Origin of the sequence: Paenibacillus sp. FSL R5-0345 (assembly GCF_000758585.1) — a bacterium.
Lineage (GTDB): Bacteria > Bacillota > Bacilli > Paenibacillales > Paenibacillaceae > Paenibacillus_AQ.
On record NZ_CP009281.1, the window covers coordinates 6,165,798 to 6,627,170 of the forward strand.

General features: G+C 44.3%; 380 protein-coding genes, 1 pseudogene and 4 riboswitches (2 of these 385 running past the window's edge). Of the genes and pseudogenes, 75 read left to right on the forward strand and 306 right to left on the reverse strand.

Annotated features, from left to right (window positions below; genetic code table 11):
• The 24 genes from R50345_RS27350 to R50345_RS27465 form a co-directional block, all read right to left on the reverse strand.
• Positions 1 to 939: the start of a transglycosylase domain-containing protein gene (locus tag R50345_RS27350; RefSeq protein ID WP_081954206.1), read on the reverse strand. Its footprint begins 969 nt before the window's first position; the window shows 939 of its 1,908 coding nt (coding positions 1-939); the start codon lies at positions 937 to 939; its stop codon lies beyond the left edge, outside the window.
• The gene (locus R50345_RS27355; RefSeq protein WP_042131253.1) at positions 936 to 1,535 is read right to left on the reverse strand and encodes a hypothetical protein; all 600 of its coding nucleotides are present in this window, start codon (positions 1,533 to 1,535) and stop codon (positions 936 to 938) included. The genes R50345_RS27350 and R50345_RS27355 overlap by 4 nt, the downstream gene beginning before the upstream one ends.
• 64 nt (positions 1,536 to 1,599) lie before the next feature.
• Positions 1,600 to 2,712, reverse strand: a complete 1,113-nt coding sequence (locus R50345_RS27360; protein WP_042131254.1) for a sensor histidine kinase — start codon at positions 2,710 to 2,712, stop codon at positions 1,600 to 1,602.
• 19 nt (positions 2,713 to 2,731) lie between these two features.
• Positions 2,732 to 3,439 (reverse strand): response regulator transcription factor, encoded by a 708-nt coding sequence (locus R50345_RS27365; protein WP_042131255.1) that lies wholly within the window; start codon positions 3,437 to 3,439, stop codon positions 2,732 to 2,734.
• Positions 3,440 to 3,640: 201 nt separating this feature from the next.
• Positions 3,641 to 5,653: an NAD-dependent DNA ligase LigA gene (gene ligA / locus R50345_RS27370; RefSeq protein ID WP_042131256.1), complete on the reverse strand. Its 2,013-nt coding sequence runs from the start codon at positions 5,651 to 5,653 to the stop codon at positions 3,641 to 3,643.
• 78 nt (positions 5,654 to 5,731) lie between these two features.
• Positions 5,732 to 8,071, reverse strand: a complete 2,340-nt coding sequence (gene pcrA, locus R50345_RS27375; protein WP_042131257.1) for a DNA helicase PcrA — start codon at positions 8,069 to 8,071, stop codon at positions 5,732 to 5,734.
• A 160-nt stretch (positions 8,072 to 8,231) separates the two neighbouring features.
• Positions 8,232 to 8,951 carry a heptaprenylglyceryl phosphate synthase gene (locus tag R50345_RS27380; protein WP_231573963.1) on the reverse strand — a complete coding sequence of 240 codons (720 nt, stop codon included), beginning with the start codon at positions 8,949 to 8,951 and terminating at the stop codon, positions 8,232 to 8,234.
• A gap of 228 nt (positions 8,952 to 9,179) precedes the next feature.
• Positions 9,180 to 10,046 carry a phosphatidylinositol-specific phospholipase C/glycerophosphodiester phosphodiesterase family protein gene (locus R50345_RS27385; protein WP_042131259.1) on the reverse strand — a complete coding sequence of 289 codons (867 nt, stop codon included), beginning with the start codon at positions 10,044 to 10,046 and terminating at the stop codon, positions 9,180 to 9,182.
• A 122-nt stretch (positions 10,047 to 10,168) separates the two neighbouring features.
• Positions 10,169 to 11,575: an undecaprenyl-phosphate glucose phosphotransferase gene (locus R50345_RS27390; protein ID WP_042131261.1), complete on the reverse strand. Its 1,407-nt coding sequence runs from the start codon at positions 11,573 to 11,575 to the stop codon at positions 10,169 to 10,171.
• A complete protein-coding gene (locus tag R50345_RS27395; RefSeq protein ID WP_042132522.1) occupies positions 11,572 to 12,471 on the reverse strand; it encodes a glycosyltransferase family 2 protein in 900 nt (299 codons plus the stop codon). Before R50345_RS27395 ends, R50345_RS27390 begins: the two co-directional genes overlap by 4 nt.
• A 157-nt stretch (positions 12,472 to 12,628) precedes the next feature.
• Positions 12,629 to 13,651: a glycosyltransferase family 2 protein gene (locus R50345_RS27400; protein ID WP_042131262.1), complete on the reverse strand. Its 1,023-nt coding sequence runs from the start codon at positions 13,649 to 13,651 to the stop codon at positions 12,629 to 12,631.
• 212 nt (positions 13,652 to 13,863) lie between these two features.
• On the reverse strand, positions 13,864 to 14,727 hold the full coding sequence (gene rfbD / locus R50345_RS27405) for a dTDP-4-dehydrorhamnose reductase (protein WP_042132523.1): 864 nt from the start codon (positions 14,725 to 14,727) through the stop codon (positions 13,864 to 13,866).
• Positions 14,728 to 14,735: 8 nt separating this feature from the next.
• Complete coding sequence (rfbB, locus tag R50345_RS27410; protein WP_042131263.1) at positions 14,736 to 15,758, reverse strand: dTDP-glucose 4,6-dehydratase; 1,023 nt, start codon at positions 15,756 to 15,758, stop codon at positions 14,736 to 14,738.
• Between the two features lie 290 nt (positions 15,759 to 16,048).
• Entirely contained in the window at positions 16,049 to 17,059 is a 1,011-nt protein-coding gene (locus tag R50345_RS27415) for a glycosyltransferase family 2 protein (RefSeq protein ID WP_042131264.1), read from the reverse strand.
• The gene (locus R50345_RS27420) at positions 17,052 to 18,038 is read right to left on the reverse strand and encodes a lysylphosphatidylglycerol synthase transmembrane domain-containing protein (protein ID WP_081389837.1); all 987 of its coding nucleotides are present in this window, start codon (positions 18,036 to 18,038) and stop codon (positions 17,052 to 17,054) included. The genes R50345_RS27415 and R50345_RS27420 overlap by 8 nt, the downstream gene beginning before the upstream one ends.
• Positions 17,995 to 18,402 (reverse strand): DUF2304 domain-containing protein, encoded by a 408-nt coding sequence (locus R50345_RS27425; protein ID WP_042131266.1) that lies wholly within the window; start codon positions 18,400 to 18,402, stop codon positions 17,995 to 17,997. Before R50345_RS27425 ends, R50345_RS27420 begins: the two co-directional genes overlap by 44 nt.
• A 12-nt stretch (positions 18,403 to 18,414) precedes the next feature.
• Entirely contained in the window at positions 18,415 to 19,116 is a 702-nt protein-coding gene (locus R50345_RS27430) for a glycosyltransferase family 2 protein (RefSeq protein WP_042131267.1), read from the reverse strand.
• 54 nt (positions 19,117 to 19,170) lie between these two features.
• The gene (locus tag R50345_RS27435; RefSeq protein ID WP_042131268.1) at positions 19,171 to 21,204 is read right to left on the reverse strand and encodes a DUF2142 domain-containing protein; all 2,034 of its coding nucleotides are present in this window, start codon (positions 21,202 to 21,204) and stop codon (positions 19,171 to 19,173) included.
• A 213-nt stretch (positions 21,205 to 21,417) separates the two neighbouring features.
• Complete coding sequence (locus tag R50345_RS27440) at positions 21,418 to 23,091, reverse strand: rhamnan synthesis F family protein (protein WP_042131269.1); 1,674 nt, start codon at positions 23,089 to 23,091, stop codon at positions 21,418 to 21,420.
• Positions 23,092 to 23,097: 6 nt separating this feature from the next.
• The gene (locus R50345_RS27445) at positions 23,098 to 24,402 is read right to left on the reverse strand and encodes a glycosyltransferase WbsX family protein (RefSeq protein WP_052414754.1); all 1,305 of its coding nucleotides are present in this window, start codon (positions 24,400 to 24,402) and stop codon (positions 23,098 to 23,100) included.
• Positions 24,403 to 24,578: 176 nt separating this feature from the next.
• Entirely contained in the window at positions 24,579 to 25,802 is a 1,224-nt protein-coding gene (locus R50345_RS30540; RefSeq protein WP_052414755.1) for a class I SAM-dependent methyltransferase, read from the reverse strand.
• A 21-nt stretch (positions 25,803 to 25,823) separates the two neighbouring features.
• Positions 25,824 to 27,134: an ABC transporter ATP-binding protein gene (locus R50345_RS27455; RefSeq protein ID WP_042131270.1), complete on the reverse strand. Its 1,311-nt coding sequence runs from the start codon at positions 27,132 to 27,134 to the stop codon at positions 25,824 to 25,826.
• Between the two features lie 11 nt (positions 27,135 to 27,145).
• Positions 27,146 to 27,946 carry an ABC transporter permease gene (locus R50345_RS27460; RefSeq protein WP_042131271.1) on the reverse strand — a complete coding sequence of 267 codons (801 nt, stop codon included), beginning with the start codon at positions 27,944 to 27,946 and terminating at the stop codon, positions 27,146 to 27,148.
• 4 nt (positions 27,947 to 27,950) lie between these two features.
• The gene (locus R50345_RS27465) at positions 27,951 to 28,820 is read right to left on the reverse strand and encodes a hypothetical protein (RefSeq protein WP_042131272.1); all 870 of its coding nucleotides are present in this window, start codon (positions 28,818 to 28,820) and stop codon (positions 27,951 to 27,953) included.
• Between the two features lie 622 nt (positions 28,821 to 29,442).
• On the opposite strand from R50345_RS27465, the gene rfbA reads away from it, so the two are divergent.
• The 3 genes from rfbA (at position 29,443) to R50345_RS27480 (ending at position 33,868) form a co-directional block, all read left to right on the forward strand.
• On the forward strand, positions 29,443 to 30,321 hold the full coding sequence (gene rfbA / locus R50345_RS27470) for a glucose-1-phosphate thymidylyltransferase RfbA (protein WP_042131273.1): 879 nt from the start codon (positions 29,443 to 29,445) through the stop codon (positions 30,319 to 30,321).
• A gap of 21 nt (positions 30,322 to 30,342) precedes the next feature.
• Positions 30,343 to 30,906 (forward strand): dTDP-4-dehydrorhamnose 3,5-epimerase, encoded by a 564-nt coding sequence (rfbC, locus tag R50345_RS27475; protein WP_042131274.1) that lies wholly within the window; start codon positions 30,343 to 30,345, stop codon positions 30,904 to 30,906.
• Between the two features lie 208 nt (positions 30,907 to 31,114).
• Complete coding sequence (locus R50345_RS27480; RefSeq protein ID WP_042131275.1) at positions 31,115 to 33,868, forward strand: O-antigen ligase family protein; 2,754 nt, start codon at positions 31,115 to 31,117, stop codon at positions 33,866 to 33,868.
• Positions 33,869 to 33,940: 72 nt separating this feature from the next.
• On the opposite strand, the gene galU is transcribed toward R50345_RS27480, so the two are convergent.
• The 7 genes from galU to uvrB all read right to left on the reverse strand — a co-directional run bounded on the left by galU (position 33,941) and on the right by uvrB (position 47,425).
• Entirely contained in the window at positions 33,941 to 34,828 is an 888-nt protein-coding gene (gene galU / locus R50345_RS27485; protein WP_042131276.1) for a UTP--glucose-1-phosphate uridylyltransferase GalU, read from the reverse strand.
• 313 nt (positions 34,829 to 35,141) lie between these two features.
• Entirely contained in the window at positions 35,142 to 37,664 is a 2,523-nt protein-coding gene (locus R50345_RS27490; protein ID WP_042131277.1) for a U32 family peptidase, read from the reverse strand.
• A gap of 206 nt (positions 37,665 to 37,870) precedes the next feature.
• Positions 37,871 to 39,784 carry a stalk domain-containing protein gene (locus tag R50345_RS27495; protein ID WP_042131278.1) on the reverse strand — a complete coding sequence of 638 codons (1,914 nt, stop codon included), beginning with the start codon at positions 39,782 to 39,784 and terminating at the stop codon, positions 37,871 to 37,873.
• A 28-nt stretch (positions 39,785 to 39,812) separates the two neighbouring features.
• A complete protein-coding gene (locus R50345_RS27500) occupies positions 39,813 to 40,943 on the reverse strand; it encodes a S1C family serine protease (protein ID WP_052414756.1) in 1,131 nt (376 codons plus the stop codon).
• A gap of 129 nt (positions 40,944 to 41,072) precedes the next feature.
• A complete protein-coding gene (locus R50345_RS27505) occupies positions 41,073 to 41,282 on the reverse strand; it encodes a DUF2759 family protein (RefSeq protein WP_042131279.1) in 210 nt (69 codons plus the stop codon).
• A gap of 840 nt (positions 41,283 to 42,122) precedes the next feature.
• Entirely contained in the window at positions 42,123 to 44,996 is a 2,874-nt protein-coding gene (gene uvrA, locus R50345_RS27510; RefSeq protein ID WP_042131280.1) for an excinuclease ABC subunit UvrA, read from the reverse strand.
• 437 nt (positions 44,997 to 45,433) lie between these two features.
• Positions 45,434 to 47,425 (reverse strand): excinuclease ABC subunit UvrB, encoded by a 1,992-nt coding sequence (uvrB, locus tag R50345_RS27515; RefSeq protein ID WP_042131282.1) that lies wholly within the window; start codon positions 47,423 to 47,425, stop codon positions 45,434 to 45,436.
• A gap of 277 nt (positions 47,426 to 47,702) precedes the next feature.
• Between uvrB and R50345_RS27520 the strand changes: the two genes are divergently transcribed.
• Complete coding sequence (locus R50345_RS27520; RefSeq protein WP_042131284.1) at positions 47,703 to 48,485, forward strand: flagellar motor protein; 783 nt, start codon at positions 47,703 to 47,705, stop codon at positions 48,483 to 48,485.
• Positions 48,482 to 49,321, forward strand: coding sequence for a flagellar motor protein MotB (locus R50345_RS27525; protein ID WP_042131285.1), 840 nt, complete (start codon positions 48,482 to 48,484; stop codon positions 49,319 to 49,321). The genes R50345_RS27520 and R50345_RS27525 overlap by 4 nt, the downstream gene beginning before the upstream one ends.
• Before the next feature lie 467 nt (positions 49,322 to 49,788).
• Here R50345_RS27525 and gcvH read toward each other — a convergent pair whose 3' ends face one another.
• Entirely contained in the window at positions 49,789 to 50,181 is a 393-nt protein-coding gene (gcvH, locus tag R50345_RS27530) for a glycine cleavage system protein GcvH (RefSeq protein ID WP_042131286.1), read from the reverse strand.
• Between the two features lie 277 nt (positions 50,182 to 50,458).
• Positions 50,459 to 50,556, forward strand: a riboswitch (glycine riboswitch).
• 186 nt (positions 50,557 to 50,742) lie between these two features.
• Here gcvH and gcvT point away from each other — a divergent pair.
• The 3 genes from gcvT (at position 50,743) to gcvPB (ending at position 54,772) form a co-directional block, all read left to right on the forward strand.
• Entirely contained in the window at positions 50,743 to 51,855 is a 1,113-nt protein-coding gene (gene gcvT / locus R50345_RS27535; RefSeq protein WP_042131287.1) for a glycine cleavage system aminomethyltransferase GcvT, read from the forward strand.
• 107 nt (positions 51,856 to 51,962) lie between these two features.
• On the forward strand, positions 51,963 to 53,315 hold the full coding sequence (gene gcvPA, locus R50345_RS27540) for an aminomethyl-transferring glycine dehydrogenase subunit GcvPA (protein ID WP_042131288.1): 1,353 nt from the start codon (positions 51,963 to 51,965) through the stop codon (positions 53,313 to 53,315).
• Positions 53,312 to 54,772 carry an aminomethyl-transferring glycine dehydrogenase subunit GcvPB gene (gene gcvPB, locus R50345_RS27545; protein WP_042131289.1) on the forward strand — a complete coding sequence of 487 codons (1,461 nt, stop codon included), beginning with the start codon at positions 53,312 to 53,314 and terminating at the stop codon, positions 54,770 to 54,772. The genes gcvPA and gcvPB overlap by 4 nt, the downstream gene beginning before the upstream one ends.
• 335 nt (positions 54,773 to 55,107) lie before the next feature.
• Here the strand turns inward: gcvPB and R50345_RS27550 are convergent, their stop codons facing one another.
• From R50345_RS27550 to R50345_RS27585, 7 genes are all read right to left on the reverse strand, one after another.
• Positions 55,108 to 58,122, reverse strand: a complete 3,015-nt coding sequence (locus R50345_RS27550) for an efflux RND transporter permease subunit (protein ID WP_042131290.1) — start codon at positions 58,120 to 58,122, stop codon at positions 55,108 to 55,110.
• 271 nt (positions 58,123 to 58,393) lie between these two features.
• Positions 58,394 to 59,952 (reverse strand): IS3 family transposase gene (locus tag R50345_RS31020; protein WP_139328618.1). Its coding sequence is split into 2 segments (ribosomal slippage): positions 58,394 to 59,319 and positions 59,319 to 59,952, totalling 1,560 coding nucleotides; the frame shifts between segments, so codons are not numbered across the junction.
• A 94-nt stretch (positions 59,953 to 60,046) separates the two neighbouring features.
• Positions 60,047 to 61,201, reverse strand: coding sequence for a cation:proton antiporter (locus R50345_RS27565; RefSeq protein ID WP_042131291.1), 1,155 nt, complete (start codon positions 61,199 to 61,201; stop codon positions 60,047 to 60,049).
• 220 nt (positions 61,202 to 61,421) lie between these two features.
• On the reverse strand, positions 61,422 to 61,745 hold the full coding sequence (locus R50345_RS27570; protein WP_042131292.1) for an L-rhamnose mutarotase: 324 nt from the start codon (positions 61,743 to 61,745) through the stop codon (positions 61,422 to 61,424).
• 124 nt (positions 61,746 to 61,869) lie between these two features.
• Positions 61,870 to 63,030, reverse strand: coding sequence for an ABC transporter permease (locus R50345_RS27575; protein ID WP_042131293.1), 1,161 nt, complete (start codon positions 63,028 to 63,030; stop codon positions 61,870 to 61,872).
• Positions 63,023 to 64,198: an ABC transporter permease gene (locus R50345_RS27580; RefSeq protein ID WP_042131294.1), complete on the reverse strand. Its 1,176-nt coding sequence runs from the start codon at positions 64,196 to 64,198 to the stop codon at positions 63,023 to 63,025. The genes R50345_RS27575 and R50345_RS27580 overlap by 8 nt, the downstream gene beginning before the upstream one ends.
• An 18-nt stretch (positions 64,199 to 64,216) precedes the next feature.
• Positions 64,217 to 65,152, reverse strand: coding sequence for an ABC transporter ATP-binding protein (locus R50345_RS27585; protein ID WP_042131295.1), 936 nt, complete (start codon positions 65,150 to 65,152; stop codon positions 64,217 to 64,219).
• A gap of 167 nt (positions 65,153 to 65,319) precedes the next feature.
• Here R50345_RS27585 and R50345_RS27590 point away from each other — a divergent pair, with 167 nt between their 5' ends.
• Together R50345_RS27590 and R50345_RS27595 are read left to right on the forward strand one after the other, a co-directional pair.
• Positions 65,320 to 66,477: a sensor histidine kinase gene (locus tag R50345_RS27590; protein WP_042131296.1), complete on the forward strand. Its 1,158-nt coding sequence runs from the start codon at positions 65,320 to 65,322 to the stop codon at positions 66,475 to 66,477.
• A 56-nt stretch (positions 66,478 to 66,533) separates the two neighbouring features.
• Complete coding sequence (locus R50345_RS27595) at positions 66,534 to 67,187, forward strand: response regulator (protein ID WP_042131297.1); 654 nt, start codon at positions 66,534 to 66,536, stop codon at positions 67,185 to 67,187.
• A gap of 229 nt (positions 67,188 to 67,416) precedes the next feature.
• On the opposite strand, the gene R50345_RS27600 is transcribed toward R50345_RS27595, so the two are convergent.
• The 5 genes from R50345_RS27600 to ftsE all read right to left on the reverse strand — a co-directional run bounded on the left by R50345_RS27600 (position 67,417) and on the right by ftsE (position 73,532).
• Positions 67,417 to 68,727 carry a PDZ domain-containing protein gene (locus R50345_RS27600; RefSeq protein WP_042131298.1) on the reverse strand — a complete coding sequence of 437 codons (1,311 nt, stop codon included), beginning with the start codon at positions 68,725 to 68,727 and terminating at the stop codon, positions 67,417 to 67,419.
• Positions 68,728 to 69,018: 291 nt separating this feature from the next.
• On the reverse strand, positions 69,019 to 70,485 hold the full coding sequence (locus tag R50345_RS27605; protein WP_042131299.1) for a S41 family peptidase: 1,467 nt from the start codon (positions 70,483 to 70,485) through the stop codon (positions 69,019 to 69,021).
• A 124-nt stretch (positions 70,486 to 70,609) separates the two neighbouring features.
• Positions 70,610 to 71,911 (reverse strand): murein hydrolase activator EnvC family protein, encoded by a 1,302-nt coding sequence (locus R50345_RS27610; RefSeq protein ID WP_042131300.1) that lies wholly within the window; start codon positions 71,909 to 71,911, stop codon positions 70,610 to 70,612.
• A gap of 30 nt (positions 71,912 to 71,941) precedes the next feature.
• A complete protein-coding gene (gene ftsX / locus R50345_RS27615) occupies positions 71,942 to 72,856 on the reverse strand; it encodes a permease-like cell division protein FtsX (RefSeq protein WP_042131301.1) in 915 nt (304 codons plus the stop codon).
• On the reverse strand, positions 72,846 to 73,532 hold the full coding sequence (ftsE, locus tag R50345_RS27620) for a cell division ATP-binding protein FtsE (RefSeq protein WP_042131302.1): 687 nt from the start codon (positions 73,530 to 73,532) through the stop codon (positions 72,846 to 72,848). Before ftsE ends, ftsX begins: the two co-directional genes overlap by 11 nt.
• Before the next feature lie 230 nt (positions 73,533 to 73,762).
• Here ftsE and R50345_RS27625 point away from each other — a divergent pair, with 230 nt between their 5' ends.
• Both R50345_RS27625 and R50345_RS27630 read left to right on the forward strand, forming a co-directional pair.
• The gene (locus R50345_RS27625; protein WP_042131303.1) at positions 73,763 to 75,190 is read left to right on the forward strand and encodes a VanW family protein; all 1,428 of its coding nucleotides are present in this window, start codon (positions 73,763 to 73,765) and stop codon (positions 75,188 to 75,190) included.
• 150 nt (positions 75,191 to 75,340) lie between these two features.
• A complete protein-coding gene (locus R50345_RS27630; RefSeq protein ID WP_042131304.1) occupies positions 75,341 to 75,742 on the forward strand; it encodes a CBS domain-containing protein in 402 nt (133 codons plus the stop codon).
• 46 nt (positions 75,743 to 75,788) lie between these two features.
• On the opposite strand, the gene R50345_RS27635 is transcribed toward R50345_RS27630, so the two are convergent.
• The 8 genes from R50345_RS27635 to R50345_RS27670 form a co-directional block, all read right to left on the reverse strand.
• On the reverse strand, positions 75,789 to 76,391 hold the full coding sequence (locus R50345_RS27635) for a DL-endopeptidase inhibitor IseA family protein (RefSeq protein WP_052414757.1): 603 nt from the start codon (positions 76,389 to 76,391) through the stop codon (positions 75,789 to 75,791).
• A gap of 203 nt (positions 76,392 to 76,594) precedes the next feature.
• Positions 76,595 to 77,200, reverse strand: coding sequence for a type IV pilus inner membrane component PilO (locus R50345_RS27640; protein WP_042131305.1), 606 nt, complete (start codon positions 77,198 to 77,200; stop codon positions 76,595 to 76,597).
• Positions 77,184 to 78,803: a pilus assembly protein PilM gene (pilM, locus tag R50345_RS27645; protein ID WP_042131306.1), complete on the reverse strand. Its 1,620-nt coding sequence runs from the start codon at positions 78,801 to 78,803 to the stop codon at positions 77,184 to 77,186. The genes R50345_RS27640 and pilM overlap by 17 nt, the downstream gene beginning before the upstream one ends.
• Positions 78,804 to 78,818: 15 nt before the next feature.
• Positions 78,819 to 79,568 carry a prepilin peptidase gene (locus R50345_RS27650; protein ID WP_042131307.1) on the reverse strand — a complete coding sequence of 250 codons (750 nt, stop codon included), beginning with the start codon at positions 79,566 to 79,568 and terminating at the stop codon, positions 78,819 to 78,821.
• Positions 79,569 to 79,656: 88 nt separating this feature from the next.
• The gene (locus R50345_RS27655; protein WP_042131308.1) at positions 79,657 to 80,136 is read right to left on the reverse strand and encodes a type II secretion system protein; all 480 of its coding nucleotides are present in this window, start codon (positions 80,134 to 80,136) and stop codon (positions 79,657 to 79,659) included.
• Positions 80,137 to 80,304: 168 nt separating this feature from the next.
• A complete protein-coding gene (locus R50345_RS27660) occupies positions 80,305 to 81,510 on the reverse strand; it encodes a type II secretion system F family protein (protein WP_042131309.1) in 1,206 nt (401 codons plus the stop codon).
• Complete coding sequence (locus tag R50345_RS27665; RefSeq protein WP_042131310.1) at positions 81,510 to 82,559, reverse strand: type IV pilus twitching motility protein PilT; 1,050 nt, start codon at positions 82,557 to 82,559, stop codon at positions 81,510 to 81,512. The genes R50345_RS27660 and R50345_RS27665 overlap by 1 nt, the downstream gene beginning before the upstream one ends.
• A 43-nt stretch (positions 82,560 to 82,602) precedes the next feature.
• On the reverse strand, positions 82,603 to 84,267 hold the full coding sequence (locus R50345_RS27670) for a GspE/PulE family protein (protein ID WP_042131312.1): 1,665 nt from the start codon (positions 84,265 to 84,267) through the stop codon (positions 82,603 to 82,605).
• Positions 84,268 to 84,642: 375 nt separating this feature from the next.
• On the opposite strand from R50345_RS27670, the gene R50345_RS30545 reads away from it, so the two are divergent.
• Positions 84,643 to 89,223, forward strand: a complete 4,581-nt coding sequence (locus tag R50345_RS30545; RefSeq protein WP_052414758.1) for a collagen-binding domain-containing protein — start codon at positions 84,643 to 84,645, stop codon at positions 89,221 to 89,223.
• A gap of 86 nt (positions 89,224 to 89,309) precedes the next feature.
• Here R50345_RS30545 and R50345_RS27680 read toward each other — a convergent pair whose 3' ends face one another.
• From R50345_RS27680 to R50345_RS27690, 3 genes are read right to left on the reverse strand one after another with little or no spacing between them, the layout of a single operon-like run.
• Complete coding sequence (locus R50345_RS27680) at positions 89,310 to 91,109, reverse strand: hypothetical protein (protein ID WP_042131313.1); 1,800 nt, start codon at positions 91,107 to 91,109, stop codon at positions 89,310 to 89,312.
• A gap of 14 nt (positions 91,110 to 91,123) precedes the next feature.
• A complete protein-coding gene (locus tag R50345_RS27685) occupies positions 91,124 to 91,660 on the reverse strand; it encodes a PilW family protein (protein ID WP_042131314.1) in 537 nt (178 codons plus the stop codon).
• The gene (locus tag R50345_RS27690) at positions 91,644 to 92,195 is read right to left on the reverse strand and encodes a type IV pilus modification PilV family protein (RefSeq protein ID WP_197069720.1); all 552 of its coding nucleotides are present in this window, start codon (positions 92,193 to 92,195) and stop codon (positions 91,644 to 91,646) included. The genes R50345_RS27685 and R50345_RS27690 overlap by 17 nt, the downstream gene beginning before the upstream one ends.
• 188 nt (positions 92,196 to 92,383) lie before the next feature.
• Here R50345_RS27690 and R50345_RS27695 point away from each other — a divergent pair, with 188 nt between their 5' ends.
• Complete coding sequence (locus tag R50345_RS27695) at positions 92,384 to 93,169, forward strand: alpha/beta hydrolase (RefSeq protein ID WP_042132529.1); 786 nt, start codon at positions 92,384 to 92,386, stop codon at positions 93,167 to 93,169.
• A 137-nt stretch (positions 93,170 to 93,306) separates the two neighbouring features.
• On the opposite strand, the gene R50345_RS27700 is transcribed toward R50345_RS27695, so the two are convergent.
• From R50345_RS27700 to R50345_RS28150, 92 genes and pseudogenes are all read right to left on the reverse strand, one after another.
• Complete coding sequence (locus R50345_RS27700; protein ID WP_042131316.1) at positions 93,307 to 94,143, reverse strand: phosphoenolpyruvate hydrolase family protein; 837 nt, start codon at positions 94,141 to 94,143, stop codon at positions 93,307 to 93,309.
• 41 nt (positions 94,144 to 94,184) lie between these two features.
• Positions 94,185 to 95,393 carry a Tm-1-like ATP-binding domain-containing protein gene (locus R50345_RS27705; RefSeq protein ID WP_042131317.1) on the reverse strand — a complete coding sequence of 403 codons (1,209 nt, stop codon included), beginning with the start codon at positions 95,391 to 95,393 and terminating at the stop codon, positions 94,185 to 94,187.
• A 99-nt stretch (positions 95,394 to 95,492) separates the two neighbouring features.
• Positions 95,493 to 96,692: a phosphoenolpyruvate hydrolase family protein gene (locus R50345_RS27710; protein WP_042131318.1), complete on the reverse strand. Its 1,200-nt coding sequence runs from the start codon at positions 96,690 to 96,692 to the stop codon at positions 95,493 to 95,495.
• Positions 96,693 to 96,838: 146 nt separating this feature from the next.
• On the reverse strand, positions 96,839 to 98,254 hold the full coding sequence (argH, locus tag R50345_RS27715) for an argininosuccinate lyase (protein ID WP_042131319.1): 1,416 nt from the start codon (positions 98,252 to 98,254) through the stop codon (positions 96,839 to 96,841).
• A gap of 94 nt (positions 98,255 to 98,348) precedes the next feature.
• Entirely contained in the window at positions 98,349 to 99,584 is a 1,236-nt protein-coding gene (locus R50345_RS27720) for an argininosuccinate synthase (RefSeq protein ID WP_042131320.1), read from the reverse strand.
• Between the two features lie 292 nt (positions 99,585 to 99,876).
• Entirely contained in the window at positions 99,877 to 100,845 is a 969-nt protein-coding gene (gene argF / locus R50345_RS27725; protein ID WP_042131321.1) for an ornithine carbamoyltransferase, read from the reverse strand.
• Positions 100,842 to 102,128, reverse strand: a complete 1,287-nt coding sequence (locus R50345_RS27730) for an acetylornithine transaminase (RefSeq protein WP_042131322.1) — start codon at positions 102,126 to 102,128, stop codon at positions 100,842 to 100,844. Before R50345_RS27730 ends, argF begins: the two co-directional genes overlap by 4 nt.
• A gap of 70 nt (positions 102,129 to 102,198) precedes the next feature.
• A complete protein-coding gene (argB, locus tag R50345_RS27735; RefSeq protein WP_042131323.1) occupies positions 102,199 to 103,029 on the reverse strand; it encodes an acetylglutamate kinase in 831 nt (276 codons plus the stop codon).
• A gap of 41 nt (positions 103,030 to 103,070) precedes the next feature.
• Complete coding sequence (argJ, locus tag R50345_RS27740) at positions 103,071 to 104,303, reverse strand: bifunctional ornithine acetyltransferase/N-acetylglutamate synthase (protein ID WP_042131324.1); 1,233 nt, start codon at positions 104,301 to 104,303, stop codon at positions 103,071 to 103,073.
• A gap of 20 nt (positions 104,304 to 104,323) precedes the next feature.
• Positions 104,324 to 105,379, reverse strand: coding sequence for an N-acetyl-gamma-glutamyl-phosphate reductase (gene argC / locus R50345_RS27745; protein WP_042131325.1), 1,056 nt, complete (start codon positions 105,377 to 105,379; stop codon positions 104,324 to 104,326).
• A 175-nt stretch (positions 105,380 to 105,554) separates the two neighbouring features.
• Entirely contained in the window at positions 105,555 to 106,439 is an 885-nt protein-coding gene (locus R50345_RS27750) for a YitT family protein (protein WP_042131326.1), read from the reverse strand.
• Between the two features lie 153 nt (positions 106,440 to 106,592).
• A protein-coding gene (gene prfB / locus R50345_RS27755; protein ID WP_139328511.1) for a peptide chain release factor 2 occupies positions 106,593 to 107,706 on the reverse strand; the annotation gives its coding sequence in 2 pieces (ribosomal slippage) (positions 106,593 to 107,633 and positions 107,635 to 107,706; 1,113 coding nt in all).
• Positions 107,707 to 108,072: 366 nt separating this feature from the next.
• The gene (gene secA / locus R50345_RS27760) at positions 108,073 to 110,580 is read right to left on the reverse strand and encodes a preprotein translocase subunit SecA (RefSeq protein WP_042131327.1); all 2,508 of its coding nucleotides are present in this window, start codon (positions 110,578 to 110,580) and stop codon (positions 108,073 to 108,075) included.
• A gap of 279 nt (positions 110,581 to 110,859) precedes the next feature.
• On the reverse strand, positions 110,860 to 111,408 hold the full coding sequence (hpf, locus tag R50345_RS27765) for a ribosome hibernation-promoting factor, HPF/YfiA family (protein WP_042131328.1): 549 nt from the start codon (positions 111,406 to 111,408) through the stop codon (positions 110,860 to 110,862).
• Positions 111,409 to 111,637: 229 nt separating this feature from the next.
• A complete protein-coding gene (locus R50345_RS32265; RefSeq protein ID WP_052414760.1) occupies positions 111,638 to 113,083 on the reverse strand; it encodes an S-layer homology domain-containing protein in 1,446 nt (481 codons plus the stop codon).
• Positions 113,084 to 113,468: 385 nt separating this feature from the next.
• Positions 113,469 to 113,666, reverse strand: coding sequence for a cold shock domain-containing protein (locus R50345_RS27775; protein ID WP_019915069.1), 198 nt, complete (start codon positions 113,664 to 113,666; stop codon positions 113,469 to 113,471).
• A 235-nt stretch (positions 113,667 to 113,901) separates the two neighbouring features.
• Positions 113,902 to 114,237, reverse strand: coding sequence for a flagellar protein FliT (locus tag R50345_RS27780; RefSeq protein ID WP_042131329.1), 336 nt, complete (start codon positions 114,235 to 114,237; stop codon positions 113,902 to 113,904).
• Positions 114,230 to 114,628, reverse strand: a complete 399-nt coding sequence (fliS, locus tag R50345_RS27785) for a flagellar export chaperone FliS (RefSeq protein ID WP_042131330.1) — start codon at positions 114,626 to 114,628, stop codon at positions 114,230 to 114,232. Before fliS ends, R50345_RS27780 begins: the two co-directional genes overlap by 8 nt.
• 19 nt (positions 114,629 to 114,647) lie before the next feature.
• Positions 114,648 to 116,117: a flagellar filament capping protein FliD gene (gene fliD, locus R50345_RS27790; RefSeq protein ID WP_042131331.1), complete on the reverse strand. Its 1,470-nt coding sequence runs from the start codon at positions 116,115 to 116,117 to the stop codon at positions 114,648 to 114,650.
• A gap of 15 nt (positions 116,118 to 116,132) precedes the next feature.
• The gene (locus R50345_RS27795) at positions 116,133 to 116,531 is read right to left on the reverse strand and encodes a flagellar protein FlaG (protein WP_231573968.1); all 399 of its coding nucleotides are present in this window, start codon (positions 116,529 to 116,531) and stop codon (positions 116,133 to 116,135) included.
• Between the two features lie 829 nt (positions 116,532 to 117,360).
• Complete coding sequence (locus R50345_RS27800) at positions 117,361 to 118,722, reverse strand: flagellin N-terminal helical domain-containing protein (RefSeq protein ID WP_042131332.1); 1,362 nt, start codon at positions 118,720 to 118,722, stop codon at positions 117,361 to 117,363.
• Between the two features lie 246 nt (positions 118,723 to 118,968).
• Positions 118,969 to 119,211: a carbon storage regulator CsrA gene (csrA, locus tag R50345_RS27805; protein WP_042131333.1), complete on the reverse strand. Its 243-nt coding sequence runs from the start codon at positions 119,209 to 119,211 to the stop codon at positions 118,969 to 118,971.
• 1 nt (position 119,212) lies between these two features.
• Entirely contained in the window at positions 119,213 to 119,659 is a 447-nt protein-coding gene (fliW, locus tag R50345_RS27810) for a flagellar assembly protein FliW (protein WP_042131335.1), read from the reverse strand.
• A gap of 117 nt (positions 119,660 to 119,776) precedes the next feature.
• Positions 119,777 to 120,343 (reverse strand): DUF6470 family protein, encoded by a 567-nt coding sequence (locus tag R50345_RS27815; RefSeq protein ID WP_042131336.1) that lies wholly within the window; start codon positions 120,341 to 120,343, stop codon positions 119,777 to 119,779.
• Positions 120,344 to 120,358: 15 nt separating this feature from the next.
• On the reverse strand, positions 120,359 to 121,276 hold the full coding sequence (gene flgL, locus R50345_RS27820) for a flagellar hook-associated protein FlgL (RefSeq protein ID WP_042131337.1): 918 nt from the start codon (positions 121,274 to 121,276) through the stop codon (positions 120,359 to 120,361).
• Between the two features lie 15 nt (positions 121,277 to 121,291).
• The gene (gene flgK, locus R50345_RS27825) at positions 121,292 to 122,875 is read right to left on the reverse strand and encodes a flagellar hook-associated protein FlgK (protein WP_042131338.1); all 1,584 of its coding nucleotides are present in this window, start codon (positions 122,873 to 122,875) and stop codon (positions 121,292 to 121,294) included.
• A gap of 54 nt (positions 122,876 to 122,929) precedes the next feature.
• Complete coding sequence (locus tag R50345_RS27830) at positions 122,930 to 123,430, reverse strand: flagellar protein FlgN (protein WP_042131339.1); 501 nt, start codon at positions 123,428 to 123,430, stop codon at positions 122,930 to 122,932.
• 12 nt (positions 123,431 to 123,442) lie between these two features.
• The gene (gene flgM, locus R50345_RS27835) at positions 123,443 to 123,727 is read right to left on the reverse strand and encodes a flagellar biosynthesis anti-sigma factor FlgM (RefSeq protein WP_042131340.1); all 285 of its coding nucleotides are present in this window, start codon (positions 123,725 to 123,727) and stop codon (positions 123,443 to 123,445) included.
• Positions 123,728 to 123,829: 102 nt separating this feature from the next.
• On the reverse strand, positions 123,830 to 124,240 hold the full coding sequence (locus R50345_RS27840; RefSeq protein WP_042132533.1) for a TIGR03826 family flagellar region protein: 411 nt from the start codon (positions 124,238 to 124,240) through the stop codon (positions 123,830 to 123,832).
• 169 nt (positions 124,241 to 124,409) lie between these two features.
• Entirely contained in the window at positions 124,410 to 124,997 is a 588-nt protein-coding gene (locus R50345_RS27845) for a ComF family protein (RefSeq protein WP_231573970.1), read from the reverse strand.
• Positions 124,998 to 125,254: 257 nt separating this feature from the next.
• Positions 125,255 to 126,742 (reverse strand): annotated as a pseudogene (locus R50345_RS32355) (DEAD/DEAH box helicase); the annotation flags it as partial.
• A gap of 642 nt (positions 126,743 to 127,384) precedes the next feature.
• Positions 127,385 to 127,831 (reverse strand): glycosyltransferase family A protein, encoded by a 447-nt coding sequence (locus tag R50345_RS30555; RefSeq protein WP_052414762.1) that lies wholly within the window; start codon positions 127,829 to 127,831, stop codon positions 127,385 to 127,387.
• 237 nt (positions 127,832 to 128,068) lie between these two features.
• On the reverse strand, positions 128,069 to 128,791 hold the full coding sequence (locus tag R50345_RS27860) for a response regulator (RefSeq protein WP_042131342.1): 723 nt from the start codon (positions 128,789 to 128,791) through the stop codon (positions 128,069 to 128,071).
• A gap of 4 nt (positions 128,792 to 128,795) precedes the next feature.
• Complete coding sequence (locus tag R50345_RS27865) at positions 128,796 to 129,956, reverse strand: sensor histidine kinase (protein ID WP_042131343.1); 1,161 nt, start codon at positions 129,954 to 129,956, stop codon at positions 128,796 to 128,798.
• Positions 129,957 to 130,013: 57 nt separating this feature from the next.
• Entirely contained in the window at positions 130,014 to 132,746 is a 2,733-nt protein-coding gene (locus R50345_RS27870; protein ID WP_081954212.1) for a stalk domain-containing protein, read from the reverse strand.
• Between the two features lie 229 nt (positions 132,747 to 132,975).
• Complete coding sequence (locus tag R50345_RS27875) at positions 132,976 to 137,016, reverse strand: Ig-like domain-containing protein (RefSeq protein WP_042131344.1); 4,041 nt, start codon at positions 137,014 to 137,016, stop codon at positions 132,976 to 132,978.
• A 201-nt stretch (positions 137,017 to 137,217) separates the two neighbouring features.
• A complete protein-coding gene (gene metK / locus R50345_RS27880; RefSeq protein WP_042131346.1) occupies positions 137,218 to 138,420 on the reverse strand; it encodes a methionine adenosyltransferase in 1,203 nt (400 codons plus the stop codon).
• Positions 138,421 to 138,759: 339 nt separating this feature from the next.
• Positions 138,760 to 139,029, reverse strand: coding sequence for an alpha/beta-type small acid-soluble spore protein (locus tag R50345_RS27885; protein ID WP_042131347.1), 270 nt, complete (start codon positions 139,027 to 139,029; stop codon positions 138,760 to 138,762).
• Positions 139,030 to 139,180: 151 nt separating this feature from the next.
• Positions 139,181 to 139,717 carry a hypothetical protein gene (locus R50345_RS27890; RefSeq protein WP_042131348.1) on the reverse strand — a complete coding sequence of 179 codons (537 nt, stop codon included), beginning with the start codon at positions 139,715 to 139,717 and terminating at the stop codon, positions 139,181 to 139,183.
• Positions 139,718 to 139,805: 88 nt separating this feature from the next.
• Positions 139,806 to 142,478, reverse strand: a complete 2,673-nt coding sequence (locus R50345_RS27895; protein WP_197069722.1) for an S-layer homology domain-containing protein — start codon at positions 142,476 to 142,478, stop codon at positions 139,806 to 139,808.
• An 820-nt stretch (positions 142,479 to 143,298) separates the two neighbouring features.
• Positions 143,299 to 143,640, reverse strand: coding sequence for a hypothetical protein (locus tag R50345_RS27900; protein ID WP_042131350.1), 342 nt, complete (start codon positions 143,638 to 143,640; stop codon positions 143,299 to 143,301).
• Between the two features lie 155 nt (positions 143,641 to 143,795).
• On the reverse strand, positions 143,796 to 147,716 hold the full coding sequence (locus R50345_RS27905) for an S-layer homology domain-containing protein (protein WP_042131351.1): 3,921 nt from the start codon (positions 147,714 to 147,716) through the stop codon (positions 143,796 to 143,798).
• A 159-nt stretch (positions 147,717 to 147,875) separates the two neighbouring features.
• Complete coding sequence (locus R50345_RS27910) at positions 147,876 to 149,003, reverse strand: glycosyltransferase family 4 protein (RefSeq protein ID WP_042131352.1); 1,128 nt, start codon at positions 149,001 to 149,003, stop codon at positions 147,876 to 147,878.
• 116 nt (positions 149,004 to 149,119) lie between these two features.
• A complete protein-coding gene (locus R50345_RS27915; protein ID WP_042131353.1) occupies positions 149,120 to 149,875 on the reverse strand; it encodes a WecB/TagA/CpsF family glycosyltransferase in 756 nt (251 codons plus the stop codon).
• A gap of 6 nt (positions 149,876 to 149,881) precedes the next feature.
• The gene (gene csaB, locus R50345_RS27920) at positions 149,882 to 151,018 is read right to left on the reverse strand and encodes a polysaccharide pyruvyl transferase CsaB (RefSeq protein ID WP_042131354.1); all 1,137 of its coding nucleotides are present in this window, start codon (positions 151,016 to 151,018) and stop codon (positions 149,882 to 149,884) included.
• Entirely contained in the window at positions 150,994 to 153,030 is a 2,037-nt protein-coding gene (locus R50345_RS27925; RefSeq protein WP_042131355.1) for a DUF5693 family protein, read from the reverse strand. The genes csaB and R50345_RS27925 overlap by 25 nt, the downstream gene beginning before the upstream one ends.
• Before the next feature lie 134 nt (positions 153,031 to 153,164).
• Positions 153,165 to 154,886 carry a phospho-sugar mutase gene (locus tag R50345_RS27930; RefSeq protein ID WP_042131356.1) on the reverse strand — a complete coding sequence of 574 codons (1,722 nt, stop codon included), beginning with the start codon at positions 154,884 to 154,886 and terminating at the stop codon, positions 153,165 to 153,167.
• Positions 154,887 to 154,933: 47 nt separating this feature from the next.
• A complete protein-coding gene (fabZ, locus tag R50345_RS27935; protein ID WP_042131357.1) occupies positions 154,934 to 155,356 on the reverse strand; it encodes a 3-hydroxyacyl-ACP dehydratase FabZ in 423 nt (140 codons plus the stop codon).
• Positions 155,357 to 155,612: 256 nt separating this feature from the next.
• On the reverse strand, positions 155,613 to 155,849 hold the full coding sequence (locus tag R50345_RS27940) for a DNA-directed RNA polymerase subunit beta (protein ID WP_042131358.1): 237 nt from the start codon (positions 155,847 to 155,849) through the stop codon (positions 155,613 to 155,615).
• Positions 155,850 to 155,859: 10 nt separating this feature from the next.
• Positions 155,860 to 156,681: a flagellar hook-basal body protein gene (locus R50345_RS27945; RefSeq protein WP_042131359.1), complete on the reverse strand. Its 822-nt coding sequence runs from the start codon at positions 156,679 to 156,681 to the stop codon at positions 155,860 to 155,862.
• A 52-nt stretch (positions 156,682 to 156,733) separates the two neighbouring features.
• Positions 156,734 to 157,612, reverse strand: a complete 879-nt coding sequence (locus R50345_RS27950) for a flagellar hook-basal body protein (protein ID WP_042131360.1) — start codon at positions 157,610 to 157,612, stop codon at positions 156,734 to 156,736.
• A 47-nt stretch (positions 157,613 to 157,659) separates the two neighbouring features.
• Positions 157,660 to 158,658 carry a rod shape-determining protein gene (locus R50345_RS27955; protein WP_042131361.1) on the reverse strand — a complete coding sequence of 333 codons (999 nt, stop codon included), beginning with the start codon at positions 158,656 to 158,658 and terminating at the stop codon, positions 157,660 to 157,662.
• A 129-nt stretch (positions 158,659 to 158,787) separates the two neighbouring features.
• Positions 158,788 to 159,075, reverse strand: coding sequence for a sporulation transcriptional regulator SpoIIID (gene spoIIID, locus R50345_RS27960; RefSeq protein ID WP_019915029.1), 288 nt, complete (start codon positions 159,073 to 159,075; stop codon positions 158,788 to 158,790).
• 270 nt (positions 159,076 to 159,345) lie between these two features.
• Positions 159,346 to 160,080 carry a M23 family metallopeptidase gene (locus R50345_RS27965; RefSeq protein ID WP_042131362.1) on the reverse strand — a complete coding sequence of 245 codons (735 nt, stop codon included), beginning with the start codon at positions 160,078 to 160,080 and terminating at the stop codon, positions 159,346 to 159,348.
• 61 nt (positions 160,081 to 160,141) lie between these two features.
• On the reverse strand, positions 160,142 to 161,293 hold the full coding sequence (gene spoIID / locus R50345_RS27970) for a stage II sporulation protein D (RefSeq protein WP_042131363.1): 1,152 nt from the start codon (positions 161,291 to 161,293) through the stop codon (positions 160,142 to 160,144).
• Positions 161,294 to 161,527: 234 nt separating this feature from the next.
• Positions 161,528 to 162,904: a UDP-N-acetylglucosamine 1-carboxyvinyltransferase gene (murA, locus tag R50345_RS27975; protein ID WP_042132537.1), complete on the reverse strand. Its 1,377-nt coding sequence runs from the start codon at positions 162,902 to 162,904 to the stop codon at positions 161,528 to 161,530.
• A gap of 200 nt (positions 162,905 to 163,104) precedes the next feature.
• The gene (locus R50345_RS27980) at positions 163,105 to 163,362 is read right to left on the reverse strand and encodes a DUF1146 family protein (protein WP_042131364.1); all 258 of its coding nucleotides are present in this window, start codon (positions 163,360 to 163,362) and stop codon (positions 163,105 to 163,107) included.
• A 196-nt stretch (positions 163,363 to 163,558) separates the two neighbouring features.
• Positions 163,559 to 163,975, reverse strand: coding sequence for a F0F1 ATP synthase subunit epsilon (locus R50345_RS27985; protein ID WP_042131365.1), 417 nt, complete (start codon positions 163,973 to 163,975; stop codon positions 163,559 to 163,561).
• A gap of 104 nt (positions 163,976 to 164,079) precedes the next feature.
• Positions 164,080 to 165,480: a F0F1 ATP synthase subunit beta gene (atpD, locus tag R50345_RS27990; RefSeq protein ID WP_042131367.1), complete on the reverse strand. Its 1,401-nt coding sequence runs from the start codon at positions 165,478 to 165,480 to the stop codon at positions 164,080 to 164,082.
• 260 nt (positions 165,481 to 165,740) lie between these two features.
• Positions 165,741 to 166,610 (reverse strand): ATP synthase F1 subunit gamma, encoded by an 870-nt coding sequence (gene atpG / locus R50345_RS27995; protein WP_042131368.1) that lies wholly within the window; start codon positions 166,608 to 166,610, stop codon positions 165,741 to 165,743.
• Between the two features lie 153 nt (positions 166,611 to 166,763).
• Positions 166,764 to 168,275, reverse strand: a complete 1,512-nt coding sequence (gene atpA, locus R50345_RS28000) for a F0F1 ATP synthase subunit alpha (protein ID WP_042131369.1) — start codon at positions 168,273 to 168,275, stop codon at positions 166,764 to 166,766.
• Between the two features lie 11 nt (positions 168,276 to 168,286).
• Complete coding sequence (locus tag R50345_RS28005; protein WP_042131370.1) at positions 168,287 to 168,838, reverse strand: F0F1 ATP synthase subunit delta; 552 nt, start codon at positions 168,836 to 168,838, stop codon at positions 168,287 to 168,289.
• Positions 168,835 to 169,323 (reverse strand): F0F1 ATP synthase subunit B, encoded by a 489-nt coding sequence (atpF, locus tag R50345_RS28010; protein ID WP_042131371.1) that lies wholly within the window; start codon positions 169,321 to 169,323, stop codon positions 168,835 to 168,837. Before atpF ends, R50345_RS28005 begins: the two co-directional genes overlap by 4 nt.
• A gap of 97 nt (positions 169,324 to 169,420) precedes the next feature.
• The gene (atpE, locus tag R50345_RS28015) at positions 169,421 to 169,633 is read right to left on the reverse strand and encodes a F0F1 ATP synthase subunit C (RefSeq protein ID WP_039877624.1); all 213 of its coding nucleotides are present in this window, start codon (positions 169,631 to 169,633) and stop codon (positions 169,421 to 169,423) included.
• 104 nt (positions 169,634 to 169,737) lie between these two features.
• Positions 169,738 to 170,505: a F0F1 ATP synthase subunit A gene (atpB, locus tag R50345_RS28020; protein ID WP_042131372.1), complete on the reverse strand. Its 768-nt coding sequence runs from the start codon at positions 170,503 to 170,505 to the stop codon at positions 169,738 to 169,740.
• 29 nt (positions 170,506 to 170,534) lie between these two features.
• Entirely contained in the window at positions 170,535 to 170,912 is a 378-nt protein-coding gene (locus R50345_RS28025) for an ATP synthase subunit I (RefSeq protein WP_042131373.1), read from the reverse strand.
• Positions 170,905 to 171,138: an AtpZ/AtpI family protein gene (locus R50345_RS28030; RefSeq protein ID WP_042131374.1), complete on the reverse strand. Its 234-nt coding sequence runs from the start codon at positions 171,136 to 171,138 to the stop codon at positions 170,905 to 170,907. Before R50345_RS28030 ends, R50345_RS28025 begins: the two co-directional genes overlap by 8 nt.
• 178 nt (positions 171,139 to 171,316) lie before the next feature.
• A complete protein-coding gene (gene wecB, locus R50345_RS28035; RefSeq protein ID WP_042131375.1) occupies positions 171,317 to 172,477 on the reverse strand; it encodes a non-hydrolyzing UDP-N-acetylglucosamine 2-epimerase in 1,161 nt (386 codons plus the stop codon).
• Positions 172,478 to 172,537: 60 nt separating this feature from the next.
• Positions 172,538 to 173,167: a uracil phosphoribosyltransferase gene (gene upp / locus R50345_RS28040; RefSeq protein ID WP_042131376.1), complete on the reverse strand. Its 630-nt coding sequence runs from the start codon at positions 173,165 to 173,167 to the stop codon at positions 172,538 to 172,540.
• Between the two features lie 422 nt (positions 173,168 to 173,589).
• Complete coding sequence (gene glyA / locus R50345_RS28045) at positions 173,590 to 174,837, reverse strand: serine hydroxymethyltransferase (RefSeq protein ID WP_042131377.1); 1,248 nt, start codon at positions 174,835 to 174,837, stop codon at positions 173,590 to 173,592.
• Positions 174,838 to 174,950: 113 nt separating this feature from the next.
• On the reverse strand, positions 174,951 to 175,535 hold the full coding sequence (locus R50345_RS28050; protein ID WP_042131378.1) for a TIGR01440 family protein: 585 nt from the start codon (positions 175,533 to 175,535) through the stop codon (positions 174,951 to 174,953).
• Positions 175,536 to 175,609: 74 nt separating this feature from the next.
• A riboswitch (ZMP/ZTP riboswitch) is annotated at positions 175,610 to 175,692 on the reverse strand.
• A 48-nt stretch (positions 175,693 to 175,740) separates the two neighbouring features.
• The gene (locus R50345_RS28055; RefSeq protein WP_042131379.1) at positions 175,741 to 176,328 is read right to left on the reverse strand and encodes a low molecular weight protein arginine phosphatase; all 588 of its coding nucleotides are present in this window, start codon (positions 176,326 to 176,328) and stop codon (positions 175,741 to 175,743) included.
• A 47-nt stretch (positions 176,329 to 176,375) separates the two neighbouring features.
• Positions 176,376 to 176,948, reverse strand: a complete 573-nt coding sequence (locus R50345_RS28060) for a manganese efflux pump MntP (protein ID WP_042131380.1) — start codon at positions 176,946 to 176,948, stop codon at positions 176,376 to 176,378.
• Between the two features lie 126 nt (positions 176,949 to 177,074).
• Positions 177,075 to 178,313 carry an L-threonylcarbamoyladenylate synthase gene (locus tag R50345_RS28065; RefSeq protein ID WP_042132538.1) on the reverse strand — a complete coding sequence of 413 codons (1,239 nt, stop codon included), beginning with the start codon at positions 178,311 to 178,313 and terminating at the stop codon, positions 177,075 to 177,077.
• A gap of 209 nt (positions 178,314 to 178,522) precedes the next feature.
• Positions 178,523 to 179,278, reverse strand: coding sequence for a stage II sporulation protein R (gene spoIIR, locus R50345_RS28070; RefSeq protein ID WP_081954213.1), 756 nt, complete (start codon positions 179,276 to 179,278; stop codon positions 178,523 to 178,525).
• Between the two features lie 83 nt (positions 179,279 to 179,361).
• Positions 179,362 to 180,546: an FtsW/RodA/SpoVE family cell cycle protein gene (locus tag R50345_RS28075; protein ID WP_042131381.1), complete on the reverse strand. Its 1,185-nt coding sequence runs from the start codon at positions 180,544 to 180,546 to the stop codon at positions 179,362 to 179,364.
• 220 nt (positions 180,547 to 180,766) lie between these two features.
• On the reverse strand, positions 180,767 to 181,951 hold the full coding sequence (locus tag R50345_RS28080) for an FtsW/RodA/SpoVE family cell cycle protein (RefSeq protein ID WP_042131382.1): 1,185 nt from the start codon (positions 181,949 to 181,951) through the stop codon (positions 180,767 to 180,769).
• Positions 181,952 to 182,091: 140 nt separating this feature from the next.
• Positions 182,092 to 183,090 (reverse strand): peptide chain release factor N(5)-glutamine methyltransferase, encoded by a 999-nt coding sequence (prmC, locus tag R50345_RS28085; protein ID WP_042131383.1) that lies wholly within the window; start codon positions 183,088 to 183,090, stop codon positions 182,092 to 182,094.
• Positions 183,083 to 184,156, reverse strand: a complete 1,074-nt coding sequence (gene prfA, locus R50345_RS28090) for a peptide chain release factor 1 (RefSeq protein ID WP_042131385.1) — start codon at positions 184,154 to 184,156, stop codon at positions 183,083 to 183,085. Before prfA ends, prmC begins: the two co-directional genes overlap by 8 nt.
• 234 nt (positions 184,157 to 184,390) lie before the next feature.
• Positions 184,391 to 185,491, reverse strand: a complete 1,101-nt coding sequence (gene ychF / locus R50345_RS28095; protein WP_042131387.1) for a redox-regulated ATPase YchF — start codon at positions 185,489 to 185,491, stop codon at positions 184,391 to 184,393.
• A 142-nt stretch (positions 185,492 to 185,633) separates the two neighbouring features.
• Complete coding sequence (locus tag R50345_RS28100; protein WP_052414763.1) at positions 185,634 to 186,989, reverse strand: S41 family peptidase; 1,356 nt, start codon at positions 186,987 to 186,989, stop codon at positions 185,634 to 185,636.
• A gap of 161 nt (positions 186,990 to 187,150) precedes the next feature.
• Positions 187,151 to 187,621 (reverse strand): GNAT family N-acetyltransferase, encoded by a 471-nt coding sequence (locus R50345_RS28105; protein ID WP_076119026.1) that lies wholly within the window; start codon positions 187,619 to 187,621, stop codon positions 187,151 to 187,153.
• A 41-nt stretch (positions 187,622 to 187,662) separates the two neighbouring features.
• Entirely contained in the window at positions 187,663 to 188,694 is a 1,032-nt protein-coding gene (fni, locus tag R50345_RS28110) for a type 2 isopentenyl-diphosphate Delta-isomerase (protein ID WP_042132542.1), read from the reverse strand.
• 219 nt (positions 188,695 to 188,913) lie between these two features.
• Positions 188,914 to 190,149: a phytoene desaturase family protein gene (locus R50345_RS28115; protein ID WP_331281377.1), complete on the reverse strand. Its 1,236-nt coding sequence runs from the start codon at positions 190,147 to 190,149 to the stop codon at positions 188,914 to 188,916.
• A 6-nt stretch (positions 190,150 to 190,155) separates the two neighbouring features.
• Positions 190,156 to 190,389, reverse strand: a complete 234-nt coding sequence (locus tag R50345_RS32365; RefSeq protein WP_331281345.1) for a phytoene desaturase family protein — start codon at positions 190,387 to 190,389, stop codon at positions 190,156 to 190,158.
• The gene (locus R50345_RS28120) at positions 190,386 to 191,546 is read right to left on the reverse strand and encodes a glycosyltransferase family 2 protein (protein ID WP_042131388.1); all 1,161 of its coding nucleotides are present in this window, start codon (positions 191,544 to 191,546) and stop codon (positions 190,386 to 190,388) included. Before R50345_RS28120 ends, R50345_RS32365 begins: the two co-directional genes overlap by 4 nt.
• The gene (locus R50345_RS28125) at positions 191,543 to 192,280 is read right to left on the reverse strand and encodes a lysophospholipid acyltransferase family protein (RefSeq protein WP_042131389.1); all 738 of its coding nucleotides are present in this window, start codon (positions 192,278 to 192,280) and stop codon (positions 191,543 to 191,545) included. Before R50345_RS28125 ends, R50345_RS28120 begins: the two co-directional genes overlap by 4 nt.
• A complete protein-coding gene (locus R50345_RS28130) occupies positions 192,249 to 193,025 on the reverse strand; it encodes a carotenoid biosynthesis protein (protein ID WP_042131390.1) in 777 nt (258 codons plus the stop codon). Before R50345_RS28130 ends, R50345_RS28125 begins: the two co-directional genes overlap by 32 nt.
• A complete protein-coding gene (locus R50345_RS28135) occupies positions 193,026 to 193,898 on the reverse strand; it encodes a phytoene/squalene synthase family protein (RefSeq protein ID WP_042131391.1) in 873 nt (290 codons plus the stop codon).
• On the reverse strand, positions 193,891 to 195,354 hold the full coding sequence (locus R50345_RS28140; RefSeq protein WP_042131392.1) for a phytoene desaturase family protein: 1,464 nt from the start codon (positions 195,352 to 195,354) through the stop codon (positions 193,891 to 193,893). The genes R50345_RS28135 and R50345_RS28140 overlap by 8 nt, the downstream gene beginning before the upstream one ends.
• Complete coding sequence (locus tag R50345_RS28145) at positions 195,351 to 196,895, reverse strand: phytoene desaturase family protein (RefSeq protein WP_042131393.1); 1,545 nt, start codon at positions 196,893 to 196,895, stop codon at positions 195,351 to 195,353. Before R50345_RS28145 ends, R50345_RS28140 begins: the two co-directional genes overlap by 4 nt.
• 197 nt (positions 196,896 to 197,092) lie before the next feature.
• Complete coding sequence (locus tag R50345_RS28150; protein WP_042131394.1) at positions 197,093 to 198,013, reverse strand: MerR family transcriptional regulator; 921 nt, start codon at positions 198,011 to 198,013, stop codon at positions 197,093 to 197,095.
• Positions 198,014 to 198,238: 225 nt separating this feature from the next.
• Between R50345_RS28150 and R50345_RS28155 the strand changes: the two genes are divergently transcribed.
• On the forward strand, positions 198,239 to 199,768 hold the full coding sequence (locus R50345_RS28155; protein WP_042131395.1) for a phospholipase D family protein: 1,530 nt from the start codon (positions 198,239 to 198,241) through the stop codon (positions 199,766 to 199,768).
• A 68-nt stretch (positions 199,769 to 199,836) separates the two neighbouring features.
• On the opposite strand, the gene cls is transcribed toward R50345_RS28155, so the two are convergent.
• On the reverse strand, positions 199,837 to 201,345 hold the full coding sequence (cls, locus tag R50345_RS28160; RefSeq protein WP_042131396.1) for a cardiolipin synthase: 1,509 nt from the start codon (positions 201,343 to 201,345) through the stop codon (positions 199,837 to 199,839).
• Between the two features lie 226 nt (positions 201,346 to 201,571).
• On the opposite strand from cls, the gene R50345_RS28165 reads away from it, so the two are divergent.
• From R50345_RS28165 to R50345_RS31515, 3 genes are all read left to right on the forward strand, one after another.
• On the forward strand, positions 201,572 to 202,489 hold the full coding sequence (locus tag R50345_RS28165) for a TetR/AcrR family transcriptional regulator (protein ID WP_042131397.1): 918 nt from the start codon (positions 201,572 to 201,574) through the stop codon (positions 202,487 to 202,489).
• A gap of 113 nt (positions 202,490 to 202,602) precedes the next feature.
• Positions 202,603 to 205,773 (forward strand): efflux RND transporter permease subunit, encoded by a 3,171-nt coding sequence (locus tag R50345_RS28170; RefSeq protein ID WP_042131398.1) that lies wholly within the window; start codon positions 202,603 to 202,605, stop codon positions 205,771 to 205,773.
• Between the two features lie 25 nt (positions 205,774 to 205,798).
• Complete coding sequence (locus R50345_RS31515; protein ID WP_156114885.1) at positions 205,799 to 205,945, forward strand: hypothetical protein; 147 nt, start codon at positions 205,799 to 205,801, stop codon at positions 205,943 to 205,945.
• Positions 205,946 to 206,354: 409 nt separating this feature from the next.
• Here the strand turns inward: R50345_RS31515 and R50345_RS28175 are convergent, their stop codons facing one another.
• Positions 206,355 to 207,047 carry a TorD/DmsD family molecular chaperone gene (locus R50345_RS28175; RefSeq protein WP_042131399.1) on the reverse strand — a complete coding sequence of 231 codons (693 nt, stop codon included), beginning with the start codon at positions 207,045 to 207,047 and terminating at the stop codon, positions 206,355 to 206,357.
• 414 nt (positions 207,048 to 207,461) lie between these two features.
• On the opposite strand from R50345_RS28175, the gene moaA reads away from it, so the two are divergent.
• Positions 207,462 to 208,463, forward strand: a complete 1,002-nt coding sequence (gene moaA / locus R50345_RS28180; protein ID WP_042131400.1) for a GTP 3',8-cyclase MoaA — start codon at positions 207,462 to 207,464, stop codon at positions 208,461 to 208,463.
• 91 nt (positions 208,464 to 208,554) lie between these two features.
• On the opposite strand, the gene R50345_RS28185 is transcribed toward moaA, so the two are convergent.
• The 4 genes from R50345_RS28185 to R50345_RS28200 all read right to left on the reverse strand — a co-directional run bounded on the left by R50345_RS28185 (position 208,555) and on the right by R50345_RS28200 (position 215,632).
• Entirely contained in the window at positions 208,555 to 211,977 is a 3,423-nt protein-coding gene (locus R50345_RS28185) for an S-layer homology domain-containing protein (RefSeq protein ID WP_156114886.1), read from the reverse strand.
• Positions 211,978 to 212,107: 130 nt separating this feature from the next.
• A complete protein-coding gene (locus R50345_RS28190) occupies positions 212,108 to 213,160 on the reverse strand; it encodes a HAMP domain-containing sensor histidine kinase (protein ID WP_042131401.1) in 1,053 nt (350 codons plus the stop codon).
• Entirely contained in the window at positions 213,157 to 213,834 is a 678-nt protein-coding gene (locus R50345_RS28195) for a response regulator transcription factor (protein ID WP_042131402.1), read from the reverse strand. The genes R50345_RS28190 and R50345_RS28195 overlap by 4 nt, the downstream gene beginning before the upstream one ends.
• On the reverse strand, positions 213,764 to 215,632 hold the full coding sequence (locus R50345_RS28200) for an ABC transporter ATP-binding protein (protein WP_042131403.1): 1,869 nt from the start codon (positions 215,630 to 215,632) through the stop codon (positions 213,764 to 213,766). The genes R50345_RS28195 and R50345_RS28200 overlap by 71 nt, the downstream gene beginning before the upstream one ends.
• 310 nt (positions 215,633 to 215,942) lie before the next feature.
• On the opposite strand from R50345_RS28200, the gene R50345_RS28205 reads away from it, so the two are divergent.
• A complete protein-coding gene (locus R50345_RS28205) occupies positions 215,943 to 217,175 on the forward strand; it encodes an MFS transporter (RefSeq protein WP_331281346.1) in 1,233 nt (410 codons plus the stop codon).
• 85 nt (positions 217,176 to 217,260) lie between these two features.
• On the opposite strand, the gene R50345_RS28210 is transcribed toward R50345_RS28205, so the two are convergent.
• Entirely contained in the window at positions 217,261 to 218,967 is a 1,707-nt protein-coding gene (locus tag R50345_RS28210) for a glutamine--tRNA ligase/YqeY domain fusion protein (protein WP_042131405.1), read from the reverse strand.
• A gap of 230 nt (positions 218,968 to 219,197) precedes the next feature.
• Between R50345_RS28210 and R50345_RS28215 the strand changes: the two genes are divergently transcribed.
• Positions 219,198 to 219,746: a GNAT family N-acetyltransferase gene (locus tag R50345_RS28215; RefSeq protein ID WP_042131406.1), complete on the forward strand. Its 549-nt coding sequence runs from the start codon at positions 219,198 to 219,200 to the stop codon at positions 219,744 to 219,746.
• Between the two features lie 84 nt (positions 219,747 to 219,830).
• On the opposite strand, the gene R50345_RS28220 is transcribed toward R50345_RS28215, so the two are convergent.
• From R50345_RS28220 to R50345_RS28285, 14 genes are all read right to left on the reverse strand, one after another.
• A complete protein-coding gene (locus R50345_RS28220) occupies positions 219,831 to 220,475 on the reverse strand; it encodes an MOSC domain-containing protein (RefSeq protein WP_042131407.1) in 645 nt (214 codons plus the stop codon).
• Positions 220,456 to 220,986, reverse strand: a complete 531-nt coding sequence (locus R50345_RS28225) for a GNAT family N-acetyltransferase (RefSeq protein ID WP_042131408.1) — start codon at positions 220,984 to 220,986, stop codon at positions 220,456 to 220,458. The genes R50345_RS28220 and R50345_RS28225 overlap by 20 nt, the downstream gene beginning before the upstream one ends.
• Before the next feature lie 70 nt (positions 220,987 to 221,056).
• Positions 221,057 to 222,277, reverse strand: a complete 1,221-nt coding sequence (locus R50345_RS28230) for an MFS transporter (RefSeq protein ID WP_042131409.1) — start codon at positions 222,275 to 222,277, stop codon at positions 221,057 to 221,059.
• A gap of 408 nt (positions 222,278 to 222,685) precedes the next feature.
• Positions 222,686 to 223,513: a formate/nitrite transporter family protein gene (locus tag R50345_RS28235; RefSeq protein WP_042131410.1), complete on the reverse strand. Its 828-nt coding sequence runs from the start codon at positions 223,511 to 223,513 to the stop codon at positions 222,686 to 222,688.
• A 276-nt stretch (positions 223,514 to 223,789) separates the two neighbouring features.
• Positions 223,790 to 225,154 carry an FAD-dependent oxidoreductase gene (locus R50345_RS28240; RefSeq protein WP_042132544.1) on the reverse strand — a complete coding sequence of 455 codons (1,365 nt, stop codon included), beginning with the start codon at positions 225,152 to 225,154 and terminating at the stop codon, positions 223,790 to 223,792.
• A 335-nt stretch (positions 225,155 to 225,489) separates the two neighbouring features.
• Complete coding sequence (locus R50345_RS28245) at positions 225,490 to 227,124, reverse strand: formate--tetrahydrofolate ligase (protein ID WP_042131411.1); 1,635 nt, start codon at positions 227,122 to 227,124, stop codon at positions 225,490 to 225,492.
• A gap of 248 nt (positions 227,125 to 227,372) precedes the next feature.
• On the reverse strand, positions 227,373 to 227,849 hold the full coding sequence (locus tag R50345_RS28250) for a glutathione peroxidase (protein ID WP_042131412.1): 477 nt from the start codon (positions 227,847 to 227,849) through the stop codon (positions 227,373 to 227,375).
• Between the two features lie 144 nt (positions 227,850 to 227,993).
• Positions 227,994 to 228,854, reverse strand: a complete 861-nt coding sequence (locus R50345_RS28255) for a M15 family metallopeptidase (RefSeq protein ID WP_042131413.1) — start codon at positions 228,852 to 228,854, stop codon at positions 227,994 to 227,996.
• A gap of 197 nt (positions 228,855 to 229,051) precedes the next feature.
• The gene (locus R50345_RS28260; RefSeq protein WP_042131414.1) at positions 229,052 to 230,854 is read right to left on the reverse strand and encodes a DEAD/DEAH box helicase; all 1,803 of its coding nucleotides are present in this window, start codon (positions 230,852 to 230,854) and stop codon (positions 229,052 to 229,054) included.
• 393 nt (positions 230,855 to 231,247) lie between these two features.
• The gene (locus R50345_RS28265; RefSeq protein WP_042131415.1) at positions 231,248 to 232,915 is read right to left on the reverse strand and encodes an ABC1 kinase family protein; all 1,668 of its coding nucleotides are present in this window, start codon (positions 232,913 to 232,915) and stop codon (positions 231,248 to 231,250) included.
• On the reverse strand, positions 232,916 to 233,263 hold the full coding sequence (locus R50345_RS28270; RefSeq protein WP_042131416.1) for a phasin family protein: 348 nt from the start codon (positions 233,261 to 233,263) through the stop codon (positions 232,916 to 232,918).
• Positions 233,264 to 233,360: 97 nt separating this feature from the next.
• Positions 233,361 to 233,999 (reverse strand): ThuA domain-containing protein, encoded by a 639-nt coding sequence (locus R50345_RS28275; protein WP_042131417.1) that lies wholly within the window; start codon positions 233,997 to 233,999, stop codon positions 233,361 to 233,363.
• Between the two features lie 206 nt (positions 234,000 to 234,205).
• A complete protein-coding gene (locus R50345_RS28280) occupies positions 234,206 to 235,018 on the reverse strand; it encodes a uroporphyrinogen-III synthase (protein ID WP_042131418.1) in 813 nt (270 codons plus the stop codon).
• Positions 235,019 to 235,139: 121 nt separating this feature from the next.
• Entirely contained in the window at positions 235,140 to 237,134 is a 1,995-nt protein-coding gene (locus R50345_RS28285; protein WP_042131419.1) for a methyl-accepting chemotaxis protein, read from the reverse strand.
• A 289-nt stretch (positions 237,135 to 237,423) separates the two neighbouring features.
• Here R50345_RS28285 and R50345_RS28290 point away from each other — a divergent pair, with 289 nt between their 5' ends.
• Entirely contained in the window at positions 237,424 to 238,041 is a 618-nt protein-coding gene (locus tag R50345_RS28290) for a TetR/AcrR family transcriptional regulator (protein ID WP_042131420.1), read from the forward strand.
• A 3-nt stretch (positions 238,042 to 238,044) separates the two neighbouring features.
• Positions 238,045 to 238,566 carry a hypothetical protein gene (locus R50345_RS28295; protein WP_042131421.1) on the forward strand — a complete coding sequence of 174 codons (522 nt, stop codon included), beginning with the start codon at positions 238,045 to 238,047 and terminating at the stop codon, positions 238,564 to 238,566.
• Between the two features lie 118 nt (positions 238,567 to 238,684).
• On the opposite strand, the gene R50345_RS28300 is transcribed toward R50345_RS28295, so the two are convergent.
• The 4 genes from R50345_RS28300 to R50345_RS28315 all read right to left on the reverse strand — a co-directional run bounded on the left by R50345_RS28300 (position 238,685) and on the right by R50345_RS28315 (position 242,724).
• Complete coding sequence (locus R50345_RS28300; protein ID WP_042131422.1) at positions 238,685 to 239,080, reverse strand: Fur family transcriptional regulator; 396 nt, start codon at positions 239,078 to 239,080, stop codon at positions 238,685 to 238,687.
• A 91-nt stretch (positions 239,081 to 239,171) separates the two neighbouring features.
• Positions 239,172 to 240,269, reverse strand: a complete 1,098-nt coding sequence (locus R50345_RS28305; protein ID WP_042131423.1) for a Ger(x)C family spore germination protein — start codon at positions 240,267 to 240,269, stop codon at positions 239,172 to 239,174.
• The gene (locus tag R50345_RS28310) at positions 240,266 to 241,366 is read right to left on the reverse strand and encodes a GerAB/ArcD/ProY family transporter (protein WP_042131424.1); all 1,101 of its coding nucleotides are present in this window, start codon (positions 241,364 to 241,366) and stop codon (positions 240,266 to 240,268) included. The genes R50345_RS28305 and R50345_RS28310 overlap by 4 nt, the downstream gene beginning before the upstream one ends.
• Entirely contained in the window at positions 241,366 to 242,724 is a 1,359-nt protein-coding gene (locus R50345_RS28315; RefSeq protein WP_052414765.1) for a spore germination protein, read from the reverse strand. The genes R50345_RS28310 and R50345_RS28315 overlap by 1 nt, the downstream gene beginning before the upstream one ends.
• A gap of 157 nt (positions 242,725 to 242,881) precedes the next feature.
• On the opposite strand from R50345_RS28315, the gene R50345_RS28320 reads away from it, so the two are divergent.
• The 3 genes from R50345_RS28320 (at position 242,882) to R50345_RS28330 (ending at position 246,288) form a co-directional block, all read left to right on the forward strand.
• Complete coding sequence (locus R50345_RS28320) at positions 242,882 to 244,429, forward strand: FAD-dependent oxidoreductase (protein WP_042131425.1); 1,548 nt, start codon at positions 242,882 to 242,884, stop codon at positions 244,427 to 244,429.
• Between the two features lie 189 nt (positions 244,430 to 244,618).
• Positions 244,619 to 245,338, forward strand: coding sequence for a 3-ketoacyl-ACP reductase (locus R50345_RS28325; protein WP_042131427.1), 720 nt, complete (start codon positions 244,619 to 244,621; stop codon positions 245,336 to 245,338).
• Between the two features lie 632 nt (positions 245,339 to 245,970).
• A complete protein-coding gene (locus R50345_RS28330) occupies positions 245,971 to 246,288 on the forward strand; it encodes an antibiotic biosynthesis monooxygenase (RefSeq protein WP_042131428.1) in 318 nt (105 codons plus the stop codon).
• Positions 246,289 to 246,405: 117 nt separating this feature from the next.
• Here the strand turns inward: R50345_RS28330 and R50345_RS28335 are convergent, their stop codons facing one another.
• The 8 genes from R50345_RS28335 to cidR form a co-directional block, all read right to left on the reverse strand.
• Entirely contained in the window at positions 246,406 to 248,634 is a 2,229-nt protein-coding gene (locus R50345_RS28335) for an MMPL family transporter (protein ID WP_042131429.1), read from the reverse strand.
• A 212-nt stretch (positions 248,635 to 248,846) separates the two neighbouring features.
• On the reverse strand, positions 248,847 to 250,736 hold the full coding sequence (locus tag R50345_RS28340) for an ABC transporter ATP-binding protein (RefSeq protein WP_042131430.1): 1,890 nt from the start codon (positions 250,734 to 250,736) through the stop codon (positions 248,847 to 248,849).
• Complete coding sequence (locus R50345_RS28345; RefSeq protein WP_042131431.1) at positions 250,733 to 252,493, reverse strand: ABC transporter ATP-binding protein; 1,761 nt, start codon at positions 252,491 to 252,493, stop codon at positions 250,733 to 250,735. The genes R50345_RS28340 and R50345_RS28345 overlap by 4 nt, the downstream gene beginning before the upstream one ends.
• Positions 252,486 to 253,007, reverse strand: a complete 522-nt coding sequence (locus tag R50345_RS28350; protein WP_052414766.1) for a MarR family winged helix-turn-helix transcriptional regulator — start codon at positions 253,005 to 253,007, stop codon at positions 252,486 to 252,488. Before R50345_RS28350 ends, R50345_RS28345 begins: the two co-directional genes overlap by 8 nt.
• Before the next feature lie 203 nt (positions 253,008 to 253,210).
• Positions 253,211 to 253,333 carry a hypothetical protein gene (locus R50345_RS32270; RefSeq protein WP_269321974.1) on the reverse strand — a complete coding sequence of 41 codons (123 nt, stop codon included), beginning with the start codon at positions 253,331 to 253,333 and terminating at the stop codon, positions 253,211 to 253,213.
• The gene (locus R50345_RS28355) at positions 253,287 to 254,687 is read right to left on the reverse strand and encodes a hypothetical protein (protein ID WP_042131432.1); all 1,401 of its coding nucleotides are present in this window, start codon (positions 254,685 to 254,687) and stop codon (positions 253,287 to 253,289) included. The genes R50345_RS32270 and R50345_RS28355 overlap by 47 nt, the downstream gene beginning before the upstream one ends.
• 166 nt (positions 254,688 to 254,853) lie before the next feature.
• A complete protein-coding gene (locus R50345_RS28360) occupies positions 254,854 to 255,123 on the reverse strand; it encodes an aspartyl-phosphate phosphatase Spo0E family protein (RefSeq protein WP_042131433.1) in 270 nt (89 codons plus the stop codon).
• A gap of 139 nt (positions 255,124 to 255,262) precedes the next feature.
• Positions 255,263 to 256,168, reverse strand: coding sequence for a cidABC operon transcriptional activator CidR (gene cidR, locus R50345_RS28365; protein WP_042131434.1), 906 nt, complete (start codon positions 256,166 to 256,168; stop codon positions 255,263 to 255,265).
• Between the two features lie 112 nt (positions 256,169 to 256,280).
• On the opposite strand from cidR, the gene R50345_RS28370 reads away from it, so the two are divergent.
• Both R50345_RS28370 and R50345_RS28375 read left to right on the forward strand, forming a co-directional pair.
• Complete coding sequence (locus R50345_RS28370; protein WP_042131435.1) at positions 256,281 to 256,655, forward strand: CidA/LrgA family protein; 375 nt, start codon at positions 256,281 to 256,283, stop codon at positions 256,653 to 256,655.
• Positions 256,649 to 257,332: a CidB/LrgB family autolysis modulator gene (locus tag R50345_RS28375; protein ID WP_042131436.1), complete on the forward strand. Its 684-nt coding sequence runs from the start codon at positions 256,649 to 256,651 to the stop codon at positions 257,330 to 257,332. The genes R50345_RS28370 and R50345_RS28375 overlap by 7 nt, the downstream gene beginning before the upstream one ends.
• A gap of 76 nt (positions 257,333 to 257,408) precedes the next feature.
• On the opposite strand, the gene R50345_RS28380 is transcribed toward R50345_RS28375, so the two are convergent.
• Both R50345_RS28380 and R50345_RS28385 read right to left on the reverse strand, forming a co-directional pair.
• Positions 257,409 to 258,377, reverse strand: a complete 969-nt coding sequence (locus tag R50345_RS28380; RefSeq protein WP_042131437.1) for a Gfo/Idh/MocA family protein — start codon at positions 258,375 to 258,377, stop codon at positions 257,409 to 257,411.
• Positions 258,378 to 258,430: 53 nt separating this feature from the next.
• Positions 258,431 to 260,743 carry a helicase C-terminal domain-containing protein gene (locus R50345_RS28385; protein ID WP_042131439.1) on the reverse strand — a complete coding sequence of 771 codons (2,313 nt, stop codon included), beginning with the start codon at positions 260,741 to 260,743 and terminating at the stop codon, positions 258,431 to 258,433.
• Positions 260,744 to 261,026: 283 nt separating this feature from the next.
• On the opposite strand from R50345_RS28385, the gene R50345_RS28390 reads away from it, so the two are divergent.
• Positions 261,027 to 262,886, forward strand: a complete 1,860-nt coding sequence (locus R50345_RS28390; RefSeq protein WP_042131440.1) for an LTA synthase family protein — start codon at positions 261,027 to 261,029, stop codon at positions 262,884 to 262,886.
• An 85-nt stretch (positions 262,887 to 262,971) separates the two neighbouring features.
• On the opposite strand, the gene R50345_RS28395 is transcribed toward R50345_RS28390, so the two are convergent.
• On the reverse strand, positions 262,972 to 263,403 hold the full coding sequence (locus tag R50345_RS28395) for a MarR family winged helix-turn-helix transcriptional regulator (protein WP_081389929.1): 432 nt from the start codon (positions 263,401 to 263,403) through the stop codon (positions 262,972 to 262,974).
• 247 nt (positions 263,404 to 263,650) lie between these two features.
• Between R50345_RS28395 and R50345_RS28400 the strand changes: the two genes are divergently transcribed.
• Complete coding sequence (locus tag R50345_RS28400) at positions 263,651 to 265,345, forward strand: methyl-accepting chemotaxis protein (protein WP_042131441.1); 1,695 nt, start codon at positions 263,651 to 263,653, stop codon at positions 265,343 to 265,345.
• 92 nt (positions 265,346 to 265,437) lie between these two features.
• Here R50345_RS28400 and R50345_RS28405 read toward each other — a convergent pair whose 3' ends face one another.
• The 4 genes from R50345_RS28405 to R50345_RS28420 form a co-directional block, all read right to left on the reverse strand.
• Positions 265,438 to 267,228, reverse strand: coding sequence for a putative bifunctional diguanylate cyclase/phosphodiesterase (locus R50345_RS28405; RefSeq protein ID WP_042131442.1), 1,791 nt, complete (start codon positions 267,226 to 267,228; stop codon positions 265,438 to 265,440).
• 229 nt (positions 267,229 to 267,457) lie between these two features.
• On the reverse strand, positions 267,458 to 269,116 hold the full coding sequence (locus tag R50345_RS28410) for a hypothetical protein (protein WP_042131443.1): 1,659 nt from the start codon (positions 269,114 to 269,116) through the stop codon (positions 267,458 to 267,460).
• A complete protein-coding gene (locus R50345_RS28415; protein WP_042131444.1) occupies positions 269,109 to 269,909 on the reverse strand; it encodes an ABC transporter ATP-binding protein in 801 nt (266 codons plus the stop codon). Before R50345_RS28415 ends, R50345_RS28410 begins: the two co-directional genes overlap by 8 nt.
• 200 nt (positions 269,910 to 270,109) lie before the next feature.
• Positions 270,110 to 270,502, reverse strand: a complete 393-nt coding sequence (locus tag R50345_RS28420; RefSeq protein ID WP_042131445.1) for a winged helix-turn-helix transcriptional regulator — start codon at positions 270,500 to 270,502, stop codon at positions 270,110 to 270,112.
• A gap of 114 nt (positions 270,503 to 270,616) precedes the next feature.
• Between R50345_RS28420 and R50345_RS28425 the strand changes: the two genes are divergently transcribed.
• Entirely contained in the window at positions 270,617 to 271,630 is a 1,014-nt protein-coding gene (locus tag R50345_RS28425) for a zinc-dependent alcohol dehydrogenase family protein (protein WP_042131446.1), read from the forward strand.
• Between the two features lie 60 nt (positions 271,631 to 271,690).
• Here R50345_RS28425 and R50345_RS28430 read toward each other — a convergent pair whose 3' ends face one another.
• Both R50345_RS28430 and R50345_RS28435 read right to left on the reverse strand, forming a co-directional pair.
• Positions 271,691 to 275,419: an S-layer homology domain-containing protein gene (locus R50345_RS28430; protein WP_042131447.1), complete on the reverse strand. Its 3,729-nt coding sequence runs from the start codon at positions 275,417 to 275,419 to the stop codon at positions 271,691 to 271,693.
• A gap of 74 nt (positions 275,420 to 275,493) precedes the next feature.
• A complete protein-coding gene (locus R50345_RS28435) occupies positions 275,494 to 276,261 on the reverse strand; it encodes a hypothetical protein (RefSeq protein WP_042131448.1) in 768 nt (255 codons plus the stop codon).
• A 411-nt stretch (positions 276,262 to 276,672) separates the two neighbouring features.
• On the opposite strand from R50345_RS28435, the gene R50345_RS28440 reads away from it, so the two are divergent.
• Positions 276,673 to 278,031 carry a dicarboxylate/amino acid:cation symporter gene (locus tag R50345_RS28440; RefSeq protein ID WP_042132548.1) on the forward strand — a complete coding sequence of 453 codons (1,359 nt, stop codon included), beginning with the start codon at positions 276,673 to 276,675 and terminating at the stop codon, positions 278,029 to 278,031.
• Positions 278,032 to 278,174: 143 nt separating this feature from the next.
• Here the strand turns inward: R50345_RS28440 and R50345_RS28445 are convergent, their stop codons facing one another.
• The 4 genes from R50345_RS28445 to R50345_RS28460 all read right to left on the reverse strand — a co-directional run bounded on the left by R50345_RS28445 (position 278,175) and on the right by R50345_RS28460 (position 282,054).
• Positions 278,175 to 279,170 (reverse strand): Gfo/Idh/MocA family protein, encoded by a 996-nt coding sequence (locus tag R50345_RS28445; protein ID WP_042131449.1) that lies wholly within the window; start codon positions 279,168 to 279,170, stop codon positions 278,175 to 278,177.
• A gap of 163 nt (positions 279,171 to 279,333) precedes the next feature.
• Positions 279,334 to 280,287 (reverse strand): 1,4-dihydroxy-2-naphthoate polyprenyltransferase, encoded by a 954-nt coding sequence (gene menA, locus R50345_RS28450; RefSeq protein ID WP_042131451.1) that lies wholly within the window; start codon positions 280,285 to 280,287, stop codon positions 279,334 to 279,336.
• 38 nt (positions 280,288 to 280,325) lie between these two features.
• Positions 280,326 to 281,102, reverse strand: a complete 777-nt coding sequence (locus tag R50345_RS28455) for a DUF6081 family protein (RefSeq protein ID WP_231573971.1) — start codon at positions 281,100 to 281,102, stop codon at positions 280,326 to 280,328.
• Between the two features lie 34 nt (positions 281,103 to 281,136).
• A complete protein-coding gene (locus R50345_RS28460) occupies positions 281,137 to 282,054 on the reverse strand; it encodes a prenyltransferase (protein WP_042131453.1) in 918 nt (305 codons plus the stop codon).
• A 336-nt stretch (positions 282,055 to 282,390) separates the two neighbouring features.
• Here R50345_RS28460 and R50345_RS28465 point away from each other — a divergent pair, with 336 nt between their 5' ends.
• The 4 genes from R50345_RS28465 (at position 282,391) to R50345_RS28480 (ending at position 285,741) form a co-directional block, all read left to right on the forward strand.
• A complete protein-coding gene (locus tag R50345_RS28465; protein ID WP_042131454.1) occupies positions 282,391 to 283,014 on the forward strand; it encodes an acetate uptake transporter in 624 nt (207 codons plus the stop codon).
• A gap of 54 nt (positions 283,015 to 283,068) precedes the next feature.
• Entirely contained in the window at positions 283,069 to 283,386 is a 318-nt protein-coding gene (locus R50345_RS28470) for a hypothetical protein (protein WP_042131455.1), read from the forward strand.
• 242 nt (positions 283,387 to 283,628) lie between these two features.
• Positions 283,629 to 284,105, forward strand: coding sequence for a DsrE/DsrF/DrsH-like family protein (locus tag R50345_RS28475; protein ID WP_042131456.1), 477 nt, complete (start codon positions 283,629 to 283,631; stop codon positions 284,103 to 284,105).
• A 124-nt stretch (positions 284,106 to 284,229) separates the two neighbouring features.
• The gene (locus R50345_RS28480; RefSeq protein ID WP_042131457.1) at positions 284,230 to 285,741 is read left to right on the forward strand and encodes an aminotransferase class V-fold PLP-dependent enzyme; all 1,512 of its coding nucleotides are present in this window, start codon (positions 284,230 to 284,232) and stop codon (positions 285,739 to 285,741) included.
• Positions 285,742 to 285,749: 8 nt separating this feature from the next.
• Here R50345_RS28480 and R50345_RS28485 read toward each other — a convergent pair whose 3' ends face one another.
• Together R50345_RS28485 and R50345_RS28490 are read right to left on the reverse strand one after the other, a co-directional pair.
• Complete coding sequence (locus R50345_RS28485; protein ID WP_042131459.1) at positions 285,750 to 286,664, reverse strand: aldo/keto reductase; 915 nt, start codon at positions 286,662 to 286,664, stop codon at positions 285,750 to 285,752.
• Positions 286,665 to 286,708: 44 nt separating this feature from the next.
• Positions 286,709 to 287,326 carry a TVP38/TMEM64 family protein gene (locus tag R50345_RS28490; RefSeq protein ID WP_042131461.1) on the reverse strand — a complete coding sequence of 206 codons (618 nt, stop codon included), beginning with the start codon at positions 287,324 to 287,326 and terminating at the stop codon, positions 286,709 to 286,711.
• Between the two features lie 182 nt (positions 287,327 to 287,508).
• On the opposite strand from R50345_RS28490, the gene R50345_RS28495 reads away from it, so the two are divergent.
• Complete coding sequence (locus R50345_RS28495; protein ID WP_042131462.1) at positions 287,509 to 288,033, forward strand: GNAT family N-acetyltransferase; 525 nt, start codon at positions 287,509 to 287,511, stop codon at positions 288,031 to 288,033.
• A 285-nt stretch (positions 288,034 to 288,318) separates the two neighbouring features.
• On the opposite strand, the gene R50345_RS28500 is transcribed toward R50345_RS28495, so the two are convergent.
• From R50345_RS28500 to R50345_RS28515, 4 genes are read right to left on the reverse strand one after another with little or no spacing between them, the layout of a single operon-like run.
• Positions 288,319 to 288,570: a hypothetical protein gene (locus R50345_RS28500; RefSeq protein WP_042131463.1), complete on the reverse strand. Its 252-nt coding sequence runs from the start codon at positions 288,568 to 288,570 to the stop codon at positions 288,319 to 288,321.
• Entirely contained in the window at positions 288,570 to 289,997 is a 1,428-nt protein-coding gene (gene hydA / locus R50345_RS28505; protein WP_042131464.1) for a dihydropyrimidinase, read from the reverse strand. The genes R50345_RS28500 and hydA overlap by 1 nt, the downstream gene beginning before the upstream one ends.
• A 2-nt stretch (positions 289,998 to 289,999) precedes the next feature.
• Positions 290,000 to 291,289: an NAD-dependent dihydropyrimidine dehydrogenase subunit PreA gene (gene preA / locus R50345_RS28510; RefSeq protein ID WP_042131465.1), complete on the reverse strand. Its 1,290-nt coding sequence runs from the start codon at positions 291,287 to 291,289 to the stop codon at positions 290,000 to 290,002.
• A 45-nt stretch (positions 291,290 to 291,334) separates the two neighbouring features.
• Complete coding sequence (locus R50345_RS28515; RefSeq protein ID WP_042131466.1) at positions 291,335 to 292,726, reverse strand: NAD(P)-dependent oxidoreductase; 1,392 nt, start codon at positions 292,724 to 292,726, stop codon at positions 291,335 to 291,337.
• A 316-nt stretch (positions 292,727 to 293,042) separates the two neighbouring features.
• On the opposite strand from R50345_RS28515, the gene R50345_RS28520 reads away from it, so the two are divergent.
• Entirely contained in the window at positions 293,043 to 294,731 is a 1,689-nt protein-coding gene (locus tag R50345_RS28520) for a PucR family transcriptional regulator (RefSeq protein ID WP_042131467.1), read from the forward strand.
• Here the strand turns inward: R50345_RS28520 and R50345_RS28525 are convergent.
• From R50345_RS28525 to R50345_RS28550, 6 genes are all read right to left on the reverse strand, one after another.
• The gene (locus tag R50345_RS28525; protein WP_042131468.1) at positions 294,697 to 296,064 is read right to left on the reverse strand and encodes an aspartate aminotransferase family protein; all 1,368 of its coding nucleotides are present in this window, start codon (positions 296,062 to 296,064) and stop codon (positions 294,697 to 294,699) included. The genes R50345_RS28520 and R50345_RS28525 overlap by 35 nt on opposite strands.
• Positions 296,065 to 296,094: 30 nt before the next feature.
• A complete protein-coding gene (locus tag R50345_RS28530) occupies positions 296,095 to 297,558 on the reverse strand; it encodes a CoA-acylating methylmalonate-semialdehyde dehydrogenase (RefSeq protein ID WP_042131470.1) in 1,464 nt (487 codons plus the stop codon).
• Between the two features lie 105 nt (positions 297,559 to 297,663).
• On the reverse strand, positions 297,664 to 298,764 hold the full coding sequence (locus tag R50345_RS28535; protein ID WP_042131471.1) for an ABC transporter substrate-binding protein: 1,101 nt from the start codon (positions 298,762 to 298,764) through the stop codon (positions 297,664 to 297,666).
• A 242-nt stretch (positions 298,765 to 299,006) separates the two neighbouring features.
• The gene (locus R50345_RS28540) at positions 299,007 to 299,924 is read right to left on the reverse strand and encodes an ABC transporter permease (protein WP_052414767.1); all 918 of its coding nucleotides are present in this window, start codon (positions 299,922 to 299,924) and stop codon (positions 299,007 to 299,009) included.
• Positions 299,924 to 300,736: an ABC transporter permease gene (locus R50345_RS28545; protein WP_042131472.1), complete on the reverse strand. Its 813-nt coding sequence runs from the start codon at positions 300,734 to 300,736 to the stop codon at positions 299,924 to 299,926. The genes R50345_RS28540 and R50345_RS28545 overlap by 1 nt, the downstream gene beginning before the upstream one ends.
• A 2-nt stretch (positions 300,737 to 300,738) precedes the next feature.
• Entirely contained in the window at positions 300,739 to 301,521 is a 783-nt protein-coding gene (locus R50345_RS28550) for an ABC transporter ATP-binding protein (protein WP_042131473.1), read from the reverse strand.
• 282 nt (positions 301,522 to 301,803) lie between these two features.
• Here R50345_RS28550 and R50345_RS28555 point away from each other — a divergent pair, with 282 nt between their 5' ends.
• Positions 301,804 to 303,396 carry a histidine kinase N-terminal 7TM domain-containing diguanylate cyclase gene (locus R50345_RS28555; protein ID WP_042131475.1) on the forward strand — a complete coding sequence of 531 codons (1,593 nt, stop codon included), beginning with the start codon at positions 301,804 to 301,806 and terminating at the stop codon, positions 303,394 to 303,396.
• Between the two features lie 138 nt (positions 303,397 to 303,534).
• Complete coding sequence (locus R50345_RS28560; protein WP_042132551.1) at positions 303,535 to 305,007, forward strand: alpha-amylase; 1,473 nt, start codon at positions 303,535 to 303,537, stop codon at positions 305,005 to 305,007.
• Positions 305,008 to 305,605: 598 nt separating this feature from the next.
• On the opposite strand, the gene mprF is transcribed toward R50345_RS28560, so the two are convergent.
• The 7 genes from mprF to R50345_RS28595 form a co-directional block, all read right to left on the reverse strand.
• Positions 305,606 to 308,257: a bifunctional lysylphosphatidylglycerol flippase/synthetase MprF gene (gene mprF, locus R50345_RS28565; RefSeq protein WP_042131476.1), complete on the reverse strand. Its 2,652-nt coding sequence runs from the start codon at positions 308,255 to 308,257 to the stop codon at positions 305,606 to 305,608.
• A gap of 281 nt (positions 308,258 to 308,538) precedes the next feature.
• Positions 308,539 to 308,889 (reverse strand): FlxA-like family protein, encoded by a 351-nt coding sequence (locus R50345_RS28570; protein WP_042131477.1) that lies wholly within the window; start codon positions 308,887 to 308,889, stop codon positions 308,539 to 308,541.
• Between the two features lie 111 nt (positions 308,890 to 309,000).
• Positions 309,001 to 310,233 (reverse strand): multidrug effflux MFS transporter, encoded by a 1,233-nt coding sequence (locus tag R50345_RS28575; protein WP_042131478.1) that lies wholly within the window; start codon positions 310,231 to 310,233, stop codon positions 309,001 to 309,003.
• A gap of 153 nt (positions 310,234 to 310,386) precedes the next feature.
• Entirely contained in the window at positions 310,387 to 311,007 is a 621-nt protein-coding gene (locus tag R50345_RS28580; RefSeq protein WP_042131479.1) for an alpha/beta hydrolase, read from the reverse strand.
• Positions 311,004 to 311,954 carry a ring-cleaving dioxygenase gene (locus tag R50345_RS28585; protein ID WP_042131480.1) on the reverse strand — a complete coding sequence of 317 codons (951 nt, stop codon included), beginning with the start codon at positions 311,952 to 311,954 and terminating at the stop codon, positions 311,004 to 311,006. Before R50345_RS28585 ends, R50345_RS28580 begins: the two co-directional genes overlap by 4 nt.
• Positions 311,955 to 311,971: 17 nt before the next feature.
• Positions 311,972 to 312,373, reverse strand: a complete 402-nt coding sequence (locus R50345_RS28590; protein ID WP_042131482.1) for a DoxX family protein — start codon at positions 312,371 to 312,373, stop codon at positions 311,972 to 311,974.
• 141 nt (positions 312,374 to 312,514) lie between these two features.
• Complete coding sequence (locus tag R50345_RS28595; protein ID WP_269321975.1) at positions 312,515 to 312,985, reverse strand: MarR family winged helix-turn-helix transcriptional regulator; 471 nt, start codon at positions 312,983 to 312,985, stop codon at positions 312,515 to 312,517.
• A gap of 289 nt (positions 312,986 to 313,274) precedes the next feature.
• Between R50345_RS28595 and R50345_RS28600 the strand changes: the two genes are divergently transcribed.
• The 3 genes from R50345_RS28600 (at position 313,275) to R50345_RS28610 (ending at position 315,804) form a co-directional block, all read left to right on the forward strand.
• On the forward strand, positions 313,275 to 313,937 hold the full coding sequence (locus R50345_RS28600) for a futalosine hydrolase (RefSeq protein ID WP_042131484.1): 663 nt from the start codon (positions 313,275 to 313,277) through the stop codon (positions 313,935 to 313,937).
• Positions 313,937 to 314,788, forward strand: a complete 852-nt coding sequence (locus tag R50345_RS28605; RefSeq protein ID WP_042131485.1) for a 1,4-dihydroxy-6-naphtoate synthase — start codon at positions 313,937 to 313,939, stop codon at positions 314,786 to 314,788. The genes R50345_RS28600 and R50345_RS28605 overlap by 1 nt, the downstream gene beginning before the upstream one ends.
• A gap of 194 nt (positions 314,789 to 314,982) precedes the next feature.
• Complete coding sequence (locus R50345_RS28610) at positions 314,983 to 315,804, forward strand: class I SAM-dependent methyltransferase (protein WP_042131486.1); 822 nt, start codon at positions 314,983 to 314,985, stop codon at positions 315,802 to 315,804.
• Positions 315,805 to 315,871: 67 nt separating this feature from the next.
• On the opposite strand, the gene R50345_RS28615 is transcribed toward R50345_RS28610, so the two are convergent.
• The 7 genes from R50345_RS28615 to R50345_RS28645 all read right to left on the reverse strand — a co-directional run bounded on the left by R50345_RS28615 (position 315,872) and on the right by R50345_RS28645 (position 323,124).
• Positions 315,872 to 316,852 carry an alpha/beta hydrolase gene (locus R50345_RS28615; protein ID WP_042131487.1) on the reverse strand — a complete coding sequence of 327 codons (981 nt, stop codon included), beginning with the start codon at positions 316,850 to 316,852 and terminating at the stop codon, positions 315,872 to 315,874.
• A gap of 195 nt (positions 316,853 to 317,047) precedes the next feature.
• The gene (locus R50345_RS28620) at positions 317,048 to 318,415 is read right to left on the reverse strand and encodes a sensor histidine kinase (protein WP_042131488.1); all 1,368 of its coding nucleotides are present in this window, start codon (positions 318,413 to 318,415) and stop codon (positions 317,048 to 317,050) included.
• Positions 318,412 to 319,086: a response regulator transcription factor gene (locus tag R50345_RS28625; RefSeq protein WP_042131489.1), complete on the reverse strand. Its 675-nt coding sequence runs from the start codon at positions 319,084 to 319,086 to the stop codon at positions 318,412 to 318,414. The genes R50345_RS28620 and R50345_RS28625 overlap by 4 nt, the downstream gene beginning before the upstream one ends.
• 233 nt (positions 319,087 to 319,319) lie before the next feature.
• On the reverse strand, positions 319,320 to 320,393 hold the full coding sequence (locus R50345_RS28630; RefSeq protein ID WP_042131490.1) for an ABC transporter substrate-binding protein: 1,074 nt from the start codon (positions 320,391 to 320,393) through the stop codon (positions 319,320 to 319,322).
• A complete protein-coding gene (locus R50345_RS28635) occupies positions 320,390 to 321,223 on the reverse strand; it encodes an ABC transporter permease (protein WP_042131492.1) in 834 nt (277 codons plus the stop codon). Before R50345_RS28635 ends, R50345_RS28630 begins: the two co-directional genes overlap by 4 nt.
• Positions 321,213 to 322,025 (reverse strand): ABC transporter permease, encoded by an 813-nt coding sequence (locus R50345_RS28640; RefSeq protein ID WP_042131493.1) that lies wholly within the window; start codon positions 322,023 to 322,025, stop codon positions 321,213 to 321,215. The genes R50345_RS28635 and R50345_RS28640 overlap by 11 nt, the downstream gene beginning before the upstream one ends.
• Positions 322,015 to 323,124, reverse strand: coding sequence for an ABC transporter ATP-binding protein (locus R50345_RS28645; protein WP_042132553.1), 1,110 nt, complete (start codon positions 323,122 to 323,124; stop codon positions 322,015 to 322,017). Before R50345_RS28645 ends, R50345_RS28640 begins: the two co-directional genes overlap by 11 nt.
• A 308-nt stretch (positions 323,125 to 323,432) precedes the next feature.
• Between R50345_RS28645 and R50345_RS28650 the strand changes: the two genes are divergently transcribed.
• A complete protein-coding gene (locus R50345_RS28650) occupies positions 323,433 to 324,530 on the forward strand; it encodes an FUSC family protein (RefSeq protein ID WP_042131494.1) in 1,098 nt (365 codons plus the stop codon).
• Positions 324,531 to 324,711: 181 nt separating this feature from the next.
• Here the strand turns inward: R50345_RS28650 and R50345_RS28655 are convergent, their stop codons facing one another.
• A complete protein-coding gene (locus R50345_RS28655; RefSeq protein ID WP_042131495.1) occupies positions 324,712 to 325,599 on the reverse strand; it encodes a DMT family transporter in 888 nt (295 codons plus the stop codon).
• Between the two features lie 96 nt (positions 325,600 to 325,695).
• Here R50345_RS28655 and R50345_RS28660 point away from each other — a divergent pair, with 96 nt between their 5' ends.
• From R50345_RS28660 to R50345_RS28670, 3 genes are read left to right on the forward strand one after another with little or no spacing between them, the layout of a single operon-like run.
• Positions 325,696 to 326,568: a LysR family transcriptional regulator gene (locus tag R50345_RS28660; protein ID WP_042131496.1), complete on the forward strand. Its 873-nt coding sequence runs from the start codon at positions 325,696 to 325,698 to the stop codon at positions 326,566 to 326,568.
• 27 nt (positions 326,569 to 326,595) lie between these two features.
• Positions 326,596 to 327,570 (forward strand): aldo/keto reductase, encoded by a 975-nt coding sequence (locus R50345_RS28665; protein ID WP_042131497.1) that lies wholly within the window; start codon positions 326,596 to 326,598, stop codon positions 327,568 to 327,570.
• 33 nt (positions 327,571 to 327,603) lie between these two features.
• Positions 327,604 to 328,995 (forward strand): aldehyde dehydrogenase, encoded by a 1,392-nt coding sequence (locus R50345_RS28670; RefSeq protein ID WP_042131498.1) that lies wholly within the window; start codon positions 327,604 to 327,606, stop codon positions 328,993 to 328,995.
• Positions 328,996 to 329,065: 70 nt separating this feature from the next.
• Here the strand turns inward: R50345_RS28670 and pgmB are convergent, their stop codons facing one another.
• From pgmB to R50345_RS28695, 5 genes are all read right to left on the reverse strand, one after another.
• Positions 329,066 to 332,071, reverse strand: coding sequence for a beta-phosphoglucomutase (gene pgmB, locus R50345_RS28675; RefSeq protein ID WP_081954216.1), 3,006 nt, complete (start codon positions 332,069 to 332,071; stop codon positions 329,066 to 329,068).
• Between the two features lie 120 nt (positions 332,072 to 332,191).
• Complete coding sequence (locus tag R50345_RS28680) at positions 332,192 to 333,283, reverse strand: carbohydrate ABC transporter permease (protein WP_042131499.1); 1,092 nt, start codon at positions 333,281 to 333,283, stop codon at positions 332,192 to 332,194.
• Complete coding sequence (locus R50345_RS28685) at positions 333,283 to 334,407, reverse strand: carbohydrate ABC transporter permease (RefSeq protein ID WP_042131500.1); 1,125 nt, start codon at positions 334,405 to 334,407, stop codon at positions 333,283 to 333,285. Before R50345_RS28685 ends, R50345_RS28680 begins: the two co-directional genes overlap by 1 nt.
• 106 nt (positions 334,408 to 334,513) lie before the next feature.
• Positions 334,514 to 335,938: an ABC transporter substrate-binding protein gene (locus R50345_RS28690; protein ID WP_042131501.1), complete on the reverse strand. Its 1,425-nt coding sequence runs from the start codon at positions 335,936 to 335,938 to the stop codon at positions 334,514 to 334,516.
• A gap of 331 nt (positions 335,939 to 336,269) precedes the next feature.
• Positions 336,270 to 337,274 carry a LacI family DNA-binding transcriptional regulator gene (locus R50345_RS28695; RefSeq protein WP_042131502.1) on the reverse strand — a complete coding sequence of 335 codons (1,005 nt, stop codon included), beginning with the start codon at positions 337,272 to 337,274 and terminating at the stop codon, positions 336,270 to 336,272.
• Positions 337,275 to 337,530: 256 nt separating this feature from the next.
• Here R50345_RS28695 and R50345_RS28700 point away from each other — a divergent pair, with 256 nt between their 5' ends.
• The 4 genes from R50345_RS28700 (at position 337,531) to pepT (ending at position 342,099) form a co-directional block, all read left to right on the forward strand.
• Complete coding sequence (locus R50345_RS28700) at positions 337,531 to 338,544, forward strand: LLM class flavin-dependent oxidoreductase (protein WP_170880330.1); 1,014 nt, start codon at positions 337,531 to 337,533, stop codon at positions 338,542 to 338,544.
• Positions 338,545 to 339,023: 479 nt separating this feature from the next.
• Positions 339,024 to 340,082, forward strand: coding sequence for a hypothetical protein (locus R50345_RS31520; RefSeq protein ID WP_042131504.1), 1,059 nt, complete (start codon positions 339,024 to 339,026; stop codon positions 340,080 to 340,082).
• 34 nt (positions 340,083 to 340,116) lie between these two features.
• Positions 340,117 to 340,770, forward strand: coding sequence for a sortase (locus R50345_RS28710; protein WP_052414768.1), 654 nt, complete (start codon positions 340,117 to 340,119; stop codon positions 340,768 to 340,770).
• A gap of 96 nt (positions 340,771 to 340,866) precedes the next feature.
• Positions 340,867 to 342,099, forward strand: a complete 1,233-nt coding sequence (gene pepT, locus R50345_RS28715; RefSeq protein ID WP_042131505.1) for a peptidase T — start codon at positions 340,867 to 340,869, stop codon at positions 342,097 to 342,099.
• Between the two features lie 97 nt (positions 342,100 to 342,196).
• Here pepT and R50345_RS28720 read toward each other — a convergent pair whose 3' ends face one another.
• The 3 genes from R50345_RS28720 to hxlA all read right to left on the reverse strand — a co-directional run bounded on the left by R50345_RS28720 (position 342,197) and on the right by hxlA (position 343,856).
• Positions 342,197 to 342,574, reverse strand: a complete 378-nt coding sequence (locus R50345_RS28720) for a winged helix-turn-helix transcriptional regulator (protein WP_042131506.1) — start codon at positions 342,572 to 342,574, stop codon at positions 342,197 to 342,199.
• An 84-nt stretch (positions 342,575 to 342,658) separates the two neighbouring features.
• Entirely contained in the window at positions 342,659 to 343,216 is a 558-nt protein-coding gene (gene hxlB, locus R50345_RS28725) for a 6-phospho-3-hexuloisomerase (RefSeq protein WP_042131507.1), read from the reverse strand.
• A 7-nt stretch (positions 343,217 to 343,223) separates the two neighbouring features.
• Positions 343,224 to 343,856 carry a 3-hexulose-6-phosphate synthase gene (gene hxlA, locus R50345_RS28730; RefSeq protein ID WP_042131508.1) on the reverse strand — a complete coding sequence of 211 codons (633 nt, stop codon included), beginning with the start codon at positions 343,854 to 343,856 and terminating at the stop codon, positions 343,224 to 343,226.
• Positions 343,857 to 344,120: 264 nt separating this feature from the next.
• Between hxlA and R50345_RS28735 the strand changes: the two genes are divergently transcribed.
• From R50345_RS28735 to R50345_RS28760, 6 genes are all read left to right on the forward strand, one after another.
• Positions 344,121 to 345,512 (forward strand): MATE family efflux transporter, encoded by a 1,392-nt coding sequence (locus R50345_RS28735; RefSeq protein WP_042131510.1) that lies wholly within the window; start codon positions 344,121 to 344,123, stop codon positions 345,510 to 345,512.
• A gap of 249 nt (positions 345,513 to 345,761) precedes the next feature.
• Positions 345,762 to 347,432: a GAF domain-containing sensor histidine kinase gene (locus tag R50345_RS28740; RefSeq protein ID WP_042131512.1), complete on the forward strand. Its 1,671-nt coding sequence runs from the start codon at positions 345,762 to 345,764 to the stop codon at positions 347,430 to 347,432.
• A 22-nt stretch (positions 347,433 to 347,454) separates the two neighbouring features.
• The gene (locus R50345_RS28745) at positions 347,455 to 348,147 is read left to right on the forward strand and encodes a response regulator (RefSeq protein ID WP_042131514.1); all 693 of its coding nucleotides are present in this window, start codon (positions 347,455 to 347,457) and stop codon (positions 348,145 to 348,147) included.
• Between the two features lie 150 nt (positions 348,148 to 348,297).
• Positions 348,298 to 348,861, forward strand: coding sequence for an NADPH-dependent FMN reductase (locus tag R50345_RS28750; protein WP_042131516.1), 564 nt, complete (start codon positions 348,298 to 348,300; stop codon positions 348,859 to 348,861).
• On the forward strand, positions 348,858 to 349,322 hold the full coding sequence (locus tag R50345_RS28755; RefSeq protein WP_042131518.1) for a VOC family protein: 465 nt from the start codon (positions 348,858 to 348,860) through the stop codon (positions 349,320 to 349,322). The genes R50345_RS28750 and R50345_RS28755 overlap by 4 nt, the downstream gene beginning before the upstream one ends.
• Positions 349,323 to 349,369: 47 nt before the next feature.
• Entirely contained in the window at positions 349,370 to 349,831 is a 462-nt protein-coding gene (locus tag R50345_RS28760) for a VOC family protein (protein WP_042131519.1), read from the forward strand.
• A gap of 104 nt (positions 349,832 to 349,935) precedes the next feature.
• On the opposite strand, the gene R50345_RS28765 is transcribed toward R50345_RS28760, so the two are convergent.
• From R50345_RS28765 to R50345_RS28775, 3 genes are all read right to left on the reverse strand, one after another.
• Positions 349,936 to 350,166: a cold-shock protein gene (locus R50345_RS28765; protein WP_042131520.1), complete on the reverse strand. Its 231-nt coding sequence runs from the start codon at positions 350,164 to 350,166 to the stop codon at positions 349,936 to 349,938.
• Between the two features lie 119 nt (positions 350,167 to 350,285).
• The gene (locus R50345_RS28770) at positions 350,286 to 350,486 is read right to left on the reverse strand and encodes a cold-shock protein (RefSeq protein ID WP_019914790.1); all 201 of its coding nucleotides are present in this window, start codon (positions 350,484 to 350,486) and stop codon (positions 350,286 to 350,288) included.
• Positions 350,487 to 350,745: 259 nt separating this feature from the next.
• Positions 350,746 to 351,024, reverse strand: a complete 279-nt coding sequence (locus tag R50345_RS28775; RefSeq protein WP_042131521.1) for a hypothetical protein — start codon at positions 351,022 to 351,024, stop codon at positions 350,746 to 350,748.
• A gap of 238 nt (positions 351,025 to 351,262) precedes the next feature.
• Between R50345_RS28775 and gdhA the strand changes: the two genes are divergently transcribed.
• Positions 351,263 to 352,648: an NADP-specific glutamate dehydrogenase gene (gene gdhA / locus R50345_RS28780; protein ID WP_042131522.1), complete on the forward strand. Its 1,386-nt coding sequence runs from the start codon at positions 351,263 to 351,265 to the stop codon at positions 352,646 to 352,648.
• A 99-nt stretch (positions 352,649 to 352,747) separates the two neighbouring features.
• Here the strand turns inward: gdhA and R50345_RS28785 are convergent, their stop codons facing one another.
• Positions 352,748 to 353,461: an HAD family hydrolase gene (locus tag R50345_RS28785; protein ID WP_042131523.1), complete on the reverse strand. Its 714-nt coding sequence runs from the start codon at positions 353,459 to 353,461 to the stop codon at positions 352,748 to 352,750.
• Between the two features lie 33 nt (positions 353,462 to 353,494).
• A complete protein-coding gene (locus R50345_RS28790) occupies positions 353,495 to 356,062 on the reverse strand; it encodes a DUF2339 domain-containing protein (protein WP_042131524.1) in 2,568 nt (855 codons plus the stop codon).
• A 158-nt stretch (positions 356,063 to 356,220) separates the two neighbouring features.
• On the opposite strand from R50345_RS28790, the gene R50345_RS28795 reads away from it, so the two are divergent.
• Entirely contained in the window at positions 356,221 to 357,261 is a 1,041-nt protein-coding gene (locus R50345_RS28795) for a stalk domain-containing protein (protein WP_042131525.1), read from the forward strand.
• 118 nt (positions 357,262 to 357,379) lie between these two features.
• Here R50345_RS28795 and R50345_RS28800 read toward each other — a convergent pair whose 3' ends face one another.
• The 26 genes from R50345_RS28800 to R50345_RS28925 form a co-directional block, all read right to left on the reverse strand.
• Positions 357,380 to 360,097, reverse strand: a complete 2,718-nt coding sequence (locus R50345_RS28800; RefSeq protein ID WP_042131526.1) for a CHASE3 domain-containing protein — start codon at positions 360,095 to 360,097, stop codon at positions 357,380 to 357,382.
• 248 nt (positions 360,098 to 360,345) lie between these two features.
• Positions 360,346 to 361,053, reverse strand: coding sequence for a DNA alkylation repair protein (locus tag R50345_RS28805; RefSeq protein ID WP_081954288.1), 708 nt, complete (start codon positions 361,051 to 361,053; stop codon positions 360,346 to 360,348).
• 62 nt (positions 361,054 to 361,115) lie between these two features.
• Positions 361,116 to 362,690, reverse strand: a complete 1,575-nt coding sequence (locus R50345_RS28810; protein WP_042131528.1) for a sensor domain-containing diguanylate cyclase — start codon at positions 362,688 to 362,690, stop codon at positions 361,116 to 361,118.
• A gap of 83 nt (positions 362,691 to 362,773) precedes the next feature.
• Entirely contained in the window at positions 362,774 to 363,295 is a 522-nt protein-coding gene (locus R50345_RS28815; RefSeq protein WP_042131529.1) for a YcxB family protein, read from the reverse strand.
• Between the two features lie 149 nt (positions 363,296 to 363,444).
• Positions 363,445 to 363,693, reverse strand: coding sequence for a type B 50S ribosomal protein L31 (locus R50345_RS28820; RefSeq protein WP_042131530.1), 249 nt, complete (start codon positions 363,691 to 363,693; stop codon positions 363,445 to 363,447).
• Positions 363,694 to 363,900: 207 nt separating this feature from the next.
• The gene (locus tag R50345_RS28825; RefSeq protein ID WP_042131531.1) at positions 363,901 to 364,755 is read right to left on the reverse strand and encodes a diguanylate cyclase domain-containing protein; all 855 of its coding nucleotides are present in this window, start codon (positions 364,753 to 364,755) and stop codon (positions 363,901 to 363,903) included.
• A complete protein-coding gene (locus R50345_RS28830; RefSeq protein WP_042131532.1) occupies positions 364,745 to 366,841 on the reverse strand; it encodes a cellulose biosynthesis cyclic di-GMP-binding regulatory protein BcsB in 2,097 nt (698 codons plus the stop codon). The genes R50345_RS28825 and R50345_RS28830 overlap by 11 nt, the downstream gene beginning before the upstream one ends.
• A 52-nt stretch (positions 366,842 to 366,893) precedes the next feature.
• Entirely contained in the window at positions 366,894 to 368,144 is a 1,251-nt protein-coding gene (locus tag R50345_RS28835) for a glycosyltransferase family 2 protein (RefSeq protein ID WP_042131533.1), read from the reverse strand.
• 28 nt (positions 368,145 to 368,172) lie between these two features.
• Positions 368,173 to 369,729, reverse strand: a complete 1,557-nt coding sequence (locus tag R50345_RS28840) for a hypothetical protein (RefSeq protein ID WP_042131534.1) — start codon at positions 369,727 to 369,729, stop codon at positions 368,173 to 368,175.
• Positions 369,726 to 371,276: a glycan biosynthesis hexose transferase WsfD gene (wsfD, locus tag R50345_RS28845; protein ID WP_052414769.1), complete on the reverse strand. Its 1,551-nt coding sequence runs from the start codon at positions 371,274 to 371,276 to the stop codon at positions 369,726 to 369,728. Before wsfD ends, R50345_RS28840 begins: the two co-directional genes overlap by 4 nt.
• Positions 371,277 to 371,307: 31 nt before the next feature.
• A complete protein-coding gene (locus tag R50345_RS28850; protein WP_042131535.1) occupies positions 371,308 to 372,447 on the reverse strand; it encodes a glycosyl hydrolase family 8 in 1,140 nt (379 codons plus the stop codon).
• 174 nt (positions 372,448 to 372,621) lie between these two features.
• Positions 372,622 to 374,670 carry a catalase gene (locus tag R50345_RS28855; protein ID WP_042131536.1) on the reverse strand — a complete coding sequence of 683 codons (2,049 nt, stop codon included), beginning with the start codon at positions 374,668 to 374,670 and terminating at the stop codon, positions 372,622 to 372,624.
• 157 nt (positions 374,671 to 374,827) lie between these two features.
• Positions 374,828 to 379,876, reverse strand: a complete 5,049-nt coding sequence (locus R50345_RS30560) for an S-layer homology domain-containing protein (RefSeq protein WP_052414770.1) — start codon at positions 379,874 to 379,876, stop codon at positions 374,828 to 374,830.
• A gap of 181 nt (positions 379,877 to 380,057) precedes the next feature.
• Positions 380,058 to 381,041, reverse strand: a complete 984-nt coding sequence (locus R50345_RS28865; protein ID WP_331281347.1) for a potassium channel family protein — start codon at positions 381,039 to 381,041, stop codon at positions 380,058 to 380,060.
• Positions 381,042 to 381,210: 169 nt separating this feature from the next.
• Positions 381,211 to 381,603 carry a DUF350 domain-containing protein gene (locus R50345_RS28870; protein WP_042131538.1) on the reverse strand — a complete coding sequence of 131 codons (393 nt, stop codon included), beginning with the start codon at positions 381,601 to 381,603 and terminating at the stop codon, positions 381,211 to 381,213.
• Complete coding sequence (locus tag R50345_RS28875; RefSeq protein WP_197069824.1) at positions 381,600 to 382,193, reverse strand: hypothetical protein; 594 nt, start codon at positions 382,191 to 382,193, stop codon at positions 381,600 to 381,602. The genes R50345_RS28870 and R50345_RS28875 overlap by 4 nt, the downstream gene beginning before the upstream one ends.
• A gap of 39 nt (positions 382,194 to 382,232) precedes the next feature.
• Positions 382,233 to 383,435 (reverse strand): glutathionylspermidine synthase family protein, encoded by a 1,203-nt coding sequence (locus tag R50345_RS28880; RefSeq protein ID WP_042131540.1) that lies wholly within the window; start codon positions 383,433 to 383,435, stop codon positions 382,233 to 382,235.
• Positions 383,432 to 384,118 carry a hypothetical protein gene (locus R50345_RS28885; protein WP_042131541.1) on the reverse strand — a complete coding sequence of 229 codons (687 nt, stop codon included), beginning with the start codon at positions 384,116 to 384,118 and terminating at the stop codon, positions 383,432 to 383,434. The genes R50345_RS28880 and R50345_RS28885 overlap by 4 nt, the downstream gene beginning before the upstream one ends.
• A 27-nt stretch (positions 384,119 to 384,145) precedes the next feature.
• Positions 384,146 to 384,361: a hypothetical protein gene (locus R50345_RS28890; RefSeq protein ID WP_042131542.1), complete on the reverse strand. Its 216-nt coding sequence runs from the start codon at positions 384,359 to 384,361 to the stop codon at positions 384,146 to 384,148.
• A 67-nt stretch (positions 384,362 to 384,428) separates the two neighbouring features.
• Positions 384,429 to 385,784 (reverse strand): MFS transporter, encoded by a 1,356-nt coding sequence (locus tag R50345_RS28895; protein WP_231573974.1) that lies wholly within the window; start codon positions 385,782 to 385,784, stop codon positions 384,429 to 384,431.
• An 85-nt stretch (positions 385,785 to 385,869) separates the two neighbouring features.
• Positions 385,870 to 386,904 (reverse strand): CdaR family transcriptional regulator, encoded by a 1,035-nt coding sequence (locus R50345_RS28900; RefSeq protein ID WP_042131543.1) that lies wholly within the window; start codon positions 386,902 to 386,904, stop codon positions 385,870 to 385,872.
• Positions 386,905 to 387,043: 139 nt separating this feature from the next.
• Entirely contained in the window at positions 387,044 to 388,201 is a 1,158-nt protein-coding gene (locus R50345_RS28905; protein WP_042131544.1) for a glycerate kinase family protein, read from the reverse strand.
• A 33-nt stretch (positions 388,202 to 388,234) separates the two neighbouring features.
• The gene (locus R50345_RS28910) at positions 388,235 to 389,533 is read right to left on the reverse strand and encodes a GntP family permease (RefSeq protein WP_042131545.1); all 1,299 of its coding nucleotides are present in this window, start codon (positions 389,531 to 389,533) and stop codon (positions 388,235 to 388,237) included.
• Between the two features lie 213 nt (positions 389,534 to 389,746).
• Positions 389,747 to 391,066 carry a nucleobase:cation symporter-2 family protein gene (locus R50345_RS28915; RefSeq protein ID WP_042131546.1) on the reverse strand — a complete coding sequence of 440 codons (1,320 nt, stop codon included), beginning with the start codon at positions 391,064 to 391,066 and terminating at the stop codon, positions 389,747 to 389,749.
• Positions 391,060 to 391,674: a xanthine phosphoribosyltransferase gene (locus tag R50345_RS28920; protein WP_042131547.1), complete on the reverse strand. Its 615-nt coding sequence runs from the start codon at positions 391,672 to 391,674 to the stop codon at positions 391,060 to 391,062. Before R50345_RS28920 ends, R50345_RS28915 begins: the two co-directional genes overlap by 7 nt.
• Positions 391,675 to 391,845: 171 nt before the next feature.
• Positions 391,846 to 391,949, reverse strand: a riboswitch (purine riboswitch).
• Positions 391,950 to 392,065: 116 nt separating this feature from the next.
• Complete coding sequence (locus R50345_RS28925) at positions 392,066 to 393,013, reverse strand: sugar-binding transcriptional regulator (RefSeq protein ID WP_042131548.1); 948 nt, start codon at positions 393,011 to 393,013, stop codon at positions 392,066 to 392,068.
• A 141-nt stretch (positions 393,014 to 393,154) separates the two neighbouring features.
• Between R50345_RS28925 and rpiA the strand changes: the two genes are divergently transcribed.
• The 4 genes from rpiA to R50345_RS28945 all read left to right on the forward strand — a co-directional run bounded on the left by rpiA (position 393,155) and on the right by R50345_RS28945 (position 397,172).
• Positions 393,155 to 393,823, forward strand: coding sequence for a ribose 5-phosphate isomerase A (rpiA, locus tag R50345_RS28930; RefSeq protein ID WP_042132559.1), 669 nt, complete (start codon positions 393,155 to 393,157; stop codon positions 393,821 to 393,823).
• 33 nt (positions 393,824 to 393,856) lie between these two features.
• Complete coding sequence (locus R50345_RS28935; protein ID WP_042131549.1) at positions 393,857 to 394,825, forward strand: Gfo/Idh/MocA family protein; 969 nt, start codon at positions 393,857 to 393,859, stop codon at positions 394,823 to 394,825.
• Positions 394,826 to 395,062: 237 nt separating this feature from the next.
• Complete coding sequence (locus R50345_RS28940) at positions 395,063 to 396,271, forward strand: MFS transporter (RefSeq protein WP_042131550.1); 1,209 nt, start codon at positions 395,063 to 395,065, stop codon at positions 396,269 to 396,271.
• Between the two features lie 58 nt (positions 396,272 to 396,329).
• Positions 396,330 to 397,172 (forward strand): aldo/keto reductase, encoded by an 843-nt coding sequence (locus R50345_RS28945; RefSeq protein WP_042131551.1) that lies wholly within the window; start codon positions 396,330 to 396,332, stop codon positions 397,170 to 397,172.
• A gap of 75 nt (positions 397,173 to 397,247) precedes the next feature.
• On the opposite strand, the gene R50345_RS28950 is transcribed toward R50345_RS28945, so the two are convergent.
• From R50345_RS28950 to rlmN, 4 genes are all read right to left on the reverse strand, one after another.
• The gene (locus tag R50345_RS28950) at positions 397,248 to 398,177 is read right to left on the reverse strand and encodes an AEC family transporter (protein WP_042131552.1); all 930 of its coding nucleotides are present in this window, start codon (positions 398,175 to 398,177) and stop codon (positions 397,248 to 397,250) included.
• Positions 398,178 to 398,328: 151 nt separating this feature from the next.
• Positions 398,329 to 398,808 carry a transcription elongation factor GreA gene (greA, locus tag R50345_RS28955; RefSeq protein ID WP_042131553.1) on the reverse strand — a complete coding sequence of 160 codons (480 nt, stop codon included), beginning with the start codon at positions 398,806 to 398,808 and terminating at the stop codon, positions 398,329 to 398,331.
• A gap of 217 nt (positions 398,809 to 399,025) precedes the next feature.
• Positions 399,026 to 399,313, reverse strand: a complete 288-nt coding sequence (locus tag R50345_RS28960) for a DUF6509 family protein (protein ID WP_042131554.1) — start codon at positions 399,311 to 399,313, stop codon at positions 399,026 to 399,028.
• Positions 399,314 to 399,390: 77 nt separating this feature from the next.
• A complete protein-coding gene (rlmN, locus tag R50345_RS28965; protein ID WP_042131555.1) occupies positions 399,391 to 400,461 on the reverse strand; it encodes a dual-specificity RNA methyltransferase RlmN in 1,071 nt (356 codons plus the stop codon).
• A 156-nt stretch (positions 400,462 to 400,617) separates the two neighbouring features.
• Here rlmN and R50345_RS28970 point away from each other — a divergent pair, with 156 nt between their 5' ends.
• Complete coding sequence (locus R50345_RS28970; protein WP_042131556.1) at positions 400,618 to 401,679, forward strand: endonuclease/exonuclease/phosphatase family protein; 1,062 nt, start codon at positions 400,618 to 400,620, stop codon at positions 401,677 to 401,679.
• Positions 401,680 to 401,695: 16 nt separating this feature from the next.
• Here R50345_RS28970 and R50345_RS30565 read toward each other — a convergent pair whose 3' ends face one another.
• The 7 genes from R50345_RS30565 to R50345_RS29005 all read right to left on the reverse strand — a co-directional run bounded on the left by R50345_RS30565 (position 401,696) and on the right by R50345_RS29005 (position 407,558).
• Positions 401,696 to 402,994 carry a polysaccharide deacetylase family protein gene (locus tag R50345_RS30565; RefSeq protein ID WP_052414771.1) on the reverse strand — a complete coding sequence of 433 codons (1,299 nt, stop codon included), beginning with the start codon at positions 402,992 to 402,994 and terminating at the stop codon, positions 401,696 to 401,698.
• 5 nt (positions 402,995 to 402,999) lie between these two features.
• Complete coding sequence (locus R50345_RS28980) at positions 403,000 to 403,734, reverse strand: hypothetical protein (RefSeq protein ID WP_231573976.1); 735 nt, start codon at positions 403,732 to 403,734, stop codon at positions 403,000 to 403,002.
• A 165-nt stretch (positions 403,735 to 403,899) separates the two neighbouring features.
• Positions 403,900 to 404,562, reverse strand: a complete 663-nt coding sequence (locus tag R50345_RS28985) for a glycosyltransferase (RefSeq protein ID WP_375104308.1) — start codon at positions 404,560 to 404,562, stop codon at positions 403,900 to 403,902.
• Between the two features lie 125 nt (positions 404,563 to 404,687).
• Positions 404,688 to 405,044 (reverse strand): nucleotide excision repair endonuclease, encoded by a 357-nt coding sequence (locus R50345_RS28990; RefSeq protein WP_042131559.1) that lies wholly within the window; start codon positions 405,042 to 405,044, stop codon positions 404,688 to 404,690.
• 123 nt (positions 405,045 to 405,167) lie between these two features.
• Entirely contained in the window at positions 405,168 to 405,815 is a 648-nt protein-coding gene (locus R50345_RS28995) for a hypothetical protein (protein WP_042131560.1), read from the reverse strand.
• A gap of 115 nt (positions 405,816 to 405,930) precedes the next feature.
• The gene (locus R50345_RS29000; RefSeq protein WP_042131561.1) at positions 405,931 to 406,905 is read right to left on the reverse strand and encodes an NAD-dependent epimerase/dehydratase family protein; all 975 of its coding nucleotides are present in this window, start codon (positions 406,903 to 406,905) and stop codon (positions 405,931 to 405,933) included.
• A gap of 98 nt (positions 406,906 to 407,003) precedes the next feature.
• On the reverse strand, positions 407,004 to 407,558 hold the full coding sequence (locus tag R50345_RS29005; RefSeq protein WP_042131562.1) for a TetR/AcrR family transcriptional regulator: 555 nt from the start codon (positions 407,556 to 407,558) through the stop codon (positions 407,004 to 407,006).
• A 313-nt stretch (positions 407,559 to 407,871) separates the two neighbouring features.
• Here R50345_RS29005 and R50345_RS29010 point away from each other — a divergent pair, with 313 nt between their 5' ends.
• Positions 407,872 to 409,362, forward strand: coding sequence for a peptide MFS transporter (locus tag R50345_RS29010; protein ID WP_042131563.1), 1,491 nt, complete (start codon positions 407,872 to 407,874; stop codon positions 409,360 to 409,362).
• A gap of 54 nt (positions 409,363 to 409,416) precedes the next feature.
• On the opposite strand, the gene R50345_RS29015 is transcribed toward R50345_RS29010, so the two are convergent.
• Both R50345_RS29015 and R50345_RS29020 read right to left on the reverse strand, forming a co-directional pair.
• Entirely contained in the window at positions 409,417 to 410,832 is a 1,416-nt protein-coding gene (locus R50345_RS29015) for a hypothetical protein (protein WP_042131564.1), read from the reverse strand.
• Positions 410,833 to 410,989: 157 nt separating this feature from the next.
• Complete coding sequence (locus tag R50345_RS29020; RefSeq protein ID WP_042131565.1) at positions 410,990 to 411,742, reverse strand: SDR family NAD(P)-dependent oxidoreductase; 753 nt, start codon at positions 411,740 to 411,742, stop codon at positions 410,990 to 410,992.
• Between the two features lie 187 nt (positions 411,743 to 411,929).
• Here R50345_RS29020 and R50345_RS29025 point away from each other — a divergent pair, with 187 nt between their 5' ends.
• The gene (locus R50345_RS29025) at positions 411,930 to 412,571 is read left to right on the forward strand and encodes a TetR/AcrR family transcriptional regulator (protein ID WP_081954217.1); all 642 of its coding nucleotides are present in this window, start codon (positions 411,930 to 411,932) and stop codon (positions 412,569 to 412,571) included.
• Positions 412,572 to 412,629: 58 nt separating this feature from the next.
• Here R50345_RS29025 and R50345_RS29030 read toward each other — a convergent pair whose 3' ends face one another.
• The 3 genes from R50345_RS29030 to R50345_RS32275 all read right to left on the reverse strand — a co-directional run bounded on the left by R50345_RS29030 (position 412,630) and on the right by R50345_RS32275 (position 415,081).
• The gene (locus tag R50345_RS29030; RefSeq protein WP_042131566.1) at positions 412,630 to 413,751 is read right to left on the reverse strand and encodes a nitric oxide synthase oxygenase; all 1,122 of its coding nucleotides are present in this window, start codon (positions 413,749 to 413,751) and stop codon (positions 412,630 to 412,632) included.
• A 150-nt stretch (positions 413,752 to 413,901) separates the two neighbouring features.
• Complete coding sequence (locus tag R50345_RS29035; protein WP_042131567.1) at positions 413,902 to 414,180, reverse strand: hypothetical protein; 279 nt, start codon at positions 414,178 to 414,180, stop codon at positions 413,902 to 413,904.
• Positions 414,181 to 414,259: 79 nt separating this feature from the next.
• Positions 414,260 to 415,081 (reverse strand): methyl-accepting chemotaxis protein, encoded by an 822-nt coding sequence (locus R50345_RS32275; RefSeq protein ID WP_042131568.1) that lies wholly within the window; start codon positions 415,079 to 415,081, stop codon positions 414,260 to 414,262.
• A 106-nt stretch (positions 415,082 to 415,187) separates the two neighbouring features.
• Between R50345_RS32275 and R50345_RS29045 the strand changes: the two genes are divergently transcribed.
• Positions 415,188 to 416,054, forward strand: coding sequence for a metallophosphoesterase (locus tag R50345_RS29045; RefSeq protein WP_042131569.1), 867 nt, complete (start codon positions 415,188 to 415,190; stop codon positions 416,052 to 416,054).
• Between the two features lie 202 nt (positions 416,055 to 416,256).
• Positions 416,257 to 417,363: a PdaC/SigV domain-containing protein gene (locus tag R50345_RS29050; protein ID WP_042131571.1), complete on the forward strand. Its 1,107-nt coding sequence runs from the start codon at positions 416,257 to 416,259 to the stop codon at positions 417,361 to 417,363.
• 65 nt (positions 417,364 to 417,428) lie between these two features.
• Here R50345_RS29050 and hmpA read toward each other — a convergent pair whose 3' ends face one another.
• The 10 genes from hmpA to R50345_RS29100 form a co-directional block, all read right to left on the reverse strand.
• Complete coding sequence (gene hmpA, locus R50345_RS29055; RefSeq protein ID WP_042131572.1) at positions 417,429 to 418,634, reverse strand: NO-inducible flavohemoprotein; 1,206 nt, start codon at positions 418,632 to 418,634, stop codon at positions 417,429 to 417,431.
• 212 nt (positions 418,635 to 418,846) lie between these two features.
• The gene (locus R50345_RS29060; RefSeq protein ID WP_042131573.1) at positions 418,847 to 419,683 is read right to left on the reverse strand and encodes a YitT family protein; all 837 of its coding nucleotides are present in this window, start codon (positions 419,681 to 419,683) and stop codon (positions 418,847 to 418,849) included.
• 45 nt (positions 419,684 to 419,728) lie between these two features.
• Positions 419,729 to 420,229, reverse strand: a complete 501-nt coding sequence (locus R50345_RS29065; protein WP_197069724.1) for a VanZ family protein — start codon at positions 420,227 to 420,229, stop codon at positions 419,729 to 419,731.
• Between the two features lie 17 nt (positions 420,230 to 420,246).
• Positions 420,247 to 421,104, reverse strand: a complete 858-nt coding sequence (locus R50345_RS29070) for a D-Ala-D-Ala carboxypeptidase VanY (RefSeq protein ID WP_042131575.1) — start codon at positions 421,102 to 421,104, stop codon at positions 420,247 to 420,249.
• A gap of 106 nt (positions 421,105 to 421,210) precedes the next feature.
• Complete coding sequence (locus R50345_RS29075) at positions 421,211 to 421,906, reverse strand: response regulator transcription factor (RefSeq protein ID WP_042131576.1); 696 nt, start codon at positions 421,904 to 421,906, stop codon at positions 421,211 to 421,213.
• Positions 421,907 to 422,067: 161 nt separating this feature from the next.
• Entirely contained in the window at positions 422,068 to 423,039 is a 972-nt protein-coding gene (locus R50345_RS29080) for a sigma-70 family RNA polymerase sigma factor (RefSeq protein WP_042131577.1), read from the reverse strand.
• A gap of 102 nt (positions 423,040 to 423,141) precedes the next feature.
• Positions 423,142 to 423,822 (reverse strand): YdeI/OmpD-associated family protein, encoded by a 681-nt coding sequence (locus R50345_RS29085; RefSeq protein ID WP_231574312.1) that lies wholly within the window; start codon positions 423,820 to 423,822, stop codon positions 423,142 to 423,144.
• A gap of 67 nt (positions 423,823 to 423,889) precedes the next feature.
• The gene (locus tag R50345_RS29090) at positions 423,890 to 424,924 is read right to left on the reverse strand and encodes a C40 family peptidase (protein WP_042131579.1); all 1,035 of its coding nucleotides are present in this window, start codon (positions 424,922 to 424,924) and stop codon (positions 423,890 to 423,892) included.
• 154 nt (positions 424,925 to 425,078) lie between these two features.
• Positions 425,079 to 425,534, reverse strand: coding sequence for a RidA family protein (locus R50345_RS29095; protein ID WP_231573978.1), 456 nt, complete (start codon positions 425,532 to 425,534; stop codon positions 425,079 to 425,081).
• A gap of 71 nt (positions 425,535 to 425,605) precedes the next feature.
• On the reverse strand, positions 425,606 to 426,670 hold the full coding sequence (locus R50345_RS29100; protein ID WP_042131580.1) for an LLM class flavin-dependent oxidoreductase: 1,065 nt from the start codon (positions 426,668 to 426,670) through the stop codon (positions 425,606 to 425,608).
• Positions 426,671 to 427,183: 513 nt separating this feature from the next.
• Here R50345_RS29100 and R50345_RS29105 point away from each other — a divergent pair.
• Positions 427,184 to 428,611 (forward strand): putative bifunctional diguanylate cyclase/phosphodiesterase, encoded by a 1,428-nt coding sequence (locus tag R50345_RS29105; protein ID WP_197069725.1) that lies wholly within the window; start codon positions 427,184 to 427,186, stop codon positions 428,609 to 428,611.
• 48 nt (positions 428,612 to 428,659) lie between these two features.
• The gene (locus tag R50345_RS29110) at positions 428,660 to 430,315 is read left to right on the forward strand and encodes a histidine kinase N-terminal 7TM domain-containing diguanylate cyclase (RefSeq protein WP_081389953.1); all 1,656 of its coding nucleotides are present in this window, start codon (positions 428,660 to 428,662) and stop codon (positions 430,313 to 430,315) included.
• Positions 430,316 to 430,386: 71 nt separating this feature from the next.
• On the opposite strand, the gene R50345_RS29115 is transcribed toward R50345_RS29110, so the two are convergent.
• A complete protein-coding gene (locus tag R50345_RS29115; RefSeq protein ID WP_042131582.1) occupies positions 430,387 to 430,728 on the reverse strand; it encodes a zinc ribbon domain-containing protein YjdM in 342 nt (113 codons plus the stop codon).
• 232 nt (positions 430,729 to 430,960) lie between these two features.
• Here R50345_RS29115 and R50345_RS29120 point away from each other — a divergent pair, with 232 nt between their 5' ends.
• Together R50345_RS29120 and R50345_RS29125 are read left to right on the forward strand one after the other, a co-directional pair.
• Positions 430,961 to 431,299, forward strand: coding sequence for a DUF4234 domain-containing protein (locus R50345_RS29120; RefSeq protein WP_052414773.1), 339 nt, complete (start codon positions 430,961 to 430,963; stop codon positions 431,297 to 431,299).
• 100 nt (positions 431,300 to 431,399) lie between these two features.
• Complete coding sequence (locus tag R50345_RS29125; protein ID WP_231574313.1) at positions 431,400 to 431,690, forward strand: DUF2752 domain-containing protein; 291 nt, start codon at positions 431,400 to 431,402, stop codon at positions 431,688 to 431,690.
• Between the two features lie 3 nt (positions 431,691 to 431,693).
• On the opposite strand, the gene R50345_RS29130 is transcribed toward R50345_RS29125, so the two are convergent.
• From R50345_RS29130 to R50345_RS29165, 8 genes are all read right to left on the reverse strand, one after another.
• Positions 431,694 to 432,356 (reverse strand): response regulator, encoded by a 663-nt coding sequence (locus tag R50345_RS29130; protein WP_042131584.1) that lies wholly within the window; start codon positions 432,354 to 432,356, stop codon positions 431,694 to 431,696.
• Positions 432,353 to 437,431, reverse strand: a complete 5,079-nt coding sequence (locus tag R50345_RS29135; protein WP_042131585.1) for an AAA family ATPase — start codon at positions 437,429 to 437,431, stop codon at positions 432,353 to 432,355. Before R50345_RS29135 ends, R50345_RS29130 begins: the two co-directional genes overlap by 4 nt.
• Before the next feature lie 217 nt (positions 437,432 to 437,648).
• Positions 437,649 to 438,284 (reverse strand): response regulator, encoded by a 636-nt coding sequence (locus R50345_RS29140; RefSeq protein ID WP_042131586.1) that lies wholly within the window; start codon positions 438,282 to 438,284, stop codon positions 437,649 to 437,651.
• 55 nt (positions 438,285 to 438,339) lie between these two features.
• Positions 438,340 to 438,888 carry a LemA family protein gene (locus R50345_RS29145; protein WP_042131587.1) on the reverse strand — a complete coding sequence of 183 codons (549 nt, stop codon included), beginning with the start codon at positions 438,886 to 438,888 and terminating at the stop codon, positions 438,340 to 438,342.
• Positions 438,889 to 439,190: 302 nt separating this feature from the next.
• Complete coding sequence (locus R50345_RS29150; RefSeq protein ID WP_052414774.1) at positions 439,191 to 445,004, reverse strand: NPCBM/NEW2 domain-containing protein; 5,814 nt, start codon at positions 445,002 to 445,004, stop codon at positions 439,191 to 439,193.
• A gap of 255 nt (positions 445,005 to 445,259) precedes the next feature.
• A riboswitch (cyclic di-GMP riboswitch) is annotated at positions 445,260 to 445,346 on the reverse strand.
• Between the two features lie 157 nt (positions 445,347 to 445,503).
• Positions 445,504 to 446,040 (reverse strand): hypothetical protein, encoded by a 537-nt coding sequence (locus R50345_RS29155; RefSeq protein ID WP_042132569.1) that lies wholly within the window; start codon positions 446,038 to 446,040, stop codon positions 445,504 to 445,506.
• 115 nt (positions 446,041 to 446,155) lie between these two features.
• Entirely contained in the window at positions 446,156 to 447,145 is a 990-nt protein-coding gene (locus R50345_RS29160; RefSeq protein WP_331281348.1) for an EAL domain-containing protein, read from the reverse strand.
• Between the two features lie 50 nt (positions 447,146 to 447,195).
• A complete protein-coding gene (locus R50345_RS29165) occupies positions 447,196 to 447,879 on the reverse strand; it encodes a Crp/Fnr family transcriptional regulator (RefSeq protein WP_042131589.1) in 684 nt (227 codons plus the stop codon).
• Between the two features lie 134 nt (positions 447,880 to 448,013).
• Here R50345_RS29165 and R50345_RS29170 point away from each other — a divergent pair, with 134 nt between their 5' ends.
• Positions 448,014 to 448,865: a leucine-rich repeat domain-containing protein gene (locus tag R50345_RS29170; RefSeq protein ID WP_042131590.1), complete on the forward strand. Its 852-nt coding sequence runs from the start codon at positions 448,014 to 448,016 to the stop codon at positions 448,863 to 448,865.
• A 15-nt stretch (positions 448,866 to 448,880) separates the two neighbouring features.
• On the opposite strand, the gene R50345_RS29175 is transcribed toward R50345_RS29170, so the two are convergent.
• The 3 genes from R50345_RS29175 to R50345_RS29185 all read right to left on the reverse strand — a co-directional run bounded on the left by R50345_RS29175 (position 448,881) and on the right by R50345_RS29185 (position 451,587).
• Complete coding sequence (locus R50345_RS29175) at positions 448,881 to 449,870, reverse strand: sensor domain-containing diguanylate cyclase (protein ID WP_042131591.1); 990 nt, start codon at positions 449,868 to 449,870, stop codon at positions 448,881 to 448,883.
• 40 nt (positions 449,871 to 449,910) lie between these two features.
• The gene (locus R50345_RS29180; protein WP_042131592.1) at positions 449,911 to 450,705 is read right to left on the reverse strand and encodes an alpha/beta fold hydrolase; all 795 of its coding nucleotides are present in this window, start codon (positions 450,703 to 450,705) and stop codon (positions 449,911 to 449,913) included.
• 120 nt (positions 450,706 to 450,825) lie between these two features.
• Positions 450,826 to 451,587 carry an SDR family oxidoreductase gene (locus tag R50345_RS29185; RefSeq protein WP_042131593.1) on the reverse strand — a complete coding sequence of 254 codons (762 nt, stop codon included), beginning with the start codon at positions 451,585 to 451,587 and terminating at the stop codon, positions 450,826 to 450,828.
• A gap of 302 nt (positions 451,588 to 451,889) precedes the next feature.
• Between R50345_RS29185 and R50345_RS29190 the strand changes: the two genes are divergently transcribed.
• A complete protein-coding gene (locus R50345_RS29190; RefSeq protein ID WP_231573980.1) occupies positions 451,890 to 452,507 on the forward strand; it encodes a TetR/AcrR family transcriptional regulator in 618 nt (205 codons plus the stop codon).
• Between the two features lie 94 nt (positions 452,508 to 452,601).
• Here the strand turns inward: R50345_RS29190 and R50345_RS29195 are convergent, their stop codons facing one another.
• Both R50345_RS29195 and R50345_RS29200 read right to left on the reverse strand, forming a co-directional pair.
• Positions 452,602 to 453,357 (reverse strand): class I SAM-dependent methyltransferase, encoded by a 756-nt coding sequence (locus tag R50345_RS29195; protein WP_042131595.1) that lies wholly within the window; start codon positions 453,355 to 453,357, stop codon positions 452,602 to 452,604.
• A gap of 14 nt (positions 453,358 to 453,371) precedes the next feature.
• On the reverse strand, positions 453,372 to 453,914 hold the full coding sequence (locus tag R50345_RS29200) for a hypothetical protein (RefSeq protein WP_042131596.1): 543 nt from the start codon (positions 453,912 to 453,914) through the stop codon (positions 453,372 to 453,374).
• A gap of 95 nt (positions 453,915 to 454,009) precedes the next feature.
• Between R50345_RS29200 and R50345_RS29205 the strand changes: the two genes are divergently transcribed.
• Positions 454,010 to 454,924 carry a phosphatidate cytidylyltransferase gene (locus tag R50345_RS29205; RefSeq protein WP_042131597.1) on the forward strand — a complete coding sequence of 305 codons (915 nt, stop codon included), beginning with the start codon at positions 454,010 to 454,012 and terminating at the stop codon, positions 454,922 to 454,924.
• Position 454,925: 1 nt separating this feature from the next.
• Here R50345_RS29205 and R50345_RS29210 read toward each other — a convergent pair whose 3' ends face one another.
• The 7 genes from R50345_RS29210 to R50345_RS29240 form a co-directional block, all read right to left on the reverse strand.
• The gene (locus R50345_RS29210; protein WP_042131598.1) at positions 454,926 to 455,984 is read right to left on the reverse strand and encodes a copper amine oxidase N-terminal domain-containing protein; all 1,059 of its coding nucleotides are present in this window, start codon (positions 455,982 to 455,984) and stop codon (positions 454,926 to 454,928) included.
• A gap of 91 nt (positions 455,985 to 456,075) precedes the next feature.
• Entirely contained in the window at positions 456,076 to 456,822 is a 747-nt protein-coding gene (locus R50345_RS29215) for a uracil-DNA glycosylase family protein (protein ID WP_042131599.1), read from the reverse strand.
• 20 nt (positions 456,823 to 456,842) lie between these two features.
• Positions 456,843 to 458,066, reverse strand: coding sequence for an amidohydrolase (locus R50345_RS29220; protein WP_042131600.1), 1,224 nt, complete (start codon positions 458,064 to 458,066; stop codon positions 456,843 to 456,845).
• A 95-nt stretch (positions 458,067 to 458,161) separates the two neighbouring features.
• On the reverse strand, positions 458,162 to 458,932 hold the full coding sequence (locus tag R50345_RS29225; RefSeq protein WP_081954220.1) for a polysaccharide deacetylase family protein: 771 nt from the start codon (positions 458,930 to 458,932) through the stop codon (positions 458,162 to 458,164).
• Positions 458,932 to 459,534 (reverse strand): YkoP family protein, encoded by a 603-nt coding sequence (locus tag R50345_RS29230; RefSeq protein WP_231573982.1) that lies wholly within the window; start codon positions 459,532 to 459,534, stop codon positions 458,932 to 458,934. Before R50345_RS29230 ends, R50345_RS29225 begins: the two co-directional genes overlap by 1 nt.
• Before the next feature lie 26 nt (positions 459,535 to 459,560).
• Complete coding sequence (locus tag R50345_RS29235; protein ID WP_042131602.1) at positions 459,561 to 460,157, reverse strand: sensor domain-containing protein; 597 nt, start codon at positions 460,155 to 460,157, stop codon at positions 459,561 to 459,563.
• 252 nt (positions 460,158 to 460,409) lie between these two features.
• Positions 460,410 to 461,373, reverse strand: partial view of a helix-turn-helix transcriptional regulator gene (locus tag R50345_RS29240; protein WP_042131604.1) — the 3' portion only. The gene runs 824 nt beyond the window's last position; the window shows 964 of its 1,788 coding nt (coding positions 825-1,788); its start codon lies off the right edge, out of view; its stop codon occupies positions 460,410 to 460,412.

Below are 461,373 nucleotides of genomic sequence, written 5' to 3' on the forward strand. Positions count from 1 at the left end.
TCCCGTTCGAAGCTCTTCTACAGACTTCCCAGTGATCTGAGACGCTTCCTTAAGCGCAGCATCCACATAATGCACGCCAATGACTTCTACTTTGTTCGCAACCGGAGGTTGATACAGTTTATCTCTGGCCTCCATCATTTGTTCAGTAGTGATCAGTCCTTGATCTAGCATGATCTGTAGAACTAGATCCCTTCTTGTTTTGGATAATGTACTATTGTCTACCGGATTATAAATAGACGGTCCTTTAGGAATTCCCGCTAGGGTCGCTATTTGCCATATCTCTAGTTTTTTCAAATCAGATACACCGAAGTAACGCTCGGCAGCTGCTTTCACTCCATACTGTCCTCGTCCCATATAGATTTGATTGAGATAAAGTCCCAGAATTTCACGTTTAGATAGCCGCCGCTCCAAAGCAAGCGCAATGGAAGCTTCGTTTAGCTTGCGTATCACATTCTTGTTCCTGTTCAAATAAAGATTGCGAGCAAGCTGCTGAGTGATGCTGCTTCCGCCCTCGGAGAGATCCATATCCACAACATTATTCAAAAAGGCGCGAGATATCCCTTTGTAATCTATTCCCTGATGGCTATAGAAACGACGGTCCTCCACTGCTAAAAATGTATTTATCAATAATGCAGGCATCTCCTCCAGCTCTGCTAGATGTCTATACCCAGAACCCGGTAAAGGGATCATCCGTAATGTCGTCCCATCCGAGGTCTTAATGATGCTCGATTCCGGCAGTTGAAGTTTATCTTCTTGTTGTTTAACCACTTGTCCGCCGTATTGAAATACGTAAAGCAAACCCACAAGCGCTATTATTATTCCAATGACACTCGCATCAAAAAATAAATATCCTAGACGGAGTATCCGAGTACGCACGATCCATCTGCCATCTTTGTCTGAATGGACTTCACTTAGTTTTTTTTCGGTAACGGCACTCATGATTCTATAATCAGGTTCTCTAGGAACCGCTCCATACTTCGGGCTTCAACATTTGCCGCTTCAAGAAGTGCGTGTACTTCCGCCCCATCATCTGTAATGTCAGCCTCTTTTACCTCACGGAGAGTACGGAGAATTGCCCGAGTTCTAATCAATAAAGCTACAGCTGGTGTATCTTGCATCTTTTCTGGTGCTAAACCTCTATTCGGAACTTCAATTCTTTGCATACGATTCAGGTTAGCGGCGATTTGGCCTAATTCTCCTCCAGAGAGGACCTTAATTTCTGTTGTTGCTCCCTTGTCTGCCATCTCTGAGGTCCCAACCAATACGGTGTGCAAATCATCGGAAATTTTCTGTGAACGTAGAATAAACAGACCGCTGAAGAGCAGAACAAATAGAATAACAGCACAGGGGATTTTTCCAATATGATTGATAACCCAGTGGGTAAGACGGATAAAAAAAGCATCTGATTGCCCCGAATAATGAGCGTACAGCAAAGCAACACCCCGCTGGACAACAAAAAGAAAGGCAGCACTCAAAAGAGCAGTCCCTATAAAAATATAAAGATAGTGGATACGAATCGTCTGAAGTTTGTGCATAGTAATCCCCTCCTTGTGCTCACAAGGATATCTTCCAAATCTTAAGAACCCGCCAAGAGTTTTCTTAAGATTCTCTGAAGAATGGGAAATGGGTAATAAAATCCGTTCGAAGGGGGGAGCTTTCTACATAAATAACGCCATTATGGCGTTCAATGATACTTTTTGAAATGGCAAGACCTAGGCCCGAACCACCTGTATGCTGTGAACGGGACTTCTCTGCCCGATAGAATCGTTCAAAAATATAAGGGATATCACTCTCTGCAATCATCTCTCCAAAGTTACTAATGCGAACAACCGCTTCATTCCCCTTTTTACTGAAACCAATCTCCACTTTTCCGCCGCTTCTACCGTAACGGATCGCGTTCGTAATCAAATTCTCATAAGCACGAACTAACTCTTTAGGGGAAGCTTCTATCCATAACTCATCTGCTTGGTCATCGATCTCATAGGTCATTTCAGCCTTTGTTAGTTCGGGAACGGATTCCTCCGCTAACTGCCGTATAAAGGCTTTTAAATCTAATCTCTCCAGAACCAGAGGGTATTCTCCACTATTAACACGTGTATATTCAAAAAGATCGTCGATCAGTTTACGCAGCACAAGCGATTTGTTGTAGGCTATACTCACGTAATAACGTATTTCTACTTCTTCCTGACATCGATCCTGCTCGATATACTCCAGAAAACCGAGGACAGAGGTAAGCGGGGTTCTTAAATCATGTGAAACACCAGTGATCAAATCATTTTTCGCGTTCACAGCTTTACGTTCCTCCTCCACGGAGTGCTGCAAACGTTCAGCCATTTCATTAATATTCTCAGCCAGCACTCCCAGCTCGTCCGTGGTTCTAACTTCAATTCGGTGCGACATCCCAGAGCTTGTGATTTCCCGAATCCCTTTGGTGATCTCCTCCAGATAAAGTACTACTTTACGAGTATAGATAAAAAAGAATAGCAAAAAGCTGATAATACCAGCGGCGGTCAGCAGTGGCATAGAACCAATATGATTAATGATCCAGCGTAAGATACGTGAATAGGGAGCCGACTCTGACGCTGGATTCAAATAGATCATGAAATTAACGAGCTGGTAACCTGCAAACAGCAGTAATCCACCGGAAAGCACACTAAGCAAAAAGGCGTATATAAACTTCCAACGAATCGTAGTTATATATTTGGAATTCAAGAAGCCTCACCTAATCCTTTCAGGAAGGTCCATCTAATTTATACCCAACTCCCCAGACGGTTTGTATATAACGCGGGCGCTTCGAATCCACTTCGATTTTGTCGCGGAGGTTACGAATATGTACCATAACAGTATTACCCCCATCTAAAAATGGTTCATTCCAAACCTTATCGTATATCTGCTCTAAGCTGAGCACTTGACCTTGGTGCCTTGCCAAAAGCTCTAAAATAGAAAATTCCCGAGGAGTCAGCTTAATCTTCTGCTGGTCTATATGTACCTCATGCTTAGACGTATCTATAGTTAAATCTTCAAAGCTCAGTTTGTTGTCAGTTCCCAAGCTATTACTTTCTTTATTGAAGGCGTGGTAACGACGTAGCTGTGACTTCACTCTAGCTACAATCTCCAAAGGATTAAACGGCTTGCCCACGTAGTCGTCCGCTCCTATGCTGAGTCCTGAGATTTTGTCCATATCGGTATTTTTGGCTGAAAGAATGATAATTGGCATCTTCCGCTCTTCACGAATCTTCATACACGCAACTAGTCCATCCATCTTAGGCATCATGACATCAAGAATGATTAAATCTACTTCTTCCTTCTGCAGACACGCCAGCGCTTCCATTCCATCATAGGCTTTAAGCAGCCGATAACCCTCATTACAGAGGTATATCGATAATAGCTCGACTATTTCCTTCTCATCATCTACTAACAATATCGTCTCTCTCTTCACGGAAGGGGTTTCCTTTCAATTATAGTAATAATATCTATAGCTTCTATATTAGCAGATCAATCGAACGATTTTCCTCGAAAATAGAAACATGTACTTACAATCGCATGACAATAAAGTAGGTTACGCAAAAAAGGGCACCCGCTCCTCTCGTACTTAAACGAAATGGAACGGGTACCCTTTTAGGATCTATTGAAAATATGCTTACATCTCCAGCAATCGAATCAGCTCATCCTCATCTTCAATGACTTGAATGCCTAACTGCTGTGCCTTGGCCAGTTTACTGCCTGCCTTCTCTCCGGCAATAACCAAATCGGTCTTCTTGGATACACTTCCGGATACCTTTGCTCCAAGCGCTTCTAAGCGCTCAGCCGCTTCGTCACGTGTAAGCTTTTGTAATGAACCGGTCAACACTACAGTTTTTCCACTAAAGAAGGAATCGGTATTAACAGGACGCGGTGCTTCAGGAGCCTTTGCTTCAACGCCCAAAGCTCGCAAGCGAGCAACATTTGCCACGACTACAGGATCTGCGAAGAAATTAACAATACTCTCAGCGACAATCCCACCAATGTCCGGTAACTCGGCGAGTTCCTCGGCTTTAGCCTGCATTACAGCATCCAGATCGCGGAAATGATCAGCCAGCATCTTGGTTGTTGCTTTACCTGTGTTAGGGATTCCTAACGCAAATAAGAATGAGGCGAGATCGCGCCCTTTACTATCCTCTAACGCTTGCAGCAAATTCTGTGCTTTTTTCTCCCCAAAACGGTTCAACTGTACAAGCTGTTCAAAAGACAATTCATACAGATCCGCAGAGTCATGTACATTAAGCTCGTCGTAGAGCTGACCTGCCGTCTTCTCACTAAACGTCTCAATATCCATCGCATCACGCGAAGCGAAATGGGTGATCCGACTAATAATTTGCGGTCTACAGTTTAGCTTATTATTACAGAAAAGATGCGCACCGCGCATTTCTAGCGGATATCCGCAAGCCGGGCAGTCCTCAGGAAAAATAATTTCTCCTCCGTCATTCTCCTCTGTTACCTTACCGAGAATTTCCGGGATAACATCATTAGAACGCCGAATAAACACTCGAGCGCCTAAGGCGAATTTCAAGTTTTTGCGCTCAATATCGCCTACATTATTTAATGTGCAATTTTGTACGGTAACTCCAGCAAGTTCTACGGCTTCAACACGAGCCAGCGGAGTCACTTTGCCTGTACGTCCTACATTCCAGCTAACAGACTCAAGCACGGTCGTTGTTTCTTCAGCCTCAAATTTATAAGCCACTGCCCAGCGGGGGAACTTGTCAGTGTAACCAAGAACTTCTCGAATACGGAAATCAGTCACCTTGATTACAGCTCCATCAATGAGGTAATCAAGACTCGAACGACTCTCCTCGATTCCAGCAAGCTGTTCGGTCACATCATCGAAATCATTACAGTAAGTCAAATAAGGATTTACTTTGAATTTGTTATTCCGCAGAAAATCCATCATCTCCTGATGATCGGCGAATTCTACACCTTCTGCAAAACCTACATTATAGAAATATGCATTTAAACGACGTTCTGCAGTAGTCTTCGGATTTAGATTGCGCAGTGCACCTGCTGCTGCATTACGCGCATTCTTCAGCGGCTCTGCAGCCCGTGTATTATAATCAGCTAGCACAGACAGATTCATAATCCCTTCACCTTGAACCTCAATGACCCCTTCTTTAAAAGGAATCGTTAATGGAACAGACTTAATGGTCTTCACCTGCGCAAGGATTCCTTCACCAATGACACCATTACCACGCGTCGATGCCTGTTCAAGAACGCCATTTCGATAGGTTAAATTCAGCGTTAAGCCATCGAACTTCAGCTCTACTGCATAACAAGGATCAGGAAGAGGGTTGTCTGGATTCTTAAGATTGTACTCATACACTAACCGGAGTACCCGCGTATTCCAGCTCCGCAGCTGTTCAATATTCTGTGCTTTATCGAGACTCCAAAGCGGAGCCAGATGCCGATGCGGCGTGAAGCCCTTAAGCAGCTCTCCACCTACACGTTGTGTAGGTGAATCCGGTAGTACGAAGCCACTCTCAGCCTCCAGTGCTACAAGCTTGTCGTATAAAACATCGTATTCCTTATCACTGACTAGCGGAGCATCCAGCGTGTAGTAGTGGTAATTATAATTATTTAACTCCGCAACAAGCTCTTCCATCACATGCATAGCATCCATGCAGGTACATCCCTCCGTCAATAAGTTTCCTAATGGTTAGCGTGGTCTAAATATCTGTTCATTAGTCGTTTCCTACTATTATTCCACCCTGGTAATCGGTGCAAACCCTGCAAGCAGTCGTTTTACACCCACTGGTGCCGGGAAAGCAATCTGCAGCTCCGTGTCATTCCCGGTGCCCTTAACAGCCACAACGGTACCGGTGCCCCATTTGCCGTGCGAAACCTTATCACCCGCTTTGTATTCGCCAGCTGCTGCAGCACCTGATCCAGTAGCGCGCTGAGCGCCTCCTGAGGTTACGGTCACGCTGCTTTTGCTTGTCGCTGCGGACGCTGTGCCTCCGCTGCCAATCGGTGCCGCACCAGCGGCTCCACTTCGGCCGCCGAAGTTCCCACGACTGCCGCCACTGAAGCCGCGTCCACCGTAAGCACCGCCTACCTCCGAGCCTCCACGTTGGAAACGGTCCTGCGTCTTAGCGGTATCTTCCTTCAGTTCCTCTGGAATCTCTTCAATGAAGCGGGACGGCTGATTCGCCGTCGTCCGCCCAAAGAGCGTACGCATCCGCGCGCAAGAGAGAAACAATTGTTTCTCGGCGCGGGTGATTCCTACATACGCAAGGCGGCGTTCCTCTTCAAGCTCGTCGTTATCTTGGAAAGCACGGCTGTGCGGGAACACGCCTTCTTCCATCCCGACAATAAACACCGTTGGGAACTCCAGACCTTTGGCGCTGTGCATCGTCATCAGGACTACAGCGTCACTACGGTCCTCTTCATCATCATTTACACTATCAATATCTGCGATAAGCGCGAGATCCGTGAGGAAGGAGACAAGCGACTTGTCCTCGTTATTCTTTTCAAACTCCATCGTCACCGACAGGAACTCATCGATGTTCTCTAGTCGCGAGCGAGATTCGAGTGTGTTTTCATTTTGCAGCTCCAAACGATACTGCGACATCTCTAGTATTTTTTCCGTCAGTTCGGTTACGGACAAGAACTCCACCATACGATGCAGAGCTTCAATCATATCGTAGAACTCTACTAGCATATTCCGCGTCCGCCCAGCAAAGCCCAAATCATCTACAGTTTGCAGTACGCGGAAAATAGAAACACCACGCTCAGCAGCCGCAGCTGCCAGCTTGCCAACCGTTGTATCCCCTAATCCCCGCTTAGGTACATTAATAATACGCGTCAGGCTGATATCATCATCAGGATTTGACAGCAGGCGTAAATAAGCGAGCAGATCCTTGATTTCTTTACGATCATAGAACTTAATCCCGCCTACGATTTGATATGGAATATCAGATTTAATTAGAATTTCCTCGATTACCCGTGACTGGGCATTTGTACGATACAGTATCGCATGATTCTGATAGGCCTGACCCTGTTTCACATTTTTGCTGATTTCTCCGGTTACAAAGTAACCTTCATCATGCTCGGAGTCCGCCCGGTACACCTTAATCTTGGCGCCTTCCTCGGAATCGGTCCACAGCTTCTTCGGCTTACGTCCACTATTGAGTGCGATCACACCATTGGCTGCATTCAGGATATTAGCAGTTGAACGGTAGTTCTGCTCAAGAAGAATGGTCTTCGCTTCTGGATAGTCCTCTTCAAAATTAAGAATGTTTGTAATATCCGCTCCGCGCCAGCGATAAATCGACTGATCACTATCCCCTACCACACAAATCCGGTGGTGGCTGTCAGCGAGCATACGGCACAACATATACTGTGCTCTGTTCGTATCCTGATACTCATCCACGTGGATGTATTTGAATTTCTTTTGGTAGAAATCAAGGACCTCGGGAACTTCCTTAAACAGTTCAATGGTCTTCATAATTAAATCATCAAAATCAAGCGAGTTATTGCTTCTTAGACGCCTTTGATACATCTTATATACCTTTGCAACTAAGCCTTCAAAATAATCGCCAACCTTCTGCTCATACTGCGCCGGAGTGATCAGCTCATTCTTCGATGCGCTAATGATGGCCTGCACAGCTTTTGGTTCGAATTTCTTCGTATCAATATTCAGTTCCTTCATACAGTTACGTATTACGGATAGCTGATCTGTAGAGTCCAGAATGGAGAAGTTGGAGGTAAAACCAATCCGCTCGATATCCTTCCGCAAAATCCGAACACACATAGAGTGAAAGGTGGATACCCAGATATCTCTTCCCTCAGGTCCGACAAGCTTAGATACACGTTCCTGCATTTCCCGCGCAGCTTTATTCGTAAACGTAATCGCCAAAATCGCCCAAGGCGGCGCCTTTCGATTGGCAATCAGCCAGGCAATTCTGTGAGTCAACACTCTCGTCTTCCCACTGCCCGCACCAGCCATAATCAAAAGTGGTCCTTCAGTAGTTTCGACAGCCTGTCTTTGTGGAGGATTCAGTCGACTTACTGCGTCTTGTATGCTAATAAGTTGCATGTGTAACATGCTCCTTTCTAAATATAAAATCACACATCAAAAGTAGTCCTAAAAATAACCACTAAGCATAATCACCTTCGACGTCCTTATAAGGACGGTAAGTGTTTATACGAAAAATATAAAGATAATGTATAACGTGAAACTTATACTTTCTTATATTTTAATCAAATTGCTCTTGTACTGTCTTCTTCACAGCCGCAACTGTTAGCAGTGCCTGCTGTACATCGCTATAAATAATATTGCCGACCACTACTGTATCACATAGAGCTGCTGCTTGCTCGGCCTCTGCCTCACAAGTAATGCCCCCTCCATAAAAAAGCTGAGCCTGCTCCACCATTTCACGCACCGTCCGCACGGTCTCCATATCCCCGAACCTACCGCTGTATTCAAGATAAACAATCGGCAGTGACATCAGCCTGTCCGCAACCTGGGCATATGCAGCCGCTTCTTCAGCATCAATGGCCGTCTCAGCCCCTGTTATCCGTGCAACTGAAGAGTCACTATTCAACACAATATAACCTTCCGTTAGAAGCGAATCCCATGGAATCATAAATCCATAGCGTTCAATAGCTCGGCGATGATGGCCTACAATCCAGGCTGTATCAGGCGTATTAAGCACCATAGGAATCATATAAAGATCAAATCCGGGTACAGCAGCTTCAAGTTCGGATACCTCGAGTGCACAGGGTAACTCAAAATGCCTCACTTTTGATAAGAGATCCACTGTATTCTCATAGGTTACTCCTGTAGAGCCCCCTATCAGTATGGCATCCGTGCCTGATAAGCAAACAGCCTCCAAATCCTCATCCGAAATCATCCGGTCAGGGTCTAGCTTAAACACATGCCGCCAAGGTTTGATCATTTGCTGCACTGCTTTCATGAGAATCATCCTTAATAGTCATTTGGGCAAGACAAAGACACTCCTGCCGCCGCAAAAGATATAGATCTAGTCTATGCCAGCACAGCAGGTGTGTCAATTTAAAGCGAACAAAAATGCGAACATTTTTTCGTATATAAATTTTGGAACTCCCGCAAAGCACCTGAATACACATCTATGGAAAGCACCACTTTTTAGAGATATATTAATGGTAATACGTAGTCAAAGATTTCAACGTACACCTGAGATGTTAATCAAATCCTCTTCCGGCACAAAATCAGTGTAAAAACCATCCACGCCCATACGGGATAACTCCCGAATTTCATCTTCTTCATTCACTGTATGAACATATACACGAGCGCCAGCCTTCTTCAGCTTTTTAATAAAGCTCTTGTTGGCCCGGCTAACCGGCATGGTAATATCCACACCTGTTTTATTAACAAACTCAATAACTTGTTCATCCGTATCCTTGGACTGGTACAGGGTGTAAAGCACTTCCGGAAAAGAATAAACCTTATTGATATCATCAAGCATCGTCTGATTGTATATTTGTGGAATAATTCGATCTAATATGGCTGGATCCCGGCGCTGCGCCGCTTCTACCAACAATGTAAATTGTTTATTTATAAGTTCAGATTTGATCTCTTTCGTATCCGTCACGATATAGGCATCTGGATAATGCTGCATCAGATCAAGCAACCTCTCAACATCGATTGGGGAGTAGATATTCAGAATTGGACTATCCATGAATTCTTTATAATCTAGTACAACCCCTTGTTTATTAGCAGGAAGCACATCCAACTGTCCTAAGAGCTTACTCATATTCCCTGACCACTCATGCCGACCAACTAGCTGATCATCAGCCGATAATAACAAGTCTACTTCAAATACGCGAGTTCCTTGTGCATAATTAGCTACAAACGCTTCAAAAGCATTGGTGTATGTATGACCGTTAATGCCACCCATGGCATGTGCCACGACCTTGTGAGCTTCAAAGCCGCTTACAGGCTGCTCGTCTTCATTACTAAAAGCGATTACAAGTAGAGTTATAAGAGCCCCAATTACAATTACGGTTGCAACAATCCTTTTTTTATCCATAGTTGAGAGTTTCCTTTGCGAAGTTTAGATTATAAAACCAATAGAAAAACAATACCCCGCTCTACCATAGGTAGAAACGGGGATCCAATTAAAGTTTTAGCAAATCTGAATCAGTGCAGGAATCAATAAGCATTTTTGTTGACGAAGCCGTTGCGAATCGTTTTGAAAATAATTCGAATATCGAACAGTAAAGACCAGTTCTCAATGTAGAAAATATCGTGTTTGATCCGCTCCTCGATGGAAGTGTCACCGCGGAGTCCATTGCTCTGTGCCCAGCCTGTGATTCCAGGGCGTACATGGTGTTTTACCATATACTTTGGAATTTCATCACGGAACTGTTCCACATAATACGGGCGTTCTGGTCGAGGTCCAACCACGCTCATATGTCCCAGCAACACATTAAAAAATTGCGGAAGCTCATCCAGACTTGTCTTACGGATAAAGGTCCCAAATCTAGTTCTACGAGGATCTTCTGGTGTACTCCAGCCTGTATCCTCTTCGCCGTCCTGCTGCATCTTCATCGAGCGGAACTTATACATCATAAAATTACGTCGATTTAATCCCACTCGTTCCTGCCGGAATATAATCGGTCCCGGAGAAGTAAGTCGGACACCAAGGGCTACGATGAGCATTACAGGAGATATCATAATGATTGCGAACAAGGAGAACACAATATCAAACAATCGCTTTGCCATCTTATTACCCGTCATATCTAGTGGAATATCACGAACATTAATCATTGGCATGCCTGCAAAGTTATCAAAGTACGGCCGCGCTGGTAAGTAGTCAAAAAAGTCAGGGATAATTAATGTGCGCACGCCTGCTTTTTCACAGGCTGCAATAATTGAAGGATACTTCGAATGCGCATCGAGCGGCAACGCAAGTATAACTTCATCCACAGGCAACATCTCTAGCATACCGGACAACTGGTCAACTGTTCCCAGGATCGGCTTATAGCGTTGTTCTTCAATTCCATCCCAAGTGTGATAGTCATCCAAGAAACCAATCGCTTCGTACCCGAGCTCAGGGTATTGCTCTAAATTATTATAGAATCTTTTGCCTAACGTACCTGCACCGATGATAAGTACAAACTGTCGGTTGAAGCCCTTTTCGCGAAAAGATTTCAGCATCTTCTTCAGCACATAACGGTACAGCATAATAGAAAAAACATTAAATCCCATATAAATAGCAAGGTAAGTACGAGAGATATCGATTTCTTTCACAAAAAACATCAGACCGAGCAGGATGAAAATGCTCATGATGTGTACTTGGAAGATCTTAATAAATTCATCGACAAAACGTTTCTTCCGCTTAGGCAAATACAGTGACAATAATATCCCGATTAACACTGCAATTCCGCCATAAATCATACTCCAGTAAGCGTACGACTCTACAGGCAGCGTATTATAAGATTCCATCCATCCACTCTTGAACTTGATCCACCAAGCCGCTAAAAAGGACAGCTGGATGACAATAAAGTCAGCAACCATATAGAGCTGTGTCAAAAATTTCTGATTACGCCGAATCATAAATTCACCTCAGTATTCTTTTCGTTACGTACACCTGTTTCATTAGCAGAGTTAAGACTCTGAGCAGGCGATGTGACCGTTTTAGGAGAGGTTAAGGCATTCCGCAAAAGCGAAAGTGCGAACTTCACACCTACGCCGGCATATACTGTTCCATTTATCATACTGTTGTACTTCTTACTATAATGCTTACGATGAAATAAAATCATTGCCCTGTGGAATTCATAGACGATCTTGAACGGCCTACGTCTAGCGCTGCCGCCTTTAAGATGTACGATAGAGGTCTTCGGATAATAATAAATCCCCCAACCAGCCTCTTTAATTCGATAGCACCAGTCTAAATCCTCACCGTACATAAAGAATTCTTCATCTAATCCGCCCACCTGATCAATCGTCTCCCGCCGCAGCAACATAAACGCACCCACCAGACAATCTATCGGGTAATCAAGATCCGGGTCCAGATAACCTAATTGGTAACCGTTAAACCTCGGGCGGTCTGGAAATAGTTTGCTAAATCCAAAAGCATAATAGAAGGAAGCTGACGGTGTAGGGAATCCACGCTTACACGCTTTATCCAGCGAACCATCCGGTAAAATAATCTTACATCCTGACGCCCCAACATCGGGTCGACTGTCCATAAAGGAGATCATTGTCTCCAGCGTATCCTTACGTACTACCGTATCTGAGTTGAGCAGAAGCACATACCGTCCGGATGAAGCTTCCATCCCCTGATTATTAGCACGGGCAAAACCAACATTGTCGTTATTGGCGATCAACATTACACCTGGAAACTCTCTACTAATCTTCTCTACTGATTCATCACGGGAATTGTTGTCTATCAAAATAATCTCATAGGAATAGTTCGTTTCTGAGTCATACACCGACCTGAGACAGTCCATCGTCAGGCGACAAGTGTTGTAATTGACAATAAGTATGCTTACATCTACATTCACTACGTAACGCTCCTGACAAATATAGTAATCTACCGACAATTATTATAACATAAAACCTCCCTGAGAGGAGGTGACGTTTCAGGGAGGTTTTTCCAGTTTCGGTTTAGTTTTTGTGTTGTTTTCTCTCTTTTATCGCGGCTTGTATATACTCCCGCTTCTTTTTTAATGCAGGGCGCTGAGAGAAAAAGGAATTCCATGCTGTAATTAACTGTGGCTCTCTAAGCAGCATATAGCCTTGAGCTGCAATTTCATAGGGAAGAGAAATGAAGATTGTTTTCAAGATAGTTAGAGCAGGTTCATTCTTGTAGATCATTTTGTAGCGGTTAATGTAAGATATTCGTCGGATAAACATCGGCTTGGTATTACGACCAGATGTTTTCCAGCCACGTTCGTGATACCCAACCGCTTCAGCATCATAATACCCCTGCCAGCCGAATAACTGGCCTCTCCAAGCCACATCCACATCTTCCTTATACGCGAAAAAGTCAGCATCAAAAAATTCACCATCAACACTTATATCATCGATCATCCGCCGAGAATACATCGCAGCCGCCCCAGATACACCGAATATCGGACCCGACTGTGTCCATTGATCAGCTGGCTCACCTGCACCGCGATCAAACGCACGCCGTGCTCTGTTCATACGGAGACCTGTGCTGTCTACCAGCCTATGATCACCCTTAAGCAAAAGCTTGCCTGTCGCGCTGCCGATCTGCGGGTTGGCTTCCATGTGTGCAATGAGTCTAGAAACATAGTCAGGAGCCAGCGTTAGGTCAGGGTTAAGAACGAGCACGTAATCCGTATCAGTCGCGGCAATGGCCTGATTATGGGCTGGGGCGAAGCCTGTGTTGTTTTGGTTTTGGATGAGTACTAAGTTGGTGAATATTTCCTCGTTCTTTGGTATATTTGGCAGATCAATACCCTCAAGTGAATGAGTTAGAGAAGCTTTAGGGATTGTGCTGCGAAAAGTGCTCACTCTCTCAGCACAACCATCAGAAGATGCATTGTCTACAACGACAATTTTCTCAATAGGATAATCCTGTGCCATTACTGCCTCTAAGCAATCTATAATGTCATCCGCGCTGTTGTAGGTGACGATATGTACACTTACTGTTTTGTTATTCATGAGTATCCTCGACTTCGTAATTTCTTATTAACTAATTACTCCCTTCTTATTATAGCGAAAGAATCAAGAAGAAACGATGTTGTCGTCTTTTAAAAATGATAAACATTTCTCGTAGAAATATAAGGATATTAGTGAAACTTATAAATTCTTGTATTCAACAAAAAAACTCCCGCATCGTTATGAACGATTTGGGAGTCTCCATTGTAGTTATGCTATTCTTTTAGCTCCAGAAGGAAATCTCTTAGTCCCTCACGCCAAGGTCGAATATCCCGAAAACCGTTTGTACGTATCGATAAATGCTCCATTACCGAATTACGAGGACGTGGTGCAGGGCGTGGGAACTGTTCTGTAGCACATGGTTCAAGCTTGGCAGTAAATTTCAGGCCCAGAATATCCTCAGCCTCCGCAAAGATCGCCTGTGTAAATTCAAACCAAGTGCAAGAGTCGCTATTTGAAGCATGGTATACACCATACTTCTCAGTTTGAATAAGCTCAAGCAAGAATCGAGCTAAATCGACTGTATAGGTAGGCGAACCTTTTTGGTCATCTACAACTTGAAGCATTGGCTTTTCTTGGCCAAGCTTTAGCATTGTTTTGACAAAATTATTTCCGTATTTACCATACACCCATGATGTGCGTACGATAAAATACTTAGAGGAAAGAGATTGAACGAGCACTTCACCCGCACGTTTCGATTTACCGTATATACTCTTAGGATCAGTATTATCATACTCATGGTAAGGCTGTGATCCTAAACCATCAAATACATAATCTGTACTGATATATACCAGCTTAGCCCCAGCTTTTTCAGAAGCTATCGCTACGTTTCGACTTCCAGTCGCATTAATTAAATAAGCAGCATCAATATCACTTTCTGCCGCGTCCACAGCCGTGTGTGCAGCACAGTGAATGACAGCATCCGGTCCATACTCACCAATAACCCGGATACACTGATCCAGATCGGTGATATCCATCTCTTGACGGTCGCAGCCCATCACTTGGTGACCTTGATGCTGGAGTAGTAAAACTACGTCCTGACCCAATTGTCCGGCCGCTCCTGTAACAAGTACCTTCAGTTGAGCCATTATAGAGATTCTCCCAAACGATCGCCATATTGTAATTCAGCGTACTTCTGGTATTCCCCAGATTGAATACGAGTCCACCACTCGCGGTTATTGAGATACCATTGGATGGTTTCTTTAATACCTGTTTCAAACGTATGTTTCGGCTTCCATCCCAGTTCGTTCATAATCTTAGTTGGATCTATACCATAGCGACGATCATGACCAGGACGGTCTTGAACGTAAGTAATCAGTGAATCAGGTTTGCCTAGTTCCTGCAATACCGTGTTTACAATATGCACATTCGTACGCTCGTTATTACCACCAATGTTGTAAACTTCGCCATTCACACCCTCATGAATGACTAAATCAATCGCGCTGCAATGATCCTCAACATACAACCAGTCGCGGATATTCATCCCATCGCCATAAACAGGCAACGCTTGGTCCGCAAGTGCGCGAGAGATCATCAACGGAATTAGTTTTTCAGGGAATTGATACGGACCATAATTGTTTGAGCAGCGGGTAATGTTCACTGGCAGACCAAATGTTTCATGGTATGCACGAACAAGCAAATCTCCACCTGCTTTACTTGCAGAATAAGGACTGTTCGGAGTCAGAGGGGTTTCTTCAGTAAACAACCCAGTTGCTCCAAGTGATCCGTACACCTCATCCGTAGAAACTTGAACGAACTTAGTAACACTGTATTTTTTCGCCGCATCCAAAAGCACTTGTGTTCCAAGCACATTCGTCTTCACAAACACTTCCGGCTCCAAAATACTCCGATCCACATGCGATTCAGCAGCAAAATTCACCACCACATCCACACCTTGGCTAAACAAAGCATCCATTGCCTGTACATCTGTAATGTCTGCTTTTACGAACTTGTGGTTCGGATGATTTTCAATTGATTTCAAATTCTCCAAATTACCTGCATACGTCAACGCGTCTACGTTAACGATTTGGTAATCAGGATGTTGTTGCAGCATGTATAATACAAAGTTGCTGCCGATAAATCCGGCTCCGCCGGTGATTAGAAGCTTCATTTATAGCCCACCTTTTATTCAAATAAATGTTGTGTTTATAATTCGAAATTAAGTTCAGCATCCTTCATTACGGGTGGCACTGATCTTTATCCGATAATATCAGATTCGAAACAGGTTAATCAACATCAAGGATCGAATCACTTTATAATATTCCAAAAGTATTCTTAAGGGAATAAAATTCATACACCTTATAAATACTTGGGTGCTCGAATGCAATGTCCATAAGTGCTTCAGTATACTTAAGGACTTACCCCTATATTATTATCTATTTAGTTACGTTCGTAGAATAATTAAGATTTAAACAGATCCGAAAACGATATATGATACTGTTTAAACCACTCTTTAATTAGTCTATTATCCACTTTTTTTAATTTATTAATGTCAGATCTTTTTTTCATCATTACAAAGAACTTGCTCCAGACATCCCTATGTGCTCTCAGTATAGTTAAAGCTAATTTCCTCTTAGAGTAATTATTCATCAACTCGTTAGTCGCACCCTTTTCTTTATACATACTATAGATTTGGAATAGATATAGTCTTAATGTATATATTGGATTCATTAGTATCAAAGAGGCTGGATAGTTCTTAATAACAAACCAATAATGGTTGCGTTCAATTAAATACGTTTTAAAAAGCGAATACTTTCCCGCTGATGAAGAATATCGGTGATAAACAATTGCTTCACTTACATAAAGACATTTCCATCCTGCAAGTTGAAGACGGAAGCCTAAATCAGTATCTTCGCAATAACAAAAAAAGTCTTCGTCAAATAGTCCAACTTCATCAAGTGCTTTTTTTCTATACAAAGCAGCACATCCGCTAGGAATTAGAATATGTTCTGAAACATCGTATTTTTGAACACTTTCATTCCTACCTCGGGTTCGAGACATTCCTGATACATTAATTAAAAGACCCGTTGAATCAAGAAGTTGCTGATCGAAATAGGAGATAATCTTGCACCCACAACTCCCGAGTTCCTCATTTTGATCAAGCGCATTGGCCATCTGTTCTAACCAAGAGGCTTTAGCAGTCGCATCATTATTTAATAATGCGATATATTCTCCTTTCGCCTCTTTTATCGCTAGATTGTTGCCTTTAGCAAAGCCATGGTTCTTTTCGGACTTAATCAAATGAACCGAGGGATATTCTCGGATGATATCAATTGAATTATCAGTAGAGTTATTATCTAATACAATAATTTCAAAATTATTGTAAGTCTGATTAATTAATGAATCCAGACAATCACCTATATAATCCGCGCCATTGAAATTGACTATAATGACAGATATCAACCTATTCATTATTCACCTTCTTTCTAACACTGTGTTTCCTTTGTTTTAGAACAGATACACTATAGGGGAGAAGGGGTAAAGCATACATTGCCAATATAAAGTATGTTAAGAACTTACTCGCCAAGATCGGAGTGATCACACTAAGTGTTGTGTAACCCCAAAAATGCAATACTGCCAACATTGTTACTTCAGTACTACCCTGACCTCCCGGTATCATACTTAAGACACCAACAATCATACCTAAAGAGTGTACAAGAATTACTTTTGCTATTGTAATTTCAATATTAAACGCATGAAAAATAAAATATAAATAAAAATATTCAGTAATAATGGTGAGCAAGGATGTCACAATAATTATAATACCTAACTTTGGATTCTTAATGGGAATTAGCAGGCTTTGTTTTATATTTAATAGTACTTTCTTTAGTTTTGGACCTAAAATTTTATATACTATTAATAACGAAAAAAGTACAAATATCATAACAATAGATATCAGTAGATAATTATCCTTAATCCCTGTAAAACTATCATTTAAAAAAGAAAGCAATCCTTCACTTATTACAAAAACTGCACATAATGAGTATAACAAGACACAAAATAATTCTATAATTTTATCTAGGAATAAAATAGGTAGAATTTTCGATATATCAACTGTGTACTTAAGCTTCAGATAAGCTGATACTAGAATTTCCCCAGCTCGTCCTGGGATAAAAGCACCCATTAACTGACTAGAAGCCGTTAATGAAACAGTTTCCTTGAAGCTTATGTTCGTATAAACTTTCATTATTTTATTAAGTTTAAAAGACCTCAAAAAAAGTACAACAGAGTATACAAGGATACTTACTATAAAATACATATAGTTTATATCGTTAAATCTATTGTTAAAAAACACTAAGAGTAATAGAAAAACTATTGCCCCCAATACGATATATAGAATCTTCTTCTTATTCACCTCGCACCATTCTTCTCTCCGTTGAGTTTTCTTCATCTAATTTATGCATGTTGATTTTCATGTTATTTAATTCTTGTTTCATCAATCCAATTTCTTGAGACATTTGGCGTACTTTTATTGATGATTTTGAAATTGATACCGTCAGACTGAAAATAATAACTAGTCCAGAGAGAATCCCCACTAAAAACACGAAATTCGAAGGTGCTTGAAAACCAAATATACCTGTAAAATAAAACGCAATTTGCGGAATCACTGAAATAACTAGCATAATAATTACAACCAAAATCCAAAGAAGCGCATATCTTAATTGTAGCTCGTACCTTTTAATCATATTAATTAAAAGAAAGAGTAAGATCAAACATAATAAAATAAGAGAGATCTGTAATTTAAAAGGAAACATATAACCCCATCCTTATGTAACTTGATGTTTTCTAGTAAAGTCTATAATGATAGCCAGAGTAACTTTTATCATATAATAAATTGACTTTAGCGATTTAATAGATGATGTTCCCCCATTACGCTCTCTCATTTGGACAGGTATTTCTGCTATTTTGTATCCATTTCTACTAAGAGCCATTATTGACTCCGGTTCAGGATAATCTGTTGGATAGCTATTAGCAAAAAAATCTATCACTTTCTTGTTACATGCTCTAAATCCTGAAGTAGGGTCGCTTACTTTTCGTTTTGCAAGTAGCTTTAATAAGCCAGAAAAATAAATAATTCCAACTCTTCTTGTAATAGAAGATTGAAACCCTTCCTTTTCAATAAATCTTGAGCCGATCACGAAATCAAGTCCATCTTTCACTATGGGTTCTATTAAACTTTTAATATAGGCAGGGTTATGTTGCCCATCACCATCAATCTGAATAGCTATGTCATAATTATTCTTTTTTGCATAGATATATCCCGTCTGAACTGCGCCTCCGATACCTAAATTACACGGAAGATTTATAACATTGGCATTGTTCTTGTCGCAGATGACAGAGGTCAAATCAGTCGAATAGTCATTAATAATTACAAAATCTAAAATATCAGAATAATCAGATAACTCTTTAATTAAAGATTCAATATTCTCCTCTTCATTAAAACATGGAATTATCCCAAGTACTTTCATTGAATTTTACTCCTTATAACATATTTTTTTAAATTATCAATTCATTGAATGATTTTAAAAAGGGATAACTCCATTGACTTTTAAAATATAATTAAGCAATAGTGAAAACAATAGAACACATAAAGACATCATTAAATATTTATCAATCTTTTTATCTTTGATAATAACGCTGCTAGAAGCAAACAATAAGAAAAACAAGGGGGATACAGGAAGAAAATATCTACCTTGTATACCATTAATAATGGAACCTCCAACTGGCGTGAAACCTGTATATAAAGCAGTATACGTTAAAACAAGCACACAGGATATGATTGCCATAAAAATAATTTTCTGACTAACTTTTACTTGCATTCTTTCTTCTTCTAAATAGCTCCTATTCGGTATAGCCATAAAGAACAACAAAAAAATAAACCCAAAAATAAGAACCGGTGATAACCCATATCCATAGTTGGTCACTGTCTTACCAAGCATAGCCAAAAATTGTTGACTTCCAAGATTCAAAAATGTATCAAATATAACTTTAATATAACGAAATGGATGAGTTAAAACAAAATGTACTTGATCACTTGGCGAAACACTTTCTCCTCCTCGGAGATCGGGAACAGCAATATTCGTTAAACTCATAAGATTCCAAATAATCATGGGCAGTGTGCAACAAGTTAGTATTAAAAATATCTTTTTAAAATAATTTTTTTTTGCCCCAAACTTCTGATACGGTATGATAAAAATAAGAAGTAATAGTGGAACATAAACTGGTTTTGATATTGACATAAACATTCCAACCAGCACTAGTAAACAAATATCCTTAGTAGTTATTTTGGATACTTCCTTCGTATAGGTTAGTTTAAGTATTATAGAAATAAATAATATAGAGGAAGCAATTATAACAGCATCAGCTGATAGGGATGATGCTTGAATAAGAGACATTGGCAACAACGCTATAATCAGAATAAGCATCTTTTTAAAAGGTACTATCTTTAGTGAAAAATAGATAATGCTTATATAAGCAAGAAAATTAAATAGTCTACCTAAATAAAGCATAGTAATAGGGGCTGCGTTAAAAACCCTCGACACAATGATACCTAATGCTTGAGGTATGTAAAGGACTGGAGAATATATAGACGCATAGTTTCTATAGAAAGTCCGCTCATCTGGATTTAATTTCATAGAAAAAGCTTCGTCTACTATTTTATATTGAAATCCAGTTTGATGAATGTATCTAACCTTGTCCACTGTTGAAATTAAACTGTATGGAATATAGTTTCCTATTTGTCCATCTACTGTTTGATTAATGAACTTTCCTTCAGAAACTTCATAGGCTCTATAATAATGTTCTAACTCATCCAAATGATCAAATGGAGGAAATAAAAACACCATAATGATCCCAATCGATAATGACAGAACCACGAAAACCTTTGCTATATTATCCCTTAATCTAATTACAACAATGATTATAGCTATAAAAAAAACTGTGAAAGCTACCAGTAATAGATAAAAGCTCTTTGCACTCATGAGTGCTTTCGTACTTATTCCCGATAAATTGAAGTATATACTTCCTTGTTGTTCCTGGTCATTGACTGTTAAATAGCCTACGTTATTGTCTCTGCTTTTCCACAAAGTAACGGAGTTACCTTCATACAATCCTTTACTACTGATTAAAAATTCTAATTTTCTATATTTCTGATCACTGTTTGGAATTTTCATAGTAATATTTTGTCCATCAGAAAGACTAGAAACATCAAGAATTTCTTGATGCAATAATTGACCATTCTCTTTAATATCAAAAATGAGTTCTCCAGTGTTTATTCTTTCAAAAGTCCCAAACGGTATAGCAATTTCTAAATTAGTTTTATCATTCACTTCAAATTTCTGTTTAATCAACGTCCCATCTTGTATTTCCCCAATAATATCTCCTGAGTTTTCTTGACTTATAATCATTTTTTTATCCTGAGAGATGGTTATAAAAAAATCTTTATGTTCAAAAATCACAATTGAAAAATATATTGCGGAAATGAGAATGAAAAGAATAATAAAGAGCCTTTTTGAAAGAAAATTCCATAGTTCTTTTCTATGAACAAATGTCTCCATCGGAAGAAATCCCCACTTCAAGTTATTTTCAGATATCTTATAAGGAGCACCTATTCGCCATGACTTATTTCATTTGATAAAATTCCTAAAAGTTCATTTTGAAACTGTAGCTCGAATAATTCTTCTTTTATACCTTATTTCCACCTAATTATTAAGAAATTAGAGCATAACTTGGTTAACATACTGGTAGTTGAATTTTTATCATTAAATAACTTATAGTACTGGAATTTTCCGATTATTATAATTCTCATCTTCTAATTCTGTTTCTAAATATTCAACAGTTGAAATTTTATAATTATGGTGTCTAGCAAATAATACAAACACTCTTTCAATTGCATGAGCTAATGTTCCATCTTGTAAGCCCTTTTCCGAATCAAAATCATCAATAGTAATCCGTAATTCTTTTATAGAAATAATGGCTCTTGGATTAAACCAGAACATAGTACCAGCAAAAAATCCCAAAACAACATTTTCTTTCTCTATTCCGACTTTTAGACAAAGCTCTTGAACCTTATCTTTATTCGCTCCCCAGAATTCTTCATTAATCAAATATGATTGTTCCGGACCGATTAATCCCATATAAGGATCCTTTTCAAATCTATCCAATATAGACAAAACTCTAGTTGTATTACCTAATAGCTCATCGTATATTCGTTGTCTCCAATTAGTTCCTTGGTCGCTATATAAACTTTTCTTGGAATGAATTTTACAAACACTAGTGTATCTATCTAAAATACTGGTGTTAAGTAATGATATAAATGGCGCTACATCTCTTCCCTTATTCTCAACACAATAGACGTATACATTTGCATTTGTAAATCTTTTGAGTTTTTGCTCCACTTCAAACGCTGCAGATAGAGTCACTACTGATATATACAGATCAAACTTGACAGGAATAGATCTTAAATAAGAAATTATTTCATCTAATAACTCCAAATAAAACAAATGAACAATTACTGCGGTCTTATTTTTATTATTAGCAACTCGACTTAATAAATTTTCCGCAGAAAAGTATACTTGAGTTGGATTAGAACTTGTATTAATTAATATGTCATCTATTTTTTTATTTTTATAGAAAGGAGCTTTATTACTCAAATAATCTTTCACTTCGAGGACTTCATTTTCTCCATTTCTTTCAATATGTTTGAGCACTTCAGGATAATCACGAATAACTTCCCATTTACAAATAGAAAATTGATCATAAATATCTTTCCATAATAAATGACAGGCATTTCCTTCTCTTAGATACTTATAACTAAATAAACTGAGAAAAATCAATTTCCAATTTTTCTTTTTATAACTATTATTTAAAGCATGGATATAACTACTAAACGACCATTGAAAACAAGAACCTACTAACAAAGAATGACTCAATGCACTTTGAGACATTCCTATTTCGTACTTAAAAATGATGTCCACTTTTTTATCAAGTATTTGTACATTATTCCAAAAATTTTCGAACCATACACTTACTAAAGCCTCTTTCTTCAGAACAACAAAAAAACTTTGTACATGGTAATGGAACTGGTATGAATCAACCAAACCGCATATATCATAAATACTTTCGTCTACTATTCCTAAAATCTTATTAATATCAAATGATGAAGCTATAAAAAAGCTATCATTGATTAAGATTAGTTCATCATAGATATATATATTCTCAATCTTCCCTATTCCATATTTGTAACTATAGAAATCATATCCTAAATTGCCTCTAACATAACATTCCACTTTCGGAGACAGCAACTTCAGCTCATCAGAAAGTAAGTTTGTAGAGACCATTATTATACGATCACAGACCGTTTCAAGATGTGCTATGAGCTTTAATGTATTTGAAGACAACTTCGCATCTTTATCATAATGTGCTAAAACAGCAATTCTTTTCAATCAATATTACCTCCTAATTCTTGAGTATACAGATTTGGCAATATTAAATAACCTAGGATATCTACTTAATCTATGTTTTATCTTGTTTTTAGTGAAATATTTCCAAGCCGTTTCATTTTGCAGTTTTAAACTTAGAATTCTATTTTCATTCGCATAAAAAACAGACAAATTAATAACTTTGTTATATTCCTCAGTGAAAGCCTTCATTTCACTATCAGTAAGGGTTGCAAGTTCAGTAACTTCATTCAATTCAAAGTCTTGTTTTTGTAAGGCTTTAGAAGTCGCTTCAAGATAAGCATGTCCGTACTTTAGATCAGGCTCAAGGTGACAGCCTTCTCCCCATTCATTCCATGCATTAATAAATATAAACTGATTGTTCTCTGAATGAGTACTTTCAGAATATTCAACAATATACCTAAACCAGTATCTATAAAGGGCTGGAGTAGAATTGATTATCGCATGCGGATTGTTTTGCCTCCGCGCTGTATTGTCCCATGACGGAAGAATCCCCCTATACCACGTATACTCTTTAGACTTAGCCTGAATTGCCTGCGCAACAACCTTAGGATAATCTACTATACCACCAGAAAAATCAGGATTGGTAATACTTGGCATGTTCGATGGTCTGTTCTCAGGAGTGAAAAACTTGTGTGGAGGGAACTCAATCGCTGAATCGAAGCCCCATTCTGTGGGATCATCTATGCCATAAAACTGTACAGCAGCCAAATGAATATCTTCAAAACCAGCCTTCTTCGCTTCTTCTCTCCAAATACGTGTAGTGTTTTTGATGTCCGGGAATAAATCCACTCTATAGACTATAAACATTGGTTTACCGTCAACTTTGATATAGCGATCATCTTTAAATATAGGAATTAAGTATCTAATCAGATCTCGATCATCTTCAGGAGTATGATTTTGTTCTAAGAGCACCTCTTTATCCAATCCGTCCCAAGTACGTGTCCAATTTTCATTAGCCCAACAAAAGCAAAATGGAAAATCTATATTTGAATTGAAATATTGATCAAGTGGTTTTTCAAGTATCCTTCTACCATTAAACCAGTAAAAATAAAAGCAAAATCCGAAAACTCCATACAACTCAGCCATTTTTGCTTGTTCTCTCATCACTTCTACATTGCTTAGATCATAAAATCCTAAGTCCTTAGGGACATGAGGTTGATAGTGATCAGGAAAATTGGGTTTTGCTTTTGCAACATTTGTCCATTCCGTAAAACCCTTTCCCCACCATTCAGAATTTTCTTTCACATGATGATATTGAGGTAAATAAAATGCTATTGGTTTTACTTTACTCATTTAATCCTCCGGTAAACTGTAATTTTAAATTCATATTAAAGCACAACGAAGTGCCTAAAAACAAAATAATAAAGCATTTCGTTAATCGTCTCAAAGTATAGTTAAAAAACAATAAAGAATGATCACTGAAGAACTAAATCCCCCGTGGTCACTCTGGTGAACTCAAAAAGTCTACATTAATCCATAGTTGGATTCTCGGCATGATTAATTTCACCGCTTTGATCTGATGAACCCCGCAAGTTAAGTAAATAACTATTAATTTCATCCAGGCAAACACCGTAATCAAAATCTCTAATTTTAACATCGATATAAATCGATGTATTACCTTGGCTTTCTTCAATTGAGTTTTCCAATAATAATTGCGGGTCATTTGACATAGAGATGAAGCCCATTGTTTCATTATTATCCTGTAATTGCACCAAACCTATAGAATCGGATATACGTATTTTATTAAGAGACACTCCATCCCCATTTTTGAAGATCATTTCTTTTTTTAGTTGAATGCTACCTGGCTTATTGCCTAAATCCAGCCTTATTTTTCCGTCAGAACGACTTGGAATAGTAAAACAAAGTGTTTGGAAATCACCACTATATTTGCATGTAGCCTTTATAGAGTTTGACTCTGTAAACCCTTTAGATTCACCCTCCCAATAAAGCTGTAAGAAATCTTCTTCATCACTTACAACGACTTCTTTTTTTGTTTTATTCTCATATATCGAATTAATGGAAATATCCTTCGATATTTCTTCATTACTACATATTGCAATTATAAATCTACCTTCTTTTAATGAATCTTCACCGTTTATTAACTTAATACCTTCTCTTAAGTTATCATTACGTTTCACAATCAAACCGTAATTCCCAACATTCTGGTTATAAAAGTCAACATATTTGAAGTTTTTCTCCAAAAAATCTTTGTATTCCGAATAGTAAAATTCCTTTATGTGGTATGGATTTCTGTGATTCGGCAAATCTGTATATAAATATTTATCTGGAGTTGATATTACCAAAATCCCATTCTTTTTTAATACCCGACTTGCTTCTTTCAAAAATTTATCTTGTACCAATTCATCAACATGTTCTATCGTTTCAAATGAAACTATCATATCAAAAAGATCATCATCAAAATCTAAAGATTCGACTGATCCCTGCTTGTATTTCAAGTTATATTTTTCATACTTCTGCCTAGCATAAGCGATAGCTTCATCACTAATGTCAACCCCCCAGACACTTGCTGCCTTTCTAGCTAAAATGGCCGTACCAAATCCTTCACCGCATGCGATATCCAGCACATTTTTACCACTGGCCAGCTCAAGAACTGCGTTATATCTATGCAAATGTTCCGTTTCAATTTCCCCATCTGCTTTTCCGAGAACAAATCTCTCTCCAGTAAATTCCATGAAATGACACTCCCTTTTACATTATTCAAAAACTACATGTTCGCTTTTGTGCTTATATAAAGTCGAATTAGCTTCAATTTCAACTAGTGAAAGATTATAACTTGAATTGCTAACTTCTACTTTTTTCACATTTGTCAGCCAGGTAAGAGTAACATGATTATCTTGAGTTCCTTGTGCTATTGCTGGGCTTAACAGATAATCACCTTTCATTATTCTAGGTAATTTAAATTCAAAAATTATTTCAATAACTTCACCTTTTCTAGCATTAAAATTAACACTATTCTCCATATACGTGTTAATAGCAAATAAAGAGACACCTCTATTACTTTCCCATACGAACCCTGCGATCAAATGATCTAAATCTTCTTTCAAATTAGCAACAATATGACAACTGTAAGTATTATCGACTTCCAATTCCTCAGTGATTTTACCATTACTCTCAGTAATAAAAAAGGAGAGCATTTCAATACTATCTGAAAAAACGCTATTTTCCTTTGGGACAATTTTTGGAAAACTAACTAATTGAGTATCCGCTTCATTTAATTTAATACTCTTATATTCGAACTGGTCAATTAATTTACTGTTCATTTCGTTATTTTCAGAAAATCTTTTGTTAAGGTATTGCGCACAAACCACTTCTTTATCGTCATAGGTAATTTGTGTTGATGAATCTAACCACAAAACTCTACTACACATCTGCCTTATACTGCCAATATCATGTGAAACAAAAATTATTGTTGTGTTTTTCTCTTTAAGTTCATCAAACTTTTTAAAACATTTATTTTGAAAAAAAATATCCCCCACACTTAATGCTTCATCAACTATTAATATGTCAGGCTCGACATTAATGGCAACTGCAAATGCTAGTCTTGCGAACATTCCACTAGAGTAAGTTTTTACAGGTTGGTTAATAAAATCACCAATATCAGCAAATTCAATTATTGCCGGGATTTTCTTCTCTATCTCTTCATTTGAATATCCCATCATCGTTCCATTTAAGTAAATATTCTGTATTCCCGTATACTCAAGATTAAAACCTGCACCTAATTCTAGTAATGCTGAGATTCTACCGTTAACAGTAACTTCTCCAGAAGATGGAGATAAAACCCCAGTAATTATTTTCAATAAAGTTGATTTACCTGATCCATTTTTTCCGATAATCCCTACGGTTTCTCCCTTTTTTACTTCAAATGATATATCCCTTAAAGCGTGAAAATCCCTATGATAACTTTTTTTAGAAAAACTTAATGATTCTTTTAATCTATCGATTGGCTTATCATACAACTTATAAACTTTATTGACATTTTTAATATTAATCGAGATATTGTTCATATTGAAACTCCTCACAATACATCCGAAAAATGCATCTTCAACTTTTTAAATACTATAAATCCTATTACAAAGTAAATCAGCGTCAAATTCCAAAACCATAATGTTTCGTTTCCTTTTTCCCAAAACCAAACATGATTGAACATGGCATCTCTGTATCCTTCGACAACATAGTATATAGGATTAATTTTAAAAACCCACCGCCAGTTTTCAGATACCATTTTATAATTCCACATAATTGGAGTAACCCATATTCCAAATTGTAGTACTATCCCAACTATTTGCCCAAAATCTTTAACAAAAACAACTATTGAAGATGTTATATAACTCAAAGCTATGGTTATCGCTACAAGGCACCCCATATAATAAATTAACTGAAGCGAATATACAGTAGGATATACCCCGTAAATCGCAAATATCAGCAGCATAACTGCTACGAAAAAGATGTGAACAAAAAATGCTGATAGTATTTTTACAATAGGTAGAATACTTATTTTAAATAAGACTTTTTTCACTAAGTAACTATATTCAAAGAAGCAATTTGTAGCGCTTGTCATAGCTTCGTAATGAAAAAACCAAGGAATTAGCCCTGACATCAACCATAGAATAAACGGAACCTTTTCCACTTGACCTGAGCGAAACCCAACCTGGAAAACAGCCCAATATACTAAGATGGTAACAATCGGCTGTATAAATGCCCATACTATGCCTAAGTAAGATCCTGCATACTTCATTTTAAAATCATTCGTAGCTAAAGATGTGATCATTTTCCTACTATTATACATTTCTCCCGAAAACCTTCTTACACTAAACATTATTCTACTCACCTATACTTTCTTTTGACCAATATAAACCAGTCAGAGGACCATTTTTTATATAGATTCCAATTTGGAATTTACCTTTTCCAATACTTTCTTCACCTATCTTCGCTAAAAACCCACTACGATCCAAATCAGTTTTACCGCCAAAGTTTGCTGTCACATCCTTACGGATCTGTAGTTGCGTATCAAATACAAATAAACTCTCCCCCCTTTTTAAAACTATATAAGTTTGAGAAGTTTCAGGAGACCCATTTTCTAAAAATCCCCAGCCTTTTACCTTAAAGATGCCATTTTCTTTTTTCACTTCTTCAATATTAACCTGGACCTTATCTTTCGCTTTATCTAATATTAAATCAACTGTATTACTCAAATTTTCTTTAAAATCTATTTTGCTATTATTTTTCACTACAGCAATACCGGACAAAGAAAATTCCTTACGCGATCCATTTTCAATATAAAAGCCTATTTGATATGATCCAGCTACTATATCACTCGTATCAATTAAACCTTTAAATCCAGCATTCTCTATATTGTTTTCTTGGTCATTAAGTGCGCTGGGCAGATCTCCTCGGAAGACTTTTTCTGTATTATATATATATTGATTGTTTTCAGAAGTCAAAACTATAAATACATTTTGTTGATCGGCTCCAATATTATTAATGTACGCCCATCCTTCTATATCTATCAGTTTTTTAAACTTCGTCTTTCTCACATCAGATTTATCAATACCAGCATTTATATTCTTATCCTGTTTAGGCAAAGAAATAATTTGATTAGCGGAAGTTCCATATACATGAGTAATCTCGTAATATATCAGCGAAAATAATCCTAAAAACAATACAATTAATAATATTTTTCCATTTTTCATACTATAATCCTTCTCTTCCTCTCAATTTTACAACATGATAATTTTTTTATATTTTTAAGGAATGTATTAAAGAGCATCCCATTTTTTTTATTTTTGAGCATGTTCTAGTTCTCATAACTATGGGAAAAGGTAATAACGTTGTCGAATCCAGTATACGGTAAAAAAAGCTCGCAGTCGAGAAATGTTGAATGATGTTCAATATCATTTCAGGTGTTAATTCTTGACTTTATTCTATTTTTAAAATGGCCTAGGTTTCAAGTGGGATTATTTAACGTTATACGAATCTGCCACCAAACGTTCAAGCATAGCAACAACTTTGAAGACTTCCCCATAAAACCGGTATTTTTTACAATTAACTACATCTACAAAACATATCTATGTTATCATATTAGACTATGGGTCAACAAATATATGTTAGAGTAAGGTTGTTTTCTCCAGCCAAACCCTAATTTCTAAAAAAGCTATTTTGGCAATAAAATGGACAGGTCAGAAATAATTAGAGTAAAATTACTAATGGGTAAATGAAATATTATAAATACGTTTCAGTTCCTCAAACAACAAACTACCCATTTCATTAATAATAATATTAACATCAAATTACTTAGGGAGAGTTGAGTTAAGAATGAAAGGTATTATCTTAGCAGGTGGTAGCGGTACACGCTTATACCCCTTAACCATGGTTACAAGTAAACAATTGCTTCCAATTTACGACAAGCCAATGATTTACTATCCATTATCTACCTTAATGCTTGCAGGGATAAGAGATATCTTAATTATTTCCACCCCTGAAGATACACCGAGATTTTCAGATCTACTAGGTGATGGTTCGCAATTCGGAATTTCACTAAAATACATTGTTCAGCCGAATCCGGACGGCTTAGCCCAGGCCTTTATTCTAGGAGAGACATTTATTGGAGATGACTCCGTTGCTATGATTCTAGGTGACAATATCTATTATGGAAACGGAATTCGAAAAATGCTAAAACGAGCTTCTGATAAGGGAAAAGGAGCTACCGTTTTCGGCTATCATGTGCAGGACCCAGAGCGATTCGGTGTTGTAGAGTTTAATGAGAACGGTAAAGTTCTAAGTGTAGAGGAAAAACCTGAGAACCCTAAATCTAATTATGCGATAACAGGTCTCTATTTTTACGATAATCGCGTTGTGCAGATCGCAAAAAATGTAAAACCCTCCTCAAGAGGAGAACTAGAGATTACCTCAGTAAATGAAGAATACCTTAAACTAGGAGAGTTGGATGTAGAGCTTTTAGGTCGAGGATTTACATGGCTGGATACTGGAACTCATCAAAGTTTAGTCGATGCTACTAATTTTGTAAGAACAATTGAAGAACACCAAGGTATCAAAATCGCAGCTCCCGAGGAGATCGCATATATCAATGGATGGATCACAAAAGAACATCTCTTGAATTGTGGACATAAGTTAAGTAAAACCGGATATGGCCAATATCTCATTAAAGTCGCAACCGGAAAAATTCAATACTAAACTATAGAGAGTGTGGATGGAATGAAATTTACAGAAACAACATTGCCTGGCGTTCTAATTGTTGAACCAGCAATATTCGGTGATCATCGGGGTTGGTTCATGGAGACATATAGTGAGAAAAAGTTCAAAGAACAAGGGATCTCTTTTGACTTTGTCCAAGATAATCAATCGTATTCTGCCACTAAAGGGACTCTTCGTGGACTTCATTATCAGTTGAACACAAAAGCTCAAACTAAACTAGTTCGGTGTACACGAGGTTCAATATTTGATGTAGCTGTCGATTTACGCAAAGGAAGCCCGACTTACAGCCAATGGTTTGGAATTGAACTAAGTGCTGAAAACAAAAAACAATTACTCATTCCCAAAGGATTTGCTCATGGATTTATGACCTTGGTCGAAGATGTTGAAGTCCAATATAAAGTTGACGAATTATATTCACCTGAGTGTGACGGGGGAATTCTATGGAACGATCCTTCAATAGACATCAAGTGGCCGTTGGATGTTGTTATTCCTGTACTATCAGCTAAAGACGAGAAGGCACCACTTTTAGCAGATGCCGTCTTAAACTTCACTTATTCAGAATAAATGCAAAAAACTAGAAAAACACATACGAGATTACAAACTATTGGCCTGAGACCTTTAGATCCCTATGATCTAAAGGTCTCAGGCCAAATATTTACATTCATTAAAATACTGAGTAAACTTTTACGATATAACGCAATAAATAGAGAAGACTCTGTAAATACATTTATGCTAAAATATTGTCGTACCTACAGGAAAAGGAGATTATAACGTGTCGAAACCAGTATACGGTAAAAACGCCGCTCAGTCGAGAAATGTTGAAAAGACAGCAAGTCCGATATGGGCCTTGGTTGTTGCTTTTATTTTATTTTTATGTTGGGCCCCATTTCAAGTGGGATTATTTAACGGACAGCAGTTAGACTTCGAGAAGCCTATATATGTGTCAGCACTAGTAAGTGGACTTTTGCTGCTAGTCTGCGTTGGCTTATACTTCAAAAAATTCAAACTAGATGAACAGAGGGATTTATTAGCTTCAGCTTCAATATTACTACCTCTTACTTATGCTCTATCATTGTTTGTCGCAGTTTCGCATTATATGGCGATGAATATGTTGTTTGTTCAGAGCATGTATGTAGCAGTCTTCATTATAGCCTTTTATCTCTTGAAGCAAAAGCAAGTAAATGTTGTCATTCAAAATGCCATTCTAGCAATTGCTTATTTCATAGTAGGGTTTGGACTACTAAATTGGTTGGGGAGTAACAAACTAGCGGGAGCTCTAGTGGGTTGGTTCTCAAACACCGTAAGAAATAATATTTACTTAGATGCAGTAATGACGGACTCTAATGGACTTCGTCTGACTTCGATCTTCCAATATGCAAATACCTACGCGGCCTTCTTAATGGCTTTTTTATTTGTAGCTGTATTCGCGCTTATTCGTTCTAAAAAATGGTACGGAACACTAACACATAGCTTTATGTTAGTTCCCATCATTGTTTCGATCTTATTAACTTTATCCCGCGGTGGTCTAGTATTACTTCCTGTTGTATTTATATTACTGCTCTTATTCTTAAAACCTGCACAGCAAATCCTTTGGATTATACATCTTGGTGTGGCCGGTATTGTTTCGTTGGTGATAACGACTCCTGTGACTAACCTAGGATTAGAATTAAATACGAACTTCACTTCTGCTGGCGCCTTGAAAGGCTGGGGATACCTGCTTGGAGCTTCAATCGCTGTAGCTGTAGTATCTTGGGTCATTCAGAGGTTTGTCGCCCCTTGGCTGGAGAAAAAACTCAGTAATTGGTCGTCACGTAAACTAACAGGTCTATGGATCCCACTTGGTTCTGTTGCACTCGTTGGAATTGTAGCTTTCCTACTAATAGGTACAAGCGCAAAAAATATCTTACCTAGCAATATGGCAACTCGTCTTGAGAACATCAATTTCCAGCAACATAGTGTTCTTGAGCGGATTACTTTTTATAAAGATGCCATGAAGGTAGTTAAGGATTATCCGATTCTTGGTGCTGGTGGTGGTGGATGGTCCTCATTATATGAGCACTATCAAAACAACCCTTACACTAGCCGACAGGTGCATAACTTCTTTTTACAATATTTAATAGAAGTTGGGATCCTTGGTTTCATCGTATTTATGGGATTCATTTTGTATATTTTCTATAAATATATCCGAGGGTATGTGAAACGGGATAAAAATGATTTTGAGAATGGCTTCTTCTATCTCATTATTGCTCTATCTATTCTTGTGCACAGTCTACTAGATTTCAATATGAGTTATGCCTTTATGGGAATACTCGTCTTCCTTGGACTGGCAGGCATGGCAGTTGTCATGGATAGTAAACAGCTACGTAAAAGTTGGAATAAAACTGGTTTTCGGCTTGGATATTCCGCTGTTCTTACAGTAGGAACTGTATTCTTGATATTCCTCTCGATTAGCTATATTGGTTCCAGTAACGCAGCCCTAAAGGGTAAAAATCTAATCGGGGTTAGTAATTCTTACGAGGAAATTAAGAAACCATTAACTGAGGCTTTAAAAACACGTCCAGGTCATCCAGAATCAGTCTTATACCTATCCTCGTTAGATCTACAAGTTTTTAAGCAGAATCAGGATGAACAATTTCTAAATGAGGCTTATAGTGTACTGACTCGAGCACTAGAGGACGAACCATACAACAAAAATATTTTAACTCAGTTAGTAACCTATTATGACCTAAAAGGTCAAAATGATCTTGCATACGGTGTTTACCGTGATAATGCTGATAAGTTCAACTGGGATATTAGTTGGTATGATATTCTCATCAGCCGTTCCTTTGCATTAGGTCAGCAAGCCCTTAACCAAAAGGATGAGACAAAAAAACAAGCGTATTTCAATGAAGCTCAAGAAGCCTATGATCATGTTCTCACTGGTATAGAACATTTGAAGACTCTTCCACCAGAACAATTGCAAGGGCGTCCTTTCTCAGTAACACCAGCAATGGCTTTGAACGTCGGAAAAATGCAGCTATTATCTGGGCAAGAAGATGCAGCAAAGACAACTCTGAAGCTTAGTTCAGATGCTAATTACACGGATATTATGAATAGTGAAACTCCATGGAATATTGATTGGTACAGTTCACTCATCAGCCGTTCTTTTGATTTAGGACAAGCGGCTTACGCACAACAAGATAATGAAGATAGATTAGAAAATATGAAAGCTGGCTTTGCCGTTGGGCTTTTGGCCTACAATCATGTACTTGCGGATAATGAACTTTCCAAGACTCTTACTCCAGATGTGAAACTGAAGGTAGGGAAAATTCATTATATGTCTGGACAACTACAAAATGCAGTCTCCATCTTGAAACCAGCCATAAGCCAAGATTTCGCAGATGCAACGAATCGTGAAATTGCGCGTTGGTACCTTGCTGCATTGACGAAAACTGGTGGCGAAGATCAGGCGATATACAATTCACTGATCGCAGCTGATCCTGCGGAAGCAGCACAAATCGAGGCCATCGCAAATTCACAATTCTAAAACAGAAAGAAATCAAAAAAGCGTGCCGCTGTAATTACAGCGGCGCGCTTTTTTCAATGATATGAGTTCTATTTAAAGCCCAGCCTTAGCAACTTCACTATCTACAAGCTCTTTCATATAACGAAGTAAGTCATCTTTAAGCTCTTCATGCTGAAGTGCATAATGAATAGTGGTCTGAATGAAGCCCATCTTCTCACCTACATCATGGCGTTTACCTTCAAAGTCATAAGCAATAATCCGCTCCACTTCACTTAGACGAGAGATGGCATCCGTCAGTTGAATTTCTCCACCTACACCTACCTGCTGCTCACCAAGCATATCAAAGATGCGTGGAGTCAGGATATATCGCCCTAGAATTGCTAAATTAGAAGGAGCATCTTCTCTCTTCGGCTTCTCTACAAGGCGATTGGCCTTATAGACCCGCTCAGCCAACTCAGTTCCATCCACCAATCCATAGCGGGAAACTTCTTCCCAAGGCACAGGTTGGACACCCACAATAGAGGATTTGTACTGTTCATATACTTCCATCATTTGTTTGAGACAGGGTTTCTCCGACTCAACAATATCATCACCCAGCAGTACTGCAAACGGCTCGTTTCCAATAAATTTACGCGCACACCAAATCGCGTGTCCAAGACCTCTTGGCTCTTTTTGGCGAATGTAATGGATATCAGCCATTTCAGAGGATTTGCGAACGGACTCAAGAAGTTCCCACTTCTGCTTCTCTGCTAAATTAAACTCTAGTTCAAAAGAGTTATCAAAGTGGTCTTCAATCGCCCGTTTACCTTTCCCCGTCACGATAATAATATCCTCGATTCCGGAAGCAACGGCTTCTTCGACAATATATTGGATCGTCGGTTTATCTACTATCGGCAGCATTTCTTTAGGCATTGCTTTGGTTGCAGGCAAAAAACGGGTACCAAGACCTGCAGCGGGGATAATGGCTTTACGGATCTTCATCACATTAACTCCTTCTGTCGGTTACTCTTCCATCTAAAATACTCTGTATAGTAAAATGGCATATTTCCTTTAATTATAGCAGTTATAGCAGATTAATGTCAGATAGTTTGTTATATTTGTATATCAATTCCAATCAAACATGAAAGTGGGGAATTATTTTAGATGTTATACAAGATTAAACCCTTTGCTGACTCTCACGATACACTATCTAGTATATGCAAATCATGATAAGGACGAGATTATTTCTATAAAAAAGGGCCAAGCAACACCAGTATCTACTGGTAGTCACCTAGCCCTGTTTCTTTAACCTTTATTACTTCGCGTTAACCAATTGTCCCCGAGTAACCCCAAGCTGGTTGGTAGCCTTCAAGCTCTTCCATACCTGCGTACCAGAGATTTCGCCACGAAGTGCGCGGCTGTATAGGCTAATTACCTCAGCCACTTGCTCTGGTGTCTCTTCCAGGAACTCCACTCGGTACGAGGATACACCTAGATCACGGAAATTGTTCAAATACTCCGCACCGGACTGCTCAACAGCATTATAGACGGTATTGCGGCAGCCTTCATCCACACGAACTGGATGGGACATTCCAATACGGTCTTGCAGGGAAGCACGATGCTCTTCACACGGACGGCCACAGTTCGTATAGTCTGTGCCTTCACTCATGAAGGTACAGTATACACAGTGCTCTGTGTGGAACATCGGCAAATGCTGATGGATTACAATCTCCATACGAGAAGTGTCGCTGTGCTCAAGCAGATCGACCATCTGTTGAATGTTCAAGTCATAGGATGGTGTTACCATGTCACAGCCTGCCTCAAGGAACAGATCCACTGCCTTATGATTGGCGATATTCAGTGAGAAATCGCCAATCAAGCGAGGATGCACAGCATCCGGTTGTTCCTGGCGGCGGCGCAAGTAATAATACAGCGCGCCTGTGTTGCGTACTAACACGGCATCCGGCTGCAAGCGCAGAATATTGGCGTGGTAGCCGTTCTCACCCGGCATATGAATGCGCGGCGTGGCCAGCGCGATGCTGGCCCCTGCAGCCCGTACAGCATCTACCGCTGCCGGGAACTGCTTAATAAACTCGAAGTCGGCGTAGATGTTTCTCACGCCGGCCTCGAGCGCAGCCTGCACCTGCGGCAGGCTGCGGCACAGCGCGGTGAGCTCCGCTTCACCAGCGCGCTGCGGAGCGACGCCCCTGCGGGTAGCGTCGCCATAGACCTCGATCGCCCGTTTCACGTACACGGGCGGTTTCGGGCGCTCGCCCGCAAGCAGCTCCACCGCTTGGCGGCGGATGCTGTTCAGCTCGCGCATAGGGACGATCACGTCGCCTTGCAGATGCGACTCTAGCGCGTCAAGCTGGAACACGGTCCCGCCCAGACGGCCGAATTGTTCTTCCAGCAGCGCGGCATCCATCGGACGCTTTTGCGCCGCTTCCAACGCGAGCTCCGAGTCCACACGGACGGTAACGTTCTTCTGAACATCCGTCCACCATGTGGTCAGCTTCTCTCCTACGCAGCCCTGCACTCGCACATGTACCGGGAATACCCGGTATGGCTTCTCGGTTTCATAAGTCTGACGCAGCGCCTTGTCTAGCGCAGGGTCATTCGTTTTCCAAATGCGGTCACCGACATTTAGACGACGCAGGTCCACATCGTTACGACCGGCTACGATGTCGACGATCCAGCCTTCCCCGGCTTCGCCTTCGAGTTTCACGCCTTTACGACGAAGATCGTATACGCGTCCACCTTCTTCTTTTTTCGTCGGATCCCCTGCATCAAACACGATGCCATCGCCACGCTTCAGCGGTGCATGAATACGGCAGACAACGCCATCACGAAGAATTTGTTCAACCGTTCCAAGATATACACCACGGCTTTTCGGGAAAGTGCCGTCTACGAGCTTCTTATTGTTTGTTCCGTCAAGGAAACCATGTGTGAAACCGCGGGAGAAGCTCTGTTGCAGTTCACGAACTTCTTCCTTCGATGGTTTAGACAGATCGCCATCAAAATACCGATCAATTGCCTTACGGTACTTACTAACTACATTCGCAACGTATTCCGGACTCTTGAGGCGGCCTTCGATTTTGAAAGAAGTTACACCCGCCTCGATCAGCTCAGGCATAAGATCAATTGCTGCCAAATCCTTAGGGGAGAGCAAATAAGTCACATCACCCATTGGTTTAACTTCTCCATCCACCATCAGATCATAAGGCAGACGGCAAGCTTGAGCACATTCTCCACGGTTGGCGGAACGTCCACCCCACATTTCTGAAGTTAGACATTGACCCGAATAAGAGACACATAAGGCTCCGTGCACGAATACTTCCATCGGCAGACGGGCTTGTTCCCCAATCGTCTTAATTTGCTTCAGATTGTTCTCACGACCGAGTACCACGCGTTCCAAACTGAAAGGCTTAGTAAACTCAACCGCTTCCGGTGAAGTGATCGTCATTTGTGTCGAACCATGAATCGGGAAATCCGGTGAGATTTCACGGATCATTTTGACCAAACCTAAATCCTGTACAATCACCGCGTCCACGCCAGCATCTACACAAGCGTCAATCAGTTCTTTCGCATCAGACAATTCATTTTCAAAAACCAGTATATTAAAGGTCAGGAAACCCTTCACACCATAGCTATGCAAAAACGCCATAATTTCCGTCAGCTCGTCCATGCGAAAGTTATTCGCTCTCGCCCGTGCATTAAACTTCTCTACGCCAAAAAAGATAGCATCCGCTCCGTTCGCTACCGCCGCACGCATGCAGTCCCAGTCACCTGCAGGTGCCAATAGCTCCACGTCTTCTCTGCGTATTTGTTGCTCTTTCATTTATATCCTCCCAAACCGCCAGGTGGCGGGTCATTTCTAGTTGATTAACTTGATAATTGTATCAAATATCACATCACAGCGCCATGTGTTTACCAACATTTATATAAAGAAAAGAACGCCCCACGCCATTTTGGCTACAAGGACGTTCTCGTCTAATTGAATTACACTCTACAATTAGTTAGTCATGAACTCCAAACACCTCTAAACTACTCATTCCCCGTAAACCGAAACGATTGCAGTGTTTTATCCAGCAGCGCTTGCTGTTCTGTAGTAGCATTGGCATCATTTAGCATAATAGTAATCGTATAGACCACCTCATTTTTACCGAAAACAACTTGCTTACTGCGGAGAGGCACACCATTCTTGATTTGATTCACAGTAAGGATCGTAGCAGGAACACCTGCAAAGGTAGATTCCACTATACTTTCAATGCGGGGACCTTTAGGATCATTATTTTTATTTTGATAAGAATCCTTGAGTACATTAACCGTATAATCCACGGAGCCCTCAGGTTTTGAACTGATCTGGAAGCGTCCTCCGATGAACCGATACTCCACTGACTGTGTCTCGAATACATCTTGATTAGGCGCCCACAAGCGTGGAATATCGATGGCATAGCCGTATCTTTTGGATACTTTGGTTATCGTTTTATTCTTGAGTGTCTTATAATCATCGCTAGCGAGTCGCCCGAAGTTCTCCTTCATGTGATCAAAATCAATATCAATTGAGGCTATAATGGCTTTAAATTTGGCCTTATCGTCTTCTTGTCCAGCAGATGTCACATATTCAAAATAGTATCGGAACCCATTCTTGAGCACAATTACCTGATATTCTGTCGTCCACCCGTTGCCGAAATTCAACTGTGTCTCACCTATTTGCGCAGGTACACCGGAGATTTCAGACTTCTTGCTATCCTTAAAAATATAAGCATCCGCTACAAAGTTTTCCTGCGTTTTGGTCTTCAATTCTTCAGCCCAGCTCTCTAGTGTGGAACCAGCAGGTGCCGATGTAATCGCCACACTCAAATGACTTCCTTGTTTGCTTTCATAATAAAAATGCTGGTCATCCTTAGTCCAAGCAACAGGAACCTGTAGTGAAATGCCGTAGTCCTCATTGTAGGCTTCGCTCAGGCCGTTTTTTACAGTAGATAGATCACGGATCTTGTTATCCTTGGTGTCAAAAGAGGGTCGAAAGGAGCTCAGCAAACCCGAATACTTAGCTAAGTCTTTATAATTAACGGCTTTTTCATCCGTCAAATAAATCTCATAAAGTCTACCTTCTGCATAGATCAACCTGCTTTCCCAGAGTGCTCCGCTGGAATCTTTACTGACCAATCGCGCATAGGGCACAGAGGCCTTGGGGAACGACTCCCGATCTAATATCAACTCCCCACCTTCCTCGACTTCCCGAACTAGTTGTTCCAGAAGCCCATCTGCATCCAGCGAAACCGCCTGATCAATTGCATGAATCTCCAAATAATAAAGATTGTCAGCACTCGAAAAGGTAGCCACACTCTCATCTCCACCGCTATTTCCAGTAATCAGTCCAGACGGATAATTTAGTGTCCATTGAAAATAGCTGTTCCCAATTCGCGTCTTCCCCACATCACTATCAATCCCCGTATCCACTGGTATATCTCCTTCATTGTCTGCGGGAACTAGGGTAATTATTAGCTTACCGCCGTTCCCTTGGGAGAGAGTTGCACCCAGTACATTCGCCACAAAACGCAGCGGCACCATTAGCACACCTGAAACCATCCGAGGCGCGGAGGTGAGTTTAACTTTAGTCTCATCCTTCCAGGCGCTAGTACTACCCATTGTCATCAACCCTGTATGAGAGCCGTACGTTACTTTCACTACATCATTTCCCACTAAGGAAACCGTACTGCCAAATGTCTTTTTAAAAACCCCAAGCGGAACCATAACCGTTCCATTCTCTATAAAAGGTCGCTCAATAGCCACCTTTTTTCCATTCACCGTAGCTGATGTACTACCAACTTTAAGGCTCAGCTGTAGTTTCTTTGCTTCTGCTGCCCGTGCTGTTTGTAGGGGTAATATAGAAAATAATAATAGTAAGGCCAGTATCACACACAATCCTTGTTTTAACACTTTAAAGCCCATTTACCGTCCCCCTCACGAGTTTCCCTGATTATTCTTCCGTATGCTCGTCCCCATCTGTTCCTGAACCTTCTTCACTTAACAGGGGATCACCCTGAGTGAGCACGACCTTACGGATAATGATATCCCCTTCACTTTGCATAACCAGTCGTACCGTCATACCTGGAGAATAGCTTTTGAACAATTCATTAATATCAACTAGTGAGACCACACGGTGACCGTCAATGCTGTACAAGACATCGTCTTCGGCAACACCCGCCTTAAGTGCTTCAGGAGAAACCACCTTGATTACGGTCAGTGGATCAAACGTTGGCAAGCCCACAATGGAGGACCAACTCGCTTCTAACTCCAGTCCAAGACTCGGGTGTTTTACTTCACCGTACTTAAAAAGCTGGTTCATAATATACTGCACGGTGTCTGCCGGAATAGAGAAGCCCATATTCTCCACACCCACCGCTGAGTATTTCAAGCTGTTTATTCCGAGCACCTCACCCTTCATATTCACTAGCGGACCTCCGCTATTTCCGGGATTAATCGCTGTGTCACTCTGAATCAGACGATAAGCCGCATCTACTTCACGGTTAAGACCACTTATAACCCCTACAGTCGCAGAATTCCTTAGTGAAAAACTGATCGGTGTGCCGATGGCGACTACCTTCTCACCAACTACTGTTTTGCCGGTCGATGGAATAAACTTTGCAGGTATAAGGGAGGTGGCATTGATTTTGATCAGTGCCAGATCACTTACTTCATCGAGATACGTTTCTTTAATGCTGTAGGTTTTGGAATCCGACGTCACTACCACGGCGTTCTGCAGATCCTTGATGACATGTGCATTAGTTACAATCCAGCCGTTCGATTTCACAATAATGCCAGAACCATGCGTCAGATTGTACCGATCATCCGGTCCGCTATTCCCAGCACTATCGTCTTTGCCGATAATGCCAACTACGGAAGGGGTAACATTTTTAATAATCCCTGGTATGAGGTCTTCTGCTGCTGTCGAATTTTTAATTTTGCTTCTCTGGGCTGTCGACGCCGTGCTAACCGTCTTTGCCGCACTACCAAACGCATAAACCGACTCACTCCATACTCCTGACAGCAACACACCGCACAGCAGCAGGCCCAATCCTTTCTTCACCAGCTTCTCCCCAATCCTCATCGACCTTCACCAGACCCTCTCTGCACGTGGATAAATTTTACAATATATAATTTGAAAAAAGACGCCTTCAATGCGCCCACGGCGTTAAAGGAGTCTTTTGGTGCAAAGCTGTTCAGTTTAGTTCTTTCGTTAACTTAACCAATGCATCACCATGGCATAGTCAGAGATTATAAAAACCAGCAAACTAACCGCTCCGAAACCAATGGCGAACTTGTTCTTCTGCGGAGCTCTCAGCAACCGAATGACTCCGACCAAAATTAGGATGGTGAATAAAATCATAAAAACATCAAAGGTATGAAATTTAGACGGTCCTTGCGCGGCAACTTCTGCAAGTAGCATTACCTTACCTCCTCAAAAATGTTGTCAAGCAAGATCCAGTATTCCCCATATCCTCTTCTATGTTATCGCTACCATTTAGGCGATGCAATAGGTTTTGTAGAAAAATTATGTATTTGTCGCAAAAAATATCTTTTTTTACTGCAAAATCGGATAAATTAATGATTTTGTTCATTGACGTTTGGTATTTTATTGTGTGGACAACGCAGACTGGACAGATTGTGTTCTGCTCTATAAAGGTAATTAAATGAAGTTGGTTAGTGTCTTTGAAATGATTTAACAGCATAGAAATGAGATAAAGATTATTAATTTGAACTTCAATCTTAGCTTTCAGAGCTTAGAGCTTTTATGGATTAGGGAATTGCTCCTTAAAAATCATGAGAATACTATCTTATTGAACAAATCCTCCCGATCAATAGGGGGATTTTCCCTAATTTGAGCTTAAAAGCTGCAAACATCAAGTTTTTTAGGGAGGTTTTCCTCAATCTAGTAACCGGAGCTTTTGATAGAGTTAAATGTATAATTTTTTCAAAGGACCGTTGGACCTGCTGTTCTTCTATTACCCATTAAGTATACTTACAGCAACAGCATGCTCCTCACTAAATCTTACGACGGACATGCTCTACATATGCCTATCTCGTCTATTATTTAGTTTTCTTTTTATAGGAGTTGTACAACATTTACTAGAAAACTTACTTCAGATAAGTTGTTTTTGAAGCTTGAAGTAATTTTACCTGGCAATTGTTTTCCCAAAATAATGATCTTGGACAACAAACAATAAGGCCACGGCGAAATGCCGTGACCTTTATTATTTGGTAGTTATACCATACAGTTGTTTATGGCTTAAGTGGTTTCCGCCGTCTCAAGCATAAGAGCTTTGGTACGCTCTGTATCACGAATCAGAACCGGCTTCAGATACTTACCTGTGTAAGACTCCGCAACGGTAATAAGCTTCTCTGGTGTTCCTGTTGCCAGCACAGTTCCGCCGCCACTGCCGCCTTCAGGTCCCATATCGATGAGATAGTCCGCGGTCTTAATAACATCCAGATTATGCTCAATGACAAGTACTGATTCTCCGGAATCCACCAAGCGATGTAATACTTCTAGTAAACGACCAATGTCATCCACATGCAGGCCTGTTGTAGGCTCATCCAAAATATAGAGTGTTTTTCCGGTACTACGACGGTATAGCTCGGAAGCCAACTTCACGCGCTGCGCTTCACCACCGGATAAAGTAGTACCTGGCTGACCAATCTTAATGTAACCAAGACCAACATCCATCAGTGTTTGCATTTTACGATGAATACGAGGAATATTCACGAAGAATTCTGTAGCATCCTCTACCGTCATCTCCAGCACATCAGAAATATTCTTCCCTTTATACTTCACCTCTAGTGTTTCCCGGTTATAGCGCTTGCCCTTACATACTTCGCAAGGAACATAGACGTCCGGCAAGAAGTGCATCTCAATCTTGATAATTCCGTCCCCACGGCAGGCTTCACAGCGTCCGCCTTTTACGTTAAAGCTAAACCGTCCTTTTTGGAACCCGCGCACTTTAGCTTCATTTGTCTTCGAGAACAGATCACGAATGTCGTCAAATACACCCGTATAGGTTGCTGGGTTAGAGCGTGGTGTACGCCCAATTGGTGATTGGTCGATTTCAATAACTTTATCGAGATTTTCCAGTCCCCGAATTTCTTTGTGCTCACCAGGTCGAACCTTCACAGCTTTATTCAATTGACGCGCCAAGCTCTTATAAAGAATCTCGTTAATCAGTGAGGATTTACCCGAACCCGATACCCCTGTTACCGCAGTAAAAACACCTAATGGAATCTTCACATTCACATTCTTCAGGTTATTCTCTTTAGCACCACGGATTTCAATCCAGCGATCATCAGTTGCGCGACGCTTAGCGGTTACCGGAATAAACTTACGACCGCTTAAATACTCACCCGTTAAGGAATTCGGATCATTCATAATTTCTTCCGGCGTCCCTTGTGCCATAACTTGTCCACCATGAATACCTGCACCGGGACCGATATCAATAATATAATCCGCTGCCATCATCGTGTCTTCGTCATGCTCTACAACAATCAGCGTATTCCCTAAGTCACGCATATGCGCAAGGGTTGAGATGAGGCGATCATTATCCCGCTGATGCAGTCCAATACTTGGTTCATCCAGAATGTACAATACACCCATTAAGCTTGAACCGATCTGAGTCGCCAACCGGATACGCTGTGCTTCACCACCAGATAGTGAGCCTGCTGCGCGGCTAAGTGTCAAATAGTCTAATCCGACATTTACCAAGAACCCAAGACGATTACAGATTTCTTTAAGAATGAGATTGGCGATAGCTGTCTCTTTCTCACTTAACTTTATTTCTTCAAACCAATGCTGACAGTCACCAATTGAGAGATCGGTAATATCCGAAATATTTTGTTCGTTGATCGTAACCGCTAAAATTTCTTTCTTCAAACGTTTACCCTTACAGACATGACAAGGCTTAGCACTCATAAATCCTTCGATAAATTCACGAATACCGTCAGATGCGGTCTCCCGGTAACGACGCTCCAGATTCGGAATAATCCCTTCAAAAGCAACCATCGCATCTTTCTTTTGTCCAAAATCATTCTCATATTTGAAGCGTACCTTCTCACTACCTGTACCATGCAGTAGTTTATTCATATGATCAGGTGATAAACTGCTCACTGGAACGTTCTGTGGAATATTAAAGTGCTCACACACAGACTTTAGAAATTGCGGATAGTAATTGGAGGTACTTCCGGTCCAAGCTAAAAAAGCACCCTCTTCAATAGATTTCTCAGCATCAGGAATAAGCAGGTCTGGATCGACCACCATTTTCATACCAAGACCATCGCACTCCGTGCAGGCTCCGAATGGACTGTTGAAAGAGAACATACGCGGTGCTAATTCTTCAATACTGAATCCACACACCGGACAAGCAAAGTTAGAGCTAAAGAGAAGCTCTTCCTGCCCGATAATATCCACAAGGATTTTACCACCCGAAAGCTTCAGGGCCGTCTCCAATGAATCTGTAAGGCGTGTCTCCATATCATCTTTAACGACAATCCGGTCAACAACAACTTCGATAGTGTGTTTTTTATTCTTCTCCAACTCGATATCTTCAGACAGATCTCGCAGTTGTCCATCCACACGTACACGTACGAAGCCTTGCTTGGAGATATCTGTGAAGAGCCCCTTATGTTCCCCTTTACGTCCTGAAATGATAGGCGCCAGGATCTGCAATCGTGTCTTCTCTGGATACTGCATAATCCGGTCTACCATTTGTTCAACGGTCTGCGAAGTAATCTCAATTCCATGCTCTGGACAATGAGGGTGACCGATTCGCGCGAAAAGCAACCGCAGATAGTCATAAATCTCAGTTACCGTACCTACTGTAGATCGCGGATTACGACTTGTTGTCTTCTGATCAATAGAGATCGCCGGGGACAATCCGTCTATGGAATCCACATCCGGTTTCTCCATTTGACCCAGGAACTGACGAGCATAAGCGGACAAAGATTCAACATAACGCCGTTGTCCTTCTGCATAAATGGTATCAAATGCAAGCGACGACTTACCTGATCCGCTCAGTCCCGTCAGCACGACGAAACGGTCACGTGGAATCGTCACATCGATGTTTTTGAGATTGTGCGCCCTCGCGCCTTTAATTACAATATTATCGTTCGCCAACGGAACCTCTCCTTAATGAATCTAATATCAAAGCTTTATCAAAAGCGTTTTCGATCCCTCCCAAACCCTCCCTTCCAAGGGAGGACCCCAAGGGTTGCACCCTCTGGACACCCGCATTTTTTGGTGAAGGAGGTTGGGGGGACGGGACTTAGTGACTACGGCGTTCAGATCGCTTATCCCTAGAGGACCGCTTGGACGTTAGGCGCACACTAGCTAAGAGCGGAAAGTGCGAGATTACCGCAACTGCTATAACGTTGCGGAACGCTGTCCCTACGGGATGCGCGTAAGTGCCAGAAGCGCTGTGGAACGCTGTCCCTGCGGGATGCGCTAACTACACAGGGCACTGGGATGCGCGTCCATCTATTTATTCAAAAAGAACGGCCTGGACAGCACCGTTCATTACATATTTTAAATATCAGTGATGCGTTTATCGTTTGTTACTCGGCCCGAAGCTCCAGCAATGCGTCACGCAGCTCTGCTGCGCGTTCGAATTGCAGGTTCTTCGCTGCGTCCTTCATCTCAGCTTCCAGACGCTGAATCAGACTTTGTTTCTCTTTCTTATTCATCTTGCCACCAACACCCGTAAGGTAATCCGCTTTAGACTCGGCAACCTTGGTTGCCTCAATGATGTCACGCACCTTTTTATTAATGGTGGTTGGGGTAATACCGTGTTTCTCATTATGGGCGATCTGGATGGCGCGACGACGCGATGTTTCGCTCATCGCTTTCTCCATCGAATCAGTGATTCGATCACCGTACATGATTACACGACCCTCGGAGTTCCGGGCCGCACGACCAATCGTCTGAATCAGCGAGCGTTCGGAACGAAGGAAGCCCTCTTTATCAGCATCGAGTATGGCAACCAATGATACTTCTGGTAGGTCAAGACCTTCTCTTAGCAGGTTAATCCCTACTAAAACATGGAATGTACCGAGACGAAGATCACGTAAGATCGCCATCCGCTCCAGCGTTTTGATATCAGAGTGCATGTAACGAACCTTAATTCCTATTTCCTTAAAGTAATCCGTCAGATCCTCCGACATCTTCTTCGTCAACGTGGTGACGAGTACACGTTCATCCCGTTCCACCCGTTCGCGAATTTCACTGATCAAATCATCGATCTGCCCCTCTGTAGGACGAACCTCAATGATTGGATCTAAAAGACCCGTTGGCCGGATAATCTGCTGCACCATAGTATCACAGTGTTCCATTTCATAGGGTCCAGGAGTCGCAGAGACGTATATAATTTGCTTCACCTTTTCTTCGAATTCTTCGAATTGAAGTGGACGGTTATCCAGCGCAGATGGCAAACGGAAACCATGCTCTACCAGCACCGTCTTACGCGCACGGTCACCGTTATACATCGCCCGAATCTGCGGAAGCGTTACATGGGACTCATCAATAATGATCAGCATATCATCCGGAAAATAATCCATTAATGTATACGGAGTTGCCCCAGGTTCACGGAAGGTCAGCGGTCCGGAATAGTTCTCAATCCCCGAACAGAAGCCCACTTCCTTCATCATCTCAATATCATAACGTGTTCGCTGCTCCAGACGTTGAGCTTCCAGAAGTTTACCTGCGTCACGAAGGACTGTTAAGCGATCTTCCAACTCCTTCTCAATGTTGACCAGTGCCACTCGCATCGTTTCTTCCTTGGTAACAAAGTGAGACGCCGGAAAAATAGCGACATGATCGCGTTCCCCGATCAGTTCACCCGTCAGCACATCAATCTCAGTGATTCGCTCAATTTCATCACCGAACAATTCGACCCGAATGGCATGCTCACCCTGAGATGCCGGGAAAATCTCAACCACATCACCACGTACACGGAAGGTTCCGCGTACAAAATTGATATCATTACGCTGGTACTGGATATCCACTAGTCTGCTCAAAATCTCATTTCGAGGCTTCTCCATCCCTACCCGCAATGACAAAAGCAAGCTTCCGTATTCCATCGGCGAACCGAGGCCGTAAATACAAGACACACTCGCCACAATAATAACGTCACGCCGTTCGAACAAGGAGCTCGTTGCGGAGTGGCGCAATTTATCAATCTCTTCATTAATACTGGAGTCTTTCTCGATATAAGTATCGGAGGAGGGAATATACGCCTCTGGTTGGTAATAGTCGTAGTAGCTGACGAAATAGTCTACCGAATTATGCGGAAAAAACTCCTTAAACTCACTCGCCAGTTGGGCAGCCAAAGTCTTGTTGTGCGCAATAACTAGCGTTGGGCGGTTTAATTTGGAAATGACTTGTGCAACGGTAAACGTCTTACCTGTACCCGTCGCGCCCAGCAGCGTCTGGTGCTTCTTGCCCTGCCGGATGCCTTGTAGTAATTCCTCTATGGCATGAGGCTGATCGCCCTGGGGTGTATACTCGGACTCCAATTCAAAAGTCTTTGTACTGACGACAATATCACTCATTTGCCCGTCTCCCCTCTATCGTCTAAACTAGATTAATATATTATAATTGTTGTCTGAATGTTCTCTCTCCATACGATGGCAAGCTAAACCGCCTTTGGCGTCTCTAAAAGACGTTAAGCGTTTGTGCGAGAATTATAAGGGTTAAAGTATAACGTGAAACTTATACTTCCTTATAATCAAAAAATATGGAAGATAAGAATATGTGTTCCCGTTCATTATACAGTGTTGATGAAATCGATGCAAACCATAATACATAGAAATGTTAGGAGCTTAAAGCATGGATATCACCTCAATAATCGGCCTATTGGCTGGACTGGCTGCGTTAATCGGCGGCTATCTCTGGGAAGGCGGAAGCCTCTCAGGTCTGCTGCAGCTTAATGCAGCTTTGATTGTCTTCGGAGGTACAATTGCCGCCGTTATGATCAGTTTCCCGGCATCTAAGCTACGCTCCATCCCAACAGCACTGCGCATGGCCTTCGGCAGCAACCCTGATCGTGATTTAGAAAAAGCAGAAGAACTCATTTCAATGGCAACCGTGGCGCGTCGCGGCGGTGTGTTAATGTTAGAAAAACAAGCAGAAATACATCCAGATCCTTTTACACGCGAAGGTCTACTTCTGATTGTCGACGGCACTGACCCTGAACAGGTTAGGCAAATTCTTGAACTGGAAATGGACGCTAAGGAATTGAAGCATGAGAGCTACGCCAAAATTTTTGAAGCCGCTGGTGGGTATGCTCCTACAATGGGAATTATCGGGACGGTGATGGGTCTCATTCGTGTGCTAGGCAACCTTACAGACCCTTCAAATCTGGGCACTTCTATCGCAGTTGCATTTACCGCAACACTGTACGGTGTCGCTATCGCTAATTTAATATTTTTACCCATCGCTTCCAAAATTAAATCCCGCAGTCAAAGTGAGTTACATAGTATGGAAATGCTGCTTGTCGGCATTCTTTCTTTGCAGAACGGAGATCACCCCTTGCTCGTTCGTAAAAAACTAAACTCATTCATCTCAGACACGGACACGAATGACCGCGCAGAAACTAGAGGTCTTCTATGAGACAAAGAGACCGGCGAAAGCGGCGTGTAGAGACTCGGGAAAGCCGCGACCGCTGGATGATTACTTATGCTGATCTAATTACACTTTTGCTTATATTTTTCGTTATATTGTATGCGATGAGCAGCCTGGACACGGACAAATATAATATTGTGACGGGTTCGTTATCCGAGACCTTCAAGTCTGGAAGCACTGTTCTTGACGGTGGGAATGGCATTTTAGATGCCGGGAAGACAACTGAGAGCAGACAGAACAGTGTGGACGGGAATGGTAGGAACGCAGCTGCAACTGCGAGACCGAATGATGGATCTGCTGAACAAACGGAGAACGAAGCACCTTCGGCACGTGAGCTGGCATTTCGAGAACAAGAGGCAAAGCTTGCTGAATTAATGGGTGTGATCACCCAATATGTCGAGGCAAATAATCTCGGAGAACAAATATTTGTTGCTGACAAACCACAAGGGATAGAAATCACCCTCAGTGACCGTTTTCTCTTTGATGCGGGTAAAGCTAATTTGAAATCTCCAGCCTATCCTGCCCTTCAGCAGTTGTCTGGTTTATTCAAAGACATCGGCGCAAAGATTAGCATTGAAGGACATACCGATAATACGCCAGTATCTTCGGCTTCGCACTACAACGACAACTGGGAGCTATCAGGTGCTCGTGCGCTGTCAGTGCTGCGCTTTTTCTTAGATCATGAGGGGTTGAATCCCGACAATTTTCAATACGCGGGTTATGCTGATACCCAGCCCACAGCGGAAAACATATCAGCAGCAGGTAAGCAAAAGAACCGCCGTGTAGAGATCATTGTGCTGCGGCAGCTTCAAGAAGGTGAGTAAGTTTAGAACTAATCAATTATTGATAATTAAGCGTTAAAAATTGCAGCATAATAACAATTCAGAAACTGCTTAAAAACACTACCATAATAGAACCGCCACACTAAATACGGAAAACCTCCCTAATTATTTACTTATTATCTTATTCAGGCGCGTAATTAGGGAATTCCTCCCCGATTATTACTCTTTTTCGTCGGAAATAGTGGTTTTACCGAGAATTTTAAGGAGGAATTCCCTAAAAATCATATTTTCGCGCTAAAAACGTCTAAAATCAGGGAGGTTTTCCCTCATTTCATATCAGTAAATTTGATTCCAAGAAAATTTCCACAATTTCCAACAGAATCGAAGATCTAACACAAAGTTATCCGAAGCTCCCATAAGAAACACCAAACAGCAAGTCCCCAAATCACAGAAACTTGCTGCTACAAAAATCACACGCAATGAAATTAATATACAGTGAAAAACCTTAATTACTCTCCTACCAATGCTCGGTATCCGGCTGCATCAAGCAGACCTTTTACAGCATCGGCATACTCTCCGTCTACTTCAATTTCAAAAATCCAACCTTCGCCATACGGCTTATCATTGATCAGCTCTGGACTTGCTTCTAATCCGTCATTAATCTTGGTAACCGTCCCAGAGACGGGTGAATACAATTCCGATACAGTCTTAACGGATTCGATACTACCTACGCTGTCACCGGCTGAAATGGCCGAGCCCACTTCTGGAAATTCCACAAATACGATATCGCCTAACAAATGCTGAGCATGATCCGTAATCCCAACACGTACTACGCGTCCTTCCACTTGCTGTGCCCACTCATGCTCTTCGCTGTAAAGAAGGTTATCTAAAACTTCACTCATTTCAAGCCGCCTCATTTCCAAATTGGAATTCTAAATTTAGTTATAGCCTAAGTGATCCCAGAGCATAATGTCAATATTACTAACAGTAAAATAAATTTGTCGTTTTTTTGACTTTTTCTTGTTGACAGCGCCCTCCTATACCCGTTTAATGGAGACATACAAGAAGAAACGACGTTGTCGTCTTTTTATAGACGATAACCGTTTCTCGAAGAAATATAAGGATAATGTATAATGTGAAACATATACTTTCTTATATTTGAAACAAATACAGTTGCGGATGATGGCATAGGGAGAGACTGTCTCACTTGAAGACGGCGCCGAAGGAGTAAACCCTAACAGGGTGAATCTCTCAGGCAAAAGGACCTTTGTCGGACGTATCTCTGGAGAGCATCAGACGCAGGGCGAAGGTGCGTCAGGTCACCAACGGGGAAACTTGCAGGTTAGTTACGCAGGGTAACTCTCAGGTACAAAGGACAGAGCAGAAAGCGATTAGTGCATTTATGCATGATTGCTTCTGCCTGTCCTTTTTTCGTATGTAATCAGATCAAGGGGAGTGACGACATGGATGCTTTGAAAAGAACGCCTTTTTATGAGCTCTATTCCGCTTATGCGGAATCCAGATGCATTGATTTTGGCGGCTGGGAGCTGCCAGTACAATTTACAGGTATCGTGAAGGAGCATGAAGCCGTTCGCCAGCAGGCTGGACTGTTCGATGTATCGCATATGGGTGAATTCATGGTGATCGGGAGCGGTGCAGAAGCCTTTTTGCAAAAGATGACGACTAACGCTGTCAGCCGCCTCACCGATGGTGCGGCACAATATACGCTGCTCTGTTATCCAAACGGCGGAGTTGTAGACGATTTACTCGTGTATCGACTAAGCGAGGGTCGTTATATGCTCGTCGTTAATGCCTCCAACATCGATAAGGACTTTCAGTGGCTACAGGAGCATCTGACCTCTGAATTCGGTGAAGTCACACTCACTAATGTCTCCGACGAGACGCTTTTACTTGCCTTGCAAGGTCCGCTGGCAGAGACTATACTCGCGAAAGTTACTGATGCTCCTATCTCAGCCCTCAAGCCTTTCCACTTCATCGAACACGCTACCGTCTGCGGTGTAGAAGTATTGATCTCCCGTACAGGTTATACCGGTGAAGATGGCTTCGAAATCTACGCTTCGCTGGATGGTGCAGGAGCATTATGGAACGGGCTTCTTGCTGCGGGTGCTCCTCATGGATTAACACCTGCTGGCCTGGGCGCACGGGATACCCTGCGTTTTGAAGCGAAATTGCCGCTGTACGGTCAAGAACTGTCAGCTGATATCACGCCGCTTGAAGCAGGATTGCAGTTCTTCGTGAAACTAGACAAAGCAGACTTCATCGGTCGTGATGCGTTAGTGCAGCAAAAAGAAGCCGGTCTTCCCCGCCGCCTTGTCGGCCTGGAAATGATTGATCGAGGTATTCCGCGCTCCCATTACCCCGTCTATGCAGACGGCGTTAAAATCGGAGAGGTCACAACCGGAACACAATCGCCAACGTTGAAGCGTAACTTGGGATTGGCTCTGCTTGATACAGCTTATAGTGAAATAGGCACAGAGGTTTACGTAGAGATCCGCGGCAAACAGCTTAAGGCTGTCGTGATTAAGGCCCCTTTTTACAAGTATAAACGTCTTTAGCGTCCATATAAGGACGGTGAACTTTTAAGCGAGAAATAGAAGGATAAAGTATAGCCTGAAAATTGTACTTTCTTATATTTTAAAAAAAGCCAAGGAGTGAAACCTTAATGAAGCACCGTTATCTGCCCATGACTGCACAGGACCGCGAAGAGATGATGGAAGCCGTCGGGATTCAGTCCATAGATGAGCTGTTCTCCGATATTCCTGAAGCCGTCCGTTATCAAGGCACTATGCCGATGTCTGAACCACTCGATGAATACGCCCTGCTTCGTCACATGAAAGGTCTGGCTGACCGAAATGCCGACTTTGATTCTCACGCCAGCTTCCTCGGCGCCGGATTATATGACCATCACATCCCTGTGGTGATCAACCATGTCATTTCCCGTTCTGAATTCTACACTGCCTACACTCCTTATCAACCGGAGATCAGCCAAGGTGAGCTGCAAGCGATCTTCGAATTCCAATCCTATATTTGTGAACTAACCGGTATGAAAGTAGCTAATGCCAGTATGTATGATGGCGCAACCGCATTATCCGAAGCAGCCGTCCTCGCAGCTGGTGCTACCAAACGCAAAAAAATAATCGTCTCCCGCACCGTTCATCCTGAAGCACGTCAAGTACTACGCACATCGGCTAATGCCTGGGGTCTTGAAGTGGTGGAGATTGACTATAAAGACGGAGTTACCGATCAGGCGATGCTTGCTGAAGCCATTGATGGAGATACCGCTGCAGTACTGATGCAATCGCCTAACTTCTTTGGCTGCATCGAAGACCTAAGCTCCGTTGAGCCGCTAATCCATGCGGTTAAAGGATTGTTCGTCGTCAGTGCAAATCCGATTGCTCTTGGCGTACTTGAAACACCGGGTAAGCTTGGAGCCGACATCGTAGTCGGTGATGCTCAGCCACTCGGTATTCCAGCCTCCCTCGGTGGTCCAACTTGTGGATTCTTCGCCGTAGCGGAACATTTGATGCGCCGTATGCCGGGCCGTATCGTCGGTCAAACCGTTGACCGTAACGGTAAACGCGGCTTCGTTCTGACACTTCAAGCTCGCGAACAGCATATTCGCCGTGAAAAAGCGACATCGAACATTTGCTCCAATCAGGCGCTGCTAGCTCTTTGCGCATCCGTCTATTTGTCCGTTATGGGCAAAGAAGGTATGCGTGAAGTTGGTGAGTTGAACATTCGCAAAAGCCATTACGCCGCTAATAAACTTAGCAGACTAACAGGTACTGAGCTTACCTTCTCCTCCCCATTCTTTAACGAGTTTGTCGTGAAGCTTCCTGAAGGAAGTAGCGTGAGCGCAATTAATTCCAAGCTGCTGAAGGAAGGTTATCTCGGCGGTTATGATCTGGGCCGTGATTATCCTGAACTTTCTGGACAAATGCTGATAGCCGTTACGGAAAAAAGAAGCAAAAACGAAATCGATCAATTCGCTAGCGCACTGGAGGGCTGTTTATGAAACCGGAGCAAAGTCTAATTTTTGAATTAAGTCGTCCCGGCCGTTCGGCCTATTCCTTGCCACTTTGCGATGTGCCGCAGGAAGAGAGCATTGAAACGCTCATTCCGCAAAACCTGCTACGTAGTGAACCCGTCGTACTCCCAGAAGTATCGGAAGTGGATGTCATTCGCCACTACACTTCGCTTTCACGCCGTAACTTCGGTGTAGACAATGGCTTCTATCCGCTAGGTTCGTGTACGATGAAATACAACCCGAAGATTAACGAAGATGTTGCACGCATCGTAGGCCTAGCTAAAATCCACCCGTATCAACCGGAAGAAAGTATTCAGGGCGCACTGGAATTAATGTATACCCTGCAAAATGACTTGTCCGCATTAACCGGCATGGATGCTGTATCTTTACAGCCAGCCGCAGGTGCGCATGGTGAATGGACCGGTCTCATGATGATCCGCGCCTACCATGAAAGCCGCGGCGAGACCCGCACGAAGGTTATTGTGCCAGATTCCTCGCATGGCACCAACCCTGCCAGTGCTTCAGCAGCAGGACTTGAAACGATTACGATCCCTTCCACGGATAAAGGGATGGTTGATCTTGAAGCACTGAAAGCAGCGGTCGGCAGCGATACAGCCGCCCTGATGCTGACTAACCCAAGCACACTCGGCTTGTTCGAGACCCAAATCGTCGAGATTGCTGAGATCGTGCATGAAGCAGGCGGCTTACTCTATTACGATGGAGCCAACTCCAATGCTATTATGGGCATCACCCGTCCAGGTGACATGGGCTTTGACGTTGTGCATTTGAACTTGCATAAGACAATGAGTACCCCGCATGGCGGCGGTGGCCCTGGAGCCGGACCTGTAGGTGTAAAATCCATTCTGATTCCGTTCCTACCACAACCAACTGTGGTGAAAAACGAAGATAGCAGCTTCTCACTCGACTTCGGCGGACCTGAATCCATTGGACGCGTGAAAGCTTTTTACGGAAACTTTGGTATTCTCGTTCGTGCCTACGCCTATATCCGTACCTATGGTCCAGACGGACTGCGTGAGGTATCGGAAAATGCTGTGCTGAATGCGAACTATATGATGCATCGCCTGGCGCCATATTTTGAAATCCCATATCCGGGTGTATGTAAGCATGAATTCGTAATGTCCGGCAAAAATCTCAAGCAATATGGCGTTCGCACCTTGGATGTTGCCAAACGATTACTCGACTTCGGCTACCACCCGCCAACCGTGTACTTCCCATTGACGGTAGAGGAATGCATGATGATCGAACCGACGGAAACCGAAAGCAAAGAAACGCTCGATGGCTTCATCGATACGATGATCCAGATCGTGAAAGAAGCGCAGGAGACACCGGAAATCGTAATCAACGCACCGCATACCACAGAGATCAGCCGATTGGATGAGACACAGGCAGCTCGTAAACCGGTATTAAATTGTTCTTGCGGTTAAGTTCTCTATATTAACAAGTAACAATAAACAAGGCTGAAGCCAGGTGTTTAACACCTGGCTTCAGCCTTGTTTATCTTTTATCAGATAGCATTCTTGTCCTAATAGTAAGGAACAACGGCGTGGATCAGATTTACCTGAAGTGCCTTTAGGACCCAGCAGATGCTATTCGTCCATTTACTGGCTTATTGAGTTACTATCGGACTCCTGAGTCCGATGCATCATTGGAGCAACAAAAAGAGCCATGATTCACACTTCGTTCCGAGAAGAGTTCATAAACAGGAACATCCCAACAGCCTTATCATAGCCGTTGGGACACCCTATTCCTCTAATCGATATTACGCACCATGCGTCGGAGTTTCAGCTTTCACCACGCCTTTGCGCTCCTTAGCAGATTTACGGAAGTAGAACAGTTCGTAAATCGCTGGAACTACAACCAGCGTAAGCAGTGTTGCCGCAGTTAAACCGCCGATGACTACAATCGCCAAGCTTTGTGAGACGATGCTGCCCATCTCGGCATGGCCGAACAGCAGCGGAGTCATGGCGCAAATGGTGGCGATAGCTGTCATCAGAATCGGACGCATCCGTGTTCCGGCCGCTTCCAAAATCGCTTCGCGAATACTCATATGCGCTTCATTCTGCTTAATACGGTCGATAAGCACAATCGCATTCGTGACGACGATACCAATCAACATTAACGCTCCGAATAAAGCGGTAAAGTCAGGCGTTACACCAGATACAATCAGTCCAACAATCGCACCAATCGCAGCTAGCGGCAAGGAGAACATGATTGCCAGCGGAGCACGAAGGGTTTTGAAGGTGAGGACCAGGATCAGATACACCAACCCGATGGAGATCAGCGCTGTCATACCAAGGTCAGCGAAATCCTCTGACTGATCAACCGAGGCTCCGCCTGCAAACAGAGTCACACCCTTTGGAAGGGTAAGACTATCGGTTTCCTTTTTAATACTCGCCCCGATTTCAGACACTTTCTTCGGATCAACTTCCGCTGTTATTCTCGCATATGGCTTTCCATCTTTATGGAACAATAAGGCTGGTTCATTCCGAACCTCATAGGTTGCGAGTTGGGACAGTGGCTTTGGACCTTCAGCAGTCATAAGCGTCATTGCCTTTAAATCCTGCTCCGACTTCGGCTCAGCCATAGGATCCAACACTACTCCTGCAGGCGTACCGTCCAGCTCGATCTGCCCCATAGGGATCGGATTCAGCATAGCCGACAATTGCATGGTAATTTCTTGTGCATTTGTCTGAGCCGGATCTACCTTAAATGAAAATACTGGTTTGGTATCCTCCATATTGCTGCTGACCTTCTGAATACCCTCCACAGTTTTCAACTTATTCGTAACTTCAGCTGCAACAGCAGTAATATCTGTAAGATTATCACCCACGATATCAATATACTCGCTGGTAGAGCTTGAACCCATCATACTCATCTCGTTGGCAACGAGTGTTGCTCCAGCGTAGGAATCCTTCACATCACGAACATAATTGATGAACGCCTCAGCATCCGCACCTTTTTTCATAACAACGGTATAATCCACCAAGGTCTCCGAGCTGACAGTTCCCCACTGGGCCGCATCCGCACTGTTCCCTGACTGCATGATCACCGTTTCCGCTTGTGGCTGTTTCATCAAATCTTGCTCTAACTGTTTTCCTTTTTCCAAGATCTCTTTAACAGGGACATCCTTAGGATAATTTAATTGAACAGAGACATAGCTGGCATCTGAAGCATCAAGCGCACCTTTTGGCATAGTTACATAAGCTGCGATTGAGCCAATCAGAAGAAGAAGACCTAGTGATAAAGTGATCCATTTCCGGCGCAGATTCCAATCTAGGAATCGGGTGAACCATTTAGATGGCTCGTGCTCTTTCATTGAAGTTCTTCTCAGCAGCCATGAGCCTAACAGCGGAACCACCGTCAAAGCTACAACGAGTGAGGTTAGCAATGAATACGTGACCGTTAAGGCAAACGGCAGTAGAAAAGCCTGCAAACTACCACGCAGAAGACCCATCGGCAGAAATACCGCTACCGTTGCAATCGTCGATGAAGTAATCGCTCTAGCCACTTCCCCGGTTGCGCTTATAATCATTTCACGGGAGAAGGGTTCTTTTTGCAGCCTACGGTAAATGTTCTCGATCACTACGATACTATCATCCACCAAGCGACCGACCGCAACAGCTACACCTCCGAGTGTAATGATATTCAGACTTATGCCGGATATATCAAGCAGATATAGGGTAACTGCTAAAGAAAGCGGGATAGAAACCGCCGTAATCAGTGTTGCCCGCAGGTTGCGCAAGAACAACAGAATCACGATCGTAGCGAACAACGCGCCGAGTAATACTTCACGCATCATACTGTTCACTGAAGTAACCACCATATCTGATGTGCTGAATACCACCGCTGCTTCCGCGTTTGGAATGGTTTTGTTAATATGAGCTATGGTATCCTGAATATGATCTCCAACACTCACTGCATTCGCATTTGCTTCTTTGGTCACTATGGCGAAAAGAACATCTTTCCCATTCGAGCGGCTAACGCTTTCTTGATCTTGCTTTAATTCAACGGCAGCGATATCCTGTAGCTTAACGCCCGCAGAAACAGGGAGTTTTTTTAACGTATCGATACTATCTATCGTCGAAACCACGTTAACGTTACCTGTCTGGCCACCAATCGTCTGCTCCCCAAGAGATGCTGAGACATTACGTCCTTGAAGTAACCCTAGGACTTGAGGTGTTGTAATTCCCTTCTCAGCCATTAATTTTGGATCTAGCTTCACTCGCACTTGCGGAGTAACTTTACCATATAAGGCGACGTTAGCTACACCTTCTGCTTTTTGCATTTCCGGTATGATCGTTTCTTCCGCAAGCTTAAGGTTTTCTTTGGTCAGACCTTCGTCAAACGAAAGAGTAACCTGTGACACTGGAATCATGGAAGTATTCAATTGAAGTACAAAAGGCGCCATTACCCCTTCAGGGAACTGCAACGAATCTACAACCTTTTGGACCTCCCCAGCAGCATCCTTCATATTTGTTTTTGAATCATAAAAAATATTCACCTGTGCGTATCCGTCTCCGGAAGTGGACAGTATTTCTTTCTTCCCCTTAACAAAAGCGGCCCCAGCCTCAATCGGCTTCGTAACCTTCGTCTCCATCGCATGGGCATCCTGACCCGGCCCAAGCACCGTAACAGTCACTTGAGGATTATCTGCCTCCGGCATAAATTCCATCGGTAGCGAAGTATAGCTCATCCCTCCCACTACAAGAGCCATGACCACTAAAAGCCCCACCGCAGCCTTGTTACCGAACGACCATTTGGTTAACCATTTCATTTTCGTTTCCCCTTCCACCCCATATATTTCTGGTACTCCTCTTATGACTGCCTCATTATGTATTATTTTCCATCCCGAGATTTAGTTTAGACATTTTTGGCCGAAGTCAAAACAGCCCTACGGCTGGTTTTATACTCCGTCTTAAGGCGGGGACCTTCTCCTTCCGAAGTACAGGACGTTAGAGTTGCAAAAAAAAAGGGTGCCCCATGAGCCATGTAAATGGCTTTGAACTGCACCCCGTCAAGTAGACAGTACAAAAAATAAAAGTAGTTTAAGCGGCCTTAGTCCTAAATTCAATGGGACTGAGGCCGTTTAATTTTGCCTGTAACCGTTCGTTATTGTAAAAGTGAATGTAGGTATCAATATCTGTTTGGAGTTCTTCAAAGGTCTGGTAGGTATGTAAGTGGTACTTCTCACATTTCATTGTTCCCCAGAAGGATTCCATCGGCCCATTGTCAATGCAACAGCCTACTCGGGACATGCTTTGCTTCAGTTGTGAATCGTCCAGCATCTTCTTAAAATGCAGAGAGGTATACTGGAAACCGCGGTCGCTATGGAGTAAGGTTCGGCTCTCCGGCGCTGCCTGTAATGCTAATTCCAGCGTGTTAAAAACTAGCGAATTATTATTGGAATGGCCCAGAACGTAAGCAACAATGGAATTGTCATACAGATCTTTTATTGCACTTAAATACGCCTTCTTACCCTTGCCGTATTTGAATTCAGTTACATCCGTTACCCATTTTTGGTTTGGAGCTTCCGCCTCAAAATTACGGTTTAGCACATTCTCCGCGACCTGCTGAGGCGTGGAGCCTACATACTTCTTTCTCTTTCTGCGGATGACAGACTGGATACCTTGGCGTCTCATGAGTCGGTATACTCGTTTTGCGTTAATAGATTTGTTCATTTGTCTGCGCAAATGCAGGGTCAATTGACGATACCCAAAGGTTCGTTCCACCTTCTCATACAAGAGAAGCATAGCCTCTGTCAGTTTCTCGTTTTCGGTCTCTCGGGAACTAGGTTTGCGATTCAACCATTTATAGTAACTTGACCGTGAAATCCCTACGATGTCACACATAAGTCGAATGGAGCAAGACTGTTCCTGTTGAACGGCTTGAATGGCCAGGTAGATGTTCTCCTGGCGAATGGTTCTTAACGTCTCCTCCTTTCGAGTTCCTCTAACTTTTTTAGAAAAGCATTCTCCGCACGCAGGCGTGCATTCTCGTACTCCAGCTTTTGCATCGCGAGTTTGTGGCGAGCTGCTTCCGTAAGTTCTTCGGGCGCTTTAGTACGTCCTCTGCCGTCACGTAACGCCTCTTCACCGCCTGCTTCGTACTTCTTTACCCAGCTATATATTTGTTGGTAAGACACGTGGAAATGGCTTGCCGCCTTCGTGTAGTCTTCTCCGTTCGAAAGGCAGTACAGCACGATATCTATCCGTTCCTGCCAAGTGGTTACGCGTCCTTTGGTCATAGCTTTAGATCCTCCTGAATGAGCTGTTAAGCTGTTGCTATGACCATTATACTTCCTAATCCAGTTGGCGAGTTGGGTTGAACTTGCAATCTTATACTTGCAGATGATTTGGTTTTGTGACAATCCTCCCTCGAGATAATCCTTAACGGCATGGAGTTTAAGTTCTGCGGAATACGTACGGTTGTGGCTTCGAACTTCCAGCCCTTCGTACCCATACAATTGATAACGTTGCCGCCACTTCACTATAGAGTTTTTGGATAATCCATACTTTCGGGCCGCAGCTTTCAAACCAATGTCGCCCCGTTCAATTTCTTGGAGAACCGTTAATTTTTCGAGTGCCGTATACTTCTTTTGTTCCATAAAAATACTCCCCATACAGCAGCAGGTTTTTATTATTTCGCCTGTCTACTATATGGGGAGCATATCACTTCGGGACACCCTTTTGCTATGATTTTTATTTTTCTCCCGCGCGTACTGGATCACGGAACATATATTTTAAGAGCGGCGGTGTTACAAGTGTAGTTACAATGACAACAATAATTACGGAAGTAAAATACTGCTGCTGTAACAAGCCGCTTTGCAGACCTGTTGCCGCGATGATCAACGCAACCTCACCCCGCGAAATCATCCCTGAACCAATAATAAGCGACGAATGGTTATTAAAGCCTGTAAGACGCGCACCCAGACCGCCACCAAACAACTTGGTCAGAATGGCGACAACAGCCAGCAAGAGCACGAACCCGATTTGACTGCCAACCCCTTCAAAGGAAACATTAAGTCCGATACTTACAAAAAAGACCGGAACAAAAATCGAGTACGCTATAGGCTCAAGCTTGGTTTCCACCGTATGTTTAAAAGAGGTTTGAGATATAGCAATCCCAGCCGCAAAAGCACCGATGATGCCTGCCATCCCCATAATTTCAGCAAAATACGCGAACGCAAAGCAAATCATTAGCGCCGCTGCGATAACAGCCTCCGTCACCTTTAGCGGAGCCATCCATTTCATAACCCGAGGCACAACGAACCAACCCACAACAAGCGCTACAGCGAAGAACAATACTTTTTTCGTAATCAAAAGACCAATGGACACTGATTCTCCTGTGCCGAAAAAGCTCATTAATACAGCGAGCAAAATAACAACCAGAATATCATCGACTACAGCGGCTCCCAGAATGGTAGAACCTTCACGTGTATTCAACTTATTCATATCCTTCAGTACCTGAACCGATATGCTGACCGATGTTGCACTAAGAATGACGCCCATAAACATAGCATTATGATAAGCAAAACCAAACATTTCTCCAATGGCGAATCCACCTAGAAAAGGTAAAATAATACCTCCGACGGCTACTGCGAAAGCTGATTTCCAGTTTTTGCGCAGTTGATCCAGATCCGTCTCAAGCCCAGCGATAAACATTAATAATAGAACACCGATCTCCGAAAAATAATGAATAAACTCTCCATTCTGAATCCATCCCAGTACGGCAGGGCCCAGTATAATACCGACAATTAACTTACCCAGTACCGACGGTTGTCCCAGTCGCACAGATAAATCACCAGCTAGCTTGGTGAATAGTATAATCAGCATAAGATATAGCACAAACTCCATGTTTCATCCACTCCCTTGTTGTATATAAGAACTGCCAACCAGGGACATCCCAAGCCAAAAAAAGACAAAGAGGAGCCCTTGTTGACAGGCTCCTCCAAAAAACAAAAAATTATTCAATTTAACATTATTAAATATATTATAACCGTAATATAAAAGACTGTAAACAAGATACGCCGATAATATACAATATGCAAATTTTAGTTAATAAAGAATCAGCTCACTATTTTAGATAGAACACTTCGTTTAAGGGCTGCATCGGCACCTCATTATTGAAATCAAATGAGCCTTCAACCATCTTTGAAGTAATGGCATTCCATCGGTTGCAGGCGTCACTTTTAGCAATGTAATCGAAAGCCGCTTCAGTATCCTCACATTCAAAGCAATAAAAAAACTGATTGCCATTCTGAAAGATAGAATAGTTAGAAATACCAGCCTTACTGTGCTCCTCCAAAACTTCTGGCCAAGGATTTAAATGCATGGCTACATACTCTTCCAGACATTCTTCCTTCACCCGCCATGTCCAAGCCAATTTATTGCTGCTCATCTGTTCATCCTCCTAGAAATGCCCTCTATTGTACATAATAAGAATCAAATACATTTGATACCTATTATTGTACCTGAAGGAAACAGGTCAGGCTATGAATATCTAACATTCCATTTCAAAATACCTAAGCGTTGATTCCTGCTTGGCTTGGACGGAGAATGGCAGAACCAATTGCCAGCAGCACAGCGGCCATAAGTCCTAAGATGGCAAAAGGTAACCATAACTCATTCCAGCCCCCACCGGTTGCAGCGATATCAACGGCTTGGATGGCCCATTTTTGCGGAACAAAATTAGCAGCCTTTTGCATATAGTCCGGCATAATGGATAAGGGCCAGAAGCAGCCTCCAAGCATACAAGTGGGTGTGATAATAAGGGAATTCAGCATACCTGCATTATTAGGATTACGAATTAACCCCGCCACTGTACTCGCGATTCCCATGGACACCAGCATAAATGCCGCAAGAACAAGGAAATATAGATAGATTGGAACTTCATAATCATAGTGCAGCACCCAGCGACCTAAAGCCAGCACTACGACGATCTGAATCATCCCGACCATGAAGCTGCCCAGAAAATTACCAATCGCAATTTCGTAAGAACGAACCGGAGCACTGAACATCCGCATCATGGTTCGTCCTTTTCGATCATCCATAATCAACGATACAGAACTCGTGACTAGGCTCATGAGGAACATTAGTGTTAAACCTGTAACAACTCCTAGTCCCTCCCGAGGATACAAATTATAATCGGTTCGGATGCTACCTATACTATGCTGTTCCGCTCTTTGCATAACAGTAGTGAACTGTGCGTCAACATCACTAGATCCTTCATTTGCTGCTCCAATATTCGCGGCGGTACTCCGCATCTCATCAGCGATCGCACTTGCTTTTAATTTGATCATAACAGAAGTTTCATTCGTCTTAAGCTCATATACACTAATTTGTGGTTCTTCCCCGGCAAGTAGAGCTGAAGTGAACCCTGCTGGAATCAGAATCCCCGCTTCTCCATTCTGATCTACAACACCTTCTCTTAAAGCAATCTCGTCATTCTTTTCTACAAATTTATATTCACCGGAATTTTTTAGTTCAGTGAGCAAGTGCTTACCTGCAGCCCCGTTATCCATATTGGAATACAATACAACCGCTGGGTTCTCCCCCATCGTTCCAGTAACGGAGACAATACCTGCAAGTACAATACAAGGAAGCAGAATATATATAAGCACACCCTTCCTAGTACCAATGGTTCGTTTCACCATGTTCCAGCCAATCGTTAAGATTTTATCCATGATAACCCACCTTCCGGTACGAGATTGCTGCTGCACTGAACAACACTAGACAGATCAGCGATAAAACTCCCAAATTCGGCATGATTTGTGATACATCAGCATGTAACATCATTTTCAAAATCGCCTGCATTGCCCAATGGTTAATTGTAAAAGCCCCTGCAGAGTTCACCCACGATTCTGGAAGTGGAGCCATCCCTCCACTAATGAAGGTCATACTTACTGTGAGCAGTGTAACGACATTTCTTGCGCTTGCTCCAGTCTTACTGAACATAGAAATAACGATAGATAATGTCATCGAAGCCACAATCATCAGCAGGCAAAATAGGAGCAACAAGCCCGGCCGATTTCCCCAATTTACGCCGAAGAGCACATTCGTTAGAATAATAATCGCTGCGCACTGCACTATACTTACAACACCTACACCAAGCATTTTACCAATGAATAGCTCAGATCCTTTAACGGGCATTGAATTTATCCGGAAGAGGGTATGATTTTCTTTTTCATTAAAAAGAGAGGTACAAACCGTCAAGCCGCTATATAGCAGGAACATCAACATCATAGATACTGCATAGAACTGTGAAGAAGTATATGAATACCCTCCCTCGCTCAATTCTCCAAGTTTTACGGAAGGCTGATTACTGGTGGAATTAGGTGCCATAACGTTTAATGCTGCCGGACCCAGTGTCAAAGCTACAGACTGTTTATAATTAAGAGTCTTTAAAAAATTATCGAATACCGTTCCTGCCACCCTATTGTCTGTACTTTTTTTGCCAAGTATAAACTCCAGCTGTGCAGCTTCACCATTCTGAACCTTACTATCAAAGCCTGGAGGGACAACAACCGCATAGCCATATTTTCCTGTTCGTAGACCGCTTTCTGCTGCCTCTCGACTATTTACTATAATCGGGGTAATAATATCCTTAAGCGCTGTTGATTTCAAAAAGCTGTCCATCATCGTTGAGCTCTCATAGCCCTCGCCAGAAAGATTAACAACAGCCACTCGCACAATATCGATATTAGTGGAGCCTCCTTTATCACCAACGACACCGGAGAGCGAAGCACCTAAGAGAAAGATCAACAACAGGGGCAGTAAAAACATATTTAATATCATAGAGCGTGAGCTAAATAATCTTCGCAGCTCATAGATCATAATCGTCCAAGTATTCATCAAAATAATCCCCCCTTTTTAGTCTCGTAAGGTACGTCCTGTCAAGCTTAGAAACAATGTCTCCAGATCAGGTTCTTCAATATTTAGCGAGCCGATAATCCCCTTATGTTTGGCAAAAATAAAAAGGATATCCTGCAGTTCCCCTTGTGAAGAGGGCAAGTACAGCTCGACTACTTCTTCCTTTGCTTCTACGCGTCTAATTCTAGGGTGAAGCGCCAGCTCTTGGATAAGCTCCGGTGTGATATTAGCAGCTTTAATGACGATTTTTTCTTCCTTGGCAACGCGTTCCCGCAGTTCCTTTTCTGTACCACAAGCAATGATATGTCCTTTATCCATAATGGCTACCCGATCACAAATGGCTGCAACCTCCTCCATATAGTGACTGGTGTAAATAATAGTTGAGCCTAGCCGATTCAACTCCTTGACCGATTCAAGGATATGATTGCGAGATTGTGGATCGATCCCCACCGTAGGTTCATCCATAATAATCAACTTTGGACGATGCATGATGGCGCAGGCAATATTCAGACGTCTTTTCATTCCCCCGGAGAATGTTGAGGGCTTCTCTTTAGCACGATCGCTAAGACCTGTGAAAGCAAGAGCCTCTTCAACCCGTTCCTTCAAAAGCTTGCCGCGCAAGCCATATAATCTTCCGAAAAAGGTAACGTTATCCGCCGCTGACATCGTGTCGTATACGGCCAACTCCTGTGGAACCAAACCAATTCTTTTCTTCACCTCAAGTGATTTCGAAGACACAGGTAGACTGTCGATGACAATGTCTCCTCCGTCAATTTTAAGTAAGCCACAGATCATACTGATCGTTGTACTTTTACCCGCTCCGTTCGGGCCAAGCAAGCCAAAGATTTCCCCTTCTTCTATCGTCATATTCACATGGTCCACTGTTAATTTACCTTCATATCGTTTCACCACATCGGTTAATACGGCGATTGCCATTCGATCATCTCTCCTGTCATTTGCGCTTCTATATTTCCAATTTTATACTACATTTCATTCTACAGGAGGTACGAAAGGTCATCTTTTGAAGGTGACTAAAGTCATCTCCTGAAGTAGTAGGCTAATATGCTAAGATTAGAAGAAACCCTGTAAAGGATGTCTTAGGCGTGACTAGAGAGCTGAATCTATTGCGTTACTTACTCATTATAATTCCAGCTTGTATTAGCATTTACATCTATCCATATGCCGATTATGGAATCTTCACACTGCATATTCTGATGCTTCTATTCCTTGTGGTCATGGTACCAAAGCTGCCCCAATCCCTTCATCCCTTGATAAGCATCATTGAAGTACTATTCACCGCCTGGTTATGCTACCAATACGGCAGTATAATGATTTTTCCAGCGATCTCGGCCTTACTTTATTATTCTAGACTTCAGCCCCAAGCCGTGCCGCTCGTGTTTACGGTTGTGCATCTAATTACCCTGAACATAGCGCTTCGGGATTCTCCACAGCTCATCATTACGTTCATCAACATTACTTTTCTGCTCATCGCCTATCTCAACGAATTATTACAGCGGGCTGGTCGGGGCCGTGAGAATACTCTCCATCTATACGATGAGCTCCGGAAAAAGCATTTCGAGCTGGATGAAGCCCGCAACCGACTGCTGGAGTTTAACACCCAAATAGAAGATGCAGCCCAGTCCAAAGAACGGGTCCGCATCTCACGCCAGCTCCATGACGATATCGGTCACCGCCTGATTCGCATTAAAATGATGATGGAAGCCGCGCTGCACACCTTACCCACCTCGCCTGAGAGCGGAATGCAAATGATGGAGCTCATTCGAGATCAGCTGTCAGCTAGCATGGACGATATGCGCTCCGCAGTGAAGCGTATCAACTATACGCCACAACTAGAGGGTGCTTACGCGTTAGATCGTCTGCTTGAGGAGACAGGACGCGATACGGGAATCGAGACCTCATACCAAGTACTTGGGATACCTTATCCGCTATATCCTAGTATCCAGGTGATCTTGTATAAGAACGCCCGTGAGGCCATAACCAATGCTCTGCGTCATGGAAAAGCAACAGCAATCTGGATTACGGTCGACTTCAGTCATACTGGAATTACGATGGAAGTTAGCAACAATGGAACACTTTCCGAAGAGAATAAGCTAACTACATTGCCGGGAAGTGGTGGTGTCGGAATGAAAGGAATGTTAGAACGAACGCATTTGATCGGCGGAACCTTGGAACTGCGGCAGGAGTCTCAATTCACAGTTGTTACACGATTGCCCATTTATAAGCAGGGAGAGATTGTATAGGGAAGATAGTACCCATGGTTATATAGAAAACTAAATTCGATCAAGGAGACTTGCTAATGATTAAAGTGATGATTGTAGATGACGACCCTTTTATTCGCCAAAGTCTAAAGCTACTACTAGAATTGGACTCGGAGCTTAAAGTGGTCGGAGCTGCGAGTGATGGAAACGAGGCATTGAGCTTACTCCAGACTGGAGATGTAGCTGATGTGGTTCTGATGGATATACGGATGCCGGGCTGTGATGGTGTTGAAGGAACAGAGAAAATTAAGCAGGCTTTTCCTCAGGTTTCGATACTGATGCTAACTACTTTCGATGACGATGAGTATATCATTGAAGCGCTACGTAACGGAGCCAGTGGATACTTGCTCAAAAACATACCGCCAGACCGTATCATACAAGGCATCAAAACGGTCAATGAAGGTAATATGCTAATTCATCCCGATATCGCGCGCAAACTGGCAACCTTCCTACAGCCTGCATCCCGTCCTGAATCTCCACAGGCACAGCCGCTGGAGTCCTTCGGACTGACTAAAATGGAATTGGCTGTCGTCGCCTCTATCGCTGAGGGGCATACCAACAAAGAAATCGCCGGACATCTGTTCCTAAGCGAGGGTACGGTCAAAAATTACATAACGGATATTCTAAGCAAATTACAGCTGCGAGATCGAACGCAAATCGCGATTTTCTATTTAAGAGGTGGGCGGGGGTGAAGTAGGCGGTTTGTTCAAGTTGATTTTAAAATCTTCTATTTTTGTTTTCTTTCAAGAAAACAAAGCTTCCTGTTTCACAGAGCTGACTAATAAAGCTTCATTTTCAGTCTTGGTCAATTCTTCTTTTGACAATTGTCCTGATATTAAAGTTAGTTGATGCATACCTCCACAATCGCCATACTACAAAAAAAGCCCGGACTCTATTTCCAGAGTCCGGGCTTAACTTTAGCTATCCTTCCGCTGATTCCTTCTTGGCTTTAGCGGCTTTGTTCCGTTTGAGTCGGCCGTTCGGAAGATTGCGGCTGCGAGTACCTGTCTTCATCGCGATGATACTGAAGATGCTAGAAGGCTTCGCCTCCGCAGTAACCGCTCCATCTGTCTCCGGTACCAGAATGATCCCGAGCTGATGATGGTCCCCGTCGTAGATAGGGCTCTGAAGGTATTTGCTCTCCCCTTCACGGTTCTGCACCTCCAGCTTGCAGAACGCTGGATTCATGCGCAGCGCCTCATGTAGCTGCGCGGCATCGGTCAACAGGACCCCGTTGACCTTCAGTAAGATCTCGCCGGGCAGGATGCCCAGCTCCTGCCCGGGACTGCCCGGCAGCACGGCCAGCACCTTGCGGCCGCGCGGTGGATGTACGAAGATGGGGCTGATGCTGCGCTCTTCCAGAGCGCTGTACCAGCTTAACCCTTCGTGCAGCACCATTGCTGCGAGCGCCGCGAGCAGGGTCAGCGGGCTCCACCAAGCGGCAAGCAGGCTTAAGCCGAGCAGGACGATGCTGTAGATCAGCAGCCGTCCTGAAGTGCGGGCCGCCTTGCGCCCGGGCAGCATGCCCTGCGTCATCTCGCTAAAGCCGATGATGACGGGCAAAGAGACAATGCCAAGCCCGCCGCCCAGCAGCGGCTGCCATGGCAGATCCGTTCCTGCGCCCGAAGGGATCAGCAGGAACAGCGGCAGCGGCCAAAAAGCCTGCAGCTGATAGCCGCCAACAACCATCCCGCGCTTGCCCTTCAAGAAGAGGGGCGTCGCAAGCTTCGCCCCTTGCCAGCGGGCCAGCAGCGCTTCCGCCATATGCAGCAGCGCAGCCAGCACTAGCAAGGCTGGAATATCCATCTCCCGTATGGCTGTTGTAATGTTCCCGACCGTTCCGCTATGTAAGGCATCTGGAAAGAAAGACAGTACAAATTGAATCACGCCCAGTAGACCTATAGAATAAGCAAAACACAAATACCTCACACGCAATAGCGATAACAGCACACTGACTACCCAAATGCAGGCTACAGCTGTACCTGATAAGGAAACCCCTAACAATATGGCTGCAATAGAAACCACTAGTCCCATCACCAGCCCGCTCCACACCGTTCGCCATGTTTCTTGACCCCAGCTATGTAACTTCACATGAATCAGCTTGCGTTCTAATGCCACCTGCCGACGGTAATACAATGCAATAAATATAATAGCAATATAGTAATATGGCTGTATCAGCAAGTGTAAGAACGCAGTGCCCAAGCTTCCTAACAGTTCCTGAATCACATTCAAACTGTTCGTCACACTCCTTCCTTATCTACAAAAAAACTTTTATGAACCCTTGTTCACATACCAGAATAAATGTTCAGCTCTCTTATTCACACCTGTAAAATTGCAGCATTTTGTACAGATATCCTCTTCATTATACGCGAATACTGCAAATATACAGGAATACCCTCACTTATGGCTCAAAGGCTCCGCTACTGATTAATCAACCATCAGCATTGAGCTACACCGTGTGTACGCTTATACCCTTGATCGATTCTTACAATTATAAAAAAAAGAAGGCTGAATTCAGCCTTCTTACTTTTTCGACGCTGCCGCCTTAATTTCCTTCTGAATTTCAGCAATCCCTCTATTCCGTTGGTTGTCGTTGGCAGGATCCTGAATCACTTTGATTAGTGCCGCCTCCAGCGCCTCCGCGGTCTTGACATCAATCATGCCTGTGACTTGAAGTTTCGCTTCACTTTGGAATTTCTTCACTGCGTTCTTAGTGCCAGCATCGAAATAGCCATCTTTGCGACCCGGTTTGTAGCCTAAGCCGTCCAGCATCGTCTGTGCACTCTTCACATCAGCATTGTTCATATTATATTGCAGTGTCACACTCTTGTTAATCGGAGCCACTGAGAAGTAATCCGGCTGTGCTACTGCGATATCCGGTTTAATCCCCTTGCCGTGAATCCACGTGCCGTCCGGTGTAAGCCATTTAGCAATGGTAACCTTCAGCAAGCTTCCGTCTCCGAGCTGTTTATCAAAGCTCGTCTGCACCGTGCCTTTACCAAATGAATTATCACCAATTAGCTTAGCTCCTGCTGACTGCTGCAAGGCACCCGCCAATATTTCTGAAGCGCTCGCGCTACCTTTATTCATCAGCACTACCACAGGATAAGCCTTGCTCGAGCCCTTGGAGGTACTAACTTCGCGTTTTTTATCTTTGTATTCTATTTGAACTATGTTTTTGCCGGCTGGAACGAACTCTTCAGCCATTTCAATAACAATCGGGAGAACACCGCCCGGATCATTACGGACGTCAATGACCAGTCCCTTCATACCTTGCTTCTCTAGCTTTCCAAGCTCTTCCTTGAATCGTTCTGCGGTATTTAGGGAGAACTGAGTAACCTCGATTACCCCTACTCCGTCTTTTTCCATGGTCGAGTAGACCGTCTCAAGCTTCACATCATCCCGGGTAAGTGCGAACTCCAAAGGCTCTGCAGAGCCGGAACGCTGTATTTTCAAAGTAGCCTTACTACCCTTAGGTCCGCGTATCTTCGCAACAGCAGCATTTAGATCCATGCCTTCCAGCGATTCTCCGTTAACGGACAGAATAATATCTTTGGCCTGAATTCCTGCTTTTTCAGCAGGTGAACCCTTAATCGGGGAGACCACGACTACCTTGCCGTTATCTGAAGAGACTTCCGCACCGATGCCTGAGAAGGAACCTTCAATGCTTTCTTCAAACTTCTCGGCAGTTTCTTTAGCCATATAATTGGAATAAGGATCGCCTAGCGCTTCCATCATACCGTTGACAGCACCGTCTATCAGCTTCTCCCGATCTACTGTCTCGTAGTAATTACTCTCAATCAGACTGAGCGCAGTCCCAAGCTTCTGAGATTCCTTTTCTTGTAGACCTGTCACCTGCAACGCCGAGGCCAGTCCTTGTCCTGCAGCTTGTCCAAAGACATGAGTATAACCCGTCACGCCCAAGGTTACTAAACTACCACATAGCAAGGCGGCGACAATCATAAACGCCGCTGTGCTTTTTTTCAACATGATTTTCCCACCGTCCCTTCTTGTCCATCTCGTAAACAACACCTATGTCCGTCCTGAAAGGTACGGTATCCATTCCAGTATATACCGTACAATCAAATAATATGAGTTATGAGTTCCTTAAAAGTTAGAGATATGGCATAGGATTTACTGTCTTACCATCAATCCGCACTTCGAAGTGAAGGTGAGGACCCGTTGAATTACCTGTGGAACCAGATTCAGCGATCACATCTCCGCGATTGACTTTATCCCCAGAACTAACCCTAATACCGCCTTTACGTATATGTCCGTAGAGGGTCCAAACTCCGCCTCCATGGTCAATAATTACACAATAGCCGTAACCACTCCACCATTCAGCTAAAATAACCGTTCCGGAATCCGCTGCATGAATACTGGTTCCTTGCGGAACCGCAAAGTCGACGCCAGTGTGCACTTTGCCTTTCTCACCTGTGATCGGATGTGTCCGTGGTCCAAAGGAGGACGAGATTCTTGCCGACCCTACAGGAAGTAGAAACGGTCCGTCTCCACCTGCATAAGCCGTTTCATTCGAGCTGGAGCTTGAACTGCTGCTTCTCTTGCTGGCAGCAGCCTTCTTGGCAGCCTCCGCAGCCCGACGAGCTGCTTCCGCCTTAGCTGCTGCTGCTTTACGAGCAGCTTCCTCAGCCTTGATCTTATCCTTTTGCGTTTCCAGTGCAGAACGTTCGCTTGCCAATTTGACCAGCTTCTCATTCTGCTCCTCACTCAAATCATCGCTTTCTTGAATTTGCTTGTCATAGAATGCGATAAGTTCTTGCTTCTCCGCTTCTTTTTCCTTGAGCAGACTTCTCTGTTGCTCCAAAGAAGTGTACAACTGCTTGGCTTGAGCATATTGCCCTTCAAGCTCCTGTTTCTTTTCTATCACTGTCTGCTTGTCCAGCTTATGTTGCACCAGCAGCTCCTGATCCTGATCCACGATCATCTTAAGTGAATCTGCACGGTCTAGGAAATCAGCAAAGCTTGTCGAAGAGAGTAAAACATCCAAGTAAGAAACCGCTCCATCGGTATACATTAGCCGAACACGGGACCCCAAGACTTCCTCTCTTGAAGCGACCCGCGCCTCTGCTTTATCCAACTCCGTTGCTGTAGCATTCAAAGATTGCTCTGTATCGGAAATTTTGGTTGAGATTTCGGTCATTTTACCCTTAACTTGATCTACCTGCTGCAGTACATACTGCAGATTGAGATTCGTCTTATTCTTATAATGCTGTGCTTCCTGCGTTTGGGACGCCGCTTTCTCCTGCTGCGCCTTAGCTTCCTGCACCTCTTTTTGCAGCTGCTTTAACTGCTTATCGATTTCGGCAACACTTGTTTTTTTGGCATATCCATCAGAGGGCTGGAATATAGTGACAGCTAGTAACATTACGGCTAGTCCGGCGGCAATCTTCTTCAACTCGCACTCCCCATCCTTCACTTATTAATATTAAACTTTCAAGAACTTCCGAATAGAAACCGTACTTCCCCAGACGCCGATCAGCACGCCTAGCCCAACTAACACACCGACGATTTGCATCCAAATATCTCCGAATGGAATCAGCTGTAATTGGAGCATTGGATCTCCCTGTACGGAGGACTCCAACCCGCTGTAACCCAAATACAAGATACCAGAGGTGACAAGTGATCCGATCAATCCGATCAGTGCCCCTTCTATAAAGAAAGGCCAGCGAATAAAATAATTTGTCGCGCCAACCAGCTTCATAATACCAATTTCCTTACGACGGGCAAGAATCGTAACCCGAATCGTATTGGAGATGAGGAACATAGACATGAGTGCAAGACCTGCAACAAAAATAAAACCAATATTACGTACAGCGCGCGTTATTTTGAACAAGGTTTCTATCGAGCCCTTGCCATATTTCACTTTGTAAATAGGCTCCTCGGTATGTGTCTTGTTGAGTGCTTCAATCTTTTCTGCCACAAAGGCTACTGTAGTAGGTTCAACAACTTCTACCTTAAGCGTATCCGGGAGAGGGTTATTGTCTTCATCGAATCCTTCCAGAAGCTCCGCTGCGTCCTCACCCATGTCTGCACGGAGATCTTTAAGTCCTTGGTCCTTGGAGATGAACGTAATCTTGCTGACCTCCGGCATATTGCCAATTTCAGTCTGCAAAGTCTCACGCATTTTCTGGTCTACATTCAGTGCCAAATGCACATTAATCTGTACCTGACTGTCTGCCTCATCCGCTACAGCATTCACATTAAGAACAAGAAGAATAAATACACCTAGGACAAAAAGAGAGACGACGATGGAAGTGATCGAAGCAATCGACATCCAGCCATTACGGAATACGCTTTTGAAGCCTTCCCGCACATGTCGCAAGAAGGTTTTAAAACTCATAGCCATATTCCCCTCTCGCTTGGTCTCTCACAATATTTCCGTTCTCAATCGCAAGCACCCGTTTGCGCATTTTGTTCACGATATCTTTATTATGGGTAGCCATTACAATCGTTGTTCCACGAAAATTAATTTCGTCCAGCAGTTGCATTATGCCCCATGAAGTCTCAGGGTCCAAGTTGCCTGTAGGCTCGTCCGCAATAATAACAGAAGGGTTGTTAACAATAGCCCTTGCAATTGCAATCCGCTGCTGCTCGCCGCCAGAGAGCTGTGAGGGCTCACGATTCGCTTTATTTTTGAGTCCAACCAGATCGAGAACTTCATTCACACGTTTCTTGATGACCTTCTTCGGCGCTTCAATAACCTCCATGGCAAAAGCGACATTCTCATAAGCCGTCATCCTTGGCAATAGCCGAAAGTCTTGAAATACAACGCCGATATTACGGCGCACATATGGGATTTTACGTTGTTTAAGCTTCCCTATGTTAAAGCCTCCCACAGAAATTTGACCCTTAGTTGGCACTTCTTCTCTATAAATCAATTTCATAAAAGTAGATTTACCCGCGCCGGATGGACCGACAACATACACGAATTCATTGCGGTCAATTTTTACTGAAACTCCTTGCAGTGCGTGAGTTCCGTTAGGGTAGGTCTTCCATACATCTTGCATTTCAATCATTTTCTCACTTCCCAATTATGACATTTTCCACTTGTTTGAATCGACAGGGTCCAGCTTAAGTTTCCATAAACTTCAATATTTCCGCAATGTATCTATTGTAACAAATCTGTAACCGATTGAGTACCCCGTAACTGCTCCACTATTCGAAAGTTTTGTAGTGTCTGTACATATAAATAGAAAAAGCACCTACGATACCTGCTCGCAGCTGCCATCCAGGAAGGGGATTAATCATGAAAAAAATTCATCTGGCCCTCATAGTAGTCACTGCACTCATTCTTATCGGCTCATTAATATATGGGGGACTTCATCTATATAGCCACAATAACGCGCTTCCAAAAGGTACAACCCTTGCAGGATGGGAGGTGGGCGGGCTAAACATCACTGAGGTTCGTTCCGAACTGGAGGAGAAGCTCCATGCCCTTGAATCTGTCCCCCTCGTTCTGCAGGTAGAAGGGAATTCTGAGCTTACCCTCAATCTTAAACAAGCCGGAATGACCTATGCGGCCACGGCTTTTGAGCAAGGACTACAGGATCTCACAGAAGGCCGTCTATGGGATCGGGTAAAAGCCCGTTACAGCTTCCCCCAGAATTGGAGTCTTGAAGCCCATCTGAATATCGCTCAATTACAGACCATCCTAAGTCCCGCTTGGGAGAGAGAATCCTTTGGAGATCCGGTCGATGCTACGCGGCGAATTACGGGGGATGATCGTGTAGTGTATACGCCCGAGAAGACCTCTCTTGAGGTAGACTGGACAGGAATGGTCACCTCACTGTCGGCTGCCGCTCCAACTCGGTTTAATCGTCTGATTACGCTCCAGGAGAAGGGGATTACACTGGAAGTTCCATTAACTATATTACAGCCGGATATCACCCTAAACGCATTAAAAGAGCAAGGCATTGAGCGAAAAATCATGCAATTCAGCACCTCACTCGGCGCCAGTGGACCTGGACGAATCTACAACGTTGAATCAGCGGCCAAAGCTGTGAACGGAACGGTGCTCCCACCTGGAGCGGTCTTTGATTATGGCAAAGCTATTGAAAAAGCAAAAATAGAATATGGCTTCCGCGAAGCGCCAGTCATTGTGAACGGTAAGCTACAAGCCGGTGTCGGGGGCGGAATCTGCCAAGTGTCCAGTACACTGTACAACGCCGCTCTTCGTACTGGACTAGAGATTGTGGAGCGCCGCAATCACTCCTTGCCGGTCAACTATTTACCCAAGGGCCAGGATGCGACGTTTGCTGAAGGCTATATTAACTTCCGTTTTCGCAATACGACTGGCAAATATCTTGTCATTAAAGCAGCTGTGCAAGGCCGCTCACTAACGATCAAGCTCTTCGGTACCTTTCCGCAAAATGTTACTTATAAAGTCCATTCACAAATCGTAGAGGTGCTGCCTCCAGTCGACAAGTACGTAAACGACCCTTCCCTCCCTCGCGGAGGTACACGTGTTATTCAGAACGGGAAAACTGGCTATGTTGTTGAAACCTACAGCACCCGGTTAGTTGACGGTAAATCCACTGAGGTAAAAAAGCTGTCCCGCGATGTGTATTACGCACAAAAACGCTTAATCGCCATCAATCGTGGAGGCGTGAGCAAATCCGTTATTCCAGAAGCACCTAGAAAGCAGTTGGTAGAGGACGGCGTTCGAAGTGAATAGAGTACTTACAAAAAAACGGCCAGACCTCGTGAGGTTCTGACCGTTTTTGCTTGTGAATCTATTTTACCTGTAGATGACCTTTCTCGCCTTTAAAATTTACGATTCGGGGGTACATTAGAAATAGACCTATAATCAGAAAGGATGAACAACATGTCAACAGCTCTTGTAAATGATCTTTCTAATATTGTCCGCAGTGCACCTGCTATTTTCGCCTCACGTACTTGTAGAGAAGCCCTTCGCGTAATGTTCCAGCATCCAGAATCGAAATGTATTGTCGTCTGTAATGCTATGAATGAACCACTTGGATTATTAATGAGCGAACGTTTCTTTTTAAAAGCTACAGGAAGATCAGGGGTAGATATGTTCTACAAAGAACCTGCCATGAAGCTTATGAGCAAAACACCGCTAGTCTATGATATCTCCACTCCACTTGATGTCGTATTCGCTACTGCTATGAACCGCCCAGATCCTATGAAGAATGATTGTGTCATTATTACCCGCAAAGGCAAATTCGCAGGTGTTGTTTATACCTCAGATCTTAAGCGCTGTTAGTTCATAACCCCTACCATCCTCTTTCCTCTAATACCTTTCCCTTTCCTCAGAAAAGAATATCCGGCGACATGTCGATTCTCCAGTATCCCTCCACTTTCTTCAGCTTCACATACACCGACTCACTGCTTCCCTGCGCTTCTGGATAAGGAACGGTCAGTTCAAATTCAGCGGTTGTCGCAGTCTTGGACAGCATGCGGGCGGTGGCTTTTTCATACATTAATAGATTGCCCACATCTGCATTAACCTGCGACATTCTTCCGTTATGCTCTAAAAACTGTGTCTGTACATAATAAGCCGCAGCGTTGTGAGTGTACGCTTTTTTTATGTAATTCATTAGCTTCGTCTTGGTGCCAAGATCACTGGAAAGATAACGGTACTCCTGCGCTTTATATGTGAAGGTTTCTATCGGGAAGATATTGCCGCCTCGATTACTATAGAAATAAAGAGCTCTTGCATGGACTACGAGCGGAATGATACTTTTCACCGTCAAATTATTGATGGTAGCAGGGCCCTCTTTCCCAGGTGCAGACACAGCCACCTTCTTGATTTCCGTACTTCCTGCTGACGGTGAAGCTGCCATAGCTCCCCCACTTGCTGAGATCAGGCCTATGGAAAGGGCCAACGAACCAATCATCCACTTTTTGTTCATTCGGAATTCCTCCTTTGTCATCTGAAAAATACAGGCGATAGCCACTGTTCCAGCTTATGCACCCCGCAAGCTAAAATACCCAATAAACAGGGAAATGAAAACGCATTTATATATTTTCGGTAACGAAAAAAACCACCCTCCTGTTTTACAGGAAAAGTGGAGTCGTATAATGGTGCAATTGTTTTATTACATGGGTGAGATTTCTAATTCGATGTTGGAGTAACGGCCTCATAAAAAGCTGTGAAAGCTACGTTAGCAGTCAAGATACTTTCTGGAGTGTTCTCAGAACGCTCTTCATAGGACTGTTGGAAATTAAACGAGTCAACATTCACGATACGCGGCAGCTTCTGCAACTCCTCCATCCATTGTCGTATCCCCGTATACGTACCTTCTATGACTGCGGTCATTTTGATCTGTTTGACGGTAGGGAACAATACTTCTGCTGAGCCTGTCATTTGCTGAATCGGATTAGCCTCATCCAGAATAAAGCTAACGTCTCTTAGCCGCGCTTCTGAGGAAGTGCTTACTCCCCGCAAATCAACGATCAAACCTTCGCTTTCATCGCCTTTCGGGAGTGCTGCTAGAAGTTCCTGTTGTTCTGAATCCACAGAAGCAGCATTGCTTTTCAGTTCATTAATTTTAGCTTGGAGAACCTCTGCTTCTTTTTCAAGCTGGCTGATCTCAGCGTTCTGTGCGGATATTTCCTTATTGGTCGGTTGAACGCCCAGCATATAAAAGGCAAAAAGCATCAAGAACAGAATCAGTACACCTAGTACGATTGGAGAGCGATACTTATTGAACTGTTCCATCGCTATTCACCTCCTCTTGGCTTGCATCCGTTCCATTGACCTGTTGATTATTAGGTAATAAGTTTACTTTATAAATCGCTGTATACATATTTAAAGAATTTGTTCCAGCATTCTGACCGGCCGTTCCTTCAGTCAGCTTCGAAATTGAGGCGTCCACTGTAAAAGACATTTGGCGAAGTTGTCTTAAATAATTAGAAGCATCCACCATAGCTGGTACGTTTACAGTCAGGTCAATAGCAGTGCGGTAGGTGTAGTTAATATCAAGGATAACAGCACCCGGTGGCAACCCTTCAACTAATTCATCCAGAATAGGAACAGCAATTACCTTACTATTCTGAATCTTCTCGATAGCTACCTTCCGATCTAACTGCCCAGGTCCGCTGTTCTTAAGTTTACCAAGCTCTACCTGTAGCATTAAACTGCGATCCTGCAAGCCCTGTAGCTCCTCTTTACCATTAGAGATTTGACCCTTATTAGCTGAAAAATAAATCCCTGTCCCAATCGTTCCCACCAGCCAGATCGCCACAAGACCCATGGTCACATAGGGGAATAATAACGTCTCTCGGTCTTCTCTCGGCAGTAAATCAATCGTATCCACGCTGATGATGTTTTTTAGAGCCGTTCCTGCGGCTACTCGATAATCATTTAGCTCGAGATCAGATACAGCATTTTTCCCCATCTGATCTAGGCTTATCGGTGTAATGTCGAGTTCTGCCAGCGACTGCTGAAGCTCTAGGTCTAGCTGTTTACGAATGGAGGGGGTACCTGTTATGACTAGGTTTTTGATACGTGTTGAACCATCGTGTAGGCTGTACTGGTAGAAGCTAAGCATCCGCGAGATTTCCGCAGTGATCTCCACCATTTGCTCCGGTGATAATTGCTCTTCTACAGCTACTGCTGTTTCTGCCAAGACCTCACTGTCTGCCATGAATTCCATTGCCGTCGCCGCAACGTTTCTTCCCTTATGCAGATCAAGCAAGTTAATCGTACGAATGAATACCGGATTCCCGTTTCTGAACATATAAATGTCCATGACCGAAGGCTCTAGATTAATGAGCATCGTTTCCGCAAAGCTTTCCCCATGTCCAGTTGCTATACTTCGCGCCAGGGCCGTTGCCGAAATTTCAACACTGCTTATTCGGAGACCTGCACGCTCCAGAATGTCTACATAATCCTGTATCGATTTCCGCGGAGCAGCAAATACGAGCAAATGACTATGTTCCTCATCCACTTCGAGCGTCACGTAGTCGTAAACAGGATTTTCAAATGGCAAATGCAGCCCCGTCTCCACTTCGAGCTTTACGAGCTGCTCTACCTGTTTGTCGTTGGTACTTGGGATGCTCATTTTGCGGATGATGATCTGCGAAGGTGGAATAGACAAGGAAACCTTACTGCCCCTTAACCCTTCCTTCTTCACCCACTGTCTGACCCGATCATACAGCGCCTCACTATCCGCCACCTGATTCTCAATGATCATGCCTGGAAGGAGCGGAAGATACCGTTTTTTGCGGACTTCCCATGACTGTTTATTCTTAAAACTAATATAACGAATACCGGTAGCCTCAATTGAAATCCCGGCCACTTTAGGGCCTAATCCAAGCATATGATCGGTTTCCTCCTATCCGATGAGCGAGAGATACGCGCCAATGATGTGTGAACCATACCCGAAACTAATTAATGCACCTATTGCTAACCATGGACCAAAAGGAACCGGTTGTTTGCGTTTGATGATACCAAGCAGCATTAGCAGTCCTCCGACCACACTTCCAAGCAGACAGGCCAGCAGAAAGGCCAAAATAACATTCGGAAATCCGATGACCAAGCCCAGTAGCGCAAATAACTTCACATCCCCGGCCCCCATCCCGCCTAACAACACAAAGGGAATTAGGATACCTCCTCCAAGGACAGCTCCTAACAAGTGATACCATAACGGCCCCTCCGGAAAGAACAATACAAGAATGAGCAGCAGCGGCAAAAAGAACAGCAACACCTTGTTCGGAATCAGCATGTACTTCAAGTCAGAAACTGTCACAATAACCGTCAGACTCACAAGCACAAATCCGACGACTCCCTTACCTGTCAGCCCAAACTGCAAGTACACCCATAGAAAAAGCAAACCCGTTACAGCTTCTCCTAGTGGATATAAAGGCGACACCCTTGTGCCGCAATAACGACACTTGCCTCCTGACAGCAGGTAGCTTATCACCGGAAACAAATCCCGCGCCTTTAGCCGAGTATTGCAGTTCGGGCAATGTGACGGTGGATTGAGCAAGGATTCCTTAGCTGGCACACGCAGTGCCACTACGTTATAGAAGGAGCCCAGAATCAGACCCAGTAATGTGATGTAACTTGCGATGAATATTGTCATGGATGTCCTCTGTTGGCTTTCTGGATTTTAAAAAAGGAATCGGGAAGTCCGATTCCTTAGGAGTTTAAGTATAAGTTTTGTAGTACTATTACTTTGTCTTTGATTTCAATACCTGTTCCGCTGAAAATTTACCTTCAGTTGTACTTCCTGCCGTAACATCTGACGATCCTTTAGGTTTCGGTGCAATCACTATATAATCCAGTTGACCCTTATCCGTATAGTAAACTGTTCCTGATGTGATTGTAGCTTTAGTACTTGGAAGGCTCAATTTATTATCTAAATAACCTGCAGTTTGCATATCTGCTATAGTTACATTTACTGCAGATGTAGAATTACTGAATTGACCATCTTTTACACCAACGATATATAATCTTGAAGCATCATAGATTTGACGAGCAGTAGCAATGTCCGAATCCTCTTTAGCATCAGAGATTATGTTTCCAATCAAAGGTATAGCAATAACCGCAATAATCCCCAAAATAACGATAACCGCCAGCAACTCGATCAGCGTGAACCCCTTTTGATTTTCCTCTTTGCTCAATCTTCTCTTAATGGCTTGTGCTAACATTTTATTTCCCCCTCTAAGTGGTGTGTGATGGTACAGCTTATATCTTTTATTTCCGTGAATCCCGCTACAATGCTCGTACTTCTTTGTCTAGCGCTAGCAAAAGATCTGCGACCCTGCCCCGATCCCTTGGGCGTTACCCCTCTCAATATTTACAAGGAACCGCAAGGTTCACATATTGCCATACAAACTGAACATCGGCAGCATAATAGCGGCCACAATCACACCTACAACACCTGCTAGAAAAGCAATCAGCAATGGTTCAAGCAGTGACTTCAGACGATCAACAGTATTTTCTACGTCCATCTCATAGAAATCAGCTACCTTAGACAACATCGTATCGAGCGCCCCCGTCTCTTCACCAATCGCAATCATCTGTGTTACTAGCGGCGGGAAGACCCATGCTTTTTTCAACGGTTCAGATAGTGGATTTCCTTGTCTCAGCGAATCACCTGCACTTCGGATAAATCCCCCAATGACCTTATTTCCTGCTACCTCTTCTACAATCACCAAGGATTGCAGAATCGGAACTGAGCTGGCATATAGAGATGAAAAAGTACGCGTAAACTGAGCAATCGAGCCTTTTTGATTTAGCTTGCCAAACACCGGAACCTTCAGCTTGGCATAATCGAGTGCGTAGGCACCCTTTTCTGTTCGTTTTGTAATCTGAAAAGCTATCACTATGAGAAGAACTCCGAGTATCCAGAAATACCATTGACCTTGAATGCTTTTACTAAGTGCCAATACCATCTTTGTAATCGCCGGAAGCTCTGCATTCATCGATTCGAACATTGTTACAAATTGCGGAACTATCGCCCAGAGAAGATATACAACCGCTCCAATCGCCATAACCCCGACGGTAATCGGGTAAGTGAGCGCAGATTTGATTTTCTCCGTTGTGGAATGCTGCTTCTCAAAAAACATCGCCAGTCTGTCGAGCGTCCCCTCAATATCACCGGATTCCTCTCCGGCACGGATCATGCTGACGAATAGCTGTGGGAAGATTTTTTTATGATCCTGAACGGCTTGTGAGAACGAGATTCCGCGCATCAGGCTTGAATTTACTTCCACAAGTGCTTTGCGTAGAGGCTTACTCTCAGTCTGCTCCGCCAAAATACGCGTTGCATCCACAATTGACACCCCAGCACGCATTAACGTGGCAAACTGCCTGCAATAAATGATGAAATGAAGTGGTTTGACCGGATTACCGATATAAATATCCATCGATAGAATCGTTGTTTTGCGTTCGATCAGCGAGAATACTGTAAGGCCACGCTTTCGTAGTTCCTCCATGGCCGTAGGCTTATCTGTTGCGGTCAGCTTTCCTTTAATGGACTTGCCTGCGGATGTCTTTACTTGATATTCAAAAAGAGGCATCAGCTACTCACCTCCGCCATAAACGACTTAGCTGCTACTGGTTCAATGAACCCCTGGGATAAATAGTCGCGGATACTCATATCCAACGTATGCATACCTTGCGAGCGTCCGGTTTGCATCACATTTTTAATCTGATGTGTCTTTTCGGTACGAATGAGGTTAGCTACTGCAGGTGTATTCACTAAGATCTCTGTTGCACATATCCGCCCGCGTCCCCCTGCCCTTGGAAACAACCGCTGACTGATAACTGCCAGTAATACTGAGGCTAGCTGTGAACGAATTTGTCCCTGCTGATGACCCGGAAAAGCATCAATAATTCGATCAATTGTCTGTGGTGCGTCTGTTGTATGTAAGGTTGCCATCACAAGATGACCTGTTTCCGCGGCAGTAACTGCTGCTGTAATGGTCTCCAGATCCCGCATCTCTCCAACGAGAATAACGTCCGGATCCTGACGTAACGCGGCACGTAGTCCGCTCGCAAAGCTAGCTGTGTCGCTGCCCACTTCACGTTGATCCACTAGACAGGTTCCATGACTATGCAGAAATTCTATAGGATCTTCAAGTGTCACAATATGCTTACTTTCGGACTTGTTAATGTAATTCAGCATAGCTGCTAACGTAGAGGATTTACCGCTGCCTGTAGGTCCTGTAACCAAAATTAGACCTTGTGGCTTAAGTGACAAAGTGGTCAAAATCTGCGGCATCGATAGCTGTTCTAGACTCGGGATCTCTGCCGGAATCGCCCGGGCAGCGATACTAATCTCACCCCGTTGACGATAAACATTCACCCGAAATCTTACACCGCCATCCAGCGGATAAGAAAAATCCACCTCACCTGCATTCCGAAACACTTCGTTACGTTCACTGCCAAGCAGCGCTTCTGCCATTTCTGCAGCTTCATCAGCTGTTACTGGTGTTCCCTCAAGTGGGTGAAGCGTTCCATCCATACGTATCACCGGAGGCGAGCCTACAGAGATATGTAAGTCGGAAGCTTTGGAGGAGTAAGCCGTCTGCAAAAGCTGTCTAATATCCCGCGTATACGTTGGCATCCGCTGCTCCCCCTAGATTAAAATGCAATACACCTTATATATCCTAATGTGAGACCGTCTCGCGCATGACCTCTTGAAGCGTTGTAATTCCCTGACTAACTTTGAGTAGTCCATCATCCATCAGTTGAACAAGTCCACGCGCTTTACCTGCGACACGCAGTTCTTCTACCGAAGCAGTGTTCGTAATAAGCTGCCGCAAATGATCGTCAATGCTGAGTACCTCATGAATCGCTATTCGGCCTCGATAACCAGAACTGCTACAGCTACCGCAGCCTCGGCCACGATGTAATTCATCTGCTGGCAACCCCAAGCTACGTAGCATAATCGCTTCCTGCTCAGACGGTTTGTAGGTTTCTTTGCAATCAGTACAGATTTTACGAACAAGCCGCTGAGCTACCACACCAATTAGTGAGGAGGCAATTAAATAAGGCTCTACTCCCATATCTCGCAATCGAGAGACGGAGCTAATCGCATCGTTTGTATGTAAAGTAGACAACACTAGATGACCTGTTAATGAGGCGCGAACCGCAATTTCAGCAGTTTCCGCATCCCGTATCTCACCGACCATTACAATATTCGGATCTTGTCGGAGAATCGAACGTAGCCCAGCTGCAAAGGTTAGCCCAATAGCCGAGTTTACGTGCACCTGGTTTACACCCTCAAGCTGGTATTCCACTGGATCTTCAACTGTGATAATATTTGCACTTTCTACATTGAGTTGATTCAGCGCTGAATATAAAGTCGTTGTTTTTCCACTACCTGTAGGTCCAGTGATTAGCAGAATTCCGTAAGGGCGAGCAATCATTTCCTTAAAAACTTCCGCATTCCCCTCACTGAATCCCAAAGCATCTACAGATTTGACACCTGTGCTTAAATCTAGCAACCGCAGTACAATCTTCTCCCCGTGCATCGTAGGTAATGAGGACACGCGAATATCTACCATTTTGAAATCAAACTGCATTTTGATTCGGCCATCTTGTGGCAAACGCCGTTCTGCGATATTCAGTCGGGCCATTATTTTCAGACGAGCAGTAATAAACCCCTGCATCTGCTTAGGAATAATCCGCTCCGTCCGTAAGGTTCCGTCAATCCGGTAGCGGATCGTTAGATTATTCTCACCTGGATCCATATGTATATCAGACGCCCGCAGAGCAACAGCCTGCTGAATCATCTGGTTGACCAAACGTACGATTGGAGAGTCCTCGTCTGTAATCTCCGTTTCTTCTATTTCTTCTTGTGTAGGGAGCTCTACTAGCATCTGATTCATAGAATCACGCATCCCATAATGACGCGCAATTGCCCGCTGTAACTCATCTCTAGTAGAAATAGCAGGTTCAATTCGGAACCCTGTACTCATTCGCAAATCTTCTATCGCAAAATAATCCAGCGGATCGGCCATCGCAACCATCAGCTTACCTCCTTCTTTCAAGAAGGGAAGCACCTGATAACGCTTAGCCATACTTTCAGGAATAATCTGCGTAATCGCAGGATCAATCTGGTATTTAAATAAACTGACATGCGGAATGCCGAGCTGGAATTCAAGCACTTCAATCAACTGCTGCTCCGTGATATAGCCTTGAGAGATTAGCAGATCGCCAAGCTTACGCTTGCTTTTACGCTGTTCCGCAAGTGCTTCAAGCAGCTGTTCCTGCGAAATAATATTATTTTCTACCAGCAAATCTCCAAGTCTCTTTTTCGCGATGGCCATGTCCGTTCAGCTCCATATGCCGTTATTGGTTATACCTTTATACCTACTAAATAATGGATAATGCTTGGAATAAACGGAGGATAAATTACCAGTTCTATTTTTGCAAAATATGAAAATGATTTTTTCCATAATTACGGATTCATCAATTTTGTCAAACTAGCGTATTTTTCAATATACTTGGGACTTTAGTAATAAATTTATAGGTATATTTCAATATATTTATGTTGTCTATCAATGCTGAATGTCCTAGAATGTATATAACATAGATTGGATAATTTTACAACGAATCCAGCTGAAAAAGCTGTCGGAAACTAGCATACACAACATACAATTCGACCATATATACCAATAGTTAACAATCAGGGAGAGATGAACATGAAATTTGCCAGTAACAAAAGGATCTATCTTTTTACAGTAACGATCTTGCTTCTCCTTCTGCTTGTTCTGCCACTCAAAAATCACTTCACGAATGTCGAAGCCAGTTCAAATGATTATCAGATTCGTATGCTTGAGGTTACGGAGAATGGAGTTAGTGAGCTTGTGTCTCTAAAAACGGGAATATCTGGCCTTACCATTGATACGATGAGTATGAAGCGCTTTGTGGCGCTGCGGGATGATCTGGATGGAAGATATGATGCGATTTATATCGGGAAGGGGACTTACAATCCTGTACAAGTGAGTAATCAGCAAACGGCCTCGGAGGAGAATAGAGCTAGAGCACTGGACACCAGAAGCATGAAGAACGATATCACTAAGCTAAAGGCAGATCAAATTACGAAGGAATTTATTAATAAAGGATTATATGTTTTCTTTCATAGCCAACCCTTTAATGACAAAGATAAAAAACCACAAGCAGAACAAGGTATACTGTACAGCTCTTTTAACAGTTACCGTCTTTCCTCATCCAACCCAAAAGTTAAATTTGTGGATGATGCTGGACTCGCAAATATCTTTACCGATTTAAAAAGACAAAACTCTACGTACATAAATAATCTAAAGCAACGTCCCCGCCTTCAAATTACGAACAGAATTCCCAACTATGACCCTAATGCAACTAACAGCAAAATCTATGTTCCTGGGGAGAAGCTTTCTTTTAATTTCAATATCACTAACGCACCTAATTTACAAAGCTCTCCGCTCTCAGTCAAACTATATATCGGTCTTGATAAGTCCATCAAAATGGGAGAAAAGCAGGTCGTTGCTGAAACAGAGCTTAATACATCCAGCGGAACTATCGAATACACTTTGCCAAAAACATACTCCGGCTTACTCTATTGGAAGCTAGAAATCAATGATTATCATAAATCGCAATTAAAGGATTTTGACAGCGGGGTAATTCGTTATCGCGGAGAGAAGACCATTGTAAATATTCTTCAGGTTATGCCTGACACTCTAACAGAAAGCAGCCTCCTGAACACTAGTAATATGGATCCTCTGTTTTTGAATACAACCGATTATCAACTTAATATAGCGGTCAAAACTATGACCCAATTTAACACATATGTGAATGAAAAATATGCTGCAACAAAAAGTTACGGATTAAACGGCACCTATGACATGCTCATCTTTGGTTTTGTCGACGAATACTATAAGAAATCCAACTTAAACACTAATGCAACCAACGCGATTACACAATTCACTGGTACCTTCAAGCAAAGTGCCTTGTTCACTCACGATACCATCATTAATTTAGATGCAAATAAAAAGAACTGGATCAATAATTTCATGGGGATTACCGGTCAGATGAATCCGGAGACCAACTTAGGCCATAATGCCATCAATCTTTCCACCAAGGTTAAGCCGGTGAATGACGGGCTCTTGATGCAATATCCTTTTTATTTAAGTAAGCGGGACGACAGCAACCAGCAAATCGATATCTCCACACCACAAATTGCACCAACACATAACCAGTACTTCACACTTAATCTGGAAGATCCCGAAGTAGTATCATGGTATAACATTCAAAGTGAAGCGTCAGGTACGAAGATAAAACCAAATGGTGAATATAATCAATACCAACGTGATACCGAGGATAGTTGGAATCAATATTACACATATTCCAAAGGCAATATTACCTACTCAGGTACAGGTCATTTTTTTGGAGTAAGTGATATTCCCGCCAATCTAAGAAATTTCCCAGTTTGGGAACAAAAATTGTTCGTTAATACTATGTATCGTGCTTTTATTGGTGCGAATCATGCTCCTGAGATTACGGTGCATACACCGACTAATGGCTCATCGGTTCCTTCTTATCAAAACACAATACTTGTCGACTATACAGTCACTGATCTGGACTTTAACGATCGTGATCTGACAACTGAAATTCGCTTTAAAAATGGGAGCACGTATTTTACCGACATTGAAATGAGTAAAACGAGCATTAAATCAGGGCAAAGTATATATAGAACGGTTAAAAATCCGCTTCCAAATGGGGGCGCACTCGATATCGAAATTAACGCATGGGACCAAAATGGAGCTCTCTCAAGTAAAACTATCAGAGTAAATGTCCTGCCGTCGAACACCAATTTGAGTGTAACACGCTCTCTCTCTCAGAATGTTGTGAATGGTAAAGTAGAAAAGGGAGAACCGGTCACTCTTAGTTATTCCATCACCCCAAAATCTGTACCTTTTGATAAAGTAGGCACGGTCAACCAGACCTCTAACACACAATTAATAACGGATATTGTATTTACCGAGAATCTTCCACCTAACCTGGAGATTTCAGGAGAGTTACCTGCCGGTACGATCGTCACGGGGAATACGGCAAGCGGGTATAGATTGACACGAAATCTAAGCAACATCACCTATTCATTAAAGACGGAGAATGGCAAACAGATTTATAAACCTGATTCTGAGCAACCCATCACGTTCCAAATCACGGTTACTCCGACTCAGACCCAGACTTATACTTTAAATGATTCCAAGCTTACTTATGTTGATATTCATGCTGCATTGCCACCACTGGGAATTACAGGGGAATACAACGCATTTATACTTCAGACAACCTCACTTCGTGGAGGAACTATTAAGGGTCCACTAGCTTCCGGGGGCACAGTCAACTTTAACAACGCTGGAATTACAGTAAATGAACAATTTAAAGGTAATGTTCCATATGGTATTGTCACGGGTGGAAATGTTTCTCTTCCTGAAGGTACGGTTTACGGAAACATAATGGTTAAAGGCGCCGTTACAGACCAACGACCTGGTTCTATCCAAAATGGTATTATTAAATACGGTGAACTTCTCAATTTCAACAAGCATGAGAGCTATCTCCTTGGACTCTCTGATGCGATTGCTAAACTGCCTTCCAATACTTCAACAACTCATGAATATGGAAGACTTACGGTAACAGGCAGCTCATCTATCAATATTGTTAATATGTCTACTTCAGTGTTAAATACGCTTGACAGCTCCGAGCTTAAGGTTCCGCATGGATCAACCGTAATTGTTAATGTACAGCAGGACGGTACCAGTGAACCATTCTTACATTTCCCGCTGGGAAGTGACGGCAGCCGTGTGCTATTCAATTTCTCTGGCACCAAGCCTGTGCGGATATCCCAAGCCAATGTATACGGAACCATTCTAGCACCACGGTCTGCCATAACATTCGATGGAGGTCAGGTGTATGGAACAATCATTGGAGCTTCAATGACTATGAGTTCAGCAACTTTATTTCATGTTCCTTTTACCGGTAACCTACCAGCGGAGATCTATCCGCTACCTGTTCCAATACCAACAGATCCATCATCGGCTAATCTAGCACGGACTACGCTTTCGTTTGAGACCTTAACCATTACAGCCGAATATAAGATTAAAGCTCTGCAATTAGAAAGCAGAACCATCTATGTCGGAGAAGGAATGCGTTTAATTCCAACAGTCGTGCCATCAGATGTCCCTGATCAGGCGTTTTTGTGGACAACTACTGATACTAATTATGTACAGTTGGATTCAAGCAGTGGTTACATCACAGGTCTCGCCAAAGGCACAGCAACTGTCCATGTGGCTGCACTAGACGGTAGCGGCAAACAGGCTACAGCAACCATAACGGTAGCTGAGCGAACTCCACGATCTTTAACGATTGATGGAGATGGGACTGGTGAAATTAACGATTCTATTCCTTTAAGTGCTATCTATGTGCAAGGCAACCTAAATAATCAAGGACCAGAGGCCAATATTACCTATACCTGGTCGGTCACCAATGTCACCTCTGGAGCAAGCAATGCTGTCATTAATACCAATCCAGACTACCCAAGTGATGATACCAAAAAGGTATTCAGTGCTACACAGTCAGGAACTTACTTGGTGAAACTCACTGTAAATTCTAGTAATCGTGATCCAATCACTGCAGATAAGACAATCGTAATCACTAACCCGCTAAAGTCACTGTCGATTGAAGGTCCAATAACGGTAATGGTAGGGGGGCAAATTGATCTAAAAGCAATTAGGAATCCTGCTGATTCCGATCCATCAACGCTAATCTGGGATTTCGTGCAATCAACGGATAACAAGATGGCTACACTTACGCCTTCTAGTGACGGGTCAACCGCTAAATTGACGGCTGGTAATACCGCTAAAGAAGGACTACTGATTAAGGTTTCATTCCAAAAAATCACTTCAACACACATGGTTAATATCGTTGATTTAACTGGATTAAGATTCCGGGATCAGTCCATTACTTTAGAGGTAGGCCATACTTTCCAGTTAACCGATATTTTATGGGCATTCCCAACCTCCATCTCAATAGATCAAATCAAAGATAACTTGAGTTGGGTAAGCGACAATTCTGCAATTGCCAGCGTCAATAATGGAACCAATATTAATACCAGGGGAACTGTTACAGGCGTTAAAAAGGGATCCACACTCATCACAGTGACTTATACCGGAAGCACAGGTACAACAGTAAAAGCAGATATTACGGTTAAGGTTGTGGCACCTCAGAATGACGATCGTTACTAAACTGTACATTTAAACAACAAGAAACATCCAACAAAAAAAGGGTATCCCTAAGCAAACGCTTAAGGATACCCTTTTTTCAACTAGTCTTAATGACTTACAAGTTCCAGAGGCCCCACGGTTACATTCACCTGCTGTACACGCGGGAGGCTAGACTGCTGGTGAGTAAAAACATCCTGATTATATTGAATCTTAAAACGGTGACCCGAATTATATCGATCCGTATCCTGATTTTCGAAAGTAAAGCCGAGTGCCGGATCTAAGGGCTCAGTCACGCCTCCTAGTACTGCGTTTACTGTAAGATCCCCTTTAGCGAAAAAACCTCCGTTTAACCAAAAGATTGACCCCACTCCGTACAAGTTAGCATCACTATCCGTGTAAAAAAAAGCTTTCATATAAAATGAATCCTGCTCATCCTTTTTCTTAGGTGGATTCGTAAAAGTGTCAATTCGATTAATGAGCACATCTCCTTGAGATATAAGGACTAACTCCTTACTACTTAAGCCTTGGATCACGGCGTCCTCGACTTTCGTTTCCCCTAAAACAAACATAGTAGAGTTGAATTTCACCTGGCCTTTAATAGTAACATTACCTGTAACTAGAATATTAGCTTGAATCTCCAAAAATTTAGTTATATCTGGGCTATAGTTATTTACCTCCAGATCACCATTAACAATAAGCCATTTGGGCTTGTTGGAAGGATTACCTGTTTTAGCTTCATCACTAAACTTCAACTGTTTGTAATCAATTCCATCGATAAGCAGATTACCGTTATAAATCGTAGAATTATTCAAATCCTTATCCAACAAGGAGTTCTGATACATTCTCAATTGTTCTAAGTATTCGCTGTACTCTAGTTTGTAATTATCCTTTTCTTCTTCTGTTGGATTATCTTTAAGTACTGGCTCAGTGTAGGGTGGATTCTCATCGGGTAGTCTATCTAATTTTGTTGTGCTTAAATAATTCCCCAGTTGATTATCCTTAATAGCTTGCTCAAGTTCAGACTTTTTTCCAGTCAACCCTGTCGCTTCCTCCACTTTATCAAGAAAGGATCCCAACACATTGATCTGAATGAATTTTTTCTGCGGTTTGATAAACACCTGTTCTTCATGAATACCCAAAATAGTAGGAAGAATGCTTGAGGCATTATTCTTATTCACAGCTGCATCAATAACTCCATTTCCAGAATATTTGATACTTTCAAGAGATTGTACATGCACTTCAGGTTGAGGCTCGGTAGAAGTGGCTATAGTTTGGTCTTTCAATAATTCCACTCTAGGATATTGAGTCCTTTCTTTTAGACCTTTCACTCCCTTGTATGTATATACGGCCGTATCACTGATGTGTAATTCTTTACCCGCATATATATTGCCATGGAGACCAGGCGCTCCGTTTAAAGTTAATACTTTTTCCGATCCAAAAGCATATTTAAGAAAATCAGGATAGGTATCAATGACAATCTTTTGTCTCAGCTGCCTGATGACACCATTAACTGTGGCTTGTGCTTCAATATCGACATAATATTTTTGCTTATCCTGCTTCTCATAGGTGATGCTTTTGATCGTACCGCCAGCTCCAGATAACTCTGTACTTACGTCATTGCTGACGCCAACAATCTTGGTGCTCACCTCATTAACAATATTTTTAATCTCATCCTCCATATGATCAGGATCAATATCCTTACGTCCATCCAGCTTCGTCTGTATGTAAGCGACCGCTTCATCCAGCCCTTTCTGTGCAAGGTGTAGACTTTGTACGTCGTTCTCTCTGGTCTCCGTTCGTTGTGCCCCGCCCACCGTCGCCCCGAGCACAGCTAGTCCCAGTATCGTAAGTAGAAGAGCAACAAACATAACTAGTACTAGGGCTGAACCTCTTTCGTTATTCCTCATCCCTCCTACTCCTCCTAGAATCCGAATTTGCTTTTCAGCTCCAATGGGTAATCCCTTCCGTTGTAGCTCTGAACTAGCGATAAATCTATCGATATCAGTCCACTGTCACACGGAACGGCGTTCTGACACTCTAAAATAATTTTGGATCCTTCTGCTAACTTGGAATGAATTGTAGTTCTTGCGTCCTCTGGAGGATTAATTACATCGGGGTTAGCTATCGTAAGAACTCCATTGGCAATCTGAATTCGCGACTTCATACCGTCTTGCCGTTCTAATGTAATGTAGCTATCCGTCTCTTCGCCATTTTGGGTGATCGCCGAGGTAACTTTCTCGGGTGCAAATGTATATAACTCCGTAATAATGGATGACATCAACAAATCGCCTTCATCCCGTAGAGAGTTTTCAATTGATATTTTATGATAGCTGCGTAAGCCTAACATCGTGATCCCTGAAATAATTCCAGCAGCCACCGTAAATAATGATAACGCCACAATCAACTCTACTAATGAAAAGCCACCTTCTCTGCGGAAAAGCTTAACGAATTTTCTCATCAGTAATATATCCCTCCACAACAGATTGGGTCTGAGGTCCATTAGAAGAATCCACTCTGCTGACTTTTACCAATACTGGCAATAGATATGCTGCCATATCTTTTTTATTCAAATCACTTAAAATTTCTTTATGTAACTCACGCTGGTACTCAATATCGATTCGATAGTTCACCCCATTAATTGAAGGGTTTAAAACCTGATTTAAAATGGTAGTATCTTCAACGAGTTGTCTATAGTCGTCACATTTCACAGAATCGTCTGCATCGATAACCTTTTGACATTTGGATGCTTCTAGCGAATTGTTCTCTTCTGATTTAAAGTATTCCTTCATCTTGTCAAAATCCTGCTTCTCCACATAAAACAGCGCGTTCCTCGCCAGATTGACCATAATCGTCTTGTTCTGGTTCGATTTAGAGTAACTCATGGCGTTTGTAAAGTAAGACGTAAGCACCAGTGATACTATCGATAAAATCACAATAGCAGCCAGCACTTCGATCAAAGTAAAACCTTTTTCCTGCTTTAGGCCCGATTTCATCCTACTTTTTGCCTCCCGCCTATGAAAATAATTTCGCATTTGCACGTTTCTTCCTTATTTTTCTACTTCCATTATATTCTCTCATATCTAGGTACAGCAATCCTCAAAATCCTTATAATTCAGATATTTCTACAATATCTCTCACTTTTTCTGTGTGCTATTATTTGGAGAGAGAGGGGATGGATGAAATGGCTTTAATAGAGTGTAAATTTTATTCGGAAGTACTAGGATTGAATACCTCAATGACTGTAATTTTGCCACAAAAAACAACCACACAAATCGGTATGAGCAACGTAACAAGGGGAGAACTACATCCTACATTGTATTTGCTGCATGGTTTGTCCGACGATGATTCGATCTGGCTTCGCCGGACTTCGATAGAACGATATGTAGCAGAGATGGGAATAGCTGTAGTTATGCCGAATGTGCATCGCAGTTTCTATACGGATATGGCGGTTGGCGGTCGTTATTGGACCTTTATTAGTGAGGAGTTGCCTATGCTTGCGCGCTCATTCTTCCCATTGTCAGATAAACGCGAGGATAACTTTGTAGCCGGGTTGTCGATGGGTGGTTACGGAGCGATCAAGCTGGGACTACGGAAACCGGAAGCTTTTGCGGCTGCAGCAAGTCTGTCGGGCGCACTTGATATGGCGCATAATTTTATAAACTTTGAGGATCCTACCGTCAAAAGCAAAGAATACGAAATGATCTTCGGAACGGAAGATATCGCCGGTACGCCCGAAGACCTTCTATGGCTGCTTGAGGAAGTGAACCGCTCCACGGGACCGAAACCAGCGCTGTATCAATGCTGTGGCACAGAAGATTTCCTGTACACAGATAACTTGAAATTCCGCGATGCGTGCCGAGCAACCTCCCTGGACCTCACCTACGATGAAGGCCCGGGTACACATGAATGGGGATATTGGGATGCCAAAATCCGCGATATATTGGCTTGGCTGCCGTTGAGTAAATAATTAGCTTCTTCTAATAAAAAACAAAAAGGTGCAGCTATAAGCTACACCTTAATTCTATACTTCAGATTGCCCTCTCCGGAGGGTTCTTTTATTTCTCGCTTAATTGCTTACCGTCCTTATAGGGACGCCGAAGGCAATTATGCTTGTTTGGTGATATTTTTAAATAGGACTGTCTGATCTTTAATCCCTTTTTCAGCAGCAAATCTTTCAATACTCGAGGCACCAAAGAATCCGTCTATACCTTCTGTCCGTTCAATTACATACGCCGCATCTTCAGGTTCAGCAATCGGTCCACCGTGACAAATCACCATAATATCTGGATTTACTGCTTTCCCTGCTTTAATAATCGCTTCAATTCTTTCTACACAATCATCCAATGTCAGAGCGGTCTTAGCTCCAATTGTACCTTTGGTAGTCAAGCCCATATGCGCCACCAAAATATCTGCGCCTGCTTCTGCCATCGCTTTTGCTTGATCAGGATCAAATACGTAAGGAGTTGTGAGCATATCCAATTCATGCGCTGCTCTAATCATATCTACTTCTAAACCATATCCCATCCCGGTCTCTTCAAGGTTCTGTCTGAATACGCCATCGATCAAACCAACGGTTGGGAAGTTTTGCACGCCGCTAAAACCTTGATCCTTAAGCTGTTTCAAATACACCTCCATCACTCTAAAAGGATCTGTCCCACATACGCCTGCTAGTACGGGAGTATTTTTCACAACAGGTAATACTTCAGAGCCCATTTCGACTACGATTTGGTTGGCATCTCCATAAGATAATAACCCCGCGAGTGATCCACGACCTGCCATTCTGTATCTTCCTGAATTATAAACAATCAGCATATCCGCTCCGCCAGCTTCACTGCTTTTTGCAGTAATCCCTGTACCGGCTCCCACGCCTAAAAGAATCTTTCCATTTGCTACTTCTTCTCTAAACTTCGCCATGATTTCAGTTCTTGTATTTTTGTTCATGTGTAACGCCTCCATCATTATTTAAATGTTCTGTGTTAGTGTTATTTGCTCATGAGATCTATTAGCTTCTGCGCTGCTGCTTCTGCAAACTCTACATCATTAATGGCACAATCCATTTCGATAACCTCGACAACATTTCTGTTCACACCATTTCTCAAGGTATCAAATAACATTTGATCTTCCTCTACACCGTAAAAAGCTTCCCCTGCAACATCAATGCCCGATATCCCTTTAAGCGGCAACATTAACACCGTTTTCTCTTTGGCCATATTTAATTTCTCGACAAGTTTTTTGCCGATAGCTTCATTCTCTTCTACTGTTGTTCTCATCAAAGTAACTGTAGGGTTATGCTTATAGAACTTATGTCCAGCAAATTTCTCGGGTACCGTATCATAAGGGCCAAAGTTACACATATCAAGGGCACCTACCGACACAACCTGTGGAATATGATGTTTACCAGCAGCTTCTAACCGATGAGGTCCAGCATTTAGCACGCCACCAATAATTTCGTCCGCCCATTCTGTTGTGGTCAGATCCAATACACCTTCAATAAAACCAGCCTCGATTAGCGCCTCCATGGACTGGCCACCTACACCTGTTGCATGGAATACAAGCACCTCATATCCTCTAGCTTCAAGATAGTTACGGGCTGCCGTCACACAGGGGGTTGTTACCCCAAACATTGTTGTAGCTACTAATGGTTTTTTCTCTATCACTTGTTTATTCTCAAATTTAAGCATACCGGCGATGGCGAAGGCTGCATTGGTAAAAATCTTTGTTGAAATGGAGTTCAGTCCAGCAACGTCTACTACGGAAGGCATCATGACAATATCACTAGTGCCTACATATGGGGCAGTATTCCCAGAAGCTACGGTCGAAACCATCACTTTTGGTACACCAATAGGCAATGCCCGCATACCAGGGGTTACAAGTGAAGTCCCTCCAGTGCCCCCAAAGGAGATAATACCATCAAATTTGCCTTGCTTATATAATTCAGGTACTAATTTTTCCATACCTTTGGCTAATAATTCTGTCGCTAATGCTCTATCCTTCTTGGCAACGAGCTCATCTATACTTACACCCGCGGCTGCTGCTACTTCTCGGTTAGAGATATCCGGTGTAAAAGTGGGTTCAAAAACACCCGTATGAATCGTAAACGTACCTAGCTCCAAGCTTTCCAGCAAATTTTTAATGTAGAGATATTCTTCACCCTTGGTGTCAAAAGTTCCGGCAATGGCAATCGTCTTCATTTCTTCAACCTCCTCTTCAAATATCTACAACAAAAAAGCATGATCAACTTATGAGTTAATCATACTTCTTTGAATTATGAATGAAAACGCTTTTATGTCTTATGTTTTTGTGTTTATGTTAGATTTATATTGTTTTGGAGAGAACCCTTTGTACTTCTTAAACATTTTGCTAAACTGCGCATAATCTTGATATCCCACTAATGGCGCTAACTCAGATAACTGGATAGGGTCTCTATGTAATATTTCCGCTGCCTTATCCATCCGAAATTGTACGAGATACGTTTGAAAGCTGCAGCCAACTTTTTTGGTAAATAAACTACTTAAGTAACTTCGGGATACATGAGCCACCTTAGCTAAATCTGCAAATAAAATCTCATTCATATAGTTTTGAGCCACGTATTCTTTTACAAATTCAACATAATCATAGTGCTTTGTGATGCCGTCTAACATTTTCACCATAAAATCATCATCATCCAGCGTCCCCGACACTTTAAAAGCTTTGGTTATGTTCGTGATGGACTTCTCCGATGGAATTCTTTCAAAAGCAGAGCCCCCGATATACCCCATCAGGTTTTGATTATTACTGTACATATACTGCACATCAATCGGCGTTTTCACAGGACCACCATACACCAATTTAATTAAATCTGGCTTTAACGCATTGCATGTATTAAAAATCTTGTCAGCCTTAGCCTTGGCAGCTTCCAGAGAGAATACTTTTTTGGCTCCTAATAATCCCCCTTCGGTTAAGCCTAAATGTGCACAAATAATATCTGCTCCCGCCTCGATCATCTGAGCAGCTTGAATTTCGTCAAATACAAAGGCTATGGTAAACAAATCTTTTTCATGGGCGATACTAATAGCTTCTACTTCGAGTAGATAACCATTCCCCTCTTCTTCGAGTGCTTCTCCAAATTGACCATCTATTAATCCGACCGTGGGGTAATTATTAATTCCGGAAAATCCCTTATTCTTTATTTCACTGATATAGCTCTCCATATCTTTTGTCGGATCGGTTGCATTGAGCCCAAAAATAATAGGAATATCTCTTACCAGAGGGATGATTTCCCTAGACGCAAAGTCCATCACCATATCATTGCTATTGCAAAACGGCAAAATCCCAGCGAGAGAACTCCTCCCCATCTGGCGGAATTTACCCGAATTTAACATCAGAAGAAAATCAGCGCCACCCTGCTTCGCATACTTTGCCGTTATTCCAGCACCTGTGGCTACTCCGATAATATGATTGCCCAGTTTTAATTGCGATCTAAGCTCGTCTAGGATCTGCTCTCTACTCATACTTACGAACCCTCCTATCCCTAATTTAAGGATAACCGTAAAGAGCACTGTGAATCCAGTTGTGTTGTACTTAAAGCCCCTTTAGATAAAAAAAATCTCGCCTGCGACCTATAAAAGTCTGAGGCGAGATTTGGTATTGATACGGTTTACAAAATAGCGTCACCGTGTTTTACTACCCATTCATTAGCTTCCTGCAGCGCCTGCTCCGCGCGTTCGATTGCAGCCTTCACCTGAACGGTGGCTGTGCCGCCATAAACGTTACGGGCGTTAACTACAGCTTCCGGCTGAAGAACAGCATAGATATTCTCGTCGAAGAGTGGCGAGAATTGCTTGAACTCTTCCAGCGTCAGATCCAGCAGGAATTTGCCTTCGTTAATGCAGTAGAGCACTGTTTTTCCGATTACTTCATGTGCTTGGCGGAAAGGAAGACCTTTGCCGACCAAGAAGTCGGCGATATCCGTAGCATTCGAGAAGTCCGTGTTCACGGCTTCACGCATACGTCCCTTGTTCACCTTCATGGTGGAGATCATCGGCGCGAACAATTGCAGCGCACCAGTCAGCGTAGTAACGGTATCGAACATGCCTTCTTTGTCTTCCTGCATATCCTTGTTGTACGCCAGTGGCAATGATTTCAGTACGGTCAGCAAGCCAATCAGATTGCCGTAAACGCGGCCTGTTTTGCCCCGTACCAGTTCTGGTACGTCCGGGTTCTTCTTCTGTGGCATAATGCTGCTGCCAGTGCAGAAAGCATCATCCAGTTCCACAAAACTGAACTCCGTGCTGCTCCACAACACCAGTTCCTCGCTGAGTCGGGATAGGTGAGTCATTACAAGCGCAGCATTTGCTAAGAACTCGACGATGAAATCGCGGTCGCTGACAGCATCCAGACTGTTCTCGTACACACTGTCAAAGCCCAACTGTTCCGCTACAAAATGGCGATCGATCGGGAAGGTTGTACCAGCAAGTGCGCCTGCTCCGAGTGGCAGCACGTTGATCCGTTTGTAGCTGTCCGTCAGACGTTCTGCATCGCGGCGGAACATCGAGACGTAAGCCAACAAGTGGTGAGCAAACAGGATCGGTTGTGCCCGCTGCAAATGCGTGTAACCAGGGATGATCGTCTCTACATTATCTTTGGCTTGTTCAATCAGGGCTTCCTGTAATTCATGCAGCAAGCTAACTAGCTCAACTACACGGCCCCGTAGGTAAAGGTGCATATCCGTTGCCACCTGATCGTTACGGCTACGTCCAGTGTGCAGTTTACCACCGACCGGACCGATTTCCTCGATCAGATGTTTTTCAATATTCATATGGATGTCTTCATCCGCTACGGAGAAAACAACCTCTCCAGCGTTAACCTTGTCCAATACTTTGTTCAGACCCTGCTTAATCGTCTCCACATCTTCTTGTGGAAGGATTCCGCATTTGCCCAACATTGTGACATGCGCCAGACTGCCTTGTACATCTTCTTTGGCCAAAGCCTTATCAAATCCAATGGAAGCCGTATATTCCTCCACCAGCTTGTTTGTTCCTTTAGTAAACCGTCCGTCCCAAAGCTTGCTCACCTGTAGTTTCCTCCTCTTGGACGCCAGAGGGCCGCTCCTATCCTGACGGGAGGAACGGCCTTCGGGGTTGCCCGTTTAAGTTTATGTTATCGTTCTATTTCGAAGCTCCATTTACACCTGTAGAAACCTTAAGGCGCAATGCGTTTAAGTGGATAAACCCAGTTGCATCCCCTTGATCATAAGCTTGTGTAGGATCAGCTTCCATCGTTGCAATTTCAGGGTTGTACAGGCTGACTGGGCTCTTCACTCCAGCGCCGATGATGTTGCCTTTGTACAATTTAAGACGAACAGTACCGGTTACATTTTGTTGGCTCTGTGTTACAAGAGCTTGCAGTGCAATACGCTCTGGAGCGAACCAGAAACCGTTATACACCAAAGTGCTGTAACGAGTGATCAGACTATCACGCAGGTTCATCACTTCACGGTCCATCGTGATGGACTCCATTTTACGATGAGCGACGAACAGGATTGTTCCACCCGGAGTCTCATACACGCCGCGGCTCTTCATGCCGACAAAACGGTTCTCAACCATATCCACACGTCCGATACCGTGTTTACCGCCTAGCTCGTTCAGTTTCTCCATCACTTGAAGTGGAGTTAAGGACTCATCATTCAGGGCTACGCAGTCTCCCTTAACGAAATCGAGTTCCAAATATTCCGCTTCATCCGGAGCATCCTCAGGAGCGTTGCTCAGCAGGAACATTCCTTTGTTCTCTGGTGCGCTTGGATCGAACCAAGGATCTTCCAATACGCCGCTCTCATAGCTGATATGCAGCAGGTTACGGTCCATCGAATACGGCTTCGCCGCAGAGGCTTGTACCGGAATATCATTAGCTTCCGCATAAGCGATCATTTCCGCACGACCCGGGAATTGATTGCGGAACTCTTCCAAACGCCAAGGTGCGATCACCTTGATGTTCGGAGCCAATGCAGCTACACCAAGCTCGAAACGCACTTGGTCATTCCCTTTGCCTGTCGCGCCGTGCGCGATAGCCGTTGCGCCTTCTGCGATGGCGATATCCACCATGCGCTTAGCGATCAGTGGACGAGCAATACTAGTTCCGAGCAAGTATTGACCTTCATAAAGCGCGCCGGATTGGAACATAGGGTAGATGAAATCGCTAGCGAATTCATCACGCAGGTCGTCGATGTATACTTTCGAAGCGCCAGTAGCGAGCGCTTTTTCTTCCAGACCGTCGAGCTCTTCCTTTTGGCCGATATCGGCAGTGAAGGCAATGATCTCCGCGTCATAAGTTTCTTTAAGCCATTTCAAAATAACGGATGTATCTAGTCCGCCTGAATAGGCGAGTACAATTTTTTCTTTAGCCATGGTGTGGCAACTTCCTTTCGTGTGGGGGGTATAAATTAAAATAACCGTGCTCTCGCTAGCACTTTAACGATTAATCGCAACTACGCTGAATGTTTGGACTTCCGGTCGCTGTTATCATCAGATTTTTTTTATTTCAAACCGCATTATGCGGATGAAATCTGATGATAAAGGCGAACGCTACGCTCCTACAGTTCCAAAAATTCCGCTCCATTACTCTATCGTCCAAAACCTAACTTCGCTCAACATTAATTCAATTTATATAGTGATTTATATTTTATATTATTTAAATTCCTTATCCCATCAGAGCAGCCATTAAAGCCTTTTGCGCATGCAGGCGGTTCTCCGCTTGATCAAAGATGACCGAGTTAGGGCCGTCAATCACGCCTGTGCTGACTTCTTCCTCACGGTGGGCTGGCAGACAGTGCAGGAAGAGATAATCGCTCTTCGCGCCTTTTACAAGCTCCTCATTGACCTGATAGTCCTTGAATGCCGCTTCACGCGCCTTTTGCTCCTCTTCGAAGCCCATACTCGCCCACACATCGGTGTAGATGACGTCAGCGTCTTGTACAGCTTCTTGCGGGCTGTGAGTAACCACAATCTTCGCTCCGGTTTCTTTAGCGATCTCACGGGCTTCTGCTACAACCGCTGCATCCGGCTCATAACCTTCCGGTCCGGCAATAGATACGTCCACACCCAGCTTAGCTCCGCCAATCATCAGAGAATGCGCCATATTGTTGCCATCGCCGATGTAAGCCAGCTTCAGGCCTTTAAGCTTTCCTTTGTGCTCATAAATCGTTTGGTAATCTGCCAGCACTTGGCAAGGATGTGCCAGGTCGCTCAGGCCGTTGATTACTGGAATAGAAGCATACCGAGCCAGATCCTCTACTTTGTCATGACCGAAGGTACGGATCATAATTCCGTCGAGGTAACGTGACATTACTTGTGCTGTATCGCCAACCGTTTCACCGCGTCCAAGCTGAATGTCATTTTTGCTCAAGAAAAGGGCATGCCCTCCCAGCTGATACATTCCAACTTCAAACGACACGCGCGTACGAGTAGAGGATTTTTCAAAAATAAGACCAATCGTCTTTCCCTTCAGCGGCTGAAATTCTTCGCCATTTTTCTGCTTCTTCTTCAGCTCAATCGCTGAATCAATCAGATACGTAATTTCTTCCGGGCTGTAATCGTTCAGCTCCAGTAAATCACGGCCTTTCAGTTGCTGTGCAATGGTGTGCTTGTTACTCTGTACGCCCTGACTCATGAGCTTACCTCCCCGTTTGCTTGTTTAGCATAAGTATGAATGAGTTCGGAGACGATGTCCACCGCTTGGTCGATCTCCTCTTTACTTACATATAGATTAGGCAGCAAGCGAAGGACATTAGGACCCGCTGTCACGAACAACAGGCCTTTCTTTTGTCCAGCCAAAACAATATCGCCCACTGGTGATTGACATTCAATCCCGATCAACAGACCTTTACCACGGATATCCTTCACAAAAGAACAGTCCGCCAGCTTCTCTTTCAAAAGACCTGTCAGGTACTTACCCATTTCTTCAGCGCGTTGTGGAAGCTCATCCTCCAGCATCGTTTCAATTGTCGCTGCCATAACCGCTGTTGCGAGTGGTGTTCCCCCGAAGGTGGACGCATGGCTGCCTGGTGAGAAAGCATCACGCAAATATCCTTTGCCAAGCATTAAGCCCGCTGGGAACCCACTAGCAATCCCTTTAGCCAAAGTGAAAATATCTGGTTCAATTCCATAATGCTGATGAGCGAACAGCTTGCCTGTGCGTCCCATACCTGTCTGTACCTCATCTACAATCAGAAGCAATCCGTGTTTCTTACACAGTGCCACTACAGCGTTCAAGAACTCTGGTTCTACCTCTAGCACGCCACCCTCTGCAAGCACCATCTCCAGCATGATAGCAGCTGTATGATCACCGATAGCAGCCTCTAACGCAGGGAGATCATGCAAGGGTACAGTTTTGAAGCCTGCTGGAAGCGGCAGGAAGCCTTCTTTTACCTTTTGCTGACCTGTTGCTGTCAGTGTGGCTAATGTACGTCCATGGAAGGATTGTTCAAATGTGATGACCTCATAACGATCAACACCTTTTACCTTCTGGTGGTAACGACGAGCCAGCTTAATAGCAGCCTCATTCGCTTCTGCCCCACTATTACAGAAAAACACTTGATCAGCGCAGCTATTCTCTGTCAAAAGATTTGCAACTTTGTCCTGTCCAGGAATATGGAACAGGTTCGAGACATGCCAGAGCGTATCAATCTGATCCTTCAGTTTCGCACCGACTTTTTCAGGAGCATGACCTAGACTGGTCACAGCTAATCCACTTGTGAAATCAAGATACTTATTGCCCTTATCATCCCATACCCAGGTACCTTTGCCTTTAACTAAGCTGAGATCATATCTGGCGTAAGAAGGGAATACCGCGCTAAGCTTGCCTGCTGCAACATCCGGTGTACCTGATCCTACTGTATCGGTCTGCTGTGCCCCTGCTTGCGAATCCATTTCAGCTTGTGTAAGCTTGCTCATTCTAAGTCACTCTCCCATCTTGTGCTCCTGTGTACCAGGCTGCACCTCTAAATGATTTTCATCTATGATTCTACGAACGAATAATACGTGTGCCTATCGCTTCACCTTGCAGTACTCGGCTAAGCACCCGCGGTTCTTTTCCATCCACAATGATAACCTCTGAAACGCTGCCTTGAATGCAATCGATAGCTGCCCGTACTTTGGGGATCATGCCGCCGTAGATTTCTCCACTTTCAATTAAAGCTTCGATTTCCTGTACGGTAACGGATGGAAGTACAATTTTCTGACCCTCCACGGTACTCATAATGCCAGGCACATCTGTGACCACGATCATTTGGGGAGACTCTACATAAGAAGCGACTGCTCCTGCTGCTGTGTCTGCGTTAATATTGTAGCGCTGACCTGCAGCATCTACACCGATAGGTGCAATGACAGGAATATAGCCCATCCCAACAATACCAGTTACGATCTCAGCTTTTACTTCCGTTACTTCTCCTACCAAACCTACTTCAGCGCTATTAGCTACGGGTCTAGCAGTAATCATATTTCCATCGATGCCGGACAGCCCTAGAGCTAGACCGCCACTTCCTTGAATTCGCCTTACAATTGCCTTGTTGATGCTCCCTGCCAGCGTCATCTCTACGACATCTAGTACTGCCTCGGTGGTTACCCGCAGACCGTTCACGAAGCTGCTTTCAATGCCCAGCTTTGCTAGATTCTCTGAAATGGCTGGCCCTCCGCCATGAACAATTACAGGCTGAATGCCTTCCTGCTGCAAATCTCGTAAATCTTCGAAAAAAGAATCAGGAAGAGCAGCCAACGTACTGCCGCCGCATTTCATCACAAACAATCCACTACCATCTAATGCATCTATGAGTTCAAGCTCACTATTTAGCGTCATATGTTCGGTATCCTTCCCTTGTGGGCTTAAGCCGCCACAAATTAGGTACGGTATGCAGCGTTAATACGCACATAATCGTAAGTTAAGTCACAGCCCCAAGCTGTAGCCTTTCCGGTTCCATCATGCAAATCTACAGTGATCAGCACCGTTTCACTTTTTTGCAAATAAGCCAAAGCCTTCTCTTCATCAAAAACAACCGGCTTCGATTGCAGTAGCACCTCAATATCACCTAAAGAAATGTTTACGCGCTCCGGCGATACCGGAACACCCGCGCGTCCAACCGCTGCAATAATTCGTCCCCAGTTCGCATCCGCTCCAAAAATAGCAGATTTCACTAGACTAGAACCTACCACTGTCTTGGCAATCGCTGCGGCAGCTTCGTCATGAACTGCACCATTCACTTGAACCTCAATCAGGTGAGTCGCACCTTCTCCATCACGAGCAATCGCTTTGGCAAGCGTCTGGCAGACATACGTGAATCCTGCGGCAAAAGCGTCCCAATCCGGATGCTGTTGAGTCAGCTTATCATTCCCTGCAAGCCCACTCGCCATCGACACTAACATATCATTGGTACTAGTATCTCCATCGACTGTAATCATATTAAAAGTAACGTTCGTAGCAGAACGAAGCAAACTGTGTAAATCTTCCGCTGAAATATCAGCATCTGTAGTCATAAAACCGAGCATGGTAGCCATGTTAGGATGAATCATCCCGGAGCCCTTCGCGGCTCCAGCAATAATAACTTCTACACCGCCAACAAGCACCTTCACGGCAACCTCTTTTTTAACTAAATCAGTTGTAAGTATGGCCTGACAGAATTCCTCCGCTCCAGCAGCCCCACCGTCCAGCTTCTCTGGTATTGCAGCAATACCGCTACGTACGCAGTCCATTTTCAGTAATTCACCAATAACTCCAGTTGAAGCGACAGCAACATCGTTAACGTTCACGCCCAAATGCTGGGCCGCAGCAGCGCGCATCTCATAAGCATCGGCTTCACCTTGTTCACCAGTGCAGGCATTAGCATTCCCGCTGTTCACGACCACCGCCTGCAACGTTCCGTTCACAAGGCTTTCCCGCGTCACCTTCAGCGGAGCCGCCTGAAAAACATTCGTCGTATACACGGCGGCAGCCGTAGCTGGAACCTCACAAAGAATCACTCCGAGATCGTTGCGGTCTGTTTTTTTCAATCCACAGTGCAGTCCTCCGGACTTAAATCCCTTAGGTGAAGTAATGCTTCCACCTTCCAAGGTAGTAAATAATTCAATCTCGCTCATGTTATTTGTACCGCTGATCCTTATGGATACACAGGTGTGTAGCCGAGGCCAAGGGTTTCCTCCCATCCCATCATCAAATTAAGGTTCTGTATTGCCTGACCTGCCGCACCTTTTACAACGTTATCAATGACGGAGACTATAGTCACCCGCCCTGTACGAGCATCTGTCGCAAATCCGATATCACAATAATTAGAGCCGCTAACTTCTTTTGTTGCCGGAATCACACCTACATCGCGCACTCGCACATAAGGTCTGCCCGCATAATATTCACGATATAAATCCACAAAATCCTGCTCCGTATAATTGCCCTTCATTCCTGCATACATCGTACTCATAATCCCTCGGCTCATCGGCACGAGATGTGTGGTAAACGTTACGGTTACCTTTTCTCCAGCAATCTCCGTGAGTGTCTGCTCGATTTCCGGTATATGCTGATGTTTATTTAATTTATAAGTTTTTAAGTTCTCGTTTATCTCTGCATAATGCACCATCAGACTCGTTCCGCGTCCTGCTCCGGTAACCCCCGATTTCGCATCAATAATAATACTGTCATGCTTAATCCAGCCTGCCTGAATCGCAGGAATTAGTCCAAGAAGTGTAGCAGTAGGATAACAGCCTGGATTAGATATAAAATCAACCCCAGCCACACGCTCTCCGAACACCTCGCAAAGTCCGTATACAGCCTGTTCTAGGTATTCATCAGCAGGAGCCGTATGTTTGTACCAGTGCTCATACTCTGCGCCATCCTTCAATCGGAAATCACCGGATAGATCTACGACCTTTAGTCCAACTTCCAGCAGCTGCGGGACCAGCTTTGCACTTACACCCGACGGCGTAGCCGTAAAAACCACATCCGCCCGCTCAGCCATCTGCACCGGATCAACGCCATCCAGCCTTCGGTCAATAATGCCCGTCAAATGAGGAAACCCTTCCTCTATCGCATCCCCTGCACTAGATGAGGAAATTACCGAAGTAATCTCTACTTTAGGATGACTTTGTAGTAGCCGAATCAGCTCTACGCCTCCATAACCCGTTGATCCAACAATCGCCGCCCTCAGCTTGCCTTCCACTGTCATCCCCACTTCCTGCTTATCATGAATATATTATTTAATATAATGCATACCGTCTTAGAAATATGTATTATTATACATCCCTATTAATATAAATACAACACAATATGTGAACTTTATTCATCCTAAATATAACCTCATTTAGAAAAAAAGAGAAGCGTCGCCTCCCCCGTAGGAGAGATTACGCTTCTCTTTTAAACCCTTCGCCTAACACTTCATGTGCTTCGGTAATAATAACAAATGCACTTGTATCTACGGATTGGACTATCGCTTTCAGTCTTGACACTTCATTCTGGCCTACCACTACCATTAGAACGGTACGTGCATCGCCAGTGTACCCGCCATGTGCGTCCAGCTTTGTCAGTCCACGATCCAGATCATTTAATATCGCCGCAGATATTTCATCTGTTTTGTCCGAGATAATATAAGCAACCTTCGTATAACGGAAGCCAACCTCTATCGCATTAATGGCCTTACCTGTCACAAACAATCCAATCAACGCATACAGTGCTTGCTCCATACCGAGAATAAACGCAGCCAGTACAATAACCGTCCCATCCAGCAATACAACGGAAACTGAGAAGCTGAGACCCGATATCTTTTGAATGATTTGCGCCAAAATCGTAAGACCACCTGTCGAGCCCCGTCCGCGGAACACGACGCCAAGCCCCACTCCCACACAGATACCGCCATAAATGGAGGCTAGAAGTGGATTTGTTGTAGGTGTAGGTAAATCTTTTGTCAACAAGATAAATAGCGGCAGCACAAAGCTCCCAAGCAAGGAGCGAACGCCGTATTGTTTACCAAGGAAGATTACTCCGAGCACAAACAACGGGATATTAAGTGCCCATTGCGTAAATGCTGGTTCAGCCCCAAACCAAGCTTCAGCCAATACAGAAAGACCCGATACACCGCCAGAAGCTATATGATTAGGCAGAAAAAAAAGATTAAAACCCAGTGCCGTGATTAGCGAACCGATCAGAATAAGCGTTGTATCCACCACATGACGGACAGGTCCATTCAGTGGAATCAGCGGGGGTTTATTACGAGAATTGATTTTTTGCATTTCATGGCGCTCCTTAAAGTGTCATCTTGCTCTACGTAAGAAGAAACGGGTACCCCATTCAGATCAAAGAATGGTATCCGTTTCCCCGAAAAATAAATATATAGATAAAGTATGGAGTAACTTTATACTCTCCTATATTCCCGAAAAAATCCCTTAGTCCGCCTCAACCTTGATCTGGCTACGCAAGTAGCCATCGATGAACGCATCCAGATCTCCGTCCATTACCGCACCCACATTACCCGTTTCTACGGAAGTACGGTGATCCTTGACCATGTTATATGGATGGAATACATAAGAACGGATCTGACTGCCCCAAGCGATATCGGATTGCTCACCGCGAATCTCATCCAATTGCTGCTGCTGTTCTTGCAGTTTGCGCTCATATAGTTTAGAACGTAGCATCTTCATTGCTTGTTCCCGGTTCTTGATCTGTGAACGTTCATTCTGGCAGGTTACCACCACACCCGAAGGTAAGTGAGTAATCCGTACCGCAGAGTCTGTGGTATTGATATGCTGACCACCGGCACCGCTCGCACGATACGTATCGATCTTAAGATCCTCGGTACGGATCTCAACTTCTACGTCATCCGTAATTTCCGGAACTACGTCACAGGATACAAAAGAGGTATGGCGTCTACCAGAAGAGTCAAACGGAGAAATCCGCACCAATCGATGTACACCCTTTTCAGCTTTCAGATATCCATATACATTGAAGCCTTTGATGAGCAGTGTGACACTCTTGATTCCCGCTTCATCACCCGGCAAATAATCCAACACCTCAACCTTGAATCCACGTTTTTCAGCCCAACGGGTATACATCCGCAGCAGCATTTGTCCCCAGTCCTGGGATTCCGTACCGCCCGCACCCGGATGGAGCTCAAGGATTGCATTCAGCTTGTCATACGGCTGGTTAAGTAGCAATTGCAGCTCGAATTCATCCACTTTTCTGCCTAAGCTGCTGATTGTCTCCCCAATCTCTGCCGCAAGATCTTCATCGCCTTCTTCGTCCGCAAGCTCTGCCATCATCGCAGCATCGTCGTATTCTTGTTGCAGCTTCTCGTATTGATCCACGGAAGATTTCACAGCATTCATCTCGCCGATCACACTCTGTGCTTGCTCTGGATTATCCCAGAAGCCTGGAGCAGCCATTTTTTCTTCAAAGTTAGAAATCATCTCTTGCTTAAGATCTAAGTCAAAGAGACCCCCTAAGGTCAGTTAGTTTCTTGCCTATTTCACGCAGATCTTGCTTTACATTCGCTTCTATCATAGGTCACTTCACCTTTCAAAATAGGTTGTTACGGTCTTCGCTCTAATGGATAGTTAGTGCGTGAGTGAATGATTAGCCATTCCGAGAAGGATTGGACTTCCGATCGCTGTTATCCTCAGATTCCTTGATTAGATAACCGCACTTGCGGTTGGAATCTGAAGATAAAGGCGAGCGCTACGCTTCTCCAGTTCCAAACCTTCTCTCCATTCCTCATTCACTCGAATACTAAACATCCAAAAAAGCGACTGGGCCGTAAACGGGGGATACCCCCGGGCCCAGCCGCTCTTTATGGTTAGTATACCCATAGACATCAGGGATACAGACTTACATCTTACTCCTGATTATGAGTGCTACTGAACGTTTATCTTATGCGTTTTGACCGTGGCAATTCTTGTACTTCTTGCCGCTTCCGCAAGGGCAAAGATCGTTACGGCCAGTTACAGCCTCAACATGAACCGGACGTTTCTCAACAGGCTCTCCGTTTGTAGAAATCTTGTCTTCATCAATAACGGATTGACGTTCCTGATTCGCTTCGATGTGAGCCTTCATAATATAAGTAGCTACTTCTTCTTGAATCGTAGCAGTCATAGTATTAAACATCTCAAAACCTTCGAATTGATACTCGCGAAGTGGATCCGTACCCCCGTAAGCACGCAAGTGAATCCCTTGACGCAATTGATCCATTGCATCAATATGATCCATCCATTTGCTATCTACGGAACGAAGCACGATTACCTTCTCGAATTCACGTACAAGTTCTGAACCTAGACGTTCTTCACGTGCAGCATATTTCTCAAGCACACGTTCGAAAATAAACTCGATGATCTCCTCTGCTTCCTTACCCCATAGAATATCACGGGTTAAAGCACCTTCTTCAAGCAGCTTGCTGTTTACGTAATCAGCAACTTCTTGCAGTTCCCAGTTCTCAGGAATATCATCGCTACAGTGTGCAAGAACGATACGCTCAATTACTGGTTTGATCATTTCAAGCACGATATCTTTAATATTATCAGACTCCAGAATCTCACGGCGTTGTTTATAAATAATTTCACGCTGCTGATTCATCACGTCATCGTATTGCAATACGACTTTACGGATATCAAAGTTATTGCCTTCAACACGTTTCTGAGCAGATTCTACAGCACGTGTGATCATGCGGCTCTCAATCGGCTGATCTTCCTCAAATCCGAGACGATCCATCATAGTTAGAACGTTGTCAGCACCAAAACGCTTCATAAGCTCATCGCCAAGCGACAAGTAGAATTGTGTAGAACCAGGGTCACCTTGACGACCCGCACGACCGCGCAGCTGGTTATCAATCCGACGCGATTCATGACGTTCTGTACCAATAATATGCAGACCTCCAAGATCTGTCACACCTTCACCTAGAACGATGTCCGTACCACGTCCAGCCATGTTGGTAGCAATCGTAACTGTACCCGGTTGACCTGCATGTGTAATGATTTCCGCTTCTTCAGCGTGATGCTTCGCGTTAAGCACTTGGTGTCTAACACCTTTACGCTTCAGCATTTCAGATACGAGCTCTGAATTCTCGATTGACACTGTACCAACCAGTACAGGCTGGTTCTTTTTGTGACGCTCTACAATTTCTTCCACAACAGCTTTGAACTTACCGTTCTCACTCTTGTAAACAACATCCGGCATATCTACACGTTGATTCGGTTTGTTCGTAGGGACTTGAAGAACTTCAAGACCATAAATCTTCTTAAATTCCTCTTCCTCAGTCTTCGCTGTACCTGTCATACCGCCCAGTTTGCGATACATACGGAAGTAGTTCTGGAATGTGATCGTTGCAAGAGTCATACTTTCATTCTGTACTTCAATTTCTTCCTTCGCTTCAATCGCTTGGTGCAATCCATCGCTATAGCGACGTCCTGACATTAGACGTCCTGTAAATTCATCGACAATAACGACCTCACCCTCGTTTACAACGTAATCTACGTCACGACGCATAATTACGTTTGCTTTCAGGGCTTGGACGATATGGTGATTCAAGGTCACATGACTGTGATCATACAAGTTCTCAATACCAAAAGCGCGCTCAGCAGTAGCTACACCTTTTTCAGTCAAGGCTACAGACTTCACTTTAATATCAACTGTGTAGTCTTCCTCAGCTTTAAGCTTTTTCACGAAACGGTCTGCTGAAAAGTACAATTCTGTAGACTTCTCAGCTTGTCCGGAAATGATAAGAGGTGTACGTGCTTCATCAATAAGAATAGAGTCCACTTCATCAATAATACAGAAATACAGAGGGCGCTGAACCATTTGCTCTTTATAGAGCACCATGTTGTCACGCAAATAATCAAAACCAAATTCGTTGTTCGTGCCGTACGTAATATCGCAGGCATAAGCAGCTTGTTTATCAGCATGGTCCATACCGCTCAGGTTAACCCCAACCGTCATGCCCAGGAAGTTATAAATTTGTGCCATTTGTGCGCTATCGCGCTGAGCCAAATAGTCATTGACCGTTACTACGTGTACACCTTTACCTAGCAAAGCATTCAAATACACTGGCAATGTACCTACTAGCGTCTTACCTTCACCAGTCTTCATCTCGGAGATTCGGCCTTCATGCAGAGCCATACCACCAATCAGCTGCACATCAAAATGCCGCATACCAAGTGTCCGCTTGGAAGCTTCACGCACGGTTGCAAATGCCTCGGGAAGAATTTCTTCCAAAGTTTCGCCTTTTTCAATACGGGCACGGAATTCTGCTGTCTTAGCTTGTAACTGTTCATCAGACAGCTTTACAAATTCCGGTTCCAATCCATTAATTACATCGACTGTCTTCATGAGACGTTTAACGTCACGATCGTTGGTGTCTCCGAATATTTTCTTTACAAGTCCTAGCATGGTTAACCCCTTTCATGCAACACAGATGGTGGAACCGAGCCCATCCTCACAAAATTGAAAGGGCCATTTATAAATTCGATTCCGCTGCTTCATAAATTGTAACAGTTTGTAAGAGATGCCGCAATACAAGGTGTATCAGCCACATTTTTCAAATCTATCCGCTTATACGCACAAGAGCCCTATTCGCTTGCAGCGAATAGGGGCTCGGTTTAAATTTCTTAGGTTCTGACTAACTGTCGAAGCCCTTTATACTTTGAGCATAACTGGCATCATTGGATCTTAGCCCTGTTCAATCAGTCCATATTTACCATCATCACGTTTGTAAACTACGCTTACTTCCGAGGTGTCGATATTGGAAAACACAAAGAAATTATGTCCAACCATATTCATTTGAAGAATCGCTTCTTCAACATCCATCGGCTTCATCGTAAAGCGCTTGTTCCGCACAACTTCTAAATCATCATAATCTTGTTCTTCTACAGCAACAGCGGTACTTGCTCCGTCCACAAACAGCGTCTTGAGTCCCTCTTGACGGAACTTACGATTGATCTTCGTTTTGTGTTTGCGAATTTGACGTTCCAGCTTGTCCACAACGGCATCTATGGAAGCATACATGTCATCGCTGCGATCTTCCGCACGAAGCGTCACGCCAGCAAGCGGAATGGTTACTTCCACCGTATGAAGGCCGCGAACTACGCCAAGCGTCACAGACCCTTCAGAGGTAGGGGGTGCTTCGAAATACTTCTCAAGTTTGCTGAGCTTCTTATCAACATACTCTCTCAAAGCGTCGGTCACGTCAATTTGTTGACCTCGAATGGTGAATTGCATGGCCACTCCTCCTTTAGTTACACCTTCATTATACCAAATTGTTAAGGCTAAGTAAAAAGTAATTCCTTACAGCCCTTACAATTAGATAACAATTATTGTCGTAGTGTTCACAAATAAAACAAGTCCGGCAAGAGCAACTATTCGCCTCACCGGACCAAGAGTAAACCTGTCGTTATTATAGTACGAATTCCATTCTTATATTCCCAAACTGAGACAGTATAAGATTAAGTTACTTGGTATGAATTTGAATGATTTCTACAGGTGACAATTGCGTACCTGATCCTGTAATAACGTATACCTTATAGGCAGTATTGGCTGTCAATCCAGTCAATGTATGCGTATGTTTTACACCAGGAGCGAACGTAAGCGTGTCCGTCCATGGAGCAGTCAATGCTGTACCAGTACTATTCTGGCCTAAAGAAATTTGTGTTGCACTAGGTGCTTTTTCATTAGCAGGCAATACTACATATCTTACTGGGGTTGGAGCGGCACCTGTCACACCATATTTAACATATACATCTGCTGTAACAGTACCTACTTGTCCTGGTTCAAAAAGCGTAAACGAGTTTGTAGTTACCTGAGCAGTAGTTAATCGAACGGTTGTCACAGTAGACAGATTGCCAGATGCATCCGCTGCTACGATATATGTTGCGTATTCTGTCCCAGGATTCAATCCGTAAACCGAGAATGTAACATTTGTTTTGGCTACAGCTGCAACACTTCCGTGAATTTCGCTTGCAGTTCCATTGCTGATTTGTCCTTTTTCCACCTGTAATGCACTCGGTGCAGTTACGTTAGCAGTATAAGGAGCTACAACATAGTACACTGAGCCTGTTACGGAAGATGTCAGGTATACATCGGCTGTTACCGAACCAACGTTACCATAGGTTGCCCCACTTACGGTTGGAGTTGTGACATCTCCACCACCGTTACCGCCGCCAGATCCACCACCGCTGCCTCCACCAGTACTACCGCCAGGAGTAGCTGTTGGGGTTGGTGTAGCTGTTGGTGTCGGAGTAGCTGTTGGCGTTGGGGTAGGTACTACTCCACCACCTGTGCCGCTACCTGGGTAATAGATGACTGAGGTATTGATGATACCTACAGCCTCTGCACGTGTTAACGATCTCTTAGGACCGAAGGTTCCGTCCGGATAACCGTTAATAATCTTCTTATCCGCTGCAGCGGCTACTGCACCTTTTGCCCATGCTGCAATTTGTGCATTGTCTTTAAATTTGCTAGTAGTGGTATTGGTGCTCAATTTAAGTAATTTTGCAGCCATTACAGCTGCCTCTTGTCTTGTGAGCGGACTATTAGGACGGAACGTATTGTCCTCGTATCCTCCGATATAACCAGCTTCCACGGCTTTAGCCACTTCACTGTAGTTCCAGTTTGTACTTTTCATATCTTTAAAGCTTACAGTTGCTTTTTCTGTAAAACCGAACAGGCGATTTACCAGAGTCACATACTCTCCACGTGTAATTGCCTTATTTGGTTTAACAGTACCGTCTGGGTATCCTCCAAGGTATCCTCTATCTAGCCATTCCTGTAGCTGACCTTGGGCCCAGTGACCTTGAATATCCTTAGGTACGGAGGCGGCAGATACGCTGCCAAGAGATCCTAATAATATACTAACTCCTAAAACTCCGGTCATAAGACCGCGCAACTTCTTTTTCATCCTGCTAATCATCCTCCTAAAAGTTTTGATAGCATAGGCTATATGAATCTTTTCTTAGATGTATTGACCTAGGCTAACATAGTGTGCGTCGAGGTAAGATAAACAGCTCAACGTACAACTATTACCCACATTTCGAAGAGTTCTAACATTTTCCATAATATGAATTTACAAAGCACGCTATTTTCTAGCTTTTAACAGCCTTAATGGAGGTTTATGAGAGCACAAAATATCCCCACAAAGTGGAGCTTTACTTCGATGCATACTCAGGTACTTTGCGGGGGCCCCAAACACAAAAAAAGGACCTTGGGAGAGTTCCCAAGATCCTTGCTAGCGCTGTCTAAATTGCTAACCATCTACTTATATGTAGGTCGGCTTAGCCGTATGATTATAATTTGATTACGTTAGCTGCTTGTGGTCCGCGTGCACCTTCAACGATATCGAACTCTACGGATTGGCCTTCATCCAAAGTCTTGAAACCATCAGTTTGAATCGCGGAAAAGTGTACGAATACGTCGCCACCGTCTGCAGTTTCAATAAAACCATAACCTTTTTCTGCGTTAAACCATTTTACTTTACCTTCCATTGATTAAACATTCCCTTCGTCATCAGATGAACGTGAGTCTTGCTCACAAATCGACTATACCACCGCAACTTCTTTATTGTCAATTGGAAAAGTAAATGTTTACATGCAATAATTTACCACGTAAAATATGACATTTATCTCTCCTTAATTAAGAAATAGATTTGGTATAACGATAAAATAAAAAGCAGACGGTATTTAATACCCGTCTACTCCTATAGTGAAACACCGAAATAAATTATTTTCTGCGATCCATTAAAAAACTATCTGGGGTATAAGCAGCCTCGTAGGCGCTGCGTTGTACCTTGGCCTGATTACGCTTCTGCAGCCAGTCTTGGGCTTCCAAACGAAGAGCATTCATTCTGTCTAAGATTACATTGTCGTATCCCAAAATTCGATTAATTTCTTGTTTTTGTGCGGTTGTCGACTTACAAATTCCGGCTTGTTCTGCAATAGCGTCGACAAGCTCCTGACGATCCTCGACAAAAAACTCCAGTTCCTCATAGGTAGTCTCATCAAGTCTGTCCGTGATGCCTAAGGTCAGTTCCTTCAGGCTCTGAATTAACTCATCCATGAGCACTTTCAGCCTGTCCCTGGCCTGCAGCGATTTTGGATGCTTGTAGCCAAGTTTCCCGAAGTTCTGTAAGGTAGCCGATAGCCTCTTCCGCTTTTTCTGGGCTCTTGCGGATGTTAGCTTCCACTAACAAGAAATTCGTATATTCATAAAGTGAATAAAGATTATTAGATACCTCATAGGAGTAGTCCAATGTACTCATTAATTCACTAATAATCGTTTGAGCTTTGCCAAAATTCAGACTGGTCTTCTCATAGTCCTGTTTGCTTAGTCCATCCATTGCTGTTCTCGCAAAACGAATGGCTCCATCATACAACATGATTACCAACTGCGCAGGAGTTGATGTTTGAACAGACGACTGACGGTATTTATCATATGGAGAAGTCATCATGTAATGTCACCTCTATCGGTTAATTTGCCATATAACTAGATAATGCAGAAGACTGAGAGTTATATTTATTCATAGCAGTTTCCATTGCCGTAAACTGTTTGTAGTAGTTTGTCTCCAGAGTAGTGAGACGAGTCTGAAGTGTTTTAATCCTAGTATTATAATCTGTCAATCGCTTGCCCATTAAGCTATCTGACTTAAAGGCAATGGTTAAATCTGACGAAAACTTTGATGTCCCTACCTTAGTAACAAATTTATCCAAGGTATTACCTACGGTGGTAGTTAATTTATCGAATACGCCATCAGATCCTGAACCACCTTGAAACAAAGTCATAATCTTTTGAGGATTATCTGCTAAGGCTTGCTTTAATTTCGCCTCATCAATATATAACTTCCCATTCTCATAATATTGACCTGCAGTTATACCGATCGAACTAAGTTCGCCCATCCTATTTGATAGTTCAAATCGCATAGAAGCAATAGTAGATTTCAGAATTTCATCGTTCCTCAACAATCCACTCTTAGCCTTTTTCTCCCATAGTTCAATATCATTATCCGTCATTTCTTTCTTTTGCTCGTCCGAAAGTGGTGTGAAATCCTTATATTTCTCTTCATCAACTTTACTGTTTAACACACTTAACAGTTCATTATAATCCTTCACAAAACTCGTAATAGTTTCCAAAGCTTTCGCCGAGTCTGTTTGCGTATTAATTGTAGTAGCTACCCCATCCGTTTTAGACAAAAGTGTAAAACTCACACCATTTATTTTGAAATTATTACTATCAAAACTCATTGGTGAACCATTTACAGTAATCTGTGCCTTCTCTGGAGGAATTGTAACCTTGAAAGCAGGATCACTTGATCCAAATAAGGTCAATAAACTGTTTGTACCTGTGAGATCAACCTTACCTTCATCCCCATAGGTTTTTGAAGCCAAGGAAAACTTACCTGTAACCTCATCATATTTAGCCGTTACATTAGCTTTACTATCTGAGTTTATTTTCGCAATTACCCCTGATATACTCAATTCCTTATCAAAATTAATGCTACTACCATTGATAACAATATTATATGTTTGTGTTGTAGAGGCAGAATCCGCAATCGCAGATAGCTTAGTTGCAGACGAAGGTATTGATCCATCTTTTTTAGGAACTACTGTCTCCCAAGACCTCGGTTTTGCTAATTCAGTAATCTCCATTTTCATAGGTATACCGTTAGCATCGGCTGTTGCTTCGGCCTTCAATGCTGTCGTATTCCCAGTTACAACTGCAGTCTGGGTATTTAATGCCGTCGACTTGTCATAATTCTTTAACTTAGAATTTTGAAAATCTACAAGCTTACTATTGATCTCACGATAGTTGTCCCGTTGCCATTGAAGTATCTGCTTTTGTTGATTTAATTTATCTAATGGTACACGCTTAGCAGTTATCATCTGCTTTACGAGAGTGTCCACATCTAGACCAGAAACCATCCCACTGATCCGAGTCACCATAGTATCATCTCCTATCTATATTTTTTCGTCAATCATAATACCGGCAATTTCAATCATGTTTGCCACGAGGTCTAGTGTCTTCTCAGGAGGGATTTCTCTAATTAACTCCCCAGTTTCCTTATTGAGTACTTTTACCATAATGGCTTTGGTCTCTTTATGTACGCTAACTTCAAATGTAGTCGTAGGCCCCTGTAAGGCTTTTAGCGCCCGATCTAGCGCTTTAACAACCTGTTCCTCTCCCATAGAAACCGCTATACCTTCTCGTTCCAACTTCTTTAATTCAACATTGCTGCGTAGTTGTCCTAACTTGATAGTTTCTTCTTTTTGTTCATTTATAGGAGTAACAGATGGTGTCCCCCCCGTTTCCATCAATTTTTTAGTATAACTTACAGAATTCGAAAGACGAACATCCATACTGGAACCCCCCACGTTAACTTTTCATTTATATTATATCTATCGGTTTTTCTATACATTTGATTAATACGAGAGGTAAAATTATCCTTAGGTTTACTACAGTGAAGAACGGAACAATGTCCGAACCTTATCATTAAGTAAGCAAATACATGTCGACTAAAAGTAAGCAAATAAAATGTCGACTAAAAAACAAAAAAATTCATACCAACCTAATGTATCCTCTCGTAAAGTAATCACTTTGTTGGTAACTAGAAGTACAGTTACCATTAGGATTTAAACCTGTGAAGAGAAGTAGTAGATAAGCAACTCCTTACACTTAAAAGTATTTTCTCAATTAATCGTTATACATTAATGGGTCTGATCCTCCATAAGAGTGTCCACCATATTCTGACTAGCATCCTCTACTTTCGTTCGAAACTTGCCTTAATTGGCTAAATAACCTTACAGTGAGTTAATTATCTTATTAATTGTAGCTTCGTCAAGTGTCATGCAATTGAAGAATACAAGATGCCACTGTTCTCCGCATCTATCACATACATTCATTACATCTCAAGACCGCCTAATTAGACCCACCCTCATACTCCCACCAACAAAAATCCCTCATTAGGCTATCACCAATCCCAAGTAGACTCCTTTCTAGGTTGAACTCCGCTATTGCCTCACCATCCTTTTGTCAGAAACAAAAATAAGGCTTCCCCGAGAGAAACCCTAAATGTTGACTAACAAAATACGTCTTTTCGATAAATATGATTTATAATTTCAATTTCCTTTAGTTCTGCTAAAAAAAGAGACCCTAGATAGTCTAGGATCTCCTTGTAACTCTATAAGATTAACGAAGCAATTGAAGTACACCTTGTGGTTGTTGGTTAGCTTGAGCCAACATAGCTTGTGCAGCTTGAGCAAGGATGTTGTTCTTCGTTTGGTTCATCATTTCTTTAGCCATATCCACATCACGAACACGGGATTCAGCTGCAGTCAAGTTCTCGGAAGAAGCACCCAAGTTGTTGATCGTATGCTCCAAACGGTTTTGGAACGCACCCAGTTTAGAGCGTTCGCCAGAAACTTGTTTCATAGCTTCGTCTAAGACTTTAAGCGCATCGTTTGAACCTGATTGCGTCAACAAACTAACATCTTTTACCAACTTGTTATTAGCTTTATCACCAAGCGTGTTAGAGCTAACTTCATTAACGTCAATTGTCATGCTTTGGTCTTTATTTGCACCGATTTGAAGTGTTGCTCCACCGCCAGCAACTGTGATAGTTGCTGAATCAGTAGCTGTTGTAGCATTAGCAATAAATTCAGCTCCATGGAAACCTACTGATTGGCCTATACCTGTTACCTGCTCAGATGCTCCATTTGGACCAACTACTGTAGCAACTGCATCTACACCAGCTGCCACAGTTCCTCCGAAGTCAGCAGCATCAGCTCCACCTACTGTAATATTTGAAATAGATCCAAATTCTGTTTGATCAAGCTTAACAAAGTTTGTACTTACAGTCGCCTGCACACCAGTTTTATCTTTGTATTCATTAATTTTATTTACAACATCTTGTGTAGTTGCAGCTGTCATACCTGAAAAATCAATTTTTGTGCCATTAATAACTAGCTCTTTACCAGAAACATCTACACCACCACTAAGATCAAGAGTACCAGCGGCTGCACTTGCTTTAGTAGCAACTGTATCAACAGTTACAGTATAATTGCCTTTTGCTAAACCAGTAGCAGATGTAATGTCAACTTTAGTCTTATCAGTGGAAGTTCCTGTAACACCTAAGCTACCATTTAAAAGTTTTTGAGTGTTGAACTCTGTTGTTTCGGAAATACGGTTAATTTCGGATTTCAACTGTTCAACTTCTTTTTGGATTTCTTTTCTGTCATCTAGTGTGTTTGTATCATTACCAGATTGTACTGCAAGTTCACGCATACGTTGAAGAATGCTGTGAGTTTCGTTCAAAGCGCCTTCAGCAGTTTGAATCAAAGAAATACCGTCTTGCGAGTTACGGGATGCTTGATCCAAACCACGGATTTGACCACGCATTTTTTCGGAGATAGCCAAACCAGCAGCATCGTCACCTGCACGGTTGATGCGAAGACCTGAAGACAATTTTTCGATATTTTTACTAGTTGCTGCAGTATTTGCACCCAATTGACGGTGTGTGTTCAAAGCTGCGATATTGTGGTTAATAATCATTTGATATTTCCTCCCTGAAATTAAGTTAGTTCCACATCCATGTGGTAAACGCCGAACCATTAAGGTCGGCCGCCCTGCCGGCTCAGCGTCTAATACATATATCGACTGTACGCACCCAACTGTTTAGAGTAATTCGAAGTTTTTTTAAAATTTCTTGGGTAAATTCTCCAAAATAAAATAAAAAACCCGAGTCTGCGTTCAAACAGTCCCAGGTTCTGGAATAGATACGTGCTATATGTCAATCATTCATTCATTCTTATTTACATTACGAAGCCGATGGATCAATGCATTCAGATCAGTCTGCTGTGGACCAACTGACTCACGATTGGTCTCCTGAATTGAAAGGTAAACCTCTTTACGAAAAATATCAACATGCTTAGGTGCAGTGATACCAACCTTTACCGTATCGCCATCTACGCTTAAGATCGTCAGTTCTATCTGATCTTGGATGACGATGGACTCTCCTTTTTTGCGGGAAAGCACGAGCATATCATCCACCATCCTTTCCATCGATAACTGACTGTTCCTGCAGCAAGGAATGCTTAGTATGGTAAGGTGCTTTATGAAGAACGATCTGTTTAGCTAAACGAGCTGTAGGATTCAATACAATAGGAGCTAGAAGATTAATCGTCGAATGTTCAGTTTGTTCCTTCAGAGTGATAACACAACGAACGACAATCCCATCTTTTATACTTAATTCTTCAGCTTCATCATCCGGCAACTCAAACTCATAGGACGGATAAAAAACAAATGGATCTCCTAACAGAAAGGATAGACCCATGCTTCTAACAGATTGGAGATACCAAAAAGGTGTTTGCTCCATCGCGATCAAAGCAAAGTCGATTTCTTCATCAAAGCCAGGTAGTCCTTTGGGAAAATGGTATACTTGCTCTTCATCTACTTCCAATGTACCCCAAGATAGTGTTTCTATAATCAAGTAATTCACTCCTCAAAAGTTTTGCAGCGCAAAACTAGCTTCTTAAGAAATCCTATTACATAATATATAGCACAAAAGCTATAGAGGCGCTTTCTGGCACATCTATAGCTTAAGAAGCTACAATTGAACATTCAATTCTGGTGGAATAAACTGAACAGAAGCGTATTGCTGCATATATATATTTAACTTTCCACGGGTATACTCAATTTCAGGATTACGCCGATCAACCTGAATATCAACCTTTGAGGCACTAAATTCGATTTGTGGGGCTCTCGTCTCAAAGTGAATCTCCACATTAGCATACGATGCTGGACCACGTGTCTCCGGAAAGGATTGTGGTTCAGTGTCTGATCCGTATACTTCTGCAATCGTATTGCCAGGTTTAAAAAACTGAGCCATCCGATTCCCTTGCTCAACCTTTCGGGCAATTCCCTGAAGGTATAACTGTTGAATGCCAGAATAAATCCGTTTGTTCATATCCAGCATCCTTCCACCGTTATAAGCCTCCCAAGCACGGGATTGATCAATAGTAAGCTCCGGTCTAGTAGATTGAACCGTTAATTCACCTGCAGTAGTCTTTATTTTAACCTCAGCTTTAGGCTGAGTGATCGAGTAAGTGCCCGGATCAGCATCAATACCAATCACAGCAGGCGTCTGACGGATTTGCAATATCGGTTGTAGCAACGAGAACCACCTCTATTATCTGATAAAGTCTACGAGAGTTGTGGAAATAATCTTTGCACCCACAGACAAGGATGCATTATAGATATTCTCTTGAATCTTAGAGTTCATAATCAAACCCTCATAGTCGGCATCTTCAGTCTTAGCCTGTAAATCCGTTAAGTTAATATTCAAATCACTAAGCCGATCCTGCATTAATTCCACACGGTTGGTTTTGGCCCCTATTTCAGAGCGCGCCGTCAGAATTTTTTCCATCCTTGTATCAATTAAACCAAGTTGTGCCGATATTCCTTTGGAATCACCGGATTTCAAGGCAACTGATAATTGATTAATGATTGCAAACAAATTGTCTGCATCCCCAGTATTACCGAATACGTCATTACCTGTCGTACTAATAGGCATACGCACGTCTTCACCTACGATAAACTGAATCTGCCCTGTATCCGTAGTAATCGGCTTAGATACATCGTATGTACCATCCGCACCTTTAGCAAAATCATAAGGCTTCGTATTGTATTGCTCACCATTAAAAATATACTTTCCGTTCAGTGTACTGTTAGAAATATCCACCAGCTGTTCTTTCAGCTGCATAACCTCTGCATTGATACTATCTAGAGCAGACTGTGGATTACTACCTGTCGCAGCCTGTACGGACAGTTCACGAATCTTCTGTACAACATCTCCGGCCTGCCCTAGAACTGTATCATTATAATCTAGCCATGAAAGAGCGCTATCTACATTCTTAGTATATTGCTCGTTAGATGAAAGCTCCGCACGATAACGCAGAGAATACGTAATTCCTACCGGATCATCGGAAGGCTTATTGATTTTGCGGCCACTTGAAAGCTGTAATTGTGTGTCGTTCATCGTACGTGCGTTACGGTTTAGGTTAAGCAGAAGCTGTGAATTCATCATGTTAGAGGTTACTCTCAACATACGCTATATCTCCTTTTATCTGCCGACTGTGCCGGTGGAATTAATCAATTTGTCGAGCAGTTCATCAAAAGTAGTCATAAAACGCGCAGCGGCACTATAAGCATGCTGGAATACGAGCATATTCGACATTTCTTCATCCAGTGATACTCCGCTGACAGATTGGCGACGGGAGTTAACCTGCTCTACCAGATAATCTGAATTATCCGTCTGACGCGCAGCCTCTTGTGATTGAATACCAAGCTGACCCACCATGGAGCCAAGAAGCCCACCAACAGTATTGCTAATGCTACCGTCCGGCGTAGTGAATTTACTATCCTTGAGGTTCGTCAATAAAAGAGCCAAGGTGTTATTTCCTTTAACGACCTGCGTGTTGCCAGCTGCATCTACAGTAGTACGCAGTGAGGTTGCGAATAAACTAACATCCGCAGCAATTTCCGGATTCAACTTGATCGTTCCAGCGTCACCAGAGGTTACAAAGAAATCACGGCCGGAGCTTCCATCCATCGCATAACCTAACTTATGAAGTCCGTTCAAGCCTTTAACAATGGTCTTGGCGTCCTCATACATTGTTGCTCCCTTAGGCATAGCCTGACCTGCAGCCAATGTAACTACGGTGCCATCTGCTTGTGTAATCTTAGCATCAGTAGTCAACACCGTACCTTCAGGAAGATTTGAACCTGCCGGTATTGTAATTTCAACATCACCAGTAGCAATCGTACTTGCCATATCGTTGAGTTGTTTCTTGTAGTCGGTAACATAAGTATTTTTGGAGAAAATCATTCCGTAAGCCTCTCCGCCCTTCAAAGTGCCGGCGGCGTAAGCATTATTAAGAAATGCGCTATCTACGTTCGCAGTAACTTCTCCGCCCTCTACCAGTGGCTGTCCACCCAGAGAAACGTTATAACCAGCTTCCGTCTCCACAACGGTAATATTAGCAATCTTGGATAGCTTGTCCGCCATCAGATCGCGTTGATCGCGTAAATCATTTGCCTGATCGCCCATACCTTCGATCTTATAGATCGATTTATTCAAGTCTGCGATAGCGGTCAGGTAGCCCTGAGCTTCTTTTGCTTTAACGTCAATATTAGTAGCAAGATCCCGATCGAGATTATCTAATTGCGTGCTCATATAATTCATAGCATCAGTCAAAGATTGTGCAGTTTGCACTACAATCTTACGAGCAGTAGGATCTTCAGGGTTTTTACTAAGGTCAGACCAGGATTTCCAGAAGTTGTCCAGCACCGTACGAATACCTGTATCCGATGGTTCATTAACAATCGCTTCTAGTTTAGAGAGGGTATCTGCTTGAAGCTTCCAGTTTCCAAATGCAGAATTCTCACCACGGTACTGATCATCCAGAAACATTTCCCGAATCCGATCGATAGACGAGAATTCCACCCCAGTGCCCATTTGACCAGGAACAGTAGATTTATTAAATCCGTACGCTTCAATAGGTAAAGCGGCCTTCATATTAACACGTTGACGGGTATAACCCTCGGTATTCGCATTAGCGATATTATGTCCAGTTGTATTAAGAGCTGCGGTCTGAGTAAAAAGGCTGCGTCTCGCGGTCTCTATCGAGTGAAATGTGGATGTCATGCTTCTTACTCCTCCTTATGTCCTGCTCCAGCAGAACACTTCATCAGTACAATTCTAGCCTCTTGCATCAAAAATCCCCGACCGATTTACGTTATTTCCCTTATCGGACGGACGATGATATGTGATATCCTGATTCGGTCTTCCAACCAGCAGATCCAAAGAATAATCTATAAAAGTAAGCGACTGCTCTATCAGCTTCTGATTAAGCTCATTTGCTTCTTTCAAGCGGTGTAAAGTGCCAGAAAGCTTCTGCTGAATATGCAGCAGTCGTGCCTTGTCTTCAGGGTCAAATATAAGTCTGGACAGCTCAGTTAGGTTCAGGTTCAGGTTGGAACGAATACCCACGCCTTGCAGAACGGTATATGCTGCCGCGATTCGCTGTTCCTCGAGCTGTGCAATCAGTTTCATTAACTTGGACTCACGGTTCAGGATGTCGATTAATGCATCCACCTTGTTGTCCATAATCGTCTGTTTTTTCTCAGCGGCCAGCTCCAGCATTTGGTTATGTACTTCGTCCAGCCGCTCCAATAGTTCTATTAATGTTGTCAATGCCATGGATGGTTTCACCTAATTCTCGGAGGATTGCTTAAAGTAAGGGGCGAGTTTCTCTGCTAGCTTAGCTGCATCTACTTGATAGGTACCTGCGGAGACCTGTTGCTTCAAACTGTCGATCTTAAGTGCACGTTCAGCATCATTACCAGAATTCTGTGCTTGCAAGAGCTGAATTGCTTCATCAGAGATCGAAACCTCATCCTTGCGTGAACTTTTCTTCATTTGTTCCTGCCTTTGCGCGTCGGCGCTGCGTTGATACGGATTAATCGCGTTAATTCGTCCGGTCTCGTTAATTTTCATAACTTCACCTTCCTTCTAATATAAAAAAGCCGATAATCTTTACTAAGTTTATCGGCGTAGACTGAAACATTCTTTATAGCTGCAAACGTTTTTTTGCAGAATTTATAGGCCACGCAGCTTATCTATGGCGCGATATGCGCCGTCTGTTGTCTTTTTGGTAGTATCCTCAGCATTACTTTCCTTGGCGGCACTGGAAAGATCCTTCCTTAGCCGACTACGGCAGCTGTCGCACATATGCCCATCGCGAATCAGTGTTCCACACACCTCGCAAGGATACATCATATTAGGAGCATTAGCTATAGATATCCGGCCCTCTCGAATAAAGCGGGTGATCTCCTTAATCGAAATTCCCGTAGCATCGGACAGTTCTTGGATGTTGGTTCCTTTGTTCTCCCGCAAATAATTCACGCAGATCTCATATTCATGCTCCAGATCTTTGATGCAGGGCTGGCACAAACCCATAAGATTCTTGACAAACAACCGGCCGCACCTTGGACAATTGTCTAGATTCATAACAAGCAGCCGCTCCTCTCCGTACATTCTGTACAATGCATAATATCCTCATGCTCCTAGATTACATGATTGCAGAGAATTCGTCTATGGGACGGAAGAAACGCTATTAAGCGTATGAATCTCCTTAAATAATGAATGGAGGTGTTCACAATCATGCATTTCTCTCTCCTTAGGAACGTGCCCAAGTTAAGCTATAGACCTCAACCGTATAACCATAATCTGAACCCATTTGTTGTATGATCTCAGCGCACGCACGAATGGTACTGCCCGTCGTATAAATATCATCAACAATAATAATCCGAACAGAACGATTTAGAGGTGCCTCCCTTTTTAGCCAATCTGCAAATTGTGCTGTTACTGCCGGATTCTCTGCAAAAGCGTGTTTCATATCGGTCAGTCGTTCCGCTCGGCTCTTAAAGCTTTGTTTTCCGGTATGGTGTGTGCGGATCAGCAGCGGAAGCTGGGGAACCTTCCTACGTCTAGACAAGACATCAGCCAGTCTCTCCGCTTGATTAAACCCCCGTTCCATTAGCCGAGAATCACTGACAGGCACTGGCACTAACAAATCAGCAGACCAAGAGCCGTCTTGTATATCTTTTTTATTTTTGAAGTAATGAATGATAGATGATTTCTGGGATAAAAAAACACTCTGTTTCTCTTCTTTCAAGGTTAGATACGCTCTGTCCAGCATGAGACCAAGTAAAAGGGCGTATCGTTCATTGCCTCGATATTTATACTGCCCCAACCATTCCCTCATAACGCTTGTGTAGGCCACTGCACTCCGATTACAAATAATCGGTGACGGTTCATTACTACGGGAACAGTCAGGACAACCGACATGCCGACCACATTTCAGGCAACGAGGGGATCGTATCCAAGGAATGGATTCTACGCAAGTTCTGCAAACTCCAGGAAATTGTGAGGACCCAGAGTTACGTTTGCCACAGGTTAAGCAAGGAGTCACGGAGGGGGAGAAGAGTGCCTTAGATTTAATTAACCATGAGAACAGAGAATTCATCTCGACACATCCTTACTGATATATCCTTTGCGGCGAGCGATAATGTTCATAGTTCGGATCTGGGAGATTGCTCCACGTTGGGATCGGGTCCATTGTGGAGAAGCAAATACAACACGCCCGGCAGGATCATCCTTAGATCGCCCGGCACGACCCGCCATCTGAACCAAGGAGGCTTCGTCAAAAAGATCGCTGTCCGCATCCAAAATAAATACATCGCTGCGAGGCACTGTAACTCCTCGTTCCAGAATCGTAGTCGTTACTAATAAGGTGATCGCGCGGCTACGGAAAGCAGTTACCTTCTCTGTCCGGAAGGGATCTTTGGAGGAAGTACCTTCGATGACTACGCCGGGAAAGCTCCGACGAAGCAGAACCAGTAATCCTTCAATATGTGCAATACGCGACACAAAACAAAAGATTTGCGCCTCTCGCTCGAGCGACTTACGAAGTGTATGTATGAGAGATCTAGGTACCCTCCCACGCTTTAGGCATGTTTGAACGGATGTCATGGTCAGATGCTGCGGCATAGGCAAAGGATGACCATGGAAACGGACAGGCACTCTGGCATGTGGTAGTCTGCCTGAGCGTACCAACCGCTGCATTTCTTGTGGTGGTGTGGCTGATAAGTAGATAAAAGATCCATTTGCCTTACAGGCTTGTTCGGCAGCATAAGCCAACATAGGATCATTGTGATAGGGGTACGCATCCAGCTCGTCAATGATTACGAGATCAAAACCTCGATGGAAGCGCAACAGCTGGTGGGTAGTCGCGAGCGTTAAGCGACCACCCACCCAGCGTTCTGCGCTGCCGCCGTAAAGCACGGCGAGAGTCTCCGCCGGGAAAGCTTTGGCGAGTCGCGGAGCGAGCTCGAGTACGACGTCGCGCCGCGGCGTCGCTACGAGCGCCCGCCCACCAGCGGCGAGCACAGCCTCTAGGAGCGGGAAGATCATCTCTGTCTTCCCGGCTCCCGTCACCGCCCAGAGCAGGAACCGCTCTGGGCACGCTTTGGCGGAGCGCTCACGCCGCTCCGCCAGAAAACCCAGCGCAGCGCCAGCGGCTCCCGCCTGCGCTGGGCTTAACCCCCACCGGCCTGCGGCCGCGGTGGGGTCAAGGACGGCCGTGCACCGCACGGCCGGAAGCGCTGCGCTGCGCAGCAGCAGCGCGCAAGCCCGGCTGCGCCCAAGTGCGAGGCAGGCCTCGCAATAGGCGCAGCCCATAAGGCCGCACGCGGCGCATGCCGTGCGGCCGGTCGGGGCGCTGCCGCAGCGCAGGCAGCGCGAAACCGCGCGGCGAGCGACAGCGCCGCGCCACCACACGTGCGGCAGCCTAGCCGCCGCACGCGCCAGAGCGCCAGCACCCGCAGGGAGCTGGCGGGCCCGCGCCCCGTGCGCAGCCGGGGCGTGACTACCCACGGCGGCTGTCAGCTGCAGCCGCCCCTGCAAATGCGCCAGTTGTGCCGCCTGGCGCCAACGACCTGTCAGCGCCGGCAATCCCTCTGCCAGCAGCGCTTCTATTTCCGGTTGCAATAGTGAGCGCCCAGCCACCACCCACGATAGTTGTTCTGCCTCCGATTCAAGCAAAGCATAATCGAGATCATTTCCTCTCCAATCATTGTTCTTCTTATCCTGTTCTATACATACCTCTCTTTGCTCAGAAAGCCGCCATAACGAAATCCCATCATAAAGCAATTCTTCCTTCGCAATTCCTCCTACCTCCCTTTCCTCTTTCAACTCAGGCTCAAGGACATTACTCACATATTGCCCCCACTCCCTAGTCCCCCAGCTCCTCATCCCCCCTCTTTGTTTGAAGCAATCGCGTAGCCTCACCGCCCACCCTAGCGGCAGTGCAGAAGATAATAAGACCAGCTTGTCCACCGTTACTAAGCCCCTACCTTGGCTCAACGAGCTAGCGCTGAACCACCACCATCTATCTACTGTAAGGTCTAAAGAAATCCATACACTCCAGGTGCCCCTACATTCCAAGGCATATACAGCAGCTCGCATATAACGCGCCTCCTTAACTCTCACCATTAATCACTCTTGCTTACACCACTTCCCTTAGCGTAAACGCAAAAAGCACACTCCCCCATTTCTTGGAGAGTGTGCTTCACCCGTAACTTACATATTTACTTAAGATCTGTCGCGCTTTGATTCGCATCCCCTACTTCCTGCCATCCCCATAAAAGGCAACGAGCCAGACTGCCCTGACAACCGCAAGTCTACCACAATCCCTTGTTGCAGCAACTCTTCTTCACTCACCTGAAAAGTGTACATAGATGTTGCAAGATCGATAGAGCAGCCACTATCAGCCATCCTGGAAACAATTCCAAGGGTTCCATCGCTTGAGCCATCATCCATGAACGTTACTCGAAATCGTTTTCCGGTTAAAAAAGCTTGAAATGTCAGCGCTCGAATGTACCATTCCACAACAGATGCATGATTGCGGGTAATGAAAATATAATGAATCCATTTCACGGACTGCGGTGTCTGCCGCACCTTCTGCCGATTATGCAGCATATGAATAATCACTGCAGCGGATACATAAACAACCGCAATCCATATCAACTGGGCTACCATGGAGATGCACCTCCTCTGTATACCAACACTATATGCCGGCTTTAAAAGGTCGGTGACTGCCCAGAGTCCCTGTCAAGCATAAACGCCTTCGGCGTCCTTGCAAGGACGGTAAGCGTTTAAGCGAGAAATATAAGACATAAAGTATGTTGTGAAACTTATACTTTCTTATATTTTAGAGGAACAAGCTATGCTCTCCTTGATTTGATTCCTATATGTAACGTAAATCTGTAGATATTTTTATAAAGTTACCCAACCATATTTGATCGAGTTAATTACAGCTTGCGTACGATCATCCACTTCCATTTTTTGCAAAATACTACTCACATGGTTTTTGACCGTTTTTTCACTAATAAATAAATACTCACCGATCATTTTGTTACTCTTACCTTCCGCCATTAGCCGCAAAACTTCCGCTTCGCGACGTGTTAGAGGATTGTTGTCACCGGCTACAAATTTAACACCGGCTTCCTTCACTACTGTATCCGCAGCTACTCCAGTCTCATTAAGGTAAGTCATGCGCCGCAATTGATTGATTAGCTTTCCGGTAACCTTTGGATGGATAAAGGCGTGCCCCTCACAGACCGAACGGATCGCATTAATAAGGGATTCGGCCTCCATATCCTTCAGTAAATAACCATTGGCGCCTTTACGAAGGGTTTCAAACACATAACTCTCATCATCATGAATCGATAAAATAATAACCTTAACCTCCGGGAACATTTCCCGCAGTTTTTGAGTAGCCTCCACGCCATTCTCAATAGGCATATTAATATCCATCAGTACGATGTCTGGTTTAGTTCCGTTACAGAACTCCAATACCTGGATACCGTCACCACATTCACCGATGACTTCGATATCCTCCTCCATATTCAAAATACGTTTCAGCCCTTCACGAAAAAGCTGATGATCATCCGCCAAAAGAACTTTAATGGGCGTTTTAGTAGAGTTTAAGTTCTCCATCACATTACTCCTTCCCTTTCTCCACGTTCGTCGGAATGTGGATCACGATTGTTGTCCCCTGATTCTCGGCTGATATGATTTCCATTCTGCCTTCAAGCAGCTCTACACGTTCCCGCATACCAACTAGCCCGAAGCTTTCACGATTGCCCTGCGGATTCTTTAATTTCTGCACATTAAAACCTAATCCATTATCCTTAATCACAATCTTAATTAACTGCGCTTGGTAAGTAATCTCTACCAATACGAAACTCGGGTAGGCATGTTTAGCTGCATTAGACAGAGCTTCCTGGACCAATCGGTATACCGCTGCCTCCATGGCTGAAGATAGTCGATGTTCCTGACCTCTGGTTTCCAAGGTCGTCCTCAGCTTCGTCTTCTCCTCAAAATCATGCACATATTTCCGCAAAGTCGGAATTAATCCCAAATCATCGAGAGCCATCGGTCGTAAATTAAAGATGACCTTACGCATTTCTTCCAGGCTGTATCGAACCTGTCCTTTCAAATCTATTACTTCGTCCTGCACCAACCCAAATTCCTGCTTTACCAGCATTCTTTCTACAATTTCCGTCCTAAGGACTAGATTCGCCAGCATTTGAGCAGGACCATCATGAATTTCCCGGGCAATTCTCTTCCGTTCTTCCTCTTGAGCCAGGATTATCTTGAGTCCTATCATCTGTCTGTTCTTCGCAGATTCGACAATTCTCGTCACCTGACCTAGTTCTCCCGACAAATATTCGAGCACTACGCTCATTTGCGAACCAATTGACTCTGCACGTTCTACAGAATTTTCGACACTGCGCACTCGCATTTGTAATTCATCACGTCTTGATCGAAGATAGACCTCTCTCTCACGCGTCATCATGAGTTCGAGCTGTAGCTCCGTAGCCTTCTCATAGGCTATACGAATATCCTTCTCTGAGTAGCGGACAAAGTCCCGGCTGACCTCTGTCAGCCGGATTCTGGAGCGGTGATACTGCAGCTCCAGCTTATCTACTTTTTTTAATGTCTCATCCGTTTCGTCCATGACCCGCTGCAGTTCTTTATTGAGTGCAGCAAGTTCATCACGTGCAACCTGCAATATTTCAAAAATCTGATACTTGCTGCTCTCCATCACGTCGATGGTATTTTTAATGACGCGATCAATCGCATCGGCTTGAAATTCCACGGATGCTTGCCCCTTTTCTATCGAATCGTTTTAAAGGTTTTCCTTTATATTAACATATCACGATTCGATAGTTACGGTCTTCGTTTTCTGTTCCCATTTTACAGTTAATCCTAGCTGTTCAGAAACTAGTCTTAACGGTACTAAAGTCCTACCTTGCAAAATGATAGGTGCTACTTCAGCACTCTGACGTTTACCATTCAGCAGATATTCTTTTTTATTTACGGTAAGATCCAGTGCCTTGGCTCCGCGTAATACCATGATCTTCTTATTCACCTGATCCCAAGTAGCGCTGCCTCCGAAAGCATCTAGTACATACCGAATTGGCACATAGGTACTGCCGTCTTTTACAATTGGAGCTACATCAATAGCTTTCTTATTTCCATTTACAGTCATTGCTTTCGAGCCAATGCTCATAGAAGCCGTACCTTTTGGTAAGCCCGCATCACTGGAAAGTGAAGGCATTGTAAAGGTGATATTATCAAAGGCAACTGTACCTGTCTTCGCCCGTTCATCTTGACCTTCCTCTACATTGACTACATAAAGTCTCTTCAGCGTAGCTGGGAATTTAATACCTGAGCCTGACAAGTCGATGTTAATGTTCTTCCAACCGTTCCAATCGATAATCTTTGCAAGATCTACATAAGCTGTAGCTCCGCTGTTGTCTACAAACTCAGCACGCAGCCAATTCAAGCTCATATCTCCCATCACATCAACCGACATCGAAGTTGCAAGCGCTGGAACTGTTTTGCCGCTTGTACCATTAAGCTGAGCATAAGCATACATTTTGCCGCTGCCAGCCGTCATATCATAACTGAGTGACAGCACCTTGGAGGCTACTCTTTCAGCCGTTCCATCCACTATCGTTGCAGTACCCTGTACCGCTGGAACATTGGTAGTAAAGTCGATTGGATAGCTTACCTTCTCGAAATCTTCCCATGTTGTAGCTGCTGCTGTTGATAATACAACCACTGCACTAAATCCATCATAACGGGCAATAGCATAACCTGTAGTAACCCCTGCATCAACGGCGTTTACAGTAAGCTTGCCATCTTTCACGGCTCCCTTAAAGCCTACAAACTCCCACTTCAGTGCTGAATCCGGAACATTGATAGTTGTTCCACTCTTCGTTGCCGCTGTAACAGGGACAGACACAGTAGTTCCGGCTGTCAGTGGCGCTGTAGCTGTACCTACACTCATACTGGATAGATCATTACCACCCAGAACTGTAACAGTTGTAGAGGCGCTTGCAGAACCGCTTTTAGCCGTTAAGGTAACGGTACCTGGCTTCACTGCCGTTACTTCACCTGCACTTACCGTTGCGCTTCCGCCGCTTGATACCCATGTAGGATTACCTGCTGCTACATCAATAGGGTTGTAGTAAGTGTCATAACCCTTTAAAGAATATGTTGCCTTTTGTCCAACCAGCAGTGCGGAACTTCCGCTAATTTTGATTCCTTTGACTTCACCTTGCGGTGCGTTAGTGTAGACACCAAGCCCGTTAACGATACTGCGTTGCTCTGTGCCATACTCTGTATTAAAAGTGAGTGTAGTAGAGGTTTCACCGAGGGGCCGGTCTACCATCGTTGTAGAGCCGCCTCCATCGAGATTAAGACCTTTCCAGACTCCAATATTGGTCATGAATGATTGCAATTCGGTTAGAGACATCCCTGAACTATTGCCATTTTTCTCAGTAGCTATGATATATACATACCGTCCATCCTGTGAGTAACCTAAAGCCGTACGTGCACGATAGCCACCAATACTGCTAGTTGATCGCGAAAACGTTGCTGCTTTCCCGTTATTTACTAGAATTGTATGTCCGCCGATCATCGTTTGCAGATTCGCAGGATCGAGCGATTGCTGAGTAGTCTTGGATTTCAAAGAATACTCGCTGGTAACAGGTTGTCCTACTGCCAAATGCGCAGTAACATATCGTGCGGCTAAGCCATGTGCCCGTAAAATATAAGCTCCCTTAGGAACCGCCGTAGGAAGTGCAGCATTCTCTGAGATTTGAGTAACTACACCATTCTCAACAAGTACCTCAGTTGGAGTGGTAGAGCTATTTTTAGGACGATCAAGAGCAGTCCATACATCTGTGTAGATATACATAGCATTAGCATGACTATAAGTCGAGCTTCCGCCTTCAGGGCTATAAGCACCTTTATTGATACCGGAGATCTCAAACTGTGCGCCATCTGGTGCGGTTACCATCCCCTCGAAGCTGTACTCGTCAATAATAGGTTTACGATCTTTTGTCACTGCAAAGGCATACATTCCATTCAATTGTGAAGGGGTAGACACCAGTACTCCACCTGATACTTGTCCACCGATTGGAGCACCCTCACCGCCTGTATTAAAATAATCTCCATTTACAGCAGCTACGGCTCCAGTTTCCTTAGCCATTCCACCAGTACTTTGCCGTGTAGTCAGGTTTCCGCCTTTACCCGTCATCACATCTAAAGAAACATATGGGTTGTTAAGATCTACTCGAATAACATCCGCAAGCCCAGAAGCACTCGCTCCAGAACGTGTAGTAGTATATTTATATTTCATCATAATGGCGCCCGAAGTAATCACTTCTTCTCCCAGCTTACTTACTTTAAAAGGAGCTGTGGCTGCAGCTGCGATTGGTGCAGACCCCTGACCAAACAGCATCATACCTTCACTGCCGATTACGGGCATAATCCATAACACACCAGCCAATGAAGCAGCAATCCACTTTTTAGTGGAAGATAATCTTATTCCCCGTACAACATCGCTACTCTTCTTCTCCATGAAAACTTCATTCATTTCAACGTAACTCTCCCATCTCTTTTGTACTCTATCAGTCCATATCAATGTCTGGAAACTGGTTCCTATTTTTCTAGTACTCTTTTAATAGACTGAAAATAAGCCAAAAAGTTGCGAAATTGAGAGATTTCAAGCTTTATAGAGTCGAAATTGTCATAATTAGACGACAAAAAAAAGCCCGGCATAATTGCCGGACTTTACCAATTGATTCTTTGGTTACAAGAGTTGTTTACAGGTAATCTGCCTGTTTCAGCATCCGCTGCAGCATCACGGCAGCTTGAGCACGGGTGGCATTGCCCTGAGGCTGGAACTCACTTGCTGTCATGCCCAAAATTATCCCTGATTGCACTGCCTTGGCGACGAACTCAGCGCTTTGATTCTGAATCTTCGACTTATCCTTGAATTTTGCAAGCGTTGAGGCAGAAGTACCGCTTAGCGTAATAGGATGATTGGTATATTCCATCGCACGGATCATCATAATCGCCATCTGCTCGCGTGTTATATTATCATTCGGACGGAAGGTCCCGTCCGTATTCCCTGTAATAACTCCTGCTTTAGCCGCTGCACCAATGTAGTCTCCAGTTTGTGTGGAAGGCTGCACATCCCGGAAGCGTTGCGCGGTCTCACGATCTCCCAGCAAACCTAAACCGCGACTAAGCATAACAGCAAACTCAGCACGGGTAATTTTTTTCTCTGGATTAAATGCACTACCGTAGCTGCTATCTATAATATTCTTAGCGGTAAGTTCAGCAACAATCGCATTGCTCCAATGCTTACCCATATCCGTAAAGGTTCGGGTGGACAAAAAGGTCCCTAATATCTGATTACCAGCGGTACGAGCACGGATAACCGTATAGTTGCCGACCGTACTGACTTTTGTAGGTAGATAAGCCGCATCGTAATAGGAGAGGTCTAATCTGGCCGCAGATGTTTGCGCACTATTTAATGAAGAAGTAGTACGTACGGTATATTCTCCTGGTACTGTCAGTGCCTTGGCATTCGCATAATTATCACTAATTATTGCTGTCACCCGGACATCCATAAGACTTGTAATGGTTCGCATCCCCATCGTTTGTAGCTTTTGCTCAAAAGGTGTAAATGTGCCTGCTGGAACTTTATCCAAGCGGAACACAAGTGAAATATTTTTACTATCTGAGATCAAGCTACTTGCAAGTCCGCTCATATCAATATCATTGAGTCCCACACTAAATAGGTTATCTCCATGTCGAATCATAAACTTTGTATTTTTATTACGGTTCACCGCGTCGAGCAATGGTTTTAGCGGAACGGTCACAAAAGCTGCTTGTTCCGTGGAAGGAACCTCAAATGCCAAAATATCATTATTCATCTTAGACAGATATTCATAACTGGCAGCTATTCGATCTGCATTTAAAGTATATCTTTTTAGAGACTGATTATATAAAGAGCGGTCATCCACAATTTGCGAAGAATCACTCTTTAGTAGTGCATACTCTTTACCAAACTCACTCGTTGCAAGTGTTCCTAGATAGGATGGACGATTTCCAGATCCGGTTGTCACGCCTGTCAGATTCTGAACTGACAGTGCAGAGAATGACGACAGTACATTACCACTGAAATCCTTAATCGTACCGGCACCAGACATATAGGATAAGTCCACTGTTTGGCCGGTCTTTACAACAGAGGATAACGTTATTTTTAGAATATTGCCGGAGATATAGTAGGATTGCACACCCAAGCTGCTGCCATCTGCTCTAACTCCAAACTGATTGGCGTAGAGGGAACCGGATGCTTGCATATTCTTTGCAAAAGTAACAGTTAGCTCGTCTCCTGAAACGGTCGCTGAGTTAATCTCCGGTATGGTAGTACCGCTGTTTTCTGAGATGGATACAGGCTGTAGGTTAATATACGCTGCCCGATTGCCATTCAAATCGCTTATCCCGGCAGAACCCGGCACATAAGATATGGTTACATTCTGATTAACTGTCAGCGCAGTCTGAAGCGTTAAAGTAACCTGAGTGCCGCTAACCGATACATTAGTCACATAATTAGGCGTGCTGCCCACTAACACAGAGAACTGACTATTCAGCGGGAGACTGGTTGTAGACAAGCCTTCATTATAATTCAAAATGATCTTAGTGCCGCCTCCGGTTGCACTTTGGAACACTGGCGGAATGGTATCGTTGCTGTTACGGATATTGAAATCAGTAAAGTCCGCAATATTTTGTCCATAAGAATTCTGCAAAGGATACGAACCTGCATAATAGGACACCCGGACGTTCTGTCCATTTGATGCTTCACTACTCAAAGTTAAATATACTGTACTGCCGCTGGAACTTATCGAGTTGACTCCAAGTGAGCTTCCATCTGCAATCACTGAGAACTGGTTATGTGCGTAATAGGAAACCGGTTTTAATGTGTCATTAAAATTCAACACTACGGATCTACCCGTGATTCTCCCGTCTTTAGGTGTCGGCATGGAGGACTCGATAGAGTTCGTAATCTGTTTAGAGCTAAAAGTGCTCGCTGCATTTCCGCTTGGGTCTTGAATTGTCCGCAGTCCGCCATTATAGCTGACCTTCACAATCTGCCCAACAGCTACTCCTGTACTCAATACCAGATAAGCGCTGTCTCCTTGAATATAGACACTTTCAATCGCTCGATTCTCGTCATTGACCGTAACTCCAAAGCTTGAAGTCAGCAGCGCTATGGATGAATTGAGCGTCTCATTATATTTCAGACGAATGGTTCGGTTATTCTCAAGCTGTGCAGATGTGAGCTGTGGAGCTGTTTTGTCCAGAGACAAGGTCTTGAAGCTCCATGAATTTTTACCGCTTAATCCTTCATATAGAACGTTAGCATCACTTGCATCTACAAAAGCCCCTTTGGCGATGTCAATGTAATACGTTGAATCACTATCTAACGCTACGGAAGGTGTGATGATATATTCTTTAGCTGTGCTGGTACTCCGAGTAACGTTAACCGGCACCTGAGATCCCCCACTTTTATATAGAGCCACACCACTAGCCACAGCGCTGTTGTAATTCACATCCCGATTAAACGCGATCGAAAAGGATCTGTTATTCGCTATAGATTCACTTCGATCAGATGGATTCAATGCACTTACGCCAAGTCCAGTCAAAGATACCGTTGTGAAGGTCCAAGTGTAAGCGCCCGAGGCAGGAAATACATTTCCATCTTGGTCATAAAAAGCACCTTGGGGGATGGTAACTGTATATTGCGTGCCATTTAGCAGAGGTGAGGCTGCTGATGCCGGATTCAATGTTATGGTTCTACTGCTTCCTCCAGTAACCGCTGGCGAGTTCACATTAAGCCATCTCGTTCTAGCATCGTTAGCAGCCCCTGGGGACACCGTAATCACACCTGATGCAGGCATCATAGGACGGTCAAAAGTAAGCTGTAGCGCTCCTGTGGTAGATACACCACCTGTACCGTTAGCCGGTGATGGAGTCATCGGAATCTCAGCTACACCTTTTGTAGAAAAACTCCATACATTTCCGCTAGAAATACCAGAAAATGTTCGATTATCAACATCCTTAAAAGCGTAGGAATCAATGAGAACATAATAATTCCCTCCGGCTCCCAAGGCTTTATCCAACGATAATTTAACTGTTGTAGAGCTAGCATCAGTTTGAACGTTAACTCTGGTGTCATCATCCTTAATTCTGAACTCTTGCACTGTTGTATTATCTGCTGAGGACAGGACTCGGATAGAGCCTCCACCTTTTAACAGCTGCTTATTTAGTGTCAGACTAAGTTCCTTTAAACTCCCGGCATCTACTCTTGCATTACTAGCCGGTGAGAAGTTACCTGCGGTAATAGCCGTATTACTCTCAGGAGCAGTGGTAAATGCCCATGAAGTAAGTCCTGATTCATTCCCCTCATTATCTTTGAACAATCCTTTGGGAATTGTGACCGTGTATGCCTTATTTGGAGTAAATTGTTGGTTTGGACCTAACTTAAGCTCGTAGTCTTTTGAACTACCAATTAAACCATAGCCACCAATAGGAATCGTTACAAAAGGTGCACTATCACCCTGTCCCGTGATGGTAATTTCTCCAGCCTGTGGGTTGACTTGACGGTCAAAGCTTAGTTTAAGAGATGATCCTATATTTACATAGGTTGCTCCAGGTGCTGGTGACACGCTTATGCCAAATTCCGCTGCAGCATGCACTGCCGATATTCCGATTCCAATAGAAGGATACCCTGTTCCAAGTACCAGTTCTCCCGCTAGAAAAAGCGCCGTCCATATTGAAATTTTTCTTTTCATGCCGTGATAGACTCCTCTCAAACCATACTAACGTCTTTATGTATATTCTTATATTTCGGTTAAAGGGCTTACAAAGTTTAGTAGTCTACTTCTCTATGATTAGAATCAATCCTAATTCTGTTCATTACATAAAAATAGCCCGCACAGTCGACACTAAGTGCCAACTTGCGGGCCTAACGTATTATAAGAACGTATGATTAACTACAATCCAGCCTGATCTCTAAGTAATTCTGCTTTATCTACTCGTTCCCATGGAAGATCTACATCCGTACGTCCGAAATGGCCGTATGCTGCAGTCTGTCTATAGATCGGTTTACGCAAATCAAGCATGGAGATGATCCCCGCAGGGCGAAGGTCAAAGTTGTTGCTGATCAGTTGAACCATCTTTTCTTCACTGATTTTACCTGTTCCGTATGTATCCACATTAATCGAGACAGGAGTAGCCACACCAATGGCATAAGCAAGCTGAATCTCACATTTATCAGCCAGACCTGCAGCTACTAGATTCTTCGCTACATAGCGAGCTGCATAGGCAGCAGAACGGTCCACTTTAGTTGGATCCTTACCAGAGAATGCACCACCGCCATGACGAGCATATCCGCCATACGTATCAACGATAATCTTCCGTCCAGTCAGACCGGCATCCCCTTGAGGACCACCAATAACAAAACGTCCGGTTGGGTTAATAAAGTACTTGGTTTCGGAATCGAGTAGTTCCGCAGGAACAACTGGCATAATTACATGTTCTTTAATATCAGCCTGAATTTGTTCAAGAGAGATTTCCTCCGCATGTTGTGTGGATACTACGATAGCGTCCACGCGTACAGGCTTCTCATCTTGATATTCAATCGTAACTTGTGTCTTTCCGTCAGGACGCAGATATTCCAATGTTCCGTTCTTACGAACCTCAGACAAGCGACGAGCAATACGGTGAGATAAAGCGATCGGTAGCGGCATCAGTTCTGGTGTCTCATTCGTAGCAAAACCGAACATCAACCCTTGATCACCCGCGCCAATATTTGCCGTTTCTTCAGCCACTTGTGCTGGATCACGGTGCTCTAGTGCAGAGTTTACACCCTGAGCAATATCAGCTGACTGCTCATTAAGTGAGCTCAACACTGCACAAGTATTATAATCGAAACCATATTTTGCACGTGTGTAGCCAATTTCTTTAATGGTGTTGCGTACGATGGCAGGAATATCTACATACTCAGATTTGGTACTGATTTCCCCGATCACCAAAACAAGACCAGTTGCTACTGCTACTTCGCAGGCTACACGTGCATTTGGATCATTAGCTAAAAATGCATCCAATACCGCATCGGAAATCTGGTCACAGATTTTATCCGGATGCCCCTCCGTCACGGACTCGGAAGTAAACAAATGACGCCCTTTAATAGACAAGTATAACAACCTCCCTTATGGTTAGTCTGACACTGTATAAGGAGTTCCTTTATAATCACACAGGCCAAATAAAAAAAACTATAAAACAAAACAACTCAGAAGCCTGTTTCTTTTTATGAAGGATGATTGCAGTATTTCATGTTTATATTCACTAAACTCTTCAAAAAATGAACCTTTCCCATATGGAAAAGGTCTAAGGCTTTCCTCAAAAGTCATATTATCTTATTTGGGAGGTGGTGTCAATTACTCCGAAACCCCTCCAACACAGTATAAATATTGATTTCGCCGTATGAAAAAGCAATATCAGATAGGATATATAAGAGTCCCTATACCCTGATATTATTGAAAAAGAGACTGTTCGGCTTGCTTAATGAGTCTCTTCGTGATTTCTCCGCCAACAGAGCCATTATCTCTTGAACTAAGATGTCCAAGATACTGGCTACGGCCAGAACCACTACCTCCGATTGCCCCTAATTCAGAAGCAAACTCAGTGTCTGCTCCGCCTCCATAATGCGCTCCATATAAACCAAACTCAGCTGCAATCTCATATTGCATTTGCTTCAACATTGCCCGACTTTCCGGTACCACTGTACGATTGTTACGTGCCATGTTACAGCACCTCCTGTGAATTTGTAAGATTACAGGAATATTGTGCGTCCAATATCTACTCTTCAATCGCGCCAATGATTTGTAACTTTGGAAATCAGTTTGAAGGTATGATCAAGTACTTTTAAGGGCATTATGAATATATAATTACAAATTATTTCAGTGTATAACCACCGCGAACCATGACAACAAGGCCAAGGGTTTGTCCTGTTTGGACAGTAATACCACGACCATCGCGAGGGAAGGATAATAAATGGTTAGATGGCGCAGCTACTCCATTTGCAAGATCTTTACCATCTGTTAAATCAGCCACACCGTTTGCATCTTGAGAGTAGATAACCGCTTTACCTGCACGAACAATAAATTCAGCACCTGCGGAAGCAATTAGAGTTTGACCTGGCTTTACATCGACAATTACAGATTCATTGCCACTAGTAGTTGGAGCTGTTGTTGCTGTTGGAACTGAGCTAGGACTCGGAGTAGCTGTAGCTACTGGAGCTGTACCTGTACCACCTGTAAGTGCTTTCTGAATTTGCTGATCTACATAGCTTTTGGTAACTACTGGATCATCTGCTGTGCCAGGCTGTGAACCAACACCTGCACCTTCAGCAGTAACATTCAACAGTGATCCAGCCCATACACCACCAGCCAGTAATACAGCAGCTGTTGTTACTTTCCAAACCGATTTCAATGAAGTTCCTCCTCATGAGTGGGGATAAATGCCTATAAAAAAAGAATAGCCTCCGAAGAGGCTATTCTTGCTTCGTAAAGGAAGCTAATTATCTTACAGTTTGTTTGTTACCTTTAACAATTGTAAGACCATCTTTGTCAGCAGATTTAGCATTTTCCTTAACTTCAACAGTAAGGGAATCAAGAGTGTTCAAATCAGTGATGTCTTTACCGTCAACTTTGATTTGCAACAATACTTTACCTTCTTCGCTACCAGAACCAACAGTCGCTTTTACAACTACATTTGCTGATGATGGCTCAGAACCATTCAATCCTGCAACGACAACAAAGTCTGAAGGATCAACACTTGTAATTTTATTTGAGAATGTCAATGTCAGGTATGCAACATTACTGTTAATAGCTGCTTCAGTCAATTTAGGAGCAGTTGTGTTCTTAAGCTCATGAACTACCGAAGCAGAAGCAGTATTTTCCATTCCGTTGCCAGCTGCATCAGAGATACCAACAACTTTGAATGTGTAATCTTTAGTTTCTGTAATTCCGCCTACTGGAATGAATACTTTCACTTGAGCAGAAGTTGGTTTAGTAGCAGTACCTACAACCGTAGTTGGATCAATAACTGCGTAAGAACCAGAAGGTAGAGCAGCACCGTTCAGGACATAGCTGCTAGAATCACGAAGCGAAGCTACATTCAAACCAATGTTATCAGTAGCTGTTACTGTAAATTGGTGGTATCCAGCTTCTGAAGAAGCAGCTGTGTACACTACAGAAGTAACAGTAGGTCTCTTGTCATCGTTGGCATTGATTTTTTCAGCTGTAAGAGCAACTGTTGCTGCGCTAGAAGTATTAGGAGTTCTTGCTTTATCCTTCACCAAGCCAGCAGTAATGCGAACTGTGTAGTCTCCACCCAAAGTAGTGCTAGTCTTAACAGTTACTTTCGCACCTTTTACAGTCATGTCAGCTTGAGTAATTGGTGAACCAACAACAGTACCTGTGGATTCATCAATGATGCTAACAGTACCAGTTGCAAGTACAACATCTTCACTGAAAGTCAATACAAGACCACTAGAACCGTAAGTAGCAGATACTACAGTTGGAGCAGTAGTGTCTTTAACAAAAGTAACTGCTTGAGTCACAGTGGCTCCAAGTGTGTTACCCAGTGTATCACGAACAGATGCTGCGAATGACAGTGTACCAGTGAAAGTTCCGGATGCTGGGAAGTTGAAGGCACTAGGTACTTGCAATTTAATTGTGTCGCTATCGTCAGTTGTAATAACATTCATGTTACCAACTTTGTCGCCGTCAGCTTTCAGCAAGGAAACATTACCCTTGAAGGATGCAGCGTTAACTTTTTTGTTGAATTTAACTTTTACATAGTTGTCACTCTCAGGAGTAACGCTAACGATCGTTGGAGCAGCTGTATCAGCAACTACAGTTACACTTGTTTTAAGTGTGCTTGCAACGTTGCCAGCAAAGTCAGTAACTTTGTTAAGTACTACATCATTAGCTGTACCAGTTTTCAGTGCAGTATTTGTAGTCAATTTAAATGTATCAGCGGATTCCTTCGATACAGCTACAGAAACACCGTTAATAGTAGCAGTAAAGCTATATTGTTTTACTGGCTCGCTGAATTGTACGAATACTTCTTTAGTAGATTCTTTAGCTACGGCATTAATAGCCTTAACTGTAGGAGCTACTGTATCAGCAACTGTCAACAATGTAGTGTAAGTAGCAACTTTAGTTCCAGCTGATGTCAGAACGCTGTCACTTACTACTACTGTGTATTGACCCTTCAAGTAGTCAGTATCAACTTTGTCAAGAGTGATTGTCAACTCGGTGCCAGCTTCATTCAAGCTTGCAGCTGAACCAACAACAGTTACAGCAGTTCCGCTTACAGGTACTACCTTAACAGTGTCAGCAAGCAATTTACCATCTTCAATCACAGAATCAGCGCTAATTACACGGTTGAATTTAACAACCACTTGTTTAGCGTTTGGAGCTTCTACGGAAAGAACCTTAGGAGCTGCCAAAGTTACTTTAGTTGTGTAGTCGTGGTTGTTGTGTTTGAAGGAAATTGAAGTTTCAACGCCTTCTACAAGTGCTGTAGTCAAAGTTACAGTAGTAGTAGTTTTGTCAGAGAAAGTTACAACTACGCTAGTTGGGCTTACTGCTTCTGCAGAAGCTACAGTAGGAGCTGCTTTCAATTGATCAACTGCATATGCTGTTTCAACTACCAAAGAACGGCTAGCGTTAGCTTTGAAGTTAGTGTCTTTAGCAATCAGACCAGCATCGATTACTGCTTGAGCATAACCTTTAGCCCATGCAGATGCACTGTTGTCGCTTGTTGCTGGTGCTTCAAGTTTCAAAGCGCGGAACAATACAGCCGCTACTTCTTCAACAGTTACTTTACCGTTGTAGTCGAAGATACCTTTAACAGTATCTTTACCTTGCATCAAGTTAGCTGCAGTAACAGCTTCGATGTAAGGAACTGCCCAGTTACTAGCGTTGTAACCTTTGTCTTTGTAAGACAATTTGTTAGTTACTTCAGTAAGATCGAACAATTTAGTAACGATCTTCGCGAATTCAGCGCGAGTAAGATCTTTTTCAAGGTGAGCTTGACCATCTGGGTACCCATTGAGAATACCTTTTGCTGCCAAAGCGTCAAATTTTTGTTGCGGAGTTGCTGCTGCGTCACCAAACGCTACAGAGGCAAACATCGAGAATGCCATTGCTGTAGATAATGCTACGGATAAAATTTTCTTCATAACCTTTTTTTCTCCTCCTTGGACGTTCATAAACTGAGATTTTTCTTTAGTTGAGTAGCTCGTGTCACTCATTAGCCGATGCACCCCCTTTCCAGAGTTGAGCAAATTAAGTATAAATAATGTCTGTGACGGGTATCACAGAAACTGGTAAACAATGATCAGGACATGACAATACTAGATTCCTAATTATACCTAAGTATTATACAATGTGCCTCAAGTCACGTAAAGCTAATTTTTCCATTTTGTTAAATTGGCTTTACCACCGGTTAATTTCAACTGCCTGTGTAAATGACTCTACACCTTAAACGCAGAAGATTTGGAAAAGTTGCGGTTTCTCAAAAAAATTATTTTCTTTTTTTGTTTTCCGGTACAATCCCAATAGAAGATACATATGTATGTTCTACTAACTATTGTTAATCATGGGTTGCCACGGAAAATAGTATACCATAGTCGTTTTCTAAACGTCATTATGCAATATTTACTAAGTATCATTAACACTAGTGCCATTTATTTAAACATTCCTACAAAATTTGAGTATAAAGGGGCGAAAAGACCTGATTACTCACATTCACCGTAGGCTGTTTATATGGCAACTCCCCTTCTGAGCTTCAGCTCTTAAAGCTACAACCTAAAAACCTTCGCTTATAGGTTCGATCAAACATGTCCTTTCTTGGTTCGCCTCCTGGTTCATTGCTTTGATGATTCGTAAGCTGATGGCTACTACTTACCTCACCACTCGGAGATCCGCCCTATAGATAGCATCATGATGAACGCAACAAAAAAGCGCCGTTGCCGGCGCTTGCTTCTATTACAGTAGGGTCTAACGAATCTTCATAGATAACTGGATCAATTCCTGACGCTTTTCAGGACTTGAGTTTACATTGTCGTACATTGCATCAATAGCTGCGCGATTCTCGCGGTAGCTCTTTTCATGCTTAATTGTAGTATGAGACCATTCGATCAGAGCGTTCTCAGCAACGACAAGCTCATTGTAAGAATCATGGAATCCTGTAGCTTGCACAAGTTCCTCCATAACCTCCTGTGTAATCTCCTGTAGTGCCCGCTTAGCCGCAATTTCCTTTTCTAACACTTTTGCTCTATTCTCAAACATATTCTTGGCTTTCATGTAATCCAACTGTGCTTTTGCTAAAATCGGTTTCATGGTTGGCTTTCACCTTTCAGAAAATAATATTTTCTACGTTATTGTATCGTAAATCTAAGAAGAATACAAAATATATGTCTTTGGTAATTGCTCTCATTACATTAAAACACCGGTCTGCGAATATTTTTTCGCAGGCCGGTGAACATTTTTTTGCTTTAGTTAAAGTTCTTCGGGAAGATGCTTGTACTCTTTTGCAAGAGCGCAACTGTAATCTTTCCAGCCTCCGCTCTAGTCAATTTACCCTTTGGATTAAAGTTATATACGGGTTTCTTCTGTCCTGTAACCGTCACGGCGCTTCCTTCCATAATCTTAGCCTTAGATACAGCCTCAATTGCAGGGCGTGAATAGAAATCCATACTGCTGGTGTCCACAAATGATTTACTTAGGTTTGCCAAGAGCTTATTGTCATTCAAAGACATCTTCAGCTTCAGTGCCCTAGCGATCATTACTGCCGCTTGTTCACGTGTTAAGGCTTGGTCAGGCCCAAAGAAGCCGTCACTTAGTCCTGTAACAATACCGGCCCTAGCGGCAGTCTCGATATGCTTGAAATCCCAAGTGGCTGAAACCGCTTGTGGCACAATATCGAAGAATGTTTGCTTATTAGCATCATAGTTCAAAGGAATACTCAATGATTTCACCAGCAATGTGGCGAATTCACCACGTGTTGTTAAATCATCTGCACCGAATGCATCTGCACGAAGATTCGTCATGAATCCTTTAGAGTACAGCCCATTCATAATATTCCTACCCCATGGGTGATTCGTAATATCAACAAATCCACGACGCAGTTTCATAACCGTATAATAACCAAACTCATCAAACGGAACGGTAATGGTATGTTTCTTAGTATCGACTATACCACCTACGTTTTCCCATTTTCCTGAATCAGTATACCGGAATACTGTAATTGTTGATCCCACTTCATCTACGATGCTGGAGTTAAACGTAAGTGTCAACTCCCCGCGTTGAGAAGGTACGATTTTTCGAGTCTGACTGTACTGTGTAAAATAACCTGTCTTTCCGCTACCATCTACAAAATGCGGAGTAACCCCATTGGTCTCAACATTAACTCCGTCTTCTCCTAGACCACCACTAAGCCAGTAGATATCGGATACTCTAGAAAAGTTATTCGTAGAGACGGTTGATGTGAAACGCAGCGCAAGATCCTGAGGGATTACAAGTTGACCTCCCCCGCCTTCTGTTCTGTCATCGCTACCAGTGACGTTAATAATATTTCCGTAGTCATTCTTACGTTCAACTACCCCATCAGCGGGATCCGCAATACCAAACAGGAGTTTTGTATTCGGATAATATTTTGCAGCACCAGAACTCGTAAATCCCTTCATAATTGTGCCTTTAGGGAAATTCAATTCCAGAGTCTTATTGAAAACACTGTATTTCGTAGCTACCTTCTCTGCCATGTACTGCGTATCAATTTGTACCGCACTAGCATAGTAGACATCTATTGTATCGTTTATTGTAGAGTTAGAACGGACGATTTGTATCTTAATTGGCGTAGATTTGTCTGCCTTCAAACCTACATAGTCATAGGTAAAACGATCTGAATTTAGAATATCCGTACGTTTTTTAGCTTCATCTTTTCCAATTATGACTTTTGTTGCCCCTTCAGCTTCAATATCAAAACGAACAAAGTTTTTATTAACAACGATTTGTTTCCCTACGGTTGGTACAGGCGAGAGAAGACGATATGGGGCTAGCTCTCTTACTACCTCAAGACGTTGAGTAGTTCTTGCTCCTGTTTTGTTAATTAACTCAAGGGTATAAACTTGGCTTCCTGGAGTATCAAACTTGATATCACGCAAACGTAAAATAAAGTTTTTAGCGCTACCGATGTACTCATAGTACAAGCCATCTGCAGCCAACTCATCAGGGTAACGTTTTGGACCAATAGGTTCCTGTTCTGTATCTATGAGTAGTCTATCTTGACCTGTCGAAGAAAAAACCAATGTAGAACCTTGATACAGATTCAAGGTCGTAGCACCACTACCTTGTAGCACCAAATCAAATTTATCTTTGCTTGTTGTATACTTTTCATCCTTGTATACAATTTCTGCTGGCAAGGCCAGAATAGCGTTACGCTCAACTTCATTAGAAAGTGTTGTTCTTGTAAAAGGTAAGCGATTCTCTCCCAAAGAAGGGTGGAATTGTTTCACACCAGAAATATTAGTATCAATGATATAGAGTTTTAGTTCCTTTTTGATAATCCGTTGATTGCCTGCATTATCAATGGAGACTCCTGTAAATACAATTTTGTTCTCACCATACACAAGGGGTCCTGTCTGACTAATTTTCAATGTGAAATTGAAAGTTGTCTTGTTTACGGTTGAATTTTTTTCTACCTCAAGCTTAAATGGTTTATCTGTTAACGAATTACTATCAATACCATTAATTTGCACTTGTGCGCCTGCGATATTTTCGAATCCAATATATTCTCCGACTACCGTTAAATTATTTACGGCACTTGAATCGAATTCATAAGTTTGTCCATCCTGCAGGTTGCTTACGTAAATATAGTTCTTAGATACATATGAAATATCTGCATTATAATAAGACTCCGAGCCTGTATATCGGAACTGTACTTTCTGTTGCCCATTCGAGAACCCGGTTATTTTATATACGTATTCGTTTGCACCAAGATTTGAAACAGTAACAGCGGTTATACTTAACGGCTTATTACTTAAAGGTAAATAGTTAGCAGTTAAAACAGCCGAAGTTGATTTATTGGTTTTCGCCATAACATAGAAGGTATCTGTCTCCACCTGTTGTCCATTTAAAGGCAGTTTAGAGATATTGGTAAGATCTCCAGAACCGGTATACCCGGAGAGAAAGTACATGTCTGTTATGACAGTCTCATCTTTTAAGAATTTATAAGAGTAGATATGAGAACTACTGTGAGTGCCATAATCCAAACTCAGCTTAAAGTCATTTACACCAGGAAGAATTTCCAGATTTGTATCAGTTGTAAATTTAACCAACTTATACGTTGGGGTAACGCCATCAGGGCCAGGAATGGTTAATTCCTCTCCCACGCTTTTTATCGTAACCACTTTCTCAGAACCAGTACCTTTATTAAGAGTCAGCACGGCACTTGTTTGGAATGGAGCTACGTTATAAGGTACCAATACCTGTCCTGTAAACCCTGCAACACTAGGATTGAGATCAGCAGTTAATGTAGGTACTTTATCATTTAGAATATTATAATCAACTGAATTATGATTAATATTCAAAGAAGCAAACGGCTGATCCTTATCAAAGAAATAAACAGATCTGTCTATGGTTATAGAATCCGAAGCATTTTGAATTACAATTTTAAGAGTGCTTAAACCCGGATTCAAATTCAAAGCAGGTGTAAAAAACGTCCCATCTTCCAATAAGGAGGTCTGTAATGCAGTCCCGCCATTCACGGAGACACTAACCTTCGTTGCATTGGCTACTTTACCTTGAAGAGTAACTGTAGATACCGGCACAACAACCTGTGTTCCTTCGTTTAAATTAAGCGCAGAAGGTCCACCCAATACTTTTAATTCTGTTACATAAGGCACTTGATCATATAGCACATAGAAGGATTCTGAACGTTGAAGATTACCTTGCATACCAGAGAAAGTAATCTTATTAAAGCCTGTATACAAAACAAGACCAGACGCTACAAAGCGATTGTCCGGACTATTGTTATCTGTTGTAACTGTTCCTGTAGTCAAGCGAGTCGAATCCGTTACCCATTTTTTGCTTGAGCTATCCTGAGTAAGCTGCTCAACAGTAACCTTCATTGTTGATGAAGTTACCTGTGAGTAAGTTCCTGTAATTGAAAAGGTAGGATTGCTTATTTTGTAAACACTAGAACGACTAATTAGCCCCTCTGGATTTGGAGTTGCTGTTGTTGGCACCACATCTTGCTTCAACAAAACGGTATTACGTAATGTGAGATCATCCGGACTGAAGAAAGTCGTAGAGCTCGTGGTAGCCGCTGCCGCTATCGGCGTGTATTTACCTGGGAACATAGAAACGATCAAAGCCGCCAGCATCAGCCAAACGAACGGTCTCTTAAAGCGTTGCATGTGTTATATCTCTCCTTTGAGTATAAGTTCTCGTAAACCTTCACTTTGTTCTTTATCGGTCATAAGTAGTGATATTTTTAGGGAAAATAACAAAAAACTCATCCGAAATCGAATGAGTTTTGTTAGATATAGAAAATTTTAGAATAATTGCTTAGTCGCTTAGGACTTAGAGCCTCTTTCCGGATCAGCCTTCATACGCATTCTTAGAAAGAAATCAATCAGCGGACGTTTAGTCTTGCCGATCAAACCTGTGATTTCGGCACCAATCTGCAGGAAGAATAGCATGATGCAGATGACCACGAACGTAACCCAGTTCGCTTCATATAGAGCTGCTGATGATTGAATGACAGCTAGGATACCGAAAAATGCAGCAATACCATAAATAATAAGTACAGTCTGACGGTGGCTGAAGCCAAGCTCGCGAAGACAGTGATGCAAATGCCCTTTATCTGGCGCGAAGATTGGTTTCTTCTGCAGCTTACGTCGCACGATCGCAAAGAACGTGTCCGACAAAGGTACACCGATAATAAGCAAAGGTGTAATAAATGAAACTACAGCAATCTGTTTAAATCCTAGCAAGGCTAGTAAAGCTAAGCAAAAGCCTAAGAAAAGCGAACCCGTATCTCCCATGAAAATCTTAGCGGGATGGAAGTTAAAGAACAGGAATCCAATAATGCTACCCAGAAGCAACAGACACAACATTGCAACCATGGTGTTTCCCATTACGAAAGCCATTGCCGCAATCGTAGCAATAGCAATTCCTGATACACCAGCCGCAAGCCCGTCCAGCCCGTCAATCAGATTAACGGCATTGGTAACACCGACAATCCAGAAAATCGTAAGCGGGATAGCAATCCAGCTCTCCAGTGAGGAATACGTATTGTTAAATGGAATATTCACAAAATCTACAGTAATACCAAAGCCGAAAACAACGATACATGCTGCGATAATTTGGCCCAGTAGCTTCACTTTTGCTGATAATTCAAATCGGTCATCAAGTGCCCCGATAAGTACAATCAGTCCGCCGCCACACAGCAGCGCTTTAATGAAGTTGACCTCCCGCGGAGTGAACTCGTATGGAATAATCGGCAATACGGCAAGCAGGCCTAACACAAACGCTAGAAAAATAGCTAATCCGCCAAGGCGGGGCATTATTTTCGTGTGCACTTTACGAGCATTCGGCACATCTGTTGCACCAATCTTAATGGCGAATTTCTTCACCAAAGGTGTGAGGCCAAGTGCGAGTCCCATGCATACGATAAATCCAGCGATGTATATGATTAACATTTGATCAGTCGACCCCCATTTCTCTACCGCATTGAATTATACGCTGTTACAAAAACAAATTCCAATCCTTTATTTAGGCTATTTATCTGATTTTCTAGGTGAATATCGGCATTTTACTAGACTTTTGTTACTTTATCTTTCTCACGCACCACTTTTAATGCGAATTTCGGCAGTGCAAGCATTCGTTTGTACCGAGTAGGCTCTTTTAGGAGGCGGTACAACCATTCTATTCTCATTTTTTGGAAGGCTTTTGGTGCCCTTTTACTCTTTCCAGAAATCACGTCAAAGCTGCCGCCGACCCCCATCATGATAGGAACACCCAGTTTGGATTTATATTTAGCAATCCATGGTTCCTGACTATCCGCACCTCTGGCAACAAATAGTAAGTCAGGATTAACCTTAACAATTCCAGCAACAATTTCTTCATCTGCTTCCGGACCAAAATATCCGTCGTGATATCCTGCAATAATAACACCCGGATATTGCAATTGTAACCTTTCAGCGGTTTCCCGAATCACTTCAGGCGTAGAACCAAGGAGATATACCTTCCAACTATATCTTTCACCCTGTCGCATCAATTCATGTAACAGATCATAACCTGCTACCCGTTCTGATACCGGCTCATTACAATAATTAGCAGCCCAAACAACGCCCGTCCCATCGGGGACAACCAATTCAGCCGATTTCATAATATCCATATAAGCTGGATCTTCCAGTGCAGCCATAACCATAATCGGATTTGCTGTAATCACTTGATGCGGGATACGGGTATGAACAGCCTCCGTCAAATAGGCAACTGTTGCTGCCATATCAACTTTCGAGACTCTAATCCCAAAAATAGGAACTGTAGGTACCGCGCTTTCTGCTTTCACTTTAGATCATCCTTTATGGTGAAAATATTCTACAATTTGCCGAGCTGGTGCCCCTGCTTCTTGAATCAACTTGGAAATGACATCTTTCCGTTCTGTTTTCCATTCCTGACCTGTGTTCAAAAGATGGACAATCTCGGCAGCAACATGTTCAGCATCAAGTGCGTTTGTTGCTCCAACAGGATGGCACTGGATTCTTTCCAGAAAATGATCGATCTTCGGATCATAAGAAATACCTATCAGTGGAACACGTCTTCCAGCCGCGTATATCAAGCTATGAAGTCGCATACCGATCAGAACATCGCATTCTCCCACTTCCCGTAGCATCTGTTGTGGGTGAATAGCATCCTCACAAATACTGACCTGCCCACCATGTTCGGTTATACTTCCCTTCAGCTTATCCATCAGATAACGTGAAGCCTCATTGTCCGATGGGGTGTGAAAAGGGAGGAATCGCAAATGTAACGGAACCTCACGGTTGGCCTTAATCAAGCCTTGTGCAAGAGCCTCCAGTTCTCTGCGGTCTTGCTCCCAAAAACGTACCGATATCCCAATCACCGGAAGTGAATCAGATAATTCTAAAGATCGTGTAGCAACATCCGTGTCCTCTGGCAAAGACAAGCCCATTACCGGATCGGGAACAACTTCTACGTTCTTCTGCTCTAGTCCCATAGATAGGAGAAGTTCGCGGGATTGTTCATCCCGCACAGATATATAGTTACATTTACGAAACACGGATTTGATTAACGGGTGAAAAAGTTTGCGATTCACAGGTCCGATACCTTGAGCATAGATAAAAGTTGGTCTACCCATCCACTGCGCAAGCTTAATAATACCTAAATAGTAAGGAATACTCTTACTGCCTGTTACATCCTGCAGCAAGCTGCCCCCGCCACTGATCAGACCAGCGCTCTCATAAATAGCTTGGCGGACTTCAACAAGCTTCATCCGGTGTACGGATTTCACTCCATATGTGGCGCTTGTCCACTCAGGATCAATGGATAGCACGATAGGCTCAATGGATATACCCAAAGCTTGAGACTGTTTCTGCAGTGCAATTAGTATAGACTGCAATACCGCCTCATCTCCACTGTTACGAAAACCATAGTAACCAGAGATAACTATCTTTTTTGGAGTGGCGACCATCGTTTCCAACACCCTTCTGCAATCTGCCATACGACTACGGCAATTATACCAATGATCAGTCCGAGACCAAGACCGAGCAATCCGCGAACCAGCGAGATCAGAACAGGTGAATGAATATGTGCAAAGGTATCCACCATGGAGAGCTGACCGATTACGGCAATAATCATAATAAATGCTGCACTCCGGTATCTAAAGGCTAGGAATGCACCCAAAATTAAGAGTGGGTGAGCCAGTAAAAATTCTTTGTTACGTGGCCGGACACCGACCGTATTCTCTAGGAATGTACGGAAGGCCATTTCTAAAGGTGTTACGTTGCCACCATTTCCAGTTCGGCTCAAATAATACATCCCCACTACCCCAAGAACCGCAGCGGCAATAACCCAAGCCAGTGTAATAGGTGTCCGAAGCAGCTTGCCTGTTTTGTTGAAAACAAACTCTCCACGGTATAAAAGTACATATAGTGCCACAAGGCCGATAGGTGCCATGTGCAGTAGACTAACACCACGGAACTGGTCCAGCACTAAACTGTAGGTTATGTTGTTGAGCAGTGCGATCACGAATGGCACAGCACTCAAAGAAATTAATGAGGTCTTCAGATAAAGCACCAGGCTATGTGTGAACCGACGTTGCGGGCTCATAGCCTTATAGGTAAGGTTATTGCCCCGTAAAGGAGGCCCCATTTCATTGACCTTACGAATGGCAAGTACAACCGCAAGAGTTGGTGCACTTATCGCGGCCGCTAGCGCCAGTGCCTGCTCAAACAGCTCTGGTTTCAATACCAGCAGGCCTGCACTTCCCAGTAATCCTAGCACCCATGCTGGGATCGTAAGCCAAGGAATAAAGTAAGAAATCAGCAGCGCCACTAACGAGACTGCGCCAACTACTGCAACTAGCTTGAAGTAACGCTGATAAGACGAATCTACAACCTCAAAAGCCGTAGCTTGTCCTAACTTAAACCCATTGTCTTTGATCTGCTCAACGGCACCACCAGGATCACTAAGACTCGTGACAAGGTTGTCCAGCGTATCTGTTATCTGTGCCTTAGCTGTATTCCGTGAAGGAATCGTATTTAAATAAATCATGCGGATATTACGATCCTTTGTTGCCAAAGCGAAACGATCCGAGATCACTTTTGGATCTAAGGCAGAATCACCTTCACTAAGGGAATATAACCGTGTTACGTTATAGTCCAGCAAATAAGCAAGCTTGTTAAAGCCCTTCTGCTGTTTCTTAATATTTTCAATCGCTGCAATTCCGATTCCACGTTCTTTAAGGAGGTTTGCAAAGTCAGTGATACTGCCAGTATCGGCATCATCATTAAACCCTTTAACGGACTCTCCTTCGAATAGGATTCGTTTTACACCCAATTCTTCATAACGATCCAACAGCTTCTCAACCGTTGCTTTATTATAAGTCAAAGAATCCACAAGACGCGGTACAATGGTGAACCCTTTGTCATGCAGCATCTCCAGTGTAAATGGATCTGGCTGAAGTGGCTTCAGTGTAGCATCTTCTATTGGAGTCTCAATAATAAGACCTTGTTGTCCGCGGAAACTCCATTCCTTTGAAGTAATCCCAAGATTACCGAATGCCTCTTTAATAACAGGCGCCAGAGCCTGGTAGTAATCAGGATTAGTAAAAAGAACATAAGTATAATTCTCATTCTCCGGAATGATTGTATCCGTAAGATTAGCGATATCAGCCGCACCCCACATCATTAGACGACGCGCCTTACGATAATCTTCCAGCGTGCTTTCGTAAATCGCCATGCTCTGAACACCAGCATCTTTTAGGCGATCTAATTGTTCAGAAATATAATTCTGCGGATTTGCACGATAGCTGGCGACTTCAACTAAATCACGATAATCAAATACAAATTCCACTGTCTTGGAAGACTTCTCCGTCTGCAGACGGTCATAGACAACAGGCAGGGCAGCTAAAACGCCAACCACAACTATAATCCACAGCCACTTTCGGGAAGAAATATTCCAACGTTGCCATTTTTGCTGCACCAAAAGTACCTCCTCTTTCACTTTAAAACTCTTTTTACAAAAGTAGAAACGGATCGTCATCCTTTTAGAGACGGTACCCGTTTCTACGTAAAAAATATAATTTCACAATATAGAATGCGCTCTATATTCTTATTTTATTGTTCCCCGTCAACACGGGCCATAACCTGTTTGGATAGTGTAGCTACCTTGTCTTTAGCATTCTGCAAGGATTCACCCACAACCGCAAAATAAACTTTAATCTTTGGTTCGGTACCGGAAGGACGCAAGCAGAACCATGAACCGTCAGCGAGCAAATATTTCAATACATTTTCCTTCGGCAGACCATTCAAGCCTAGTGAATAATCCAGCACCTCTGTAACGGCAGATCCGGCAATTTCTTGTGGTGCATTTGTACGCCAATCATTCATAATACCTTGAATTTGCGCAACGCCATCCTTGCCCTTTAAGGTACGGGACTCCAGGCTTTCCAAGAAGTATCCGAACTGCTCATACAATTCCTGAAGAACATCATATAGTGTTTTGCCTTGAGCTTTGTAATAAGCACCTGCTTCAGCGATCAACATAGCCGCAAGAACGGCGTCCTTATCACGAGCATAGTTACCTGCAAGATAACCATAGCTTTCTTCATAACCGAAAAGATATGTGTAATCTCCGGATTGTTCGAATTGAGTCATTTTTTCGCCAATATATTTGAAGCCCGTTAGCGTATTAAATACAGTTGCACCATAATGAGAAGCTACAGCAGCCCCCATCTCGCTCGTCACGATAGTCTTCACAACTGCACCATTGCTAGGCAACTTACCTTGTTCCTGTAAACGGCTCAAATAATAATGAATCATCAGAGCTCCAGATTGATTGCCCGACAAAACAACAAATTTACCTTCATTGTCGCGAACCACTGCCCCCATACGGTCTGCATCGGGATCCGTACCAATTAAGAGATCCGCATTCAACTCTTCACCCAGCTTCATAGCTAGTGTAAATGCTTCGCGCTCCTCTGGGTTCGGCGATTTCACAGTAGAAAATTCGGAATCTGGTTGCTCTTGCTCAGGTACTACATGCACCTGTGTGAACCCAATTTTCTCAAGCACACGACGAACTGGCAGATTACCAGTACCATGTAGCGGGGTGTATACGATTTTGAAGTCTTTACCAAGCGTAGAGGCAATCTCTTCACTTGCAAGACTAACCGCAGCGACAGTATCGGTAAACGCTTCGTCATCCTTCTCACCAAGCCAGTGCAGCAAACCTTGGCGCTCCGCTTCTTCTTGGGAAATCCGTTTCACACCATCAAAAGTGTCAACCCCTAATATGTAAGAAATGACCTTTTCGGCTTCGTCAGGAACAAGCTGTCCCCCTTCAGAATTATAAACTTTATACCCGTTATATTCTGGCGGATTATGACTTGCAGTAATAACAATACCACCCGTTGCCTTCAAATGACGTACGCTGAACGAGAGTTGCGGTGTTGAACGCAGAGAAGTGAATAAATGAGCCTCAATGCCATTAGCAGCCAATACTAGAGCAGCCTCAAGCGTGAATTCTGGCGAGAATCGACGGGAGTCATGAGCGATAACAACAGAAGGTCTTCCCTCTCCAGTATGCTTTTCCAGAATATAATTAGCGAAACCTTGTGTAGCTCTGCCTACCGTATAACGATTGATACGATTACTACCCGCACCAATTACACCGCGTAGACCACCTGTACCAAATTCTAGATCTCTATAAAATCGTTCCTCAAGCTCCTGTGGTTCGTTCTCCAGCGCACGCAGCTCCGCCTTCGTAGACTCATCGACAGAGGCGTTCTCCAGCCAGCGAGATAAGGTTTCTGCCGCTTTTGGGCTTAATTGAGTCATTTAGAATCTCTCCTTCTCCATGTATAATATATTTTTGCTAATTAATATTAGCTCAGAGCAAACATAATTTCCCCAGAGGCAACAACTTTTCCATCAACCGATGCAGTAGCTTGTCCTTTTCCAATACTGCCCTTAAGGCGGGTAATCTCCACTTCAAGAGTGAGCGTATCTCCCGGTACAACTTGACCACGGAAACGGAATCCATCCAGCCCAGCTAAAAATCCAATTCGGCCGCGATTCGCTTCTACCCCCAGAATAGCAACTGCACCAACTTGGGCAAGCGCTTCTGTAATCAATACACCCGGCATTACCGGATAACCTGGAAAATGACCTGCGAAGAAAGGTTCATTGATCGTTACATTTTTGATGCCTACAGCTCGTTTACCCATTTCAATCTCTGTGATTTTGTCCACCAGCAGAAATGGAGGCCGATGGGGGATGATTTCTTGAATTTGGTTAATATCCAGCATTATAACAAAACTCCTTTCGGATGTTACTTCATTTATTCTTCGCCGAACTGCATAAATTTAGGCAGCTTCGGTAAAAACTATAACTATCCTTCACCACCTGCAGAAGTGGAGGTTAAGATAAGGGGCTTTCTCCACCGGATGCGACAGCATGGCGGAGAGGGCCCTTTTTGCTGCCCGTGGCCCCCCACCATTATACATTTATCCGTATAAAAAAGAAAACTCCCTTATACAACAAGGGAGTCATTATCCTCTTTAATTATGGAGCAAAAACCAAATCATATACATGTCTCCATGTGCTCCATTGTAGAACATCGCTAAACTCTTTTTTGCCAAGGACGACGTAACCGACGACCAGCCCGCCTCCAAGTGCAGCTACGAGAAGCAAAGGAATAAGAATCCACTGGATGAGTGTCCATTTTGATAATCCTCGCTGCTTCGTCTCTTTTTTGTCTTCGGGTTTGTCTTCCGACTTCACCTTTTTCTTACGTTCCATTCCTTCACCTCTACCCGCGCATGTTATTGGCCAGACCTAGCATCTGATCACTTGAAGAAAGCGCCCGAGCTGCGAGTTGATACGTACGTTGAATCTGCATCATTTCTGTCATTTCTGTGGTCATGTCGACATTCGACTGCTCCAGCCACCCTGAGCGCACTCCAATTCCAGAAGCCTCACCTGCCGCTCTTTGAACAAAAGCCTGCTGTGCTGTTACTCCATCGGCAAGCATATAGAAATTTCCGTCCACTGCCTTTAAAGCATTCTGTGTCTTAGGTTCTACAATCATTATAGTACCCGCTACCTGAACAGGTCCATTCTCAGTCTGTTTCGTTAATACACGACCAGATTCATCGATAGCCGCATTCACGCCCACAGGAACCGTTAAAGGATTACCTGCTGTATTCAGTACCGAATTCCCCGTATTATCTACAAGGACCATCTTCGTTGCATCGGTGGTGTCCGGAGTAAAGTGAAAGTCACCTTGTCGTGTATAAGCTGTAGTTCCATTGACCTGAACTCCAAAAAGCCCATTACCTTGAATCGCCAAATCGGTTGGATTACCGGTTTCTTTAAGAGGTCCTTCTTCCCAATTGGTCGTAATCGAAGGCACATAAGTCCCAAAACCGATATTAAAACCCAGCGGTGTAGCGCGGCCCGGCTGATCATAGTCATCTGATTGCTGCTGTACACGAGTCAGCACATCCTCAAAGGAGCCTTGCTTGCGCTTATAGCCATTTGTATCCATATTGGCTAGATTATCCGCTATAATATCAAGCCGCTTCTGAAGGCTGGACATGGAGACTGCTGCACTAATCGTTGAGTTGTTCATAGATCAAACCTCCTATAAGCTTTACCTGTAAAGCTCAGTTCATAAGTAGTGCCTATACCCTGCCGACTTCAGTTACAGCCTTTTGCAAGCTGCTATCATAATATTGAACGATCTTTTGGTTTGCTTCATAAGCCCGGTATGCAGCATTCAAATCTACAGTAACCTGGGTAGGGTCAACATTAGAGCCCTCTAAGTATCCTTGACGCACCTGCAAGTTATCAGTTGCATTGGAGTAACGAATGTCCGCCGCCGCTATATCAACAGCGTGAAACACACCTTTACCATCACGCACAAGCTCCTGCGGCTTTGTAACTACACTCACACCAATTTTGGTCCCTGTCGGAAGTCCTGTTTCTGGATTTAGTACATTCCCCTGCCCGTCCACTTTAAGGGTGTCCTGATTTCCTGTCAAGACAAGAGGCTTGCCAGTGGAATCAAGAACCTTGAAACCTCCACTGCTCAAAACTTCTCCCGTAGCTGCATTTACTGAGAAACTTCCATTTCGGGTAAATAAGTTATTGCCTTCAGCATCCTGTACTGTAAAGAAAGCCTGTGGACGGTAAATAACCTCACCATCAGGGCTTACATATTTCCCCGAACCATCAAAAGATATATTCTGACCCGTCACAGGGTCCGTGACTTGCAAATCCGTAGATAAAGCAAAATCCATAGACTTGCCGCTCTCTCTTAAATCACCCTGTAAGTATTGGGATATCGACTGTTCTGCAAAAACCCCCGTGTTAAGGCGCCCAACCGGCGTGGTATTGCCATTACTCATAGCCGAGATCAAGACATCCGGAAAAGCATGATTAACACTATCAACCTGCTTATATCCCGTTGTATTTAAGTTAGCAATGTTCTGTGTTGCCGTATCGTGTCTACGTTGCTGCGCAACCATACCTGCAGCGGCCGTATATAATCCTCTTATCATGAAGGTAGTCTCCTTCCGAATCTAATGCTACCTTTTATATCGGCTGCTTAGAACTTTTTCTTAACGACCTTGTCCAAATTGTCCAGCATAATCCCTGTTCCCTTTACTACACAATGCATAGGGTCTTCCGCAACCCAGACAGGTACATGTAATTCTTCTGAGAGCAGCTCGTCCAATCCGTTAAGCAAAGCACCTCCACCAGTAAGAACAACACCCCGGTCAATGATGTCCGCAGACAATTCTGGTGGTGTACGCTCCAGTACCGATTTAGCTGCAGCCACAATAGAAGAAACCGGATCCCACAATGCTTCCTTTACCTCACCAGCCGTAATAGTGAGCGTCTGGGGAAGTCCGCTTACCATGTCCCGGCCGCGAATATCCATTTCGGACTTCATCAAACCAGGTCGAACCGTACCAATAGTAACCTTAATATCCTCTGCTGTCCGTTCACCGATCAACAATTTATACTTTTGTTTAATATATCTTAAAATGGCCTCGTCGAACTTGTCTCCAGCGACTTTAATCGAAGAAGCGGTAACGACGTCGCCCATAGAAAGTACGGCTACATCCGTCGTTCCGCCACCGATATCGACGACCATATTTCCACTTGGTTGATAAATGTCCATTCCCGCTCCAATCGCAGCGGCCTTTGGCTCTTCTTCCATAAACACTTCCTTAGCCCCGCTACGTTCTGCCGCTTCCCTTATGGACTTCTGTTCCACAGATGTAATATTTGTAGGGGCGCATATCAGAATGCGAGGCCGTGAGTACCAGGTACGACCGCCAACACGGTCAATAAAATACTTCAGCATCATTTCCGTGATTTCAAAATCCGCAATGACACCATCCCGTAAAGGACGGATAGTTGTTATATTTCCAGGTGTACGTCCAACCATGCGACGTGCCTGTTCTCCCACCGCAAGGACTCTCTTCGTATCACTTTCAAGTGTGACCACGGAAGGTTCATCCAGAACGACTCCCCTTCCCTTAACATGTATGAGCACATTGGCCGTGCCGAGGTCGATTCCGATATCCTTGCTAAACATAATGAAAGAGCCCCCAAAGTGTTATTTTAATTGAAAAAACAGCAGTTAGTACTAAATTTAAAAATAACATACTTTAGGGGAAGTACACAATGTTTTAAAGCTGAATATTTCCTTAAATTTCCGAAAATCTCATGGCTTTGATGCTACAGCAACCTCACGTTTTTTCCCCGTCGTTTTTTTATATTTAATTTTTGTGGCTTCTCCCCCCCGAAGATGTCGGATGGATTTGTGATATTCAAGAATGTGCTTCACCTGATCAGCCAGATCAGGGTTGATCTCTGGCAGACGCTCAGTCAAGTCTTTGTGCACCGTGCTCTTTGAAACGCCAAATTCCTTGGCTATGGTCCGGACCGTATGCCTGGTTTCCACGATGCAGCGTCCGATTTTGATCGTACGTTCCTTGATGTAATCGTGCACGCTCCCGCCTCCCAACTGTGGATAGTTTGGTACATTATATGAGGGGCGGGCTTATATATTCGCGCTTTCAAGACATGACAAGCCTGGGAGGGCTCATTTTATTTAATGGACAACCTAAGAAGCCTTGTTATTCGCAAGCCGGAACGTTATTAGTCCTTTAGAACATGCAGCCGTTTCTCGCAGAAAATAAGGCTCTTTATAAGCATGCAGCTTAAGAAGAGCCTTGTTCACAAAAAAATAGGGGGCTTTCGCCCCCCGCTATAGCTATTCTTATCGCCCTGGCAATAACTCAGATGGATTAACTACGTTACCATCCTTATACACTTCAAAGTGTACATGATTACCGAGGTTCTTCTCGAGTTCACTGCGACCTGCTGTTGCAAGAGTATCCCCTTGTTTCACAACATCGCCTTTTTTAACTTTCGTGTCGCCAAGACTTTGGTACACGGTCTTCATGTTACCTTGATGAGTAATCTCAATTACCTTACCTAGTACCGCAACATCTTCCACTCTAGTTACTTCACCGCTAAGCGCTGCTTTAACGTCGAATGTGTTGTTGTCTTCACGGGCAAGATCAATACCGACATTAGGAATAAATTTGTCGTTATACTGCACCATGGCGGCAACGTGATTGTCCTCTGTACCATTCTCATCATAGTACGGCTTGACCACTTCTACTTCCCCTGGATTGGCTACTGGCCAAGCCAAGCTTTCCGCTGAAGCAAGAACTTCAAGGGCATCTGGATTACTGTTAGCAGTACCAGCTTCGTTAGTCGAAGCTCCTACTTGCTGTGTTGTGGCGGCGGTGTCCAGCGGCTTTTGGCCGGCATCCTGATAGACCCACACCAAGGTTAGTATAATTGCCGCTGCCGCCGTGTAGACTGCTGGGAACACCCAACGTTTAGATAACATCTTGCTCCATGAAGAAGGTTTAGCACCTGAATCTCCCTGCGATTTTTTGAGAGATTCATCATGGTTTGTTTTGTTTTTGTCTTGTTCATTCATATGGTTATCACCTCAGTAACCAGTGTTACCGGGCTTCTATCTTTTATACGTATCTTTCAAGTTATTTTTTCAGAAGAGTTGAGATTTGCGTAAAAGAGATACCACTGTAATAGTGTTTGAGAATTTGAGTAGCCGTTCCGCCTTCCTTGGCCATTCCATTTGCTCCCCACTGACTCATTCCCACACCATGCCCATTTCCGAAGGTAGTTATAAAGATTTTGTTCCCTTTTCGACCCCAACTGAATTGGCTGGAACGTAACCCTAGCTTCTCTCTTACTTCTCTTCCAGTAAAAATAGTACCGCCGATAGAGATTTCTTTAACCCGATGTCCAGTGGTAAGAGACAACACTTCTACCGGCAATTCAGAAGAAGTAGATATCTTCTTAGTTGGGACTGAATGGGTCATTTCTTTGGAAGCAGGGATTACGCTGTCGTTTAACCCAAGTCTAGTAAGTATTTCCGAAATGGTGAAGGTCGTTGTCACCGCATAGTTTGGCGTAATCTCTTTCTCCCAAGGACTCGTCACACTGCGCAGATAGGGAATTGCCGCATTCCAGTATTCTTCCGAGTTCTCCGTATATCCTCCACTGGAGGCGAAAAAGGAGGCCGTAATCGGCTGCCCTTTATAGGTCATAATGACACCGCGCGTCTCAAGGACCGCGCGCTGAAGCTTAGCGAGATCGGCGCTTCTTCCGCCGAGCTTCCACTCCCGTTCCAGCGTGTCCTTAGATACGTAAGCCTGATGGCTTACCGTATCGGTTACATCCGCCCCCGGAACGGGGACGCCGCTCCTGTCGCCAGCCAGCAGGCGGCGAAGGATAAAGGTGCGGGCCGCTACGGCCTGCGCTTTGAGCGCTTCAAGCTCAAAGCTGGCCGGCATCTCGGCCGCAAGCACGCCGCTGACGTATTCCTCCAGCGGCAGTGTCTCTATTTGTCCGCTACGCGACAAATAGACGGAGACCTTCGGCTGCGCCGCTTCCTGCGCAGCCGCCTCCGGCCCTGCGGGTGCGGCCGGTGCGGCCGTAACCGCCGGCAGAGCCGGAGGCGTCGGTTGTCCCCGGTGCAGCGGGACAACCACCAGTGGAATCAGCAGCGCCGCCAGGATAGGCGCTGCGAACCAGGCGACGGGACCAAGTCGCCTGAGCCGGGGACCAAGGGGACGCGAGTGCCAGCGCGTTGACTTGTTACGTCGCAAGTAGTGGAAATCTTTCATCTCTATGGCTCCTTCCGTGAGTCACTGTTGATTCTTATAGATATGAATTTTCAGCAACTACTAGAACAACATTTGAGAGAAAGAGAGTAGCATTCTCGTATCTACCACTATGCCCCGTGTTTGAGAAATACAAACGAAAAAAATCCCCATTAGATGAGGATTTAGAGATACATTCTTAACAATAAAAAAGACCAGGCCGCATCACTGCAGCCTGATCTCACCTAATGACTGATATTATACCCAAGTTGCTTGAACCTGAAAGCGAGGTTTAACTTCTTCGCTTTTATTCGATTCACTCTTGGCAATTTCTGGTTTAAGAGTTTCATCCTTCACTGTTTGTACAGCTGTGTCTTCCATGGAAATACGCCAAATTTCCGCACCTAGTCCAGACAGCTTCTCAGCCAAATGTACGTATCCACGGTCAATATGATGAGTTCCACTTACCTCAGTAGTACCTTCAGCAACCAGACCTGCCAAAATAAGCGCAGCTCCCGCACGTAGATCCGTAGCACATACTTTGGCTCCGACCAATTGTGCATTACCTGTAACGATTGCTGAGCGACCTTCGATCTTAATCTCAGCATTCATGTTATGGAATTCGTCCACATGCATGAATCGGTTCTCGAATACAGTTTCCGTAACGACACTAGTACCTTCAGAGCGCAGCAATAATGCCATCATTTGTGACTGCATATCCGTTGGAAAGCCTGGATACGGCAAAGTCTTCAAATCAACAGCTTTAAGAGGTTTGTCACTAATTACACGAACCCCGTTCTCATCAGGAATAATGGTTACGCCCATCTCTTCCATTTTAGCAATGACAGGTCCCAAGTGATCAGCGATTGCGCCTTCCACATATACATCGCCACCTGTAATTGCTGCAGCAGCCATATAGGTGCCGGCTTCAATACGGTCAGGAATCACATGATGCTTAACGCCATGCAGGCGTTCAACACCTTCAATACGGATAACACCAGTTCCTGCACCGCGCACGATTCCACCCATGCCGTTCAAATAGTTGGCTAGGTCTACAATTTCAGGTTCTTTGGCCGCATTCTCAATCACGGTCACACCTTCGGCTAGTGTTGCAGCCATCATTATATTTTCGGTCGCACCCACGCTAGCTACATCCAAATACACTTTAGCTCCGCGCAGGCGACCGTTACTTTTCGCTTCAATGTAGCCCTGGCCGAGACTAATCTCCGCACCAAGCGCTTCAAATCCTTTCAAATGTTGATCTATCGGTCGTGTGCCAATGGCGCAGCCGCCAGGCAAAGAAATTCTTGTCTGACCAAGCCGAGATAACAGAGGTCCCATGACTAAAAAAGACGCCCGCATTTTTCGTACCCATTCATAAGGTGCTTCACAGGAAGTGATGTTTGTAGCATCCACCTGGATAATATCGTTTTGATATGTAACCCCTGCACCCAAAGATTCCAGCATTTTTGAGATCGTCATTACATCATCAAGCGGAGGTGCGTCCACAATGACGCTTACTCCTTCTTCTGCCAATAGAGAGGCGGCTATGATCGGTAATACGGAATTTTTTGCGCCGCTAACTTTCACGCTCCCGGTCAATCTGTTGCCACCGCGGACGATAAATTTGCTCATTTTCGGTTTCCCTCCGCGTCCATTATTTCTTAAATTATTTTTTAGATTAAAAGTAATTGCAAAAAAATTCGCATACTCCATCAATATGCCCTTTTAACCGGGCATGTTCCTTAAAGTTCAGTGTTGACATAATAAAACCTTATTATTCGACACTTTTTGACCACTGCGACCTATGACACTTATAACCAAACTACATATTCCTAAAACATATAGCGGATCATCCCACTCCAGCTAAGGTAATCCAGAAAGAATCCTGCAACTAAACGACCAAGTACAATGGCCAGAAGCAAGTGCAGCAGCCTTCCCTGAGGACTCTTGGGATATCTTATGACCAAATCCAGCTTAAGGTTCTGCAATGCCCACCAAGATAATACAACACTGAGCAAAGAAACAATCATTGAGATCATGCTGCTGGTTCCAGCTGCACTAGACCATCCATTGGACAATATATCCCCCATGCTAACCCTCCGTGTTCGTATTACTCGGAAATCGACTCTTATATCATACTTGTGCAGGGCAAAAGAATCCAGTACTTTTACAAATTTTTAAACAATTCAATGCCAATATCCAAGAAAATGAAGAAATCTTAACCTTAAATACATAGATTACTATAATAAAAAAAGCAGTCAAGCTTAGAGCTTGACCGCTAATAACCTACTGTTGTCCTTTACCAGTGGACACTTTAATCCGTGTAACAGCGCGTTGCAGCGCCAACTCCGCACGGCGGTGATCGATATCATCTTGTTTGCTACGAGTCTGGAGACGGCGTTGAGCCCGTTCTCTAGCGGCTTCGGCGCGCTCAACATCAATATCTGTTGGCAGCTCGGCACTTTCGGCCAGCACTGTTACCTTGTCCTTATGCACTTCAACGAACCCGCCATGAACGGCGATGGAAATCGTAACACCGTCCGATTTGACGGATAACGGAGCAACCTGAAGTGGAGTCACAAGCGGAATGTGTCCAGGCAAAATACCCAACTCGCCTTCGACTCCCCGTACTGTCAAGCTATTCACTTGTTTAGAATAGACGAGATGCTCCGGCGTGACAATTTCCAACAAAAAGGTATTCACTTCCATTCCTCCTTAAAGCTTTACGAAGTAAAGCTCTCATCGAAAGCATACACTTAGCTTTACAAAGTAAAGCTCGCTTCGAAAGCATTTCACTTAGCTCAGTGTTACATCGATTTCGCTTTTTCAACCGCTTCTTCGATTGTACCTACGAAAAGGAACGCTGCTTCTGGAAGATCATCATGCTTACCATCCAGAATCTCCTTAAAGCTACGTACAGTTTCTTTGATTGGCACGTATTTACCCTTGAAGCCGGTAAACTGTTCAGCTACGTGGAAAGGCTGCGACAGGAACCGCTCAACTTTACGAGCACGGGCTACGATAACCTTATCATCCTCACTCAATTCATCCATACCCAAGATGGCAATGATGTCCTGAAGTTCGGTATAACGTTGCAGCAATTGTTTAACACCTTGTGCCACATTATAGTGCTCTTCACCAACAATTTCCGGAGCTAGCAAACGCGAGCTGGAAGCCAGTGGATCAACCGCTGGGAAAATCCCCTTCTCGGAAATCTTACGCTCAAGATTAGTTGTTGCATCCAAGTGAGCAAACGCCGTTGCCGGAGCAGGGTCAGTGTAGTCATCCGCTGGTACGTAGATGGCTTGAATGGAAGTAACGGAGCCTTTTTTGGTAGAAGTGATACGCTCTTGCAACTGACCCATTTCAGTAGCCAGGGTTGGTTGGTAACCTACCGCGGACGGCATACGTCCGAGAAGAGCGGATACTTCGGAACCCGCTTGGGTAAAGCGGAATATATTATCGATAAAGAGCAGCGTATCGCGGCCTTCTACATCACGGAAATATTCCGCCATAGTAAGACCGGTCAAAGCTACGCGCAGACGCGCGCCTGGGGGCTCATTCATTTGTCCGAACACCATTGCTGTTTTCTTAATAACGCCGGAGTCCGTCATTTCGTGATAAAGGTCATTACCTTCACGAGTACGTTCACCCACACCCGCGAATACGGAAATACCGCCGTGTTCTTGGGCAATGTTATTAATCAATTCTTGAATCGTTACCGTTTTACCTACACCGGCACCGCCGAACAGACCAACTTTACCGCCTTTAGCGTAAGGTGCGAGCAAGTCGATAACTTTAATACCCGTTTCCAAAATTTCGGCTTGTGTTGACAATTCATCAAATGTCGGAGCCAAACGGTGAATCGGGTTCTTTATTTCGGAAACAACTTCACCAGCGTTATCAATTGGATTTCCAAGTACGTTAAATACCCGACCTAATGTCGCTTCCCCTACAGGAACCGAAATAGGACCACCTTGGTCAATCGCATCCAGTCCACGAACCAGACCATCTGTAGAAGACATCGCGATACAACGTACCAAATTGTCTCCCAAGTGATTGGAAACCTCAAGTGTTAGGTTAATCTGGCGACCATTGTCCAAGACGGTTTCAATTTTGATAGCGTTGAATATCTCGGGCAACTGGCCGCGTTCAAATTCAATATCGACAACCGGACCCATAATGCTTACAACGCGTCCTTTGTTCATCTTCATTTCCCTCCTCGAAAGCTGTTACGTCAAGAAGAAACGACGTTGTCGTCATATAAAGATGACAACCGTTTCTCGTAGAAATATAAGCATTTTGTATAGTGAAAACCCATACTTTCTTATATTTTAAGAAGAACTGCAGTGCCGTTCTTAAGGAGCCATACTCCAGAAGCGGGCGATACTCTGTATCGCTCCATGCGGCACTGTTTCTCGTAAAATACAAGGCAAGTCAAGCACAGTGCTTAACTGTTCTTGTATTTTTAAGACTGAGCGTTCGCTCCGGCCACGATCTCGGTAATTTCCTGCGTAATTGCCGCCTGACGGGCACGGTTGTACGTAAGGGTAAGTTCTCCGATCATTTTCGACGCGTTCTTTGTTGCACTGCCCATCGCTGTCATTTTCGCACCCAGCTCACTGGCCTTGCCATCCAGAATTGCGCTATAAATTAAAGTTTCAGCGTATTTCGGAAGTAGCACTTCGAGTACGCCTTCTGGTGAAGGTTCATATTCGTAATTTGCAGTCGCTTCATGATGCTCATGATTTCCTACGCCTTCCATAGGCAACAATCGATCAACAGTTGGAATCTGGGTAATCGCATTGACGAATTGGTTATAACAAACGTACAGCTCATCATACGTACCATCTACAAACTGTTGTACTGCCGAATTAGCGATAGACTTGATGTCAGCAAACTTCGGCGCATCCGATAGCTCAGTAACCTCCTGTACAATCGGATATTCACGGCGGCGTAAGAAGTCACGGCCTTTACGACCGATAACGAACAAGGCGTACTCATCTTTGGATTTATGGCGTTCCGCGATGAGCATCGTCACCTTACGTAAAATATTAGCGTTGTATCCACCCGCAAGCCCTCTATCAGAGGTCACGATAAGATAACCAGTTTTTTTCACAGGCCGACTGACCAGCATAGGATGCTGAACGCCTTCTGTACCGGCAGCAATGCTCGATACAACCTCTTTCAGCTTCTCAGCATAAGGACGGGCGGCAATCGCCTTCTCCTGAGCTTTTCTCAGCTTGGAGGCAGCTACCATTTCCATCGCTTTTGTGATCTGTCTTGTGTTTTGAACACTCTTAATTTGACGTTTAATATCACGCATGCTTCTTGCCATGATTTCACCACCTTAGAGCTTTGACGGAGTCAAAGCTAACTTCGTAAGCATCTTCTTAGCTTTGACCAATTCAAAGCTAACTTTATAAGTAATAGCCTGAGCTTCGGCAGTGCCAAAGCTCACTTAATAAGATTTGTTTACGCGCGATCTATATTAGCTAGTAGCAAAGCCTCTTTTAAATTTATCAATTGCAGCTTTAAGAGCGGCTTCGTTATCGGCTGTCAAATCCTTGGTATCTCTGATGGATTGAGCAACTTCAGCAGCACTGCTATCCATGTAAGCAAGGAATTCCTTTTCAAAACGTTTTACGTCCTTAACAGGAATATCATCCAAATACCCTTTTACAGCTGTGTACAAGCTAAGCACTTGATGCTCAACAGACAACGGCTGATTTACACCTTGTTTCAGAACTTCCATCATACGCGCTCCGCGATTCAGACGAGCAAGCGTGGATTTATCAAGATCTGAGCCAAACTGTGAGAATGCTTGAAGTTCACGATATTGAGCAAGATCCAAACGAAGCGAACCTGCTACCTTTTTCATCGCTTTAATCTGAGCGGAACCCCCTACACGGGAAACGGAGATACCGACATTGATTGCCGGACGTTGTCCAGAGTAGAACAGATCAGACTCAAGGAAGATTTGACCATCTGTAATCGAGATTACGTTCGTAGGAATGTAAGCCGATACGTCAGATGCTTGTGTTTCGATGAACGGAAGCGCGGTTAATGAACCACCACCAAGCTCATCACTAAGCTTAGCCGCACGCTCCAAAAGACGGGAGTGCAAGTAGAACACGTCACCAGGGAATGCTTCACGACCCGGTGGACGACGAAGCAGCAAGGACAATTCGCGATAAGCCGAAGCTTGTTTTGAAAGGTCATCATAAATGATCAATACGTGTTCGCCCTTGTACATGAAGTATTCGCCCATTGCGCAACCTGCGTATGGAGCAATATACAACAGTGGGGATGGCTCGGAAGCCGAAGCAGTTACAACGATTGTATATTCCAACGCGCCATGACGGCGAAGAGTTTCTACAACCTGTGCTACTGTAGATTGTTTTTGTCCAATGGCAACATAAATACATTTCATGCCGTTGCCTTTTTGGTTGATAATCGCATCGATTGCGATTGCAGTCTTACCAGTTTGACGGTCACCAATGATAAGTTCGCGTTGTCCACGACCAATTGGTACCATCGCGTCAATCGCTTTAAGGCCAGTTTGCATTGGCTCATGAACCGATTTACGGTCAATAACACCAGGAGCGTTATTCTCAACCGGACGGAACTCCGTCGTTTGAATAGGGCCTTTACCGTCTAGCGGCATACCGAGTGCATTAACTACACGACCCAGAAGGGCCTCTCCCACTGGAACTTGCATGATTTGTCCAGTACGTTTTACTTGATCGCCTTCACGAATTTCCTTGTACTCACCCAGAATAACAACACCGACGTTGCTTTCTTCCAGATTGAGCGCCATGCCCACTACTCCGTTGGAGAACTCTAGCAACTCGCCTGCCATTGCGTTTTCCAGACCGTAGACACGAGCGATACCGTCTCCGACTTGAATGACGGTGCCCACTTCGGCAACTTCGATATCGGCTTTATATTGCTCAATTTGACTTTTGATCAAAGTGCTGATCTCTTCAGGTCTGATGCCCAATATCCTCACCCCTATCTTCTATGCTTATCATTAAAGGATTTCTCGAGACGTTCCAATTTACTAGACAGACTGCCGTCATACAGCGTATCGCCGATATAAACTTTCAGTCCTCCCAGCAGGCTTGGATCTACCACATTCGTAACCCGGATTTTACGGTTTACGAGCTGGCCAAATTCTGCAGCTACAGCCGCTTGTTCTTCTTCACTTAAAGAATAAACGGAGTATACCTTAGCATCACCAATGCCAAGAGCGTCTCCTTCAATCTTGATATACGTATCCAGCAGTTCGGCAAAAATATCGGTTCTGCCCCGCTCTACTAACAGTTCTACAATGTTCATCACGATAGGAGAGAGCTTATCTTGAAGTGCTGTGCGCAGCACTTTCAGCTTGTCGGACTCCGAGATACGTGGTGCAAGAATAAACCGCTGTACCTCTAGGTCTGAGTGTAATACTTCGACCACTGCCTTGAGCTGTTCTTCTACTTCAAGGGTAATCCCCTTCTCTACCGCTGCACTGTACAATGCTTTAGCGTAGCGCTTGGCAACTACCGTATCGCGGCTCATGATCGGCCTCCTACCTCATTGAGGTATTGGTTCACAAGCTGCTCCTGCTCACTGCTAGCGCTAACTTCTTTCTTAAGAAGTTTAGAAGCAATACGAACAGATGCCGTTCCAATTTCGCTGCGCAACTCTTCCACTGCTTTATTCTTCTCGTTCTCGATATCGCGCACGGCCTCTTCTTTGACGCGTGCAGCTTCAACTTTAGCTTGCGCCAAAGCTTGTTCTACCTGTTGATTACTAGTAATTTGCGATTGTTGAATAATCTGTTGAGCTTCCTGGCGTGCACTGTTCAGCGCTTGCTTCTGCTCTTCCACATACGCGACCGCTTGCTCTCTAGTCTTCGCAGCTTCATCCATTTGCTGCATTACCAGCTCACGGCGCTTCTCCATCACTGCGAACAATTTGCTGAACGCATACTTACTGAGCAAGAAATATAGAATCCCAAAGGCTACAATTGAAAATACGATGTTTGTCCAAACAATTTCCACTGAGGTCACTCCCTTCCGTTACCGCGTCATGCGGACGTATACAAAAGTAAGGCGCGGATGGCACTGGCCGTCCCCGCCAAACCGTAAATACGGTTTATTAAGAAAACATGATCAGGAATGCGATAACTGTTGCTGCCAACGGAATAACTTCGACGATACCTACACCGATAAACATTGTTGTTTGTAGGGCATTACGAGCTTCTGGCTGACGAGCGATGGACTCAACTGTTCTACTAACGATCATACCGTTACCAAGACCTGCGCCAAGTGCACCCAATCCAACCGCTATTGCTGCTGCTAAAAATTCCATTTGTAAATATCCTCCTTTAATTTCGGTTCATATTGTGTTTAATGATATAAGATATCTCCCGCGAAAGAAAATCAGACGATAGCCGTTCTCTTCGCAGCAGTTCATTAATGTGCTTCTTCTTCGTGAATCGTCATCTGTGCGATATAAACCATCGTCAGAATCGTAAAGATAAACGCCTGTAGTGCCCCGACGAAAATACTGAAGCCTTGCCATACAGCCAGGAACGGAATACTGAGAATCCCCAGTTTCAAAATGACTGTAATCAGTACTTCTCCGGCAAAAATGTTAGCAAATAGACGAATAGCCAAAGCTACTGGTTTTGCCAAGTTCTCGATAATGTTCAGTGGCAAAAAGATTGGAAACGGCTCAATATAGTGTTTGAAATAATGCTTTCCATTGAGCTTAATGCCCAGGAAGTTCATCAGTATAAACACAATAATTGCCAATCCTGCAGTGATATTAATGTCAGCAGTCGGCGACTTGTACCATAAGATCTCAACATGATCACCATGCGCCAAGTTCTTGGTTGCTTCAATCACATGGCCAAACACAGTTACAGGTCCATGTGCTTCAGTTACAACTGAGAAAGGCAATCCAAGAAGGTTGGAAACAAAGATAAACAGAATCAACGTTAGCCCCAAAGATATGTAAGGTTTTCCTTTCTTCAGGTCCATGGCACTGCTAATGACACCCTCTACAAATTCAACAACCCATTCCATAAAATTCTGAAGCTTAGATGGATTCTCAACCGAAAGCTTACGAACCGACAGCATCACCAGTACAAATACTACTGTACAACTGATCAGAAGCATCAATACGGCTGATATATCTATCGGTATTCCCCCGACAAAGATTTTCGGCATCTCATGCATAGTATCATCCCCCTTTCTCTTTAATCTGGTTAAAGTTTGTTCTTCACACTCAGATATATCCCCGCAGGAATGGCGAGAAGCTGAGGAATGAATACGCCCGAAACAGTTGCTACCAGGGAGAAATGCTCAATTTTGACCGCGAACATGGTGACCAAAATTGCAAAGCTAATCCGTGTAACAAAACCGAGGCTGAAGGCATTCCCTTCGTTGCTCGCAATCGACTGCGTTACCCGTCGAACCTTGACGGCCAGATAACGAAAGTTTACCAATCCCGCCACCAGACCCAGAGTCATGCCCAGCGTAGTCTCCCTGGTCTCATGATGAAGCGCCCAGCCCATTAAGAGTCCTGCCATAAGGACGAGCGTAACTCTAGTGACGGTATTGATCATGGGAGTCATATTATCCATTCTGCTCCCCCAAAAATTTTTTAATTAACAGGACGACGTTCATAATCCCCAGAATCATTCCGGTTATTGTGCCAATGGCGAGCCAATATTTCGGACCCTCCATCAGGTCTTTCAGCCACCTTGCCGCAAAAAAACCAATAACAATGTAAGCGGCGAGTATAGTGCCTGCACTTCCAATGATAAGCGCGGTCTGTAACAAGCTGTCACTGCTATTTTGTTCTTTCATTGGCTACAATCCCAACTAATTTTACTGAATTTCTGGAGACTTTGTCAATTCATTGAACATTGCCTAAAAACCCTTGAAAACATGAAAATAATCACAGCAAAATGTTCCAAAACCATATAAACCGTACAGTTTGACTGTATGGTGTTTTTAATCAGCTCAGATATTACTTTAAATGAAATTATTTATTTTTTGTGAACATTCTGTGAAACTCTTCAGGACGTTCCTTATTTACACCGAAATGGTGCAAAATCGCATTGACAATTCGTCGGGAGGCTTTGCCATCTCCGTACGGGTTGGCGGCCCGACTCATCGACTGATAGAGCTCATTATCAGTCAAAAGAGCATGTGTCCGTTCATACACCTTCTCCTCGTCCGTGCCCACAAGCTCCAGCGTTCCAGCATCTATCCCTTCAGGACGCTCCGTCGTATCACGAAGCACAAGGACGGGAACTCCATATGAAGGAGCTTCCTCTTGCAAACCGCCGGAATCGGTTAAAATCAAGTGGGTATGCGGATAAAAATTATGCAAATCCACGACATCCAGCGGATCAATCAGCTTAATTCTTGGATGTCCACCAAGAATTTCATGTGCAGGTTCCTTAACAGCAGGACTCGGATGCACAGGATAAACAATGGCTACATCTTCGAATTCATCAGCGATTCTTTTAACAGCTCGGAAGATATTACGATGCGGTTCACCTTGCGATTCTCTGCGGTGAGCAGTCATCAAAATAAGTCTTTTTCCTGAAGCAAAATCCAAAACAGGATGCCGATAATCCGGCTGTACGGTATATTGAAACACATCGGTTACGGTGTTGCCTGTGATATAAATACTTGATTCTTTTTTGTTCTCGTGTTTCAAATTGCTAGCTGACCAATCGGTCGGAGCAAAATGCAGATCGGCCAATACACCTGTTAGTTGACGGTTCATTTCCTCAGGATAAGGAGACAGTTTGTTCCATGTCCGAAGTCCTGCTTCTACGTGCCCAACCTGAATTTGCTGCAGGAAGGAGGCATAGCTCGCAAGGAACGTTGTTAATGTGTCCCCATGCACCAGTACGATATCAGGCTTAACCTCTTTCAGTACAGGCTCCAAGCCTTCAAGCACACGAATAGTAATCTCATTCAGCGTCTGACGGTCTTTCATCACATCCAGATCGTAATCAGGAGTGATCTTAAACACTTCCAACACTTGGTCAAGGAGTTCTCTATGCTGTGCTGTTACACAAACAATTGATTCGATATGCTCAGGATGCTTCTCTAGTTCAAGAACTAGAGGAGCCATCTTGATCGCCTCGGGGCGCACTCCGAAAACAGTCATCACTTTAATTTTGGACATAACCCCTACCCTCTCATCAAAAAATTCAAATATTTCATATCCCTAATCACGAATTGCTATTTACTTAGTTCCGTACAAACGGTCTCCCGCATCGCCAAGTCCCGGAACGATATATCCATGTTCATTCAAATGATCATCAAGCGCAGCTACGTAAATATCTACATCTGGATGAGCTTCTTGAACTGCAGCAACACCTTCTGGAGCCGCAATCAAGTTCATCATTTTAATTTGTGTACAGCCACGCTTCTTCAACGAGGTAATAGCAGCAATCGCAGATCCCCCTGTAGCCAGCATTGGATCGATTACGATTAGCTCGCGTTCCTGTACGTCTGTAGGAAGCTTAATGTAATACTCAACCGGTTGAAGTGTGTCCGGATCACGGAACAAGCCAACATGTCCTACTTTAGCAGCAGGGAGAAGCTTCAGAACGCCCTCAAGCATCCCTAGGCCCGCACGAAGAATAGGAATAAGCCCAAGCATTCTTCCCGAAATCACTTTACTTTCCGTTTCAGTGACCGGTGTCTGTACCGTAATGGTCTCTAGAGGAATATCACGTGTAATCTCATAAGCCATCAATGTGGCAACTTCATCAACATGCTCTCTAAAATCCTTTGTGTTTGTTCTTACATCGCGAATAAATGTTAGTTTGTGTTGAATTAAAGGATGATCGCAAATCACCAATTTTCCCATTTTAATGTCCCTCCGGTAATTGTAAGTCTTGTCTATAACCTCAGAAAGCGCTTTTGCTTCTCAGTGGCTAAATCCTGTCTATTATAGCATTCCCTTCGCTTCATTTCACCTAGAAAGGCACTTGTATCCATATTGAACACATTCCTATTGTATATCCTTGACCTGAAAGGTAATGATTGGTTGAAACAATCAACCTTTCACTTATAAAACCTAGATTATGTTGTGCAAGTTTTACTTTTTCATACTATTCACATTTTTTTCACTATTGTTTATGAAAGTTCCATGAACTTTCATAAACAATTTCATCGTTTTCCCATCCATTCCCTATGTAATATTGTGAACAATAAACAACAAAAAACCTCCACCAAATCCTAAAATCAGGACTTGATAGAGGTGAACTCATTAATGAATACAAATAAGAACTAGTATTTCAGTTCCGGATAAAGTGGGTACTGGTCTGTCAAATCAGCAACTTGACGAGCTGCCTCTGCCAATTTCGCTTCGTCCTTAGGATTCTTCAGAACATTAGCAATAATGCGGCCAATAACTACCATTGCTTGCTCGTCCATACCACGGGAAGTGACTGCAGGTGTACCAATACGAATACCACTAGTTACAAAAGGACTCGTAGGATCAAATGGAATTGCGTTTTTATTCACGGTGATTCCGATGGAATCTAGTACTTTTTCCGCATCTTTTCCGGTAATGTTCAGGTTACGGGTATCAAGCAACATCAAGTGGTTATCCGTACCACCGGATACAATGTTAACCCCTTCGCTAATCAGCGTCTCCGCAAGAACATTTGCATTCTTCACTACATTCTCAGCATAAGTCTTAAAGGAAGGCTGCAAGGCTTCACCAAACGCAACTGCTTTTGACGCAATGACATGCATCAGTGGTCCGCCTTGGGAACCAGGGAATACAGCTTTATCGATCGCAGCAGCCCATGGCTGTCTGCACATAATCATACCTCCGCGAGGACCGCGTAAAGTCTTGTGTGTAGTAGTTGTAACAAAATGAGCATGAGGTACCGGGCTTGGATGAAGGCCAGCAGCAACAAGACCTGCGATATGGGCCATATCTACCATAAACAGAGCGCCGACATCATTGGCAATAGCACCAAGTTTTTCGAAATCAATAATCCGTGGATACGCACTTGCACCAGCAACAATCAATTTAGGACGGTGCTTAAAGGCTGCTTTACGTACTTCATCATAATCAATCAGGAAAGTATCTTCTTGCACACCATAGGCAACAAAGTTATACAGCAATCCGGAAGCATTGACTGGACTACCGTGCGTTAAATGTCCGCCATGCGCCAAGTTCATACCAAGAACAGTGTCACCCGGGTTTAGCGCCGCCAAATAAACAGCCATATTCGCTTGTGCTCCGGAGTGCGGTTGTACGTTAACATGCTCCGCACCAAACAATTCTTTTGCACGATCACGAGCTAAATTCTCAACGATATCTACATCTTCACAGCCACCATAATAACGTTTGCCTGGATAGCCCTCTGCATATTTATTCGTAAGCACCGAGCCCATAGCTTCCATTACGGCTTCGCTAACGATATTCTCTGAGGCAATAAGCTCAATGTTGGCACGTTGACGTTTCAGTTCCAGTTCCATCGCTTCCAGTACTGCCGGGTCACTCTTACGTAATTGTTCCATGTTCTTATTTCCTCCCTAGTGTGTGTAGATATGTTGTATTTAAGTAGAAACGATTTGCCCGCCATAATAAGGCTTTAGGTCTGCGTTTCTGCAAAAAATATAAAACCAAATTATTAATCACAACTCTGTAAACCACTCTGCTCTGGAGCTCGATAAACAGCACGCTCGCCGCCAATAAGAGGGGGTCTGGTCCAGGCTGCATTCACCCTAGCTGCTCCAATGTAGCGTAAGGTCGGTCGAAATGGAACCGCTACCCGGCGTAAATGCATCCCTATAAGCGTCTCACCAATGTCTAAACCCGCGTGCGCTTCTATTGTTTCCGCCAAAACAGGATCTTTCATAGAGCGATAGGCAGCAGCCGCCATCGAACCTCCAGCCCCCGGTATGGGTACAGCTGAAACTTCTTTTAACCCAAGCGACTCTAACAAAGAGCGTTCCATTACAAGCGCACGATTCAGATGCTCGCAGCACTGATAAACGGGATGAAATCCTTTTTCCGCTGCGACCAAACGGACCCCTTCGAGCAATTGCTGTGCGACTTCAAGCGCACCACCGGTTCCAATTCGGACACCAGCGACCTCACTTGTGCTAACTCCAACGACAACAACTTTACCTGATCCAAGGTTACCAGCTTCCGCCAACTCCTTTAACACAGTGACGGTGGCTTCAGTTAAAGATAGATCCACAACTTCGTCCATCACTCAACCTCCTCAAGCTTCAAACAAGCTTTATTTAAACAAAAAAGAGCAGTCCGCAGGTAGCTGCGGATTTGCTCTTTTGCCCAGGCGACCGGCCGTTTATTCCGATGCTCCATCGTGGTTTGATCCACATTTGTCGCCAGTTACATCGGAACCGATTAGTTGTATTTTCATCTTAAAGCAAAGCGGACCGAAAATCAACCATTTACATATGGCGTAAAGATTCCAGTTTATCTAGCAAACTAAACAGCGCAGTGCGAATTTCAGCAGCAGTAAGCTCATAATCCTCACGTGTACCCCCAAAAGGATCGGAAATATCAAAGCTCGGAATCCGTTGGCGGATTTCAATCATTCGCTGCAGATCCGTTGCGTTGGGTTCACCGCCTAGAGCAATACTCAACTCAGCATCTGCATATAGGCTGTCCAATTCCTTAATATCCTCAGTCACAGCTTCTTCGTTATGCACATATTCCTTCAATGTGTATGTTTTGGTTACGGCATCCGGAAAATACTGTAGCAAATGCTGCTTATGTCCACTGGTCAGGGTCAGCACAAGATCGGCCCAAGCAACGGATTGCCCTGTTAATTGCGACGACTCCAAATGATCATGAATGCCTTCTTCCTGCAAAATAGCTGCAGCATGTCTCGATATAGAAGTGCCGGAAATGGCGGATACACCTGCAGACCGCACTTCCAGGTCGATTCCACGTTCCTTCGCGAGCTTTCGTAAAAGCCCCTCAGCCATAGGACTACGGCATGTATTACCGGTGCAGACGAATAAAATATGCAGCATGCTTTTGCACCCCCATGAAATTAAAATATTGTAATGCCGTTATTGTATCAAAAGATGAATAGCAAGCCAAACCCCAATAAAATAGCCCCGCCCAGCGCTTCCCCATAATCCCCGAGCCCACGACTGACATGCCGCCCAAGAAGTAAGCCTACAATCGACATCAGACCTCCACAGACACCGAAAGCTAGTATGGTCAGAAGGACACCATTTACAAACATCCCTAAGGATACCCCAACAGAAAAAGAGTCCACACTCACACTGAGTGAAAGAAGCAGCATTCCCCATAAGGTTCGGTGATTCATAGCTCGCGTACCTACTACTTCCGGACGAAAGGAGTTATACACCATATGTCCGCCTAACAGCACAAGAAGTCCTCCGGCGGCATAAGTCGTTACTTGACCTAGCAACTGCCCGACATAACTTCCCGTTAATAAACCCAGAAGAGGCATCAGCATATGAAAAAAAGCAATGAGCACACTCATTTGCAGAACATGCAACAGACGAATCCCCTTCATCCCGATACCTACACCGAGCGAAAAAGCATCCATTCCTAATGCAATCGCCATTATGGCAATGGTAACCGTCTGCCCCCAACCGGCATATACATCTCCTATGCCCATGCTTAACCCCCCAAGTCCGAAATATCTTGTACAACAACGATATGCGGACAAGGAGGTAATCATGACTTCATAGGAGATTTCAGCTTAGAATAAGCGGTGCTACGCTGGGTAGACTAGGCGCCGTAACTATCCGGCGTCAATCACGGAACCACCGGCGGCTTTCATAAGCCGGTTCATAATGGCAGCGCCGAGGCCCGTATACGGACAAGCCTCGGCCAAGATGTAAGTCGCTCCCGCTTCATCGAAGCGCCGCAGCGCGGCATATAGGGAGCGTGCACCTTCCTCCGGCGAGGATAACGAGCCGAGGGAGAGAACGCAGGCGGCAGGATCGGCGGGATAGAAGGGCTTATGCTCCTCGAAGAGGAGTAAGCCCGTCACTTCGCCGCTCAGTTGCGCCGCCTGAAGTAGACTCGCGGCTTCTTCCGCAACACGTTGCGGGGAAGATCCGCGCACTACACCGAGCCAGCCGCGCGGCGCGTAGTGCGTGTACTTCATGCCCGGCGCGCGCGGCGCCGAGCTGTCGGCAGCTTCTGCACCGGAATGTTCCTTCGGTGCAGTGCCCTCTGGAACTTCCACCGCTTCGGAAGTTCCAAATTCCTTAACCGCAGCTGGCTCAGCAGCAATTGCTTCTGCCCCTACTACAGCAGCCAACTGCTCTGAAGTAATTCCGCCGGGGCGCAGCACGGCAACCCTTCCATCCGGCTGCACCTGCACTACGGTTGACTCCAGTCCAACTCCCGCGGCGCCGCCATCAAGAACACCATCGATATATCCGGACAAATCTTCCATCACATGCGAAGCTAAGGTCGGACTCGGACGACCCGAACGGTTAGCGCTTGGTGCCGCAACAGGACAGCCCGCTGCACTGATCAGCGCCAAAGCTACCGGATGGTCAGGCATACGTACACCCACCGTGTCCAAGCCTGCCGTCACACAAGGCGACAAAACACCCGCACGAACAGGAAGCACAACTGTCAGCGGTCCAGGCCAATATGCATCCATCAACGCTGCAGCCGTAGGATGCACTTCTGTAACCAACTCTTCCAAAGCACCTGAATCGGCAATGTGCACGATTAAGGGATTGTCAGACGGTCGCCCTTTTGCCGCAAAAACAGCCTCAACCGCTGCTGTATTCCGTGCATCTGCTCCGAGTCCGTAGACCGTTTCGGTTGGAAAAGCAACCGTTCCTCCTTCGCGAAGCATGGCTGCCGCCTCCACTATAGCTAGCTTATTCTCTTCGCTTGGCTGAAGCACATCTGAATCCGGAGCTGTATGTTCCAACAAATCCAGCTCCCAATAAACAGTCTCATCCCTATTTTCACTCCTCCGCTGAACAGCGAATAAAGGATCGTTTGGTTCATTCATTCTCATCACAGGCTTTCTACAGGATATATATTGAACACTAGCTTTTCTAGCAAACTTAGAATAAATACTCAGAATATCCATTCCTTCTAATCTTACCAAAAAGCGGCCCCAATGAAGGAGCCGCAGTCGATCTACTTATGAAATAGTAACATATCTAGGTTCAAAACTATAGACCATTTCCGCCAAAACCAAAGAGCTAGCTTCAGCAATTACGACCATAATCCCGAAATCCAGTTCCAAAGATTTTGCAGCAGCTCCCAAACGAAGAACCGCACCTCTGGCTCTGCAGAATCCGCTGCCGCTGCATCCTTTGCCGAAGAATCTGCTTGTACAGCTGTTCCTACTGCTGGTTGCACCTTAACTCCGCTATCTGTCCCAGCAGCCGAGACAGTCTTCGCCCCTTTGTTAGGAGCAGGTGCTGCCGCATCTCCGGAGCCTGCATCGATAAAGCACAGCGGTGGAAACAGTACACACCACCAGTTCTGACCCTTCCCTTCACCTAACGTAACCCGTACAGCCTCGTACTCTCCAGCCGGATAAACTGTGCCGCCGTATAATTTAGTCGGAAAAGGAACCACTCCGAGCTCCACTTTATAGGAGTATTGAATACCACGTTTCTCCAGCTCCGAGCCAACCAGTGCATTAAGCTCTGGCAGATGGGTTCTAATTAAAGCGCGTGCCTGTTCTAAACTCTGCGGATCCTCCAGTGCAGTAACCCACTGGTTCATTTGCTCCACGATGGTATCACGGATTTGCCGTTTCACTAGCTGATCTTGTGTTCCGTCCGAATTCGCCAAAATACGCAGCCGGATAGAATCCTGTGGAATGGTTACTTCGGCTACTGCCGCATCGGTTTTTTGACCCTCCCAGGCCATGATAACAATCATAAAAAAACAAATTAAAATGGCAGTATACTTAAAAGTTACACGTAAGGAATCTCTTTTATCCATATGATTATCGTTCATTTGTTGCAGCCCCTCTCCTCTTAACACTCATGCTAGTAGTATGTCCAGAGATGAGAGACTGCAAACCTATGAATCTATTAAATCTATAACTTTAAAGCAAGCGCCTTAGGCAGCTGCGAATCTTCCTCAACATCCCGCCCATAAAGATGCACACTCATTACAATCCCCATACAGGCCATATTGATTAAAAGTGACGTGCCTCCATAGCTGATAAATGGAAGTGTAATTCCCGTAAGCGGCATTAGACCGATAAAAGCTCCAATATTTTCTAAGATTTGATATAGCAGCATGGCCGTAATTCCAATAATCAAAAATGGGCCGCTGCGCTCCCTACTCTCTAGGGCAATCAATATCATCCGATGAAGAAGAATAAAGAATAGTAACAACAGCAGCGCTGAACCCACGAACCCAAACTCCTCCGCAATCTGTACGAATATAGCATCCGAATAGGTATAAGGAACACGGTTACTCTGCACAGAGCTTCCTTGCATGTACCCCTCGCCGCTCATCCCTCCGGAGGCAATAGCTACTTTAGCATTTTTCGTGTGATAGCTTGCATCATCTGACGCCAAATCAGGTACGAGCCATGGATCAAAACGATCTACTAAATGCTTCCTGCCAAGGGTCTCCTCAAAAAAATGAACCGCTTCATCATGATAATGTATATAGCTCAGAATTCCTGCAAGACCCAATCCGCCAACTATAATTAGCCCGATGAGCGCATGTGAAATTTTGATATTCCCGATCCACAGAAGTCCGATCAATATAACGATGTAGCTTAGCGCATTCCCCAGATCATTCTGTACAATCACTATAGCAAAAGGGAGCAATGTAAGAAGCGCCAGCGGGACGACTCCCTTCCAGAAGGTTAAGGTAGCCCCTTGTTTACGGACCAGAATGGACGCGAGTAAAAGAATCAATATCAACTTAAAAAGCTCCGCAGGTTGAAAGCTAAGACCGCCTATCTCCAGCCCCAGTTGTGCACCGTTCTTCACCTTACCAAAAAAACTTACTGACACCAGCAGACCTATACCCAAAATATAAATATAAAGAGCATATTTCACAAATATCCTGTAATCCACAAAAGTAAGCACAAAGAAAGCTACAAACCCAACAATATAGTATTTCAGCATTTGTAAATGGAAGCCCTCTAGTTTCTGAACTAATCTACCATTAGTCACGCTATATATGGAAAAAATACTAATGACCATCAGCATAACTAGAACAATAAGGATCACACTATCGATTTTCTTGAGCTTTTCAAGCATACGTAAACCCCTTACTCTATTAAGGTTCCAACCGTCCTCACCCGAGGAAGGTCGCTCCTTTCTATTGTAGAGCATTTGAGGTTACAATTCCAAATTTATGTAATGTATCCGAATTAAGAGATTCATCTTTCGGATCAGCGGACGGACACCCTCATTTATAAAAAAACCGTCAGTTCCTATCCATAAGAGATAAGGTTCTGACGGTTTTTTGATTACGTGTTTATACCTGTTTGGCAGCTGCATAAGGAGTAGGCTTAGGCAAATCTTCCTCTACATCCTGACCATGCAGACGTACACTCATTACCAGTCCAATGCTGGCCATGTTGATAAGCAGGGATGTACCCCCAAAGCTAATGAACGGCAACGTGATACCTGTCAACGGCATCAAGCCAATAAACGCACCGATATTCTCAAAAATCTGATACAACATCATCGCGACAATACCGACGATCAGAAACGGACCCGCTCGATCTCTGGATTCCAGCGCGATCAGAATCATTCGGTGTATCAGGATAAAATATAGTAGCAGCACAAACGCAGAACCCACGAATCCAAATTCCTCGGCAATCTGCACAAAGATGGAGTCCGAATACGTATAAGGCACTCGATCCGTCTGAACAGAACTGCCGTTCATATAGCCCTCGCCACTCATCCCACCTGAGGCAATCGCCAGTTTGGCGTTTTTAGTATGATAAAGAGCTTTCGCTGTTGCTTTATCCGGAACAAGCCAGGGGTCGAAACGTTCGATCCAGTGTGAGCGGCCAATATCTGTGAGGAACGTTTTAATTTCATCATGATAATGGATGTAACTCATAATGCCGGCAATCGCAGAACTCGCTACAATTACTAGCCCGATTAAGGCATGAGTGTACTTAATGTTACCAATCCATAACAGACCTGCAAGAATCACAATGTAAGACAAGGCATTCCCAAGGTCATTCTGTGTAAGGACAATAAGGAACGGAAATAAGGTCAATAGACCCAGCGGCACAACATCCCGCCAAAATAAGAGCTTACTCTTATTCTTTCGGACGAGCATAGCTGCCAGGAATAGAATTAATATCAGCTTAAATAGCTCGGCAGGTTGAAGACTCAGTCCACCAGGGAGGGACAACCAGCCTTGGGCATTATTCTTGGTTTCTCCCAAAAAGCTTACGAGGACCAGAATACCTATCCCAAACAAATAAATATATAACGCGTATTTCACTAAAATTCTGTAATCTAAAAAGGTCATTCCAATAAAAGCAATAAAGCCAATTGCATAATACATCATCATACGGATATGATGTCCGTCCAGCTTTTCTCTTCCATGTGTCACACTATATATGGCGAAGATGCTGACAGTCATGAGCAATAACAGAACGACTACGATAGCACCATCAATCTTCTTAATCTTCTGAAGCACGTTCTGCCTCCCTACTCTAAATCTGGGCTTTCTTTTATAGTTCTCTAAGAAGTCCGGTTAAATTCTATTGTAAAGGAAGTCGGATTAAAAATACAATTTCACTACCCGAGCACCAGAACTCCCCTGCATAGCATGCAGAATTATCGTGCTATACCAAGCACATGACGCGGAATTCCAGCCAGATCATTAATGGTGATGATCTCTTTCCAATGGCCGGCCGCGACAAGCAGTTCGGCCACTTGCTCGGCTTGTCCGAAGCCGAGTTCAAAGCCAATCAGGCGCGGCGGTGCCGGGAGCAGCGACAGCTGCTCCATCATCCGGCGGTACGGGTCCAGCCCGTCCGCCCCGCCATCCAGCGCAGTGCGCGGCTCATGGTCGCGCACCTCACGCTGCAGCCCGGCGATATCCTCGCCGGGAATGTACGGCGGGTTGGAGACGAGAATATCCGTCTCCATCCCCGCGAACGGCTCGAGCAGATCGCCGAGCCGAAAGTCCACGGCTGTGCCGGAGCGCATCGCATTGCGCTTCGCCACAGCCAAGGCCGCCGGCGAAATATCGCCGGCGCAGACCCGCCACGCCGGCGCTTCCGCCGCCAGCGTGACGGAGATCGCTCCGCTGCCGGCGCCGATGTCGACGGCGGTCAGCGGCCGTGCGGCGCGTCCACTTTCCGCGTCGCCCGCACGATCTTGCGCTGCCGTTAACGAAGCAGCGCCTTCTTCTTGCGCCGCTTCACCCAGCGCAACCATACCATCCGGCCACAGCTCCGCGCCGTACCGCAAAATCGCCTCGACCAGTAACTCCGTCTCTGGCCGCGGGATCAGAACATCAGGCGTCACTTCAAAGGGACGCCCGTAAAACTCTTGCTCGCCGATAATATACTGCACCGGCTCCCCCATACTCCGGCGGGTAACTCCCGCCTCCCACGCTTCTTTAACCGCAGCTGGAAAAGGATCCGCCAGCACCATGTAATACGCTGCTCCGGACAAGCCAAGCACATGCTCAAGTAGCAATTGCGCACTGCGCTGCGGTTCATTACAACCGCTCTGGCTCAAAAAAGAAGAAGCCTCCGCAAAGGCTTCCCGGATGCTTTTCACTTCCGACATGACAAATACGCCATCGTTCAAAGCATTATTATCCATTGTCCATACTATCCATCAAATCAGCTTGTTCAGCAATTGAAAGAGCCGAAATAATTTCAGTGATTTCTCCGTTCATAACCTGCTCCAAACGGTGTAGTGTCAAGCCAATGCGATGATCTGTAACCCGGCTCTGCGGGAAGTTATACGTCCGGATACGCTCACTTCGATCACCCGTACCTACTTTGCTCTTCCGTTCACCAGCATACTTCGCTTCTTCTTCCTGTCGTTTCATATCAGAGATACGGGCACGAAGCACTTGTAGTGCTTTTTCCTTATTGGAGTTCTGTGACTTACCATCCTGACAAGTAGCAACAATGCCCGTAGGTACATGAGTTACACGTACTGCAGACTTGGTCGTATTTACAGACTGTCCGCCTGCACCACTTGAACAGAAGGTATCCACACGAATGTCTTTATCATGGATTTCAATTTCAAATGCTTCAGCTTCCGGCATCACCGATACTGTAGAAGTAGAGGTATGAATACGTCCACCGGATTCAGTTGCTGGGATACGCTGTACGCGATGCGCACCACTTTCGTATTTCAGCTTGCTGTATGCACCACGGCCGTTAATAAGGAAGATGACCTCTTTAAATCCACCAAGGTCACTCGCGTTGACATCCATTAACTCCACACGCCAGCCTTGTGAATCTGCAAACCGGGTGTACATCCGGTAAAGGTCGGAAGCGAATAATGCCGCTTCATCTCCACCCGCCGCACCACGAATTTCGACGATTACGTTCTTATCATCATTCGGGTCTTTAGGCAGCAGCAATACACGGATTTGCTCTTCCAGCTCTACCTGACGTTTGGAAAGGTCGTCAATTTCCATCTTGACCATTTCCTTCATCTCATCATCAAGCTTTTCGCCTTGCATTTGTTTAGCGGCTTCAAGCTCTTCCATTACGTTCTTATATTCAGTATACGCCTCAAAAGCAGGCTGTAGGTCTGATTGTTCTTTGGAATAATCCCTCAGTTTCTTACTGTCGTTTGCAACATCCGGATCACAAAGCAGTTCACTGAGCTTCTCATAGCGGTCCGCCAGGGATTGCAATCGGTCCAACAAGGGAATTCACCTCTCCTAGTTCAATTTCAAATTCGCAAATAAAGCGATTAAAACATATGTCATAAAAATAGATATACGACTTTATATTATACCAAAGATATTGTGAAATGGCTACAGTTCTGTACGCGTAAATGCCATAATAAATGACTTATATTTAAAAAAAAGGACCATCCCAGCAGTAGATACCCCTACCGACTGAGATGACCCTCATATCCTTAGTACGCTTCAGTCCTCTTAAACGTTGAAACGGAAATGCATAACGTCGCCGTCTTGCACCAAATATTCTTTACCTTCAAGACGCAATTGACCACGTTCTTTCGCACCATTCATAGAGCCTGCTGCCACAAGATCTGCGTAAGCCACTACCTCAGCACGGATAAATCCACGTTCAAAATCTGTGTGAATTACACCAGCAGCGCCGGGCGCTTTAGTTCCCTTACGAATGGTCCATGCACGAACTTCCTGAACGCCTGCTGTGAAATACGTATACAAGCCTAGCAGCTTGTAAGCCGCTTTGATCAAACGGTTCAAACCAGATTCTTCTAGCCCAAGTTCTTCTAGGAACATCGCTTTATCTTCGCCCTCAAGCTCGGCAATTTCAGCTTCTACTTTAGCACTGATCGGAACAACTTCAGCACCTTCAGTTGCTGCAAATTCACGCACTTGCTGCACATAAGGATTATCCTCTGCACTTGCTACTTCTTCTTCACTTACATTCGCTGCATACAGCACTGGCTTCAATGTTAACAAATGAAGATCACGGATAATAAGCTTCTCGTCATCGGACAATTCTATACTACGTGCAGGTTTATCTTCGTAGAGCACTTCTTTGACGCGTTCAAGCAGTTCAACTTCTTGGGCGTATTTCTTGTCGCCGCCTTTGATGTTCTTACGGGAACGCTCAATCCGCTTCTCAATGCTCTCAATGTCAGCAAGGATCAGTTCCAAATTAATGGTCTGAATGTCGCTGATCGGATTTACTTTTCCATCCACGTGGGTAACGTTCTCATCTTCAAAACAACGAACGACATGAACGATAGCGTCTACTTCGCGGATATGAGCTAGGAACTTGTTGCCTAGTCCTTCACCTTTACTCGCACCGCGCACAAGACCAGCGATATCAACAAATTCAAAAGCAGTAGGTACAGTCTTGTTAGGTTGTACCAGCTCAGTCAGTTTATCAAGACGTTCGTCCGGAACTTCAACGACACCAACGTTAGGGTCAATCGTGCAAAAAGGGTAGTTTGCGGATTCTGCTCCCGCTTGCGTTATTGCATTAAACAATGTGGATTTTCCTACGTTAGGAAGACCGACGATTCCCGCTTTCAAAGCCATTTATATGACAACTCCTATTTTCAGCTAAATTGATCATCCGAATAAGTAATACGATCTAAACCATTATATATTAGAACATATTCTCCAGCAACACCGGATGTCTTGCAGATGTGTCAATCCAGCCTTATCCAAGCGCACCCATTCATTGGGAAGCCGCAAGTTCCAATACCTTTTTAATCGCCGGCTGATCCAATAGAGGTTTAGAGGTATCGGGATCAACCTCTACATCAGGGACCGTCTTCACTTCCTCGTTGCAGCTTCCATCAGAGTTAAGGCCCATCTGGAGGGAAAACCTAAATACATAACCACTATTCGGCAATGCAGCTACTAGCGGATCTGTCCCCAGACCGTCACCCCCTGTTTTCCCGCCTACAACCATAGCAAATCCGGTACCTTTGGCGAATGCGGCGAATCCTTCCGCGGACGAATATACAGAGCTATCTACCAGCAAATAGATTTCCCCCTTGAATCCCACAGATTGATAAGGGGTTACAATATCAACATTTTTGTTATAGTTCCTAAACATTGTTGTCGCTTCTGGCGGTATATTTGGCATCTGTTCGTCTTTAATATTGGCAATAGGTAGTAACCCTTCTGTCAGCCGGCGTGCCTGCATAAAGGCCTCGGAATAATCGCCTCCTCTATAAAGAGAATATGTATTATAAGTAATAGGTTTATTAATCAGTAGAGGAACCATATTATTGCGCCAGTAACTACTGTTTCCTCCGCCATTTCCGCGGATATCTAGAATTAGTGTCTTATAATCTTTAACTTCTATCAAAAAATCACGTATCTCAGAACTATCCATCTCCATGAGATTGCCAGCAAAGCTTCGCGTACCTAGATACGCTATTTGATCTGGCTCTATAATGACTTTCTTAACATTTCCGGAAGTCATTCCTGTCTTACTTCCCGCCTCACCACTATTCACATTGTTATTGCTTTCTTTAGGGCTTTGCTGTTGTTCCGTTAAAGGCTTCTGGTTGTAACGGACCAATACGTTAGACTGCTGAAACACGTTAACCCAAGGCTCTGAACCTAATCCTGCTCGAATATAACTTTCTAGAAACCATGGATATTCTTCCTTAGATAAAAAATTCGTATGCCCATTATTTAACCCGCTAAGTACGAATCTCATTCGTCTAAAAAACTCATCATCTGTCTTCACTGCTGCAACTTTATTGCGGTACTCCTCTTTGTTCGCAAGCCAATCCTCGCCGTATAGACGCTTATTTACCTCTAGGAATGGGTAGTTCTCCTCAATAATCTTCCACATATAATCAAAATCCTCTAATCTTTGTTCCACTGTCAATGGAGACACTGCTGCTTCTGGCAGTTCTTCCACTACCTTTGAAGAGACTACCGGCGCAACCGGACTTGCCTGAACTTGCTCCGACTCCAATTGCTTTTTCCCTGGCAAATCCCCACGGTTGCAACTAACCAGTAACAGTATTGCAGCTACAGAAAAAGCCGCTGGTAATACAAACCTTGGTCTCACCTTAATCCCCCTTCTAACACTCTTCTATAATCCATTTTCAGGAATTTATTTAATAATCATATTTTTCTATTAATCCTAATTCAAATATATTTATCACAATTATTTACATCAAATTTTAGGGCAACAAAAAAAGACCTCCTTCGAGGTCTCCATGAATAACATTATAGATCTTTAGACATCGTAATGTCGGTTACGGTATATCCCATTTTTTTGTACAGCTCAAATGCACGATTGTTCTGACCGAAGACATGTAACCCGATTTTGGTGACGTTCATCTCACGGGCTTCCTCATCAAGTGCGATCATAGCCTGCTTGCCATAACCTTTGCTCTGATACGGTTCAAAAATGTAGAAATCATAAATGAAAGCCTCTCGACCACCGCGGCCTTCGCTTACATTAAACCAAATATATCCAACCTGAGTATCACTACTTATCTCTACTATAGAATATAGATAAGCACCATCTGTGTTCAACCCTTTGGGCAGAGACTGTGAAATGGCTTCCTCAGATAGCTTCATCGCGATTTCAGGATCCCAAGCACCGGCTTTAATCTTATCTTCCGCATAGTCACGAGTAGCTTGACCTAAGAAAAATTGAAAAGCGGATTCATCCATATGGACCAGTTTAATCATTATCTTTTTCACTTCCTCACTTCTATATTTATTACATCCTTCTATTTACGTATTAAACGGGAAGTCCCACGTAAAGTTGCTAAATCGGGAGCACCGATGCCGAACATCGCTATCTTAAGTTCCAGCTCCACTTGAGCTAGTGCAGCTTCGAGCGCCTCTTCAGAATCTACTGCCGGTCCTAACAGATTACGTCCAAAGCCTGCTAAATCAGCACCGAGGGCTAATGCCTTCGCCGCATCCACTCCATGCTTCAAGCCGCCGCTGCCAATCAAAGCCCCCTTCGGGGAGACAGCACGTACCTCTGCAATGCAATCTGCGGTTGGAGTACCCCAGTCCGCGAAGGCTTCAGCCGCTGCGCGCCGTATAGGATCTACACTGCGGAACTTCTCCACTTGACTCCAGGATGTTCCGCCTGCACCCGCCACATCAACAAAGGCTACCCCTGCATTATAAAGACGCCCTGCTGTATCACCGTCAATACCCCAGCCGACTTCTTTTACACCTACAGGAACCTCAAGTGCACGACATACTTTTTCTATCTGAGATAACAAGGACGCAAAACCAGTATTCCCTTCCGGTTGGAAGACCTCTTGAAGACCATTAAGATGCAAAACAAGAAAATCCGCACCGGCAATATCCACAGCTCGGCGACATTCCTCCACTCCGAAGCCATAAGATAACTGTACAGCGCCAATATTAGCAATAACCGGAATATCAGGCGCTTTATCCCGTACATAAAAGGTTTCGGTTAGCTCAGAGCGCTCCACCGCTGCTCGCACAGAACCAACACCCAGCGCCCACCCGCGACGCTGCGCTGCCTCTGCCAGCCGAGCATTAATAGCTCCAGTTGCTTTACTGCCACCTGTCATCGAGCTGATCAACAGCGGTGTTCGCAGCTCACGTTCCAGGAACGTAGTCTGCAATGATATATCATCGAAATTCAGCTCTGGAAGAGCATTATGCCGAAATCGGTAATGTTCAAACCCCGTAGTCACACCGACGCCACCGACTTCTTCATTTAGACAAAGACGTACATGTTCTATTTTGCGTTCACCTGTCCTTGATGCAGGCATTAAAGACTTGTCTGAACCTTCTACAGTCGGTAGGTCATTGCCATGATCCGCGCCAGACTGCCTATTCGCATCATATGGTACGGCCTCTTCTGGCGTATGATTCATGCTCCGTTCCTCCTAATCCTAAACTGCACTTATTATAACATATCCCTTCAGTTGAATTTACAATATGAGGTTAGCGATTAAAATTCACATCTCTATTATTCTACAGATCAGCTTCTACGCATGATTAGCAATATGCTCACCGACTAACCTTCCCGATAACGAAACGATCGGTGTGCCACCGCCTGGGTGCGTGGTTCCCCCTACATACCAGAGACCCTTAACATCGCTTGAACGGTTGCTTGGTCTGAAGAAGGTCTGTTCTACCGAGTTCGAGGAAATCCCATAGATCGCACCCTTATGCGCCAGTGTGTCCTCTGCGATATTTTGTGGTGTATAATGCTGGAGCACAGCTCCCTGATCCAAACCTGTAATTCCATGGCCCTCAAGCACCGAGAGTACTCTTTTACCATAGGAAGCAGTCTCTGTCCGCCAATCACAGGCCTCATTCATATAAGGTGCATTAGCTAAAATAAACAGATTACTGCCTCCTTCAGGAGCCATACCTGACTCTGAATATCCAGAATGGCACACATAAACAGCTGGCTGCTTGGCAGGGATTTTGCGTTCAAAAATATCTATGAATTCTGTCTCATACTGTTCAGGGAAAAATACGGTGTGATGTAATAAAGCTTCATATTTACGGGGAACGCCTGCAAGTGTTACATAACCCGATAAGGAGGGCTCATAAGCAGCAATTTTGCGATCACTCATGGAAGGACGGCTGTTCTCCTCGACAAGCATACGGTTAACACTGAGCACATCGCCTCCGGCAATGACCGTCTTTGCCGGATAGAAGCCATGTGTTGTATCCACACCTTTGGCTACTCCATTTACCACGGAAATATTCGTAACCTCAATCCCATTCATGATGCGAACGCCTAAGCCTTCTGCCAGTGCAGTAAGACCTTCGACCAGCTTGTAAGTTCCGCCCCGCACACCATAAACTCCTTCTACACTTTCCACATATCCAAGCATGGCGAAAATAGCTGGTGAACGAAACGGGGAAGATCCGACGTAGGTAGCATAACGACCTAACATTGCTAAGGTATGAGGATGGCTAAAGTATTTCAGCAGCAATGATTGCAGACTTAAAAAAGGCCTTACCCGAAGCAAATCCCGTAAGAGAGGAAGTGACATTTTATCTCGCCAAGACAATAGCAATTTATTTAGGAACTGCTTTTCACTGAGATGGTAGAGCACAGCAGCTTCAGCCATAAAATCATCATAACGAAGCGCATCACTTGAACTGTATTTAGCAATCTGAGCCTTCATAAACGCTTGGTCGCGCGAGAAATCCACTATAGTTCCATCAGCAAAAATATTGCGTGTACGTGGCTCCAGCTCATAAATTTCAACCTAATCCTCCATGGAGGCACCAGCAAGCTCATAAAGTGAGCGGAATACATGAGGCATTGTTATCGTGCTCGGGCCTCTGTCAAAGGTATAGCCTTCAATCTGAATCCGCTGCAGCTTACCACCAGGGTTCTGTTGGCGTTCCAGCACCGTCACATCCCAGCCTTTTGAGGCTAAGGTTACAGCACAGGACAGTCCACCGAATCCCGCACCGATGATTACTGCCTTTGATTTCATAAGTAACGTCTTCCTTTCCATTCATAGCCTTGACCCGAACGACTGCCCCACCAAGAACTAATTGCAATGACTGCCAAGCAGAGGATACTTACAGAAATCAGCAAGCATAACCATACTGATTGTCTGGCAGACGCATCACTAATCCGCTTAATAGCAATGCCTAACAGACTAGCCGACAACGCCCATGATGCCTCAGCAGCCTGACCTGTCACACTGAAGAAAATAAACGCCGCTAAAGGAAATACATATAACAACGTATACAAACTTAACATTCCCAGTAGAATAACAGAGCGGCGACCCAATCCAGCATAAATATTTTTACGGTAGCCATTCCATACCTCGCTGGCATTATGATACATTCTCATTTCTGCATAGTCCGTAATATCGGCGAGTGTAACCTGATCTCCAGCCTTCTTGACTGCACGGGCTAAGGCCATATCATCTACGAGATCAGATCGAATCGCCGCATGTCCACCACAGCGTATATAACTATTCCTGTGAACTAGCATGAATCCTCCATGCGCTGCTACGAATCGTGGATCGCGGGATGTGCGGACAAGGAGTATTGGCAAATGACAAATGATCGTGAAGGTCATTAAAGGTACCACAAGCTTTTCTAGCCAAGTACCTGTTTGCTGATAAGCAAATCCCGTGATGAGACCCTCTTCTTGAGCATCAGCCATGGCAAGAGCGTTCTCCAAAGCTTCAGGCTTCAGCCGAATATCTGCATCAAGATACAGCAGCCACTCACCAGAGGCTGCCTTCATTAACTGATTGCAGGCATAAGACTTGCCTAACCAGCCAATTGGCAACTCTCTTCCGGCCATAACCTTAACACGCTCATCTCCTGTAGCTCTGGCAATCCTGCCTGTTTCGTCACTTGATCGATCATCCAGAACAATAATTTCCAAGTCCCAACCCGTAATTCTGCAGGCCAACACGGAAGCAAGGCAATCTCCTATATTGTCAGCCTCGTCACGGGCCGGTATCAGTACAGACACACATCGATTACATTCTTCCGTAGAAGAAATCTTACTCCCCTTAGTGATATGTTTCGACTTCGATATTCCAAGCTTCGGTAGCTGGGCTGTATTCCACAGTGCAAACAAATATTGAAGAAGGAGGCATCCAATAATGATCTGCAGAAAGACAATCATCCTCTACCCCGCAGTCGCACAACATCAAACCATTCATTAATAGATCTACCTTGCTTCATGAGTGGAGTAAAGGCCCCCTGAATATAACCCCCGTTATTAACCATCATCAAACGGTGATGATCCAATTGCTCTCTAAGCACGTCCTGCAGCTCCTTTGTGATACAGTTGCGATCCATAGCAGGCCACGGATGAGATATAGCATTGCCCGCCAACAACGTCGCCTCCGGTTTGGAATGCCGGAACAAGCCATGATAAAGCGTGACAGGTACAACAAGTGCTTCTGGACATAATCGAAGTACTAGCCCTACCCCTGCCTGCAACTTTAATGGACGGTGCTCCAGCGGCCGAATTTCCCCTTCTGGATATATCCATATATTCCCTCGTTTATGTAGTAACCTAGCCGTATAACGGAGCGAAGCACTGATATCACTGGTGTTATGCCGATTAATGGAATAGGCACCGAGCTTGCGAAAGAAAGCGTATTTCCGCAGCTGCTCTTCCTCCATCATGAAAAAGTGCTCTCCACTAGTCATGGTTCTCGCTGCGTGGTAAGCCAGTAATCCATCCCACCAAGAACTATGATTCATAATATATAGAATAGGTCTGTCTCCCGCAGATTTTGGCTGCAATTGTCCAGCGACCCCAACATAACGGAAATGTCTCTGAATCAAATAAAGCCGATTGTAATGATAGAACAGCTTATCAAACCCTTTGTGTTTGACGGCTTCCAACATAACGCAAGCTCCCTTCAGCAAGTAACGCCCCTAGCACAGCAATAACTCCACAGAGCAGCAAGCCTTCACGCAGACCAATGGTTCCAAATAAAACTAATATGGCTTGATATAAACGGGTCCCGTTACGAGCAGACAAACTAGTACTCTTAACATTATTTAGCGTTAGGGATAAGATCATCCCTACGATGAACCATCCGACGAAATTGCTCCAAGGCACACCATAGAATCCTCCACTGCTACCCCAATGCCAGAAGCCTCTAGCATGAGCAACGGGGTCCAATACGAGGTCCAGCAGTACAGTCCAAAACCCAATCTGAAGTGCTTTTGCCAGCCGTAATTGTAATCCCCTAAGTCCGAAATCGTAACTAATTAAAGTAGCATTGTATATCACGGCAATCCAAGCAAAGCCTAAGGTAATAGGTACCCCATATAGCAGCGGACCTAAAATATCAGAGTAATCATAAGTACCAAACAGCTTTCCAGAATGAACGCCAATCCACTCAACGGACATACCTAAGGTCCAGATAAGAATAGCCGAGACCCATATAGTAGGCTTGCACTTTCTTATGACTGACTGGTCAGACATTATTGGCTGCTTCAACCCCTTGTAAATTAAATCTGCAGAATAAGCAGCATAAAAAATAAGAAATAGACCATTCGAAAATTGTAAACTTTCAGGAATGCCAAGCCATATTAACAACAGCGCTCCAATAAAATACCATACCCAGAATACTATTCGGATCATTTAGTACACCGCCGTTCTGCCCTTGCCTCCCAAACTTGGGGCATAACGCATAGCGGTACGATGGAACATACGAAGCTTAGCCTCATCACTCACATAGGCACGCCTGCGAAATACATCGTAATTGCCTGCGGCTACATCATCGAGAATACCTGCATAAAAGGCGGCGGCCAATTCTACTGCCATCCCACTCTCTGGGGGATAAGTATCCACATTATTAAGCCCCTTCTCAAACCACAGCAGTGCCTCTCTTCTAAGATCCTGCAATACAGCTACAAAACACTCATTAACCACTCCGTCTTCCAGCTCTTGCTGGCTGTACCCGTTCTTTCTCATGATTTCCAAAGGTATATACCTTCTTCCACGCTCTAGATCTTCACCCACATCACGGATAATATTTACGATCTGCATACCAATACCAAGAGCGATCCCTGCTTCCTGCGCTTCATCGCCTCTGTCCTCTCTCAATACAGGGAGCAGCATCTCTCCTACGGTACCTGCTACGAGATAACAATAAGATAGAAGCTCTTCCAGCGTCTCATAATGAGTGAAGGAAAGATCGCTTACCTGACCTTCCATTTGTAGCAGAAACGGCTGTTTATCCAAATGAGGAAAATGATGCAGCAACCAACGTAGTGCAGGCCAGATGAAATGCCCCTCTGCTTGCTCTAAGTTTCGGAAATGATTTCGGAGCTCATGAATCGTATAAGGTGATTTCTCCGGCTCATCTACACTGTCGTCTATTAGGCGGCAAAAGGCATAGATTACATGCACCGCCTCTCGTCGCGGACTAGGCAAGCCATCAAATGCCCTGTAAAACGAAGAAGAACCCTTTCTGATCATTTCCTCACATTTCTGTAATACTTGTTCATTCATGTATGTTCATCTCCTTCATCAGTTCATGAACTGCCAATTTAGCGCCCTGCATAACAATAGGAACGCCGCCGCCAGGATGCACAGATGCACCAGCAGCATATAAACCTTCAATATTATAGGGCTTAGACTGAGGTCGAAACACACCGGATTGTGACAGCACGGGTGCGATCCCAAAGCTTCCACCGCCGAACAAACCTTCCTTGGCAGCATCAGCCGGTGTACGAATTTTTCGCCAGACAGTATGAGCAGCAAGCCCAGGAAAACCACGCTCTTCGGCGTCTGCCAGGACTTGTGAAGCCAAGGGCTCTGCAGCCGTATTCCAATCTATCTCTTCACCGGCAGGTACTGGGACGAGAAAATAAAGTACACTTTCTCCTTCAGGAGCCGCCGTATCATCGAGCATCACTGGATTGAACACATAATAGGAAGGTTTATCAGGGATGCTCTTGCGATCAAATAAATCACGCAAGCTCTTATTCAAGGAATCAGGAAGAAAAAACTGGTGTGTCAGCGACTCCTCCCATTGCTTGGATACTCCTACATAGATGAGCAGACAACCTGATGAAGGCATGAAATCTTTACGGTACTCTCTCCCTTTAACTTCAGGTAAAAGATTGGACAAGTGTGGAAAATCACCGTTATAGAGCACAGCATCGTAAGCTATCTCTTGTCCACGAACAACAACTCCGTGGCATCTGCCACCATCCACCAGCAGTGACTCTACTTCCGTACCTGTGTGCATGCACACTCCGCGTCTTTCTAGCTCTCGTGCAATGATTCGAGGCAGCTCCCCATATCCTCCCTTCAGCATCCAGACTCCAAAGGCATGCTCTGCATAAGGAAGCATTGTATAAAGACCCGGAGTGCGGAAAGGCGCTCCACCAATGTATAGACTCTGTAGTGAGAAGGCATCCTTCAACTCATCACTGCGAAAATACTGCCCAACTGCGGCCCTAAGATTCTTATAGGCGCGTAAACGAACCATTAGCCTCAAATTCTTTACGCTGAAGAAATCCCTGCGAGTCTTGAAGCCCCGTTCCAGAAAAGAAGCTTTCCCTAAGGGATACAGACCCGACATCTCTTTCATAAATCTAATGAATCCTTGCCCTTCACCGGGAAAACACCTCTCGATCTCAGCTGCCTGCGCCTCTATTCCATTCACTTTGGTCAAGGTACGTCCACTCTTAAAATGAACACGGTAGAGAGGATCGCACCGTAGCAACTCCAGACTCTCCGGTGGTAGGCCGCCCTCTTCCAGAATGCTCAGCAGCATCTCCGGTAGTAGTACAATTGTTGGTCCTTGATCGATCCGGTAACGGCCATTCTCTTCAAAAGCCACACGTCCACCAACCCGAGGTGCACGTTCATACATCGTAACCTCCTGCCCACGCTTGCTTAGCAGAAGTGCTGCTGTAAGACCGCCTATGCCGCTGCCCACAATAGCAACCCGACTCATAATGAAGCTCCCGTTCCGGCGAATCCTGTGGATACGACCTTAGATCTAGCTGCACGGTCTTGCTCCTTCAGCAGAGCCACACTAATTTTCGCCGATTCAAATATCGTCGGAAGACCACTTCCGGGATGAGTTCCTCCGCCAACCAACCAAATTCCCTTCACCTCTTCAAAGGTGTTATGAGGCCGCATATACATCATCTGCCCGAGATTATGAGCCAAATTAAACGTTGCACCGTTATATACATCCAGCTTGTTCCGCCAATCCAGTGGCGAGAAGAACAAACTCTCCTCTATTCTCTGAGGCAAATTCTCTAGACCTGGAATACGCTGCAGACGCTCCATCATATCTTGCTTGACCAGTTCACCCTCCTGCTCCCAATTAATATCAGCCGTCAGGTTGGGCACTGGCATCAGCACGTAAAGAGAAGATTTGCCTGCTGGGGCCAACGTGGGATCTAGCACCGAGGGATTATGAACGTATATCGATGCGTCCGCGGAAAGCTTGCCAAGCCGTGTGAGCTCATCTACATTGAGCCGATAATCGTCAGCGAAATGAACGGAGTGATGAGCCAATTCAACAGCTCCGTCTACTCCCAAATAGAGCATGGCTGTAGAACAGGAGTACCGCTTACGCGATATTTTATCTGGTGAATAACGCTTTAGAATACCAGGCTCGAATAACTGTGTCATAGCTGAACCAAAATCAGCTCCCAGCACCACATAATCGGCCTCTACTTTCTCTCCATTCTCCAGCAATAAACCACACGCCTGCCCGTTCTGTACCAAGACTCGCTTTACTCCGCAAGAAGTATGTACAATTCCACTGTACTCCGAAATAATCTTTGCCATTGCCGTTAGCACACGGTTAATTCCACCAATGGGATGATACAGTCCATATCGGTGCTCCATAAAAGAAAGAATCGTAAAGGTACCCGGACATTCCCACGGCGACATCCCCAAATATTTAGCCTGAAATGCAAAAGCAAACCTCAGACGTTCATCATCAAAATATTTGGAAAGTCTGTTATATACAGTGTCGGTTGCATGCAGTTTGGGCAGTGCATGTAGGACATCCTTTTTGACATAGTCCCCTACAGATTGAAAAGGCCGTTGCAGCAGCGGAATTACCCGTTCCAGCTTATCTTGTTCCTCAGCCATGAATCGTTTATATCCACTACCGTTTCCGGGGAACAACTTCTCTATCTCTTCGGCGGTCCACTCTTGATCCGTAGAAGGGGTAAATACGGTCTCTCCAAAATGAAGCGAATAAAGCGGGTCAAGCTCTTTCAAATTCACATAATCTTTCAGGGATCGTCCCGCGGTAGCAAATAACTCTTCGAGCAAATGCGGCATCATTAAAAATGTAGCTCCACGATCAAATCGGTAATCACCTAGACGAAGTTCACCTGAACGACCTCCAACAACCTCCTGCTTCTCATAAACTGCGACATCATAGCCGTCAGCAGCTAGGAGCATAGCAGCAGCAAGCCCTCCCGGACCTCCTCCAACCACCGCAACCCTAGCTGTGTTTCTTCTGCTCATACGTTCCCTCCTTCACAGCATTATATGTTAATTAAACATTATACAAAAATCATACAAACACTATACAAATATCATACAGTGTTTATACAGCTATGTAAATAACTCTGTAGGATCCCTCCTTTTTCAATAAAAAAAGAGCCTGCCATATCACCCGAAAGTGATAGTACAGACTCCTATTTATATATCTGTTTTCTTGATCAGAGGGATTTCTTGATCTTCATACTTGTAAACACATGATCAAACCACGCTTGCCAGTGTTCCGCAGGTTCTGTCATCACATAATCCGCTTTAGATAAAGAAGGGTCTCTTTCATAGCCCTTGCCACCCACGAGGAATTTAGCCCCTGGACATACCTTTCTTAGCCGCTCTATAAGTTCCTCACTAAAGGGTATCAAATCTTTATCCGTAATCGACAGACAAATCAAGCCTACCCGACTTTGTTGTTCCAGCATCGAGATGATCCCTTCCTCAGGCGTGTTTGCTCCTAAGTAGATAACCTCCATTCCGTTTTTGCGCAAAAACAAGGCGAATAACAACAGCCCGACTTGATGATGCTCTCCTGCAGGGCAGAAAGCCAGCACTTTCGGCAAATGGGAGTAAACGGGGAATACGTGGAATATTTGATAGAACCGGTTGGAGATCATATGCGTGGTGTAATGTTCTTGCGCTACCGTTGCTATGCCAGCTTCCCAGGCATCGCCTACTTGTATCAAGATTGGCACAAGTACCTGATGGAACATTGCTTCATAACCATAAAGAGATAAACCAAAATCAATTAAGGCATTAGCTCGCTCTCCCTGAAAGTCATGTAGTGCATTGTATATTTGTTCTTTCATTTTCTCAAAAGCATCCTGAGTATTTCCGCTTGCGACTGAAAGTCTATCATCCAGTTGTTTTTCTTTACGAGCCTTCAGCATTCGAACAGCATGCGATATGCTTACCCCTTGTTGCTCGGTCTGTTCCTTCAGCCAGCGCAGATCCTCGACATTCTCATGGCTATACAGTCTGTACCCGGATTCGGTACGTTCAGGTGTAACCGCCTGGTACCGATTCTCCCAAGCTCTGAGCGTCACGGAAGGAATATCCAGCATTTCAACAACCTGTTTGATGGAATACATGATAGAACTCACTCACTTTCCCTAATGCAACTGCCCAAATTCGCAATCATAAACATTATACAAATCTTTCACACTCATTATACATAAGCCAATGTGTTATGTCATTAGACGTTATGATACGGAAACTGCTTCATTTCTCTCCACTAGGTGTTAATAGGTTGGTAACACACCGGAGCATAGCAACCCTAAGGAAGTGCTCTGCAATAATTTCAGGAGGAACTTCCGATGACATCAGATCGTGAACAACCCGTTCAGCCGCAAACGATTCAAAATATAACCCATGCTTTAGATCAAAAAAAACGCACCTCTTCACGACGCCGCAAACGAGTGATATGGACTTGCGTCATTCTAATTCTCTGGTTAATCGGCGTAATGATATATCAGACACATAAACCTCTTCCCGCAGGGATTTCCTATGAAAGTCCCATATACAAAGTGAATAATGTATCCTTCTGGCATGATCTAACTTATCCAGACGGGACGGACACAGGTAAGCAGGAGAGTGAAATTCTTCCGAGAATTCTACAGATCGTCGAGGAGTCAAGGGAGTTCTTAGTCATTGACCTGTTTCTGTTCAATGATTATACCCATAAGGATCAGTCATTTCCTCCAGTCAGTCGAATGCTGACTGATAAGTTAATCTCACAAAAGCAAACCTATCCAGAAATGGAGATTGTCTTCATCACCGATGAGGTCAATACTAACTACAACTCAGCGCCCAATCATCTTCTAGAAGAAATGAAGGCCGTAGGGATTCGAGTCATCATGACCGATGTTAATGCGCTGCGAGATTCTACACCTGCATATTCAGCCTTCTGGCGCACCTTCATCCAATGGTTCGGACAATCCGGTAAAGGCTTTATCCCTAATCTTATGGCCAGTGGTGGACCGGATATTACCGCTCGATCTTATCTGAAGCTGCTCAATGTAAAGGCGAACCATCGTAAAGTGATTGTTAGTGAGAACACCGCACTAATTTCCTCTGGAAATGTTCACGATGCCAGCGCCTACCACTCCAATTTTGCTCTGGAGGTACAGGGTCCAATTATTGCTGATATTCTCCAGACCGAGCAGGCAGCAGCCAATCTTTCAGATGCAGGGCCATTGCTACTTCATAAGCCCAATTTCACCCAAGAAAAAAACCTACCCTCAGCGGAAGCTCTAGAAGTTCGCTATTTAACTGAAGGAAAGGTATACAAATATGCGCTGCAAGGCATTAGGTCCGCCCGGAAGGGGGATACCGTATGGATGGGGATGTTCTATCTTGCTGACGATGCCATTCTGGATGCGTTGGTAGAGGCTACATCACGCGGGGCTAAGGTAAACCTAATCCTGGATCCAAATCAGAACGCCTTCGGGCGTGATAAAATCGGGATCCCCAACCGTCCGGTTGCCATGGATCTGAACAAACGCACGAACGGTGAAATTTCTATTCGTTGGTACAATACAACCAAAGAGCAATATCATCCGAAGCTGCTCTTTATTGCCAAACAAACCGAGAGCTCCATCGTTCTTGGCGGTTCTACCAATTTCACCACACGCAATCTAGATGACTACAATCTGGAGAATGATCTGTGGATTTCTATGAAGCGGGATCAGCCGCTGTTCACAGAAATGGAAGCCTACTTCAATCGATTGTGGAATAACGAGGGGCATGCATTCACTTTGCCTTTTGAAGCCTATCAGAGCGATGTGACCTGGTTCAAGTACATCCTGTTCCGGCTGCAGACTAACCTGGGCTTTACTACCTTTTAAGCGAAAAAAATAAAAAAACCACCGTTGAGAAGGCAACACTCTCTGCGGTGGTTTAGCTTGTAATGAAGTTATAGCAGGGGGGACATTAATCTGGCGGCAGATTCCAGTATACGTACCACCATGCGTTTATTCATAAAGGTCTCATGCACAATCTGAGTGGTAGACAGTAAATCCCGTTCAAAATCAGCAACGATTCGTGTAACACTCTCTGCCTGAAGCAGTAATGCGTTAACCTCAAAGTTAAGATGGAAGCTCCGCATGTCCATATTTGCCGTACCAATAGTCGCTATTTCACCATCCACGATTAAAAGCTTAGAGTGTATAAAGCCCTTTTCGTATTCATAAATCTTCACTCCAGCCTCCAGCAATGCCGGGAAATAGGAGTGCGAAGCCAGAAACGGAATCCATTTATCCGGCTTAGCAGGGAATAACAAGCGAACATCTAGACCGGATATGGCTGCTACACGGATCGCAGTTAGGATATCCTCGTCCGGAATGAAATAAGGGCTGGCAATCCATACTGATTTCTCAGCAGAAGTGATCATGGAGAAGAATATATTTTTGAGTGCACGGCGCTCATTGTCCGGTCCACTCGCAATAATCTGTACTGCTCCGTCCCCTGTCATGAAGTGTAGCTGTGGCGTGAGATAATCCTGCTCCAGTATTTTTTCACCCGTAGTATGCATCCAATCTTGCAAGAAAATGATTTGCATCGTCCGTACCGCTTCGCCTCTAATCAACATATGGGTGTCGCGCCAGAATCCATAAGTTTTGCTGCGGCTTAAGTATTCATCCCCCACATTGAGTCCACCCATGAACCCGACATCGCCATCGATGACGACAATTTTTCGGTGATTCCGGTAATTCACCCGGCTAGAGAAAAAGGAGGTGGAATTACCATATGAAGCCACCTGTACCCCAGCATCAACCATCTCTTTCAAAAAGGCTCTGGAAAGCTGAAAGCTACCTACTGCATCATACATGAATCGAACTGACACACCCGCGCGTGCCTTCGCGATCAAAATCTGTTGAATACGCGTTCCAATATGATCCGCACGGAAGATGTAATACTCCATATGTATATGGTGTTTAGCTTGTCGCAACTCTAACAGTAATGTCCCAAACGTCTCTTCACCATTGGTGAGTATACGCGTCTCTGAAGCAAAGGAAATCGGAGTGCGCGCTAAGGTCTTGGATAATAGCAGTAGTTTTTGGCGCGAGGGATCAAAGACCGACCAATCTTGATGCGTGCGTAAGGCGTCATTCTCAATCCGCTCATAGGCCATAAGATCTCGTTGTGCTTTTTTATCATATTTACGGCGTTTAAACACGTTCTGTCCGAATAAAAAATAGAAGACTAGACCTAGCACCGGTATCAACGCAAGCAAAAGAATCCAAGACATTGTGGTAGAAGGATTACGGTTCTCCATAAAAATAGCCAAACTAATCGAAATGACGGTCAGTGTGGAGAAAATACTAATAATCGTTCCAGCAGTACTCCCAAAAATACCAAAACCAAAATAATAAAATGCTATGAAAGCCCCAATAATAATTATAGATTGAAGTCCTCTTCTCATATTGTACCTACCTTCTTATTCATACAAGCAACACCAAAATGACACATTTATATATTACATGAAGAACCTATATCTTCCTAGACAATTACTGTGTAAAAATCTATTTACAACAAAACTGTAACCCTTCTGATCTGAAATTTGTAATGACAGGATGGATCGAATATAATTATTTTGACCAATTAGTCAATTATAGAACTGGGTAGTCAGAAAGGAGGTTATCCCCCCAATGAGCGATAAAACTGTGGACAAACAAGAGCAGATAATTAAGATCGCCATGCAGTTATTCGCTGTAAAAGGCTCCTCATCCACGTCCATGCAAGAGATCGCCGAATTATGCGGAATTTCGAAGGGAAGCTTGTATCTAGTATTCAAATCAAAAGAAGAACTGGAACGAAGTATTTTTCTCTACTGTTACCGAATGATTCGTGATCCCTTATTGCGTGAAGAACAAGAAACCCAAAGAACACCGCGTGAGAAGCTTAGGAATCAAATAGAAATTCTACTGAGCCATGTATACGAATTACGGGAGTTCTTACAGCGTCAAATTCAGGAAGTTGCCGGAAAAGGATTTGATACTGATGTACCGGAATGGCTACGTAGAAACAATGCCTCCTTCTTGCGCTGGCTTCAGGTGAAGATGGAGACCCTTTATGGAAAAGACATCGTTCCCTATACCGGAGATTTATGTATTGTAGGTCATGGACTAATCAAGTCATATATTGCGGTTATTTTTCGTCAGGATACCCATTTGTCCCTTGCCGTTATGGCTGATCATCTAATGAATCTACTAGATATTATTGTAGCTGGTCTTCTTACAAGTAAGCAGGCGCCTCTCATCAACTCTACTATTCTAGCAAGCTGGATGGAGGAGAATGAGGAGAGTAAGCGCAAGAATCCACTTCAGATCATTAAGGACATGAAGACTGTGGTCAGTAAATTAGATAGTATAGAACCCGAAGAGTCAGCCGATTTGCTGGAATCACTCAACATTCTAGAAGGCGAAGTTCTCTTACCACACCCACGCAAAGCAATCATACAGGGGATGTTGTCCAACCTCCAATCCTGCTCAGAGCTCACTACACCATTGGAAGAATTGAGGAAGCTGGTTACCTCTTTTTCAAATCATTCATGCGTATTTCGTTAATTGCTCTATAAAGAGTTCGTGAGAGAGAAGAACATGGATAGCGAGTATTATAAATTTTCAAAATGGCGCCTATTTCGTAAAGAAAAGGCCCGAGAGGAGCAGAAACGAAACTTATGAAAAGCTTAATTAATTTCTCGCTCAGGAACAAATTTGCCATTTGGCTTCTGACGATAATCATTGTATTTGCCGGTTTATATAGCGGACTGACAATGAAGCAAGAAACCTTACCTAATATTAGTATACCCTATCTTAGCGTAACAACCATTTATCCGGGTGCTGCACCAGAAGGTGTCGTAAATGATGTCAGCAAACCCTTGGAGCAAAAGCTACGCAATGTGGATGGTGTAAAAACGATCACCTCTACTTCTCTGGAGAATGCCTCCAGTATCCAAATCGAGTTCGATTATGGTACGAATCTGGATAATGCGACAGCAGCAGTTCGCGAATCGCTAAATGAAGTCTCACTGCCAGACAATGCGCAGAAGCCTTCCATTTCTCGCTTTAGCCTTAGCTCAATGCCTGTCGTTTCCCTCAGTCTATCCAATGGGGATTCAGAGGATCTCGAGGAACTAACCCGTATTGCCGAGAACGACATTCGCCCTGCCCTTGAGGATGTTGAGGGTGTCGCTTCTATACAAATCTCTGGACAATATGTTAAAGAGGTTTCGCTTAAGTTCAATCAAGACAAGCTGAGCCAATATGGATTAACCGAAGATACAGTTAAAGGTATTATTCAAGGCTCTTCCCTCCGTGTTCCACTAGGACTGTTCGAGATGGACAAAGCCCAAAAGGCAGTAGTAATAGATGGCAACATCACTACTGTTGATGATCTTAAAAATGTGGCCATTCCAGTGATGCCAACTGGGGCTGCCGGTGCTGCTGGTGCTGGTTCTCCTGGAGCTGAGGCTGCTGGGGCTGCCGGAGCAGGTGCCGGAAGTGCTGCTGGTGCAGGCGCTGTAGGCGGAGCTGCAAATATGGGACTGCCAACTGTGAAGCTGGGAGAGCTTGCCACGATTGAGGTTGTTGGGAATTCTGAATCTATCTCCCGTACGAATGGTAAAGAATCGATCGGTATCCAGATTGTCAAAGCCAATGATGCCAACACTGTTGATGTCGTAAATGGCGTTAAGGACAAAACTGAAGAATTAAAAGCACAATATAAAGGCATCGATCTAACAGTTCTGCTTGACCAAGGTAAGCCGATTGAGGACTCCGTAAATACAATGTTGTCCAAGGCAGTATTTGGTGCACTTTTCGCAGTAATCATCATTTTGGTCTTCCTGCGGAATATCCGTTCGACGATCATTTCTATCATCTCAATTCCATTATCACTACTGATCGCAGTGTTATGTCTGCGTCAAATGGATATCACGCTTAATATGATGACCCTTGGAGCGATGACCGTTGCTATCGGGCGGGTAGTCGATGACTCGATTGTCGTCATAGAGAACATATACCGGCGGCTCTCCTTATCTGGTGAGAAGCTAAAAGGTCGGGAATTAATCAGTGCAGCGACCCGTGAAATGTTCGTACCCATCATGTCCTCAACGATTGTAACCATCGCGGTGTTCTTACCGCTTGCTCTCGTAAGTGGTATGGTTGGCGAGCTGTTCTTGCCTTTCGCTTTAACCATGGTCTTCGCCCTGCTCGCTTCATTGGTGGTTGCGATTACCCTAGTGCCTGCAATGGCTCACTCCTTGTTCCGCAATGGGTTAAAAGGCAAGAAAACGCACAGTGAGAAACCAGACAGACTGTCTGCCGGTTATCAAAAAATTCTGAACTGGTGTCTTTCTCATAAGCTCGTTACGTTCGGAGTCGCAGTTCTCCTCCTTGCGGGCAGCTTGTTCCTGATCAAGCCTATCGGCGTTAGCTTTATGCCTTCTCAAGAGGATAAAACGGTAATGTTAACCTACTCACCGAAGGCTGGACAAAGAACTGAAGAAGTTCAAGAGCAAGGCCTGAAAGCTGAGAAATATATTTTAGCGCAGCAGCATGTGGATAAAATGCAATATTCCATCGGTGGCGGCGGCCCAATGGGTATGGGCGGATCCAGCAACTCAGGACTCTTTTTCATCGTTTATGATAGCGATACTCCTGATTTCGAAAACGTAAAAGAGAAGTTGATCGAAGGCTTAGCCGCAGAAGTTCCAGATGGTGTATGGGGCGATATGTCCGCCATGATGAGCGGAGGTATGGGTGGAAGCACGTTAACCGTAAATATATTCGGAGATGAACTAGATCAAATTAAGCCGGTAGCGGATGACATCGCCAAGATCGTACAAGCTGACACCTCTAATTTCAAAGATGGAGAAACAAGCCTCAAAGAAGCTTACGATCAATATACGATTGTAGCGGATCAAGAAAAGCTTAGCTCCCTTGGACTTACAGCGGGACAAATTGCGATGAAGCTAGCTCCTGCCGGCACACGTCCAGTACTCACAGAAGTAGAAATGGACGGCAAGAACTACAAAGTCTATATCGAAACTGATAAAGAAACGTATAAGAGTATTAAAGAAATGGAAGAGGCTACATTGACTTCACCACTAGGCATTTCCGTGCCAATCGGGCAAGTCGCTAAAATTGAAAACGGCTCTTCCCCTGACTCGATTACTCGGATGGACGGTAAAATGAAGGTAGATGTCACTGCTGAGATTATTTCTAGTGACGTCAATAGTGCTTCAAATATCGTGAAGGAAAAAGTAGATGCTATGGAATTACCTGATGGCGTAACGGTTAGCTTCGGTGGTGTAACTGAGCAGATCAATGATACGTTTGGTCAATTAGGTATTGCTATGGCAGCTGCTATTGCCATCGTATACTTCGTGCTTGTGGTTACATTTGGCGGTGGATTAGCTCCATTTGCTATCCTGTTCTCACTTCCTTTCACCATCATCGGGGTACTCGTAGCCCTTCTGATTGCTGGGGAAACCTTAAACGTCTCCTCCCTCATGGGTGCGCTGATGTTGATTGGTATCGTAGTTACAAATGCGATTGTCCTCATCGACCGCGTTATTCATAAGGAAAAAGAAGGAATGACCACACGTCAAGCCTTGCTTGAAGCAGGCGGTACACGTTTACGTCCAATCTTGATGACTGCACTTGCAACAATTGGTGCATTGCTGCCACTGGTTACAGGACTCGAAAACAGTGCGGGGATCATCTCCAAAGGACTAGGCGTTACTGTTATCGGCGGTTTGATCAGCTCCACGCTGCTGACACTTGTAGTAGTGCCAGTCGTGTATGAATTCCTGATGAAATTCCGCAGTAAAAAGGTAATTGACTAGAACACTTGATGCATATCAAGTAAACATGCTAAATGAAGAAGCTGTCTCCAAAGTAGTGAATACTACTTATGGGGCAGCTTCTTTTTTATGGAATGGGCAAAGTAACGGGCGCTACTTATCCATTATTTTTTTGGGTTGTGTAATGGGGCTTTTATACGGTGGCGGCGAGTGATTCGCAATAGGCTACTATGTAACGGACAATGGTTCTAAAAATAATTAGGGAAAAGCTCCCTAAAAAAAGCCGATAATCACTCAAAATTAATGAAATTAGGGAATTTCTCCCTGAAAATCAGCTAATTCGCCTGATTTATTGCCCAGTCAGGTGAATTATAGGGATTTTTTCCCTAATTACATGTCTTGTGAGCATTAACCCCAGACTTTTAGGGAGAAATTCCCTAATTATTATTCTAGAGCTTCACTCGGATCGGAATTTGAGACTTCACTCAGATCATCATTTACCTACTTCACTTGGATCACCGCTTTGTTCACCATTCGACGCTTCATTTTCCAGCATAATTCACACCTCTTCAGCACGAAAAACCCGGCCTAATTTATAGGCCGGGCTCTGTATTATAGTGTTCTTATACCATTGCTGTTGCACTGCTCTCCAGCGAAGCTCTCCAGGAACGCAGCATTTGCAAATCAAGGGGTAGAAACTCAACGAGCATATGGGAAAGTCCCAAATACAACGTACTATCCGTTGCCGCATTTAATTTCTCACAGAACTGTGGAGTCCATTGCAGTAAATGATCCTCCAAAAAGGCTACCTGAATATCAAGTAGATCCATAGCACTTCTAATTGAGAAGCTATTGTACAACATCCGCTCATGCATTACTGCCATAAATTCCAGCTCAATAGCAATATGATCATCAGCCTCACCATTACATTTGTTAAATACGATTCCCGCGGAAGTATACACATCAGCAAGCACGTTGCAGAAATCTTCAGAACGCCCTAGAATAGCAGCTTCACGTAATTTAAAAGAGCTTACTGTTTGTTCATGCATAAGCCGTTTATACTCTTGGCTCTCTTTCTCGCATATATAAGGTAGCTTATTCGGTTCCTGACTCAAATATCGTTTCAGTTCCCGTCCACCTTCCGTCATCTCTGCTGCAACACTCATCTTGCGATTGCGGCTCCACTGAGCCACAAGCGAGAGTGATGGTTTTCTACCCAAAAAATCCACTAAAAGCTGATATATTAATCCCCGACTTTCCAACCAATGGCTAAATGCCTCCGGCACGGCGAGCGATGGAACAGTTTGCATAGTCATTTTGCAAATCCTCCTCAATGGGTTTCCCGGTCACGCATCGTCACATTACGATATGCATTTTCCGGTATCCTTTCTGTTTTCGCAAAAGTGAACGTAAAAGTAATCCGCACCTAGATTATATCGGATATTTAAAACGCTTTCCGTGAGCATTCTATGACTAATCACTTCATTTGTCGTACTTTTGTCACATTTTCGCAAGTCTATTTCGGCTTCGTTATTTTATTTAGTTTGTCCATTATTATGCAAAAAAATCATATGCCGACTTCTTCAAAAAGGGAGTGCTCGACCCATCCAACACTTTGCTCATTGACGTACCTCCGAGCGATCTTTAAAATTCTAAACAAGTATAAACGCCTTCGCCTCCTCTTAAGGAGAGAAGCACTCAAAACACCAACAAATGAAGGGAGCAACGCCATGGAGCCGCTGACGGACCCTTTTGGACGTTTACACGATTACATCCGCATTTCGGTTACCGACCGCTGCAACCTGCGTTGCATTTATTGTATGCCAGCGGAAGGGATGGAATTCCAGCCGCAGGACGAGATTCTAAGCTATGAGGAAATCACCGCAATTGTGGAATCGCTAGCCCCCCTTGGATTGCGTAAGGTACGGCTAACAGGAGGAGAACCTCTTGTACGCAAAGACCTGGAGAAGCTAGTGACTATGATATCCGCCATTCCGGGGATTGACGATATTTCACTGACTACGAACGGATTAATGCTTCCAGCGAAAGCAGCGCTGCTAAAAGAAGCCGGGCTGTCACGAGTGAATATCAGTCTGGACTCTTTACGGCAAGATCGCTTCTCTATGATTACACGCGGCGGTGAAGTCTCCAAGGTACTAAAGGGAATCGAGGCAGCACAAGCTGCTGGACTGGAGCCAATCAAGCTTAACGTTGTATTAATGAAGGGGATTAATGATGACGAGATCAAAGACTTCATCTCCCTTACGTTGAACAGTCCACTAAATGTACGCTTTATTGAATATATGCCCATCGGAAGTGCTACTGATTCTTGGCGCCAATCCTATCTGCCGCTGGAAACGGTTATAGAAGCTTGTACTGCGGCCGGCTGGGAGACCGAGGAGGCAGAGATGCCATCTGGTAATGGCCCTTCCCAGAATCGGCGGGTTATTGGAGCGCAAGGAACGTTCGGTCTAATCCATCCAGTAAGCGATCACTTTTGCGATAACTGCAATCGTCTAAGACTAACTGCAGATGGCCATATCAAAGCTTGTCTATATTGGGAAGATGAGTACAATGTCCGCCCCCTAATAAGCGATCCCGCAGCAGTGCAGGCCTTATTCCGCAAAGCTCTGGGTAACAAGCCACATAACCACGAAATGGCATTAGCCTTGGAGAAAAAAGCACAAAGCCACACGCCGACGGCTCGGCGTATGTCTCAAATTGGAGGCTAGTCCGTCTCATTAAAAACGCCGCTTTCCCCAAGTCATCTGGGAAAAGCGGCGTTTCATTTAGAGATTAAAGGATAGCCTTCGCCATCCACTATTATAGATATAGAGCCTCGAGCAGCTTGTAAAGCGTCGTTGCTGCCTCCGCTCTTGTAGCATTATTCTCAGGTCGGAACGTATGATCCTCAAATCCACCCAAAATACCAGCTTCAACACCTGCTTGCACAGATGACTGTGCCCATTGTGGAATGGAAGCAAGATCCACAAAGTTCCCCTCATTATCCGTTTGCTTATGGGCATTGACCTTCAAAGCATTAGCGAGCATAACTGACATTTCAGCACGTGTAATCTTCTCAGAAGGCTCGAAGAACTTTTTACCGTTTACATCATATCCACGAAGGATTCCGGCATCTACCGCCGCTGCTACATCACCTGCAGCCCAAGCTGGAATCGCACTTTGATCCTCGAATTTCACTGTGCTGCCTGTAGTTTGCAAACCAAGCGCCCTTACAATCATAGAAGCGAACTGCGCCCGGGTAACATCCTCATTCGGGCGGAAGGTATGATCCTCGTACCCTTTCATGATGCCCATGCCAATTAGACGGTCTGTAAATTCTGTGGACCAATGATTATTCAAATCAGTAGGCGACGGGGCCTTATAATTAAACACAGCATATTTGGCAAATTGATTTACACTTGTAGTTATAGTCCCATCCGATTGGATGCTTCCACCTACATATACCCACTTATTAAGCTGTTCATTGTAATAGTAAATAGCTGCTTTATGCCCTGGTGTAATCTGACCCGCATCGTAATTCAGAGATAGTTCTACGGGTTTATTAAGCATTCCAATCTTGTCGCTAGTAAGCTCTAATGCTGCACTCACAGCCTGAAGATCACCCATCACTGGTGTCTCACCGGTGGCAACAACCGTAAAGACAATTTCACTGTCTGCAGACAATGCTCCAGCCGGAATTGTAAAGCTGCCCATGTCTTTAAGTGTGCCCGTTCCTCCCTGCTGTGCTTTTACATCCAATTCCACATACGGAGTTGTAGAAGGCTGCTCTGTAGGAGATGGCGTTGGCGTAGGGACTGAAGTTGCAACTGGGCCGCTGCCCCCTCCGTTATTATCTCCCCCTCCACTGCTGTTGCCCGCATTTACAACTACGGTGCGTACAACCTCAGCAGCCGCATTACCAGCCAAATCTGTGGCATTGTACTTCAGTGTATAGGTTCCTGGAGTCTGAACATCCACTGTTCCTGTCACCAGGATAGAGCCTGCAACCCCAACCTTGTCAGTAACGTCTGCGCCCAGGTCCTTGAAGTCATCGCCTTGAGTCAGACTAAGATTGCTCTCCCCCTTCAAGGTAATCACAGGTGCAGTCCGATCGATATTCACAGTAATCGGCAATGTTGTCTTATTTTCTAAAGAATCTGTTGCCTCAAATTGCAGTTGATGTTGCCCTTCTTCCGAAATCTCAACTACTTTCCCGCTTTCATAGGGTAGGAAATCTCCGTTCACATCATTCGCTAATTGAATAGATACATCTGACCCAGGAATATATACGCTGGCATATACACTTACGGAAACACTCTGATTCGTCCAGCTACCGCTTAAATACGTTTGTCCGTTCTCAGTCTTTAATGTGCTATGAAGCGCCAATGGAGTAATGCTATCATCTCCGCTAAGCGTTACTTCAAAAGCCTTCGTTTCCGTAGCCAATCCCCGCTGGATCGTAGCTGTTAAGGTTAACTTCGTATCCTTTTTAGGTTGGTAGATGAGTTTACCTTCATTCGTCATCAGAACCGGATTAGAGCTGTTCCAAAGAATACTTGTTCCGTGTTTGCCTTCGGTAGGCAACGTTAGATCAGAAGTTACTGCGCTTGTGTCTCCTAGATCTAACTCAGTCATAGTATCGTTAACGGCCTGCTGATCGCTGTACGACTCCACATCAACAAAAATCGGATTGGAATAAAACCACATATCACTATAATTACGGGCATTGATTTCTTCGAAACGAGTCAGGTTATCGACAGTATTATTTTTAGGATCAATCTGCGGTTCGCCGTTTACGGTTTCTCCAGCAACGTCAGTTCCAAGATTAGTTCCTCTTAAACGGAAATAACGATCCTTGTCCGCTGCCCCTACCTGATACTTAATAACATTGTAGCCTTCGGCATCTGTAGTCCAGTCCTCGCTTGTGAAACGTTTCAGTACTTTTGTTGTATCGTTAGTTGCTTTGGTGTACTCAGGCGACCCAGGATCAACCTTGCCGTTGACTTCACCGGAGATCAAATCTACATGGTCCACTTTAACGGCATCGCCATTGTTATTTTGCTGTGGACTTTTGAAACGGATCGTAAGCTCTAGGTCGTCGCCTTGTTTTACGTCCAGTTCGCCGCCCATTTCTTCCTCTTGCCCATCTCCTGATACATTAAACTCTAAGGCGTTGATGAGATCTCCAAAGACAGAGAAGGATTTCCCTGACCGCATCCCGTCTACGACAGCATTAATATCGGAGCCATCCACCCAGGTGTAGTTTTTGGAATACTCACCAGGCCAGTAACCGCTAGAGAATTGATCATTTTTTGTTTTGAAATGAAAATCTGAGTTAGCAAAATTCCAGAACCTGCGGCCCTCACCAAGCAGAGCATCCCACATTCCTCCAAGCTGAGCAACCTTGACATCTGTACCCCCGTAAGTCTCAGGCGTCTCTCCTCGATCACTCGACATCTGATTGCCCAGCATACCTTCAAAGCCGAAGACAAGATTTGGATCGACATTATTAAAGTCCCGGATATCCTCTATTTTAAGCTCCGAGCTTGTTCCATTTTTTCTGGAGGGATGATTGATCAGTACATAACTATCTGGATAATGACTGCTTAGCCATTTCATAGCTGTGCGTGTATCTTCTTTTGTAGAAAAAGATCTAGTATCCGCCGCACTCCACTCAGCCACATCTGCCGGATCGAACATACTTACATCCCGATTAGTAAATAAATATTCAAATTGATTAATAGCCTTCAAAGCTTCTGCGGACCCTGGTTGATCTGTAACAATGCCAACCGCTGCATGATCATATTGAGGCATATCCCACTCAAAGCCGGAAAAAATGATTTTCCCAGCGTATTTGCCTTCTGCCTGTAATTTCTTAATTTTCTCATTTTGATAATCCACAATGCCTTGAGACATCGGAATAGAACCGCCAGGGATATTCACCCCTTCGTCATCCCGGTCAGATACCCGAAGATGGTCAGCCAGTGCCATCCAGTCAAAACCATTTTGTTCAAATGCAGCATCTAGCACACTTTTCAAAGATTCCTGAGCATCATTCGATTCATAAGTATGTGCATGGTATTCACCTGTCATCCATTTCCCTGAATGTTCTGAAGTTGTAGCTGTGAAATCAGGCGTTGATTCACCTGAAGCACTGTAAACTGTCTGTAATGAAAAGTTGGGTGCTAACAATAATACGGCAAGCGAACTGGTCAGAAAAACGCGAATTTTGCTCTTCTTCAAAATATTTAATCCTCCGATGACTTTTTGATTTTCGTAGATTCTATATTTAGAATAGTAGAAAATTGTAAAGCCATGTCGGATTTTGTTGCATGTTTATGTAAATATTCATTTTTATATTAACATTACCGATTTATTTTACTTGCATTGGCAAGCTCACTATAAACGCTGTTCCTTCACCGGGTCGGCTAGCTACGGTTACTTTACCTTTATGCAGCTCAACGATTTTCTTAACCAGTGATAGGCCTAGACCACTGCCACCCCCGCTCGCGGTTCTAGCTTTGTCTGCCTTATAGAAGCGATCAAAGATGCGAGGTAAATCTTCGTCAGAGATGCCAATCCCGCTATCTTGAATCTCCACCTCTATGCGCTCATCTACTGATCGAAGCTTGATATGAATACATCCATTCTGGGGAGTGAATTTAATGCTGTTATGAAGAAGATTGGTCCAGACCTGAGTCATCAAATCTTTTACCGCAGTTACATTCAATTCTTCCAATTCAGCCTCTACCTCTATATTTTTCTCCAGCCACTGTGGTTCAGAAGCCAGAATCGTATCTCTAAGCTGCTTATCCAGACGGTAAGCCTGATTTTCAAACGGAAAGTTGCCCGATTCAAGCGCGGACAGCTTCAATAAATTATCACTGAGCCCAGATACGCGGGTACTCTCAGCCACGATAATATTAAGGTAGTGCCTCCTACTCTCCACACTCAGAGTCTCATCCTGCAGCGCAAGAGCAAACCCCCGAATCGAGGTTAGTGGAGATTGAATTTCATGCGATACATTGGAGATAAAATCCTGGCGCATGGTCTCCATCTGGCTCAGTTCACTGGCCATGACGTTGATACTCTCTACAATCTCACCGAATTCACCATAATCCTTAGTATTATCCAGTACTACATTGAAATCACCTTTAGCAATACGCCCCAAGCCTTCGATGATCGATTTATAAAAAACACGTTCCCAGCCCCGGAATAACTTGGAGGATACCAATGCCATCATGAACAAGATTACAATACCGGCCATCACGCTGATTAATTGGACTACATACTCCGAAGAGGGACGCCCAACCCTGCTATATATCCAGTTCATCAGGAAATAAGCTGCACTCCAGCTAATCGCAACGCCTCCGAAATAAACTAAAATCATCCCGATTCGCTTAACAATTTCTTTAAATCGATTCATGCCTCAGCCTCCAACCGATAGCCTAACCCCCGAATGGTACGAATAACGAACCCATAGTTATCCTGATTAAATCTTTCACGCAAACGATTGATATGCACATCTAGTGTTCGTTCATTCCCCTCAAAATCATAACCCCAAATCTCTTCGATCAGTCTGTCTCTAGTCAATGTCTGACCTGGATAGCTGCCTAGCTTAAACAACAGCTCAAATTCCTTAAGCGGCAAAGTGATTTCTCCGTACTCTGAGGAGACCTCATACGTTTTACGGTTCATTCGCAACCGACCAACGGTCACTCTTTGTGCAGCAGAAATTTGATAACGCTTGAGCAGCGCCTTTACTCGTGCAATAAGCACCACTGGCTCAAAAGGCTTAACGAGATAGTCATCACTACCCAGCTCAAAACCTTTTACAATTTGTGAGGTTTCCCCTTTAGCCGTCAGCATTAAAATCGGAAAATCATAGTTCTGGCGCATCCGCCGGCATAGCTCCCAGCCGTCCAAATTGGGCATCATCACATCAATAATAGCTAAATCTATATTATTGCTTTCCAGTATCTGAAGAGCCTCCAGTCCATCGGAAGCTCCATAGATCTCATCCATTCCCTCAGCTCTCAGAAATACTTCTACCAATTCGCGGATGTGCGGATCGTCGTCCGCTACTAGTATTTTTGTCATGTGTCACTGGAGCCTCCTCTTCCTCTTCCTCTTCTGTGTCCTTAATCTCAATGGTATTCATTTGTAGCTGTTGAGTGGCAAATTCCCGGTATAGCTCATGATTGTCCAGTAACTCTTCATGTCTTCCCATTCCGGTAATCTGACCCTTTTCCATAAAAATAATCTGATCTGCATTTACAACCGTAGCCAAACGGTGGGCAATAACAACCGTGGTACGACCCTTCATTAAATTGGACAGCGCCTTCTGCACTACCGCTTCTGATTGACTATCGAGACTGGAGGTCGCTTCATCAAGCATAAGAATCTTCGGATTCCGCAGCAATGCTCTGGCAATGGCAATCCGTTGCCGTTGTCCACCAGACAGCTTCACGCCTCTTTCGCCGACATCCGTATTATATCCTTCAGGAAGGGCATCAATAAATCCATCTGCATAAGCCATGGCTGCTGCTGTGCGCATCTCCTCACTGCTAACGTCCCGATCCAATCCGTAGGTTAAATTCTCAGCAATCGTACCGGCTAACAGTGGGCTTTCTTGTGAGACGTACCCGATCAGCTTCCGCCACGAGCGCAGTGAGAAGGTCGACACTGGCATGTCGCCAAGCTTAATCTGACCTGACTGAGGTTTATAAAAACGTTCGAGCAACGAGAACAACGTGGTCTTACCGCCCCCGCTCGGACCAACAATAGCCGTCACCTGACCCGGAAGCATACGGAAGCTTACATCGGTCAACACATTCTCACCTTTTTTATATCCAAAGCTTAGACCCTCTACCGAGATTGGACCTTCAGCACCGGTTGCCTCTTCCTGTCCCTCGTATACTTCCTCTTCTGCTGCCAAGGTTTCAATAATACGCTCTGAGGCACCCTTAGCCTTCTGAATCTGTGTGAAGAACGTAGTCAATTGAGTAAGTGGCATAATTATCTGAATAAGATAAAGAATAAAGGCGACTAGTTCACCAGCGGTAAGGACACCGGAAGATACCTGCATTCCACCGTAGCCGATAATGACGACGAGCAACATCATAAACACAAAGGAAACTAGCGGACTGATCATGGCGCTAATCTTACCTTCACGAATACCAAAGGAAAGCAGATTCATAATTCCGGTTTTGCCTGCTTCGTACTCTTTCTTCTCTGCACCCGAGGATTTCACCAGACGGATCTCTGACAATACACCACTTAATGTAGCGGTAAACGAGGCTGTCTCGTCTTGCATCCCCTTGGAGATTTTATACATCTGCCGTCCAAGCGGCACTAGAATCAGCGCAGAAAGCGGAAGCACTGTAAAGAGAACCAGCGTCATTTTCCAATTGAGAAATAATAACACTGAAATAGAGCCCACAATAGAGATCACTCCGGTAAATAAACTAGCTAAATGTTCAGAAATCAGTGTTTTGATGATCCCTGTGTCATTCGTCATGCGGCTGACGCTTTCTCCCGTTCGATTGTCGTTGTAGTAAGCCACAGGCAGAACTAAAAACTTACGCCACAGGCGATCCCGCAGACCTGCAACCATCTTCTGACCCACATAATTAAGCAGATAGATGGAGATCCCTCCCGCAATGGTCTGCGCGATAAACGCGGCTGCTATACCCGCAATCTGAAGCTTACTAACGGAGGCTAGTGAGAAGCCATCCACTAAATTCTTAGTGAACATCGGAATTACCAGACTGACTAATGTCGATATCATGCTTAGTGCAATGGCTATAGCCAATAAGCCGTATGAAGGCTTGGTTTCTCTTAGTAGCATCAAGAACGGCTTCAGCGCCATCTTGCGCTTGGATTCGGATTTCTTCATAACAATAACTCCCCTTTTCTTGGTACCTCTACGAGAAAAGCATAGTAATATCTTTCTCGTCTTTCAATTATCCTATCTGCAAATTGTAAACTGAAGTTAAACCCGCCGATCAGCCATTTTGCGTCTTCTTCACCTTTTGTACCACGTTTTATGCGTTTTTTGTCGCTTATCGTCTCAAACCTAAATAAACACCAAAATAATGTAAAAAAGTAAAAAAGGGTGTTTGTATCCCTTTTCAACACGTGTTACAGTGATAGAAGGGCCTACTATTGGTCATTCTACTCCATGCAAGATATTTAGTGAGAAAGGAGTGAACCATTTGCGAAAAGGCGCTATTCCATCTTCTATCACGTCTTTAAAATGGTTCAATTTTTTTGTATATGGAACCATGGTCCTCTTCACCAGCTTCTTTCAACTATACTTGCTGGATGTAGGGATGAACAAATTAGAGATTGGTGTCTTATTCTCTATGGGAGCGCTGGTATCCATATTTGCAAATCCATTCTGGGCGTTCTTAACAGACCGTTCTCAGAATATACGGCGTATCGTTTTGCTTATGTTATTCGGAACGCTAGTGGTCTCACAGTTTATGTTTCGAGCAAATACATATGAGATGATCTACAACGCCATTATTTTATTTTATTTCTTCCAAGGGCCATTATTTGCTCAAAGCAACTCGATGATTCTTAGCTATATTGAGGGAACTAATCAGCGCTTCCGTTCTTTCCGGCTTTGGGGCTCAATAGGGTGGGCACTGATTGCGATTGTCGCCGGTTTTATCCTTGATTGGGCTGGCGTATCCATCTTGACCTATCTGCTTACAGCGTTACTAGGTGCATCAATTCTATCCGTTCTTGTATTACCCAAAATTAACCATACTATTATGAGAGCTCCGATGCCGTTTAAAGGCCTAAGTAAAGTGATTTTCAATCCCTTTTTCCTGTTGTTTTTGTTATTTGGCATTCTGGTTTCCATACCAAACACGATGAACACCACATTCATCTCTTTGTATATTACGGATCTGGGCGGTTCTAAAAAAATGATTGGTCTTGCCGTGTTTCTCTCCTCCATTTTGGAGATAGGCGTATTCGTTCTCTGTGACCGATTCCTAAAACGAAAAATTTCTGTTCTGCTCGGCTGGCTTGCATTGGTCAGTGGTTTGTTCGTTCTGCGTTGGTGGTTTATGGCTGATGCGACCACTGCCATTCAAGTAGTGTTTATTCAGATTTTGCACTGCATAACGTTCGGCGGCTTCTTCTATGTAGGGACCCAATTGACGATGCTCCTGATTCCACGGCCTTATCGCTCTTCCGGACAAGCGCTCTACACCCTAAGCTGGAGTGGGATATCCGGTTTCATTGGAGGCATTCTCGGAGGTTGGATGTATCAATATCTGGGTGCGCAGAGCATGTATCAGACGGGTGTATTCTTGACGCTGTTTGGAACGCTCGGTTTTGGCTTTATGTGGCTCTTTGTTAGTCGTGGAGGTTATCGTCCCCCTACAGAGGAAGAAGAAGAGCTATCCGAGATTGAAATTTTATAGACACGAAAATAAAAAAGAGGCTCAGGCGTACCCGCACGGGACGCTTGAGCCTCTTTCAATATAATCAACTTGATCGAGTTAAATATTAGCCTTGTTTAGGAGGTTGAAATGAACTCTTCAGTGAAACGATAAGGTTGAATACGAGATGTCCAGGTGCCGAATATTTGCTATCCACATTAAAATAGCCATGACGGAAGAACTGGAATTTATCCTGAGCCACGCTATCCTTAAGCGCTGGTTCAACAAACCCTTGTAAGATTTCAATGGACTTAGGATTAAGCTGATCTAAGAAGCTAGGCTCCGATTTCTCTACCGAGGAATCCAAACCTTCTACTTCCACAGCCTCATCCGCTTCTTCAGCAGAAATCAAAGGCTCGTATAAACGGAATTCAGCAGGAACCGCTTGGCTAGCTTCCACCCAGTGCAACGTCCCTTTTACCTTACGGCCTGTAAATCCGCTGCCACTCTTCGTTTCTGGATCATACGTACAATGCAGCTCCACTACCTCGCCATTCTCATCCTTAATAACCTCATTACATTTGATGAAATAAGCGTGCTTCAGACGTACTTCATTGCCAGGGAACAACCGGAAATATTTGTTCGGCGGATTCTCCATAAAGTCATCACGCTCAACATAAATTTCACGTGAGAACGGAATTTGGCGTACACCCATTTCCTCATTCTCTGTATTATTCTCCGCTTCAAGCCATTCTGTTTGACCTTCCGGATAATTGGTGATAACAACCTTAAGCGGTCGCAGCACAGCCATTGTACGCGGTACAGTTAGCTTAAGATCCTCACGGATAAAGTGTTCCAGCATTTGCAGGTCCACCAGGCCCTGACTCTTAGAGATACCTGCTTCATACACGAATTTACGAATCGCTTCCGGCGTATATCCTCTGCGGCGTAGACCAGAAATCGTCGGCATCCGCGGATCATCCCAGCCATCCACATGTCCTTCGTCTACAAGCAGCTTCAACTTACGCTTACTAGTCATCGTTTGAGCTAGATTCAGACGACCAAATTCATATTGATGTGGAACAGACGGCATCTCACATTCAGCTACGACCCAATCATAAAATGGACGTTGATCTTCGAATTCGAGTGAGCAAAGGGAATGAGTAACTCCCTCAATAGCATCTTCTAACGGATGAGCGAAGGTATACATTGGATAGATACACCATTTATCGCCTGTGTTATGGTGATGTGCATGTGTAATCCGATAAATTACAGGATCACGCAGGTTAATATTCGGTGATGCCATGTCGATCTTGGCGCGAAGGACCTTCTCGCCGTCCTTGAATTCGCCTGCACGCATACGCCGGAACAAGTCCAAATTCTCTTCGATGCTACGATCGCGATGCGGACTGTTCTTCCCTGGCTCCGTCAGCGTTCCCCGCAATTGACGAATTTCATCCGCACTGAGGTCATCGACATAAGCTTTGCCCTTTGTAATTAATAATTCGGCACGTTTGTACATTTCCTCAAAATAATCAGATGCAAAACGCAGCTCTTCCCATTCATAACCGAGCCACTTTACATCTTCCTGAATCGAGTTCACATATTCCGTATCCTCTTTAGCCGGATTCGTGTCGTCAAATCTTAGGTTCGTCTTGCCACCGAACTCGTCCGCCAGTGTAAAGTTAATCCAGATCGCCTTGGCATGTCCGATATGTAAATAACCGTTCGGCTCCGGCGGAAAGCGTGTAATAACTTCCTTTACTTTACCCGTACGGAGGTCCTCGGTAATAACATTCTTAATAAAATTGGAGGGGGTGCTACGGTTCTCCACAGCTATCAACCTTTCGTTCTGTAGTGTTACACTACTTCTTGTATAAACATGTTTCCTACTAATATACCCGTTAACTCTAGATTGTTCAATAAAAGGGGGCATAAGGCATAGATCATTTTTTAGCATCTTTAGACCTTTTGACTTCTGTCAGGGCGATAGAGTAGCATGATAATCATAAGAAATAATCCATAATCATACATAAGGCCTTGTGCCAAAAAGGAGGCAACCGCTTGTTTAATTATGTCATCGATGAAGAGCTGATGTTAAAGCCGCTCATGCCGGAGCACGCTCGGCACTTGTTCACGTTAGTAGAGCACTCACGGGATCGACTAAGACAATGGCTCCCTTGGGTGGATGCCGTTACGGAACAGGCTCACACTCTAGATTTCATCAAAAATACGATTAAACAAAGTACCGAGAATGGTGCTTTTACCGCTGGACTATGGGTTCGTGGTGAGCTCGCCGGTGTGATTGGGTATCACCAGATTGACTGGCATAACCGATCCGTTGGAATCGGCTACTGGCTTGGTGAAGGATTTGAAGGCAAAGGGTATATGACCAGTGCCTGTCGTGTTCTAGTGGACTATGCACTTCTGGAAATGGAGCTGCAACGTGTAGAAATCCGCTGCGCAACCGGCAATGTTTCCAGTAGAGCGATTCCGGAACGGCTTGGTTTTGTGCTTGAGGGTGTGATTAGACAGGCAGAGAAATTGCCAGATGGCTACGTGAACCACGCCGTATACGGTTTGTTGCGTAGCGAGTGGCAATTGCTCGGCTAAGTTACGCAAGTAAATTAAACACACAAAACAAAATAAACCTGGCAGGCATATGCCTCCAGGTTTATTTTGGCTAATAGATATAGGCTAATCTTCCGACAGACCCAGCTGTTTTCGAAACTTGTTCCGAACTACAGCAGAGAGAGCTTCTAGCTCCGCAAGCTCAGCCAGTGCAGCTTCCTCTTGCAGGCCCACCTGCATTAAATGCAGAACATGCGCTACGGACGCACCGCCAGCACCATCTTCTTTTTTAACAATGGCATCTCCGGTTGAAATCTTCCCCTCACGAAGCACGCGCAAATAAAATCCGCTATATCTAGTATCCAGCACTTGAGCGGGGAGATCTGCCGGACCATGCTTTTGCGAGATTTTGAAGCAAGGATAACGTGGCTGGCTGACCTGCAGCACAGTGGTGCCTATTTCGTACACATCACCTATGCACACGTCTGTCTCCAATAAGCCGGCAGTTGTTATATTTTCCCCGAAGACAGAGTATTCCAGCTTCTTTCCTAGCTGCTTCTCCCAGTAGGAATAATGCTCAATCGGATAGGCACAGACCGCCTTATCAGGGCCTCCATGATGTTTTAGATCCGCTTGACCATCTCCGACAAAACCGTTGGTATGTAACTGAACCGCTCCTTCTACAGGCATTTTATAAATCCCAGTCTCCAAAGGTTTTCCCCGATAATCCACTGTTACCGGGCGACCCACGTTAAGCGAGATGATCTCCATATCCTTCTCCTCCTGTCAGCATGCAGCACATAAATATTTCATCCACATAACGACCGCCAAGATAAAACTCTTCCTGCAGACGTCCCTCTTCTACAAATCCACATTTACGATAAAAAGAAAGCGCTGACTCATTGCAGGATAATACGCGTAGACGAAGCTTCCGAATAGCATTTTCTGCGGCATGTTCCTTAATCGCCTCTATGAGCTGTCGGCCAATACCTAAGCGTTGATAATCTGGATGGACAGCAATATAGACTTCGCACACATGCCTGTTGCTCTCCATTCGACTAGGACAACCAAACCCAACATATCCGCAAAGCTTGTCATCCTTCAGCGCTACAAGTTGCGAACCCGGAGGAGCATTCAATAGGTAATCCTCTTGGGAACGCCACATTAAAGGCCCCGGGCTAGTGTGCTCCGTCCAGATCAAATGATCCAGATGAATCAGTTCCCGCACGTCTTTAATCTCTGAGAACCTTATGATAAGCCTATCCTTATTGCTTAGTTTCATATAAGATGTACACCCCTTGCCTTGCACCTCTATAGAATCACAGTAGATCACCTGAATCCACTATGCACAACTATCCAATTGACCGCTCCAGTGAATTTCCTCGGCGGTTGATATACGCATGAACAATAAAGAATCCTACGGATAGCAGTGCCATCGCACATGCCAACCATGCGGTAGGCGCTAAGCCTCCACTATCATACAATCTACCCATTAAGTAAGGCCCAATCACCCTTCCGACTGCCCCCATACCTCCACTAAGCCCTAAATAGAATGGAGCACTTCGACCTGCATGATCCGAAATAAAGGAAGGCATGGCCGGAGATATCAGCATTTCCCCAAGCGTAGCGAGCACCATCCCAAGCACTAGACCTGAATAAGTCGGCATCCATAAAAGAACAGCATAACCACCCAAATAAAATAGAGCACTTACAGTCATTTGCGCTGTTGAGGTGGACGCGAACCAACGTTTAATCACCGTTACGAGCGGCTGGGCCGCAAAAATAAGAATACCGTTGAGCGTCCAGAGAAAACCATAAGTCTTCTTAGGCCAGCCCTCAGAAATAATGAACGGAGATACCCCTGTATTCCAGATAGAGTTCCCTAACAGTAGGAACATCGAGGCAATACCCATATAAAGATAAATCCGTGTATGTCCCATTAGCTTCCAGGTGGATTGTTTGTCAGGACCAGCCTTCTGGTGTTCTGTGATCTCCTGTGAAGAATCTCCTCCGACTTTCTTGAGATATACAAAAAAGAATACCGCAAATACCGCTGAAGTTATGCCGTTCATTACAAAGCTGAGCATATAAGAAATATCGGCCAAAAAACCACTTAACGCCGTACCCAGTGCTACACCAATATTATTAGCGACATAAATAACATTAAACAGCTCTCCGCGCTGCTTCGTAAAACGAAAGCCGATAAATGCCTGAATCGCAGGTAATGACAATGAATTAAAGAGTCCTACCAGTCCCATCGCGACCATAAATAACGTCCAGTTGTTACTTGCTGCCGGCAAAGTGAACAGTGCAAGTGCATTCATGCCCAGCGCTCCGACAATCAGCCGGTTAACGCCTACCTTATGATAGAGTGAGCCCCCGAGTAGTTGACCCACAATCCCTCCAACTGATTGAATAAGAATCACTAATCCAGCATCCGACATGCTGCGTCCAAGCTCATCAAAAACATACATTGTAACCAGTGGCCACATCAGTGCACTACCCGTTGCATTAATAAGGCTAGCAATTAAAAATATCTTAACTTCTTTAGGATAATTCTGTAAAAACTTCATAAGTAGTGTACATCCCCTGTAATATATGTGTCATTATTCCATCCAGTATTATCCCAAAACAGGGTTCAGGGCAAGCAGACGCATTGACGTGCTATCGTGATAAAGTCTTAGTACACTTTACCTCTTAATTAGGACTAACTTCAACCGTAGCTGAGAAAAAAGTAGCACCCGTTCCCATCTATTTATATTTTATAGTTGCTGCTGTCGTCCGTAAAGCAGACTAAACAAAACGATGTGATTCGTTCTTGCAAAGTCGGGGTAATAGAGCCTAGAAACACTCCCCCTTCTAAAATCCGCCGTGCGTCCGAATCGTTCCCCCGAGCTCGGATACATCACGGCGGATTTTATTTGTCTATAACATCAAAAAGCACCCCTCGACTATGCTAAGGAGTGCTCTATAAGATAGGTTTAGGCGTGTTTCTTTACACCGCTGCCGGACATGCTGTCCACGGATTGAATAGATGCTGGCTCTTTACGTAAGTAAGCCATCCAATAAGCTGCCGCAACAAAGATCGCACCGCCAGTCAAGTTGCCTAGCCATACCGGAACAAAGTTGTTGAAGTACTCTCCCCATGAAAAATAGCCTTCAAAAATAGCCGCCGGAATTAAGAACATGTTAGCTACAACGTGCTGGAAGCCGATAGCTACAAAAGCCATCGTCGGGAACCAGATACCGAGGATTTTACCACTGAAGTTATCTGCTCCATAGGAGAGCCATACCGCCAAAGCTACGAGCCAGTTACAACCGATACCGGAAACAAATGCCGGCAAGAAGTCTGCCTCAAGCTTATGCCCTGCCATCTCTACTAATTTTTCCAGATACACACCGTCAGAGGTTAAACCAACCACGTGACCAAAAAAGTAAGCTACAAACAAAGCTCCCGCTAAATTGCTCAGGGTAATCAATACAAGATTCTTAATAACTTCCCAGAAAGATATCTTCTTCGCCATAAAAGCAAGCGGCACAGCCATCATATTGCCTGTCAGTAGTTCTCCCCCTGCAAGCAATACTAGAATCAATCCAACAGGGAAGACTGCTGCCCCAATAAAGTTAGCGATAGATCCCCATTCATGCGGTGCGCCAGCAATGACGCGAATATCCAGTAAAAATCCGAGCGCGATAAACGCCCCTCCCAGAAAGCCCAGAATTAGTACGGTGCTTAAAGGATTGTGCGCCTTTTTTATGCCGTTCTCGACCGTGACTGCGGCAATCTGCTGCGGTTTATTATAAGCCATGATTCCTATCCCCTTCATCTATTTACTTAAAATTTGTTCCTTTACGACCATTGTAGCGTGTCACAAAACACAATAACGTGACAATTATCACTTAATGAAAAACTAAGTGAAACTTTTCACTGACATGTCAAATTTAACGAAGCGCATCCATAATTACAATTGTAAGAATAGGCTCCATATTATTTTAAAGGTAAATAGTACCAGCATCAAACATGAAAAAACCGAAGCCATGAATGGCTCCGGTCTACCCGACTATAATGTTCTTATGCAATTACGTTAAACGGTTACTGCCTCTTTACTTGGTACTGATGTCGGCAGCGCTTGAATTCCTACGGTGTTCAGGAAGTTCCAAGGCTTATTGTAATGAGGTTGGAAGAAGAAATCGATAAAGGCCAGCTGGTCGATTGTCATTTTATTTTGAATACATACAGATACGGTGTTGATCGATTGCGTCAAATCCATCTTGGACATAATTTGTGCTCCGACAATGCGGCGTGTAGCACGATCAAATACAACTTTTAATTGAACCTGTTCGAACGTTGGCATAAATTCTGGACGGTAGTTGTCAATAATCGTGGTAGTCTCTACGTCCATGCCTTCAGCCTTAGCCGCTTCTTCTGTAAGACCGGTAGCAGCGATATTATCTTCATAAATCTTAATGCCCGAAGTCCCTTGAGTGCCCATATATGGAATCGTCTCTGTCATCAAGTTACGTGCGACCAAGGTGCCCATCCGTACTGCGTTGGTTGCTAGTGGAATATAAGCGTGCTTCCCTGTAGGGTTGTAATGAATCGCACAGCTGTCACCAGCGGCATACACATCTGGGCAACTAGTCTGCATATAGTCGTTGACCAAAATCGCACCATTTGGCAGCATATCCACCTGGCCTTTTAAGAGTTCAGTATTCGGACGGAAGCCGATGCAGAGAATAACAAGATCCGTCTCATGCTCTCCTGCGCTTGTGATAACCTTGGTAACTTTACCGCCTTCTCCAGCAAAAGAACTGACCTTCTCATTCAGTGCCAATTTAATGCCGTGATCCTTAAAGGATTGTTCGATTGGTGCAGTAAACTCTGGATCCAAATATTTATTCAGAATGCGGTCTTCACCATCAATCAGCGTTACTTGCTTCCCATTCATTTGGAAGGCTTCCACCAATTCAACGCCGATATAGCCAGCGCCTACGACTGTGATTTTGTTCGCATGTTTAGCTTTTTCTATAATGGTGTTGGAATGTTCATAATTCTTGCAAAGCAAGACGCCTTCCAGCTCAAGCCCTTCGAGCTTCGGCACAACCGGCCATGATCCAGTAGTCATAATCAGCTTATCGTAGGTATCATTAAACTCCTGTCCAGTTGCCAAATTGCGAACACGCAGTGTTTTGGACTTCGTATCCACTTCGGTCACTTCATGACGCATGTTCGTCTTTACTCCGAGCTCTGCAAGCTTCTCTGGGGAAGAATAGAACAGTCCGTGCGGGTCTTTGACCACTCCACCTACATATAAAGCAATGCCACAGGATAAGAAGGAAATATTATCATTACGCTCATATACCGTAATCTCAGCTTCTGGGTACAGTTGGGCAGTATTTACAATTGCGGCAGTTCCGGCATGGGTACATCCAATGACAGCTATTTTCATCATTTTCTTCCTCCTTCAAATGGACAACCTGGTTATATATTCGACTTGCTTGACTGACCAAATTAGATATCTGATCACCGATGAGTTAATTGTGATTTATTTCACTTTATAAACTGATTATATTGTGATATTTATCACATTACAAGTCTTTTCGCCTATATTCTCAGATTGTTCACAATTTTAAGCATTTTCCGTCACCGCTGCCGATGCGACCTCGTTAGCTTTGCCATGGGCGTAAGACATTATGTTCAGACCCCTCAGGATATACTTTCTTATAGCGCACAAAAAAGGCTTCCCCCTAATCCAACAGGGAAAAGCCTGATCATAAACCTAATTTACACCAAACCGTGAATTTCGCCGTCCTCATCCATCCATAGTGCCTCAGCAGCAGGTTTAGCCGGTAGACCTGGCATCGTAACGATATTCCCCGTAATGACAACAGCAAACCCTGCACCGAGCGAAAGGGTGATATCACGGATACCTACGGTGAACCCTTCAGGCGCGCCAAGCAATCTTGGCTGGTCCGAGAAGGAATACGGTGTCTTCGCCATACATACTTGAAGATCATTTAACCCAAGGCGCTCGATCACCGCCAGGCTGCGTTTAGCCGCAGGGGAAAAGTTAACCTCAGCACCACGGTAAATTTCGCGCACAATCTTAGTGATTTTAGAAGGAATGTCGAGTTCATCCTCATACAAAGGCGCAAAGCGCCCAGTGTCGCTATGCTCCAGAAGCTTCTTTAGTTCTGAAGCCAACTCTTGTCCGCCTGCACTACCTTCTGCCCACACCTTGGATATTGCCGCAGGAACGTTCAATCGGCGACAAGCCTCTACAACATCATTAATCTCTCCCGGGCTGTCACCTTCAAAATGATTAATGGCAACAAGGACAGGTACCCCAAATTTGCCGAGATTCTCTACATGCCGCTCCAAATTAGACAATCCAGATCGCAGCGCCGTCCGGTTCTCAGTTTGAAGCTCATTCTTAGGTACACCACCGTTATATTTCAAGGATTTCACCGTCACCACAAGCACTGCCGCTGAAGGGGTTAGATCGGCTTGCCGGCATTTGATATCCATGAATTTCTCTGCACCAAGATCCGCTCCAAAGCCTGCTTCCGTGACAACAACATCTCCCAGCTTGAGTGCGTAACGAGTGCCGATAACACTGCTGCAGCCATGGGCGATATTTGCAAATGGACCGCCGTGTACAATAACAGGGGTGCCCTCCAAGGTCTGTACCAGATTAGGTTTAACTGCTTCCTTCAGCAGGGCTGCCATCGCTTCAACTGCCCCTATTTGCTCTGCCGTTACAGGTTGTCCCTCTTGGTCATATCCAATCAAAATACGGTTTAGACGCTTTTTAAGATCGCTCAGATTATCGCATAAGCATAATACAGCCATAATCTCTGAAGCTGTCGTAATCTGGAATCCACTTTCCCGTACGGCTCCATTTCCATCTCCGAGCCCTGTCACGACATTCCGCAAACTGCGATCGTTCATATCCATCACACGTTTCCAAACGATGCGCTGTGGATCAAGACCCAGTGCATTGCCTTGGAAGATATGATTGTCAATCATCGCAGACAATAGATTATGTGCAGAAGTCACCGCATGAATATCGCCTGTAAAGTGCAAATTAATCTCATCTGCCGGAACGATCTGCGACTTACCGCCACCAGTGGCACCACCCTTCATTCCTAGGCATGGTCCGAGGGATGGCTCGCGTAAAGCAGCCACGGTCTTTACACCTGCTGCGTTCAGTGCCTGTGCCAGCCCTATGGTGGTTAAGGTCTTTCCTTCGCCGGCAGGGGTGGGATTAACCGCAGTAACCAGCACCAGCTTGCCATCTGGCTTGTTCTTCTTTTCCTCCCATAAGGACGGTGAAAGCTTACTTTTATATTTGCCGTATAGTTCCAGATGCTCTTCGCCAATTCCCGCTTGTGCCGCTACCTCTGTAATTAACTTCATGCTTGTATAAAACCCTCCTGCCGTTATTATCCTGCTGCAATCCACGCTTTATGCATATTTTGCATAGACATTACATTCTCTTCAAAGGATACATGGTCTCTGTAAAGCGTCAAGTATAATTTATCACAATAAAATTCAAGGCAGCTATTTCCTTATTCCTATGTAAAAAAGAATCCCGTCGAGACTCGGCCAAAGACCGAGTTCGAAAGGATACTTCTAAAACAACAATTTATCAGACCTTAAGCGGTCTACAGTAAGGACTCAATATGTTCTGTCATCGTTTCTGGCGATTCCTTCGGCTCAACCCGAGCCACTACATTACCGCTACGATCAATAAGGAACTTTGTGAAATTCCAGCTAATATCGCTGCTGTCTCCAGTACCCGGCTGCTGCTCTTTTAAATAATTGAAAAGAGGACTGGCTTCCGGTCCATTCACATCCACTTTAGCAAAAACGGGAAAGGTAACACCATAATTAATCTGGCAGAATTCTTCTGCCTCTTCACTTGTACCCGGCTCCTGACCCGCAAATTGATTGCAGGGGAATCCTAATACTACAAGTCCCTGATCCCTATACTGCTCATATAGCTTCTGGAGATCCCCATACTGCGGTGTAAGTCCGCATTTGCTGGCCGTATTAGCAATCAACAGCACCTTACCTTCATACTCCGTAAATGACACTTCTTTACCCGAAGGTGTAACGCCGGAAAAATTGTAGATCGACATCCTTATTCCCCTTCCTTCCATGTACTTAGACTACACTACGTATCTTACCCGAACTGTAATAGAATGCAACTTATCGTCACTTTCTGTAATTACTAAGAAAAAAGCAGCCCTATGTATTTCTTAGGACTGCTCTCTATAACACTGTTACTTAGATACGGGTACAACATCATAATATTCTTCCAACGTAATCCCTTTCTCCGCTATATAAGTAGCTATATCCTTACCTACATAACGGATATGCCAAGGCTCATATTTATAGCCTGTAATGTCCTGCTTACCTTCTGGAAAACGGATGATATAACCATATTCCGCTGCATGCTGCGCTAGCCACTCCGCTTCCTTCGTTCCACCGAAACAGCTCTCCGCAGCACATTTGCCGTCACTTCCTGAGACATCGATAGCAAGCCCTGTCTGATGCTCACTATAGCCAGGCACGGCACTGTAAGTACGGGCCAGTTCCTCTCCATCTTTCTCAACATAACGATTGAACAGTCTCGTTTGGGTCTCCTTAGAGCGGTAGGCCGAAACGCCAGCCAAGTAAATCCCGTCTTCCTCTGCGCCTGCGAACAGTTTTTCTAATGCTTCGGCAGCTTCCTTACGCATCATACGCTTCTCGATTTTCTCTTTAAACGTAAACCGCACATCCGGATAGACAAGATCAGAGGGTTTATAGTTATCAGGCAGTCCATACTGCTTATTCACCATCACAGCTATGCTATCAGGCTCTTTAAAAGAATCATCCGTGCTATTTCCCTTGCCGCCATTATCCGATTCGGATGGATCAGAGGGATCTGTTGAATTAGATGGATTAGCTACCACGGGTTCCGTTATGCCCCCTTCGGCGCTATTGCCGTCTTCACCAGGCTTAGCTTGAAGATTATCTTGTACATTTATATTTGACCCGCTATTGGACGCAGAAGGTGAAGTTGTCGTATACTTCCCGATTCCCCAACCCACTGCAATAACGACAATTAACAAGCTCACTAATTTCAATTTTTTAGACATCTGCAAGTTCTTCCTCCTCGAAGTCGAAACACTCTATTTATCTATTAGACAAGCTTTCCATCAAAAATGTTACACTAAGATTCTTTTTTAGACAAATATCGCTCAAATCTGCCCACAAAATAAAGTTACCATAGGTAATTAGCTTGTCCGCTAACTTTCCTATGGTAACAAGTTTTAGTTATGAAATTCCACTCACATTATCTGGATGTGCCTCTGCCGCCGCTTTTAAAGCCGCCGGAGCTGCCACGTCCACCGCGTGAGGAACCTGCGTTTCCGCTGTTGCGCCCGCCTTTACCAGCGCCACCTTTGGCACTGCTGTAGCCGCCTTTGCTACCTTTACCGCCTTTACCGCCGCCTCTAGACGGGCCTGCACCGTAGCCGCTGCCTAAGCCGCCTCGTGGTGTGCCGCCAGCGTAGGCACCGCCGTCTGCGCCTCTGGCTACGTTCTCGCTGTAGCCTGTGCTTGGTCCGCCCTTACGGTTCGCACCGCGCGAACCGGCGCTAGGCGCTGCTGCGTTACCGCTAGCTGGCGCATCGCCTCTGGAGGCGAAGGCGCCGTAGCCGCCGCCTACTCTCACTACGCCGGCAGCCTTGCCGCCGCCCTTAGGTGCGGCAGCGTCATAGCCGCTGCCTCCGCGCTTGCCAGCCGCCGCATCGGAACGACCGCCGCGGCGACCTTCTGCAGGCGCACCCCAGCCGCCTGCTTCCTTACCGCGGCCGCGGCCACCTTGCCGCGCTCCGCCTTCGCCGCGCGGAGCACCGCCGCGGCCAGAGCCGCCGGTCTTCGGTCCGCGGCCCGTGCGCGCTGCCTCAGCGCCGCCGCTTTGGCGACCGCCGTGGCGTCCGCCGCCTTGTACTGCAACGAATTCGCCAACGCCGAATTCATCCTTGTCGTAACGGCGACGATCCAGGCGCTGCGAAATGCCGTGCTCGATCATGTCTAGTCCATCTTGCTCACGCGGAGAAGTGAACGTAATTGCAAGCCCTTTACCTCCGGCACGGCCTGTCCGACCTATCCGGTGGATATAGCTGTCCACATCAAGTGGCATATCATAGTTAAAGATATGCGTGATACCTTCGACATCCAGCCCCCGAGCCGCTACATCTGTGGCTACAAGAAGCTGCAGCTTCGCATCACGGAATCTCTTCATTACACCTTCACGTTTACCTTGAGACAAATCGCCGTGCAGTTCATCACAATCATAACCGGCTGCTTGAAGTGCTTCGTTCAGCTTGGACACCCGACGTTTGGTCCGGCAGAAAATAATAGCCAAGTAAGGACGATCTCGTTCAATCAAAGCTATAAGTGCCTCTTCTTTATTGCGATCCGAGACTTCCACGACTTGCTGTTTGATATTATCCAGCGGAATCGGAGAACCACTCTTAATAATGATATCCAGAGGCTCTTTCATGTAATTAGCTGCGAGGCGTTTAATCGGATCTGGCATCGTCGCAGAGAACAGCATCGTTTGACGACGATAAGGAACAGCCGTAATAATGGTCTCTACATCCTCCAAGAATCCCATATGCAGCATTTGATCCGCTTCGTCCAGAACGAGCATCTTAACACCACTAAGATCGAGCGTCTCGCGGCGCATATGATCTAGCAGTCTGCCCGGTGTACCGATAATAAGATGTCTTCCGCCTTCCAGCTTACGCAGCTGCTTCTCAACATCCTGACCACCGTAAACGGCCAAGATTTTGATATCCGTATGACGTGCCAGCTTACGTGCCTCTTCTGTAATCTGCAAAGCCAACTCACGTGTTGGAGCCATAATTAGCGCCTGCGGATAAGCTCGCTCCGTGTGGATCTTGTCCATAATTGGCAGCAAGAAAGCCAATGTCTTCCCTGTACCTGTCTTCGCTCTTGCAATTACATCCAGACCCTGCACCAATGGCGGTATTGCTTCCTGTTGCACTGGCGTAGGCTTTACGATGCCTTGACCTTGAAGCAATGTACACAGTAATTCTGAAACTCCTAATTCTTTAAATCCCGGCAAATTCTCCACCTCACTATTTTCTCAGTTAAATTTGATTACATCTCTTACTTAACTTCCGTCTTCCAAAGCCCTATTCAGGCAGCCCCTATCAACTGTCCTTTTGGGGGCGTATGCTTCCGATTCAGCTATATTCAAACAAAAGCGGAAGAACCCCGTCACCGGCATTCTTCCGTCCCATGTATCCCTTGACCCGTTAAAAGAGTGCGGTCAAAGTTCGGTTTCTGGGCAGCAGCGATCCACCGGACGTTTAGACGGCACTCCATTTGCGTTCCATTCCACTTTATACAATAGAAGTAAAGTTAAGCTTAGAAAGTTATCCTTTATATTGTACTTGATAGAACGGCATTTGTGTGAAACTGCAGAATAATAATTATTCTATCCTGTAATTGCAGGTTAGAACCTTCCCGATTTAAAAATCGCAAAGATCAACCATAAAAACATCAGAAGCGCCACTACGCCGCCAATCTCCACTGTAGGGAAATTCCATAACACTGAAGGCTGACCGCGCATCGCAGTCCCAATAATGAGTCCAACCATGATGATACTGAACGCAAGCATCACAATACTAAATGCTAACCGATTCCCGACCCGGTCCAGCTTTCGCTCCAAATGCTCGAGCTCAGGTGCCACAATCTCTACCTTTAGCTTTCCCTTAGTAATTAGAGCAGATAGCTGCTTAGCCTGCCCAGGAAGCTCCAGCAGACTTTCCGTTAAATCAGCTACGCCTCCGAGGAGCTTGCGCTGCAATCGGGGACCGCTGAAGCGCTGCTTCACAAGTTCCCGTCCAAAAGGCTCTGCCATCTCTAGAATGCTGATCGTTGGATCCAAATTGCTAATGACACCTTCAAGCGTCAGCATCGTCTTGCCGAGCATCGTTAGATCCGGGGGAAGGATTAATCGATGCTTGCGAGCAATGCCAAACAGATCATTTAGCGCTTTACCTATGCTCATCTTACTGAACGGAACATCATAATACTCATCGCGAAGTCGATCCATATCATTATGGAGCGCCGCACGATCAGCATCCTCAGGGATGACTCCGAGACGCAGGATTGCCCGGACCATAGCGTCCGTATTCTTGCGCATCAGTGCGATGACAAGCGCAGACAGTTGTTCTTTCATTTCTTCGTTCAGTCGCCCCATCATGCCAAAATCAATCAAAGCCAGCTTCCCATCCGCCATCCGTATAACATTTCCTGGATGAGGATCCGCATGGAAAAAACCATGAATGAAGATTTGTCTTAGCATCATTTCCACGAGCTGCTGAGCGATAACCTTAAGCTTAACTCCGTTACTCAGCAGCTCATCACGACGACTCAGCGTAATCCCTACTACATATTCCATCGTAAGTACTCGCGTTGACGTATAATCCCAATAGATATCCGGGATGTACACTCCATCATAATCCATCTGTTGAGCAATTTTCTCTGCATTACGCCCTTCTTGGCTATAATCCAGCTCGCCAAGAAGCGATTTCGAGAACTCCTCTACCATACGGGATAACTGATATTGCCTTGCCCAGCCTAACTGCTTCTCAGCAAGCGCGCTTAGATCTTTGAGAATTTCCAAATCCCTGCTCATCGTTCGCAGAATGCCAGGGCGCTGAACCTTAACAGCCACGACCTGCCCACTGTGAAGAACAGCTCTATGCACTTGACCGATTGACGCAGCCGCAAGAGGCGTATCCTCAAAGGAATGAAAAATTTCATCCATCCGTTGATCCAGCTCATGCTCCACAATCGTGCGCACGCGTTCCACAGGGAACGGAGGCACATTATCCTGTAGTTTTACCAATTCTTGAATAATAGAATCAGGCAGCAGATCTGAACGGGTACTGGCAAGTTGTCCGAGCTTTATAAAGGTTGGACCCAAATCCTCCAGTACTAGCCGAATCCGCTCCCCGAGCGTAAGACTTGTATGTGCTTCTTGCGTTACAAGACGGCGTGGAAGGGATAATAAATGATAGAGCCCCAGCTCCTCCACCATATAACCAAAACCATGGTGCATAAGCGCCATGGCAATGGACCGGTATCGTCCGGCATGTCTAATACGTACTGCCATTTAGTCCGTACGCGTTTCCGCCGATGTTCCTTCTAGATGGGAAATCCCCTCTAGCTCGGCCAATCGACGCTCCAATACAGCAATTCGGCCTTCCAGCTCGTCAATATCACTTTGTACAGGAACCTTCATTTCCTTCAACACGCGTTGTACTTGCTCTTGTACAACAGACTTGAGCATGCCTCGCTCTTCCTCGCCGCGTTCAATCAGCCGATCAACGAGGGCCTTAGACTCCGAAGGAGCAAGCTCCCCTCGCTTCACTAGTTCTTCAACAACCTTTTCTACTTTTTCCTTGCTAACAATGGTGAGGCCCACTCCTAAAGAGATCGCTTTTTTAAACAAATCACTCATAGTACTTTCCTCCCAAAGATTCCGTTTCATTACAAACGGAGTTGATGATTAAAGTATACCTCACTGTGTGCATATTTCAAAAAGCCGGGACATCGCCTTAGTTATTTACCGGAATACGGGCAGCCCAAGTAGCCGCCTGCAAGATTAATTTTCGTAATGCCGGGTGACGGAAGGATGGCTCATGGTGACCAGGCATAAGAAATACTACTCGTCCTAAGCCATAGCTGTGGCACCATGCAGCCGGCAACCATCCATCCTCTGATTCATACTGAAGTAGAATGGTCCGCTCCGTAAACGGGTCAAGTTCAAAATGATATGGCTCTTCATCCAGCTGGAAGTCTTCAACGCCCTCAGTAATGTCATGCTCCAGCACCTTGAAATTCATCGGCTCGTAAGCGGAGTGGCCGTTAAAGCGGCCGCCAATCAGCTGAGCCAGCTCGTTACGCTTCGTCAATGAAGCACCTGTATGAAGAACAATCAGTCCTCCACCACCGCTCACATAGCTGAGTAGGCCAGCGGTTTGCTGAGGCGATACAGTTTCATTCCACAATTCGTTGTAGGCTATACATAAGTCATAACTTGCCAGATGCTCAATGCGCATCAATTTTTTATTCTCCGAACACTGAACGGTTAATAAATCATTTAAAATCTCACTAATTTGTTGGTCCACTCCTTGAAGTGGATGGAAACGGGGATGGGTGTAATCACCAAGTAATAGACATTTTCTTTTGTCCATGGGGATCCTCCTCCTTATTCATTGTTATTATTCATCACATGTTGCCTATATTCTAAGGAAAACTGCTGCGAATGTCCATGCAGATGGCAGGTTTACTACTCTTAAGACATCATCTTCCGGGAAAAAAAGCATCCCCACCCAGTGAACCCGGAGGGAATGCTTCTGTGTGGTAACACCAATCTTGTAAGGCTGCCGCACAAAATGGTCTAGCGATTCGCTGCCACATATTTGCCCAGCTCTACAATCATGCTCCCCATCCGTTCATGCTCGGGCATAATGATACGCTGTACGCCCTCTTCCTTAAGGGCTTCAGAGGTAATACGCCCTACAGAAACGGCAAGTACCTTATCCTCAAAAGACTTCAGCATCTCTTCCAGCTTGCCCTTTTCCCGAGCAAATTGAGAGAGAAAACGAAACTGCGGCGCACTCGTAAAAGCCACGGCATCAATCTTGCCTTCTATAATCTCAATAAGCAGCTTGTCAAGCTCCCCCGGCTCTGGTGGAGTATGCCGATACGGCAGCACTTGACTGGTATTTGCCCCTGCCTCCTGCAGCCATGCGAGCATACGAGGAGCTGGATCACCATGCAGCTGCAGAACGACCTCCTTGCCCTGCAAATCCAGGGATTGAAGCCCACGAATCAGTCCGATCGTACTTCCGTCGTCGTCGCGAAACTCTGGCGTAAGCCCTCTTTTTTTCAAAGCATTCACTGTCTTATAACCCCGTGCAGCAATAATAGAACCAGAAAGTACTTCTAAAAAGCGATCGGCGATGTTCAGGCGTTCAGCCGTTTCGAAGAGAGCGTCCAGTCCCATGCCTGTAGTAAGGATCACCAAGTAAGGTGGATGGCTGATCCATGAATTCAAGCCTTCCTCCAATGCCTCATCATCAAGAAATACAGTACCTTGGGCAGGTCGATATAATGCCGTCCCCCCCATATTTTGGACCAGCTTGGCCATTTCTTCTGATTTACGCGGTCCCGCCAAGGCGACCGTGAACCCTTTCAGTTGCTCTGCCATGTACTATTATCTCTCCTCTCTACGTTGCCTAATCCAGCATTATTGTTTATCAGTATACTTGGAAAGGACTGCAAAAGGGAAGATAAAACCATCGTTATCCTATCCGAAATATATATTTTCACTAGGAGGAGTGTATCTTAAAGGTACTCACAAGCTTTTGCAGTTCCTCCGCAAGACGACTAAGGTCGGTAGAGGAAGACGCCATCTCTTCAACAGAAGCAAGCTGCTCTTGTGCTGCCGTTGCGATGGTCTCTGTATTCACAGCCGCCTCTTCAGAGATGCCGCGAATCTCTCCAATTGCCTTCTCCATATGATTTGACTCCACCAATAAGGTCTGTACCGCACCGCCCATCGACTCAATCTTCTCCGCGGCACTCTTGACTGCTCTACGGATACGGGAGAAAGAACGTCCAGAAGTATCTACGGCCTCAATTCCTTCGGTTACGCGCTGCTTTGTATCCTCCATTGTATGGGTCACCAGCTTCATTTCACTATTAATGGCAATAATCTGCTCTGCAATTAGATGCGCTGATCTCTCTGACTCCTCTGCCAGCTTACGTACCTCGGCAGCAACAACGGCAAATCCACGGCCATGCTCTCCAGCTCTGGCCGCCTCAATGGAAGCATTGAGAGCTAACAGGTTGGTCTGACGGGCAATCCCTGTGATGACGCTGACAATGCCCTCAATTTGATCCGTTCTTTCATTCAGCCTGTCGATTACACTGCCAAGCTCTCCCACCGTTTTATGAATACCATTGATCTTATCCACCACGCTAATGACCGAATCATTTCCTTCTGAAGCAGAGAGCGAAGTCTTGTCCATCATCGCAGACACCTGCTCCATATATACGGAAATATGATCCACTTCGCTGGTCGTCGCCGCTGTACTTTCCATTCCTTTTCGTACACTGATCACCTGCTGTTCCGTACCTGCTGCTACCTCCTGGATCGCTATCGTCATCGACTCAATCGTTTGGGCATTCTGCTCTGCACTAGCGGTTAGTTCTTCGGCTGAAGAGGATACATTGCTCGTCATCTCCTGTACGCCGATGATCATCTCCCGCAAGCTGAGCACCATTAATTGAAAGTTCTCGGCAAGCATGCCAATTTCATCTTTGCGGAACCCCCTAATGTCTTCGGACAAATCACCTTTCGCTATCACTGCAGTTGCTTTCCTCAGCCGGAGGAGCGGCCGCAGAATAGATTGAATATTAAAATAGATCATGATCAGCGCAAGCAAAACGGAAACTATAATAACAAGCAGCGCTGTATTGCGAATTCCGCTCGTTGCCGATGTCACTTCATCTACGCTTATCGTACCTCCGATTCTCCAGCCCGTAAGCTCATTCACCGTAAACATCATCTTTTTGTGTGTACCCTTATAGACATAATCAAAAGTACCTTGATCTTCCTCAAACATTCTCTTTATAAAATCATCGGATGACTCCTGTCCAATCGCCTCTGTTGGATGAACAAGATATTTCTTGCTGTTATCAAGGATAATAATGTATCCTTCCTTGCCAACCTTAGTCGAAGTCAAATCGCCTAAGGCAGATAGATTGAGATTCAAAGTTACCACCCCGTTACCGCTCTTAAGAACCGTTGAGATCGCAATCGCCGTTTCTTGATTTACGGTTTGAAAGGCCGGGGAAATCACAACACCATTCCCGTGCTTCAGAGAATTAATGTAGGCACTCTCCTGCCTGGGATCGTAGCCTTCGGGCAGTTTGGCTTCCGAAGCGTGGATGGATTGCCCCTTGCTTGTACTAACATAAATATCTAACACATCAGGATGTAATACAGCGTATTCCTTTAATCTGTTCTTCATAGAAGCTGCTGCCCCTCCAGTTACCTCACTGTTGGTCCCTTCATCAGTGAACTCAGCGGCAAAATAAGAAACAGCATCTATTTTGGATTGAATATTCGAGTTGATGATTTCATTTACTGCTACAACACTTTCGGTAGCATTGCTCACCAGTTGATCTTCCACTTCATGGCTAGCAGATTGATAGGTTCGCCAGCCGATAATGATACTGGGCAACAGCAGAACTAATAGGTATGTAAGAATTAACTTGGCTCGGATACTCATACCTGTTTTTTTGTTCATAAATGTCATCACGCTCTCTCTCTTCGAGTCTTAAAGTAGGACCTATTTACCAGACTAAATATATAATTATATATCCTACTTTGGAACCGATTTTCCTCCTATCTTTCTTCATTTTTCTCATTATTTTTATGAATTGTCATATAAACGCAACAAAAAAAAGATTATTTAAAGTAATCAATAAATCACCGTCAAGATGTACGAAATATGAAGCATTTTATTTTTGACAGGTGAACGATCGTTCACTATAATTAGGTTAACAACTGTTCACCAGTTTGCTTTAAGGGGAGAGGATTTCTAAATGACTACTAAAGAAAAGATTCTATATGAAGCATTAGCGTTATTTTCGAATCGTGGATACGGCTCTGTATCTGTACGTGAAATTGCTGGGGCTGTAGGGATTCGTGAAAGTGCATTATACAAGCATTACAAAAATAAACAGGATATTTTTGATACAGTAGTTCAAGTATCTGCTGAACGGATTCAGAAGTTGCAGAAAAATTTATCGGAATCATATGTAGGTAATGATGTAGAAGTTAATTGGATTGTGAGTGATCAGTTACAGGAGGTATACAGTAGCATCTTTTCTTTTTATTTAAATGATGAGATTATGTCCCGATTCCGTAAAATGATGACGATCGAGCAATATAGAAATCCAAATATGAGCCAGCTCTTTCGGGAGATGTTTATTGATAAGACCTTACGCTATCAGTCGGAAGTGTTCCTTCAAATGCAATTAGATGGAACGCTGATCCAAAGCAATTCAGACATTATGGCATTGCACTTCTACTCTCCAATCTTCCTGCTGTTGTTCCGTTATGATGGTCAGTTAGAGAAGGCGGACGAAGCTTTAGAATTAGTCAAAAGTCATATTAAAGTTTTCTTCCAGATTTATAGTCGAGTAAGGGAGGAGGAGTAGACGATGAAACAACGGGCACATTCTAATTTGAAGAAATGGACAGCAATATTTATAACGATTATCGTCTATTATGTAATTCATGAAGGTGCACATCTGATTCTTGCTCTCTGCTACGATGTATTTGAAAGAATACGTATTGTCGGATTATGGGGTGTTCAAATTGTCACAACGGACGGGGAATTATTGGGATATCGGCTTGCGATATTTTCAGGGATCAGTAGTATTGTTACCATTGTAATCGGGTATCTTCTTTACGTACTAACTCCTCAGATCCTTAAGCTTAGAACTAAAAGTTTTATCATATTGATGTATTATATAACAGCTTGTTTTCTGTTACTCGATCCGATTTACATATCCATTTTATCCTCTTTTATAGGCGGCGGTGGAGATATTAACGGGATTGTAACAGGTTTAGGGATTCCCGAAGTTCCAATTCGAATAGTGTTTGGTTGCATTGCTCTGATTAATATTTTTCTTTTTACTAGAAAAATATCCCCCCAATATACCAAGCTATTTAGACGCTGATTTAAGAAAGGTAGATGATTACTTTTACTTTGGTAAAAACGGATCACCCACCGTGAGCAGAATTAACTAAAAGAGGCTGATTCTTAGGTCATAAACTTAAGAATCAGCCTCTTCTATTTTAGTTCACGTTCTTGTTCTTGCAGTTCGGGCAGACGCCTCCGAATACCACATGAGCATGACCAATTGTATATCCTGTATCCTTCGCCACTGTGTTCATCCAGTCTCGTGGAACTTGGTTCATTACCTCATCAACCGCACCGCAAACCTCGCAAATGATATGCTGATGATCATCCATGCGGGCATCATATCTGCTGGCAGCCTCACCAAGCTTAAGCTCACGAATCATTTGTTTATCTGAAAGATAACGAAGAGAGTTATATACAGTACCGTATGCTAAGCTATGACCTTGTTCTACTAGCCGGTTCATTACTTCCGCAGCAGTGGGATGGTCATGTGAATTAAGGACGATATCGTAAACGGCTTGACGTTGGGAAGTCAAATTTAGACTTTTCATTACTATCATCCTCTAACTTGTTTTTAGATCAAGTATAAATCGTGAGTGTAAGTACGTCAATCCCACTTTTATCCACTCATTACTTTCTAAGCTATTTGATCAATCCAGAATATTTGATGTTTACATCAGCCTCGACCTGAAAATCAAGCCCAGCATAGAGGTCCTTCCACACTTCCATTTCGGTATCATTATTAAAATGCCTAGCTCCATAGTGAAGTCCCCACCCAAAAGGATCCAAACCGCTCTTATGAATTTTTTTCAGTAAGGCTGAGATATCATCTTCCAATTCTTTCTCGCCAGCTGTCTGAATTTTTTTCAACTTGCTATGTGTCACCAAGTCCGGACTGCTACTCTCTTCTAGGATCCCTTTAATCTTAATATGGTATCGAATAGTAGCTTTTCCGCTCTCCGTATTTAGTATCTTGTAGTCCGACGATGATCTCTCTGTGTAATACTGATACATGACCCCCTCAGTATGGGCTGGCAAATTGGTCCGTAAGTTGGAGCGCGACAGCAAATTGTATAGCCGGGTTTCGTTCGGTGAAAGCACCATCTTGATTTTCTCGCTATCCAGTAGAGCAATTTTGTTAATTAAGAACTGACTCTTCCCTTTGGCCTCGATAATCGGCAAAATCGGATCAATACCCTTCTCATAAATATTTCTCATCAGCTGAAAGGAATACACACTAGTAATAAAAGGAGACTCCGTTCCCTGACCACTCATCGCCAGAATAAGAGAATTCGATGGGATACGCTCCGATTCGGGTCGTACCTGCAGCACTTGAAGTGCCTCCGGACGCCCGACTGCAAAATTTACAATAAGCTGGACATCTCTGCGCCGCACGGCCCAATCCATAACATGCTGAATATCTTTACGTGCGATCCCTTCTCCCAAAATAATCGATTTACAATGGGAATAATCAAGCTCCTTCTCCACTTTTGACTTCATTCTGCGGAGCGCTTCCGAAATACTTGGGGACTCTTCGGTTAATATCTGCATCTTCTCATCAATCTTGGTAACTTCCCCCTGCGGGATGGCAAGCTTCAAACTAATCTTGAAGGTCCCTTCTTCTTCGCCAGGGTCAACACCGATCGCCAGTACGAATATCCTTAAATCAATTTCTTTGAAGTCACAGCCGGCAAGGAGTAGCAGTAACACAATTCCTATTGCACTAAGTGCTTTTCTCACATGCCCTGCCTCCTTACTTTACGATAACAATAAAACAGCAGTGCGATTAAGAACATCTCACCAAACCAGCGGACTTGTAGAAACCAAGCGCCCATTAAGTTGAGCTGATATTGATCCATCCACATTAAGGAGAGGACCACTCCGCTAAATAAGCACAGGATGAGCCACTCTTTCCATTGCTCTGCCTTCTGAGATTTTTTTTTCGTAGATGAAATAGCACCTTTCAATAATCCTAACCCTACATGCCAATGAACAATTACACTCACCAGAGATAATGTCATATAGGCAAAATAAAAAATAAACAACATCCGTTCAATGATAAAAGATTCTATCCGGATACTGTCTGCCGTCGAGAACCACGTATATACATGTCTCTCAATCGCAACAGTACCGAAATAACCGATAGGGACCAAAAAGGTTACGAGAAGTACGAGAAGTCCTTCCACCCCTAAAATCCAGACATGCTTTAGCTTTAACCCATGAAATACCCGATTAAAGATGGCTAGATTAATATAACCACTAAAAGAAAAGGTAGCTGCCGAAAGACTCATCAGATCCGGCTTATGCCAGATGTATGTAGTGATCTGCAGAACAGAATCCCAATTGAAATCTGGATTGGTCAGCGCCTTTACAATGCCATAGATAATTAACGGTAATGTAACGACAAGAATGATTTCAAGACCATACAAAAGTGATAGTGAATCAAAGCGACAGCAGATGCAGACCAATATCAGAAAGCCGATCACGACAGTATATGGGCTTGAATTCGGACTGACATATCTCAGCGTAATATCTACAAAGGAAAGCAAGGTAACCCCCCCAGCCACACACCATAAACCCGCAAAAAAGACAAGTAAGGGTTTGACTAGCAGCTTAGGAAGAAGAGGGTTAAATATTTCCGGAAACCCCTTACCAGGAAATTTAGCAATCAATACAGTAAATATATAGACAAACAAAGTGCCAAGGACCGTTGCAATTAGTATGGAGAACAAAGCACCGTCAAAGCGTCTGTCTATTAGTTCCCTAGGAACAAAATTAATGATGTTGATCAAGCTGTTCATCAGAAAAAGACAGTAGAAATAACGGCTTTTGGCCATCAATGTTCCCCGCCCTTCTTCTTACCAAGGTTATCAAGAAAAAACAATCTGAAATAAGGTTGTCCAAAGCTACGCTGATTGCATAAATACATCGCAAATCCCACAACACAGACCACTACACCAACCATTCCTAGAACAGCGGCAGCTATAAGAAAAATGTACTTCAGCACGCGTATCGACAAGCTCATCATATTCAGAGGAATCAGAAAATTGGATATCGCAACGGCTGAGACCAATATAATCATAATATTACCTACAAGCCCTGCCGCCGTAGCTGCCTGACCTAAGATTAGACCTCCGACCGTCGTGGCCGTTGGACCAATCGCTTTGGGCAGACGTAAACTCGCCTCGGTCAGAAATTCCATCATCATAAGCATTAAGAGCACTTCCACAAAAGATGGATAAGGCACAGTGGCGCGGCTACCAGAAATAAGCAGTGCAACCTGCACACGAACAATCTCGGGATTATACGAGGTCAGAGTTACATAGACCGCAGGCAGCCACAACGTCATGCACACACCGATAATTCGGAGCAGCTTTAAGAAACGGCCCACGATAGGAAATTGGATTTTATCATCCATGGATGTAAAGAAATCATTAAATATGGAAGGCAACACTATCGCATATCCCGTTGTATCCAGGAGTATCGCTACTTTTCCTTCAGACAAATTAAACACAACTCTATCAGGTCTTTCAGTAATAATAGACTTAGGGAGTATTCGCAATTTATCACTGCTTATAAACTTCTCAAGTTCTCCCGTAGCCTGTAAAATATCAACCTTTAGGGTATTCATCTTCTCCCTTAATTCCGCTAATACATTATGATCAACACGACTGATGTCGTATAGGATGGCCACCTTTGTTTTGGAGACTTCGCCGATGACCATGGTTTCCATTTTGAGATTAGTGGATTGATAGCGCCGGCGGATCATGTTCAGATTCACCGCAATATCCTCCGTCAGTGCATCTGAGGGACCCTGTGAAATACTTTCTGCTGAAGTTTCACTAACACCACTAATCTCCGCACTTAAAGCATCGAAGAAACAGATCACATTATTTATCCTTAGAAGAACATATCCGCCAAGCAAAAGCTCGATTCCCTTTTCTCTCGTAGTTGCCTCCTCAGTGCCCGGATATGTCGTAATGTAATTAAGGTACCCGTCAATACTCCCCATCTCATAGAACGGCGTAATCACATGGCGACTGAGCGTCTGCGAATCTGTAACGCTTTTAATATAAATTAAGTTGATCTGCCCAAAAGGTGCAACGAGCGTTCTATCAATTAAATCGGCAAATCCGTCCAACTCACCCTTGATCCATTCCAGAGTAACATTGTGCTTATCCTGTTGAACTGACATGGATCATCCCTCCTATTTATCCTGCGCTTCCCGGATTCCACCTTATTTTGGCACTATTTCTCTGAATTCATGCACTGCACATATGAATACAGAGTTTCTTTTAACGGGACTGTGGTAATAAATGAAATGAGGATTGTACAGATGGAGGGATACTAAGATGGATTCGCACCGTAAAATAACGCAAGGTCTCCCGCAATTTCCAGAATCATTATGGAGAGACACTACGGATTTGCCGGCTTTTCCAAAGCTGACTGAAGATATTTCTACAGATGTCGCAGTGGTAGGCGGTGGGATTACAGGAATTACAACAGCCTATCTCTTAAGCAAAGCAGGGTATAAAGTCACGCTCTTGGAGGCAGGGGAAATCCTCAGTGGCACTACGGGTTTTACAAGCGCCAAAATCTCCGCTCAGCACGGATTAATCTATCATCATTTGATCAAGCATTTCGGGGAAGAGAAGGCCCGCCTCTATTATCGATCTAACCATGAGGCTATGAACTGGATCTTACAAACGGCGGAAGAACTTGAAGTGTCTTGCGGTCTGAAACGCGAAGCGGCTTATTTGTACGCAGATGCTGAAGATCATAAAACGCTTAAAGAACTGAAGGATGAGTATAAAGCCTATGAACAATTGGGTCTGCCTGGTGAATGGCTGGATAACGTTTCTATCCCCCTAATGGCCAGTGGTGCGATTAAATTACCAGGACAAGCCCGCTTTCACCCCCTCCAATATTTGAAGGCCTTGTTAAAGGTTATAGTGGAAAAAGGCGGCGTGATCTATGAGCATACGATGATGGCGGACAAGGTGGAGAAGCACGATAAGCTTACGCTTTTTACGGAAAAGAACGACTATCGGATCAACTGCCGTTACGCCGTGTCGGCTTCTCATTTCCCCTTCTACGATGGAGGTGCGTTATATTTCTCGCGACTGCATGCTGAGCGTTCCTACTGTCTGGCGATCCAACCCGAAACGGATTATGAGGGCGGAATGTACTTAAGCGCTAGCGAACCCACCCGTTCTCTGCGCGCTGTGGAGTGGGAAGGGCGAAATCTGGTTATCGTTGGAGGCGAGAATCATAAGACAGGCCAAGGCATCTGCACGATAGGTCATTATGAGAATCTGGAATTGTTCGCAGGCCACTTGCTGGGCATCAAGTCGATCCCTTACCGCTGGTCGGCACAGGATTTAATCACGCTGGACAGAGTCCCATACATCGGCAAGATTTCGGACAACGAAGAGATTTATATCGCGACCGGATTCGGAAAATGGGGTATGACAAGCGGTACCTTGTCCGCTCAAATCATCTCGGATCAGATTCAGCGCAAAGATAATCCATATACGGAGTTGTACGATCCATCCCGCTTCAAAGCTGGCGCCAGCATAAAGAGCTTCATCGTCCAAAACGCTAATGTGGCCAAGGAGCTAGTAGCGGGTAAAGTTGAAATTGTCCATAAAAAGACAAGCGATTTGAAGGCAGACGAAGGGGCCGTTTTCTTCCACGACGGCAAACGAGTCGGCGCCTACAAAGATCCAGAGGGGAAACTTCATCTGGTGGACAGAACCTGCACTCACATGGGCTGTGAATGCGAATGGAACGACGGTAACCGTTCTTGGGATTGCCCTTGCCACGGTTCCCGCTTCTCCTTCGATGGAGAAGTTTTAGAGGGACCTGCATCGGTTCCGCTGACGAAGCTTTACGAATAAATTCACTTCGTTCGTGAAAATGCTATGTTCACGGAAAATCTGTACAATCACGAAAAATTGCATCTCTTTACATGAAAGTTTTCAATTTGTTTTCTTGGGACGATTGTAAATGCCCTATAGCATTCAGGTATAATAGGACATGAATGAAGCATAAGCTTCAAAAATGTTTAAAGGAGCGTGACGTTAGAGATGGATTTGAGAGGAAAGAGTGTTGTGATTACTGGTGCAGGCAAAGGAATCGGTAAAGCCTTAGCCATGGCACTAGCTAAGGAAGGTGCTAACTTGGGCCTGATCTCCAGAACTTCAGGCGATCTCGAAGCGTTAAAATCAGCCCTAACGGAAGTATACGACGTTAAAGTTAGTATTGCCGTTGCGGATATCGCTGTACGCGAAGAAGCTGAACGAGCAGTTGCTTATCTGCAAAATGAGCTAGGAACATTTGACGCATTAATCAATAATGCCGGAATTGCGAAATTCGGTACTTTGGTAGAAATGGACCCTGCCGATTGGGAAAGTCATATCCAAGTCAATCTTTACGGCACCTATTATGTAACTCGCGCTGCACTGCCAGCTATGATTGAGAAAAATGGCGGGAATATCATCAACATCTCGTCTACAGCCGGAGAGCGCGGCTTCGCGACTGGCTCAGCTTACTGCGCATCCAAGTTTGCACTGATGGGCATGACCGAAGCCCTCGCGCAAGAGGTGCGTAAGCACAACATCCGCGTCGTAGCTTTGACTCCAAGTACTGTTAACACTGGACTAGCTTCCAACGCCGGACTTAAAATCGGTGACGAAGATCGCATGATGCAGCCTGAGGATGTAGCTGAATTGGCGTTAACAGCCTTGAAGCTGCCGGATCGTGTCTTCCTAAAAACAGCAGGACTCTGGACCACTAACCCGCAATAAAAAGGACTGGCTGGTTTTGCACCAGGCTCTGATTGCGGCTTTTTGCAGGAGAGTGCTCATGGGAGAGGAGCAGTAGAGCGGATTGGGAGAGGAGCAGTAGAGCGGATTGGGTGTCCTTGTGCCAGTCAATCCCTTTGGTCTGCTCTTCTCCATACTCTGATTGCACTTTGTGCGATAGAATGCCTAATGTAGACTGTTTTCAGGCTGTTCTGTTGAACATTCTGCAATCAAACTCCATTTTTGGGGCAAGAGATGGTTACTTTAGCGCCAGATTGGGCAACTGGAGTTTAGAGGTACTTATTTATTCGTTGGTTCTAATAATAATGTTGTGTGCTTGTAGTTACGCTGGGCGCTTCGGCTCTGAACACTACTTGGCGCTCGAATAACAATAGTTGCACTATATACATCTATTCAGCGTAATTAAAGGATCCGTTACACTTTAATTGCACTCTGTGTAACTAAAAGCAAATAATGCTCGACCATTTCCCAGATTCATCTTATTTAGTTGCATAGAATACACTTATCGCTTCATTTCTAACGAACCAGAACTTTAAAGTGTATAAAGTGCAATTAAATATTCAATCTAATGTTTATATATGTATATCACACTGCTGAACGGAGGTTTATCTAATATGCTGGTAGTAACAAATACCATTAAGGTTAAAGAAGGTCATGGTGAAGCCATTGCTCAACGTTTCGGAGGAAATAACGGTGTACAGGATATGCCAGGTTTCGTACGCATGGAGGTTTGGCAAGGAAGTGCCAAAGAAGGTGTTGAGGAACTAAAGATCTGCACCATGTGGGAGAACGAGGAAGCATTTAAAGGCTGGACCTCCAGCGACTCCTTCCGTCAATCACACCGTGGTGCTGGTGGAAATGAAGCCATTCTTGGAGCATCAATCGACAAATATAAGCTGATGATCAGCCGAACACCCGGCACCAGCAATTAAGTGATGTAGGCCGAATCGTACAATGAATATAAGTTCGACTGCCACGACAATAAAAACAGGGATGCCCTGAGCCAATATGGCTTTGAGGCATCCCTGTTTGTTTTTACAGTGTGTTGCTTATTGCTCACTACCACGAGGGAGAGCTTCCTCCACCTCTTGATGTTTCCCCGGCCAGAATGCCCATCGACCAAACAGCGTCGTAATCGCGGGGACAAGAAACGGACGAACTACGAAGGTATCAAGCAGAATACCTAGAGCGGTAATGATACCAAATTGCACAAGCACCTGAATCGGTAAGCTAGCTAATACAGCGAAAGTACCTGCCAGAATAAGGCCCGCCGAGGTAATTACCGAGCTAGTCTCATTTACACCTTCTGCAATCGCCTGCTTAAGCGGCATGGTTTTACGCTTTTTCCAAATATTCGAGATCATAAAGATGTTGTAATCTTCTCCAAGTGCCACCAGGAATACAAAGGAATAAAGCGGGATCGCTCCCTGAATGGCATCTGCCCCCATCACATAGTGAATAATAATCCAGCCTAAGCCAAGTGCAGAGAAGAAGGAGAGAATGACCGTTCCAACCAGATAAATGGTTGCCACTATGGAACGCAGATATATCAATAACAGCAAGGTGATCAGCCCAATGACCACAGGGATAATCAGATCCGTATCACGATCTCCGATTTTTTTGGTATCATACTGAGTTGCTGTCTGACCGCTTACCCAAACATGATCCGCAGGATTCTCAACCCCTACATCAATCAGCGCTTGCTCTGCCGTTGCTAGAAGGGCTGGAATATGCCCCATCGCTTCAAGTGAATAAGGATTGTTCTTAAATTCGAGATCGAAACCCAGAATATCCTTGTTCACAGCACCCTGCTGAGCGTCGGAAACCGTGTCCACATAGGTGAGCCCTCCGAGAATGACTTTGAGATCCTCTCCACTTGCTTGCCCCTTAGTATCAATAATCAGCTTAGCAGGAGCTAGTTCTCCCGGGGAAAACTGCTTACCGATGAGATCAAACCCTTCGCGGGACTCCATATTTTTAGGAAAAGAAGAAAGGATATCATACGTGAATTTGATTCCACTAGAGAACGAAGCCAGAATCCCTAGTCCGATAACGGTCACGCCTACGATAGCCCAAGGCCTGGAAACTACAAATCCGCCAATCCCTTTTTTATGGGAGACTTTTGGTTCTGGAGCAGGTTTGCCTTTAGCCTTGGCCCGTTCAACCTCCATTTGCGGAGTACGCGGAATGAATGGGAAGAACGAGGTCCGTCCGAAGATCGCCAACAGTGCAGGTACAAGCGTTAAGCTAGCAATTCCCATAATGAAAATCGACACGCTGAACGGTATTGCAAAGCGATGATAAGCTCCATACTTAGCCAGCAATAACGCAAACAGCGCGAGCACGACAGTGAAGCCACTCATAGCGATAGCCCCTGAAGCATCGGTAATGGAACGAAGCAGGGCGCGACTTTTGCTTTGCTCTATCTTCAGAAGCTGACGGAATCGCGAGATCAGGAATAAACAATAATCCGTACCCGCACCGAACAACAGAACCGTCATGATGGAGACTGCCTGCGAATCTACGGTGATCCAGCCTTCTTGCGCCATTTTCCCAAGAATCGGACTCGTTACACCATAAGCGAATCCAACTGCAATAAGAGGGATAAACGCCAAGATCGGCGAACGATAAATCACTAATAAGAACACCAGCACAAGCATAACCGTAGCAATTAACAAGGAAACGTCAGCGTTCTGAAACAGGCCTGAAGCATCTATAGAGATGCCCACTGGACCCGTAACACGTAAACTCAGGTCTTTTCCATCTACCTTAGCCGCGGAGGGGTCTCCACCCGTCTCTGTGTTTATGATCTTCTTCATTTCTGTCACAGCTTCACCGAGCTGATCACTATCTGCCGTTTTATCAAAAAGCACCGGGGTTACCAGTGTACTAAGATCCTCAGATAATGAGGCTTGCAGTGCCTGCGGCGGCAGCTTCCCTAGTGGGGGAACAAAGTTCTGATGGGGTAACGGTTGCTGCTCCAACTTGTTGTATACAGCAGTGATATGTACTAAATCGTCTTGCGAAAGCCCACCTTCTCTATGCCATACAAGCAATGCAGGTACTCCGCTTCCACTTGGAAATTCTTGTTCTGCAATGGCTGTTGCCTGTATTGATTGTGCATCATCTGGGAGATTGGGCGCATTATTAGCAACTTGAGAATTCACTGCAGGCCATAATAGGGTAAGTGCACCTACTAGCACTATCCATACGAGAAGAGTAATCCATTTCGTCTTTTTTCCTGCCACCCATTTACCGTAGCCTGACATTCCCTTCATCCTCTCTTTTATCGTGCAGCCTCAAAAATGAGCCGCGGGTCATTTTTGATTCTATCATACCTATCCTTAAATTTTTAATCAAACCTTTTTTTATTATGAATGCTGTCTTAAGAGATCCCACCACATATAAAATACCCCTCCTTCACATAAATAATCAGCAAAATGTGAAAGGAGGGGTTTATAGTTTGCTATAATTTTTTCTTCACTTTAATTTAGCCTGCGTCCAAATCACCTTCGGAGAACTGACTGTTGTAAAGATCAGCATAGAATCCGCCTTGTGCAAGCAGTTCCTCGTGGTTGCCCTTCTCGATTACACTACCTTGATTCATAACAAGGATCAGGTCGGCATCTCGAATCGTCGAAAGACGGTGAGCAATTACGAAGCTGGTTCTGTTTTGCATCAATGCCTTCATTGCTTTTTGAATTAATAATTCTGTCCGTGTGTCGACACTGCTTGTTGCTTCATCAAGGATAAGGATCGATGGATCGGCCAGAATGGCACGAGCAATTGTAATCAGTTGCTTCTGCCCTTGTGAAATGTTAGAAGCTTCTTCATTTAACACCGTATTGTAGCCAAGCGGAAGTGTGCGAATAAAGTGATCGGCATGAGCAGCCTTGGCCGCACGCACCACATCAGCTTCTGAGGCACCTTCACGACCGTAAGCAATATTATCACGGATCGTACCATTGAACAGCCAGGTATCCTGAAGCACCATACCAAATTTGCTGCGCAGATCACTCCGTTTCATATCGGTAATGTTCACACCATCAATGATAATTTCCCCATCGTTGAGCTCGTAGAAACGCATCAACAGGTTAATCAGAGTGGTTTTACCAGCACCAGTAGGACCGACAATCGCTATGGTCTGACCTGGACTAACCTCAATATTCATGTCCTCAATCAGAATTGCATCTTCTTTATATCCGAATTTCACATGACGGAACTCAACGGAACCTTCCGGAGTACCTTCATCAAGCTTCGCAAGCGTAGTATTAACTTCCTTAACTTCCTCTTCTTCATCCAGAAGCTCAAATACCCGTTCTGCAGAAGCAATAGTGGATTGAATAATATTAGCAATGTTAGCCGTTTGTGCAATCGGCTGGGTGAACTGACGGGAATACTGAATAAAAGCTTGAATATCCCCGACATCGATCATTTTTTTAGTAACAAAGATACCGCCGACTACACAAATCATTACATAACCTAAGTTACCGATAAACATCATGAGCGGCATAATCATACCAGACATGAATTGGGCACGCCAGCCTGAATCGTAAAGCTTATCATTAATTTCATCGAAATCCTTAAGGGATTGCGGCTCACGACCAAATGCTTTAATAATCCGGTGACCTGTATACATTTCTTCTACATGACCGTTCAACTGACCGAGTGACTTCTGCTGTCCAACAAAATAAGTCTGCGAGCGCTTGGAGATAGCCATAATCACAACGAAGCTGAGTGGCAATGTAACAATTGTAATCAAAGTCAGCCATGGGCTGATGGTAAGCATCATTACAATGACACCGATAATGGTGACGATAGAAGTAATCAGTTGAGTTAAGCTCTGTTGCAGTGTAGTACTGATGTTATCCACATCATTCGTAGCACGGCTTAGAATTTCCCCATGAGTACGGGAATCAAAATATTTCAAAGGCAACCGTTCCAGCTTACTGTTAATCTGCTCACGCATGTCGAAAACGACCTTCTGAGCTACACCAGCCATTACATACTGCTGAATATAGCTGAACAGAGCGCTAAGCAAATACAGACCGGCAAGTATGATCAGGATATCATTAATGTATCCAAAATCAATGGAGGCTCCCTCAACTCCCATTAATTTTCCGTAAGCACCTTCGAACAGTTTAGTTGTTGCTTTACCCATAACTTTAGGGCTGAAAATACTAAATACAGTACTGGCAATAGCCATAACCAAAACGATGATTAATTGAACCATACGAGGTCTTAAATACTTAATCAGACGACGAAGTGTACCCTTAAAGTCTTTAGCCTTTTCCGCAGGCATCCTCATGCCAGGACCGCCACCAGGTCCTGGACCTTTGTGGGCGCGCGGAGCTACAGGTTTATTGTTTTGTTCGCTCATGCTATTTCCTCCTCTGACAGCTGCGAGGATACGATCTCGCGGTACACATCACTGCTCGCGAGCAGTTCACGGTGAGTGCCCATTCCGGCGATTTCACCCTCATCAATAACAATAATCCGGTCGGCATCCATAACGGTACTAACCCGTTGAGCTACGATTAGAACAGTGGATTCCGTGGTTTCATCTTTGAGTGCCGCGCGAAGCTTAGCATCTGTTTTGAAATCAAGTGCAGAGAAGCTGTCGTCAAACAGATAAACTTGAGGTTTTCTCACAAGAGCACGTGCAATGGACAACCGCTGTTTCTGACCACCGGAGACATTACTTCCGCCTTGAGCAATTTCAGAATCAAACCCATCTTTCATGGCTGACACGAAATCGTAGGCTTGAGCTACCTTGGCTGCATGAATAATTTCTTCATCGGTAGCATCCTCTTTACCGTAGCGAATGTTTTCGTTAATCGTACCTGAGAACAATACCGCTTTTTGAGGAATGTAACCAATTTTGCTCCGTAGCTCTTCTTGTGTCATTTCACGTACATCTACCCCGTTCACACGAACCGCACCTTCATTGACATCATAGAACCTTGGAATCAAGCTAAGCAGCGTAGATTTACCCGAACCTGTACCGCCGATAATGGCAGTAACTTCACCCGGACGAGCACTGAAGCTAATTTTCGAAAGTGCAGGTTGTTCCGCGCCAGGATAAGAAAAGGAAACATTATCAAATTCAACAAAACCACGCATATGATCACGGCCATCTTTTTTAGTAGCTTGAGCCGTTGTTTGCAATTCACTCTCTGAAGGATCTGTGAACTCCGGCCGCATATCGAGCACTTCATTGATACGCAAGGCAGAAGCTGACGCACGAGGAATCAACACGAACATCATCGATACCATAATCAGGGAGAACATAATTTGCATCGCATATTGAATAAATGCCATCAGTGAGCCGACTTGTAAATCGCCGTCACCAATCCGGATTCCACCAAAGTAAAGAATTGCGATCATGGAAAAGTTCATAACAATCATCATAAGCGGCATTAAACCGGCCATAATTTTATTTACTTTGATCGCTGTGTCTGTCAGATCACGGTTAGCCTCGGAGAAGCGCTTATTCTCATGATCAATTCGGTTAAATGAACGGATAACACGGATACCTGTCAAATGTTCACGCAGCACCAGATTTAATTTATCCAGCTTAACCTGTATCGCTTTAAACAACGGTAATCCCTTCATCCCGATGAAGAAAATTGCGCCTACGAGTACCGGAATTACTACTACGAAGATCAAGGATAATTTCGCATCTTCAGAAACCGCCATGATGATACCACCAATCATCATCATCGGTGCACCAATCATCATACGCAGCATCATGGTAAGTACAGTCTGCACCTGCGTAATATCATTCGTTGTACGTGTAATTAAGGATGCAGTACCGAGCTTATCGAACTCATGCAGCGTAAAATTCTCTACATGGTTAAACACACGAGCACGGGTAAGTTTACCGAACCCCGCTGCCACTTTTGCCGATAAGTAACTGGCAATGACTGAACATAACGCCCCGCCCCCTGCAACTAGAAGCATGAAGCTACCTATTTTCCAAATATAAGTACGGTCCCCTTGAACAATCCCTTTGTCCACGATGTCGGACATCAGCGTAGGGAGGTATAAGTCGCCCATGGACTGCAAGAACACAAGAATTAATACAGCACCAATAGCTACTCGAAATGGCTTCAGTTGTTTAAATAATTTAATCAAGCTTCTCATCTCCGTTCATTTGTAGCCTATCCCAATTAGGTGGCGGATTATCCTCAACGAATGCATGTACTTTCAGCAACAGTTCTGTGAGCTGCTTAGTCTCTTTTTCACCTAAGTACTGTACGAGCTCATCAAGCATTGCATCTCTATATTGCTCTGCTCTTCGTGTGAGTTTTTTTCCGCTCTCCGTCAATTTCACGCGTACGACTCTCCGATCCGAAGGATCTGCGTGTCTTTCCACCATTTGTTTCGCCTCAAGACTATTAATCAACTGCGTAATAGTTGGAGGTGTGAATCCGAGAAGTCGGCTGATCTCAGATATCTTTAGACCCTCATCATCAGAATGATTCCATTTTTCAATGCATATCATTAAAGTCATCTCACTCGGCTTATGGCCTTCAACACCTTTGTGCCATTGGCCTTTATGCAGCCTTTTCATCGCCGCAAAAAGCTTGTGTGCGACTGAATTTTCAGTATCTTCTGTATTTCCTCCGTTTATCCCAATTTCCTTCACCTCTAATTTAGTTAGGTCAACTAATTATTAAATACTATATTATTTAGGCTACCTAATTATATTTTCGGTGCAACGCTTTGTCAAATTTTGAATACGCTATCAATTATTACGAAAAAGAAAACTCCCAAGCTCAAGGGCAAGGGAGTCCAGTTTCGTATATGTATTACTCTGTATTATAAAAATACTGAATAGATCGTTTCAATCTACCAATTAGCTCCGTGCTCGTAAGTCGTAATACCGCCTTGGCTTCCAGAGCCTACAGGTCCGATAATGATGAAGCTAAACAATGCTAACACACTTGCCATCATCAATAGTGATTTTTTCATGCTGTCTCACCTCCCTTATCAAATTTCTATATCTGTTCTGCTGATCAGTAGTTGCATAATCCCTATTAGTCTCAAATAAGGTTACACAATTAATAAAATCTTTTCCGTTGTTCTGCTTAATAGCTAATTCCAAACACTGAATGATATAATCCACGCCTGTACTATACTTTTTTCGGGTTATGAGATACATCGCAACTTGATAGTTTAACCGATATACACGATCCACATTATTAGGCTCCTGAAACTCCTCAAATCGCAACATCTCGCGCGAAAAACGTGAAAGCACACTGTCTGCAGAGAACCCATGACGATTAGCTGCATCCATAATAGTAATAAGACCTACCAAAATTTCACCAGGATGATCAGCCAAAAAAGCTGTATATTCCGGTAAAACAGACACATTCCCCTCTAACATCTCCAGTGTAAAGCTATTAGCAGTTGCAAACAACCGAAAATGCTCTACAGCTTCACGGCCTTCCTCATTCATCATTTCAAACCAGCTCAGATCAGCATAGCCTGCAGTATACTTTTTCGCTGCTTCATATTTACCTTGTTTGGTTAGAGCAGTCGCTTTAAGCAAATATCCATGACCATAATAGACAATGAGCGGACGTTCTGTACGAAGATCTTCAACTCGTCTGCCTTCACTCTTTCGCAGTTGATCACGATACACGGCATTAGCCAGGGTTCTCAGTTCATCAGCAAAGTTCTCCATATCTACCCATCTACGCAGACCGTAGCATAATTGTGATAGCATAAGCAGACCATCCAATTGCATATCCTCAGGAAGACGGCCTCTAAATGGTCCAAAGGTGATCACCGCTCGTAATTTCTCATCTGTATCAACTATCGATTGCATCGATCTAAATATACGAAAATGACTGATCGCCAATCTCTCTGAGTAACTGTCGGACTCATTCTCTGCTACAACTTTATAGAAAAATATAGATTCATTCACTTTTCCTTTATTAAACAATTTATCAGCCACTGAATAAACGATATCCAGCGATTTCGGATATTCCAATAACCTATTTAATGTTTCATCTATGCATTGCTGCTTGCCCAATTCAGCGCAGCGTATTAAAAAAGGCTCCACCCTGCGGCGGGAGACCTTCTCCTCATTGAAGCATTCATCAACATACAACGGATACAACCAACCATCAGGAAAACCAAAGGCTTTAATGATTGCATCTATTTGTCCCAAGGACATAGGCTTCGGTGGATTCCCATGCAGAATTGCACTGAGACTTCCTCGATTCAGACCACAAATTTTTGAGAAAGAGGCGAGATTATGGCCGGAGCGGGACAGATTTTTCTCAATTTCTGAGCGTATAGTTGTTAACTTTCCCTCCACTCGGCACCCCCAAAGTTCGACTTGAAAAGATTCTATTAATTGACATTATAGGTGAAAGTTATGGATTGTACAACCAATAGATTGTACGACAAAAAGAGGAGCGTATTTCTCTCCTCTTTATCGGTTGGATCTTCGTAATAGTGTAATTCTATGGATGTATCGAAGTTTAACTTATTGTAATAGCGGCTTTTGAGCTTCTGCCGTAGGGCGTTGCGCCTGACTTGCGACTACGCAAATTCTCCATCATCTTATGTTGTGCCAGCAAAATATAGCTGTCCAATCGCTCGCTTAGCTCTAATACTGCATGGTCACTAAGACTCCGTTGCTCCGCAACTTCCAGCAATTCACATCTAAGGCTCTCTATAGTCACAAACAGTTCATCTTCTCTGTAGTCTCTTCTATAAATATTCTCGGAAGAACCTTGATATAATGTCACAACTCTCTCCTTCTCTCTATCAACTTCTCCATCTATCATAATCCATGATACCAAAAAACATATTTTCAAAAAAAAAGAAAAAAATACATTGTATCTACAATAATAAAATCACTATTTATTCAGAGTGATCCATTGAATCTTAGGGAAGTTCATTAGGGTACTGTTCTCTCAGTAGTCCCTTTGCAAAGGAAATCCATTCACGTGCTGCAAAAGATAAGTAACGGTCTCTACGCCATGCCATAGCAATCTGCCACGGAATTACCGGATCTGTCAAAGGAATGACTACCAATCGCGAGCGGTCCATGTCACGGCAAATGGTTTCCGGTAATAATGCGATCCCCATTCCCGCGGCTACCATCTTGCTAATTAAATCCCACTGTGAACTCTCATATATCACCTTCGGCTGAAATCCAGCCTTCACACATTCCGTAATAATCCGATCATGCAGCGTGAAATCCTCTCGAAATAGCACGAACTCCTCTTCTGCCAGCTCACTTAGCGGAACAAGCTCCGCCTCGGCCAGCCGATGTCCCATAGGCAAAATAAGATTCAGCTTCTCTTCAACAAAGGTGAAACAATGAAGTTTGGCTGTATCCACAGGCAACACGACCATTCCAATGTCCAGCAGTCCCGTTTCTACATCTTCCTCCACTTTTTTGGCCCCATCTTCATGGAGACGAATCGTAACCTGTGGATAACGTTTATGAAATTGACCAATCACCGATGGAAAAAAGCTCGCCCCTACCATTGGAGGTAAGCCTATACGGATGTGACCCTGCTCCAGATTTCGTAAGTTATCCAGTTCGGAAGATAAGCTAGCGAAAGACTCCACGATATTTTGCGCTTTGGTGAACAGAATTTCCCCCGCGTCTGTAAGTCTTATACTTTTTCCTTCACGGTAAAACAAGTCTGCCTCTAGTTCGGTCTCCATATTCCGGATCATTTTACTGATCGTAGGCTGTGTTATATATAGTGATTCAGCAGCTCTGGTGAAACTTCTCATTCTTGCTGCTTGAACGAAATATTCTAATTGCCGGATATCCATTGTTTCGCCTCCTAATCCATAGACAAAAGGAATGTCACTTATTCGATCTATTCATTTTACCTATGAAAACAATTGATGTAAACTTTCATTATCATGAAAGGAGCGAAGCCTTATGAAAAAGATTGTTATAGGCTTGCTGCAGGTAGCGGGACTTACATTATTCTCTTTACTTATCAATGCTGTGACCCCATTATTGCATATCCCTATTCCCGGAAGCATACTCGGAATGATTATATTGTTTCTCCTGCTTGAGTTCGGTGTTATTCGTCTGAATTGGGTAGAGGTTGGCGCTTCTTGGTTACTCGCCGAGCTCCTACTGTTCTTCATTCCATCGGCTATAGGTGTAATGAAATACGCTAATATTCTGGAAACGGATGGATTACGCATTCTTGCCGTTGTCGTCTTGGGCACTTTTGTTGTAATGGCCAGTTCCGGATTACTTACCAGTAGAATTTATAAAGCGAAGGAGCGGAAAGGATCATGTTAAACGCTCTGCTGTTCTTTGGTCTCACGGTCGCGGTATATTTACTCGCGAAACGTATCTATGCTTCTACTGGTAAAGTCTACACCTCTCCATTAATCATCACACCGGTGATTATGATCGTCATACTGCTCATAACCGGTATTACTTATGACTCTTACAATGCGGGAGGAAAATGGCTGACGGATTTGCTGCAACCGGCAACCATGGCCTTTGCCATCCCTTTGCATAAGAACTTCAAGGTACTCAAAAAGCACGCCGCCGAAATTGCGGCAGGCGTGCTATCAGGGACGATAGTTGCGGTGATTTCTTCCATTCTGCTGGCCAAATGGCTGCATGTTAGCGGCGACCTGGCAGCTAGTCTGGTACCACGTTCGGTAACCACACCGATCGCTATGAGCATCTCGCAAAGTATCGGTGGTGTACCGAGTATTACGGCTGTCTTCGTCATTATTACCGGGATACTTGGTACAATGATGGGCCCTACTGTACTTCGTATCTTCCGCATTGAGAATGAAATTGCGCGCGGTGTATCGCTGGGAACCGCTGCACATGGTACAGGAACATCCAAAGCCTTCGAGCTTAGTTCACTGACCGGAACCATCTCCAGTATTGCGATGATTCTGTCCGCGCTGTTATCTATCGGCGTGGCGCCAGCTTTGCTCGCGATATTCCTCCACTAGGCTAACCCAGCTTGGGCCAAGGGCATGTCTCTTTAGTACATCTAAAGTAGCATGTCCTTTTTCTATGAATTGAAGCTTAGAACTTAACAGGCAATCCGCTTTGCGCTGAATCGTAGGCTGCACAGGTGACTTTAAGGGTTTTGTATCCATCCTCATAGTCGCATAAAATGCGCGAGCGATCGCCCGTCCGTACAGCATGTATGAAGGCTTCACTTTCTACTAAATATGGATTTCCTGTATTCTCAAATTCGGTACTATTGCCGCTTCGCACTTCCAAGAGACGATCCGGGTTCCAGTCCAAAAGTCCCCGATCATTATAGAAGCTAAGACCTACACTTCCCACCTCATCAGGTAAAACGCATGTATTTGAAATATTAGCAATAATTCCATTTTCAAGCTTCAAGGATACGGTGCCTACATCTGCCACGCTCACACCTTCATGCTGCTCATGCATAATCCGGTTTCCGAACATGCCGTAGACTTCCTTTACCTCTCCGGCTAGATAGCGCACCAAATCGACGATATGTGTAGTCTGCTCTGTGAATTGTCCTCCGGATTGCTTCTGATCACGCCACCAAGCTACGCCTGGCATACCGCCCATCCATTGCCCCATAATCATACCGACCTTGTCACCACGCAAAGTTTCTTTCAGACGTTTAATGTTCTCCTGATAGCGAAAATGATAGCCTACCGAGGTTAACAAATTATGTTCTTTGATATCCTGAAGTAGGCTTGCGGGAATTTCAGTAGTCATACTAAGCGGTTTTTCTATAAAAAAGGGAATATCCCTCTTGATTAATGATCGTTCGATCGCGCCATGAGATTGTGGAGGCACACAAATATAAACAGCATCGAGCTTCTCCGCATCCAGCATCTCCGTAATATCACCATATCCAGCAGCATCGTATGGGCGTGCCATATCTTCGCCTTTAGCCTTACTGCTTCCGCAGACCGCCTGCAAACGGACATCATCCATCTCTGCCAGCAAATCAGCATGTACCTTAGAGAACCAGCCCGTACCCACAATACCCACTTTTAATGTCATTCTTTTTCCTCCTGCCGATTGATTATGAATACCTTTTCATAGATTATACCCTCTTATGAGCGGATAAGATAATCTCTCCATTCCTCGGGAAGCAAATGCATATAAGGACTCTGCAAAAAGCGATCATCTGCAAGCACAATAATGCCTGTGTCCGTCTCGCTGCGAATCAACCTGCCTCCGGCTTGCAATACCTTGCACATTCCTGGGTAGACATAGGCATAATCAAAGCCATTCTTACCTTTGCCATTAAAATACTGACGCAGGAGATTACGCTCAAGACCTAGCTGTGGCAGACCCACACCGACAACCATTACCCCGTTAAGTCGGTCTCCCGGCAGATCCACACCTTCTGAAAAAATCCCTCCTAGTACAGCAAATCCTAACAGTGTCTCGTCATTATCTGGACGAAATGAAACTAAAAAACTTTCTCTAGCCTGCTCACTCATGCCCGTGTCCTGTATCAAAGTCCGTATTTCAGGGTAATTCTCCGTAAAGGCTTGATATACATTTTGCAAATAAAGGTACGATGGAAAAAACACCAGATAATTGCCCTTCTTAGAAACCATTTGGTTCAACGCCCGAGTCAACGGAAGGAGGGACGCTTCCCGGTCATGATAACGTGTCGAGACGGGCAGCACAGTCACCTCCCACTGCTCCTTCTGAAAAGGAGATGAGACGGTTAAACTATAATCTTCCTCCACTGCACCAATCATATCCCGATAGTACGATAATGGAGAGAGCGTAGCAGAGAACAGAATCTGACTTCGAAAGCTCTTGGACATTTGCCGGAGCAAATGCGAAGGGTCCAAATTGAATAGCTTGAGATACACATCACCGCGCCGTACCTCAGCATAGGTTATGTAGCGTTCATCGTAAGTTTTAAAGGTACGAAGCATCCCTTGCACTGAAAAATACGTATCCAGGAGAACATTCTCACCTTCAGCTTCCCCATTCAGGGGAACAATGCTGGTGCTTGGATGTATAAGCTCCTGTTCCGCTTCCAAGGAGAACGTCTCAAGCAAAGCGGGTAACTCCTCCGGGAACGCAGCCCATTGTCCCTGCCCCTCATCATTACATATTTTACGAAGGGAGATGAAAAAGGCATTCACCGATTTAGCTGCAGCACTCAAATTTCCGTTAACACCCTTGTACTGACGCTGGAGCTCTAGAAAAGGCGCCTTCAGCAAAGAGGCGGAGAACATCTCCCTTCCTCGGTCTACCAGATTATGTGCTTCATCTACTAGAAGCACCGTTTCTCTCTTTCTTTCTTCCGTTAGCCGTTTCAGGCTGATCCGAGGATCATATATATAATTGTAATCACAGATCACCGCATCGCAGGCATAGGCAGCATCCAACGAGAACTCAAACGGGCACACTTTATGTTTGTGAGCATACATTGCTATGGTGTCTTTGCTCATCAATGTCTCATGCTCTAGCAAATCCATTACCGCATCGTTAATCCGATCATAATAGCCATCCGAATACGGACAGGAATCCTTACCGCAAATCCCTTCCTCTCGGAAACAGGCCTTCTCTTTAGCGGTAAGTGTGATGACATGCAGCTGAAGTCCCTGCTTCAGCAGCAGCGATATAGCTTCCTGCGCGGCAAAACGGGTAACCGTCTTAGCCGTTAAATAGAACAATCCTTTAGCTTGTCCTTCGCCCATTGCTTTTAGGACAGGGAATAAGGTCGACATAGTTTTTCCGATACCAGTGGGCGCCTGAGCGAACAGACTGACCTTTTCCACAATGGATTTGTACACCGCTCCGGCAAAATGCCGTTGACCCTTTCGATAGGAAGGAAACGGAAAACTCAACTCACGAAGGCTCTGCTCCTTTTTTGTATCATGACGAACCATCATCTCGGCATATGGAGCATATCTGGCCACAGTCTCATTAGCGAATGAGGTCAATTCTTCTAAAGACAACGTTCGGTACAAGCTTTTTTGCTCATCCGTTGCCCGGTGGACATAGGTAAGCTTTACCTGTATAGAAGAATGCTCCTGCTCCAGCGACACCATATATGCGTACATCAGTGCCTGTGCCCAATGTACCTCATGTCCTTCGTCCAGCATATCCAGCAGTCCGGAGGTTGATTTAATTTCTTCTACCGTAAGGCTCCCATCCTCCGAAATAAGCAAACCATCACAGCGCCCATCTACTATATAGAGTAAGCTACCATAAGGGATTTCTGTTCTCAGATAGACCTCCTTGCGGTCGCCTTCTTTATATTGCTTTTGAATCTTCTGATGAATTCGTGTACCTTCAACCATAGAGGCAGTGCCATGAAATCCAGACTCAATACTACCGCTGCGGAAGACATACTCAACGAGAGTTCTAACGGATAGAGTGATTGTATGATCCATCAATCCTCACCTCCCTTAATTAGCTATATATTCTTTTTATTCCCAATGTCTATTTTGGTCCTTTAATCGTTATATAACTCCATGTGATAGCATAAACATGATCTTTCACCCATGTCTATTCAAGTTTACGCGCTCCACAAAGCTTATACTTGTATTTTCGTTTTTTGACTTTCTCCAGCTAGCCCTGCATAATAAATTTTATTACTATGGAGTCGCTTTGTCTTGACGCTGTTTCGTCCTATTTGGGAAATGGCGTTTTATCATGTAGAAAGAGGGGGAAGCTGTGTCATCCTTTAATATTAAACGTTGGATCATTAAACCTTTTGTGTTTTTCACAATACTTTTTATTCTAAAAGCATTTTTGGCTTGGGGCGTCATTTTTGATGATGTATTGCCTTGGAAGTCATTATTGACAGAAATCCCTTTTGCCTGGGCGCTCTTCTGTATTATTGAGCGGTTCGCATCCAAACGAAAGCTTGGATATTACATGACAGTCAATTTATTAGTAACAGCTATCTTTTTCGCAGCTATCATGTATTTTAAATATTATGGGGTCATTGTAACTTACCATGCGGCGGAGCAAGTGAATCAAGTCACCGCCGTCAGCAACAGCGTATTCTCACTAATGGATCCTTACTACCTGCTGATTTTTACAGATATCATTGTCCTAGGAGGCTATTTCTTCTTTAATAAGAAAGGCCGGGTCTATAAGAAAGAAAATATCAACCGTCGTAACGGAAAAATAAAATATAGTGTTCTATTCGCAGTCTCACTTGGTATATGCTTGTTCAACATTTTGCCTAATAAGGCTAGTATGAACGAAATTAAGAAAGCTCAGGAGATGGGTATTCTTAATTATGAAGCCTATACGATTTTTGCGAAAGAAGAACCGGAGCTTGTGCAATCAAGTGATATTACACAGGATGCCATCAACCAAGTGAAGGGAATTGATACTGCGGCTAGTTCTCCACTTCATGGCATCGCTAAAGGCAAGAATCTAATTATCATTCAATTGGAATCCTTCCAGAACTTTTTGCTGGGCCTTAAGCTAGACGGGCAAGAGATCACACCGAACTTGAACAAGGTGATGAAGGATAGTCTCTACTTCCCTAATTTCTATCAAATGGTTGGTCAAGGGAATACGTCGGATGCGGAGTTCGTAGTGAACACTTCCGCCTACATCCCTCCACGTGGAGCGGCAACCATGTCTTATGTGGATAAGGTGCTTCCAAGTCTGCCGCGCTTGCTTAAAGACAATGGCTATCAGACCGCAACCTTCCACACCAATGTCGTAGAGTTCTGGAACCGTGGTGAGCTGTATGACTCGCTGGGCTTCGACCATTATTATGATCGTAAGTTTTTCGGTGAAGATGATGTTTTCTTCTTTGGGGCTTCTGATGATACGCTATATAGTAAAACAGCCGACAAGCTGAAAGACATGAATAGCGAGGGTCAACCTTTCTATGCTCAGATCATTTCGATGTCAGCGCATCATCCATTCACGATCCCTGAGGAAAAATACCGCATGAAGCTACCAGAGCGTTACGAAGGTACTTTTGTAGGTGATTATATCCGTTCCCAGAACTATGCAGATGATGCTTTTGGACATTTCGTAGAAAAGCTTAAAGCAAATGGCGTATGGGACAACAGCGTGATCATGATTTATGGTGATCATATGGGATTGCCAATTTATTCTCTCGATCATGATGATAAACAATTAATGACTGAAATCTATGGTCATGAATATACCTATGCGGATATGTTAAACATTCCGTTGCTCATTCATGCAGGAGACAACACAGCACCACAGACCTTAGAACAAGTCGGTGGCGAAGTGGATATCATGCCAACTGCTGCCGGTCTTCTTGGAATTTCATTAGAGAACAACCTGGTTTTCGGTCAAGATCTACTCAGTCAGACTTATAATTTGCTACCAGAGCGATATTATTTACCTTCTGGTTCTTTCATCTCCAACTCGGGTCTACTTATTCCGGGTAACAGCTTTGAAGATAACACCCAATATCCTATTTACAATGGAAAAGCACCGACTGCCACTGAGGATGAATACAATCGAGCATTGAGACTTCTACAACTTTCCCATAGCTACATTACGCAGCTGCCAGACAAACCAATTAAACCCTAAGCCATCATAAGATATGTATTACAAAAGAAGGCCACCTTCTCTCCGGAGAAGGTGGCCTTCTTTCTGTATCTATAGAGCCAGAGATTTACCGTTTCTGATCCTCGATCATACGGTAGTATTCCGCAAACTTTTGCAGCTCTTCCGGCTTCAGTATAGATAAATGCTCAGCAAGCAACTGTTTTGAACGGAAATGTCCTTCTTCAAGTATTTGCTGACCTTGCTCGGTGATGGTCACCACAACCGCTCTCCGGTCCGATCCATCCGTCTCACGCTTAATAAAACCCAGCGCTTCCAGGCGATCGAGCATCACAGTAATGGCACTGGATTTGACCTCCATAGACTCCGCCAGTTGTACCACCCGCGACTTTTTCTCTTTCGCTACTATATTTAACAGACCCATCTGAGGTACGGTAAGTCCAAGTTCTTTATGCAATGACATTTGAGACATTATCTTTCGCTGTACTCTCCACATGGATAATCCAAGACGCTCTATTAACGGATCTAATTGATGCGGCATCCTTAATTCAACTCCCAATCCGTTTTTAATAACTCAAGCGTACCACTAGAACTGGTTAGGATTCAATGCTTTTGTCTACTAAAGATTTCATAATCACGTTTATTTCCATAATTTATCCACCAATTTACAATATCCGACACAAAAATACTATATTCCATGTAAGGTTCTAGGCCTAACGATACGCTATAATCGTAGCAGTGAGAGCGATTGTCACCGAAAACATAATTTGTCAAGGTTGGTGCAAAGAATGAAATTGGCAACTAAATTAACTTGGATGATGTTCATCGTGTTACTTCTTGTTGGATCATCCATCGGGTTCTTCGGATACCGTACTGCGTACAAGCAAGTAGACGAAGCTGCAGGTATTGAATTGGTAGGATGCGCCAATATTACAACCGGGCTGATTGACCCATCAGACATTACCGCATTAATTGCAGGAGATCAAAGCAAACTGGAGGCTGTCGAGGACCGGATCGGTTGGATTGTGGCACATAAGGCTATTTTTAAAGAGGCGTTCATTTTATCGCTAGATGGAAAGATCCTCGCCGCAGATTCAAGCTTCAAAGCAAGAGGTTATAAAGCAGGCGACACTTTTTATTTCTCAGATGAAGAGAAGCAAATGATTACTAAGTCTAAGCATTCCGCATACTCCAAGGTTTATACATACGAAGGTACCTCACTCAAGACGGGCTACGGCCCCATCTATCAAGATCATGACCCCTCCAAGCCTATAGTCGCTCTAATGGCTATTAACTTCGATGGCCCGTTAATTCAAGAACGGACCCGAGACATCATTGTTCAGCCTTTTATTATCGGGACTTCCATTCTAGTTATTGCTATTGTGGCAGCATATCTCTTAATCCGCCGAATGGTAAGTCCACTAACGAAGCTATCCAGAGGTGTAAATCTTGTTGCACAGGGTGATCTTACTCATGATCCTATTTCATTCAACAGCAAGGATGAGATTGGTACACTAGCTCGAAATTTCAACGGCATGACGCAGAGCTTGCGCATGCTCATTACCGAAGTTAATGAAACCTCCATGCAGGTGGCGTCTTCATCCGAAGAGCTCTCTGCCAGTGCACAGGAAACTAACCGTGCTGGTGAGTACAGTGTCAACGTTTCGATTGAACTTGCCGATGGAGCTAATACACAATTGCAAAATTTGGAGGGTGGATATAAGTCTGTACAAGACTTGTCACACTTCATTACAGAGATTGCAGGAAATGCTGATAACGCAATGAATAACGCTACCAGTAACGCCGAAAAGGCTCGTACAGGTCGAGAAGCAATGGATTCTACTACACAACAGATGGGCATCGTCAGTGACAGCATCACTGATTTAGCTGTCATTATTGAAACCTTGGGCGGCTACTCCAAGGAAATTGAGAATATTGTGGGCACGATTGCGAGCATCGCAGAAGAAACCAACCTGCTGTCGCTGAATGCAGCCATTGAAGCTGCAAGAGCCGGAGAAGAGGGAAGAGGCTTTGCAGTAGTTGCACAATCCGTACGCAAGCTTGCCGAGCGATCCGCCCAATCAGCTGCTCAAATCGGACAACTCGTAAGCATCATCGTAAATCAGATGGACCAAGCAGGAGAAACCATGAAGCGCTCTACAGAAGAGATGGATCAAGGCCGGGAATTAATCGTAACTGCAGGTCAATCCTTCTCCGAGATTGAGATGTCTGTCTCTGGGATGGCTTCACAAAGTCAGCAGATTTCCGGAACAGTCCGCGAGCTAGCCTCCATCTCCGATGGTCTCGTTACTACTCTACAGAATATTGTAGACGTCGCTAATCAGACAGCAAGCGGTGCAGAAACCTTATCCGCATCCTCACAAGAGCAGCTCGCAGCAATGGAAGAAGTGGAATCGGCTGCTGGTTTCTTGTCTTCGTTAGCGGAGAAGCTGCAGATTCTTATCGAACGTTTCAAAGTATAATCTTTATTCATGTAAGTTCTTAACCTTAAAGGGGCTAGCGACCAAGCAGAGAAATTCTGCTTGGTCGCTAGCCCCTCTTCTATGTATTGAGATTACGACGCTGCCGTATTCGCTATAAACCACTCACCCAGCTCATGTACAGGCATCGGCCGGCCGTAATAATAACCCTGCATGACTCTACAACCCAGTGATTTCAGCAATTCAATCTGCTCTGGTGTCTCCACACCTTCTGCCACGACTTCCATATTCAGATGGGTCGCAATCGCAATAATATTGCTGATAATAGCTTTCTTGGAGTGCATCTTGCTGTTACGAATAAATACTTGATCAATCTTGAGTGTGTTGACTGGGATCTCATCCAAATTACCAAGGGAGGAGAAGCCTGTCCCAAAGTCATCCAATGATACTCTTACTCCAAGCATCCGAAGTCTGGACAACTGCGCAACCGTCTCTTTCATGTTATGCATCGCAATGGACTCTGTAATCTCCAGTTCGAGGAAGTGTGGTTCTAATTCTGAACATGTGAGTGCTTCCGATACAACATCGTATAGACTTCCATCCTCAAACATCCTTGCGGACATATTAATTGATACCGGTACGTTAGCTATCTCTTCCTTATGCCAGAACTTGTTCTGGCTGCACACATCATGCAGCATCCAATAGGTAATCGGAACGATTAGTCCGGTTTCCTCTGCAATAGGAATGAATTCAGCTGGTGAAATGATCCCATGCTCTGGGTGTCTCCAGCGCAGCAATGCTTCAAGACCTACAGTAACATTCATATAGGAATCCCATTTGGGCTGATACACCACCATAAACTCAGAACGAGCTAACGCTTTACGAAGATCTTTTTCTAGCGACATCCGTCGCAGCTGATGGCGATTAGCTTCCTGATCAAACACACTGAACTTGTTCTTACCCGAATCCTTAGAAGTATAAAGAGCCGTATCCGCAGCTTTCATTAGCGTTGAGCGATCAGTCCCATGCAAAGGTGTCATACTGATTCCAATGCTTGCAGTAACATAGAGCTCGTTGCCCTGAATACGATAGAATCTCTTAAGTTCATGCATAATACGTTCTGCCTCTAACTGCGCATTTTCCAACGTGCAATCTGGGAGAGCAATCAAGAATTCATCGCCGCCTAAACGGAAGACCTTCCCCTTATCTCTTACAGAACGAATTAATCTTACAGCAACCTCCTGCAGTAACATATCCCCTATATCATGTCCAAGCGTATCGTTAATCGATTTAAAGCGATCCAGATCCACAAAAAAAACAGCACCCGATCTACTTCCGAAAAATTCATTTTTAAAATAGTGTTCCAATCCATGTCGATTCGGCAGCTCTGTTAATGAATCTTGATAGTCCATTCTCCCCGCGCATGCCTTAAACTTATAAAACATCAATAATCCAAGATAAGCGGATACTACAACAAGAGCTACGGCTGCACCTTGAGTCCACACATCATAATAAACCTTTGCCCCGATCCTTAAAGAAAACAACCCGATGTAATGCATGGCCGAAATTCCGCTACCCAAAAGAATACCGCCTACTATTAAGCGCCATACTCCCAAACGTGTATCAGACGTTATATGGAATGCCAAATAACAGAACAACACACCAACCAATAGCGACAGTATAGATCTACCCGGATAGTAATTAACTTCAAAGGGTAAATAGCTCGCCATGATCCCAACATAATGTAGCACCCAAATACCACTACCAAGCACAAAAGCCCCCGAAAACAGCCATAAGCGTCGAACTTTGCCGTTAGAACCGGAAACTTGCGCAATCAGATTCAGTGCGGAATAAGCAGCTGTCGCCACTAACGCCAATGATAGTAAAACAACCCAAACATTAAAGTGGATTCCCATTTTATCCATTAGTTAACCTCTTCACCGGTTTTGAATCCCGTAATCGCCCAGCGTATTTCTCAAGTAAACAATCCGTACACGAATATCAAATATGGAAGAGTGCGTAAAGATTATAGGTGATCCCCAAAAAAGAAACTTTAGATGTATTCTACTCTGTATTCAGAAGATTGTCTAAGTAAATACTGGAATTTATACCCTTTTTTATTACGCAAAAAATGTCCATATTTGACACAACCACTCAGGCCGGAAAATTTGAACTATGACTTGTTGGCGATACGTTTTTTGGAAAGGTAATTCGCCATATCCATAGATTCAAAACTACCAGAACAAACAAGTAAATATAAACTCCACCCGTAAACAAAGTGAAAACATAATGTATACCTGCCATCCCCATCAACAAGAATAACAACCCAAAGGAGTTTGCGGTGTAATCCTTCTGTTTAGCTGCCTCATAACGCTCTGAGAAAGGTAATACTGGGGGATAAGAACGGAAGCAAATGACCGCATAGATCAGCATCGCGAATAGCACTACTACTAAATCCGGCACAATCCGCGACCCAAACAACCAAAGATATACTATCGCTTCTATAGCGAATAAAGGGACTAGTAAGCGAACAATCGCTGCCTTAAGCATTCCACGATATATAGGTGCGGTGTTCGGTAGAGGAATCAGCTTATAAATCCAAGAACCTTTATAATTCGCAGAGTACCTTAGCATTAGGACAACCGTCTGAAGTAACGTCGCACCGAAGTAGATCATCAGATATGTGTTTGAATCCTTAATAGTGGATGCATTACCATCCCAAAAGATCCCAAATATAAAAATGAACGGGAAGACGATTGAATAGCCGATTGCCGGATAGACCTTTAACTTGAAGTCACGTTCATTCCTCATCATTGACCAGCTAAAACGAAAGAACATGCCCTCTACCGGGTTGTTACAAGTTATTTTTGACAACCAGTCCACCATTCGGTCGTTACTTTTACCAACGTTGCCTTGCTCTGAAAGCTTCTGTAAGCTCTTTTCGAATAAAGGCATCAGCTTAATATAAGCCGCAATCAGCAGAACCGGAATTACTAAAGCTAACGCCGAAAGCACCACGAAGTGTGTGTCTCTCGCTCCGCCAATCAACATCTCAAATGGAGCTGCAAACCAAACCGGAGAAATCAAATACTGCCACCATGCCGGTTTAAAAGAGAGGCTCAGTTCAGCAATATCGAACAGTCTAACAACGAGCTGATACCCTACTGTAATCCCTATAGTCAAAATGATCTGTACATAATTAATAATATCCTTGAGTTTCTCCCCGTCAAAAAACTTCATGATCAGTAAATACAGCAGCGCCGTAATGACGAGAATAAAGCAGTCCATCAGAATGATCTCAACAGCATATATTAGAAAAAATAGTACTCCCTGTTTGAACAGGCACAAAATCAGCGAAGGTCCGGTCAAGGTCAGCGTCACTGAAAATAAATAAATGAGAATGTGGATGCTCTTCGCCATGTTCAAGGTACGGCGGTTCACTGGCTTGGAGGCCAGTATGTTTTTATCCCGAAGATCAAGCATTACGGAAGAGAAATCAGAGATCAGTGTGGTCGTAATCATAAACATCACTACACCAAACACTAGACTCATCTGCAGCATATAGTTGCCCGTTAACATCATAAGAGGAATTAACATGACGCCAAAAAGTAAATAAATCCATTGCACACGCAGCGGGGAGCCCTCTTTCTTCTCCTCCTTTTTCTGCATTCCACCAAGCACTGTTGGTGTTCTTCTACCGTCCATCGTTAATTTGACCTGTAGAATACTTCGCATCACGTCATAATCAACACCGATTCGGCTAAACCCACCCCGCAGCTTATCCAGAAGCTTCAGCACATAGAAATCAGTCATGAGAGGATACCTCTTGCATAACCGCAACAAATTCCCCAGCAATATCACGGTATTTATCAAATCCAGTTAATTGATTAAAAATATCCTCAAGCGACCCTTCGCGGCCCTTCTCTCTTAGCTCAGCAAAGCTCCCATCCGCCACGATATCTCCACCATCGATCAAAACAATCCGGCTACTGATCTTCTCAACTACATCCATGATGTGTGAAGAATAGAAAATGGTCTTGCCCCGTGCCGCCAAAGATGCAAAAATCTCCTTTACTACCATTACACTGTTAGCATCCAGACCGCTCAGCGGTTCATCTAGGAATAAAATATCGGGATCATGAAGCATGCTGGAGATCAGCAGTACCTTTTGTTTCATCCCTTTGGAGAAGGTTGCGATCCGCGAATCATAAGCTTTCTCAAGACCTAGCAAGGCCATTAATTTTCCAGCTTTATAGTCGACATCACTGCGCTTCAATCCATACAACTCGCCTACAAAGGTTAAATACTCTCTAGCGGTGAGGCTATCATATAATTCAGCGACCTCCGGCACATAACCTATTCTTTTCTTATAAGAGACATCTCCATCAGCAATATCCCTGCCGAAAATCTCTACTTTGCCGTTATAACCTTCTACCAGACCGAGCATAATCTTAACAGTTGTACTCTTTCCTGCACCGTTAGGGCCGATATAGCCAATGATTTGTCCTCTGTATACCTTAAGGTCAATGCCCTTTAGCACCATTCGATCAGTGTAGTTCATCCATAAACCAGAAATCGCAATGACTGGATCATCAGCAAGGCCCATATCCTAATCCCCTCTCTAGCGACTAATTGACGATGTTAAAAATTACTATTTCATAAAATTACAATAATTGTATCATTCAACTGAATCCCACTCCATAATTTAACTCACTAATCTTATATCTATGAATGCTAATGCCCTTTTCAGCACAAAAGGGAGAACCCTTGGTTCCCCCTTAAAGTGTAGAGATCATCCCCCGCGAATTATTCCGCTTGATCCACTTGATCATATGAAGCTCTAGCCTGTTGAACCAATTCGTAATTTTTACTCGTCCACTGATTTAACGCTCTCATAGGTTCAAGTAATGATTCCCCTAAAGGAGTTAGAGAATACTCTACAATGGGCGGGACGGATGGTGTGATCTCGCGCTGGACGAGCCCATCTCGTTCCAGTTGCCGCAATGTTTGAGTTAGCATTTTTTTAGAGATGCCCTCAATTCTTCTTCTGATATCACTGTAACGAATGATTCCATCTTCCATGGCATAGATGACCAAAGCTGTCCATTTATTAGAGATGATGTCAAGGACCTTACTGTACCCACAAATCGATAACGAGATATCAGGCTCTACGGCATTCGTCGAAAATGGATGGTTCATATGAAGTCCTCCTATGCACTTTTTGGTTCCCTGGACACTATAAAGTGCCTTCTTACTTAAGTGTAGTTTATGGATTATTGTATGTCTATGCACTTCAAAAAGGAGAGATTGCTCATGAAAGTATACGAAATTCAAAGTGAATTTGGCCTAGATCACCTGAAAACAGCCGAACGTCCAATTCCTAATCCTGGTCCTGGTGAAGTTCGTATAAAAATGCGGGCAGTTTCCCTTAACGCTAGGGATTTAGGTGTGATTGATGGCTTTTATAACCCGATTTTGAGCTCACCATTAATCCCGGTATCGGACGGTGTGGGTGAAGTTGTCGCCTTAGGTGAGCATACGTCCCGATTCAAGATTGGTGATCGGGTGAGCGGTATTTTTACTCAAAGCTGGATTACGGGAGAACCTTCACAAGAAAATTGGGTGAGCTCGCTAGGAAGTCCGCTTGATGGGCTACTAGCAGAATATGTTGTACTTCCCGAGAAGGGGTTGGTTCGTGTGCCAGATCTTTTGACAGATGAAGAAGCGGCAACACTTCCTTGTGCAGGTGTTACAGCATGGCATGCTATTGTTGAAGAAGGAAAGGTGAAAGCCGGAGAGACTGTAGTGATCCAAGGAACAGGCGGAGTTTCGTTATTCGCACTTCAATTTGCCAAGCTTCACGGTGCACAGGTGATCATCACATCTAGCAGCGATGAGAAGCTTAAGCGGGCCAAGGGATTGGGAGCAGATTTTGGTGTCAATTATTTAACAACCCCTGAATGGGATAAGGCTGTTCTTGAGCTGACAGGGGGACGCGGAGCAGACCATATTGTTGATCTCGGTGGATCTTCCACATTAAATAAATCAATCGGGGCGCTGCGGGTGGGTGGAAGGATCAGTCTGATAGGCGGTCTGTCGGGGTTCGAGGTGGAAGGCTTTGAACTTATCCCTGCAATTCTGAGAAAAGCGCGCCTTCAAGCCATCAATGTTGGAAGCCGTGACATGTTTGAGACGATGAATCGTGCGATCGAACAAAATGGACTTCGCCCGATCATTGATGCTGTATTTCCATTTGAACATTCTATTGAAGCATTGCAATACTTAGCAAAGGGTTCAACCTTCGGAAAAATTTGCATTAAATTTTAAGATTAGAAACCCCCTGCTTTTTTGCAGGGGGTTCCAATGTAATATACAGCTGCTGCTTAATTATCTCGACAGCAGATTATAAATGACCTGTGCCGCTTGCGCTCTTGTAGTGACTTCTTTAGGACTCAGCTTACTATTTGCTCCTGTCACTACACCTCTTTCTACCAGCGCCTGAAGGGCTTCCTGTGCATAGCCAGCAATCTCCCCTGCATCACTAAAATCAGAAAGAGCTGCAGCCTTCTTCTCGGATGGCAGTTCACCTAGCGCTACGAGCGAGCGGTACAAGAGTGTAAATAGCTCCTGTCTAGTGATCTGAATCTCTGGCTGGAATTGATTATCCCCCGAACCTGTGGCTACCCCAAGGCGCTTAGCAGTCGCGAGATAGTTCGTGTAATACGTATTGCCCGCATCCGCAAAATTATCAGTTGCGGTAGCGTCCGGTGTGATGCCGTAAGCATTCAAGAGTAAGACAATAAATTGCCCTCTAGTTATTTCAGCATTCGGACTGTAATGCTCTGCATCTGTACCGGATGTGATACTGCGTGCTGCAAGATAACCTACTGCACTGCTATACCATGAGGTGTCCGAAACATCCGCAAAGCTCACCTTGTTATATCCGATAATATATTGGGAGAAATGTGTGGTAACAAAATTTACAGTTCCCTTGGCAGCGTTATAATTCCCGCGTACATTCTCCAAGCTTCCAGTGGTATTAATATGGTATACGATGACCGCATCTTTCTGTTCTCCTGCTTGCAGCGTATAGGGCACACTGATGTGGACACTGCCCCCGCCAAAGGTAGAGATGGTGCTTTGGCCTGCTTTTACCGATAAATCATAAACCGGTCTGTCGCCGAGAACAGCCTTACCTTCTGCCGTTAACGAAACCTTAGCGATCGTTATGACAATATCCCCCGCATCCGAGGCTGCGCTGATACTTGCCAAAGATTTGGCATCGAGTGTAATCGTACCTACATTCTCATATTGAATGGTAATCTCGGCCTTCGTACCAGAGACTAACTCATTAATTATGCTTCTCGATAGGGTAAGCTCGGCTGTTTTGGTATCAGAAGTAGCTGCTACTTTAATTTCCAATACAGCTTTCTTCCCATCCGCTTCTGCCTTTTTAGCAAGGTTCACTAGCTCGATAGCCGCTTCTTTCGTGATTGTAGCTGTGGTTACTCCTGTGGCTTTATCCGTTTTGGTTGCCGCTGTTGATGATAAATTCACAGTATTACCGGTTGTTGTTGCAGCAACCAGTTGAGGGCTTGCTGTTGGTGTTGGTGTAGCTGTGCTCGGTGCAGAATTGCTGCCGCCAGGCCCACTTGTTCCTGGGTCTGAAATAGATACATAAGCAGGGACAACGATAGCGGTCACTGGACTTGCCTTATACCCTTCTTTCGCTGCGTATCGAACTTGATACGTACCTGGTATTAGACCTGTAATCTCTTTATCTGGTGCATACACATAATTAGTCACACTGGACAGCTTATATTCTAAGGCTGTTGTGGTTCCTGTAATTTTCCCATCATTGTTCGCTGTAGAGGTAGGTGCTACCCCCTGCAAACCGGATGGCGCTGCTTGCTCTGCAGTGAATACTGGAACAATCACTTCTGCTGCTCTGCCCGCATTAAATCCCTCTTTGGCTGCATATCTTACTTGATATATCCCCGGTACCAATCCAACGATCTCTACTTCTGTTGCATAGACATAATCGGTTACCGTTGATAGCTTATATTCCAAAGCTTTCGTAGTCCCGGTGATTTTACCGTCATTATTGGCTGCGGTAGTCGGCGCTACGCCCACTAGCCCTGTAGGAGCTGCTTGCTCGCCATAGGCCGGAACTTCAACAGTAGCATCTTTACCTACGCTGTATCCTTCTTTTGCCGCAAATCTCACCTTATAAAAGCCCGGAGTAAGACCTGTGATGGCTACGCCTGTAACAGGCTTATAATCAGCTTCTCCAGCACCCTTATACTCCTGCCCCTCAACTGAGCCCGTAATATGCCCATCATCGTTAGCTTCAGAAGTAGGAGCTACCCCTAATAGACCTGTTGGAGCTGCTTGTTGATGGATATAAGGAGGCACCTCCACACTTACGTCTTCTCCAGCATTATAAGGAATGATCGTTGGTCCCGCTGCGTTCGTTGGACCTTGATATCCTGATGTAGCCGCATATCTTACTGTATAAACACCAGGCGCAAGCCCTGTAATCGCTGAACCTGATACTTGCGTATATGCCGTATCTCCAGCCAGCTTATATTCCAAAGCCGAACTTGTGCCCAAGATTTGCCCATCCTTACTGTCTGCTGCGGTTGGTGCTACACCTGTAAGTCCAGCAGGCACAGCTTCAAGTTTTGAGAATAGCTTATCCAGCGCTGTTGTAGTGTTAGTGTATCTGGCTCCAATTGGGTAATTAGCCTGCACGTAATCCGGTTGGATGTTCGTCCAGCTGTACATAAGCTCAATATGCCCTAGAATAGGTGCATTAGTACCACTTGCATCTTTGTTGTCCTTGTTATACGTGAACAGATATGGAACCTGAAGTCTATCTCCTATCACAGTGTTTCCAAGCTCATTCACATAACTAATCACAGATGGTTTAGCTGCTGTGTTGTTCTCGGTCTTAATATTGGTCAGATAAGTACGGACCAAATCAACATAAAATTTTGCATATGGATGATTGGTTGTTCTAATCTGAAGCTCATTATTATTGTGCGGATTGGCATTGCCCTTGGTGCCGCTGTTGTTGCTTGGTTCAGCAACCGTCACCCCAGAGTCAAGCTTCGTATCGAAGAAGTAGACCTTATCGATATTATGCTTCTTGGCATACTCGTTAATATATTTGATAACCGCTTGTGTGTTGGGGCACCATGAGCCGCCTAACAAAATCGCATAGTTGCCATCACTCGCCAAAATTTGCTTCAGCTGATGATAGGTCACATGTTCATACACGAGCGTACCGTCCGATTCGTTGAAGATCGTAGGTTTGCCCTCATTTTCGCCCTCATAGTTCTTGTTAAATGCGGCCTTGATATAAGCAGATTCATCGATCGTGCTATACCCAGAAGCGGCACTAAGCACCTCTCTTACTGATGCTTTATAAGCATTAACTTTCGTAGCATCTAGCGTTCCGTTCGTTAGGAACTCATTCCACGAATAGCTCTTATCCAGATAGGATACAACAGGAGCACTATTTCCCTGTGCATCTTTGTGATCCTTGTTGTACACCAAGAGAAATGGAGATTCGATCTTATTAGCAGTTACGACATCCCCGTTTTTATTGGTATAGCTAACATTGCGTTCTGGAACGTCCTTCGAGGACAGATTCAAATTCTTTAAATATTTGTTTACCAGGTCAACGTATTTGTAAGCAAATTTATTATTGCTGTCTGCAATCTGGAGCGTGTCACCGTCCAGCTTAGTATCAAAGTTATAAATCGTAGAGATGCCATATTCTTTAGCTACTTCATTGATAAAGCCGATATCGGCCTGTGTATTCTCGCTCCAAGCGCCGCCAACCAGAACAGCGTAAGTGCCTTCACTCTCAAAAAGATGAACGATATCCTCATAGGTTGCCGTTTTAAATACATGGCTAGCATCATTCAAACGGTCATAAACATGACTGAAATAATCAAAGTGGCTTACACCGCTATTTGAGGCTAAAGAGGTTAGTGCCTCTGCGTTATCCGTTTCGGCATTAGCTCTGCCCGCTTGAAAAGGCAGGATAAGCAGGGAAGCTGCTAGAAGCAGCGTTACAATTTTTTTGAATCGCAATGGTTTTATCATTTATGTGCACCTCGCCTTATATCGATTTATGTGATGAATTTGCTGAAAGGAATCCTGAATGAGCACGCGACCCATCAAGGACAAACCTCTTCCTCAGCGGCAGGTGCGGGTGCTTGAGCCGGTTCCGCTGGCGCTGGCGCACTGACGGTGGATGATGGTGCATTAGTAGAAGTCTTTGGCTGAGCTACCTCAGCCACTGGAGCGGCCGTCGCTTTAACCACCTCAGTTGTAGAGAAGGTAATGGATTTCGATTTCGAAGGTGCTTCCGTTGCCGTTACCGCAGGAGCCGAAGTTGCCTTTGGCTGAGCAGATACAACAGGAGCAGACGTTGGTTGAGCCGCTTTGGCGGTTACGATTGCTTTGGGAGCCGTCGTAGGCGCAGCGGTTGGAGCCGGTGTTGCTGTCTGGGTTTGTGTTTTGACAGTAGCAGCAACCGTGGTTGTAGTTGTTGCAGCCTTAGCGGTGTCCGCCGCTGGAGCTGCGGTCGCCTTAGGTGCAGCTTCACCCACTACAGGAGCAGCTGAGGCAACGGTCTTAGTCTTTGAATCTACTGTGGCATCTGGAGCAGCAGTCGCTTCTGCCGAGACAGTCTCCACTGCTGGAGCTGAAGATTCCGGCTGAACCGTTTCTACAACTGGTGCCGATGTGGCTTCTGCTTGAACAACGACTGCGGCCGCTGCAGTAGCTACAGGTGCAGCCGCTGCAGAAACGGATACTGCTGTATTACTGCTTGCTTCAATAGATGCTGCCTCTGCTGTCTTTTTATTAGCGGATACTGCGGCATACGTCAGTGCGGAGAAGACGACAGTAGCAGCAACCAAAGATATCGTAAGCTTTTTCATATGTGTATCATCCTTTTCAATTAAAATAAGACCCAACACGGCACGTATTACGTACCTGTTGAATCTCTGGCTGTCCAGTAGATCCATGCTTCTTAACTACCATTGTTGTACCTTAACCCCTTATTTCTCCTTTCTCTAAAATAAAAAAGAGACTCAACGAGACGCCTAACTAAGCGTCTTTCGTTGAATCTCCGGCTGTCCAGTCGATTCCAATTGGTCTAACGATTAAGTTCCATATTATTCATGCAAGAGTCCCTTGTCAATCAATTTTTATTTTTCATATGGTTTTTGTCGGGATTGATTATTTTTAACATATTATTACATTGACTTTACTATAAATTCTATATAGATTGATCTCAATAGGATTAATCATATTAAAAAACTAGGTTTAAGGGGGTATTGGTAGTGAACATAGATAACAACTTGTTATCCGCCATCGAAACGAACTGGTATGGATTTGTAGCTTCCATATTTGTTTTTGCAATTTTGTTTCTACTGGCACGTAAACGCATTGGATTTGGTACTCGCGTACTCATCGGACTTGGCATCGGACTAATTGCCGGAATATTCTTTCAATACTTCGATTTAGAGACCAAAGCCATCAGCACATTCGGCAGCATTTATGTCAGCTTGATTCGCATGCTCGTCATTCCTTTAGTATTTGTACTCGTATTGAACAGTATTTCTTCCTTAACCAATCTGGAGTATTTGCGTAAAATAGGAATCAAAACCTTCGCCTGGTTCCTCGGAACGACGGGTATCGCTTCTATTATTGGCCTATCTGTTGCATTACTGTTCAATCCTGGTCAAGGGATACAACAGGACGTACCTGCAGATTTCGCCGCTCGGGAAATCCCGACCTTCTCACAGGTTATTCTGGACCTTGTGCCATCCAACCCTGTGAATGAAGCAGCTACAGGTAAGGTTGTGCCTCTGCTCATTTTCGCTATCTTCCTAGCAGTAGCTATAATCAAGATTGGCTCCAAGAAACCGGAAGCCGTTAAACCTGTACGTGATCTTATTGAATCCCTGACACTGATACTGCATCAGGTCGTTAAATTCATTATTCGCTTGACGCCTTACGGTGTCTTCGCACTGATTGCAGGAATTACCGCACGTTATGGCTGGGAAACGTTGCAGGAGCTGGGCAGTGTAATTATTACCTCATATGTCGCAATGATTATACATTTTGTTCTTATCTTTGGCGGGTTGGTTCTATTAGTAGCGAAGGTGAATCCAATTCGTTTCTTCCGCAAAATCTATCCAACCATTACCGTTGCCTTCACGACTAGAAGCAGCTACGCAACTCTTCCTGTCAATCTTGAAGTCATTACGAAGCGCCTTCATGTCTCCCCGCGGATCGCGAGCTTTATTGCGCCGTTAGGAGCATCGGTCAACTTCAATGCGTGCGGTGGCATTTGGCCGGCGATTGTGGCTGTGTTTACCGCCCAAGTATTCGGTATTGATCTGAACTGGACTGACTACATTACGCTGGTCTTAGTAAGTATTATCTCTTCTATTGGTGTAGCTGGCGTACCTGGACCAGCCGTAATCTCCACTACGGTAGTCTTAACCGCTCTTGGTCTGCCGCTTGAAGGAATCGCTATCGTTGCAGGTGTAGAAGCGCTCATCGATATGGGTCGTACCGCTGTAAATGCAACAGGAACAGCTGTAACCGCGCTGTTGGTCGCGAATTCAGAAGGTGAATTCGACCGCGAAGCCTTTAATAGCAATAATGACGAAGATGATATTCTCTTGAGCACAGTTTAAAATCCGAACATGCAAACAAAAACGCCTTCGGCGTCCCTAAAGGACGGTAAGCGTTTATGCGAGAAATATAAAAAACCTTCGACTATCTGCTTATAGCAGAAAGCCGGAGGTTTTTTCGCGTACATCTATATTAGATTCAGCTGTTACAGCATACTAATTCTTTGCCGTTGTTTTGCTGAAGCAAGGCAGGTTTCAACCAGCCGCATACTTAGCACCGGATCCTCCGGTGCAATGAGTCTCTTACCTGTGAACACAGCGGCTGCAAAATCATCCACCTGCCGAATGTAAGGATTAGCCCCTGTGGCATCGACCCGTCTCACCTCATCGCCAGTGTACACAAAGAATTCCGCATCCTCGTCTCTAGCGTTGAAAGGCATAGGCACCTCTATTCGCCCCTCAGTCCCAAGAATCTCCAAGAGCTGACGGTTATATGCCCACATTCCGCAATCAAAGATCAAGCTTAAACCATTTGGAAACTCTACCAGCCCTGAAGCCATCATATCTACATTATCATGCTCAGGGGAGAACTTCGCATGCACGGTCACAGCTTCCGGCTCCGTCCCAAACAACAGTCGCGCCGCGCTTAACGGATAACAACCAACATCATAAAGCGAGCCGCCACCCCAAGCCGATTTAAAACGAATATTTGAAGTGTCTGTAGCATCATTGTAAGTAAATGTACCTCGAATCGAGCGTAATTCTCCGATTTCACCGCTAGCGATAATATCCTGGAGTTCAGCAATCCGTGGATGATGCCGATACATGTACGCTTCTGCTAAGTGAACGCCTGCATCGTTGCATGCTTTCACCATCTCTGCGGCCTCTGCACTGTTCAGCGCGATCGGTTTCTCACACAACACATGCTTACCCGCTTCTGCCGCACGGATCACCCATTCTCGATGAAGATGATTAGGGAGCGGAACATACACCGCATCAATTTCTTTATCCGCAAGTAACTCTTCATAACTTCCATATGCCTTCTCTATTCCGAACTCTGCGGCTACAGCGCTGCTTTTTTCCAAGCCACGACTTGCTACCGCTGTAATCACTCCTGAATCTGAATTCATGATAGCTGGCATCACTGAACCTGTCGCAATCTGCGCACAGCCTATGATTCCCCACCGAAGTTTTTGTACCATGATGGCTACACACCTCTTCCCTTGGATTAGTTACTATACTTTAAGACACCTTATCATAGAATGAAACTCATCACTAATAGAAAAGAACTGTTACAACGCAAAAAAGCAGCAGCCAAAGGAGCTTAGACTCCGATGGATACTGCTTTTTAATTCAGGCGAAAAATTACATTATCTTATTTAACAGCACCGCCGCACCAAGCACAGCAATACGCGCCGCGTTCATCAGCACGAAATTTTTGACGGCAAGAATAAAGGTACTCGCCTTCTCCTGCTTCCGTGTGAATACATCGATATTTCGGTGCAGTGGAATCAGTGTAAGTAGAATTGCCAAGACAAGAATAGGGTTAATCCCCAAGATCAGCAGCACTACAAGATCCAGATAAGAGACATAGTAGAGATATTTAAACAGCACGAGCGCATTGCGGCGGCCAATATAGACCGGAAGCGTATATCTGCGGTTTTCCACATCTTCATCAATATCACAAATATTATTAGCGAGCATAATCCCTGCAATCCCCAGAATCGCGGGAACAGAGAACCAGAACAGGTACAGCACTTCCACAATGTTGATATTCAGACTAGCCCAACCGTTCTGAAGCACCAGCGATACCACATGATTATCTGTATGAATATAGGCAGAGATAAAAATAATGACAAAGCCCATAAACAAACCTGAGAACAGCTCACCTAATGGCATCCGCGAGATCGGAATCGGCCCGAACGAATAAAGGATACCTATTAAGAACGACAGCCCACCCAGCAAAAAGACCAGCAAACCCGTCTGCGTAACAAGCGCAATCCCACCCCCTGCAGCCAGAACTAGCAAAATAACAATCGTCGCCACAACGGTGCTCTCTTTTAGCTTAAAATGTACAATCGCATTATGTGTCTCATAGCCATAGCCGTGGGTTTTGGAAGCTTTTTTGAAATCGTAATAGTTGTTAATCGCCGTTGTCGCCATATCAAAACTAAGCAAAGAAACGAACATCAACGCAAAACGTAACACATAAAAATCCTCAAACCGATACAGGGCATACAGCGTTCCCATTAGAAAGGGAATCATACTGGCTACTTTTGTCGGCAGCTCCACAAATCTTAGAAAGCTTTTAATATTCACACCATACACCCTTATTTATCAAATGAGCCTGCAAGGTATTACTGTTCAGTCGTTGTGATCTTCACTGGGGACCATTCTGCAATAACCGTTTGTCCATGCACAGACACGCTGCCTTCAGGACTCAGATCCTTCTCTGTCATAATTCCGAGCGCCACTGTAAAGTTGTTGAATTTGATCGGGATATTTTTCTCACGGCGTACTTCTTTGCCATTCAAATAGAATACAGCCTCATCGTTGCCACGGTGGTACGTAATGCGGTAGGTATTAAATTCACGCGGTTTGAAATCCGTATCTTCTTTAAAAATGCAGAAATATTTCGTGCCTGTGCTCTCTGGTACTTGTACCCCCGGGAACGGCAGAATACCATACACACTAGCATATTTATCATTTCCCGCAAAAAAGTCAAGCGCCGCACCTGTCGTAAAATCAAGCAGATTCAGCGATACATAACCGTCGTACAAATCTCCAGGTGCTGTTCCTTGTGTACGGCTGCGAATTTGCAGCTCAAAGCTGATCTCTCCCGCCTCAGGAATTACCACTGGCTCCGCAGAGTAATACATATGCTTAGCATTGTCTAGAATTTGTACTTGATGGTTCTCACGGGATAGTTTTGCGCGTACATAGAGCGTGTCATTACGAACAATAACTACTGCTTCCGGTTCACGATAAGCCCAGAACGATCCATCAGGCAGTGTAAATCCACCTGTCTTCCAAACCTTTCCTTCTTCTAAAATAGAGTGGAAATCTCCGAGAACTATTTGGCTGCCTTTAGCGTTTTGTTCTTCCTTCATTAATTCCTTGTCCTTCTTTTCCATGAAAGCTCACTCCTTCTGTATGTTAACTTTAGTATCAGACTAATCCTTGAATTAGTAATGCTGCTGCCATCACTACTCCGCAACGAACGGAGGCTTTTTGTGAAGCACCCATGAGCGGGATATAAGCTGGCGAGGCATTATGTGGCTTCAGTCCACGATAAATACGAATCGGCCAGAAGGCTGTAACCAAGGCCAACAGTGCATAAACTGGAAGTACGCCCATCAGCACACAGATCACAACAGAAGCGTAACCGGTGAAAAGAAGTACACGTGAGAATACAAGTGCCTTTTGTTCCCCCCATACTACAACAAGCGTAAGCTTACCCGCCTGCTCGTCTGCTTTCCAGTGTAGGAAATGGTGATTAAACAACAGTAATGTAGTCAAGAATCCAACCGGCAATGAAAGAATTACAGGCTTCAGACTAAAATGACCGGTTTGTACGAAAAAGGAACCTAACACAGGCATAATCCCAAAAGCTATAAAGATAGCCATCTCGCTGTATCCCTTACCGCGATATCCATAACGCAGTGGCGGGGCTACATAGAAATAAGCAATTAAAGCACCCACAAGCACAAACCAGAGGATGTTCCAACCGCTATATATACTTAGAATTCCACCGCAGATTAGGGCAATCGCCAGCATACTCCAGGTCATCCTTGCATAAAAAGACTCCGAGAGGATCCCACCTGTGAGTAGCCCGGAGTTTGTGCTGATTTCACCAGCGGAATTCTTTGCTTCTGTATCCGTTCCATTGCGGAAATCCCACAGATCATTCACCATATTGGAGAATAGATGCGCAGAAATCGCCCCTATTAAGGTAAGAATAAATAAAACCGGATGGAAAGTCCCTTCCCATACATATGCCCCAACGGTCCCCAAAACAATCGGGATGAGCATAACAGAAAAGCTCCAAAACCGGGTCGCCTTGGTAAATAATGTCCATTTGTTCACTTCAAGCTTACCGCCTTTTCTTTATGACTTGATAATAATTATCACTGACTATTATACATCAATTTTCAACAGATTGTGAAGAATATCACTGCATATAATGTCTAATCTTGGCATAGTTTCTCCGTTTGTTTGGCTTAGGAGCCTGATAATTGAAGTTGGACCTGACAATAACTTCTTTATTTATCATTAGACCACCATTTTACAACAAAAAATGAGTGTTGTTTTATAGGCAAGCACATACCGATATGATATGATAGGCAAGCCTATGAACAGCGCTCTTTGAGTGCTGTTTTTAAGAGCGTAAAACTATATATAATAATGGAGGCTTTTACTGTCATGTCAGCGCAATCCCCTAACACCCAATCTGTCAAAATCGTCACCGCAGACCCTAGCGCCATCGGGCTTTTCGGACTGGCTATTGTCACATTGGTTGCTTCTTCACAGAAGCTTGAACTTACAACAGGACTTAGCTACGTCATTCCTTGGGCTATCTTCCTGGGAGCATTCGCTCAACTATTTGCCGCAATTCAAGATGCTAAGCACAACAACACCTTTGGTATGACCGCTTTTGGCGCCTACGCTTTCTTTTGGTTCGGCATGGCTAGCAGCTGGCTAATCAAGCTCGGCGTATTCGGCCCAACGCTTGCAGAGGCTGTAGATCCTAAGCAGCTCGGATTTGTATTTCTGGGTTACTTGATCTTCACGATCTTTATGACCATTGGCGCGGTTGAGGCTAATAGAGTTTTGCTTATCATTTTTGTATTGATAGATTTCCTCTTTCTTGGACTCACTTTTGATTCCTTCGGCATTGCTCCTGAGTTCTTCCATAAGCTTGCTGCTTGTGCCGAACTTGGAATTGGTGTCGTGTCCTTATACGGATGTGGCGCTTCTGTGCTAAACGCTCATTTTGGACGCACTTTCTTACCGATCGGAGCTCCGCTAGGTATCTTCAAGAAATAGTAATTCACCTTTTTTGAACCCTAACTTTTGCAAGCCGAAAGGATGCCTGAGACCATGCATGTCCTATCCTCTTCTGAATTAGCCGTAACCGCTATATTTGCGCTTATTCTCGCAGTTATTGCCTATTTAATCATTCGGAATATCCCAAAGATGACTGGAGATATTGCGGCTTTTCGCAAAAGAACAATGGTCTGGACCCAGGTTTCGCTTGTACTAACGGTACTTCAGCTGAACTTCAAAGCAGGCGACTGGCGATTTTCTATCGTGCTTGGACTCATCGTATTATTTACCGGAAGCATTTGGCTTTCCGCCCGTTACCATGATATCCGCAGCACTCTAGATCCGGAAACTAAAGATTCTGAGGTACATTAGTAGAAGCTAAGGCAACAGAATAAAGGTGATGAAGCTCCCGTAAGGGGGCTTTTTTTGTGAATTCGGAAGGTCGCTTCGCATACTTCTCCCCACCATAACCATACTAATGACATTCCAAGCTATAACGCCTTCGGCGTCCTCTTAAGGACGGTAAGCGTTTATGCGAGAATTATAAGAAAATCGTATATCGTGAAACTTATACTTTCTTATAATTCAAAATAAGTAACGGGAGGACTATGCAGGTGAGTAAAAAAATCAATCTGCTGATGTTTAGCGGAGAATATGATAAAGCCATGGCGGGACTGATCCTAGCGAATGCCGCGCGAGATATTGATGTCGAGGTTACGATGTTTTTCTCTTTCTGGGGCCTGTTTCTGGTGCGTGATCCGGAAAAAATGACACTCGAGGATAAGAGTATTTATGAGAAGCTGATGGATGTTATTACGCCAAAGGGGCCTGGACAGCTACCTCTCTCCCATTTAAACTTCAGCGGGCTGGGCCGAATGATGTTAGAAGAAATGATGGAGGAGCAAGGCGCGCCGAAGCTGATTCATTTTCTGAAAGGGGCTCGTAAAAAAAACATTAAATTCTATGCCTGCAAGCTCTCCGTCGAGATCATGGGCTTTAAAACAGAGGAATTGCTGCCCGAGGTCGAGATTATCGATGCTGCGGCGTATTTAAAAGATGCACTAGAAAGCGACGTCCAATTATTTATTTAAATGATACCGCTAGGCTTTAACCCAATTCTCCAAGCAAGCATATACTGGTGCCATAGAAACTACTGGTACGCCGAAAACACACTATAACTTTAGAATAGACGGTGTACGGGCTGGAGGGAAATCCGTGCTAAACATCATCCACGACTCTTCTGCAGAGACGCCCGCTTCACTACAAAACCATTTCGAGACTTTTCGCGAGCACACCATTGGAATTCGGCATCAGATCACCACACCCTATGGTAGACAGCCACTGCTGTATGCCGATTGGACAGCAAGCGGACGTTTATATGAACCGATCGAACGGAAGCTGCAGGAAGCCTTCGGTCCATATGTCAGCAATCCGCATACAGACTCCAACACTACCGGATTAACCATGACACTGGCTTATCATGAAGCACGACAAATCATCAAAAAGCATGTAAATGCCGGCCCTCAGGACGTCTTGCTCTTCTGCGGAAATGGAACAACGGGAGCTGTAAACAAGCTGCAGCGAATCATGGGCTTAAGGCTCCCTGAATGGCTTCAGGACTATGGTTTCCATTCGATGGAGGAGCGTCCTGTGATCTTCACCAGCCATATGGAGCATCATTCCAATATTCTTCCCTGGCAGGAGGGAGTTGGTGACGTTGTGACTGTTCCTCCCGGAGAGGACGGGAATGTAGATCTTCAGCAGCTTGAAGCGCAGTTAAAGTTATATCAGCATCGCCACTGGAAAATCGGTTCATTTACGGCTTGCTCCAATGTGACCGGAATTCAGACTCCCTACCAAAAGCTTGCCGCGATGATGCACCGTCACGGAGGCCTGTGTTTTGTAGATTTTGCCGCTAGTGCTCCCTATGAGCCTATCGATATGCATCCGGTCTCACCACTGGAGAAGCTGGATGCGATCTTTTTTTCTCCGCATAAATTTCTGGGTGGACCGGGCACGAACGGAGTTCTAATCTTTGATGAAGCACTAAGTAATGGGCGTATTCCTGACGAACCGGGTGGAGGTACAGTGGCTTGGGTCAATCCTTGGGGAGGACGCCGTTACACCAATGAAATTGAGATGCGGGAAGACGGGGGAACGCCGGGGTTTCTGCAAGCCTTTCGAACGGCATTATGTGTGAAACTGAAGGATCAAATGAATGGAAACGGTCATTATATGGCGATTAGAGAGCACGAGCTGTGCCAGCAATTAATGAACGGACTCCGCTGCATACCCGAGTGCTCTTTACTGGCTGGGCATCATACAGAACGCCATGGGATTGTCTCTTTTACACTACGTGATATCCATTATAACTTAGCAGTCCAACTACTGAATGATCGCTTCGGTATACAAGCCCGGGGTGGTTGCTCTTGTGCAGGTCCTTATGGGCATTACCTTCTTGAATTAGGGTGGGCGCAATCTGCTCAAATCGCTGAGGCTATTACCGTAGGAGACCAGTCGCTTAGACCGGGTTGGATCCGCATCTCTCTACACCCCATTATGACGAATCAGGAGGTAGAGAGAATTGTATCCGCTATACGAAATATCGTGATCCATATCCAGCAATGGAAGCAGGATTATCTTTATGATGCTTCAACGAACAGCTGGACTCATATCTACAATGAGGATCCCGCTGAGGCGAAGGTCAAAGCGCTTTTTTCGGTGTAGTTTCCAGCTTATTGCGCAGTATCCTTCACCATGTCCAGATCAGCAGCACTGGCGTTGGAAATGACCTGTTCTACATTCTTACAACCTGGAATCACACTGGTTACTGCGGGATGCTGAAGGCACCACGCCAAAGCCCACTGCGCCATATCGAGACCCGAAGGCACTTCGTTGGCAGCAATTTCAGCTACAGCCCGCAGCTGCTTTTGTCTTACATCCTCTTTATGGTTAGCACGCACATCACCCTGATCAAATACCGCATCCAGCTTGTACTTGCCGCTTAAATAACCACTCGCTAACGGAACACGCGCCAACACACCTAATTGATTCTCGATGCAGAGTGGAAGAATCTCTTCCTCCGGTTGACGATCCAGCCGATTATATACTACTTGTATGGCCTCTGCCTGCACATCCGCTGCCGCAGAGGTCTGATGTACACCCGAGCCCGATGCGCTGATCGAGACACCAAGGTGACGGATTTTGCCTGCCTGCTTCTGTCTGTCGAGCATACTCCACAGCTTGTCATTATCGAATTGCTCATCCGTTCCGGAATGGAATTGATAGAGGTCGATGTACTCGGTCTGAAGTGCACGCAGGGAATCATCCAGCTGCTTCAGCACATCCTCAGCACGCCATAGCTGTTCCCGCTGCAAATGACCCTGAAAATGATGCCCGAATTTCGTAGCCACAATCCAGTCCTCACGCTTCCGGCGAGCCAGATAGCCCCCGATGAACTTCTCAGACAAATGATCTCCATAACACTCTGCCGTATCAATCAGATTAATGCCCAGTTCTCCAGCCTTATCCAGCATAGCGTCAACTTCCGCTTGAGTGAAATCCTTGCCCCATTCTCCACCGAACTGCCAAGTACCCAAGCCGATCACCGATACATTCATCCCTGTACTGCCAAGTTTACGATATTTCATCATCATTTCCTCCTTTGTTCTATCAAAATAATTCATTCACAGGACTAAGCGACCTTATTTCCATCTTGCACCGTTCTAGCGAATCGCGCCTCAATAGCTTTAACTCCCCATAACGACAGTCCAATAAACACTAAGACATAGATGATCTCCCACGGCTGGCGGATAAATCGTTCCAGATCATTTCCGATATATGAAACTGCGAATACCATGATCGCTTTGCCCACAGTGAGCGCAAGAAGATACGATCGAAATCTCATCCCAGCAAGACCAGCAGCCATATTAATTACAACGAAGGGCCCTACCGGGAATATACTAAGTAGAAACACATAACTGAATCCGCTTTGCCGCACCCACGTCATACTTTTGGCTACCTTTGGACGTTCTGCCCATTTTCGCAGATACCGATGCGAAGCTACTTTGCGAATAATCCAAAATGTTGTCACACAGCCAGCAACCAAACCGAGCCAAGAATACAAAAAACCTAACCATAAACCATATACAGCCCCGTTTAATCCTACGATTGCAATAGTTGGTAGTGGTGGTATAAATGATTTCATAAACGTTAATGCGATGCCCGGAAAGGGCCCAAACGAACGATATTGTTCAAGCAGATGCCGCAGATTATCCTCTGTCAGCCAAGACATAATATCAAGATAGTACATAACCAGCTGATCTCCTCATCCGATTGGAATTCTTAACACCTGGTCTCAATTATACACGAAGTTTCGATCATTCCTACAGCCCTTCCAATATAAAGAAAACAAGCTAGAACTACATGAATGACAGCAAGCTAATCATCCGTTACCATAGATAGAAAATACATATGAGACAGGGGCGCATGGTTATGATTCTCCATTCAGAAGCCTTGGATCTACAACGCACCACTAAGCAGGATTTAGCGTTCGTTCTAGCCATTGAACAAAGTGAACTAAACCGCGTCTACATCGGTCAATGGAGTAAGGAGGAGCACACTACAGCTCTCCAAGATCCAGATATTCTACACCTTACAATTTGGGACAGCACAGGGAAAAGAGTCGGCTATATGATCGTAACAGGGCTTCAAGACACCCATCTTACCGTTTGCATTAAAAGAATAGTCATCCATTCCAAGGGGTTTGGGTATGGCAAGTTGTCGCTTCGTCTCGTGACCGACTGGATCTTTCGCAGCACTGAAACGCATCGTCTATGGTTAGATGTTAGAGACCACAACACCAGGGCACGGCATGTCTATGAAAGCTGCGGCTTTACACTGGAAGGCACTCTACGTGATTGCATAAAAGTAGGTGAACGCTTTGAATCTCTGCATATCATGTCCATATTACGGCATGAGTATATAGCGCGTACAGAGCGTGAGCAGAAGGATAAATAGATTAGGGAAACCCTCCCTAATTATTGATCTTTTAAACGATAAAAATTGCACTTTGGGGAAAATCCCCCTAATTTTTAGCGGTTTCGAACAAAATCGGCCTTATTTTAGTGATTTTTAGGGAGATTTTCCCTAAAACATCTAATTGGGGGCTGTAATCGGTTAATTTTGGGGAGAATTTCCCTAAAAAGTATATTACGAGCCGCGAAGCAGCTACGGACGCACAAAAAGCCGAGCACCAAGCCTCCTGATCTAGAAGCTTACTACTCGGCTTTCAATTCATTCACCTCAAACCTCTCCACTGTAACAATTGGCCTGCTCACCAGCCGCCATCAAACTCGCAACCACAACGGTGGTCACATACTTACGGGCATCCGCCGTCAGCAACAATAGCTCTATCGAGCTCTTGGCCGGTTCCCCTCTAACAAACTTTATTCGAGCGCCATCCAAGTCCTCTTGGATACTGGCAATTGTATATCCTTTAAAGAGCAGCCCGTCGATCTCTTGCTGTTCTTTGGCATATTCCGCATAAGCAGACATTAGACTACACCTCCGCTAATTTCCGCCTTAGACGGAAGAGCGGCCTCCGCTGCAAAACGCTTGCGTTTTAAATATTTTCCCGAACCGGCCTTGCCGACAAATTGCTTATCTCGAATTACAAACTCGCCTCGACTGAGGACGGAAACAGGCTCTCCCTTTACATCAAACCCCTCAAACGCATTATAATCGACGTTCATATGATGCGTGTCCGCAGAAAGTATTCTTTCTACAGAAGGATCAAAGATGACTAAGTCAGCGTCGCTACCTACCGCTACTGTGCCTTTTTGCGGATACAATCCAAACAGCTTGGCACTGGAGGTCGAAATGATGTCTACGAATTTGTTCAACGAGATCCGGCCTTTCTGCACCCCTTCCGAATAGAGAATCGTAAACCGATCCTCGATGGTCGGCCCACCATTCGGGATTTTGGAGAAATCACCAAGTCCCAGATCCTTTTGTCCTTTAAAATCAAAGGAGCACTGATCCGAGCCAATCGTCTGCAAGCTGCCGCTCCACAGCGCATCCCATAGCACATCCTGATTCCACTGCTCACGCAGCGGCGGAGACCACACGTATTTGGCGCCTTCGAAATTAGGCTTTTCCAGCGCCGTCTGATCCAGCACTAAATACTGTGGACAAGTCTCGCCGTAGACACGCAGTCCCTTTTTACGCGCTTCAGCAATCTTCCAAGCGGCTTCCGCACAGGTCACATGTACAACATACAGCTGTGAATCCGTCAGTTCTGTTAAATAAGCCGCGCGTCCTGTGGCTTCACCTTCCAGCTCCGGCGGGCGGGTCAGCGCATGAAAGATCGGGTCGGTATTGCCAGCGGCTAAAGCCTGCTCCACCAGGTATTCAATGACATCCCCATTCTCCGCATGCACCATCACAAGCGCACCTTCTTTTTTCGCGGCTTGCAGCGTCTTAAAAAGTGTGCCGTCATCTGCCTGAAAAGTATTCTTATAAGCCATAAATACCTTAAGTGAGGTAATGCCTTCATTCTCAATAATCTCCGGAAGCTCACCAAGTACCTTATCGTTTAATTCTGAAACCATAAGGTGGAAGCTATAATCAATAACCGCTTTATCCTGCGACTTATGATGCCATGTATCTACGGCTTGCTGTAGCGGTTGTCCTTTGGTCGTTAAGCAAAAATCAATAACTGTAGTCGTTCCGCCATATGCAGCCGCAATGGTTCCCGTCTCGAAATCATCCGCTGTAACTGTACCGCCAAAAGGCATATCCAAATGTGTATGCGGATCAATACCGCCAGGAAATACATAACACCCAGAGGCATCTATAATCTCCGCACCTGGAGACTCCAAATGGAGACCAATCGCTGTAATAACACCATTTTCAATAGCCACATCGCCTGTATAAGTATCCGCTGCGGTAACGATGATTCCATTCTTAATAATTTTCTTCATCCTTACACCACCTCCGCTTCCGAATAGGAGCCGTTCAAACTACTGATCACTTTCTGGCGTTGATTCCAGGTTAAAGGCGCAGCCCCAGTGTCCACTGGAACCATATCAATCGCCCCGTCTGCTGGACAGACAATAGAACAAAGATTACAGCCTACACAGTCTTCCTCACGCACCTGTAGAATAGCTTTCCCATCTGCATTCGTTAACATATCAATACATTGATGTGAAGCATCCTCGCAGGCAATATGGCATTTATTACAGTTAATACAATTCTCTTCATTAATGCGTGCAACGACCTTATGATTGAGATCCAGATCTCCCCAGTTGGAGTATCTGGATACCGATTTTCCGATTAGCTCTGTTACGGAAGCCAACCCTTTGTCATCTAAATAGTTGTTCAGCCCATCGATCATTTCTTCCACAATCCGGAAGCCATGATGCATGACCGCTGTACACACTTGAATGCCCGTAGCGCCCATTAGCATAAATTCAACAACATCCTGCCAGGTCGAAATCCCTCCAATACCGGAGATAGGAATGCCTACTCCCCGGTCACGGGCACACTCGGCCACCATACTAAGCGCAATTGGCTTCACAGCCGGACCGCAATAGCCGCCATGCGCACCCTGGCCCCCAACGTTCGGAATCGTATTCCAGCTATGAATATCTACCCCTGCAAGACTGTTGATGGTGTTGATCATACTAATCGCATCTGCCCCACCCTTAACCGCATGACGGGCAACGACAGTGATATCCGTAATGTTGGGCGTCAGCTTCACAATCACCGGAGTGGTCGCCACTTCTTTTACCCAAGTGGTCTGCGCCTGTACCAGATCAGGCTGCTGCCCCGAAGCCGCGCCCATCCCACGCTCAGCCATCCCGTGTGGACAACCAAAGTTAAGCTCCAGACCGTCTACGCCGACATCTTCTACCCGCTTAACAATCTCATGCCACTTATGCTGCGAAGGTTCTACCATCAGGGAGGCAATAATAGCGTGATTCGGAAATCTCTTCTTCGTTTCATAAATTTCCTTCAGATTGACCTCAAGCGGACGGTCGGTGATCAATTCGATATTATTAAAGCCCGCAACACGTTGCCCGTTGAAATTCACTGCCGCAAAACGCGATGAGGTATTAATAATCGGATCACCGAGCGTCTTCCACACTGCCCCGCCCCAACCTGCTTCGAAGGCCCTTTGCACTTGATAGCCTGTATTCGTAGGCGGCGCAGAGGCCAGCCAGAACGGATTGGGTGATTGGATTCCTGCGAGATTAATACTTAAATCTGCCATTGATGTTCCCTCCCTGTCTTGTAAAATCCAATTTGATTTCTAAGCTCAACCCGCAGATCTAACGACAACCTCCTGCTGGCCTGAGAACTGTTTCACAATTGCATAGGCTGCGTCCTTCCCCTGCTGCGCTGCAGATACCACCATCGCCTCACCTTTACCTGAGCCAAATATGATATCTCCAGCGGCATAAATTTGCGGATCGGAGGTTTGGCAAGTAGCCTCATCTACCCTCACAACGCCGCGGTCATGCACAAGGCCTAAGGAATCTATTAGATCCAGGCGACGCTTTTGACCAATAGCAATTACAACCGCATCAACAGGAATCAAGAATTCAGAACCCGCTATAGGGATAGGCACTGGACGTCCATCCTTGCCTAGCTCATCCGTCAGCTTCATCTGCACACATTCCAGTGCGGTTACATTCCCAAGCTCATCCCCCACGATACGTTTTGGTAAGGTAAGCCAACTAAACTCCACACCTTCTTGTTTCGCGAATTCATATTCAAAGTCGTAAGCCGTAATCTCTTCACGAGTCCGGCGGTAGACCATTTTTACATTAGCGGCTCCAAGTCGTACTGAGCATGTAGCTGCATCAATAGCTGTATTGCCTGCACCAATGACAGCAACCCGCTGACCCATCAGCTCTAGCAGAGGGATGCCGGTCTTAGTCGATTCTACAAGTGCAATGGCATCATATACGCCAGCCAATTTTTCACCTTCAATCCCTATCGGAGGTACATAACCCATACCCGCTGCCAAAACGATGGCATCATAGTTCGACTTCAACTCTTCTACAGAGACATCTACTCCAACTTTTACACCTGTACGTATTTCCACACCCAGCTTCTCTACCTGCTCCACTTCCCAGAGCGATATAGCCTGCGGAAGCCGAAATGACACAATCCCATGCGTATCCAATCCACCTGCCAGCTCTTTCGCCTCGTAAATCACTACAGCACAACCTTCACGAGCGAGCTCCCTAGCCGCTGACAATCCGGCAGGACCACCGCCGATTACAGCTACCTTTTTTCCATTAGGAATACCTGCTTTAAATAATTGAACTCCGCTATTCATCGCCCAATCTGTCGCATAACGCTGCAACAGTCCAATTTGGATCGGTGCCGAAGCATCATTTAACACACAAGCTCCTTCGCACAGTTCATCCGTAGGACAAACACGAGCACAGCTGGCACCCACAGGATTGGAATCCATAATCGTCTGTGCTGAGCCCTTCAAATTATCAGTAGCGATCCGTTTAATAAAAGAGGGAATATTTATACTGGTCGGACAAGCTTTTATACAAGGGGCATCGTAGCAATATAGACAGCGATTGGCCTCATCCATGGCACCCTTATGGGTCAGAGGCGGCTCAGCCTCGGCGAAATTGCGCATGAACATATCAGGTGTAAATGCTGTTAACGGAGAAGAATGCTCCATCACTAGTCCCTCCTTATGGATAATTTTTCTTATTTGTGTTATATAATATAACATTAATTCAACTTTTGTCTGAATATTTTACTTACATCCTAGAATTAATGTAGTAATATAAGCATTAACAGAAAAAAACCTTCACTTTCTCCCTGATCGAGTTATATATACTAACATCCGTTAATCAAACTATAGTCATTTCGAATTTTTGTTGCATTAGACACTTTGTCTAATTTCAAAACCGTATTTTTTACGTGTGAGAACAGGCTGAGAATAGCAAGACCTAAACAGAGGGTGGCGCACAGAACCGCGAGGGGGAATAACTATGGATTGGGAGCTTGTATTAACCATTCGTGACGCTTTAAAAAGACCACTATTCACAGAAGCCGAAGTCATCGGCGGTAAGAGCGGCTTAAGCCGTGCGATTCGTTGGGTACATGTACTGGAAAGTGCCAATTTCGATACCCTGATTCATGGAGAAGAAATGATTTTGACTACGGGGATTGGTGCAAGTGTCGATCTGTCCTCCTCCTTGGAATTTATGCAGAATTTAATTGATAAGAATGCAGCTTGCCTATGTATTGAACTAGGTACTCACTTCAGCACCATCCCGCAAGAAATGATCGACTTAGCCAACACAAATGACTTCCCGCTGATCATTTTCACCCGAACGGTCCGCTTCGTAGATATCACTCTGGACCTCCACTCCATCATCATCAATCGGCATCACCGGATGCTGCAAGAACTCGAAAGCATCTCTCGTGAATTTCATCGTCTGACATTGACCTCACAAGGAACAGTGAAGGTGCTGCAATTATTATGTAAAAGCACCCGCACACAAATCGTATATATGCAGCTGCAAGGTAAGCCCTTATTCTTCCCGGCGCTTTCTCCCGAAGAGCAAGCACCTCTGCTGGATTTCTTCACCGCCTTCGGTGACGAGCTGGAAGGCATTCAACCAGACACCGCTCCTTACACCCGAGAATACGGGCAAAAGACGATCGCCGTTAAACCTGTGGGCGCGCTGGATCAGACCTGGGCTTACATCCTGATGGTATGCAATCACAAGCCACAGGAATTTGACTGCCTGCTGCTGGATTCCGCCTCTCTGTCCATCGCTCAGGAGCTGCTGCGTACTCGGTATATGGAGGAGCGTAAGCTTTTTTCAGAAAATCTATGGGTCGACGAGCTAATCAACGGACGCATAGAGGATGATAACCGCCTAAAAGGACTGATCGGAACGAGTTTCAACGTAGTCAACGAGCTCCCTTACCGCGTATGCCTTATCGAGATCAAGAACCCCAGAGACGTAAAATGGAACAGCTCAGAGAACGAATGGGAATCCATCACCTTCCACCTTTCGCTCATCCTGCGTTCCATTTTCGAAAAATATTCCCTACGTCCGCTGATCACACTCAAGAACAATCGCCTCACCGTCATCGCACTCGACATTCAATCGAAAATGCCTGGAAAAATGCGACTTCAACAAGCACTCGAATCCCTTCAACACATCCGCTCCGACGAGAAGCTAAAGGATTTACAGCTGGTCATCGGAGTCAGTAAATCGCATAAGCGCCTAAAACAAGCCTTTACCGGATATCAAGAAGCGCTGCAGGCTTTGTCGTTATACTCTTGTTACCAAAAGTCACTGCTCTTCTACGAAGAACTTGGCGTATTCCAGCTACTGCTTAGCCTAAATGACGGAAAGACATTACAAAATTTCATCCGCAGCTATCTAGGTCCGCTGATTGACCACGACCAAACTAAGGGCAGTGAACTACTCCTCACTCTGCGTGTCTATCTGGATCATGATGGTTCCAAACAGATTGCCGCGCGAAATTTATTTATCGTCAGGCAGTCACTGTATTATCGTCTCGACAAAATAACAGAGTTGTTAGGGGAGGACTTCATGCAGCCAGAGAACCGAATCTCCATTCAGGTCGCTCTACGCGCCTATCAATTCCTGTACCCGGACAAAATTACTTTGCCCAGCCCCCGTTCAGTACAGATTTAAACGTATCGATAATGAACGCTACATCTTCATCCGTCGAGGATAACGGAGGAGCGAAGGTAAGCACATTATTGAACCCGGCTACTGTATCGCCATTCTTACCGATAATAAGTCCCTTGGATTTGCATTCAGCAATGATGCCTTTAACGATATTCAGCTCAACCGGCTTTTTGCTAATTTTGTCTTCAACCAGTTCAATCCCTGTCACCAAACCAAAACTGCGGACATCACCCACAAGCTTGTGATCCAACAACTCGCTGAATGCAGCGTTAAGCCTTTTGCCCAAAAGCTCTGCACGCTCCACCAGCATCTCCTGCTCAATGATCTCAAGATTACGAAGCGCCAGTGCACAAGAGGCAGGATTGCCACCAAAGGTATTCACATGGCGAAAATGACCGTAATCATCACTATTATCTTTGAACGCCTCGTAGATCTCTTTACGCACAGCAGTGGCAGACAAGGGAAGGTAAGCACTAGTCAGCCCCTTAGCCATCGTAACAATATCAGGCTTCACGTTGTAATTGTGGTGTCCGAATTTCTGTCCGGAACGGCCAAATCCGCATATGACCTCATCGATAATGAGCAGTACTCCATGCTCACGACAGATTTCCTGCACTCGATCCAGATAGACCTGATGCGGTACAATTACACCGCCACCAGTAATCACTGGCTCCATGATTACCGCCGCTACCGTCTCCACACCTTCCCAAATAATCATGTCCTCAATGGACTGTGCACACTGGAGGTTAAATTCTTCTACAGACATCCCTGCCGGGCGGCGGTAGCTGTCCGGGGGAGCTACATGTAAGAACCCACCCGTCAGCGGTTCATATTTATATTTGCGCTGCGCCTGACCCGTTGCGGACAACGCACCAAGCGAACTGCCATGATATCCACGATAACGCGCAATGAATTTATGGCGATAATGCTGGCCGATTTGCTGCTGATATTGGCGGGCCATTTTGAAAGCAGCCTCGTTGGCCTCTGACCCACTATTGGAAAAGAAGATCACGTACTCGTCTCCAAGCCACTCATTTAGCTTCTCCGCCAGCGCAATCGCCGGGAGATGACTTTGTGTCAGAGGAAAATAGGGCAGGGTCAGCAATTGGTTGTATGCAGCTTCTGCCAATTCCTTGCGGCCATACCCAACATTTACGCACCACAGACCAGACATCCCATCCAAAAATCGATTGCCCTGAATATCCGTAATCCATGATCCACTCGCCGAAGCGGCTATCATAGGCGGGTTCTTCTCACTATAAGGTGTAATATTGTGCCACAAATATTTCTGATCCTTGTTCACCGCAAGCTCGCTATCATTCCCCAGACTCTGCATAACTCTTCTCCTCTCAACTTTCCATTCTCATTAATAACGGGCAGTAATCATTTTTTTGCGCGTATAGAATTCCACCCCATCACGCCCATTGGCATGCAGGTCTCCATAGAACGATTTCTTATAACCGGAGAAGGGAAAAAAGGCCATCGGCGCAGGCACACCCAGATTGACGCCCAGCATCCCTGCATCAATTTCTTCCCGGAACTCGCGGATCGCTTTTGCACTATCTGTGTAAATACATGCCCCGTTCGCAAACGGAGATTGATTCGTTACTGAAATAGCCTCACTTAGACTCTTCACACGGATCACTGACAATACCGGCGCAAAAATTTCATCCTTCCAGATGGTCATTCCCGGCTGCACATGATCAAATATTGTCGGTCCGATAAAATAACCAGCATCACCGGTCGCAGCATCTTTCCGTCCATCCCGCACAAGCTCAGCTTGTTCAGCCTCTCCAGTCTCAATATAATGCAGCGTTCGATCCTTATTGGATTGACGGATCACAGGACCTAGAAACACTCCAGCCTCGGCGCCATTGCCGATCTTTAATTCATCCGAAGCTGCCACTAGTCGACTAACCAATTCTTCAGCGATATCCTCATGAACTACCACAACCGAGCAAGCCATACACCGCTCACCCGCAGAACCAAAGGCTGCCGCGATAATATTCTTCACCGCATTATCCAGCTCCGCATCAGGTAGCACAATCGAATGATTCTTGGCTCCAGCCAGTGCCTGCACCCGCTTTCCCTGCGCCGTCCCAGTTTTGTACACATATTCCGCTACCGGCTGGGAACCCACGAACGAAATCGCCTTCACTTCTTCATGCGCCAGCAGCCCGTTCACAACCTCATGCGCCCCATGAACGACATTCAGCACGCCTGGCGGAAAGCCCGCTTCAGCAAACAGTTCAGCTAACCGATTAACCAGCAGCGGCGTACGCTCAGAAGGCTTCAACACAAAGGTATTGCCGCAAGCAATGGCGAGCGGAAACATCCAGCAAGGGACCATCATCGGAAAATTGAAAGGAGCAATCCCACCGATAACGCCTAGCGGATAGCGGTACATCCCGGATTCAATTCCCGTAGCGATATCCGGAAGCTGGCTGCCCATCATCAACGTGGGGATGCCTGCGGCAAATTCGACACATTCAATGCCGCGCTGCACCTCGCCTTGCGCTTCTTCCAAACTCTTGCCGTTCTCCAGCGTAATCAGCTCCGCCAGCTCATTCCAATGTTCTACCAATAGCTGTTGATATTGAAAAAAGTAACGCGCACGACGCGGCACAGCGACTCTTTTCCACGATTGAAATGCCGTAGCCGCAGCCTCGACCGCCATACTAAGCTCTTCTTTGCTTGATATAGGCACATAGACAATCACTTCACCAGTCGCGGGATTGAATACCTCTTCTTCCAGTCCGGATAAAGATTCTACCCAAGCTCCATTCACATAATTCTTAACTTTTTCAACCTGCGTTACTAGGAGAGACATAGCTCGCACCTCTTTCTCTGTTTCAGATGCACTGATGGACTGCTGATTACAATAGATGACCGCCAAATCAGGCGGTCATCTACTATAACACTTGAGTTCAACTGGTTATTTTCCTGCCATTTCTACGATTTCGTTCGTGTAAGCTTCATCCACTTTAGCAGACTCTTTAATGACACCGAACTTTTGCGAAATATCAGCCGTTTGTTGGAATGCAACCGCATCGGTATACCCCATCTTGGAGCTGTCGAATCCCTCAGGGAGAATCAGTTTGGCAACCTCAGTCATCATCGTCAACTGATGCTCCTTCGTTGTACTGCCGTCTTCCGCTTGCTTCATTACACTGTCTACTGCCGCCGCAGGATCGGCAATGGCATCCTTCCAGCCTTTCAATGAGGCACGAACAAACTTCGCCGCAGTCTCTTTGTTCTCCGCAAGCCATTCTTTATTGGCGAACAAATTATCCTCAAGCATCGCAACACCTTCCGTGTTCATATCGATGACATTCAGATCTTCCGCTTTTATGCCCGACTCCAGCACAACTTGATACTCGTTGTAAGTCATTGCCGAGGCTGCATCGATTTGGTCACCTAAGAACTGATCCATTGTGAACCCTTGCTTCGTAAAGCTTAGATCTTTGTTCGGATCGAACTTGTATTTATCAAATAGGGCCAATAATTCAAATTCGTTACCCCCCATCCAGTTGCCGACCTTCTTACCCTTAAGATCAGCCGGGGAGTTGATGCCTGCAGATTTCTTGGAGACTAGGACAAGTCCACTCTTTTGGTAGATCTGAGCAATTTGCACGAGTGGCATCCCCTGTTCAAGACTCGGAAGCAAGCTGGCTACCCAGCCAACACCGATATCCGCTGAGCCGCCTGCCACTTGCTGCTCCGGAACAATATCCGGGCCACCAGGCATGATCTCTACATCCAGTCCTTCCTCCTTGTAATATCCTTTATCCTGCGCCACAAAATACCCTGCAAACTGTGCCTGCGGCACCCATTTCAACTGCAATTTCACTGTAACCGGATCAGCCACTGGTTCGGTAGCTGCACTTGCCTCAGGAGCTATTGAAGCCTCAGGTGCAGTAGTTGCCTCAGTGGCCGAATTATTATTGTTGCCTCCACACCCTGCCATTAAAGAAACTACCAACATCATCACTACCGCCAACATTCCACCACGAAATTTGCGTTTTTTCCCGTTCATCAATCGAACTCCCCCTACCGTAATTTTGTTTGTAACAAGCATAAACGCCTTCGGCGTCCTTACAAGGACGATGAGCGTTTATGCAAGAAATATAAGGAAAATGTATAGTGTGAAACTTATAGCTCCTTATATTTCAAGACGGCACAGTATGGACAATCATCGTGGTGCGTTTTATGCATACAGCCGTGGGCGGTTTCTCTTTTCCCTTCCCACTAGGACCGGATGTAATGATGTTATAGAGCTCATTTACGTTGCGAAGGATGCCACTTAATGAACACTTTCTCAAGCCGCTCAACCACTAAATAGAAAAGCACGCCGGCAATTGCGGCTAGAACGATACACGACCAGCCCAGCGGCATTTTGGCGACTTTAATGGAATTGGAGAGTAAATACCCAAGCCCTTTGGAGGAGAAAAAGAATTCTCCAACAATCGCCCCAATCATACTAGCCGTTGCGTTGATCTTCAGCGCCGTAAATACATAAGGTAGACTGTTCTGAATCCGCAGATAACGGAACACTGCAGGTTTACCAGCCGCATAGGAATGCATCAGATCCAGCGCCAGCGGATCAATCGCAGCCATGCCCTTATAGGCGTTAATTGCCATCGCAGCCATCGTCGTTGCCGTAACAATGGCAATTCTTGAACCAATCCCATCTCCGAACCAAAGATTCATAATGGGCGCGAGGGCGACGATAGGCACAGCGTTCAGTGCAGCAACTAGCGTTAAGCTTCCACTACCCCAACGCGGCCAAGCTGTAGCTGCTAAAGCAATCAAGAAACCGATAGCCGAACCAACCAACATTCCCAGCACAGCCTCAGCAAGGGTGTATCCGGTATAGGACAACAACAAGCTGAAATTATCCTTCATCGTCTCGGCAATGGCTGTGGGTAGCGGCAGCTGATATTTTTTCAAATCAAATATCTTATGAAAAAATTCAAACTCCCATAGCCCAAGAAACAACACACCCGCCAATACAGGCAGTAGCACCCCTGCACTAAACGCCTTCTTTAGCCCACGCGAGCCACCTTTATGTTTCGCAACCACCACAGGGTGCGAGCTTGTCGCAGCATTTTTCTGTGTAGCCGTTAATGCCGGCTGGGTTATTTCTGTACTAGTAGAGCCAATAAATGAAGCCTCCCGAACGGAGCCCGTTTCCATTAGCGGTCCCCCCCTTTCGGTCGAAATTCAGGTTGCCACGGCGCCACCAAACGCTCGATCAGACTGATCAACCAATAGCTCACGATTCCAAGCAAGGCGCCTACAATCACCGTAGACCAGAACATGTAGGTATGAGAGCTTCCATAATAGAGATTACGTAGCATAATCACGCCAATGCCATGCTGAGCACCCATAAGCTCCACAAGAATTGCACCTGTAACAGCGAGTGGAGCAGCAATCTTGAGTCCTCCGAACAACCCAGGCAAAGCTGCCGGAAATTTTAGCTTCCAGTACACAGCCCAAGGCTTCGCAGCATAAGAATGCATTAATTCCAGCGCGGAAGGGTCTACACTTCGCAAGCCACGCAGCATATTGAGAGCCACCGGAAAGAATGTAATATAACCCGAGATAATAATCCGCGAAGTCTGCTCATCTCTCACAATCCCATAGATGATTGGTGCCAACCCCAGAATCGGAATCATCTGCGAGGCGATAGCGTAAGGAAATGTTAACTGCTCTATCGTCTTCGATAAGCTCATCAGAACTGCCAGCGCGGCGCCAGCCACCGCACCTATCAGGAAGCCAACACCCGCATTTCCAAAGGTGGCAGCCCCCTCCTTCAGAAGTGTGCCACTATACTTCCACAGCGTGGATAGTACCTCATGAACATAAGGCAACTTGGACTGAGCTAGCGGCGTCTCCACCACATGGAGCAACATCCATGAAGTTCCTTCCCAGACGAGCAGCAAACCAAATATCCAGACAAACAACGGCAGCAGACGACCTCGTACAAAGATACTGCCCCCTTTCATCTCTACACCCCTTCGAAGCTGTCGCGAATACGCGCGATCAGTTCGAAAAATTCCGGGCTGTTTCTCATTTCCGCTGTACGCGGACGCGGCAGGGGAATATCAACCACGGCGGACAAGCGACCCGGATGTGGGGACAGAACGAACACCCGATCAGAGAGGAATATCGATTCAGGAATACTATGGGTCACGAAGACAATTGTGTTCTGCACCTTGCCCCAGACGGATAACAGTTCTTCGTTCAGACGCTCACGTGTAAACTCATCCAGTGCTGAGAACGGTTCATCCATAAGCAGAATTTCCGGCTCCATCGATAGGGCTCTGGCAATCGCTACACGTTGCTGCATCCCCCCACTAAGCTGCCAAGGGTATTTATCTGCGAAGCTCTGTAAGCCCACTAGGTCAAGAAGCTCTAACGCCTTCTCCTCACGGATCGACTTTTTGACTCCCATCAACTCCAGCGGCAATGTGATGTTATGCTTCACCTTCCGCCAGTCATATAGCACAGGACTTTGAAAAACAATGCCATATTTCTGCGCCAACCTTGCTTCTCTAGCGCTTTTTCCAGCTACTACAATATTCCCACCTGTTGGCGCGATCAGATCGGCCATCAGTCTTAAAAGCGTTGTTTTACCGCATCCGGAAGGTCCGAGCAGTGAGACGAATTCCCCCTTTGCAATATCAAGACTCACCTGATGCAGCGCAAGCACTTCCGCAGCTTCCGTCCTATAACGCATTTCAACATTTTCCAGCTGAATCTCAGGAATATTTGTCGCGAGCAATGACATCCCCAGCCCCCCTTATCAAAGTAAGCTATGCACTTAATGTTAATTAACCTTACCCATAACAGATATTTTCGAGTCTGAACCTTCTCTCACGTAGTATTAACTAACATGTTACACGCTGTTCACTGGACTCACACTAGACAATTAGTAAAATAGCTCCCGCTAAATTGCGTCATTTTGTCTAGGGGACATTTATTAAAGTTTTGCATTAAAGTGATTTTTTAATATTTGTAGATATGTGGTAATATTTATCCATATCTTTCCTCAGTAGGAGACAATAGACCCATGGGATCTGTAATTTCGAATTATATTGTTATTGTGGCTATATCAGGTGTTCTGAGTGTCTTACTAGCCCTTTTCGCCTATTATAAGAAAACTGATTTCTTAGGAATCAGAGCCTTTGTTATAAGCTCCTGCACTTCCGCGATTTATACCTTCGGCTTCGCGCTAGAGCTGTCGGGAAAAACACTGGAGGAAATGAGTTTTTGGATTAAGGTAGAGTACTTGGGGATGCCTTTTATAGCGCCGGCGAGCCTTATCATGGTAATGCATTTCGTGGGACTGGAAAGTCTATTTAAAAAGAGCATGCGAGCAGCGCTGTACATCATACCGTTCATCACAACACTGATGGTGTGGACCAATGATTATCACCATCTCTTCTATAAGTCCATTTATTTGCGAGACAACACCCCCTCCCCACTCGTTGATGTAGTAATGGGTCCTTGGTATATCGTTCACGGCAGCTTTACCTTTGGCTGTCTACTGGCAGCCATCTGCCTCATGTTATGGCAGTGGAATCGGATGAAACGGGTATACCGCAGACAAATCGTTACCATTCTAATTGGACTAAGCCTCCCAACGTTAGGCTCTTTTTTATATTTGATGGGCCTGACTCCTTACGGCATGGATCCCGTTCCGATCATTATGAGTATCACCTCCACCCTATATATCTGGTCTATCCTATCAAGAGGCATGTTAACAGCCGCACCTATCGCTCGTGAGAATTTGTTCGAAAGTATGAGAGACGGGGTGCTTGTCACCGATCGTTCGGACATGCTCGTCGATTACAATCGCGCAGCCGCGGATATGATAGAAGGACTTAATTCCTCGGCGATTGGCAAACCGCTGGCACAACTGTTTCTTAATGCAGGTAAAGATGCCTTGTCCTATGTTATGGATACAGAGCCGCTGCTACGCGAAGAACGGGAAGTGGCTTGGAACAAAGGAGACGAGATTTGTTACTATCAGATTCGATCCTCTCCCGTACAGAAACAAGGGGGATACTTAGCAGGACAAATGATCATGCTGATTGACGTAACTGAACGAATACTACTTCAAGATAAGCTGCGTCAATTGGCAACGATGGACAGTCTGACGGGGATTTATAACCGTACCTATTTTTTGGAGCTGAGCAGAGGGCTTCTAATTCAGTCCGCGAGCGATCGGAGTTCATTATCAATTATTCTGCTGGATGTAGACTTCTTCAAAAGTATTAATGATCGATTCGGACATCAATATGGAGATCAAGCCCTTCAGCACATTGTTGAGGTATGCAACAGACATATGCGGGAAGGTGACATCTTCGGCCGTTATGGCGGTGAGGAATTTGTGATCTGTCTTCCGGGCACATCCTTAAAGCAAGCCGCATCTCTCTGTGATACCATCCGTGCGGATATCGAGCATAGTACATTACATACCATGATCGGCCCTATTCATGTGACTGCCAGTTTCGGAGTCGTAGAGGCCTTAAGCCCAGAAGATACACTGGAAGAGCTGCTGTCAGAGGCCGACCATGCCCTGTACAGTGCCAAACGAAACGGGCGTAACGCCGTCCATCTGTCCCAGAGATCAGAAATTACACTTTTCAAGCCTATATAAATCGCATCTTTGTCCCTCCCAGCGCATTCATCAGCCTGCCTTATTTTTCATAGTCTGTTTTTACGTTTAATAAGAGTTATCTGAAAATCTAATCAGAGTGTAGAAAAAATTCGCTTTATGGATATGGAGGCGCAAGAAATAATGAGGAACCATACAATGATGCAATTTTTTGAATGGCATGTCGCTGCGGATGGGAAACACTGGGATCGCCTGAAAGAAACAGCTTCCGCACTAAAAGCCGTAGGCATTGATTCTGTTTGGGTACCTCCTGTGACAAAGGCCGTCTCCGCCGACGATACAGGCTATGGCGTGTATGATCTATACGATCTGGGCGAATATGACCAAAAAGGTACGGTACGCACCAAATATGGCACCAAACAAGCACTGATTGAAGCCATTTCGGAATGTCAAAAAAACGGCATTGCCGTGTACGTTGATTTGGTCATGAATCACAAGGCAGGAGCGGATGAAAAGGAAGTCTTCCAGGTGATCGAGGTCGACCCTAATGACCGGATGAAAGAAATCTCCAAGCCTTTCGAGATAGAGGGCTGGACTAAATTCACCTTCCCCGGCCGCGGTGATGAACACTCTTCCTTTAAATGGAATCACAATCATTTTAACGGCACTGACTTTGACGCCAAATCGGGGCGAACAGGTGTATTCCGTATCGCAGGCGAGAATAAAACATGGAACCAGAATGTGGACGACGAGTTCGGCAACTACGATTATCTGATGTTCGCAAATATTGATTACAGTCATCCAGAAGTCAAAAAAGAAATGATCCAATGGGGAAAATGGCTGGTGGACACGCTTCACTGCAGCGGCTTTCGTTTAGATGCCATCAAGCATATCAATCATGAGTTTGTGAAAGAATTCGCGGTCGAAATGTTTAATAAATGTGAGAAGGATTTCTATATCGTGGGCGAGTTCTGGAATTCGGATTTAGAATCCTGCCGGCAATTTCTAAATACCGTCGACTATAAGATCGACCTCTTCGATGTCTCCCTTCACTACAAGTTGCATTCAGCTTCCTTGGGGGGTAGAAACTTTGATTTAACCAAAATCCTCGACGACACACTAGTGCAGACCCATCCTACCAATGCCGTAACGTTCGTGGACAATCATGATTCTCAGCCCCATGAGGCTCTTGAATCGTGGGTAGATGACTGGTTCAAGCAAAGTGCTTATGCGCTTATCCTGCTGCGACGCGATGGATATCCTGTGGTCTTTTATGGAGATTATTATGGGATCGAGGGACCTACACCTGTGGCAGGCAAAAAAGCGGCGATTGATCCACTACTATATACCCGCTACCACAAGGCTTACGGTGAACAGAAGGATTACTTCGATCACCCGAACACGATTGGTTGGACCCGCCTCGGGGTGAAGGAGATTGAACACTCTGGATGCGCGGTTGTAATCAGTAACGGTGAGAACGGTCAGAAAAGAATGTTCGTAGGGGAACAACGTGCCGGTGAAGTATGGGTAGACTTTACTCATAATCACAAGGCGACCATAACGATTGAAAAAGAGGGCTGGGCGACCTTCCCGGTCAACGGTGGCAGCGTATCTGTCTGGGCTCTGCCTGATGCAGAAGTCGACGAAAAATAAAGGTTGTGCTGCTCAAAATAGATGAGGCTGCTCTCGAAAGTAGTGAATGCTGCTTACGGGGCAGCCTCATCTATTTTATGGAATAGTCCAAGTAAGGATCTCACTTAGCCATTAACCCTTTTCAGATTGGGTGATGATGACAGACGATGATGAGGATATGAGCAGGAATGTGCGCTGGAAATTTGCTGCGGGGACGTAAAATGACCGCGGGGATGTGCGGTAGGCGTTTTTGCGGTGAGCGGAGTGGGTTTAACCACTAATTAGGGAAAAGCTCCCTGATAATATTCGATATTCGCTTATAATTAACGAAATTAGGGAATTCCTCCCTAAAAATTAGGGTGATTGCTTGAAATTCCACCAAATCAGATGAATATTAGGGATATTTTCCCTAATTATAAATCTAATGACCAGTAATCTTAGAATTTTAGGGAGAAATTCCCTAATTATTGAATTGGTGCTTCACTCAAACCATCATTTGAAACTTCAAATAACCTTCAACGCAAAAAAGGGCCGTCCCCAGGTAGCTAAAACTACTTTGAGACGCCCTCCTCTTCTTTAGTTGCTTCAATGTACACAGAGACTTCACCCTCGTCTCCCTCTATTCCTCCGCCTTTGGATGGCGGGATACTAATCTCACCAGATCCAGCGTCAAGATCGGCAACGCTATGGAAGCCGGATAAGCCAAGTAACGCGGTTCCCACTCCGGACTGAACTTTTCTTTGTATCGGCGAAGTCCGACAAAGCCGTACCAATGCCCCCCTCTTTTAAATACGAGATGAGCCAGCTTCTCCTCTTTCAAGGCCCCAGCATTCTCGCCTACACTGGACAGAGGCGCATTACCTAGATTAAATCGATGATATCCCTTAGATTTCGCCCATTCTAGCAAACGGACAAATAAGTAATCCATCGTTCCGTTCGGCACATTCTTTCGATGGCGCATCAGATCAATCGATAGGGTCATGCCCTGATCATACCCATATGCAATAGAAGCAAATGCCAGTATTGTCCCCTTGGCATTCCGCAGCAGCGCGATCGGAGCCAGCTGTAGATAGGGCTTGTTAAACCAGCCCAGCGAATACCCTTTTTCGGTGCGCCCATTCAGCCATTCATCTGAAACGGATCTCAGCTCTTTAAATAAATCTTCATTGTGCGGTACCTCTGCAACTTCAAAGGTATACCCTTCCCGTTCAAACCGGTTGCATACGCTGCGCAAATCACTGTTCTTCTTGCCACTGAGCGTGAAGGTATCGAGCGTTACCAACGCCTCTTCCCCCAGCTTGAAAAAGTGATATCCCTGCTCATGATAGATCGATAAAAATTCAGGTGTAGCCTGATAAAAAACTACTACCAGACCGTATTTATCCGCAGCTTGCCTAAATTCACTGATCGCCTCATTCATGAGGCCTCTATCTCCCAATGGATCACCAAGGACGACAAGTTTATCCCTAACTCTGGCGAAAGCGAGCAGCACTTTGCCGTCTTGCGCCCAGAAGAAGCTTTTATCACCCAAAAACAACATATGAGTTAAGGGATTGCCTTGAAACTCCCCTAGAAAACGTTCCAGCCTTGCCATATCAAAGTTTCCGAATAGTTCCTCTGGCTTACGGTGAGGTCTGAGAGTGATCAGTAAAGTAAGAATGATCCAAGAGAAAGCTAGCCCCCCTACAGCCGTAAATGCAACATCACTATGCCGTTGCAGCCACTCTGGCTGCACACCGGGTGGGAGATGCTTCAGAAAGCCACGATGTACATGGCTTCCCAATAGATAGTAGCTTAGGGCAATTACCGAAGTAAGAGCAAGCCACCAGATCGTACTCTGTCTGCTAACGGGAGCACTAATCCGGTAGAACCGGGATCTGGAGATCCACAGAATGAGTGCAACGAGAAGCAGAAACAGCGCCTCTTCATAATCAAAGCCTTTAGCTACCGCAAATATAGACCCAGAAAATAGTAGAGCACTGGTCCAAATGTATGCGCTACGGACCCTTAATGTAATACCTCGCGACAACAAAATGAGCATAAAACCAATAAGTACAGATAAATGATGTGAAAGCTGCATGATCGGGAATGACAATATTTCCTCTGTAATCTTCAGCCTATACAACAATCCAGGTGTAGCTGTTGATAGTAAGAGAATAAGCCCGCTAGCTAGTACAAGCTTGCCTAGAGCCCACACACCAAGATCGCTCAGAAAAGTATACTGCCCTGGCCAACCCCATATCTTTTGCCATATGTTAAGAGAGGGTTCAAACCCGGGGGCTGAACGATCTTGTCCCTTTTTTCCTTGCAAACCAAACTCCAATGCAGCAAGCACCAATCCGATCAACCACGGAATGAGATAATAGAACAATCTAAAAACGACAAGCACTGCCATAGCCTGATCACTTTTGAATTCAAGCTGCGTAAGACCCAGCAATGCGATAAGGTCAAAAGCACCGATACCGCCAGGTGCCATACTCAAGATGCCCGCAATAGCCGCTATTGTAAAGATGCCGAATATGACTGGAAAATGCACATCGTGCAAGAGATGGCTACTGATTGTCCAAAAGGTTACCCCGGCAAAACTCCATTCTAGAAAGGAAGCACCCACAGAGGCAACAACTGTAAGCCATGGCGTTCTGCCCTTTCCCCGGTTAATCCACTTTGCATAAAGCGACGAGCGCTGTACAAACACGAAAAACGGCAAATAAAGCGCCATACCCCATACCGCAAATACTAACCAATGATGCTCTTCGAGCAATGCCGTTGCCGGCAGCAGGCCAAAGATATTTGCCCAAGAAAGTAAAGATAACCCGGTTATCATTAGCGGTGAAAGAAACACGATTGCCGGCGTTAGGACGGAAGTTGGCACACCGCTTTTTTTATACATCAACGTCCGTAAACCTACTCCAGCCAGACCCGCAAAACCAATCAAATTATTAAACGTATTAGCAATCCAGCCATAACGGAAGGTGTCCCAGAGCCCTACTTTTAAACGGAAATGTGCCCGAATCAAATAATCATAGGCACTCATGACAGCTACTGCGAGAAGTGCGAATCCGATCATTTGCAAGACAGCGGACGTAGGTAATCTTCTTAATTCACGCATGATAAGTCCTAAATGGACCTGCTTCAGCTCATGCTGTCCCTCCCAATACACCAGCGCTATGATAGCCACTGGAAAGAGAGCTCTCACCGCCCGTATCCGGTATATGGATAAGAACAGCCTTACAATTTTAAATCTTTCTAATGTCTGTTGTTTTGAATGCATGAGGCCACCTGCCTTTACCGCTGACACACGTTGTGCTAGACAAATTTTCAACCATTTCATTATAACAATTATTGGAATAAAAAACCCATGATAATCAACACCTATTCAATTAGACTCCCAGTACAGCCCCAACCCCTGCAATAGTTAAAGATTGTTATTGGAATTCTATACCGCTAAAGGGCATTGAAACTGTAGTTTACACATAAAAATGCATAACAAAAAGGACATCCCTCACGGCAAAGGATGCCCTCTCTGTTATGTAACATGGGTCTTGCTAGCGTTTATACTCGAATATCAAATCTGCCTTTACTATCCGTTGTTGCGGTAGCGATCTCTTGCGGACTTGCTGCAGCAAGCGCATTGTTCGCTGGTTTGGCAGGTGCCTCTACTCCACTACCTGCGGTGGAAGTGCTGCTCTGAGACTTTTGTGAAATTTGTGCCTCGATGGTTTTGATCTGTTGCTCAATTTGCTTCGTCTTCGTTTCTTTGGTCTTTTCATCGTCTGAGCTGGCATCAATCTTGTCTAGTTCAGCTTCCAGCTTCGCTTTTTGTTTCTCAAGCGCACTGGTATCTGTAGTGCTTGATGTCGAGGTGGTATACGATGTGGAACCTGAAACTGCTGATATACTCATGGTCATCCCTCCCTTCCTTACCTCCAATATAATCCTTTTGCAGATAAGGAACGTTAAGACCCGCTGAAAGTTTGCTGAAAGTACTACTTGCTAGGTTACAAAGATAGACTGCTAGGCGCTGGCTTTTCCCCGTCTAACAAGCAGCAGATAAGACAAAATGGAGAGAACTCCAGTACATGCTATCACTATGGCCATCGGAAGTGCTGACTCAACTCCCCCAAGACCAACAAGTGGCGCTACACAGCTACCTAACAGTAGAGGAATTAAACCGATTAACGCCGAGGCACTGCCTGCAGTTTCGCCTTGATCTTGCATCGCCAATGAGAAGCTGGTCGCTCCGACAATCCCCACACTGGAGACAACTGCAAATAGACAGATCAGAATTGGGATTAATCCTCCTCCTACTAGAATCGTCAGCAGCAGCAAGATACCTCCCATCGTACAGAGCAATAGTCCACTAAGCAGCAGCTTAGTCTCACTTACCTTACCAGCAAGTCTGCCGGCAATTTGACCCGTAATAATAATCCCGATCCCATTCATAGCAAAAATCAGACTATATACCTGCGGGGTAACCGCAAAAATATTTTGCAATACAAAAGAAGAACCTGAAATATAAGCGAACATAGATGCCGTTACAAAACCTTGAGACAAGGCATAACCCATAAACTTACGGTTGCCCAGTAATACTCGGAAAGTAAGCAGCGTACCCTTCAGCCCGCTCTTAGAGCGTCGCTCCTTCGGCAGTGTCTCCGGCAAGCGCAATAAAATCGTTAAACAAAAAATAATTCCGGCAGCAAATAATACGAGGAATATCCCTTGCCATGTGGTCACTCTTAACAGCTGACCTCCAATAACCGGAGCTAATATCGGCCCGAGACCATTCACAATCATCAATAGCGAGAAGAACTTCGTGAGCTCAGAGCCACTATATAAATCACGAACAGCCGCTCTGGAGACAACCACACCTACTGAGCCAGCAAGACCTTGAATAAACCGCAAACCGATCAGCAGTCCGATCGAAGGACTAAAGGCACATAATACTGAGGAAACAGCATAAATGAACATCCCTATAAGCAGCGGACGGCGGCGGCCATATACATCACTCAGCGGTCCAGCTACCAACTGACCTGAAGCTAGTCCCAACAAAAAAAAGGTCAGACTAAGCTGCACTAAAGCAGCAGTCGTACCGAAATCCGCGACAAGCGTAGGCAGTGCCGGCAAATACATATCAATCGACAGCGGGCCGATGGTTGTAATGGAGCCAAGAATCACAGCGAGCTGCAGTCTCTGCTTCCGTGACGGTCCATCAGCGGTAAGCGTATTACCCTTTTGAATTCCAATCATGATTCTTATTTCAACCTTTCTACAGCAACCCTTGGGCCTTTTTTGTATTCCTCATACTAACGTAAAGGAAGTGAATTGATCAATCCTTTTATGAAGGGTTATTGGTGGCTGTATAACAAGAATAACCGCCATTCGGCGGTTATTCTGATCGTTTTATGCATTTGTGGATGTGCTGCGCATCTGCAACCAATCTCTGGCGGCTTCAGCCTCAGCAACACTCAGACGATGACCTTGATTACCCCAATGTGTTGTAACCTCTGCACCTGCGTTCTGCAAAGTAATCTCCAAATCCTCAGTCTCCGAAGAAGCAATGAGTGGATCATTCGTGCCTGCTCCAATGAAGATAGACACGCCTTCCAACGAAGGAAGCGTAATATTGCGGAGCGGCACCATTGGATGCAGTAGAATGGCAGCGCGGAAAATATCCTTATAATGAAACAGCAAGCTACCCGCAATGTTCGCACCGTTAGAGTAACCCACGGCTACCAGATTGTCAGCATCGAATCCGTACTGTGCGGCGGCATCATCCAGAAACTGCTTGAGCTCATGCGTACGGAAGATTAGATCCGCCTCATCAAATACCCCTTCAGCCAGCCGTCGGAAGAACCTCGGCATTCCATTCTCAAGTACATTTCCTCTGATGCCCAGCACTGATGAATCGGGAGATAATAACCCGGCGAGCGGCAGCAAGTCTTGCTCATTGCCTCCAGTACCATGGAATAATACAAGCGTGGGTTTCGTTACATCTTTACCTTTATGGAATACATGAATCATCCCTGCTTCACCTCAATTTCTCTTATTTGAATAGGACTTAAATTTTCTTCGATGACCGCACGATGCGGTTCATACCAAGATGGCAGCATCAGCTTCTCACCCAGCGCATCCGCGGCTTCATCACGGGCAAAGCCCGGAGGGTCCGTAGCAATCTCGAAGAGGATTCCACCTCTTTCGCGGAAATAGATCGCATTAAAGTATTGGCGGTCTTGAACCGGTGTCGGATGATGTCCATGACTCTGTACATGATGCGCCCATTCCAGCTGCTCAGCATCATCTTGTGCACGCCAAGCGATATGGTGAACGGTACCAGTACCTCCTGCTCCTTGCGGAACCGGTGTTGTCTTTAGATCAATAATATTACCCGAATTGCCAGTAGTTCTATAACGACTGTATCCATCTCCGTCAGCGATATGCTCCATTCCCATCGTATGGACAAGCGTTTCTGCAGTTTGTAGCGGATCGTTGCTATAGAGTACAGCGCCTCCAAACCCTTTGATCGCATGCTCGGTAGGAACCCCACCGAAAGACCATTTACTAAGCGGCCCTTCCTCACGTTCCACCAGTTCAATGCGCAAACCGTCATAATCAGCAAAGGATAGATAAGATTCCGAGATTCTATTTTTAAGGGTAACTGAAATTTGATATGCGGCAAGACGCTGTTCCCAGAATGCCAGAGAGCCTACCGGTACCGCGTAAGTCGTTACACCAACCTGACCACTGCCGATTCTTCCTTTACGCCCTACAGGTGAAGGGAAAAAAGTAATAATCGTTCCCGGAGCACCTGCCTCATTTCCAAAATATAAATGATAGACTTCCGGAGCGTCAAAATTAATCGTCTTCTTCACAAGCCGTAGTCCCAGAATGCCGGCGTAGAAGTCAACATTACGCTGAGCATCTCCAACAAAAGCGGTAATATGATGGATTCCTGCAGTTTGAAGTGTCATAATAATAAACCCCCTTCTTAGTTAAAAATCAATGCGTCCAGAGAAATCGAACCTGGCCCTGTAAGTGCTATACCTGCAGCAACTACCAGTACCGTAAGCGGAAACTCAATTCCATTCGAAGTAGACCAGAAGCCATTTGGAGCATGAACCTTAATGATAGCCCCCAGCATAGTGACAACAATCAACACCGCTGCAACAGGTGTCAGAAGGCCTGCCGCGAACATGAATCCGCCTGCCAGCTCCATTATTCCTGCCAGTATTGCCATTGTAACCCCCGGTTTAATGCCGATGGACTCCATCCACCCACCTGTACCCTTCGGGCCGTAACCCCCAAACCATCCAAATAACTTTTGTGCACCATGTCCTATGAATGCAATCCCGATCACTAATCTCATCAATAATATTCCTACACTTATCATTGTTAATCCACTCCAATTTTCTTTGATTTAATTATCTTAACATTAAGATATATGATAAAAATTTTTGTCTTTCAGCGGTAAGAAGCAGCGAACTGCTTCCGACCTTATAGATGTGCCCTTCATTACGCTATTTCAGCGCTCCTATACACCTTTGCCTAGCTTCTTCAGTAATTCGATAGCCTGCCCCTTCTCATCCTTATCCAGTCCACGCATCAAATCATGAATCGAAGCCACATGACGCGGAAAAATCTGATCGAACAGCTCACGCCCTGCATCCGTAATCTCCGCATAGGTCACGCGTCTGTCCTCGCTACACGGCACACGTTTCAGCAGACCTTTCTTCTCCAGCTTATCGATATTATAGGTGATGCTTCCACTCGTAACGAGAATTTTCTCCCCGATCTGTTGCAGTGGAATACGGGTCCGGTGATACAGCACCTCAAGCACCATGAACTCGGCAGATGCCAGCCCATAACTCTTCATATCCTTCACAGCTTGATCCATCAAGCTTCTATAAGCCTTAGATAATACAACAAATAACTTTAAAGAAGACGCCTGATCCATCTCCGTAGTATTCTCTGCATTACGTACGTTCTCTTCGGTACTACTCATCATTTCCACCTCCACTCGGACAGCCCTGTTGTTCAATACAATGTAAATGTCTTTACATTAAATATCTTTAAGTTAAGATAACTATACTTCTTCACACTATCTTTGTCAACCTCGCCGCTAAAAAAGATTAATTAAGCGGCCTAACGAACTGCTTATGTTTCATTTGCGATCTTTTACGAACGTGATGAAAATCACTCTAAGTTTGACCTGACCCCTAAAACGGCGTATTCTTGTCTTTACGAATGACTATTTAGGAAGCGATTTCACAACCCTTAAAGGAGGCAGCCTGATGGTGGAGCAACAAGCTGGAACGCGGCGCGTGCTGATCGTAACAGCCGTAGCCGCAGAGCGGGACGCGGTCCTGCGCGGCCTGCAAGGCAGCGACAGGTTCCATGTGATTGCTGCCGGCGCAGGTACGGCAGCAGCGGCGGCGGGAACCGCCGCGGCACTCGCAGCCGGGTCTTACGGCTGCGTAATCAGCGCTGGGATCGGCGGCGGGTTCCCCGGGGTGGCACCTTTAGGCTCGCTGGTCGTTGCCAGCGAGATGATTGCCGCCGACCTCGGGGCCGAGACGCCGGAGGGCTTCCGCAGCGCTGCCGAGCTCGGCTTCGGCAGCGTGTCCGTGCCGGCTGACCGCGGCACGGTGCAGGCGGTTTCGGCCGCGCTGACAGCGGCCGGACTGACCGTAAGCACGGGGACCGTGCTTACGGTCTCAACGGCGACCGGCACCGCGGAGACGGCCGCCGCCCTCATCGCGCGGCATCCTACTGCCGTCGCGGAGGCGATGGAAGGCCACGGAGTTGCCGTGGCCGCTGAAGCGCTGGGGCTCCCCGTACTGGAGCTCCGCGCTATTTCGAACCCGGTCGGTCCCCGCGACCGGGCTGCTTGGAAGATCGGCGATGCAATGGAAGCATTAACGGCGGCAGCCGCTATACTACTGGAGGTGCTGTAATGACAACTGAGCTTAATATCGCTTTTTCCCCTTGCCCTAACGATACCTTTGTATTTCATGCCTGGGCACACGGGCTTGTCCCGGATGCACCACAACTTAATGTAACCTATGCCGACATTGATATTACTAACACACTCGCTGCTAACGGAGAAGGACCTGAGGTCCTTAAAATCTCCTATGCCGCTCTACCTTGGGTTCTTGATCGCTACAAACTGCTGCCATGCGGCGGTGCACTGGGTCGTGGCTGCGGCCCGCTGCTTCTTACAGCAAGTGGCCCAACAGCGATCAAACGTCCCGAGAAGCTGGCCGGGCGCCGGATTGCAGTGCCTAGCGAACGCTCTACAGCATATTTACTCTTCAGATTATGGGCAGCACAGCATGTGACGGGAGGCATTGGCGAAATCATTGTCATGCCTTTCGATGAGATCATGCCTGCCGTTCGCGATGGACATATCGATGCCGGGCTGGTGATTCACGAAGCCCGCTTTACTTACGCGTCTTATGGTCTTAATATGCTGACTGACCTTGGCAGCTGGTGGGAAAGCGATACCGGATTGCCAATTCCACTGGGTGCGATCATTGCTCGCCGCGATCTGGATGCCGATGCCATTATTGGCTGGATTCGCAGCTCTCTTCAATATGCGTGGGATCATCCTACCGATTCTAGAGACTATGTGCTTAGTCATGCTCAAGAGCTGGCTCCAGAAGTGGCCAAATCTCATATTGATCTCTATGTGAACGACTTCTCGATGAACCTAGGCGATGACGGTTACGCTGCAATTTCCGCCTTACTAAATCGCGCTGCAGCAGAAGGACTTGTCCCTGCGATCGATCCTGCATTACTTCGGTAGCATGTACTAGACGTTCTTAGCGTACTATAAAATTAAATATTACCTAGATCCCCGATTACACCCATAAGGTGTCCTCCGGGGATTTTGTTTATTCTAAGTAGCATTATCTGCGATTGCCTGGTGACCATTATTTGGCATGCTGGAGCGATGGCTATACAATAGACCTATAAATAGGTTCTATGAAGGAGGATCACATGATACCTGAAAACAATAGTAAGCAGAATATCGACCGATTCCTAGGCTTTCAAGATGACTATGACCGCTACCGCCCCGAAGCTCCTGCCATGATTATCAAACTGCTGACCGATTACTTAGGCACCTCACCTTCACTCATCGCAGATATAGGCTGTGGTACGGGCTTATCTACTTTTCTGTGGAAGGGTGTAGCGGACAGCATCATCGGCATTGAACCGAATCCAGATATGCTGGGAAAAGCAATCGATAAATTAAGCCAAATAGAAGATCCCCAATCCATCACATTTGTACAAGCTTATTCTAACCAGCTTCCACTTGCAGCAGACAGCGTAGACATTGTGACCTGCTCACAGTCATTCCACTGGATGGATCCTCAAAGTACACTTCGAGAAATATCCCGGGTCTTAAGAACGGGCGGCATCTTCGCGGCCTACGATTGCGACTGGCCCCTCCCCCTTCATCAGAAGGTAGAAGAACGTTACAACCAACTAATCTCCAAATCAGAGGAACTGCTCACCTCACTCTTACCGGATGCAGAGAGAGCTTACAAATGGGACAAAGAAGGGCATTTGTCACAGATTCAGGCTAGTGGCGCATTCTCTTTTGCTAGAGAAATCGTATTTCATAATCTAGAGTCCTGTGATTCAGGGCGCTATGTAGGACTCGCTCTAAGCCAAGGTGGAATACGAACCGTGCTGAAGCAAGACGCTGCCTTACTCGATCAAGACATTGCTGATTTCAGCGCTGCCGTCGAAGATCATTTCCAAGGACGCACCTTAGAGGTTCTGATCAGCTACCGAATGAGAATCGGCATCAAATAATCTCTACCCATAACGCAAAAACGCCCCGATTCTCCCCTTAGGAGGAAGGTCGGAGCGTTTTCTTATTTTATTTGACTTCTTCCATGAACAAATTTAGGTTCTCAACGATTTCCTTAGATCTGGAATGGTGTAAATAATGTCCGCCTTCGAATGTCATCACTTTTCCATGCACAGATTCCTTAACTTGCCCTTCATGCAGAGGAATCCAATCTTTCACGGTTGTATTATTCGCTTGTATAAAAAATATAATGGGAAGATTCTTGTCGAATTTCAACCCTCTGGCTGCGACAAAGTTAGGATATATATGTTCCATTTCATTTAAGGTAGTGGAATTATTCATATTTTTGAGCGATATCAATTTCATTTGTTTTTTGGTCTCATCATCAAATGGCAGTCCATCATAAGGGTCACCGCTTAATTGCAATCCCAATCTAATGATACCTGAGTCTTTGAGCAGCTTTAATTTTTTTATCGGGAATTTAACATCCATACCGCCTTGCTCAGGAACACTACTATCAACCCCTACAAATGCACTCACTTCGTTTGGATATTTCTTCGCATATTCCAATCCGTAAATACCTCCAATGGAGTGGCCCATTAGAATATATTGGTCAATGTTTAGATTCTGTACGGCTTCATGAACCTCACTTATGATATTCGCTGTAGTTCGTTCCTTATCAGTCTCATCACTTAATCCATAACCAAACGGCTCAACCGCGACCACTTTGTAAAATGGTGATAACTCATCAATCAACGGCTTAAAATCAAGTGCTGGCGCTCCAGTCCCAAAGCCCGGGATAAGCACAATAGTCTGCTCCCCTTGTCCTTGGATCAAAACATTCATACTTTTTCCGTCAACAGGAACTAACTGACCATATTGATGTATTTTTTTCTGATCTGTTTTGTTGCTAATCACATTAACTGTATAAACAACGGCTAGAAAAAGCACGATCAAAATCACTATTGCTCCTAATACTTTTAGCAACAAGTTACGTACTTTATGTTTTTTCTTTCCGTTCCCCGTTTTTATTACCTCCGTTTGTGTCACCTTCATCTTCTCCTGTTCTAATCTATTTCTAAAGTCGCCCTAACATTTGCGCTAATGAGAGCTTAACCAAAGAAGATGTACTCCTAATGACGACAACATGAACGGAATATGAACAGGTCAAAAAAACTCCGGCATCACACGCAAGGAGGTTTGCATGTAACGCCGGAGTATGAAGAATAGCCCTTGCAATCAAATTTAAGCTGTCGGTGTTGTGATAGGTAAAGTCACGATGAAAGTCGTTCCGTTTCCGGGTTCACTTTCCACTCGAATGTCACCTTGATGAAGCGAGACGATCTGTTTGACAATCGCCAGTCCCATACCGCTACCGCCATACTTGCGACTGTGGGAACGATCTGCCTTGAAGAATCGTTCAAATATGCGCTCTTGGTCCTCAGGAGAAATGCCAATACCAGTGTCGGATATTCGGACGGTCACGTTGTTTAACTCTTGGATGATACTGACGGTTATCACACTGTCATCTTTGGAGAATTTGATGCTATTGCCAAGGAGATTCGTCCACACCTGACTTAACAGGTCATGATCAGCCCATACAATTACCGGTTTCAAATCAAGTTCAAAGCTAATGTTGCGTGCCGACCATTGGGGCTGTATCGCCACAATTACCCGTCTGATCTGTTCATCAAGACTGAACGTGATAAGCCGCAGTTGTTGCGATTGCGATTCAAGCAGACTCAGCTTTAACAGACTATCGCTCATCTTGGACATCCGCTCCGCTTCGGCAATTATAATGTCGAGATAACGATTTCGTTCATCCTCTGTGAGGGCTACTTTCTTGAGCGCAATAGCATAACCAGATATCGAGGTAAGCGGAGACTGAACCTCATGCGACACATTCGTTACGAACTCCCTGCGCATTTGCTCAAGATGCTGCAGATCGTGCATCATTTCCTCGAAGCTATTAGCCAAGGTACCTAGCTCACCCATCTGCTTAATATTTAATTCGACATTGAAATCCCCAGTTGCTATACGCCTAGTTGCCTTTGTAAGCCTTTTGATCGGTCTCACTAAGAACATAGAAGCGACCAGTATTAATACGCTTCCCGTTATTAATGAATACGCCAAAAAATTAAATAGCAGATTCCTCGTAGAAGACAAAGTAGGAGGCACAAGCGGCTCCACAAACATCGCCTTTGTTCCCATCTCAGTTTTCAAAGGTAGTCCTAAGAGGTTGGAAGAACCTATACTCGGTTTAACTTGAACAGCTTCACCACCCAATACTTTCTTTAGTTGCTCCCTAGTCACGGTAACAGGGCTCTCTCCATTAAGCACTCCGTAAGACTGGAACTGGCCGTTCTCATCGTAAATTCGAATATGGTAGGAATCAAGCTGCTTCATTCCACTTATAAGAGCATCCGCTTCACGTGATGGTAAGGTTTCGTATATCCGGGCGATGTCCTGACCAAAACGAAGTAAGGGAATTCGCAGGTTTTCGTTTAATTTATCTTGAAATACCCAGGTTGTCACAAATAGAGAAATCAGTGTGCCTCCGATCACGGAGACCAGAAAGGTCAGAACAACACGTGTATATAACGATTGGATCATTCGTAAACCTCAAGCCGATACCCTAGTCCCCGCACGGTCTCGATTCGAAAATCAGGTGTAGTCGCAAACCGTTCGCGCAGCCGTTTAATATGTACGTCTATCGTTCGATCATCTCCAGCATAATCAATCCCCCAAATCTGATTAATTAACTGCTCGCGCGTATAGACTTGCCCGGGCGTTCCAGCGAGCTTATACAACAATTCGAACTCCTTGAGTGGCAACGTCAGTGACTCGGTTCCTCTCATCACCTTATAGGTCTGCCGATCAAGGATGACATCGCCGAACTGGATCGTCTGTGTGGAACCAATCTTGTATCGCTTCAGTAAGGATCTAACACGAACCGTCAACTCCAGTGGATCGAATGGCTTCGTCAAATAATCGTCTGTCCCCAGTTCGAAGCCCTTCACCTTTTCCCAGGTCTCCCCCCTCGCAGTGAGCATAAGTAAGGGAAGATCAGGATCGGCTCTTCGGAGCTCCTTGCAGAGCGTCCAACCATCCATAATCGGCATCATAATATCGAGTACAACAAGATCAATATGCTTAGAGCCATAAACGGCTAGCGCTTCCTTGCCGTCTGCAGCTTCAGCTGTATCGAATCCGTCGTTACGTAGAAATAAACAGACAAGTTCGCGAATGTTCGCATCGTCGTCAGCAACTAGTATAGTAGGCATTCGTACCCTCTTTTCCTGTTATCCATCCTAGCCATTATACTACAATATTCTTCCGGCCAAGAAGGAGCGCCTTGCCCTCGGCATTCTTTCAGGACGTTGATTGTTTCTGCGAAAAATATAAGGATAATATATAGCGTGAAACTTATCCTTCTTAAGCTTCAAAAAAAGAGCGTCTAACACGGGAATCCGCATGTAGACGCTCTTGGAGTCGTTTGACTTTACCTCCAAACGACTTACTTCTTATTCATCTTAAACTTCAGGAAGAGCTCATTATAATGAGCAAGCATCCGTTTCCCAAGGTTATCATACACCTCAAGCCGATCCGTAATCTCGGCAGGCGGGTAGAACCGGGTATCCTCGGAGGTTTCCTTCGGCAGTAGCTCCAGCGCAGGAATGTTAGGTGTGGAATAACCTACGTATTCTGCATTCTTAGCCGCAACATCTGGGCGAAGCATAAAGTTAATGAACTTATGCGCACCATCCACATTATCCGCAGTTCGTGGAATGACCATGTTATCAAACCACTTGTTTGAGCCTTCCTCAGGCACTACATAATCCAGCTTATCATTCTCATCCATGATCTCAGAAGCATCACCGGACCACACAATCCCGACCGCTGCTTCTTCATTTGCAAGCAGCATTTTGATTTCATCTCCGACAATTGCTTTTACGTTAGGGGACAGTTTATTCAGCTTGGTCAGCGCCTCTTGAAGATGCCCTTCATCCCGGTCATTTACGGAATAGTGCAAGCTGTTCAAAGCCATCCCCATCACTTCACGCGCTCCATCGACCAAGAAAATATTGTTCTTCAGTCTGCTGTCCCAGAGAGAATCCCAGCTGGTGAAGTCCATCCCTTGGGTCATGTCCGGGTTGAAGATAATCCCGACCGTTCCCCAGAAATAAGGTACGGAATACTTGTTGCCAGGATCGAAAGAAAGGTCCATAAAACGTGAATCAATATTCTTTAGATTCGGAATCTTGTTATGATCTAGCGGTATGAGCAGATTTTCTTCTTTCATCTTAGCAATGGCGTAATCGGAAGGAATTACGACATCAAAAGTAGTTCCACCCTGCTCCACTTTCGTTAGCATGGCCTCATTAGAGTCAAATGTTTGGTAAATGACCGTTAATCCAGTCTCTTTTTCAAATTCCTTCAACAGATCAGGATCGACATAGTCGCCCCAGTTATAGATAGTCAGCGTATTTCCTCCGGAATAGCCCTCTCTCGAGTTCATCCAGGAGCCCAAGTACATTAGCGCAAATGCCGTGATCACGATCGCCAGAAAAGCATTTACCAGCTGTTTCATCTAGGCACCCCCGCTTCCGCTACCGGCTCCGCCACAGCTTCCGAGGTATTCTGACGGTTCTTCTTAAGAGTCAAGAAGTAATAACCGACAACAAGCAGTATCGTGAACAGGAAGATCAGCGTCGACAAAGCATTAATGGATAACGATACCCCTTGCCGAGCTCTGGAATAAATCTCAACAGATAGCGTCGAATAACCGTTACCCGTTACGAAAAACGTAACTGCAAAGTCATCTAGCGAATAAGTAAGCGCCATGAAGAATCCACTAAAGATCCCCGGTTTGATAATCGGCAGAATCACCTTAGTCAGAACATCCTTGCGGCTTGCCCCAAGGTCACGCGCTGCATCCGTCAATGAAGGACTCATATCCTGTAAATGCGGCAGAATCATCAACACGGCAATCGGCACACTGAACGCGACATGCGAGAGCAGGACGGACACGAAGCCAAGCTTGATGCCAGCAATGGTGAACAGGATCAGGAACGATGCACCGATAATGACATCCGGACTAACGATCAGTACGTTGTTCAGAGATAACAAGGTGTTTTTAGCACGGCGGTTCTGTACACTCTTAATGGCCAGTGCACCAATAATAGCGATAAGCGTGGCGATAGCCGAGGACAGAAGCGCGATTACAAGCGTGTTGATCATGATAATAATCAAACGTGTATCCTGAAGAACCTCACGATAATAATCCAGCGTAAAGCCCTCGAATTTATGCATCGTTCCCCCGCTGTTGAACGAATAGTACATCAAATAAAAGATTGGCGCATACAGAACAGCGAACACTAGCACTAGGTACAGATTGGAGAACCCGTTTTTATTTCTCATTCCGCACCCCTCTCCGCGATCCGCCTGTAATAATCATGAACAGCGCCATAATAGCAATCAGAAATACTGCAACCGTGGAGCCCATGCCCCAGTCCTGTGTGACCAGAAAATGCTGCTCAATCGCAGTACCGAGTGTAATGACCCTGTTGCCTGCAATCAGACGAGTAATCATAAACAGGGACAGCGCTGGTATGAATACCGCCATACATCCGGAACGTACACCCGAAATGGTCAATGGAAAAATAACGCGCCGGAACGTTGTCCAGCCCGAAGCACCCAAATCACGTGCCGCATCCAGCAAGGATAAATTGAGATCCTCCAAAGCACTGTAGATCGGCAGGATCATGAATGGGATAAAGATATACACGGATACAAATACAAAGCTAAAGCCCGTAAACAAAATTTGCTGTTCTCCGATTCCCAGCAGATCAAAGAAATTGTTAATCGGCCCGAACGTACCGAATATGCCGATAAAAGCGTAAGTTTTCAGCAGCAAATTAATCCATGTCGGTAAAATAATCAGCAGTAACCATAGCTGCTTATGCTTCGTTCTCGTCAACAGATAAGCCGCCGGATAGGCGACCAGCAAAGAGAATGCTGTAATTAGAAACGCGTACCAGAATGAGGTCAGCGACATTTTTAAATACACAGGTGTAAAAAAGTTCACGTAGTTATCTAGCGTAAGATGCCCGTCCAGATCAAATAGAGAATAATAGATGACAAGTAGCACCGGTGCGATTACAAACAAGGCGATCCACAGGTAATAAGGGATGAGATAATACGATCTGCCCTTATTCTTCATGACTCTCCACCTCGGCGTAAGCTTCCAGACGTTTGTCGAATTCTTCCTCCGTTTCACCGAAACGCATAACATGAATCGCTTCAGGGTCAAAATAAAGGCCAATTTCACTGCCTACAGTCGCCTTACGTGTAGAATGCACAAGCCATTCATGTCCGGATTCATCATAACAGCTGATTTCATAGTGCACGCCCCGGAACAACTGGGAATCTACTCGCACACGTAGTTTACCCTGCTCCAGTGTTGAAATCTCCAAATCTTCGGGACGAATAACTATTTCCACAGCTTCGTTTGGTTTAAGCCCAGCATCGAAACATTCGAAGCGCCGACCGTTAAACTCCACCAGATAGTCTTCAATCATAACCCCCGGCACAATGTTGGACTCGCCAATAAAATCAGCCACAAAACGGTTGATCGGCTCATCATAGATATCGTTAGGCGTACCGCTTTGCTCGATTTTCCCTTTGTTCATAACAAAAATCCAGTCGGACATCGCGAGTGCCTCTTCCTGGTCATGGGTAACGAAAATAAAGGTAATGCCTAGCCGTTGCTGCATTTCACGCAGTATGTACTGCATCTCTGTACGCAGCTTCAGATCGAGCGCAGATAGAGGCTCGTCCAGTAATAGAACCTGCGGCTCATTCACAATCGCGCGGGCAATGGCCACGCGCTGCCGTTGACCACCAGACATTTCGTTAATGGCACGCTGCTCGTAGCCCACAAGGTTAACGAAACTTAGTGCTTCCTGCACCTTCTTCGCGATGACGTCTTTCTTAAGCTTCTTAATGCGCAGTCCGAAAGCCACATTCTCGAATACGTTCAGGTGTGGAAATAATGCGTAATCCTGAAAGACCGTATTGACCTGCCGTTCATTGGCTGGAATGTGGTTAATCACTTTACCGTTTAAATAGATTGAACCGCTTGTTGGCTCTGCGAACCCAGCAATTAATCGTAGAATAGTCGTTTTACCACAGCCTGATGGACCAAGTAGTGTATAGAATTTGCCGCGCTCTATCTCGAAGCTAACTCCTTTCAACACCGGATCTTCGTCGTCATATTGCTTGGTAACCTCTTCAAATGAAATAATGGTGCCTTCCTGAATAGCTATAGCTAACAACCTCCCTTACCTTAAGTATTACAATACTATTTTACCCGCATCTCGCGGAGAACAATCGAATGGGCATGCTCAGCGCTAATAAGCGACAATTCCTCCTTTCATTTGACACTCCAATAGATATAGCATATTAGATTGTACCATTATATACGATAGCGTACATATTAAAGGAATGCGTAAACTTAACAACTTTGTAAAATATCCAGTCTTCCAAGGCTTTTTTTGGATGCTATAATGAAAACGTACTGAAAGACCAGACAGTTTTTTCATTTTTTTCCGAAAGAAGATGAATGATAATGAACGAGGGGTTACAAGACCGCCTTGAAAAATATGGTTTCTCACTTTACATGATACGAATTACGCTGGCTGCTTCACTTTCGTGGGTCGCCGTACACAGCATATATGGTAGCCAATATTTATATTTTGCACCCCTTGCGGCTATCCTCATCACTCAAGCCAGCGTTAAAGCATCGCTTGAAAAAGGAATCTACCGCCTGATCGGCATTATTCTTGGCGGGATCGTTAGCCTAGTTGTTGGCCAGTTTTTTGATGTAGGTGGACTTTCTATCCTGCTCATTCTACTCATCGGGATTGGTATCGCTACTGCTTGTAAGATGAACATTCAAGCTGTCTCACAGGTAGGTGTTACTTCCGTTCTAGCTCTTACTTTTTACCAGAATGACTACGTGCTTTGGAGAATAGGGGAAACATTTATTGGTGTGCTGATCGCCCTGGCCATCAATATGATTATCGTGCCGCCGAACAGGTTCGTCAAGGTAAAAGCATTGGCATTCGAAGGAAGTCTTCTGCTTGCGGATGCATTAAAAGATCTCGTAGGCGTAAGACGTGATTCTCCGAAAGATAATTTACTGGAAGAAGCAGGTAAACTCCTGTCAAAGAGCAGCCGGGAACAGAAAGAAATGTTCTATACCCTCACACATTATCAGTGCCGTGGTAAACTGAAGGGGCTCATAGAGGCTACCTCACATCTAAAAAGCATTCATTCCTATGTCAAAGAGATTGCAGACGATATTCGTCTTCTGCCGGCGCATCATGCCTCTTCAGACTGGATGAAGGATGTGCTGGAGGCAACCGCAGATTGTATTGCTCTTTATGGAACCAAAACTTTATCGGATGCCGAGTGCCAACGTTCTCTTGCGGATTGTATCCAACACGCTCGTGATCTGCAATTGGCTAGTTTCTCTGAACTGCAAGGGAATTGTTCGCTAGCAAGTATTCGTGATCTTGGCGCAGTCTTCAGTCACCTAAACCGGGTGCTGGAAGAAGTAGAACGTGCTAAATCTGCTACTTATGTCGTAGCCACTCGGCCCTCAACGGTTGAAGTCGCACGCGCTTTGCGCTTTATTAAAAAGGGACTCTCCCAGAAGCTATAAGCTTCGGGGGTGTCCCTTTTGTTCAAATATAAGAAAGTATAAGTTATACACTATACTTTATCCTTATATTTCTCGCTTAAACGCTTACCGTCTTTATAAGGACGCCGAAGCCGTTTATGCTTCCCTATTCATCAATATGCCCTCTTAGAACCCTGATTACTACTTATACTTTATATTTGAACTAAACCGACTGCTTCGCGGCACGCCCGATCCTCACATTCACCAGAACGATGCTGCTAACAATAAGCAACAGGCCAATCACAAGATTCAAGGTAATCTGCTCATTTAAAAAGACTACGCTAGTCCCTATCGAGATCAGTGGGATTAAAAAGGTGAATGATCCAACCTTCCCTGCCTCTCCCTCGTTAATCAGCTTGAAGTAAATCAGCCATCCTAGCGCGATCACAAAAATTGCGATAAACAATGTATCCATGATAAACGTTCCGCTCCAAGTGATATCCGACCACTTCTCTGTAGTAGATCCCGAAAGCAGCAAAATGATACCGCCGATCGAAATTTGCATAGCGGTCATCCATAGCATATCCACGCGCACAGCATTTCGTTTCATATATACTGTTCCTAACGCCCAGCTCAATGCACTGGCTAAAGCAAGTATAATTCCCCAGATAGAGATGCTTCCATTAAGTCCTCCAATACTGAGGGAGGCTACGCCGAGGAACCCTAGCAATAGACCCGCCATTTTGAGTCCATACATGTTCTCTCCTAACCACAGCCAAGAAAAAATGCCCAGCAATACCGGCTGCAGAAACACAATAGATGAGAACAATCCTGCGGGTACATACTGCAAGCCAATTGTCTGAAAGCCATAATAGAACACAATACTTAATATAGCCGAGGTCAGATAGATCGGCCAGAGCTGCTTGAAGCGGAGCTCCTTCACCTTAGGAAGTGCAATTAGAATCAGAATAAATCCGCCGATGACGGTTCGGATACCTGCAAATAATAAGGGCGGAGCGTAGTCTAAGGCGATTTTAGATATAGGCCAATTAATGCCCCATACAATCACCAAAAATATAAGAAGGATGATGCTTTTCTTCTGCTGATTCATGTATTCACTCCTTGGTGTAGATTCATCACAAATGATACAATAATTAAGAATATAAATGAAATGAATAATACTCATAAGGGGCATATCATATTTGTTATGAACAATACTCAAATTCGCTTGTTCGTCAAAATCGCCGAGAGCGGTAGTTTTACCAAAGCTGGTGTAGAACTGAATATGACCCAACCTGCTGTCAGTCGAGCGATCTCGTCTCTAGAAGCCGAACTGGATGTTAAGCTATTACTTCGGGATCGGCGTAACGGTCTTATGCTTACTGACATCGGCAAGCGTATCCTTGTTATTTTTCGTGAAATTCTAATGGGCTTTGATAAGGTCAATCAGGAGATTTACGCGGAGCGGGGACTTGAGAAAGGAAGCATTCGGATTGGCGCTTTTCCCGTGGCTTCTGCCTATTTTTTACCGAAGATTATTAGCTCTATCACTGCACGATATCCGAATATCACGATCAGCCTGCAAGAAGGCTCTATCGCCGAAGTCAGAGAATGGCTGGAATCCAAAGAAATTGATGTTGGCTTGTTGCTTGCTCCCTGCGAATCGTTCGAAACTATCCCATTATATAGAGAAAAGTTGTATGCCGTAATCAGAGATGACCATCTCTTACATAAACGATCTGTCATAGGTGTGAGAGAATTAGCGGGAGAGCCCATGCTGATCTGCAAAGCAGGCTATGAACCGCCGGTGGTGGATTTATTCCGCAGAAGTAGCAGCCATTTGAATGTAAAATACGTGGTGAATAACTACGCAACGGCTCTTAATATGGTTCAAGAGGGGCTGGCTGTTGGTGTCATGTCTGAGTTGTCCTTGTTATCTTTACCTCCAAATGTAGTTACCCGCGAACTACAGCCCGACGCCTTCAGAGATATACATATCGCGGTTAGTTCGCTTACCGATACTTCCATTGCTGTGAAGATGTTCGTCGAGACAGCTCTGGATCTTTTTGCTCAAGAGTAGATCATTTTATTATGAGGAGTGCTGAGTATGAACTTTACAAGACTTGGGAATAGCGGCTTACAAGTATCCACATTGGGACTAGGAACGAACGCTTTTGGCAAAAGGGCAGATCAAGAGACCTCCATTCAGATTGTACATGCTGCGCTGAATCATGGAATTAACTTTATTGATACCGCTAATATTTACGCTGGAACAGAATCCGAGCGAATCATCGGCCTGGCCTTGGAGGGTAGAAGACATGAGGCTGTTCTCGCCACTAAAGCAGGCTTAGTTAAGCATGACGGACCTAACGGAAGCGGCTCCTCAAGGCGCCATTTGATGCAGGAATTAGAAGATAGTCTTCGCCGTCTACAAACGGACTATGTCGATCTATACCAGATTCACACCTTTGATCCCTATACGCCACTTGAAGAGACGTTACGGACCTTGGACGATATGGTATCTTCGGGAAAAGTGCGCTATATCGGGGCTTCCAACTATACAGCATGGCAATTGATGAAGGCGATTGGAATCAGTGAGGCTCGGAGCTTTGCCAAGTATATTTCGATTCAGTGCAGCTATTCCTTAGCGGATCGGACGCCGGAGAATGAGCTTCTCTCCCTTTGTCTTGATCAAGGTGTAGGAATTATTCCTTATTTTCCACTGGCGGGCGGAATTCTCACAGGCAAATATACTTCAAGCGGCTCCACACCTTCAGGGTCCAGAGCAGATACCGATCCTAATTTCAAAAGATTCCTTGATCATGACCGAATCGAACTGGGGCAGAAAGTTGGGCAAATTGCTGAAGAACTGGGAACCTCTTCTACTGCGCTTTCCTTAGCTTGGCTCATGAATCGTCCTGCCGTCTCGACAGTTATTGTTGGGGCTACACGCGTGGAACAGCTGGAACAGAATCTGCAAAGCACGTCCATTCCGCTTAATGAAGAAACGGTTTGCAAGCTAGATGAGGCAAGTGCTTCCTTTCGCTTTGGCGAGCCCTTTGCCTTTTACCGGCTCCCATAAATCGGGCCTATTACAAAGAAGGAGGGGAGTATTATGACTCCACAGACAACGGCTAGCATCCAAGTGATGCTTGAAGAGCATAAGGACTTTTTTAATCGTGGCGTAACGAAAGAGGTTGCTTTTCGACTGAGTCAGCTGCAAAAACTTAAAGACAGTATTAAACGATACGAGAGTCGGATCATGGCTGCCTTACATCAAGATTTAGGAAAAAGTGAGTTCGAGGCTTATGCCACAGAAATCGGCTTCACCTTGGACAGCCTCGGTTACATGATGAAGCATCTCAAACGTTGGTCGAAACCCGTAAAGGTTAGATCACCACTCCATTTATTTCCTGCAAAGAGTTATATCTTAAGTGAACCTTACGGTACTGCACTCATTATTGGCCCATTTAATTATCCGTTTCAGTTGCTGATTGAGCCGCTGATCGGTGCCATTGCCGCCGGCAACTGCGCTGTCCTCAAGCCATCGGAGAGCACACCTGCTATAACGGCTGTGATAGAGCAGCTTATTCAGGAAACCTTCGAACCACAGTATATCCGCGTAGTTCAGGGGGAGAAAGAGACAACGAATTTACTGATCCATGCCAGGTTTGATTATATTTTCTTCACGGGTAGTGTTCCGGTCGGAAAGATCGTTATGGAAGCCGCTGCGAAAAATCTAGTACCTGTAACTTTGGAGCTCGGCGGGAAAAGTCCGGTCATTGTCGACAAATCAGCCAATCTGGATATTGCAGCGAAGCGAATCGTATGGGGCAAATTATTAAATGCCGGTCAAACCTGTATTGCGCCCGATTATTTGCTTGTACAAAAGGACATTGCTAATGAATTGATCACCAAAATCAAACATCAAATCACTGAATTCTACGGTCAAAATGCACAGCCGAATACTGACTATGGCCGGATCGTGAATGAGCGCCAGCTGCAAAGACTTTCCGACCTCATTGAGCGGGATCGGGAAAAGGTGGTACTGGGCGGAACCGTCATTTCAGAAGAACGTTATATTGAACCTACACTAATCTATCCTGCGGTTTGGACTGATGCTTCTATGGAGGATGAGATCTTCGGTCCGATCCTACCCATATTGGAGTACCATCAATTGGATGATGCGATCCGGAGTATTAACGAGCATCCAAAACCGCTTGCGCTTTATCTGTTCACAGAGGATAAACATGTTGAACAAGAGGTACTTTCCCGAGTCTCATTTGGTGGTGGCTGCATCAATGATACGATCTCTCATGTGGCGAACACTAACCTGCCATTTGGTGGAGTCGGCAATTCTGGAATTGGCAGTTATCACGGTAAACACAGCTTTGAAGTCTTTTCCCATCGCAAAAGCATCGTCAAGAGAGGTACACGAATCGACCTCGGGATTGTATACCCACCCTATGGGAATAAGGTCAAGCTGGTGCGGAAAGTATTGAAATAGACAAAACAGCAAGCCTCCCATGATCGGGAGGCTTGCTGTTTATCAGACTTTTCAGGAGCAAGACTTTTCACTACTGAAACAACTGTACCAAATTCTCTACCTGTAACTCCGAGGTAGAAGGAACCCATAGTTCAGCACTATCTCTCATAGACATATCTCCAACTCCAACAGACCTCAGACCAGCGGCTTTAACGGCAGCTATCCCCTCCTCTGTATCCTCGACACCTACGCAGCAGTCAGGTGAGATGCCCAGCATCTCAGTAACCTGCAAATAAATTTCCGGATCTGGTTTGCCCCTACGAATGTTTTTGGGATCAGCAATAGCCTGAAACAAACGCCCAATCTTCAAGTGTTCAAGAATCAACATCGCATTCTCATTGGTTGAAGCCAGCCCAACGGGGATTCGCTTTTCTTTCAAACTGGTCAGCAGACTATGGATACCCGGGAGCAAATCATCCGGTGTCATTTGTTGAATTAGCTGTTTATACTTTTCGTTCTTTTTGTTGCAGAGCATTCCCTTTACCGGTTGGGGTAAATTCAGGCCGCTTCCCTCCAGTAGAATTTCTAAACATTCCATTCGGCTATGGCCCTTCAGACGTACATGCTTCTCTCTATCAAAAGAAATCGCCAGCTCATCGGCTAAGGCTTTCCAGGCCAGATAATGATGCTCTCCAGAATCGGTAATAACCCCGTCCAGTTCGAAAATAACAGCCTCAAGCTGCTTTGTAATTGAAAGGGACAACGGCTTCTTTGCAGTCAGCTGCACCAGATTTCCCTTATGCAGAATCTCAATCACATCACCTACTAATAGGGTATAGACGACTACCTTATCATCCACATAAATATCCAATAGCTGTCCACCGCTTGTTACTTTAAACCGATAGCTGTCCCATTGTGCCGGCAAGACAGGATTAAAGGATAGCATACCGCCACATAAGCGCATCCCACCAAAACCATTTACAATCGACAGCCAAGAACCCGCCATAGCAGCAGTGTGTAGCCCGTCCTTCACATTGCGGTTAATATCATCCAAGTCCATCCGTACCGTACGATCAAAATAGGAATAGGCCCCTGCTAAATCACCAATCTCAGCAGAAATAATACTGTGAATGCACGGAGACAAAGAAGAATCATGTGTCGTCAGCGGCTCATAGTAATTGTAATTGCGGATCTTGTCCGCCAAGCTAAACTGATCACCCAGCAGGAACATGGCCATCACCAAATCTGCCTGTTTGAGCACCTGATGACGGTAAATTACCAGCGGATGGTAATGGAGCAGTAGCGGATATTTATCCTCTGGCGTATGTTCGAAATCCCACTTCTTCTTAGTCAGAAAAGTATCATCCTGAGCATAGATGCCCAGCCCCTCATCAAAAGGGATATACATCTTCTCCGCTGCAAGTAGCCAATCACCTGGCTCTTTCTCAGTCAGACCAATCTTGCGCTTCAGACGTTCAAAATGCTCCGGATACTGCTTGCCTAGCAGTTTGGCTGTCTCATATGCATAATAGAGTTGATCTCGTACCATTAGATTAGTGTACGCATTATTGTTAACGATAGCTGTATACTCATCGGGACCCGTTACCGCATCAATACAGAACGCACCCTCCCTAGCCGGATTAAAATGACCCAGATCTACCCAAAAACGGGAGGTCTCGAATATAATCTCGGCTCCCTTCAGAACTAAAAACTCATCATCTCCAGTAGCCCGCACATACTGTTTAATGGCATAGGCAATATCCGCGTTAATATGCATTTGTGCTGTTCCTGCCGGAAAATAAGAAGAGTTCTCAGCGCCATCTATGGTACGCCAAGGATATAATGCTCCCCTCTGAGACATCACCGCTGCTCGCTCCCGCGCCTTATCTAACGTGGCATAACGAAATTCGAGTAGCTTCCGGCTAATCTCCGGCTGTGTGAATGTAAAGAAGGGGATCATGTACATCTCGGTATCCCAAAAATAGTGACCTTCGTATCCTTCTCCCGTCAGGCCCTTGGCCCCGATGTTCGTAACCCCGTCACGTCCTACGGATTGCAGCAATTGAAACGCATTAAAGCGGATACCCTGTTGAAGCGCAAGATCCCCCTGAATCTCCACATCAGTATGTGCCCAGAAATGATCCAAAAAAGCCCGTTGTTCTTGAACCAGAGCTTTAAACCCACCATTCTCCGCCAAGCTCAGCACTCCCAAGCACTTGCTTAACAGCTCATCTTCTATGTAATCCTTAGAGGTATGATATGAAATGTACTTGGTCAAGGAGATCCTTTCCCCCATCACCACCGGAACAATCCATTGCATGGATAATCGCTGACCTTCTAGCTGCACGGCCCTTTCATATCCAGAGCTACAATTCAGACTATGGCTCACCCCTGTTAGTAGCGCAAACCGGGTATGCCGAGTCCTATGCTTCATCCACAAAAAGTTCTGTTCGAGCTCATGACCGGTATCCACCAGCAGCAAACTAGGTTCTTTACTCCCCGAGCCCAGCCGGGGGTCATCCGTAACCCCCGGCCTTTGAATCTCACCATCGATCGATGAAGTGAGCATTAGGGGCCCTTCAAAATTCAAGGCCGTGACCTCGTAATCGATGGCGGCTAAATGTTTATGCTGCAAAGCCACCATCCGCCGAATGTTCAGCTCTACCCTGTGTCCGGCAGGAGATTCCCATTCTAACTGTCGATGTAGGATTCCATTTCGCATATCCAGCTGCCGTTCATACCGATGCACTTTTCCACTGTTTAACTGAAAGGCATGCCCCTCAATGCTCAGCTCAATAATCTTGGCGTCCGGCACGTTAAGCATAGCTTGATTGCGGGAAGGATAACCATAAGCTCCCTCTGGGTATACAATAGGCTCGGAATCAAAAAATCCATTCAAATAGTTCCCTGTTACAGATGAGCCCGAGTGGCCATGGTAGCCTTCCTCGAAATTACCGCGCATGCCAATATATCCATTACCAAGAGCAAATACACTTTCGCTTCTTTGATTGTTCTCTTCATTATAATTTTCTTCATCTAGGCTCCACTCCCGGTAAGGATATACTGCAGCTGGATGTACGTATGGTTTCATCTTCATCTCTCTAAGTCCCCCCCTGACACAGTTTTGTTCAGTTATAAGAAAGTATAAATTTGACGCTATACTTTAGCCTTGTAATTCCCGCGAAGGTGTTTTGCTTACGTTTCCACAATGTTCAAATCAGCCTTTTATCGATCCACCCATAAGTCCTCTGACGAAATACTTTTGCAGCAGGAAAAAAATAGCGAGCGGCATCAGCATGGAGATAAATGCAGCCGAGGTGAGTAAATGCCAGTCGTTGCCCCGTGAGCCTACTAAGTCGGCAATTTTCATCGACATGACCTGAACAGAAGGTTGATTGCCGATAAAAATCAGCGAGACTAAATAATCATTCCACACCCATAAGAATTGAAAGATTCCGATAGAAGCCAGTGCAGGCACAGATAACGGTAGTATCAATCTACTGAAAATAGTGAAATGGCTCGCCCCATCCATAAAAGCCGACTCAAACAAGTCCTTAGGTAGCTGACTGATAAAGTTATACATAAAGTACGTAACTAGCGGTAGCCCAAAAGCTGTATGCGCCAGCCAAATGCCCAAATAGCTTCCGTTCAGTCCAAGCGCGGTATAATCTTTAAGCACTGGAATAAGTGCCACTTGGATTGGAATAACGAGCATAGCGATAATGATGACAAAGAGTGTTCGCCGTCCAGGAAAACGCAGCCAAGCAAATGCATAAGCAGCAAAAGAAGCAATCAACACCGGAATAACCGTCGCCGGAACAGCAATCGTCAGTGTATTCCAGAAGGCTTGCGACAATCCGGTACCTTTTTGCACCGTTTCACTGCCATCAGCTTGCTTGAGCTTATATTCCTTACCCGAGAGCACATTATTATAGTTATCCAATGTGAGATCCGGTGTCATTTTCCAGCCTTGTTCCTGTTGATTTATGGTACGTGCTCTACGGTTCTCCCACATCAAACGACTGCCATCGGCCTTCACGCCTGCCTTCAGTTGATCATCGGTATAGGTTTTGCCGTTTACCTCAATCGGCTCCCGCAGATCCACATCCTTCGATAACTGAAGGGTCTCTCCAGCCTTCCACTCCTGATGGGGAAAAGCTTTCCACCATCCAGTCTGCAAAATATCGGCAGCCGGACGAAAGGAGGAAATAAACAGCCCCAGCGTCGGAAGTAGCCAAATGAAGCAAATCACACCCAGCACGATATTTACAATCGTCTTGCTGCCTTTTCTCTTCTTTTTCCCGGCCATTAGAATCCCCCTTGCTTACGGAACTGACGTAGATTGATTATGATCACTGGCAACACCGCGATCAGCAGAACAATAGCCAGCGTGGAGCCGTAACCGAAGTTTCGGTACATAAAGAATTGCCGGTAAAACTGCGTAGCCACTACCTCTGTATCGTATTGACCTCCTGTCATCACCATGACGACGTCAAATATTTTCAACGTAAAGACGATAATGGTCGTTGTCACAGTCAGAATAGTTGCTGAAATATAAGGGATCATGATTCCAAAGAAGATCTTCACCTCATTAGCACCATCCACCCGTGCAGCTTCCAGAATGTCGTCAGGAACTCCCTTGATAGCTGCAGAGAATATTACCATCGCAAACCCAGTCTGCATCCAGATCAGAATAATAATGAGGAAAAAGTTATTCCACGGCTGAAGCATACTCGTCCATGCCTGTGGTTCTCCCCCAAAATAAGTAACGATGGCGTTCAATAGTCCAATTTGTTCATCACCGGGTTGATAGTAATATACAAACTTCCAGATGACCCCTGCTGCGACAAAAGAAATAGCCATCGGCATAAAAATGATCGATTTGGCGATTTTCTCGTAGCTGCTTCGATCTGCAAGAATTGCAATTAGGAGTCCAAAAGCTACACATGCCAGTGTACCTATGAACACCCAAAGTAAATTGTTACGCAGTGCCGTCGCCATCAGATGGTCGCTAAAGATCGCAGCATAGTTGCTCAGGCCTACAAATTTCTCTGAAGAAGCATTAAAAAAGCTCAAATAGAGTGTTCGCAGTGCAGGCAGCACCAATAGCCACCCCAATAAAATCACTGCCGGACCTATAAAAATATAGGGCAACACCTTTCGGCGTATATGATCAGGATATTGTTCAACTGCCCAGGTAAGTGTGTAGTAGATCAGATAGACGCCCAGAACTCCCCAAAGAACGGCTAGAACTGCTGTTAGTAGTGGGTTTAACGTCGAATCCCGAAAGAATAAAAAGATCAAGCCATTCACAACAACGTTAGCAATCAATACTAGAAGAGACAGTAATACCGCCCTAAGCCTGACAGCTTGCTTAGCTTGTGATTGCGGCTCCCTCTGTGGCTGTGGTTGTGTTTGTGTTTGTGCACCCATATTAGCTCCAGCTCCTCCTATACTCGCGCTTTGGAAAACAAAAAGAGGGGCAGAGTACTCTCAATTCCCGCTGCCCCTCTTTTAACTGTGTGCTTTCAATATTAGGTTAGTTGTTCCAGCCAGACTGGATTTGTTCCAACGCTTGATCCAGCGTCGCTGTACCACTTACATAGTCGGTCATGCCTTTCCAGAAGGTACCTGCACCTACTTTACCCGGCATCAAGTCAGAGCCATCAAAGCGCAGTGTGGAAGCATCCTGAACCAGCTTCGCCATCCGGCGGTCGGATTCTGAGGTATACCAATCGAGGGAAGCATCGTTCATTGGCGCAATTACGCCGCCCGACTGTACCCAGCTCTTAATGGACTCACCTGTAGTGAAGAATTCCATAACCGCACGTACTTCAGGACGATCGTTGAACATAGCGTAAATATCGCCAGCAACTAGCACCGGTTTGCCATATTGAGGATCAATAGGCGGCAAGTAGAACCAATCGTAATCTACATCAACCTTTGCCGTTTCAGGGAAAAAGCTTGTAATAAAGTTACCGAGCATATTAAACCAAGCTTTAGGCGGATTATTGAACATTGGTGCCGGTGCATCCCCGAACGATGTCGTCACAATGGATTTAGCACCACCATAGACATAATCCTTGTTGAGCCAGATTTTAGACATTACTTCTACTGCATTCTTCACTTCTGGAGAAGTGAATGGCAGCTCACCTTTTACCCATTTATCGTAATTCTCAGGTGTAGTTGTGCGCAGCATTATATTTTCTACCCAGTCTGTTGCTGGCCAGCCTGTTGCAGCACCACTCTCGATTCCAATTGCCCAAGCAGGATCGCCGTCTTTAGCAATTTGTTCCGTCAGAGCCATCATCTCATCCCAAGTCTCAGGAACCTTGTAGCCCGCTTCATCAAATTGTTTCTTCGGATACCAGACTAAGCTCTTTACGTTACTGCGGTTCCAAATCCCCGCCATGATCTTGCCGTCTTTCCCGTCCATGTTAGACATATCGAGCCAGCTCTTGTTGTAATTAGCCGTCAATTTAGCTTGATCCAGCACGTTGGTCAAATCGATAACCTTACCAGTCTTAGCAATCGAGGCTAACAGACCCGGCTGTGGAAAGTCCGCGATATCCGGCGCATTTCCACCGTCTACACGAATGTTTATCGTAGCTTCGAACTCTTTGGAGCCCTCGTATTGAATATCAATTCCGGTCTTCTCTTCAAACTCTTTGATACTATTCTCAAATTTCACTTGGTCAGCATCCACGAAGGGGCCGAACATCGTTACTTTAGTTCCTTTATAGTCGCCTTTCATGGCTAGCTCTAGTGGAGACCCCGTAGGCTCGGTGCTTGGAGCAGCCGTTGCTTTCTCGGTGTTATCTGCTGTTGGGCTGGTAGTCGCCGCAGGCGGATCTGTAGGCGCTGCATTGTTGTTATTGCCCCCGCCGCATGCGCTCAGCATCATAGTGAAGGATAAACACAGTACTAAAGCCAATGACTTCTTACGTCCTGAGGTCTTCTTCATCTTTGTACATCCCCTTTAATGGATTTAGAGATTGCTTCTGACTCAATCATCCGGTACCCTGGCATGTAAAAGCAGCTTGTAGCAGATCACCTCCTTGCAAAGCTTTTCAGAATCTAAGGATCTATACTAAATAAGAATCGAATCACAAGTTCCAATTAATTGTAGCGCTTACATTTGTTATAGTATCACATAAAGTAAGCGTTTCCAATCCATATCTGAAATGTTTTGGTAAAAATTATTTTTATTGTCCAAGCAGATATTCAATTATTAATTAAAATTAGTCCGAAATTCTGAAAAGCTTTTCAGAGGGTGGTACAAAAGTGAACTACCCTTATTTCTCCCGTGTAGATTCTCGCACAATCAGCTTATGCTCCATCTTCTCATTCAATACCTGCACTTCTCCTGTTGTAAGTAATTCATGCAGCTTCTCGGCAGCACGATACCCTAACTCGTAAATCGGTTGGGCAATTGTAGTTAACTTCGGAATGAACATCCCTGACATTCTTAAATTATCAAACCCAATCACAGATACCTGACCTGGAACAAGAATGTTACGATCCTTCAGATAAGAAATCGTCCCCATCGCGAATTCATCAGCAACACAGAACACAGCAGTTATCTCGGGGTAATCCGTAAATAATTCATGCGCAGCTTGGTAAGCATGTTCAAACCGGTGGCTGGCATATTTGCTCTTCACGATATTTTGCTGTAGCCCTGACTCTGTTAGCGCCCTTACAAACCCTTCATAGCGTGGTGGGCCTGATACAGAATTATCATGGTTAAAGCCAATCATACCAATATCTTTATGACCTAAATCAATCAGGAACTTCACCGCATCATAAGCAGCTGCTTCATCATCCACCTCCACATTTGGAATGTCGAACTCATCAGAATGCGAGGACACTAGCACAAACGGAATTCTACAACCGATCAATTTGTCATGATATTCAGGATAAAGGACATCACTGGCAAATACGATTCCATCTACCTGTTTCTCATGGAAGTTATCAATATAGGACAGTAGCCGTTCTTTATCGCGGTCTGTATTGCAGATCATTAGACTGTACCCAAGCTTGATGCATGCATCCTGCATTCCCCGAATCACCCCAGCGAAGTATAGGTTCTCAATATCGGGAATAAGCAGACCCAGTGTAAAAGACTTCTTGTAAATCAGACCACGTGCAAATGAATTAGGTTGATACCGTAATCGTTCTACAGCCTCCATCACTCGATTCCGTTTGCTCTCCACTACCGAATTCGGTGCATTCATAACACGTGATACCGTGCTAATTGACACCTCGGCCATTCTGGCAACATCTCTTATGGTTGGCTTCATTATGATAACTTCCTTTTTTAGGGGACTTTTCGAAGTGATTATAGCAAGCCCGTTTGGAAATAACAACAGAATTTTTGAAGCGCTTACATTATTTTTATTAATTAATCTTGTCCTTCTCTTTCCTCATTCTGTGAACATACAACTTACTTAAAGTGTGTATATAGTTTTATTTCATGATATACTAGCCGAGTAGCGATATTCATAGCTGCAAATACTGCTCTAGGAGCATAGAGCATTTATTATAGGAGGGATAACATTGAAACAACCTCGGGACATTCGATTCTCCGTGCTGGACTTAGCTTCTATTGTGGAAGGAGGGACAGCAGCAGACTCTTTCCATAACTCTCTAGATTTAGCCCGACATGCTGAGAAGTGGGGCTATCATCGGTATTGGTTTGCTGAGCATCATAATATGATCGGAGTGGCCAGCTCTGCTACCTCACTCTTGATCGGACATATCGCGGGTGGCACTCAAAGCATACGTGTTGGCTCTGGTGGTATTATGTTATCCAACCATGCGCCACTAGTCATTGCCGAACAATTCGGCACACTCGAATCTCTATATCCGGGACGGATCGATCTTGGACTGGGCAGAGCACCCGGATCTGATCAACCAGCTTCCCGTGCGCTGCGTCGTGGCCTCGGAAGCGATGGCAGTGAATTCCCTGAGCAGCTAAGTGAGTTAAGAGCTTACTTCGACCCTGCAGGCGCAGGATCCCGTCCAGCTGGCGTGCGTGCGGTTCCTGGAGAAGGCCTAAATGTTCCAATCTGGCTCTTAGGCTCCAGTGGCTTTAGTGCTGAGCTAGCAGCCAAGCTAGGTTTGCCTTTTGCCTTTGCCAGCCATTTTGCACCTGAGTATTTACTTCAGGCCCTGCACATATACCACAGTAATTTCCGTCCATCAGAAGCACTAGACAAGCCTTATGTTATGATCGGACTAGGGGTTACAGCGGCCGACACCGTAGATGAGGCAAGAAAGCTGGCTACCTCGCAGCAGCAGCAGTTCCTCAATATCATCCGTGGGCGTACCGGAAAGCTACAACCTCCCGTTGAAAGTATGGATGGGTTATGGTCGATACAAGAAAAGGCAATCATGCTCGATAAGCAGCGTTATTCTTTCTCTGGCGATAAAGCGGCGATTAAAGAAAGACTTCAAGCCATTCTGAAAGAGACCCAAGCAGATGAACTGATTATCTCTGCAGGAATTTATGATCATGAGGCTCGTCTTCGTTCTTATGAAATTGTAGCAGAGGCTATGAAAGAACTGTAAGATTGCAAACTTAACAAGGCAGGACATTTTATCTGACTATCGGGAATTCTTCCGTTTCAGATTAACGTCCTGCCTTTTTTTGTTTTATTTCCAAAGCCGTTCTTAATAAAACACTATTAAGATATGAACAAACATAAAAATAAAGAGATATAGAGAGAAATCAACAGATAAATAGATAATATACTTATTATTTAACCAAATATGACCTAATTGGTTGTAATACATCGTTTTTCTTTAGATATCATTTTGATTATACTTTATGTATTCGCTATAACGAACGAATTATGTTTTAGCTATCCCCCTCTTCCTTCGTTCTTTCGGAAAGATTCCGTATGCAATTGCAAGAGTGGTACCTTTCGAAACTACTTATTTCGACATTGTAGGATGGAATAATCGTTTAAAACGAAGGATTTTGCCGGAAGCCCGCAGATTTTGTTTTTCAACAGCTACAGTGGGCTCAGGAGAAAGGAGCAACGAAAATGAAGAAAAAATACCACTCGGTCTTCATAGCTGCTTACGTTCTGATTATTCTGGTAGGAGTAATATGGCAGGCTGGAGGGGTAAGCGCTCAGGATACCATTAAACTTACTGTGAATTCTCACACTACGAGCACAGCAACCATGAACAATATGAAGCCCGGTGACGAAATGAGCTCAGAGTACACGATTATTAACGACGGCACAGAAGGCTTTGATTATTTTGTGGACTTTAAATTCATCTCTGGGGACGTAGAGTTGTACAATATTCTCCAAATGACTCTCGAAAAAGAGGGAGTAATCATCTATTCGGGAGTGATGAGTGAAGCTGCTGGCAGAGTGACCATCGGTTCACTTGCTGGAGGGGAAAAGAGTGCAATTCAAATGGCTGTAACTTTCCCTTGGGAAGCCGGCAACGAATATCAAGGGAAGGCCACGACCGTAGCTTTTGAATTCTCCGCTTCCGGAGAACCAGGCCCATCTGCGGAGCCTACTTCAACACCAACGGCGACAGCTACAACTGAACCGACTACAACACCTACTGAAACACCTACTGAAACACCTACAGCAACCACAACACCAACAGCTACACCAGAAGCTTCACCGACACCAACAGTTGCACCAACCACAACACCTACAGATTCACCAACAACTACAACTTCACCAACTACGACACCTACAGATTCACCAACGACTACAGCTTCACCTACAGCTGTCGTAACACCAGGTCAATCAGTGCCACCAACAACAGTTACACCAACACCATCGCCTACACCTACACCGCCTGCAGATGAAATTAGCGTTACTGAAGAACCGATCCCAATGGGCGGAATCAGTAATAAGCCAACATCGTCACCAGGTGCTGGTAATCAAACTACCAATGTAACGCCTCAGCCAAGTGATGAAATAGCCTTACCTGACGGCGACATTCCTTTGGGCGCACCAGAGGCAGGTGACAAGCTCCCAAATACCGCGGAGCCTTGGTATAACTTAATTCTTGCCAGCTTAGCTATCGCAGTGCTCAGTGTGATTGTTATGCGCAGATTGAAATCGAAGAAATAATAACATTTAGTAACATAAGTCTGGAGGAGAGAGTATGAAGAAGCGTAATGGTGTCTTACTAGCCGTGAAGCTAATCTTTATACTCTCTTTAGTTGTGCTGATTTATTCGATCGTTCAAGTCGTCAAAGCACCGATTGAGGCCAAACAGGCCCTAAATGATTGGGCAAAAAAGAGGGAGGAAGCTATCGCCCGCCCCCTTCCAAACGAAGAGAACCCTCTTCCTAAAGGAATGGTCAGTTCTCCAAAAGAACAACCCATTTCTCCTCCGTCCTATACAGAGGGAGAGGTGATTGGGGAGATCCGCTTCCCTACCTTAAATAAGAAGGTGGCTGTTCTGGAGGGTACGGATAGCCCTGAGTTAAAAAAAGGGGCCGGACACTATATAGGTAGCGCAGCTATCGGTGCCGCCGGCAATAGTGTGCTTGCTGGACACCGCGATACCGTATTCCGCAATCTAGGAGAACTCGTCGCAGGGGATCTGATCGAACTGGAAAGCACGGACGGTACGTTCATCTATGAGGTGACAGGCAGTAAGATTGTAGACGGAAATGAACGCGGAGCTATAAAATCAAGCGATAAGGCCATTCTTACTTTGATCACCTGTTATCCTTTTTCATACGTTGGATCAGCACCCGACCGGTATTTACTTTCAGCGAAGCTAGTGAAGCAAGAGACATTGCCTCAATAATGCTAATCTCAACTCTTAATCTTCTTTCTCAGGGATGAGACCGGATATGGAAAGTGATACTATATAGATACAACAGTAATGAGGAGATGACCCATAGTGAAAAAAGAGGTTATAGAACGGTTTATTTCGTATGTTCAAATGGATACCCAATCAAACGAGGATAATGAGACTTGTCCATCCACTCCGGGGCAGATGGTGCTTGCTCACAAGCTGGTTGAAGAGCTCAAGGAAATCGGCATGGAGGATGTCCAGGTGGACGAGCATGGCTATGTTATGGCGACACTCCCTGCGAATACGGACAAGGATGTTCCGACCATTGGTTTTTTAGCCCATTTGGATACGGCGACTGATTTTACTGGAACGAATGTGAAGCCACAGATTATCGAGAACTACGATGGCCAAGATATTCTTTTGAACAAAGAGTTGAATGTTGTATTGTCCACAGTGAGCTTCCCAGAGCTGGCAGAATATAAAGGCCACACATTAATAACAACCGATGGTACCACTCTGCTTGGCGCAGACAACAAGGCTGGTATTGCTGAGATTATGACAGCGATGAATTACCTCCTTCAGCACCCTGAAATCAAGCATGGCAAGATTAGAGTCGCCTTCACACCGGACGAAGAAATCGGCCGCGGCCCTCATAAATTTGACGTTGCTGCTTTTAATGCTTCTTATGCTTACACTGTGGACGGAGGCCCTCTCGGTGAACTAGAGTATGAAAGCTTTAATGCCGCATCTGCAAAAATCTCTGTATACGGCGTCAACGTACATCCTGGTACCGCGAAGGGAAAAATGATTCATTCCGCAAAAATCGCCATGGCTCTACACCTCAGACTCCCTTCTGAGGAAGCCCCAGAATTCACGGACGGTTATGAAGGCTTTTACCATCTTAGCTCCATTGAAGGTACCCCCGAGTTCAGCAAGCTCCAATATATTATCCGTGACTTCGACCGCGAGAAATTCGAGGCACGTAAAGCCTATCTCTCGGCCATCGTAGATGAATTCAAGAGCATTCACGGTGAAGAGAACATCGTACTCGAAATGAAAGACCAATATTACAACATGCGTGAAAAAATCGAACCCGTGCGTCATATCGTCGATATTGCCCATGAGGCGATGGAGAATCTGGACATCACACCGGTCATCCGTCCGATTCGCGGGGGGACAGACGGCTCACAGCTTTCCTACATGGGCTTGCCTACACCTAATATTTTCACCGGGGGCGAGAATTTCCATGGTAAATTCGAATACGCCTCTGCTGACAACATGGTAAAAGCGGTAAACGTCATCGTAGAGATCACCAAACTATTCGAACAAAAAGCTTAATTGGTTATCCGAGTTACTCCATAATTGACACAATAAAATCCCTGTAGAAGGTCTATTCAGACCTCTCAGGGATTTTTAATGATCAGAGACTATTTGATTAGCATCTTTCGTCTGGCGGTGTGTCTTTCCAGATCACATTTTCTCCGTAATTTTTGCCCCAATCATACATCAGTCGAAGGACGGGAAGCAGACTCTGACCATATGAAGTCAGGGAATACTCTACTTTTGGCGGAACCTCGGCATACACTTTCCGAAGAACCAACTGATCTTCTTCAAGCTCGCGAAGTTGATTGGTTAACATTTTTTGCGTAATATGAGGAATTAGCTTCTTCAGCTCACTGAACCGTTTGGTCCCTTCAAGCCCTAGATGCCACAGGATAATCAGCTTCCATTTGCCTCCAATTACCGCAAGCGTTAATTCCTTCTCGCAATTAATTTCCTTCAAGTTGATGCGATCCTTAATCTCGGTTGCCATACCTAAAGCGCCTCCTCTCTTCTGTTATCATACTAACACAAAAACGAATATCCTCCTTATAGGAAGGCATTCGTTTCTGTAAGCTCACTCTAAATTAGCATGCTTGCCAAACATCTGCTTAGTCGTCTGCCCCGTCTTCTCCATCATCCGCAGAATCACCGCATCGTAAAAGACTAACATCGTCTGTTCAAATAAAGAAGCCATTGGCTGAATTGTGCTGTAGCTTCCACTAGCCTGATCTTTTGGAGATCCTGGCAGCTTCACTACATAGCTCGCTAAACGTCCGACGGTTGAATCAGGCGCAATTGTAACAGCAATAACCTCTGCACCCACTCCTTTGGCCTTCTCAGCCATAGAGATCAGCCCCTTCGTCTCTCCTGAACCGGAACCGAGCACAAGCACATCACCAGGCTCAATACCCGGGGTTACCGTTTCTCCTACGACGTACACTTCTTTACCGACATGCATGAGTCGCATTGCAAAAGCTCGTCCCATCAATCCTGATCTACCAGCCCCGGCCACAAATACCTTATTCGACTGAAGAAGAAGCTCAGCCATTCGTTCAGCCTCTTGATGATCAAGCTGAGAAACGGAGCGCTGAAGCTCCTCTATAATTCGCTGCGCATATTTCATTGTGTCCATTGCAATCTTAAGCCTGGCTTACTAAACGCTTCATTTCTGCTGCAGCGGCTTTTTGATCAGCTTCACCTGTGATGCCTCCGCCAACGATAACAAGATCAGGATTCGCGGCGATGACCTCTGGAAGCGTGCTAAGTTTGATCCCTCCGGCGATAGCGGTTTTAGCCTGTTTAACCACACTCTTAATTGCATTCAAATCCGCAAAAGAATTTTTACCTTCCGCTTGATGATCATACCCAGAGTGTACGCAGACATAGTCTACGCCAAGCGCGTCTACTTCAGCAGCTCTTGTCTTGATATCCTTCACATTGATCAGGTCAACCAGAATCTCTTTATTGGTTTTCTTAGCTTCTTCCACTGCACCTCTAATGGTAGCATCATCAGAGACACCAAGTACCGTAACAATATCCGCGCCTGCTTCAACAGCCTTCATAACTTCATATCCACCTGCATCCATGATTTTTAGATCAGCCAACACGGTCAAAGAAGGAAAAGCTTCCTTAATAGCTTTCACTGCGTGCAAGCCTTCATTTATAACGATAGGTGTTCCAATTTCAACGATATCTATATATTCGGCAACCTCTGATACAATCTCTTTCGCTCCCGTAATGTCCACTAGATCCAGCGCTAATTGTAATTTCATATTTATTCGCACTCCTTGTTAATATATTTTAGTAAGTCATGTACAAATTCTAGATCCTTACATCCCTTAAGGGAAGTAGGCACTTTATTGTGATGTAGTTACCTGGAGGATACTAATGCGCTGCTACAGGCTTTATCTTTGTAGCAATTAAGAAACGCTTTGTCATATTTTTGTAAAAGTACTGCATTTTCATGAAAGCTATGCTAATATTACAGTTTGTTTATGGAATATCAGGAAATTTATCATGATGTAAGAAGGTGTACAATGAAGCAAAATAACCACCAAGAATTTAACCTCGTAAAACTGACTTGGCCGATATTCCTGGAACTGTTCCTTTTTATGCTCATGGGCAGTGTGGATACTTTTATGATTAGCTCTGTGTCGGACGATGCTGTATCGGGTGTCGGTGCAGCGAATCAGATCATTGCGATTGCCATTTTAGTTCTAAGTGTAATTGGCAACGGCGCGGCAATCGTGGTCTCCCAATACCTCGGTTCCAAAAAACCTCTAGAAGCGGCTCAAGTTACCGGAAATGCCATTACCCTCAACCTGTTAGTAGGAATTCTCTTAAGTACGTTTTTGCTGATATTCGGAGGGACGCTACTAACTGCCTTAAATGTTAAAGGGGATATTCTCGTTTATGCCAAATCGTATATACATATCGTCGGGGGCGGAATTTTTCTTCAAGCATTAATCAATGCTCTGGCGACCACAATCCGTACACACGGCTTCACTAAACAAACGATGGTCGTATCCTTACTGATGAATATCATCCATGTGGTGGGTAACTACCTGCTCATCTATGGTCATTTTGGTCTTCCAGCGTTAGGTGTCGAAGGAGCGGCTATCTCAACGGTGGCCAGTCGCTTTATCTGTCTAATCGTCTTCTTCCTGCTACTCTACAGAGTGATGGAGATACGAGTGAAGTTCACCTACTACATTCATCTTTCCAAAAAATACGTGCTGCAAATTCTCCAAATCGGCATCCCGTCCGCTTTTGAATCGATTACCTATCAGTCCTGTCAGCTTGTATTCACACTGTATATTACCTATTTGGGTGCTGAAGCTATGGCTACTCGCCAATACGCGCTCAATATTTCCAACTATATTTATTTATTCAGCGTAGCTGTTTCTATGGGAACCTCCATTGTCGTAGGGCATCTGGTGGGAGCTAGGCGTCCCGATGAGGCCTATAAGCGTGTGTTCTCCAGTGTGAAGTGGGCGTTGCTGGTTACAGTAATAATAGACGCTCTGGTGATTATTTTCCGAGTACCGCTATTTGGCCTCTTCACTGAAAATGAGAACATTATCACGATGGGGGCTCAGGTTATACTGCTTAGCTTCTTCCTAGAAACTGGACGTACAACTAATTTGGTCATTATCAACTCACTACGGGCCTCTGGCGATGCGAAGTTCCCTGTATATATGGGACTGATCTCCATGGTCTGCATGAGCTTGCCCCTTGGCTATTTTCTGGTGTTCCAGCTTAATCTAGGGTTAGCCGGTGTGTGGATTGCCACTGCGGCCGATGAGTGGCTAAGAGCTGTCATTATGTATTTCCGTTGGAAGAGTCGGGCTTGGGAGAAACACGGACTTATTCAGCACGATGATGCAGAACACAGCACACCTTCCACTACCCCTGCAGCTGTAAATTAACGCATACCCTTAGCGGTTCTTTAAGGTCATACCAGACCTTAAGGGGCTGCTTTTTTATGGCATCATAATTACATAAAATTTTAGAATGAATGGAGTATTCTAAGTTACAATAGATAGAACCTTATCAACATAAACACCTTCGGCGTCCTAATAAGGACGGCAAGCGTTTAAACGAGAAATATAAGACATAAAGTATGGTCTGAATCTTATAATTTTTTATCTTTTAATAAACCTAAAGGGGAGAACCTCATGCCGGAAGAAGCCGGAATCCACGAGTTACTGACGCTCAAGACAATTGCGGAGACCTTAAATAGTTCCAATGAGCTCAAACCGATGCTCGATACAGTTATGGGCAAGCTGTTAGACCTAACGGGAAATACAGCAGGCTGGATCTTCCTGAGCGAAGAGAACATGGAGTATGAATGCGCCGTAGATCGAGGTTTGCCGCCAGCGCTGCAACGGGATAATAAACAGCCGATGCAGTGTGGAACCTGCTGGTGCTTAGAGCGCCTATGGGACGGACGGTTAGAACAAGCAGTCAACATTCTAAACTGCAAGCGGCTGAGTAATGCCAGGCAGTATAACTGGGGGGATACTTTGGGAATCACCCACCACGCCACCATCCCGCTCCATTCAGGCGATCGCTACTTAGGGCTTATGAATGTAGCAGCACCGGGCAAAGCGCATTACGCCGACAGCGAGCTTGCTCTACTGCAATCGGTGGCCTTGCAAATTGGCAGTGCCATTGAACGCATGCAGCTATACAGCACTGAGCAGCGCCGGGCCAATCTGTACGCCAAATTAGGCGAATTCAGCGCAGCTTTAAATCTCACGGCTAGTGAATGCATCTCTCCAAGCATTCTGGTAGAGAAAACTACCGCCCTGATTGTCCAATATTTCGATTGGCCTTTTGCAGCGATTATCGGACAACGAGAGGAGAAATTCGAAGTACACGCAGCCGCTTATGCAGCTAATATAACACCTGAAATAGCCCCTTTTGAGCTCTCAGATTCCTTTAAGAATCGTCTAGTAGATATCTCGCAAGGACACCGCTTTGCAACATTAACCTCTGACGAGGAACAGGAAATTACGAAATCTTGCTGTTCTGAACAGCCTGATAGAGAGCGAGTTGTAATGCTTGCCGTCTCCTTTCGGCAGATTACCGTGCAAAGCTCAGCCATTCTACTCATCGCCTCGCCTAAAGCACTCGCCTCGGCGACCGCAGATGGAGAAGTACTCGAAGCGATCGCTGAGCATATTTCAGCTACGCTGGAAAGCGTACAGCTCGGAGAGAAGCGCCGAGAAATCGCTCGTCTAGACGAGCGGAATCGACTGGCCCGTGACCTGCATGACTCGGTGAATCAGATCCTGTTCTCCCTCTCAATGACAGCCAAAGGTGTGGAAAGTATGCTGAAGCAAGAGCACACCTCCCATCCGGCCGCTGAGGCTGTCCGTGATATACAAGAGCTCTCGCAATCTGCACTCAAAGAAATGCGCGCTTTAATCATGCAGCTTCGTCCTGCAGGGCTGGAAGCCGGGTTGTTGACCGCGCTTCAGGCCCACGGTCAGCAACTAGGGCTGCTGATACAGACTGGGCGAAGCGGCGTTCTCGAGCTCCCTCGCAATATTGAAGAGGGTCTACTACGCATTGGTCAAGAAGCACTCAATAATGTGCGCAAGCACTCCGGAGCTTCTAAAGCTGAAGTATCTCTGCATTTGAACGCTACCGAGGTGATACTGAGTATCATCGATCAGGGTAAGGGCGGCGCCAAACGGCGCTGTAGCACAGACACCAATGAATCTATCGGGCTGCATATTATGAAGGAAAGAGCCGAGGCGCTTAATGGCCATTTTTCTATTCACAGTGAGGAGCATCAAGGTACAACGGTTGAGGTAACCATCCCTTTACCATCAAATTAACATGAAGTCGGGTGATCAATAAATGACGATAAACTTATTATTAGTAGACGACCATGCAATGGTACGCCGTGGGCTGCAGGTGTTTCTCTCCACACAACCTGATATCAAGGTTATAGGTGAAGCCTCCAACGGCCGTGAGGCGTTAGAAAGAACCGCCGAATTGAATCCGGATGTTATATTAATGGATTTGCATATGCCCATTATGGACGGCATTGAGACCGCTCAAGCACTGCGGATCTCCCATCCGCAGGTCAAGGTCATTGTGTTGACCTCATTTTCGGATCAGGACCATGTACTGCCAGCAGTCCGCGTAGGGATTAAAGGCTATTTACTTAAAGATATAGAACCAGAAGCGCTGGTAGTCGCTATCCGCAAGGTACATAACGGGCAAGTCGAGCTACATTCCGAGGCTGCCAGTCAGCTGATGAATCTAATGGCAACTTCTACACTAGAGCAATTGGAAGTCCGTACTTCAGATCCAAACGATCCAAATACAACACTAGCTGCTATCACCGGATTAGAGCTCCTTACTCCACGCGAGCAAGAAGTATTAGATCTAATTGCACTCGGCATGAGTAACAAAGAGATTGCCAGCAAGCTGGTCATCACCGAAAAGACCGTTAAAACACATGTCAGCCATGTACTCGGAAAGCTAAACTTATCAGATCGGACTCAGGCTGCTATTTTTGCATTAAAAAACGGCTACAGCTCATAGCGACTCAGCTCATCTACAACTTTAGTCTTAGACGTTCAGCACAATGGCTGAGCGTCTTTGCTATGCAGGTTCATTCCATGTGCTGATTTCAATAAATCCCGATTCAGCTATCATTGGTGTATAGCAATCACCTTATAGGAGTGGATACAGATGAAAGTGATGATCCTGACAGGCAGTAATCGAAAAGAGGCGACCAGCACAAAGCTGGCAGAGCATGCCGCACACTTTATTAATCAGCAAGGTGAAAAAGTCACCCTGTTCGATCTCCACAAACGCCCGCTCCCCTTTTATTCACCAGATGAGTCCCACCCAGAGCATGAGCATTTAAGCACCCTCCATCAAGAGATGCTAAGCGCGAACGCAATCATCCTAATTACCCCGGAATACCACGGCTCCATGAGTGGTGTGATGAAAAATGCGCTGGACCATCTAGGCCAGACCCATTTCAACGGCAAAGTGGTACTGTCCGCCAGTTCTGCAGGCGGAGCTGTAGGTGTAAGCTCATTGCTTCAATTACAGGCGGTTGTACGCAACCTACATGGGATTAATACACCTGATTGGATTTCCATCGGCGGGATGCAGCGTAAGCGCTTCGAGGTTGGATACGATGGGTACGAGGGCGGCCAAGAGATTGAAGATCGCATTCGTCTAGTCTTAGAATCATTCCTAAATTTAGCTCGCAAAATCAATAGCCCGGCAGGTGCCGCCCTATGATCAAAGGACTGTTTGAAACCCATCTGAACGTGACTAACCTTGAACAATCTTCTCATTTCTATGAACATGTTCTGGGACTACCCTTAGCCCATTCGGAGAATACTGAAGGCCGCAAGCGGCGATTTTACTGGATTGGAGAAGATCGTAATCAGGCCATGCTCGGAATTTGGGAGAAGGCACCTTCCGAGGTCGTGCGTCAGCACTTTGCTTTTCAAGTAACGCTTGAGGATTTGAAGCAGTCGGTATCCTATCTGAAGGCCAAGGGGATTGAAACCTCCAACTTCCTGGATGATGAGAAGGAGCAGTTATATGTATTTGGCTGGATGCCAGCCGTATCCGTGTATTTCAGAGATCCAGATGGTCATTCCTTAGAGTTTCTAGCCGTACTGCCTGATCTGCCCAGACCTGAGCTAGGAATCGTACCATGGAATGAATGGGAAATCGCGCACGAAAGAACCTAGTAGTTATAAATAAGATACAGGCTAAGCCTGCAAAAGGAGACAAGAACATGATTAAAGGACTATATGAAGCACATTTACCAGTGAGTAATCTTGAGGTATCTATTGAATTTTATGAGAAATTGGGATTAAAAATGGCTTGGCGAGATGAAGAAACTGCATTTTTCTGGATTGAGGAAGGTCGGAGCTGGATTGGCATTTGGGAAGGAAAGGAAGTAGAAACGCCATACCATCCATCCTTACGGCATATTGCCTTTCGCGTAACTTATGAGGATTTGAAGCAATCCCTGCAGTGGCTGCAATCCATTGGAGTAGATGCTGTGCCGTTCCGTAATCGAACTTCCGTTGAGCCTTTTATCCGAGCTTATCAAGGAAATGCCTCTGTATACTTCAACGATCGGGACGGCAACAGCTTAGAATTCATGTGCCACGTAGAGGTTCCTGAACATTTGAAGCATATCTCAGAGAATATCACCTTAACAGAGTGGGAGAAATTGCTCGATCAGAAATAAAATACTCCAACAAAAAAACAGCTGCCCACCATCAAGGGTCCAGCTGTTTGAGTATGTTAGCTGCTTCTATTTAACCATCTCTAGCATGGTTTTAGTAAAGGCTGTTACTTAATCGTGATGCCTTTCTTCATAGCCTTCATATCTGAATTCGTGTTCACAAGCATTGGCAGTATCTTCATACTTCTAGTCATGGGAGAGTTACATTGCCAGCAGGTAGGTACATACTGAAATGCAAAATTATCGCGCATCCACCCGGTGCAACCTTCCTTGGTACAAGACCAAATGGCTGTGTCTTCCTGTGGAAGATCCTCCAGTGCTTTTTTACGAAAATACATAAATACCCCTCCTTGGATCGAATCGAGACGATTTCGCCACCCTATTAGGGGCAGATTCATATGTTCAAAAAATAAAAAAGCTGCCCTCAACTTGTGTTAAGGGCAGCCTAATTTTCGAATTACAGTTTTACAACGTTTTCGGCTTGTGGTCCACGAGCGCCTTGAGTTACGTTGAACTCAACGCGTTGGCCTTCGTCCAAAGATTTAAATCCGTCGCCTGTGATTGCGGAGAAGTGTACGAATACGTCGCTTCCACCTTCAACCTCGATAAAACCAAATCCTTTGTCTGCATTAAACCATTTAACTGTACCTGTTTGCATGATATTACCTCCAATATTTTATTTAACACATGTCCTTTTATTCCTACGTAGTGTACGAACAAATAAAAATTCACACATTGGAAAAGGACTCATACGCACAAATGATAACCTTTTACAATATGTGAATTAAGGGTTAAATTTATGATTAATTTCATTGTACCACACTAAATCACTAAACGCAATGCAAATGCCTATTTTTTTCATTCCGGCTCTATATCCTCTTGAACAAAAGGCTTTAAAGCCGGACATATGCAAAGCTTTAATCGATATATCCTGCCAAACCTTTATCCATTAAGTAATCCATCTCCGCATCAAGAATCGTCTCAACTGTGATTTCATCCAGCTTCACATCGCGCTGGGAAACAACATAGTCAACCAGATCATCATTGTCGATGTCTACCTCACCTTTGGCATTGGCCTTCGCGTTATTGATAAAGGTCTGTTCATGCTTTAATACTAAACGTATTAATTTAGGATCTACTTTAGTTTTGGCAGATAATACGGTTACTAATTCCTGCTCGTTTAATTTGTCACTCATTTTTTAAATTTCATCTCCCTACAATTATTACACATCATTTTAGCATATTTCGCGCTTTAACGCGTCATTACACGAAGTACAGCAAGCTTTTTTAACATATTTCATAACACCATAGTCTAAAAAACGTTCCACTTCAAGTAAGTTATTTAATAAAAACAGTTGTGAGGAACATTGACTTGTGCCAAAATATAAAAAAAGTGTTGGACCAAATTGAATACTAGAAAAGGCGGTTGAATTCATGAGCTCAGTATCTACCCAGCAATTAGACACAAACAGCAACAAGGCACATCGTTATATCGAAGACGTGTACGCACAGGTTGTTGCACGCAATCCTTTTGAGCCCGAATTCCATCAGGCTGTAAAGGAAATCCTCGAATCTTTGCTTCCGATCCTCGCTGCTGAACCTAAGTATCAGGAAAATGCCATTCTGGAAAGATTGGTCGAACCAGAACGTTTGATTATGTTCCGCGTACCTTGGACGGATGATCAAGGCAAAGTAAGAGTGAACCGTGGGTATCGTGTACAGTTCAGTAGTGCAATCGGGCCTTACAAAGGCGGACTTCGTTTTCACCCATCCGTTAATGCTAGTATCATCAAATTCCTCGGCTTCGAGCAAATCTTCAAAAACGCTCTTACCGGCCAACACATCGGCGGAGGTAAAGGTGGATCCGACTTTGATCCTAAAGGGAAATCCGAAGGCGAAATCATGCGTTTTGCACAAAGCTTCATGACTGAATTGCAAAATTACATCGGTCCTGACCAAGATGTTCCTGCAGGAGATATCGGTGTAGGTGGTCGTGAGATTGGCTACATGTACGGACAATACAAGCGGATCCGCGGAGGATATCCGGCTGGCGTATTGACTGGTAAAGGTATTGGTTACGGCGGAAGTCAGGCTCGGACAGAGGCTACTGGTTACGGAACAGTTTATTTCGTAAACGAGATGCTGAAAGCAAAAGGCCTTTCCTTTGAAGGAAGCCGCGTTGTTGTTTCCGGTTCTGGTAACGTAGCGATCTATGCGATTGAAAAAGCAGTTCAGCTAGGTGCAACAGTCGTAGCTTGTAGTGACTCCGCTGGATATATCTATGACGAAAACGGCATTAACCTCGAAACTGTCCGCCGCCTGAAAGAAGTGGAAAGAAAACGGATTAGCGAGTATGTGAATGAACACCCTAACGCTGTGTATACCGAAGACTCCACGCAAATTTGGACTATTCCTTGTGATATCGCCCTTCCGAGTGCTACTCAGAATGAGATTGATGAAACCATGGCATTGAAACTAATTGAGAACGGTGTTAAAGCAGTAGGCGAAGGTGCCAACATGCCATCCACCCTCGAAGCTATTCATCAGTTCCAACAAGCTGGAGTGCTATTCGCACCTGCCAAAGCTGCTAATGCTGGCGGCGTAGCTGTATCTGCGCTTGAAATGGCACAAAACAGCATGCGTATGTCTTGGAGCTTTGAAGAAGTTGATACGAAGCTGCATGAGATCATGGTTTCCATCTATCAACAATCTGTAGATGCATCCGAGCAGTATGGACAGTCCGGCAATCTCGTTGCAGGAGCGAACATCGCTGGATTCAAAAAAGTAGCCGATGCTATGTTGGCTGAAGGTGTAATCTAATCAAGCATAAACAAACGGCGTTGCAATCCTAAACGTCAGATATACGAAGTCCCCGTAACCGGTGAGTAAGCAGCCGGGTACGGGGACTTTTTTGTACAACTATGATTTCCAACCTGGGATTTGCCGCAAATCGCCATCCCATATAGAATACGTACTCTTCACAACCATATTAGAAGGCGAAGAAGCCGTGTGTATATAGCAGGAATCTATGCCTACCTTCAGAGCACCCTCAATATCCGTACGAGGATCATTTCCAATCATAATAGCTGAGCTCAAATCCGCTTCATATTTGTCGACTAAGTAGCTGTAAAATAGCGGATCAGGCTTACTCACCCCTGCTTCCGAAGAGATCGCAATGCCATCGAATAGATGGATGATTCCTAGCATAGTTAATTCTGCTTCAATGAAAGTCTTCTGCCCGTTGGAGAGCAGGAATACTTTTTTGCCACGTTCTCTTAACGTTTGTAGAATTTCAGCAACACCGTCATATAGAGAGATATGGACCATCGATAATGTCCGCAGCCATCTAACGGTTTCATATAACCATACTTGATCCGGTTCTCCGCCTAGTTGACGGGCCACAGACCGAAACACTTCCTCCATTACGAAATCCGGATACTCACAGCTCCGTGCGGCTTCACTTAGCTGAAGATCCCGCTCCTGTAGAAACCGTTCTTGCAGTTCTCCCCCTGATATAGAGAGTCCCTGGTATCCAAAATGGAGAGCCAGCCGTCCCCACACCTCAGAATGCTCCTCATCTGTCTTAATATCAATTAGCGTACCGTACAGATCGAAAATATAAGTCTGATACATCCCCGTCTTCCTTCCTATGGTTCACTTGGTAGTCTACCCCTTAGTCACATTCTCCGTTGCTGCCTGCCCCTCCTCCATTTTGTTCGATACCTTTTGATAAAGATAGGAGATGCCAAGCAGGCAAATTCCAAAGCTGGCATAAGCGATGATTTTACTTCCGGTATTTAGTAGTCCCAGATCGTATAGCAGCAGCTTACCTGTTGCCATTAATGTTAATCCAAGACCGAAGCGTCGGATGTACACATATCTTTTGCGGAAGCCGTACATGATGAACAGAACTGCTATTAATAGATAAACGAGACTAAATATTAATCCCGCATCACTCAATTGCAGCTGTACCCCTAGAAAAGCGGTGATGATTCCGAGTAGATACACTCCCATGAAGACAGGGTAAATCTCCATGCTTTTATACTCACGTTTAAGTACGGTGATCAGCAGATCACGTCCGCTAAACCATACGAAGATATTAAAGATGATAAGTACACTCAGCGCGATATAATCAGCCCCGGTATTACGTGCAATATCATTCTGCAGACTTGGCAGGCCCACTGTAATCACCAAGCAAATAGCATAACCTATCCCAAAGAGAAGTCTCACAAAATATTTAACGATGGTGTCATACAACACCTTCACCTTCGGCAATACATAGGCTAGAACAATAGTTAACAGAGCAGACAGCAGCAAATTATAGAAGGTTCTATGTGAGAAATCCTCCGGTACAGCCAGACGATACAGTCTTCTCGATTCATACAATCCATAGATCCAGAAATTCAATAACGCTGCGTATTTAAACCATAGGGCTAAGGTGATTTCGTATGGCTCACTGCGCTGCAGAGCATCCTTGCGGTTATGTTGAACGGCATACCATACGGCGATAATCAGCATGCCTGCAGTAATGAAGAAATATTTTAGCGGAAAATAAGCGTCTGCAGAATTCATCCATTCATTGGCTATATCTAACTGCATCGGTACATTTAGTCCGAAGAACACCACAAGGCACAGCGTCAAAATACCCCAGCCTGCCTTTTCCATCCCCTTAAACCGATTCAGATTACCAAACAAGGTAAGCACGACGCCTTCAATCAACCAGCCAATGGACCACCAAGCCGCTCCGAATTGGAAAGGAATCATTAGAATACCGAAGGTCAACGAAGTAGCGTAGAACAGCAACATGCTTTCTTTTTCCTGTGGCATTAGCTTCTGGATTCCTCGTCCAAGCCCTAGATACAGCAGACAGAAGACCAGCGCCAGCGCACCGTTGTAATCCTCCAGCCCTGCATCCAGGAATAGAAGATACAAGGTGAGGCAGCTAATAAACGTATTGCATCCTAATAGAGAGAAATCCCACCAAGACAGCTTGGAGCGATACTTGAACGGGTACCATAACGTAATGCCCAAATACATGGCAAAAGTCAGTATCGCATAAATCATATTCACTCCGTTGCTATCTGATAACGCTATTAATATCAGCATGGAAGGTGTATTAAATAAGTAACTGATATAATTGACAACGTTCCAACGTTTGCGGAAGGAGATCAATAGAATGAACAAGTTTAATAGAAACAAGTAACCCATCGCCACGTAAACCGCATTGCCCGAAAGACCGAATGCCCCCAAATAAGAGTATAGTGGCAAATACCCTCCGATTAAGCCCAAAGCACAAATACTTCGTGATTCATACCTTAGAGACAGAAGTACAGCAGTTAAAGTGATGAGTACGGATAAGGATAGCCCTACATAAATACTGATAATATCCAGTAAAAAATAGCTATAGAACACAGAGCCGTACAGCACTGAAATTCCGCCGCCAAGCAGCCCTAAAGCGAACGTCCCTTTACCTTTGCGATACAGCCACTCCCCGCCCCCTAACATCAGTAATCCTAATAGAAAAAAGGCGCTCCCCTTCATATAACCTGTGAACCAGTTGGAATAGGAATATCTGAATGCCGCTCCCACGGCCAAAATCAGCAGCAGGATCCCAAGTTTGTTAATCCAGCCAAGTCCGATCTTCATTTCGATCTGATTTTGTTTTCTTCGACGCTCCAATACTTCTTCACTGATCTCTTCTGAGGCAAAATCATGTAATCCGTTATCCATGCTAGCGTTCTGATGAATTTCGGATTCCCTCAGCTTTTGTCGCTGCGCTAGTACACGCTCATTCAACTCCGCCGACAACGCTCCAATCCGGCTGGATAACTCTACTTTATCCTCCCCGAGCTGCCTCGAAGCTGTTTGGTACAGCTGCTGAATGCGACGCTTCGTCTCCATTTCAAAAGCCGTCAGCCGGTCTGTATGGGCAAGGCTTTTAGAGGCAAAATAAGTCTGCAGCTTCTGTCTCGACAAGCTAAGAATGCCAAGCTTCTCATTTAAGATTTGTTCCGTTAGTGTAATTTTTAGCTCGGTATTCTCTTCTTGAAGCTTCCCTACCTGAGTCTTTAACTCAACTAAAGCAAGCTTATGTTTCTCATGTTGCTTCTTCAAGTGTTCATTCTCATTGACCAGATCGTGACTTTCATATTCCGCAATCAGAGCTTCATATTCTTTAATAAGCCCGTCCTGCTGGACCTTCATAAATCTAAGTCGATCTTTGAATGACTCCATAGCGCCTCCTAATGTGAGCTATTGTTAATATTTCCATTTTACTACAAACGGAACGGTCTCTTGCTCTTTTTATACAAAAAAACTGCAACATATTGGAGAGATGCCCCGTCTAGATAATAACAACACTAACAAATCAACTTAAAAAGGAGCTCACAACTATGAACAACACCTTAAAAACAAGTATGGTTCTCTTAACTTTGTCCCTAGCACTTTCAACAGGAGCAGCTTATGCCGCACCAACCACAACTTCTGCAAAAAATGATGCTACTCAAACCTCTGTTAACGCTAATCAAAAGACGTTTGCAATTGAAATCAACGGTTCCACTCTGAAGGAAACTGGCTTCCAGACTACAAATGGAAAAGAGCCTATGGTGCCACTTCGTTCGGTTAGTGAAGCACTCGGCTTCGAATTAACTTGGAATGGACAAACTAAATCCGTTGATCTTATCAATGGTGCTGTATTCACTACAGTAAAAGCCGGAGAAGATCGCTATAGCATCAATAAAATGAACACTACGCTTGGAACTGCACCACAATTGGTTAACTCCATTTTGTATGTTCCAGCTTCCTTTGTAAGTGAAATTATCCATCACAACATGACAGTGAAGGGAGATTCCATCGTGATCACTGATGCTAATCAGCAAGAGCACATGACCAAGACTGGCGTGATTACAGCTGTCAATAATGAGGGTAAATTCCAATCCGTTCAGATTCAAGGTGTTGGCACAGATGGCATCGTACTGAATGTAGGTGAAGATACGACTATCGAAATGGCAGACGGTACTAAGCTTGCACTGAAAGATCTTCAGATCGGTATGACCGTAAAAGCTGAGCATTCCATGATCATGACCATGAGCTTGCCGCCGCAAACTCCAACTTACAAAATCACTGTTCTAGATGAGCAGAAACAAAATGATCTTCTGGGCACTGCTGGTGCCATTGAAGAAGTTCAAAAAGACGATGAAGGAAACATCAGCATCACCGTTAAAGGCAATGGTCTTAGCGAACAATCACAAAAAGAAGTAGTCCTTCGCATTAGTAAAGATACTGTGCTAATGAACCCTGATGGCAAAGCTGTAAACAGCAGTGAGCTTGTAAAAGGTGCAAAAGTTATAGGATTCTACAGCCCTATGCTGACTAAGAGCCTGCCACCGATTGGCACCGCTGTTAAAGTCGTAGTAGATTCCGCTCAACAATAAAAAGAATAACGTTATCAACCATCCTAAAGCTGTCCACTGGACAGCTCGCACAAACTAAACAAGCGCGCGCCAATACTCCATTGGCGCGCGCTTGTTTGATTTTCTAGAATCTATCACCTTATGCATCACTCGTTAGGATTAATTGCATCAATGCTAATAAACGATCTAAGTTAATGGGCTTGCTGAGATAATCTGTTGCACCCGCTTGTAAGATTTTAGCCTTATCTTCCTTCATCGCCTTCGCAGTCAGTGCTATGATTGGAATTCTTTTCCTTGTCGGCATTTGTCTGATTCGAGTGATAGCCTCATATCCGTTCATTACCGGCATCATGATATCCATAAGAACAATATCTATGGATGCAGATTGCTCCAGCGCATATATGCCTTTCTCTCCATCAGTAGCTGTTGTTACCTGCAGTCCACGCTTCCTTAACGTGTTAGATAACGCGAACAGATTTCGCTCATCATCATCCACAATTAGAACATGCTTATGATTTAACGAGGTGAAGTCACTACCTGTATTCTCACTAGTTGCAGCGGCAAGAGCAACCGAGCTTTCTTCCTCCTGATTAAGTTCTACTTTCTCAGCAGTTTCTTCAAGGCTAGGGTCCTGAAGCTCCAATGGTAAATACACCGTAAAGACACTACCCTTTCCTTCTTGACTCTCCACTGTAATCCCACCGCCGAGCAGTGTTGCCAGTTCTCTGGATATGGATAACCCAAGCCCAGTTCCACCATATTGACGCTCTGTATTTCCATTGGCCTGTTGAAAAGCCTCGAAAATAATGGACTGCTTCTCATGAGGAATTCCAATTCCAGTATCTTTGATAGCGAAAGCAATAAATAACCCAGTTTCCAAATTCCCCAAACTCAGTAATTCGTCTTTAGTCGCTAAGCGTATTTCAAGAGTTACTGAACCTTTAGCTGTAAACTTAAATGCATTGGACAGCAGATTTATAATAATTTGCCGTACCCTTTGCGCATCCGAATAAAATAGCGGAGGTAAATCCTCCCCGAGTTGTATATGAAAAGGAATCTCTTTTTTGCGAGACAGCTGGCTGAAGCTTTGAATCATTGCCTCCGGGATCTCCGTTAGATTTATCGCTTCAATTTCAATATTCAGCTTCCCTGCCTCAACCTTGGACAAATCCAAAATATCGTTAATCAGCGTTAGCAGATCTTGTCCCGAAGAATGAATCGCTTGTGAGAATTCAATATCCTCCCCGCTTAAGGCTCCCGACTGATTCTCCATGAGAAATTCGGAAAGCAACAGTATGCCATTAAGCGGGGTTCGGAGTTCATGAGACATATTAGCCAGAAACTCCGATTTATATTGGGAGCTTTGCCGCAATAACTCCGCTGATCGAGCTAGTTCTGCTTGAGCTTTTTCAGCCTCTAATGTCTTTAGTTCAGCTAAGAAATTCTTATCTTCCAGCTTTCTATTCGTTGCATGTAATGACTCTGTCTGGATTTGTAGCTCCTCAGACTGAGTTTGTAGTTCTTCGGTATACACCTGAAGTTCTTCGTTTAAGCGCTGGGATTGTTCCAGAAGCTGATCAATTCTCATACTGCTGATCGTACTGTTAATCGCAGCACCAAATGCATTAGAAATAGACTCCAGGAAGTCGATCTGCGGCTCCGTAAGTGGAGAAAAGGTGGCGATTTCTACCACAGCAACGACCTCACCCGAAAAAGAAACAGGAAGTAATAAAAGGGATTTGGGAGCAGAAAGGCCCAACCCGGATTGAATGCTAATATAATTTTCCGGTAGATCCTGAAGATGCATTAAGCGCGCTTCTTTAGCACATTGACCAACTAAGCCTTCTCCGATTAGAAATGGCCGATGATCTGTAATACCGCTGTTTCCAGCATACGTAGAAGTTCTATTTAGCAAGTCTCGATTATGATCTTGCGTTCGTATGTATAAGGCACCATATGGATAACCAATAACTTCTGCAGTTTTACCTAAGAAGACATCTCCTAGTTGTGAGACGCGTGTGATGCCCTGATACCTTGATAGTAAATCATTAGCATGATCCTGCATCCATATTCGTTCTTGCTGCGTGTCTATCAGATGATTGGTAGCGACGCTAAGATCCCTGATTTCATCATTCGTGGTAATCTCGACCCTTGTCTTCATGTCATCCGTCGAATTTAAGCCCGCAATCGTACGGGTAACCTTACGAATCGTACTAACGATGGCATGTGAAATCATCCACGAGGCGACCAAAGAAGCAATAGCAATAACCGCCCAAGCAATATAGAGGAGCTCCAGCAGCAATTTGTTCCGATCGGCCTGTCCAGATATCAAATCATTAGTGTTCTGATTCATCGTCTCGCGGTAAGTATTGATCTGATTACGAATCTGGTCCATTTGCTCCTTACCATCATCCGAATTGAAATATCGTAAGATTCCAGCTTGCTGTCCCTCTTTTTTCAATTCGATTATATAATCCCCGGACTGCTTGATCCACTGCTGGATACTATTTTCGATGCCTATCAGACGCTGATGCTGCAAGGAATCATTAGCAGTCAGCATGGAGAGCTCATCATAATTCGCCTTCCATTGCGCTTTCCCCAAATTGTAGGGCTCCAAGTATTTATCATCACCGGTGATAATATATCCTCGTTGTCCCGTTTCCATATCTAGAATGTTCTTCTCGATCTGATTAGCCAAACTAGTTATCTTTCGGTCCTGATGGGAAATAAAGCTGGTTTCCCGCTGCAGCGCATTGATTCTATCATGCATGACTATCACGAACCCTAGCAGGCAGATTACGATAAAGACTGTAATGGATAGAATTTTATACTGCAAAGTAAATCGATGCTTTTTCACAAAGTGCCTCCATCCTGTCTTCTAACCATAGCCCCTTACCTAATCCCCTTTATTTAAGGCTCTTTACTCTTTCACTAGTACTCCGCTAAGTCTTCTATATGGATTTTTACTGCTTCTAAATTAAACACTTTTTGATACGATTGAAACACTTGTCTATTGGGCCATAAAAAACCTCCAAGCTTACACACTCCTCAATGGAAACGAGTCAGAAATGGAGTGTCTACTTGAAGGGAATATTGCAATCTCTATTAACAAATACAAGTCTTCTTCTTCACACCAAGCTTTCCAGCCTGTTCAACCTTAGCAATATAGTCTACAGCGAGTGGTACTTTACATGCGGTTGGTCCCATATGCACTTGGACCTTTCCAATGCTTGCAGCAATCTGCGTGGCCTCATCATACAGTTCGGTTACGCTGCTGCCAGCAATAATTACAAACATATTCATCGTGTAACGAACTCGATTCCGTTCCTGATGAATGGTTGTTTGTATTTGCTGTAATAGCTCTCTGATCTCAGCGATGTCCAGCAGATCATCCGGCGTAACTGAAATGTAATTTCCATAAGTACTCCAGCCGCAAGTAGCCACCATTTCATCCGAGGAACGAATCCACTCTCTGGCGAGCTCCAATGCGAATGGACTCTCTGCGGCGACAGAGGCTACCGTATATTCCGCTAAAGCAGAGCAGTAAGCTGCCTCTACCCAGCTTTGAAGCTCTTCCTTCGTAAGCGTCTTGGGGTCAATTGTAAGTCCTGCTAAATACATCGCATCATAATTACCCGTCTGATACAATGCGCGAGCCAGACTTTGGTCTTTCTTGATATCCTTCACCAGCTTCTTCATGTCCCCAATTCTTACTCCGAATAAAGGCTCCTTAGCACCATGTCGTATAAAGGTACGCTTTGTCTGCTCTGTACCCATTTCCTCAAGCTTACTCATCACTTCATTAATTGTCAGATTCATTAGGACACCCCTTCTTCTTCGTTGCTCAGCACGCAGATCTGGCTTCTCGATGTTCCCTAGCCCTTCACCGCTTCTCTTAAGACAGGTTCACGACCCAGCGTCACTCTATTCTTGCCCGTATTCTTAGAACGATATAACGCTTCATCTGCTTCTCGATATAAATCTTCAAAGGTCACTTCTCTACGCTCTGTAAAAGAAATGCCAATACTTGCGGTAAGGTGAACTCTATCATATTCGTTCAAAATTATGGTGTAACCACTCATCGTCGTACGAAAATCTTCGGCTTCCTTCAGTGCTGCGCGTTTATCCTCAGCAAAAAAACATACGGCAAATTCCTCGCCGCCGACCCTTCCGGCAATGCCTTTATCTTGGTATACCTGAAGTATTTTATTCGAAAAGTCAACCAAAGCTTGATCTCCCGCCAGATGACCATAAGTATCATTAATTAATTTAAAATCATCGATGTCGAATAATAACAGTGCCAGTCCTAATCCGTCTGGAATCGTTTGATTTTGCACCATTTGCATAAAATGCCTGCGATTATAAAGTCCAGTCAAATCATCTACTGTAGCTTGATAGAGCAGTTCACGTTCATACCGCTTCTTTTCACTATGGTCACTAAAAACGATCAGCATCCCCTTGTTCTCTGTTGCCCGATGCTCCGTCGCAATCAAAGAAACGCCATAACAAATCTCTCTCATTCCAGTACATTCAATCTCAAACTGCCCTTCGGTTCTTTGGCTATAATGAGCGCTGATGTCCTCGTGATCCCTCATAAAAAGATCAATATCCTTCCCCATCCAGGTCTCATGCAATATCCCGGTAATCTCCAATAATATGGAGGTCGCAGCCTCATTTATACCAATGATTCTATCCTTCTGATCTGTTAGAACTACGCCGTCTTTCATATGCTCTAAGATTTTAATTTTAGTTAAAGGGTAGCCCGTAGATTTGGGGTCAATGAACAGACACAAATAAGCCGCTATAATTGCGGGTAAATAAGTGAAGGCTGTAAAGCCTGTAAGCGTGATCTTCAAAAGAGGAAGTAAAAAAACGGAAACAACCGGAACAAGCAGCCCAGCCAGCAGCAGGAAAGAACGCCGCAAAAAGGCTCTCGGTCTATTGATCAAGGAAAGAGCCAGCAAGCAGACCGCATATAGACCAAAAAGCTGATCATAAGCAATAAAAGCCATGCTAAGGAGCGTAGGCTTTACAGTAATTCCACTAACACCCGCAACAGTGGCAATGCCCACTTCACTACGCATTAGATGATGATAGGTATCCGTAAAAATAAGCAGTATATCCAAAGCAATAGGAATCGAAAAAATAGCAAGCTTAATAGGTAGGCGTTCCGTGGATGGGGACAAATATTCTTTGACTACAGCATAAGTAAATAGCGCACTTAAAAAAAGCGGAGCCTGCTGCATATTCTTCCACCACAGCTTAGCCTGAAAAGAGGATGACATAATCTCCCCCGCCGTCGCAATAAACATGAGGCTAACCAGCAGCATTAAGATCCACAGATAGCGTCTTCCTGCCGACTTCCGATGTCGATAGGAGCTTATAGCCATGTAAAAGCTTAGAACACTGCCCATTAATAAGTAATACGGATATGCTTGAATCCACGGCATGCCATATTTCCCCTATTTTTCAAGTCGCTTCTATCATTATATCCTAATCGAACCTACAATTGAATCGACAAAAAACAGTAATTCTACGATTTGAACTTCACTCGATGAGAGAACATATACTTTCTGGCCAAATCCTTAAATGTTGTTTTATCTTGTTCTGACTGAAAATATCGCTTAGGGATAATCAGCGCTCTATTAGAAGACACAAAAAACACGAACAAGCTCATCGTTTCGCCTATTTTATGTATCTCCTCCCATTTCACTTGCCCGGAGCCCGCCTCGGATACGTACTTTATACCTTCGTCTGATATGGAATAGCTCTGAGGCTGCTGGGCTAAGCTGTCTGTAGCGAAAGCTTTTTTAGATTTTTTGACTAAACTTGATTTGGTCATATACCATAAAACAGCAGCAAGAATCACCGCAGTCCCAGCAAGGACTGAAATATTCGTAGTACTGTAATTCTTAGTAATTAACAGTAAAATCACAAAATAAGCAACCACACTGAAAGAGTTAAGTATAATTCGACTATTCAAGCTAAACCATAGGTTAAACTCCTGAACGTCCTCACTCTTAAGAACTGTATCTACTTTTATTTCATTTTCCATTACCGATCGCTCCCCTGCCACTATCGAAATTTATCAATTCCATTCATTTTAACATGTCTGAACACAAAAAAGGGACATCCCTGAAGCGATCGCTTCTAAATGGGTTGTCCCTTTTTAAGAATATAAGAATTTGCTGTCCGTAAGGATTCTTATTTCTTTTGTGCAAGACGTTGTTTGAACTTGTCAACACGGCCGCCTTGTTCTGTATCTCTTTGTTTACCAGTGTAAAACGGGTGGGATGCGGAACTTGCGTCCACGCGGATAACAGGATAAGTGTTACCATCTTCCCATTCCATTGTTTCATTGGATGATTTTGTAGATGCACTCAGGAATTTGAAGCCTACGCTTGCATCCATGAAAATAACCTTGTTGTACTTAGGATGTATGCCTTCTCTCATTCTGATCGTCCTCCTTCTGAACAAATTAGTGGAGCCTTTATGGTAAATTAACCAAATGATCTGTAGGTTTATATATAAGCATAACCTAATAAACGTAGGAAAATTCGTAAATCTTACGATTTAGACCACCACTCCATCATACGTGAAATCGACATATAAAGTCAACTAATATCCCATATTCCTTATATTCCCTCGAAGTCAAGCAGCTTATACATCATACTCCAGCTGTTTTTTAGCCTGAACAATGAAATCCAGCGGATTCTCAATAGTGCCCGATTGATACTCTACGGCACCGATTTTAAGACCGAGGCTGACTTTATACTTTTTGACAAATTCAGTGTCATTAAGCTCTTGAAGCTTCAATTTAATCCGATCAATCACAATCTTTGCTCCATCGCTATCAGTGAACAGCAGCAGGCCCCATGTTGCGTCATCTTTGTCTAGTAAATACAGTGCATCATTGGTACGAATGCTCGCCTGACTGAGCTGAGACACGTCGTGAATAGCCTCAGCCAGCTTATCTTCGGGAATGATACGTCTAATCTCATTCCAGTATTTCACTTTCACTACAAGCAGTGTGAGTGGAATCTGATATCGAGTCGAAATGCCTGTAAATAAGGTGGCATCCTTCTGAAAAGAAATGCTGTTTCGCAGATCTGTGTTCTCGTCGATGATAGCCATATTGGCAGTCTTTTTCTCCAAACGTTGATTCTCAGCCTGTAGCTCTCGGTTGCTTAATGTAAATATCCATAGCACCACCGTTAACAATGGGGTCATAATTAGCCAGAAGTACGTGTTCATTCCAATGGTTTCACCCAGAGATATCGTCTGATACATGGTGTAGAATCCGTAAGCAAATATAAACACTAGATTCAAGACTAACCCTGCGGTCACCGTAGTAAAGTACGTAACGATCGCCAGAATAAAAGCTACATTTAAAATGATAATATTCTGGATATAATCATCGGGTGCCCCTGAAATAAAGACAATACAAATATATAGAAGCACCAGGAACGATAAGAGCGCAATATCTGAAATTAAACCGCTGCGATTACGTCTCACGCTTATCACCACGTTTCTTCATATGTTTACGAAGCAGCAGGATCAGCGATAGAATCACCAGCGTCAGCACTAGTACAATTACGATAATGAAGCTCAGTACGTCTGTCCGTTCCGCTATTTTCTTAACCACGGAATCCTCTGCTGCTCCAGTAATGATCTTGAAACGGTGCGCGTTGACATTACCGTCTTTATCCACGATAACCCCATCGCCAAACACCTTCCATTTGTCCCGCTCTGTTGCGATCAGCTTCGTCGCCAAGTAGTACTCTTCAGAGTCAACTGCCGTAACAGCAAGCAACCCTCGTCCAGCCTCAAATGGTGATTCAATCAACTGCAATGTTCCGATTTGCGCTCCATATTGCTCTTCAATACTCATCTTCTCGTTGGAACGGATCGCTGATCCGCTCCCGTTATATTGAAAATAAAGCTTATCATTATGATCACGGATAATCTTATTATTCTTGTACGCGCCTATCGCGATGATATTATTATTCTTCAAATGATCTGCGCTAACGCTATCCGTGTAGAACTGAATGTTCCCTGTATTACCGCTTGCGTATTTTCCAAGCAGATTAAACACATTAGATAAACTCAGATATGCATAATCATCCATTTCTTGTGGCAGAACAACTGCCACTTGATTGTAAATGCCGTCACGTATGAACGGATACGGATAGTTATTAAACAAGAGCTCCGTCCGATCTTTAGTATTAAGACGCATTACAGAATCCTTACTGATATAAGCCCACGGCGTTTGATCCTTATCCAGGGTACACCCGGCACCCTTCAGCTCCAAATCAAAAGCTACTGTCACCGTAAAATTACCGGAAATATTCAAGTTTTGAGGAACTGGAAGCTCCAGCTTATCGCCATTCGCCAGCTCTTTGGTCAGCTTCTTGCTGCCAATGGGTGTGTTGTTGATGCTGACCGTCATTAATGAACGGTCGAAATCTAAATTCTGTGCATAACGGAAATCGAATCTGATTCTGCCTGAATCTGCAATCGAGCGGTTAGAGGGCAGTGAAACAAAGTAGGTCTGCTCCTGATGACGTGCCCCAGTGAGTTTATCACCCGTTTCTGTAAACGTAATATTGGAGCTAATCGAAAGGGGTGGTGCAGATACTTCTGTAGCATCATCGACCACCTTTAAATCACTGCTGATTTGACCCAATAACTCTTGATTCGCAACAAAACGGCCTGCTTTAATCAGTAAGTTCTCATCCTTCGAGGTTACGACTAGTGTGGGCTGAGTATCCTTATTCACTAACTGCAGTAATGCATGTGTACTTAAATCTTCAGAGGTGCTTAGCTGAGCCTTTAGCGCATTTGGTACTCGGTCATACATAGCTACCAGCACAACCGCAGCTTTATTCTTCACCGCATCTGACCGGTAGGGAAGCATTGGAATCGTTCTATTGTCCAATGTATTCCCCTTCACAAGCCCGGAGAGCGCATAAGTAGCCGACTCCAATTCTGCCCCTGTGCTTTTATCCGGTACGGTCAGAATACTCTGATTCTTCGTTAAGGTATCTATTCCAGAGAAACGATCGCTAAAGTCACTGATCCCACCAGTCAAAGGCTTTGGCGTATACAATACGTTAATGCTGGATGTATTAAACAGACGAAGCCAATTATCATAATCATAATCGACAGTACAAGATAACTCATCTGTATTGCTCGACTGTAAATAGCCCTGAATACCAAGCGTATTGGTCCCCTTTTTCAGAAGCTCTTTGGGGGCTTGAAGGACCAGCTGTTGTTCACCGTTGTTCTTTAGAGAGGGTCTAAATGTATAGAATGGGCTGCCATTTAGCGTTAAGGTAACGCTAGAAATCTGCTCCTTGGTAATTTGCGAAATTTGAAAGTGCAGGTTAATTCTGATCTCATCCACATTCCAATAATCCATAACCTCAAAATATTGCTGCTTAGTACTCGAACCCTTTAGCGCAGTATCCGTCCCCGTGAAAGAGGTTGTGTATGTTAATCTTGTATCCTTAGGCGGGGCCTCGGCGGCTGCAATATTCATTTGAATTAGAAAAAGAGAGAGGCAGGTCAACAGTATAACCATTTGTTTTTTCATCATCATGTTCTGTTTCTCCTGTGATCACATATTTCTCATATTACTTCTTTGTTCGTTATTAATAGCGCTCAGTCTTATACCACTTTGCTTCTCTTTTGAAGATGAGGTCTTTGGCATAAAGATATAATCCGTAAGCAGCGACAACCATCCACAGCTGACAATAGGAGATGTACATCAACATTACGATCCATAAATTGGACAAGCTCATCTCGCCCTTCTCTGTCGTCAACGTTATAAAAGTACCTACAACGAACAGAATAATGGCGAGCAACCATAGAAAGTTACTAAGCCCAGCAATAGTAGTATGTACATAGCCCAAAGCATGCAGGATGAGCAGCACATCGGAGGTGATTAACGACAGCAGCAATAAGAAGTAAATGGCTAGAAAGTAAAGAATATCGAATCGGACTTTAGCAGCGGATTTATCGAAAAGCAGGGGGATATTTTTGACAATGACATAGATATTGCCCTTGGCCCAGCGCGTTCGCTGCTTGAACCAGACTTTTAAGGTCTGAGGCTCCTGCTCCCAGGTGACGGATTTCGGCTGGAACTTGATCCGATAACCCATCATATAAATTCTGAAGCTGATTTCTGTATCCTCGGCTATTGCTTTAACATCCCAGCCGCCGATACTTTCTACAATAGACCTGCGCATAATAAAATTAGTGCCGGGGATGGTGCATAGCTTGAACAACTTCCAGCGTCCTGCTTGCGCCATCCATTGAAAAGATAACGTCTCAATATTAATAAACCGGGTAAGTAGGCTCGCATTACGGTTACGGGTTCTAAATTTACCAATTACCGCTCCGAGGCTAGAATCATTCATGATCTCAGCAACCAGATAACGTAGAGCCGTTTTTTCCGGAGTGTTGTCTGCATCATAAATCGCAATTAACTGCCCTTTGCAATGAGTGAAGCCTATATTCAGCGCATTCGATTTGCCTTTGCCACCCGTAATCGAATCTGTATTAATAACGATCAGCTGGCGACCCGGATTTCGATTTTGGATACCCGCCAGTAGTTCAGCACTGTTATCAGAAGAATTATCATTAATCACAATAATCTCATATCGATCTTCCGGATAATCAAGCGCTAGCAGAGACTCCACTGTCTTACAGATTACTACCCCCTCATTGTGAGCAGGAACCATAATTGAAACCAAAGGATATTCGCCCGCTATCTCTGGTATTTCCTCATTTTCAGATTTAATGTAATATAAATAGCCTGCGATAATGAGGGTCACATTTACCAGCAGCAGAGACCAGATACAGATCACTGCAATCACCATCAGTATGTCTGAAATCGTCATAGGATCCTCCAAATCACGATTAGTTGTCTCATTTCAAATACTTTTTCCTATACATTCGGTATCCGATGATCATTAATCCGCCAAATAGCAGCAGAGAGATCATTATGGCAACTATAAAGAATTGATTCTGTATATTAAAAAGCGTAGTAAAGCTCTTCTTCTGCTCTTCTGTATATCGATAATCGCTATCCACCGTTTCTGGCGTATAGTTTAGACTTAAGGGCTGTCCATTAATAGATATCGTCCCTTCTGATGAAGTGATCGTATTGACGTCAGTAACAACCTGATGCCTCTCTTGCTTATAATCTGCAAAAGAAACCCAGTATTGTTCCAACGTCTTCAGCAGTTCCTCAAGCACTTCCTTATCCTTAGGCATATCCACAGTGATTACCGTATCCATCGGCAGTTCTGGCATCACATTATTGGATGTCTGCAGACCCTGCAAAAAATCAACCGGCACACTATACAAAGAGGATGGAAAGGACTTAGAGGTGTCGCTCTGCTCCATGTAGTCAACATTTTCATCCGGATACAGTATCACGGAATCGAAAAACCCCATCCCCGCCTCCGAGTATTCCTTGTCATACGCCCAGTGCATCTGTGCTCCGATTCCAAGCGGCCCAATTTTGTTGTGCACCAGCAGATTAATGAACGCGTTCATCTTCGCTTGAAGTGAATGATCCATATTACTAGTACTCGTTGAATGCATCGCAACAGGGGCATTGACCAGAATGCTGCCATTATTCGATTGCACTCTTTTGATAGCTACCAAATAACGCTGCATGGCCGGATAATCAGTATTGCTGAACACGGGTCGTATACTTGCGAGAAAAGGAATCCCCACTTGATACAGCCGCTCCGCAGTCTCTGTCAGCAGTTCCAGATCAGAGAAGGGATAGATCTCCTTGATCGCCAAATACACTTTAGGCGTTGACGTGATATGAAGCCAGTCTTTCAGAACATACGCCATTGCCAACGCACTGACATTCGCTTGTTCAAAATACGGAACATACGCATCATCCCCTTTACTCACAGCATAGGGTGCTTGCAGGCCATCTTCCTGGAAGGATAGCTTTCCGAGTGACTCTGTCCCCTGACTCCCGGCAATATAGAGCATATCCTGTACCTTAATTGGAATTTCCGAAAACTGCCCGATCTGGAGATCCGCATTCCCGTCATATATCACATCAGTGGTTAACTGTAGCTTCTTTTTCAGCGAGGCTGGAGGGCTGTATCCGATATGTAAATACTGTCCCTGATAATGCTCCCAATCCTCTACATAAAATTTATTAGTAATCAAAATATCCGCTGCGTTACGGACCATGATCACTTTGGAGTAATGATCCAGCATCCCTTGTTCATATTGATCCAGACCCTTAAGCGTTACCCTGATAGAATAGGACGCCAGCAGTCGCTGAAGTTCAGTCACGTTACCTTCCTTCGTTGTGCCCTTAGCGAGGCTGTCATAGAGCAGTAGAACCTGCTGTGGCGTAGCTGCAGATTGAACAGGTGTAACGGGAACCAGCAGGGCTGTCAGGGTCAACGTCAGTAGCAATATACCGTTTAAGACTCCTCTGATGCTCACACACTCACATCCTTTTGAGGCTTTGTATACGGGCTAGAAGGGATGTTCTTGCTAACCTGCTTAACCTGATTGCTGTTTTTAGAAACTCTGCGCCCAATCACACTGGATAGGGTCAGAAAAGTGACTAAATCAAAGGATAATGTAAATAAGAACTCATGCTTGGAAATATCGGCATCGCCTGCCCCGATAATCGATACAAAAATACCTGAAAGCCCAATGCCAATCGAAGCGACTATCAATACCAATCGCTGCATACCTCTGAAATCACGGGACTTGACCGCTTTTACAAAGGAAGGCATATAGAGACCGATAACAAGCACCATCCACAGCAAAATAAATCCAAAGGTTCGCGGGGCCAGCGTTAATTTCAGTTGACTATATCCGGTGAAAAAGTGGCTCTGTGCTCGAAATTCCTTTCCGACGGATTGCTCGTAGTTCCCCATGGCTGCTGGTTTGATTGAGAATGCACTTTGAGCGGCCACATTAAGAATCGAGTTAAGCTGGTCCGGATTCGTTAAATAATATTTAAGAATGGATACAAATCCATACCGACTGTAGAAATTCTCTTCGAGAAGTGGTGAATTTACGTCTATGGTCACGTACTTCTCATAATGAATGCTGTTCTTCAGAATGGCGTATTGCTCATCCATCCCTAACGCTTTTAAAGCAGCCTCTGGATCTGGTGATTCCTTCAGCACCCCTCGGGTCATAGCATGGAATTGGTTAATGTTTACGAACTCGTTTGAAATATTCAAATACGTGAACACACCTGCGAACAGCATCAGAGCAAGAGACGCCATCGTAAGGATGCGGAAGATCTTATCTCTGCGAATCCAAAGAAGTGAACAGCCCAGTAGAGCAATGATCATACCCACTGGAGCATTCTGCTGCTTAGAAGTAGTCAGGATCAACGTACTAATTACGAATAAGGCCAGCATCGCGTAGTCATTGAATCTTTTTTGATATAACATCAGCCATGAAGCGAACATGAAGATCATCGTGATCATCACAACGCTTTCGCCGTAAAAGGAGTTAAAATAAGCCGTATAACCGGTATCTCCGAATATAAAAATAGCAATACCTGCAATGATGAATCCCTGTTTTCGGGACATCTTCCATGTAATAGCCTCTATTAATAAGTAAATTGCGATTACATATAGAATCGTATAAATCGCCGCTTGAAAGCGGATGTCGAATACCTCACTACTGAAGAACAACTTGTTAAGTCCTATAGCCAGCTTGATAAATAAGGACTGAGAGGAAAATAACATTGCACCATTCTCATTAAAATATTGAAAGATCCCGTATTGCTTCACAAAATAACCAAAGTACTGACTATCATAATCCGGCAGATTGAAATAGAGTCCATTACTATAAATGCTACGGAAAAAGTCACCGTTATCCGCCATTCCGACATACGGAGCTGTGAACAACGCGATGACGGTAATAAGCAGCACTCCAAATGCAGCAAGAAATGCAGGAGAAACCGAAAAATTAGCAAGTGTTATGCTTCGCCTTAGAGGTGTTTTCACCGTGTTGTCCATCATGCAGGTTCACCTTCAATACATTAGGTTTAAGTTAATAGACATAGGCCAATAGTGCCATCAAGTTGTCAAAAGAGTAGGCTTGGCCGCTAGCCACATCGCCGAATCCTCCGTATAATGGGCTACCCACATCTGTTACTCTGAACTCGTTCATTCTTTCAATACTTTTATGGTAGAGCGATTCATCGCCGATTTCTGCGCCAATCATAGCTGTTATGGCATAAATGGCTGTAGAACGGATATCATTCAGCGGCTTACCTTCTCTCGAATATTGCCCATACAACGTTCCAGCTTCGACCTGTTGCTTGATAAAATCAATGCTGGTGGATTTCTCCTGTTCTACCTCTGTTAAGGCTAGAATGGATAAAAGCGACTCTACTGTATTGATGTTTTCTGAACTATATTTTCCGGTCTCATAATTAAACCGTGTCTCATAAAAGGGGAATTCATCCGATAAATATCCGTTTTCCAATATTACGTTCATATCATTCGTCAGCTTCTTGCTAAATTGGCTAGGAATCGACAATTTTCGCAAAGTGCCCAAATTAATATAACACAAAGTGACGAATGTGTTTGTTGAAGAATATTCCATATCGTAGAAATCATAAAGCTTCTCATTTTTTACATTATAATCGTAAAATCTTTCGCCATATTTATCCGCTTCAGCTGTATATTGCGTATCACTAAACTTTTCGCCCGCCTCATAAAGAGCTCGAATTATGCGCAAATCATCTACGGCAGCATTCAAGGGGTATAGCTTCTGCTGTTTGGGACTGTAACGGTAGCTGAAACCGCTGTTCATATCAAAGGTTTGCTTAGCTAGTTGCCATTGTTCCGCAAATCTCTCTTGTTGGCCGCTACGCACAGCTGCCAGCATCTGGAGAGATGCCGATTCACTTAGAACCTCGTGTCCACTCGCCGCTTCCGCCGACTGATCTGTTTCAATAATATTAGTATATACACCGTACTCGCCTGTGAGCTTCGAGGTAATGAACTGCTCTAAGTTAGCTACTTCCTGGGTCTGGGTTACCGTAGTATCATTGTCTGAATCTGCTGGAGCTGGAGAATTGTTATGAACACTATTAGTCGGATTTGGTGCTGCCGTTTTTTCGCATGCCGTTAACCCGATAACGCCTGCAAATATCGCTAGTGCAGCAATGATTACTTTCCTCAAGTGATCACCTCCTCTTAATATTCTCCTATACTGCTTACTGTCTAGTATTATCTATAACGGTAATATACAACAAAATGTTAAATCAAACTGTGAGCGTTATGTATCTATCCTTGGACAAAAAAAGAGATATCCTTACGCCTTTGGCGAGCGGGATATCCCCTCTGTATCAGTTATTTATTCATTCATACGTTCCCAAAAACGATGGGCAGTAATTGCCGCGACAAGGCTGGCAGCGAAAACCTCTCCGCCATCTCCAATGATTACACCCGGACTGCTTCTATGCTGGGCCGTTTCAAGTAGTTTAGCATTTTCAGTAGTCACCGCGATGGGCTTAAAGTGAGAATAGGCTTGGTTCAGGAATTGCGCTGTATCTTTATGGAATTTCTTATGTTCCGAATTTCCACCAGCTGCATAAATTGCATCAAAGAGCACCGAATCTGTCGTGGATAAGGTATGAATGACTTCAAGCTCTGTCCCCTTCGAGCCTTTAATAAATCCAAGCTTATCACTGATTATCTCCGGCTGGATCCCGGCTCTCATAAGCGTATCCAGAACAGGCATCACCAAGTCTTCATCAAATCTGCCGCCTATAATCACACCTATTTTACGTGTGTTTGGGTGCTTCTTCGTATTTGCCTGACTTAGTGCCGGGGAGATTTGAGCCACCTCGGAACCGCCTGTTATCGGAGGCGTCGCCCCAATAGCTTCTGCTACAGGCACAGCAAGCTCTAACGTAACGTTCGCGAGCATATCTACAACCTGCTGCCGGACAGACTTACTCTTTACCTTCCCGAGCTCGAATGAATAGGCTTCAATAATATGCGTTTTTTCTGGAGCACTCATGCTGTTCCAGAACAGCTTAGCTTGTGAAAAATGGTCTTCAAAGCTTTTGCTCCGGCTACGCACCTTACGGCCCTCAACCTTCTCCTGATAATGTACATAACCACCTTCAGCCTCTGTTGCAGGTGCAGGCGTATTGTTAGCAAGCGAATTATTATGATAGCTCACTGAACCCTGATTAATCGTCTGCCGTCCATACCCGTCACGCTGATTGTTGTGGAAAGGACATACCGGTCTATTGATCGGCAGCTCATGGAAGTTCGGACCGCCAAGCCGAATCAGCTGAGTATCCGTATAAGAGAACAATCTGCCCTGAAGCAGTGGATCATTGGTGAAATCGATGCCTGGCACCACATGTCCAGGGTGGAAAGCTACCTGCTCCGTTTCGGCGAAGACATTATCCACGTTGCGGTTCAAGGTCATTTTCCCAACAATCTGTACAGGTACATCTTCCTCTGGCCATAGCTTTGTAGGATCCAGCACGTCAAAATCAAACTTAAATTCATCTTCTTCACTTAGAAGCTGAATGCCCAATTCGTATTCCGGAAAGTTGCCAGCTTCAATCGATTCCCATAAATCACGGCGATGAAAGTCAGGGTCCACACCTGATATTTTCTGAGCTTCGTCCCACACCAAAGAGTGTACACCGAGCACCGGTTTCCAGTGAAATTTAACAAAATGGGCTTTTCCTTGCTCATTAATCAACCTGAAAGTATGCACCCCAAACCCTTCCATCATTCTGAAGCTACGTGGAATAGCACGGTCCGACATCAGCCACATTGCCATATGGGCCGATTCTTGGTTATTAGCTATGAAATCCCAAAAGGTATCGTGAGCCGATGCCGCCTGAGGCATTTCATTGTGCGGCTCAGGCTTAAGCGCATGTACTAAATCTGGGAATTTGATTGCATCCTGGATAAAAAAGACGGGCATATTATTTCCTACTAAATCGTAATTCCCTTCCTCAGTATAGAATTTGGTAGAGAATCCGCGGGCATCCCGCACTGTCTCAGCTGATCCCCGTGATCCCGCTACCGTCGAGAATCGGACAAACACCGGTGTCTTCACGGAAGGATCTTGAAGGAATTTCGCCTTCGTATATTCTTTCAGTGATTTATATACTTCAAACTCACCATGAGCAGCAAATCCACGTGCATGCACAATTCTCTCAGGGATTCGCTCATGATCGAAATGCGTCATTTTTTCCCGGAAATGAAAGTCTTCCAGTAAGGTTGGGCCCCGATCACCCGCCTTTAAGGAGAACTCGTCCTCTGATACTTTTAAACCCTGGTTCGTTGTTAAGGTGTGACCTTCATCCTTACTGCGAAACTGTTCCAGTTGCTCATTCTTGCTGTTTCCGTTCACTTTTTGATGTTCACTCATTAACAATGGCTCCTTCCGAAGGTAAAGTAAATATTGTCATGTATCTCTTACCCTTAAGGAAAGATTGGCAAACAAAAAAAGGTCGTATCTAGCACCCACTTGGCACTAAACACGACCTTCTCTCAGTGAATCAGCTTATTTCCTATTTTTGTACTTCTTATTTCACATCGTCGCTAAGAGATCTAAGCCATTTCTCGCTTCCATCTCCATTACGAACCGCTTCATGAGAGAACGTAGCTTCCTGTACATCACCGAAGCCCCAATGGTCCTCTGCAACATCCGGGAATAGCGGTGCCAAACCTTTCAACGGTCCGCGATACAGCATACGATTAATCAGGGTTACCGCTTCGACACGAGTGATTGCATTCTTCGGCTTGAAGGTTCCATCCGGATAACCCGTTAGAAACTTTCCGTTATACAATGCTTCAATCGCATTGCCTGACCAATGACCAGAAGTATCCGTGAAATGTGTCACCGCCGGTGCGCCTGTCTCAAGTTTCAGGAAACGAGCCATAACCGAAGCTAACTCTCCTCTGGTTACAGGTGCGTCCGGACGGAACAACCCGCTCGGATCTCCTGTGAAATACCCGTTCTTCACAGCAATGCGGATATAATTGGTTGCCCAATGCCCCGCACGGATATCGCTGTAAGGAAGAGCATAAGTAATAGTCTCATTCTCCGTTAGTCTAGCCACAATTGCAGCCAGTTCTGCCCGTGTTAGAGAGCCATTTAGCTTAAACTCCTTATCCGGGTATCCTAAAATATAACGGTAATGCTTCAGTTCTCCAAAACGATCGGAGTAGATATTTACCTTCACCAATGCCTTAGCAGAGGATTGCCCGGAGGTAAACTCTCCCGGTACCGTTAAGGCGACCTCTGCAGCATCGATCAATGGCCACTTTACAACAGGAGTAAAGCTACCGCCCTTGCCCACACCTACGTTCGTTACTTTCCATATGATTACGTTACCCGTAACCGTTCCGCCAGCAGCATCTACAACAACTACCCCATCAGGAAGAGTAATCTTTACCTCACCTGTTGCCGATACAGCGGACGAATCGTTCTTGTAAACTACTGTAATCGGTGACTGCTCATTTTCCTTCACTGTGTTCTTCTCTACAGAGAGAGTAAGTGCTACTTTTACGGCCAGATCAGTCGAAGTCGATGGAGTAGCACCAGAAGTGTTAGGCACTGGCTGAAGCTGTACATCATGCCGCACAATATCTGTACCCACAGAAAGAACAGGACTCTTATAATTAATATATCCCTCATTCGTCACCATTAAGTAATAATCCGTATCTGGATAGACCATGTAAGCATAGAAACCATTACTATCGCTCAACTGCTTCGGACTCGCATTATCATTCGGTGCAAATCCTGCAATCACAGGCAATGTAACCTCCCCATTCGGAGTCAAACCTTTACTAGCATTCCGTGGAGTATCCGCGTAATGCAGCATCACTTTTGCACCCTCAATGACATGACCTGTTACAGCGTCAGTGATCGTACCATAAGGATCAACCAGAGACTGTGAAATATTCAATTCACCAGCGGCAGTTACAGCTACTGTATTACGGCTGACTACAATAGATTTTCCAGATTCCAGTTCATAGCGCACTTCAAGCTCATACTGACCTACAGCAAGGCCCTCTGCATTAAATACGCCCTGCGCCTGTAGTGGGAAAGCCTTAGGTTTACCATTCTCCGATACATAGCTGCCATCTTGCTGTTTTAAAAATACACTAGCATGTCCAAGCCATTCGGAGTTCAGCAAGGAAGATTGACCGTTCGTCTGTTTGAAGAGCACCAGACCTGTCAGCGTCTTCTCCGATTCGAAGTTCTCGTCTCCTGAACCCGTTACTTGTCCCACTTTTGCATACTGTTTATACGTAACTTCCGTAGGTATACCGCCCACGTCAACCGTTTGTGTAATCTCCAGCTCATATTTGGCATCGCCTTTAGGCACGACTAGATAATACGCACCCTTCTCATCGGTCACGATATTCTCAATGAAGTCCACACCAGGCTCAATTTTGCCATCACCGTTCAAATCAAGGGTAGCTCGTACTTGAGCACTTGCTACAGGAGTGTTAGATCCCCCCGTTGTAATAAAGCCCTGAATCGAAGCTGGCAAGAATGTAATAGTAATCTCGCTCTTAGCTAATAGACCATGCTCGGCATTGTTCACATTAGCCTGAACAGGTATATTCTGCTCGCTAACCCCTGTGATTTGTGCAGAATGGTAAGTTACCTTCGCAATACCGTTGTCATCGGTCACTGCGCGATCACTACCTACAAATCCGCCAACAGCTGCAGTAAAGACCACTTCAATCCCCTTGATTGGGTTTCCATTACTGTCTTTGAGGACGGCAGTCAACTCTGTTGTAGCCTTACCGTCACCCAAAATGCGTTCTGGATTTGCACTCAGTATCAACTCCGTTTGAACCACCTGATAGTTGTTGTCTATCAGCTTATCCGCCCCTTCACCAGCTAACGGAGCATCACCTGCACCCCAAGCGCTAAATGAAGCTGCATAGCTATTCGCTGGAGTATTCAAAGGCAATACAAACGTGGTGTATTCCCATTGCTTAAATCCGTCAGTCTCGTAAGTAAGCGGATTAGCTAAAGTCAAAGTCACGGAAGTATCAGCAACATTCGCCGTTACCTTCTCAGCCGCAAGCGAGCTCACTGCCGACAGTTTAAGCGGTTGACCTGGTATCGCTTTTACGATAGTTGGATCTCCTTGTTTCTTATTACCAACCCATCCATTCAGTGCTTTATGAAGTTCAATCTTCACGGTTGCTTCAACAGGACTTGTTTGTCCGTCAGCATCGGTCACAACATAAGTGAAGCTGTCTTTACCCGAAATGAAATCAGAGTTTGGCGTGTAAATCCATGTATCCCCTGCCGGATTGCCTGGATCAGCAGGTGTTAATATTCCCTTCAGTGGAGGTGTAGCAATGCCGTACGTAAGACCTGTAACCGTTTCGCGGTCAGTCCCCTTCAGTACAACAGTAAGGGAAGGCACACCCTCATTTCCTTCTACGCTCAGTGCATTAGCCACCGGCAGTCCATTATAAGTAATGATGACCTCGGCAAGATTCTCAGAGTATACCTGACCATCATACCCTTCCCACTTGAATTTCACTTCTGTACCTTCAGCCAGTTTAGTATCTGGAACAAAGGTAAGACTGCCCAGATCAGCTTTACTCAGAACCGCTGGAATACCTGGCTCAAGATAGACTGCTTCTGTCACCGTATTGTTATAATACAGCTGCCCATTAGCAGCAAAGTCTGCTGGAAGAGTGATCCTTACCGTGCTCAGATTACTATTATCATCCTTATAGACATTTGCGAAATCATCTGTTGTAAAAGGAATAGCAGCTCCATGAGCACCTGTCTTATGAATATCTGCGACTACTGGTGGCGCATTGATGGTGATTGTAACATTCTTACTTTCCTTCGCGTATTGCTTGCCATCTGTGCCATTCCATTGGAACGCCACTGTGCCCGTGGTCTCCGCTGTCGGAACAAAGGACAGACTGGCCAGATCTGCCGCGCTGATCTCAACTCCCGGAGTCACCGTCTGTTCAGGTCCATTACCTACACGGTAAACAAGCTTACCTTGACCTTCCACTGGAACCGTAATGATCTTGACCTTAGTAAGCGGATCGTTCTTGCTGTTTACGAATTTATCCGTGAAGTCTTTAGCAATAAAAGGAACTTTATTTCCTTTCTGACTCGACTTCTCAATATGACCCACTGTTGGTGCTGCCGTTGCTGTAATCGTAACTACAGCATCCACCGCCCCGTATTTGGATCCATCATACCCATTCCATTTAAAATCAATATTCCCAGTAAGACCGGTAGTCACTGGAACAAAGGTTAATTGCCCAAGATCATTCACCGAAATTTCATCACCGGCTTTTACTGCCGTTTCATTTAATACTAATTGGCCTTTTTCAGCATCCGGCAATGTAACGATCTGTACCTTCTGCAGCTTAGAACCATAGGCATTACCATTAATTTGATAGTATTTGCCGGAAAATTCATTGGCATTAAAGGCTGTTGGCTCATATTGCAACCCTGCCTTGGTAATATCCTTCACCACCGGATCGAAGGTTGAAAAAGTATAAATATGCTGAGCTTCGCCCGGATTTGTATATTTTTCTCCGCTAGTTCCGCCTCCACGGTCATCAAAGAGAATCACATTTACCGTGTATTCTTTAGACGGACTAAACGTACTGTCCGTAAATTCAGTTTTCCAAGTCTGCTCTTGCCCAGCAGTTGGCTCTTCAAACAGCTTTTTATCGAGCCCTACGTTCTTATCGATTAACTCGCCGTCAAACTCTCTCTTCTCTACAACGCTTACTTCCATGGAATAATCTTTACCCGGTAGCTTAGGAATAAAGCTGGTATCCAGAGTGATCTTTCCATTCTCCACCTTAATCCCTACATTTTCGATCTCTCCGGTCTGCCGTTCACCACCATCAATAACAAGCTGGGCCCAATCCACCTTCATGGTCCAGTTTGTATTAGGAGCAATTGACTCCCGCATATCATTAAAATAATGATGAATCGACAAGCCTACATAGTTGTCGCCTAGAGCAATTCTTCCAAGATCCTCTTTCTTGAAGGGTAAAACCGTTGTATTCCATTGCTCATTTTGCCCAGAAAGCGTTCCCAAGTAGGCGCTTCGAGTAAGTTCTTTCAGATAACCCTGTCCACCGGTACCTACACCGGAAGCCGCGACGTTTGTTTTCCATTTCCCACTGGTCTGCCAAGCTGTATACGGATTTACAAGTGAAATATCAGCAGGATTTTTGGAGAAATACACTCTATCCCATTCACCGTTCGAACCTGCCGCTGTCAGTGATGCGATCTCATCCACATCGTAAGCACGAATCAGCATATTAGCGCTCTGCGTCGGAAGCTTAGCAACTGCCTTGATCTTAAACTCAATCGGATACTTACTATAGTTATCCGCGGTTGTTTTGTTCTGATTCTTAATATCCACGTCCATGTCACCATCGGCTGCTTCCGTGCCTAACGGACCCCCACCCCAATTATCGGTGTCCGTAAAATAAGTTTTACCAGATGATGCATCGGCAGCTTGTACTATGCCGAAAGTCTGTAGCATTGGGCCTGCCAACAGCACTACAGACAACAAAATACCAACTATTTTCTTAAATATTTTTCCATCCATTCTGTATTTATCCTCCCTAGTATAGTTCTTAGGACATAATAAACCATAATAAGGAGGGGATCTGAACAAAATCTGAACAGAAAACAATTTTAACAGTGAAATAAGTCACATTTTATCAAAAAAGGCGGAATCCCGCGAAGCCTCAGCTTCCGAAAATCCGCCTAATCCGTTTATTTCTGGTCTAACCCTTAATCCTACGATACGTCTCTTCATCGGAAACAACATACAGTCTAGCATCCTCGGGAATAGCCTGATCCAGCTTTCGATTGATACTTAGATCGCTACGATCCGCTAATAAGGTTGCACCTTGCAAGAGCAGGTTCTGAAACGCGTCCCCATAAGTCTTCCACGAAGTATTCACTGGAATCTCATAAATATCATCACCATATTTACGGCTCAGCAGCTGCGTTATCACCTCAGAGTTGCCCTCTTGGAGCGCAGAACGAACAGCCAGTCTAGAGATGGCATCATGTGAAAGCACGAACTCGTTTACCTTGACATGCCTGAAATTCTGTATATTCTTCTCTTGCATTATTTCTACAGTCGTATGTACTTGTGGTGCAATTCGCTCAATACTAGAGGCAATTAACAAAGATTTGCCGTCGATCAGCGATGCTTCATCAATCCTTGTGTCCCCGAACACAATGGCAGCTCTTGCTTCATGGATGTTAGCCTTAAGAAGAATCTCATCACTGGAGGCATCGCCGCTTATAAAGTGAACTTGATCCATATGCTCCAGAGGATGACTTCCTGTCTCATCAATGATGACAATATGGCATTTTGGCGAATAGCATAGAATCTCCTCTACGGCAGCTTGTGCTTTCTTACTCCAATTAATTAGAATCACATGGTCCTTTCCACGAAAGCTCAACGTTCCCGCTCCTCTCCTTCTCTGCACCTCCGCAATGGAGTCAATGACCTTACCAATAACCAAGCTGAGGAGGCCGATACCAAAGATATATAGAAACATGGTAAATAGCTTTCCAACTACGGTCTCTGCAAAATAATCCCCATACCCTACGGTCGCCATCGTTGTCATGACCCAATAAAATGCATTAAACCAACTGTGAAACGTATCCGGCTCGATCAGGTAAGCAATCGACGCACTAAGAATTATAAAGATCAGTATGATTAACCCTATCGTCCGTTTACGTAACCGCATCATCTTGGTGGAAATTCTCAGAAAAAGATGCATCTGCCCACCCCTTCTTCACATCAAGCTAACACGCCTTCAGTGTCCTTTAAGGACAGTAAGCGTTTATGAGAGAAATATAGGCTGCCACTCGACGGATGGATCGGGGCAACCTTTGTCCTTAGCCTATTTCAAGTTCGAACTAAACAATTAAACTGCTGACCGCAAATGCAGTCCCAATAAACACCAAGCAAAGCATAGTGCCTACAGCCACATTCCCTTTCTCCAGATGCTCTGAAATCTTAAAGGTTGGGGTTGCCAATTCAAAGATCCAATAAGCCGCTATCAAGCACACATAACCTACCGCAAACCAAATGATCATGTGCAGAATGGAGGTATTCGTATACGCCGCTACGCCAATAATTATAGCCGTTGCCAGAAACTTGCCGCCTAAAGCCAAAGCTACAGCCACATTGCCTTTCTTCAGCTCCTCCATATCTTTAAACGGAGTCATCAAACCAAAGATCACCATGCCTAACACTTGCAAAAGAATAATCACAAACACACTCACAACCAAATTAACCACCATCGTCACTTTGCCCACCCCCGAAATTTCGCATACGCCGAATCATAATCGGCAAAATCATGTACTTCCTCAAGGACTACGGAAGCGGTTTTCTGTTTCTCTAATGCTGTATAACGTTCATCATCAATCGGCTGCTTAATCCGATTACCTGAAGGGAGTTCAAGCACCGCAAAGTTCCTTGTCTTATCCTTATATTTAGTCTTGTATACCCCTACAAGATCAACATCAGTCGTTACCGATACTTTTAGATTGGTAAGATCCTCTGCTGCCGTTTTTTCATCCGCATAAGACTTAATCGTGCTCCATGAAGACAGGCGAACTTCGTTCTTCTGGTCAGCGTCCGTGATTAGCTCGGCATCCATGAACTGAAGAGTCCAAATTTTATCGCCAGTAGCATAATTCCCGTCATTCGGTAGCAGTTCATTATCCGGCAAAACCGTCATGTCACTCCCAATTAAATCCCCTACGGTACTCTCTACCACCCGGTAGTCCCACGGTACCCTTGCTACACTATCTGAAGTTTCAGCTGTTCCTGAATCAAATACACTGCCCTGATTACTGGAACATGCGCTTAGTAACAGTACCGTCAAAAGCATCATACATAAGACTCCGATTCGGGCTTTCTTACTCTTATCCAATTATCTCACTCCCAACGCAATAAAATGACTGGCATTGCCTGTAATCAATCCGCCCGCTCGGCCGAGCATACCACAAGGCTTCCCGTTAATCACGAACATGCCTGTCAGCAGATGAAATTCACCCTCTGATGTCGTTATCCGTGCTAAATCGGCTCTTTTTTGATACACAGTGGGGAAGAGCTGACTACTGTCATAACCGTCTTCATCTTCAAGCTCTAGCGCACCGCTATCATCAAACATGCGCACCGAACCTCCTTCACGGCCAAAAACAGATTTGGACACAAAGTTTCCAGAGAATACAGGCTTATTATAAGTAGGCAAAATATAGCGCGAGATCGTCTCTCGCTCTTCCTTATCGAATAGCAGGCCCAGCTCATACATACCCCACACCGCTGCAACCAGCCCCTTGGACTGGAGCAATATACTGTGAGGGCCGTTAAAGAGTTGAAGATTCCCTTGCTCTACCGCATAAGCGAGGGCATCCCCGCCTTCATCAACAGCCATCCACTCCTTAGGATATAGGGCGAACATCCGCTCAATCACACGGTCCTCCCCATCCTTGAGAATTCCGTTGTCGACCCACAAATCAAGGCAATCCACACACCGAATATCGAGACCACTGTGCTTTACTAATGCTTCAATCGTACCTGAATCTTCGAGATGAGATCCATAAGCCACACATGCTGCAGTATCCGGACGTTCTACCTTCCAAGCTGCCGCAACTTGTTCCTTCATCCCTTGATTTGGACTCTGCACACCAGCTTGCTCACAAATCCATGGTGTAGCTATCGAGGCTTCCACATAACCTGTCGGGGTATCCGCATTTAATTCAAGTAGCTTAATCGTCCCATCATGGGCTATGGCAAAGTCGAATCTGGCATACCGACTAATAAAGCCTTCTTCTGGCATAGGACATCCATCAAGCATCTCCCAAAGTACAGGGGGAATCCCAAGCAGTTCATATAAATCGCGCTTTAGATGTACATAGCGAACGGCCTTATCGAGGATGATCCAGAGTTTTGACGAGGCTTCTTCAAGCTCCTTATAAGTGTCCCTGCGCATTACAGCAACTGCATCTAACCAATACTCTTCATCCTCAAGATCCGCCCAAGTGAACCCAAGCTCATACAACGCTTTGACCCGCGGGCCTCTTTCAAGCTCAGACTGATCTAGAATTTCAAATACACTCTGCTGCTCACTCATCCGCCAAAACCACTCTTGCTTGAGCCTGATCTCGAAGAGGACTTCGAGCCTGAGCTAGATTTAGAGTTCTTCGATGAATTTAATCCGCTGGAAGTGCCACCGATTCCATTCTTTGAAGAAGAACCTCTTCTCGTAATGGAACCTGTTGAGGAAGTCGATGTTTTGGGCTTCACAACAGATCCGGGAACCTTCTTATTCTGGAACTTCTCACTACTATAGGTAGGCGGCTTATAAGTTGTTCTCGTTCCACCATAATAAGTTGGACGGTCCTTAGACCACCCTCTGGAAGAGTAGTTGCCACCACTATTAAACAACATGTGATACAACAGTAAATCATCCCAACCAAAACCTGAATGATAACCGCCATAGTTATTCACTACCGTCGTTCCATTATTGGTAACAACACCCTGACCTTCCTGTTCTACCTCTTGTTCACCTTCTGGATATGGAATATTCCAATCCACATTTTTGTCAAAATAGGCTTTAACCTCTTCGGTAGACCAAGACACTAGCTGTGGTTCATCTCCAGAAGTATTTGCGCTAGCCCCTGCGCCGCCAGGAATAAACATAGCATTCGCTAACAACGCTATGCCTAGCGAAGTAGATAATACTCGAATGGGCTTACCATCAGAGGTGAATAGTTTGGATACAGCAAGTTCCTTATCCTTTTCATCTTTAGACATCGCAAGGTTCTCCTTCCTTTATCTCAATCATTCAGTGTGCATCGGAACAAGCAGAAGCTCCAGCTTGCCTTCATCGACATTCAGCCGTCCTTCAACCGTTTCATATTCAACACTGCCCACCACAATATAATTGACATGCTCTAGCGCTGCGATCATATTCATGCTCCACGTGCGTTCCTCAATGACTCGCAGCCCGCCTTCCGGCATTTTTTCAAATAAGATAACATTCATCCCATTGTCCATTATTACCATTCCTTCCTAAGTTCTGCTATAGCATCTGATACGTCTTTATTACCTTTTCGTTTCAGTTCTAAGCGTGTGTAGACTGCCCAGCTTTGCTCTTGGCATTAGAACGTCTATATAAAAGAAGAATTCCTAACGAGCACAAGCTAACGAGGAGCAACACGCCGTATACATGCTGATATGCTTTTGCTGGGGAGATATCACGCTGAGCATGCAGCAAAATCCCGCAGACTGCAACAGATACAGAGCCTCCGAAGAATTGAACCAGTTGTAAAAGCCCCATGCCCGAACCGATCCAAGTCCTCGGAAGAACGATAGAAGCTTCATTGTTTAAGGATGCCATCGTAGCTGAGAAAGCGGGAGAGAAGCATAGATAACCTAGCAGTAGCACTACAGGTGATACAGAAAGATTCAGAGCAAACACAGCCATAACGGCTGCAAGTATACAATGTCCGATCACTAGGAAGCGTATATTACCGTATCGATCAATAAACCGTCCCACATAACGGGTCAGAAATGCAGATACTAACGCGCCCGGTGCGATAAACAAACCAATCATCAACGCTGACTTATCGAACAGATTAGCGAGCGCAAGCGGCATCAGAAACAAGTTTCCTAAGTTCAATACCAGAATACAAAAGCCTACGGCAACCAGTTTCAAGTAACCTGGCATGGTAAGCAGCTGCGGATTAATGAACGATTCCTTGGCCTTCTTTAGATGTAAGGCATGCACGATAATAGACACTACACCCACCGCTAGCCATACAAGCGACTGGGTAGTTACGGCTACCAGTAGACTTGCCGCATTTACAACGGTCAGCGCCGCTCCCAGGATGTCAAAGCTAGCAGGCTGTGGCTGCTCCTTAGGCAATAACCGCAGCAGTACCGGCAGCACGATAAGCACAAGACAAGTAATGCCGAACAATCCATTCCAGCCAAAGTACTGGCTGATGACGCCTCCGACAATAGGACCCAAACCAAAGGCCATTGCACTACCCGCCGAGATCATCGCAATTGCAGCACCCCGTCTTTCAATCGGAACGTAGCGGCTAGCGAGTACAAGACCCAATCCAGCCATGGATCCGGCACCCGCAGATTGCACGATTCTCGTGATTAATAGTAACTTAAAGTCATGTGCGAACAATCCAAACACGGATGCCAGTCCAAGCGTAATTAAACCAATGGTCAAGAGCTTACGAATCGGCACCAAGTCGGATAACCGGCTATAAATAACTGTCGATAATGCATATCCAATCGAGTAGCTAGAAATGACCCATGAGCCTAGATCAGCAGAGATTTGGAGATCCTTAATAATGGTTGGAAGCGATACATTAAACATCGTTGTATTCATCACTACAATAAAGAGGCACATCGTCCATAATGGCATGACAATTTTATCATTCATTACAACTTTCTCATTCATTCTTATTCCATCCCTGTCCTAATTTATCTATACGTTCCAAACTAATTTTATGCCTATAAAAAGAGGTTGGCAATTAGAATAGGGATTACTTACGCCACATCAATCCACACACTAGTTCGAACAGATCTATATAGTTGCGCGGATTTTTACCCGTCAATGTATGAATGCGGTTAAGTCGGTAATTCAGTGTATTTCGGTGAATATTCAACTTCTGGACTGTTCGATTATGATCTCCATTCTCCGCAATAAATACTTGCAGTGTTTCAATCAGACCCGTCTTATCTCCCGACTGATCTAGAGGAGCATAAATCGTCCCGGTCCGCTCATCCCCATCATAAGATAAGTGTATTAGAAACTTGAGTTCCGCATAGTTGTAGAGCTTCTTAAATGGATCGACTCTACTGCCAATATTAATGGCCGCCTGTGCCTGTTCAAGGGAATAAGCAGCTAGCTCTTCTGCCTCACCAGAGCCAATGCGTCTTACATCACCGCACACACTAAGTTTTCCTATCAGCTCTTTGTAGAGAAACCCATCCGTGATAAAAAACACAGCCTTATCATTCTCCAAATTCCAGTAATGCGGATAGGATCTAGAAACATTTCTGAACTCTTTCCCGTTTACGTCTCCATCCACTAGGATTGCCCAGCATTTCTTCTTGAGATCTAGTCCATAGCTACTCGCCCGCTCTAGAAACTCAAGATCATACGCCTCTTTACGATAAGATAATTCATGATAAAATTTCACACGCCTTACTCTGTCATCCTGCTCCTGCTTATTCCTTGCTTCCTGTTCTATAAGTAATATAGTAGTAACTCTGACCAGCTTGCTAAACGGTCTAACCTCATCCGGATGTCCCGTAATGCCCACGACACCCAAAACTTTATGATCTATAATAATGGGTTCATTCACCCCCGGCTTCATACCACTGCCATCTTCGTATACTTCAAAGACATGCCCACTTTGAATGGCTATTCTCGCTCCCTCATGTAAGGTCCCGACCCGTTTTAGATCTCCACTCCCTACAATAAAGCCGTTCTCATCCATAACATTAATGTTATAAGGAACTACACTCATCATTTCCTGTGCGATTTGTCCTGCGAGTGATTTCGATATCTTCATGTCTGCCCCTCCTGTTCCCGTATATTCTACTCAGAAAACCTCTACTTTAAAAAGAAACAAGAAGAAACGGTTGTCGTCCTCAAAAGACGATAACCGTTTCTCGTAGTAATATAAGGTTGTGAAATCTCTCCGCAGCTTTTTATAATGATCTACCTTGTTTCAGCATGATTAACCGTGCCACGTTCTCAGCGGTTCTTTCCAGATTCTCTTGCCCTTGCTTCAGGGCATCCTCCAATAAAGCCGCACCGGGCATGATGCCAAAAATAGCATCGATTCCTTTATCATACAGCACTTCCGTCTGATCACCGATTCTTCCAGCGAAGGCCAACACAGGTTTATTATATTTCTTAGCGACCTGTGCAACGCCTAGCGGTGTCTTGCCATATTGGGTCTGGAAATCGATGCTTCCTTCCCCGGTCCACACCATATCGGCCTGCTGTACCTTTTCTTCAAGTCCGGTGTAGTCAATAACAAGCTCAATTCCCTTTTTTAACACTCCGTTTAAGAATACCACCAGTCCTGCGCCAAGTCCGCCCGCTGCACCAGCTCCAGGCATTTCCTTAATATCGATTCCAAGCTGTTCCTTGATAACACTCGCATAATGATGAAGGTTGCTGTCGAGCTGTTTGATCATCTCTGAAGTTGCACCCTTTTGCGGACCAAACACGCTCGAAGCACCCGTCGGACCACATAAGGGATTCGTAACATCACAAGCTACTTCAACCTGTACATCCTTCAGACGAGGGTCAAACCCAGTCAGATCAATATTGGCTAATCTGCCGAGCTCACCACCGCCGAATAACAGCTCATTCCCCTCTTCATCCAGTAGTCTGCCGCCCAATGCTTGAACCATACCGGCGCCTCCATCATTAGTGGCACTGCCACCGATACCAATCAGCAGCTTACGGACCCCACGGTCGAGACAAGCTTTAATTAATTGTCCTGTGCCGTAGGTTGTTGTAATCAGAGGGTTTCGTGTCTCAGGAGACACCAGCTGAATGCCGCTCGCACTGGCCATTTCCAGAACCCCCGTCAATCCATCACCTGTAATTCCGTAGGATGCACTAACTTCATTGCCGAGCGGGCCTTTAACTTTAGTAATATACACGGTACCTTCGGTTGCATCGACCAAGGACTGCATCGTTCCTTCGCCGCCGTCAGCCATGGGTACATGAATACAATTTATATTAGAATTCACTTTATGAATGCCTCTTTCCATGGCTTCACAAGCTTCTTTAGCTGTCATGCTTTCTTTGAAAGAATCGGGTGCCAGAACGATAACCAAATCTTTTTTCATAGAATATCCATCCCTTCTAGTTCGAAATAATCGTTATAGGATAAAGCCGTATAGTATAGTAGCGACGATAGCCATCGTCAGACCCACGAGACTTTCATAAGGAATCAGTGACATCCGGTCCTTGATGTTCATCTTAACGGAATCAGCAGTGACGTGGAAGAAGTTACCGTGCGGCAGATGGTCAATTACTGTAGCCCCGGTGTGCACCATAATCGCCGCATTAAGCGGTGCTGTGCCCATAGATAGAATAGCGGGACCGAACGATCCGGCAGCCACAATCGAAGCCGTTGATGTGGACGCTGTAGCGGCCGCCATCAAGATACCTGCAATCGGAGCCAGGAAGGTTCCGGAGATGCCCATAGCTGTAATTGCATCAACAACCGTAGCGCTCAAGTCAGACTTTGAGATAATACCAGCGATGGCACCGGCACCAATCAGGATAATAGCTGTACCAGTCATTTTATTCAAACCGGATGTTGTAAAGGAAATGATGTTCTTCGTCTGTTTCATAGCAATCAGTCCAATGATACCGGCAAGAGGCAAGATGATCATAGAGTCAACTTTAAAGGATTTCAGCAATTCGATATTCAGAATGTTTCCGACCGGATTAATGGCCAGAAGCAAAATAGCGACAACTGGAGCGACGATAGCACGGCCGAAGCTTGGTTTAACCTTAGTGGTATCTTCCTCTTTTGTGACAACATCGCCGTCTGCAATTTTCACACCTTTATTGACCAAGAGATTAGCAATAATAACAGTAACAATCAGACCTGCAACGGCTGGAATAAATCCATGGATCATAACCTGAGCTAAATCCACATCAAAGCCCTTCGCTACGGCAATGGTGTTTGGGTTTGGAGAAATAATATTACCTGCTTTACCGCCACCGACCAGTGCGAGCAGCAAAGCTGTTTTGGAAATACCGATTTTCTTGCCTACGGACAAAGCAATTGGAGCGACGATAATGATCGCTACCGTGATGAATACACCGACTGCTGTAATAATCATTGTAGCCAGTGCTATAGACAATAAGGCTTTCTTTTCACCAAGCTTATCTACGATGGTCTCGGCCATCCGTTCGGCTGCACCTGATTCAATCAGTACCCCCGCCAGCACACCTGCTGCGAGTACACGCACAACTGCACCCATTACACTATTCGTTCCATCGATAATATACTGTACCGTTTCCGCAATAGAAGCGCCGCCCAATATCCCTCCGGCAATTGCGCCTAAAAAGAGTGCGTAGACCGGATTAACCTTTTTAAAAATCAATACGACGGCTAATATCAATCCTGCAACAGCGCCCATCCAGTTAATTACTGTGCCTTCCATCTCTAGTTGCCCCCTTAATATAAAAGTATGACACTGTAAAGTGTGTGTTTTGATAACGCTTTCTAAACTGAGTATACTGCGCTTACAAACTCAATTATATTGACGGGACAACCTATTTTTTTGTGCAAATGCACAAGCCCCGAACACAAAAAAAAGACCAAGCTTAGGTTTCAGTACACCAGAGCTTGGTCTTTTATCATGAATTAAATAAGTTTAGGAGACTTGAGATTCCTTAGCGAGAACAGGTATGGTGTTATCCTCTACCTGCACATCATCCTTTGTCTTGGAGAGGAAAATGTTCAGTACAATCGCTGTAAGCGAACCGGATACGATACCGTTCTGCAGCAGCATCCGAGCAAATTCAGGCAGCTCTGCGAACATTGCAGGAAGTGTTGCTGAACCTAATCCAACAGCGATACTGCAAGCAGCAATCAGTAGATTACCATCCTTACGGAGATCCACATCGGATAGAATGGATATCCCGGAAACGGCAACCGATCCGAACATGACAATCATGGCCCCACCAAGTACGGCATTCGGTACAATCGTCGTCAAGGCAGCCAGCTTAGGCAAAAGACCCAGTACAATCATGATCCCGCCAGCGGCAAAAATAACATTACGGGTCTTAATGCGAGACAGCGAAATCAAGCCCACATTTTGAGAAAAAGCGGTGTATGGGAAAGCATTAAAGATTCCGCCCAGCATAATAGCTACACCCTCGGAACGCAGTCCGTTTACGATCTGCTTCTGTTCAACTTTCTGATCAATTACCTTACCTACTGCAAAATAAACCCCCGTAGATTCCACCATACTAACAATATTAACGATGATCATAGTGAAGATTGCAGTAAGACTGAACTCAGGCCATCCGAAGTAGAACGGCTGTGCGATGCTCACCCAAGAAGCGTCACCTACCGTAGAAAAGTTAACGATACCCATTCCATAAGCAATCGCAGTACCCACCACTAAGCCCACCAGAACAGATATCGAGCGTAGGAATCCTGTGGCGAAACGGTTAACCGCTAAAATGACAAGCAATGTAATCAGTGCAAGCAGCAAATTGCGAGGTTGTCCAAAATCAGCGCTGCCTTCTCCGCCAGCAACATTATTCATAGCTACCGGAATAAGAGATAGCCCGATAATAGTCACGACAGAACCCGTTACAATGGTCGGGAAGAACTTCAGCAGCTTCCCATAAAGCGGGGCCGCAAGTACAACGAACAACCCGGAAATGATGATGGCACCGTACGCAGTCGCCAGATTATGGGTCGAAGCAATGGCGATAATTGGGCCAACTGCTGTAAAGGTACATCCAAGAATAACGGGGAGTCTGCTACCAAAATACTTGGTGCCCATAATTTGCAGCAACGTAGCCAATCCGCAAGTGAACAAATCGGCTGCGATGAGGTAGGCCATCTGAGTTCCATTCAGCTTCAAGGCGCCCCCAACAATCAGCGGTACGATAACTGCTCCTGCATACATGGCTAGTACATGCTGAAGACCTAACGTAAATACCTTTTGCTTGCTTAACATCCCGCACTCTCCTTGATTTTCTCTAATGAGCTTTCATTATCAATGAAGTGAATTTCACCTGGTGACATAGATGCAATACGTGCCAAGGCATGGACTTCTATGCCTCTGTTCTCCAGAAGGCTCCGACCTTCTTGGAAGCTCTTTTCAATGACACATCCGACGCCAAGGAGCTCTGCTCCAGCCTCTTTCACGATATCAACCAGTCCTACAAGTGCAGCACCAGTAGCGAGGAAATCATCCACAATAAGCACTTTGTCATTCGGTCCAAGATATTTCTGGGAGACGCTGACCAAATAATCCTCTTGGCGTGTAAAGGAATGCACCGGCGCTGAGTAGACAGCCTCTGAGAGCGTTACTGCTTTCTTTTTCTTCGCGTAAATAAACGGTACACCTAATGCAATCGCAGTAGCCATGGCGAACTGAATTCCACTAGCTTCAATGGTAATCACTTTGGTAATCGGTTGATGACCGAACAATTTTTTGAACTCCTGACCGATTTGCAGCGCTAGCTCCGTATCGACCTGATGATTCAGAAATGAATCTACCTTCAGTACCGTATCTGATAAAATGAGACCCTCTTGTCTAATGCGCTCTTGAAGTACTTTCATCGTGAACTAATCTCTCCTCTTCATTAAAAAAACAAAAAAAGGACAAATCCCTTGAGTCGTTTCTCTCAAGTGAATCTGTCCTTCTGGGCTTTTGTCCCTTAGTGGTGTAACACTGCATAGTGTCCGCATCGCTCGGTCCAGACCTTTCCTCCAAAGAAGAAAGCGGAACCCTAGATGCGCTATTTCACTCATAGTCGGATAATTGCGATGGTTATCCGGTAGAAACTTATGGGCCATATCCCCAAGATTATATGAGTTTTATTAATGTTCGATATGAATACCTTGTATATCTTACACGCTCTGTCTGGTGCTTACAAGCAAAATTTTTAGTATTTTGCATACCATTTTCAGGTTATTTTCACCAAATTCAATTGTTTACATTTAGTAGTGGTTACTCCAAGATCTTCTGCGCCGTTTCTTCGGTTGTTACGAGGACATTCATGTACCCGCCGTTTAGCGCTCCTAAGATCCCCGAAACCTTCTCCAGCGATTCCGCTACACCAATCGAGTACCTCGCTCGCTTGATCTGCTCCAGCTCAATGGTCAGCGTTCGGTCCGATATTGCTGTGCGTACAGGCACTCCATTGCCATCATAAAAACGTGAGCAAATATCGCCTGCTACTTTCCCGTCCTCCAGCTCATCAATCACAGCATCGCCATAAAACCCACGCCATGCCTCTTCGCCTTTAATTTCCGGTGATCCAATGCCGAATATAGCGATATCCAGCCGATCCCATGCCTTGGCAATGGTCTGGTAATACTGCGAACGCATTAGCTGATCTCTGGTTTCCTTTTGCTCCGTGATCGCTGGCACGTCAATCATTAATGAGCGCGCACCCCACTTTAAGGCAGCTTGGTAGCAGATATTATTGACATGGTATCCGCTCTCCATCTTTCCAGATGGACCACCCACCGTAGGAACACAAGTTACAAAAGGCCTCTGTGCGACGGTCAGATTGTCTACAACAGCAGCTAAGCTGCTTCCCCAAGAGAACCCAATCGTATCTTTCGGCTGAACCACTTGCTCCAGCCATTTCGCGCAAGCTTGTCCAATAGCTTTACGTTTGACCACTCCGGACTGAGCCGGATCTACCTCTACAACAATAGCTTCCTTCAGCCCGAACCGTTCTTTCAGCTCCTGCTCCAGTGTACAATGATCTCCAATATCGTAATTGATGGTGATCGTAACGATGCCTTCTTCACGGACTCTCTTCAGCATCCTGCTAATGGTTGTGCGATATATACCAAGTTCATTCGAAATTTCATTTTGCGTTAAATTCTGCTCATAATACATTTGTGCAATCTTAATGAGCAACTTCTTGTCTTCTTTTCGATCCATGATGAACTCCTCGCTTTTTTCAAGGATTTGACGGATTCAGAACCCCTCGTTATACTGTAGACGATTATTTTGCACATTTTTTATTATATTGCACAAATGTGCTTACTATCAATTTTTTAACGGAGATGATCGGCTTTGAATATGGACTTTAGGAAGAAAAGTTGCGCCGCAGAAGCTCTGAAGTATATTAAGAACGACACAACCATTGGTCTTGGCGGGGGTAGTACGATTTCCTACTTAATCGGGAATATTAAAGAAGCAGATCTTCGGGTAAAGGTAGTTACCCCCTCCTTCACTACAGCTTCACTCTGTGTCCAGAATGGATTGCAGGTCATCCCAACTTGGTCTGTTGAGCGAATAGCTGTTGCTTTTGACGGCTGTGATGAGGTGGATGAGCAACTGCATGCGCTCAAGAGCGGCGGCGGCATTCATACGAAAGAAAAACTGATTGCCAGTATGGCCGATCAATATATATTGCTGGTAGATGAAACAAAGCTTGTGAACAAGTTAACCTTCAAGCATCCCGTAGTCTTGGAAGTTCTTAAGGATGCCCTTAGTTATGTTCAACATTCTGTGAAATCGCTGGGCGGAAAGCCTGAGATCCGAACAAGCACAAGTAAAGATGGGTATACGGTCAGTGATCACGGCAATGTGCTGCTGGATGTCTTTTTTGACAAGGTAGAGGATAGCACTGCCCTTCAAACTAAACTCAAAGCCATTAACGGGGTCATTGAGACCTCCCTATTCACAAAAGAAGTTACTGCAGCACTTGTGGCTGGTTCGGATGGAATCAAAATTATCTCTAAGTAGAATCAAACAATCTAAACAGGCGAGGTGCTAACAATGAGCAATCTAAAGTGGGCAATCATCGGCCCGGGAAGTATCGCTACTGAATTTGCGGCTGCCCTTAATGACATCGGCGGGACCTTATATGCAGTAGGATCACGGACCTTAGCGAAAGCCCAGGCGTTCGCGAGTCAATATGGAGCGGAAAAGGCCTATGGGAATTACAGCGAAATGCTGCAAGACCCGGAAATCAATGTCGTCTATATCTCTACACCACATAGCAATCATTACGAATACATCATGGAGAGCTTGCAGAATAACAAACATGTCCTCTGTGAAAAAGCAATCACCGTAAATAGCAGACAGCTACAGGAAATCGCCGAGCTTGCTAAGCAAAAAAGCTTAGTCGTCGCAGAAGCTATGACCATCTACCATATGCCACTGTACAAAAAGCTACGGCAAATCGTGGAGGAAGGCAAGATCGGGCGCCTAAAAATGGTGCAGGTCTCCTTCGGCAGCCATAAGGAATATGATGTGAACAACCGCTTCTTCAACAAAGAACTGGCGGGCGGAGCACTGCTGGATATCGGAACGTATGCCTTATCCTTCACAAGATTTTTCCTGTCCAAACAACCACATGAAATTCTAACGACGGTGAAACGTTTTGAGACAGGCGTTGATGAACAATCCGGAATCATACTGAACAACGATGCAGATGAAATGGCGGTCATCTCCCTTACCATGCGCTCCAAAATGCCTAAACGCGGCGTCGTTGCTGGAGAACTTGGCTTTATTACCGTTGATAATTTTCCGCGGGCCTCTAAAGCTACAATTCAATATTTAGATGGCACCTTAGAAACGATTGAAATCGGCGATTCTTCTATAGCGCTGCAATACGAAATAGAGGATATGCAGCGCTATATCGCGGAAAAAGGCAACCAGGAAACCCTTAATCTTTCCTTAGATGTTATGGACATTATGAGTAATGTTAGGGAACAATGGGGAATCAAATACAGCTTCGAATAACATCCTGAACACAATAGATCAATCATCAAAGCGTTGGTATTCTCATGAGTTCATGGGGTCCAACGTTTTTTTTGGCGGATAATATTCTAGAAATGGCTGACAATATCCTTAGGCGATAACTAATAGGTACTTTTTAGTACCTATAGCACTTTAAAGTACGTACTATACTTAATGGATACATGGCTTCATAATTGCACTTACCGGCCGGTGAATTAACAGAGTGTAGGAGTGAAAGACATGTTGCTAGACCAAAAAAGAAGTACCCTAGCCCTCTTGGCTTTAGCCATTAGTGCCTTTGCGATCGGAACCACCGAGTTTATCAGCGTGGGGCTACTGCCACTTATCGCCGATGACCTGCATATACCGCTAACCACAGCTGGATTAACTGTTACTTTGTACGCCTTAGGGGTAACTTTTGGCGCCCCTATCTTAACATCCCTGACTACGGCAATATCGCGCAAAGCATTATTGCTGATCATCATGATTGTTTTTATCATTGGCAATAGCCTTGCCGCGGCTGCGGACGGTATTACTATTCTGCTAATAGCAAGAATAATATCCGCCCTTTCACACGGTCTGTTCATGTCGATTGCTTCGACCATTGCCGCCGACCTCGTGCCTGAGAATCGTAAAGCCAGTGCTATTGCGATTATGTTCACAGGACTAACCGTAGCTACCGTAACCGGTGTTCCACTGGGTACCTTTCTAGGGCAACAGTTAGGCTGGCGAGCGGCATTCATCGCCATTATTGTTATCGGGCTTATAGCGCTCATCAGTAATCTCATCTTGGTCCCTGCTACAGGGCTGCGCAAAGGTACCCGAACACCGCTTCGTGAACAAGTCAAGCTCGTGACGAACGGACGGCTACTGCTGGCGTTTGCAATCACCGCTTTAGGGTATGGAGGTACCTTTGTAGTCTTTACTTATTTATCTCCACTTCTTCATGAAATCAGCGGCTTCAAAGAGAGCACCGTTGCCATTATCCTTCTTGTATATGGCATAGCTATTGCCATTGGCAATGTCATTGGAGGCAAAGTAGCTAACCGTAAACCTATGAATGCCCTGTTCTACATGTTTGCTGTACAAGCTGTTGTACTGTTCGTCTTAACCTTTACTGCACCCTATAAAGTGGCTGCATTACTCACGATCTTCTTTATGGGATTGTTAGCCTTCATGAACGTACCCGGTCTACAGGTACATGTAGTTACACTTGCAGATCGATATGCTCCGAGTGCAAGAGACGTCGCTTCTGCGCTAAATATTGCTGCTTTTAACGCTGGTATCGCCATTGGCGCCTATCTTGGCGGTATTGTGACGGATCACATGGGACTGATTCATACCACTTGGGTGGGTGCTATAATGGTTCTCTCCGCAGTATTCTTAACCGCCTGGAGTCGTGCGCTGGAGAAGAAAGACGAGACTCTTCTCCAGTCCGAAGCTGCTTAATCAGCTGTGCATTTACAAACCAATCAAACTTTTAAATATCTTAGGAGGTAATTTTATTATGGCTCAACATTTACAAGATACAACTGCATTACACAACGGGGTAAACATGCCCTGGCTTGGGCTCGGTGTATTTCAAGTCGAAGAAGGCTCTGAGCTGATCCAAGCGATCAAATCTGCTATTGCACACGGCTACCGCAGCATCGACACAGCAGCCATTTATCAGAATGAGACGGGTGTAGGTCAAGCAATCAAAGAAGCTTTGCAGGACAACAACCTGTCCAGAGAAGAGCTCTTCGTAACTTCAAAGGTCTGGACTGCAGATATGGGCTACGAAGAAACCATTGCTGCCTACGAGACTAGCTTGGCTAAGCTTGGACTTGAATACCTTGATCTATATCTCATCCACTGGCCTGTAAAAGGAAAATATAAAGAGACGTGGAGAGCACTTGAAACCTTGTATAAAGAGGGACGCGTAAAAGCGATTGGGGTCAGCAATTTCCAGATCCATCATCTTGAAGATGTGATGAAGGATGCGGAAATTAAGCCGATGGTAAACCAAGTAGAGCTTCATCCTTATTTAAGCCAGCAACCACTGCTTAGTTTCTGTAAGGAACAAGGAATCCAATTGGAGGCTTGGTCACCATTAATGCAAGGGCAATTGTTGGATCAGCCAGTACTGAAACAAATTGCAGCTAAATACGGCAAATCGGTAGCTCAAGTGATTATCCGTTGGGACCTGCAGCGTGGAATTATTACCATTCCGAAATCTACTAAAGAGCACCGGATCATCGAAAACGTAGATGTGTTTGATTTTCAGTTAACAGAAGAGGATATGACTCTAATTAACGACCTGAATCAAGATCAACGGGTTGGCCCTGACCCTGATAATTTCGACTTCTAAGAAATTAACCACTAGGTTCAGTAACAGTAAAAAAAGACCCTATCTTTCAGAAATGAAAGAGGGTCCTTTTTGTCTTTACGCACCTTGCACTAGCACAATAAGGATCGGCAACACAAGAAAGGAAGCAAGCGTCGTCCATAAAATGCATTTGGATACCAGCTCTGGAGAGGCGTCAAATCGCTCCGCTAATACCACCGCGTTGACGGCAACTGGCATGGAGGCCAGAATCAGCAGCACAGAGAATAAAATACCATCAATATGCAGAATAGATAATCCGAGGTATGCCACTAGTGGAGCTAAGATTAATCGAATGATCATCCCTGTCCAAAAAGTAGACTGGCCCTTGCGTTCGGATGGTTTGGTTCGTACTTTGACCATATGTGCACCCAGAATCGCCAGTACGACTGGTGAATAACCCCCAGCAACCATGGAGACCCCTGTAGCAAGCTCAGAAGGTAAATGCAGGTCAAATATTCTAAGAAAAAGTGCTAGCATAGCTGCATAGATGGCAGGAAGAGAGAACACGGACTTTACCGCATTTTTCACCGAGAACTGCGATCTAGCCGCAAAATAAACGCCCACAGTATTCACGATAATCATTTGCCCAATCACATACACAGAAGCCTTATCGAGCCCAAGCTGTCCGAAAGCCAGCAACACCAAGGGAAGTCCATAATTCACACTATTCGTAAATGTCGAGACCAGAGTCAATCCCGATATTTCAGAGGTGCCGAGCTTCAATAACTTCCCGATGATATTTGCAATTGCCCATAAAAAGCACAGATTTAGCAGCGAAAAAGCAAGCGTCTTGTAAATATCATCCATAGAAATCTCGGCCGTAGCCAGTGTATTAAGAATAATAGCCGGCGTTAAAAAGTATAAATAGAGCGTCAATAACGGCTTGGTATCCAAATTTTTAAACCGTCCAAGCAGTGCACCGACGATCACCGGAATGGATAATGGCACGATGACTTGATACAACGTTGATAACACACTCTGGATCATGAACAGTACTCCTCTGCTCTAAGTTACTCTAAACTATAAGCGCAACAGAGCAAGACGTCTAAGATATGAAATCAATATACACAATAGCCATTACCTATAATTAAAAAAGGTCTCAACCCCTATAACGGGGTTGAGACCTTTTTATCATGTGTTACATCATTTTGATTTCAAGCAATTCATATTTGATGATACCCATTGGTGCATTTACACTAACGATATCCCCGACTTTTTTACCCAACAATTCCTTGCCCAGCGGGCTTTCATAGGAAATCTTGTTGTTTAGGACATCTGCTTCAGCAGCCCCTACAATTCTATATTCAATCTTCTCGGAGTATTCGATATCATTCAAGGTAACAATACAACCCATACTAACCTTCGAAAGATCCATCTGGCTCTCGTCTACGATCTTCGCTTTGGTCAGCATTTTCTCCAAAATCATAATACGAGTCTCCATGAACGATTGATCGTCCTTGGCCGAATGGTACTCACTATTTTCCTTCAAATCTCCATAGCTAATCGCCAATTTAAGCCGAGCTGCCAACTCCTTGCGCCCTGGACCCTTCAATTCCTTCAGTTCTTCCTCTAATTGAGCTAATCCTTCTTTGGTCAAGAACACTTCTTCATTAGACATGTATACAACTCCTATTTTGGATGCTTTATAATATTTTAACCTATATTTCACATTCGTGCGACAAGCATAAACGCCTTCGGCGTCCTTGTAAGGACGGCAAGCGTTTAAACGAGAAATATAAAAATTAAAGTATAGGTGCAAAACCTATACTTTCTTATATTTAAAGAAAAATCCCTGCCACAATTGAACCTTGGGCAAGGATGTCAATGCTGCATCATTATTCTGGCAAATGCTCTTTACAGAAAAGGAGCAATGCTGCTTCCTCGTCCTCTTCCATATCGAAATCAAGCAATTGGCCTGTTGTTGTTTCTTGTAGGTCATAACTTACGATGCTAACCTGATCTTCATCCACTTTAATAATCGCTCTAGCGGAAACTCCGTTTTCTACATAGAGCTCATCATCTTCTGGAACATCCAGTTGAACCACGAATTCATACCGTTTACCGGTTAGTATACCAAAAGGATCTTTAACATTCTCCACGCTGTAGCTAGTAAATGTCAACATTGCTCAATCAACCTCTTTTCCTAATACCTGCCACGTCATTGTATCACAAAAAGCTGCATGAAGGGGTCAGCCCGTCCTCAAGCCATAGCTTTAGATTTCTTGATCTGTTTGCTTCGCAATTGTCCGCATGCAGCATCAATATCTACACCATGCTCCAGCCGAGTACTTACACTCACGCCCTGCTTCTTCAAAGTATCAAAAAAGGCCCGCACGGTCTCCCGCTCGCTTCTTTGATATTGGCTGTGCTCATCGACCGGATTATAAGGAATCAAGTTCACATTGACGAGCTGGCGCCGATCGCCGATTAGTTCAGTCAGCTCAAGCGCATGCTCCTTGCCGTCATTTACATCCTTCATCAGAATGTACTCCAGCGTAATTCTGCGATTTGTTTTTTCCAAATAATAATCTATGGACTCCATTAGCTTCTCTATTGGAATCGCCTTGTTAATCTTCATAATCTTCGTCCGCAGCTCATTATTAGGCGCGTGAAGTGATACTGCCAAGTTTACTTGTGTATTCGCATCGGCAAATTCAACGATTTTGTTAGCAAGCCCACTCGTCGATACAGTAATCCCTCTTCCTGCGATGGCTAATCCCTTGTGATCCTTGATAATCGATAAGAAATCGAGCAGGTTCTTAAAGTTGTCGAACGGTTCGCCAATCCCCATGACTACAACGTGACTAACCTTTTGTTCGAGATTTGCTGCATCCAAATGCTGTTGAACCTTCATAATCTGCTCTACAATCTCACCGCTGGAAAGATCACGACTCTTTGCTAACAATCCGCTAGCGCAAAAGCTGCAGCCGATATTACATCCAACCTGCGTAGTGACACATACGGACAACCCGTATTTCTGTCTCATGAGCACCGTCTCGATCAGGTTGCCATCCTTCAAACGGAACAGGAACTTAATCGTCCCATCCGCAGACTCCTGCTTCACATGTTCCTCCAACGTATGGATCACATAGTGCTGCTCCAATAATTCTACACAATCTTTATTTACATCGAGCATTTCTGAGAATTCTGTAATCCGCTTCCGATAAAGCCAATCCCAGACCTGCGTAGCTCGAAACTTTTTATGTCCTCGTTCTAACAGCCATGCCGCCAGTTGATCAAAAGTTAATCCATAAATGGATTCCATATTCATTCGTTATCCTCTTTTCAAAACATTAAAGTTCAGTCCATCACTACTCATTGTCTCAAATTTTTTTTATTTAAACAAGGGGAGTTGTAGCGGAGCGTCGAAGTTTACACCATTAGAAGTCCGTTCTATGAAATTACATCTGAGGAGAGATCGAATCAAATGAGCTCAACCACAATAAAAATCATCGGTTTTACCCTTCTAGCTGCCGTTCTAATCTTTGGCGGTTTTTTACTGTATATTACCATTACAGATTATAAGCCGAAGGAGACTACTCCGCTAACGGTAAACCATAATCAGGAACAAATGATGAAGCAGGGAGAACCTTTTGCGATAACAACCTTTAATATTGGCTATGCTGGACTGGATAAGGATCAGGACTTCTTTATGGATGGCGGCACCAAATCACGGTCAAGCAGCGAGGAACAAACGAAGACAAATTTGGAGGCAATAGCTTCTGTAATGACCACTTCAGGCTCGGATCTATTCATGTTGCAGGAGGTAGACATCGATTCTTCTCGTAGCAACCATATCGATGAGGTCTCCTTGTTATCGAATATTTCCTCTGATTACAGCAACGTATTCGCAACGAACTACAAGGTACCTTGGGTACCGATTCCTGTTCTTGATCCGATGGGCTCAGTGAATAGCGGTTTATTAACCTTATCTAAATTCGGCAGCACAAGTAACGTTAGATATGATCTTCCGGGAAAAGAAAGCTGGCCTCGTCAACTGTTTGAACTTGACCGCGCCTTTATGGAGAGCAGATTCCCCGTCGATAACGGGAAAGAACTGATCCTGATCAATCTTCATTTATCAGCCTTTGACCAAGGTGGAACGATTCGTAAGCAGCAGCTAGAATATCTTTCTACTTATATTCAGAGAGAGAATGATAAAGGCAATTACCTCATCTTAGGCGGGGACTGGAATCATTCTTTACCGGGCACAACCCCTGATGTTTTTGAGACCACACAAGCTTGGCCAGAATGGCTGCAGCAGTTCCCTGAAGATTTCAAACCGGAGGGCTTTCAGTGGGCTGTCGATGCTAAAATCCCGTCCGTCCGGACACTGGATGTAGCTTATTCAGAAGGTGTGAATTTCCGTGCTGTCATTGATGGCTTTCTAGTCTCTCCGAATATCACAATAAGTGGCGTACAGGGCCATGATCTATCCTTTGAACACAGCGATCATAATCCTGTAACAGCCACTCTTATTCTGCAGTAAGATTACAGCAATGATGTTATTTAAAAATGACGAACTTCATGTTCTTCCCTTTTAGATATTCTATGATAGCGGGCAACGCTTCTACGGTAATCTTCTTTTCGTGAAAAAGATATACGCCACCGGACGGATCAGTATGATGAACAAATTGAAGGACGTCTTCTGGGGTTTTGCGTCTCCAATCCTCAGAATCACGATTCCATAACAATACCTTCATCTGCTGTTCTGTTACTTTGGCTGCTAACTTATCATTAATCGCACCATATGGCGGCCGAAAAACAGTAATCGACATTTGAGTAATTTGCTCCAATGCCTTATTAGTATTCGCCAAATTATTCTGATTCCGCTTATCCCCATTGTCAGTCATCTTGCTGTGATCCCACGAATGACTTCCAATTGACATCTGATGCTCACTCGCATACTTAACCGCTTCCACATTATGAGCGACCTTATTCCCTATAAAAAAAAAGGTGGCCGCCACCTCATGCTCCACTAAGATATCTACGATTTCTTTCGTATACTTTGACGGTCCGTCATCAAACGACAAAGCCACGTAACCCTTTGGCAAACTATATGCATATTTATTCCCGGTTATTTCAATCTCCTCATATTGCTTTATCTGTTCTTGAGGAGGTTCCAAAGATTCTGGCGTAGTCTCGGAAGGTTCAGAGGTAGGCTTATCTTGCTGACTGGGGGTCGCTTCTGTCTTACCAACACCAACAGGAGGGGTGAACGGTAGAGAGACAATTTGCTCGATCTTCTCAGCCCCGGCACCTAAAGCAGGTCCTTCCAATCCTTCTGCACGGTCCATATCTTGACCACCCATTCGAAGAGACAACAATACAAATACTAAACAAGCGAACAGGATACTCTGCAGTACCAGTCTTCCAATCCGTTTTTTGCTCTTCCTTCTTCTTAGCCTACGGGCTGGAGGTATAGAGGGTTGCGTCGTTTCAACAGCAATCTCTTCATGTACTTGGGGATCATCTACTTCCTTTAATTGAAGAAGCTGTGACACATAATATTCAGAACAAGCAAAATACAGGGTTTCGCTGAAGGTCTGGTTTATAATGACCAGTGTGCTGTAATAACTATTACGAAAAGGATCCCATTTCGGATACAATGACAATCTCATTCTTTCCCCGAAATAGGGAGCCAGCGCGTTTAATTGTTCATATGTAAATTCATCTATGGTTAGCCTGCGTCTGGCATACCCGATATCACGGGTTAAACCTATCTCAATCTGATAACCGGTCTGTTCATGCTCAAGCGACAGCAACTCAATCATTAGAACAGCGCTCGGTTCATTCATTGCCATGAATCTTATGTATCTCCGTTGTCGTCATTTCTTCCCGCCAGTGTGCTTCCATTCCCAAAAGGGACGGTCATACGATTGGTAAAATCGCTGATCATGCCGGATAGATAGGCTTTTTCTTGGCGGATCGTATCGTATTTCTGTCTTAAATGCGCGTTCTCAGTTTCAATCCGTCCGAGTTTCTCTTCCAGATCATTCATCTTTTTAAGCTTCTCCGCATGAGCTTCGTTATGTTTTTGGATCAGATTTACATACTTCTGATGCTCCAGGTCGATCGTACTCTTTAATTCTTCAATCTCTGCAGTGAGGGTAGTCTGAAGCTCCCGATAATCTTCCAGCACTTGATCGACCTTCAAATTCTTCTCAATCAATTTATGCTCGAGCTCTCGAACGTTCTTCTCTCTTTCCTCAATCACTTTATTGAGATTCTTCATGTCCCGGTTCAAACGTTCAACATGGCTGCTGGAATGCGTTAACCGATCCTGAAGTTCATTAATATTCGTCTCGGCATGCTGTCTGGCCTGAATAATCTGCTCCACGGAGAAGATCAAATCAAGTGATTTTTTATCAAGCGGAGCTTTTCCCGTAGTAACCACTCCTGCTAAAGTCTCGCCAGCGATCTGGTCCTCTACTTCCTCACCCTGCTCTTCTGATAATTGCACCTTTTGAACCATACCCGGTTTGGACTGCTTATCCACTGAGTCTTTCTTTTTAAAAAAGGGAGAAATCATTGATCTTATCACCTCAATTATAAAAAAATGTCAAAAAATGTCGAGTGCCCACGAGTCTATTATAGTTTACTTGTCTTGTCTGTAAGTGAGCCTTTATATCTAACTTTTTGAATTGGATCAAAAGACCTAAATTATTGCCAAGAACAAGAAAAAAGCACCCTTGCGGGTGCTCTGGTTTCAATTAAATTTATCAGGGAATTGTTTAACAATCCCTTCGGTTAGTATATCTCCAAACATAATCATATGCTCCAGCCCTTTATCGAAAGCAACGATTTCGGCATCCCAATCCTTTTTAACCCTAGCTGTCACATCATCCGTAATTAGCTCCAGATGCTCATGAAGCATCTCTTTCAATTGTTCATACGAATATTTGGGATTCTGTGCGCTAAGAAACTTAGCAATGTCGTCGGCGTTGTTATACCATTCTTTATTGTATTTTTCCAAATCTGCCTGATTACCTGCCAGTACAGCGGCAACTACCTTTCCGGCAATCAGGATATGCTCCCGCAATAATTGGGCTAGCTTATCTCCTACCGCCTCACCGTAATACGGCTTGTACACATTCCCTATTTCCTGCTGATTCTGTAGCAGCCTTGCCAGTACCTTCTCTTTGTCCTCGGAATTTGCAAAGGCGCTAACTATGTAATTTTTCGTCCAAATCACATGGTCACTCCATAATTTCCTAAGGTTATCTTTAAGCTCTATTACGGAGGGTGTTAAGCATTGCTTATGTGAGCTCTTTTTTTCTTTGGCTGCAGCATCGGCAGTTACGGGCATTACACTAACAACAAGGAACATACACAACAAAGTTAGCTTCGCAATCAAAAACTTAGGCTTCAATATGACCTATCTCCTTTAAATATCTATTAACTATCTTGTATAGTGTGTACCGATGTTCTTATTTCATTCCTATCTTCTTTTACATAAAAAAAGCACCGTCATTGGACGGCGCCTCTTCTTTATGTTTATCTAAACATCACTTTATCTACATTGTATTTAGACTTAAATTCATTAATGATATACGTTTCATAAATTTCTCTATGAACAGGGCTTTCGATCAAACATACATCAATTCTGGTGACCTCGTCCCGGTGCAGCTTGATATCAGATACGGTATCTTCGAAATGTTTTTTGATTCTTGGTCTTAACTTTCTCGCTTTACCTACAAACAACAACTCATCTTGGTCATTGTAGAACATAAAGATACCGCCGTAGTCTCTTGGAATCAGGTGAAAATCAGTGAATCCGTAAATGTTGCTTAACTGCGGGTTAATTTGTTTAGTAATACTAACATCCACATTGGGCATAGTTATGTTGATCATTTTAGCTCACGTCCTCTTTCTATATAGGAGTAAATAGTATCATAAATCGTGGGGTAAGACCATTTTGTATTTTTATACTAATCTTTACCTATAGATATACAGAGATGATTCGGTAAAATGTAGCTATGATCGGATAACAAGCTTGTCTTGAATTAGAGTTACTACTTTTCCAATTATAAAGCCTATAACAATAAACTCAATCATTTTAGCTATAAGAACATGAATCATCTGTACGACTCTCAGTAAATCATTTAGGCTAACGTATTCTTGAAACTCAGCCAACTCCCCAGACATCGGTAAAGAATAAATTATAGAAAATGCATAATAAATGCTCTCACCAACGAGTAAATTAAAATTATTAATAAATAATAAACCCCAAAAAACATACAACAATGCGAAAATTACATTAGGTAATAAAAGCAGGAATATAATTGTTAAAATTTGTGAAAACAATTCGTGTTTTGGTCCAAGTTTCGACCATTCATTTTCAGAACCAATAAACTTTATTCCTTTTAAACATGCGTAATATACGAGATATAAAGCGGTCAGTGATATCTCCGAAATACATATGATAAAAAGAAGCATTCCTAGTTTCTCATTATCATACATTAAATAACTATTATTTGCCGCTCCCATATTAACTAGCATAAGACTGATTAATGGACTCAGTATAAACAATAAGTTAATTATTTCATGCTTGCGTTTATAAATGAATAACACAATTGGTAATGATATCCCAGTAATTAACAATAAACAGGACAGAACAATCATTAGATAACCTCCCTTTTATAAAAGGGATACGGAATTTATATCCAAAAGGTTACAATAATCTACAATTTATTCATAGTTCATATTTTGTATTTTATACATAATATAGGAACCCAATTTATTCTCCCTCGGTCTGAATGCTCTTTAGAGCTTGAACTGTCTCTGTTATCCCTTGCTCAAAAGGAGTAGTAGGAATCGGACCCACATAACGCTCGTATTTACTACCACTTAGAACTACAGGTTCTTTAGTTAAGTACAGCATCTCAACGATCTCTTTCATGACTGGAACGAATACACCGAGCAGCGATAATCCAACCTTTCCTAAAGAGATAACGGGTTTCTTCGAGCCGCTTGCTGCTTGCGCTATTCTAACGATATCTCGCCCTGAGATTGTACCTGCCCCTGGAATATTCCAATTCTGACCATAAGCTTCGTCTTTGCTAGCGAGTTCAACAATCATGACAGCGGCATCCGGCAAATACACATATTCACGGGGAACAGTCATATTTCCGATGAACATTGCAGGTTTATCCGCAGCGATGGTCTCCAAGGTTGATCCTAAATAGGAAGCTTCATTAGCTGTAGGTCCATAATAATCCGGTAATCGAACAATAAGCCCCTGTGCTTTACTCCAACGCTGGCTAAAGTACATTCGTTCAAACTCAAGCTTTACTTTACCTTTTTTCGTATGCGGATTCTTCGGATACTCCTCGTCGATTGGCTTGTCATTCTGTCTTCTGCCATAAGGATAAATGCCATCCACCGCAACAACCTTTATCCCTAGCGTATTAGCCGCCCCCATAACCGCTTCTCCCATGGGTAACAATCGCGTGCTCATCTCATGATACGGAACAGATGCACTATGAAAAATAACATCCACATCCTGCGCAGCTGATAATATATCCTTCGCATTAAACACGTCTCCCGCCATTAGCTTAAGACCAGCAGGATTACCCAGCTTTCTCGCAAGCTTCTCCAGTTTTGGAATCGATCGTCCAAAGGCCACCGTTTCTATCCCTCTCTTTAACAACTCAGCAATAATTACCGATCCTGTTCCCCCAGTTGCACCAAGTACAAGCGCTTTTGTTAACATAAATTATTCCTCCCAATATTGTTATTGATCAATCACTAACTAATGATTATAAATTTAAGAGCCGAAGCTCTTATAGGTTACAACGTATCTCATCTCTACTACTCTGTCCGATGTTTCGGCTTCAACTCCGGCATTCCAAGGGCCATAGAAATATTACATAGCATACCGTTAGCCATAAAGGTACTTACCTCTACTTCAGGCTGCTTGATTCCAGCGGCAACAAACTTCTCGTGTACAAGGTTGGTGATCTCAAGCATTCCCTTTTGCATCGCTTCACGGATAACTTCATCGCGGATTCCTAACCCTTGAACTTGCAAAATAATCTCATTCGGATGCGTCTCCATTAACAACTCGTATACTTTAATGCACTCCTTTAACACTTGATCTGCCGGGGCTTCTACTCCTTTAAACGAACGAATAATCCGTTCAAAAGCCCGTTCCAAGGAAGCGACAAACAATTCTTCTTTGTTCTTGAACACTTTGAACACATAGGGTTGAGAAATGCCTACCTTTTCCGCAACCTGCGCAGTTGTAGCTCGGTAGTAGCCATTCTCGGCGAATACAACAACCGCTGCCTCCAAGATTTGTTCTCGGCGGTTTATGGAGGCTGATTCATCTGATTTCTTGCGACCGGAACTAGATTCTGTTGTCATGATAATCTCCTTACGTAACCCAATTCATCAGGTTATTGATCAATCACTTTCTTAATAAGAGTATATGCATATCTCCTACGTAATGCAACCTAGAAAATATATTATTTCGTACCCCAATCATTCTGGATGAAAAATACAATATAAGTTAATTATAAAGTTCTGCTGGAAATATTACTAAAAAATATGACATTATTCAGAACCTTCTCATCAAAGGGTTGTGATTTTCCTCATGAGGGTATTATAAATATTAAGGTAGTGTAGTGTGGTATTAGCATCATGAAAAGAGCAATTAGCATCTAGGAGGATTTGATTCATGTCAGCAACAGACAGGCAAAAAATTGTAGATAGTGTCCCGCAAACCGGATTTTTTGGACATCCAAAGGGACTGTTCACGCTTTTCTTTACTGAATTTTGGGAGCGTTTTTCCTATTATGGCATGAGAGCAATCCTTGTTTACTACATGTATTATGAAGTAAGCAAAGGCGGACTCGGATTTCCAGAGGATATGGCCCTTTCGATTATGTCTATCTACGGCTCACTCGTATATATGTCCGGAATTATAGGCGGATGGCTTGCCGATCGGATTTTCGGTACTTCGAAGGCTGTCTTTTACGGTGGCGTTCTAATTATGTTCGGGCATATTTTACTGGCGATACCGGGAAATGCCACGTTATTCTTTGCTTCGATGATTATGATCGTGCTTGGAACCGGACTTCTTAAGCCCAATGTATCAAGTATTGTAGGGGAGATCTATAGCGAACAAGATAACCGCCGCGACGCTGCTTTCAGCATTTTTTATATGGGTATTAACCTTGGCGGATTCCTCTCTCCACTGATTGTAGGCGCTGTGGGTATGAATAATTTCCATCTAGGCTTCTCGATTGCCGCAGTCGGGATGTTTATCGGGTTAGTTGTTTACGTATTGACTCGCACCAAAAACCTAGGTCTGGCGGGTACGATTGTACAAAACCCGATTCCAGCCGAACAAAAGAAAAAATTATTTACTTGGATCGGTATTGGATTAGTTGTGCTTGCTGTAGTAGTTACGGTCGGCATACTTACTGGAATACTCACCTTTGAGACATTTATTAAGATCGTAGGGGTGTTAGGGCTTCTTATTCCTACAATGTACTTCATTGTGATGTACCGTAGTCCCAAGACAACCGCTGTAGAGCGATCACGGATTCTCGCGTACATCCCTTTGTTTATCGCCTCGATTATGTTCTGGGCCATTCAGGAACAAACTTCAACAGTTTTAGCAAGTTTTGCGGATAAGCGCACCCAATTGGACTTTGCGGGTATACACATTTCTCCGGCTTGGTTCCAGTCGCTTAACCCGCTGTTTATTATCGCCCTTGCACCTGTATTTGCCTGGATTTGGTTAAAGCTCGGTAACCGTCAACCAACGATTCCTCAAAAGTTCTCGCTTGGTTTATTGTTTGCCGGTCTGTCTTTCCTGGTCATTCTGGTACCTGCATATTTCGGTGGAACTAATTCACTTGTAAATCCATTATGGCTAGTGCTAAGCTATTTCATCGTCGTCATTGGGGAGCTATGCTTGTCACCCGTTGGCCTCTCGGCAACGACCAAACTGGCACCCGCTGCTTTTACTGCTCAGATGATGAGCATGTGGTTCTTGTCCAATGCTGCTGCGCAAGCTATTAATGCTCAGATTGTGAAGTTCTATACTCCGGATACCGAAATGCTGTACTTTGGAGTTATTGGTGGAGTTGCCATTGTGCTCGCGGTAATTCTCTTCCTGTTCTCTTCTAAGATTCAGAATTTCATGAAGGGGATAAGATAAACATATAAGGCTGCCGAGATATCTCGGCAGCCTTTTTTGAATCAATATCCAGGTCTACACCAGAAACATAGCAACGATCGTTGTAACTATCAGCCCAATCAGTACTGGTTTAACGTTACGTCTGGCAAGCTCAAATGGACTTACGCCACAGATGGCGGCGGCTGGAATCAATGCCCATGGGATTAACGTCCCTCCACCAACCCAAATGGCAGATACTTGACCGAGGGCAGTTAAAGTAGCTGCGTCGGAGTGTGTAGCAACAGCGAATAATTTTCCGATGGACCCCGCCAGTGAAATTCCCGAGAACCCTGAACCATCAAGACCCGTAATGGCTCCTGTTATGGTGGCGGTCACAGCACCTACAGCACCATTTAGAGGAACATTATGCGCCAGAGCAACTCCTAGATCATTTACAATCCCCTGTGATGCAGCAGGTAAAACTTTGCCGAACAATTCAGCAAAGGCCGAATCCCCCAGATAGAAGAATGCAGCAATCGGAATCACCGGACCGAATACTTTGAAACCGAATGTAAGCCCATCGATCAAATATGAGGTGACTTGCTCCAGTCCTTTATTACGATGTGCAAGCAATGTTACTACGACCAAGATGAACACAGCAGTCCCACCCACTAAGGCAGTTGCGTCTCCACCCTGTAAATCCAGTAGAAACATACCTGCTACATCAGCTAAAAATAGAAGAGGGATAACGATAGCCAGCCATTTCTTCAGTGTGGGAGAAATCACCATCTGACCTTCTACTTTATCATTCTCCGCAGCTAGCGCACTCGCGGCATTCTTCCCGGATATCAGTCCGTCTCGCCAAGTACCGTTCTTCTGATCTCTTCGCATCATCCAATAAGCTGTTACCGTAGTGACAACACCCATCACTATGACAAGTGGGATACTTGCTTCCATGACACTACTTACCGGAAGTCCTGCCGCATCTGCCGTTAATTTGGGTGCACCTTGAATGATATAGTCTCCCGATAGCGCAATCCCGTGACCGAATAAGTTCATCGCCATCGCTGCTCCGAGTGCAGGCAGTCCTACACGAATCGCTACGGGCAGCAGCACAACCCCAATCAAAGCCACAGCTGGCGAAGGCCAGAAGAACCAAGATGTCACCATCATAATGAGGCCGATTCCCCAAAAGGCTATAAACGGTGTACGTAAAAACCGGGTAAGCGGCGCTACCATCGTCTCGTTAATTCCGGTTTGGGTTAATACTCGGCTCATGGCTACAATGATGGAAATAATCATAATCGTACCCATTAGCTCCTTGGTTGCATATACAAAAGAGTTGAATACGCCTGTGACCGAGCCACTAATCGTTTCTGTTGCGAGCCAGCCAAGTACAAAGATGCCTGCAATACAGATCATCGTTGTATCCCGCCGCCTAATCAGAAGTGCCATAATGAACACGATGAATGCCAGATATACATAATGTAGCGCTGTTAATTGGATGCCCATCTCTGAACCACACCCTTCTCCTGCTTACAAGTGCTATATGTTATGCAGGGAAGTAGGCTAATGTTCGGTAGAGATGGACGCTTAAAAAAACCGCCCTATGTGTAGAGAGAATCTACGCATGAGACGGCTTTCTTAGTATTGCTTATTTAGAAATTTATTATTTAGCCACGACTCCGCCATCAACTGGCAGCTCAACGCCTGTAATGTATGAAGCTTCATCAGAAGCCAAGAACAATACAGCTTCAGCTACTTCAGAAGCACGTCCAACGCGTGGCAATGCAGTCTGGGACATAAAGAAGCTATGCATTTTTTCGTTATTTACAAATTCAGCACTCATTGGGGTTTCGATAAATCCAGGGTGAACAGAGTTCACGCGAATGTTGTCTTTACCAAAATCTACAGCCGCTGCTTTACTCAGCATACGAACGGCACCTTTTGAAGCTGTATAAGCGCCGGCACCGCTGCTGCCTGTCAAACCTGCGATGGAGGAGATATTGACGATGGAACCACCTTTATTGTTCTTCATTTGAGGAACAACATGTTTCATGCCAAGAAATACACTGCTCACGTTAATGTTCATTACTTTGTTCCATTGATCAACAGTGGATTCAAGCAATTGAACTGGGAACGAGATCCCTGCGTTATTTACTAGGATGTCGATTTTCCCAAATTTGCTAATCACATCTTCTACAACTTTGATCCAGTCTTCTTCAGAAGCTACATTATGTGCAAAAGCTGCTGCTTGTCCACCATTGGCTTCGATTTCTTTTACAACTGCTTGTACAGCAGCTTCGTTAATATCAGTTGCTACAACTGTAGCACCTTCTTTGGACAATAAAAGGGCTTCTTCACGACCCATGCCACTGCCTGCACCTGTAATTATTGCTACTTTATTAGTTAGACGATTCATAATTAAGTCTCCTCTATAATCGTATTGTGATATAATAATTCGAGTGATGATAGTCACACTATCACTGTGATATTTATCATATCATTTTTACGAAATAACTACAACCTTTCCTTGCTTAATCCAATAAACGGTGGATATAATACTAATAATTAAAAAACCTAATCAAAAATGGAAGGGTCTATCCCTCATGAATCCTAAAGCACGCTATGAAAAAGAACGATCCGACGGTAAACAGCAACGATTATATACGATTCTCGAATCCGCAGAACGAATATTTTCGCAAAAAGGAATCGAAAAGTCGACGATGCAAGATGTCGCAACTGAAGCGAATATCGGAATTGCGACTCTCTTTCGATATTTTCCTAGAAAAGAAAAGCTCATCGTGGCTGTGGCCACCCGAATGCTCGAGCCGATGCTTGAATATTTTAAGTACGTAGCTGACTTGCCACTTAACTGTCTTGAAAAGATCGAGATGTTGTTTGATTTCTTTATTCAGGACCAAAATCATTTAAGCATTATCTTTATGGTCAATTTTGAAAGCTACGCCTCTCACTTAAATGAGCCTGTTGAGGATGTTCTGGATTTCAATGCATTGAACCGCAAGATTTGGCATGAGTACTCCAGAATCATTCAAAACGGGGTAGAAGACGGTTCTATTCGAGCTGATCTCCCCGTGAAAGAGACCTTAATCACGCTGATGAACAGCTTTGCTCTCTTTTCCAGAAAGCTGACGATGAAGAAGAACATCCTCCTGTTGGAATCAGATTTAGACTCCGACAAGCAGCTTGAGCTTCTTAAACAAATCTTTCTGGATCATTTAAAAGCCTAAAAAGCGCCAGTTTCCTTATGAGGGAAACTTGGCGCTTTTTTGATCATGAATTGAATTGCTAGTGAAAAGGACAGGTGGCCACAGGTGATCGCTGATAAAGGAAACGAGGGCTGTAATCATATTCTTTCAGCTTACTGTCATGCCAAATCGGTGTGGACGACGGAGACATAGGGGGAATCAGCCATGACCAGCGTCCCGAAACCTGACGTCCATGTCCCTGCTCCTGCTCTTGAAATCTCACAAATTGATCAGCTGCTGTATGGTGATCAACGATACTGACCCCAGCTTGCTTAAAGGAATACAGTACTGCACGATTCAACTCAAGAAGCGCCCGATCCTTCCAAAGCGTAGTGTTACTGGAGCGGTCCAGTCCCATCAGATCAGCTACAGCCGGCAAAGTGTTATATCTTCCAGTATCCCCCAAGTTACGTGAGCCAATTTCGGTCTCCATGTACCAGCCGTTAAAAGGAGCCGCGGGGTATAGAATCCCGCCAATCTCCAACTGCATGTCTGAAATGATCGGTACAGAATACCAGCGAAGCTGAAGCTCTGCAAAACGTTCAATTTCGGGATGAGTTAACGGCACCTCCGGAATGAGCTGTTGAGGAATAGGAAATACATGGGGATGCCCATTGCCTATGCTGATTACTAGCGGCAATACATCATAATTGCCCCTTGTTCCCTGCCAGCCTAGTTGTTGGCACACTTTCGTAAATTCATCCGATGCCGGATCACCAGCGCGTTCATGTTCAGCATCACCAGGATATCCCGCGTAACGAATCAATTGATGGTTCCAAATCCGGATTCTCCGATCAGGAGCTTCCCCGCTGCGGAAGACCGTGATAAGCGGACGAATACGTCCTCCATTATTCGCCTTTTCCAGATGTCGCAGCAAAGCTTCAGCAACATCCTCCTCGGTCTCTGCCAGACGTTCATCCATCAGCTCAATGGATTGCCAAAAGAGGCGGCCGATGCAGCGGCTATTATGTCGCCAAGCCATTCTTGCCCCATGAGCCAGCTCTTCCGTTGTATGTGTGTAACTCCCGGATTGATTAATTTCTTCTCGTACGGCTTGGATGCGTTGATCCATCTCAGCTTCAGTCTTATCAAGTTCAGCGTAACATTGTCGAATGAAAGCCTCCGCCTGCCGGGTTAACTCTTCAATGTCCTTACCATTCATATCGTTTATCTCCCATCCAAGCTCTTGCCAGAACCTTCAATCCAGTATACCATCCTCAATCCTAAGCTACATCCTTAAGGAGATAGTACATGAGAGTGCATGAGAACAACCCGTGAAGCTTAGTCGCTTCACGGGTTGTAGCAGGAACATCTAGCGTTCTGAAAGTTTCCCTTGCGTCTTCAATGCAGCAAGCCTGCTCTTATCCTCGGCCAGCAGTTCTTCAGCCAACTCCACACCTTGGGGGCCTAATGAGGCCTGAGCTTGTTCTACCGCCTGTTCGGTATGCGCCAAACGGTTCTCAGCCTGTGCCAAAGTCTGTTCTGTTGGATGACTAAGCGCCTGAGAGACAGAGAAATGAAGCTTGCCTAAAGCATTTTTGGCTTGAGTTACATTGTCGTTCGCTTGCAGACTGGAATCGGGTTGTTTCATAAATGAAATTCGCTCCCTTCTGAAATGCGCCTGTTCCCTTCTAGCATGGTTTAGGATAAGTAACTTTATGCATTACACCTTATTGGATGATGGATTGCATGAAAGTAGTCATTTCTTTGCTGGCCTTATTTAAGCGTTCAATCACCCCGCTGAATTCAGTGACCAGTTCTGCTTGTGCGTGTGAAGATGCGGAGATCGATTCAATTTCTAGCTCCATCTGTTTAATGGACTTTTGAACATCACTGAGTGATTTTTCAATATTATGGGTTGCTTCTTTGGTATTTACGGATAGTTTTCGTACTTCCTTAGCCACAACACCAAAGCCCGCCCCCTGCTCTCCTACACGCGCAGCTTCAATGGCGGCATTTAGTCCTAGCAGGTTCGTCTGCTCAGAAATCTCACGAATGAAGCTGGTAACCTTATTCACTTCTCGAGACTCTGTTACCGCTCTACGTGTATTATCTAATATTTGCTGCGAGGTGGCCGATAATTCTTGAGATTGTGCGGCTACGCTCTGAACCATATCCATTAAGTGATTGCTTATCCCATTAATTTCGTCTGTAAATACCTCAAGCTTATTCTCGTTCTCCAGTGTGTAGGCAATTGCGAACACGCCTACTACCTCGTTGTCTGTTCCATATATAGGCACACATGTTGAAATTACAGGAGATCCATAAATTTCTGCTGGAATCCGGTTAAAGCTAACCTCACCTTTCAATCCATTTGAAAGCGTTAGATCTTCAGGCGGAATAGGACTTCCTTTGGCCAGTCCAAAATCAATGGCATTACTGGGAGTATAATACTGGAAGATTTCCCTGTCCGTAATACCGATCATAATATCTTGCGAGTGAAGCTTTTTGAAGTAAGGTGCTGCGAGGACTAAGGCATCGATAATACTCATCTGTTCATCTCCCATTAAGTAAATGTATATGTAAGTTTATCGACACAATGGGTGACATAATGAATATTGTCATATTAAAGTAACAATTCTACCGTAGGATGGATTCATGAACACTAAACCTATTAGCAGACGTCAATTTTTAAAGAAAAGTGCTCAAATCTCGCTGGGGTTACTTGGAACAGCCAGTGCATCCGGCATTTATTCACACTGGGTTGAGCCGTACTGGCTTGAAGTAAAATCTATAGATATAACAATTCCTATACTCCCTCCTACATTCGATAGATTTCGTATCGTTCATTTCAGTGATTTACATTTAGGCGTATACTCGAGGCCAGAAGCTCTAACAGAGTTAGTGCAGCAAATTCAACAGGTCAGTCCGGATCTGATTTGCTTCACTGGGGATCTGTTAGATCATTCTGTGGATTATATTTCAGAGGCTGTAGACTTCTGTTCGCAGTTGCGGGCTCCTTTTGGGCAATATGCAGTGTTAGGTAACCATGACGCTTTTGGCACTCGGAGAGCTGTAACGAAAGGGTTAGCGCAAGCTGGCTTTCATGTACTTCACAATGAACATGCTGTCTTAAAAAAAGATAGAAAAGAGCTCTATCTTGCTGGGGTGGATGATCCGTGGGTTGGCAAAGCAGATATCCAACAGGCGCTGCTCCATATCCCCGACAAGGCATGTACCCTGCTCCTTGCCCACGAGCCTGATTTCGCCGATGAATATAGTGATCTCCCCATAGACCTGCAATTGTCCGGCCATAGTCACGGAGGGCAAGTGCGCCTCCCACTCGTTGGCGCTTTGTATACCTCGCCTCACGGCAGTAAATATTCAAATGGATTATACCAGCTCCCGAACAGCCGACTTCAGGTCTACACGACACGTGGGATTGGAGTAACTCGTATGCCCATACGTTTTAATTGTCGTCCCGAGCTTACCATAATTACTTTGAGATCACCTATTGATTCATAAATTCATTAATGGTTAAAGAAAATAGACCTGGAAGTTAAAAAATCGTTAGAATCTCTGTGATTTTTCGTATTCAATGCAACAACACTGTAACCCCAGATGTAACCAAATCTATTAGAGGCTTAAGTATAATCGTAAGAGTGATAGCGGAAATCAACACCTATCGAACTACATAAGCCCATTAATGGGAAGGAGAAATATAACCATGAATAAAACAATGAAATGGACGTCTGCTGTATTAGCTGCTGGAGTATTACTTGGAGGATCGGGACTAGTAGGAGGAACTTTTGTTAATGCCGCAGCTACCGGAGGAAATACCGTAAAACAAGCCACTCAACAGCCTTCTGTAGTGCTTAAATATAAAGGCCAAGTCTTAACACAGCAAGGGAAAATCGTAGACGGAAATACCATGATTCCTTTAACTGTATTGCGTGATGCCTTTGGTCTTGCCATTGATTATAATTCAACCACTAGAACTTACAGTGTGGGCAGCGACTCGATGAAGCTTAACCTAGAGGTTTCTGACTATGGCGTCAGCACAGATTTGAACGGATACTATATTTATAGTATGACCGGAAATCATGAAGCGAAGATGATCAATGACCGCCTATATGTCCCATTCAAGCTGTTAAATGATTATTTAGGGATTCAAGGCGTATATAATCCAGTCCAGAAATCACTAGAACTTAGCAAGCTGGTGATGAATGATATCAAGATTACCTCTGTTACCTTGGATAAGAGCAATAAAAATGCTACTATTCAGATTCAGTATCCAAAAATCAGTGGTCTAACAGATGAAGTGCAAAACACGATTAACACAGCCTTCAAAAAAGAAGCTGAACGATTCGCTTCAGAGGCTGAGAAAGAAGCCAGCCGTAGAGATGGCACGATAGAGCATAAATATGACTACTCTCAAACTTATGTAGTCACCTTTAATCGTGAAGGCGTACTTAGTATTGTAGTCGATCAATATGGATATAGCGGTGGAGCACACGGCGGTACTATTCGCGAGGGACATACCTACTCACTGAAGGATGGTAAGAAGATAGAACTTAAAGACCTGTTAAAGGCAGAACCAAACTACAAACAAAAACTAGATAAAATGTTGAAGCAAAGCACTAAGGATGTAGCTTTTCCGGAGTCAACTGGTGGTCTAACAGAGAAGCCTGCCTTCTTCGTCAGTGAAAGTGGCTTAGCTATCTTCTATCAACAATATGAAATCGCACCTTATGCAGCTGGAATCCCTACCTATACCTTTAATTTTAGTTCAATACTGCCTAAAGGCACTAATCCATTTGCTTCTTTCAAATAAATCACCACTAACGCAAAGCAAAAAGCACCTCAGCCAATCAGCTGCGGTGCTTTTTGTTATCTTTATTATTCTTCTAAACTGCCAGCTGGTCCAAAGAATTCAAAATGAATTCTCTCCTCCGGTACCTGCCATTCCTTGAGAGCCTTATAAATGGCCTTCATAAAAGGAGTCGGCCCACAGAAATAGAATTCAGCGTTCACGTCTGCTATTTCTTGAAGCCAAGAAAGATCAATATAACCAGATCTATTGCACTTGTCTCCTTCTCCTGGAGATTCATAACATACATAAGAACTTAGAGCAGGATGAGATTGCGCTAAATCTGCCACCCTATCCTTCATAGCATGCAAGCTTCCATTGATGGCTGCATGAATATAGGTTACCTCGCGTTCTGGCTGTGCAGCAATGATTGTCTCCAGCATACTTACCATTGGAGTTAGCCCCACACCCCCGCTGATTAGAACCACCGGAGTGTCACTAGTCTGATCCAGTACGAAATCGCCCGCTGGAGAGCCCGCTTCTAATATAGATCCCACTTGGACGACATCATGGAGATAAGTAGATACGACGCCAGCAGGTTTATCTAGCCCTTCGCTCTCCCTTTTAACAGTGATACGGTAATACGCCTGATCCGGAGCACTGGACAAACTATAGTGGCGAACATGGGTATATTCCTCACCCTCTGGGTGAACACGAACCGTGATATACTGACCCGGGGAATAAGAGGCGATCGCCCCTCCGTCCTCAGGAGACAGGTAAAAGGAAGTAATAAGCTCACTTTCTCTAACCTTCCGAGTGACGATAAAGTTTCTGAATCCACTCCAGCCCCCCAGCGCTTCGGCAGCTTCACGATATTTTTCTGCTTCCACTCCTATGAAAGCATCTGCGATTACCCCATAAGCCTTAGCCCATGCATCTATAATTTCCGGTGTTGCCGCATCACCAAGCACTTTCCCAATCGCAGCTAACAAGGTCTCACCCACGATCGGATAATGCTCAGGCAATACACCCAGTGCTCGATGCTTCTCTGCAATCTGTTTTACCACCGGCAAGATATTTTCTAGCTGATCAATATTCATGGCCGCTGCAAGAACTGCATTAGCAAGTGCTGTCTGCTGTCTGCCTTGCCGCTGATTGGCATGATTAAATATATTCAATAGCTCTGGATGATTTTCAAATAACATGCCATAAAAGGTCGTAGTAATGGTTGTTCCATGAACCTGTAATACAGGAACTGTTGATTTTATAATAGCAATCGTTTGTTGATCTAACATATGAATACCCCTCTCTCCTGCAATACAATAAGATAATGCCTCTATAAAAAGCATATAGAATCTGCAAATGAGCGAGTGTGCGTTGAATCACTTTAGAATTTAATAAAATGTGAACAAACAAAAAATGCAATGATATCCATCACAATCGAATACCCAATCCAAAAAAAAGCTGCCCAAGCAGCTCACGTAGCTACCGGACAGCACTTTATCTCTTATTTTGCCAGCTCCACAAAGCCTTCTCCGAACACATCTCTTACATCGTGAATGGCGATAAAAGCCTCTTTATCAATCGATCTTACGATCTTCTTAAGCATGGTCACTTCCTGCTTGCTAATGACAATATAGAGCAGCTCTTTGGGTTCTTTAGTATAATACCCTCGGCCATAAATAACTGTGACCCCTCTATCCATGATTCGATTAACTTGTTCAGCAATTTTATCCTGCTCCTTGGATACAATTGTAACGGCCTTCTTAGGATTCACTCCCTCAATAATGAAGTCCATCACCTTAGTCGCTATATAGAGCATCACGATCGTAAACATCAGACTTTGCACACCAATGATGAAATACGAAGCAAATACCACAACTAAATCGACCAAGAGAAGAGCGTAGCTAACGTTCCAATCCAAAAATTTATGCAGAATTCTGGCGATAATGGTTGACCCTGCGGTCGTCCCACCCACGCGTATGATCATTCCGATACCCACACCAGACAAGATGCCTCCAAATATTGCATTGATGATCAACTCATCGCTGGTGATATGCCAATTCTTTGTAAGAATCAAGAATAACGAATTAAAAAACACCGCAATAATTGTATATACCGTCGTCGTTTTGTCTAAAAATTTATAACCCACAATCAATAATAAAGCATTAAGAATCAAGCTAACAATACCTGGCGACCACTGATACAAATAGTATGTAATCATAGTCAATCCCGTTACCCCGCCTTCACCGAACTCGTTCGGAATCACAAACAAGTTAACGGCCAAAGAGAACAACAATGCTCCTACAATGATGGAAACAATATCCGAAATACGCTTTTTCATACCATGCCCCTTCTATCCTCTGTCTATATCTACCATCCACAAATACTAACACCGCTTCGATATAGTTGTAAACAATCCAGAAGAAACCAGCATTCTATATAAGGCGTAACCGACTACCCCACCGCAAGTGTTTAAGATCAGATCATCCACATCAAAGGTGCCGATATACAATACCAATTGTGTAACTTCAAAGCTCAGACTCAGCGCAAAAGAGAGCATGAGGACTTTTCGGAATAACCTTTCTTTTTGTGAAAATAGCATAGGGACCATGCTCCCAAACGGAATAAATGCCAGAAGATTGCCCACCAAATTAAGCGATGAAAACGGATCTGAAAATGACAGTTGCTCTATCCCTCGCGAGATCTCTTTAAAGGGTATATAGTTGCCCTGTCGATGAAAAATTCTGTCAGGATGCTCAAGCATACGCCCCGCCTGTTCCCAAAGTGATTGCAAGCTAAAAGGTGCCCCTTTAAATAAAATGATTCGGATCAAGAAATACATATAGACGATAAATATGGCTGCCAGCAATAATTTCATAGTAGACATGCTTTTAGGCTCTGTACTCATTGAACTGTAGTCACAATTACGCCATCCATATTGTCACCCGACGTTTTATATTGCCCTTTCTTTGGAATCTTAATACTTGTATATCCCGATATTGGATAATAGCTTACTGTATATGTTTTACCATCTACAACCGTTGAAATTTCACTATTCTCCTTCAAAAGATCTAAATATTGTTCCAGCACAATCCCCTTCTCATGAATGATTGCACTGTGCGGCAACCCGACATAACGGAAATGCCAAGGTTCATATTTAATCCCCGTAATCTCCGTTTTGTCTTTAGGATAGCGTAGAATAAAGCCATATTTCCAAGCATTGTTTTGCAGCCATTTGCCCTCAGGCGCTTTGCTCATTTCTGCTTGAGACGATCCGATGTCCAGCGATAAGCCTAAATTATGTTCACTATATTGTGCCGGTAAAGCATAATCTGAACCTTTTTCCTCATACAATTTCTCTTGCTCATCAAAGTCTCTGTACCCACTGCTAATTAAAAAATGATTCACGCCGTCTTTCTCCGCAGCCTTGATCATCTTATTGAATGTAAGTGCTACACTTTCAGACAAACGAATAGAGGTGTCTAGTAAACCATATCCTTGAACCAGACCCTTCTGATCATATAAGGTCACAATATCAGACTTCACGCTGTCCTCATGTACCGGATATTGTTTGTTTACCAGCAATAAATCTCCTTGATATACCTGATCTTGCGTAACCACCTTTATACTATCGCTATCTCTAATCGATCCTTTCCCGATCTTATCATTCTTATCAGCCAGATTACCCGTATCCGGTAAATAACGAGCGGCCGCATAACCAAGCAACAACACAATGATCATCAAAAAGCCCCACTTTTTCATCCGTAATGTCCTCCCATTTCCTCGATAGGAATAGAATAACGAAGACACTTTAAAGAAAAAGCAGGGCAATTATAAAGTTTTTCTTAAAATATACAAATCTCGCTGCCTATCCAGTAAAGGTATATCCTACGCCCCAGATTGTCTTAATAAATTTATTCTTATTCATGTCTTCTCCAAGTTTTTTGCGCAAAGTACGGATATGCACCATGACCGTGTTGCCACTCTCATAATAAGCTTCTCCCCACACCTGTTGAAAAATACTCTCTGCGCTAAACACCTGCTTGGGATGACTGGCTAATAAATGCAGAATATCAAACTCTTTCGGAGTTAAATCTATCACCTCGCCGTAAAGGGTGACGGTATGTTCCTCTGGTGAGATCATCAAGCCACCTACTTCAAGCACCGATTTTGGAATGGCTGCCGGCTGACTAAATTGTATAGAGCGGCGAAGTTGAGAATTAACGCGGGCGACTAATTCCATTGGATTGAACGGTTTGGTCATATAATCATCTGCGCCCATAACAAGTCCCGTGATCTTATCCAGATCAGAAGTCTTCGCACTTAAAAAGATAATCGGCAGATGATGCTGCTCCCGAATATGACGGGTTACCTCGTAGCCATCCAGCCCTGGCATCATAATATCCAGAATCGCCAGATCTACCGTTTGGGACTCAATAGCTTGTACCGCTGCCCGTCCATCCGATACTTTAATGATATGATACCCCTCTTTTTGCAAATGTAAGGCCACCAAATCGGCAATCTCCGCCTCATCATCCGCGATTAAAATCGTGATGCGCTTCATCTATATTTCACCCCTGTAGGTTTGTGCTATATGATCTACATCCATTATACCCCAAACTTAAAAACCACTCCTAGGATGAAGTGGTTTCGATGAAATCAATGATGAATAAATAGTCCTGTTGTAATATTATTTATTTTTATGATAACTCTCTAGCAGGGCATCTAATGAAATGCCATTACTGTGACGCCTGAAAGATTGCAGTCTTTTATCTCTACATTCGAAAGATCACACTCTACAAAAGATGTGCCATTAAGCTGGCATCGTTCAAACTTATTGCCTTTACCATACAAGTGAATATCATGGAAATAGGCTTCTCCTAATTCACTATCGCTAACCTCGATTTCCCACAATCCGACTTCATTAAACTTAACAAGATGCATATTGATATCGTTAAAAGTAGTACTGCTCATATTAATATTGTCAAACTTGGTACCCGCCATATTTACATTAGAAAAGTTCGTCTTAGGCATATCAATATCATCGAATTCACTTTGGCCCATGGCCACACGACGAAAGTTGGTTTCAGGCATTCTTTCATCCTGAAAAACTCTCTTTTTAAATTCGTCCTGCAATTTGTTTTTACTTAGATTGTTATTCACTGTACGCAACATCTCCCTTTTTAAGATCGTTCTTGATCTGCGGAGTCTACTCTCGACAGCTTCAATAGATAAATCAAGGAAATCAGCGATTTCCCTAACCTTGTAGTTGTCGATATAGAATAGAATGGTGACTATACGGTTAGCTTCGGATAAGGTGTTTAATGCCTTCCACACATCTTGCTGGAGTTCTTTTCGGAGGAGCTGATCTTCAGTAGTCTCCAGCTGAGAAACCTCGATTTGCTCCATGAATTCATATACAGCTTTCTTCTTATTCGCCCTAAACCAATCCATACATTCCCGTGAAGTAACTGCATATAACCAACTGGCGAGTTTCTCTGGCTCCTTTAAGTTGGATAAATTACGATAGGTCTTAACAAAAACCTCTTGTGTAATGTCTTGCGCAGTGTGGAAATCACCCAACTTACCGTAAGCTACTCCGTATACTGCATTGGAATATTTGCCGATAAGCCCACTGAATGCATCCATATCCCCTTTACACACCTTATCTACCAGTTCTGCATCCGTACAAGTCACTATCTGCCTCCTTAACAATCAAGTTCATAACATAAGACGGAAAAGGAGTTCAAAAACCGTCTTTATGCCTGCAAATAATCTTTTTAATAAAGAAAGGTCGATTTAAGATTCAGTACTACTGGCTTGTCGATACAGCTCACGGCTCTTATAACCCGCCCGTAGAATCATCTTCATTTCCTCTTTACGCTTAGCTCTTGTTGCCTCTTGTTTGGCACTATAGACATATCGAGCCCAATCTTTACGATAGCCCGGGGTAAGCGATTGATAGATGGTAAGAAGCTCCAGTGTACCTTTCAGATCTTCTTCCACATTTGGAATAAAAGAAATATAGTCATCCACAGATTGACTTGGGGTATTGGAAAGCTGACCTTTACCCTTAACATCCTCTTTTAACCCCACAACTGTAAAGACATCGTCTAATCCAACCATGCGTGCAAATTTAATATTACTGGTCCCGATATAGCCGTTCTCATCACTGCCCAGACCCTCTAGCAAGTCGTCACGATGAATAAAGGTCGGATACACTTTGTTTCCCTTTTTAGGATATGCCACAAAGAGATAGCCATTCTTATGAAGATGCTGATGTTCTATCACACGGTTCACTAGTTCTTGTAAAGACGACATATCTAGTACAAAAGCAAATATAAGATCATATGCTTCATTTAGCGAAGTATCATAATCGGACAATTCAGCTAAATAATCAGAGCCCTCCGGTTTATTCAATATCGCTACTTGGTTGTATTTTTGTAAGTTCAGCTTTTCTACGATTGTTTTAGTCACTATGCTTCATCCCCCAAATATATTCGGACGCTTCTTCATCGTGATCATTATAGCCTAACCGCTACCTAATCTAAAACATTCTACGCGCCGTCACAAAACGCTTCTTCCACTTCTCACTCAGGGCTTCATAATGAACGCCTTTCTCTTTGGAATACGTATGCAATATCTGATTATTTCCCGCATACATGGCAACATGACCAATCTCGAGACCACGTGCACTAAAGAACAATAAATCTCCTTTACGCAGCTCGTTGATCCCAACTTCCTTCCCTTCTTTGGCTTGATTATAGGAGGTGCGCGGCAGATCCACCGACAATACATCCTCAAATAAATGCCCTACGAAAGAAGAGCAGTCGAATGTAGAAGTCTGGTTCGTTGCTGCACCAAATTCATAAGGGGTTCCCAGATACTTCTCGCCGTAAGCAAGCAGTGCGCTTCCCTGTTTCTCAGCGAGCGACTCACTAGTATAATTGCTATATTTGGGTTTAGCAGATATGTATCCCGTCTTGTTGTCTTGCGTTCGCACTTCTAACCAGAAAGCATCCACTTCCCTAATCACATGTACCTTCTCACCTGCAGACAACATTTGCTGAACACCTGATTGGTCCGATGAATTTGGCGAACTGCGCAGGTTAACCCCATAAAGAATCGTTGTATCGTAATTCATCGCTGAGTAGATGCGGACTGTCCGAGTACTAGCCTCCCATTTCACGGTGCTACCTAGAGCCTCGCTGACAAAACGCAGCGGCATCATCGTATTACCACCGACGACCTGACCCGGAACGGTTAAGCTTAAGGCTTGTCCATTTTTGTTCGCGGTTAAATCTCCTATTTGATAAGTCAGTACCAGCGTTCCCTTAGTGGCCTTCACTGTTTTGGTATCGTTGTTCCATGAGATTGTTGCTCCCTGTTCTTCAAACAGCTTGCGCATGGGAACCAGCGTTGTACCGTTTATGAGCAAGGGCTGAACCTCTAATTCAAGCTGTCGATCGTCCAGAAAAACACCCGTAACCTGATTCTGAGGCGTTACCGCCGCATGGGCTGGAGCTGTATAGAGTATAGATGTGAGTAGTACAAGTAGTGTGGCTTTCTTATGAATCTTCATGATGTCATCACCTCGTTGATTGATACGTTCATATACTATTACTAAAATTAGGATCATTAGTTTTGTTACAATTTTTGGGGTTGGCGTCTAACTACAGTTCAAACCATGTAAAAAAAGAGGACTGCGGTCACCTTTCGGTGCCACAGCCCTCTTGTTAATCCACTTCAAAAATGGAATCAATGATGATCGGAAGATTATCTCTTACAGAAACAGCGCCCAATACCGAACGTGCATGACTGCCTTTGTCTCCGAATACCTCCAGCATTAAATCAGAACAACCATTGAGTACTTTATGATGTTCTTCGAATAAGGGATCGGCATTCACAAATCCTTGAATTTTGATCACTCGCTTCACTTTATCCAAGGAGCCTAAAGCTGACTCAAGGACGGCAAGAATCTCAACCCCTGTCTGACGTGCATAATGATAGCCTTCTTCGGTAGTGAAATCTTGGCCCAGCTTCCCTTTGGGATCTCCGGCTGGTCCTTTGCCCGATACAAAACATAATCCATTAACAATGACGTAGTTAGCATACTTTGCCGCCGGTTCACTAGCACTTGGCAGGACAATACCTAATTCTTCAAGTCTGTCCGCTATGATTCGATCCGTCACTTCAGTATCCCCCTCCAATTCACAACAGCTTCAATAAATTGGTAAGATCATACTAGTTAATCTAAATGGGGTCAATCCTCTTTTGCTTCAACCTCTGCTTCCCATCTCGATATCTCAGCTCGAACAATGGGTGCTACTTCAGTACCCAATAGCTCAATAGCTTTCATTACATCCTTATGAGGCATCGTACCTAGCGGTACATGCAGCATAAAGCGTGTAATCCCTACGTGTTTGCGTAGGTGAATGATTTTTTCAGCAACAGTATCTGGATCTCCCACATATAAAGCGCCTTCGAATCTGCGAGCCGCATCATAGCTCGCCCGACTATAATGACCCCAGCCGCGTTCCCGGCCAATCACATTCATGCTGGCCTGTGTAGAAGGAAAGAACATATCGGCAGCAAGCTGATTATCTTCTGCGATAAAGCCGTGTGAGTGTGAGGCAACCGGGAGCTTCGATACATCATGTCCTGCTTGGGCTGCCGCTTTCTTATAGAGCTTCACCAGTGGAGCAAACTGCAGCGGACTGCCTCCGATAATCGCGAGCACAAGTGGTAACCCGAGCAGGCCAGCACGAATCACAGATTCTGTATTGCCGCCACTGCCAATCCATACGGGCAGAGGATTCTGAACGGGGCGCGGATAAATCCCCAGATTATTAATGGATGGACGATGATTTCCACTCCAGGTTACTTTTTCGGATGCCGTTAACTTTAACAACAGGTCCAGCTTCTCATCGAATAACTCATCGTAGTCATTTAAATCGTATCCAAAGAGCGGGAAAGATTCGATAAAGGAACCCCGGCCTGCCATGATTTCCGCTCGTCCATTTGAGATTCCATCGAGTGTTGCGAAATCCTGAAATACACGTACTGGATCAGCAGAGGACAGCACGGTTACCGCACTGGTCAACCGAATTCGTGTCGTCTGTGAGGCAGCCGCAGCCAGCAAAACTGCTGGAGAAGATGCGGCATAATCTTTTCGATGATGCTCACCCACACCAAATATATCTAAGCCCACCTTATCCGCAAGAACAATCTCCTCTACTACCTCGCGCAATCGCTCCGCATGACTTATTAATTCACCCGTTTGAACATCCGGTGTTGTTTCTACGAACGTACTGATTCCTATTTCCACTTACAAATCCCCCTTAACTATAATTTTCTCTTCGAGTTGTTTGTTTGATTATAACACAAGTTACGGTCAAGTATAGCTAGGCATTAATGCCTAGCTCCAGCTTGTCCAAAAACCTATTCTTAAAATTTGCAGAACATCACTGACAAATAGAGGATTTTGATGAAATATGTTGAAATGATCTAAAACAAGTAGCTTTCATGCTTGATATAGGAGGGACATATGCTTCAAAGAAACAAACACAAAAATTCCATAACGAAACAAACCTTCAACCCTGTTCGGGGCTCCTTAAAAATCGCCGTAATATATTTTATTGTAGGGTGCTTATGGATCCCCATAACAGATAAGGCCGTTTCCGCTTTTACGCGAGATCCGGAGTGGATAAGACTTATTAATATAATTAAAGGCTGGTTCTTTGTCCTCATAACAGCTTTGCTTATCTATGCATTAATTCTAGGTACTCTGAAACGGATTAAAAGGATTGAGAAGAAACTGGATCTTGCCTATAGGGATAGGGTGAGCGCCCACGAAAATTTAGAAGCCGCCTATGAGGAAATCACAGCTACGGAAGAAGAACTCAGACAGCAATATGATCAGCTTATTGAGAATCAAGAGAAGCTAACCCTGAATGAAGAAAGAATGCATTACCTGGCGTATCATGATCTATTAACCGGCCTGCCTAATAAATTAGCTTTTTATGAGAATGGGCCTCGCATTTTGAAACTGAACAACATTGCAGCCTTAATGTTCATCGACATTGATTACTTCAAATATGTTAATGATACGATGGGCCATGAATTTGGCGATAGGCTAATTGTTAAGGTTAGTGAGAGGTTGGTGTCCCTGGTTGGGAGCAGTGGTGAAGTGTATCGTTTCGCTGGGGATGAATTTATCGTTCTTTTATATTCTATCGAGAACAGTCAGTGCATAACTAGCGTAGCCTCCCACATTATTGCCGGTTTTAAAGATGCGATTGAGATGGACGACAGTCTGTTGCATGTTAGCCTAAGCATCGGAATCAGTACTCACCCTGATCATGGCAGTAATATTATGGAGCTCCTTAAATCCGCAGACATCGCTATGTATAAAGCTAAAGACGCCGGCAAGGGCCAAATTATTGTGTTTGATCAACCGTTGAATGATACCTTCACTGAGCGAATGAACATTGAGAAGCAGTTATACAGTGCTTTAGAGAACAATGAGCTGGAAGTATTCTATCAACCCCAGATTGATCTGACTCAGAATAGGGTGACAGGACTAGAGGCTCTTATGCGCTGGAACAATCCTATACTAGGCATGGTACCTCCAGACAAGTTTATCAAAATAGCAGAGGATTCCCATCTCATCATTCCTCTTGGAGCGTGGGTGCTCAGAACAGCCTGTACCTTTTTGAAAAACCTTCATGAACAAGGATTATCACATCTAACGATGTCTGTTAACATTTCAATGCTGCAGCTACTGCAAAGCGACTTCAATGAGCTAGTTCTTGACACCTTGCAAGCTTCCGGGCTAGAGCCTGAATACTTAGAGCTAGAGATTACAGAGAGTGTTCTGGTTGAATCCTACGAATATGTGAGCAGTAAGCTGACTGAACTCAGAGCTCACAACATCAAAATTGCATTGGACGACTTTGGTACCGGGTATTCCTCCTTAAGTTATCTTACACATATGCCGATCTCTACTTTGAAAATAGACAAGTCCTTTATTGATTCCATTCGAACAGGGACACATCAAGCCGTTCTCGTTGAACAAATTATTATGATTGGTAAACGCATGAATATGTGTGTGATTGCAGAAGGTGTGGAGCAAACCGTACAACTCGATTATCTACAAGAGCAAGGCTGCGATAAAATTCAAGGTTACTTGTTCAGTAAGCCACAGTCCGCACAGAGTGTAAAAGAGCTGCTAACCGAGTGGGAGAAAATTTCAAGCTTAAGCCAATAAAGATGAACCTATTTTTTTATATAAGAAGGTGTTACCTAATTGAATGTCATGACATGGATTGACCTATCATTATTCTTCGTTCTGTTCGCTCTATTCATCTACATATTTATTTCCGTAACAATCACTAACTTACATAAGGTGTACTTGATTTTTCATTTTACTATGATGCTATGGCCCTTCTGTCAATTTGCTCTCAAAACTACAGCTGATCCCAAAGTTCAATTGTTTTATGTAAAGCTCGCTTTTATTGACTCGATCCTGTTAACGATTGGATGGCTTCTTTTTACGATATTCCTCACTGGGAAATCATACCTCCTTCGAAAAAAGAAAACGCTAATCCTATACATTATCGCGGCATTGATCTTAATAGGCGTGATCGTCAATCCGAAGCAAAGCTTTGTACTGCCTATGCATGGTGGATATGTTGAAAGATCCTATGGACCGCTTTTTTGGCTGTTTATTCTCTTCTTAATCACCACCATTATTATTTCTCTGTATATCATCTATTCAGCGCTTATATCAAACGCCACCCAGCGGATCAAAAAACAGGTTACTCATGTACTCAAGGGTGTACTAGTGTTGACTGTATTTGTATTACTGGATGTCTTTCTTAATGTGGTGCTGTTTAAATCTCAGCCGGTTATTCCAGGGATGACCTCACTAGGAATACTAATTTCTGCTATCTTTTTCGTTATTGCCATTCATCGTGATAAAATATTTGATCTCGTAACCATCGCCCATCAGGATATCATTGACACACTCACACAAGGAATTCTTGTACTGGATGATAATGAAACTGTGGTAGAGATTAATCGATCACTTTTGCCAAAAATCAACCTACAGATTGGTGATCCCTTCGACTTATCGACGCTAACACCTATGGAGCAGACTGCCAGCGCTTTCCGATTGTTTCAACATACATATCTTAAACAGCCCATGGAGAGAACCGAAGTTGAAGTATTCTACACCTCGCTCCAAGCATACATCAATATTACAGCGGCACCAATTATCGTAGGCGAGATCATGGTTGGACGGATTCTCACCTTTCAGGATAGAAGCGAGCTGCATCGCCTCATTGCTGAGACTAATCATCAGAACGAGATCTTGCAAGAGCGCAATCTGGCATTAATTCAAATCCAAAATGAGCTTTCTCAGACCAACCAAAAACTTAAGCAGATGGCCATAACCGACAGCTTAACAGGTTGTTATAACCGTCATTACTTAACACAGCACTTAGAGCATGAGATCATAGAAAACATGATATTGAAGCAGCCTTTTGCCATCATTCTACTGGATATCGACTTTTTCAAAACGGTGAATGACAATTACGGCCATTTAGTCGGCGATGTTGTAATTTGCAGTACGGTAGAGGTCATTAAGCAATCGCTGAGGGAGACGGATATCCTGGCACGGTATGGCGGAGAAGAGTTTATCGTTTATTTACCAAATACGAACCATACACAAGCAAACCGCTGGGCAGAGCATATTAAGTTCATGATAGAGGCCAATAAAGTACATGTGGATGAGGTTGCTCATTCTGTATCCATTACTGTAAGCATGGGGCTATTATCTATTAATAATTTTGCGGAGCAGTATATAGAAAGCCCGACCAATCAACTAAATGATTTATTCGAATCTGTGGACAAAGCCTTATATCAAGCCAAAAATGCAGGACGAAACCAAATTGTTGAGATCATAAGATGACGCGTGTTCAAATACTGTCACAAAAAAAAGAATCAGCCTACTTCTATCGAAGGTAAGCTGATTCTTTCTTTTTATATCTTTTTAACAAATTCAGATTTTAATTTCATAGCTCCAAATCCGTCAATTTTGCAATCAATATCATGATCTCCGTCCACTAAACGGATGTTTTTAACTTTGGTACCAATCTTCAGAACGGATGAGCTTCCTTTTACCTTAAGGTCTTTGATTACAGTTACTGAGTCACCGTCGTTTAATACATTGCCGTTGGCATCTTTGATAACCTTTTGATCTTCACTATTCTCAGACTCTGATTCTAATGTCCACTCATGTGCACATTCCGGGCAAACTAGTAGACTTCCATCTTCATAAGTGTACTCAGAATTACATTTCGGGCAGTTTGGTAAATTAGACATCGTTTCATTTTCTCCAATCGTAGTTCAAATTCTAGCTGTCTTACGGCTAACCTATAAAAGTATATTTCATATCCAGTAAGGATTCCACTATTTCGAAACAGTAATGTAATTTTGCTCTACACTTCCTAATTCCCGCATACAATAGACTACTAAATATTATCTTGTATATATTTTCGCAATTGACTATGATAATAATGTCAAATTTTCATGTAAATACATAGGAGAGTGAACAATGATTAGTCAAAGAAGTGTCGCATTTTCCATTATATTGTCATTAATTACATGTGGAATATACGGAATATTTTGGTTTATTGCTCTAACCAATGACGTAGGGAAGCTAAGCGGAGACTACACATTTACAGGAGGAAAGCATTTCCTTCTGACATTGATTACTTGCGGGATATGGAGCCTTGTTTGGGCCTATCAGATCGGTAAACATGTTGCAGAAGCTCAAAGACAACGTGGCCAACTCGTATCCGATAATTCAGCTCTTTATGTGATCCTTACAATCTTTAGTTTTGGTATTGTCACATACGCTTTGGTGCAATCAGATGTTAATAAATTGGTCTAATTTAACTAATTATAAGAGGACACACCCTAAACTATTTTGGAGTGTGTCCTTAAGTCTCCTAGGCTTACTATATTTCACCGTATGGATGCCCTTAACCAATATGGGTATACCTTGTTTATTTCATGAGTGGACTGGATTTTATTGTCCGGGATGTGGAATCACAAGAGTTATTCTATCGTTGTTGAGATTCGACTTCGTTCAAGCGTTCAGATTTAACCCGTTGCTATTTGTTCTAGCACCTCTGTATATGCTGTACTTGTTCACTGAGAAAAAGCGTATCCAGCCTCTTAGCCATGTAATTATGGCTGCGATGTTGATCCTGACTGTTACATTTGGAGTACTGAGAAATTTCCCGCTATTTGATTATTTGGCCCCTACAGTAATTCGTTAGCATCTACAACGGATACATCATAGCTTGAAGCCGCACAATCGCCTGAGCCCGGTCAACCACCTCTAATTTGCTATAAAGATTGCTAATATAATTACGCGCTGTTCCCTCCGCGATATGCAGTGTATCGGCAATTTCGCGGTTATTGAGTCCCCGGATAATGAGCTGCGCCAGCTCCTCTTCTCGTTCTGTCAGACTCATACCACCCACATTGGATCTTTGCCGGTGTTCATACTCTTCCGTCAATCTATTCATCCTCGTCGCCAATTTGGCCGCTACCGGGGCTGGCAGAATAAATTGCCCTGATATCGTATCACGGATCGAGGCAATCATTTTGTCTGCATCCATATCCTTCAGCATATAGCCGCTTGCTCCGAATGCCATGCCCTCAACAATATAATCGGTCTCTATAAAAGTGGTCAAAATCAGAATGAATATATCCGGACGAATCTGCTTGATTCGTTTTAATGCACTGATCCCGTTCATAATTGGCATTTGAACATCAAGCAGTACCAGGTCGGGCTGGAATACTTCCACCATCTCACAGGCCTCTTCCCCGTTCTTGGCAGCACCGACTACCTCCATATCATCCTCCAGATCCAGAATGGTGCGGAGTCCTTCACGCGTCAACAATTGATCATCGGCAATTACAATCTTTATCTTATTCATTTTCTATTCCCAACCCTTCGCATGGGCAGATCAATCTCCAGTAGACAGCCCTCATTCATTTCTGAATCGATGGATAAGCTGCCTCCCAGTTGCTCAACCCGTTCTTTCATCGTCCTTAGTCCAAAACCCATCACTATTTGACTATCTCCTGACCCACGATCTTTGAGCCTAAACTGTAAATTCGCTCCGACAGATTCCAGACTAAAATGGAACTCTGTACTCTTACCATGTCTGATTCCATTCGTTAGGCCCTCCTGCAAAGCATGATAAATGGCCTTTTTATAGGCTGTTGACATGGCGTCCGGCAGATCATAAATAATGGCATGAATGACAACGCCTGCATTACGCTCTGTATCACGGATCAGTTGCTTCAACATGACCGTTAGATCGGAATACTTGTCCTCCTTCAGCATATGGACAGATCCGCGGATTTCATTCAAGCTATGACGGACAAGATCCTGTGCCTCAACCAGTCGCTGAACGCCGCTATCTATATCTTTCTTCTGGAGCAGACGCTTTCCAGCCTCAATTTGAAGAATCGTTGATGTGAGTGTATGCCCAACAATGTCATGAATCTCCTGAGCGATACGATTTCGTTCCTCATAGACTGTGGCTTCAGCCAAAGCTGCGGACGTCTCACGCATCGAACGCTCCAGGTCACGGGTTCTTTCTGTCACTTGATCCTCTAAATTTTTCTTAAGATATTGAATCCCCGAATATAGCTTGGCATTGGCAATAGAGATGGCACATTGAGAGCCAAGCAGCTTGAGCACGTCAAGCCTACTCGGTGTAAATACACCTGGTGATAGGTTATTCTCCAAATAGAGCAAGCACACTAATTTATTCTGATTCATGATAGGAAGACAAAGAACCGATTTCAGTCTATTCTTCCTAACGTAAGCGTTACGTGCAAATATTCCCTCACTGAGCGCATCATGTAATACAACCTGCTCCTGTGTTCTTGCCGCGTAGGCTATAATCGCTGCCGGAACAAGATCTGACTCTTCCCCGAGAGGAACGGATTCGATATGCAGGGCTTCCGATGTCCCGTGGGCCTCAACCATCCATCTTCCTTCATGATCAAAAATAACCGCCCCATATTCGGCTCCAGCATTGTGGAGCATAATCCGCATCAGCGTACCCAATAATCGGCTCATTTCCATCTCACCCGACAAAGCTTGTGCAGACATCACCACAGAAAGGGAATCGACCCGGTCGAGTCCGGGCTCACGTTTAATATGCAGCAGATTGCTGTGCTGCTGCTCAAGGTCAGCCGCTTTAGCCTTTGCGCCCCATTGCAGATAAGCCTCGTAGGCTTCAGTCATATAGATTCTTGCTAGATGCAATTTGCCATGACGAAGTCCATACTTGCCGTAGCACTCCGCCGCCATAGCTAAATCGTGAATATGGCCGTTGATACGAGCAACCTCAATAGATTGCTCATACAAGGCTTCAGCTTGTCGTGGATCTCGCGATAGGCGAATCAGCTCAGCCTTCATCAACAGATATTTATGCTCATAATTTACCGGGCAACGCTTAGCAAGCTTTTTCATTTTCTTCAGGCAACTGCGCATTTTTGCCCGATATATACGTTGCTCTTCAGCGTTATATTCCTCATACAACTGAGCCCAGACTAAACATTCATACATGATCTGCATGGGACTGTCTAAACCATCTTCACGTGATTTTATAATGGCAGCTGATTTCGCTAATGCCTCACTAGCTTCGCGGTAATCCCCAAATATATAACCTGTTAAATATTGATATATCCAGACCATTTCTTGTATAAAATTAAAGGTATCTCCATGAACCGACTGTGCAAAATCAGGTTCGCTAATCTCTGCAATGTTAAATGGATCATCTACAGAGCGATAACCTGTCAATCGAACTAGAGTAGCTACAGCTATGATAGCCTGCTTACAATGAAGACTGTTGTTATGGCGCAACAAATCTCCGGAATGCGCAATTAATCGATCATAGATATCGTCTAACGGATGTCCAAATTGTAAGAGGGAGGCACAGTTGATTAACACACTTTGGTTACCCTTCCATAAGTCACCTGATTCCAGTCCCACTTTTCCTGCTTTCTCGGTAAACGTACGGAGCATAGCTGGATCATAATGCCGCCAGCTATCGTAGCACATAGCGAACGCAGCTAAGGTTGTCATATGCACTTTCGGATAGGGTTCTGATAAGCTGCACGCCAACATGGCCCATTTAAATGTTTCTTCATCATTCCGGAAGTAATAGTATTGAAACATTGCATAGCCTATGAATCCAATGGAAGCCTGCGGAGTCATCCCATAATCGAGTGTCAATTCAATCATGGTGAAGGAAGAAGCGAGCCACCCATCCCGGTTGACATAGAAACAGGCATTGCTCGTATGTTCTAAAGTGGACATTGCGACTCTACGAGCCTCGTCCGTCATCGGCGGTAAGAGGTTCAGCGATTCGAGTGAGACCTTCTGTAGTCTGCGACGCAATCTTAACCATTGAAGCGTCAATTGAACATAGCTAGGATCAAATTGATGGCTCACTTTCAATAACGATAATGTATGTCGACCTAAGGAGATAACTTCTTCATGGTTATCATTACTTGCTTCCAATTGAACCTTCATCGCGTAGATGTAAGCCTTATCTGTATTTGTCGCAGCTTTATGGATTAACAGATGAAATAATTCATTCGCCTTATCAAAATGTGAACATAAGTATTCAAGCTCGGCCCTCTCCCGAAATACCCGGAAGGTTAGTCCATAATGCTCCTCCCAGCTCTGCTCCTCTAACATCGCTGTCGCCTGAAGCATATATTGTAAGGCTGTCTCATGTGCGGTGGTTTGCTTTGCACTTATCCCTGCCCTTAAGTTCAGTTCTACCAGTTGAAGCCTCTGCTCCGGGCGATCTATCCACACAATCGCCTGATTCAAATGATGGACAGCTTCAAATAGGACTGTTCCTTCATTAAGAGAGCTGCGGTCTAGCAATAACATCCCAATCCTCCAATGCAGCTCTGGGCGCTCCTCTTCGGGAACAAGCGCATAAGCCGCCCGATGAATACGGTTGTGTTGGAATTTAAAATGCGTATGTGCCTCTCCGTTAACAGGTTGTAGCAAGCGTCCATTTACCGCAACTGCCAATGCTTCAGTCAATATCTCTATCGGAATCTCCATAATTTCGGCAAGCATTCCCACATCGAACAGGCTGCCCAGTAAAGCGGCTCTACTAAGTGCATGTACCGTCTGATCGGGAAATTGCTGTAATTTACTTGAAAGATAGGCTGCTGCATTATCGGGAACATTCAATTCAGTAATACGCTGGAGGTCCCATTTCCAGCTTCGAATATCCTCGTCAAATACCACTCGCTGATCATCAATCAAATCCTGAAGGAATTGCTTAATAAATAATGGATTCCCATCTGTCTTATGCAGAAGTACCCGCGCTAGCTCCTCCAAGTCAGCAGCCTCGTAACGCATAACATCCAATAGCAGTTGTTTTATATCGGTGAGTTCAAGCGCCTGTAGAGAAATTTTACTCATCACTACGTTGCGGTCTATCAAGTGCTTTTCCAGACTACTGAGTGGGTGCAGCCTCGTAATTTCCCGATCACGATAAGAAAGAACGATTAGCAGATGACTCGTGGCCGTGTCCTCTATAAGTGAAGTGAGATATTGCAGCGATGTTTCATCGGCCCATTGCATATTGTCCAATATCAAGATCAAAGGATGATCCTCATGAGGAAAGAGTTGAATAAATCGGCTCATGATTAATTGAAATCGATGCTGAGCTTCCAGCGGCGGCAACGGAGGCACGGAAGGTTGCGGGCCAATCAAAAGCTCAAGCTTAGGGACAAGTTCGATCAGCAGTTGCCCGTAACCATCTACAGCTTGTAAAATACGCAGCTTCCAAACCTCCACCTGCAGCTTCGTTTCCATCAGCAGTTGACTGACCAATTCTTCTATCACTTGATGCCAGATGCCATAAGGGAGTGAGGTATGTAGTGATTCGAATTTGCCTCTGGCGAAAAAACCATCCGAAGAAATCGAATTTCTAAGCGTTTCTTTTAAAAAGGTTGTTTTACCGATACCACTCTCACCACTAAGCCAGACCGTCTTTACAGCACCTTGTGATGCTCGTTTCAGTGCTTCTCGTAAGCTTAGTTTCTCAAAATGTCTCCCGTAGAATCGTTCTGGTACCATCCAGCGTTCCGGAATATCCCAGCTTCCTAACAGGAAGGGCTCGAGGTACCCGAATTGTTGTAGGTGGGATAGACATTCCTCAAGATCTGACTTGATTCCAAAAGCACTGGCATATCTCGCATCAGGCATTTTCTCCATGCATTTACCAACAATGTCAGAGACAGTTAGAGGGATAGTGGAAACCCTGCGATGTAAAGGCTCAGGTGTATCTGCAAGATGACGATATACAATATCAACAACATCATGAAGCTCAAAGGGGCGGCTGCCTGAGAGACACTCATACATAAGGACTCCAAGCGAATAAAAGTCAGATCGATAGTCCGGGTTCAACCCAGTTCGACCCGTTTGTTCTGGCGATATATAAGGAAGCAAGGCATCCGGTCGCCCGCTTAAGGGTGATAATGGACTGGTGTCACTTTCCGTGGAGCACATTCGTATATCGATAAATTTCACTTCAAAAGTAACAGGATTGACGATTAGATGAGCGGGGGTTAGTTCATTTAGTGTTATTTTCTCACGATGAATTTGCATAAGGCAATCAGCAACACCGATAGCGATCCGAAGCAGCACTGGAAGCTCCAGTGATTCAGGTGTACGTAGTATCTGATCCAGCATACGCCCCTCTATATCTTGTAAGAGAAGGACTGGTCGATCCGGCGTGATCTCCAGACTATACGCCTCGATTGCTCCACGACCGCTAAGTCGCTTAAGCATGTCATACTCATAACGAAAAGCATCGACCATAGCAGATCCTGGATACTCACCTGTAGTTGTCTTGGCGATAACCCTATGGCCATCTTCTTGACGTTGGAGTCTGTACAGCCTGATATCTGAGATAGTCTCTATCAGATCTAACGTTTGGTATCCTGGAAACTCAAACATGAACAGCACTCCCTAGTTACAATTAGGTAGACAGAATACACAATATCGCAAAGTATTTATACTCATTATATCATCTGATCTCGCCGTACTACTCTATGTTATATTTAGTTCTACCATTAGTTGTTTGATATAACCTCCTAGAACTTTAGGAGGTGTCCCAAGAGCTATGATCTGGCTGCTGGGACACCTCCTCGTATTTAAGACTATGGTTATATTTCTACTCATAAGACATTTCATATTTCGTCAGCCCTATCGCGTTTGCATACAGTGCTGCCTGTGTCCGGTCATTAACCTGTAGCTTCGCTAAAATCTGGCTGACATGCTTCTTTACTGTAAATTCACTGATAAAAAGATGTGTAGCAATCGTTCTGTTGCAAGCACCTTGTCCAAGTTCAATCAGTACTTCCTTCTCTTTCGGTGTCAATTCATCCGTCGGACTGCTGCCGCTAATACGCATCTTTTCTTCCATTAAGCCAGGATCGTAATACTTTCGCCCTTTATGCACCAACTGGATAGCAAAGAGTAATTCCTCCGGCAATGCCTCTTTTAGGACATATCCATCTACCAGTACTTCTTCAGCCCTCAAAAAATCCTCTCTGCTCGCAGAGGAAGTCAACAGAATGAACTTACTAACAATGCCGCGGGCACGTGCTGTCTTGATGACATCCAATCCCGATTCATCAACAAGCTTAAGATCAATGAGAACAATATCTGGCTTTGTCGCTTCAATCACATCAAATGCTTCTTGACCATTTGTAGCTTCACCAGCAAATTGCACATCTGGCTGCATTGAAATGACAGATGCCAGCCCTCTTCTAACTAAAGGATGATCATCTACAATAACGATTTTCATAGATACGCCTCCCTCTAAACCTCATGACATTCTTAATTCTCCGTATCAAATCTACTTAGGATACCGTCCAATTAGCGTCTGCTCGTTTGGCCCCTTCCATATTGAGCAAAATTTCCGGCTTAAATCCAATAGTCACTGCAAGTAAAAACGCAGGAAACGAACTTATCATCGTGTTATAGCTTGTCACATTTTCGTTATAGATACGTCTGCTGGCAGATAAGTTTTCCTCTAAGATATAGATCCTTTGTTGCAATTTGATAAACGGATCGCTATCCTTAAGCTCTGGATAATAGTCTGCCTGAACATTGATCGAATGAATATACTTTTCCATTTCCACATATCTAATCAGCTTCTCAACCGGAAGATGATCATCACTTAAACCAGCACGCATTCTATGTACAAGCGCCAATGTTTCGTGTTCATGTTTAGCATAAGAAATTACCATCTTCGCAACTTCTGTTAATGCCTCAACCCGATTTTGTAAATAACCTTCTATGGTAGCAAAAGATTCTCTCACACGATTACGCATGCTTAACAATCGAGTATACGCAGCCATTAAATAAGCCCCGATTATAACAACGATGGTCAATCCGATTCCTAACATCTGCATCACCTCTAGTATATTTGATTGAATGGGCTGGAAGAGTTGGACCATCGGATTCATTATAATTAAAAGACATGTTCGGTTATAGTGAGCGTTGTCATCACTTCTGTCATATTACAAAATGGATAATTTTATAATATAAGGATTTAAAAGGGGTTTCCAAATCTTGCCCACCCCACTTTTGCCACACAGCAGAGCAGAAGCTATAGCGTGAAACTTATACATTTTTATATCTCAATAAAAAACAGGCGAATCATGGTTGAACACACCACAATTCGCCTGTTTTCTTTTGCCTATGGGATTTATTTGTTATCAATAAAAGAAATCAATTGCACAAGATTACCTGCAACTTGGTAAGTTAACCCCAACATGTAAGTTCCCTTCTCCTCGTTCGATAGGTCTATAGTGAACACATCCGGATTAGCTGCCCATTCATTCACATCAAACATGATTTCTTTAAATGTTCCAGTGTTTCTGACACCAGCCGAACTAGGGATCACTTTGCTGCCATCGATCCCTTTCACCGGATTGATAAATTCAACTACAGGTCCCTTTAATTGTCCTACCTCTACCATTTGAGGATCGGCCAATAAGCTCGTAAGTTTAGTTAGTCCTTGTAGCGGGGAGAAATCAGTGATTTCATTTCCAGTGATATCTAGCGTCTCAAGATTCTTAGCATACTGTAGACCTTTCAAAGATCTGGCTCTTCTGGTTTCGCTGGTTAACGTCGTAAGGTTATACATGTCACCTAGCGTTAGGTCTCCAGATACGCCTAATGTGGTCTTGATCGAAGTACTTAGATAAGGATCTGCAATAGTAATGACTTGCGTAAGGTCTAATTCGGTCAGACCTTCTATTGCTAGTTGTAACGCCGCTACTGCTGCATCTACTTCACTTTGTGTGACAGCAGAATTAGCCAAAGCCGCTTCTGCACCCGTGAGGCTGGCCGTAAATACCGCTATACTCTCAGCCGTGAAGCCATCTAGAGAGATTGCTTTAGCCGCTGCAATCGCTTGTTCCAGATCTCCAGTGAACAGGTGATCTCCATTCGCGAAATGTAGTTTGGTTCCCCCCCATGTGGCATGGTCAGATCCGTTTCCATTTCCGCCGTCCGTAACGACTAATTTCAGCTCCTTGGCTCCGTTAATATCCAACTCGATGAATTTCTGTGGATCTCTGGAGCCCATGACACCACTATCGAATCTCTTCTCTCCATCCACAAATACTTCAAAGCTCACCGAACCGACAGAACCGTACATTTGTCGATCTACACCCACATAGGAAGTGAAGTAGTCCGCGTTCTTATCGCTTAGATCGTATACAATCGTCGAGTTAGAGTGCGCTCCAATCCCTCTTTCGTAGGACACTATTTGATTGCCCTCGCCTGTTAATCTCAGTGCATTGGCACTAATTGATTTATCCTTCAAAGGTGCAGTATAGCTGTTCTGAGTAGAATTCCAATCATAATCCGTCAGATACGTAAAGTCCGTCATGTCTACTACGGCTATTGTTCTAGTCTTGGTAGTCGTATTTCCATCACTATCGGTTACTGTGTAAGTGATCGGATACTTTCCAGCTCTGCCCCATTTAACTTGATCTTCACCCGTAACCTTTACTTGAGCCGTCAAGTCACCATCTTCTGAATCCGTTGCCGAATAATCTGCACTTACTGCTATTTCCTGTCCTACTTTAGTGGATACAGATTTAGCTATGGTAAGCTCAGGCGTACTATTCAGAATCATAAACTTCGCATCCGCGAAATCGCCGTGATCTGAAGCATTTCCGTTACCTGCATTATCTAACACCAATTTCAATTCATTTACACCCTTTACAGGGATTCGAGCTAATTTAGCTTCCGAGCCAAATTTCATCAGTCCGCTATTATACACTTCTACCCCATCAGCGAAGATTTTGAAGATCACACTAGAGTTGCTTTGCTCTGGGATATTTCGATCAACCCCTACATACGTTTCAAAATATTCGAAATTAGCACCCACCAGATTATACACGATTTCAGAGTTAGCATGCGTTCCTAAGCCCTTCGCAAACTCTTTGGTTACACCATTTACAAGTAGCTTAATCGGGTTGTTAGTACTTGCCTTATCCTTACGAACTACATTATAATCCGTTCTTGCCGACTGCCAAGCTATATCACTCAGGTATTTATTAGCGCTGTACACAACAATTGTTCTAGTCTTTACAGCTGTATTCCCATCCCGATCTGTAACTGACAGTTCGACGTTGTAGGTGCCTGTTTTGCTTGAAGTAAACCCGTTCGGTTTTACTTCAACCGCTCCAATCAAGTTACCATCTTCCGTATCAAAGGCAGTCACATCGGTCAAAGCATCAAATTCACTGTTCAACTTCACGAAAGTTGTCTCTTCCGGCACTGTGATAATCGGTTTGCTTGAAGTATTCGTAAACTTTGCATCCGCCCATACCGTGTGATCTGAAGCATTACCGTCTGTAGCATCTGTGGTAACCAGCTTCACTTCGCGCGCGCCTGTTACTGGTATTCTCACATATCCATGCTCCGTTCCTGCCCGGAAAACATCGCTCGCGAATTTCTTCTCTCCATCTACATACACTTCAAAGGTTGCAGAAGATGGCTTTCCTTTCATCGCTTGATCGATCCCGATGTAGCTTTCAAAGAAGTCATATCCTTTGCCCTCAATATCATAAACAACTTCAGAGTTGGCATGAACACCAATTCCTTTGGCATAAGTCGCAGCTAGCCCTTGTCGAACAAGGGTGATGATTCCACCAGAAACGGCTTTATCTTTCTTTAATTCACCCCAACCAACAACGACTGATTTGGCATTAAGGTCTGAGATATAAGCATAGTCACTCGTTACCGTAACCTGTGTAGTTTTAGTTTCTGTAACCCCTTCGTTCTTCACTTCATATACAACTTCGTAGTCACCTTTTTGTGTTACATCAACGGTATTTGATTTCAGGGTAACATCAGCAGTAATATCGTTGCCTTGATAGTTAGCCGCTTTTACATAGTTCATCGGGTCAAAGGCTTGATTAAGCTTTAATGTAATTTGATCTTCAACAGACAGGGCTGGCTTGAAGGCTTTAACCTGCACTGGTTTCAATGCGTTCAGCTTCTTATCATAACCAACAATCTTGTACGTATAATTGATGCTGCTATCTACGTTCGTGTCCACGAACTGGTCAGTCCCAGTAAAACCAACCAACACATCATTTCGATACACCTCATAACCTAAGAAATCTTTCTTCAGATCCTTATTCATACTAAAGCTTAATGTGTTCGATTTAGCTGTAGCGTTAGGTGTGATATTAACCTTTATGGCAACATTCTTATCTGCTATTCCTGTGCCCTCATAATGAACCACTGAGTTATTTAAATACCATAGCTTTTTCGGTGCTGGATATTTAGCCAGCTTCTCTTTCGTTTCTGGATTCACAGTGAAGCCATGTCTGGCAAAATAGCTGCTTAAATCCAGTCCCAGCACTTCGGAGGAGAACTCTACTAAATACTGTTGCTTGGAATTGTCACCGTTAGGAAGGGATACCTTTCGCTCGCGGTACAGCTTGGTCAGTTCGGTCCAGTAACCCGGGTGCGCCAATTCCAACTGCCAGTAGGCACCGAGCTGTGCAAATAAGCCCTGCTGATTCATAACCACTTTATTTTCTTCGAGGACATATTTATAAATATCACTCTCAAAAGGAATACGAGTATCCATAGAATCCGCATAGACTGACATCAACATAGACACCATATTATTAGTTACTTCACCATATTCCCGTTCACCCATAGCCAAGCGATGCCCAATTTCATGATTCAATCCCCAACCTGGATAGACTTTGTTAAAATCACCCAAAATCGTCGCTACGGTCCCAATTTGTATCCCAGTATGATCTCCCGCGGCATACATTGCACCATAAGGCTGCATCAATCGAATATTTTCACGAATTAGCTTGGCATCATGAATCTCGCTACTGCCATCCAAGCCATAGAAGTCAAAGATCGTCTTCATCCAAGTATCATAGCCGGTTACGGTATTCAGTGGATTGTTTTCTTGTGTAATAAACTTGTTATACGCTTCTGTAGCCGTTCCTGTAAAAATAACATGATCGCTGACCATTTCTACTACATCAATAAGTTTGCGATCTTGAACATTCGGATGTGCTGCCTTATCTTCATCTATTTTTTGTTTGTAGGTGGTTAGGAAGGCTTTGAATTGTTCTGGATCTGTGGTCTTTGTCATCATAGGGATCTTCGTAAGCCCCTCGAACCGGATCAAAGGTGCTTTTCCTTGTTGCTCAGCTGTATATGGATTGACGATATATACTGTACCGCCCTTAGTCACATCATGTGCATAATAACTATTCGTCGCGAACTCAGGAACGGTTATAGTGTTTTTACCAGGACGTAATTGCACGCTTCTAGCCCAAACATTCCAAGCAGCCTCTTGTTGCGAAAATACTATTGCAGGCAATTTATCAGTAGAAGCTGCGTCTACATAAACATTGATCGTATCTCCAGGCATTGCAACGAGTCCCGTAGGTTGGTTGTTCGTACCGAAACCAATTCTCAGGTTTTGCTGTGCATGCTTTTTCATATCTCCACGCTGTTCAGCCTCAATAATGGTGCCTTCGGTTTGAACTTCACCATTTACTAGCTTCTTAGCCAAATCCAATGAGTCTTTAAGGATTGGATAGAGCGGATGTACTTTTGCCGCTTCTTCTAATTCATTGATTGCATTGGCGCTATTATAAGCAGGAACAACCGCACTCATCGTTCCATCTGTGAAAATACCATTCACAGCTTCGCTTACTTTATCCTCTGTATAAAATCTAAATTCAGCCGCAAAAGGTCTGTTAATATTGGCTTTTGTGAACTTGAATTTCAATCTTTTAAACTTCGTAGGCTCGAATTTAAACTCCAGAAAGTCGTTCGTACTAGTCGCGGTTCCGCTAGATACGAGCTGAAAGGTCTCTCCCTTACTCGTCTCTGATGCATAGATTTCAAAAGCTTCTGGGAACCCTTTGCGATTATCTCTAGCCAGGAAAGCCACTCTGTCTAATACTTTGGCCTGTGCTAATTCAAACACGACTTCATTCGTGAAGCTGTCGTCATTATTTTTGTTCGTTTCCCAATGTGTATTAGGCAGATCATCGAGCATGTATTCCGGTTTCGTACCTGGGTAGCTTCCACCATTCACCGTTACTTTTGATACGTTTGAGTTTGGCATTCTGTAAGCTTCGCTATAGGCATTTTCATATGCTGTGCCATACCCCTTTAACTTCGAAACCTTAGCTGCCGTTTCCTCTACTTGATGGTTTTCCAGAAGCACCTTTGCATTCTCTATATCTGCTTGAAACTGCGTGTACAGTGGATGTAACTGCACTTCTTGTTCTAAAGCGGTTAACTTCTCTACCGTATTAAATGCTGCACTAACTTGACTCAAGGTATCATCTGTAAATAAGTTTTTCATCTTTGCCGATATGGCATCTTCTTTGTAAAAAGAAAACTCTGCTGCACTCGCCCAATCTTGGTTAGCTTTTTTGAAGACAAATTTAAGTCTCTTGAAGGCTGTAGGTGCAAACTGAATCTCTACTACGTCACCTGCTCCGCCTTTATATTCTCCAGAGGATATTAGTGTAAAATCGCCTGCATCCGTAGTTGAGCCATAAATATCAAATTCCTGAGCAAACCCCTTACCCTTTGCACCGGATTGTCTTGCAGCGTATACGATTCTATTTAATTCCGTGGACTCATTAAAAACAAAGACAACCTCATTCGTAAACGTTGAGCTATTCGGTTTGCCTGTTTCCCAATGCGTACTCATATCGCCATCAATAGCCTTAGCTATTGGTGAACCTGAGTAGTTGCCACCGTTATTCGTGATGGATTTAATATTTGCAGGATTCATTTTAAAAACATCGTTATAAGCGCTTAGGATAGCCTTTCCATACAGATCAAACGGAATAACTGACGCACTGCTTAATAGCTCAGCTTTGCTTTGTACTACGCTGTTCACTACACTTACCTTACTTACATCACTTGCTAAAGCATAACCTGCCTCGCTCGAAAAACTGGCTATCATGGCTGCTGATGTAGCGATTGCAATCATTTTTTTCATCTTTTCTACCCCCAGATGTAATATGAATCTCTTCTGTACCCAAAAATGGGCACAAAAAAAACTACCCCAAAAGAGTAGCTTGATTGCGTATAAAGTCCATAAAAATTAAGACTTAATTTTTATTAAACTTTAACAAGCATAAACGCCTCGGCGCCCTTCTAAGGACGATACGCGTTTAAGCGAGAAATATAAGACATTAAGTATAGGTGTATAACTTATACTCACTTATATTTTAACAAAAAGCGTAATACACTCTTTGGCAGCTGGCTGACAATAGTTATAATAACCTTAGTCCCTATAGCTTTGCGTCCCTACATTTCCATAGGTTTGCCTATGAAGTTTCGAATACATTACAAAGAGTAACATAACGCTACATCTGATCGCATGATTAATTGGTATGAAATCCGAATAGGTAATTGCAATTAGTTTTTCTGTTCTGATAGATATTTTTTATTAACTATCCCAGACTATGAATGATACTTTAGAACTGCTTAGCGGCTTAATCTCCTAGCCCAAACAAACGCCGAAACCAATTCCACATATCACCCGTGATCGGAATTAACCCGAAACCATGCTCTCCAACAGCGATTACACCATATGCCCATTGTCCAATAGCTATCGCCCCAAACGCCGTATCGCCTATGGCTATCGCTCCCAATGCTTTTTCGGCTATCGCGATCGCTCCCACAGCCACTCCTGCAATCGCAATTGCTCCCGCGGCAAAGCCAAGCCAACTAAGTGCTATCGCTCCGAGCGCTAACCACATCCCCAGTGATATAGCACCTACGGATAGTACACCGACGCTTATTGCACCTATGGATATCAAGCCTATAGCTACATCTCCAATAGCAATTAAACCAACAGCCGTCTTCACTTGTGGCTTGCTTCCGTAACCATACCCCTGACCTGAGTATCGACCCAAATTGCTGCGAATACTTACCACCGGAAATGATGGAGACGGCCATTGATAATCAATTTCCCGTCCACCTAACCCTCTAGAATCCGCCCAGCGCGTGATGTACTTATGCCATTTCATATCCATCCCGTCCCCCTTCTCAATTACCTTAATTATACAACCCCGGGGTTTACCTGTACTCAGACTCTGACCTGAAATCCATCTCATCCTCTAGACGGAGATATGCTCCTTAGGATCACTGTTTGGGAATAGGATCAGGCTTTCCAAATAAATATCCCTGAAACAACTGATAACCACTCTGCTTGAGCCATTCAAAGTCCTCTCTAAACTCCACACCTTCTGCTAAAGGAACGGATTGGATTTCTAAAGCTTTTTCTAAAAATTGTTTAGCTATTTTCTGTTTGTTCAGATCGCTGGACACACCCTGCACATATTTCATATCCAGCTTCATGTAATGGGGTTTAAGCTCCAATAACATCTCGATTGTGCTGAAGCCCTCGCCAACATCATCTAAAGCGTATTCAAATCCCCGATCCTTGTAATATGTCAAAATAGCTTTCAAATGAGCGAGATCATCCACTTTCTCCGTCTCAACAACTTCAAAGACAAAAAGAGACGGATCGACGCCTAATTGATTGGCCAGTTCAACGGTTGATCTTAAGCAGAATTCTGGCGTGTAGATCGACGTTGGGATAAAATTAATAAAGGTTTTTTTATTTAAGGGTGCAGCATATTTTACAGCAGTCATTCTACATAACCGGTCTAAAGCATATAAACGCCCACGATTCCGTGCCGCCGCAAAAATCTCATTAGGATAGATAAGGGACCCATCATCTTTTTTAAATCTGGATAGGAGCTCGTATGCAAAAATCTCTTCCCGTACGTTCACAATCGGTTGGAAGTGACAAGTAACTAAACCCTTAGTTATAACCTCATCAATCCATTCCATATTAAGTACAGTGGGTAATTCGGATAGAGGTCTCCATGTTTGGTCATCTATACGGAATTCAAACTGCTCCGACTCCATATGGTCATTACAGAAATCTAGAAAATCCCGCACCCCAGCCTCCTTAATCGTAATCACATTTTCTTCCACCTTATGTATCGTATTACTTCTACTCAAATGATGAATAACCTTAGGTAAAATCCTTAGATTAAGCTCACCATGAGCCTTGATTTCAAAATTCAGCTCTCTTACTACACAATGATTACATGCCACATTCATAACCCCCTTTAATAATCAATTCTCTGAAAAAGATCCCGGAACTGCTCTTCTCAATCGAAATCCGTATACTCTAGTAAATACGTCGGGTCTAACACGGTGATCTGCTGATGTTGAATATCAATAATCTTTTGCTCCTGCAGATCTTTAAGCACAAGAGTAGCCGTCTCCCTTAATGTTCCGATCATATCCGCGAACTGCTGATGGGTCAATCGAAGATCAATCCTCTGTTTGCCTTGCTCCTCTACTCCGAATCTTTGGTATAGTCTTCTTAGTGTAAATATCGCACGCGCTCTCGCATCATGAAATTTCATTTCATGTAATAACCGATTCGATAAAAATAAACGGTCCATTTGCAACAGCATCAATTGCTCCTTAATCAACGGGTAGCTGGCAAGCATCTGCTCAAATGGCTCACGTTTAATCTCAAATAATACTGTATCGTTCATAGCTACGGCAGATAGCACCCTTACATTGGAGGGATGGATCACTTCCAGATCACCAAAGAAATCGCCTTTTCCAAAAAGATCTACGGTATGCTCTTTCCCCTTCGTAGTGGCGTACACCCTAATAATTCCCGAATAGATAATGTAGGCATGATCCCCAGGATCTGATTCTGCAAACACCGGGGTACCTTTGGAACAGGCCTTATATGTGAACAGTCTTGAGACCGCCTCAATCTCCTTCGAGGTTAACCCCTGAAAGAAGCGAGTCCCCGTCCAAAAAGAAGCTTCCATTTTGATGTTCCTTTCTTCAACACTCCATAATTTTGTATGCCAACATACAGATAATAAATCATCATCCTGTTATATTCTATCGTAACACTGCACCATGAACATGATGCCAAACAAATAACAAGGGAGACTCTTTTATGAGATATAATTTTGACGGAAAAGGACTTACCGAAACGCCAGAGATCATTTTTGAGAGTAATCCTCTACTAGAACTCAGCATGTACAACAACCACATTAAAGAGATTCCCGATCAGCTCTTCCTTCATGATGAATTAGAAGTACTGAATTATGCGGGTAATCAAATTGAACGGTTACCCGATAACATCAGTCGTTTAGTTCACTTGCGAATGCTGGATTTAGGCCATAATCGACTAAAAGTACTGCCGGATAGCATTGGCGGACTGCAAGGGTTGGATTCTTTTCTATATCTAAGCAATAATCAGTTCGAACAGCTGCCGGAGCAGCTTTGTAATCTCCAGAAGCTCAAGTATCTGAACGTAACAGATAATCACCTCAAGCAATTGCCTGTCCGTATAGGCGAAATGAGCAGTCTAATTGAATTGCGGCTATATTACAATCAGCTAGAATGTCTACCTGATTCGATCACACAAATAAAAGGGTTAAGAGAGCTCCATCTGTATGGCAATCAACTGACCGTTTTACCCGAGCATTTGGGTGCTATAGAAGAGCTTCGGATTCTTGATTTAAGTGATAATCGAATCGCTGCGCTGCCTTTATCCTTTGGTAAACTAAGCAAGCTAAGAAGACTGAACCTTAGAAAAAATAAACTGAATCAGCTGCCTGAGGAAATAGGTCAACTAAGCAGCCTCATAGAGCTTGACCTAAGAGATAATCATCTGCAGGAGATTCCAGATTCCCTGCTACAGCTGGATCGATTAGAGAAGCTGGATCTCAGATGGAATCACAGCTTGAGGGGAACAGACATTGTAGAGCAATTAGAGCAAAGAGGATGTATCGTATATAAATAACAAAAAAGCCCCCTGTTAAAGAAGCTTTTCATTCAAATCTATGCTATGCGTGACGCGGTTCCTCCCCTGCTCTTTAGAGGCATAGAGCGCTTGATCAGCTTTTTGCAGTAGGGTGGCTTCTGAATCGGCTGGAATAAACGTAGCTATACCCACGCTCACCGTAATCTGGCCCATTTCCCAAGTTGAATATGCGATAGATTGCCGTAAATTCTCGGCTATGATCTTTGATTCCGAGATATCTGTATTCGGTAAAAGAAGTATAAATTCCTCACCGCCATATCTAGCCGCAATATCCTCTTCACGAGATTGCAATTTCAAGATACTTGCCAATTTCTCCAGTACATAGTCACCTGTCTGATGCCCATAGGTATCGTTCACTTTTTTAAAATGATCAATATCTATAATACACAGTGAAAATACCGCTTGATCCCGTCCATACCCTACGATCTGCTCGTCCAGCTTCTCTTGAAGAAACCTTCTATTCTTCAGTCCAGTCAGCTTATCTGTATTAGATAATTCTACTAAAACGGCATTCATTTCCATCAGCTCAGCTTGCTTCTGTTCAATTTCCAGGTGAATTTGTTTGAGCTTTGCCAGCGCCTGATCTTTTTCCCAATAAGCCTCTTCTATTTGCTTCTTCGCAGATCGTAACTCTAGCTCATAATCGATGCGTTTTCCCATCTGTACTAAAATACAATCAATGACCTCTACACCTTCACACTCAAGGCGTCTGCCATTTAACAAGTAAGGGACGGCTTGTCCCTTGCTGTCCTTCAAATTGATAAATAACTCTTCCACCTGTCCATTCAGATTGATAAAAGGATAGAAGTATGAATGAAAAATAAGCTTGTTTGCCGTAGACATGATAGATTCAAAATGCTTATGCACCAAATCAACCTGCTTATACCCCATACGGTCCAAGAACGTCTGATTTACATCCTTGATCATTCCTTCATGGGTAATAGAAACATAGCCACAAGGCGCATATCTTAATCGGTCATCCATGATCTAAATATCCTTTCAACACAGCATGATCTCATCTAGCTTACGTAAGATATTCATTAATTAAAGTGATGGTCTCCTCAGGATGGCTTATATGCGGGTAATGCCCTTTAGCCTCCATTAACCGGAAGGTGCTATTATTCAAGTGTTTATGTAGATATTCTCCAGCCGCTATAGGTACGATACTGTCATCCGAGCATTGTAGAATTAGTGTAGGGATTGTAGCCTTAGGTAGATCTTCCCTATGATCTGAAAAGAACGTAACTTCTGCAAATTCCCTTGCAATAACAGGATCTGCCGAGATAAAGCTGCGCTCCAGCTCTTTCGTTAACATCGGGTCAGGGTTGTTCATAGCAAGAGGTGCCATAAAGCTAGCCCAGCCAGCAAAATTCATCTCCATCATCTCCAGAAGCTCAGTGATATCGCTCTTCTCGAAGCCTCCGAAATAAGTATTCCCCTCATTTAAATAACATGAAGAAGGACCAATCATAATCATTTTATCAAAATAATCCGGCTGCTCAATCGAAGCAAGCATCCCAATCATAGAGCTAATTGAATGACCTATAAAAATAATATCTTTGAGTTCCAACGTTTCGATGACATCCAATACATCCTGTACATATCCGTGGAGCGTATGATATTTATCTGTTGTATATGCACTTAAATCTGAGTTACCTGAGCCTACATAATCAAATAGAACGATTCGATATTTTTTCTCAAAAGAAGGCGTGATAAACTGCCACATGCTCTGGTCACACCCAAATCCATGTGCAAAAAGGATGGTTCTTTCTCCTTCTCCAATCACTTTTACATGATTCCGCGCCTTAACATCGTTCATTTCATATAACTCCCTCTATAGTTAGCATTCTCTCTATTTTGAAGGGTTAACCTGGAAATATCAAGAGCATAAAAAACTCCGCTAGAGTAATCTCTAGCGGAGTTTTTATGATATCTAATTCTAGAATGCTGAAGTCCATCCCGCATCGGCAGCGAGGACTGCTCCGTTTACAAAACTGGAATCATCTGAAGCCAGGAATAACGCAACTTGTGCGATTTCTTCAGGTGAACCTACACGAGGAATTACAGCCTGTGTTAGTTGAGTGCGGCTCATGCCGAACTCATTAATATTTTTCATAGAAGCACTAATGTTAGTGGCAGTAGCTCCTGGTGCGATGGCATTACAACGAATGCCTTTGTTGGCATACATAAAAGCTGTATTTTTCGTCAAGCCTACTACTGCATGTTTGGAGGCAGTATAAGTTGCTCCAGCATGAGCACCACTTACGCCACCTGTAGAAGCGGTATTCACAATAACGCCCTTTCCTTTTTCGAGGAAAATAGGTAGCGCTTTACGTGTGGACCGCATTACACTTTTGGTATTGATGTCAAAGATAAGATCCCATCTCTCATCATTAATATCACCAACTGGCTCAAAGCCGTCCATAATACCCGCATTATTCACTAGTATATCTAGTGTTCCATATTCATTTACTGCGGTATCAATCATGTTATTGATGTCTTCAACTAGCGCAACATTCACTTTCAACGCCTTAGCTACTCCACCATTACTAACGATTCCTGCTGCGACTTGTTCTGCACCTTCGAGGTTAAGATCGGCTACAATCACTTTTGCACCTTCTTTAGCGTACAACTCTGCGATTGATTTCCCCATTCCTGAGGCTGCTCCGGTAACAACTGCAACTCTGTCTTGAAGTTTCATGTTGGAAGTCTCCTTTACGTTTATCTATAATGTAAGTATTAATACAAGCAAAAACGCCTTCGGTGTCCTTAATGGGACGGTAAGCGTATATGCGAGAAATATAAGGATAAAGTATAGCGTGAAACTTATACTTCCTTATATTTTATAAAATCTCTAAATCACTTAAAATTTATTCTACTCAAGTTTAATCTTCTGCAATTTAACTATCAATATACAAATGAGACATCAAATGTTCATAAATAAATATAACTTGGAATTGTGTTGAAATAGGAATAGAAAATAGACAGTTAGGTGGTCTTCTGTTGCTTAAAAATCGAAGAACAAGTAAATCGAGGAAAGAACTAAAAAATGCATTGATATTACTCATGGAAAAAAAGAATTTCCGCACTATTACGATAACCGATATTGTTACCCTAGCCGATTTAAACCGTGGAACCTTCTATAAGCATTATCAAACCAAAGAAGAGCTTCTGAATGAGCTGATTGATGATGTGCTGGAGGATTTAATTAAGGCTTATAAAGATCCCTATCTCCATACCGATAAATTCATGGTGAGTGAGCTTACTACCTCTAGCATCAAAATTTTTGAGCATGTCGTTTGCTACTCTAATTTTTATACCATCATTGTAAATTCCAATGTTCTGCTTGGGTTTCAAAATAAGATTTGTGACATCTTAAAAGAGCTAACCAAGCAGGACTTAGTCGCGGTTAATAATACTAATAACAATATAAATATCGAATTATTTTCTAGCTATACGGCCTATGCTCTATTTGGATTAATCATGGAATGGGTAAAGGGAGGGTTCAAATATACTGCGAACCATATGGCAGAGCAGCTGATTCAAATTCTGTCTTTTAATTCACACAATGTAGTTATCAACACTTCTAATAAACCGATTGAGTTGGGTTCCACCCAGTGATTGTAATTTACGTTCATCTTTCATAACTAAAAGTAAAAAAGACTCAAACCCTATTAGTATTGGGATTTGAGTCTTTTTAATATGCCTATATTTTTTATACTTCGCCCCAATAAATCTCGGTCTCATATTCAAAAAACACTTTATCATCCTGTTTATTTCGTTCAAATAGGCTCCGCAGCTCCGTCATCATGTTCTCGTAACGTGGATCTCCGGGGGCCGGAATGTAAGAAGACGATCTTGCCCGCCCGCTTAATCCCTCGAAATCAAACACCTGCTGATTGCTAAAGTGTGCAACTTGCATCTGCCCTGTCTTAAAAAAGGAACTAAGGATTTCAGGGGTAATGTTCTTATGATTCACTTGAGTGTAGTCCGTGCCGAAAGCTTGCACCAGCTGCTCATATTCCTCCAGAAATGGGGTACCGTAAGTACGCCGAGAATTCCATATCAGAACTGCCTTTCCACCCGATTTAAGAATCCGCTTGAATTCCAATTGCGCTGCATCCCTATCAAACCAGTGAAACGCCTGGGCACACACGATAAAATCTACAGACTGGTCTGGCAATTCTGTCTTCTCGGCAGACCCTGGCAATGCGCGGAAATGGTTATCCTTTGCGAACTTCTCCTCCGCAGCTGTACGCATTTCCGGATTTGGTTCAACGGCTGTCACACGACTCCCGCGCTCCAGAAGCAATGCTGAGAATATTCCCGTTCCTGCGCCGATATCTGCAATATTGCAATTCGGTTTTAGCCCAATCGTATTGTATAAATAATCAATGGCTTCTTTAGGATAGCTCGGCCGATATTTCACATACGAATCTACCCGATTTGAGAACCGTTCTTTGTTATTCATCCAAATACTCTCCCTTAGCTTTTAGGTTCGTACTGACTTAATTTGCCTTGATAAATCAGCTTCAGACGATCGCTTTGCCGAAAATCATCAGGCGTTACGAGCGCAGGCAGCTTATTCCATAGCTTAATTCCGGACCTCTCCAGAATTTCCGCAACAAATTGTGAGCAGAAGTAGGAGTTGCTGAATTCGACAGGTTCCTTCAGTGCAATACCAATTACACCGAGAATGTTATAGAGATACTTTTGCCGGCTGCGGATAAAAACTTTGAGCACCCGCTCCATCTTCTCCACTTCGCGGGCTGTTACTTGAAGTTCGTAGAGAACACATGTTGTATTCGGATACTTACTGAACGTGCCTGTCTTAATATCCTCCTTCACGAATCCACCATTCAAAGGATTGCTCGGATGCTTTCTGCCAAAGCTATATAACTCGGAAAGCTCCCGATTAAAGGAGATTGAGGCATGATTATAAGGAGCTCTCGTGTAGCCTTGAATAAGCTTCGTAAAGAGCGTTCCGGTATTCGTAAGTAAGATAAAGACCGATGGATCATCTGCCATTTACAATTTTCCCCTTATCAAGATCGGACGTTTCCTTCATAATAACATATGAACCCATTAATGGAATCTACTCTACGACAAGTTGGTGATTAGCTATCGACCGCTCTCTATTAACGATAATCCTGATTTTTGCGGCCTTATCGGCCATTCACTTGATGTATGTAGTTATAGGCAGATTACAACCAAGTAAAGACTATACAGGTATCGGCTTTCGCATCAAAACCTGGTGGGGAATGCTCTTCATCTTTTGTTTGGCTACTCTTTTTAATCCAGTAGTCTCACTACTGTCACTTATGGTGCTAACCTTCTTTGCGCTCAAAGAATATTTCTCCATGATAAAATCACGAAAATCCGACCGCAGACTATTTCTGTGGGCGTACTTATCCATTCCTCTTCAGTTCTACTGGATTTATATCGAGTGGTACGGGATGTTTATTGTGTTTATCCCGGTCTATGTATTCTTACTCCTACCGCTACCTAGGCTTATTAATAAAGGGACTGTTGGCTTCCTGCGTAGTGTTAGTTCAACCCAGTGGGGACTAATGCTGATGGTATTTGGGCTTAGTCACTTAGCCTATTTTCAATTTGCTACACCGGAGTATGGAGCGGGGCTTGTATTATTCCTAGTAGTGCTGACGCAACTGAATGATGTGGTCCACTATCTGGCATCCCTCTATCTGGGTAAGCGCAAAGTGGTCCCAACCGCCAATCCTTATTTGACCTGGGAAGGCTTTGCTTGTGCGTTTGTCGTAACAACCGGAGTCTCCTATCTGATCTATCCCTACCTGACGCCGCTCAACCCGATCTTCGGTTTCCTGTCAGGCATGCTGATCAGTTTGAGCGGCTTCTTAGGCAGCTTAACGGTTTCCGTGCTGAAGCGAGATTTGCTCATCGGTGATGGCGATAAATTCGTAGCTTTAAAAGAAAGCTATTTAAGCCGTGTCGATAGCTTGACCTACACCTCACCGGTCTTTTTCCATGTGATCCGTTATTTCTTCGATTTCATGTAGATTAGTTTTCTACGACGATTTTAGTCGCTTGACCGATAGGCGGCATACTCTTGGTTAACATCGGACCGTAGAACGCATACACTTTGTCGCCTTTTTTCAGCTCACTTACGGCAATCTTCTGATTGTCTTTCGTACCGAGAATAGTCGTAGTGTCTGTAGTATTCAGAACAATTGTCTCGAACGAAGTATCACTGAGCTTATCGCCCTTGATCACAATGCGAGTCGCACCATTATCTGAAGGAGTAATCTCTTCGATCACGCCAGCCGTTCCCAACGTCTGCTGATCGGGAGCTTGTTCTTTCACAACAATCTTGATCGCGCTTGTCAATGGCGGCATACTCATAGCCATCACCATGCTATGCTCGACCTCGATGGACATGCCCAGCTGCAGGTCAGCGAAGGTTAGCTTCTTATTATCAGCAGATACGATTTCTGTTTCATCAGAAATACCTAGGCGAATGCCATGACCATACCCGTTGAGGCCGATTTCAGCATTTTTTTCGCCCTTATAGATACTAGTGATTGATCCTTGCTTGATCGTGTCTGAAGAGGTCTCTCCACTGCCTTGCTCCTTGGAATTAATCGAAATCGTTCCAGTTGGGCCGGCGATAACTTCAAGCTTCATCACTTTTTCGAAGAAAGAGAGTGGAACGTAGGTTTTACCATTCTTTAGCTCTGGAACAGCACCCAACGTAAGAAGTGTTGTGCCATTACGATAAGCATCTTTTCCAATTTGAAAAGACATCGACTGGCTATCTTTCTCAAGACCTAGCGATTGAAGGCTCTGCGTCCATGTTAGCTTGTATCCAAGCGCTTCAGCGGCTGTACGGATTGGGATCATAACTTCCTTGCTTGAACCTACGTATAGCGGAACATCGACTGGGGAGTAGCCGTTACCATCAATGACTAGCACATATTTTAGACCACCATAAGAATCTTGCGGTACAGAGGAATTAGTTGCTGGTTTGACCGGTGCCGGCTGAACAGGTGCCGCTGAGATGACGTTCGATACTATGAGCGTTCCAGCGAGGACCGCTCCGATTACTTTGAATGTTTTCATAGTAAAATTATACCTCCTGAGATGAATGAAGTTGTTCTACTCTATCATTCTTAACGTGAGGTTCAGGAAAAATGTTGCAACTGGAAGCCGTTCAGGCGTTCCATAAATGATCTCGTAGAGCCTTTGTCATTGCCTCTTGATGGCTGGCAAACTGCTTAAATCTATGCCCGTTCGCTCCCGAAGGATGAGGAAATCCCCATAAACAGCGCTGATCATCGAGCTTACCCTCAGATACTAAAAGCCGAAGCATACCTTCCACAGTTTTTCCTAGAGGAATAATTAAAGCTTGGCTCAGGATGCCCAACTCCTGCTCTAGTGACAATAGCGCACATTCTCTAAGGAACGGATCAGAAAGTAGCTTGGGATGTACTCCGCTATAATTTTTCTTCTCTATGAACACGGGAAAACGCAATAAAGAGGTGGTATGCAGGCTCGTTTGCTGCTTCTGAAACAATTCGTCACAGGAGGCAAGGCCCAAATACTGTTGAAGCCCAAGTGCATCTAGCATATGAATTAACGTATTCCTCATAGTCCCAGCGAATCTCGCCGCATCCTTCGCCCCTTTACAGACCTCTTCATCTAAAAGCCCGGCTTCCAACCCTCTGATCGCTTCTTTTATGGCTGCGCTCATCTGTGTAAAACCGGGTGTTAGCCCAATAATGATCACCTTTGCAGCAGGATTCAGGTACTCATTGTGCGGTGCATAGTACATTTCAAGCTTGCCGCTACGCTTCATAAGAAGCTTATCTACTTGCAGATCCGCTTTCGTTAGCCCGGTCTCCTTCGGAAGTGAGAGCAGCGCGGCTTTATACTGTTGTAAATGGTTAGAGATGAGCATGTCATCCACCTCTCATGACTCTATAATGACCCACTCACGAGACGGCCCTCGTACCATACCGCTTGACGCTCCGATCTTCGCGCTACAGCTTCAGCTGAACAGCTGGCATGGAGCAGCACAAAGCTTGCAGTGTCTCCTACCTTAGGCCACACCTGTTCCCCTTTTTGACTAAGAGGTGTTATTCCTCCTGTTATAAATCCAAGAGATTGTGATAATGACCGTTCATCACTACACCCATATAACTCTGCGTATCGCCCCACCTTCTCCAATTGATCGCCATTACCAAAAGGAGACCAGTGATCTGTAAGACTGTCTGTTGCCAGTTTCACTTTTACACCTTGGCTGTGCAGCATAGGTAGTGGCATCATCATTCTTCCAATAGGCACTGTGGAGGCAACCGTCATGCCGAGAGACGCCATCCGTTTGGCCATTTCTTCTGCCTCCTGCTGCGGGGCACCCGCGAACCAGAATGCGTGGCTAACGGTCACTTTGCCTTGCAAGCCAGCTTCTTCTGTCAGATCAGCCAAACGCGACAACGTCTGCTTTCCTGCTTCTTTTCCATCATGCAAGTGAATATCAATGCCTGCATTATTCATTACCGCTAACTCGACCATGGTCTGAAGTGACTTTTCGATATCTCCATCTACAGAGGATGGGTCGACGCCTCCTACATAGTTTGCCCCCTCTGATAAAGATTGCTTTACCAGCTCAACAGAGTTAGAACGAAGCAGACCATGCTGCGGAAACGCTACAATTTCTGATGAAATTTTGCCGGAAAAGGTCTCTAAGGCTTGCATGGTTGCCTCTAAACGCTTCAGAGCGCTGACAGGCTCAATATTACAATGACTACGCACATGTGTGGCACCGAAACCCTGTATAAGCGTCAAGATGCTCTCCGCTTGTTGTCTCGCCATCGGCAGCAGCTTAGGCAATAATACCTTCTCTTCCTCAATCCGTTCGAAGACACCGGCAGCAGGCTTTACCGCCTTCCATGGTCCAGCAAAATATGTTTTATCTAAATGGATATGCGCCTCCTCAAAAGAAGGCAGCATCAATAACCCTTTTCCGTCGTATTTAGGGAGATGACTCTGAATCTCGATGTCTGCTCCAATAACTTCTGAAATCTTATCCCCATCAATCCGGATATGACAAGCCTTCGTATTTGTACCAACCACTTGTTCATCTTCTATTACATAACCCTGTTCTAGTCTTATATTGGTTAACCAGTAAGAAGTATTTAACATGCTACCCATCCTTTGCTCGACAATTTAATATAGGCTCGTAAGAACTACCGGCTTTACCCTAAATGGTACCATAGCTCTTCCTATATAAAAAATCGTCAATAGCTACGTGTCGACCTGATCGCAACATTTGCTCGGGATTGGGCTTTTCCAATACTTCCGGCCTCTTTATCGAGAAGTTCATCCACACGCAGACAGTTCAAACCCTGTAGGTGAACATCACTTAAGACCTGTTCCAGCCCTGTGATCATGTTCAGCGGCGCTTCTCTATCTGCCCCTAGCGTATCCCCACTATCGTGAAGAGTGATGATGGAGCCCGGTTTAATCTTTTTCAATAAATCATGCTTTAATTGCTTCGCGCTAACGGATGCTTTCCAGTCCCCCACCATAACAGACCACAACACAATCTGATAAGAACGTCTAAGTAAAGCAAGATCACCTAAATTAAGGAGCCCCCAGGGTGGGCGATACAAGATAGGACGCTCTCCTGTAATCCGCTCGACAATGTCAGCTGTTCGATCCACTTGCTTCCGTCTATTCGTCCATGGGGAGTAAATCCAGTTGGGCACATGCGTATAATTATGAATGCCGATCTGGTGTCCTTCCCGGTGCATTCGCTTGATTAAATCCGGGTATTGCTCAGCCTTTTTGCCTAATACGAAGAAGGTCGCTTTAACGTCATGCTCATGTAATAAGTCCAATAATTCAGGGGTATAGCATGGATCTGGTCCGTCATCAAAAGTAAAAGAAATTCCCTTCGCAGCATCCCCTTTAGATGCAACACCCCAGCCTAATATTCGAGTAATCACAAAAGGAATCATCATATAAAGAATAATGAAATCTATAGCTAAAATAATGAGCGTCCACATCAGGAAACCGCCTCTTTCCTTCGAGGAGCAAACCGCGCTTTCAAAGACTGCTTACTAAGCACAAGCATCATGGGAGACAACTTCTCCGAGCTGTCCTCTACGCGTTGCTTCCCTTCTGGATGCAGCATGCGAAGCAAGAACCTAAGATAAATTCCATACCATCGCCGCTGCCATTTGGACTTGATGGGATGCTGATCAAATCCTATTCCATGGATGATCCCTCGGTGAAGTAGCGTAATCCCCGTTAACGCCTGTACTTTGCTTAGCTCTGGATTGCTATCCAGTTCACGACTAATCTCCTTCATGGCCTCGCGAAGCATGCGTGCAGTACGGATTCCAGCCCGATCAGCGCCGAGTGTACGCGTTAGCTGCACAACCTGACGATTATCCAGATGAAGCTCACCCACCCAATCGCCCGGAAGTACCCGATGCCCATCTTGGCAGACCACACTTTCTCCGTGATACTTCAACACGACCAATTTACATATCCCGTATCTCCATACGGATTGACTGCGGAACTTGGTGATAACGGCAAATAGGTTCTCCCACATCATCCAAAGGGATTGCGAGAATAATTTTACTAATGAAACTGAAGCTGCCATCATTCTTCCTTCTCTCTTGTTTAAATTTATCTTCTAGCAAAATCCTTCACTAAACGCCGCGTATACCTGCCGATCATCTTTACCAGACTGTTCCCGAGATAAGCACCTATCCATAGAAATAATGTACCTAACAGCATGAAAAAAAGTGAGCTGCTCAGCGTACTATTTGTTATACCGAAAAACGATATAGAAGAGACGCCGAATGAATACAAGACAGGTGATAACAAGAGAATAATAGGAGTCAAGTAAAAAAGAGCTGCACATATTAGACTCAGCATTCCGATAATACCCTGCAGCATCAGTCCTATAATCGCTCTCCAGTTATGTTCATCCAGCAACTCCCCTTTAACCCGCTCCCACATGCTGCCTTCTTCTTGAGATCGGGCCGGAATCGTCCGTATGGAAATATCCGTATAGACTTTGGTTCGAATTCGCTCATGCTGTAAAAAAGTCTCCGTAGAACGTAAAACATAATAAAGGATTGGAATTCCTACTATGGTGAAGGACATCGCGACCCCAAAAGCAATGCCCACCATATAAAAACAAAGGTAAAACAGCCCGGTGGCAAAAGTAATTAATAAGTAACAGAAATTCCTTACATGTTTACGGATCATTTGATTCATGGTCTTCTCTCCCTCTCTGCATTAAAAATTGGTTCCTCTACACAGTTCCTACACTAATGCTACTAATGTAAAATCGACCAGTGCCATAATGTCATATGACAGTCATTTCATTGAAACATAACGCCTTCGGCGTGCTTATAAGGACAGTAAGCGTTTAAGCGAGAAATATAAAAAAACACCCTATCGCCTACTCCCGAAAGGAAAATAGACAACAAGGTGCTCACTCGTTAATTTCAGATGATTCAGTTATGGTTATTCCGTAGTGCCAAAGGCTTTCTCTACAGCTTCTTCGCGGTTCCGTACACCCAGCTTAGCATAGATGGTAGAAGCGTAATTTCTCACCGTCCCATCAGACAAATACAATTTGGCCGCAATCGATTTATAACGCATCCCTTTCGAGAGGCATTCTAAAATCTCAACCTCACGTGGGGTCAGCCCATATTCATTACTCTGTTCAGTCTGCGCTTCAGAAGCAGGATGCATCTCATAATGATCAATTAATACATTCGTAATAGCAGGAGTTATCATCTTCACACCCCGATGTACGAGACGTATACCTTCAAATAGCTCCTGCGGCTCAGTAGACTTTAATAAGTAGCCATCTGCCCCGTTTTGCAAGGCTTCGACTGCCATATCTGTTTCTTGAAAAGTAGTCAGGATCAACACTCGTACCCCTGGCCACTTTTGCTTAATGCGCTTGGTTGCTTCCGCACCGTCCATACTTGGCATATTTAGGTCCATCAACACCACATGAGGTTGATCCTGCTCGCAGAAGCTTACTGCCTGCTCACCATTCTCTGCTAACCCTATGATCTCAAAATCCGGCTCCTGCTCTAGAATAATTCGCAGACTATCCCGGATATAAGGCTGATCATCTACCAGCAATAAACGAACCATTTCCTCCCGGATCTCTTCGAGTCTCGGCAAACTACAGGTTACTAAGGTCCCTTCCCCTGGCTTAGAGTAAAAATACACTTGCCCTTGCAAGTTAGAAACTCGTTCCTTCATCGCGTTCAGACCGAATCCTGCTGTTAAATCTGTTGCGCCTAATCCATTATCCTGCACATCCAGCCGAATCAATTTCTCTTCGTAATGTAGACTAATGACAATTTCACTGGCTCGACCATGACGTACAGCATTGGTTATCGACTCTTGCAGACATCTGTATAAAGTCATCTGGGCTTGCTTGGATACTGCATATGCCTCTCCAAACGTT

What these genes read in the sequence shown, in the direction of transcription:
- R50345_RS30555 (WP_052414762.1), bottom strand. Translation starts at nt 127,831, where the DNA reads ATGGTAGCCCAGTTGATATGGATTGCGGTTGTTTATGTATCCGCTGCA.
- R50345_RS28490 (WP_042131461.1), bottom strand. Translation starts at nt 287,326, where the DNA reads ATGTACTATCTTGATATTATGTCTTGGCTGACAGAGGATAATCTGCGG.
- R50345_RS28005 (WP_042131370.1), bottom strand. Translation starts at nt 168,838, where the DNA reads ATGAGCCGCGATACGGTAGTTGCCAAGCGCTACGCTAAAGCATTGTAC.
- uvrB (WP_042131282.1), bottom strand. Translation starts at nt 47,425, where the DNA reads ATGAGTGATATTGTCGTCAGTACAAAGACTTTTGAATTGGAGTCCGAG.
- R50345_RS28760 (WP_042131519.1), top strand. Translation starts at nt 349,370, where the DNA reads ATGATTAAAGGACTATATGAAGCACATTTACCAGTGAGTAATCTTGAG.
- R50345_RS27780 (WP_042131329.1), bottom strand. Translation starts at nt 114,237, where the DNA reads ATGGATGAGTTAATTCAGAGCCTGAAGGAACTGACCTTAGGCATCACG.
- R50345_RS28745 (WP_042131514.1), top strand. Translation starts at nt 347,455, where the DNA reads ATGACGATAAACTTATTATTAGTAGACGACCATGCAATGGTACGCCGT.
- R50345_RS29000 (WP_042131561.1), bottom strand. Translation starts at nt 406,905, where the DNA reads ATGTTAACAAAAGCGCTTGTACTTGGTGCAACTGGGGGAACAGGATCG.
- R50345_RS28625 (WP_042131489.1), bottom strand. Translation starts at nt 319,086, where the DNA reads ATGCCTACTATACTAGTTGCTGACGACGATGCGAACATTCGCGAACTT.
- R50345_RS27420 (WP_081389837.1), bottom strand. Translation starts at nt 18,038, where the DNA reads ATGAAGAAAACTCAACGGAGAGAAGAATGGTGCGAGGTGAATAAGAAG.
- R50345_RS28320 (WP_042131425.1), top strand. Translation starts at nt 242,882, where the DNA reads ATGGATTCGCACCGTAAAATAACGCAAGGTCTCCCGCAATTTCCAGAA.
- R50345_RS29070 (WP_042131575.1), bottom strand. Translation starts at nt 421,104, where the DNA reads ATGAAAAAGTGGGGCTTTTTGATGATCATTGTGTTGTTGCTTGGTTAT.
- R50345_RS29045 (WP_042131569.1), top strand. Translation starts at nt 415,188, where the DNA reads ATGAACACTAAACCTATTAGCAGACGTCAATTTTTAAAGAAAAGTGCT.
- R50345_RS29225 (WP_081954220.1), bottom strand. Translation starts at nt 458,932, where the DNA reads ATGTGGACGCTCATTATTTTAGCTATAGATTTCATTATTCTTTATATG.
- R50345_RS28660 (WP_042131496.1), top strand. Translation starts at nt 325,696, where the DNA reads ATGAACAATACTCAAATTCGCTTGTTCGTCAAAATCGCCGAGAGCGGT.
- R50345_RS28585 (WP_042131480.1), bottom strand. Translation starts at nt 311,954, where the DNA reads ATGACACTTCAAACTGCAGGAATCCATCATATTACCGCTTTTGTTGGA.
- R50345_RS28385 (WP_042131439.1), bottom strand. Translation starts at nt 260,743, where the DNA reads ATGGATCATACAATCACTCTATCCGTTAGAACTCTCGTTGAGTATGTC.
- R50345_RS28300 (WP_042131422.1), bottom strand. Translation starts at nt 239,080, where the DNA reads ATGAAAAGTCTAAATTTGACTTCCCAACGTCAAGCCGTTTACGATATC.
- R50345_RS27575 (WP_042131293.1), bottom strand. Translation starts at nt 63,030, where the DNA reads ATGGATAAAATCTTAACGATTGGCTGGAACATGGTGAAACGAACCATT.
- R50345_RS27950 (WP_042131360.1), bottom strand. Translation starts at nt 157,612, where the DNA reads ATGATAAGAGGATTATATACGGCCGCTGCAGGTATGGTTGCGCAGCAA.
- R50345_RS28410 (WP_042131443.1), bottom strand. Translation starts at nt 269,116, where the DNA reads ATGACTGATTTCTATGTGCTGAAGCTTCTGGATAAGCTGCGGGGTGGG.
- R50345_RS28515 (WP_042131466.1), bottom strand. Translation starts at nt 292,726, where the DNA reads ATGGAGCATTCTTCTCCGTTAACAGCATTTACACCTGATATGTTCATG.
- R50345_RS28075 (WP_042131381.1), bottom strand. Translation starts at nt 180,546, where the DNA reads ATGCTTGAAAAGCTCAAGAAAATCGATAGTGTGATCCTTATTGTTCTA.
- R50345_RS28415 (WP_042131444.1), bottom strand. Translation starts at nt 269,909, where the DNA reads ATGGGCCTTGCTGATGATCCAGTCATTGCGATTTCTGGTTTATGGATG.
- R50345_RS28770 (WP_019914790.1), bottom strand. Translation starts at nt 350,486, where the DNA reads ATGCAAACAGGTACAGTTAAATGGTTTAATGCAGACAAAGGATTTGGT.
- R50345_RS30545 (WP_052414758.1), top strand. Translation starts at nt 84,643, where the DNA reads ATGAAATTTGCCAGTAACAAAAGGATCTATCTTTTTACAGTAACGATC.
- flgK (WP_042131338.1), bottom strand. Translation starts at nt 122,875, where the DNA reads ATGACATCCACATTTCACTCGATAGAGACCGCGAGACGCAGCCTTTTT.
- R50345_RS27775 (WP_019915069.1), bottom strand. Translation starts at nt 113,666, where the DNA reads ATGGAAGGTAAAGTAAAATGGTTTAACGCAGAAAAAGGTTATGGTTTT.
- R50345_RS27930 (WP_042131356.1), bottom strand. Translation starts at nt 154,886, where the DNA reads ATGACTCAATTAAGCCCAAAAGCGGCAGAAACCTTATCTCGCTGGCTG.
- R50345_RS29015 (WP_042131564.1), bottom strand. Translation starts at nt 410,832, where the DNA reads ATGGGCATCCAATTAACAGCGCTACATTATGTATATCTGGCATTCATC.
- glyA (WP_042131377.1), bottom strand. Translation starts at nt 174,837, where the DNA reads ATGGAACAATTACGTAAGAGTGACCCGGCAGTACTGGAAGCGATGGAA.
- R50345_RS29180 (WP_042131592.1), bottom strand. Translation starts at nt 450,705, where the DNA reads ATGAACGATGTTAAGGCGCGGAATCATGTAAAAGTGATTGGAGAAGGA.
- R50345_RS28200 (WP_042131403.1), bottom strand. Translation starts at nt 215,632, where the DNA reads ATGAAGAAATCCGAATCCAAGCGCAAGATGGCGCTGAAGCCGTTCTTG.
- R50345_RS27565 (WP_042131291.1), bottom strand. Translation starts at nt 61,201, where the DNA reads ATGGAGTTTGTGCTATATCTTATGCTGATTATACTATTCACCAAGCTA.
- R50345_RS27870 (WP_081954212.1), bottom strand. Translation starts at nt 132,746, where the DNA reads ATGAATGAAGTTTTCATGGAGAAGAAGAGTAGCGATGTTGTACGGGGA.
- R50345_RS28595 (WP_269321975.1), bottom strand. Translation starts at nt 312,985, where the DNA reads ATGAGTAGTACCGAAGAGAACGTACGTAATGCAGAGAATACTACGGAG.
- R50345_RS28960 (WP_042131554.1), bottom strand. Translation starts at nt 399,313, where the DNA reads ATGTTGACATTTACTAGCTACAGCGTGGAGAATGTTAAAGATCCTTTT.
- R50345_RS27910 (WP_042131352.1), bottom strand. Translation starts at nt 149,003, where the DNA reads ATGTTAATCATATACATCGCTGGATTTATCGTATGCATGGGACTCGCA.
- R50345_RS29150 (WP_052414774.1), bottom strand. Translation starts at nt 445,004, where the DNA reads ATGAAAAAAATGATTGCAATCGCTACATCAGCAGCCATGATAGCCAGT.
- R50345_RS28600 (WP_042131484.1), top strand. Translation starts at nt 313,275, where the DNA reads ATGGTGGAGCAACAAGCTGGAACGCGGCGCGTGCTGATCGTAACAGCC.
- R50345_RS29020 (WP_042131565.1), bottom strand. Translation starts at nt 411,742, where the DNA reads ATGAATCGTCTAACTAATAAAGTAGCAATAATTACAGGTGCAGGCAGT.
- R50345_RS27430 (WP_042131267.1), bottom strand. Translation starts at nt 19,116, where the DNA reads ATGAAAGTACTTGGGATAATTCCATGTTTTAATGAAGAGGAGAATATT.
- R50345_RS27400 (WP_042131262.1), bottom strand. Translation starts at nt 13,651, where the DNA reads ATGAATAACAAAACAGTAAGTGTACATATCGTCACCTACAACAGCGCG.
- R50345_RS27380 (WP_231573963.1), bottom strand. Translation starts at nt 8,951, where the DNA reads ATGAAAGCAGTGCAGCAAATGATCAAACCTTGGCGGCATGTGTTTAAG.
- hpf (WP_042131328.1), bottom strand. Translation starts at nt 111,408, where the DNA reads ATGCAATTCACCATTCGAGGTCAACAAATTGACGTGACCGACGCTTTG.
- R50345_RS29220 (WP_042131600.1), bottom strand. Translation starts at nt 458,066, where the DNA reads ATGTTAAATACTTCTTACTGGTTAACCAATATAAGACTAGAACAGGGT.
- R50345_RS28820 (WP_042131530.1), bottom strand. Translation starts at nt 363,693, where the DNA reads ATGAGAGAAGGCATACATCCTAAGTACAACAAGGTTATTTTCATGGAT.
- R50345_RS27655 (WP_042131308.1), bottom strand. Translation starts at nt 80,136, where the DNA reads ATGTTAGCACAAGCCATTAAGAGAAGATTGAGCAAAGAGGAAAATCAA.
- R50345_RS29065 (WP_197069724.1), bottom strand. Translation starts at nt 420,229, where the DNA reads ATGTCTACTATGAAATTATTGCTGGCAGCCATATTTATCGTCTATATG.
- R50345_RS29185 (WP_042131593.1), bottom strand. Translation starts at nt 451,587, where the DNA reads ATGAAACTTCAAGACAGAGTTGCAGTTGTTACCGGAGCAGCCTCAGGA.
- R50345_RS28030 (WP_042131374.1), bottom strand. Translation starts at nt 171,138, where the DNA reads ATGAAAGAACAAAATAGCAGTGACAGCTTGTTACAGACCGCGCTTATC.
- R50345_RS28500 (WP_042131463.1), bottom strand. Translation starts at nt 288,570, where the DNA reads ATGTCTGCTTATGCGGAATATGCCAAAGAACAGCAAGAGATCGACGGG.
- R50345_RS27640 (WP_042131305.1), bottom strand. Translation starts at nt 77,200, where the DNA reads ATGGAACAGTTCAATAAGTATCGCTCTCCAATCGTACTAGGTGTACTG.
- R50345_RS28060 (WP_042131380.1), bottom strand. Translation starts at nt 176,948, where the DNA reads ATGGGCATAGGAGATGTATATGCCGGTTGGGGGCAGACGGTTACCATT.
- R50345_RS28620 (WP_042131488.1), bottom strand. Translation starts at nt 318,415, where the DNA reads ATGATCCAATCGTTATATACACGTGTTGTTCTGACCTTTCTGGTCTCC.
- R50345_RS28220 (WP_042131407.1), bottom strand. Translation starts at nt 220,475, where the DNA reads ATGGAGATCATCTCGCTTAACGTGGGTCGCCCGGTAACAGTGGATTAT.
- atpD (WP_042131367.1), bottom strand. Translation starts at nt 165,480, where the DNA reads ATGAACAAAGGACGCGTTGTAAGCATTATGGGTCCGGTTGTCGATATT.
- R50345_RS28830 (WP_042131532.1), bottom strand. Translation starts at nt 366,841, where the DNA reads ATGATGATGAAAAAACAAATGGTTATACTGTTGACCTGCCTCTCTCTT.
- R50345_RS28865 (WP_331281347.1), bottom strand. Translation starts at nt 381,041, where the DNA reads ATGATGCGGTTACGTAAACGGACGATAGGGTTAATCATACTGATCTTT.
- R50345_RS27390 (WP_042131261.1), bottom strand. Translation starts at nt 11,575, where the DNA reads ATGATTCGGCGTAATCAGAAATTTTTGACACAGCTCTATATGGTTGCT.
- R50345_RS29145 (WP_042131587.1), bottom strand. Translation starts at nt 438,888, where the DNA reads ATGTTAGGAATCGGATTGACCATCGTTGTTATAATCGGGGCTTATTTA.
- csaB (WP_042131354.1), bottom strand. Translation starts at nt 151,018, where the DNA reads ATGGTCGCCACTCCAAAAAAGATAGTTATCTCTGGTTACTATGGTTTT.
- R50345_RS28885 (WP_042131541.1), bottom strand. Translation starts at nt 384,118, where the DNA reads ATGTCTAAAGATGAAAAGGATAAGGAACTTGCTGTATCCAAACTATTC.
- R50345_RS29115 (WP_042131582.1), bottom strand. Translation starts at nt 430,728, where the DNA reads ATGTCTAATTTACCAAACTGCCCGAAATGTAATTCTGAGTACACTTAT.
- rfbA (WP_042131273.1), top strand. Translation starts at nt 29,443, where the DNA reads ATGAAAGGTATTATCTTAGCAGGTGGTAGCGGTACACGCTTATACCCC.
- R50345_RS28325 (WP_042131427.1), top strand. Translation starts at nt 244,619, where the DNA reads ATGGATTTGAGAGGAAAGAGTGTTGTGATTACTGGTGCAGGCAAAGGA.
- murA (WP_042132537.1), bottom strand. Translation starts at nt 162,904, where the DNA reads ATGAGCAAATTTATCGTCCGCGGTGGCAACAGATTGACCGGGAGCGTG.
- R50345_RS27955 (WP_042131361.1), bottom strand. Translation starts at nt 158,658, where the DNA reads ATGTTTAGCAAGGATATCGGAATCGACCTCGGCACGGCCAATGTGCTC.
- R50345_RS28245 (WP_042131411.1), bottom strand. Translation starts at nt 227,124, where the DNA reads ATGAAGTTAATTACAGAGGTAGCGGCACAAGCGGGAATTGGCGAAGAG.
- R50345_RS29025 (WP_081954217.1), top strand. Translation starts at nt 411,930, where the DNA reads ATGAATCCTAAAGCACGCTATGAAAAAGAACGATCCGACGGTAAACAG.
- R50345_RS27875 (WP_042131344.1), bottom strand. Translation starts at nt 137,016, where the DNA reads ATGAAAAGAAAAATTTCAATATGGACGGCGCTTTTTCTAGCGGGAGAA.
- R50345_RS29195 (WP_042131595.1), bottom strand. Translation starts at nt 453,357, where the DNA reads ATGAATAACAAAGAACGGTTCTCAAATCGGGTAGATTCGTATGTGAAA.
- R50345_RS29010 (WP_042131563.1), top strand. Translation starts at nt 407,872, where the DNA reads ATGTCAGCAACAGACAGGCAAAAAATTGTAGATAGTGTCCCGCAAACC.
- R50345_RS28970 (WP_042131556.1), top strand. Translation starts at nt 400,618, where the DNA reads ATGAGCTCAACCACAATAAAAATCATCGGTTTTACCCTTCTAGCTGCC.
- R50345_RS28375 (WP_042131436.1), top strand. Translation starts at nt 256,649, where the DNA reads ATGTTAAACGCTCTGCTGTTCTTTGGTCTCACGGTCGCGGTATATTTA.
- R50345_RS28810 (WP_042131528.1), bottom strand. Translation starts at nt 362,690, where the DNA reads ATGCCGTGGATTCAAGCATATCCGTATTACTTATTAATGGGCAGTGTT.
- R50345_RS28990 (WP_042131559.1), bottom strand. Translation starts at nt 405,044, where the DNA reads ATGATCAACATAACTATGCCCAATGTGGATGTTAGTATTACTAAACAA.
- hxlA (WP_042131508.1), bottom strand. Translation starts at nt 343,856, where the DNA reads ATGAAATTACAATTAGCGCTGGATCTAGTGGACATTACGGGAGCGAAA.
- R50345_RS28310 (WP_042131424.1), bottom strand. Translation starts at nt 241,366, where the DNA reads ATGGCCAAAAGCCGTTATTTCTACTGTCTTTTTCTGATGAACAGCTTG.
- R50345_RS28425 (WP_042131446.1), top strand. Translation starts at nt 270,617, where the DNA reads ATGAAAGTATACGAAATTCAAAGTGAATTTGGCCTAGATCACCTGAAA.
- fni (WP_042132542.1), bottom strand. Translation starts at nt 188,694, where the DNA reads ATGCCTGCATCAAGGACAGGTGAACGCAAAATAGAACATGTACGTCTT.
- R50345_RS28125 (WP_042131389.1), bottom strand. Translation starts at nt 192,280, where the DNA reads ATGTTGGAAGCCGTCAAACACAAAGGGTTTGATAAGCTGTTCTATCAT.
- R50345_RS30540 (WP_052414755.1), bottom strand. Translation starts at nt 25,802, where the DNA reads ATGGAATTTACTGGAGAGAGATTTGTTCTCGGAAAAGCAGATGGGGAA.
- R50345_RS28330 (WP_042131428.1), top strand. Translation starts at nt 245,971, where the DNA reads ATGCTGGTAGTAACAAATACCATTAAGGTTAAAGAAGGTCATGGTGAA.
- R50345_RS28925 (WP_042131548.1), bottom strand. Translation starts at nt 393,013, where the DNA reads ATGGATCGAAAAGAAGACAAGAAGTTGCTCATTAAGATTGCACAAATG.
- R50345_RS29060 (WP_042131573.1), bottom strand. Translation starts at nt 419,683, where the DNA reads ATGAAAAAGCGTATTTCGGATATTGTTTCCATCATTGTAGGAGCATTG.
- R50345_RS28145 (WP_042131393.1), bottom strand. Translation starts at nt 196,895, where the DNA reads ATGAGCAGAAGAAACACAGCTAGGGTTGCGGTGGTTGGAGGAGGTCCG.
- R50345_RS28735 (WP_042131510.1), top strand. Translation starts at nt 344,121, where the DNA reads ATGAAGCAAAATAACCACCAAGAATTTAACCTCGTAAAACTGACTTGG.
- R50345_RS29110 (WP_081389953.1), top strand. Translation starts at nt 428,660, where the DNA reads ATGACATGGATTGACCTATCATTATTCTTCGTTCTGTTCGCTCTATTC.
- R50345_RS28950 (WP_042131552.1), bottom strand. Translation starts at nt 398,177, where the DNA reads ATGATCCAGAGTGTGTTATCAACGTTGTATCAAGTCATCGTGCCATTA.
- gcvT (WP_042131287.1), top strand. Translation starts at nt 50,743, where the DNA reads ATGGATGCTTTGAAAAGAACGCCTTTTTATGAGCTCTATTCCGCTTAT.
- R50345_RS29140 (WP_042131586.1), bottom strand. Translation starts at nt 438,284, where the DNA reads ATGAAAATCGTTATTGTAGATGATCATCCTTTAGTTAGAAGAGGGCTG.
- R50345_RS28995 (WP_042131560.1), bottom strand. Translation starts at nt 405,815, where the DNA reads ATGATTGTTCTGTCCTGTTTATTGTTAATTACTGGGATATCATTACCA.
- R50345_RS27900 (WP_042131350.1), bottom strand. Translation starts at nt 143,640, where the DNA reads ATGAAACCGATTTTAGCAAAAGCACAGTTGGATTACATGAAAGCCAAG.
- R50345_RS28455 (WP_231573971.1), bottom strand. Translation starts at nt 281,102, where the DNA reads ATGGAAAAGAAGGACAAGGAATTAATGAAGGAAGAACAAAACGCTAAA.
- R50345_RS27830 (WP_042131339.1), bottom strand. Translation starts at nt 123,430, where the DNA reads ATGGCATTGACAACATTAATAGAACTATTGGAGCGGCTGGACGAAGTA.
- R50345_RS27385 (WP_042131259.1), bottom strand. Translation starts at nt 10,046, where the DNA reads ATGGATAAAAAAAGGATTGTTGCAACCGTAATTGTAATTGGGGCTCTT.
- R50345_RS27525 (WP_042131285.1), top strand. Translation starts at nt 48,482, where the DNA reads ATGAGACAAAGAGACCGGCGAAAGCGGCGTGTAGAGACTCGGGAAAGC.
- R50345_RS28155 (WP_042131395.1), top strand. Translation starts at nt 198,239, where the DNA reads ATGACATCAGATCGTGAACAACCCGTTCAGCCGCAAACGATTCAAAAT.
- R50345_RS28130 (WP_042131390.1), bottom strand. Translation starts at nt 193,025, where the DNA reads ATGATCCGAATAGTATTCTGGGTATGGTATTTTATTGGAGCGCTGTTG.
- R50345_RS29035 (WP_042131567.1), bottom strand. Translation starts at nt 414,180, where the DNA reads ATGAAACAACCCGATTCCAGTCTGCAAGCGAACGACAATGTAACTCAA.
- hmpA (WP_042131572.1), bottom strand. Translation starts at nt 418,634, where the DNA reads ATGTTAGATCAACAAACGATTGCTATTATAAAATCAACAGTTCCTGTA.
- R50345_RS28445 (WP_042131449.1), bottom strand. Translation starts at nt 279,170, where the DNA reads ATGGTACAAAAACTTCGGTGGGGAATCATAGGCTGTGCGCAGATTGCG.
- R50345_RS28530 (WP_042131470.1), bottom strand. Translation starts at nt 297,558, where the DNA reads ATGTCTCTCCTAGTAACGCAGGTTGAAAAAGTTAAGAATTATGTGAAT.
- R50345_RS28945 (WP_042131551.1), top strand. Translation starts at nt 396,330, where the DNA reads ATGGCTCAACATTTACAAGATACAACTGCATTACACAACGGGGTAAAC.
- rlmN (WP_042131555.1), bottom strand. Translation starts at nt 400,461, where the DNA reads ATGAATATGGAATCCATTTATGGATTAACTTTTGATCAACTGGCGGCA.
- atpE (WP_039877624.1), bottom strand. Translation starts at nt 169,633, where the DNA reads ATGGAATTTTTAGCAGCAGCAATAGCGGTTGGATTGGGTGCACTTGGC.
- R50345_RS28550 (WP_042131473.1), bottom strand. Translation starts at nt 301,521, where the DNA reads ATGTCATTGCTCGCGACAAATATTCCTGAGATTCAGCTGGAAAATGTT.
- R50345_RS27625 (WP_042131303.1), top strand. Translation starts at nt 73,763, where the DNA reads ATGAAAAAAATTCATCTGGCCCTCATAGTAGTCACTGCACTCATTCTT.
- gdhA (WP_042131522.1), top strand. Translation starts at nt 351,263, where the DNA reads ATGAGCTCAGTATCTACCCAGCAATTAGACACAAACAGCAACAAGGCA.
- R50345_RS29050 (WP_042131571.1), top strand. Translation starts at nt 416,257, where the DNA reads ATGAATAAAACAATGAAATGGACGTCTGCTGTATTAGCTGCTGGAGTA.
- R50345_RS28775 (WP_042131521.1), bottom strand. Translation starts at nt 351,024, where the DNA reads ATGAGTGACAAATTAAACGAGCAGGAATTAGTAACCGTATTATCTGCC.
- R50345_RS27425 (WP_042131266.1), bottom strand. Translation starts at nt 18,402, where the DNA reads ATGTTTCCTTTTAAATTACAGATCTCTCTTATTTTATTATGTTTGATC.
- csrA (WP_042131333.1), bottom strand. Translation starts at nt 119,211, where the DNA reads ATGCTCGTGCTTTCCCGCAAAAAAGGAGAGTCCATCGTCATCCAAGAT.
- R50345_RS27980 (WP_042131364.1), bottom strand. Translation starts at nt 163,362, where the DNA reads ATGGGGGATATATTGTCCAATGGATGGTCTAGTGCAGCTGGAACCAGC.
- gcvPB (WP_042131289.1), top strand. Translation starts at nt 53,312, where the DNA reads ATGAAACCGGAGCAAAGTCTAATTTTTGAATTAAGTCGTCCCGGCCGT.
- R50345_RS27465 (WP_042131272.1), bottom strand. Translation starts at nt 28,820, where the DNA reads ATGAAAAATGGAAAAATATTATTAATTGTATTGTTTTTAGGATTATTT.
- R50345_RS29210 (WP_042131598.1), bottom strand. Translation starts at nt 455,984, where the DNA reads ATGAAAACATTCAAAGTAATCGGAGCGGTCCTCGCTGGAACGCTCATA.
- R50345_RS28605 (WP_042131485.1), top strand. Translation starts at nt 313,937, where the DNA reads ATGACAACTGAGCTTAATATCGCTTTTTCCCCTTGCCCTAACGATACC.
- R50345_RS28535 (WP_042131471.1), bottom strand. Translation starts at nt 298,764, where the DNA reads ATGAACGGGAAAAAACGCAAATTTCGTGGTGGAATGTTGGCGGTAGTG.
- R50345_RS29120 (WP_052414773.1), top strand. Translation starts at nt 430,961, where the DNA reads ATGATTAGTCAAAGAAGTGTCGCATTTTCCATTATATTGTCATTAATT.
- R50345_RS28630 (WP_042131490.1), bottom strand. Translation starts at nt 320,393, where the DNA reads ATGAAACAGCTGGTAAATGCTTTTCTGGCGATCGTGATCACGGCATTT.
- R50345_RS29090 (WP_042131579.1), bottom strand. Translation starts at nt 424,924, where the DNA reads ATGAAGATTCATAAGAAAGCCACACTACTTGTACTACTCACATCTATA.
- secA (WP_042131327.1), bottom strand. Translation starts at nt 110,580, where the DNA reads ATGCTAGGACTTGTAAAGAAAATATTCGGAGACACCAACGATCGTGAC.
- R50345_RS27660 (WP_042131309.1), bottom strand. Translation starts at nt 81,510, where the DNA reads ATGCCTCTTTTTGAATATCAAGTAAAGACATCCGCAGGCAAGTCCATT.
- R50345_RS27650 (WP_042131307.1), bottom strand. Translation starts at nt 79,568, where the DNA reads ATGACAATATTCATCGCAAGTTACATCACATTACTGGGTCTGATTCTG.
- R50345_RS27630 (WP_042131304.1), top strand. Translation starts at nt 75,341, where the DNA reads ATGTCAACAGCTCTTGTAAATGATCTTTCTAATATTGTCCGCAGTGCA.
- R50345_RS28175 (WP_042131399.1), bottom strand. Translation starts at nt 207,047, where the DNA reads ATGACTATGCAAACTGTTCCATCGCTCGCCGTGCCGGAGGCATTTAGC.
- R50345_RS27505 (WP_042131279.1), bottom strand. Translation starts at nt 41,282, where the DNA reads ATGCTACTTGCAGAAGTTGCCGCGCAAGGACCGTCTAAATTTCATACC.
- R50345_RS28135 (WP_042131391.1), bottom strand. Translation starts at nt 193,898, where the DNA reads ATGAATGAACAAGTATTACAGAAATGTGAGGAAATGATCAGAAAGGGT.
- R50345_RS29135 (WP_042131585.1), bottom strand. Translation starts at nt 437,431, where the DNA reads ATGTTTGAGTTTCCAGGATACCAAACGTTAGATCTGATAGAGACTATC.
- R50345_RS28165 (WP_042131397.1), top strand. Translation starts at nt 201,572, where the DNA reads ATGAGCGATAAAACTGTGGACAAACAAGAGCAGATAATTAAGATCGCC.
- R50345_RS27395 (WP_042132522.1), bottom strand. Translation starts at nt 12,471, where the DNA reads ATGGACTGTCTCAGGTCGGTGTATGACTCAGAAACGAACTATTCCTAT.
- R50345_RS27750 (WP_042131326.1), bottom strand. Translation starts at nt 106,439, where the DNA reads ATGCAAAAAATCAATTCTCGTAATAAACCCCCGCTGATTCCACTGAAT.
- R50345_RS28940 (WP_042131550.1), top strand. Translation starts at nt 395,063, where the DNA reads ATGTTGCTAGACCAAAAAAGAAGTACCCTAGCCCTCTTGGCTTTAGCC.
- R50345_RS28250 (WP_042131412.1), bottom strand. Translation starts at nt 227,849, where the DNA reads ATGTCGATCTACAATTTTTCCGGCGTTACACCTTCGGGTAAAGAAGTG.
- R50345_RS28635 (WP_042131492.1), bottom strand. Translation starts at nt 321,223, where the DNA reads ATGAGAAATAAAAACGGGTTCTCCAATCTGTACCTAGTGCTAGTGTTC.
- R50345_RS28690 (WP_042131501.1), bottom strand. Translation starts at nt 335,938, where the DNA reads ATGAAGAAGACCTCAGGACGTAAGAAGTCATTGGCTTTAGTACTGTGT.
- upp (WP_042131376.1), bottom strand. Translation starts at nt 173,167, where the DNA reads ATGGGAAAATTGGTGATTTGCGATCATCCTTTAATTCAACACAAACTA.
- atpG (WP_042131368.1), bottom strand. Translation starts at nt 166,610, where the DNA reads ATGGCAAGAAGCATGCGTGATATTAAACGTCAAATTAAGAGTGTTCAA.
- R50345_RS28580 (WP_042131479.1), bottom strand. Translation starts at nt 311,007, where the DNA reads ATGATTCATGTATTCCATAAAGGTAAAGATGTAACGAAACCCACGCTT.
- R50345_RS28665 (WP_042131497.1), top strand. Translation starts at nt 326,596, where the DNA reads ATGAACTTTACAAGACTTGGGAATAGCGGCTTACAAGTATCCACATTG.
- R50345_RS28540 (WP_052414767.1), bottom strand. Translation starts at nt 299,924, where the DNA reads ATGGAAACGGGCTCCGTTCGGGAGGCTTCATTTATTGGCTCTACTAGT.
- R50345_RS27690 (WP_197069720.1), bottom strand. Translation starts at nt 92,195, where the DNA reads ATGAAATCGGGCCTAAAGCAGGAAAAAGGTTTTACTTTGATCGAAGTG.
- R50345_RS28395 (WP_081389929.1), bottom strand. Translation starts at nt 263,403, where the DNA reads ATGCCGCATCAATTAGATCCGTTAATAGAGCGTCTTGGATTATCCATG.
- R50345_RS29200 (WP_042131596.1), bottom strand. Translation starts at nt 453,914, where the DNA reads ATGGCAGATGATCCATCGGTCTTTATCTTACTTACGAATACCGGAACG.
- R50345_RS29160 (WP_331281348.1), bottom strand. Translation starts at nt 447,145, where the DNA reads ATGAATGTGGCATGTAATCATTGTGTAGTAAGAGAGCTGAATTTTGAA.
- R50345_RS28610 (WP_042131486.1), top strand. Translation starts at nt 314,983, where the DNA reads ATGATACCTGAAAACAATAGTAAGCAGAATATCGACCGATTCCTAGGC.
- ligA (WP_042131256.1), bottom strand. Translation starts at nt 5,653, where the DNA reads ATGGATGCTATGCATGTGATGGAAGAGCTTGTTGCGGAGTTAAATAAT.
- hydA (WP_042131464.1), bottom strand. Translation starts at nt 289,997, where the DNA reads ATGAAGAAAATTATTAAGAATGGAATCATCGTTACCGCAGCGGATACT.
- R50345_RS29165 (WP_042131589.1), bottom strand. Translation starts at nt 447,879, where the DNA reads ATGGAAGCTTCTTTTTGGACGGGGACTCGCTTCTTTCAGGGGTTAACC.
- R50345_RS28710 (WP_052414768.1), top strand. Translation starts at nt 340,117, where the DNA reads ATGAAGAAGCGTAATGGTGTCTTACTAGCCGTGAAGCTAATCTTTATA.
- R50345_RS28065 (WP_042132538.1), bottom strand. Translation starts at nt 178,313, where the DNA reads ATGAATGAACCAAACGATCCTTTATTCGCTGTTCAGCGGAGGAGTGAA.
- R50345_RS28370 (WP_042131435.1), top strand. Translation starts at nt 256,281, where the DNA reads ATGAAAAAGATTGTTATAGGCTTGCTGCAGGTAGCGGGACTTACATTA.
- R50345_RS27580 (WP_042131294.1), bottom strand. Translation starts at nt 64,198, where the DNA reads ATGAATACTTGGACGATTATGATCTATGAGCTGCGAAGATTATTTAGC.
- flgM (WP_042131340.1), bottom strand. Translation starts at nt 123,727, where the DNA reads ATGAAAATTAACGAGACCGGACGAATTAACGCGATTAATCCGTATCAA.
- R50345_RS30560 (WP_052414770.1), bottom strand. Translation starts at nt 379,876, where the DNA reads ATGGATGGAAAAATATTTAAGAAAATAGTTGGTATTTTGTTGTCTGTA.
- R50345_RS28275 (WP_042131417.1), bottom strand. Translation starts at nt 233,999, where the DNA reads ATGGACAAAAGAAAATGTCTATTACTTGGTGATTACACCCATCCCCGT.
- R50345_RS29175 (WP_042131591.1), bottom strand. Translation starts at nt 449,870, where the DNA reads ATGGATGACCGATTAAGATATGCGCCTTGTGGCTATGTTTCTATTACC.
- R50345_RS27940 (WP_042131358.1), bottom strand. Translation starts at nt 155,849, where the DNA reads ATGGAACGTAAGAAAAAGGTGAAGTCGGAAGACAAACCCGAAGACAAA.
- R50345_RS29230 (WP_231573982.1), bottom strand. Translation starts at nt 459,534, where the DNA reads ATGGCAGCTTCAGTTTCATTAGTAAAATTATTCTCGCAATCCCTTTGG.
- R50345_RS27455 (WP_042131270.1), bottom strand. Translation starts at nt 27,134, where the DNA reads ATGAACAATATCTCGATTAATATTAAAAATGTCAATAAAGTTTATAAG.
- R50345_RS27710 (WP_042131318.1), bottom strand. Translation starts at nt 96,692, where the DNA reads ATGAGTAGAGAGCAGATCCTAGACGAGCTTAGATCGCAATTAAAACTG.
- R50345_RS28420 (WP_042131445.1), bottom strand. Translation starts at nt 270,502, where the DNA reads ATGAACCATCCATTTTCGACGAATGCCGTAGAGCCTGATATCTCGTTA.
- R50345_RS27705 (WP_042131317.1), bottom strand. Translation starts at nt 95,393, where the DNA reads ATGAAGACGATTGCCATTGCCGGAACTTTTGACACCAAGGGTGAAGAA.
- ftsE (WP_042131302.1), bottom strand. Translation starts at nt 73,532, where the DNA reads ATGATTGAAATGCAAGATGTATGGAAGACCTACCCTAACGGAACTCAC.
- R50345_RS28835 (WP_042131533.1), bottom strand. Translation starts at nt 368,144, where the DNA reads ATGACGATTTCAGACATACTGATGGTGATTGCAGTGATCTGTATCTGG.
- R50345_RS28195 (WP_042131402.1), bottom strand. Translation starts at nt 213,834, where the DNA reads ATGACAAAAATACTAGTAGCGGACGACGATCCGCACATCCGCGAATTG.
- R50345_RS28465 (WP_042131454.1), top strand. Translation starts at nt 282,391, where the DNA reads ATGTCAGCGCAATCCCCTAACACCCAATCTGTCAAAATCGTCACCGCA.
- rpiA (WP_042132559.1), top strand. Translation starts at nt 393,155, where the DNA reads ATGGACTTTAGGAAGAAAAGTTGCGCCGCAGAAGCTCTGAAGTATATT.
- R50345_RS28270 (WP_042131416.1), bottom strand. Translation starts at nt 233,263, where the DNA reads ATGAGTGATTTGTTTAAAAAAGCGATCTCTTTAGGAGTGGGCCTCACC.
- R50345_RS28405 (WP_042131442.1), bottom strand. Translation starts at nt 267,228, where the DNA reads ATGGATAAAATGGGAATCCACTTTAATGTTTGGGTTGTTTTACTATCA.
- R50345_RS28740 (WP_042131512.1), top strand. Translation starts at nt 345,762, where the DNA reads ATGCCGGAAGAAGCCGGAATCCACGAGTTACTGACGCTCAAGACAATT.
- wsfD (WP_052414769.1), bottom strand. Translation starts at nt 371,276, where the DNA reads ATGATGGACAACACGGTGAAAACACCTCTAAGGCGAAGCATAACACTT.
- R50345_RS27840 (WP_042132533.1), bottom strand. Translation starts at nt 124,240, where the DNA reads ATGAATCTAGACAATTGTCCAAGGTGCGGCCGGTTGTTTGTCAAGAAT.
- R50345_RS28755 (WP_042131518.1), top strand. Translation starts at nt 348,858, where the DNA reads ATGATCAAAGGACTGTTTGAAACCCATCTGAACGTGACTAACCTTGAA.
- R50345_RS28520 (WP_042131467.1), top strand. Translation starts at nt 293,043, where the DNA reads ATGGATTGGGAGCTTGTATTAACCATTCGTGACGCTTTAAAAAGACCA.
- R50345_RS32265 (WP_052414760.1), bottom strand. Translation starts at nt 113,083, where the DNA reads ATGAAAAAGAAGTTGCGCGGTCTTATGACCGGAGTTTTAGGAGTTAGT.
- R50345_RS28795 (WP_042131525.1), top strand. Translation starts at nt 356,221, where the DNA reads ATGAACAACACCTTAAAAACAAGTATGGTTCTCTTAACTTTGTCCCTA.
- argJ (WP_042131324.1), bottom strand. Translation starts at nt 104,303, where the DNA reads ATGAGCGAGATTGAATTATTTACTACCTTGGAAGGTGGAAGCATTACT.
- R50345_RS28785 (WP_042131523.1), bottom strand. Translation starts at nt 353,461, where the DNA reads ATGTATCAGACTTATATTTTCGATCTGTACGGTACGCTAATTGATATT.
- R50345_RS27595 (WP_042131297.1), top strand. Translation starts at nt 66,534, where the DNA reads ATGATTAAAGTGATGATTGTAGATGACGACCCTTTTATTCGCCAAAGT.
- gcvPA (WP_042131288.1), top strand. Translation starts at nt 51,963, where the DNA reads ATGAAGCACCGTTATCTGCCCATGACTGCACAGGACCGCGAAGAGATG.
- R50345_RS28470 (WP_042131455.1), top strand. Translation starts at nt 283,069, where the DNA reads ATGCATGTCCTATCCTCTTCTGAATTAGCCGTAACCGCTATATTTGCG.
- R50345_RS27730 (WP_042131322.1), bottom strand. Translation starts at nt 102,128, where the DNA reads ATGAGCAAGCTTACACAAGCTGAAATGGATTCGCAAGCAGGGGCACAG.
- R50345_RS28875 (WP_197069824.1), bottom strand. Translation starts at nt 382,193, where the DNA reads ATGATGCTTTTGACGGTACTGTTACTAAGCGCATGTTCCAGTAATCAG.
- greA (WP_042131553.1), bottom strand. Translation starts at nt 398,808, where the DNA reads ATGTCTAATGAAGAAGTGTTCTTGACCAAAGAAGGATTAGCTCAATTA.
- R50345_RS27945 (WP_042131359.1), bottom strand. Translation starts at nt 156,681, where the DNA reads ATGAACAACTCAACGATTAGTGCAGCAGTCTCCATGTCCAGCCTTCAG.
- atpB (WP_042131372.1), bottom strand. Translation starts at nt 170,505, where the DNA reads ATGCATGAGATGCCGAAAATCTTTGTCGGGGGAATACCGATAGATATA.
- R50345_RS27885 (WP_042131347.1), bottom strand. Translation starts at nt 139,029, where the DNA reads ATGGCACGTAACAATCGTACAGTGGTACCGGAAAGTCGGGCAATGTTG.
- R50345_RS27550 (WP_042131290.1), bottom strand. Translation starts at nt 58,122, where the DNA reads ATGAAATGGTTAACCAAATGGTCGTTCGGTAACAAGGCTGCGGTGGGG.
- R50345_RS28695 (WP_042131502.1), bottom strand. Translation starts at nt 337,274, where the DNA reads ATGAAGCCAACCATAAGAGATGTTGCCAGAATGGCCGAGGTGTCAATT.
- R50345_RS27860 (WP_042131342.1), bottom strand. Translation starts at nt 128,791, where the DNA reads ATGGAGAACTTAAACTCTACTAAAACGCCCATTAAAGTTCTTTTGGCG.
- R50345_RS28570 (WP_042131477.1), bottom strand. Translation starts at nt 308,889, where the DNA reads ATGAGTATATCAGCAGTTTCAGGTTCCACATCGTATACCACCTCGACA.
- R50345_RS28650 (WP_042131494.1), top strand. Translation starts at nt 323,433, where the DNA reads ATGAACGAGGGGTTACAAGACCGCCTTGAAAAATATGGTTTCTCACTT.
- R50345_RS29125 (WP_231574313.1), top strand. Translation starts at nt 431,400, where the DNA reads ATGGGTATACCTTGTTTATTTCATGAGTGGACTGGATTTTATTGTCCG.
- galU (WP_042131276.1), bottom strand. Translation starts at nt 34,828, where the DNA reads ATGAAGATCCGTAAAGCCATTATCCCCGCTGCAGGTCTTGGTACCCGT.
- R50345_RS28890 (WP_042131542.1), bottom strand. Translation starts at nt 384,361, where the DNA reads ATGGACAATGGGATGAATGTTATCTTATTTGAAAAAATGCCGGAAGGC.
- R50345_RS27445 (WP_052414754.1), bottom strand. Translation starts at nt 24,402, where the DNA reads ATGAGTAAAGTAAAACCAATAGCATTTTATTTACCTCAATATCATCAT.
- R50345_RS28255 (WP_042131413.1), bottom strand. Translation starts at nt 228,854, where the DNA reads ATGTCTAAAAAATTGAAATTAGTGAGCTTGTTAATTGTCGTTATTGCA.
- fabZ (WP_042131357.1), bottom strand. Translation starts at nt 155,356, where the DNA reads ATGCTGGATATTAACCAAATTCAAGAAATCATCCCCCATCGGCCTCCA.
- R50345_RS27845 (WP_231573970.1), bottom strand. Translation starts at nt 124,997, where the DNA reads ATGAGGGAATGGTTGGGGCAGTATAAATATCGAGGCAATGAACGATAC.
- R50345_RS27800 (WP_042131332.1), bottom strand. Translation starts at nt 118,722, where the DNA reads ATGATTATTAACCACAATATCGCAGCTTTGAACACACACCGTCAATTG.
- gcvH (WP_042131286.1), bottom strand. Translation starts at nt 50,181, where the DNA reads ATGAGTGAAGTTTTAGATAACCTTCTTTACAGCGAAGAGCATGAGTGG.
- R50345_RS28485 (WP_042131459.1), bottom strand. Translation starts at nt 286,664, where the DNA reads ATGAAATATCGTAAACTTGGCAGTACAGGGATGAATGTATCGGTGATC.
- R50345_RS28105 (WP_076119026.1), bottom strand. Translation starts at nt 187,621, where the DNA reads ATGATTAAACTGGTCCATATGGATGAATCCGCTTTTCAATTTTTCTTA.
- R50345_RS27635 (WP_052414757.1), bottom strand. Translation starts at nt 76,391, where the DNA reads ATGAACAAAAAGTGGATGATTGGTTCGTTGGCCCTTTCCATAGGCCTG.
- R50345_RS28915 (WP_042131546.1), bottom strand. Translation starts at nt 391,066, where the DNA reads ATGTTAAGCAAGCAAAAGGTATTTACGTTAGGTCTTCAGCATGTACTA.
- R50345_RS27495 (WP_042131278.1), bottom strand. Translation starts at nt 39,784, where the DNA reads ATGGGCTTTAAAGTGTTAAAACAAGGATTGTGTGTGATACTGGCCTTA.
- R50345_RS28555 (WP_042131475.1), top strand. Translation starts at nt 301,804, where the DNA reads ATGGGATCTGTAATTTCGAATTATATTGTTATTGTGGCTATATCAGGT.
- R50345_RS28880 (WP_042131540.1), bottom strand. Translation starts at nt 383,435, where the DNA reads ATGAGTGAGCAGCAGAGTGTATTTGAAATTCTAGATCAGTCTGAGCTT.
- R50345_RS27685 (WP_042131314.1), bottom strand. Translation starts at nt 91,660, where the DNA reads ATGAGAAAATTCGTTAAGCTTTTCCGCAGAGAAGGTGGCTTTTCATTA.
- fliS (WP_042131330.1), bottom strand. Translation starts at nt 114,628, where the DNA reads ATGATGACTTCTCCATATGATAAATACCGTCAGTCGTCTGTTCAAACA.
- hxlB (WP_042131507.1), bottom strand. Translation starts at nt 343,216, where the DNA reads ATGGACACAATGAAATATGCGCAGCGAATTATAGAGGAGCTTCAGCGC.
- spoIID (WP_042131363.1), bottom strand. Translation starts at nt 161,293, where the DNA reads ATGAAAGATTTCCACTACTTGCGACGTAACAAGTCAACGCGCTGGCAC.
- rfbB (WP_042131263.1), bottom strand. Translation starts at nt 15,758, where the DNA reads ATGAAGCTTCTAATCACCGGCGGAGCCGGATTTATCGGCAGCAACTTT.
- R50345_RS28240 (WP_042132544.1), bottom strand. Translation starts at nt 225,154, where the DNA reads ATGAAAATAGCTGTCATTGGATGTACCCATGCCGGAACTGCCGCAATT.
- R50345_RS28025 (WP_042131373.1), bottom strand. Translation starts at nt 170,912, where the DNA reads ATGGATAATATGACTCCCATGATCAATACCGTCACTAGAGTTACGCTC.
- R50345_RS27500 (WP_052414756.1), bottom strand. Translation starts at nt 40,943, where the DNA reads ATGAGGATTGGGGAGAAGCTGGTGAAGAAAGGATTGGGCCTGCTGCTG.
- R50345_RS28680 (WP_042131499.1), bottom strand. Translation starts at nt 333,283, where the DNA reads ATGGCCGGGAAAAAGAAGAGAAAAGGCAGCAAGACGATTGTAAATATC.
- R50345_RS29170 (WP_042131590.1), top strand. Translation starts at nt 448,014, where the DNA reads ATGAGATATAATTTTGACGGAAAAGGACTTACCGAAACGCCAGAGATC.
- argF (WP_042131321.1), bottom strand. Translation starts at nt 100,845, where the DNA reads ATGAGTCAGGGCGTACAGAGTAACAAGCACACCATTGCACAGCAACTG.
- R50345_RS28640 (WP_042131493.1), bottom strand. Translation starts at nt 322,025, where the DNA reads ATGAAGAATAAGGGCAGATCGTATTATCTCATCCCTTATTACCTGTGG.
- R50345_RS28590 (WP_042131482.1), bottom strand. Translation starts at nt 312,373, where the DNA reads ATGATAAGTGTAGGAATATTATTGATGAGATTAGTGATCGGGATTGCA.
- R50345_RS29030 (WP_042131566.1), bottom strand. Translation starts at nt 413,751, where the DNA reads ATGAATGGTAAGGACATTGAAGAGTTAACCCGGCAGGCGGAGGCTTTC.
- R50345_RS28895 (WP_231573974.1), bottom strand. Translation starts at nt 385,784, where the DNA reads ATGAATGAGAAAGTTGTAATGAATGATAAAATTGTCATGCCATTATGG.
- R50345_RS27490 (WP_042131277.1), bottom strand. Translation starts at nt 37,664, where the DNA reads ATGAAAGAGCAACAAATACGCAGAGAAGACGTGGAGCTATTGGCACCT.
- R50345_RS27435 (WP_042131268.1), bottom strand. Translation starts at nt 21,204, where the DNA reads ATGGAGACATTTGTTCATAGAAAAGAACTATGGAATTTTCTTTCAAAA.
- R50345_RS27520 (WP_042131284.1), top strand. Translation starts at nt 47,703, where the DNA reads ATGGATATCACCTCAATAATCGGCCTATTGGCTGGACTGGCTGCGTTA.
- R50345_RS27965 (WP_042131362.1), bottom strand. Translation starts at nt 160,080, where the DNA reads ATGAATGAACAAGACAAAAACAAAACAAACCATGATGAATCTCTCAAA.
- R50345_RS27670 (WP_042131312.1), bottom strand. Translation starts at nt 84,267, where the DNA reads ATGGCCATCGCGAAAAAGAGACTTGGAGATTTGCTGGTAGAAAATAAT.
- R50345_RS28230 (WP_042131409.1), bottom strand. Translation starts at nt 222,277, where the DNA reads ATGAAGTTTTTACAGAATTATCCTAAAGAAGTTAAGATATTTTTAATT.
- R50345_RS29005 (WP_042131562.1), bottom strand. Translation starts at nt 407,558, where the DNA reads ATGACAACAGAATCTAGTTCCGGTCGCAAGAAATCAGATGAATCAGCC.
- R50345_RS28235 (WP_042131410.1), bottom strand. Translation starts at nt 223,513, where the DNA reads ATGGCTTATAATAAACCGCAGCAGATTGCCGCAGTCACGGTCGAGAAC.
- R50345_RS28525 (WP_042131468.1), bottom strand. Translation starts at nt 296,064, where the DNA reads ATGCAGAGTCTGGGGAATGATAGCGAGCTTGCGGTGAACAAGGATCAG.
- R50345_RS28295 (WP_042131421.1), top strand. Translation starts at nt 238,045, where the DNA reads ATGAAACAACGGGCACATTCTAATTTGAAGAAATGGACAGCAATATTT.
- cidR (WP_042131434.1), bottom strand. Translation starts at nt 256,168, where the DNA reads ATGGATATCCGGCAATTAGAATATTTCGTTCAAGCAGCAAGAATGAGA.
- R50345_RS28400 (WP_042131441.1), top strand. Translation starts at nt 263,651, where the DNA reads ATGAAATTGGCAACTAAATTAACTTGGATGATGTTCATCGTGTTACTT.
- R50345_RS27605 (WP_042131299.1), bottom strand. Translation starts at nt 70,485, where the DNA reads ATGTTGAAAAAAAGCACAGCGGCGTTTATGATTGTCGCCGCCTTGCTA.
- rfbC (WP_042131274.1), top strand. Translation starts at nt 30,343, where the DNA reads ATGAAATTTACAGAAACAACATTGCCTGGCGTTCTAATTGTTGAACCA.
- ftsX (WP_042131301.1), bottom strand. Translation starts at nt 72,856, where the DNA reads ATGAGTTTTAAAACCTTCTTGCGACATGTGCGGGAAGGCTTCAAAAGC.
- R50345_RS28290 (WP_042131420.1), top strand. Translation starts at nt 237,424, where the DNA reads ATGACTACTAAAGAAAAGATTCTATATGAAGCATTAGCGTTATTTTCG.
- R50345_RS27570 (WP_042131292.1), bottom strand. Translation starts at nt 61,745, where the DNA reads ATGAGCAGCAATAAATTGGCTTGGACATGGCGGGTGAAGGAAGAATGT.
- R50345_RS28265 (WP_042131415.1), bottom strand. Translation starts at nt 232,915, where the DNA reads ATGGCAGTACGTATTAGACATGCCGGACGATACCGGTCCATTGCCATG.
- R50345_RS28335 (WP_042131429.1), bottom strand. Translation starts at nt 248,634, where the DNA reads ATGAAGGGAATGTCAGGCTACGGTAAATGGGTGGCAGGAAAAAAGACG.
- R50345_RS28050 (WP_042131378.1), bottom strand. Translation starts at nt 175,535, where the DNA reads ATGGACGAAGTTGTGGATCTATCTTTAACTGAAGCCACCGTCACTGTG.
- R50345_RS28685 (WP_042131500.1), bottom strand. Translation starts at nt 334,407, where the DNA reads ATGGGTGCACAAACACAAACACAACCACAGCCACAGAGGGAGCCGCAA.
- R50345_RS29235 (WP_042131602.1), bottom strand. Translation starts at nt 460,157, where the DNA reads ATGAATCAAATGATCCGTAAACATGTAAGGAATTTCTGTTACTTATTA.
- R50345_RS28920 (WP_042131547.1), bottom strand. Translation starts at nt 391,674, where the DNA reads ATGAAAGTACTTCAAGAGCGCATTAGACAAGAGGGTCTCATTTTATCA.
- R50345_RS32275 (WP_042131568.1), bottom strand. Translation starts at nt 415,081, where the DNA reads ATGAGTATTATCGATGCCTTAGTCCTCGCAGCACCTTACTTCAAAAAG.
- R50345_RS28720 (WP_042131506.1), bottom strand. Translation starts at nt 342,574, where the DNA reads ATGGCAACCGAGATTAAGGATCGCATCAACTTGAAGGAAATTAATTGC.
- R50345_RS28935 (WP_042131549.1), top strand. Translation starts at nt 393,857, where the DNA reads ATGAGCAATCTAAAGTGGGCAATCATCGGCCCGGGAAGTATCGCTACT.
- R50345_RS28380 (WP_042131437.1), bottom strand. Translation starts at nt 258,377, where the DNA reads ATGACATTAAAAGTGGGTATTGTGGGTACGGGCTGGTTCTCTAAGGTA.
- R50345_RS27680 (WP_042131313.1), bottom strand. Translation starts at nt 91,109, where the DNA reads ATGAGGAATAACGAAAGAGGTTCAGCCCTAGTACTAGTTATGTTTGTT.
- R50345_RS27415 (WP_042131264.1), bottom strand. Translation starts at nt 17,059, where the DNA reads ATGAATAGGTTGATATCTGTCATTATAGTCAATTTCAATGGCGCGGAT.
- pilM (WP_042131306.1), bottom strand. Translation starts at nt 78,803, where the DNA reads ATGCTTGGATTAGGCCCTAAAGTGGCCGGGATTTCAATTGAGGCTACC.
- R50345_RS28900 (WP_042131543.1), bottom strand. Translation starts at nt 386,904, where the DNA reads ATGAAGATATCGAAATCACTCGCAGGACAAATCGCACAGGAAATGATG.
- R50345_RS28315 (WP_052414765.1), bottom strand. Translation starts at nt 242,724, where the DNA reads ATGTCAGTTCAACAGGATAAGCACAATGTTACTCTGGAATGGATCAAG.
- R50345_RS28575 (WP_042131478.1), bottom strand. Translation starts at nt 310,233, where the DNA reads ATGATTGGAATTCAAAAGGGTAATACGCTTACCGCTGATGGACCGTCA.
- preA (WP_042131465.1), bottom strand. Translation starts at nt 291,289, where the DNA reads ATGGCAGATTTAAGTATTAATCTCGCAGGAATCCAATCACCCAATCCG.
- R50345_RS27355 (WP_042131253.1), bottom strand. Translation starts at nt 1,535, where the DNA reads ATGCACAAACTTCAGACGATTCGTATCCACTATCTTTATATTTTTATA.
- R50345_RS27700 (WP_042131316.1), bottom strand. Translation starts at nt 94,143, where the DNA reads ATGAACAAAAATACAAGAACTGAAATCATGGCGAAGTTTAGAGAAGAA.
- ychF (WP_042131387.1), bottom strand. Translation starts at nt 185,491, where the DNA reads ATGGCTTTGAAAGCGGGAATCGTCGGTCTTCCTAACGTAGGAAAATCC.
- R50345_RS28225 (WP_042131408.1), bottom strand. Translation starts at nt 220,986, where the DNA reads ATGAAACTAAGCAATAAGGATAGGCTTATCATAAGGTTCTCAGAGATT.
- spoIIR (WP_081954213.1), bottom strand. Translation starts at nt 179,278, where the DNA reads ATGAACGATAATCATATGGATAAAAGAGATTCCTTACGTGTAACTTTT.
- pgmB (WP_081954216.1), bottom strand. Translation starts at nt 332,071, where the DNA reads ATGAAGATGAAACCATACGTACATCCAGCTGCAGTATATCCTTACCGG.
- R50345_RS27460 (WP_042131271.1), bottom strand. Translation starts at nt 27,946, where the DNA reads ATGTTTAGTGTAAGAAGGTTTTCGGGAGAAATGTATAATAGTAGGAAA.
- flgL (WP_042131337.1), bottom strand. Translation starts at nt 121,276, where the DNA reads ATGTTGAGAGTAACCTCTAACATGATGAATTCACAGCTTCTGCTTAAC.
- R50345_RS28280 (WP_042131418.1), bottom strand. Translation starts at nt 235,018, where the DNA reads ATGGCAGAGCAACTGAAAGGGTTCACGGTCGCCTTGGCGGGACCGCGT.
- R50345_RS28815 (WP_042131529.1), bottom strand. Translation starts at nt 363,295, where the DNA reads ATGGAAAATGAAATAAAAGTAGATACAGTTCTTAAGAGTGAGGACGTT.
- R50345_RS28430 (WP_042131447.1), bottom strand. Translation starts at nt 275,419, where the DNA reads ATGATAAAACCATTGCGATTCAAAAAAATTGTAACGCTGCTTCTAGCA.
- pcrA (WP_042131257.1), bottom strand. Translation starts at nt 8,071, where the DNA reads ATGCAACTTATTAGCATACAAGACGCAGTAAGTCGACTGAATCCTCCA.
- R50345_RS30565 (WP_052414771.1), bottom strand. Translation starts at nt 402,994, where the DNA reads ATGGCAATGAATGAACCGAGCGCTGTTCTAATGATTGAGTTGCTGTCG.
- R50345_RS28910 (WP_042131545.1), bottom strand. Translation starts at nt 389,533, where the DNA reads ATGGAAGGCACAGTAATTAACTGGATGGGCGCTGTTGCAGGATTGATA.
- R50345_RS28495 (WP_042131462.1), top strand. Translation starts at nt 287,509, where the DNA reads ATGATTCTCCATTCAGAAGCCTTGGATCTACAACGCACCACTAAGCAG.
- R50345_RS28190 (WP_042131401.1), bottom strand. Translation starts at nt 213,160, where the DNA reads ATGAATCGATTTAAAGAAATTGTTAAGCGAATCGGGATGATTTTAGTT.
- R50345_RS27895 (WP_197069722.1), bottom strand. Translation starts at nt 142,478, where the DNA reads ATGAAGAAAATTTTATCCGTAGCATTATCTACAGCAATGGCATTCTCG.
- prmC (WP_042131383.1), bottom strand. Translation starts at nt 183,090, where the DNA reads ATGGATAATAATGCTTTGAACGATGGCGTATTTGTCATGTCGGAAGTG.
- R50345_RS29075 (WP_042131576.1), bottom strand. Translation starts at nt 421,906, where the DNA reads ATGAAGCGCATCACGATTTTAATCGCGGATGATGAGGCGGAGATTGCC.
- R50345_RS27720 (WP_042131320.1), bottom strand. Translation starts at nt 99,584, where the DNA reads ATGGCTAAAGAAAAAATTGTACTCGCCTATTCAGGCGGACTAGATACA.
- R50345_RS28285 (WP_042131419.1), bottom strand. Translation starts at nt 237,134, where the DNA reads ATGACATTTATGAACAAAAAAACAGGTATGAGTATCCGAGCCAAGTTA.
- R50345_RS28340 (WP_042131430.1), bottom strand. Translation starts at nt 250,736, where the DNA reads ATGAGCGAACAAAACAATAAACCTGTAGCTCCGCGCGCCCACAAAGGT.
- R50345_RS28905 (WP_042131544.1), bottom strand. Translation starts at nt 388,201, where the DNA reads ATGAAAAAAGATTTGGTTATCGTTCTGGCACCCGATTCTTTCAAAGAA.
- R50345_RS28140 (WP_042131392.1), bottom strand. Translation starts at nt 195,354, where the DNA reads ATGAGTCGGGTTGCTATTGTGGGCAGCGGCATAGGCGGTCTTACAGCA.
- R50345_RS28170 (WP_042131398.1), top strand. Translation starts at nt 202,603, where the DNA reads ATGAAAAGCTTAATTAATTTCTCGCTCAGGAACAAATTTGCCATTTGG.
- cls (WP_042131396.1), bottom strand. Translation starts at nt 201,345, where the DNA reads ATGAGAAGAGGACTTCAATCTATAATTATTATTGGGGCTTTCATAGCA.
- R50345_RS28655 (WP_042131495.1), bottom strand. Translation starts at nt 325,599, where the DNA reads ATGAATCAGCAGAAGAAAAGCATCATCCTTCTTATATTTTTGGTGATT.
- R50345_RS28750 (WP_042131516.1), top strand. Translation starts at nt 348,298, where the DNA reads ATGAAAGTGATGATCCTGACAGGCAGTAATCGAAAAGAGGCGACCAGC.
- R50345_RS32270 (WP_269321974.1), bottom strand. Translation starts at nt 253,333, where the DNA reads ATGAAAAAATCACTATTGATGATGGCAAGTGTGTTAGCATTGTTTAGC.
- R50345_RS32365 (WP_331281345.1), bottom strand. Translation starts at nt 190,389, where the DNA reads ATGAAATCAAAGGCAGTAATCATCGGTGCGGGATTCGGTGGACTGTCC.
- R50345_RS28120 (WP_042131388.1), bottom strand. Translation starts at nt 191,546, where the DNA reads ATGATTGTCTTTCTGCAGATCATTATTGGATGCCTCCTTCTTCAATAT.
- R50345_RS28150 (WP_042131394.1), bottom strand. Translation starts at nt 198,013, where the DNA reads ATGTATTCCATCAAACAGGTTGTTGAAATGCTGGATATTCCTTCCGTG.
- R50345_RS28055 (WP_042131379.1), bottom strand. Translation starts at nt 176,328, where the DNA reads ATGCTGCATATTTTATTCGTCTGCACCGGTAATACATGCCGTAGTCCT.
- R50345_RS28765 (WP_042131520.1), bottom strand. Translation starts at nt 350,166, where the DNA reads ATGTATTTTCGTAAAAAAGCACTGGAGGATCTTCCACAGGAAGACACA.
- R50345_RS29130 (WP_042131584.1), bottom strand. Translation starts at nt 432,356, where the DNA reads ATGAATAAGATAAAGATTGTAATTGCCGATGATCAATTGTTGACGCGT.
- argC (WP_042131325.1), bottom strand. Translation starts at nt 105,379, where the DNA reads ATGACAGTGGAAGGCAAGCTGAGGGCGGCGATTGTTGGATCAACGGGT.
- mprF (WP_042131476.1), bottom strand. Translation starts at nt 308,257, where the DNA reads ATGCATTCAAAACAACAGACATTAGAAAGATTTAAAATTGTAAGGCTG.
- fliD (WP_042131331.1), bottom strand. Translation starts at nt 116,117, where the DNA reads ATGGTGACTCGGATCAGTGGGATGGTTTCTGGTCTAGATGTGGACACT.
- R50345_RS31515 (WP_156114885.1), top strand. Translation starts at nt 205,799, where the DNA reads ATGCTAAATGAAGAAGCTGTCTCCAAAGTAGTGAATACTACTTATGGG.
- R50345_RS27795 (WP_231573968.1), bottom strand. Translation starts at nt 116,531, where the DNA reads ATGGATGTTCGTCTTTCGAATTCTGTAAGTTATACTAAAAAATTGATG.
- R50345_RS27695 (WP_042132529.1), top strand. Translation starts at nt 92,384, where the DNA reads ATGGCTTTAATAGAGTGTAAATTTTATTCGGAAGTACTAGGATTGAAT.
- R50345_RS27905 (WP_042131351.1), bottom strand. Translation starts at nt 147,716, where the DNA reads ATGCAACGCTTTAAGAGACCGTTCGTTTGGCTGATGCTGGCGGCTTTG.
- R50345_RS27585 (WP_042131295.1), bottom strand. Translation starts at nt 65,152, where the DNA reads ATGGCAATCGCCGTATTAACCGATGTGGTGAAACGATATGAAGGTAAA.
- R50345_RS28790 (WP_042131524.1), bottom strand. Translation starts at nt 356,062, where the DNA reads ATGGAGTCATTCAAAGATCGACTTAGATTTATGAAGGTCCAGCAGGAC.
- R50345_RS29215 (WP_042131599.1), bottom strand. Translation starts at nt 456,822, where the DNA reads ATGCTCATCTCTAACCATTTACAACAGTATAAAGCCGCGCTGCTCTCA.
- R50345_RS31520 (WP_042131504.1), top strand. Translation starts at nt 339,024, where the DNA reads ATGAAGAAAAAATACCACTCGGTCTTCATAGCTGCTTACGTTCTGATT.
- R50345_RS29155 (WP_042132569.1), bottom strand. Translation starts at nt 446,040, where the DNA reads ATGAAATGGCATAAGTACATCACGCGCTGGGCGGATTCTAGAGGGTTA.
- R50345_RS28855 (WP_042131536.1), bottom strand. Translation starts at nt 374,670, where the DNA reads ATGAGTGAACATCAAAAAGTGAACGGAAACAGCAAGAATGAGCAACTG.
- wecB (WP_042131375.1), bottom strand. Translation starts at nt 172,477, where the DNA reads ATGTCCAAAATTAAAGTGATGACTGTTTTCGGAGTGCGCCCCGAGGCG.
- moaA (WP_042131400.1), top strand. Translation starts at nt 207,462, where the DNA reads ATGGAGCCGCTGACGGACCCTTTTGGACGTTTACACGATTACATCCGC.
- R50345_RS28545 (WP_042131472.1), bottom strand. Translation starts at nt 300,736, where the DNA reads ATGAAAGGGGGCAGTATCTTTGTACGAGGTCGTCTGCTGCCGTTGTTT.
- argB (WP_042131323.1), bottom strand. Translation starts at nt 103,029, where the DNA reads ATGACGCTAAATAGTGAGCTTGAACTCATAGATGCATTAGATGGTAGT.
- R50345_RS28670 (WP_042131498.1), top strand. Translation starts at nt 327,604, where the DNA reads ATGACTCCACAGACAACGGCTAGCATCCAAGTGATGCTTGAAGAGCAT.
- R50345_RS28435 (WP_042131448.1), bottom strand. Translation starts at nt 276,261, where the DNA reads ATGAAAAAGCTTACGATATCTTTGGTTGCTGCTACTGTCGTCTTCTCC.
- R50345_RS27665 (WP_042131310.1), bottom strand. Translation starts at nt 82,559, where the DNA reads ATGCCAACGTATACGCGGGATATTAGACAGCTTTTGCAGACGGCTTAC.